Genomic DNA, 445,258 nt, shown 5'->3' on the forward strand with positions numbered 1-445,258 from the left:
TCCAGGTCGCGGCGTACGGCGCGCGTCACCTCTTCCACTTCGGTTCGCGTTAACTCACCCGTTTGCGTCACGCGGGCCCGCGCCTGTTCCACCAGCGCATCGATATCACGCTCACCGTTACGCAGCCGTTCCGTCAGTGTTGTCACCAGTTCTCGGTAAAATTGAGCAACCTTGTTCATCATTTTGCCTCCCGGGTAAGTAACTGACTCTAATAATAGACCTTATTTCGCCACCGCTTTGCCAGGTGAACCACAGACCCGACAAATTCCTCACGCGCGCATTTGTGCGAAAGGCTGTTTTGGCGCGGGCGTTTGGGCTATGCTATGCGGATCTGAATTACCACATCCATTGGCTACATTTGTAGCTGTATTGAAAACAGGACCACTGGCTGCCATGCAAGAGCAATACCGCCCGGAAGAGATAGAATCAAAAGTCCAGCAACACTGGGACGAGAAGCGCACCTTTGAAGTAACCGAAGACGAGAGCAAAGAGAAGTATTACTGCCTGTCGATGCTTCCCTATCCTTCTGGTCGACTACACATGGGCCACGTGCGTAACTACACCATTGGTGATGTGATTGCCCGCTACCAGCGTATGCTCGGCAAAAACGTCCTGCAGCCAATCGGCTGGGATGCGTTTGGTCTGCCTGCAGAAGGCGCGGCGGTCAAAAACAACACGGCACCTGCCCCGTGGACGTACGACAACATCGCGTACATGAAAAACCAGCTCAAAATGCTGGGCTTTGGCTATGACTGGAGCCGCGAGCTGGCGACCTGCACCCCGGAATACTACCGCTGGGAGCAGAAATTCTTCACCGAGCTGTACAAAAAAGGCCTGGTGTACAAGAAGACCTCTGCCGTTAACTGGTGCCCGAACGACCAGACCGTACTGGCGAACGAGCAGGTTATCGACGGCTGCTGCTGGCGTTGTGATACCAAAGTTGAGCGTAAAGAGATCCCGCAGTGGTTTATCAAAATCACCGCCTACGCTGACGAGCTGCTGAACGATCTGGATAATCTGGAGCACTGGCCTGATACCGTCAAGACCATGCAGCGTAACTGGATCGGCCGTTCAGAAGGCGTGGAGATCACCTTCAACGTTGAGAACGACGATCGGACCCTGACCGTCTACACTACCCGTCCGGACACCTTCATGGGTGCGACCTATCTGGCCGTGGCCGCTGGTCACCCGCTGGCGCAGAAAGCCGCGGAAAACAACCCGGAACTGGCGGCCTTCATCGACGAGTGCCGCAACACCAAAGTGGCCGAAGCCGACATGGCGACGATGGAGAAGAAAGGCGTTGATACCGGCTTTAAGGCTATCCATCCACTGACGGGCGAAGCAATCCCTGTCTGGGCAGCCAACTTCGTGCTGATGGAGTACGGCACAGGCGCCGTCATGGCCGTTCCAGGCCACGATCAGCGTGACTACGAATTTGCCACCAAATATGGCCTGACCATCAAGCCTGTCATCCTCGCGGCTGACGGTTCTGAGCCAGACCTCTCCGCACAAGCCCTGACCGAAAAAGGCACCCTGTTCAACTCGGGTGAATTCAGCGGTCTGAGCTTTGAAGATGGCTTCAACGCGATTGCCGACAAGTTAGCGTCGCTGGGCGTCGGTGAGCGTAAAGTCAACTACCGCCTGCGCGACTGGGGTGTCTCTCGCCAGCGCTACTGGGGAGCACCTATCCCAATGGTGACGCTGGAAGATGGTACCGTGATGCCAACGCCAGAAGATCAACTCCCGGTGATCCTGCCGGAAGATGTGATCATGGACGGTATCACCAGCCCAATCAAAGCCGATCCTGAGTGGGCAAAAACGACCGTTAACGGCCAGCCAGCGCTGCGTGAAACTGACACCTTTGATACCTTTATGGAATCGTCATGGTACTACGCGCGTTACACCTGCCCGCAGTATCAGGAAGGCATGCTGGATTCCGATGCAGCAAACTACTGGCTGCCTGTGGACATCTACATCGGTGGTATTGAACACGCCATCATGCACCTGCTCTACTTCCGCTTCTTCCACAAGCTGATGCGCGACGCAGGCATGGTCAACTCTGACGAACCAGCAAAACAGCTGCTGTGTCAGGGAATGGTGCTGGCCGATGCCTTCTACTACGTCGGGGCGAACGGCGAGCGTAACTGGGTGTCTCCGGTTGACGCGATCGTTGAGCGCGACGAGAAAGGCCGTATCGTGAAGGCGAAAGACGCCGAAGGTCATGAACTGGTTTATACCGGCATGAGCAAGATGTCGAAGTCTAAAAACAACGGCATCGACCCTCAGGTGATGGTTGAGCGTTACGGCGCAGATACCGTGCGTCTGTTTATGATGTTTGCCTCTCCGGCTGACATGACCCTGGAATGGCAGGAATCGGGCGTTGAAGGGGCTAACCGCTTCCTGAAGCGTGTCTGGAAACTGGTTTACGAGCACACCTCTCAGGGTGATGCTCCGGCAGTGAACGTCGCGGCACTGACTGAAGATCAGCAGGCGCTGCGTCGTGATGTTCATAAAACGATTGCAAAAGTGACCGATGATATTGGTCGTCGTCAGACCTTCAATACCGCAATTGCGGCTATTATGGAACTGATGAACAAGCTGGCAAAAGCCCCGCAGGACGGCGAGCAGGATCGTGCCTTAATGCGTGAAGCGCTGCTGGCCGTCGTTCGCATGTTGAACCCGTTCACCCCGCACGTCAGCTTCACCCTTTGGCAGGAGCTGAAAGGCGAAGGTGATATCGACAACGCACCGTGGCCAGTGGCTGACGAATCCGCGATGGTGGAAAACACCACGCTGGTTGTGGTCCAGGTTAACGGCAAAGTTCGCGGTAAAATTACCGTGGCGGTCGATGCTACCGAAGAACAGGTTCGCGAACGCGCAGGCCAGGAACATCTGGTTGCGAAATATCTTGAGGGCGTTACCGTACGTAAAGTGATCTACGTACCGGGTAAATTGCTGAATCTGGTCGTTGGCTAAGCGCGGGAGGAAACGTGCGACAACTGGCAACAATACTCTTATCTCTGGCGGTGCTTGTCACCGCTGGTTGTGGCTGGCATCTGCGCAATACCACGGCAGTGCCTGCTGAAATGAAAACGATGATTTTCGACTCATCGGATCCGAATGGTCCACTCAGCCGGGCAATTCGAAACCAGCTGCGTCTTAACGATGTTGAGTTGATTGAGAAAGGGACGTTACGTCAGGATGTTCCATCCCTGCGCGTTCTGAGCTCAGCCTTAGCTCAAGACACGGCGTCCATTTTCCAGGACGGCCGTACCGCGGAGTATCAGATGGTTCTGTCGGTTAATGCCGCCGTCCTGATCCCGGGTAAAGACATCTACCCAATCAGCACGAAAGTGTACCGTTCGTTCTTCGATAACCCGCAGACGGCTCTGGCAAAAGACGCCGAGCAGCAGATTATCATTAAAGAAATGTACGACAAGGCCGCAGAGCAGCTGATCCGTAAACTGCCGGGCGTTGCCGCGTCAACGAAACAGGGTTCTGACATCATCGAAAAACCGGATGCCACCACGCCTCCTGTTTCTGCCTCCATGGGTAACTGATGATCAGGCTGTATCCTGAACAACTCCGCGCGCAGCTCAATGAAGGGCTGCGCGCGGCGTATCTGCTTCTCGGAAACGATCCGCTATTACTTCAGGAAAGCCTGGATGCCGTCCGACAGGCGGCGGCCGCTCAGGGCTTTGATGAACACCACACCGTCCAGCTGGATAACAACACCGACTGGAATGCCCTCTTCTCGCTTTGCCAGGCGATGAGCCTCTTTGCATCGCGCCAGACCATCCAGATCCTGCTGCCGGAGAATGGCCCTAACGCGGCCATCAATGAACAGCTGGCAACGCTGGTCAGCCTGCTGCACAGCGATCTGCTGTTTATTGTGCGTGGCAACAAGCTCACCAAAGCGCAGGAAAACGCGGCCTGGTTTACCCAGCTCGCGGCCAATGCGGTTATGGTGACCTGTCAGACGCCTGAGCAAGCCCATCTGCCAAAATGGGTCGCGACAAGAGCGAAGCAAAACAATCTTCAGCTGGACGACGCCGCAAACCAGCTCCTCTGTTACTGCTATGAAGGCAACCTGCTGGCACTGGCGCAGGCGCTGGACAGGCTCTCCCTGCTCTGGCCAGACGGTAAGCTGACACTGCCACGCGTGGAGCAGGCCGTTAACGATGCCGCGCACTTTACGCCCTTCCACTGGGTGGATGCACTGCTGGCAGCGAAAAGCAAACGCGCCCTGCATATATTGCAACAGCTGCGCCTGGAAGGTAGCGAACCGGTTATTTTGCTGCGCACTCTTCAGCGTGAATTATTACTGCTGATTACGCTCAAGCGTCAGTCTGCACATACGCCATTACGTTCGCTGTTTGATAAACATCGGGTGTGGCAAAACCGTCGGGCGATGACCACCGAGGCCATCAACCGCCTGAGTCATGAACAGCTGCGTCAGGCCGTGCAGCTTCTGATGCGCGCTGAGCTTACGTTGAAACAAGATTATGGTCAGTCGGTCTGGGCGGAGCTGGAAAGTCTCTCTTTGCTGCTCTGCCATAAGGCGCTGGCAGACGTATTTATCGATGGATAGTATGCATTCTTTACAGGCCCTGTACGGTGGCACCTTCGACCCGGTCCATTACGGACATCTGAAGCCGGTTGAAATTCTGGCGAATCTGATCGGCCTTCAGCGCGTAATCATCATGCCCAATAATGTGCCGCCACACCGTCCGCAACCTGAGGCGAGCAGCGAGCAAAGAAAAGAGATGCTCACTCTGGCCATCGCGGATAAACCGCTTTTTAGCCTTGATGAGCGAGAACTGCGCCGCGACACACCGTCCTGGACGTCGCAAACGCTGCAGGAGTGGCGAGCCGAGCAAGGGCCGGACACGCCGCTGGCCTTTATTATTGGTCAGGACTCCCTGCTCAATTTTCCCACCTGGCACCAGTATGAAACCATTCTGGAAAACAGCCACCTGCTTGTCTGTCGCCGTCCGGGCTATCCGCTGACCATGCGAGAAGAGCAGTACCAGCAGTGGCTTGAGGCGCATCTCACAGACAATATTGAAGACTTGCACAACCAGCCTGCCGGGAAGATTTATCTGGCAGAGACGCCGTGGTTCGATATTTCTGCGACCCTCATTCGCGACCGTTTGCAGCAGGGATTAGCCTGTGACGATCTGCTGCCATCAGCTGTGCTGGACTACATTCACGCGCATGGGTTGTATCAGAAAAGCGCAGACGCATAGCGGGGGCGCATGAAAAAGCGGCGTAATGATTATCCTGCCTTGACAGGTTAAGCCATACTGTTATCCTCCGCTGCCAGACTTTCCCGCCGATCATTGCTTTACAGAAATTGTTTTACAAAAATGGCGATGCAATCTCAGGCGGAGGGTGGGATGATACCCGCCTTCAAAAGCCCGGCCGGAGACATTTGTCCCGACACTGGCGTCAGTTCAGGTATACTGTCTGGCCACGAATTCATAGTTATACAATCTCATTCACCCCAGGGGGAAAACTTGCAGGGTAAAGCACTCCAGGATTTTGTTATCGACAAAATTGATGACCTGAAAGGTCAGGACATCATCGCTATCGACGTTAAGGGTAAATCCACCATCACCGACTGCATGATTATCTGCACCGGTACTTCAACGCGTCATGTTGTTTCGATTGCCGACCACGTTGTTCAGGAATCGCGTGCAGCAGGCCTGTTACCGCTTGGCGTTGAAGGTGAAGCGACCGCTGACTGGGTGGTTGTCGATCTCGGCGATGTGATTGTCCATGTCATGCAGGAAGAGAGTCGTCGCCTGTATGAGCTGGAAAAACTCTGGGGTTAATGCGTGAAGTTGCAACTGGTCGCCGTCGGCACCAAAATGCCGGACTGGGTACAAACCGGTTTTACTGAATATCTGCGTCGTTTTCCAAAAGACATGCCGTTCGAACTGGTGGAAATTCCCGCCGGGAAACGCGGCAAGAACGCCGATATCAAACGTATTCTCGATAAAGAGGGAGAGCTGATGCTGGCTGCCGCAGGCAAAAACCGCATCGTCACCCTCGATATTCCAGGTAAACCCTGGGATACGCCGCAGCTGGCGCACGAACTGGAGCGCTGGAAGCAGGATGGTCGTGACGTCAGTCTGTTGATTGGCGGGCCTGAAGGGTTATCTCCTGCCTGCAAAGCGGCGGCAGAACAAAGTTGGTCTCTCTCCGCGCTGACGCTTCCCCACCCGCTCGTTCGGGTACTGGTGGCAGAAAGCCTGTATCGCGCGTGGAGCATTACTACCAACCACCCATATCACCGCGAGTAGTGACTGACCAGGGTAGATTAAGCAGCGGATGAAACTACAGAATTCTTTTCGCGACTATACGGCTGAGTCCGCGCTGTTTGTGCGCCGGGCGCTGGTCGCCTTTACGGGGATTTTGCTGCTTACCGGCGTGCTGATCGCCAACCTCTATAATCTGCAAATTGTCCGCTTTACCGATTATCAGACGCGTTCAAACGAAAACCGTATCAAGCTGGTGCCCATCGCGCCCAGCCGCGGCATTATCTACGACCGTAACGGCACTCCGCTGGCGTTAAACCGCACCATTTATCAAATCGAAATGATGCCGGAAAAAGTCGATAATGTGCAGGATACGCTTGAAGCGCTAAAAGGCGTTGTCGATCTGACCGACGATGATATCGCCGCGTTCAAAAAAGAGCGTGCCCGCTCCCACCGTTTCACCTCAATTCCGGTTAAAACGAACCTGACGGAAGTCCAGGTGGCCCGCTTTGCCGTGAACCAGTATCGTTTTCCCGGCGTGGAAGTGAAAGGTTACAAGCGTCGCTACTACCCTTACGGTTCCGCGCTGACGCATGTCATTGGTTACGTTTCCAAGATCAACGATAAAGACGTTGAACGCCTCGATAAAGACGGCAAACTGGCGAACTACGCGGCGACGCACGATATCGGTAAGCTGGGGATCGAACGCTACTACGAAGATGTCCTGCACGGGCAGACCGGCTATGAAGAGGTTGAAGTTAACAACCGTGGCCGCGTCATTCGCCAGCTCAAAGAAGTGCCACCGCAGGCGGGGCATGACGTCTACCTGACGCTCGACCTCAAGCTGCAGCAGTATATTGAAACCCTACTGGCGGGCAGCCGTGCTGCCGTTGTCGTCACCGATCCGCGTTCCGGCGGCATTCTGGCGATGGTGTCCATGCCAAGCTACGACCCGAACCTCTTTGTCGATGGTATCTCCAGCAAGGACTATTCCGGTCTGCTCAATGACCCGAATACGCCGCTGGTGAACCGCGCCACACAAGGGGTTTACCCGCCAGCGTCAACGGTAAAACCGTACGTGGCGGTCTCTGCGCTGAGCGCGGGCGTCATCAACCGCAATACCAGTCTGTTTGACCCGGGCTGGTGGCAATTACCAGGCTCTGAAAAACGCTATCGCGACTGGAAAAAATGGGGCCATGGTCACCTCAACGTTACCAAATCGCTGGAAGAGTCTGCGGATACCTTCTTCTACCAGGTTGCATATGACATGGGCATTGACCGCCTGTCAGAGTGGATGAGCAAATTCGGTTACGGACATTACACCGGCGTTGACCTTTCAGAAGAACGTTCCGGTAACATGCCAACCCGTGAGTGGAAGCTGAAGCGCTTTAAGAAGCCGTGGTATCAGGGTGATACCATTCCGGTGGGTATCGGTCAGGGCTACTGGACGGCGACCCCGATTCAGATGAACAAAGCGATGATGATCCTCATCAACGATGGCGTAGTGAAAGTTCCGCACCTGCTGCAAAGTACGGTTGAAGACGGCAAAAAAGTGCCGTGGATCCAGCCGCATGAAGCCCCGGTGGGTGACATTCATTCCGGTTACTGGGAAATTGCCAAAGACGGTATGTACGGCGTGGCGAACCGCCCGAACGGGACCGCGCATAAGTATTTCGCCGGCACACCGTATAAAGTGGCCGCCAAATCCGGTACTGCGCAGGTCTTCGGTCTGAAAGCCAATGAAACCTATAACGCGCACCGCATTGCTGAACGTCTGCGTGACCATAAGCTGATGACGGCCTTTGCCCCTTATGATAACCCGCAGGTTGCGGTGGCGATGATTCTGGAAAACGGCGGCGCAGGTCCGGCCGTGGGGACCATCATGCGCCAGATCCTCGACCACATTATGCTGGGTGATAACAACACCGAACTGCCGGCTGAAAACCCGGCCGCCGCTGCGGCGGAGGACCAATAATCATGACGGATAATCCAAATAAAAAATCGCTGTGGGATAAAATCCACATCGACCCAGCCATGCTGCTGATCCTGCTGGCTCTGCTGGTTTACAGCGCCCTGGTTATCTGGAGCGCCAGCGGCCAGGACATCGGCATGATGGAGCGCAAAATCGGCCAGATCGCGATGGGTCTGGTCATTATGGTGGTCATGGCGCAGATCCCGCCGCGGGTCTATGAAGGCTGGGCGCCGTATCTGTACATATTCTGTATTGTGCTGCTGGTTGCGGTAGATGCCTTTGGGGCCATCTCTAAAGGCGCGCAGCGCTGGCTGGATCTGGGCGTTGTCCGCTTCCAGCCCTCTGAAATAGCCAAAATAGCGGTTCCCTTGATGGTGGCGCGTTTTATTAACCGTGACGTCTGCCCGCCTTCGCTGAAAAATACCGCCATTGCGCTGGTGCTGATTTTCCTGCCGACGCTACTGGTTGCGGCGCAGCCTGACCTCGGCACTTCGATTCTTATCGCCCTCTCCGGCCTGTTTGTCCTGTTCCTGTCGGGTTTAAGCTGGCGTCTGATTGGCATTGCAGTCGTGCTGGTGGCAGCATTCATCCCGATTCTCTGGTTCTTCCTGATGCATGATTACCAGCGACAACGCGTCATGATGCTGCTCGATCCGGAAACCGATCCGCTGGGTGCGGGCTATCATATTATTCAGTCCAAGATTGCGATCGGTTCCGGCGGCCTGCGCGGTAAAGGCTGGCTGCACGGCACCCAGTCCCAGCTGGAGTTCTTACCGGAACGCCACACCGACTTTATCTTTGCGGTTCTGGCGGAAGAGCTGGGCCTGGTTGGCATCCTGATTCTGCTGGCGCTGTATGTGCTGTTGATCATGCGAGGGCTGTGGATCGCCGCACGTGCGCAAACCACCTTTGGCCGCGTGATGGCAGGCGGGTTGATGCTGATTTTATTCGTTTATGTCTTCGTAAATATTGGTATGGTGAGTGGTATTCTGCCGGTTGTTGGCGTCCCGCTCCCGCTGGTGAGCTACGGAGGCTCGGCACTGATCGTGTTGATGGCCGGGTTTGGTATCGTGATGTCGATCCATACCCACAGAAAAATGTTGTCAAAAAGCGTATAAAAATAAGGGGATCGGAATGCGTAAGCAGTGGCTGGGGATCTGCATTGCGGCAAGTTTACTTGCGGCCTGCACAAGTGATGATGGTCAGCAACAGGCAACCGTCGCGCCGCCGCAGCCTGCGGTTTGTAATGGCCCGATCGTTGAAATCAGCGGTGCCGATCCCGTTTATGAACCGCTCAATGCCAGCGCGAATCAGGATTACGAGCGCGACGGCAAAAGCTACAAAATTGTTCAGGATCCCTCCCGCTTTAGCCAGGCTGGCTTTGCCGCCATTTATGATGCCGAGCCAGGCAGCAACCTGACGGCGACCGGCGAAGCGTTCGATCCGATGCAACTGACGGCGGCTCACCCGACCCTGCCTGTCCCGAGCTACGCCCGTATCACCAACCTGGCGAATGGTCGTATGATCGTGGTACGCATTAACGATCGTGGTCCCTACGGTAACGACCGGGTGATCTCCCTGTCACGCGCGGCTGCAGACCGCCTGAACACCTCGAACAATACCAAAGTCCGTATTGACCCGATTATCGTGGCGCAGGATGGCACCCTCTCCGGGCCAGGTACCGCGTGTACGACGGTGGCGAAACAGACTTACGCCCTTCCTGACCGCCCGAACCTGGACGGCGGCATGGGAAGCGTCTCTTCTCCGGCAGAGCCTTCTCAGCCAGCAGGAGAAGTGCGCCCAATCAGCAATGATACGCTGCAGAGTGACGACACGACGGGTGCGCCGGTAAAGAGTAGCGGCTTCCTGGGCGCGCCGACAACGTTAGCCACCGGCGTGCTGGAAGGCAGCGAACCTACGCCAGCACCGGCTCCTGTTGCCGCTCCTGCCACAGAGCCTGCGCCCGTAACGGCTCCGGCGACGGCGCAAAGCACACCGGTTGCGGCTCCAGCGGCGGCAAGTGGCGGCTTTGTGGTGCAGGTTGGGGCGGTAAGCGATCAGGCCCGTGCACAGCAGTATCAACAGCGTCTGAGCCAGCAGTTTGGTGTTCCGGGACGCGTTGCGCAAAACGGCGCAGTATGGCGTATTCAGATGGGGCCGTTTGCCAGCAAATCGCAGGCAGCGTCTCTGCAGCAGCGCCTGCAAAATGAAGCCCAACTACAATCATTTATCGCTGTTGCGAAATAATGAACTGGCGGCATCCAAAGTGTCAATTTGTGTAAAACACATTCACAAACTCATGCTTAAAGTCGGATGCCTGCCTGAATAGCATTTGCTATAGTAAGGCACTTTTTTTAATTCCATCACGGATGTCGTTGTTCTGACCATGAAGACCACTTTTTCTGCTCGTTTTGTGCAGCGCATGGCGCTGACCACGGCCCTTTGCGCAACTGCTCTCTCTGCAGCTCACGCCGATGACCTGAATATCAAGACCATGATCCCTGGCGTTCCGCAAATCGACGCGGAATCGTATATCCTGATCGACTACAACTCTGGCAAAGTGCTGGCTGAACAGAATGCCGACGCCCGCCGCGATCCGGCCAGCCTGACCAAAATGATGACCAGCTATGTTATCGGCCAGGCCATGAAAGCAGGGAAGTTCAAAGAAACGGATCTGGTCACCATCGGTAACGATGCGTGGGCAACCGGCAACCCGGTATTTAAAGGTTCATCATTGATGTTCCTGAAACCGGGCATGCAGGTTCCTGTTTCTCAGCTGATCCGTGGTATTAACCTGCAATCCGGTAACGATGCGTGCGTGGCAATGGCCGATTTCGCCGCAGGAAGCCAGGATGCCTTCGTCGGTCTGATGAACAGCTACGTCACCGCGCTGGGTCTGAAGAACAGCCATTTCCAGACCGTACATGGTCTGGACGCAGATGGTCAGTACAGCTCCGCACGTGATATGGCGTTGATTGGTCAGGCGCTGATCCGTGACGTGCCGAACGAATACTCCATCTATAAAGAGAAAGAGTTCACCTTCAACGGTATCCGTCAGACCAACCGTAACGGCCTGCTGTGGGATAACAGCCTGAACGTTGACGGCATCAAAACTGGCCATACCGATAAAGCTGGCTACAACCTGGTTGCTTCTGCCACCGAAGGCCAGATGCGTCTGATCTCTGCCGTGATGGGCGGTCGTACCTTCAAAGGTCGTGAGACGGAAAGCAAGAAATTACTGACCTGGGGCTTCCGTTTCTTCGAAACAGTGAACCCGTTGAAAGCCGGTAAAGAGTTTGCTTCTGAGCCAGTCTGGTTCGGTGATAACGACCGTGCTTCCCTTGGCGTGGATAAAGATCTGTACCTGACCATTCCTCGTGGTCGCATGAAAGATCTGAAAGCCAGCTACGTGCTGAACACCACTGAGCTGCACGCGCCACTGCAGAAAAACCAGGTGGTGGGCACCATCAACTTCCAGCTGGATGGTAAAACCATCGATCAGCGTCCGCTGGTGGTTCTGCAAGAAATCCCGGAAGGCAATTTCTTCGGCAAAATCATTGATTACATTAAATTGATGTTCCATCACTGGTTTGGCTAAAAATTGAACACTTGAAAGTGTGATTTTGATCCCCATATACTAGATATCCTGATAACTCCCACCTGTCGTGGGAGTTATTCTTTTTGACGTTACGCCGGAGCTGACATGAAAACCAAACTTAACGAACTGCTTGAATTCCCTACCCCGTTTACCTACAAAGTAATGGGTCTGGCGAAACCTGAGCTGGTTGATCAGGTGGTTGAAGTGGTACAGCGCCATGCGCCGGGTGACTACTCTCCGTCAGTAAAACCAAGCAGCAAGGGCAACTACCACTCGGTATCCATTACCATTACCGCAACCCACATTGAGCAGGTTGAGACGCTGTACGAAGAGCTCGGCAATATCGAAATTGTTCGTATGGTGTTGTAGTCCCTCTGCGGTTACCCGGTTTGCCGGGTAACCCGCCTCCCCGCTTGTGATATACTCTCCCTCACCTTTTGTCCCTCGTCTTCGGAGACGTCCTTTTGTATCAGGATAAAATTCTTGTCCGTCATCTCGGGCTGCAACCTTACGAGCCTGTCTCCCAGGCCATGCATGATTTCACCGATTCACGCGATGACACCACCCCTGATGAGATCTGGCTGGTCGAACACCTGCCGGTATTTACACAGGGACAGGCGGGAAAAGCGGAACATTTATTGATGACGGGTGATATCCCGGTAATTCAAAGCGATCGCGGTGGGCAGGTCACATACCACGGGCCTGGGCAGCAGGTGATGTACGTTCTGCTGAACCTGAAGCGCAGAAAGCTCGGCGTTCGCGAACTGGTTACCCTGCTGGAACAAACCGTGGTTAACACGCTGGCGGAATACGGTATTGAAGCCCATCCGCGTGCCGATGCGCCGGGCGTCTATGTGGGAGAAAGTAAGATTTGCTCACTGGGGCTGCGTATCCGCAAAGGCTGCTCCTTCCACGGGCTGGCACTGAATATTAATATGGATCTTACCCCCTTCCAGCGCATAAACCCCTGCGGCTACGCCGGAATGGAGATGACGCAAATGTGCCAGTGGGTTGAAAGCGCAACGCCAGAGAATATTCGTCCCGTGCTTTTGAAGAACGTTTTAGCCCTACTTAACAATCCATCTTACGAATATATCACTGCTTAATATATCATGCATCATGGCTCGATTATTTGACGGGCCACTGTTTATTTACCGCTTTTACGCTTTACAATAATCCGCTTATTCTATATTTTCGAAGCGCTCGAATATTACCGCTACATATTATTTAGCCTCCAGCCAGAACTGCATACAGGGCGTAAGTAACTTGCGTGATAATCACACAACTGTTTGTTTTTGATAAACAAGTGAAACAAAACCAACACTTTACGAATCTCTACAAGCATAATAAATAAATTCAACTATCATTCATAATGTGAATGTATACGGAGTGAAAGCGTGGAGTATAATAATTTACCAGCCAAACGACTGAATGACCCAGGTGGTGAGGACAAGCCACAAATTTTTCGGACTTTACGTAATATTGATCTCAATTTGTTGACTATTTTTGAGGCAGTATATGTCCATAAGGGTATCGTTAATGCTGCGAAAATTCTTAATCTCACGCCTTCAGCAATAAGCCAGTCAATTCAAAAACTGCGCGCTATATTTCCCGACCCGTTATTTATTCGTAAGGGCCAGGGGGTTACGCCGACGGCCTACGCCACCCATCTGCATGAGTACATCAGCCAGGGGCTGGAGTCGATTCTGGGTGCGCTGGATTTAACCGGCAGCTATGACAAACAGAGAACCATCACTATCGGCTGCACCCCGTCTGTCGGCGTGCTGGTGATGCCCGCTATTTTTCAGGCGATAAAAGAGCATGTTCCCCAGCTCCTGCTGCGAAATGTGCCGCTCAACGAGCCTGATATTCAGCTTGCTCAGTTTCAGACCGACCTGATTATAGAAAGCGGCAGCTTTAGCGCCCGAGCGCTCGGACAACATGTCCTGTATGCGGATAACCTGGTGCTGGTGTGCCGCCAGCAGCATCCCGCCCTGAGCGCGCCGTTGACCATTGAAAATCTGCGCAACTACGATCATTCGTCTTTCATGACCGAAGGACAGTCCAACCATGCGCTGCGTCAGCGAATCGATGAGATATTCCCGGAACGCCAGATCAGCTTCAGTAGTTACAATATGTTCACCACTGCCTCCCTGATTGGCAGCAGCGACATGCTCTGCATCATGCCTTCGCGTCTGTATACCTTGTTGCGTAAATGTTGGCCGCTGGAGAGCATTCCTCTCAACCAGCTTAATGCGGAATCTATCGAGATTTCACTGCATTACAACAAACTCAGCTTGCGCGATCCGGTACTGGAAAACGTTATCCGCGTCATCCGCCAGGCCTTCTGACAGGTTGATACAGCACAAGCCCCTGCCCCCTGCCGGGCAAAACGCACAAAACAACAACTATTTTACAAATTGGCGACCTGGCAGGCTGCTTTACCGACCGTTTCAATGATATACTGCCTGTCGTTCGTTCAAAAATAGTTGATAAATACAACATTCCCTTGAATAGAAACGCTTTCCTTCGATATTCGCAACTGGAACACGCACGCTATGAGTAAACCCATTGTGATGGAACGCGGTGTTAAATACCGCGATGCCGATAAAATGGCCCTTATCCCGGTTAAAAACGTGGCTACAGAGCGCGAAGCGCTGTTAAGAAAACCGGAATGGATGAAAATCAAACTTCCGGCTGACTCTTCGCGTATCCAGGGGATCAAAGCGGCGATGCGCAAGAACGGCCTTCACTCCGTCTGTGAAGAAGCCTCTTGCCCGAACCTTGCTGAATGTTTCAATCACGGTACCGCGACGTTTATGATTCTGGGTGCCATCTGTACCCGCCGCTGCCCGTTCTGCGATGTGGCTCATGGCCGCCCGGTAGCACCCGACGCCAACGAACCTCAGAAACTGGCACAGACCATCGCCGATATGGCGCTGCGTTATGTCGTTATTACCTCCGTTGACCGTGACGATCTGCGTGATGGCGGTGCTCAGCACTTCGCTGACTGCATTACCGCTATTCGCGAGAAAAGCCCGAACATCAAAATTGAGACGCTGGTTCCAGACTTCCGCGGCCGTATGGATCGCGCGCTGGACATCCTGACCGCGACGCCACCAGACGTGTTTAACCACAACCTGGAGAACGTGCCGCGTCTCTACCGTCAGGTACGTCCTGGTGCGGACTATAACTGGTCTCTGAAGCTGCTGGAGCGTTTTAAAGAAGCGCATCCCCATATTCCAACCAAGTCAGGCCTGATGGTTGGTCTCGGTGAAACGAATGCTGAGATCATCGAAGTGATGCGCGATCTGCGCCGCCACGGTGTGACCATGCTGACGCTGGGACAGTATCTGCAGCCAAGCCGCCATCACCTGCCCGTGCAGCGCTACGTGAGCCCGGATGAGTTTGATGAGATGAAAGCCGAAGCGATGGCGATGGGCTTTACCCACGCAGCCTGCGGCCCATTTGTTCGCTCCTCTTACCATGCCGATATGCAGGCAAAAGGCGAAGAAGTGAAATAAGACTGTAATATTCACTTACAGTAATGCAAAAAAACCGGCCTCTTGAGCCGGTTTTTTTTCGCAAGCCCTCAGGCATTGCCGTTACTCTTTGTGAGAAAGCTTCTCTGCCGGGATGTCACCCTCGGCGCTTTTCTTCGCAGCCGCATCATCGTCGTTCATCGCTTTCTTAAAGCCTTTGATGGCGGCACCCAGGTCACCACCCAGCGTGCGTAACTTCTTGGTACCAAACAGCAGGACGACCAGTGCGGCAACCACCAGCAGTTTGGTAATACTAATCTCACCCATAGATACCTTCTTTACATAAACCAGGCTGCATTCAGCGCCAAAAACCTGATTGTATTAACGGTCATTTGACGCGTGCACACAATAGCAATCTGTAACAAGGTGAATCAAGCATTGTTGAAAAAAACATCACAATAATTGCGGTGGCGCAAACCGACGGTTGCGAAGAACCGGTAATTGCTGCCGTGCAAGCGTAATCCTCTCCCGCTGTAACTCTGTCATCAGCAAAACCGGGGCCTCCGCCGCAGCGGCTATCGTAACACCCAGCGGATCCACCACCCTGCTCTGCCCAATGTTCTTATTGCCGCACTCCCCCGAGGCCACAACATAGCAGGTAGTATCCAGCGCACGCGCTGTAAGGAGCGTTGCCCAGTGATGCTCTTTAAGCGGCCCCTTGACCCACGCGGCAGGCACAACCAGCACGTCAGCCCCCTTTAACGCGAGCGTAAGTGCCAGCTCAGGAAAACGCAGGTCGTAGCAGGTCATCAACCCAATCTTAAAGCCATCGACATCAAGCAGCGGTGGGATGCTGTCTCCCGGATCCACCCGCCGCGATTCCTGAATGCTGAAGGCATCATAAAGATGGAGTTTGGCATAGCGCGCAACGATCGCGCCGTCACGGATGGCCACGAGCGTATTTACCGCCCGTCCCGCCGTCGAGGGGACATGCACCGTAAAGAGGGTGGTCAAACCATTGCCCGCGCTTTCCGCCAGCAGGTGCTGTAAAAATCCGCCGTCCAGAGGCTGGGCAGACTTCACCGACAGGTCCGGGTCGTGGTCATCTCTTGCCAGCAGCGCCTCCGGCAGCACCAGCAAGGATGCTTCTTTCAGGCGGGCCTGCCTCATCAGAGAGACACATTTATCTGCATTCTCTTGCCAGTCAGGCGTAACCGCAAACTGTCCTACCGCAACATACATATTTGTCCCCTCAGCAAAAACCGCGTTAAACTCGCCACTCTTACACATCAAATAGCAGGTATTTACAGTGTTACAACTACTTTTAGCCGTTTTTATTGGTGGGGGTACGGGTAGCGTTGCGCGGTGGTTCTTGAGTATGCGTTTTAATCCCCTGCATCAGGCTATTCCAATGGGTACGCTGGCGGCTAACCTGATAGGTGCTTTCATTATTGGCGTGGGGCTGGCCTGGTTTAACCGTATGACGCATATCGATCCCGTGTGGAAGCTATTGATTACCACCGGCTTTTGCGGCGGTTTAACCACCTTCTCAACGTTCTCGGCGGAAGTGGTTTTCCTGTTTCAGGAAGGGCGTGTCGGCTGGGCGCTGATGAACATTGCGATTAATATGCTCGGCTCCTTTGCGATGACGGGGATCGCATTCTGGCTATTTTCTTCCGCCACGACGCACTAACAGACGCTGCGTTAATGTTGGCTTAATTTTTCTCTGTCACTCTGAACGCAATACTGAACGAGGGTGACAGAATGAAACAGAACCTGATGAGCGCAGGTGTGGTGTTGTTGAGCGTGCTGATCGTTGCCAGCTTCCTCAAAATGTATCTGCTTAGCTGATTCCACGCGAAAAAAAACCCGCTCAGTGAGCGGGTTTTGAAATTCTTGCTGACGCGTCTGAATTACAGAGCGATTACGTTAGCAGCAGAAGGGCCTTTGGCACCGTTAGTGATTTCGAACTCTACACGCTGACCTTCAGCCAGAGTTTTGAAACCATTAGACTGGATTGCAGAGAAGTGTACGAACACGTCTTTGCTGCCATCTTCAGGAGTAATGAAACCGAATCCTTTGGACTCATTAAACCACTTAACGTTACCTTTAATCTTAGACATCAAAATTACCTTTACATTAAAAAACGACACAAATGCTGTGTCGGGTACCAGTACATCAATTGTGGGACCTTTTGTCCAGCGGTTCTTTGATAAAAAGTGACTAAAGTCGCGTTAATTTCTGCTGACGGTTTTTTATCTCAACGGAATCAACGGCTGCACACTTTTTCACCAGTACGTGACGTTTTTTCAGTTAAAACTGAAAACGCATCCAGGCGAAGTAAACGTTACCGTTGTTGTATGTCCCCGGGATATAGGTCATCTGGAACGTTGCCGGACCATAGCCGATAGAGGCCAGAGGCAGCAGCACCGGAATCGGAATGTAGTTCCAGTTGTCGCGTGCGGTCACACCGGCGGTGTAACCCAGCCCCACATGGAAGTTTTCATCGGCTAACGGACGCCAGGTTTTCTCCCAGCCATAACCCCCGATTGGTTCCCACTTGTTAAAGGAATCTTTAAAGGCCATCAGATAGATGCCATGCCAGTTCCCTTTTTCGTCCCAACGCGACTGACCAAAACCAGCCCCCCACGGGCGCTCGTTATATTTGTCAGTCTTTTCTTTGTCATAGGCAAAACGTGCATGCCACGTTATTGCCGGAACATACAGGTCATAATGCTCTGGCGCAGTCCAGGTCTGCGACACATTATCAGTGAAGGTGGAGAACCAGCCTTTATCGGTTGCATTGCTCTCGGCGTGTGCAACAGACGACAATGCTAACTGCCCAAAAATAAACAACAAAATGAGGAAAAATTTATTACGTACAATCACAATGCAATTACCATTCTTAGTATTCGAGGCAAAGTTTACCATAAAATAGTTTAATCAAAGCTTAACAGCATCAGCGTTATTCCTAATTAATCAGCGTCCTCCTGGGAATATTCTGAGAGGAACATACCTTCACGCCATAATAAGCACAACAAAAGTAAGCCTTTATTAGACTTTAATACGCTGGATAACCCAACCAACGCCAGCAATGACGGTCTCCAGGGCCCGTCCTGGAGGGCTGCCAGCAGCCATTAAAAACCCAATTCCCAAAGGGTTTTTGCCTTTTCTTTCTGCGGCGAATTTAAACCCACAAAATATTTAACAACCCATTATCATTTAATTGACATATAGTGATATCTATACCGGTCAATATGCACACGAGATAAATGCCGGGGCGATGGCAAAAATACCGTTAATATCTTCTTTAGTAGTCTGTTTATTGATTTTAATCAGCAAGGACAGAACATTAATTCGGCACATTTCATCCTTCTTTTTTATTGATTATTTGTGCTCTCGGGCAGCAAGGACACAGGGGAAACCATGCTTACGTTTATCGAGCTCCTTATCGGAGTCGTCGTCATTGTCGGTGTAGCGCGCTACATCATTAAAGGTTACTCGGCCACAGGGGTGTTATTTGTCGGCGGGCTAACCCTGCTCATTATCAGCGCCATCATGGGCCATCAGGTGTTACCGGCCAGCGCAGACAGTACGGGCTACACCGCCACTGACATTGTTGAATACATTAAAATCCTGCTCATGAGCCGCGGTGGCGACCTGGGTATGATGATCATGATGCTGTGCGGTTTTGCGGCATACATGACCCATATCGGCGCGAATGATATGGTGGTTAAACTGGCGTCCAAACCGCTGCAGTACATTAACTCCCCCTATCTGCTGATGGTCGCAGCCTATTTCCTTGCCTGCCTGATGTCCCTTGCCGTGTCGTCCGCAACCGGTCTGGGCGTACTGTTAATGGCCACCCTGTTCCCGATTATGGTTAACGTCGGTATCAGCCGCGGCGCGGCCGCCGCGATTTGCGCCTCGCCGGCCGCCATTATTCTTTCCCCCACCTCCGGTGATGTCGTGCTCGCAGCCAAAGCCGCTGAGATGTCGCTTATCGACTTTGCGTTCAAAACCACGCTGCCCATTTCTATCGTCGCCATTGTCGGCATGGGCATCGCGCACTTCTTCTGGCAGCGCTATCTCGATAAAAAAGAGAACATCAGCCACGAGATGCTGGACGTGAGTGAAATCACCACCACCGCGCCAGCGTTTTATGCCATTCTGCCGTTCACACCTATTATTGGCGTGCTTATTTTTGACGGTAAATGGGGCCCGCAGCTGCACATCATCACCATTCTGGTGATCTGCATGCTGCTGGCCGCCCTGCTGGAGTTTGTGCGTGGGTTTAACACGCAGAAAGTCTTCTCGGGTCTGGAAGTGGCCTATCGCGGTATGGCGGATGCGTTTGCAGGGGTCGTTATGCTGCTGGTTGCAGCAGGCGTCTTCGCCCAGGGTCTGAGCACCATCGGCTTTATTCAAAGCCTGATTTCCATCGCCACCTCGTTCGGCTCGGCCAGTATTATCCTGATGCTGGTTCTGGTAGTGCTGACCATGCTGGCCGCCATGACTACCGGTTCAGGTAACGCGCCGTTCTACGCCTTCGTTGAGATGATCCCGAAACTGGCTCACTCCTCAGGCATTAACCCGGCCTATCTCTCCATCCCCATGCTGCAGGCGTCAAACCTCGGTCGCACCATTTCGCCGGTATCGGGTGTGGTTGTAGCCGTTGCCGGGATGGCAAAAATCTCACCTTTCGAAGTGATCAAACGCACCTCCGTCCCCGTGATTGTAGGGCTGATTATCGTGATTATTGCCACGCAGGTGCTGGTACCCGGCGCAGCTTAAGCTAAATTCCTGATATCCAGAAAGCGCCTGCGGGCGCTTTTTGTGCTTTAATAATTTCCAGAAATTATTCATGCTCATTCGATCAGGAAATCACATGTTCAGGAAGGATATCGTTATTCCGTCTGGCGCAATCGCGCTGGCACTCTGTGTATTCTCCGCACAGGCCGACCCACTCAAGGCAACGCAGTATGGCGATTTCGATCGCTACGTTCTGGCTCTTTCCTGGCAAACCGGGTTCTGCCAGAGCATGGCCGACCGTAACCGCAACGAGCCCGAAGAGTGCCGTTTACAAAAAGAGAGTGATAACAAAACCGATTTTCTGACCGTGCACGGATTATGGCCGGGGCTGCCAAAATCTGTTGCCGCACGGGGTGTGGATGAACGTCGCTGGATGCGTTTTGGCTGCGCGACCCGTCCAATCCCGAACATGCCGGAGGTGAAGGCCAGCCGCAAATGCGCTGCCGCCGAAACCGGACTGTCGCTTTCAGGTGCTGCGAAGCTGAACAGCGTTATGCCAGGTGCTGGCGGTAACTCCTGCCTGGAACGCTACGAATATGCCAAACATGGGGTGTGCTTTGGTTTTGATCCTGACGCGTATTTCGGCACAATGGTGCGCATGAATCAGGAGATAAAAAACAGCGCGGTCGGCAAGTTCCTCGCCGATAACTACGGAAAAACCGTAAGCCGCAGCGACTTTGACAGCGCCGTGGCCAAAGGCTGGGGCAAGGAGAATGTCAAAGCGTTCAAACTTACCTGTAATGGCAACCCGTCCTACCTGACCGAAATGCAGATCTCACTGAAGGCAGACACCATTAATAACCCGCTTTCTGCAACCTCATTTGCTCCGCAGCCACACCCGGGTAACTGCGGAAAACAATTCGTCATTGATAAAGCCGGTCACTGATTGACGATCGGTCGGGTCATGTCAAACCGGTGCTCGTCACTGATGCCATAGTAAGCCGTCGGCCCACCCGCACGCAGGATGGGCTGCGCTCTCGCTGTCTGATAAATCCCCTCTTCCAGCAACGTTTCGGCGATGTGAATACCCACCACTTCGCCGAGCACCAGCCAGGTATCAACCGGTGTGCCGTCGGCCCCGGTAAGCTGAATACACTGCGACAGGCGACACTCAAAGTTAACCGGGCTTTCTGCCACCCGCGGGGCGTTCACCAGCTGGCTGGCCGCTGGCGTTAATCCCGCAAAGGTAAATTCATTTTCATCGTGGGGAAGCATAGCCGAGGTCGCATTCATCGCTTCAGCCAGATCGCGCGTCGCCAGGTTCCAGACAAACTCGCCGGTTTCGGTAATATTACGCACGCTGTCTTTCCAGCCGTTGCTGGAAAAACCGATGATAGGCGGACGATAGTTAAAGCAGTTAAAGAAGCTATACGGCGCGAGATTCAGCTGACCGGCGTTGTCGCACGAGGAGATCCAGCCAATCGGGCGTGGGCCAATAATCGCGTTCAGTGGGTCATGCGGCAGGCCGTGTCCTAGAGAAGGTTGATAGAAATACATAGTGCTCTCTTAATGGTGGGGCAGACACGAATTGCGTTTCGCTCAGTACCCTGGATCAGGACACTCAGCGTAACGCAATCCGCCAGGAATTAAGACTGAATAAATTTCAGCAAATCGTCGTTGATCTGGTGCTTATGCGTGGTGCATATGCCGTGAGAACCCCCGGCATAGACCTTCAGCTCAGCGTTCGGCAGGATCTCTGCAGCCACCCGACCACAGGTCTCGATCGGGACTATCTGGTCGTCATCGCCGTGGATCACCAGCGTCGGGATAGTCATCTTTTTCAGATCTTCACGCAGATCGGTTTCAGAGAACGCTTTGACGCAGTCATACAGCGCCTTGATCGACCCCTGAAGCCCCTGCTCAACGAAGCTCTCCCGCACCGCTTTGGACTCTTTCGCCCCCGGGCGGTTATAGCCATAAAACGCCTCGGTCAGCGCATAGAAGAAAGCTGCGCGATCGTTAATCACGCCTTCCCGAATACCATCAAACACCTCTTTCGGCACACCGTTCGGGTTGAAATCGGTTTTGATCATAATCGGTGTCACGGCACCAATAAGTACCGCTTTCGCCACGCGATCCGTACCGTGGCGACCAATATAGCGCGCCACTTCGCCACCGCCGGTTGAATGCCCCACGTGAACAGCGTCTTTCAGATTCAGACGCGCCGTCAGCTCAGCCAGGTCGTCGGCGTACTGATCCATATTGTGCCCATCCCACGGCTGCGCTGAGCGGCCATGTCCGCGGCGGTCATGTGCAATTACGCGAAATCCTTTTGACCCCAGGTATAACATTTGGTCTTCAAAGGCATCCGCCGTCAGCGGCCAGCCGTGGCTAAATACCACGGGTTGTCCGCTTCCCCAGTCTTTAAAATATAAATAACTGCCGTCTTTCAACGTAATTTTGTCGTAATCGCTCATGAGATCTCCTGAGAAGAAACACTGAATGCGGATAGTCGCCCGCAGGGGGCGCTTAAAAAGAATAATGCAAATTGGCAAGGGAGCACGTTTTTCACCGAAAATTCATATGACCCATGAATGTGACCTGTATCACTTCAAAGTTGTGCGCTCAGCCAGTATCATCAGAAGAGTTAAACCCTCGCTGCCAGACGGCGAGGGTTTTCTTTTGGATTGGTTTCTGCGTTACACGCAGCATTAACGACATGGAGTAAAAAATGTCCAGACCCACCATCATCATCAATGAGCTTGACGCAGAACGTATTGACAGACTGCTGGAAAAAGCAGAATTCGCTTCGCTTCCGGTGGCTGACGCCCTGAATGAAGAGCTTGACCGGGCGCAGATGTGCACGCCTGAATCCATGCCTCACGACGTGGTCACCATGAACAGCCGGGTTAAATTCCGTAACCTGGCCACTGGTGAAGAGCTGACCCGAACGCTGGTCTACCCGGCGCAGATGACCGACAGCAGTGCACAGCTTTCGGTCCTTGCCCCTGTGGGTGCCGCGCTTCTTGGTCTGCGTACGGGAGACACCATCAACTGGGCGTTGCCAGGCGGTGCCGCGGCGCATCTGGAAGTGCTGGAGCTGCTCTACCAGCCAGAAGCCGCGGGCGACTACCTGCGTTAACCCCATCTGAACAAACGCTCCCGCGTTGCACAGAGGATGCACCCGCATCCTCTTTCCGCAAATTCACCCGATTATCCTATATCGCCCGAAAACCCCTTAACCCACGCTTAATCTGTTTGGGTGCCGCGGGGACGGTCATGAGTGAGATAGTGGTTATCACACTTATTTTTCTCATTATTCTGGCGATCATCGTCATGGCGGTGCTTTTTCTTTATCGTCATCGGTAAGCGATAATCTCACACCACCCCACCCGGGAAAGCATTGACCAGGCCTTTCACCTGCTGTGCCGCCGCGTCAGGCGTTTCCGCCCCCGGCACCAGAATGACCTTGCGGCACTCCTCCTCCCGTTTTTCGAAAATCTTGTAGGCGCGTTCCGCATCCGCCAGCGGCAGATAGTGGGTCACAATCTCCTCCGGCGTAAGCAGCCCTTTTTCGATAAGCGGCAGCAACTCGCCCAGCCAGGCGTGGACGTGTGTCTGCCCCATCCTGAAACTCAGCCCTTTATCGAAGGCATCGCCAAACAGGAAGCCGTGAATAAACCCGGCGTAAACGCCAGGGACGCTGACAACGCCGCCGCGCCGGACAGCCGCGATACACTGACGCAGCGCTTTGCCGCTGCTGCCTTCAATTTTAAGGTTGCTGAGGATTGTTTCCGTGGTGCTGCCTTTGGCTTCGAACCCGACGGCATCAATCACCGCATCGACACCACGCTGGCCGGCAGTTTGCTCAATGATTTTTTCGGCGGCATCGTTATCATCATCAAAGTTGACCGGGATTGCGCCGTAGCGCGCCTGAGCGAATCGCAGGCGATACGGGTGATGGTCGATGACGAAGATCTGTTCCGCCCCGAGCAGTCGCGCGCAGGCAATGGTCAGCAACCCCACCGGCCCGGCGCCGAAAACGGCCACGCTCGATCCTTTTTCGATCTGCGCATTTTTTGCCGCCTGCCAGGCGGTGGGTAAAATATCTGACAGGAACAGCGCTTTGTCATCGGACAACAGCGGCGGCACCTTGAACGGCCCAACGTTCCCCTTCGGTACGCGAACATATTCCGCCTGGCCTCCCGGCACACCGCCGTAGAGATGGCTATAGCCAAACAGCGCGGCTGGCGCGGGAATCTGCTTTTTGTTCAGCGCGGCGCCCTGCCCGGCGTTGGTCGTCTCGCAGGCCGCGTATTGCTGCAGACGGCAGAAGAAACAGTCACCGCAGGCAATCACAAACGGGATAACCACGCGATCGCCCTTCTGTAAATTCTTCACCTCCCTGCCACACTCAACGATTTCCCCCATAAATTCATGACCAAAAATATCGCCGTGTTGCACCTTCGGGATTTTGCCGCGATAGAGATGCAGATCGGACCCGCAAATCGCCGTAGCCGTGACCCGCAGAATAATATCGTCTGGCTGTTCAATGATGGGATCGGGGACATTCTCGACGCGAACATGATGTGGGCCGTGATACGTGAGTGCTTTCATGCAACCTCCGAAAGGATCCAGGACAGTGTATAAAGGGTAGCTACCCCAGAAGACTTGCCCGTGATGACGGATCTTTTGAGATTTTTCCTGGCGAGATCAAAAAGTGGCGCCGCGCTTACAGAAACCATTCATATTTTGTGGTTGAATGAATTCAGCGTTTATAAACAAGGAGAAACGGGTATGTATCAGACAATCATTATGCCGGTTGATGTTTTCGAGATGGAGCTGAGCGACAAGGCCGTACGCCACGCGGAGTTCCTGGCGCAGCAGGACGGGATCATTCATCTTTTACACGTGTTACCGGGTTCCGCCAGCCTGAGTCTGCACCGCTTTGCCGCCGATGTACGTCGCTTCGAAGAGCATCTTCAGCACGAAGCTGAAAATCGTCTACAAACCATGGTCGGGCATTTCAGCATCGACCCTTCACGTATCAAAACTCACGTCAGGTTCGGTAGCGTGCGGGATGCCGTTAATGAACTGGCCAATGAACTGAAAGCAGACGTCGTGGTGATCGGTTCCCGTAATCCTTCCATTACCACCCACCTGCTGGGCTCTAACGCGTCGAGCGTGATCCGTCACACCCACATTCCGGTGATGGTCGTCAGGTAAAAAAAAGAGGCCACCTTTCGGTGGCCTCTTGCTGTTGCAGGTGTAGTCTTGCTTTCTTTTTATGCCGTTTTGGTGCGAATCAGATAATCGAACGAGCTCAGAGACGCTTTCGCCCCTTCACCGGTGGCAATGATGATCTGTTTGTACGGAACTGTGGTGCAGTCCCCTGCCGCGAACACCCCTTTCACGCTGGTTTCGCATTTCGCATCGATAATAATTTCGCCCATGCGGTTGCGCTCAATCGCGCCGTCCAGCCAGGTGGTGTTTGGCAACAGACCAATCTGTACGAAGATCCCCGCCAGCGCCACGCTATGCACGTCACCGCTCACGCGGTCGCGGTATTCCAGACCGGTCACTTTGCTGCCGTCACCTTTCACTTCCGTGGTCTGCGCATTCAGCACGATATCGACGTTTTTCAGGCTACGCACTTTGTCCTGCAGCACCTGGTCCGCTTTCATCTCTGGGGCGAACTCCAGCAGGGTGACGTGTTCAACGATACCCGCCAGGTCAATCGCCGCTTCCACACCAGAGTTACCGCCGCCGATCACCGCCACGCGTTTACCTTTAAACAGCGGGCCGTCGCAGTGCGGGCAGTAGGTGACGCCTTTGGTGCGATACTGATCTTCACCCGGGACGTTCATGTTGCGCCATTTGGCGCCGGTGGCAATGATAATGCTGCGCGCTTTCAGCACCGCGCCGGAGGCGGTTTCAATCTGGTGTAATCCCCCTTCAACCGCGGCCGGAACCAGCTTGCTGGCGCTCTGGCTGTCGATCACATCCACTTCATAATCGCTGACGTGCGCCTTCAGTGCGCCAGCCAGTTTCTGGCCTTCGGTCTTCGGCACAGAGATGTAGTTTTCGATATCCACGGTGTCGAGCACCTGGCCACCGAAGCGTTCGCCCATCAGGCCGGTACGAATGCCTTTACGGGCGGAGTAAACCGCCGCCGCCGCGCCCGCCGGGCCGGAGCCGACAATCAGAACATCATACGCGTCACGTTTGTTCAGCGCTTCTGCCGCACGTTTTTCGGCGCCCGTGTCCACTTTGGCAACGATTTCGGTCAGCGTCATACGGCCCTGGCCAAACTCCTGACCGTTCATAAAGACCGCCGGAACGCCCATGACGTTACGGTCGGTGATTTCGTTCTGGAACGTACCGCCGTCAATCGCCGTGTGCTTAATGCGCGGGTTCAGCACCGACATCAGGTTCAGCGCCTGCACCACGTCCGGGCAGTTATGGCAGGAGAGTGAGTAATAGGTTTCAAACTCAAAATCGCCGTCAATGTCGCGGATCTGCTCGAGCAGCGCCTGCGCCTCTTTTGACGGATGACCACCGGTCCACAGCAGTGCCAGCACCAGCGAGGTAAATTCGTGGCCCAGTGGAGAACCGGCAAAACGCGGCCCCTGGTCAGAACCCGGATTGGTGATCAGGAAGGAGGGCTTGCGCACCGCCAGACCGTTATCTTCTTTGAAGGTCACGTTCGGTGACAGTTCGGCGATCTCTGCCAGCAGTTCCTTGATCTCTGCCGATTTAGCGCTGTCGTCCAGCGTGGCAATCAGCTCAACAGGTTTGGTCAGTTTCTCAAGGTAGGCCTTGAGCTGGGTTTTCATATTGGTGTCGAGCATTATTCTTCCCTCTCTAAAAACGTCATCATGCAAGCTGCCTTATTCGGGCGGCCTGAATGCAACTTGCATCATGGTGCTGGAATAAAATGGGCGCGGGCGCGCCCATTACGACTGTCATTTCCGGAGCCTGTCGCGTCAGAGCAGGCGATGCTCTGCGCGAAAGACGGCGGGAAACTTAGATTTTGCCAACCAGGTCTAAAGACGGTGCCAGAGTCGCTTCGCCTTCTTTCCATTTCGCCGGGCAAACTTCACCTGGGTGAGAAGCAACGTACTGCGCCGCTTTCACTTTACGCAGCAGGTCAGAAGCATCACGGCCGATGCCTTCAGCGGTAACTTCGATTGCCTGGATAATGCCCTGCGGGTCAACAACGAAGGTAGCACGGTCAGCCAGGCCTTCATCTTCACGCATGTTGTCGAAGTTACGGGTCAGGGCGCCAGTCGGGTCGCCGATCATCGCATATTTGATTTTCGCGATGGTTTCAGAGCTGCTGTGCCATGCTTTGTGGGTGAAGTGGGTGTCGGTAGAAACAGAGTAAACGTCTACGCCCAGCTTCTGCAGTTCGTCGTAATGGTCTGCAACGTCACCCAGTTCGGTCGGGCAAACGAAGGTGAAGTCAGCCGGATAGAAGAAGAAGACGCTCCAGCGGCCTTCGGTATCTTTCTCGGTCACTTCGATGAATTCACCGTTTTTGAACGCCTGGTTTTTGAAAGGTTTAATTTTGGTATTAATCAAAGACATCTGTACTTCCTCCGTGTTTTCGTTGAGATGTAAGGTAACCAACTTTCGCCGGGTGGGCTAATGCGTTTGCTTTATCAAATCAATCAGCCATACCTAACAACCCGAACAAGACAACGTGATGAACTGAATTAACGAAAAGCCAAAAGTAAAAAGGCCGCCCTGGTGGGCGGCCCTGATACCTGAACTTTCCACAGGAACTTTCAGTGCCAGCAATTGCTGGCGTTGCGTTGCGCTCTACATACCTCATATCAAGGCCGTAACAGCGCCTTGATTACAACACCCGCACAGCGCGAGGGCAATGCACATGAGCGCCAATCGTATCTATGGCTGTGATAGGTTTCATCGAACACGGTTTATCGCGCAGGACTGAATACGCGCCGGCGAGGATTAATAAAAATGAATGATAATTATTTGTCTATATATAATTGAGACTATTTTAATGCAAACACTCTCGCAGTTTTAGAGATAAAAATATCTTAATATTCATTGAAGCTCTATTTTATAAATCTGCCATCGTGATATATTAAGTCAACATACAACTCTAATTAAGTAAGTTAATTGCATGGATGGCAAATGATTAACTTCCTTCTATAGTTATCAGTGATGTGTTAACGCAACGCAGTCCACTCAGGATGAAACATGGCTAATCTCTACGATCTAAAAAAATTTGATCTTAATCTGCTGGTAATTTTCGAGTGTATTTATCAGCACTTAAGCATCAGCAAGGCAGCAGAAACGCTCTATATTACGCCCTCGGCGGTCAGCCAGTCGCTGCAAAGGTTGCGTAATCAGCTCAACGATCCCCTGTTCATTCGTTCCGGGAAAGGGATTACGCCCACCACGGTAGGCGTGAACCTGCACCATCATCTTGAGCAAAACCTCAACCAGCTTGAGCAGACGATTAACATCATGCATGGCTCAACGCTAAAAAAGAATTTTGTGGTATACAGCCCGCAAATCCTGACCACAGAAAACCTGCTGGGCCCGCTTAAATTATTGATGCGTGAGCACAATTACGAGATTGAACTGCATGACATGCTGCTCTCTGCTGACTCCGCAGAGGATCTGCTGGCATACCGTAAAGCAGACTTAATTTTCTCAATGGCCCCGGTTAGTAACCGTTCAATGATTTGTGTGCCATATGCATCCTATTCCGTCCTGCTGGTCTGCAGCCAGGATCATCCGCGGATGAAAGAGGTGGCCACCATGGAAGAGCTTCAGGAAGAGAAGTTTACGATATTCCTCAGTGATGAGCCGGGCGTTAAAACCTATCAATCGATGGCAGAAAAAGTGCATGCGGAAAAGACAATCGGTTTTCGCTGTGACTCTGTATTTACTATTATTTCGATGATAAGTGCCTCTCATTTAATTGGTTACGTACCCGAAATTTTATTTGATAAATACAGTGAAGTGCTAAGACTCAAAAAAATCACTGCACCGTTCACCCTTCCCTCGCTTGACATTTTTATGATTTATAACCGCTCGGCATTAAACAGTACGGCATTCGCGAAATTCATTAACGAAGTAACAGAAAAATAACATCGACGGGCTGTGTCGCTCACAGCCCGTTCTCTTTGTTAATACATAATCCTGACTTATATTTTATAACGCGCTTTCGCGTTATTTTGACTGATATTACTCTCACTTATTATGCGCAGACCGCCGTTATTCTAACGTGAGAGGGATGACACGCTCAGAGTGTATTCAGCCGCTCCGCCGCCGCGAGAAGCGTCGATTCCTGTTTCGCAAAACAGAGCCGGATCAGCTTATGCGGGAACGGGTCGGCGCAAAATACGGACAGCGGAATGGCAGCAACGCCCACTTCTTTTGTCAGCCACTGGCAAAAACTCACGTCATCCCGATCCGAAATCGCGCTGTAGTCCGCCAGCAGGAAGTAGGTCCCTTCGCAGGGTAAAATCTCCAGACGGCTCTGGCTTAGCGCATTCACAAACAGATCCCGACGCTGACGGTAGAATGCCGGCAGGTCGCGGTAGTGCTCCGGTTCGGCGCGCAGCATATCAGCCAGGGCCAGCTGGGCCGGCGTGTTTACGGCAAACGTCAGGTACTGATGTACTTTACGCAGCTCAGCGCTGATGGCCGCGGGAGCCACGCAGTACCCCACCTTCCAGCCGGTCATGTGATAGGTTTTACCAAATGACGATACCGCCACGGCACGCTCGCGAAGCTGCGGATGGGCCAGCACGCTGGCATGCCCTTCCTGCGCAAAACAGATGTGCTCATACACTTCATCGCTCAGCACGTAAATTTCACGCCCGGCAATCGCCTGCCAAAGTTTTGCGAAATCGGCTTTCTGCCATGCGGTCGCCGACGGGTTGTGCGGAGTATTGATAATAACCAGACGGGTTTTGTCGCTCAGCAAGGCAGCAAACGCCTGCCAGTCCGGACGGAAATGCGGTGGCTGTAGCGCGATACGTTTCACCACGCCGCCGGAGAGTTCAACCGCCGGCGCGTAGCTGTCATAACTCGGGTCAAAGCAGATCACCTCATCACCCGTGCGCACCAGCGCGGTAATTGCGGCATACAACGCTTCGGTCGCCCCTGCCGTCACCGTGATGTCGCTGGTAGCGTCTGGCTTATAGCCATACAGCTCAGCCGTTTTGTCTGCTATGGCGTCCCGCAGTGCCTGCACGCCCGTCATCGGTGCATACTGGTTCGCCCCCTGCGCAACGTGGTACGCCAGACGTTCCTGCAAATAACGCGGGCCATCAAAATCAGGGAACCCTTGCGAGAGATTAATGGCGTTGTGCTGCTGGGCCAGTGCGCTCATTTGCGTAAAGATGGTGGTACCAAGACTGGGAAGTTTACTCTGAGGAATCAATGCGTTATTGCTCATTGTGTTGTGCCTGCATGTAATACTTATGTTGCTGACACTATAACACGATGTTAGTCTTTGGCAATCAAGACGCTTAGACGTCTAAACAATATGAATATTCCTGACCGAGAGGGAAAAAGGAAGATGACCGACAACCTGCAACTCACACACCTGGTCGACGCCTGCCGCTGGATCGGCGCCAAAGGCTGGGCTCCCGCGACCGGCGGTAACATGTCCGTGCGTCAGGATGCACATCTGTGCTGGCTCAGTGAATCCGGTAAAGATAAAGGCAGCCTGACCACCGACGATTTTCTGCAGGTGGAGATTGCGACCAACCGTGCACCGTCTGGCCGCACGCCGTCGGCTGAAACCGGGCTTCACACGCTCATCTATCGTCTGTTTCCCGAAGCCAACGCGGTTCTGCACGTCCATACCGTCAATGCCACGGTCTTGTCGCGGCTGGTCAAAGAGCCTGAGCTGAAGATCACCGGCTTTGAGATGCAAAAATCCCTCTCCGGGCAGAGCACGCATCTGGATACGGTCGCCATCCCGGTGTTTGATAACGACCAGGATATCGACGCACTCGCCGTGCGCATTGCCGAATACGCTCAGGCGCACCCGTTTAATTATGGTTTTCTTCTGCGCGGTCATGGCTTAACCTGCTGGGGACGCGATGTGGCCGAGGCCCGCCGTCATCTGGAAGGACTGGAATTCTTATTTGAATGCGAAATGCGTTTACGACACTGGGAGAGAGTATGATTCGCGCGATTGTGACGGATATTGAAGGGACCACCAGCGATATCCGTTTTGTCCATGATGTTTTGTTCCCCTACGCGCGTGAGCGTCTGGCGGCCTTTGTGTCCGCGCAGCAGTACGCCGAGCCGGTCAAATCGATTCTGGACAACCTGCGTGATGAAATTAACCACCCGCACGCCAGCGTAAGCGACCTTATCGACACACTTTTTACGTTTATGGATGAAGACCGCAAGTCAACCGCGTTGAAGGCGCTACAGGGGATCATCTGGCACGACGGCTACGTTAACGGCGATTTTACCGGCCACCTCTACCCGGACGTACTGCCTGCGCTGGAAAAATGGAAAGCGCAGGGTATTGATCTCTATGTTTATTCCTCAGGCTCCGTCGCGGCGCAGAAACTGTTATTTGGCTACAGCGACGAAGGTGATATTACTCATCTGTTCAGCGGCTATTTTGATACCCACATCGGTGCCAAGCGCGACGTCCAGTCTTACCAGAACATTGCGGCACAAACGGGTATCCCCCCGTCGCAGATCCTGTTCCTGTCGGATATACATCAGGAGCTGGACGCCGCTGAGCTGGCAGGTTTTCGCACCCTGCAGCTGATTCGCGGCGATGATGACGGTGCAAGCCATCACCATCAGGTACACCAGTTCGACGAGATTAACCCGGAGCAGATCCCTTCATGAGCGCATTGACCATTTATTCCGATAAAGACCCCAGTCAACCTCGCTGGCACAGCACCGACGCTGCCGACATCGCCCAACAGCTCAACGCCAGAGGGGTGCGTTTTGAACGCTGGGCCGCAGACCGCGACTTAGGCCGCGATCCTGCCCCCGATGCGGTTATCGCGGCTTATCAGCATGCGATCGACACGTTAGTGGCAGAGAAAGGTTATCAGAGCTGGGATGTCATCAGCCTGCGTGCCGACAACCCTCAAAAAGAGGCGCTGCGCGCAAAGTTCCTGAACGAGCATACCCACGGGGAAGATGAAGTGCGTTTCTTTGTTGAGGGTGCGGGGCTGTTTTGCCTACACATTGGCGACGAGGTGTGTCAGGTATTGTGTGAGAAAAACGACCTGATTTCCGTGCCTGCCGGAACGCCGCACTGGTTTGATATGGGCTCAGAGCCGAACTTTACCGCCATTCGTATTTTTGATAACCCCGAGGGGTGGATTGCGCAGTTCACCGGCGATGCGATTGCGGATGCGTATCCGCGTCTGGCATGATTTTTCCCCTCTCCCTTCAGGGAGAGGGGGCGAAAAAACGTCAGTGTTTCAATCCCTTCGTATACGCCACCAGCTGGTCCAGCACAATGCCCCACCCTTCGTGGAAGCCCATCTGTTCATGCTGCTCGCGGATTTCCGCCGTTGGGTGGCGAGCAATGGCGGTATAACGCGTTTTGCCCTCCCCCACATCATCCAGCAGTAGAATGGCCGTCATAAACGGCTTTTCGGCGGGCTTCCAGCCTTCCGTATAACCGTCGGTAAAGACCAGCTTCCTGCCGGGATCGATTTCGAGAAACACACCCCGGTTATCCATCCGTTGCCCGTCTACCTCAAACACCGTGTTAAACCGCCCGCCAACGCGCAGGTCAAGATCACACTCGGTCACTTTGTGCGGAACCGGGATGAAGAAATTTTTGATGTGCTCGGGTGTCGTCCAGCAGAGCCACAGCAGATCGCGCGGGGCATCCACCACGCGTTCCAGTTTTAAGTCTGTATCAGGATCAAGCGTCACGTGACTGTCCTCCTAAAGGGAACCCCTTAAAGGATAGTCGTCCTCAGGCGAATTTCCCTTTTGCCACCTCTTCCGGCGTGACGATGCCCGTATCCAGCACCCAACCGCTTATCAATGCCGCTGGCGTTACGTCAAAGGCCGGGTTGTAGACCTGCGCGTTTTCAGGAGCCCACTGCACCGCGCCAAAGCTCCCGGCCACGCCCGTCACTTCGCTGGCCGCACGTTGTTCAATGGGGATTGCCTCACCGTTCGGGCACGCCGGGTCAAGCGTGGTATGCGGGGCGGCGACATAGAATGGAATACCGTGGAACGTTGCCAGAACCGCCAGAGAATAGGTGCCAATTTTATTCGCCACATCGCCGTTAGCCGCAATACGGTCTGCGCCCACCCACACCGCGTCAACCAGCCCTTTTGCCATCAGGCTGGCGGCCATGGAATCGGCGATCAGCTGATACGGCACGCCCAGTTCGCCGAGTTCCCATGCGGTCAGTCTTCCACCCTGCAACAGGGGGCGGGTTTCATCCACCCAGACGGTGCTGACGCGTCCTTCCTGATGCGCGCGGGCAATCACGCCGAGCGCGGTGCCAACCCCTGCCGTCGCCAGCCCGCCGGTATTGCAGTGGGTCAACACACGGCTGCCGGGTTTCACCAGCGTACTGCCGGCATTCGCGATGGCCTCGCACAGCTGCTTGTCTTCATCAATCAGACGCAGCGCTTCCGCCACCAGCGCAGGCACAAAATCCTCCTGCCAGAGAGCCAGCTTCATGCGGTCGAGGTTGTTCATCAGGTTCACCGCCGTCGGGCGGGATGCCCGCAGGGTCTCCAGCGCCACAGCCAGTTCATCACGGCTTTTGCCGTTTTCCGCCAGAAGGGCCAGCAGCAGGCTTGCAGAGAGACCAATCAGCGGTGCCCCGCGTACGCGCAGGGCGTGAATATGGCCGACCAGCGCCTCTACCGTCGAGGCGTCAAGCCAGCGTTTCTCCTGAGGAAGCGCCTGCTGATCGAGAATAAATAACTGATTCTCCGCCACTCGCAGGCTGGTCGTCTGTAATGTCTGCATGTCGTTAATTCCCTGTTGCGTTGTTGTAGCACATTGTGTCAGGATGAAATCCAGATGTATAGACGTCTAAATGTCTTTATTAGCTAAACCAGTGAGGAACAGGCAATGTCGCAATACCGTACCTTTACCGCCCAGGATGCCGTGGAGTATGCAAAGCAGTTCGGCGGCCTTGATGATCCCTCATCGCTGGTGGAGGCGCAGGAAGTGGGCGACGGTAACCTCAATCTGGTGTTCAAAATTTTCGATACCGAGGGTGTAAGCCGCATCGTTGTTAAGCAGGCGCTGCCGTATGTGCGCTGCGTCGGCGAATCCTGGCCACTGACCCTGGATCGCGCCCGCCTGGAGGCGCAAACGCTGGTGGAACACTACCAGCACAGCCCGCAGCACACGGTGAAAATCCACCACTTCGACCCCGAACTGGCGGTGATGGTGATGGAAGATCTCTCCAGCCATGCCATCTGGCGCGGGGAGCTGATCAAAAATACCTACTACCCGCAGGCGGCGCGTCAGCTGGGTGAATACCTCGCGCACACGCTGTTCCATACCAGCGACTTTTACCTGCACCCGCATGACAAGAAAGCGCAGGTCGCGAAATTCCTTAATCCGGAGATGTGCGAGATCACCGAAGATCTGTTCTTCAACGATCCGTACCAGGTCCACGAACGTAACAACTACCCTGCTGAACTGGAAAAAGACGTTGCCGCCCTGCACGATGACGCTCAGTTAAAAATTGCCGTGGCCTCGCTGAAGCACCGCTTCTTCTCACACGCTGAAGCCCTGCTGCATGGCGATATTCATAGTGGCTCGATTTTCGTGGCAGACGGCAGTCTGAAAGCCATCGACGCAGAGTTCGGCTACTTCGGCCCCATCGGTTTTGACGTCGGCACCGCCATCGGCAACCTGCTGCTCAATTTCTGCGGCCTGCCGGGGCATCTGGGTATTCGCGATGCCGCCGCGGCCCGTGAACAGCGTCTGACCGACATTCAGTCGCTGTGGAACACCTTCGCGGAGCGCTTCCAGATCCTGGCCAGTGAGAAAACGCGCGATGCGGCACTTGCTGCACCGGGCTACGCCTCTGAATTCCTGAAAAAGGTATGGAAAGACGCGATCGGATTCTGCGGCACGGAGCTGATTCGCCGCAGTGTCGGTCTGTCGCACGTGGCGGATATCGAGACCATTCAGGATGAAGCAATGCGCCACGAATGCCTGCGCCACGCGATTACGCTTGGCAAGGCGCTGATTGTGATTGCCGACCGTATCGACACCGCCGAAGATCTGGTGGCGCGGGTGCGTCAGTACAGTTAAACGCCTCGGCCCTCTCCCGATGAAGAGGGCCGTCAGAAAGACACCAGCGCGCCGTTACCCCAGATACTCAATCACCGACAATCCACCGTTATAATCCGTGCTGTAGATAATGCCCTGCGCATCGACAAACACATCGCATGACTGGATCACCTGCGGTCGATTCGGCCGCGTATCCATCATCCTCTCAGGCGCCGCCGGCACCAGCGCACCGGTTTCAACCGGACGGTAAGGATTGGTAATATCAAACGCGCGCACGCCCGCATTCTGCCAGGTCGCAAAAATCAGCGTTGAGCTGACAAAGCTTCCCGGCCGGTTCTCGTGCAGGTTGTGTGGACCAAAATGCGCCCCTTTCGCCACATAATCCCGCTCCTGCGGCTGCGGGAATGTGGAAATACTTACCGGGTTCGACGGCTCGCGAATATCAAACAGCCAGATGAACTTCTCACCGTCCTCCTGGTTATCCAGTACCGCTTCATCCAGCACCACCAGCAGGTCACGATCCGGCAATGGCAGCGCGGTATGCGTGCCACCTCCAAACGGCGGGCTCCAGTTGCGATGGCTAATCAGCTTCGGCTGCGTGCGATCCTTCACGTCCAGCAGCGTCAGTCCCCCGTCGCGCCAGCTCCCGTAAGCGGTATCCCCGGCAATAATCGCGTGGTGCAGCGCGTAGCGTTTGCCTTCCGGCCAATTGGGTTGCTCCCCGTCGGCCTGGTTCATCCCCGGCAGCCACCAGCGCCCGGCCACCTCAGGCTTTTGCGGGTCGGCCAGATCGATCGTCAGGAAAATATAGTCGGTAAAGCCATCGATCAGCGCCGAAACATACGCCCAGCGCCCACCGACGTACCAGATACGGTGAATGCCGATGCCACTCAGGGATAAAAAACCGATCTCACGCGGTTTGTCAGGGGTGGAGATATCAAACACCCGCAACCCGGCGCTCCAGCCCTTGTCCTGCACGTCGCGTACGGTTTCCCCTACCTGACGGGTGTAGTAGACCTTTTCGTCGGCGAAACGGGCATCCGCGAACAAGTCTCGCGCATTAATGACCAGCAGGAGATCGTCGTGCGCCTGAAGATGAACGTTCCAGGTGCCGGGCGGCGCGGGCATATAGCCTGCCGGTTTGGGATGTTTAGGGTCGCGCACGTCCACAATGGAAAAGCCCTGCGAGACCATATGCCCGATGTACGCGAAACCGCGATGCACCATCAGCTGCACGCCGTCCGGGCGACCGCCCTGGTCGCTATGGCCAATCAGCCGCATATTGCGGCTGTATTCAGGCGTGGGAAGCACACTCATTGATGTTTCGCTTCAAGCGTCGCAAACCACGGGGCGATAAAATCTTCGGTCTGACCCCAGCCTGGGATGATTTTCCCCAGCGACGCCACGTTCACCGCGCCTGGCTGGGCGGTCAGCAGCGCCTGCGGGATCGCCGCCGCTTTGAAATCATACGTGGCGGGTGTGGTTTCACCGGCAATCTTGTTGGCAATCAGACGTACGTTGGTTGCACCAATCAGCTTCGGATCCACCGCCACGCTCACTTTCCACGGGCTGCCTGGCTCGCGCATCAGCTGAAGATCCTGGTTTGAGATATCGATGCTGTAGAGTTTGATTTCGGTGCGGCCGTTCTCTTTCAGGGCTTTGTAGGCCCCCTGGCTGAAGGCATCCCAGGTTCCCCAGATGGCGTCAATTTTGCCTTTCGGGTATTTCGCCAGAATAGCGCCCACTTTATTCGCGGTATCTCCCTGCACGTCAGACGAAACGGCACCGATAGACTCCAGTTCTTTAATGTCCGGATACTGCTTCTGCAGCGCTTTATAGGCTGCCTGACGACGTTCCATCGGCGGGAAACCGGCAACCCACAGCTTCACGATGTTGGCTTTACCGTTGAAATCTTTCGCCAGCTGGCCGAAGGAGAGATGGGTCAGGGAAGCATCATCCTGCTGGGTCACGGTCACCCCGGGAATGTCGCCCTGAACGGCGGTATCAAACACCGACACTTTAATGCCGGCATCGACGGCTTTTTTCACCAGCGCGGTCGCATAGGGGTCGCGCCCCTGAGAGAGGATAATCCCGTCATATTTCTGGCTGATCGCCTGATTAACGAAGTCCTGGAATTTGGCATCGTCGCCATTGCTCAAAAAAGTGCTGACCTTAAAGCCGAGCTTTTTGCCTTCCTGAATGGCACCGGCGACAAACTGCGTGGTGTTGTCGTCAGAGCCGAGGTTACGGATCACCGCAATGCGGATGGGGCCGTCATGATTTGCAATGGCGGGCGGAAGCGGTGCGGGGGTTGCCGCAAGGCCTGGCAGCGACGTCAGTAACCCTAATGCCACCAGAGAGAGGGTGATTTTTTTCATTCTGTTTTCCCGTTGTGTTGTGATCAATCGTTAGCGTTTTTGTATGTAGGTAATCGCCAGCGCCACGGCGAGCACCAGCCCTTTTATAATGTCCATCGCGTAATAGGGTACGGAAAGCATCACCAGACCGTTCGACAGCACGCCAAGAATAACTGCCCCGACGAGCGTACCCAGCGCGTTCGGTTTTCCGGACCCCGCGAGCGAGAAGCCAATCCACGCCGCCGCAACCGCATCCATCAGATAGCCGCCGCCCGCATTCACCTGTGACGAGCCAATCCGCGAGGCCAGTAAAATGCCGCCTAATCCGGCGAGCAGAGAGGCAATCACGTAGGCCGCCACCTTGTAGCGCGTGGTGCGAATACCGGAGAGACGTGCCGCCTCCGGATTACCGCCGATGGCATACATGCGTCGTCCGTGGGTGGTCAGTGACAGCCCCAGCTGTGCGAGGATCGTTACCACCAGCATGATGATCACGATAGTCGGCACCTGTCCCAGCAGGCTGAACGCCGCCGGAATGGTCCCCTCAGCCATGTCGCCGCTCGGCAGCACCATGTTTTCGGTAATTGACCCGCCGTAGCTGTAGGTCATCGCCACGCCCTGGATAACAAACAGGCTGGCAAGCGTGGCAAGCATGTCCGGGATCCGCAGGATGACAATCAGAAACGCGTTAAACAGGCCAACCAGGGTACAAAGCGCCAGGGTAATCAATATCGATTCGGTGGTGCCGAAGCCGTACCAGACGAACAGTGACACCACCAGCGCGTTAGCCAGCGATGCCGTTGAACCAACCGACAGGTCAAACCCGCCGATGGTCAGCGAAATTGACACCCCGATAGCAATCACCGTCACGATGGCAATTGAGCGCAGGATATTGATAATGTTGTTCGGATCGAGGAAGTTGTCCGACGCCAGGCCAAAGATGGCCACCAGCGCCACCACGGTCAGCAACATGCCCCACTTGTAGAGAAAATCAAAAATTTGCTGACGGCCAGACGCCGCCGCCGTTACTGAAAGGGCCTTGCTCACGACGCCGTTCCTCCGGTTGAATAATAAAGTAGTGTCTCTTCGTGGGCCTCAGCCCCGGCGATTTCCGCCACGATACGTCCGTCCCACAGCACGCAAATGCGATCGCACAGCCCCACCAGTTCAGCGAATTCACCGGAGGCGTAAATCACCCCTTTGCCCTCGCGCGCCAGGCCGTCAATTAACTGGAACAGATCGGTTTTCGCTTTGACATCGACGCCTTTGGTCGGCTCATCAAAAATCAACACGCTGGCGTCGTTGCGCAGCCACTTGCCGATGGCAATCTTCTGCTGGTTGCCCCCCGACAGACGACGCAGCACCTGCCCCGGCCCACGCGCACGCACGCCGACGCGGGCAATCACCTCTTCCGCCCAGCGCCACGCCTGACGGTGGCCGAACAGGCTCCAGCGCGAGAAGCTGTTATCCGCAGTGACCGCCAGGTTCATGCTCACCGGTTCATCAATAAAAATGCCCTCTTTGCGCCGCTCCTCCGGTACCAGCGCCAGACCGCGCAATACCGAATCCGCCGGATCGCGCGGCTGCCAGGGCTGATGATTTAGCTCACCACGCGCTACACGGCTTTTGCTGGCCCCAAACAGCGCCTTGCAGAGTTCCGTTTTGCCCGCTCCCGCCAGCCCGGCAATGCCCAGAATTTCGCCTTTTCGCAGGTGCAGGGAGATATCTTTCAACAGCGCGTCATCGTGCAGCCCTTCCACGCGCAGTAACGTCTCGTCACTGTGCGCAGGACGGGCCGGCGGATAGATATCGTTAAGCTCATGGCCAAGCATCTTCTCAACGATTGCGTCACCGCTGAGGTTCGCCATCGGGCCGGATTCAATCAGCTTGCCGTCGCGCAGCACGGTTAAGGTGTCGCAAATAGCGTTCAGTTCGTGAATACGGTGAGAGATAAACACCACGCCAATCCCCTGCTTTTGCAGACGTCTCACTACGGCGAAAAGCCGTTCGCTTTCATGGCTATCCAGCGGCGCGGTCGGTTCATCCAGAATCAGAAAACGGCAGTGGTGTGAGAGCGCCCGCGCCAGCAAAATCTGCTGCTTTTCTGCCAGCGTGCAGGTGTCGACGATGCGTCGCACATCCAGAGCGATACCCAGCTGCGCCAGCGCCTGTTTCGCCTGCTGGCGGATTGCGCGCCAGCGATAGCGATGCCCCGGCTGTGCGAGCTGATCGAGCATGATGTTTTCGGCAATGCTCAGCCCTGGTATCAGCGCGACGTCCACTTCCTGCTGCACCAGGTGGATACCCAGCCGTTTGGCATCAAGCGGCTCGCGGATCGTCACCGGCTGGTTATTAATGCAGATCTCACCTTCGTAGCGATCGTAAGTGCCGCACAGCACCGCCATCAGCGTCGATTTCCCCGCGCCGTTTGCGCCGGTCAGCGCATGCACGGAGCCGCCCATTAACGTCAAATCCACGCGCGACAACGCCTGAAAGCCGGAAAAGGCCAGGCTGATACCGCGCATCTCAAGGCGACTGGAAACCATCCGCGTTAAATCCTTCTTTCATATTGTGATTTATCGAATTTTTCACAGCTCCGGTTGACTGACAACGACGGAAAAGGCATAAGATAAAGCGAAATATTATTAGCCATCCGGATGTCCAGACATAACATCGGGTTAGCGCTTGCTAAACAAAGGACAACACATGAGCAACACCGATATCCGCGTCGTGCCAGGCCCGGCGAACTATTTCTCGCATCCGGGAAGCCTTGCGCACCTGAATGAATTCTTTACGCCGGAACAGCTCTCCCGCGCGGTGTGGATTTATGGCGAACGCGCCATTGAAGGCGCGCGCCCTTTCCTGCCGGAAAGCTTTCACACACCGGGGGCGAAACATCTGCGCTTTAAAGGGCACTGCAGCGAACGTGACGTGACCGATCTGGTGACGGCGTCTGGCAATAACGCCAGCGTGGTGATTGGTGTCGGCGGTGGCGCACTGCTTGATACCGCCAAAGCGGTGGCGCGCCGTCTCGGCGTGCCGGTGGTGGCTATTCCCACCATCGCCGCCACCTGCGCCGCCTGGACGCCGCTCTCCGTCTGGTATAACGATGCCGGTCAGGCGCTGCAGTTTGAGGTGTTCGACGATGCTAACTTCCTGGTGCTGGTGGAACCGCACATTATCCTCAATGCCCCAGCGGAGTACCTGCTGGCAGGCATCGGCGATACGCTGGCGAAGTGGTATGAAGCGGTGGTCCTGGCCCCTCAACCCGAACACCTGCCCCTGACCGTACGTCTGGGGATCAACGGCGCGCTGGCGATCCGCGACGTGCTGCTTTCCCGTAGCGAAGAGGCGCTGGCCGACCAGCAGCGTGGCGAAGCGACGCAGGCGTTCAGGGACGTTGTGGATGCCATTATTGCCGGGGGCGGAATGGTGGGCGGTCTGGGCGAGCGCTATACCCGCGTGGCGGCCGCGCATGCGGTGCACAACGGTTTAACCGTTTTGCCGCAAACGGAAAAATACCTGCACGGTACCAAAGTGGCCTACGGCATCCTGGTGCAAAGTGCGCTGCTCGGCCAGGATGACGTGCTGGCCGAGCTGGTAGCGGCCTATCAGCGCTTTACCCTGCCCACCACGCTTCGCGAACTGGAGGTGGATATCAACAACCGCGACGAGCTGGACAAGGTCATTGCCCATACGCTGCGCCCGGTGGAATCTATCCACTATTTGCCGGTCGCGCTCACCCCAGCGGTTTTGCGCGCCGCGTTTGAGAAAGTGGAATCCTTCAGCCGTTAATCGTTCCGACCGACTATACCTAATGATGATTCTCATCACTCTCGCAACGAGGTCATCATGCAGATCGATTTAACAGGTAAGAAGGCGCTGGTTACCGGCGCCAGCCGTGGGTTGGGTCGTGCCATCGCACTTTCACTGGCACGCGCCGGTGCCGATGTGGTTATTACGTATGAAAAATCCGCCGACAAAGCCCAGGCGGTCACCGAAGAGATAAAGGCGCTTGGGCGCCACAGCGAGGCGATTCAGGCCGACAGCGCCAGCGCACAGGCCATTCAGGATGCGGTTACCCATGCGGCACGCTCCCTGGGCGGGCTGGATATTCTGGTCAATAACGCCGGGATCGCACGCGGCGGCCCGCTGGAGTCCATGACGCTGGCGGATATTGACGCCCTGATTAACGTCAATATCCGGGGCGTGGTGATTGCCATTCAGGAAGCGCTGGTGCATATGTCTGACGGCGGGCGCATTATCAACATCGGCAGTTGCCTGGCAAACCGTGTGGCGATGCCCGGTATTGCCGTCTATTCGATGACCAAATCTGCACTCAACTCCCTTACCCGGGGTCTGGCTCGCGATCTCGGCCCGCGCGGCATCACCGTGAACCTTGTGCATCCTGGCCCGACAAACAGCGATATGAACCCGGAGGATGGAGAACAGGCTGAATCTCAGCGCCAGATGATTGCGGTGGGACATTACGGCCAGCCGGAAGACATCGCCGCCGCGGTCACCTTCCTGGCCAGTCCTGCCGCCGGACAAATATCCGGCACGGGACTGGATGTCGATGGCGGGTTAAACGCCTGATCGCATGTTGAATGTAAACAAAAGCAGATTAGCCTTTGTTTACCGAAAGAGGGTTAACAGCACTTCGCGCCGCCCTTGCCGCCGTAACGGGCGTCCTGGCGGTCGCGGAAGAAAGCTTCATAGGTCATTGGCGTCTGGTCAGGGTGGTTGACGCGCATATGCTCGACGTAGTTGTCGTAATCCGGTACGCCGATCATCATTTTGGCGGCCTGGCCCAGGTATTTTCCTGCTTTGGAGAGGGTGTCGAACATAGTGGATGTCTCGTCTTTTATCCCCTCTCCCCGGCGGGGAGAGGGTGAGGTTGAGCGATTAATGCGCCCCTTTCGCCTGGGTCACAATCTCTTCCAGGTTCTCAGGCATTGGCTCATACGGTGTCTCTTTTGCCGTCGGCTTGTCTTCTTTCAGCGCCGCCAGTGCAGTCTTCAGAGAATACAACGCCAGCACCACAACCACCACCATAAAGAAGATGGTCAGTCCGGCGTCCAGACGGTTGTTAAACACCAGCTGCGACAGCTGTGATTCCGTATATTGCGCCGGGATCTTACCGCTGTCGATCATCGCCTGGAACTTGTTGGCGATAGCCAGGAAGCCCACCTTGTTGTCCGGGCTGAAGGCTTTCTGCCAGCCTGCCGTCAGGGTACAAATCAGCAGCCATGCGGTTGGCAGTAACGCCACCCACGCATAACGCTGACGCTTCATCTTGAACAGCACTACCGCACAGAGCATCAGCGCCATGCCCGCCAGCATCTGGTTGGCAATACCAAACAGCGGCCACAGGGTGTTAATCCCCCCCAGCGGATCGACGACGCCCTGATGGAGGAAATATCCCCACGCCAGTACGCACAGCGCCGTTGCCAGCAGGTTCGCCGGTAATGAATCGGTACGTTTCAGGTTCGGTGAGATCACCCCCAGCAGATCCTGCAGCATAAAGCGTGCCGCACGCGTTCCTGCATCCACCGCCGTCAGAATAAACAGCGCTTCAAACAGAATGGCGAAGTGATACCAGAACGACACGTCCATCAGCCCGCCCAGCGCGCCGTGCAGAATATACGCCATGCCCACCGCCAGCGTTGGCGCGCCCCCCGCACGGGAAATAATTGACTGCTCGCCCACTTCACTGGCGATATGGGTCAACGTGTCAGGGGTAATGGCAAAGCCCCAGCCGCTTACCACCTGCGCGGCAGAGGCCACCACGTCAACGGTGCCGGCCGGTGCCAGCAGCGCCATTGGGCTGTTCATCGCGAAGTAAACGCCCGGGTCGATAATACAGGCCGAGACCAGCGCCATTATCGCCACGAACGATTCCATCAGCATGCCGCCGTAGCCAATCAGGCAGGCCTGATTCTCATTGGCGAGCATTTTCGGCGTGGTACCGGAGGCAATCAGCGCGTGGAAACCAGACACCGCGCCACAGGCGATGGTGATAAACAGGAACGGGAACAGGTTGCCGGTCCAGACCGGGCCGGTGCCATCAATAAATTTGGTCAGCGCAGGCATGGTCAGCGTTGGGCGCATAATCAAAATGCCGATTGCCAGCCCCACAATCGTGCCGATTTTCAGGAAGGTGGAGAGGTAATCGCGCGGGGCCAGCAGCAGCCACACCGGCAGCACCGCCGCCACAAATCCGTACCCTACCAGCATCCACGTCAGCTGTACGCCGGTGAAATCGAAGAACGGCGCCCACGTCGGGCTCTCAGCCACCCAGCCGCCGGAGATAATGGCAAACACCAGAAAGACCAGGCCGATGACCGACACTTCACCAATGCGTCCCGGACGCAGGTAGCGAATGTAGATCCCCATAAACAGCGCCAGCGGAATGGTAAAGGCCACGGTATAGGTTCCCCACGGACTGTGGGTCAGCGCTTTCACCACGATCATCGCCAGCACCGCGAGGATGATCACCATGATCATAAAGGTCGCGACCAGGGCGATCACCCCGGCCGTGGCTCCCATCTCCTCTTTCACCAGCTCACCGAGCGAACGTCCGTCGCGGCGGGTGGAGACGAACAGCACCATAAAGTCCTGCACCGCACCGGCCAGCACGACGCCCGCGAGGATCCAGATCATCCCCGGCAGATAACCCATCTGCGCCGCCAGGACTGGCCCCACCAGCGGGCCCGCGCCGGCAATCGCCGCAAAATGGTGACCGAACAGCACTTTCTTGTCGGTAGGCACATAGTCCAGACCGTCGTTATGACGAACCGCAGGCGTCATGCGCGTGCCGTCGACCCCTAACACCGTCTTCGCGATATAGCGGCCATAAAAACGGTACGCGATCAGATAAATACAGACCGAGGCGACAACGATCCACAGCGCGTTAATCTGTTCCCCCCGGTTGAGGGCGATATAGCCCAGGGCAAATGCTCCCACAACGGAGAGCCCTGCCCACGTAAGGTATTTCCCTGAGTTGTTCATAGTTGTTGTCCGTTGTTGTGAAACAGTGAGATGTTACATTTTGTTTCTAGAACAACGCTCAAAATTTAACAACTTTGAAACGCAATAATGCGTGGTCAAACCAGACATTTACACCACATTGTTAAGCCGATCACCTTCCGCTGAAACCCCCCTGCCGCCATGGGTCACACTTTTGCCTTTTTCGTCCCGACACCGCCTTACGAAATGATTTGTATCATTTTTTTTGCTCAAAACCTCGCCAGAATGACCCTGCGCAATTGCGTGCATACAAGGAAAAGGATATGAACAGTTCAGTACCTCAGGATCTCAAGGTCGGGCCCGGCGCGTACGTTGCGCTGGCATTCGCAGCCGTTTTCTTCTCTGGCCTGCTGGGCGGAAAAGAGTGGTACGGCGTGTTTGATTTCACCACCCTCAACGGTGCGTTTGGCAAGGTGGTCAGCAAGGCCAGCCTTGAAGACGGCACCCTGACCACCGCCACCAGCGCCTTTCGCGGTACCGGTGGCAGTGGCGCAATGGACGGGTTTCTCTTTGCGCTCGGTTTAATTCCGGCCGTGATGTTTGCGCTCGGGATGATCAACGTGCTGGAGCACTATGGTGCGCTGCGTGCAGCACGTAAGCTGTTAACGCCGCTGCTGCGCCCGCTGCTGGGCATTCCCGGTACCACCGGGCTGGCGCTGATTGGCAGCCTGCAGAGCACCGATGTGGGTGCATCCCTCACCCGCAACCTGTCCGATGAAGGGCAGATTAGCGAAAAAGAGAAAGACGTTTTCGCCATGTTTCAGTTCTCCGCCGGGGCGATGATCACCAACTTTTTCTCCTCTGGTGCCATCCTCTTTACCCTGGTCGCCGTTGACGGGACGGCCGCGGTGCCAACCTCCATTGGTGCCTGCATCGCCGTGATGTTCATCATGAAGATTGTTGGCGCAAATCTGCTGCGCCTGATCCTGACCGTCATCGGCAAAGATGCCCCTGAGCAACAACCGACACAAGGAGAGACCGTATGAGTGCCCCACAATCTCATCCCGTGATTACCGATGTGTTTGTCGAAGGCGCACGCAAGGGCTGGAGTATTGCCACCGGCAGCACCCTGCCCAACGTGGTCATGGCTTTTATCATCATCAAGGCGCTGGAAATTACCGGGGCGCTGAAAGGGCTGGGGATGATCTTCTCCCCGCTGATGGGCCTGTTTGGCCTGCCGGGTGAAGCGGCTGCCGTGCTGATTGGCGGCTGGATGTCGATGGGCGGCGGTATCGGCGTGGCGATCGGCCTGTTTGATAAAGGCATTATTACCGGCGAGCACCTGGCGATTCTGGCACCTGCTATCTATCTGATGGGCTCACAGGTGCAGTATCTCGGCCGCATTCTGGGTGTGATCGGCACCCGCGCCAAACGTATTCCGCTGATGATTGCCATTTCGGTCATCAATGCCTTCTTAGCCATGCTGCTGATGCGCATTATTCTCTGAACAGGACGTTAATATGAACCTTGACCATTATATTGAAGAGCTGAAAACCCTGGTGAACGTGGACTGCGGCACCCGTACTGTCGCAGGCGTCGAAACCGTGGCTGGCATTATTGAAACGCTCTGGCAGCGCGAAGGCTGGCACACCGAACGGGTCAATCTGGGCGACAAGGTTGGCCCGGGCGTATTCGTCAGTAATAAGCCACAGGCGGCACAGTTCGACGTTCTGCTGGTCGGCCATCTTGATACGGTATTTGCCCCCGGCACCGTCGCCGAGCGTCCGCTGAGCGAGGACGCCACCCGTCTTTATGGCCCTGGCGTATCGGATATGAAGAGCGGCCTGCTGAATATCTTGTGGGCGATGCGTGAGCTGGACGCAGCCGACCACGATCGTCTGGCCATTGCGATCGCCATGAATCCCGACGAGGAGACCGGCTCCGTCTATTCACACGAATGGATTGGCGAACTGGCAAAACGCGCCCGCTGCGTGCTGGTATGCGAAGCCGCGCGCGCCGACGGTTCGCTGGTGAAGGCTCGCAAAGGGATGGCGGGCTATCACCTGACGTTCAGCGGCGTGGCGGCACACGCGGGTAACGAACCGGAGAAAGGCCGCTCGGCGATAACCGCCCTGGCAAACAGCATTATTGCCATTAATGCCCTGACCGACCAGGAACGTGGCACCACGCTCAACGTCGGCGTGATCCACGGCGGCAGCGCGGCAAACGTGGTGGCCGATAAAGCCGTTGCCGAGCTGGACGTGCGTTTCTGGGAAAACGATGAGTACAGCCGGGTGAACCAGGCGCTGGAGGCATTGTGTGAAAAAGGCTTTTTAGAGGGCGTCACGACCTCGCTGACGCGCGTGAACCACAAACCGGCGATGGCAGCGAGTAAAGCCACGCAGGCGCTGATGCAGCAGGTTGAAGCGGCAGGTCAGGCGGAAGGAATAGCCATTACCTGGCAGGCGGTCGGTGGTGGCAGTGATGCCAACCACACCGCCGCGCTGGGCATTCCGACCCTGGACGGGCTGGGGCCGATCGGTGCCGGGTTCCACAGCCCGGCGGAGTGGCTGGATAAAGCGTCGATTGCGCCGAGAATACGCTTGTTGAAGCGGGTGATTTCGATGCTGTAAGTCTTACCCCTCTCCCCAACGGGGAGAGGGGTATTGACCGTGCAACGCTAGCCCAAAATTTGGGTACTCAACCGGCAGGTACAGCACCGCCGTCCCTGCTCGTCGAACACCACAATCTCCCAGCTCTGGCTGGTTCGCCCAAGATGCAACGGCTGACACACTCCGCGCACCTTCCCATGCGATACCGCGCGATGGTGCGTTGCGTTCAGCTCCGTTCCCACCACGCTTTGTCCGTCGCGGGTCATCAGAAACCCGGCCATCGACCCCAGCGTTTCCGCCAGCGCCGCCGACGCCCCGCCGTGCAACAGACCGAACGGCTGATGGGTACGCGCATCCACGGGCATTTCGGCCTCAAGCGTATCGTCACCGATGCGGGTATAGACAATGCCCAGATGCGCCACCATGGAGTTCAGACTGGTGGCGTTCATTTCTTCACGCGATAAGTGACGTTTCCAGATCATCTACGCCCCCAGCGTGGAGCCGCCGTCCACCACGATATCCTGCAACGTGATATGGCTGGCAGCATCGGAGGCGAGGAACAGCACCGTGCTGGCAATCTCCTGCGGACGGGCGATTTTGCCCAGCGGAATACCGAGCTTGAACTGCTCGCCAAAGCCGCGAATACGCTGCTGCTCAGCATCGTCGCTTTTCCACAGGGTGCGCTGCATATCGGTATCCGTTGACCCGGGCGACACCAGATTACAGCGCACGCCACTGCCCGCCAGCTCAAGCCCGACGGTCAGCGCCAGGCTTTTTAGCGCCGCTTTCGACGCACCGTAGGCGCTCATGCCGATACGCGGCGTGTGGGCCGCGTCAGACGCCACGGTGACAATCGCCCCGCTTTGCTGGCGACGGAACTGGCCCATCGTCTGCTGGAACAGATTAAATGCCCCGCCGACATTAACCGCGAAGGTCTGCTGCCAGTCCTCCTGCGCAATCTGGTCGGTCGCGCCCATACGCAGTATTCCCGCCGCGTTCACCAGCACGTCCAGACGCTCAAGCCTTGCCAGCGCGCGCCCGCACACCTCGCGGACCTGTGCGGCATCCGCGATGTCCAGCGTTTCGGTGGCAAAGGGATACGCTTCCTGCGGGAAGGCCAGGTCAAATCCGGTGACCTGCGCGCCCGCTTCAACAAACGCCCGCGCCGTCGCGTAACCGATGCCCTTACCCGCGCCCGTTACCCAGACGGTTTTGCCGGTAAAATCGAACCCCGCCATCACTTCACCTCGCGGGAGAGCAGCGCCCACCAGGCGTCGAGGGTGGGGTTTTTCGCCAGCATCACGAAGTCGATATCGCCGTGCACTTTGCGCCAGCGGGCGGCCAGCGCCATCATGCGCACCGAGTCCAGACCGTAGTCGATCAGGTTTTCGTCATCCATCGGCTCATCTGATTCATCCAGCAGCGGCAGGATGATGTCACGCAGCGCCGCTTTCGTGGCCGGAATGGACGGCAGCAGGTCGTCCGTCATAACCACCCGGCCGGCGCGCCCTGCGACGTAGTTCAGGGACATCAGGTGCTCATCGCGGGTAAAATCGGCCAGCGCATCGGCGATAAAGAACGGTTTGATATCCCGCATAAAGGCGTCTGTAGCGGTCGTCATGCAGCCAATATGGGCGTAAACCCCGGTGATCAGCAGCTGGTTGCGTCCCGTCTCTTTCAGCATCAACTCCAGCGGCGAGCGGTGGAACGCGCTGTAGCGCCACTTCACCAGTACCGTATCGGCTTCATCCGGCGTCAGCTGAGACACAATGCGCTGCTGCTCTGGTGAGCGGGTCAGCCCCGGTCCCCACATATCGTTCAGCAGGGCGCGGTCTTCATCGCTCTGCGCTTTCGGCTGCGCGGTGTAGTAAACCGGAATATTGTGTTGCTTGCAGTAATCGCGAAGTCTGGCGATATTCGCGACCACCTGGGCCATCATCGGGCTGTTTTCGCCCCAGAAGTTCAGGAAATACTCCTGCATATCATGGATCAACAGCGCGGCACGTTCAGGCTCAAACGCCCAGTTCACTTTGTTGTCTGGCAGGTCTGCAGCCGTCGGCAGCGCATAAGCGGTTAATTGTGGAATGGCCATACTCTGTTCCTTAGCCCCGTGCGCGTTCAGCTAGCCACAGGCGCAACTGTTTCTTATCGACTTTGCCGACGGGCGTTAACGGAAGCGCATCAACGCTCTCCACGCGGTCCGGCAGTTTAAATTCTGCAACGCCCTGCTCACGCAGGAAGCGGCGCACCTCCACCGCACGCAGTGGCTCTTTCACCACCAGATACGCGCAGCTCTTTTCACCCAGCAGGCTGTCCTCCATGCTCACCAGGGCCGCGTGGATCACCGCGTCGTGGCGAAGCAGCAGGTTTTCAATCTCTTCTGCGGCAATCTTTTCGCCGCCACGGTTGATCTGATCTTTCTCCCGTCCCTGAACGGTGATGTAGCCCTGTTCGTCAATGGCGATCAGATCCCCGGAGCAGTAAAAGCCGTCCGCATCAAAGGCGCTGGCGTTGTGCTCCGGACTGTTGAAATAGCCGCGGAAGGTATACGGCCCGCGGGTCATCAGACGCCCGACTTCACCGCGCGGGAGCGGATTACCGTGCTCGTCCGCCACCCACACTTCGTCATCCGGGCACATCGGGCGCCCCTGCGTATTGATAATGCGTTCCGGCGTATCATCGAGCGCGGTGTAGTTCACCAGCCCTTCCGCCATACCAAACACCTGCTGCAGCTGGCAGCCAATTTCTGCCGGAATACGCGCCGCGAGCGACGCGGACAGGCGCGCCCCACCGACCTGCAGCAGCGTCAGCGATGAGAGCGGAGCATTCCCTGCACCGTCGGCAATCGCCTGCAGCCACAGGCTGACCGCCGGGGGCACCAGCGAGGTAACCGTGATCTGATGTTTTTCTATCAGCGGGAAGCAGATTGTGGCGCTCGGATCGTTTGCCAGCACCACGCAGCCCCCCGCCGTAAAGACGCCTAACGAGCCGGGCGAGCTCATAGCGTAGTTATGGGCCGCTGGCAGCGCATTCAGATAACGCGTGTCCGCGGTAATCCCGCAGATCGCATTGCTGCGACGGATGCTGTAGTCATAGTCGTTATGCGTACGCGGGATCAGCTTCGGCGTGCCGGTGCTCCCGCCCGAGAGCTGGAAGAACGCCACTTCGTCGGCAGGGGTCGGGTTCGGAATGAAATTTTCTGCCGGATGCGCAATCGCCGCGTCCAGCGCATGTTCACCCTTGTCGCCGCGCAGCAGCACGACGCGCACCGAACGGTGCTCATCGACAAAAGTATTGAGGAAGTCATCCCCCGCAAACAGGGCGTGCTCGCGATCGGCTATCAGCAGTGCAGGTTTGATCTGCGCGGCGTAGGCGTTCAGCTCCGAGCGCTGATGGCTAAAGAGCGCATTGACCGGCGCCACGCCCACCTGCAGCAGGGCGAAAAAGGTCATGTAAAACTCGCACACGTTGCCAAGCTGCACCAGCGCCGTTTCACCGCGATGGAGCCCCAACGCCTGCAGCCGCGATGCCAGGTTATTCACGGCCTGGTTAAACTCGCGGTACGTTATGCGACGGTCACCGTCGACGATCGCCACCGCATCGTTGTTCGCCTGATCCGTCTGGATGTGGGTCAGCGGCAGATCCTGCCAGTAGCCTTTTTCACGGTAGCGCCGGGCAAAATCCTCGGGCCAACGGGTAAAGGGAAGGGTCATGAGTGTTCCTTAATGCAAACCGAAAACATTGAGCATGGTGGAGAGTTTTACGCCGGTTTCACGCCACTCGCCCACGGGTGAAGAGGCCGGGACAATGCCCGCGCCGGCAAACAGGCGAACGGTATTCTGCTGCAGACGTGCGCAGCGGATGGTGACCACCCATTCACCATTGCCTTCACTGTCACACCAGCCGACGATGCCGCCGAACAGCTCGCGATCGAACGGCTCCAGCCCGGCGATCAACGCCTTAGCAGCCTGATGCGGGAAACCGCTCAGGGCTGGCGTCGGGTGCAGCAGGCAGGCCAGCGTCAGCGCGTTTTCGTTTTCACGCGCCTCACCTTCCACCGGCGTGGCCAGATGCCAGAGCGTGGGAGTGGTGATCAACTGTGGGGAGGACGGCATGCTGAGGTGATGGCTGCGCGGTTTGAGAATGGCTTTCATCGCCTGGGTCACCAGGTCATGCTCGTGACGATCTTTTTCGGACGCCAGCAGCTTGTTGCCCGCCTCGCGATCCAGCACGTCATCCGGCTGACGACGCGCGGAGCCTGCCAGCGGCAGAGAGCTAAAATGCGCCCCTTCTTTACGCAGCAGCAGTTCCGGGCTTGCGCCGAGCAGCACGCCACCGTCTTCCAGCGGTACGTGGAAGTTGTAGCTGGCCGGGTTCTGGGCGATCAGCCGCTCCATGAGTGCACCGCTATCAATCGGTTTGTCGGTGACGATATCAATCAGGCGCGACAGCACCACTTTGTTCACCTGCGGCGTGGCGGTGAGGGCAGCCGCGCGGGCGACCATCTCTTCAAATACCGGCTGCGGCGGGATCTCGGTGCGTTTTTCCACCTTCAGCGCCTGTGAGCCGGCAACATAGCGGGCGGACTGCTGACGCGCCGGGCGAGAAAAGGTCTGCCAGCGTTGCGGAATAAACAGAGACGACGGCTTGCGGGTATCAAACGGAATGGCACCCACCATCACAGGATGGGCAATGCCGCTGGCTTTTGCGTTGCGGAAAGCCTGGGCTAATTTCTGCTGAAACTGTCCTGCCGGATCGTCACCCCCGACGGCGGATTCAGAGAAGCGGGAAAAACAGCCGGACGTGGTAAAACTGCGGTAAGGCGACATAAAGAAAAAGCTGTCTGATTGCAGCGTGCTGGCGGTGTGCTGAACTTCCTCAGCCAGGGACGTATCCATTTCATCCTCCTAAAATGATAAAGGCAGTAATAATGATTATCATTTATATTTACGCTCGCTAACCTAATCTCACATCGCCTCGGTGTCAACCGCAGAGCAAACATCTTCTTCGGGTAACGCTTGCATCCCGTCGTCGCAGACATGAAAATGAGAAGCATTAACTTCAACAGAAACAGGATGCCACGTTGTGAAATGTCTTGCCGTCTGCCGTAATCCCCTGCTTTTCATCGGACTTTTTGTTTTAGGACTTACCTCAGCGCTTGCCGCCGACTGGCCGCGTCAAGTGACAGACAGCCGCGGCGTGCATACGCTTGAGCACAAACCGACGCGCATCGTCTCCACCAGCGTGACCCTGACCGGCTCCCTGCTGGCGATTGACGCGCCGGTTATTGCCAGCGGCGCCACCACGCCCAACAATCGCGTGGCGGATGCGCAGGGATTCCTGCGCCAGTGGGGCGATATTGCGAAACAGCGTCAGCTTGCGCGTCTGTACATTGGCGAGCCGAGCGCCGAAGCGGTGGCCGCCCAGATGCCGGACCTGATTTTGATCAGCGCCACCGGCGGGGATTCGGCGCTGGCGTTGTATGACCAGCTTTCAGCTATCGCGCCGACGCTTGTTATTAACTACGACGACAAAAGCTGGCAGGCGCTGCTAAAACAGCTCGGCACAATCACGGGTCAGGAAAAACAGGCCGCCGAGCGCATCGCCGCGTTTGATAAGCAGCTTGCCCAGGTGAAACAGCAGATGGCATTACCGCCGCAGCCGGTGAACGCCATCGTCTACACCGCCGCCGCGCACTCGGCAAACCTGTGGACGGCGGAATCCGCTCAGGGCCAGCTATTGCAGCAGCTGGGCTTTACGCTGGCTGAACTGCCTGCCGGATTGCACACCTCCAAAAGCCAGGGTCAGCGTCACGATATTATTCAGTTAGGCGGGGAAAATCTGGCGACCGGGCTGAACGGCGAAGGGCTGTTCCTGTTTGCCGGAGATCAGAAAGATGTGGATGCGATTTACGCCAATCCGCTGCTGGCGCACCTTCCAGCCGTGCAGAACAAGCGCGTCTGGGCACTGGGAACAGAGACGTTCCGCCTGGATTATTACAGTGCAATGCGGGTACTGCAGCGTTTAGACGCACAGTTCAGGTAAGAGGCTAACCCGGCCCTCTCGGTGAGAGGGCCGGTGTGAACGCGTCAGGCCGCACTGTCGTTCAACACAACCTCCTGCCTGAACCGACGCAGCTCAACCAGGACCACCAGCAATATCCCTCCCAGCATAGCCAGGACAAAGCCGCTGCTGCTCGCTGAAGCCACCGGGGTCATTATCGCCCCCAGCCCGCCGAGGATAGCCGCGCCAATGGCATCGCCCGTCACGTTCTGCGCGGTCCACAGACCGTTGATACGCCCCAGCATCCCTTCCGGCGTCTGGGTCTGAATCAGGGTGTACTGCAACAATGAACTGATGGCGCTCAGCCAGCCAAAAATCACCAGGCACATTACGCCCAGCGCCCATACCGGCATCAGGCTGAAGAAACCAATCGCAATAAACGACGCCAGGGTAGCCAACAGCATGATCAGCCCGGGACGCGCACTCTGCGCCAGGTTACCGCTGGTCAACGCGCCGCATGCCGCGCCGAGCGGAATAGCCGCGTACAGCACGCCGATTTCCGACGCGCTCATCTGCCACACGCCCGCCAGCGCCGGGTAAAGCACGCGTACGGCACTGGCCATCGTCAGCAAACCGCCGAGCAGCGCAATGCCACCTATCAACGGATTACTGAACAGAAAACGGATCGCGGCCATTAGTGATGTCAGCGGATGTTCGCGCGGCTGTGGCGGAGGCGGCAGACGCGGCAAACGCAGGAGCGTGAGCGTAGTGATAAAGGTGCCCGCCGCCGCCAGCCCGTAGTTCCACGCCACGTTGCCGGTCGCCAGCAGCAGGCCACCGACCATCGGTGAAATTACCGACCCGAGGCGCACGGTCAGCATGGTGATTGCCCCCGCCTGCATCAGGTTTTCGCGCCCGACCAGCGCCGGCGTGGCTGCCAGCAGCGCCGTGACGCCGAGTGACGCAAAAAAACCGTCCCACAGACCGAGGGCGTAAATGGCAATCAGTGACGGCTCCGGCAGCATGGCGTTCAGACACAGCCCGATAAAGCCTACGCCGCACGTGCCGCGTGCCAGCAGGATCAGTTTTTTACGCTCATACCGGTCCGCCAGCACGCCGCCCACCATCAGGCCGATAAACATCGCCCCACCGGTTAAGGTGACCGAAAGCCCCACCAGCCAGCTGGAGTGGGTCATGGACTGGATCTGCACCGGCACGGCAACGCCAAGCAGGCCGAGGGAGAGGATGGAGATAAAACGGGCGATAAAGACAGCGCGGTATGCGGGGTGCGTCTTCAGCAGGCTGAGGTTGAGCAGCCAGGATTTTTGATTCATGACAAGGCCTTGAGTGTATTTCTACCAATTCCATTGGCGCACATGCTAACATAGCCAAATAAGATAGATAACGATAATCACTATCATTATCAAATCATGGATGTTGCTATGTCGTTTTCCTCTTCCGCGGTGCGCGCCATTGCCGTGCCCGTGTTATTGCTACTGTTAATCCTTGCGATTGCACTCAGTTTGCTGGTCGGCGCGAAGCCGCTGCCCGCGTCCGTTATTGTCGATGCGCTCACTGGCAGCTGTCAGAGCGCCGACTGCACCATCGTGCTCGATGCCCGCCTTCCCCGTACCCTTGCCGGACTGCTGGCCGGGGGTGCGCTGGGTCTTGCCGGTGCCTTAATGCAAACGCTCACCCGTAACCCGCTGGCCGACCCCGGCATTCTTGGGGTAAACAGCGGTGCCAGCTTTGCGATTGTGCTTGGCGCGGCGCTCTTCGGTTTTACCTCTCCGTCTGAACAACTGGTGATGGCCTTCTGCGGCGCGCTGGCGGCGTCGCTGGTGGTGGCGTTTACCGGTAGCCAGGGTGGCGGACAGCTGAGTCCGGTACGCCTGACGCTGGCGGGCGTGGCGCTCGCCGCCGTGCTGGAAGGGTTATCCAACGGCATCGCCCTGCTTAACCCGGATGTTTACGACCAGCTGCGCTTCTGGCAGGCCGGTTCGCTGGATATCCGCACCCTGGAAACCTTAAAAGTGGTGGTGATCCCGGTCGTCATTGCCGCCGCCGTCGCGCTGTGTTTAAGCCGTGCGCTCAACAGCCTGAGCCTCGGGAGCGACACCGCAACCGCGCTCGGCAACCGCGTGGCGCGCACGCAGCTAACGGGTCTTGTCGCGATCACCGTACTGTGCGGCAGCGCAACTGCGGTAGTCGGCCCCATTGCTTTTATCGGCCTGATGATGCCCCACATGGCACGCTGGCTGGTGGGTGCCGATCACCGCTGGTCGCTGCCGGTCACGCTGCTTGCTACCCCTGCCCTGCTGCTGTTCGCGGATGTTGTGGGTCGCCTGCTGGTGCCTGGTGAACTGCGCGTCTCGGTGGTAAGCGCATTTATCGGTGCACCGGTGCTGATCTTCCTCGTGCGACGTAAACGCGGAGGTGGCGCATGATGGCCCCGTCCCGACGTTTAGTCACCAGCGTGTCGTTGCTGGCCGTCGTCATTCTGATGCTGGCGGTCTGGAGCCTGCGCAGCGGCGCGGTCACGCTCGATTTCGCGCAGGTTTTTAACGCGCTGCTTGGCAGTGCGCCGCGCAATGTCACCCTGGTGGTCACCGAGTGGCGACTGCCGCGCGTGGCGATGGCGATTCTGGTGGGCGCGGCGCTCGGCGTCAGCGGTGCCATTTTTCAGTCGTTGATGCGCAACCCGCTTGGCAGCCCGGACGTGATGGGGCTGAACACCGGCGCCTGGAGCGGCGTGCTGGTGGCGATGGTGCTGTTTGGTCAGCACCTGACGGCCATCACGTTCACCGCGATGACCGGCGGGATAGTCACCGCGCTCATTATCTGGGCGCTGGCCTGGCGCAACGGTATCGACACCTTCCGCCTGATCATTATCGGTATCGGCATTCGCGCCATGTTAATGGCTTTCAACACCTGGCTATTGCTGCAGGCTTCGCTCGACACCGCGCTCTCTGCCGGGCTGTGGTATGCCGGTTCACTCAATGGCCTGACGTGGGGCAAAACCTGGCCCGCTGCCCCGCTGATCCTGGTGATGTTTCTTGGCGCGGTGTTGCTGGTACGCCGGATGCGCCTGCTGGAGATGGGTGATGACAGCGCCTGCGCGCTGGGTGTGGGCGTTGAGCGCTCGCGCCTGATGCTGATGCTGGTGGCGGTGTTACTGACCGCTGCCGCCACCGCCATCGCCGGGCCGATCTCGTTTATCGCGCTGGTTGCACCGCACATTGCCCGGCGCATCAGCGGCACAGCGCGCTGGGGATTAACCCAGGCGGCGCTGTGTGGCGCAGCGTTACTGCTGGCCGCTGACCTCTGCGCCCAGCGGTTATTTATGCCTTATCAACTTCCGGTAGGCGTCGTGACCGTCAGTCTCGGCGGGATTTATCTCATCGTCTTGTTAGTTCAGGAGTCACGCAAGAAATGACAAACAGTACAACCCGCTTGCGCGGCGAACACTTAACCCTCGGCTATGGCAAAAAAATCATTGCCCGTGACCTGACGGTGGCTATCCCGGATGGCCATTTTACGGCGATTATCGGCCCGAACGGCTGCGGTAAATCGACCCTGCTGCGCACCCTCAGCCGCCTGATGACGCCGGTTGAGGGCTGCGTGTATCTCGACGGCGAGCAGATCCAGCGCTTTGCCAGCAAAGAGGTGGCGCGCCGTATCGGCCTGCTGGCGCAAAACGCCACCACGCCTGGGGATATCACGGTGCAGGAACTGGTCTCGCGCGGGCGCTATCCGCATCAGCCGCTATTTACTCGCTGGCGTAAAGAGGATGATGAGGCGGTGAAGCGGGCGATGCAGGCGACGGGCATTACCGATCTGGCCCGGCAAAGCGTGGATACGCTCTCCGGCGGACAGCGCCAGCGGGCGTGGATTGCGATGGTGCTGGCGCAGGAAACCGCCATCATGCTGCTGGACGAGCCTACCACGTGGCTGGATATCAGCCATCAGATCGATCTGCTGGAGTTATTGAGCGAGCTGAACCGCACGCAGGGCTATACGCTGGCGACCGTGCTGCATGATTTAAATCAGGCATGCCGCTATGCCACACATTTGATTGCGTTGCGCGACGGCGAAATTGTGGCGCAGGGTGCGCCAAAAGAGATTGTGACGCCGGATCTGATCGCGCAGATCTACGGCATGCGCTGCATGATTATCGACGATCCCGTGGCCGGTACGCCGCTGGTGGTGCCGTTGGGCAAGCGTGCAGTCTGATGCCCTCACCCTCTCCAGGAAAAGAGGGTGAGAGTGAGGGGAAACCGCTACCCCAATATCGCCTTCAGCACCGGTCCTATCGTCTCAAACGCCTGCGGTGAAATGATATCCACGTGGGCACAATCCTGGCTGTAAACCTCCAGTTCCCCCACCCACGGCGCCCAGGCCTGCTGCGGATCCAGCGTTTGCGTGCGCCCGGCAACAAACAACGTCGCTTTACCGTCGAACCGTGAACTGTGCGCCGTTGTCAGCAGGCGGACGGCATCGGCGTAATTCCCTTCGATGGCGTTAAAGAGCTCGCCAGAGCCTTGCCCCTGCTGCGCGGCGATAAACGCCTGCCGCTCGCGTTCAATTTCTGCCAGTACGTCCGGATCGAGACCATGGGCCTCTTTCTCTGCCCAGTTCTGGGTTTCCGGCGGCCAGGTATCCAGCAAGCCGAGAAACGCCACCGCGTCACCCTGCTCGCGCAGACGGGCCGCAATGCCCTGCGCCAGCGTGCCGCCAAGCGAGTAGCCGAACAGATAATACGGCCCCTGCGGCTGTTGCCCGCGCAGAGTCTGCAGATGATGTTCGATCACCTCGTCCAGCGTAGCGCACTGCTGCATCGGCCCTTCCGGACGCGGCGACTGAATGCCGGTGATTGACCAGCGCGAGCTGAGATAGCGCGCCAGCACGCTAAACTGCCAGGCAAAGCCGGATGCCGGATGGAAGCAGAACAGCGTCGGACCGTTGCTTTCACGCAGCGGCAGAAGGGTCTCGTAGCCCAGACGCTGTGCCTGTTCGTCATTCATCGATGAATCCAGCAGCGCGCTGAGCATGCTGACCGTCGAGGCCACCATAATCTGTCCCGGCGTGACCCTGCGGGCAAACGTACGGCTGAGCTGCGCGGCCAGGCGCATCGCCAGCAGGGAATGACCGCCGAGGGCGAAGAAATCGGCATCGATATCGTTCACGTCACAGCCGAGCAGGGCAGAAAATGCCTGCGCGACGGCCACTTCAGCGTCTGTTTCTGGCGCCCGCCCGGACGTCTTGCGGGTCAATTCCGGCAACGGAAGCGCCTTGCGGTCAAGCTTTCCGTTGGCAGAGAGCGGCAGCGCGCTGATTTGCAGCAGCACCACCGGCACCATATGGGGCGGCAATTGAGCTTTAAGCGAGTGCAGCAGCGCATCGCGGTCCAGCGGCAAGCCGGACCCGGAGACGACATACCCTACCAGCTGTCGGGCATCGCCCCCGGTTGCCGCCGCCTGATTAAACACGCACGCGTGCGCTACGGCCTGCGCCACGTCAGGCAGCGAAAGCATCGCACGATCGATTTCGCCGAGCTCGATACGCTGACCACGAATTTTCAGCTGATCGTCACTGCGGCCCAGATATTCCACCGCGCCGTTATCCAGCCAGCGCGCCACGTCGCCGGTGCGGTACATCCGCTCGCCAGGTGCAAAGGGATCGGCAATGAAGCGGCTGGCGGTCAGGTCCGGACGACCGAGATACCCCTGCGCAAGCTGGATCCCGGTAAGATAGAGATCACCGGCCACGCCGAACGGCACCGGACGCATCATCGCATCCAGAATGCGCAGCCCCGTATTCCATACCGGGAAGCCAATCGGCACGCTGTTGCCCGCCACCGCAGCCAGTTCCGGACCCGACGCCGGATACCAGCTCACGTCCACCGCCGCTTCCGTTGGACCATAAAGGTTATGCAACGGGACATGAGTAAGGTGCTCCCACTCCCGACACAGTTCTGTCGGCAGCGCTTCCCCGCTGCAGAACACCTGCTTCAGGGTCTGACAGCAGTCGGCATTTTCCGGCGTCAGCGACGCAACGAATGCCGCCAGCATCGACGGCACAAAGTGTGTCGTGGTCACGCCATAATGCGCGAAGAAGTTCTGCATCGCCTGCGGATCGCGGTGCGCGTCCGGCTCGGCCATCACCAGCTTCGCGCCGGCGATAAAGGGCCACCAGAACTCCCAGACCGAGACGTCAAAACTGCACGGCGTCTTCTGCGCCACCACGTCATGCGCGTCCAGCGGATAGTGATCCTGCATCCACATCAGGCGGTTAACGATGGCGGTATGCCCTACCATCACGCCTTTTGGCCGTCCCGTTGAGCCTGAGGTAAAGATGATGTACGCCGTGTGCCCCGGCTTTGCCAGCCGCAGCGGTTCACTGCCCGCAGGGGGTAATAGTGTGTTGTAACTCAATACAGGGACCGGCAGATCGCTAAAGCGCGAAAGCTGATCGTCAGAGGCGATCAGCAGGGACGGCTTCGCGTCCTCCAGCATCATGCGCAGACGATCGTCCGGGTAACCGGTATCCAGCGGCAACCACGCGGCGCCCGCCTCCACGATGCCGTGCAGCGCCAGGGTAAGAAACACCGAGCGCGGCAGGGCTACCGCCACGCTGTCGCCAGGCTTAACGCCGCGTTCCCGCAGTAATGTCGCAAGAGCCACCACCTGCTCGCGCATCTGGCGGTAATTCAGTTCGATGTGCGCATCAGCAAGCGCGGGGGCATCCGGCGTTTTGCCCGCCTGGTCTGCCACCAGCTGAGCCAGCGTGGTTGACGGTAGCGCCAGCCCGGTATCATTGATACGCGCCAGCTGCTGGTATTCCTGCTCTGAAACGGTTTCTGCTTCGCCGCAGCGCAAATCCGGGTTGGCAGCAAACTGCATCAGCATGGCGTTCAGGCGTGCAACGTGGCGCGTTAGCGTCGCTTCATCGTAGCGCTGCTTATTGGCAAGGATTTCAATACTCAGTCCGCCCTGCTCGTCCGGGAACAGCGCCAGTTCAAGGTCATTGACCGGGCCAGTGGCCAGCGTATGGGTGATGGCGTCCACGCCATCCATATCCAGCTGATAATCAAACACCTTGACGTTCAGTACCGGGCCAAACAGCGCGTCATCGCCCGCGGCACGTCCGCTGTCACGCACGATCTGCTCGGCGTCATAACGCTGATGGCGACGCATTTTTTTCAGCTGGTGTGCCAGACGATGCGCCAGCGCAGGCAGGCTTTCGTGCGGGGCGATGTTCACCGCCAGCGGCAGCACGTTCAGCACCGGACCGGTTGCCGTTAAGGCCGCCGACCCCATTCGGCGCATAAAGATAAACCCGGCGGCGTAGTCCAGCCGTCCGGTCAGACGCCCGATCCACAGCGCCACCAGCGCAAGCGCCAGATCGGTACGCTGAACCGGCCCCGCCGCCTGAGCAAGCCGGGTAAAGGCGCGGCGATCAGCCGTCACCTTCAGACGCAGAATATCGGTGGTCGCCGCACGGCCCGGCAGCGGTGCCGACGACAGCGAGACCGGGGAAGGAAGCTGCTTACGCTGCTCCGCCCAGAACGCCCCGTCGCGCTGATACGCTTCGCTGTCGTGATAGCGCTGGTACTCCTCCACCACCTCGGCGAAAGGGGTAAACGGCGACGCGGGCGTGGGCTCGCCGTTTTGCCATGCGCGATAAATGGCGGCGATCTGACGGGTAATCGCCGGAAAACTGAAGCCATCCACCACCAGATGATGGTATCGCTGATACCAGTACCAGTGCCCTTCGCCTACCTGAATCAACTGATGGAACGCCAGCGGCTGACCGCTGTCCACGCGCAGGTTCTGGTTTAAATCCGCCGCCATCAGGGCCATCGCCGCGTCATGGGATTCGGCGCGAACCACGGACGGTTCAGGCAGTGACATAGCGTCATCCACCCACTGCCACACCTCGCCATTCTCTTGCACAAAACGCATGCGCAGAGTGTCGGCCTGCCTCATCCCTTCAACAATGGCTTTTGCCAGCAGCGATGCGTCAATATTGCCCTTCAGCTCGGTGTAGTGTGCCACGCTCCAGGCGTTTGGCAGGGAGGAAAGCTGCTCCGCCATCCAGATACCCGGCTGGGCGGCGACAAGGGGAAGACGGTTCATGCTTTCTCTCCCGCAAAATAAGACGGTTGCAGGGTTTGCCAGTGGTCGGCGAGCCACTGCTGACAGGCTTCCTGAGACTGCGCTTCACAGACCACGCGCCAGCCCGCCGGCAGCTGGCACTGCTGCGGCCACAGACTGTACTGTCCCTGGTCGTTACGCAAAATCGCAAACTGACCCTGCGGATTATCGAAAGGGTTGCTGAATTCCATACAGACTCCGTTAGTGAATAAGCGGCTGCCAGAGGGTCATCAGCCCCTGCGTCAGCCCACCGCGCCAGCAAAGCGCGTCGTGTCCGCCGTCAACCTGACGCCAGATAACCGGTTGCTGCGGGTGCAGTTCGGCGTAGATCGCCTGATTCGCGCGGAAGATGAGCGGCTCATTGCGCCCGGCTTCAAGAACGATACGCAGCCCGCGCGCGGTGAGGTCGCCCGCTTTAAGTTGTTCGATGAGCAACCCGTCCTGCTGACCGCCACGGTGCGGCCACCAGTAGGAGCCGGACTGGCTTAATACGCAGCCAAAGCGCTCGGGCCAGTTAAGCCCGGCATAAAGTGAAGAGAGGCCGCCAAAGCTTTGACCCGCGACTACCGTTCGGTCGGCGCGGTCGCTGAACGGAGTGCGGCTGTTCACCCGCGGGAGAAGTTCCTCCTGCACCGCCCGCCAGAAATCAGGGTTGCAGGGCAACTCGTGATTGCGGTGCGCCATGTCGATCACATCGATTAAGACGTAGACGGCAGGCGGCAGTTTGCCCGCGTTTGTCAGCGCGGTTAGCGGAGACCACACGGGCATGCTTTCGGCCCAGAACTGGCCGTCGAGCAGTACGGCAAGCGGCCGCTCCGGGCTGTCTTCACCGGTGGTGAAAACCCACACCCGGCGGCGGTTATTCAGACGCACGCTTTCCCATTCAAAGCAGACGGGCGCGTTGCCGGGCGTTGCGGGCGTGTTCCAGCCGGGCTGAACCGGGGCCTCGGGCATTTCGAGCGCCGAGACGGGATGCCCGCGTCCGCCGCGCCAGCTTTGCGGATTTAACGGATCGGCCATTGCCGCGGGGAGCAACTTTCGCCAGCCTTCACGCAGCGCCAAACGTTCGGGTTGCTCGCCGTGGAAGACCGCGTCGGCAAAATCATCGTCGTTCACTGAGGGGATAAAACAGTAGCTGCCGCGCCATTGCGGGGTGAACGCGCCCTGCCACTGCCAGACGTCAGTATCAGGAATGCGCTCAAGGGATTGCGGACGGGCATTTTGATGGTGATCGGTCACGCCGGTAATGTAGAGCCAGACGCGTTTTAGCGGCGAGGTTTTTTGCGTTCCTGCCGGGTCACGCCACCAGAAAGTGACGCGATAGTGCCCCTTCTCGCGGGTCCATTCGGGTCCGTTTTTCGACTGCCACCAGGCTTCACTTCCCGTTTTTAACCCCGTCACCCGTATAACCTCATGTTTATCAGTCTTTTTTGTTTCAGGACAAATTTTATTGATAATATTATTGATAACTATTTGCATTTGCAATAGCGTAGTGGCCGCGCTGTGGGAAGCGCGCTCATAAAACAACCATGCCACGCGTTGTGTGCGCTCGAGGACGGGGCTGCTTACGCAAACTGCGGGTGACACCATGCCGCCTCCTCTCCCTTTCGGGAATGGAGCCCGGGGATGCGGCGCGAAAAGCAGGACGTACAATGAATAAGAAGATTCACTCCCTGGCCTTGCTGGTCAACTTAGGGATTTACGGCGTTGCGATGCCAGCGCTGGCAGACGACAACACCGCCGACGCGCAGCACGAAGACACCATGGTGATCACCGCCGCAGAGCAGAACCTGCAGGCACCAGGGGTATCGACCATCACCGCCGATGAAATCCGTAAAAACCCGCCCGCACGTGACGTGGCCGAAATCATTCGCACCATGCCTGGCGTTAACCTGACCGGGAACTCCACCAGCGGACAGCGCGGCAATAACCGTCAGATTGATATTCGTGGTATGGGTCCGGAAAACACCCTGATCCTGATTGACGGCAAGCCGGTCACCAGCCGCAACTCCATCCGTCTGGGCTGGCGCGGCGAGCGAGATACCCGCGGTGACACCGGCTGGGTACCGCCAGAGATGATTGAACGCATTGAGGTCATTCGTGGCCCGGCCGCAGCTCGCTACGGTAACGGTGCGGCAGGCGGCGTGGTGAACATCATCACCAAAAAATTCGACAACCAGTGGCATGGCTCCTGGAATACCTATCTGAATGCTCCAGAACATAAGGATGAGGGTTCCACTAAGCGCACCAACTTCAGCCTGAGCGGCCCGCTGGGCGGCGACTTCAGCTTCCGCATGTTTGGTAACCTGGACAAAACCCAGGCCGATGCGTGGGACATCAACCAGGGTCACCAGTCCGATCGTACCGGTACCTATGCCGACACCCTGCCAGCAGGCCGTGAAGGGGTCGAGAACAAAGACATTAACGGCGTGGTCCGCTGGGACTTCGCGCCCATGCAGTCCCTGGAGTTTGAAGCAGGTTACAGCCGCCAGAACAACCTCTACGCGGGTGATACCCAGAACACCAACAACGACAACAGCTCCAGCGGTCTGGTGAAGAAAAACTACGGTAAAGAGACTAACCGTATCTATCGCCAGAACTTTGCGGTGACCTGGAACGGCGGCTGGGATAATGGCATCACCACCAGCAACTGGGCGCAATACGAGCACACCCGCAATTCGCGTCTCGGCGAAGGCCTGGCAGGCGGTACGGAAGGATTGTTCAACAGCAATAAATTCACCGACACCGACCTGGCTGATGTGATGCTGCACAGCGAAATCAACCTGCCGATTGATTTCCTCGTCAACCAGAACCTGACGCTGGGCACCGAGTGGAACCAGCAGCGCATGAAGGACTCGACCTCCTTCTCGCAAACCCAGCAGGGCGGGACCATTCCGGGTCTCAGCAACGATCGTAGCCCGTATACCTCGGCGGAGATCTTCTCCCTGTTCGCCGAAAACAACATGGAGCTGACGGACAGCACCATGCTGACCCCGGCGCTGCGCTTCGATCACCATACGATCGTCGGTAACAACTGGAGCCCGTCCCTGAACCTGTCGCAAGGCCTGGGTGACGACTTTACGCTGAAGATGGGTATCGCCCGCGCCTATAAAGCACCGAGCCTGTACCAGACCAACCCGAACTATCTGTTGTACAGCAAAGGCCAGGGCTGCTACGCCAGTTCCGACGGCGTGGGTTGCTACATGATGGGTAACGACGACCTGAAAGCCGAAACCAGCATCAACAAAGAGATTGGTCTGGAGTGGAAACACGACGGCTGGCTGGCGGGCGTGACCTGGTTCCGTAACGACTACCGCAACAAGATTGAAGCGGGGTATGCGCCAGTCGGCCAGACCTCCACCAGTAAAGTGACCACCGATATTTACCAGTGGGAAAATGTGCCTAAAGCGGTGGTTGAAGGTCTGGAAGGCTCCCTGAACGTGCCGGTCAGCGACACGATCAACTGGACCAACAACATCACCTATATGCTGCAAAGTAAGAACAAGGAGACCGGCGACCGTCTGTCGATCATCCCGGAGTACACGCTGAACTCAACCCTGAGCTGGCAGGTACATCAGGATGTGTCGCTGCAGTCGACCTTCACCTGGTACGGCAAGCAGCAGCCGAAGAAGTACAACTACAAAGGCCAGCCGGTGACCGGGTCTGAGAAAGACGAAGTCAGCCCGTACAGCATCGTTGGCCTGAGTGCGACCTGGGACGTGACCAAAAACGTCAGCCTGACCGGCGGCGTGGATAACGTCTTTGATAAACGCCAGTGGCGCGCGGGTAATGCCCAGACCACCGGCAACGCCACAACCGGTGCCTATATGTACGGCGCGGGTGCATACACCTATAATGAGCCGGGCCGAACCTGGTTTATGAGCGTGAACACGCACTTCTAAAGCAGGCTGTGTCTCCCCTCTCCTGCCGGGAGAGGGGCTGAATGTCTCCCTCTCCCGGCAGGAGAGGATCGGGGTGAAGGCATCAGGCCGCACTATTCCTCAACGTCAGGACGAGAAAACATGCGCACCACCCACTCCACATTTCGTCTTGCCGGAACCACGGTCCACCAAATTACCTTCGATCCCACCACCTTTACCGACGCCGACCTCCTCTGGCTTCCTCACCACAACGCGCTTGCTCACGCTGCCCCCAAACGTAAAGCTGAACACCTGGCCGGACGCCTCGCCGCCGCCCACGCCCTGCAGGAATATGGCTTTACGGCCATACCGGCTATCGGCAGCAGCGGCGAGCCGCTGTGGCCTGTCGGCATGACGGGCAGCATCAGCCATACGGCCAGTCGTGCGCTGGCCGTTGTAACGCCGCACGGGCTAACGGGTATCGACGGGGAAATTATCCTCGCTGATGACGAAGCGGTGGAGATCAAAGACGGGATTATTGGCCCCGCAGAGGACACGCTGCTGCGCCACACCGGCCTGCCATTTGCGCAGGCGCTGACGCTGACGTTTAGCGCCAAAGAGAGCCTGTTTAAGGCGCTGTTTTCACAGGTTAACGCGATGATGGGCTTTGATTGTGCCCGCGTCACGGCGCTCGACGAGAACACCCTGACGCTGGCGCTGACCCGCCCGCTGGCGGGGTTTTCGCAAGATGATGCCTTCACGCTGTTTTGGCTGCGTGACGGCAACACGCAGATCACACTGCTTCCGCCTTTTCCCGCCGCTTCGCGCAAGTCACCATCACGGCGTTGAACAATACGCCAGACTGCAGTCTTTTCAATCCTTGCCGCGGGTACAGCGCAGATAAGGCAGGGTGTTACGTCTTACTGAATAAAAACCTCATGCAAATGACTGTTATCCCAGTGGCACCAATGGCCGAGACGGACAGAGCAAGAATCGAAGCAAAATCATGCACACCCTCTATGCCGTAAATACTAAACACGTTTGCCAGACGTTGAACGTTGTCCAGAGGAAAAAAGGCTGCCCATACCAGGCCGCAAACAAAAAACCAAAATACTATTTGTACGCAAAAAAGGAAAAAACCGGTGAAAGTCCTCATCGGGTCACCGTTATTGCTCCGCAGGAGAACCGTTAATATCAACACCGCCATCGCCTTTAAGCCACACGTAAGCTGGGATCGTCATTTTTATCTCCTTATAAAAACCAGCAGTATTATCGTAAATCGCTTTTTGAATTAATGCATTTGTGCCTGAGGAATGACTGATAAAAACAGATAAGGCAGATAAATATAAAAAAAGAATGGGCAAATAGCAGTGCTACTGAGTCGTAAAGGATAAGCAGTCGTAGAACGGGGCCAGAACTGGCCCCGCGGTTTTACTTCAATTCAGTGCTCAAACATCCGGGAACATCACACTATTCCCCGGCGCCTCGCGATGGAGGTGAATAAAGTTCAGGTGCCGCTCATACTGATCCAGTATATCCGTAATCACCTGTTCCTTACTGTAATCCATCAGGTCATTCCCCTGGCTCCCTTCCAGCAGGAACGTCTCAAGGCGGTAATACGTTGATTTCCCACTGCGTGCGCGATAGGTAAACCCGGGCACCGAATACTGCTGTGGCCAAATCTGGTAGACAAAGTTTTGTTCGTCGCCCATATGCACCAGCAGGTCCAGGTGTCCCAGAGTCTCACCGTCGTCCGGCGGCAAGTTTTTCAGTTCAACATACGCACCACGCAGCTTCAGCTCCTGCGCCACCTCTTCCATCGCCGGGAAGCAGACCGTTTCCATCATCTGTTTGGTGTAGCGCGTGCCCGGATAGTTCATCAGACGTGACAACCGCTTTTTCCAGCTCAGTCTGTCCTGCGCACCCATCGGGCGTGGCGCGGTGTCGCGGCTGGCGCTGACGCGGCGGTAATCTTCCACCTTGAGAGATTTATACAACCCGGCCATCACGAAGAAGATCACGAAACTGAACGGCAGACCCATGATCACCGTGGTGTTCTGCAGGGCAGAAATACCGTTGGTCATCAGCATGCCCAGGGTCAGCAGGCCAATGGCGACAGACCAGAAGATGCGCAGCCAGTTAGGAGCATCGCTGTTAATGTCCTTGAGCTTCGAGGTAAAGTTCCCCAGCACCAGCGCGCCGGAATCCGCCGAGGTGACGTAAAACAGCAGGCCGGTAATGGTCGCAACAGAGGCGCTAAAGGTAAACGCCGGATACTGCGCCAGCAGGCTGTAGAACCCTCGCTCCGGATGCACCATCGCTTCCTGCGCAAACGTCGCATTGCCGTGAATGATCTCGTGCAGCGCGCTGTTGCCGAACACCGACAGCCACAGCAGCGTAAAGGTGAACGGGATAATCAGCGTGCCCATCACAAACTGACGAATGGTGCGTCCACGCGAAATACGCGCCAGGAACAGGCCAACAAACGGCGACCACGCGACCCACCACGCCCAGAAGAACAGCGTCCAGTTGTTCATCCACTCGACCGGGCGATCGAAGGCGAAGCTGTTCAACGTCATACCCATAAAGCGGTTCACGTAATCACCCACGTTCAGCACTAACGCATTGAGCAGGAATGACGTATCGCCCATAAACAGCACGAACAGGATCAGCCCCAGCGCCAGCGCGACGTTCAGCTCAGAAAGCACGCGAATGCCCTTGTCCACGCCGGAGGTAACCGAAATGGTGGCGATAATCACCGACAGCGCGATCAGCGCCGCTTTGGCCGCCATGGAATCCGGGATATCAAACAGCACGCTCAGACCGTAGTTGAGCTGCACCACGCCGATACCGAGCGTGGTGGCGATCCCAAAGATGGTGCCAATCACCGCCGCAATATCCACGGTGTGTCCAATCGGTCCGTTAATTTTTTTACCGAAAATCGGATAGAGCGCGGAGCGGATCGTGAGGGGTAAATTATAACGATAGCTAAAGTATCCGAGCGCCATACCCATCAGGGCATACATCGACCAGCCGGTTAAGCCGTAGTGGAACAATGTCCAGACCATCGCCTGTCGCGCGGCCTCCATCGTCTGCCCCGCCCCTTCCGGTGGCTGCATATATTGCGTGACCGGTTCCGCCACGGAGAAGAACATCAGGTCAATACCAATGCCCGCGGCAAACAGCATCGCGGCCCAGCTCAGCAGGCTGAACTCGGGTTTTGACTGTTCCGGCCCGAGCTTTACCGAGCCAAAGCGCGAGCAGGCGATGCAGACGACGAAGACGATATAGAGCGTCGCCGCCAGCAAGTAGTACCAGCCGAAGGTCTTCGACACCCAGTTCAGGGTGCGCCCAATCCACTCGGCAGAAAAATCGCTAAAGAAGATCGTCATCAGGGAAAACAACAAAATCAGTCCTGCGGATGTATAAAAAACAACCGGATTGATTTTGTCCTTTTCTCTGTCTTGCGAAAGATCTGTCATCCAGTATCCCCACTGTTTTTGTAACTATTGAAATCCAAAACCGCAACAATTAAGACACATTTTATATTGAACGTCCAATCAAAAACCGCTTTAATGGTTAACCAACGCTGATGAATGGAGTGGCAAAAATGCCCAAAGTGGGGATGCAGCCAATCCGGCGCAGGCAACTGATCGACGCCACGCTGGAAGCAATAAATGAAGTGGGAATGCATGACGCGACCATCGCGCAGATCGCCCGTCGGGCGGGCGTTTCCACGGGGATCATCAGTCACTATTTCAAGGACAAAAATGGCCTGCTGGAAGCGACCATGCGCGACATCACCGGCCAGCTGCGCGACGCGGTATTGAACCGCTTGCATGCCTTACCGCACGGCAGCGCAGAGCAGCGTCTGCAGGCGATTGTCGGCGGCAATTTTGATGAAACCCAGATCAGCGGCGCGGCAATGAAAGCCTGGCTGGCCTTCTGGGCGAGCAGCATGCATCAGCCAATGCTCTACCGTCTGCAGCAGGTGAGCAGCCGCCGTCTGCTGTCGAACCTGGTGTATGAGTTCCGCCGCGAGCTGCCGCGCGAACAGGCGCAGGAGGCGGGTTACGGGCTCGCGGCGCTGATTGACGGGCTGTGGCTGCGCGCCGCGCTGAGTGGCAAACCGCTGGATAAAACCCTGGCCCAGTCGCTCACCAGCCACTTTATTAGCCAGCATTTACCGACCGATTAACCGAGGAGAATTTATGTCCCGAATGGCAGAACAGCAGCTTTATATCAATGGTGGTTATACATCGGCCACCAGCGGTCGCACCTTCGAGACCATCAACCCGGCCAACGGTGAAGTCCTGGCGATCGTTCAGGCCGCCGGGCGCGAGGATGTCGATCGCGCCGTAGAAAGCGCGCAGCGCGGGCAAAAAATCTGGGCGGCAATGAGCGCCATGGAGCGCTCGCGCATTCTGCGCCGTGCGGTAGACATTCTTCGTGAGCGTAACGACGAGCTGGCGAAGCTGGAAACCCTCGACACCGGCAAAGCGTACTCAGAAACCAGCACCGTTGATATCGTCACCGGCGCGGACGTGCTGGAGTACTACGCAGGGCTGATCCCGGCGCTGGAAGGCAGCCAGATCCCCCTGCGTGATACCTCATTTGTCTATACCCGTCGTGAACCGCTGGGCGTGGTCGCGGGCATTGGCGCGTGGAACTACCCGATCCAGATCGCCCTGTGGAAATCCGCGCCAGCGCTGGCCGCAGGTAACGCGATGATCTTCAAGCCGAGCGAAGTGACGCCCCTCACCGCCCTGAAGCTTGCCGAGATCTACACCGAAGCGGGTCTGCCAGATGGCGTGTTTAACGTTCTGCCGGGCGTGGGCGCAGAAACCGGCCAGTTCCTGACCGAGCACCCGGGCATCGCCAAAGTCTCCTTCACCGGCGGCGTTGCCAGCGGAAAAAAAGTGATGGCCAATTCGGCGGCCTCGTCCCTGAAAGAGGTAACGATGGAGCTGGGCGGGAAATCCCCGCTGGTTATTTTCGACGATGCCGACCTGGATCTCGCGGCGGACATCGCCATGATGGCCAACTTCTTCAGCTCCGGCCAGGTATGCACCAACGGCACCCGCGTGTTCGTGCCGGCGAAATTCAAAGCCGCGTTTGAGCAGAAAATTGTTGAGCGCGTGGCACGTATTCGCGCGGGCGATCTGTTCGATGAACGCACCAACTTTGGCCCACTGGTGAGCTTCCCGCACCGCGAAAACGTGCTGCGCTATATCGCCAAAGGCAAAGAAGAAGGCGCACGTGTGCTGTGCGGTGGCGACGTGCTGAAAGGCGACGGCTTTGACAACGGCGCGTGGGTGGCTCCCACCGTGTTCACCGACTGCACCGATGAGATGACCATCGTGCGCGAAGAGATCTTCGGGCCGGTGATGTCCATCCTCACGTACGAAACCGACGAAGAGGTGATTCGTCGCGCCAACGACACCGATTACGGTCTGGCGGCGGGCATCGTGACTGCCGACCTGAACCGCGCGCACAGCGCGATCCACCAGCTTGAAGCGGGTATCTGCTGGATCAACACCTGGGGTGAATCCGCGGCAGAGATGCCGGTTGGTGGCTACAAACACTCCGGCATTGGCCGCGAGAACGGCGTAATGACGCTCCAGAGTTATACCCAGGTGAAGTCCATCCAGGTTGAGATGGGTAAATTCCAGTCCATATTTTAACCGGGAGGTTTTTTTGCAATTTGACTACATCATTATTGGTGCCGGCTCTGCCGGCAACGTACTGGCAACACGACTGACGGAAGATCCCAATACCACCGTTCTGCTGCTCGAAGCGGGCGGCCCGGATTACCGTTTTGACTTCCGCACCCAGATGCCTGCCGCGCTGGCGTTTCCCTTGCAGGGCAAGCGTTACAACTGGGCGTATGAAACCGAGCCCGAGCCGCACATGAACAACCGCCGTATGGAGTGCGGTCGCGGCAAAGGGCTTGGCGGCTCATCCCTGATCAACGGCATGTGCTACATCCGCGGTAACGCGATGGATCTGGACAACTGGGCAACTGAGCCGGGTCTGGAACACTGGAGCTATCTCAACTGCCTGCCCTACTACCGTAAGGCAGAGACCCGTGACGTGGGGCCAAACGACTACCACGGCGGCGACGGCCCGGTGAGCGTGACCACCTCTAAACCCGGCGTAAACCCGCTGTTTGAAGCGATGGTAGAAGCCGGTGTGCAGGCGGGCTACCCGCGTACTGACGACCTTAACGGCTATCAGCAGGAAGGCTTCGGCCCGATGGACAGAACCGTGACGCCGCAGGGCCGTCGCGCCAGTACCGCACGCGGCTATCTGGATCAGGCGAAATCACGCCCGAACCTGACCATTCGCACCCATGCCATGACCGATCACATTATTTTTGACGGCAAACGCGCGACAGGCGTCGAGTGGCTGGAAGGCGAGAGCACGATTCCGTCAAAAGCGACGGCCAGCAAAGAGGTGCTGCTGTGCGCCGGGGCGATTGCCTCTCCGCAGATCCTGCAGCGCTCCGGCGTGGGTAACGCGGAACTGCTGAAGCAGTTTGACATCCCGTTGGTACATGACCTCCCGGGTGTGGGTGAAAACCTGCAGGATCACTTAGAGATGTACCTGCAGTACGAGTGCAAAGAGCCGGTCTCTCTCTACCCTGCCCTGCAGTGGTGGAACCAGCCGAAGATTGGCGCGGAATGGCTGTTTGGCGGCACCGGCGTGGGAGCGAGCAACCACTTTGAAGCGGGCGGGTTTATCCGCAGCCGCGAAGAGTTTGAATGGCCGAATATTCAATACCACTTCCTGCCGGTCGCCATTAACTACAACGGGTCGAACGCGGTCAAAGAGCACGGTTTCCAGTGTCACGTTGGCTCCATGCGCTCACCAAGCCGCGGGCATGTACGGATTAAATCACGCGATCCGCATCAGCATCCGGCAATCCTGTTCAACTATATGTCCCACGAACAGGACTGGCAGGAGTTTCGCGATGCGATCCGCATCACCCGTGAGATCATGCACCAGCCGGCGCTGGATAAATACCGTGGACGGGAAATCAGCCCGGGCATTGAGTGCCAGACCGACGAACAGCTGGACGAGTTTGTGCGTAACCACGCTGAAACCGCCTTCCACCCGTGCGGCACCTGTAAGATGGGGTATGACGAAATGGCCGTGGTCGACGGCGAAGGTCGCGTTCATGGGCTGGAGGGATTACGCGTGGTGGATGCGTCCATTATGCCGCAGATCATCACCGGCAACCTGAACGCCACCACCATCATGATTGGCGAGAAAATTGCCGATGCCATTCGCGGACGCGAGCCGCTGGCGAAGAGTACCGCGGCATATTATGTCGCCAACGGTGCACCGGTTCGCCTGTAACGCAGTTTGCTAAGCAGCCCCTCTCCCAACGGGTGAGGGGCATATTTTACAGACGAAACGCCTCCAGCTTTTTACGCTGCCGCCCTTCCCCGTCAAAATTCGCTTCAGCCAGCCAGGCGCGGAGTTCGGCATCCCGCTGTGGCCATTCGCCATCAATGATTGACAGCATGTCGCTGTCGCGGTTGCGCCCTTTGCGCACCAGCTTCTGACGCAGCCGGCCTTCCCAGACAAACCCCAGCCTTTCCGCCGCATTACGCGAGGCAGTGTTCATTGAATCGCACTTCCACTCCAGCCGACGATAGCCATGCTCGAATGCATTCCTGAGCAGCAGCCATACGGTTTCCGTGCCGAGGCGGGAGCCTTTCATCTTGCGTGACCAGGTGACGTGGCCGATCTCCACCGACCCTTGCATGCGCTCTATTGCCATATAGCTCACCAGCCCCACCGCTTGCCCGGTACGCAAATCGATGACGGCGTACGGCACCAGTTCATCATCCAGTACTTTGCCAAGGACCCATTCTGCGGTGTCTTCAACGCTCACGGGCTGGGTGCTGACAAGCCACGTCCAGTCGCTGTCGTCCCCCAGCGCATAGGCCTCATACAAATCCGCGGCGTGGCGTTCGGCATCCAGCGGCTCCAGACGACAATACTGACCGACGAGCGGAGTGCGGGTTAACGCACGGGCGCATTTCCAGTCGGGGACGATATCGTTAACAGTTTGACCATGTTGATTAAGCTCGGGCACGGCGTTGACTCCCGGAAGGATAAGGGTTTTGTTATAGCAGGTTAAAAAGCGGACGAAAAGAGACGCGGCGTATTGCCTGCAGGGGAAAACGGGAGGGAGTGGCGTTTGCACGCCAGGATGACAGCGGTACGCCGGGTAAGACGTCGCCCTACCCGGCAAAGCATTATTTCAGCAGCTTCACCGTAGCGTCGATGTCGATCTCATCTTCCGTGAAGATCATCGTCGTATTCTGGAAGGTGGTGATAGCCAGCTTCTTCACCGTGCGCATTTCACCCGGTTTTTTGTCAGACTTGGGTTTGATGTTGTTCATCAGCAGCCCCACGGACAGTACCGCATTCTCTTTATCGATGCCGGTATCTGCTGGCTCTTCTTCGCTGAACACCACAAACGATTTGATCGAGGTGAGCTTCACGCGCTCGCCTGCGATATAGAGGTGTTTGCTTTCCGGGATCACCTTCACCGCATAGGCGGAAAGGCCTTTGTTGTTGGTTGTGGGCTCGAAGGTCACCGCTGCGTCTTTCTTAATCAGATCAGGGTTGGCGACCTTAATCACATGAAAATAGCGGTTGTCACCGTTTTCATCTTTGATAAATCCAAAGCCTTTATCTTTAAACCACGTTGTGATTGTACCGTTCATCGCTGTTACCGCCTGTCAGATCTCTAAGACTAAAGTTTTGCAGCGCGCAGTGTAATCCACAATGGCTGAGGAGACAAAAAAAAGCCCCTGCACGGGGGCAGGGGAAAACTCATGTCAGAGCTTATTAGTATTTAGTTGAACACCATACCACCGTCAATCAACAGGGACTGACCGGTCATGTAGTCGGAATCTGGCCCGGCGAGATAAGAGACGCAGGCGGCCACATCTTCGGGTTCGGACAATCTGCCAAGCGTAATGCGTTTGGCAAACGTTTCAGTGCCGTAGCCGAGCGGTTTACCCGCCGCTTCGGAGACCTGGCGGTCAATTTCCGCCCACATCGGCGTTTTGACGATGCCCGGGCAGTAAGCGTTAACGGTGATCCCTAATGGCGCAAGGTCACGTGCCGCCGTCTGGGTTAACCCGCGTACCGCAAACTTACTGGAACTGTAGACCGCCAGTTCAGGGTTCCCGGTATGGCCTGCCTGGGAACAGGCGTTGATGATCTTGCCGCCGTGCCCTTCTTTACGGAAGGCGTCAATGGCAGCCTGGATACCCCAGATAACCCCTTTGACGTTGATGTTGTAAACTTTGTCGACAATTTCCGGGGTGATCGACTCAATTGGCGTGGAAGGCGCGATCCCGGCATTGTTGACGATCACGTTGAAACCGCCCAGCGCAGTGCGGGCTTTTTCCACCGCTGCAAACACCTGCTCGCGGCTGGAGACATCCACCTTCACGGCGACGGCCTTCCCCCCATTGCGAGTGATCTCATCGGCAACGGCTTTTGCCGTCTCTTCGTTGTAATCCGCGATGGCGACGGCAAAACCGTCTTTCACCAGGCGAAGCGCAATCGCTTTACCAATCCCCTGGCCTGAGCCTGTTACGAGAGCAACTTTTTGCATTTCTCTGTCCTTATATTGATTCACAAAATCTGGCTGAGATGGAGCTGGCCCATCAGCAGCGGGTTATCGCTATAGTCGACGGGAATGGCGACCACGGCCGGGCCATCGACATCCATTGCAGCACGCAGCGTAGGCTCCAGCGCATCCGCGCTCTCGACGGCAAAGCCTTTCGCCCCAAAGGCATCGGCATAGACTTTGAAATCGACCGGGCCGAACTCTACGCCGGAAAGGCGCTGGTATTTTTTCTCTTCCTGGATCGCCACCATGTTGTAGGCGTTGTCCACCCAGATGATGTGCAGCACATTGGCGTTAAGACGCACGGCGGTTTCCAGCTCCATGCTCGACTGCAGGAAGCCGCCGTCACCGGACACCGAGACCACCTTGCGGCCAGGATTGACCAGCCACGCACCAATCGCCCACGGCAGTGCAACGCCCATGGTCTGCTGACCGTTAGAGATCATGACCTGACGTGCGCGGAAGCTATAGAGATAGCGGGCGATCCAGATGTGGAAGCTCCCCATATCAACGGTAAGCGTAACGTCGTTATTGACGATGTCCTGCATGGCGCGCACGATGCGCAGCGGATGCAGGGCAAACTGATTGAGCGAGGCGCCTCGGCGATCGAGCAGATCCCGTTGATGCTGACGATCGACCAGGATTTCTGACGCGCGCGCGCTGAGCTCCAGCTTGTGGGCGATCCGGCTCGCGAGCAGGTTCAGCGTTTCGGCGATGTCCCCCACCAGCTCGAGGTCAGGCACATAATTGCGTTCTTCATAGGCAGGCAGCACATCGATATGCACCAGCGTGGCGTCGCCGCTGTTCCACATGGACGGTTCGTATTCCACCGGGCTGTAACCGATGCAGATAATCAGATCCGCCAGATGCAGCAATCTGTCGCCTGCCTGGTTGTTAAAGAGGCCGACACGTCCGGCAAAGCGGGTGAAATGTTCCTGATTCACCGCCCCGGCCGCCTGATAGGTACTGGTGACCGGGATGCGGCTTTTCTCCAGCAGCTTACGCAGCGCGGCGCTGTTGGCAGGCTGGCTGGCCATCAGGCCCAGTAAAATGACCGGATTTTTGGCTTTTTCGATAAGCTTCGCCACGTCGTTAATGGCGGATTCCGGTGCTGGCCCCATTTTGGCAGTACTGCTGCCCGGCAAAATCGCGCCCGTGGCGGGCTGGTCGACAATATCCTGCGGCAGGCTGACGAACGCGCCCCCAGGCCTGCCGTGCTCGGCAGCGCGAAACGCGTTCGAGACCACTTCGGCAATCGCATCCGGTGAACTCACCTCTACGGCGTATTTCGTCACCGGGCTGAACATGGCGACCGTGTCCATGCTCTGATGCACCAGCTTCGCTTTATCTGCCCGCTTCACGGCACCGCCCAGCGCGACCACCGGGTCACCCTCACTGTTGGCGGTGGCAATCCCGGTGATCAGGTTTGAGCAGCCCGGTCCGGAGGTGACCAGCGCAACACCGGCCTTGCCGGTGAGGCGCCCTACCGCTGCGGCCATAAACGCCGCGTTCGCTTCGTGGCGCACGGGAATGATTTCGATGGAGGAATCGAGCAAGGAATCAAACACTTTGTCGATTTTTGCACCCGGAATACCGAAAACCTGCTTCACGCCCTGCGCTTCCAGCTGGCCTACGACCATATCGGCGCCATGCGCCCACTGACGTGCCTGTTTATCACTGTTCACGGTGGTTCTCCTGTTAGTTTTCGACGGAACGGATTGCAGCATCAAGGTTGCTGGGGTGAAGGTTGGCCTGTAAAAATGCGCTGTCGGCAGGCAGGTCGATCATCAGTTTGTGAATTTCACCGAAGGTCAGCACGCCGCTCTCCAGCTGGTAGTCGAGCAGGTGCCCGCCGCCCTGACGATCGTCGGTGATAAAATGTTCGTGATATCCCGCGACGTTAATGCCCTGCATATGCTGCGGCGTGCGGAACCCGACCAGTACCCCTTCTCGCTGGTTAAAGCGGAACACCGGCTGGTCGTCCAGCACGTCGGTCATCGCACGGTATGGCGGCTTTTGACGCGGAACGGTACGGGTGTGGGCGTGGCGGAAATTACCGTCGATGCGTAACGCACAGAACAGGTTATCGGAGGGGATTTGCTGGTCGATCACGTCATGGATCTGCTGACGGCTGACCGGCGCATCGAAGGTTTTGCGATACTGCGGCTGGAACCAGGTCATCACCGCAAACGGTGTTTTTTGCTCCGGCTTCGCGGCACGGGCACTCCCGTCGGCGCGCAGCTGATACACCTGGCTGCTGAAGGCAATCATTTCGCCATCCAGCTCGTTGAACGTACCCAGACCAAAATCGCCGTGCGCAAGCAGATCGGCGATAGTGGTATCCCCCTCGTACACGCCGCTTAACAGGGCGCTCATTAGCGATGTCTGATAGATCACGCTGTCAGGATGCTGGGCAGAAAACCCACGCAGGGTCTCGCACAAACTGGCCTCACAGTCGCATGCAGATGAATGCACCATCATGCTCGTCCTCTTCAACTTTATTTAGAAAGGTTAAATAAATGTTGACCCGATTCAGCATAGAGTTCCAATATAGAATCCATGCTGGTTTGAGACGTTTTTGATATGGAACTTCGTTATCTGCGGTATTTTGTCGCCGTTGCACGTGAGCGACACTTCACCAAAGCGGCCAAAGCGCTGGGTATTTCACAGCCTCCTCTGAGTCAGCAGATTAAACGGCTCGAGGAAGAAGTGGGCACGCCGTTATTCAGACGCCTGACGCGAGGCGTGGAGCTGACTGAAGCGGGAGAAGCCTTCTATGAGGACGCCTGTAAGATCCTGGCGCTGAGCGACGCCGCGCTGGAGAAAGCCCGGGGCATTGCCCGCGGGCTGAACGGCAGTCTGTCGATTGGGATCACCAGTTCAGACGCCTTTCACCCCAAAATCTTCACCCTTATTCGCCAGTATCAGCTGCAGAACATGGCGGTGAGAGTGCACCAGGTAGAAGCCAATATGTCTTCGCTGACGGCGATGCTGGCGGAGGGTGAGCTGGATATCGCGTTTGTGCGTCTGCCGTGTGAGAGCAGCAAAGCGTTTGAGCTAAAAATTCTCGACCGTGAGCCGATGGTTGTGGCGCTGCATCGCGACCATCCACTGGCGAAGTGTGGATCGCTGGCGCTGGACCAGCTTCGTGATACGCCGGTCGTTTTGTTCCCGCAGGAGGTCGCGCCAGGGCTGTACGATCGCGTTTACGGCTGCTGCGAGCGGGCCGGAATTGACGTGCAGCACACGCTGCAGTCTTCGCAACTTTCCTCTTCCCTGAGCATGGTGTCCGCTGGCGGCGGGTTCGCCCTGGTGCCGAAGTCGATGGCCGCCATTTCGCCCCCCAATGTGACCTACCATGCGCTGACATCACCGGAGCTTTATACCGATATCGCGCTGTGCTGGCGGCGTTTTGAACGTTCGCGGACGGTGAAACGGTTTCTGGCGATGCTGAGTGAAGGGTAATGGCGCGGCGTTGCTTGCGCCCGCTAAGGCCTTTCTGGAAGCCGCCTCGCAAACCTGCAAGTAACCCTGTGTAATTCAGGGTTACTGCTTTTCTTACTCTCCTCCCGGCCGTAAAGTGCCTGCGTTGCGGCACATCCGCAACCGGGCGTAGGAACCCGCATATCACGATACGACAATTATTTTGTCGCGGCAGCGCTCATCCCGTTACACTACGGTCGCGCTGGCGGAGCAACCGAAAGGTTGGCCGTTTTTGTCGTGTGCGGTATTCCTACCTCCGTCAGCGCTACCACCCATGAGCGTAGGAACTTATTGGATGGTCTGGAGTTTTTTTAAAATGGAAAATCACATGACAACTGTCCCTTCCCTGTCTTACGCGCTCTCTGAAGAAAGCGCTATACACCATCTGATTCATCTACAACTGCCTGAATCTGCAGATCTCTTCGAACTGGCCGATGCCTGCACCGCGTATGTAAGCGTGCTGGTAGAAACCGACGATGCGGTCACTCATGCAACACTGTGCACGCGTTTGCTGGCAGTCCTTAAACGCCTTCGCGCGCGTTGTGATTCTGCCCTCCCGCCTTATCTGGTCGAACAGCTGATTGCAGGAGAGAAGATTGTCTCCTGCGTTCCGGACTGCTGGCAGGATACGTCGCTCCAGGTGGACTATGCGCTGGCGTTAACGCAGGCGGTAATGGGCGGAACATTGCCTGCAAACGTGGCAAAAGAGCTGACCGGTCTGCTACATGATATGGTCTGGCTGCTGGCGGAGTTCGTCAAGGAGCCGTATATCACGGCGCACTAAGGCCAGAGCTTAAGGGCCGAAATCCAGCTGGTCTGTGAGCCAGAATTTCGGCCTTAATAATATAAAAAACCCATGCAGACGAAGGGTTAAAGTACTGAGATAGCCTCGTCCAGCCAGCCGGGAAGCGTTTCTCTGTACCAGTTCAGGTACAGCTCAAAATCTGTTTTGTTCCGGTCATAGAGCAGGGACATCACCTCTGACACAATCCATGCTTTAGCAAGGGTTATTTCCGTCGCTAGCTGTCGGGCAGGCATATGCGGATAATGCACGCTGTAACGCTCCGCAAGCTGTAAAATGCTTTGCCTGGAGCCCATCCCCTTTACCAGCGGGGCGAGGTCGATAGCCGGACTGCCCGTGCCAAACCTTTCCCAGTCAAAGAGAACCCACTCTCCGTTTTCTCTCCTCCCCCAGTTACCGGCATTGGTATCCCCTGAGATTAAACATTTCTGCCGAAACAAAACGCTGCCCGCTTGCTGAAAACAGCGCATCTGGTGGGCCGCGCGGTCCGGTAATCTCAAAAGCGCCAGTGATTTTTCAAGCGCTTTCTCGGGCCAGGAATGAGGGTGATACACCCAGGTTGGATCTGGTGGAGTGCAATGAAGATGAGAAAGGCATTTCAATATGTCATCCCCCGACACCTCATCCTGAGACACTTTTCCAGGGATATATTCCAGCCTTAACCGGCGTGGATGTGGATCGGCAGACAACAGCGTCGGCGTTTTGATTCCCCTGCTGTTGAGCTCTTCCGCCGCATGCTCGTAGAAAGCGTATTCCACAGGGCTAACAGGGCATTTATCTATGACTTGCTGACCATATTGATCCACCAAACGCTGCACTTTTGCCGCACCCATTTGGGATAAATTCTCCGCAGACATACATGACTCCCTGTGTCAGGTTTGGCTTTAAGGGATAAGTGTAGTGTGATGCGGAGGGATCAGGGGCATTGCGTTTTACGGGCAGTGTTGCAGGTTGTGGGAAGGTCCGCTTAGAGCGAAGAGCGGAAGCTGGCTCTTGTACAGACAGCCAGTACAATGGTAGACAAATTCAGCCCCCACGACGGAGAGTGTTCAAAGGCCTCTACTGACGCCCCAATATGGCTTTACCGCCGTCTCCGACTGATGAACATGTCAATGTCATCGAAGATATCGGCGCGAGCCAGATCCCGGAGTTTGTAGACCCGTTTTTCTGATTCATTGCTTTTTGAGCGAACTGAAGTAAGGCCGTAGAAGTAAAACAGTACCGCTGGCAGATAGGGCATTTTCTCGCGTTAGCGGAGGTCATCACTCTGCTTAGATTCAGCATATGACGTCAGCCGATAGTGTGACTGTACCAGACCCGAAGGGAAGCTACGGCTGGATAATAGCGTCAAATCGATATCATGGGGCAGCACTCCGAACAGCGGCTTTCCCGAACCGAGCAGGACAGGAACAGTAGTGATAACGATATCGGCGACCAGACCTTCGCGAAGGAACGACTGTATTAACTGCCCACCATCGATATAGGCCCGGTGCACGTTCTTCTCCATTAGCTCAGTAAGAGCCTCCCTTGGCGTGCCGCATGAAAACTGCACTTTACCCTTTAGCGCCTCGGGCACGGGGGTACCGGTTAGCTGCCGGGAAAGCACCAGCACGGGTCGATCATAAGGCCATTCGTCAAAAGTCAGCACCTTCTCATAGCTGCCTCGCCCCATAATGATCCATTCTTTGTCCGCGATGAATGCGGCATAGCCATGATCTTCTGTCGGGTCATCGCGCTTCAACAGCCAGTCGATATCACCATCCTGTCGAGCGATATAACCATCAAGACTGACCGCGATGAAAACATGTGTGGTGACCATCACGTGCTCCGTATTCAGGTTGCATATATCTCATTGAGTTTAGCAATGTTAGCGATATTGATATGCTGCGATAAAGTCACATCACAATGTTAGCAACATCTGCTCCAGGCACGCAGCGAGCTAGTTACCTTAGGTGAATGTCCGCTAGCGGACATTCCAGTTGCATCACGTCTGGGCTTTACGTTGCGACCAGGACGGAGCGGGAATATAGGGCAAGTTCACAGCTGCGATATCGCATCCTGGGTGCCACCGTGCGCGGCGATAAACATGGCGACGGCCGACCGACAATATAATTCGATTTCGTTGTCGTCCTCTGCTCTGGCCTCATCGAAGCGCGCGATAATCAGAAGGTCAGAGCCTTTGAAAAGCGCGGCAAACAAGCGAGCGGATTGAAGAGGATCGGGAACGTTCAGAAGCGCTTTCTGGTGCAATTGCCGTAAAAGAGCTTCGATTTGGGCGATGACATGAGCGGGGCCAGCTTCATAATGGAGCTTGCTTAACGACTTTTGATTCGTCTTGTCAGCCATGACCATGGCTTCGACGCTACTCACGTCGGGCCTCAACAACGTGCGCAGCAGTAATGATCCCACCGCCATCAGTTGATCTTCAACCGAACCGTCAACGCCTTCAAGAAGGGACTGTGGTGCAAACAACTGATGACAACCGGCCACAATGGCCGCACTGAAGAGTGCCTCCTTGTTCTCGAAGTGCCGATAGATGCTGAGTTTGGATATCTTCGCTCGCTGGGCGACTTTGTCCAGGGTCGTCGCCTGAAATCCCAATTCTACGAATAGCTCGGAGGCGGCCTCGACGATTGTCTGGCCAAGCGCCTCGTTGACAGGCCGGCCCCGCCGGGTCGGGTTGTTTTTATTGGTCACTATAAATACAGTCCTTGACAGTATCGTAATTATTTAATTACGATACCATGCAGTTTCATAAATTTGCAAGGTGCGCCAGAGCTAGCACATCTCCTTACATCCTCAACACGGAACTCATCACCATGAATGACGTCATCATCATCGGAGGCAGCTTTGCCGGTCTTGCCGCCGCCCTGCAGCTTGGCCGTGCCCGTCGCAAGGTTACGGTCCTCGACACTGGCCGGCAACGTAATCGCTTTGCTGCCCGTTCACATGGTGTGCTCGGCCACGATCACAAGCCGCCACAGGACATCCTGGCCGAGGCGCGGCAGCAACTGGCACGCTACCCAACGATCAAGCTCGTCAACGCTCGCGCCGAAAGCGTATCTGGCACCATCGACGATTTCTGCGTCGTCACGGACGATAACGAAAGCCTGCGGGCGCGCCGCTTAATTCTGAGCTATGGCGTCGCTGACCAGATGCCTGATATTCCCGGCTTTGCCGAAAGCTGGGGGACATCCATCATACCATGCCCCTATTGCGACGGCTTTGAAGTCGCCGACCAGCACTGGGGCCTCATCTGGTCTGGCGTACAGTCGCACAATCAGGTCAGGCTCTTCCACGACTGGACAAACAGATTGACTGTCTTTGGCAACGGTCACGACATCAGTCTCGACATACGGGCCGATCTGGCCACCCGCCAGGTACCTCTCATTGATGGCAGGATCACTGAAATCGAACCTCACGGAAGCCATAGTGCCACCATCAGGATCGAATCCGGCCCCGATGTTTCAGTCGATATTCTGTTCGCGCATCCGCGGACCAGGCCGTCCGCAAGCCTTCATGATGCACTGGGCCTCGCCACGGTCAATACGCCAACCGGCATCGCCCTCAAGACCGACGAGCGCCGCGAAACCAGCATACCTGGCATCTACGCCGCCGGTGACCTTGCCAACCCCGGTATCCCCTCGGTCACTACGGCAGCATGGCAAGGCACGATGGCGGGTATCTTCGCTCAGCAGTCGATGCTCAGTTGAGCGCAGGCAGCATCGTTCATCCAGTTCAATTTACTGTAGACAGGAGTGCCGCCATGGCCGCGATAAAACCATTTAAACCTCTGGACGAGAAATTTCCGTTTGACCGCCAACTAGGCGTCGCGGTCGCACCTCTCGTGCTAATCAATCTCTTCGCGGTCTTGGATCCCGCCGACGAAGTAGGCTTCCTGGACGCTTTCAAGGCAGCTGCCGAGGTCATAACGAAGCAACCGGGCTTCATTTCTATGCAATTACATCGGGCGATCGGCGATAGTCCGACGTACCTGAACTATGTAGTGTGGGAATCCACCGAGGCGGTTCGCGCGGCCTTCACTGATCCCGAGTTCCTCGCGAAACTTCCAGCATATCCTTCATCCGTCGTAGCCAGCCCTCATCTGTTCCAGAAGGTCGCCGTCCCCGGCTTCTGCACAGCTTGACTCCGGAAATATAGTAAAGCGCGCCCCCCTAACTGAGCCGTAAGGTCCGCTACGAGCGAAAAGCGGACCTACTGATGTTCATGATATGACTAACCGCGCAAATCAAAGCGAGATTTTTGAAAATCGCGGTACACTTCCTGATTAGTAAAAGCTGGAAAGGTGGCTTTCTGGGCTGCTGATTTTACCGCTTCGCAATATGCTTTATTACCGTCGCTAGTTGATATGTTTAAAGCCTTACCATTCTGAGCAAACTCTATGTGTAATCGACACTTCTTCCCTTTCCAGTTTTGTGGGTCAGCCAGTTTTGCATTTATCGCTGCTCTGATCGCCCGCGCTTGCGCGCCCCATTCATCCTGATCGTCCCAGTAGCCAGAACCGCAATTAGCCCTTGCAGTGGTTTTATGGCATCCGGAAGGTTTTAATGGCGTGCATCCCGTTGCCAGACTGGCAACAAATGCCAGCATAAAAAATTTCCTTACCATTTCATTCGCTCTCACTCCCTGCACCCTCACTCCATTAAATTCGTTATGTACATTGATAGATTATTCCGCCATCACAAGTACATTTTCAACTGCCCATTCTGGCGATGACGAGGTCGTTATTAAGCAGTTACTGGCTCCCTTTTGATAACCTCATGGAGTTTTTCAATGCCCGCCTCTTAAGCGCTCTCAAAATGCCGATTATTGCGAAATTCGGCAGAGGGTAGTTCCGGCAATAAGCACTAGCAGTCTCACGCCTGAACGACTTGATGATGCTCTTAGAATGACGCCAAAACAGCGGCAACGCCATATAAGCCAATACCAAATGCAATGTGTGTAAGCAGGCTTAACAGACGCGAAAGCCATGGATGAGGTGTACGTGAGGCCGCGATACCAAAGCCAAACGCGGGTTGCAGCATCAAAAACGGGGCAGTTAACGTTATTAAGCCTGTCAACACGCCAATTAACAGCGAGGGTTCTTGGAGCCAGAACTTTCCGTCAAGTGAAAACGGGATAAACGCAAAAAATATACCGGTAAGGTAATGGAATATCCAGCCAGTAAGCATCTCTCCATGTATCTGCGGCGATGAAAGAATGGTGTGATGACTGAATTTCCCCTTAGGGAGGAGTAAAACCCAGCGCCCAACCAAAGCATAATTCAATGGTGGTATTTTCAGAATGTACTTCTGAAAAAGTGACCACAAATCCATAACCAGCGTTGCGCCAATTCCCGTGATGATCGTTTTGAAAATAATATCCAAAGTCCACTTCCTTTTATCAGTGAAATGATAAGCTGATAATCAGTGTGCAACTTAAAGTGCGGTTTAAGTCAACAATGAAAGAACTGGATATCAGAGAAGTCGCCAACCTTACGGGAGTTACACCATCGGCGTTGCGATATTACGAAAAGAAAGGGCTTATTAAACCTATTGGTCGTAATGGCCTTAGGAGGCAGTACAACGAGATTGTGGTCAATAAATTGCAATTAATCGCTCTGGGACAGGCAGCAGGTTTTTGTCTTGATGAGATTGCCGACATGTTCAGTGAAGACAACAAACTCATACTCAACAATGTTCTGCTTCTTCAACGAGCAAAGGAGATCGACAGTACCATCCGCCGGCTCCAGTTGTTAAGCCAGGGACTGAAGCATGTTGCTTGCTGTTCGAAAAGCGTGCATTCCGAATGCGAGGAGTTCAAAAAAATTGTCTCAAAAGGACTTCGGCTCGTCATATAAATGACGATTAACGAATCGGGCACGCCTCATGATATCAGGCGGATTAACAAAAGAGTTGTGAAGTCTCCAGCAGCAAAAAGTGGACGACATTACCAGTGGAAAGCATCGCTGTTAATATCTGGACAGTTCATGCTCACCCCCGTGTGACATTTTTCATAGACAATTAAGAAGGGCTATTCATGGCTGCTGTTGAGGAATTGAAAGTGAAGTATCCAGGTGCAAATGCCTGGCAAATGGGTGACAGCCCGGAACTGGCCAGTGAGCTTGCGGATCTGATTAAAAAAGGGATCAAAACAGCCTCTTGCGGATCTTTTGCCTCTTATCAGCAGGAAGAGCCTGCGCCGAAAATTGGGAGCTATAACATTATCCTTGATGGCCAGAGCATCCCGGTCTGCGTAATCAGGCTGGTTTCAATGCGACTGGTTCGTTTTTGTGATGTTACTGAGGAGTTTGCCCGCAAAGAAGGTGAAGGCGATTTAAGCCTTGAATACTGGCAGAAGGAACATCAGCGGTTTTTCACCCGCGAAGGGTATTTCTCTGAAGAAATGGAGCTAATTACAGAAGAATTTGAAGTGGTTGAACTACTGTAAGATGAGCTAAACGATCTTGCGTTCAATCCCCTGCCCTTTATAACAACTCCCGCTTCTGGCACAAAGCGGACCGACATAAGAGCCGCAAGGTTTGCTAAGAGCGATAGGCGACCCCACAAGCTTACAATAAGCGTGGAGTAATGCTGGCATTTCAGGTCACTCCGTCGGCTGGCTTAACTCACCCCACTTGAGATCCAGAAATCGTTTTCTGCGGTGCGCTCCTGGAACCTTATCCGCTCTCCGCTTCAGGTGTCCCCTGATGGAATACCCGTTTCCATTGCCCGCTCCCGGCCCGCTCCCAACACGAAGAACGCAAAGTCGGGCGAGTGCCGTCTGCATTGAATGTCCTGTAGTGCAATATCGCGACATCCTCTCTTATTTGGATGAGCTGAAAGTCGCTGCTGAGAATGGTCGGGATAACTGTTTCGGCAGAAAGTGCCTCTATTGTCTGCGAACGATCGATCAACACACCTGATCGTGTCATTTCCCTGAACTGGTCGTGAAGTATCTGTTCAAGCCATTCACGATCGTTGCGCCTGCTGCCATGAAGCGTGCGCTCCAGCGTTTTCAACTGTTCCAGAAGCATGGCATTTACCCTCATTCAAATTCGACTGTCAGTTTCATGGCCATAAATGTTTTGCGGCAACTCGTCCGCCAGCATGTGAAGTGTCGTCTTCAGCCATTTGGTTGCCCCTCTCTGGCCACTGCGTTTATGCGAGTAAATCTTTACTTCAAACGGGCTTATGGTGAACGGCAATGAAAAAATCTGAATACTGGCAGCATGTTTCAGCTTCTCAGCAGCAAAACGGGGAATGGCCATTAGCAGGTCACTTTCCGCAACGATAAACGGGGCACTCAGCATGGATGGCGTCTTAAGCGCTATCTGCCGCGTATACCCCAACTGCTCAAGCCGTAAATCCAGTACCCCCTGCTTTTCGTTCCAGGGGGTTATCACCAGATGCCGTGCGGCAAGATAATCTTCCAGCGTCAGCTGTGTTCGGCGGGTATTGCTGATGACAACATACTCATCCTCAAACCAGTTTATCTCGTCCAGTTCATTGTGACGGATATCGTCGGGTGTACTGAATCCCAGCGCCAGATCCACTTCTCCTGCCAACAGTTCGTTCAGCGCCGGGCTGTGTGGCAAATAACGTAAATCAAAGCGCAAGCCAGGCGCTTCCTGCTGCAGTCTCTGCATCAACGTCGGGAAAATGCACAACGCGGTAAAGTCCGTAATCGCAATCTGGATCCGCTCCGTGCTTTCGCAAGCCACGAACGCCGGTTGTACAGTCAGCTCCTGATTGAGAAATTTCAGTGCTGATGCAATAGACGGCGCGAGCTGGGTAGCATACACGCTTGGGCACATCCGGTGGCCTTCCCGGTAAAATAGCGGGTCATTGAGCGCAATACGCAGTCGGGACAGCGCGTGGCTCAACGCAGAGGTGCTCATCGCCAGTTCATCCGCGGCGAGGCGAACGGAACAGTGCCGATAAATGGCGTCAAAAATGAGCAGCAGGTTTAAATCAAGACGTCGTAGCGCTGGATGCATAATATTCATCATGGGGTGATTTCATTGCACTTAATTCTTCCGACAATACCCCCTATGCTTAACGCCATCAATAACGATGCCTTGCAAAAAAGACAGGAAAACATATGAGTATCAGCCTTCGCCAGGCCCGCCCGGAAGATGCCTCCGCTATTTACGATATGATTTATGAGCTGGCGGTTTACGAAAAAGCCCCGCAAGAAGTGGTCACCACACCGGATGAGATTCGCGAAACACTCTTTGGCGACGGCAGCCATACCGAAGCATTAATCTGCGAGATTGAAGGGAAAATCGCCGGGTACGCCGTGTTCTTCACCAGCTACTCCACATGGCTTGGACGTAACGGTATTTATATGGAAGATTTGTATATTTCCCCCGATTATCGCGGCAAGGGCGCGGGAAAAGCGATGCTGAAGAAAATTGCGCAATATGCCGTGGAACGGCGCTGCGGACGCCTTGAATGGAGCGTACTGGACTGGAACCAGCCCGCAATTGATTTTTACCTCAGCATTGGCGCATTACCTCAAAACGAATGGGTACGGTATCGCCTGGAGGGTAACGCGCTGTTGAACTTTGCCGAATAACGCGACCGTGTTGCAGCAAATTGCAGATGCAGGCTGCTTCTGTTGAGGGGCAATCATGTTCGCGTTGAGGGGAGTATCAGGAATACATTGATCAGGCTTCGGGCCTGTTCAGCCGCGGCGCGTTCGTCGGTGGAGTATTTCTTCGACATAATGGTCAATGGCAATATTGTGCTCACGGCTCACGCGCGAAATGAATATGTGCAAAAGCGCCAGCGATGCGTGGAGTGTGACTGCGACCAGATTGTCGAAGTCTTTCTGAGTGAAACGGTCATTCCCCTTCAGTGTCGAATGCTGGAGCAAGGTGTGGGCCGTGATCTCGAGGACGGCTCGCCTGTAATCGCTCGACAGCAGGACATCCAGATCGGTCTGGCGAAGATCAAACGTGAAGTTAAAACTGACAAATCCGGAATCGACCGGCAAAGAGTAGGTCAGTCTGTCACCCTGTTGCTCAACGTACGGTTCATACCCCTCCCCCATCAGCCGTTGCGCCTGCATATCGCCCTCTCTTCTCTTCCAGGCGCCAGGCACACGTGTTGACCAGGGAGCGTCGCCGCAGGATTAAACAAGTGTTTCACCCGCTTTGATTGATTGACTGATAAAGGGCGCGGGCTTTCCAAAGAGATATCCTTGTGCCAAATCACACCCTAAACGTTGAAGGCACAACAGTTGATCATTGGTTTCAACGCCTTCAGCAATAATTATCATATCAAGGCATTTCGCCATGCCGACCATTAATTTTGCGATGGTCTGAGTTTCTTCATCCGTGGATATTGTTCGCACAAAAGATTTATCGATTTTTATTTTATCAAAGCCTAACTGAATCAATCTTGAAAGGGAGGAATAGCCCGTACCAAAATCATCAATAGAGATTTTTATGCCCAGCACTCTGAGCGCCATAAGGATTTCGATGGGGGTTTCACTGTCGGTAAACAGCGAAGATTCCGTCACTTCCAGTTCGAGTCGGGTCGCGGGCAACCCCGTTTCGGCCAGCACTGCGCGTACTGTATCGACAAAATTCATACTGCTTAACTGCACCGGAGACACGTTGACAGAGATCCTTGCCGGCACCTTCCATGTCGTCGCTTCCTTGCAGGCGATTTCAAGCGCGGCTTTGCCTATCTCATGGATGAATCCCGTTTTCTCTGCTACCGAAATAAAATCATCCGGCGCAATGATGCCCTTAACGGGATGATTCCAGCGCAGAAGGGCTTCATAGCCATATATTTCAGTGGTGTACGAATCAACAATCGGCTGATAGTAAACGACCAACTCTTTATTTGCGACTGCCACTGATAAATCACGCTCCAGGGTTCTGCTTTCCTCGAGCTTTTGCAGCATAATGCGGCGAAACACTTTGATCATGTTTAAGCCTGCACGTTTAGCTTCATACAGAGCCAGATCGGCAAACTTATAAAGGTAATCTGAACGTCGTTCTAACTCTGAAACAACAATACCGACGCAGGTACCAATGGTGACGTTAGAGTTACCTATTATGTAAGGCTTTTTAATGCACTCACAGATTTCCATGGCCAGATTAACGGCACTTTCTTCCGTCAGCTCATGAGACAATAATGCAAACTCGTCGCCCCCGAGGCGATAGAATGTATTTGTTTCGTTGCTCATGGAGGATAACCGGTGCGCAACCTCACGCAATAACAGATCGCCGGCATCGTGACCAAAGCTGTCATTGACTTCTTTAAAGCGATCGAGATCAAACAACATGACCGTGACTGGCCTGTGTATGCGGCTCGCTATCGAGATGTTATTAATAAGATCATCCCAGAAATAAAGCCTGTTTTTAAGCCCCGTCAACGAGTCATGGTAAACGTCATACGCCAGTTTTTTATTCTGTTGCTGGAGTATTTCCTTCGATTTCTGAAGTTCATTTGCCAGGCTGGTAACCTGTCGGTGAGTTTTAAGTATCTTCCTGTTCTGGCAGACGTTTAAAACACCCAATATCGCACTTAAAATAATCAGCAGAACCGAAAGGCCTGAATAGATACGATACAGGTTTTGTATATTCTGGTTTGTCTCGTTGATGGAGTTAACATCATTGGAGAGTGCACTGGATGAAAACTGGCTAAGGGCGGAATCAAGCGCATACATTTTCTCAAGATAATCAGCAAGTTGAGCGCGACTCATCCCTTCCAGATGATGATCAAGGTAATCAAGCGTTTCATGCAGGTTTTTTGCCAGTGCATTATGGTTTTTATTCGACTTTACATATTTCCCTAAATCGCCTTCTTTCAGTAACTCGCGCTGGCTAAGCATGATCTCCAGCCGCATGCGGAGATCGTCCATGGTGATATCAGGATTATTGTCAGAATAACGGCTGATCCACGACTCCAGCCTGTAGTATTCTGAAACCATCTGAGAGACAGACCAGGAGTCCTTATAATGGTTGAGTTTTTGCAGATCCTCCTGCCGCTCATGCAAAAGAAATGAAATATACCCGGTTGTAATGAATAGGAAAAATATAATGCCTACCAGGATCCTGTTCATGCATTTCTCCAGATTATTACTCTACGACCATTTTGCTAATCTGCCATGCTGATCTCGAGTAATAGACCTGGTTATCCAACTCTTTGTTACTTTCATAAGGATAGACAATAAACAGAGGGCCCTTGTCGCGAACGCGCATATATTGGCCGTTCATTTTTATTGCAAGGATCACGTTATATTTTGTGAAGTCTTCAATGGGAATTTCGGTCGTATAATCATTGAGCGCGGTTACACTCAGAACAGTGCCTTTGGCGCCGACCAGTTCCATGAGTTTTTTCATGGGAATACCCTCAAAGCTTGTCTGGTCATTATACCATGGGTTACGGGTACGCATGGTAACGAGGCCGATTTTTTCCAGGCCAGCGATATCAAAGACTGCAGCGCCATTTTGATTACTGTTCTCGATTTTCCCGGAGATGGTTAACACGGGTTTCCCTTCAAGCTTAGGGAGTTCCTTCCCCCAGGAACAGGTCGAAATAATCAAGAAAAGTAGGGTGATTGCCATTCTCATGCGCGATGACTCCATTAAGGAAATAGGTATGTCTTGTCGTCTATTCTGACACAAATTGTTACCAGCCAACCAGATAAGACTCCAGGACGAAACGGTCCCGTTATACTCTCGTTTAACGGTCCATGACAGCCATCCCGACGTTGTTGCTTGCCGTATCGTCATTAACAAAGATTAGCCTTCAGACGTGTCCCTGTCTCCCTTTTACACCATGATAATATGAGACAGAGCAGGTTATTAAAATTGGACGAAGGCGGAATTTGAAAAAATTGTCGTTTCTAATCCCCCGTTGCGTCTTAAACGGTCAGAATTTGTGCGGAGTGGTCAATTATTGGTACGGAATACCCTCAGGAGAGGTGCACATTGCGCCCTTATAAGCAGGTTAAAAGAGCAATGTCGTGCTATCGAGCGATCAATCCGACACAAGAATATTGTCGATCACCGGCTGGACGATTTGCTGAAATACTTTCGCGTCGTTAAACGCGCGTGCGGCTAACATAGCACCATGTACCGTTGCCATTAACTGCCCCGCCTCGCTGGCGTGGGTTGACCGGACAGTAAAGCATTTTTCCCTTTCTCCTCTCTGAAGCAACTCCGTCAGCCAGCCAGAGAGATCGGCGAAATGTCCCGTCACTTCCGAAGCGACTTCGGGCGGCAACGTCGGCAGTTCGGCGGCAAGCATCGCGCAGATACAAAATGGCGCGGAACCGTCCTGGATGCATTTGGCCCAATAATCGGCATAGGCCTGAAGTTCGGCAACCGGATTATTTAGCTGACGGCTTAATGCCTGCATTCCGGCGCGGGCCTCCTGGCGATACTCGCTCACGACGACCCTTACCAGCTCCGCCTTGCTTGAAAAATGGTGGTGAATACTCGCCTTGCGAATATTCACCTTTTCAGAAAGGTCGGCAAAACTGAAGCTTCGGTAGCCACCGGTGGTAAGCAATTGTCGGGTGAAAAATATAATGTCGTTTGCTTTCTGTGAACGTTCGGTGGACATAGCCGTAACCCATTGTCAGTATACAGATCAATAAGATATCAGAGAGCAGAGCGAAAACCTACCGACAGGCCGCCTTTACTGCCGCCGTCTGCCGGTCCCCGCCATACTGTCAAAGACGCCATCTCGCAGCACTAACGCATGAAAAAGCGCGGCCGCCAAATGCAGCATCACGGTAGCAAATAGCATCAACGCAACCAAAGAGTGCAGAGGCCGCAGAATGGCAAACCAGTCGTTATTCACCGGAACAATGGGTGGCAAAACAACCCCGCCCCCGAGGGTGATGGGGTACCCCGCCGCTGACTGCATTGCCCAGCCAATCAGGGGCTGAAGGAACATCATGAGGTATAACGCCCAGTGTGAGAGATGCGCTATCAGGCGCTGCCAGGCCGGTATGGAAGCCGGTAGCGAAGGGACGGAGGTATAAAACCTCAGCCATAGCCTGACCACCACCAGAACCAGAATCATCAGCCCCAGCGGTTTGTGGATCGCCACCAGCAGGGCATGTTTCGACGAAATGGTTGAAACCATCGCGATGCCGATAAACAACATTGCCACGATAGCCGCCGCCATGAACCAGTGCAGAATGCGCAACGCCGGATGGAAATAAGCAACCTGTTTCATAAGCCAGCTCCTGACTGTCGGGACTGTTCACGGGTACGCGCATTGTAGGATTTGGCATAGGCCGCCGAGCGCGCATTGAGTAAAGGATCGTCCGAAGGGGCAATGCCATCGGGCAAAATCAGCGGATCGTAGTTGATGTCATTGCACGGACCGTTTTGCTGCGGTGTTGCACGCGTCAGCACGAGCATGCCGGCATTGATGGTTTGCCGATCTTCAGGCCAGACCTGGCTTGCATCGTTGCCCGGATCGCCCGGTTTAGCGACGGTAATCATCAGATCCCATTTCAGCGGCCCTTGCTTCAGGCGCTCTTCAAGATCGTGTTGCAGAAAATCTTTATCATTTTTATCCGCCTCGCTCATCGGCTGAGAGCCAATATGCGGCACCATACTCCAGCGGACCAGATGCTCTTTACCCGTTTTATCAATAAAGCGAAATGCATTCAGGCTATTAAAGCGATCGCTTGCCCAACTGGATGAAGGTACATACTGCTTTGCCCAGGCGAGGTAGGGTTGCATCTGAGGATGCACGATCACAAACGCCTTAAGCTTATCGGGGTTGGGTTTACCGGTTGCCGGATCGGGCAGAGTCAGGTTTTGCAGCGCATAGAAGTCTTCAACGGTAGAGACCGGAAAGCGTGGCATCGCGTTCATGCCTGTTCGCCATTGCTCGCCGTTGCTCTGCCTGAATTGCAGCGCCATGCTGCGCACGGGAACGGCATAATCCGGCGCTTTTGGGTTACCCCCTGCGATGGCGAAACGGCCCGTAACTGGCGTTTCGCCAGGGGCAAATAGCGCTGCTCGCGATAACGAACTGACCTGGCCGTTAGAGATAAAATCCCCCACCACGCACACGCCCTTCGCGTGATTGCGGCGAAAACCGGGATGTTCCCCACCCGATTTCTGCAATACCGAAACCAGTTTGTCAGACGTCAGACGATTCGACGTCAGCCAGCCGCCTGACCAGAGAAACAGCGCTATCAAGACAAGGGGAATAATCGCGACCAGGCACAGGCGGACTATTTTTTGGCCGGTGGAAAGTGAAGTGTTCGTCATATTTTTGCTCACACAGTGAATACACAATCAAATACGCGAGAACGTATTCCTGAAAACATTAAGCACGTCTTTCGCTGCTGACGTGATAACTCGCCCATTAAGACGCGCCACAGGATGAATGAAGCAGGATTTTTTTAACTGTAGCCCAGAGCCGCTCTTTATCTCTGTCACGTATTTTTTCATGCTGAATTTCTCGCATGAATGCCGCTTTATCAGCTCCGGAAAAGCCGCCCTCCGTTTTTAATTTCCGGGCGATACTGCGAAGCGTTGATTCATCGGCATGGGCAATTTTTGCTCTCACCGCAGAGAGCGGCATCGGTGTCCTCGGTGTGTCTTCTTCCATGAGCCAGTCGGCACAATGGAAATGCTGGATAGCCTTCGCAATGTCCATCTGCAGTTGAATGAAAGACCTGACGCTCTCTCTTTCCAGCCCTGACGCGTGGGCGACAGCAAAGGCTCTTTCAAGCACGTCCCGTTCCTGTTCAGGGTCGGCAATTGCCTGACCCTGCTGCGCCTTATACGCTGCAACCTCTTTCATCAGGCAAAAACGCAGGTTGATACTCATGCCAGGGCCGGAAAAAACCTCGATCGCTGTCGTTGTTTCCGCAATGCCATCTCCCTGAATGGATGGCCCTGCCGCTAACTCATGCTTTTTCTCCATTACCGATCTCACTTATCGCATAGGTAAAAAAATAACGTTCTCAGGCCCGGATCCGGTTGGCTGGAAAGCGAACGAAAACCAACCTACCAGTTGGTAGGTTTAGTGTCAATTTCATCACTCATTTTTTACTCAATGCTGGATGCCATGTTTGTTCGGAATGGTTTTCAAAAGAATTCGGGGTAAGACAGGCTGCCGAAACGGCGAGCGAGGGGGAACGAAGAAAGATGAACAGAACTCAGAAAAAACATGCGGGCAGGAATACTGCATCCTGCCCGCATACCGGCCATACGGTCATTCCACTCCCCCAGCAAAAAAAATCGTATGGCGAGTTATCTTAGGCGTGAACCATATCTGCACAATACTGGATGCCAATACCGAACGCTCCGCCATGTTTCTGGCTGATCGAAGTGGTCAGTTCGTAGGTTTCATGACGTGCCCAGTCACGTTGCAGTTCAAGCAGGTAAGTCAGGGCAGTAATCGGCTTTGCGCCAGCCTGAATCATGCGTTGCACAGCGCGTTCATGAGCTTCTGCACTCATGTCACCGCTGGCGTCTGTGACGATATAGACGTCAAAACCTTGCTCAATGGCAGACTGAACCGGACCATTCAGACAGACCGAGGTCCACAGACCTGCAAACACCAGGCGGTCGCGCTCCAGTTTGTTGACGGCATCAACAAAATTACCATCTTCCCATGCGTTTGAGGTGGATCGGTTAACGTACGACGCGTCATCCGGGAATACCGCTGAAACTTCAGGAAATACCGGGCCCGCAAAATCATGGCGTGAAATCGTTGAAACAAGGGTCGGAATATTAAACCCCTTGCCTGTTTCCGCGAGGACTGCGGTATTTTGTCTCAGCAGGCCGATATCAATATTTTTCACATTGAACGCCATCTGGCTCTGGTGATCCAGCAGGATCAGCGCATGGTTTTCCGGGCTTAACAGATTTCTGGCCGCTGCAGGTGTTGCTTTAATCGTCATAATAGTTTCCGCGATGTTTGTTTAAATTTATCAGTGTGTTAATGACCTGATTCGTGAACACGAGAAAACTATACAAAACGAAATATTCTTTTGTCCGTTCATTTTTGCAAAGGGCTTATTGCAAAAATGAACGCTGTGAAATATTAATGAATTTTATATGAAAAAAGGAATTAACATGTTTGTCCGAATATTCTCTTTCTGTTCTCTGCTAAATAGTGGGAACAGTGATTCATAAATTCCCTTATTTTTGCTGATTTCCTCACATCAGGATGCGCGAGCAGCCAAATGTCTTCACCCAGTCCCTCCACGATGGGGCTAATCTGAGCCAGTTTATCTATCTGATTGCCATGCATGCAGGGTAACAAACCGATCCCAATGCCGCTTGAGATTGCCGACGCAACACTGAGAACGGAGTCGCCGCGAAAGGTGATATTTTTCTCGGGAATATTTTTTTCAATCCACAGAAAGGCGTTTAACTTAGACATTGCGTAATGGAAGGAGACCCAGCGATGCTCCGTGAGCGTCATAGCATTGACTTGCTTTTTTTCCCATTGTTCACGTAAACCATACACTGCCCAGAACGCCGATCCCACCTTGCGGCCGGAAAGATGCTCCGGAATGTCTCTGGTGGCTCGAAACGCGATATCCGCCCCGCCATCGAACAAATTGACGGATTCATTTTCTGTCGAGACCTGAAAGGTAATGTGGGGATTTATTCGGCTAAATGACGCGATCAGCGGGTTAAGGTAATCCTGCAAAAGGGCATCCGACGTGGTGACCCTTATCTCCCCCGAAAAACCGCATTCATCCTCTTCAATGTTCTGTAGAACATAGTGGATATCCTCTTCAATGCGGTGTCCCAGGGCGATCAGCGCGGTTCCGGCTTTTGTCGGAACGTAGTGGGTGCGGCGACGCAGAAAGAGGGCTAATGCCAGCGACGTCTCAATGGCCCCCAACCGACGAAACAAGGTGGAATGATTGATGCCCAGAGCATCTGCGGCGCGTGACAGATTACCGTGCTCACCTATAGCCATAACGGTTTTCAAATCATCCCAGGAAAAGTTCTGGGAGGTCATTTTCTTCATACTCTTTAAATCCAAATATCTTATCGGCAGGCCAGCTGTAAAAATTGCTGGCGGATGCGCTCGGCAATGGCATTGACCACCGCCGCACTCTCATCAGTCGGATCAATATCAACCCGGAAGGGACGTTTCCCGCAGGTGTATTGACGATATTGACTATTGCCTGCGCGGCATGACCGTGCAGGCCTCATCGCTCATTTACCCCGGAAGCGTATGCATCCGCCTGTCGGGGGGATTAGGCGAAGCCACCGTTTACACGAATAACCTGCGAGTTGATCCAGCTCCCGTCCGGACCGGCGATCATCGCTACTGCGCTGGCGATCTCTTCTGGGGTACCGATGCGCTCGAGCGGGGCCAGTTTTGCAACGGCCGCAACCTGCTCTTCGCTCTTACCGTTAAAGAAGAGCTCAGTCCCGGTGGGGCCCGGAGCAACGGCATTAACGGTGATATTTCTGCCCCGCAGTTCGTTTGCCAGCACGTGTACAAGCCCTTCCACGCCTGCTTTTGAGGCGATATAGGGACCATAAGCCGGGAAGGATTTGGCGATCACGCTCGTCGAAAGGGCAATGATTCTGCCGCCTTCACTCACGGTTTCAGCAGCATTTGCCAGCACCAGAAATGCGCCACGCAGGTTGGTATGAATGACACGATCAAAATCGTGAAGACCGGCAGGGGTAATCTTCGCCATTGGCATGATCCCCGCGCTGTGCACCACCACATCCAGTCTGCCGGTAACCGCTTTCGCTTGCTGGAACAAGTGGCTGACATCCGCTTCGCTGGCAACATCAGCCTGAATCGCCGTCGCACGGCCACCTTTAGCAACGATGCTCTGCACGGTTTGCTCTGCCGCCTCGGCATTACCTGCGTAATTCACGATAGTGGTAAAACCGTCCCGCGCGAGACGCTCAGCAATGGCGCGGCCGATACCACGGGAACCGCCCGTAACAAGGGCAGTTTTATTGACTTTGTCCATCGTTCTCTCCGGTTTCAGTGAAAGGGGGTCTGAATGGAGATATTAATGTTTTAGCAGGAGAGATAAATGGGTGATATTTGATAACATAATTCCATTATCGTTAATAATCGCCTTCAGGATCCGTGATGGATAAATTTGATACCATGCTGCTCTTCACCCGCATTGTAGAGCTTCAAAGCTTCAGTCAGGCCGCGGACCAGCTAGGGATCCCCAGAGCGACGGCCAGCAATGCAATAAAAAGCCTGGAGAAAAACCTGGAGTGTCGTCTGCTGGAGCGCACGACCAGACACGTGCGGGCCTCGCTGGATGGCGAGGCATTTTATGAACGCTGCGTGCATATTCTTTCTGAACTGGACGATGCGGAGTCTTCCCTGCGTCATTCCGGCGTAAGGCCACAGGGGATTTTGCGCGTGAATCTTCACGGGGCCCATGCGACCCGCATTGTACTGCCCCGTATTGACGAGTTTCACGCCCGCTATCCCGCCATCAGGCTGGTTATCAGCAGTGGGGATCGTCTGGTCGATCTGATTCGGGAAGGCGTTGACTGCGCCGTACGCGCGGGCAAGCTCTTTGATTCATCATTAATTGCCCGGCCTTTAGCCCAGATGCCTCAGGTTATCTGCGCCAGTCCGGACTATCTTCGTAAGCACGGCCGACCGATGACTCCAGACGATCTGCTTTCTCACCAGAGCGTCAATTTCTTTTCCACCAGCCGGGGTAAGAACTACCCTCTGGAACTCATTGTTAACGGTAAAGAGAAAAGCTATCCGACCAAAGGCTGGATGACAGTGAATGACGCAGAGAATTACGTTATTTGCGCGTTGCGCGGATGTGGGCTGGTTCAGCTTCCACGTTATCATGTGGACGATGCCCTTCGGGATGGCCTGCTACAGGAAGTGTTAAGCGACTGGAAAAGCCCGGCCATGCAACTTTCGGCTATCTATCCACAGCACCGACAGCTGTCTCCCCGTGTCCGGATTTTTGTAGACTGGCTGGTTTCTCTCTATCGGGAACGCTTTGAGGTGAACGCTTAATGGCTGCGTAAACCGTCGCTCACGTTGACGGCGCCGCGGGATCGGCAAGCATCGCATCGGCGATATCCAGCATAACCCGCAGGCGATCCATATGCCGGAGGTCAGAGTGATACCCTACCCATATATCTTTGGACGGCGGTGGCTCCGGCATGCTGATAGCCGCTAAGCCGGTGATGGCATCACCAAGCGGGCGCGGTAACACGGCGATGCCCATTCCACGCTGGCACATCTGTGCCTGTACGGCCCGGCTGGTACTGGTGAACACACGTCGTGACTGGGGGAACCTGTCGAGCAGCCAGGCGACGTCAGAGAAGTGGGATTGTGCCGTGTTCATCAGAATAAGCCCCACTGCGGCCGGATCGTGTCGGGCGATATCGGCGATTTCCGGCGTTCCATATAGCGCATAGGGGATGCGCATCAGGCGGCGCTGTACAATATCCGGTTCGGTAAAGGGAACGATGCGAAACGCAATGTCGGCATCACGCCGCGACAGGTTAAGTAAGCGGTAGCTTGCGATAAGCTCCGGCACAATCGCCGGATGGCGGCGCGTCAGTTCCTCCAGGACCGGTGCGAGAACATAGTTGGCAAACCACTCTGCTGAAGAGATCCGCAATATCCCTTCAAGACGTTCGTGATTACCGGCGAGACGCCGCTCCATCGCCAGCGCGGAGTTTTCCATCGCTTCTGCCAGCTTCAGCACCCTGTCGCCGGCGTCGGTCAGAACCAGCCCCTCCTGTGTCCGGCGAAATAGCGCTTGCTGCGCCTCTTCCTCAAGCGCCTTTATCCGGCGACCAATCGTCGGATGGCTCACACCCAGGCTTCGTGCCGCCTCGCCGAAAGAGCCCTTACGCATAACTGCAAGAAATACCCGGACGTCGCCCCATTCCATGCCAGTGTCTCACCGTACAAAAATGAACATTGAATATACAAAAGTGGCAGTTCCAAAACAACTTTGTCGATATCACTATAGCGTCCTCACCCCAGTCAGGAAATGAATGACATGTACAAATTAAAAGACAAAGTGGCGATTGTAACCGGTGGTTCCAAAGGCATCGGAGCCGGGATTGCCCGTCAACTGGCGGCTGACGGTGCAAAGGTTATTGTCAATTACGCGTCAGGCAAAAGTAGTGCTGATAACGTCGTTGCCGATATACAAGCTGCCGGTGGGCAGGCGGTAGCGGTCGCGGCGGATGTCACCCGTCAGGCTGAGGTTGAGGTGCTGGTTCACGCGGCCATCGACATTTTCGGGCGGCTGGACATTGTGGTGAACAACGCCGGCATTTATGAGTTCGCCCGCATTGAAGAGAGCACAGAGGCACTCTACCGCAGACAATTCGACATCAATGTTCTGGGCCCGCTATTAATGTCCGGCGCTGCTGCACCGCATCTGAATAAAGGCAGCAGCATCATTAACATCAGTTCGTTCGTCACCCGCGTCTTTATCGCCGAGAGTGCCATCTACAGCGGCACCAAAGGGGCGATCGATGCTATTACCGGGGTACTGTCACGAGAACTCGGCCCCCGGGGAATTCGCGTCAACGCGGTCAACCCTGGCCTTATCGAAACGGAAGGCAGTCATAGTGCAGGCGCGATGAACTCGGACTTCCAGACATGGAATGAAAAGCAGACCCCACTCGGCCGCATCGGTCAGGTGCAGGATGTTGCGCCGATCGTCTCATTTCTCGCATCAGACGATGCGGGATGGATCACCGGTGAGGTGATTCTTGCCTCTGGTGGCATGCGCTAACGCCCTGCCTCTCAATCTCTGCACATAACTGTTACCTGTGGAGTGTTCCATGTCACCCCCTATCCTCCCGCAAGCCGAGCCGCGTCGCTGGGCAATGTTTGTCATCCTGCTGGTTGGCGCATTTTTGCCCCCGCTCGATTTTTTTATCGTCAATGTTGCGCTACCTGCTATTCAGGACGAGCTGAGCGCCTCTTCCTCTGCTGAACAGCTGGTCATTTCGTCCTATGCAGCCGTGTATGCCGTAACCTTAATTACCGGCGGTCGTCTGGGTGATATTTATGGTCGTGGGAAGATGTTTTTTATAGGGCTTATCGGTTTTGCGGTGGCATCGCTGCTGTGCGGTTTAGCCTGGTCACCATGGGTACTGATTAGTGGACGCGTGTTACAGGGTGCTACGGCCGCGATTATGGCGCCTCAGGCACTGGCTTCCGTACAGGCCATTTTTCCGGAAGCGGAAAAACCGTTCGCGTTGAGTATCTATGGCGCTGTATTTGGCCTGGCCTCGGTTATCGGGCAGGTAGTGGGCGGTATCCTGATCTCAGCGGATCTGTTTCACCTGGGATGGCGGGCTATTTTTCTCGTTAACTTGCCGGTGGCGCTGCTGGTCATTCTCTTCGGGTTGCCACTGCTGAAAGAGACGCGTGCGCCATCCGCACAACGACTGGACCCGGTCGGCATGTTACTGGCGACCGCCACGTTGAGTGCGCTGATTGTGCCGTTAATTGAAGGCCGTGAAGCGGGATGGCCCTGGTGGACATGGCTGTCATTTCTGGCTGTCCCGCTGCTGGCGTCGCTGTTATGGCGTTATGAGCGTCGCCTTAGCCAGAACGGCGGTTCGCCTCTGCTTGATCCGGTCGTATTACGCGCGCCGGGGCTGGGTCAGGGGCTGGCGATCGTTTTGCTGTTTTATTCTATCGGGGCCTTCTTTCTTTTGTTCTCCGTTTATCTACAAGATGCGTTGCAGTTAAACGCCCTGACTGCGGGCCTGCTTTTTCTGCCTTTTGGCGTGGGTTTTCTGATCGGTCCGTTGCTAACACCTTATCTGAGGCGTTTTGTCGGCAATTATCTGAGCGCAATCGGGATGGGATGCGAGACGTTGGGGTTAGCAGGCCTGGCAGGGTTGATTGCCCATACCATGATGGGTAGCGCACCGGCCATGCTGCCGCTCGCTGTATTGCTTTTTATCACCGGCCTCGGCCAAGGACTGGCGATGCCGACGCTGGTCCGGATGGTGACAGGCCGCGTTGCACCGGCGTTTTCAGGCATGATTGCCGGGGTAACCAGCTCGACACTCCAAATCAGCACTGCACTGAGCGTCGCCGTCATCGGTAGTATTTTTTACAGCATGCTGGACAACGGCAGAAGCGGTGCAAATATTACGCATGCCTTTATCGTCGCCCTTCTGGCGATGGCGATATGCCTGGCAACGGGTGCCGCGCTAAGCATCCAGCTTATCCGGCAGGCCTCCGGTTTATTTTCTGCTGCGAGCGGCGCGTCTATCAAGTAACGTAACAGACAATCAACTGGCTGAGGGGTGGACATCCTTGCTCATGTTCCTCCCCAGCGTGCCGTTTACCCGCAGCAGGAACTCATGCGTCAACCTGAGAAAAAATCATGAAAAAATCGATAGTCCCTGAAGAATTTCAACACTATTTCGATGACTGGCACTTCTCGCCCGTTATCGAAGCAGATGGCACGGTGTATCTCTCTGGTGTTACCGCGGCACGGAAGGACAAACCGATAAGTCAGCATCCGGAAGAACAATTCCATGATGCGTTTTATAAGCTTGGTGTTTATTTGAAAGCCGCAGGCTTAGGGTATGAAAATATTCTTGAGATGACCACTTTTCATATTGATCTTAAAAAACATATAGACGTTTTTTCTAAAGTGAAAGATGAATATGTAAAGGCACCCTACCCGGCATGGACTGCCATAGGCGTATCAGCGTTCATTCCAGAAAATGCGCTGGTGGAAATGCGGATTGTGGCTAAAAAGTAGTGCCACCGTGTGTCCCCAAATCACCCCGGGTACGAACCGGATCGGCTTAAGCGCCGCAAGGTCTGCTACGAACAAACGGCAGACCTCGACGAGACGACAATGTCTTCATCAACTGCAATAGGCTATGTTTACAGATTCAGAAACCCTGGCAATGGCACTGCGGCCAGAAAATGGGACTTGCCGATGAATGCAGAGAACCTTCCTGTGGTACTTATCCCGGGATTTATGCTTGATGAAACACTGTGGGACGATTTTATCACCGCATTTCCCGAGCGCAGGCTCTTTATACCTGCGAGCCTGGGCCAGGGAACCACAATCCAGGATATTGCCGCTAATATAGTCCAGAAACTACCGGAGCGTTTTGTGCTGGCCGGCTTTTCGCTAGGTGGTTATGTTGCCAGAGCTATTTATGAGGCTTTTCCGGAGCGGACAGCGGCGATGATCCTCATTGCTACGTCTCTCAGAGAGGATTCGGCAGAAGAGATAAATACCCGTGTTGCTGCAGCGAATATCAATTCCTCCAGAGAATTTAGTGAGCTGAGCACAACGGCCATTAGAAAATCCCTTCATGCTGATCTCGCCAGTAATACGGCCATTATTGAGAAAATCCGTAATATGGGAAAAAGGCTGGGAGCCGATGTATTCAGAGTTCAGTCAGGGCTAAACCGCGAGCGAATAACATTAAAACCCATTTTATGCCCGACCTACGTTATTGCAGCGAAACATGATCGGCTGCGTTCAACAGAGGAGGCAGAAGAACTCGCCAGGCTAACCGGAACCTGTGTGGATTATGTTGACGGTTGTGGACATCTTATTCCTCTGGAAAAACCGGATGAACTGGCCCAGCGTGTGTCCAGATGGCTCGATAAAACAGGCCTTTAAAATAACGTTGGTGCAAACAGAGTCCCCCTATTCTCTGCGAATCAAACGCCAGGTCATTTTTCTTAGATGTCTGCTTCTGGCCTCTGCTACGCATTTTCGGCTATCTGAGTTGGGAAATCGACAGTGACCAGCAGCCCGCCTTCTGCAGACGTACACAGGCCTACGCTGCTGTTGTGTTGCTGCGCAACCGCGTTGACGATGGCAAGCCCCAGTCCACTCCCGCTTTGCATCTGATTGGGGTCGCGAAAAAATCGGTCGAACACACGCTCCCTCAATTCAGGCCGAATACCGGGCCCGGCATCTGAGACACGAAGCTGCGTGGATTTATCCCGCGATCGTAGCTCTACTTCAACCCGTCCGCCCTCAGGGCTGTACTTGACTGCGTTCTCAATCAAATTGTCAATCAGCGACATCAGGCGCTCCCTGATGCCTGTGATCCAGACTTCATCATCAGAGATGAATTCAAGCTCTATCCTGCGCTCCGTAGCCAGCGGTTCCAGTGCAGCCATTCGCTCCTGAATGAGCGTCGTCAGCGGCACTGGCTGCATAACGGTATCAATACGTGCTTCACTGTGCATCATCAGCAACAATTGATTGACGAGTCGGGCGGCCCGGCTGTTGCTGCGAATAATCCCCGCCAGTAATTCCTGTTGAGTCTCATTGCTTACATACGACTGCAGCGCCTCCACGTTGATTCGCATTGCAGCAAGAGGAGTACGCAGCTCGTGAGCGGCATCAGCAATGAAAATCCGTTCCCTTTCCGCGCTTTCGCGCACCCTGGCAAGAAACACGTTTATCGCGTCCACCATTTGGCGAAGCTCCCTGTGTTTTGGCATGGCTTTAAATGGAGAGAGATCGTCTGGCGTTCGCAAGGATATTTCATTTACGACCTTGCTCCAGGGTCGCATTGCAATACGAATTGACAGCCACGCGGGAAATAAAAGAAAAGGAATGCACACCAGTAGCGGCAATATGTAATAGCCACGCGAGTTCAGGTAGATAAAGAAGTTCCAGCCTCCGGCAGGCGTCACAAGTGTCACCTCCACATCGGAGTTCCCGGATTTGAGCGTACGGCTGGTCCAGGTGCGCCCCTCACTCTCAATACGCTGTAATTCCCCCAATTGGGTGTTTACGACCCCTGTTGGTGCGCCATCAGATGAATAAATTATCTCGTTATGTTTGCGAATAATGAGGCTGATTGACAGTTCAGGATCTTCACCTCCGCCATATCCCTCCCGCAACGCCTTACTGAACGTGTTCAGCACATCGGTGCGTTCCTGGGGGCGATCGTCCATACTGTCCACCAGCGTAAAAAGGGTTTCGTAGGTCTTACTGCCCGTTAATATCGGGGGGCTACGCAAGTCCTCCCACAAAACAAAAGTCAAAAAAAGACACCACAGCAAGGTCAGCAGCAGCATCTGGGCGATGATGATTCGCCGTACGAGCGTGGGGAGTCTCAGGGTGCGCCAGATATTTCGCATCAATCACCGCCTTTGTAGATCGGTACAGTATCAATGACATACCCCACCCCTCTCACCGTTCGCACATAACCGTCCCCGATTTTTCGACGCAAATTCCCCATATGCACGTCGAGAGCATTACTCAGATTTTCTTTGGTGCCGAAGATTCTTTCTTCCAGAAATCGTCGTGTAAGCACGCGGTCAGCGCGCAACATTAACGTTTCAAGCAGCGCGTATTCACTTGCCGTCAACTCCACGTGACGGGCACTCACCGTCACGCGACGCGTTGGCACATGCAGAGATAACCCTCTGATTTCTATTGCCTCATTCTGAAAACCGTAACTGCGTCGCGCAAGCGCTCTTACCCTGGCCAACAACTCGGCGAGAATAAAAGGTTTAACAAGGTAATCGTCTGCACCGGCATCCAGCCCACACAGGCGATCCTGTAGCGTGCCTCGCGCAGTCAGGATGATGACAGGGATCCCCTTGAACTGTTGCCGCAAGCAGGTCATAAGGCCCATGCCATCGCCATCGGGCAGTCCCAGGTCGAGCAATATCAGTTCTGGCACGCAGGCATCAAGCTGATGCAGCGCATCCTCTTTGCGGCGAACCCATATGACATCAAATCCTTGATCTGCAAGGGCGATCCGCACGCCATTGCCCAGATCCAGGTCGTCTTCGATTAGTAGAATTTTCACATTGGTAACGGTATCAACAGTGAATGAAGAACGTCTTAAGAAAAAAACGGTTTCGATAAATCTATCAGGTTTACTGCAGCGGTACTTGCTTCAGCGTTTCTTCATTTTCGGCTCATAAGAACCTTAGGGTGCGTATTCAAACTGAGAAAACTGGCGTGAATAACCGCTTGTATCGTCATCATTTGAATCCACAAGGACTTCTTTAATGAGAAACATCGCACTGCGTCATCAGTATCCTCCTTTGCTCTCGCCTCGCAGCCTGAAAAAAATAGTGCCGGGAGTCGTTCTGGCGTTTCTGACCACCCCGACACTGGCGGCAGAACAGAACCAGGGTAACGTGTTGACCCTGGGGGGAGGTGTGGATATTGCGCCACGCTATTCTGGTTCGGATAAAAGCCGTGCCACTACAGCATTAGTGCTCGATTACTCCATGGCAAATGGCGTCTTTATCAGCACCACGCGGGGTATCGGTTACGGTAACAGTGTCGGTAAACTGGATTACAACGCTGCGCTGAGCTATCGCGTTGGTCGCAAGGATCGTGACGTGAACAGCGATTCAATAAGCTCCGGCAGTGACGACTTGCGGGGTATGGGTGACGTCAAAGGCTCGGCCATCATTGTGCCCGGACTGGGGTATAAGGTGACCGACTGGCTGAGTGTGCAATTGCAGGCTGAAGTGCCGGTTTCTGAAAGAAACAACGGTGAGGCCCTGCACTTCGGGATTATCAGCCCACTTTATACATCACCGAAAAATTCGCTGACGCTGGCGCTGACCACCAGTTGGGGATCCAGCAAATACATGCAGACTTACTACGGGGTGAATGCCGCACAGTCAGCAGCATCGGGGTTTTCCCGACATGATGCTGGATCCGGTGTTTATGCTTATTCGCTGAATGTGGACTGGACCCACAAGCTCACCCCGGACTGGAGCGTAGCTGTCGCAACAGGTGTTACGCAGTTGACGGGAGATGCAGGCAATAGCCCCATTGTTCAACGAAAAACGTCGCCCACGGGAAGTTTGAAAGTGACGTACAGCTTCTGATCGTGATGGGATGAGTGCTTCCCGACGACTTCTCGCTCAGAACTCTCAATAATATGTATTCGTTCCGCCCCAGTAAGATAACGGGGCGGCACTCAACACGCCCTGATGCCCCCCTGACTCGGGGCATCAGAATCGATGATGCACTCTGGCGATCAGGCAGCTTTAACGGCTCTGATTTTTTTACTGCCAGCCGCATCTGGCTCGGGGTTATCTATGGCAGTGGCGGCATTGAAATCGGGAAGCTTGCTGGTACGCAGAATATGCTGCACGGCCTCTTTCTGCTCGGCGAGATACAGCCCAAGATTTTCAGCCTGCGTTTCATCCATCTGCATGCCGCTTTGCAACAGCCAGTCGGTGAACGCTTCTGCCATGTCGAGCAGTTTGTCGTGAGCGTCAGCCTCTTTTTTACTGGCAAATGTCATTTTCTCTTCACCTTTTCGTACGACAACATATTTTGTTTCAACAGCCATTACGCACCTCTCACACTGTATTTATATACAGTATAGCATTTCCAGAATTGTGTTGCAGTCAAATTGTACTTTCGTTTTAGCCCGAGCCTGCAGACCACTGTGTCAGTAGCGCATGCAGTTTGGCGGGCTCCAGCGGCTTACGCAACACCAGGTAGCCTTCCTGCTCCGCTTCCAGCAGAACCGGCGAGTTAAACTCCCCGCTGACCATCGCGCCGCTCATGTCGGGCAGACGTTCGAAAAGTGCTTTCAGGATGTCGAACCCGCTTTCGCCGGATCGCAGGCGCTGGTCGCACAGTACAGCAAATGGCGTGAAACCGTCGTCAATGATGGCAAAAGCGTCTTCGGCCGAGGCCGCGCAGCGCACGTTAATCCCCCAGAGGCTCATCAGGCTCTCCCAGGCGGACGTCACCAGCGGATCGTCGTCAACGATCAGGCAGGAGCCATGCAGTGGCGCATAGCGTACCGGTGTAGAGAGGTTGTCACCGGCGGGCAGTGGATCCACCGCTTTCACGTCACCCGTGTATTGCGTAAAGCGCATCCAGAATCGTGAACCTTTGCCTTCAATGGAGTGCATTCCATACTTCACGTTCATCAGCTTGGCACAGCGGGCAACCACCGCCAGGCCCAGCCCGTGCCCTGCGCTGTCGATCTTCCATGCCAGCTCGGGGCGGTAGTAAGGCGAGAAGATTTTGCTTTTTTCGTCGTCGGCAATCCCCACCCCGGTGTCCCATACTTCCACCAGACACTCGGCACCGCGCGGACGGATGGCAACCAGCACACCGCCCTGCTGCGTGTAGCGAAGGGCATTTTGTATCAGGTTTATCAAGGACTGACGCACCAGCAGCGGGTCCCCCATCACGAAGAGGCGACGTTTGGGCCGCCAGGTTCGCAGCCGCAGGGCGCGACTGTTGGCCTCTTCGCGAAACAGGGTGATCACCGAGTCGAGAAGCGTGCCGATGTCCACGCGTGTAGGGGCGGTCATTACATTGCCAGATTCAATTTTGCTGAGATCGAGCAGGGAATTGAACATCAGGTGCACCGAACGAACGCTCTGTTGCAGGTCAAGCAGCTGCGGCGTCAGGCTGTCGTCCTGGTTTCTGTGGATAATGGCTTCGATCAAAAAGCCCATGGCATGCACCGGCTGGCGAAGATCGTGGCTGGCGGTCGTCAGGAACTGATTTTTATCGAGCAACGCCTGTTCCGCTTCTTCTTTGGCCTGCCGGAACTGCTCCGCCAGGCGTGAGCTTTGCTCTTCCAGTAGTGCTTGCTGGATAAAGAACGCGTGGGACGTTAACGCATGGCGGTAGATTGCGAAACCGTACAGCAGATTCAGCATCAGCACGATGAACATCAGGTCATCCAGTCGCAGGATGATACCGAGAGTCAGAACCCCCCAGGAGGCAAAGAAAAACCGTGTGAAGGTGCTGATGACCGGCGTCAGATGCGTCGCATTGGCAGCGACAATAGCGGCAATGCTGATATTAAGGAGCAGGAAAAAGTCAAAATTCTGCGTCTGCGGGGTAATTAAATAGAGTGATGAAATCCCCAGCCCATGAAAAAAGGCCACCTTATTAATGCGCGGAAGCCAGCGGCGCAGGACGGCCTCATCATCATTTTCTTTAACCTCTTGCTGATAGCGCCGATGCACTATTCGGATCGCCACAGCACAGAGCAAGTAAATTATTATCCAGGTAATGGTGGGACCCAGATCGTCCCCCAGCAAATGGATCCAGATAGCGAAAGGAATGCCGACAAAAGGCACAGCGCTAAAGCTGAATACCAGCCGCAGAAACGTATTATTCAGCAGGCGAATTTGCGCGGGGGGAGAGATGCCATCGTTCTGTGAACCCTGGAAAAACCTCATTCCGACGGCTCCCGTTTGCCATGCAGTAGCGTGATGGCTTCCACCCGACTGTTAACGCCTATCTTTTTCAGAATATTGCTGATGTGTTCTTTTACCGTGGGCTCAGAAATAGAAAGCTGGGCGGCAATTCTTTTATTTGGCAGGCCGCGCATAATCATATTCAAAACATCAATTTGCCGCGGCGTTAAGTTAAATTTACTTAACTTCTCATTATTCGTCTTAACGGCACATTCGTTTGCACAAGGAAACCATGTCAGATTATCCGCCAGGGCAAAAACGGCCCGTGAGAATAATTCAGGAGGTTCGCTTTTCAATACGAAACCGTGTCCTCCGGCCGTATGCACTTTCTGCCAGATATCGTTATTTTCATCCCCACTGACGACCAGAAGGCGCACCTGAGGGTAAAGCTGTTTCACTTCTTTGAGTAATTTCAACGCCGTACCGGAAGATAGCCAAAAATCGATTACCAGTAAACGTGGCGGGCCATTTTCCCTAATATGACGGTAGCAATCTTCTTCATTCGTCACGACATACGCCTGTTTGAACCGGCAATGTGTAATCAGAAAATTGGCGATGCCGCTTGCTACCAATGGATGGTCATCAACGACCAACGCATAATTCTGCCCCAAAGGAATCTCCTTTCACCTTCGCGTATCTGAGAGTACAGATGAATTATTATCGACCCACCCTACTTTAGGAGGGTTTTTTCAATTAGGAAAGAGAAATATATTACCCGCTGATTTGGGTAATAGAAAACATAAATACAATCAGTGATTTTAACTGGTTGGATATAAAGGATAATTTATGAAAAGACCACTAATCGCTTTAACCGTTACGTTGATGCTAGCCGGTTGTTCCACCCTGAAAACCGATCAGGCTATTCCACTGCTGCAGGCGGAAACCGCTAAAATGCTGGGGCTGGGCTCGTCGGACGAAATAACGGTGACCAACGTGAATGGTGCCCAACCGGATGCATTGGGCGGCCAAAAACTTTCTTATCGCGCCACGACAGAAAAAGGGCGAATTTTCGATTGCTCATCAATGATGATGCCTGGAATTTTAGGATCTGCGCCGACGCTAAGCGCGCCGACCTGTACGCCGGTTGTCACGCATAAATAATTTCCTCAATACCAAAAGGCGTACAAATAATAACGCCTTTTAAATTTCCCGACACATTTGAGTTTCATATAAAAACGATTTTCCAGACATCATGCTAATGAGTACGGAGATAGCCCGTGAATAACTCTACATCGCATTCTTTAGCGGTTAAGACACCGCTTTCCAGACTTTACCTCGCTCTATTTTCCGCACCGCTGTTGATGCTCTCCCCTGCCGATTTCGCTCGCGCAGCGGATGCCATTTTTGACGGCGACGCGCGTGTTACCGAATCTTTAGGTTACACCGGCGATGTTTACGTCGGCCGTAACCAACGCGGGAACCTGCTGATCGATAATGGCAAAATCACTGCCTATAACATCAATATCGGTCGACTGTTCAACGGACAAATTTATGAAAGCGCGGTCACGGTCCGCGGACCAAATGCTGAGCTGAACGCGGTTAACGATCAGTACATTCTGCGTGGTGGCCTGAATCTTGGCCTGGGCACCCTGCGAGTTGAAGACGGTGCGCTGGCCAGCGCGAAGGAGATCGTGGTCGGTACCACCCGTGGCTACGACAGCCACCTTATCGCTACGGGCGCCGGTTCACGCGTCGTCAGTAATTTTCTCAGCGTTGGCACTGACCTGGGTGCCCGCTCCACGCTGGCGATTGAAAACGGTGCGACGCTCAACACTACCTACGATGCCCGTATCGGCAATGGTTCCGGCCCAGATGAAACCGACAAGCTGAGCCCGAAAGCCACCGTCACGGGATCCAGTTCGCAATGGAATGTTGGCCGTACGCTCACGCTTTATGGCGATCTGGACGTGCTCAACGGCGGAGCGGTTAACGTGGGCAACATTCAGGTGGCGGGCGTCTCTGGCGCGCGTAAAACCGCCGAGCTGGTTATCGCGGGCGAGGGCTCGCGTTTTACCAGTGCCAGCAGCGTTAGCGTTGGCGATTACGGCAATGGCGTACTGTCGGTCATGGACGGCGGTGCATTTTCCGCAGGCAGTAATGAGCTGGTAGTGGGGATGACGGGCTCCGGCTCGAACCGGGGCGCGCTGATAATCGGCAGCCGCGGCAATATGGACTCCGGCACCGGTTTAACGGAGCCGACGCTCAGCGCGGCGGGCGGCGCGGGCACTCTTGATGCGAAGACGGCAATCAGCCTTCGGGGTGGGTTATTCGGCAGCTATGTCTACTTCAACCATACCGACGGAAATTACGTTTTCAGCAACAAGATGAGCGGCGAAGGTGAAGTGATCAATACCTCCGGTCAGACCACGCTGAACGGCGATCTTTCAGGGCTCAAGGCGAACGTGACCGCGCGCGGTGGAAAAGTCATTATTGCCAGCAATATCAACACCCAACCCGAAGACGATATTTTTGATGTGCAGACGCTTAGCGCCGAGAACGGCGGCACGCTGATCCTCAACGCGACGGCGGGATCGGAGGTCAGTAACGGACAAGGTTACAGCAGCGCCGCGTCGATCAAAGCCGGCGGCACGCTGGGCGGTGACGGCACGCTGGGCCAGACAGAGATCCTCTCCGGCGGCCATATCTCGCCCGGTGATGGTACTATCGGCACGCTGACGCTGAAACGCTACCTGAACTTTGTGGGTGAATCGTTCTATGACGTTGATATCGCTGGTGACGGCCGCAGCGATCAGTTACTGGTGTCTGGCAAAACGACCATCAGCGATCAGGCTAAAGTACAGGTTACCGCGCTGGATCCGCAGACCAGCTACAAAACGGGCCAAAGCTATCGCATTCTAACCTCCAACGGGGGAATTGACGGCCAGTTCGCCGGGGCCATCTCCAAATCCGCCTTCCTGGACGTGGCACTGAAACAGAGCACCGACGCTGTCGATCTCACCATCGCGCAGAAAGAGACCGGCGGAGAGAATCCTGGGGGTGAAAATCCGGGTGGTGAGAACCCTGGGGGTGAAAATCCGGGTGGTGAAAACCCTGGCGGTGAGAATCCAGGCGGCGAGAATCCAGGAAGCGGTAAACCGGGTATTTTCCAGACGGTAGCCAACACCAGCAACCAGTGGAATACCGCCGGCGCGCTTTCCACGCTGACACAAAACGGCCCTTCCCTGGCGCTGTATAACTCTCTGCTGGTACTCAGCGCACCGCAAGCGCGCGAGGCGTTCAACCAGCTGTCAGGTGAAGTTTACCCGTCGGTACAGTCTAACCTGATCGCCGGCAGCACTCAGCTGTTCAACGTACTGAACCAGCGCATGCAGCGCGCGTTCGATAATGACAGTCTGCCGATACCGCCGTTAGCGATGTCGCTGGTACAACAGCCGGAGCAACAAAATAACGGCGTATGGGGCCAGACCTTCAGTTCCTGGAGCAGAACGCGCGACAACGGTAACGCAGGCAAGCTGGACGGCAACACCACCGGCTTCCTGCTGGGCGCGGATCGCAAGTTGGCTGACCATAACGTACGTGTCGGGGGGTACTTTGGTTATAGCCGTGGTGATTACGACGTTGATAGCCGCCATTCATCCACGGATACCGATAACTATCACCTTGGCCTGTATGCCGCAGCGCAACAGAATGCGTTCTCACTGCGCGGCACACTGGGTTACACCTGGCACAAGATTGAAGGCGAGCGCAACGTTGATTTCAGTGGTTTCTCGGACCGCCTGAAGTCAGATTACGACGCCAACTCGCTGCTGGCGTTTACCGAGGCGGGCTACCGTTTTGGCCAGCCGGCGATGAATGTTGAACCGTTTATCAACCTGTCCTGGATTCGACTGCATACCGACAGTTTCAGGGAAGATGGCGGTGCCGCCGCGCTGAGCGTGCGTAATGAAACGATGAACACGTTCTACTCCACGCTCGGGATGCGCGGCGTCACCGAACTGCCGAAAAACGTTAACCTGTATGGTTCGTTGGGCTGGCAGCACGCCTACGGGGATAAAAACACCTCATCGCGGATGGCATTTGCCGGCAGTGACGCGTTCATCACCCAGGGCCAGGCCGTTGATGAGGACGTGATGGTGGGCGATATCGGCGTCAGCGTACAGCTGTCGCGCGCTGCGACGCTGGATGTCGGTTATCAGGGGCAACTTGGTCAAGACACCCGCATCAATTCGGTCAACGCTAACCTGCGCTGGTCGTTCTGATTACCCTTTTCAGCATTTATACAGACCCGCGTACTGCGGGTCTTTTTTTGTCCGTTTTCTGTCCATCGCAAACTGATATCTGGTGAGGCTGACCTGTTCCCATCGGTTAACACACCAGGGTATTCGTCGTGAGCGTTTCGCCACGACAGCACACAATCGGATCTGTCGAATTACGTCAAAACACATATATGCTTAAATCAGAGAGCATCAATTAATGAAAGACATATTCCCGTCAATACATATCAGGAGGTCTGTTTGCGAATTGAAACAACTCGATTGTGCCTTCGCCCGGTAATGGCATCAGACGTAGCCGATCTCTTCAGAATTTATGGTGATCCGGCGACGAACACGTTTAACCCCGCAGGCCCCTACCCGGATATTGATCATGCAAAAACGGTTCTCAATCGCTGGCTCGCCCACTGGCAAACTCACAGCTTTGGTAGCTTCGCCATATCGCTTCTCGAATCCCCTGAAAAAATTATCGGATTTGGTGGGCTGAGCATCCGTAGCTATGGCGATAGTGTGATTAACAATCTTGGGTATCGGTTATCGACAGATGCCTGGGGAAAAGGCCTGGCGACAGAATTTGCTACACACGCGGTAAGGTATGGTTTTGATGATATGCAACTCACCGAGATCTCAGCCGTTGTCAGAGCTAACCATCTGGCGTCACAGAAGGTTCTTGAGAGAACGGGACTGAGATATGTCAGAGATATACATGATATTAAAGACGCACCGCCGAGCCTTTTGTATTCACTCACCTTAACGGAGTGGATGAAGAAAATCAGGTAAACATCATCTTCCGTCGTTAATGTGAAAAATACGCATACAGTTAAATGCCAGTGGGTTATGTTTTCACGTGAGCGTATATTAAAACGACAAACTCGTTGAGTATAAATTCATTTTAAGGCACGGAAGTTGAGGTCCTGGTGAGAAGACGTTATGTGATTGCAGATGTGTTTACTGATAAACCGTTTTGCGGTAACCCGGTAGCTGTCGTTCTGGATGCCGAGGGATTGACCACTGAGCAAATGCAGCTGCTCGCGTTAGAATTTGGCTACAGTGAAACGACGTTTGTTTTACCTCCTGAAGAACCATCACATACGGCTTGGGTACGGATTTTTACCCCGACGCGTGAAATCCCTTTCGCTGGTCATCCCAATATTGGGACTGCTTTTGTCCTGGCGTATCAGGCTGAACTGAATGGCGAATCGCTACCTGAAACGCTGATATTCGAAGAAGCTGCCGGGCGGGTACCTGTCAGGATTATCAGAGAAAATGCAAAGGTCACGGGTGCAGAACTTCTTGTTCCGCAAGCTTTATCCTGCCATTCAGAAGTCAGTCCGGAAAACGTGGCGGCCTGCCTCTCTCTTGAAGCCAGTGACATACGCACTGAAATGCATATGCCTGTCGTCGCCTCTGTTGGCCTGCCTTTTTTGATTGTCGAACTCGCGACCCGAAATGCGCTTCGCTGTTGCGTACCCAATTTGCAGGGTTTCCGGGCTATTTTGCCCCTCGACGGTGCGGTGTCCATTTACGCCTATACGCTGGAAACGGATCCTGAAGACCCGTGTGATTTGCAGGCCCGGATGTTTACGCCACGCATGACCGAAGATCCGGCAACAGGCAGCGCGACTGGCGCAGTGACAGCTCTGCTGGCCCAGCTTCGCAATAAAAAAGAGCTCTCTCTTCGCGTAAGCCAGGGCGTTGATATGGGGCGCGCCAGCATATTATTTTCAGGCTATGACGGCACTGCAGAAAGCCCGTCAGTTCGGGTAGGAGGAAAAAGCGTTATTGTCATGGAAGGTTCATTTACATTGCCCTGACGGCCGCGGTGAATGAGGTGCGGACGTCGCAATTTTTATCACACCCGGTGAAGATTGACTCAGAGCATAGTGTATAAATCAATGGAAAGTTGGTCATGAATATTGAGAGTACGAGCCAGTACCTCTTCAGGCCTGGCTCCCATAGTCATGAATTTTTTTCAGTCAATCGGCAGAATAATTTTTAACTAAGAATCATCGTTTCTATTACTTTATATCCGTCCAATTAAATTTCTTACCCGTTGTATCCTTAATTACAATCGGTTTTTGATAGTCCTGTAGCCACTTTTGCAAGCTAACGATATCATTTTCAACCCGATGTATTCCGAGCCATAATTCGGATAGGGTATTCGCATCATCGGTAGACCATGGTGTATCGTAGTCTCCGATCAACTTATTCTTTCTTTTAACTTTAGGGCTATACCAAATGAAAGTTGGGACAGATAACGCTTCCCGGGGGGGATTAGCCCCCGCATGATAATATACCACTGAACGTGAAGGATCGCGTATTAAGGCATGGTCAGAAAAGTAAAATACAGAAGAGCGTGTATTTGAAAGTTGGTTAAAAACTTTCCCCATAACATAATCCGTGAAGCGCACAGAGTTATCATAGCAATCATCATCTTTATTTCCATCTTTAAAGACGGAAGCATCTTTTGGGAAGCGCGCGCAGGCAGGTTCGTGGCTACCATATAGATGTAGCACAATTAATTTCTTACCAGATGTTTTCAGCGTTGATTCAAGTTCTGGGAGCAAAGAGTCATCGAACCCCTGATCAATCCACTGATGGTGTTTGGTTTTCATAGCGATACCTGTAATCACATTATTATATGCGCCCCCTTTTCCCTGGTGGCTAAACCAGTACGTATCGTACCCGGCTTTGTTCGCTATACTAATAATATTGTCACTGTACTTAGCGGGATCTGCTTCCTGTACTGAATCAGCAGTGAGCGCAAGCGGCACAGCCATAATGGTCACTGGCGCTGGGCTGATGGCATGCTGGAACAACAGAAGATTTTTCCTTTCTGCTTCCAGTTCAGGAGTCGTGCTTCGCTCATATCCATATATGCTCATATTTGCACTGCGCTCAGACTCCCCAATAATAATTACATAATTATCAATTCCGGTATCTGATAGTGATATTGAATAGTCAGGTGTATTATTATTAATACTGGAGGCAATACTCATATCAGAGATGGCTTGCATAAAGACTGTAGCCGTGCTCAGTGGAGTTGAATTTACAACACGTTGAGCAAGGCTATCAACATTGCTTTTTCGTAATTGATGAAGTATACCCTGTACAGTATAGCCAGTTAGCAAAAGCACGAATAATATTGCAGGGTATCGTTTATACTTTAACGGGAGGATACTTGTGCTACAGTTGATAGTTAAAACAAATAAACACAGCAACCCCATGAAAATTGCACAACTTCTCCAATAAACGCCTAACATTGAAAATGCTTCGCTACCTGTAGTATTTATTACACTTAATGCAAAACCATAGTCAAATTTAGCATTGAAGTGATTCCAGGCATACATCTGAAGAGACAAATCAGCAGCGATTAATGTTAAGGCTATAAAGCCCATAAGGTTTTTTAAAATTTTGCTATTGATGCAAAGAAGTGTTAATAACAGAAAAGCAAAAACCAAGGTGCGATTAATGACCAAATTATAACGCGCACCAATAAAATTAACAATTACAACAATGGATACTGAAATTATAAAAAACGCCCCACTTAAAACAAATCTAAAATTATCATAACAAATTTTTTTAAGAGTTAATAACATTTCATAGCACCTAAACCGGCTCGGTTTTTATCCGTTTTATTTAAATATAGAAAATAGTGTGATTCTTGTTTATTATATAATCAGCTGAGCTTGATTAATTAATGCAAATATGCTCCATAAGCTCAAAGCGTTCACAGAATCAGGACGCCTTGTTTAGCTTTCTTGAGGACTTTTAGAATATGAAACGCTGCGGGTGCCAGAGTCTATAGTATGCCGGCAATCTTCGGTACTACGAGGATTAGTAGATTTCGATTTTCATACTTCGCTCTTTATCATGCTCCCTACTCCACTCAATGCGTTGTACGTCCGCATAACAGCCTATGAGCAGGGATGCGGCCATGAGGCCATATGCAAATATTCCTCCGTTTCACAATATTGCCCTTTATGGGTTTGGTTGTGTTCATAATTTAAACCAGACAATATATTTCATAATTGTACCTTGCATTGAATTTAGAATAAGTCGAGAAAAATAATGTCCACTCCCGGCACAAAGCGGACCGAAATAAGAGCCGCAAGGTCTGCTATCAGCAAGGAATGAACATCAACAATTTTCGACCATAAACAAAAATGTACCCGAGCCCCTAAATCTCGCGTTTTTCTGCCCATTTCAGCATTGCATCGAGAGCCGGACACAGCGCCTGCCCCCACTCAGTGAGCCGATATTCGACTTTCGGTGGAACCTGGGGATATACCCTACGTGACACAATGCCGTCGGCCTCCAGCTGTCGCAGCTGTTGTGCCAGCATCTTCTGCGAAATTTCGGGGATCAGTTTTTCAAAATCAGAATAGCGTTGCACCTTTCCGTCGAAAAGATGAAACAGAATAATGAGTTTCCAGCGGCCTTCCAGCATTCGCAGAACTTGTTCCACGCCGCTTGCGGCGGTTTCAGGGCTATATAACTTACTCATAATTCAGTTGCTCACTTTTTTGTGTGTACTTGTCAATTTTACAGTCTATGTTAAAAATTCCCGTACTGTAAATAACGGGAGTAAGGGCCATGTCATTATCTCTATCGCAAGCTATTTCAACCTATTTTGCGATCGGCAATGGTGCCGATATTGCCAGCGTTAAGCGCTGTTTTACCCTCAATGCCGTCGTGTTCGACGAAGGTAAAACCCATCGGGGGCACGCGGCAATCGAAGCGTGGCAACGCGCGGCGCGGGCTGCGTTCGACTATAGCGTTCACCCCATTGAAGTTCTCACGGAAAGCGATCGGGTAATAGTCACCTCGAACGTTGTCGGTAATTTTCCCGGTAGCCCCGTGATGCTTACACATACTTTCGGCCTCGCTGGCGACAAGATTGCGACTCTGGAGATAATCTGATGCTGATGGATCTTGATTTACAGGGCAGACGTGTTCTGGTTACCGCAGGTACCAAAGGGATCGGCAAAGCAGTTGTCCGCCTTTTAAAACAGCAAGGGGCTACGGTGCTAACCACCGCGCGTCACGAGCCCGCAGAATCTACCGCAGACGCTTTCGTGGCAGCGGATCTGACCACCATCCAGGGATGTAATTTAGTCGTGGACGCCGTTCAGAAACACCTGGGCGGCGTCGATATCATCATTCACGTAGCAGGCGGTTCTACCGCTCCCGGCGGTGGGTTTGCAGCCCTTGGGGAAGAGGAATGGCAACAGGAGCTCAATCTTAATCTGTTGCCTGCGGTACGCTTAGATCGCGCGTTGTTGCCAGGGATGCTGGCGCAACAGGATGGGGTGATCATCCACATCACCTCTATTCAGCGTGAACTGCCGTTACCGGAATCGACCACCGGATATGCGGCGGCCAAAGCGGCACTGTCGGCGTACAGCAAAAGCCTGTCGAAAGAAGTGTCCCCTAAAGGGATTCGAGTGGTGCGTGTGGCGCCTGGCTGGGTAGAAACCGAAGCATCGGTAGCAATGGCGGAACGACTTGCTCAGCAGGCAGGAACGGACTACGAGGGCGGTAAGCAGCTCATCATGAATGCACTCGGTGGAATTCCGCTGGGCCGTCCCTCAAAGCCCATCGAAGTGGCGAACCTCATCGTCTTCCTCGCGTCATCCTGTGCTGCCACTATTACCGGTACGGAATATGTGATCGATGGCGGTACTGTCCCGACGGTATAATTTTATATCTGAAACAGTGCATTATTTTGAGCCTTAACGTTTCCTCACGACAAACGAGTGGCCAGGCGTAACGGCCGCTTAGGGCATAAAGCGGCCTGATATAAGAGCCGCAAGGTCTGACTTGAGGCATAGATTAAGGCAAAAAGTCGCGTGGCGTTGAGTCCATAATGAAACGAAAGCAGCAGTGAATGCCGCCGGGAATGGGTTTCAGCGTCAGCTCATGCTACGGAGCAGAACGCTACGCGCAACTTCAGGCCCGCGTAGAACAAAGGGCAGACGACCTCTTTGCAGACACTCAACATGCTGTGTCCAGCAGTAAGCGATTACCTACCCTACTGAGACGCTTCAGCCAGTAATGCAGCCTGTACAGCAGGTCGGGCATTTATTTTTTCCATGTACGCCGGTAGCGCTGGCCAGCGTTCCAGTCGGATTGAGAAGAATTTACACCAACCCAGCACAGTAAAAAGGTAGGCATCCGCTACGCTGAAGGATGAGCCAGTCAGATAAGTGTTTTCGTCGAGCCTCGCCTGGAGTAAATCGAACTGTCGGAAGAGCTTATCCTGAAAAATCGCTTTGATGTCCTCGGGCAGTGCGGGGTTGAACAGCGGTGCCGAGCCAGCGTGTATTTCACTAGTGATAAAGTTAAGCCATTCCTGCAGACGCACCCGAGCCCAACTGTCCGCGCGCGGTGCCAGGCCATATTCTGGTTTAAGATCGGCGAGGTACTGCACAATGGCTGGCCCCTCAGTGAGTATCTGCCCATTATCCAATTCAAGTGCAGCGACATAACCTTTAGGGTTAATGGTGCGGAAGTCGCGACCATCAGCAGTGAGCTTGCTTTTGTTGTTAACCTTCACCAGTTCAAATTCAATTTCCAGTTCGCGCAGCACAATGTGCGGTGATAACGAACAGGTATCCGGGGCGTAATAGAGTTTCATTTTGTCTCCGTTAAATGTGTAAAGCCATCGAGAAATTCGAAGCAATCCTGAACTCACTGTATTTGACGCGTATTTCACTGTAAAATTAATGATATAGAATATAACTATTAGCTGAGCTACTGATAATCATGATGAATCTTTTACACTGGCGCCTGCTGGTGGCCGTCGCGGATGCCGGCAACATCTCGCGCGCCGCAGAAGAGATAGGAATGACTCAATCAGGTGCCAGCCAGGCCATCGCCCAGCTAGAAGCTTCGCTTGGATTTCCGGTATTTACGCGTGAGCGACGGTATATCGGCATTACCGCGCTGGGTGAGCAGGTTATTGAAAATGCAAGAAACATGCTTTCGCAGCTGAATGCCATCCGCATACTGGCTGATAAGAGCCGAGACTTACACCGAGGGCGCATTCGCCTGGCCAGTTTTCCCTCAGTGACGTCCACATTGTTGCCAGGGCTTCTGCGCGACGTTAAGCGCCTGCATCCGGGTATTGAAATCGTTGTCCTGGAAGGTTCGGACGAGGAAGTCGAGGAGTGGCTTGCCGCCGATACCGTAGAACTTGGGGTGGTCATGAATCCCGGCCCCGGGCGTGCACAGGTTATATTAGGACAGGATGCATGGGTCGCGGTAATACCAGCTAAACATCAGCTGGCACATCATGCCAGGGCTTATGGCATAACGCTAAAGGCGCTGGCAGACCAGCCCTTTATTCTGGCGACAGGCGGATGTGTCGTTAATGGAAAAAGCCTGATGGAAATGGCTGGTTTGCAACTTTCTGATATACGCGTGACAGTACGCGACTGGATTAGCGCCTGTAAGCTAGTCGGGGAAGAGATGGGCGTCGCCCTTGTACCTGAATCAGCCCTGCCGGAGACGCTGCGCAACCTGTGCGTGGTGCCTTTGACGCCTGCTATACACCGGGAATTTGGGCTGGTTTGTTCGTCATCTGGAGCGTCTTCTGATGCAATGCAGACGCTACTTAATGCGCTACGTAAGCGAAGATGAGCCAGCTGGTGTTATTCAATTCAGCGCCTTGTTAGATGTCCGTTTCTGACACGAAGCGGACCGTCGTGTAGGGATTAAGTTCTGCTTAGAGCGAACAGTGGAAGTTCTGCATGCATATTGACATCGAGAGTCTTGAGCAATGGGGAGCAAGTCAAAGGTTCGAAAGATAGCCACCTGGAAATGCTCTCCTTTGTACGTCATTGAGCAAGATCGGTCAGGCAAACTGAATCGCCTTCGAGCATATTAAGCAGCACGGAGGAAGTCATGTGTGATAATAAAACTGATAGTTACGCCAGACGCTTTAAACAGGTCTTTGATTATATTGACCACCATCTCGATGACGCTTTATTACTGGAAAAACTGAGTGAAGTGGCTCACTTCTCGCCATTTCATTTCCATCGTCAGTTTTGTAGTTATTGTGGGATGCCACCTGGCCGTTACATCCAGATGATGCGCTTAAAACGCGCATCTTATCGACTGGCTTTTAATCCGTTAGAGAAAATCACTGATATCGCGTACGACGCCGGTTTCCAGCATTCTGAATCATTTAGCCGTGCTTTCAGACAAATGTTCGGTCTATCACCGACGCAATTCCGCCAGCAGCCCCCCTGGGTGGATTGGCATAAGCGCATATCCGAACCTTACAAAGCCAGGAGACAAACCATGCAAAGCCAGGTCAGGATCATTACTTACCCCGCGACGTCAGTCGCAATGCTGACACATTATGGACAACCAGAGCGAATAAACGAAACGGCGGCTCGCTTTATTGAATGGCGAAAAACCACGGGTTTTTCACCGGTTGCCAGTAGCCAGACATACGGTATTGCACCACACGATCCAACCTTAACGCCGCCGGATGAATTTGAGTTCCATATTTGCGGAACCGTCACGTCACCCATTATTGAAGACAATCGCTTCGGGGTGATAAATAGTGACATTCCGGCTGGTCGCTGTGCGGTGTTACGTCATCAGGGATCGCATGATGCGTTAACCGGGTTGGCTAAGTCTCTGTATCGTGACTGGTTGCCAGAGAGCGGAGAGGAACTTCGCGACTTCCCGCTTTTCTTTCATTACCACAACTTTGTGCATGAGGTAGCAGAACATGAATTACTCACGGATATCTATTTGCCGTTAAAATGAGCTGATTCAGGGTTATTGTTCATCGTTGATCTGCTCCCCATCGATTAAAACCGTGATATTTGCAACGTCCGCTCCTGGCACAAAGCGACCAAACTAACGGAGCAGAAGGTCCGCTGTGAGCGATGAGAGGACGTTGAGTTTCTAGTAAAACTGACATGAAAACGTCCAAAGCCCCTCTGGGGATTTGTGAAAGTAGCCGATACCATTGTCCGCCCACATCCAGTTTACTTTTTCTTCTGACCCCACTTGAAAGACAAAATCTTGAATCCCCACACCATGTTGTATCTCCATTGGATATCCTCCAACCTTGGTTCCCCTGTACCGGTTAAAACCATCATAGAATCTATCACTTGCATCCTCATCATCGTTTACGTCAGACAAGTCAATAATATCCCAAGCATCCTCCCATCCCGGAGCATCATCATTGACACTCACCCACCGAACCGGAAATGCGCGATATGGAGTGTTAATTGCAGGCAATAACTCAAGCCCATCAAGGGTGGCGTATTCTCGTATTAGCCACCCCTCGCCATGAGGTTTATCAAATGGATGGCTTTCCATATTATGATAAAGCACTAAGAGCGCGATCCCCTTCAGTTGTTCAGGAATCACGGGAAGTTCATCTACGCGAATCTGGAGAAGCGGAAACATCGGCTGCCCCTTCCAAACTGGCAACCCTTCACCTGGAAGAGCGACTCCTTTTAAAAACCAGGATGTAATTGGGTCTGCTGTAGGGCGGAAACCACCGACTTGTGCCACAGATGCAGTACGTAATTTGGATCTGAGTTCTTCTAAAACTAACGCACTCTTGGATTTCATAATTGCATCCTTGCGTATGCCCATACTCTTGGATTCTGAAATAGAGAAGTTTTTATTATATATCGTAATTATTACCCAACAGACCTAAATATTTCTGTGCTTCCTCGTCAGAGGAGTAACGGAGGTCCGCTCCTGACACAAAGCGGACCAACATAAGAGCCGTAAGATCCGCTACGAGCGAAAAGCGGACGACGCTGAAGTAACGGATTGTTTATTTATAAAAGAAGATAACCGTTATTTTCCCCACCTCTACAGTGGGGCTATGAGGACCTGTTTCAGGAAATGATGTGCCGTTATTGCAATAGCTAGTAACGCACAAGTCCGCCATCTACGGCGTACTGGCTACCGGTTACATAGGATGCGTCATCTGAAAGCAGAAAGAGTGCGACAGCAGATGCTTCTTCCGCTGTTCCTGCCCGGCCGAGAGGGACCTGGCTGACAACAAAATTCTCAAACTGCTGACGCGATTCCTCCGGCATGAAATGTCTAAAGTTCGTTTCAATCGGACCCGGAACCAGCGTATTGGCCCGAATACCGCGCCCAGCCAGCGCAGAGGCCCAGCTTTTAACCATTGCGACAACTGCTCCTTTAGTTGCTGCATACAGGCTGGTCATTGCCGCACCTTCATATACAGAAGAAGATGAAGTGACAAGAACAGACGCACCTGAATTGAGTGATCCCGAAAGAGCTGCAAGCTGTAGCATCGGGCCACGTACGTTAGCATTCATCATGCGGTTAAAAACATCAGCTGTCACAGATTCCGGTGAACCTACTTCTGCAAATCCAGCATTAAGCCATAATCCGTCGAGTGAACCCCAGCCGCTTATCGCTGCCTGAAGATCGCTTATATCTGCTTCGCTGGCAGCATCGTTTTTCAGAATAAGAGATGATTCCGGCAGCATGCTACGGGCGCGATTCAGCCTTTCATCATTGAGCCCGGTAATAGCAACATGACCGCCCTCACTAACGATGCGCTGTGCGCCTGCAAATCCCATGCCGCTAGTACCACCAGTTATAAGTATGCGTTTTCCTTGAAATCTGCCCATGATTAGGTTCTTTGTCTTTCGAGTCATCACTTACCTTACAAAGATAACCATCAGTCGTCATCTGTTTCATCACGCAACGGTGACATTATTGTTTCAACGTCTGCATTTGGAACAAAGTGGCAAATCAAGACATCGCAAGGTCCGCTGTGAGCGAGGAGCGGAAGTTCGCATTTATCATTACAGCCGGGACGGATGACTAACATTTGCGTGTGAAAATTAACAGGAACCCGGCAGTAAACGCTGCAGCTCATGCGATGAAACCAATGTTGGCCTGACACTGGTCATGCGAACATGGAAATGCCCCAGCGGCGTTATCGTGCAACTGCGTTCAGTATTATTATTTGGGTAAGGGGGCTTGGTATTGCTCCACCCATTTAGCTAAAAAGTTTTATTGTAATTGCATGTTTCAACTGTGAAACGATAGCCCTCAGGATTATTAGGGTGGTAGGCTAGTACTTTGTTTCCATCCAAGAAAAGGATACTTTCTGTATTATTAACCCAAGAATCAGTACATAAGTTTTTACTGTTAAAATCAGCCCAAAGTGCAAATTTGATTATCAATTGCTCTTGATGCAACATCATAGTTGATAGCATTGGAACTGAGAATGATATGAATATAAAAATCAGGAAAAATACGCCAAGTGCTTTCCCAATAATTTTAAAACGAATGTTAAATATTAGAAATAATGGCAGGATAGTGGATAAGGTGAGACTAATGAGTATGAATAATAACCAAACTCTAGATAGTATATATGCTTGATAAACGATGCCGAACGGAGCAAAAAGGAATGCGAGTAGTTTGTAAGTAATGCTAAGGTAACCTGCATTAATCTGAAATATATTATTCAAGGTCTCTGAAGCCCACCTTTGAGCAAAAATAGAATATATAAATATAACCCATGAAAGATATACAGCAAAGTGCCATTTCTTCTTTATGCTCTCTAGTTTTTTTTCAATGATTGTCCTTGATATAAAAAGTATTGCAAAAATAAAAGGAATTAATCCTGTGTAGAAAATTGAAATTATAGACAATAGGGTGGATTTTGTTATTAAAGTGAGCATAATCACCAACAACCATGCCATGAAAAAACATAGATAAACATTCCAGACTTTAAACACAACAACCCTCCGTTAAAGAAATAGCTTTAGATGCTATATTAAATCAGCATATTACTTTGATTATGTTGACCCAGTTTCATCACGAGCCCACTATTCGGGAGGGAAAATGCGGCCCCTCGGGCTCCCATATTACCATGTCGTCAACCGTTACCATTCCACTAATCGCTTCAACAACCTGATGTATAACGGGAAAAAATGCCTTCAGACAAACTCTAAGTATCTTGTCCGAGCAAGCCAAGCATATTTAGATATCCTACCAATCGTGCCATAACGTCCGCTTCTGGCACAGGGCTGCCCGTCAGATTAGATTTAGCTCTATGGCGTAACAGTGCCAAATCAAACCTGAGTTAATACAACTAATAATAGCATTGACATTGATTTAATTCAGTTGTCAGCCTGTTTTTTTATACCGTTCGTAAATCTCAGCATAGAAATGAGCTAGCCATTCTTCGTAATCATTGATATGATTAACTAACCCACGAATATCAGCCACATCAAAAATAGTATAAGCAACAGTTTGTGGCTCGATTTTTTTATTGAGAACCCTTTTATAATCTAGGGCGTCCCCTGTAAAAAAAATCATTCCATCTTCATTAGGGATTTTTTTTGCAGCCCAATGTGCAAAAATATTTCTATAATCTCTACGATATTTTATTTCTTTCAGCTTAGCGATAACATCATCAACTCTAGAAGACTCAACAAGATTTAAATTCACTAAGTTGATTAATTTATCTAAAATACATGGAACACTCACTTTTTTATTTGTTTTTATTGTAATAACCCCCTCTAATACAAGTTTATTAAACAATCTATGTATATTTAGCTCTATAAAACAATACATTTGTATATATTTACCCAATAGCATAAAATCATCGTTTGTTAGATTCCAAAACTCATGTGCTTGATATTTATTTGCTTCTTTCTCTAAATATTCTGATCTTTCATTCCTGAATTCAATCGGTAATGCCATTATAACCTCCCTGTTTTACCCTAGAATACTTAGATATGAGTATCATTCATCAAAGAATTCATGCAATTCTTTTTACTTAAAGTCCTCGCCAAAACTATATATGTCAATACAAACTATAGATATTTATGATCAGCTTCGCAATAATTGCCTTTAGGTCCGTTTCTGGCACAAAGCGGACCGACATAAAAGCCGTACGATCACCTACGAGCGAGGAGCGGAAGTGACCTAAATTTATCGTGGTCATGAGATTCAGTCTGAAGCAAGGTGAAGAATGTCCGATAAATCGATGTGCGAGATAACGTTCTTCGTTAATCACACCATGAGGTGCTTTCTGATGATATGGTTATACCCTCACCATCCTTAAAGAGAGAACACTAATGATTGTAAGGACCTGGCATGGATGTGTTCCGCTTGAACATGCGGAAGGTTTTGCAAAACACCTTGAAAAAACAGGGGTAGAGCATTCCAGGAGCATATCGGGGAACAAAGGCGCGTTCGTTCGCAGAGAAACGCAGGGGAGTTGGGAGCATTTCTTTCTGGCAACTTACTGGCAGGATCTGCAGTCAGTGAAGGCATTTGCTGGAGAAAACTATCATGTGGCGGTCACTTACCCGGATGATGAAGAATTTAAGCTACTTTCTGACCCTTACGTTTTCCAGCATGTTGTTGAGGCAATTTCACCACTTTAATGTCATCTTCCGGGGATCCTGTCGGTATCTCTGAATTGTCATAATCCCTGAATTGTCATAACCCCCATATTGACTCAACGCATCCATTTAGGGCACAGAGCAGCCTGTTTCATCTGGTATCAACATGCTGCTCCGTGCGAAGACTGTTCTGTTTAACATCACCCCGATTTAGACCCTATCACTCGGGTCTTCGCGGGTTGGACCTTGAAAGTAGAGGCTACTTATATGGCAACTACGCGGTTGAACCAACACAAAACGAATCGCTTCCCAGACCGATCGCCCGTTCAAGAGCTGCTCTCCCATTCTGCATTGACTATCGACACTCGAATCTAACCCTGTAAGTTCGAAATCAGGAGGGTACAGTCCGGTAACCCGTATATTTTCTTCGGACAATTGCTGTGCGAGTTTTGTTGTAAATCCGCTGAGCCCATGTTTGCTGGCGAAAAAAGCGGGGTGCGCAATTGAATCCGTGAAATTCGGGATCCCGCAGGAAGAGATAATTGAGACGATATCAGCACTGTCTGAACGTCTTAACCCAGGCAACAGAGCCTGCGTCAGAAGAATCGACGCTGTCAGGCCGGAACTGACGGTATTAATAATGTCGGTATCAGGCTGGTCGTCTAACGTTCCTGACAACCATTGGGCAGCATTGAGAATTAAAATATCTATGGGCTTGTCTGAAGTTAATAGCTGTGAAGAAAACGCAGAAACGGATTCAGGCCGGGTTAAATCACAGATATACCCTTTTGCCATACCGCCTTCAGCAGTGATAAGACTGCAGGTTTGTTGAATATCATCAGCCCGCCGCGCGCAAAATTCTACCTCAACGCCTTCCCGCGCCAGCCATACGCACAGCGCCTGACCAAATCCCCTGCCCCCACCCGTAATAACCGCTCTTTTGCCTCTCAGCATCTCCATACGTCCTTTCATTAATGGATATGTTTATGGAGATATAGCATGAGGAGAGGGAGTGACATCTTTCCGTGAGTGCTATTTTAGATGCGGTCATGGCGTCTGCGATGCGCAATAAACGCCCCTGCAATGAATACCCTCCTGAGTTCAGGCCATCATGACCACAATACTTAGCGTTCAAGCGCAGTAAGGATTGCGGCTTCCATTTTCTCGGGGGTGGTGATCGGCGCAAAACGCTTGAGCGGTTTACCGTCGCGTCCGATCAGGAACTTGGTGAAGTTCCACTTGATTCGTCCCCCCAGCACGCCGGGCAATTCGTTTTTCAGATAGCGAAACACCGGATGCGCTGCGGCTCCGTTGACCTCGATTTTCTCAAATATCGGGAAGCTCACACCGTAATGAATGTGACAGGTCCTGGCGATGTCGTCGGCATCGCCGGGCTCCTGTTTACCGAACTGGTTGCAGGGGAACCCAAGCACCACCAGCCCCTGGGCGGCGTATTTCTTATAAAGCGCCTCAAGGCCGCCGTATTGTGGCGTGAAGCCACATTGGCTGGCGGTATTCACGACCAACACCACCTTGCCAGCGAAGTCGAGCATAGCGACAGACTCTCCATCCAGACGGGTGGCTGTCAGTTGATAAAACGTGGTCATAGCGGGATCCTCAACGCAGAACCTGTTCGACGCCAACATTACCACGTCGCGCACAGCGGCGGGGAATGAAACGTGGGAAGTCGGTTCTGTTTCTGGTTGCGCGGCAGGTCTGGAAACTTACCCTAAATAATAGCGAAGTATAAAGGCAAACATCACGCCGGAGATCACCGTCACCGGCATTGAAAAGCGCATTGCAACAACCAACGTTAACCCTAACGCGATCAAATCTGCAGGATTTCCGGAGGCAAAAAAAGGCGCAATGAAAGCCAGCATGACACAACCGGGAGACGATTTAAGTACCGTCATCGCCCTGGGCGTAAGCACCCGGTTTCGTAATATAAGATAAGCGGTCACACGCGTTGCATACGTGGTGAGTGCCATTAATACGATGGCGATGAAGGTCTGATAATCAGGCATCCTCTCCCCCTAAAAATGCGGCAACGGCTAATCCTGCTAAAGGGCCAGCAATGACGTACCACAGGCCGGCAATAAAGTGACATACCGCCACGGAGACAACCAGACTGATTATCCAGGGCACGGCTTTGCGAATGCCATTCCACATGCCTCTGACCAGCACAAGAAAGACCGCCGGAAAGGCCATATCAAAACCATACTGGTGAACATCGCCCAGCACCGGGCCAATTAACGCGCCGAGTGCGGTACAGAAAACCCACATCGTATAGAAAGATAAAGAGACCGCCATATAATACGGCATGCTGAACAGCGGCGCCGTTTTGTTATTTCTGGAATGCGCGTCATTATAACTGAGTGCCCAACTCTCATCCGTCATAAAAAAAAGCGCAGGTAAAACCTTTCGTTTTGGAAAACGAGAAAGTAAGGGAACCAGCGTCGCCCCCATTAAAATATGACGACTGTTTACCAGTAATGTTACGGCCATAATAAGTAAAAAAGGTGGCGGCGACGTCCAGATTTGTATGGCGGCAAATTCAGACCCGCCGGCAAAATTTAATCCTGTCATCAAGGGAACGTCGAGAGGCGTGAGCCCCTTATGGCTTGCCTGCGCACCCAACACCAGCGCAAACGGGATCACGCCCAGTAATACGGGTAACCCATCTTTCAGGCCACGAAGGATTTCTTTTTTCTTCGTTTCACTCTTATCCAGTAACGGTCTGGCAGAACTGACATCCACACGTTGTTCACTCATGCGTTTCGCTCATTTCAACTATTTCAAATACTGGCGCCAGAATAAAAGATGTGACACTATCAGTAAATATAAATAGTGTCACATTACACTTATGGTAACCTCATGCGCGAACGTTCTCCGTGGCAACCCCGTCTTGCAGAAGGCAATTCCTCCCCTACCGATCGGCTGGTCCAGGCGTTGTCAGACGATATTCTTTCAGGCCTGCTGAGGCTCGGCGCGCGCCTTCCGGCGCATCGTGAACTGGCAGATACGCTCGGTATCGCGGTGGGTACTGTAACGAAAGCCTATGGGATCCTGGAGAGACGGGGTCTGGTTCGAAGCGTTAAGGGCAGCGGAATGTTTGTCGCGCTGGCCAATTCCAGAAGCCGAACCTTTATCGACCTGTCGCAAAACACCCCGCCAGCAGCACTGACCTCCCGGTCACTGAGTAAGACACTCACCACCCTCGCCCGGCGTCCTGACATGGATATGTTTAACACTTACGCCCCGGCAACGGGCCATGATGAACACCGGCGGCTTCTTGCGCAGTGGTTCAGTCGTCTGGGTGTCCCGGCCGATTACCAGCGTCTCATCTTAACGAACGGTGCTCAGCATGCGCTCTCTGTAGCGTTGTCTACGGTCTGTGAACCTTTTGGCCGACTGTACGTTGAGGCTCAGACCTATTCAGGGCTGATTCAGCTGTCGCATTTACTGAAGCTCACATTAGTGGGGATCCCGATGGATGACGAAGGCATGGATGTCTCTGTTCTGGAAAAGATCCTCGATGAAAATGCGGAAAAAGGCGGTGCTGTCTATGTCACGCCGCTCTTACAAAGTCCGTCCACACGCATTATGAGCCTGGCCCGCCGTCAGGAACTGGTTCGGGTTTGCCGGGAAAGGGGCATAAAGATTATTGAGGATGATGTTTATCGGCTGATGAGCACGACAGAATTGCCACAGATTGCCAAAATCGCCCCCGATATCACCTTATATGTGAATAGCTTATCTAAGATCCTTAATCCAGCATTGCGGATTGGCGGGCTGCTGGTACCGGAGGCGCTGTATTCACGAGCAGAATCCATGCTAAGGGCAACGGCGATGATGGTCTCTCCGCTAAGCAGCTCCATCATGGAGCAATGGCTGATTGATGGCACAGCAGAAACCGTCACCCTCGCAATTGAACACGAAACCCGGCGTCGTTACCAACTCGCTATCGACATTTTAGGAGAGCACGTTTATCGCTCGGGGCTGCCCAGCTTTCATCTCTGGTTACCGTTTTCACGCGATGACGCGCACTCTTTCTACAATGCAGCGCTGGCGACAGGCATCAAAGTGACAGCACCGGCCTCGACTGAAGTGGGTCAACAGTCGGATCAGTACGGCGTCAGGTTATGTATTGGCGGAACGGAGTTCAGCCAGTTAAAGCAAGCACTCTTGAAACTCAACGAGATTGCCGGGCAACTCAAACAGAAACCAGACCCGTTCCCGCTTTTTAATGTATGAATGACAGGATAGGTCTGACTCCTTTTCTTCTGACGAGGGTAATGTCATTCCCTTTATGTGCTCAAAAAATCAGCGGCGATTCGATCAGCATTTTTTCATAATATTTTTATCAGTCGCCATGATGAAATAGACGATGCTTATACAATCGGTAAAGCGTATGGATGGGTCTTATGCTGCCATCAGACGCGAAGCGTAAACGCTTTTTTACGGGCCAGGTCAGGCGTTGTCTGCTTCAAAAAAATTGCCGTATTTGTTATATTGTTACTTATTGATTATTCACCTCTGCGGTGCCAAAAAGAACAAGATTCACCGCAACCCAGGACAATGAAATGTTAGATTACCGCTTCCCGACAGCTTTGCAGATGGTTCTCAGCGTAGCGATGGCGGAGCAATCGGGTGAACGTTCGACGAGTGCGATTCTGGCCTACGGACTGGAAGCGAATCCGAGCTTTATCCGCAAGTTAATGGTTCCGCTTACGCGTGACGGCATTATCGTCTCAACCCTTGGCCGTAACGGTTCTATTCATCTTGGTCGTCCGGCGGATAAGATCACCCTGCGTGATATCTATGTTTCTGTCATAGAAGATAAAAAGCTGTGGGCGTCGCGTCCTGACGTACCGGCTCGCTGCGTCGTCAGCGCCAACGCGTGCTGGTACTTCAAATCTATCGCCGATGAAGCGGAGCAGGCTTCGCTAGAGGTTCTGGCTCAACATACCGTGGCCAGCGCGCTGGAAAAGGTCAAAAAAGCCGATACCAGCGGGTGCGATCCGGTGCCTGAAATTGAAGGCCTGCATAAAAAAGCGTAGTCATGCCCTTCCTGATACGAAAAAAAACCGCCTTAACGAGAAGGCGGTTTTTTTGTGCCCTGTAAAAACCTAGGCAGGTAAAACGTCGTTGACCGGCTTGCCGCGCGTAACGAATTTACGCAGCGTCACATAAAACACCGGCGTCAGGAACAGACCAAACAGCGTCACGCCCAGCATCCCGGAGAACACCGTGATCCCGGTGACACCGCGCACTTCTGCGCCTGCGCCGTGACCGAGGATCAGCGGAATCGTCCCGGCAATAAAGGCGATGGAGGTCATTACAATCGGGCGTAAACGCAGGCGGCACGCTTCCAGCGCCGCTTCCATAATCCCTTTCCCCTGAAGCTCCAGCTCGCGCGCAAACTCAACGATAAGAATCGCGTTTTTACATGCCAGCCCCATGAGTACCACCAGCCCCACCTGCACGAAGACGTTGTTATCGCCCCCGGTCAGCCAGACACCAAACAGCGCGGACAGCATCGTCATCGGAACGATCAGGATCACCGCCAGCGGCAGGGTCCAGCTTTCATACAGTGCGGCCAGCACCAGGAAAGCCAGCAGCACCGCGACCGGGAAGACGATCAGCGCCGTGTTGCCCTGAGTGGCCTGCTGGAAGCTCAGATCCGTCCATTCAATATTCATCCCGTTCGGCAGGATCTGCTTAGACATTCCGTCCAGTTGCGTCATCGCCTGTGCCGAAGAGAGAATGCGCGGATCGGCATCGCCAATCAGATCCGCCGCCGGATAACCGTTATAACGGATCACCGGATCCGGCCCGTAGGTGGTGCTGATATTCACCATACTGCCGATTGGCACCATTTCGCCCTGATTATTACGGGTGCGCAAATTCGCAATGTCTTCCACGCTGTCGCGGAACGGCCCGTCGGCCTGCGCCATCACGCGCCAGGTACGCCCGAACTGGTTAAAATCGTTCACATAAGACGATCCCAGATAGGTTTGCAGCGTACCGAACAGATCGGTCAGCGACACGCCCTGCGCTTTCGCCTTATCTCGATCAACCTGCACATCCAGTTGCGGAACGTTAGCCTGGTAAGTTGAGATCGGGAAATGCATACCCGGCGTCTGCATAATCGCACCGGACATGGTGTTCACCGCGTTTTGCAGCGCACCATAGCCCAGACCACCGCGATCCTGGATGTACAGCGAATAGCCCGACCCCTGCCCCAGCCCTAAAATCGGCGGTGGCAAAATGGAGAAACCAAAGCCCTGCTGAATTTGAGCGATTTTGGCATTGATCTCAGCGTTAATTTCCGCCGCCGTGTGTTTACGCTGATCGAACGGCTTCAGACCAAAGAAGACCGTCCCGGTATTCGGCGTGTTGGTGAACTGCAGCGCGTTAAGCCCAGGAAAAGCGACCGCATAATCCACGCCTTCGGTATTCATCCCGATTTCGCTCATTTTGCGGATCACCGCATCGGTGCGGGCCAGTGAAGAACCTTCCGGCATTTTCACGCCGCCAATTAAATACAGCTTATCCTGGGTAGGTATAAACCCGCCGGGGACCGCTTTAAACATGACGCCAGCCGCGCACAACAGCAGCACATAAACAACAAACACCGCGCCACGGCGTCCGAGCGTTTTCCCCACCAGCCCCTGATAACCGTTTGAGCTACGGTGGAAAAAGCGGTTAAACGGACGGAACAGCCAGCCGAACAGACGATCGATAAGCCGGGTCGGGAAGTCTTTCGGGGCGCCGTGTGGTTTTAACAGCAGCGCTGCCAGTGCCGGCGAGAGCGTCAGCGAGTTGATGGCGGAAATCACCGTCGAAATCGCGATAGTCACCGCGAACTGTTTGTAGAACTGGCCGGTTACTCCGGAGAGGAACGCCATCGGTACAAACACCGCGCACAGCACCAGCGCAATCGCGATAATCGGCCCCGAAACTTCACGCATCGCCTGATGCGCCGCCTGAAGCGGAGAAAGCCCCTCTTCGATATTTCGCTCGACGTTTTCCACCACCACGATGGCGTCATCCACGACGATACCGATAGCCAGCACCAGCCCGAACAAACTCAGGGTATTCAGTGAGAAGCCAAGCAGGTAGAGAATGCTGAACGTCCCCACAACCGATACCGGCACCGCGATCAGCGGAATAATTGACGCGCGCCAGGTCTGCAGGAACAGGATCACCACCAGTACTACCAGCACCACCGCTTCCAGCAGGGTCTGCACGACCGCGCGAATGGAATCACGAACGAAAACCGTCGGGTCGTACGGTGCTGCCCATTTCATATCTTCCGGGAAACGCGTGGCCAGTTCGTTCATTTTCGCGCGCACGGCGTTAGACAAATCGATGGCGTTCGCACCCGGGGACTGGAAGATACCGATCCCGACCGCGTCTTTGTTGTTGAGCTGGGAACGCAGCGCATAGCTGCCAGAGCCCATTTCAATACGCGCCACGTCGCGCAGGCGTACCAGCGAGCCGTCTTGCGCCGTTTTCAGAATAATATTGCCAAACTCTTCTTCCGTGTGCAGACGCCCCTGGGCGTTAATGGAGATCAGAAAATCGCTCTCTTTCGGCAGCGGCTCGGCGCCAAGCTGTCCGGCAGAAACCTGAACGTTTTGCTCCTGCATCGCCGTCACGACATCCGAGGCCGTCAACCCGCGGGCTGCCACCTTGTCGGGATCCAGCCAGATGCGCATCGCGTATTCGCCAGAGCCAAAAATCTGAATCTGACCCACGCCCGGCAGACGCGCCAGTTCGTCCTTCACTTTAAGCGTGGCGTAGTTACGCATATACAGTGAATCGTACTTGCCGCCCGGCGAAAACAGATGCACTACCAGCGTCAGCGTCGGTGATTGTTTCTGGGTGGTAATACCCAGACGTCGTACATCTTCCGGCAGACGCGCCTCGGCCTGTGACACGCGGTTTTGCACCTGAACCTGCGCCTGATCCGGGTCGGTACCCGGGCGGAACGTCACGGTGGTTACCAGTACGCCGTCAGAGCCTGCAACGGATTTCATGTACATCATGTTTTCAACGCCGTTGATGGCTTCTTCCAGCGGCGTCGCCACGGTTTCTGCAATCACTTTCGGGTTGGCACCCGGATACTCCGCGCGCACCTGCACGCTTGGCGGTACGACGTCAGGATATTCGCTCACCGGCAACAGCGGGATAGCGATTAATCCTGTGATGAAAATCAGAATCGACAGTACTGCAGCGAAAATCGGCCTGTCGATAAAAAAGCGGGAAAAGTCCATATGTCGGATTCTCGGGTAAGGGATCAGTTAAGCGCGGCGCTAGCGGTCATCGGAACGGTTTTCGCGTTAACCGGCATACCCGGCATAAACACTTTTTGTAAACCGTCGACGATGACTTTATCGCCAGGGTTCAGCCCCTGCTGCACGATACGTAAACCGGCGGCCAGACGTCCCGGCGTGATATCGCGGCGCTGCGCTTTACCTTCTTTATCAACGATATAAACGTATTTGCGATCCTGATCGGTCAGCACCGCTTTATCGTCGACAAGCGTGGCTTTGAATTCAGCGCTGCCCGGCAGGCGTACGCGGGCAAACAGTCCTGGCGTGAACTGACGCTGCGCATTATCCAGCAGCGCGCGCATACGGATGGTGCCGGTGCTCGGCGTTAACTGATTATCAAGAAAATCCACCTTGCCCTGATGGGGATAACCCTCCTCCCCCACCAGACCAATCTCAACCGGGAGTGCCAGATGATTACTGGACGCGCCCTGCCCGCTGCGGGCAAGATTTTGATAGTGGAGGTAGGTTGCTTCATCCACGTCAAAGTAGACGTAAACCGTTTTCAGGGAGACCAGCGTGGTGAGGACGCTGGCACTGTCACCCGCTGTGACCAGATTACCGCTGGTGATCAGCGCGCGGCTGGCGCGGCCATCAATAGGCGCGGTCACTTTGGTGAAATCCAGGTTAAGTTGTGCCGCGTCAACAGCCGCCTGCGCGGCGCGAATGTCGGCCTGCGCCTGGGCGGCGGCCGAACGGCGCTGCTCCCACTCTTCACGGGAGACGACGTTGGTATTGACGAGTTTATCGGTACGGTTAGCCTCACTGCGCGCCAGACTGGCCTGCGTTTTGGCTCTCGTTAAGGTGGCCTGCGCCTGTTCCAGCGCAGCGCGATAGGTTCTGTCATCGATAGTGAACAGCACCTCGCCCTTTTTCACTTCCTGGCCGTCGGTGTAATTCACTTTATCAATGTAGCCGGAGACGCGGGGGCGCAGCTGAACGCTTTCCACCGCTTCAATCCGGCCGTTAAAGCTATCCCACTGACTGATGGATTTCACTACCACGTCAGCGGCGCTCACAGCGGGCGCTTGTGGGACGGCATTTTGTGCCACGCCGTCATCGCATCCGACAAGCAGCATGGAGAGGAACATCGCTCCCAGCGCCGTCAGATGAACGTTAACCCAGGGTTTTTGCAGGCTCATTATTTTTATTCCGGTAATGGTGGCCGCCGGGCAAGACGCCGCGGGAGACGCGGCGCCACTTCCTTTGTCCGGACTGGCTTGAGACTATTTGTGTCGTTCATCGCCACAAAACTGTAACAGTTGCGAATACACTATCGCGGCGATTGTAGGAAGGCGTCAGATTTAGTGCAAGAATAATTAATACACTTTATGTGCTATTTGGCTCAGGGACAAAAGGCGCGTTTTCGGCAAGGATTTAAATGCAACAATAAAACTTGCATTTAATGTCAGGGCGAGTCATCTTTAAATGCAACAGACAAAAATGCTTTTTAAAACGCGGCGTGGGGGAAACCATGAACACTGACGCATTTATTCATGATCTACTCGACTGGATCGACAACAACCTTGAAAGCCGCCTGGACATTAACACCGTTTCCAGGCGCGCCGGCTACTCGAAATGGCATCTCCAGCGGATCTTCAAGGAACATACCGGGTATCCGCTGGCCGAGTATATTCGTGCACAAAAGCTGCAAAAATCGGTCGAGCGCTTAACCCACAGCGATGAACCGATCCTGAACGTGGCGATCGCGCTGGGCTTTGACTCCCAGCAGTCCTTCAACCGCAGCTTTAAGCGTCAGTATGGCCAGGCCCCCGGGGCATGGCGTCGCAGTACCGTCTGCCCTGAACGCCAGCAATCAACATAGTGTCGCGGCTTTCGCCGCGACCCGTACTGGCCGGTGGCAAACCGGCCTGTAATCATGTCTCCCGTGTTCACCGCTCAGCCGTCTGTTGAACGTGTTAACGCTTCCCAGCGATCGATTTCCTCACCTAAACGCGCGAGCTTTTCCCGCACTAAACTCAAAGCATCACTGCCAAGCAATAAATGCGTCGGCGGGTTCTGGCTCTCAATGATAGCCAGCATGGCGCGCGCCGCTTTTACGGGGTCGCCGAGTTGCTGACCACTTTTGTCCTGACGAGCCTGGCGGACAGGATCGAATAACGCGTCATAGTCCGGGATGCTGCGCGCGCTGCGTACCATCGAGCGTCCTGCCCAGTCGGTGCGAAACGAGCCCGGTGCCACCGCAGTGACATGTATATTGAACGGAGCAAGCTCTTTGCTTAGCGTTTCTGATATGCCTTCGAGCGCAAATTTACTGCCGCAGTAATAGCTGATGCCGGGCAGAGTGATGAAACCGCCCATCGAGGTGATATTAAGAATATGGCCGTGACGACGCTGGCGCATGCCCGGCAGCACGGCTTTGATCATCGCGACGGCGCCAAACACATTCACCTCAAACTGGCGGCGCATGTCTGCGAGCGAGGACTCTTCCAGTATGCCTTCGTGACCGTAACCAGCATTGTTCACAAGGACATCAATCGGGCCGACGGCAGACACACTCTGCGTAACCACTTCATCAATGTGCGCATAGTCCGAGACATCAAGCAGGCAGCCGAATGCCCGCTGCATATCGAGTGCCTCGAATGCCTGCTTTGCTTCGGGGGTGCGCACGGTCCCCACGACCCGATGGCCTGCGGCGAGGGCTTCCTCCGCCAGAGCACGACCAAAGCCGCTGCTGACGCCGGTGATTAAGATTGTTTTTGCAGATGCCATAAATTACTCCCATGAACAGTGAAGGTTGCATGGTATTCTCTGCCCTGCCGTATTTTTAGGCCGTATTTTCTCTTTTTATTGCCTGATTTTATGAGGTGCAGTGATGTCCGGGATGATTACCTTAGTAAAAGCACTGGCGGTGCAGGAGGGGTACAACCTGACGGCGTTGCCTGATGTGCGAATTTTGCGTGCCGACCGGCCGCTTGCGCGAACGCCCGTGCTTTACGATCCGGGGATTGTGATTGTCTGCCAGGGCAGCAAACGCGGCTTTTTCGGTCAGCAGACCTATCTGTATGATGAACAGCACTATCTGGCCGTGTCGGTTCCGGTGCCGTTTGTGATGGAAACCGACGCGTCGGCAGAACACCCCTTACTGGCGATATATCTGCATCTGGATTTTCAGCTTGCCGCTGAACTGATGTTGCAGATTGAGCAGCATCACGCCCCACATCGTCCCGCTGCGCCGCAAAGCATGATGTCGAGCCTGATGGACGACGCGGTAAAAACGGCCGTGCTGCGCCTGCTTGAAGTACTGAACAATCCGTTTGAGGCGGCGATCCTCGGCCCGGCACGGGTGCGAGAGCTCTATTTCCGCGTCCTGACGGGGGCCCAGGGCAAGGCCATGCGCGCCGCGCTGGCCTTACAGGGGCAGTTCGGCAAAATTGGCAAAGTGCTGCAGCACATCCATGCCGCCTACGCTGAGCCGTTAACGCTTAATCAACTGGCGATGGAGGCCGGAATGAGTGTGCCGACCTTTCACACCCATTTCAAAGCGATAACCCGTATGCCGCCGATGCAGTATGTGAAATCGGTGCGCCTGCACCAGGCAAGGATGTTGATGGTGCGTCAGCATATTACCGCCGCCGCCGCGAGCTACGCCGTCGGTTATGAAAGTCCGTCGCAGTTTAATCGTGAATTCAAACGGCTGTTTGGTTTGCCACCCGCAGAGGAAATAAAACGCATGCAGCGTAATTTCGCCGTTCCGCCTGTGCAGCAGGCATCGATATTTGTCTCTTCCCATTAAGCCTGATACTACATACCAGGCCTGAATACAGGCCTGGTATGTACACGGCGTCATGACGCTGCGGATTGTACTAACTCAGGAACTTACCTTTGAGCAGATTAAGTCCCGCAGACATCAGGTCGCCCTGGGCCGGGGCTTCGCCCTGCGGTGAAAGACCGTCGACGATTTTAGGCAGGTATTCAGCAATCAGCGTCGACGCGGTTTGAGAATCCACGCCCAGTTTTGCGCCAAGATCCTGCAGCGCAGGCGATCCAAACACCGATGTGATCTGTTCGCTGTTGACCGACTGATTACTCTGCTGGCTAAGCCACGACTCGACAACGCCGCCCAGGCCGCCATTGCGGAATTTTTCGAGGATCCCCTGAATGCCGCCCTGCTGCTCAATCCAGGTCATGATCGCCTGGAGTTGCTCCGTCTTACCGCCCTGCCCGCCGGCCAGGCTGCCGATTTGATCTAATAATCCCATCACAGACTCCCTACAAACATCGCTAACACGTCCTGATTGACGGCTTACTTAGCCGGGATAATCAGTACCTGACCCGGGTAGATTTTGTCGGGATGCGTCAGCATCGGTTTATTGGCTTCAAAAATACGCTGATACTCATTGGCAGAGCCATACATCGCTTTTGAGATGGCGCTCAGGGTATCGCCGGATTTCACCGTGTAATAGCGGCTTTCCACCCCGCTTTGGGTGACGGTCACGCTATCATTGACCTGACCAATCCCGGTGACGTTACCTACCGCCACCAGAATTTTTTCTTTATCTTCCTGGGAGCCCACGTCGCCGGTCACCGTCGCCGTACCGTCGTCCGCGACATTAATGTTGACCTTTTCGGCACCAGGCAGGTTAAGACTATCAATATGTTTTTTCAGCTTGTCGGCCTGATCTTCCTTGCTACCGCCGGATACGGCATCCCAGATTTTCTCGCCCGCTTCTTTCACAAAACTTAATAATCCCATCTTCCACACCTCCATAACTGTTTCATGGTGAACATTTTCATTGGATCCCGTTGCAGGATGTACGATGCGGTGTCTCCGCTCTGGCTGAAAAATCCGGAAACAGCACAACCTGCCACATGAAGTATATCCAATCAGCGTCAGGGTGCAGGATATTTGCCCTGGTATCGCCGTTATGCCGCAACATTCCCTTTTGCCGACGTCTCACGTCTGGCGTTCCAGCCACGCGTTAAACCGTTCCATCTCTTCCAGCACACGGCTGACCAACGGTTCGATGGATTCCCAGCCTTGTTCGTTGTTGCAGGCGAGTTCCAGCGCCTCACAGGCCTCTTTCAGCGAGGTAAAATTCATCAACCGCGCACCGCCGTTAATCCGGTGCGCCATGCGGCCAACCTTGTCGCGTTCTCGCTGTTCAAGTCGCTGTTTAAGGTGTTCGGCGTCGTCATGATTCACGGCGATCATTTCGAGCTGAAGCTGGCGTGTTTTATCGTCAACGGTGGCGTCCGTCTTTCCGGCACTGGCGAAATACCGCTCCAGCATCTCCTGCAATTTTTGCGGCGTTAGCGGTTTTTCCAGATATTCATCCATCCCGGCATCAATACAGCTTGCGGCCGCTTCTGTGCCGCTCATGGCCGTCAGGCCAAAAATGGGGATCGCCTCACGCCCTTCCCGTTGTTCATGCTCACGGATCTGCCGGGTCAGTTCGTAACCATCCATCACCGGCATAGTACAGTCAGTAATAATGGCGGCATAACGCGCTGGCTGCGCTTTCCACATTGCCAGCGCCTCTTCTCCTTGCGTGGCCAAAGAGACGCGGTGTCCCCATGATTCGAGTCGCTGCTGTAAGGTCTGACGCGCGGGAGGATAATCATCCACCACCAGGATGTGCAGGCTGGCTACGCTGTCCGGTGCCGGATGATGCAGGGCTATTTTCGCTGAGGGTGTCGCATTAAAGAGGAAACTCACCACACATCCTTCGTGCGGCTCGCTCTCAATGCGCACCTCCGCCCCGGCAGCGCGCGCCATATGCAGACAGGCGGGCAAACTAAAGCCGGTATCGGTCCACTCCGATTTAAGCGTCACGTTGTTCGCGCGTTCGATGATTTGTGCCTGGGTTGCTTCGGAAATCCCCGGCCCCCCATCGCACACCTCAATCACCAGCCGGATGCTCTCAACCTGTGGATCACGGGTTCCCTCATACACCTCGATATCAATGGCATCGCCGTCAGCATGCTTGATGGCATTGCGCAGGAGGCTCGACAGAATGCGGATAATTAACAGCGGATCGGTATCGTAGCGTTGCGCTGAAAGCTCGATCAGCACGTTCAGGCTCATGCCTTTCGCTTCTGCCTGCTGACGATAGAGGGCGACCGTGCTGTCAATCAGCTGCGGCAGGTTCGTGCTGCGCGTTAAGCCGAGCAGTTGCGGGTTATCGGCACGGAAAACATCGAACATGTCGCCAATTAACGAAAGCAGATTAAGGGAGGACTCCCAGATGAGGTTCAGATTCTCGTTGCGTTCATGGCGCTCGTCCAGCGCCTGAAGTTCCAGTTCCAGCAGACCCGTAATCACGTTAAGCGGTGTGCGAACCTCATGCCCCATGCTCAGCATAAAGGCATTTTTACTGGCAATCGCCTGCTCAAGATTACTTTTTGTTTCAGAGAGTTGAGTAATTAACAGCTCTTTTTCGGTGATATCCAGCCAGCCACCAATTAACCCGCCAATCTCGCCCTGCCCGTCATGCCACGGCACGACCCACCCCTGCAAGTATCGTGGCTGCTCACCCACCTGAAACCTGGCGGACCATTTCTGCGGTTGACCATCCTGCAATGCCTGGCGATAGCGGGCTTCGATCGCCGCCAGCTCTGAAGGCTCAACCGTATTGATGGCGGTGATCGGCAGACCTTTCAGATCCTGCCCTGACAGGCCAATAGTATCGCTCCAGGCCTGGTTATAACGCAGTAAATTCCCCTGCCGATCGCGGACATAGAGCGCAACAGGAGAGGCGTCTATCAGTGATTGGGTAAATTTCAGCTGCTCAGCCAGCTTCTGCTGCCAGACGTTGCCGCGGCGTAATGCACGGCGCAAATACTGGATCCACAGCCAGCAGCCCACCACGACCAGAAAGAGCAATATGCCCCACAGCAGCGAGTTCACGAACGTGCTTTTATTCCAGGTTTCACTGTTTTCTATCGCCGCCTGACGCCAGTCACCCGCCATTTGCATCAGCGCCCGTGGCTGCATATCGGCCAGCGCTTTGTTCAGGATATTGATCGGCTGGCTGCTGTCCGTTTGCGCCGACAACACCAGATCGACGGGTGTCACAGGAAGGGTCACCGCCAGATGAAAACGGGTTGGATGGTGGAGAGTCACGAGATAACTGGCAATAAACTGCGGTGCAATCACCCCACGGACTTCTCCACGTTTTAAGCGTTCAAGGGCGTCGTCCATATGCGGAACTTTCACCAGCTTAATGGTGGGATACCAGGTGTCCAGCCAGGGTAACAGCGGGTCATTCGCCTGAATGGCAATTTTCTCGCCTTTCAACTGTGAGAAATCACTGGGGCGCTTGATGCCCTGATCCATCACCACCACGGCGGGCGTGGTAAGCAACGGAGGCGTTTTCGCTGCACCGCTTTTGGTCTGCTGCGGCGTATCGATAACCTGTTCAACAAACAGTGCGTCAGGGTGAGCGCGCTTCATTGCCAGAAGTTCAGCATCGCTTTCAACGCTGAGGAAGGAAAAGCGAATGCCGTACTGGTCGTTAAACTGGTTAAGCAGATCGACCACCAGCCCCTGAGGTTCACCTTCGCTGACAAACGTGACAGGCCTTTGACGGCGGTCAATAATGACCTGAATTTGCCCGTGCTCGCGTAGCCAGCTTTCCTCCTCGGGATCTAACCCCAGTGGATTGGCGGTGATAACAAAGCTCCGGTTCAGACCCCAGCTGGTCGCAATGCGTAAACGGCTGGCTAACGAAATATGTTTAAATACGGTATCGATGGATTCCGCCAGCAGCGGTAGCTGTCGGTCGATACCAAAACTCATGTTCAGATTAGGTATCGTCGGGCTGAACGTCCAGCTCAGGTCTCTGACCTGGTGGTATTGCGTAAGATATTCCGCACTGGCCCGGTTAATCCACAGCGCATCGATTTGCTTAAAGGCCAGCGCGCTGACGGCGGTGTTATACCACGACTGGAAGCGCAGTGTGCTTTCCGGATACTGGCGGCGAAGCGCTTCACTGGCCTGGCTTCCTGAGACGACGCCAATCACTTTATTTCGCAGATCGACAGGCGTTTCACCCTGTGATTTTGGGGTCATCAAAACCGCTTTATCCAGCAGCCAGGGCGGTGAGGCTTGCAGGTCCGGGCTTGGCCACAGTTCCGGATTCCAGATAGCCACCATCTGTATTTCCTGGCGCTTCAGCGCGAGTAACGCTTCACTGCTGTTTTCGTAGTAATGCAGCTTAATTTTTACCTTAAGGCTGTCTTCCAGCATTGCCAGGTAATCAGCGGCAATGCCGCCAAAGACGCCATGGCCCATCCCTTCGCTTAACGGCGGTTGCTCCTGCCCCCAAACCCCCACATGCAGTGTGGAATGGCTGTCCAGCCAGCGTTGCGCCGCCTCACTGAACTGGACATGCGGCGCGTTAACCTGAACGCGACGCTGCAGTTCCAGTGGCTGGGCGTGCAGTTGCCATACACAACACACGGTAAGAAGCAGGCTCAATAGCCGGGCTGATAAAAAACGCATCGTACGAGTCGTTCCCTGAATAAAACATGCTGGAAAATAAAATTATACCGATGACCCGGCTTACCCTGAGTAAGCTTTGTCTTGTTCTGCGCAAATACCTCAGTGGCAGACAAGATCCCGACAGTATAAGACCGGACTTATTGTCGCGCCTGTTCCGTCCCGGTAAAAATTTCTCCTCCACTTTACCAGGAAAGCACTTTTTTACGTTTGAACAGGTTAATCCGTGATGAACAACAATATTGATAATCGCGATATCGCGCCAGAGGCCCTCACGGATGGGGACCGCGATACGCCATTTCCGGTGGTGCTGGAAATAACGCTCGACGACGTTTTAATTCAGAATGAAGCGCGTCTTTTTGCCGACGATACCAGCCAGCAACTGATGATAAAAGGTGATGCAGGGGATGTAATTAACCTCTCGGACCTACTTCCCGAAGGCGCGGAAATGGGTGAATGGACGAAAGCCCGGGGCTCAGTAACTGTCGATGGCGTGCAATATGCCGTATATCAGCATTCAGGTATGGAAACGGAACTGCTGGTTCAGGTCGGTATGCAGGTCGCCCTCAATAATATGTAAATGCAGGCGTCCTGCGGTCCTGGCGACACGCGGGACGCTGCGTTTCCGGGAGTCCCGCAATCTGTCTCAGCTCCCCTGACGATCGTCGTCGTTCACTATCTCGACCTTAACGTCTCCCTGACGAAACCCCTCGGCAAGAAAAAAAGGCATCGGCAGTTTCCACTGCCCCTGCTGCACGGGTGCCGTATACCGCCAGGCATTACCGTCCATTTTCAGCAGCACTGCCTGCTTTTCCCCGTCTTGTTTATGGCTTGGCCCGGCCATGATCGTAAACCCGGCATTGCTCCCGACGTGGAAGTGTTCTGCCTTCCAGCGAACAGGAGGATGCGCCGGCCAGGGTTCAGCATGATGAAAACCAAAAATAGCATCATGGCTAAGCAGACTTTGCCGCACGGTGGACCACAGCACCGCCTTCAGGAAATACTGGTCAGTGAAGCGCGCATTGCCCCGGTACTGCACGACAAACTCACGCATCATTCTTGCAACGTTTGGGAAAATGCCGCCACATCCAGCCCACATCCCGGCGAGTAACAACTCGGTATGCGTGAAATAGTCACGCATATGGTGAAAGTACCAGGGCGAACGTAGCCACGCCTCGACACAAACCTGCTCGCGTTCGGAGAGCAACGAGTCGGCATCACGAACTAAAAACCGCTCAACCGTCGGGTCGTCCATCACCAGAAAACGCCATAACGTGGGATAGATGGTTTTTTCGTGGCTCATATCGACCAGTTGAGCACCGCCCGCCTGCAGACGTTGCCAGACGTGCTGCGGCACAGAATTATCCAGATACACACGGCAGCACCAGCCAGGAAACAGCGAGTTTGCGGCTTCAATGTTTTTAATCAGCGTTTCGCAATAGCGCGGCCGATCGCCGAACAGGCTGAAGGCGATAATATTTTTTTCGCGCTGCGTGGCATCAAAAGGACGCGGCGGCGTTGAGGGAAGCGGCCAGCATTTGCCGTGACCAAAGCGTTGATCCGACAGCGTCAGCGACTCAAGGCCATAGGTGCGCATCTCCTGGGTTTTGCCCATGTGACCACACAGTTCAGCAAAACCATCCAGCCAGGTTTCAGAGGCTTCATGACGCTGCGGCGACTGGTATATTTTACGATACACTTTATACGCCTGATCGTACTTCCCCTGACGCATCAGGCTTAGCGCATAGTCACTTTGCACTGACATATTTTTGGGCAATACGGCCAGGGCTTTTTCACAGCAGCGCGAGGCGCTGGCGTAATCCCCGTCAGCCATAGACTGGCGATAAATCTCCGCCAGGGAATGTAACTGCTGGCTTATTGCGGCGTGGTTAACAGGTCGACGTTGAGGTACCGGGCGCATAAAAATCCGCTCAATTATTTAATCAGAAAAATTAAGCCGATTTTTTCATTGTTACGGGTGGCTCACGATAAGACCCGTCTTGATATTCCCTGAAGAGAGTACAGCCCTGGTACAGGCAGGTAAAAAGCGATTTCCGCCTCTTATTCAATTTCACTTAAGCTGAGTATTTTACAGCAACTTAATTAATACCATTACCGTTTATAATGAGATGTTATTTCATTAAAAAAAATAACCAAGTCAGGTCTTATAACCCTTTATCGTCTGTTTCATCATACTGCGCACACATAAATGAAGATGACATCGGTATAATTCGACCCCGGTATTGCTGAGGTCAGGCATGAAGGATGTCTTTTCATCGGCTATACAGTAAGTTATGGGCTAGCCCGTACAGGTTGTTTATGATGTTTCATTCACAGCACACCCGATGTCCGGGGAAGATATTCCCAGGCTCACTTCGTCTTCAGGAGTCAGTTAAAGAGATATGCGTCACTATTTTCGCTTTTTTGTGCTGCTGGTTTCACTCTCGCTTTCAATGCCTTCAGCGATAGGCGATGAATATAAGATCCTGATGAGAACACCGGTCCAGGGATTACAGCGTTTATCTCTTACCGCCGATCAAGCCGCGTTTATTAAACAACAACGACAACTGAACGTGGGCGTGACCCATTATGATGCCCCACCGTTTGGCATGCGTAACATTCGCAATGAGTATGAAGGTTTGAGCGCGGATTATACGGGACTGGTCGCCTGGCAACTTAACCTCCCGGTTAAGATAAAAGTGTTTAGCTCCTCTGAAGAGGCGTGGCAGGCGCTGGCACGTGGCGATATTGACCTGATCCCGTCCGTGGCCGCCTTCCCGGATAACGATGCCTTTGCCTTTTCCTTACCTTATGCCAGCGATAAACCGGTGCTGGGGCTCAACGATAGCGATACCGCCCCTCTGGCAGAGGATCTGCGTGATACCGACGTCGCAATGCCGAGAGACTATTTGCCCCTGTCACAGGCTCAGGCCGCCTACCCTAACGCCCGTTTTCGCCTGTTCGACAGTTATCAGGAAGCGTTGAGCGCGGTGGCGTTTGGTCAGTCGCGGGTTTACCTGGGCAACAGTTACTCGCTCAGCCGCAACTACCTGAACAATATTCATGTTGAGCGATTCTCACGCCTGACCAGCCGTGAAGTGGGGTTTGCCGTCAGCCAAAAAAAACCACAACTGCTCACACTGATTAATGCCGCAATCAAGGCCGTGCCAGAAGATGAAAAGCAGGAGCTTTACCGTCTCTGGCAGCCCGATCGGATTGATCTCGCACAGGGGTCGAAATCCCTTCTCTTTACCGAGCAAGAGAAAGCGTGGATCAAGAAACATCCCACCGTTAACGTTCTGATCTACAGCCAGGACAATGCAGCCCCGGTCTCATTTATTGATAATAAAGGTGTGCTGCGCGGTATTGCCGCCGATCTGTTTTCCGTTGTGTCGCTCAGAACCGGTTTACAGTTTCGTTTTGAAACGGGCAGCACCACCGAGGAACTGATTCAACAGGTGAACGAGTCAAGCGCGGATATGCTCGCCTCAATCACCCCCAGTGAAGCGCGTAAAAATAAAATTCTTTTCACCCGCCCCTATCTGCGGAGCGCCTTTTCCCTGGCAACAGCGACAAATCGTAACGACATTCATATGCTGGCAGACCTGCGTGGAAAACGACTGGCGATGGTAAAAAACATTGGTGTGGAAAGTATGGTGCGCCAGCGTTACCCGGAAATTGAAATTGTTCACGTGGGCAATGAATCACAGCTGCTTTCCACCGTACTTGAGGGGAAAGCGGATGCCGCGGTGGGTATTCTGATCATGAGTGACTATCAAATCTTCACCAACTTTCAGGACAAACTCAAAGTGGTGTCGATTGTGGGGGACGCCCCTGTCTGGATCTCTTTCGGGGTCGGGCTGTCCAATCCGGAACTTCAGGGGATTTTAGATAAAATATTGCTGAGCATTCCCCCTGTTGAGCTGGAAAATCTGGCCAACCGCTGGCGGCCCAACGAACTGGTGGTTGTTGACAGCTTCTGGTATCGCTATCGGGAAGTGTTGATTGCCACCGCCGTCTTTAGCGCCGTCTTAATTATTCTGGCCCTGGGTTGGGCACTCTACCTGCGTCGACAAATCGCGCGTAAAGCGGCACTTCGTCGTCAGATGAACACCCAGCTTGTGCAATTACGCGAGGTCATCACCGAGCGTGAAGCGCTGCTGGTTGAACTTAAGGAAGCCAAAGACAGGGCCGAGGATTCTAACCGCGCAAAATCCGTCTTCCTGTCGACCATGAGTCATGAAATCCGCACGCCGATGAATGCCATTATTGGCATGCTGGATATCGTGCTGAAAAAAGGACGCCGTGGTGAGCAAGATATTCAGGCGCTCGAGGTGGCGTACGAATCGGCAGAAGGACTGGTGGGATTAATTGGCGATATTCTGGATATTTCCCGTATTGAGGGGGGCCATCTCGATTTCAATCCTGAAGCCACGAACCTCGGTACGCTGATTAACAATATGATGCGGGTTTTCCAGGGCGTGGCCATTGAGAAAAATATCGAACTCACCCGCGCGTTCCCGACGGAACCGATAATCGATGTCTGTGCCGACCCCTTACGCATCAAGCAGGTTCTGTCGAACCTGTTAAGTAATGCCATTAAGTTTACCGATGTCGGCGGCGTATCACTGACGCTGCAGCAGGCTGAAGACCCGGTAAATGACAGCGTTCACTACATCATTGACGTCAAGGACAGCGGCGTGGGGATCGATGCCAGCCAGCAGGCAGCCTTGTTCAGGCCCTTTAGTCAGGCAGACAACCGCCGCGCAGGAACGGGGCTGGGCCTCTATATCAGCCGGACCATCTGCGAAAGCATGGGCGGCACGCTTATGCTGACCAGTGAGAAAAACGTGGGCACCACGGTGAGAGCAACCTTTACACTGCCGAAAGTAAAAACGGCGGCGGCCGTGGATGTCCAGCAGCACGAAGACGAAGACAAAATTCCGGCCCTGAAGATCCTGGTCGTGGACGATAACCCTGCCAACCGGATCCTGCTGGCTAAACAGTTGGCCTGGTTAGGACAGCATGCGTATCTTGCGTCAGAGGGAAATGAAGCACTGGCTATCTGGGAAAAAACAGATTTCGACGTGATCATTACCGACTGCAACATGCCCGGCATGAATGGTTATCAGCTTACTGACATAATCCGCACGCGCGAGCAGGAACAGCACAGGGCCGCGGCCTGGATTATCGGCTTTACCGCCAATGCCATGCATGAAATCACGGCGCGTTGTTTACAGGCTGGTATGAATGATTGCCTGTTTAAGCCCTGCTCAATCAATCATCTCGCGGCTGCACTGCGAAATATTCATCCCATTGAGCACAAAGCATCGGACAATACCGTCTCACTGAAATAAAAAAGGAGCCTGTAACAGGCTCCTGATAATGTCTCGGATGAATCGGTTGTAATGGGATTAAAGCAGTTGGTCGTGCCAAAGAAACAGTTCAGAGTCCGTTTTCACGCCCAGCTTTTTCATGGCCGATTTCTTCTGACCGCTGACCGTCTTACGACTACGATTGAATTTCTCTGAAATCTGCAGGACCGACATTCCACCGGTAAAGAGTCGCAGCACCTCAAGCTCCTTAGGAGACAGCTGATCCAGGCGGCCAATGCCCTCAATCACCTGCGGCGCGTTGTCACCCTCTGAACCCGATTTCGTGTCTGCACAAGGCTCGGAAATCAGGTAGAACTCTTTCTCCATGCTTTCTGAGAGGGAGATACGCCCCGCCGCGACCTGGCGCGCCGCATTCACCACTTCCGATAAATCACGGCTTTTACCGACATGCCCACGCACGCCGATTTTTAACGCCATGCGCACAATCGCCGTGTTTTCCAGCGTAGAGGAAAGAAGAATTTTCAGCCACGGGAAGTTGCTCATGAGCTGTTTGATCATCGGTAAACCGTCGATCTCTTCATCACCAAGCAAATAGTCAAGAACCAACACATCAACACGGTTGTTGCGTAAAAAATTCATGAGTTCGATACGAGTGGCAAAGCTGCCTTTTAGTTCGAAATCAGGCTCCTGGCTAAATATAATTTCCATCCCCTTACGGACAATCGGGTGATCGTCGAGTAAAGCGACGTATATTTTTTTACCTGAAAACGGGTTCATACATATTCTCTTTTATGCCTGCAGTGTGAGCCATCTTTAAAAAAGACTTAATTATTATTCCGTAACCATAACAATAAAGTACCGGAACTGGCATAGCTACGAAAAATAGCGGAATAGCCATCAAAACGGTTAGTCACTTCCGCGACCTGGTTGCCGTAAAAATCACTTTCTGCACTCAACACATCTAACAGAGTACGTCGACCGAGGTGATACCACTGATCGAAGAAATCATGACGAATACGATCGGATTCAATCGATAAGTTATGATACAACTCCGCGCGCTCCAGCATGCTATGGGCATCCTGATCGGCAGCACGTACCCGGTTATCCAGATCGCGGGATTGCTGTTCAATGGCCTCTCTGCTGGCATCTGCACGGCGTGCGGCAGAAAGCTCAGCGGCCCGCTGTGAACCGCCCCGGAAAATCGGCCAGCTTAAGTTTACATTGGTTTCCCACGCCTGTTCACGCCCCAGTTCATCACGCCCGGTACTTTTGCCAACGTTCCACGTCACCGTTGGGTAGGCGGCAGAACGCGCCGCTTCCGCATCCGCCAGTGCTGATGCGGTCTCTGCCTGCGCCTGTCGAATGGTGGGATGGCTTTCAATGGCGGATAACTGCTTGTTCAGCTCCCCTGGCTTCAGGTTCCACACCGGTGCTGTTGGCAGAGGAACGGGCGTATCCCCCAGCAGGCGGTTGAGGATGATTTCCGTATCACGCGCGCGCGATATGGCCGTATCTAAAGAAGATTGCGCCTGTAAAAAACGCCCTCTGGCCTGCGTCAGTTCACTGCGACGCCCCTGGTCAACCTTCACAATACCGTCCAGCATTTCGACCAGTTCATTCATACGCGCCACGTACTTTTGGCTGAGAACAATGATCTGGCGCTGCTTACTCAACTCAATGAGTGCACTACTGACCTGCCAGGCAATGTTTTCCGCCTGTGCGCCCGTATTCTCTTTCGCGGCCAGATGCAGCGCTTCACGGCTTTTAATGGTGTTGCTAGTACGACCAAAATCGAGCAATGTGGTTGCGACATTCACGGTCACTGCCGGGCGACTGTCGCTGTAGCCCCGTTCTCCGCCACCGAACTGAACGCTTTTTGAACGCGTTCCGACATCCACCTGCGGCCAGCGTTGCCCTTTCGCTTCATCAACGTTGGCCTGTGCCGCCTCGGTATTGAACTGCGCGCCACGAACCTCAGGGCTCATACCCAGTGCAGTATTGACCGCATCATTAAAGAGCAGACGGATTTCATTCTCGCCAGGCGCACGGGCGGTCTGCCGGTCAACGTTTGTCGCGTTGCTTTTCGCAAACGCGGCGTAGGTTGTGCTAGTAGCATGGTTATCCACCGCGCTTTTCTGCGCCACCCGTGGCGCGAGAGGTGCAGGCGGGGTGGAGGCCATCACCATGCCGGATTTTTCCTGCGGAGCGACAGGCTGAAAGGCTAATAAGCCCTCGCTACTGGCGACACTTTTCCCTGAAATCAGGCAAGAGAGTACCGTCAGCGTCGCCGCCAGGCGACGCTGTACTGGAGAATACTTTTTCATCGTAAATTAACGCTCCCGGAAGGCTTCTTTCGCTTTGAAAATAGGTTTCAGCAGGTAATCGAGAATGGTTTTTTCGCCCGTGCGAATTTCCACGGTCGCAATCATGCCGGGAATAATCGGCAGGGCTTTATCCCCTGCTTTGAGGGTGCTGCTGTCGGTTAAGACCATCACCCGGTAATACGTATCATCAGGACGGCCCGCCGCAGCTTTAGCGTCATCTTTTAACGTATCCGGACTGACGAGAGACACTTGCCCCTTCAGGCCGCCGTAGATTGCAAAATCGTAAGCGGTGATTTTCACCATGGCAGGCAAACCTGCATGCAGGAAGGCCACGTCAGACGGTTTGATCTTCCCTTCCACCAGCAGCTGATCTTCCAGCGGCACGATCTCCATGATGTGTTCACCAGGCTGAATAACCCCGCCAATAGTGGTAACCCGCACATTTTTGACCGTGCCTTTTACCAGTGCGGTAATGGTTGTGCGGTTCACAATGTCTTCGCGACCGGTCAGACTCTCTTCAGCCTGCACCAGATCCAGCTCCTGACGGATCAGGTCGGCGTTGGCATCCGCCTGATAGCGGTTGCGGCGCTCAACAATCTGCGATTGCAGGTCGTTTGCCTGACGGCGCATGCGCAGCAACTCTACTTCGGAAAGCAGGCCGCGTGCCGCCAGCGGCTCAGACATGGCAATTTCGTTTTGCGCCAGACGATAGCTCTTCTCAAGCGAAGCCACGCCCTCTTCCAGCGCTTGCTTACGGCTGTTGTAAGCGCGGGTTTCCAGCTCGACCTCAGAAGGATACTTTTTCACGCGGTCGCTAAAGGTCAGCGGCAGACCATACGCTTCTGCACGCAGGCGGTTAACGGTCGCTTCCAGTGCCACCACCTTGCGCAGCGTCTCCTGATAACTCGATTGCGCACGCGTCGGGTCGATTTTCAGCAATACCTGCCCCGGTTCGACGATATCGCCCTCTCGGACATTCAACTCTTCGAGTATCCCGCCCTCGAGGCTCTGGATAATCTGTTCGCGACTTTTTGAGACGATCTTCGCATCACCCTTGGTGATCTCTTCCACTTTGGCGAAATGCGCCCAGGTTAAGAAGCCGATGAACACCGCCAGGATGAGCCATAACACCAGTCGCGATTTTGGCGTGGTCTGGGAGAACAGCGCCTCCTGGATATCGCTCATCCAGGCGGCATCACGCGCTGAGAGCGGTTTATTTTTCTTCTGTTTTAGAAATTTCATGCGCTGGCCTCCGCCTGCTCTTTTACTGGCACAGCTTGCGCTGGCGTACTGTCGTTAGCGGGTGTCTGCTCAGGTTGCGCTTTTGGCGTGCCGTTGAGCGCAGCCAGAATCTGCTGTTTTGGACCATCCGCAACGATTTTGCCGTCCTCAATAATCACCATTCTGTCCACCAGCGCCAGCAGCGACGGGCGATGGGTGACAACAACCAGCGTGTGTCCGGCAGTCGCGATTTTCAGGTGTTGCAGGAACAGGGCTTCGGTCTGCGCATCCATCGCGCTGGTCGGTTCATCCAGCAGCAGCAGGTTAGGACGCGCCAACAGCGTTCGCGCCAGGGAAACCAGCTGACGCTGGCCGCCGGACAAACTGTTGCCCTGCTCGCCAACGGGCATATGAATGCCACGCGGGTGGCGCGCGGCAATGTGGTCCAGCCCGGTTAAACGCAGTACCTTAAGAAACTCATCAGACGACGCATTCTGACGGCCAATCATGATGTTTTCGCGCAATGTGCCGTAAAACAGACGCGCATCCTGCCCCACAAACCCTACGTTGTTTCGCCAGTCAGACGGCTCAATTTGATTCACGTCCAGACCGCTACTGAAAATCTGCCCTTTCACCGGCGTGTAAAGGCGGGCAATGATGCGCAGCAGCGTGGATTTACCGCTGCCGATTTTCCCGACGATCGCCACACGCTCGCCCGGTTTTATCGTCAGATTCACGCCTTTGAGGATATCCGGGTTCGGCTGCATGGGCGGCGCCGGATAAGAGAAGGTAATGCCTTTAAGCTCGATATCACCGTTCAACTCAGGCTGTTTGATGTAGTCAATCTCACTGCTGCGATCGGTTGGGTTCTCCATCAGCTTGTTCAGCGAAGTCAGCGCAGCTTTGGCCTGCTGATAACGCACGGCTAAACCGACGACCTGGCTTAACGGCGCGGTCACACGACCGGCCAGCATGACCGTACCGATTAACGCGCCCTGCGTCAGGGTGCCGGCATCAATCAGGTACACGCCGGTGACAATCAGCATGACCGTCTGCAGCTGTTGCAGGAAACTCACCGAGTTCATCGCCAGCGTAGAGTAGTGCTTAGACGCCGCCGAGCTGGACGATTGCATGGCGCTGAACTTTTGCCAGCGGCTCTGCATCCAGGACTCGCCCCCCACGGATTTCAGCGTTTCCATCCCTTCGATGGATTCAATCAGGACGCCCTGCTTCAGCGATGCTTCTTGCAGGCTGGCTTTCATCACTTTGGCCAGCGGCCACTGAATGGCCATACTGACCAGCAGGATCATTGGCAGCATCAGCAGCGGGACAATCGCCAGCGGGCCGCCGATGGCGAAGATAATGCCAATAAACAGCAGAACGAACGGCAGGTCGGCAATGGTTGCAAGCGTCGCGGATGAGACGAAATCACGCACGGATTCGAATTCGCGCAGCTGGTTGGCAAAAGAGCCTGAGGAGGCGGGCTTATGCTCCATTTTCACCGCCAGCGCCTGACGAAACAGCACGCTGCCGACAATCAGATCCGCTTTTTTTCCTGCGGTATCCAGCAGGTGAGCACGCACGCTACGGGTTACGGCTTCAAAAATCATTGCCACCAGCACGCCAATCGCCAGCGACCAGAGCGTGGTAAACGCCTGGTTAGGGATCACGCGGTCATAAACGTTCATGGTAAAGAACACGGTGGCCAGCGCGAGCACGTTCACCAGCACCGACGCCAGCGCGGCGCTACGGTAGTAACGACGGTAGCGCCATAGCGTACTGAACAGCCAGTGGCCTTTCGGCTGCGGCGGCGCGATATCGCTAACCCGACTGTCAATACGCGCAGTCGGTTTAGCCGCGATCGCGTAGCCAACATACAGCTCGTTAAGCGCTTCATGATTCAGTTCAACCGGCTCGTCAGAGACATCCGGCATGACCAGGGAATAGAACAGATCCCATTTGTCTTCGGCATTTTTACGACGCTCGCGTCCCAGCAGCACCATCCCGCCAGCGCCCTTACGCAGCAAAATCATCGGGAAGATCTGCTCCGGCAGTTCTGCGCTATTACGCTTGATGAGCCCTCCGGTCACACCGGCATTTTTGAGCGCATCAAGCGCTAAAGAGGGAGTGAGGAGTTGTTCGACAGGCAGACCCGCCAGCAAAACATCATCGCTTTTACCGAGACCATAATGCTCACACACCCAGGCAATACTTCTGAGCAGAGAATCATCACTTTGTCGGTTATCGCGCGCGGCGGCAAGCAGCTGTTCCTCCTGAAAATTTGCAGTTGAGGATTCCATATTTCGCGTTTTTCCTGATTGATTATTTATATTTAAATCAATGAATTAAATTGATTTATTGGTTTAAATTAAGAATATTCTGTCACGCGGAACAGTCTTAAATTAATGAGACCTGTCTCAATGGAACGGGTTATTTTTTGTCACGAAACAGGTTTGATGAGGGATACACGAGGGAAAAGAGAATGCCCTCCCATTGCGGGAAGGCAGGACGCAAGATTATTTTTGCTCAGGTGCAGTCACGTTCTGATCGCCGCTTACACGCACAACAACGCGGCGGTTTGGCGCATAGCAGGAAACCAGCTCACGCTTGCCGGACGCGGCACAGTCATTAACAACCGGCTCGTTACTGCCGACGCTGGACGCCACCATCAAACGCGCCGGAAGGCCATTTTCTGCCAGCATCGTACGTACCGTCTGCGCACGCTTCAGCCCCAGCGCGTAGTTGCTACGATCGCTGCCGATAGCATCCGTATGGCCAATCACCTGGATTTGTTTCAGCTCGACGTTTTCACGTTTTATTGTCGCCACCAGGTCTTTCACCGCCTGGCGGCCCTGAGCGGAAACGCCCTTTTCACCGGACTGTCCAAAGCGGAACATAATATCGCCGGACAGGGTGTAATCTTTGTACTGAGGCGCGGCCAGAGTCTTACAGGCTTCCACGCTGGATGCGCGAGAAAGCACATGGGTCTGCTCGCGCAGCCCCGATAAATCCTTCTCCGCCTGCTCGCGCGTACGGGCTTCCGGCACGGCATTCATCGTGTGGCTGACGCGCACGAAATAGGTTTGCCCGCCGTTCATTTCGACGTTGTAACCCTGTTCTTTACCACGATACTGCGGCGCATCGTTCTGGTATGCGCCGAGATTATGCTTACCCGGCGCCAGACAGAACACGGTATAACCGCCAGGCAGCAGTGCATCGTGGAATTCATTATCCACATAAATATGTGCCGCCCCGCCGGTGCTGTTACTGGCGTCACGGTAGTAAACAATTTGCGCCTGAGTCTGAGCGACGGGTGCAACAGGCTGATACACCTTGCCAAAATTCTCCGCAGCGGTGGCGGTGTGAATGAAAAATGCGGAGGAGGTAAACAGCGCCGCAAATAAAGAGGTCTTGAAAAAAGTCATAAATCCTCCAGAGGCCTCCCCGAAAGGAGGCCTGGAAAAGTTTAAGTTAGTGATTATTCACGTTGACGGTTACGCCAGCTTGTACCAGCAGCTCGACATCCTGGCTTTCCATGTGGAACACCTGATACTCAACACCCGATACCTTCACATTACCGGCGTTGGTCCAGTTGCCCGGATCGCTGTTGTCAGGCAGCAGATCGCTCAGGTTTACCACGTCGCCTTTATTACCCTGCACCATCAGCTGTTTATTGCCATCGGTGATAAACAGGTCTTTTTCAGCGTGGGTCAGCACGTCGTGCAGACTGATATTCAGCTTGTCCTGCTTGCTGTTGGTAATATCAATCGTCTTGTGCTGGAGATTATCCAGGTTAATCTCACGATCGTTCAGGGTGCTAACAACACTGGCGCTATCGTCATGCTGCTCTTCGGCGTTCATCAGCATGGACATAGAACGCCCTGCGGAACGGCTGGCTGCCTGGGTTCCCCATGCAATATTGTCCAGTGCCAGACCACTCCCGTCATTAGTGACAATAGTGACTTTACTGATCACTTCACCTGCAGGAGCCTTGAAATTAAAATTCACGTACTCCGAGCCCGTTCTGCCAACCCCGCTCAGGGAACCAATCTCTTTTCCTGCCGCATTATAAAACTTGACGTTAGCCGGTGCGATTGACGTCAAAGCACCGCCATACCAGATCCCCCATCCTGTTAACTGGAAGCTAATCTGATCGGTGTCACCCACGGTAAAGGTTGTTCCGGTGCTCCCCTGACGAATGAACAAGAATGGGTTACCAGTATTTACCCCCATTAACGTCGTACTGATTTCACTGCCCCCAGCCAATACCTTAAACCCTGACGTGGTCGGATTCCCCCCCAGGAACGTACCCGCCCTCTGGCCGGTAAAGTCTTCGTAACCGCTGGCCATCGGCGGTGCAATCGTCAGGCTGCGTGAAACACCCGCACTCTGGTTCCCTGCTTTATCGATAGAGAACACGCTAAACGTGTGGTTCCCCAACGGCAGTGCAGACGGCGTTAAGCTCCAGCTGCCGTTAGCGGCGGCGGTGACACTGTACGTAGAACCGTTCACCGCGATGTACACTGTGCTACCTGCTTCAGCGGTACCGTTCAGGGTCGGCGTGTTGTCATCCGTTGAACCCGCGTTGGCCACGTTGCCCGTTACCGGACCGACGTTATCCGTTACGCTGGTGATCACTGGCGCGGCGTTGACGGTATCCACAGTGATCCCAAATTTCGACGAGGTAGCCGAACGGTTTCCGGCCCTGTCGATTGAATAAGCCTGGAATTCATACAGCTTGTTGTAGTTGGTCGTCACTGGGTATGACCATGCGCCATTCGCAGCGGCAACCGCCGAGCCATAAGTCCCACCGGTTGCCGGGTCGATGATATACACCACGCTGCCCGCTTCCGCTGTCCCGCGTAAATCCAGGTCACGGTCGTTGGTTACGCCACCGTTGCCTACCAGACCGTTATACACACCACCCTGAACATCATCGTAAGAGCCGGTGATAACGGGTGCGTTATTCACCGTATCCACAGTGATCCCAAATTTCGACGAGGTAGCCGAACGGTTTCCGGCCCTGTCGATTGAATAAGCCTGGAATTCATACAGCTTGTTGTAGTTGGTCGTCACTGGGTATGACCATGCGCCATTCGCAGCGGCAACCGCCGAGCCATAAGTCCCACCGGTTGCCGGGTCGATGATATACACCACGCTGCCCGCTTCCGCTGTCCCGCGTAAATCCAGGTCACGGTCGTTGGTTACGCCACCGTTGCCCACCAGACCGTTATACACGCCGCCCTGAACATCATCGTAAGAGCCGGTGATAACAGGTGCGTTATTCACCGTATCAACCGTGAGTGAGAAGGTTGATGAGTTCGCTGAACGGTTTCCAGCATTATCGATTGAGTAAACCTGCCAGGAATATGTCTGGTTATAGTTAGTTGTCGCCTGATAAGACCATTTACCATCAGCTCCCGCCGTTGTGGAAGCCACTGTCCCACCGGTTGCCGGGTCGATGATATACACCACGCTGCCCGCTTCCGCTGTCCCGCGTAAATCAGGCGTACGGTCGTTGGTTACGCCACCGTTGCCCACCAGACCGTTATAAATACCACCTTCTACGTTGTCATAAGAACCTGTAATAACTGGTGTCGCATTAACGGTATCCACGTTGATCGAATAGGTCTCAGATTTACCCGACACGTTACCCAGATCGTCTTTCGCAATGGTGTAGAACATATGCGGACGACCGGCAGCCGTGTCAGCAACCGCACGATCCCAGGTCCAGTTACCTTTCGCATCAGTTTTCACCGTATCCAGCACCGCGTTGTTATACGCGTTGTAGATATACACGACGCTGTTTGGCTCAGCGGTTCCGCGCAGCTGCATATTGCCGTCGTTGCTCAGCCCACCGTCTGGCACCAGGCCGTTATAAATGCCGCCTTCCACGTCATCGTACGCCCCCAGAATGATCGGAGCTGCAGCGCGGGTATCCACTTCCAGACCGTAGTGGTTGGATTCGCCAGAGACGTTGCCCGCCGCATCCTGTGACGTCACGTAGAAGTCATGTTTCGCATCTGCCAGCGCAGGCGATGTCCACGTCCAGTTACCGTCCGCATCGGCATACACCGAAGCGATTGGCGTTTTGCTGTCTGGGCCATAGATATTCACCAGGCTGTTTTTCTCAGCCGTACCGCGCAGTTCTGGCGTGGTGTCGCGTGAACGACCGCCATCGACGATCAGCGTATCCGCATCGTCATACATGCCGGTAATGGTCGGCGCCGTTGGCGCGTCAGTATCAATCGTCAGATCCCACGGCGCGGTTGGTGCGCTTTTCACACCGGTCGGGCTCTGGAATACCGCACTCAGAGACAGCTCGGTGCCGTTGTTCTGCGGTGGTAGCGTGTAGTTCCAGGTGCCGTCATTGCCTACGGTCACAGAATTAACAAGCGTTGTGCCGTCGTAAATGAACACGGTATCGCCCGCACGGCCAGTACCGTGCAGCGTTGGCGTGGTGTCATCGGTCACCGCCGGGTTCGCCAGGTCGCCCTGCACCAGGCCTACATCGTCAGCGATGCGATCCAGCGTCCCTGTCGGAATGCTGGTGTCCAGCGTCAGCTCAAACGGTGCGGTAGGCGCACTGTCACCCGTCCCCGGATCTTCCGTGGCGGTGATCTGATATGTCCCGTCCGCGCTCAGCGCAGGGGTGATGGTCAGCTGCCAGCTACCGGTTACCGCATCCGCACGCACGCTATCGATATAATTGCCGTCAACGTACACCTTCACCAGTGCGCCCGGCGTCGCGCGACCCACAACCGTTGGGGTCGTGTCATCGGTGTGGCTGCCGCTGCCCAGATTGCCGGTAATGGCACCTTCATCATCCACGACGTGGCTGATGGATACGCCGTTACCGCTGGTGTCCACGATGAAGTGGATCGGGTCGGACGCAGGGCCGACGTTACCCGCTTTGTCTTCAATCGAGACTTTCCAGGTGTAGTCGCCGTCCGCCAGCGCAGGTGCCGGGGTGTAGCTCCAGTTACCGCTGCCATCGACAGGAACGCGCACGGTAGTACCATTACCGAGATCGATAATAGCGGTACCGCCCGCTTCACCTTTACCACGGTAGGTTGGGGTGTTGTCATCGGTGGTGTCGTTGTTACCAATCAGACCTGGCGTACCGAAGTCGTCCCACAGTTCCACGTCAGCCGCTTCGCCTGGTGCGACAGAGTCCACAATAATGACCCACTCGCCGGTCTCCGGGCTGCGGTTGCCGGTCACATCTTCTGCGACCGCGCGGAAGCGGTGTTCGCCCTGCGCCAGCGCCGAATCAAACTCAATGGTCCAGCGCCCACCTGTGACCACCGCGCTGCCGATTGGGTTCGGGTTCGCGCCGTCGTACAGATAGACGGTGGTGCCATCCTGCGCGGTACCGGTAATGACCGGACGATCGTCATTCGTGATACCACCGTTCTGTACCGTGCCGACGTGTGATTCGACATCGTCAATCACATCGGTGATTGCCGGAGCCGTTGGAATACCGCCCGCCAGCAGGTCAAAGGAGAACGCATCAGAAGGATCCGAACGCAGACCCGCTTTGTCTTCGGCGACCACTTTCACGTCATAATGACCGTTCGCCAGCCCCAGCGGCGGTGTCCAGGTCCAGGTACCTTCATCGGTGGCGCGAACGGAAGCAACTTCACGGCCATTGACGATGATGTACACCAGGCTGTTCTCTTCGGCAGAACCCGCAAAGGTCGGGGTGCTGTCGTCAGTGATATCGCCGTTTTGCAGATAACCTGTTTGCTGACCCGCGTCGTCAAAGACGGTGTCGATAGTCGGTTTCACCGGTGGCGTGGTGTCAACGATAAAGCCGATCGGATCGGACGGTTCGCTGGTGTTACCCGCGGGATCGGTGATGACCACCACGGCTTCATGCTCGCCTTCTGCCAGTGGATTTTCTGGTGTGACTTCCCATTTACCGTCTTCACCCACGATCGCGGTACCTACCACTTCATCGTCGATGATCAGTTCTACGGTTTCACCCGGCACAGCGCCTTCGCCGCTGAATACCGGCTGGGTATCATCGGTCACATCGCCGTTATTAATTGGGCCGATAACCGGACCCTGATCGTCTTCAACGTCACCAATGATCGGTTTCACTGGCGCTTCGGTGTCAATCACCAGCTTCCAGGGATCGGTTGGCGCGCTTTCAACGCCCGTTGGGCCACGGAATACCACACTCACATCCAGCGCGGCACCGTTCGTTTGTTCAGGCAGGGTATATTCCCAGCGGCCATCAGCGCCCACGGTTACGGAGCTAATAATGTCGCTGCCATTACGTACGAAAACGATGTCACCTGGGCGGCCCGTACCGTGCAGGGTTGGCGTGGTGTCATCCGTCACCGCCGGATTCGGCAGGTCCCCCTGATAGCGACCAACGTCATCCGATACGCGATCGAACGTCCCGGTCGGAACAACGGTATCGATGGTCAGCAGGAATGGACGTGTCGGAGGTGGAATTTCACCAGGACCGCTGAATTCCCCTGCCGTAATTTCATAGGTTTTACCCGACTCCAGCGCAGGGTTGATCTCAATGGCCCACGCACCGGTCGTTGGGTCGGCAGTCATCGTACCCACCGCTTCCCCGTCAACATACAGCGTCACCAGAGAGCCAGGCGTTGCCGTCCCCACGATAACCGGTTTAAGGTCATCCGTGCTGCTGCCGCTGGCCAGCGGGTTGGTCAACGTGCCGGTATTATCTTCCGCGTGGCTGATGGAAACCGCATTACCCACGGTGTCGACGATAAAGGTCACTGGCGCGGTGGCTTCACCACGGTTACCCGCAGCATCTTCCAGCGCCACAGACCAGGTATAGGTTCCGTCCGCCAGCGCAGGCGCAGGCGTCCAGCTCCAGTTACCTTCTGCATTGACGGGTACGCGAATGCTCTGCCCGTCACCGAGGTCGATCACGGCCGTCATGCCCGGCTCACCCTTACCGCTAATAGTCGGGGTGTTATCTTCGCTGATATCGTTATTGTTAATTTCACGCGGGAACTGGTAATCGTTCCACAGTAAAACGTCGGTCGGCAGCGGCGGCAGTGTCGCCACAGCAGCGATGTTTGGCTCGGTATTGTTGTTAGAAGCGATGGTCTTTTTCATACTCAATATCCAACTATATTCTGTTTATGTTCGGGAAAATCCCTGGATTAAAAAAACGGCTAAACGTTTTTACTTTCCGGAGGCGCCTTAAAGGCGCCTCCGTTTCCTGATATCAATTAGTGGTTTTGCAGCGTGACCGTCACTCCCATCTGAACGAGGATTTCGGTATTCAGGCTTTCCATCTGGAAGGACTGATACTCCACTCCGCCAACGTTAACCGTGCCACCGTCTGTCCAGTTGCCCGGGTCTATATCGTTTGGCAACAGGTCGCTGAGATTGACCCGATCGCCTTTATCGCCCTTCACCATCAACTGGTTGAAATCGTTATCGTGGAACAGGTTCTGAGAGGCGTTTTCCAGCACATCGCCCGCGCTCAGCGTCAGTGTGTTGTTACCTGTTCCCGTAATATCGAACACTTCCATTGACTGGATTTTGTTGGTCAGCGCGCTCATATCGAGATGCTGATCCGCACCCAACAGCTTCAGCGTGTCCGTCCCTTCTCCCCCCTGGATCACCGCGTCGGTCAGGCTGGCCACATCACTCACCTGATAGAGGTTGTCCGCCGCGTCGCCATACCAGACATCGCCCTGGTTATCCGCCAGGAATTCACCCGGCGTGACGGTTTTCGCCGTGCCGCTCACCACCAGGTTATCGATACTGAAACCAAACCCGGTGCTGCCTGACAGCTCCTGATGGTGGATTTCCATCCGGTAAACCGGCGTCTCCTCCGGATTGTTTAACGACACATGGACGTTACGGTTGCTGATCGGCGCGTTCACAGGCTGAGAATCAATTACATTGCCGTTGATGTCATAGAACGTCACCACCGTAGACGGCCCCGCAAATCTCGGGTTGAAATCGAAATCGACGGTTTTGGCGCCATACTGGAAGTCGACAAACATGCTGGCTTCCATCCCGCCATCTGTTGACGAACTAAACAGGTACAGGCTGTTTGTGCTTCCCGCCCCGATAGTCTGTCTGTTGAATTCGTAGTCAGCCGTACTGGTATCCGTCGTGTGCGAGAAACGCATTCCGTGCACCCACTGGCCCGCATTGATCGCCGTAAACTCATCAGCTGATTCAAAGTTGTTGGTGCTGGTAAAGTCGCTGGTACGGTAGTCCGAGCTGTTACCCGCCGCGTCCACAATGGCTGCCCCGACCGGAATATCGGTATAACCGCCCGGTGGCAGGCTCAGCGTCACGTTACCGTTCGCGATATCCGCTGCCGTCAGCGTGTGCGTGACAGAGACATCTCCGACCTTCACCAGAACCGAATCACCCGCCGTCACGTTGCTGCCCGGCAGCGTGACGGTGACATCGTTACCGCTCCGCACCACGTCGGTCGGGGCGTCCGGTGCAACCTGATCCACCACCACGTTCTGCGACGACTCGGTGTAGTTACCTGCCGCATCAACAACACGGGTCAAAATGGTCCAGTCAGCGCTGTGTCCCTGCATGTCCACATAGGCCCACATATCGCCGTCGACCAGCGCTTCCTGCCAGGTCGTGCCGCCATCAACGGAGACAAGGACTTTGTCGCCCGCGTCCAGCGCAGCCGAGAGATGGCCGGTGACCAGGCTGCCAGGGCCGCTGTTATTGGTGATGAAGTCCGCATCGCTCACGCCGGAGTCTTTGCTCAGGCCGTCAGCCACCGCACTGGCCGTTGGCGCTTCGGTATCAATGGTGATTTTCCAGGAATCGCTCGGCGCGCTTCTTACGCCCGTCGGGCTCTGGAACACCACGTTCATATCTAGCTCTGTCCCGTTATTCTGCGGCGGTAACGTGTAGTTCCAGCTGCCGTCAGGGCCAACGGTGACGGAGTCAATCAGAGTCGTGCCGTCGTAAATAAACACGACGTCGCCCGCCACACCGGTACCGCGCAGGGTCGGGGTGGTATCGTCCGTAACATCCGGGTTCGCCAGGTCACCCTGAACCAGCCCCACGTCATCCGTTACGCCATCAAACGAGCCGGTCGGGACGCGGGTATCGAGCGTCAGTTCAAACGGTGCGGTTTGTGGACCGTCACCGGTGCCGGTGTTTTCACTGGCGGTGATCTGATATGTGCGATCCGCCGACAGCGCCGGGTTGACGGTGTACTGCCATTGACCCGTTGTCGGATCCGCCACCACGCTGTCAACCAGGTTTCCGTCAACGTAGACTTTCACAATGGCACCAGGCGTAGCGCGGCCCACAACGGTTGGCGTCGTGTCATCAGTGTGGCTGCCGCTGGCCAGGTTGCCCTGAATGCCACCTTCATCATCCACAACGTGGCTAATCGAAATCCCGTTTCCACTGGTATCCACGATGAAGTGGATAGGGTCGGATGCAGGTCCGACGTTGCCCGCCTTGTCTTCAATCGAGACTTGCCAGGTGTAGTCGCCGTCCGCCAGTGCAGGCGCCGGGGTGTAGCTCCAGTTGCCGCTGGCATCAACCGGTACACGCACGGTGGTGCCATCGCCCAGGTCGATAATCGCCGTACCGCCCGCTTCACCCTTACCCCGGTAGGTCGGAGTGTTGTCATCGGTCGTACCGTTGTCGGCGATAATCCCCGGCGTGCCGAAGTCGTCCCACAGTTCAACGTCTGTCGCCTCGCCCGGTGCGACGGAATCAATGTTGATGACCCACTCGCCCGTTTTCGGGCTGCGGTTGCCGGTAGCATCTTCCGCTACCGCACGGAAGCGGTGCTCGCCCTGTGCCAGCGGCGTACTAAATTCAATTTTCCACTGTCCACCCGTTACCACTGCACTGCCGATCGGGTCAGGGTTCGCACCGTCGTACAGGTAAACGGTGGTACCGTCCTGACCGGTACCCACGATAGTTGGGCGGTCGTCGTTGGTGGTACCGTTTTGCTGTACGGTGCCGGTGTGAGACTCAACATCGTCAATCACATCGGTAATTGCCGGCGCTGTAGGGACACCGCCAACCTGCACGTTAAAGTTAAAGTCCTCAGACGACTCAGAGCGCAGGCCAGCCTGATCCTCCGCAACAACGCGGACGTTATACGGACCGTTAGCCAACCCCGGAGACGGTTCCCAGGTCCAGGAGCCGGTTTCAGTGGCGCGCACGGAATCCACCACTTTCTCGTTGACGATGATGTAAACGAGGCTATTTTCTTCAGCCGTACCGCTGAAGGTTGGCGTGTTGTCATCGGTGGTTTCACCTGCCGCCAGGTTGCCGGTTCTGTCGCCAACGTTATCGAAAACGGTATCGATGGTCGGTTGTGCCGGTGGCGTGGTGTCAACGATAAAGCCGATAGGATCCGACGGTTCGCTGGCGTTGCCTGCCGGATCGGTAATGACCACCACCGCTTCATGTTCGCCTTCCGGCAGCGGTTTTTCTGGCGTCACTTCCCAGTTGCCGTCTTCACCCACAATCGCAGTGCCCACCACTTCGTCGTCGATAATCAGTTCAACGGTTTCGCCAGGCACGGCACCGCCGCCGCTGAATACCGGCTGAGTATCATCGGTGACATCGCCATCGTTAATCGGGCCAGTGATTGGGCCGACGTCATCTTCCACACCACCGATCACCGGTTTTTCCGGCGCAGTCAGGTCAACGATAAAGCCGATCGGATCGGACGGCTCGCTGGCGTTGCCTGCCGGATCGGTGATCACCACCACCGCGTTGTGCTGGCCTTCAGCCAGTGGATTTTCCGGCGTCACTGCCCATTTACCGTCTGCACCCACCACCGCGGTACCCACGACTTTATCGTCGATGATCAGCTCAACGGTGTCGCCCGGCGTGCCGTTTTCACCGCGGAATACAGGCAGCGTGTCGTCAGTGGTGTCACCGTCATTGATTGGGCCAACCACCGGACCGACGTCATCTTCCACCTCACCAATCACCGGTTTTTCCGGCGGGGTGAGATCGACGACAAAATCAATAGGATCGGACGGTTCGCTGGCGTTGCCTGCCGGATCGGTAATGACCACCACCGCTTCATGTTCGCCTTCCGGCAGCGGTTTTTCTGGCGTCACTTCCCAGTTGCCGTCTTCACCCACGATCGCAGTGCCCACGACTTCATCGTCGATAATCAGCTCAACGGTTTCGCCAGGTACGGCACCGCCGCCGCTGAATACCGGCTGGGTATCATCGGTAATATCGCCATTGTTAATCGGGCCAGTGATCGGGCCGACGTCATCTTCCACGTCACCGATCACCGGTTTCGCTGGCGCAGTCAGGTCAACGATAAAGCCAATCGGATCGGACGGCTCGCTGGCGTTGCCTGCCGGATCGGTGATCACCACCACCGCCTCGTGCTGGCCTTCAGCCAGTGGGTTTTCCGGCGTCACTGCCCATTTACCGTCTGCCCCCACTACCGCGGTACCCACGACTTTATCGTCGATGATCAGCTCAACGGTGTCGCCCGGCGTGCCGTTTTCACCGCGGAATACAGGCAGGGCGTCATCAGTGGTGTCACCGTCATTGATTGGGCCAACCACCGGACCGACGTCATCTTCCACCTCACCAATCACCGGTTTTTCCGGCGGGGTGAGATCGACCACGAAATCAATAGGATCGGACGGTTCGCTGGCGTTACCCTCAGGGTCGGTGATGACCACCACCGCTTCATGCTCGCCTTCCGGCAGCGGTTTTTCTGGCGTCACTTCCCAGTTGCCGTCTTCACCCACGATCGCGGTGCCCACGACTTCATCGTCGACAATCAGCTCAACGGTATCGCCAGGGTTCGCACCACCGCCACGAAAAACAGGCTGGGCGTCGTCAGTGGCATCGCCGTTGTGGATAGGGCCAGTGATCGGGCCAACGTCATCCTCAACTTCGCCGATCGTTGGTTTGCCAGGACCTGTCGGTGGAGGGGGAATAACGTCGCCGTTATCACCGCCGTCGTTACCGCCACGGTTATGGCGAATAATGGAGCCGATGCCAATCGCCGCACCAATCGCCGCTAATGCACCCAGTGCCAGCAAGGCAGGGGAAAACGCGGTACCCGCAACCGCCAGACCGTCAAGGCTGGCAATCGCGCCTGCGCCCAGCGCTTGCGCAGAGGATTCACCGTCCAGCAGGAAAGCAGCTTCGTGGTCATCATCACCGTCGGTGGCGATGTATTCATGCCACTGACCATCTTCCCCTTTACCGACCAGTTCACCCGGATTATCAAAGTAGTCTTCGATAATCAGCTGCGGCTGATCTTCATCAGTGCCTTCCAGCATGATGAACAGGTCCTTACCGACACGTTTCAGGGTAATGTTTTCTGGCGCAACGCCGTTTTCCCCTTCAGCAAGAATGTACTTTGCATTCGGGATGGCTTTAATTTTGACGGCACTGCCTATTTTTTCACTGCGCAGAACGTCGGCTTTGACAATCGTATTTTTATCAACGACTGCAATATTTACTGGCTTGAGATTCATTCGCTAAATTCTCGTGTAAATAATCGATCTGTGTCTGCGCAACGCGCCAGACGCACTTCCATACGGGATTCTTTCCCTGGCTGACGCTATCTTCCTGTCAGAGCGACGGAGTCTTAATAAGACCTGTCGCAAACGACCAGGTTAAGGTTGCAAGGAGACGTAATAAAAGGAAGGATCCGTTACCTGGCAGGCCAGGCAGGGCAGCGCTGAGGAGGAAAATAAAGTCTCAGTTAAAGACAAGTCTTAGCCAAATTTGCATTGACGGGATAGAGAATAAATTTTTCCTTTCCCGATTCAGGACAACCAGGAATGTCAGGCAAAAAAGTCATTGTCATGGACGCCAGCCCACTGCTTCGCGCTGGACTCCAGGGCTTATTATCAGAACATGGTCATCAGATTGTTGCGCAGTTTGGCACAATGGAAGAATTGCTGGATAAACATTCGTTGTTCAACGCCGACTTGATAATAATGGAGCATCTGCAACAACAGCCAGACGTGTTTTCTTCTCTGGCTCAGTTAATAAAAAATATCCCTGATACACAGGTAATGATTTTATCCTCATCATCCAGTGATTTTCACATTCAGCTTAGCAGGAAGGCGGGAGCTGCCGGCTATCTTAATAAAAACAGTACGCTGGACAACATCGTCCGGACTGTCAATAAAGTCGCATCCGGCCAGTTCTGTTATGGCAATGAACTGAGACTGCACCGGACAAAATACCCGCGAGACGCCTCGTTGTTGTTATCGCTATCCCATACTGACATCTGTATCTTGCGCTACATTTCTGCGGGCTACAGCAATCAGGTCATTGCCGGCATAATGAATATAAATAATAAACGCGTCAGCGCTTATAAAAAGCGCATCATGCTGAAATTTAAAATATCCAAATTGACTGAACTGGTGGATCTGGCAAAACGTAATTATCTCTATTGAACAGAAATGACGCCGGGAAATGGCTAACGACCACGAAACTCGCGACGATAGCGGGAAGGTGAGGTATTAAGCTGCTTTTGAAAGTGGCGCCGTAAAGAGGTCGTGGAAGGGAAGCCGACGCGTTCGGCAATATCTTCCACTGGCCGATCGGTTTTTTCAAGAAAGCGCTGGGCAACGAGAATGCGCTGGTTCAAAAGCCAGTTTGAAAAACGTTCCCCCGTCGTTTGCTGAAAGCGGCGGGTAAAGCTCCGGCGGCTCATGCAGGCTTTCTCCGCCACGCAGTCCAGCGTGATGGCCAGCTGTAAATTCTCTGTTGCCCAGGCCAGCGCGTCGGTGAAGTGATCTCCACGACGCGTATTCTGCACCGGCAGCTCCACAAACTGCCGCTGCCCGCCCTGACGATGAGGCGGCACCACCAGCAAGCGCGCCACGCGGTTGGCGACATCCGCACCCCACGCCTGTCGAACCAGATGCAAACAGCAGTCGATACTGGCTGCCGTTCCTGCTGACGTCACAACATCGCCATCATCAATGTAAAGCACATCTTTATCCATCTGCACTGAAGGATAAAGACGCTGAAAGTCCGCCGCCCACCGCCAGTGCGTCGTTGCCGGACGGTTTTCCAGCAGGCCTGCGGCGGCCACCACGAACGTGCCCATACACAACCCAACAATGCGGGACCCGGCCGCATGCGCGTTTTGTAACGCCGTTAACAGTTCAGGCTCCGGTGCATGCTCAGGCACATCCCAGCCCGGCACAATCACCATATCCATCCCGGCTAACGCATCCAGACCTCGGTCGACCACGATGGAAAAACCGGCATTGGTTTTAAGCGCGCCGGGTGTAGTGGCACAAACCACGAGCTGACACAGGGCGTCACCCTGCGGCGTCAGTGCTTTCTCAAACACGGCATAAGGCACCGAAAGGTGAAAAGGAATAATGCCTTCAAAGACTACGATACCAATTTTCAATGTCATGACCGCCTCCGTAAGCCAGCCAGTATAGAGGGCTGGCTGGCCACAGGGATTTCAGTTCGGTCTTATTTTTCCACCGCCAGCGCCATCACCTGATCCGTGGTCATGATTTCAGCAAAGACATCCGCGACGCCTGCCAGCGCTGCACGCTGCAGCGTGTCGTGATCCACCACGCCCCCCTTCCCGTCATCCAGATCGCGCGTGGCTGTCGCATCTTCCGGAATAATCACGCTATAACCCAGCGGTACAGCATCACGTGCAGTCGATGAGATACACATATGCGTCATCAGGCCCGCCACGATGACCTTTTTAATTCCCTGTTTCTTTAAGCGGGCATCCAGATCGGTGCCCACGAAAGCGCTCGGGGTCTCCTTGGTAATAATGGTGTCCTGCGCAGTCGGCTGCAGATCCTTATGGAACTGGGCAAATACGGAATTCTCAGCGAACAGCGGCGTACCGTTTTGCTGCGGGCTATTTTTTGTTATGTGGCGCACAAAGTAGACCGGCATCCCTTTTTGGTGTGCATACTCGACCAGCTTTTTGTTTTTCAACAGCACATCCGCGCCATCCGGGATAACCATCCGGCCACGGAAGTCCTGACCCGCGTAATATTCATTCTGAATATCCACCACGATTAACGCGGTTTCAGATGCGGATAAAGACGTCGTAGCAACAGCGCCTGACATCGCGCGAATTGTTTTTGTATTCACCTGATTTGTCTCCTGTGCGGTGGCCTGGCTGGAAAAGGCGCTCATCATGCTCACCAACAGTGCGGTACGGAAAATCGTTTTCATAACAAGAACTCCCTCTGTGTTGTGTTCGGGAAGCATTATTTCGTATTGACGTAAAAGACAGGAGTCACCTGAAGAACGAAAAACGGTACTTTTGGGCCAATATAAAAAGGATTATCCCGTCGTTCCTGCCGAGCAAATATGCCAGAAAAACCCACCACTCTAATTTTCATGTCATTGAAATAGCGCTATTTTCCGCTTATTGACCGGCGGGTAATATCGTTGCAGATATGGTATAGTTATGCATAATATTCATGCCTGTGTTCATCAGGCAAAGCCCTTTGAACCAGGATGATAAAATGAATAGCGTATTAATCGTGGATGACCACCCGGTTGCCCGTCTGGCGGTGAGAATGTTGCTGGAAAAAGACGGGATGACGGTGATCGGCGAGACTGATGATGGCCTTAAGGCATTACAACAGGCACGTCAGTTACTTCCGGATTTGGTTATTGTCGATATCGATATTCCTACAATCAATGGGATTAACGTTGTTCAGCGACTCCGTGCGAATGATTTTAAAGGCGGGATCCTGGTTCTGACGGGTAAGGATGACGATCATTATATTAAGCGTTGTGCCGGTGCGGGTGCCGATGGGTTTATTAGCAAGCGCAATAATCTGACGGAACTTCATGACGCTATCCGTGCAATCAAAAGTGGCTATGGTTTTTTCCCGATTAATCGCGCCCGCCAGATTGCCGCAGAGGATATTCCGCTGGATGACAAAGGGAATATTGCCAGTCTGTCGGACAAGGAACTGCAGGTTCTGCATTTTCTGGCAAAAGGAAGCCGGATTGTCGATATCGCCGGGGAAATGATGATCAGTGATAAAACGGTCAGCACCTATAAAAGCCGCCTGATGAAAAAGCTCGATCTTAAAAGCCCGAAAGACATTTATGATTTTGCCCTGCGCAACAAAATAGAATGAGCCAACACCGGGTCTTAAAGGGAAAAATGTGACGGAATCCCCTTCGGCGGCACGCCCGCTACGCATACTGACTGTAGACGATCACCCGGCAAGCCGGCTCCTGCTCAGGCAGCAATTGATCCGCCTGGGGTATGAGGTTGTCGAGGCAGAAAACGGCGAACAAGCCCTTGTGCGCTGGAGCGAACAGCAGGTTGATATGGTCATCACCGATTGTAATATGCCGGTGATGGACGGGCTAACCCTCACCCGGCTGTTACGGGAACGGCAGCAAAAACCGTTAATTATCCTTGGTCTCACCGCGAATGCTCAGCCCGAAGAGCGTAGTCGCTGTATTGCCGCAGGTATGGACGACTGCCTTTTCAAACCGCTCAATCTGAAGCAACTGGAGGCGGGTCTACAGCGCGTGTCCCCAAAAGAGGCGACCACAAAACTTGCTGACCCGGAAGGCCTCGGCCAGTTTATCCATGTGGACAATCTTCGGTCGTTAACCGGCGAGGACAATACCTTATTGTTCACCCTGCTGAATGCCACGCGGGATGAAAACCAACGCGACATGCAACCCTGCCTTACGCTGGCCCGTCAGGGCGACTGGGCAGCGCTGGCGTATCACGTACATCGCCTGGCCGGTGCCGCCGATATCATTGGCGCAACTGCGATAGCGCAGCAGTGTCGCAGTCTTGAAAAGGCATGCGAAGGGACAACGCTGCCCGTCGAGTCTGAAATTGTGCCCCGCCTCCAGACCCTGCTCAGGGACGTCGCGGCGCTGAATCAGGCGATTACAGCCTTCACCACACCACGCTAACCTCAGGTTTACTTTTCCTCACACGCTGTCGAGCGGGCGCCTGCGCCTGGCCTGTCCTGTTTTTCACCGACAAGGACTACACGCCTATAGTCCTTCCCTTACACGCCTATCATCCTGCCCTCATGTATCTCACTGACCTGGAATTTATATAGTGACCCCGTTGTCACCATGGCAACGTTTTTGAAATAAAGAAGGTTGCCATGTTAAATAATTTATTTGAGACCACTACAACAGAACTGCGTTTTCTTATTCTGATGCTCTTGCTGATCAACCTCACGGGCGTTTTATTTTTATTATTCACGCCTCATTAATTAAAAGGTATTCCTTGTGAAAAAAACATTTCTTATTCTGCCTGTGCTCACGGCATTAACCATGACTGCGCACGCTAAATCATTGACGCAGTCCACCCTGTCTCTGGAACAGGCATCTGTACTCGCCAGCGAAGCCGTTAAATCGTGCAGCGCTAAAGGCTATAACGTCAGCGTAACGGTTGTCGATGCTGCAGGCCTCACCCGCGCGGTACAGCGTATGGATAACGCCGGGCCACACACCCTGACAGCCAGCTATCAGAAAGCGTTCACCTCTGCGTCCAGCGGAGCGGCGACCAGCCAGCTTCTGGAAAACTCAAATAAGTACCCGGCGGCGAAAAACCTCGGCGATATCCCTGGTTTCTTATTACTGGCTGGCGGCGTACCGGTTAAAGAAAATAACGCCACCATCGGTGCCATTGGTATTGGCGGCGCGCCGAGCGGTGATATTGATGAAGCCTGCGCACTCGACGCTATTAAAAAGCTGAAATAAGTAAAGCTATCTGTCATTTATCGGAAAGATAAAAAAGGAACTTATTATGAAAGTAACGCCACGTGTTTTATTCGCCTCTGTGATTTCACTGTGCGCTTCCGGCCCGGTACTGGCTGCCGAAAACGTTAAAGAAGGCTATTACGGCGCCCTGAACCTGATTGACACCCATCAGAAGGCCAAGAGCATGAACCTGAGCGAACGCCCGGGGATCGGTTCATTTGTGGCCGGGGACGAAAAAGAGCACAAGCTGAACGGTTCCGTGGCCGCTGGCTATCAGTTCGGCAATAACTGGCGTACCGAAGCGGAATATGTGTTTAAAGAAAAAACAGAATTCACCAGCGGCTCTTCCACGTTTGCGACCAGTTTCAACCACATGAAAGTTGATTCTGAACGTGCAATGCTCAACGTTTATCGTGACTTTATGATCACCGACAAATTCGCCCTGTACGCAACGGCGGGTGCTGGTGTGGCGAAAGTGAAAGTGGGTGGCTGGCAGGGTAATGACACCCGCGAGTTTGCTGGCAACACGCAAACCAACTTTACCTACTCCGTGGGTGCTGGTGCGTCTTATGAAGTTATTGACGATCTGACCCTGTACGCCACTTATCGTTATGTCGATATGGGCAATATAGAAAGCGGCCGTAACACCTTTGTTAACGCCCGTAATCAGCAGGATGAAAACCTGCGTGGACGCCTGGTGAACAATGAATTTGTATTCGGCGTGCGCTACGTCCTGTAAGGCACGTTGACAGACAGTTTCATCACCCTCATTTCAGGTATTTTTCCTCTCTTTTATGCCACTTTGCCTGTCCTTACCGCCTCTCTGCCGGGCGGTAAGGTTTTTTTTGCTCAAGAGCGCTCACGATCGAATTTCCCTTCGGTACGCTGACGCCCCTCATTCCGGCACCACCTCCACGCTCGCCGACAACCCGGCTACCAGCTCAATCCCCTTCGGCAATGCATCAATATGTATGCGCACCGGGACGCGCTGCGCCAGCCGCACCCAGCTAAACGTCGGCTCGACGTCGGGAAGCCCAAGCCCGCCCGTCTCATCGTTGTTATCACCGATCCCATGGCCGATGCTCTCAACATGCCCGGCAATCACCGGTTCATAGCCCATCAACACGATATGCGCCGTGTCCCCAACGCGAATATGGCGAAGTTTGGTCTCCTCGAAATACCCCACCACCCAGAAACTGTGCGCATCGACGATGGCGACCTTAGTCTCCCCCGCGGTGGCATAGTCCCCCGGGCGAAGCCGCAAATGGGTGATATAACCCGAGACGGGAGCCCGTACGGTGGCGTGGGACAAATTAAGCTCGGCCAGCTCCAGCGCGGCCAGCGCACCGTGATAATTCGCCACCGCGACGTTCGCGGCGCTGCCCGTTTGCTGTAAATCCTCGCTGGATATCGCGGCTTTAATCTGTGCGCGTCGTCTGGCGGCATCCTGTCGCATCACCATCTCATGCCGTCTGGATTCCACCTCCGCCTGCGCGCTGGCCACCGCCAGCGTGAGCCAGTGCGGGTCGATAGCGTAGAGCACATCGCCCCGGTTAACCCACTGGTTATCCCGGACGGCCACGCGGACTACCGGCCCGGATACGTCCGGCGCAATCTGTACCACATCCGCCCGTACACGGCCGTCGCGGGTCCAGGGCGTTTGCGCATAATGTTTCCACATCATAAAAGCCAGAAGCGTGGCCGCCGCGACGGCACATAACGTCAGCGCATAGCGACCGACCAGAGAGAGAAGTGATTTCATCTAAATAACCCCAGCGCGGTCAGGCCCTGCATCAGCAGGAAAAAGGTGACCAGATAAGTTGAAACGTCCAGCAGCGGGCGAAAAGGCAAACGACGGTAGAGCCTGCTGAGCGATAAAAGCGCGATGAGTGCCAGCGTGCACGCCAGCGCCGCGAGCGCGGTGACAAGCAGTCCCGGGATAAAAACGCCCCCGATATTCAGATCATTGACCATCGTCTGCCCTCCGTAATGCGCAATGTAAATCCACCAGATGGCCGACAAACTGGCGCGTTTGTGCATCTGCGGCAGGCAAACAGAGGCGGATGTGGTCGGCGATGTGTTCACGCAAGGCGTCGGTGTCGTTCAGGTGATACAGGCGCGCGCTGATCTCTCTGCTCGCGGGCATACCGCAGCGGCGTAAATGCATCACCGAAAGGCCGATGCGCAGCGCGCGCAGCAGCGGGTTAAGCACCTGCTCTGAGGCACGTCCGCTGCGCTGCAGGCGCGGCAGTAACAGGGCAGCGCGGTCAATCATCAGATTGGTCCAGTGCGTCTCATCCAGCAGAAGCTTGCCCTTCACGCTGCGACGAATATCGCGCTGGCACAGCGTGTGCAGACGTGCGATGGCCGCGTCGGCCTGCACGGTTTGCAGCAGGCTCATGCTGATAACAGCAAAGCCGGTTGCGGCAAACAGCGCAATGGCGGTATTGGCCGCCGTGGCAAAGTCTCCGCTGTAGTGGGCACCCAGCTCGCACAATACCGGCAGCGTCAGGGTGATCCCCATTGCCATAAACGTGGTGGGAGGACGTGCCTGAAGCGACCCGGCCAGCAGATATACCGGCGCCAGCACGGCCACCAGCACGGGGAAATCGCTCACCTGCGGAAGCAGCGCAAAGCTGTACAGCAGGCTAATTAATACGCCCCAGAACGAGCCAATTATGTATTTCACAATGTGCGGTGCCGGGGTGTCGAAACTGCCAAACAGCGTGCAGCAGACCCCAAGGATAGAGACCGCCGTGCTGCCATCGGGCCAGGCGGAGAAGATCCAGACCAGGCAGCCGCTCAGGATGATGGCGAACGCGCCCAGCGCGGTGCGGGCGGCAGTAAGAGGATCGCGGTGAAAAACATACCCTTTAACTGCCCTGCCCGCTGTCAGTCCGTGGGCGGGCTTCGCATGGTGGATGGCATCAGAAAGACGTTCGCACTGCTGCAACAGCGTAATGGCCTGCGTCAGATAACGGACAAAACTGGCCAGCAGCGCGTCGTTCATCGTCCGGGCCTGTGCAGCGTAGCGCTCTGCGAGCTGTTCACTGCGTGCTATTAACGCATCTGCCGTGCTGTGGCGTGCAGCATCTTTATCCCCCAACCAGGCCTGAACGTCGTCGAGCAATACCTGCAACCCGGCAGGCACCGTCGCCGGTAAGCGATCGCGTAATTCACAGTTAACGATGACCAGCCGCGCCAGTCGGTCATGGATAGCCTTTCTGCCCTGCCGCACCGAAGCAGACAGGGCAAAATCATACGGAATATGGTGGCTTATGCCCTGCAGAAACTGCAGCGCCAGCGCCAGATGCAGCGGGTCTGAAACCGCGACGGGTTTGCCTGCGAGGGTGTCATCCACCCGCTCACGCGCGGCGTGCAGGGTTTGCGATAACTTACTGTTGAACAGGCCGGAGATACGCGCGGGTAACACATAGCGATGTATCAGCGCCGCGCAGAAGATCCCAATGACAATCTCCTGCACACGGATAATCGCGATATTAAAAATCCCGCCGGGGTCGGATACCGCAGGAAAACCAATCAGGCTCGCAGTGTACCCGGCCAGCACAAAGGCATACGCCCGCGGGGTGCGCTCCAGCAGAGATAAATAGAGGCAGAACGTGATCCAGCTCGACAGCATCACGCTGCAGAGGATCGGCATATTGACGAAGACAGGCACGATCGCAACGGTGGCGCAGGCCCCCACAACGGTGCCGGCCAGACGATAGAGACTTCTGCTCAGCGAGGCCCCCACCGACGTCTGCGAAACGATATAGACGGTAATAATGGCCCACGATGGACGTTCGAGGCCTATCGACAGCGCAATGTAGTAAGCGAGCATCGCCGCTGCAAAACTTCTCGCGGAATAGAGCAACGCACTGGCATCGTTACGCAGCACGGGAGATAAGCGCTCACGCATGGCGCGCCACGAATGAAAATGAAAAGCGTTTAATGTGTTCATGCCAGAATTATTACTGGCTTGCGAACTCGCTTAAATACTCTATTCTGTCAAAAAATACCTAAATGTTGCCAGAAACGTGAAACCTAAACTTGCCAATACGCTCTTCGACCCTGACGCCACCGCATGCCCGGCCGTAGCCCGACATCTGGATTTCGTGGAGTACGCCGCGGAAGTGCCGGTGCACACCCACCGTAAGGGGCAGCTGATTATTGCTTTGTATGGCGCGGTGATTTGTCATGCGGAAAATGATATCTGGATCGTGCCGCCAGACTGTGCCGTCTGGATCCCTGGCGGGATCGCACACAGCGCCAAAGCGACCTGGAATGCTCATCTCAACTATCTGTTTATTGAGCCCGGTGCCGCCGCGCTGCCGGAGAAATGCTGCACGCTGGCCATTTCCCCGTTAATCAAAGCGCTGGTTGACCGTTTGACGCATGAACGCGTTGATTATCCGCCAGAGAGCCATGCCGCGCGGCTGACCAGAGTGACGCTTGATGAGCTCGCCAGCATGCCGCAGCAGAAGCTGAGCCTGCCCGTTTCAGCCCATCCCAAAATTCGCGCCATGGCCGACGCGCTGGTCAGCCATCCTGACGACAGAAGCACCCTGAAAGCATGGGCGAAACGGCTGGCGCTGAGCGAGCGCTCCTTTGCACGTTTGATGGCGCGCGAGACCGGGCTGAGCTTTGGCCGCTGGCGTCAGCAGCTGCAGTTGATTATTGCCCTGCAGGAGCTGGCAAGCGGTGTCCCGGTCCAGAACGTGGCGACAACGCTTGGATATGAATCCGTGAATGCGTTTATCACCATGTTCAGGAAAGCCATGGGCACCACGCCCGCGCACTATTTTGCCGAACGAAAAGTCAGCGGCCGTTAACCCGGCCCTTCGCTGCCTGCAGCAAGCAGAGGAACCAGCACATCGCTAATCGGAACGGGAATACCGTGAGCACGACCATAGCGCTGGATCACGCCGTTGCGGATATCCCACTCCATGGGACGGTTGGCCTGACGATCGGCGAGGATAGACGTGCCTAAATCGGCAGGTGCGCGCTGGAAATTCGCCAGGATCTCCTGCGCAACGTCATCGTACAGCACCGCGCCTTCTGCTCGGGCCACGGCAAGCCCTTCGCGCAGATACGCCAGCGCCAGCTCGCTGATATCCTCACGGGAGAACATCCCGGCACGACGATTCGCAAGCACCATCAGGCCTGCAACCGCATTTTGCAGCAGCTTGCGCCATGCGACGGTAAGAAAATCTGCCGACAAGTCTACCGCGCAGCGCGTGCCGTTCAGCGCATCAGCCACCCGTTTTGCCTGCGGCACATCCGGCAGCGTCAACCGCGGACTGGCGCGCAGCCAGACGGAGGCATCCGGCTCACGCTGCGCCGGAAACCAGACCACCGACGGCAGTACCGTCGCGCCATTGACCCACGGTGCCAGCTGGGCCTTTTGCTCGACGCCGTTTTGCAACGCGCAAACCACCGTGTTTTCATCGCACAGCGCGTTCAGCCATCCCGCGCTGTCGGCGTTCTGGGTCGTTTTCACTGCGATAAAAACCAGATCGTACGGACGATCGATGACCGTCGGATCGGTTAATACCGGACCGGGTACCACGATTTCACCCTCATCGTGCCGCAAACGTAATTGCGGATGTGCGGTACGTCCGCACAGTTGCGGCGTGCGGCCAGCCTCATGCAGCACCGCAGCGATAGTGGTTCCGATTGCACCGGGTCCAATCAGCGCAATGGTTGGATAGTCAGACATTGTTAACTCCCCTGGTCGCTAAAGCCCTAATCAGTGTGCCGTGGCGTTCAGCATAGCCGCCACACGTCCCTTTATACCACCGCCTGAAGTGGGAGCCATACCCGTTGTCTATACTCATTTCATCTACGACAACGGAGTGCACCATGCCATTACCCGATTTCCATTCCTCTGAACCTTATACCCTTGGTATTGAACTTGAACTGCAGGTGGTTAACCCGCCGGGGTACGATCTGAGCCAGGACTCCTCCGCCCTTATCGCTGCCGTCAAAGACGACATCAAAGGCGGGGAAGTGAAGCACGATATCACCGAGAGCATGCTCGAAATCGCCACCGGCGTGTGTCAGAACATTGATCAGGCCGCCGCACAAATCTCGGTGATGCAGCAAAGTATTCTGCGCGCCGCTGCGGAGCAGCATATTCAGATCTGCGGCGGTGGGACGCACCCTTTCCAGAAGTGGCAGCGTCAGGAGGTGTGCGATGACGAGCGCTATAACGTCACGCTCGAACGGTTTGGCTATCTGATTTTGCAGGCGACGGTATTCGGCCAGCACGTGCATGTCGGGTGTCGGACCGGTGACGACGCTATTTATCTGCTGCATGGTTTGTCGCGCTTTGTCCCCCACTTTATCGCTCTGGCAGCGTCCTCACCCTATATGCAGGGTACGGACACAAAGTTCGCCTCGTCGCGACTCAATATCTTCTCGGGATTTCCGGATAATGGACAGATGCCGTGGGTGAACAACTGGCAGGAGTTCGAAGGGCTGTTTCGTCGTCTGAGCGCCACCAGCATGATCGACAGCATTAAAGATTTGCACTGGGATATTCGCCCCAGCCCGCATTTTGGCACGGTCGAGGTGCGGGTGATGGATACACCGCTGACGCTCGGCCACGCGATCAACATCGCCGGGTTGATTCAGGCGACGTCTCACTGGCTGCTGACCACGCGGCCCTATAAGCATCAGGAAAAGGATTTTCTGCTGTACCGCTTTAACCGTTTTCAGGCATGTCGTTACGGGTTAGAGGGCATTCTGACGGACGTGCAGACTGGCGAGCACAAAACCGTGGCGGAAGATATTGGGTGGCTGCTGGAGCAGGTTGCGCCGTCGGCCGAGAAGCTCGGCGCGACGAGCGCGATTAAGGAAATAGCCCTGATGTTAAAACAGGGCAAGAGCGAGGCGCAGCGCATGCGCGATTTTATCGCAGACGGCGGTTCGCTTATTTCTCTGGTTCAGAAACATTGCGAGCTGTGGGCGACGAGTCCGTAAGGCGATGCCCCCACTCACGCAGGCGCTGGAACAGCACAAACAGCGCCGGGATAAACAGAATGCCGACCACGGTGGCCACCAGCATCCCGCTGAACACCGTGGTGCCAATGATGCGGCGGCTCTGCGCCCCTGCCCCGGACGCCAGCATCATCGGCAGCACACCGATAATAAATGACACCGCCGTCATCATCACCGCCCGGAAGCGGCGGGAGGCACCTTCACGGGCCGCATCGACAATCGCCATCCCCTCATGACGCCGTGCGCGGGCAAACTCGACGATCAGGATCGCGTTCTTGGCCGCCAGCGCGATTAACAGTACCAGGCCAATCTGCACATACACATCGTTGGCGTATCCCGCGATCCACAGCCACACCAGCGCGCCCCCGATGGCGAACAGGACTGAGAGCATCACGCTCGCGGGCAGCGTCCAGCTCTCATACTGCGCGACAAGGAACAGCCACGCCATAACCACTGCGGCCAGGACAATCCAGATGGCCTGATTTCCGGTCTGCTGCTCCTGATAAGACATCCCGCTCCAGGCATAGTCGTACCCGGCAGGCAGGTTTTCCGCCAGAAGCTCGCTCATCACGGCCATCGCCGTGCTGCTGCTCACGCCGTCTGCCGCCGACCCGCTCACTGACACCGACGGGAACTGGTTATACTGCTGCAGGAACGGTGCGCCAACGGTCGGGGTAATCGTGACAAGATTACTCAGACGCACCCGCTCACCGTTATTGCTGCGCACGAACAATTCGCTGATTTGCCCGGCACGCTCGCGCCACTGCATTTCGTTCTGTACCACCACGTGGTAGACGCGGTTGTTAACGCTAAAATCCCCGGCACGCGTGCCGCCAAAGGCGGTTTGCAGGCTGCTGAAGATGCGCGAGACCGGCACGTCGAGGCGGGCAGCGCGCTCGCGATCAACGGTCAGCGTCAGCTGCGGCACGTTGCTGCTCCAGGTGGTAAACACCCGGTTAAGCTGCGGATGCTGGTTAGCTTTTATCAGAACGTTGCGGGTAACGCGTTCCAGCTCCGCCGGGCTTTGCCCCGCCTGGGCCTGAATACGCAGGTCGAAGCCGGAGGCGTTGCCCAACCCCGGCAACGTCGGCGGGGCGAAGGTCATGATGGTCGCTTCCGGCAGCGCCAGCAGCTGACGCTGCAGCGTTCCCATCACCTCATCAAGCGGCGGACGCTCCCCCCATGTCTTCAGCATGATGGAGATAAACCCGCCGTTAGACGCGCTGGTACCGTTGAGAATGTTAAAACCGGAGACCTGAATCACATCCTCGACCGCAGGGTGTCTGGCGATAAGCTCCCGCGCGGTGGTCATCACCGCTTCGGTACGCTCCAGCGACGCCGCTTCCGGCAACTGCACGCTGGCGAAGAAGTAGCCCTGATCTTCCTGCGGCAGGAAGCCCTTTGGCATCGACATAAAGCTGAACACCACCACGCCCGCCGCGCCGGCCGTTGCCAGCAGCACCAGCCACGGACGAAGGTTAATGCAGTTAACGATGCGGGTATAAACGGTGCGCGTGGTATCCAGTCCGCGGTTGAAAACGCGGTAAACCGCGGCTGGCTTCTTCGGGCGCGGGCGCAGCAACAGTGCACAGAGCGCTGGCGTCAGGGTCAGCGCCACCAGGCTTGAGAGCGTGACGGCGGTGGAGAGCGTGACCGCGAACTGGCGATACAACTCCCCCACGATCCCCGGCAGCAGCGCCACCGGCACAAACACCGCCAGCAGCACCAGGGTTGTGGCAATCACCGGCCCGGCAATCTGGCGCAGCGCCTGTGCGGTAGCCGCCGTGCGGCTTTGCCCTTCCGCCATTAGCGTTTCAACGCTCTCCACCACCACAATGGCGTCATCCACCACCATGGTGAGTGCCAGAATAATGGCGAACAGGCTGAGCGTGTTGGCCGAATAACCGAGGGTATAGAGCACCGCAAAGGTGCCGACCAGCGACACTGGAATGGCGAGCGCCACAATCAGCGTCGCACGCCAGCTCTGCAGAAATAAGGAAACCACCACCACGACGGCGAGCAGGGTCAGCGCCAGCGAGACGCCAATCTCCTTGATGGTCGCGGCGACAAAGGTGGTGGTATCGAATTTTACTTCATAGGTCAGATCGTCCGGGAAGCGTGCCGAAAGTCGCTCTAGCTCCGCGCGAACCGCATCGGCTACGCGCAGGGCGTTGGCGGACGGCGTAGGGTAGATGCCAAGATAGGCCGAGTCATGCCCGTTCAGCTGGGCGCCGGAGCTGTAGCTGCGCGACCCCAGTTCAATCGTGGCGACATCTTTCAGGCGCACCAGCTGGCCCATCTCCCCTGCACGGATAATGATGTCTGCAAAGTCCTCAGCCTGATTTAAACGCCCCAGGCCGTTAATCGTCAGGGTTTGCTGCTGGCCGTTAAATACCGGCGGCGTTCCGACCTGGCCTGCCGCCCCCTGGACGTTCTGCTCGCGTAACGCCTGAGCCACGTCATCGGTGGTCACGTTCAGGGCGTTCATGCGATCCGGACGCAGCCAGATACGCATGCTGTAGTCGCGCGCGCCAAACATCTGCACCTGCCCGACGCCCGGCAAACGCGCCAGCGCTTCACGCACCTGCGTGCTGGCGTAGTTACTGACGAAAAGCGGCGTGTGGGTATTGTCCGGTGAGTAAAGGCTTACCCCCATCATCAGATTGGTAGCGCGTTTACGCACCTGCACGCCGTTTTGCTGCGCCTCGGTGGGCAATTGCGCTACAGCCTGCGCCACGCGGTTTTGCACGTCGATGGCGGCCAGATCCGGATCGGTCCCTGCTGCAAATGTGATGTTCAGGCTGTAGGCACCTTCATCCGAACTGGTGGATTCCATATAGAGCATGTGATCCACGCCGTTAAGCTGAGTCTCCAGCGGCGTGGCAATGGCTTCCGCCACGTCAGCCGAACTGGCACCGGGCCAGCTGGCGGAGACATTCACCACCGGTGGGGTGATCTGCGGGTACTGCTCCACCGGGATAATCTTCAGCGCGATGGCACCCAGCAGGGTTATCACCAGCGCAATCACCATCGCGAAGCGCGGGCGTTTGATGAAAAACGTCAGCATGATGGCTCCTTAATTCAGTATCTGGACGGCTGCGCCAGGCTGTACGCGCTGGGCACCGTCGGTGATCGCTCGCTCACCGGGATGTAAGCCGGATGAAATCTCAAACTGCTGGCCAATCTGTCCGGCAATCTTCAGCGGGCGTTTTTCGGCTTTGCCTTCTGCGTTAACCACCCAGGCAAAGAATCCCTCGCCGTTTTGCTGTACCGCCGCAGCAGGCACTGTCAGCACCGGCTGCGCGCTTGCCGGACGCAGGTAAACATTCACATTGCCGCCCGGCAGCAGCTGATGGCGCGGGTTGGCAAATTCGGCGCGCAGCATCACGCTGGCGGTACGCGGGTCGATACGATTGTCCACGGAGGTCAGTTCACCGTTCAGGCGCTGACCATTGCTGTCAATCCGCGCCTGCCAGGCGCGCTTCAGGGCGCTGATATCCGCATGTTGTCCGGCTTTGGTGGCAAACGCCCCCTCTTCCAGCGCAAAGGCGATACGGATCGGATCAAGCTGCACGACATCCACCAGCACGCCGCTTGACGGGTTCACCAGGCTGCCGGCATGGAACTGGCTGTGCCCCACGCGGCCATCAATCGGCGATGTGATGCGCGTGTACGCCAGCGTCACGTTACGGGTTTCGAGGCGAGCTTTCGCCTGCTCCAGCGCAGCGCTGGCGACATCGCGCTGCATGCGCGCGTTATCCACGTCGTGACGGCTGATGGCATTGCTGTTGCCCAGGCTTTCAAAGCGTGAAAGCTGCTGCTGCGCCTGACGCAGCGTGGCTTCCGCGCTCTTTACCTCAGCCTGTGCCAGACGCACGGCGGCGCGTGGCTCGGCATCGTCCAGCTCGAACAGCACGTCACCTTTTTTCACGTATTGTCCGTCGCGAAAATGAACCTGGGTAATCACGCCTTCCGTGCGCGCTCTTATCTCGACGGTATGAATGGCTTCAATGCGGCCAGGCACGTGCCGTTCAGCTGCGTGGGTCGTTTGCTCCACAACCGCCACGCGAACCGGAATGGCAGCAGCAAACGCGGGTTGAAAGAGGGCGAGGAGGACGAACAGGAGCGGGAATTTCATGGGGATGTACCTCTGATGTGTTTCCCTCACCCCGGCCCTCTGCCCAATGAAAGGGAGGTCAGCATCCCCTCTCCCGGCGGGAGAGGGTTAAGGTGAGGGCAAAAGGTTATGCAGCCTTACGGAACCTGCGGGTCAGTCGCTTCTCGATTTCAACAACGAAGAACATCACCGCGGCTACCGCCAGCGTGACGAACCAGTAGCGCAGAGGCAGCGCTTCCGTACCGAAAAGCATCTGCATAAACGGCAGGTAGATGATTGCCGCCTGGAGCAGGAACAACACGCCCGTGACCAGCCAAATCCCTTTGTTCGCCAGCAGGCCACGGTTCAGGGAGAACCCTTCAGTGTTGCGGCAGTTAATCATGTATACCCACTGGGCGCAGACCAGCATCTGCAGCAGCACGGTACGGATGAACTCCGCGCTGTGGCCGCGCGGTGCCAGCCAGGCTTCCAGCGCAAAGGCGGCGATGGCAATCATGGTCCCGACGAAGGCCACGCGCCATACGGCGTACGCATCCATCACGTGCTGTCCGGTCTGACGCGGCGGACGCTTCATGATGTTGCGCTCAGCGGCTTCAAAGGCCAGGCCAAAGGAGAGCGTGGCGGAGGTTGCCATGTTCATCCACAAAATCAGTACCGGCGTCAGCGGGATAATGTTCCCTGCCAGCAGCGCAATAACAATCAGCAACCCCTGCGCCAGGTTGGTCGGCATAATGAACAGAATGGTTTTCTTCAGGTTGTCGTAAACGCGACGCCCCTCTTTTACCGCGCTGGCGATGGTCGCGAAGTTATCGTCGGTCAGGACCATATCCGCCGCCTCTTTGGTCACTTCGGTGCCTTTAATGCCCATTGCGATGCCCACGTCCGCCTGGCGCAATGCCGGAGCGTCATTCACACCGTCGCCGGTCATGCCCACGATCTCACCCTTGTCCTGCAGGGCTTTCACCAGGCGCAGCTTATGCTCCGGGCTGGTACGGGCGAAAATGTCATATTTCACCGCGGCGTCTGCAAGCTCAGCGTCGTCCATTTTCTCCAGCTGGTAGCCCGTCACCGCCTGCTCGCTGTTGGTGATCCCGAGCATCTGGCCGATGCTCATTGCCGTCTGCGGGTGATCCCCGGTGATCATCTTCACGCGGATCCCGGCCTGCTGGCAGGCATGAATCGCATCAATCGCTTCAGGACGCGGTGGATCCATCATTGCGGCAATACCGAGGAAGATCAGCCCGTGATTCAGATCGTCATGCGTCAGCGCCTGCTCACCGTTCGCCGGTTTGAACGCCGCGGCAACCATACGCAGCCCCTGACGTGCATAGCGCTCCATCTCGGTTTCCCAGTAAGCGCGGTCGAACGCTTCAGCGCCGTTACGGGCCTGCTGCTGTTTACACAGCGCGAAAATCACGTCCGGCGCGCCGGTAATCAGGATGTGCTCCTCGTGACCAATCTGATAGTGGGTGCTCATGTACTTGTACTGCGAATCGAACGGGATCTTGTTAATCAGGGTGGTCATCACCGGCTCAAGATGCGCCTTCGCCGCCAGCACCTTCAGCGCCCCTTCGGTCGGCCCACCGGTGATGCCCCACAGACCGCGTTCGTCCTGAATCAGCTGGCTGTCATTACAGAGATCGACAGTGCGCAGGTACTGCTCCAGCACGGTGCCCGGCTGGATCTGCATCGGCTCGTCGCTGCCTTCCAGGTAAATGTTCCCCACCGGCTCGTAGCTGTTACCGTCCACGCGGTAGCAACTGTCGGCAGTAATGATGGCTTTCACCGTCATCTCGTTCATGGTCAGGGTGCCGGTTTTATCCGAGCAGACCACGGTCATCGCCCCCAGGGTTTCAACCGTTGGCAGCTTGCGGATAATCGCCCGCTTGCGTGCCATCGCCTGCACGCCAAGAGAAAGGATGATAGAAATAATGGCTGGCAGACCTTCCGGCACGGACGCGACCGCCAGGCTAATCAGAGAGAGCAGCAGCTCGCCCATGGGGATTTCGCGGAACACCAGGCTGAAGACAAACAGTGCCGCCATCATCGCCAGAATAATGGCGAAGATCGCTTTCCCCAGCTTGTCCATCTGCACCAGCAGCGGCGTACGATGCTTTTCAATACCCGCCATCATCTGGTTAATGTGGCCAAGTTCAGTCTCTTGCCCGGTGGCAATGACCACGCCAATGCCGCCCCCTGCACTCACGGTCGTACCGGAAAAGACCAGGTTAGTGCGGTCGCCCAGCGGTAATTCACCGGTCAGCGGATTAATGTGTTTATCCACCACGGTAGATTCGCCGGTCAGAATAGCCTCTTCCACGCGTAAATTATGCGCTTCGATTAAACGCATATCCGCCGGAATACGATCCCCCGCGCGTAATACAATAATATCGCCCGGGACTATTTCAGTTGTCGGTAGCGTTTCATGATTACCATTGCGAATGACGCGCGCTTCGCTGGAGAGCATATTGCGAATACTCTTCAGGGATTTTTCCGCATTGCTTTCCTGAATATGGCCAATTAACGCGTTGATTACCGCCACACCGAGGATAACCAGCGTATCGACCCAGTGGCCCATAACTGCGGTTAATACCGCCGCGGCAAGCAGAACGTAAATCAGTACATCATTAAAATGGGCGAGAAAACGTAGCCAGGCGGGCTTGCCTTTTTTCTCCGGCAACGCGTTAGGGCCATACTGATGCAGACGTGCCTGCGCTTCAGCACGGTCGAGGCCGCTTGCCTGGCTCTGCTTGTTAGCAAGCACTTGCTCAACGGTCTGCTGATACGCCTGCCCACCAGCAGGTGGCATGTTCTGAGAGAGATTTTTTTTGGTCATCGTATTTTTCCTTCAATATACGGTGGACGGAAGCCTGAATTCCTTTCTGGCTTTAATAAATTCATTTTTAAGGCTTGCGGGTAAAATTGATCTACCGCAATATAATTACTGCCGGGATATTCAAAACTAATAACTATTATTCGAATACGATGATTTTTACAAAATATTTCTAAACCAACGCTAAACGAGGAGGAACCATGTTTGGTATTTATCGCGCACGCCGCCTGGCGTTATACATTGTCGCAGCCATTGTTATTGCCACGTTAATTGGATATAGCACTTATATGTTTGTAAAATTATTTGCATGACAAGGACATTTATTTACATAACGCGATAATAATTTAATCGCTTCTGAGAGATTATTCTCTTTCTGTTATTTATTCGCAGAAAAGCGCATTTGATTTAACAAAAAACGTCTGCCGGGTTTATATTGCTTTACGTTCCGCGATGCCGGACAATGACATTTTTAACTGACGATTAACATTAAGATGAAACACCCGTTAGAATCGCTGCTCACAGCGGGGGGCATTTTGTTGATGGCCCTGCTCTCCTGCCTGCTGTTACCTGCGCCGTCGCTTGGGCTGGTGCTGGCGAAAAAGCTGATGACGATCTTCCACATGGTCGATCTTAACCAGCTGTACACCATTTTGTTCTGCGTGTGGTTTTTACTGCTTGGCGCCCTCGAATTCTTCATCCTGCGTTTCGTCTGGCGTCGCTGGTTTTCACTGGCATCGTAAGTAAAAAAAACCGGGTGCGGCTGCGCCTTACCCGGTCGGATTTCTGCATAACGACACGTTCAGTGTGTCCGGCTGTGGTTCTCTTTGCGGTACGCGCCAGGCGGCTGGTTGAAGGTACGGGTAAAGATACGCGTAAACGTCTGCTGCGAATCAAAGCCGTAGCGCAAACAGATATCGTAGACACGCTCGTCCGATTCACGCAGGTCACGCGCTGCCAGCAGCAGCTTGCGTTCGCGAATGTAACGCCCGAGACTTTCGCCCTTGTACTGCATAAACAAACGCTGCAGATGCCATTTCGAGTAACCCGCGTGGCGGGCGATCTCTTCGATACGTAATGGCTGGTGCAGGTTGTCGTCGATCCACTCGACGATGGTGTCGATGACTTGAGCGGAAATGGTCATACTGCTCTCCCCCTCTGCTTCTCGCTTAAACATTATTCCCACCACTCACGAAAGGTTTGCGTGGTATCACTCACATGAACAGGTTCACCCAGCTCCGGCGTCAGTAGCCGATAATTTTTATCTTTGCTGGCCTGCGCCAGCTGGATCAGCGGATCGTTCCAGGTGTGTTTCGCCAGCACAAAGCGTCCGTTATGACCGGGCACGACAGCTTTCGCGTTAAGGTCAGCCGACGCCTGCGCCGTTTCCGCCGGCATCATGTGAATGTACTTCCAGTCCCGATCGTACTGGCCGTTTTCCATGATGGCTAAATCCACCTCGCCGAACTGCTCACCGATGGCCCTGAAGTGCGGGCCGTAACCAGAGTCTCCGCTGTAATAAACCTTCTGCGCCGGCGTGACGAACATAAAGCTCCCCCACAGGGTTTGATCGCGTTTAATCCCGCGTCCGGAGAAGTGACGTGCCGGCAGGACGTGCACCGTTAAGTCATCACTGATGCACACCGACTGGTTCCAGTCGCGCTCGTCGATAATTTCCGGCTTCATGCCCCAGTAGCGCAGATGAGATCCAACGCCCAGCGGAGTAACCACACGTTTCACCTTCGGCAGTAACGCACTGATGGTGGCGTAATCCAGATGATCGTAGTGATCGTGGGAGATGATCAGCAGGTCGATCTCCGGCATGTTCTGCGCATGCCAGGGATACTCGCCCGCAAAAGCTTTATTAAGGAACGAGAACGGCGCGGCATAGTTACTGAGCACCGGATCGATCAGAATACGTTTACCCGCCAGCTGCATATACCACGACGAGTGACCGAGCCAGACCAGCGTGTCCTGCTCCAGCGGCAGACTGGCGAGATCGGTTTTCACCAGCGGCAGCGGCTGCGCGGGACGGGCATTTTCGGTTTTGCGGGTCAGAAATTGCCACCACGCCACCAGCATATTTTGCTCGCCGGTGAAGCCCGGTGTCGGCAACGTATTGTGGAATTTCCCGTCGCGATACTGCGGGGAGGCCTCCACTTCGGTAAGCTGCGCACCCTGCGGTGGCTGGCCAAATCCAGGATTCAGGACAAAAGGTAAACTCGCAGCTGAAGCAATAATCATGACGAACACCACGCAGATGAATAGAGGCTTTTTCATATCCTGACCCGAAAACGCGCCCCATCCGATGGTTTACGCGGGTTGAACTTGATTATGAGTGAGTAAGCACTCATTATAGATATGATGATAAAGTCGTCAAGACGTTTTCGATCTTTGACATTGCGCGTTGCAGCCTGTCAAAGCACGTGTTTCAATCAAGGTTTTTACAATTGACAGGAGGAACAATTTAGTGGCACGTCCGAAGAGTGAAGATAAAAAACAGGCCTTACTGGACGCAGCAACCGCTGCATTTGCACAGTCAGGTATTGCCGCCTCAACGGCCTTAATTGCCCGGAACGCGGGCGTCGCTGAAGGCACACTGTTCCGCTACTTTGCTACCAAAGACGATCTGCTGAATGCCCTCTATCTGCACCTGAAGCAGGATCTCTGCCAGACGATGCTGGCGGAGCTTGATCGCACGCTCACCCTCCCCAAAGAACATACCCGCAATATCTGGAACAGCTACGTGGACTGGGGCATCCGTAATCCTGTCGCTCACGCCGCCATTCGCCAGCTTGGCGTCAGCGAGAAGATCAGCGCAGAAACGGAGCAGGCCGTGCAGGAGATGTTCCCGGAGCTGCATGAACTGTGCCGTCGCGCAGTGCGTCCGGTATTTATGTCCGATGAGTTTCGTACCTTTGGTGATGCCATGTTCTTATCGCTTGCCGAAACCACCATGGAATTTGCCACCCGCGATCCGTCCCGCGCCGTCGATTTTAAAGCGCTGGGCTTTGAAGCCATGTGGCGTGGACTCGCCTCCGAGGATATTGATGGACAGTAAATCGCTGCAGGAACACGCCAAACGCGTGGCGCTGGAACTGCCGTTCACCGAACACTGCTGGCCGTTCGGGCCGGAATTTGATGTGTTTAAAGTGGGTGGCAAGATTTTCATGATTGTTGCGGTTGCTCACGGGCGACCGCATGTCAGCCTGAAATCCGAGCCGGAAAAATCCCTGTTAAACCAGCAGATCTACCGCGGCGTTGAGCCGGGGTATCATCTCAATAAAAAGCACTGGATTTCACTCTACGGCACCGACGATGTTACGCCGGAACTGGTGGCCGATCTCATCAACGATTCCTGGAATCTGGTCGTCGATAAACTGCCGAAAAAAGACCAGAAATGGATCAGGCCGCGCTGATTGTTCGTCTGAGACGAACAGATTAAGCGCTCAAAATGCACTTATCTTTTCCCGCTTCGCACGGTAATCTGCACTCCTTTTCGCGCCCGCACGCGGGCGAACTTTATCACCAGGAGTTGTTATGGATATCATTTCCGTTGCCCTGAAACGCCACTCCACCAAGGCGTTTGACCCAAGCAAGAAACTGACCGCTGAAGAAGCGGAGAAGATCAAAACCCTGCTGCAGTACAGCCCGTCCAGCACGAACTCCCAGCCATGGCATTTTATTATTGCCAGCACTGAGGAAGGTAAAGCGCGCGTGGCCAAATCTGCGGCAGGCACTTACGTGTTCAACGAACGCAAAATGATGGACGCCTCTCATGTGGTGGTGTTCTGCGCGAAAACCGCCATGGACGATGCATGGCTTGAGCGCGTCGTCGATCAGGAAGAGGCCGACGGTCGCTTCAACACCCCAGAAGCAAAAGCGGCGAATCACAAAGGTCGCTGCTATTTCGCCGATATGCACCGCGTGGATCTGAAAGATGACGACCAGTGGATGGCGAAACAGGTTTACCTCAACGTCGGTAACTTCCTGTTAGGCGTGGCCGCGCTGGGCCTGGATGCCGTACCCATTGAAGGTTTTGACGCCGCCATTCTCGACGCAGAGTTTGGCCTGAAAGAGAAAGGCTTCACCAGCCTGGTGGTGGTCCCGGTTGGACACCACAGCGTGGAAGATTTCAACGCCACGCTGCCAAAATCTCGCCTGCCGCTGAGCACGATTGTGACCGAGTGCTAAGACAAACGGGCCGCAACTGCGGCCCGTTTTCAATCACGCGTCATCTGCCTGGTTTCGCCATTGAGTCAGCATCTCACGCAGACGGCGTTTTCTGCGTCTTCCCGATCAACACGCGCAAAACTTACTTCTCCGCACTCCCGGCATGCCAGATCCGCTCCGCATACCGCCCTATCACCGCCAGCGACGCCGCCAGAATCAGGAAGAACACCACCTTGTTCATCCCATCCCAGAAGTATTCGAAGTAGCGGGTATAGAGGTTAATGGCGAGGAACGTCAGGCCAAACCCGCGCAGCATGCCGTCGTCGGTTTTCAGACTGATGTAAATACAGAGAACCGCCGCCACCGCAAACAGCAGCGCCCACGGCAGCAACGAGGCCTGGGTCACGCTGTACCAGTTATCGATATCGTAATTACCAAATATCGACATGATCCACAGGGCGACAAAGAGATACGTCAGCCCCATCGCTTTACTGGTGGTGTAGAGATGACGGGACTGCAGCAGAGCGCGCAGGATCCAGCACAGGGCCAGCAGCGCGCCGCCGAAAAAGATAAAGCGCACCGGATAGTTCATCCCCAGCCAGTAAGCGCCCCAGCCGGACATATAGCCCGTCTCCGCGCCAAACCAGTTGCCAAGCGAGAGCAAGAAGAACAGCCAGACCAGCCCGGAGCGGCCGAAAAAGCCTACCAGGCCATAGACGGCACAGCCGGCCAGGAACAGGGGCGCGATGTGGCCGCTGCCATTATCCAGCCGTTCACCCAGCTGCCAGAGCGCGATGGCGGTAAACAAGACTCCGAGGAACAAAATCGCTTCGGTACTGTAATGCCACTGCGTCTCCCGCCGCTGGCGGCTGAAGCCCCACAAATAAAACAGCACGGCCAGGAGCGCCGGCAGCCCGATGCGGGCAAGGGAGGAAAAAGCGAAGAATTCGATAATGCGCGCCATCAGTTCGCTGTTCGAGAACAGGCTGCCGATGGCGATAATGACGCAGGCGAGTGCCGTCCAGAAGGCATAGCGGCTCAGCCGCTGCCAGTCCATGGTCACGCGTTGAAGCGTACCGGCCAGCCGCTGATGGTCGTCAGCGGTTAATGTGCCTTCCTGTTGCCACTCGTTGAGTGCGCGGCGTAGCAGCCGCTCCTGTTTGCCGGTAACCTTCATTTTGCCTGCTCCGTCAGCCATTCCATTGCTCTCTCCCCGGCTTCATCCACTGGCAGATACACCAGCAACCGGGAACCGTTTCGTGGAGCAGAGTACCAGTACATCTGCTGCAGGGTAAATTCCCCAAGCTCAGGATGGGTAAACAACTTGAGCTGGTTTTCCACACCGCGCACGTCATTGCGCTGATGCCACAGATTTTTAAACTCCTCAGACACCGCAAAGAAGCGCGCCAGTTTGGCTTCCCACAGCGGGTCGCCCCGGTGCTCGGCCATCGCCGCCCGGAAATAGGAGACAAAGACGGGCAGCACATCGTCACGTCTGCCGAGACGGGCGCGCCATGCCGGGTGGGTGAGGAACAGATAAATACAGTTGCGGTCTTCCGGGGGGATCGCATTGAAATCGACCCCCATCAGATGACCAAAGCTGTCGTTCCAGGCCACGATGTCGAAATTGGGTTTCTGAATGCTGGCCGGTTTCGGCATCAACGTATCAAGCAGGCGGCGCGTGCCTTCGCTGATCCCTTCACAGCAGGTGGCCTGCGGTGCTTCACCCGGCGGTAGCCCGGCCAGCACAAAAAGATGGCGCGCTTCGGTCGGGGTGCATTGCAGCGCTTTTGCCACGGCGGCCATCACCGCGCTGGACGGATTGACGTCCCTGCCCTGCTCAAGCCAGGTGTACCAGGTCACCCCGACGTCCGCCAGCAGGGCCACCTCTTCACGGCGCAGCCCGGGCGTGCGGCGTCGACCGCTGCGCGGCAGGCCGAGCCGCTGCGGATCGAGGCTTTCGCGTCGGGCGCGTAAAAACGCACCAAGTTGTTTTCGGGTGTCATCCTTGAGCGAGACGACGGGTTCAGACATCAGCGCCATAAATCCCCCTGCATGGTAGTGCCAGTACCAGTATAAGCAAGAACTGGTACCCGTTTATCAGATCGTTGATGCTACGACCATCTGTTGAATGACGCAATGGAGTTACCATGAATACGTCAGTCGTTTCACCGGGCCGCGCAGGCCTGATATTGCTGTTAACCGGCCAGATGCTGCCGCTGATTGATACCTCAATCACCAACGTGGCGCTGGATGCTATCACCCATTCGCTGCACGCTACGGCCACCGAGCTGGAATTAATTGTGGCCCTTTACGGTGTGGCCTTTGCCGTCTGCCTTGCCCTCGGCAGCAAGCTGGGGGATAACCTTGGCCGCCGTCGTCTTTTCATGTGGGGCGTGGCGAGCTTTGGCCTGGCCTCGCTGCTGTGCGGAATGGCAGGCAACATTGAACAACTGCTGGGCGCCCGTATTCTTCAGGGGGCTGGCGCGGCGCTGATCATGCCGCAAATTCTCGCCACCCTGCACGTAACGCTGAAAGGCACGGCCCACGCGAAGGCCATCAGCCTCTTTGGCGGCATCGGCGGCATCGCGTTTATCGTCGGCCAGATGGGCGGAGGCTGGCTGGTATCGGCGGACATTGCCGGCCTCGGCTGGCGCAACGCCTTCTTTATCAACGTGCCGATTTGTCTGGTGGTGCTGGCCATGAGCCGCCGCTACGTGCCGGAAACCCGCCGCGACACGCCATCAAGCATTGACTGGACGGGCACCGTCCTGCTGGCGATCATCCTCTGCTGCCTGCTGTTCCCGATGGCGCTTGGCCCGCAGTGGCACTGGTCCTGGCCGCTCAAGGTCGCGCTTATCGCCATTATTCCGCTTGCCGGGTTAATGGCCCTCAACGCCCGCAAAAAAGAGCGGGACGATGCACATCCGCTGATCCCGCCGCGCCTGCTGCAGTTGCGCAGTATCCGCTTTGGCGTGCTGATTGCGTTGCTCTTTTTTAGCGTCTGGTCCGGCTTTATGTTCTGCATGGCGTTAACCATGCAAACCGGTCTGGGGATGGCGCCGTGGCAGTCTGGCAACAGTTTTATCGCCCTGGGTGTTACCTACTTTATTTCAGCGTGGTTTGCCCCGCGTCTGATTGCCCGCTACAGCACCAGTACCATTCTGCTGACCGGTCTGGCGATCCAGATAGCGGGCCTGCTGGCGCTGATTGTCACCTTCCGCCTCTGGGGAATGCACAATACCGCGCTGACGCTGGCACCCGCGACCGGGCTGGTCGGCTACGGTCAGGCGCTGATCGTGAACAGTTTTTATCGTATTGGCATGCGCGATATTCAGCCTGATGACGCCGGGGCGGCGAGCGCCATTTTGAGCACGCTGCAGCAGGCGGCACTTGGACTCGGCCCGGCCATCTTTGGCGCGATTTTGCTGCACGGTCTGCAAAATCATCACGGAGATTACACTCAGGCGATCACCCTCTTCCTCGCGGTGGAAACTGGCCTGATGGTGATCCTCGCGCTGGCGACGCTGCGGGTTCGCCATCGGCTGTGCCTGCCGGTGGTGACGACCTGCCACGCCGTCAAATAACCCTGACGAATTTGCATAATAGATCCGCAGCCGCCATTATGGGGCTGCATCAATACAGGAGACGTTATGCAGGAATTAATTGCTCAGGTTGAAGAGTTAGGCATTGAAATTAATCACACCACCTCTTTAGTGATTATCTTTGGTATTATTTTTCTTACCGCACTCATCGTTCATTTTATTCTGCACAAAGTGGTCCTGCGGGCCTTTGAGAAGCGCGCGCAGGCCAGCAGCCATTTATGGTTGCAAATCATTACCCAGAACAAGTTATTTCACCGCGTCGCTTTTACCCTGCAGGGGATAATTGTCAACGTTCAGGCGGTACTGTGGCTGCAAAAAGGCAGCGAAGCCGCGGAAATGCTCACCACCTGCGCCAGGCTGTGGGTGATGGTGTATGCCCTGCTCTCGTTCTTCTCGCTGCTGGACGTCATTTTCAATCTTTCGCAAAAGATGGCGACAGCCTCGCAGCTCCCGCTGAAGGGCATCTTCCAGGGGATAAAACTGGTGAGCGCTATTCTGGTGGGGATTTTAATTATCTCGCTGCTGATTGGTCAGTCGCCAGCCATTCTGATTAGCGGCCTGGGCGCCATGGCTGCGGTGTTAATGCTGGTGTTTAAAGACCCGATCCTCGGGCTTGTCGCCGGGATCCAGCTCTCCGCCAATGATATGCTTAAACTCGGTGACTGGCTGGAGATGCCAAAATACGGAGCCAACGGCACGGTCACGGACATTGGCCTGACCACCGTCAAGGTGCGCAACTTCGACAATACCATCACCACCATTCCGACCTGGGCACTGGTCTCTGATGCCTTTATCAACTGGAGCGGCATGTCGGCCTCCGGCGGGCGACGCATCAAGCGTAGCCTGAATATAGACACCACCAGCATCCACTTCCTCGACGAGCAGGAGCAACAGCAGCTGATTCAGGCGAAGCTGCTTAAGCCGTACATGGCGGCGCGTCACGAAGAAATTTCGCTCTGGAATCAGGAAAACGGTGAAGGCGAATCGGTGCTGAACCTGCGCAAAATGACCAATATTGGAACCTTCCGCGCCTATTTAAATGAATATCTGCGTAATCACCCGCGGATCCGCAAAGATATGACATTGATGGTTCGCCAGTTAGCACCAGAAGCTAACGGGCTGCCAGTTGAAATATACGCGTTCACTAACACGGTCGTCTGGGCGGAATATGAGGCGATTCAGGCCGATATTTTCGACCATATATTCGCGGTGGTGGATGAATTTGGTCTGCGTATTCATCAATCTCCGACCGGAAACGATATTCGCTCGCTGACTGGCGTAATAGCGAAATAATCAGGCGCTGGCGCGGGAGATAAAGCGCCAGTCCATCATCACTCTTTCCGTGGGCGCATCCGGGTTATCGATTTTATTCAACAACAAATCGACCGCCTTGCGCCCAATATCCCGCGACGGCTGTTCGATGGTGGTGAGCGAAATCATCTCCGCCAGTTCCGTACCGTCAAACCCGACTACCGCAATGTCTTCAGGCACGCGTAATCCCGCCTGCTGGATCGCATGCAATGCGCCTGCCGCCAGGGTATCGGAAACGGCAAAGACCGCGTCCGGCGGGTTTTCCTTCAGCAGGTTTTGCATCGCCGCCATTCCGGCGCCGAAGCTGAGATCGCTGGCGTATTCCACCGCCTGGTAAGCCAGATCTTTCAGGTGGATAACGCTCTTATAGCCACGCTCGCGCAGGCGGGCATATTTATAACTCAGGTCGTGGTTAATCATCGCGATCCGCCCGCGCCCGCCGTCGGCAAGCTGGCTGACCGCATGCTGCGAGGCGTCCACATCGTTAATCCCGACGCAGGAGACCGCACCGGCATCCGCGTATTCGGCGCACTGCACCCACGGCGCAGCGCCAATCAGGGCGGCCAGTTCAGGAAGCTTTGAGAAGGCATCCATGGTGATAATGCCGTCGACAATTTTACCGGACAGCAAACTCAGCCCCGAACGCGAGCGTTCAATGTTAGAGCCGGAGTTGCACAGCAGAATGCGGTAGCCGTTCTTTTCGGCTTCCTCTTCAATGCCTTTCACCACTTCGGCGCAGAACGGGTTAGCGATGTTCGACACCATTACCAGAATCATATAGCTGCGGGCAGTCCGCAGCTGGCGCGCCAGCAGGTTGGGCTGGTAATTACTCTCTTTGATCGCCTGCAGGACGCGTTCGCGGTTTTTCGCTTTCACGGTATCGCTGTTGTTAAGCACGCGGGAGACCGTTGCCACGGACACCCCGGCAAGCTGAGCGATTTTCTGAATGGACATAGCGACGGCATTTCCTGCGGTTAACGTTTTATGCAGGCTACCATAAATTCGTTGCCCGGCGAACCGGGCAACGCGTCAATACGCAACGCGCACCCAGCGCTGTTGCTGATGGCTTTTCACTATCGCATCAATGATATACATGACGTTCGCGCCGTCATGGAACGTCGCAAACAGCGGCTGTGCCGGCATCTCCCCCTGCATCACGGCGCGGTAAAACTGCGCCATCATATTTTTAAAGGCATCAGGCCAGCCTTCGATATGTCCGCCAGGAAAATGGGCGCTTTCGGCCACGTCACGGTTCATCAGGTTTGGATCGTCGGAGAGGGTCTGGTTTGCCTGCGCGCGATGGCCGATCCAGAGTTGCTGCGGCACCTCCTGATCCCACGCCACGGACCGTTCGCTGCCGTTAATTTCAAACGTCAGCCGATTTTTGCGCCCGGCGCTGACCTGCGAGACGTTAAAACTGCCTTTGCTGCCATCGTCGAAGCGCACCAGCACCGAGCCAAAATCTTCGGTGGTGACCGGTTTGTCTTCATCGTTCGCGCTGCGATCATCCGTGAAGGTCCGGTTTCCTGCCGCACTGGCCTTGCGCGTTGGCCAGACGATGGCGAGGTCGGCCATCACGTCGGTGATCCGCCGCCCGGTCACAAACTGCACCGTGTCGCACCAGTGGGAGCCAATATCCGCCACCGCGCGCGACGCACCGCCCAGCGCGGCATCCACCCGCCAGTTGTAGTCGGTTTCCAGCAGCATCCAGTCCTGCAGGTAGCTGCCATGCGTGGCAAACAGCCGACCGAGACTGCCTTCGCGCCTCATGCTGGCCGCCTGGCGCACCATCGCAAACTGGCGATAGACAAAGCTGACGCCGTGTACCACGCCCGCCTGCTCAGCCAGTGCCACCAGCTCGCGGGCCTCTTCCGGGGTCATACACAGCGGCTTTTCGGAAAAAACATGCTTACCCGCCCACAAAATCTGGCGGTTAATCTCTGCGTGCAGATGGTTTGGCGTGCAGTTATGCACCACGTGCAGATCCGGATGGGCGAGCAGCGCCTCAACGTTCCCGTAAGCATGGGGCACATTCAGCTGGCGCGCCTTTTCCTGCGCTTGTGAAAGCGAGCTGTCGCACAGGGCGACCACCTGCACACTGCCGAGACGCCGCAGCGTCTCAATGTGCGCCGGGCCGATAAAGCCGCTGCCGACGATCCCGACGTTAATCATGGCTGCCTCCCGCGGCGAAATCGTCAAACGCACGCCCGGATACCGGAATGATATGACGACGGATAAATTCGCTGCCTTGGCGGGCGCCGGTATCGCCATCCTTAAGACAGCACTCCCACTCCAGCACTGCCCAGCCCTCGTAGTCGTACTGGGTCAGTTTGCTGAAAATACCGGTGAAGTCGATCTGCCCGTCGCCCGGCGACCGGAAGCGACCCGGACGATGAAGCCACGACTGGTAGCCACCGTATACGCCGCTGCGCCCGTTGGGACGAAACTCTGCATCTTTGACGTGAAACGCTTTAATGCGCGCATGGTAGAGATCGATAAACGTCAGGTAGTCCATCTGCTGAAGCAGCATATGGCTGGGATCGTAGAGAATATTGCAGCGCGGGTGGTTGTCCACCAGCGCCAGAAAACGTTCAAACGTCACGCCGTCATGCAGGTCTTCCCCCGGATGCAGCTCATAACAGACATCGACGCCATGCTCATCAAAAGTGTCCAGAATGGGCCGCCAGCGGGTTGCCAGCGTCTGGAAAGCGTCCTGAAAACGCTGCGCGTTGTGCGGCGGCCACGGGTAGAAAAATGGCCACGCCAGCGATCCAGAAAAAGTGGCGTGCGCTGTCAGGCCTAATTTTGCGGAGGCCGCCGCCGCCTGATTCAATTTGCTGGTCGCCCACGCCCGACGGGCCGCGTCGTTACCCCGCACGCCTGCCGGCGCGAAATGGTCAAACGCGTCGCCGTAGACCGGGTTCACCGCAATAAGCTGCCCTTCCAGATGGGTCGACAGCTCGCTGATCGCCAGCCCGTGCTCCGCCAGCGTGCCGGTAATGTCGTCACAGTAGGTCTGGCTCTCAGCCGCTTTCTCCACGTCAAAAATGTGCGGATGATTGCAGGGGATCTGCACGGCTTTGTAGCCCTTACCTGCTGCCCAGCCTGCCAGCCCATCCAGCGAGTTAAACGGCGCTTCTCCACTGATAAACTGCGACAGGAAAATACCAGGTCCCTTAATCGTTCTCATACCACCTCCTGAACGTTACGCCTTGTCATCGTCATATTTGAACGTGAGAAGGAAAATCAGCGCAATCACCGCTGCCGCCACCGCCGGGATCCACCAGAAGGTGACCCACGCCTGCGGCACGGCCTGTCCCGCCACCAGACGGTTATACAGCGCGCCAGAAATCTGCGAACCAAGCAGCATGCCGATGCCGTAGGTGAACATCACGATCATGCTCTGCGCCTGGCCTTTCACCTTTTCGCCCGCCACGCGATCGGTATAGATAAAGCCCACCACAAAGAAGAAGTCATAGCACACACCGTGCAGCAGGATGCCGAGATAGAGCAGGAAACGTCCCTCCTCACTCACCCCCATGGCAAACATCGCGTAACGGACAAACCACGCCAGCATGCCGACCAGCAGCATGACTTTCACGCCCAGACGACGGAAAAGCAGCGGGATCACCAGCATGAAGACAATCTCTGACATCTGGCCGAACGACATCGCGGTGCTGACATCAGCAATCCCGGCATCCGCCAGATACGAGGCGGTGTAAGCATAGTAGGTGCCAAGCGGCACGGAAATCAGCATTGCGCAGACGGAAAAGACCAGGAAGTGGCGGGGTTTCAGCAGGGCAAACGCATCAGCGCAGAACAGATCGCGAACCTGGACCGGCAGCCCTTTTGCCCGGGCGGGCGTGGGCGGCCGCGTCAGGCTGGAGAGCGCCAGCAGCACGGAGCTCGCCGCCGCAACCTGGAAGATCGTGACGCTGGAGGCCACGCCGGTAACGCCGATAAAGATCCCCGCGACAATCCAGCCGATAGTGCCGAACACGCGCACCACCGGGAAGGTTTTATCGACGTTTGCCAGGCTGTGAAACGCGATGTTGTTCGTTAACGCCAGCGTCGGCATATAACAAAGCGTGTAGCCAAACAGCAGGCCGATCAGCAGCGCACCATTTTCAGCGATCAGCGCCCCCGGAACGAACCACAGGATAGCCGCGCCCGCCAGGTGCATTACCGCCATCACCTTCTGCGAGGCGAAGAAGCGATCCACCAGCATCCCGAGCACGAACGGCGACAAAATAGAGGCGATGGGCCCGGCAGAGAACGCATCGCCAATCAGCAACGACATGTTGTGCTGGGTCATCACCAGACCCAGCGTGACCGACCAGCTACCCCAGATAAAAAACTGCAGAAACATCATCAGCGACAGACGCGGAACCAGCAGCCGGTGCTGCGCTATCACCTTTCCACTACTTTCAGTTGTTGACACCATAATGAGCCTCACCCTAGAAAAGTAATCGATTACAAATACCCTCAAATGAAAAGTAATCGATTACAAAATAAAGATCCTGTGGATCAGGAGAGATTTGGGAGAGGGGTCACGATAAAGAGGTTAATCGCGTTGGGATGAGAAACCGGATGGCTCGCCCTCTCCCACCGGGAGAGGGCGGCATGCATTATTGCTTGCGGGAAAGTTTAAACGCCACAAACAGGAAGATGACCCACACCGGGAGCAGCATCGCGGAAAGCCGCATGTCGTCCATGCTGCACATCAGCACAAGGATCAACCCGAGGAAAGCGATGCAGAGATAGTTTCCTGCCGGATAAAGCAGCGCTTTAAACTGCGTCTCACGTCCCTTGCGACGCATCGCGGCACGAAAACGCAGGTGCGCCAGGCAGATCATGATCCAGTTCAGCAGCAGGGTGGCAACCACCAGCGCCATCAGCAGGCCAAACGCCTCTTTTGGCAGCAGGTAGTTGATCACCACCACCAAAGAGGTGATCGCACCGGACAACAGCAGAGAATTCACCGGCACGCCGCGACGGCTGACGCGGGTTAAGAACTTCGGCGCATTCCCCTGCACGGAGAGGCCAAACAGCATCCGGCTGTTGGAGTAGACGCCGCTGTTATAGACCGAAAGTGACGCCACCAGAATAACGAAGTTCAACGCTGAGGCCACCACATTGCTGTTGAGATCGTGGAAAATCATCACAAACGGACTGCTGTTTGATTTCACCTCAACCCAGGGATAGAGCGCGAGCAATACCACCAGCGAACCGATGTAGAACAGCAGAATACGGTACACCACCTGGTTGACCGCTTTCGGAATGCTTTTATGCGGGTCGCGCGCTTCAGCGGCAGTGATACCAATCAGCTCCAGCCCGCCGAAAGAGAACATGATCACCGCCAGCGAAAGGATAAGCCCCTTCCAGCCGGTCGCCAGGAACCCCCCGTGCTGCCACAGGTTGTCGATCGTGGCACGCTCACCGCCATGACCCGAGAACAGCAACCACAGGCCAAAACCGATCATGCCGATAATCGCCAGCACCTTGATGAGCGCAAACCAGAACTCGGTTTCACCGTACAAACGGACGTTCACAAGGTTGATGGCATTGATGATAATGAAGAAGGCCGCCGCCCAAATCCAGGTGGGCACATCCGGGAGCCAGTACTGCATGTAGATGCCAGCAGCGGTCAGCTCTGCCATCCCCACCAGCACAAACATCACCCAGTAGTTCCAGCCGGAGAGGAACCCCGCAAACGGGCCCCAGTATTTATACGCAAAGTGCGCGAACGAGCCTGACACAGGCTCTTCGACGACCATCTCGCCGAGCTGGCGCATGATCAGGAAGGCGATAATCCCGGCGAGGGCATAGCCCAGCAATACCGCCGGCCCCGCCATCTGAATGGCCGGGCCGATGCCGAGAAACAGCCCGGTACCGATAGCCCCACCGAGGGCAATTAACTGTATATGTCGATTTTGCAAACCACGTTGCAGCGTCGGATTCTGTTCCGACGAAGCTTCAGCGCTACCGGTGCCTGAAGCGGATGACGCGTCTTTCACGCCCTACCCCTGTCTCTTTTTTAGAAGGGGCACGTTTTAACACTTCAGGCTGGTGGTAGCAAGGGAATGGGGCATCCCTGCCCCGGATAACGAGCGGCGTTCTCAGAATGCGTAGCCCACCGAGACTTTAAAGGTACGCGGTTCGCCCTGGGTAATGTAGGTACCTGAATCATCCACGCTGGACCAGTAGTTTTCATTGGTCACGTTGTCGATACCCGCACGCACCGTCATCTGATTTTGATTGTGGTTAACGGCGAAGCGATAACGCATACCCAGATCCAGCGTAGTGTAGCTGTCCAGCTTTTTGGTGTTCGCCAGGTCCGCGTATTGCGTGCCGGAGTGGTTCACGCGCGCGGTAGCGGTCAGGCCATCAATCGGTTTGATGTCATACTCTGCGCCCAGAACGGCATAGAAATTCGGAACGCCAATCGCATCATTGCCCTGGTTGAGGCCGTTGTTGGTTTTGGTCAGCTCCGCCTGCAGCCAGGTAGCGCTGGCGTTCAGACGGACGCCCAGCAGGGGCTCACCGAACACATTCAGTTCCACGCCGCGGTTACGCTGCTCGGCATCAAGACCATAATGACCGTTGCTGTTGAGGATCGCCGACGGCATTTTGATCTCAAACAGCGCCAGGGAGCCGCCCACGCGACCAAAATCCGCCTTCACGCCCACTTCGTTCTGCTTAGAGTGAACGATGCCGGTGCTCTGCCCGTAGTTGGTGGCGGTGTTGGGGGCTGCCTGACCCGGCTGCAGCGCTTCGGTGTGGTTGGCATACAGGGAGATCGCCTCCCACGGCTTGTAAACCACGCCGTAGGTAGGCATCCAGCGGCTGCCGTCGAAGCCGTCTGCTTTATTTTCCTGCCCGGTAATTTTGTTGTATCCGCGAATGACCACCTTCTGATGACGCGCCCCGGCGGTAAACAGCAGTTTGTCGTCCAGCACGCCCAGCGTATCACTCAACAGCCAGCCCTGCGTCCGGGTACGCCCGCTGGTGAGCGGATCGCTGTAATTTCCGCCTAAGCCGTTGAAACTGGAGCTGTCCGGCATATCCACACCGGTATTGTGATAGATATTGGTGGTTGGGTTATCCGCCGCCGACGACATTTTCCAGCCGATTTTTTCGTTTTTGGTCATCGCGGAGTAACCGACGTTGACTTTATGCGTTACGAAGCCAGTAGCAAAGTTACCGCGAATACCCGCCATCCCACTGACGGAATCACTGATGCGGTTGGTATCAAGACGGCTGACCGTCGCCTTACCGCTTTTATCCAGCAGCTTCGGCGCGCTGTAAATCCCTTCTTCGTGAGCGTGCTGTGCGCCGAGGCCGGTATAGGCCGTCCAGTTATCGGTAATGTCGTACTCGCTGCGCCACATCCCGAATTCATTTTCGATGTTGCTGTAGGCCCATTTCTGCGAGAAATTGCGATCGTTTTTCGGCGGTTCAGGCACGAAATCCACGGCGGAGATATTGACGCTGGTCGGGCTGCCATGGAAGGTTTTCTTCTGGTACCCCACATCCAGAGAGGTGCGGAAATTGTCGCCTTTGTAGTCGAGGCCGGTGGAGAGCAGCGTGGTGCGGCGGCGATCGTTGGGCACCCCACTTTCCCCTTCGCGATGAACGAGGTTCACGCGCGCGCCAAACTGGTCGTTGTCGCCATAGCGACGGCCCGCATCCAGCGTGGTGCCAAACTGGGAATCAGAGGTGTAATCAACGCCCACTTTTGCCTGCGGCGTTTCATCCGCGTGTTTCGGCTCAAGGTTAATCATTCCCCCCACGCCTGAACTTGCCGCGCCGTTCATCAGGGCGTTTGCCCCTTTAAAAATCTCAATGCGGTCGACCATCTGCGCATCCACCACCTGACGCGGCAGAACGCCGGACAGGCCGCCGAAGGTCATGTCATCTCCGTCAAACTTCAGGCCACGGATACGGAAGGTTTCGGCGCTGTTGCCGTAACCCTGCACGTACTGCACCCCCGCGTCGTTAGCGACCACATCAGCAATGGTTTTCGCCTGCTGATCTTCTACCAGCTTCGAGGTGTAGCTGATGATATTAAACGGCACGTCCATGGCGTTCTGCTGCCCCAGCATCCCCATGCGTCCACCGTTCGCCACCTGCCCGTCAAGGAATGCCGGCACAAGCTGGTCGCCGCCGGGTTTAAAATCGCTGGCAGGCGCAGACTGGACAATCAGGGTGTCTTCTTTCTTTTCATCCACCGCCAGGGCGGAGTGCGTGACCGCGCCAATGGCGAGAGCCAGCAGCGTTTTATGCCTTTTCGTGTTGTTCATAATTAACTCATTAAACGTGCGCGCAAAAAGGGCCCGTTGTCGGGCCTTAGAATGTAATCAAGTGCAATGCAAATGAGAACTATACGCATTACATGATTGTTGGCAAGCGTAAACGCACGTCACTGCGTGAGAAAATCGGTTAACAGGCGCGGGAAATCAGGAGGACATATGGACGGGATAGCGTGGCGCATAACCGCCCCGTTTCCGGGACGGTCTTTCAGGCGCGGCGGGAGAACGATAAAACGCGGGCGGTTCCCGCAACATCAATACGCACAGCCGTACCCGGATTCCAGCCAGGCTGGCTTACGGTCTTCAGAACAACAGGCTCCTGATGCCCGGCAAACGCCAGGGTGAGCGTGGACAAATGACCGGTAAAATCGACATCAATTATCGACACCGGGCTTTCATGCGGCGCGCACGCCGTCACGCGCAGTTGTTCTGGGCGCATCATGACGCGGCCCTGCCCGGTGGCATGCGTATTGTTGGTGGGTATCTCACCCAGCGCGCACACCGCATGGCCGGCGGTAAGCTGAGCGGGCAGGATCACCGCGTCGCCCAGAAACAGCGCGGTCTCTTCATCAACGGGCTGAGTGTAGACGTCATACGGGGTACCCACCTGGGTGAAGCGCCCGGAACGCATTACTGCCACCTGGGTGGCAAAAGATAACGCTTCGTTTTGATCGTGCGTCACCAGAATCGAGGCAACGCCCGCTTCCGCCAGCAGGTCAGCGGTCGCTTTGCGGGTCATGGCACGAAGACCGGTATCGAGCGCCGAGAACGGCTCATCCAGCAGCATCAATGAAGGACGCTGAGCCAGCGCGCGGGCGAGCGCCACACGCTGCTGCTGTCCGCCAGAAATCTCATGCGGCCAGTGGGTCGCGAGCTGCCTGTCCAGCGACACCATCTCCATCAGCGCCTCTACGCGCTGGCGCTTTTCGTGGCGCGTGCCGTCCAGCCCCCAGGCAATGTTGTCTGCAACGCTGAGATGCGGGAATAACGCCCCCTCCTGGGGAACAAAGCCGATGCCGCGCAGATGGGCGGGAACGAAGCTGTTTTCGTCAAACAGCGTTCGGCCCTGCATCACTATCCGCCCGGCGTCCGGCGTTTCAAAGCCGGCAAGAATGCGCAGCAGCGTCGTTTTCCCTGACCCGGACGGCCCGACTATCGCCGTCCGGCTCCCCGGCGCAACGCTCAGGTTTAAGCTGTCGAGCACCTGCACACCGGAAAAGGATTTAGAAATGGACGTTAATTCAAGCATGTCATAGTCCTGCAATTTTTTTCGACTGCACGTAGAGGATGGCGGTCAGCGGGAGTGAAATCAGGATCATCAGCATCGCGTACGGCGCGGCGGCAACATAATCGATCTCACTGGTCAGCGCCCAGAAACCGGTGGAAAGCGTGCGTGTTCCCAGCGGAGAGAGCAGCAGCGTGGCGGTCAGTTCGTTGCTGACGCCGAGAAAAACAAGCGCAGCCCCCGCGGCGGCACCCGGCGCGGCCAGCCGCATGGTGACGCTCCACAGCGCCTTCGCAGGCGTGCTGCCAAGGCTACGCGCCACGTTTTCCAGCTCTACCGGCGCCTGGGCAATCCCGGCCCGCAGGTTGATGAGCGCGCGGGGCATAAACATCAACAGATAGGCGAGGAACAGCGTAATTTCCGTCTGATAAATGGGACGGGCGTAATGAATCGTCACCGTTACCAGCGCGAGAGCGGTCACAATCCCCGGCAGCGAGCTGGTGATGTAGATACACCCTTCCAGCATCCGGAAGACGCGGTGCGGATAACGGATACCAAGCCACGCAATGGGGATCACGCAGGCCGTGGTCAGCAGTGCCCCACCCACGCCGAGCATGAGCGTCTGGCGCAGGGAGAGCCAGAGGTCCGCGCTCATCCAGTTCTCAATACCGCCAAGCCAGACCCAGCGACAGAGCACAATTAACGGTACGCCCAGCGCCAGCACGATCAGCGTGAGGAAAAACAGCTGGCCCAGCGTGGCCGCGACCGGCTTCAGCGGCCAGCGTTTCTGTTCACGTGCGGCCCCGCCGCCGATGCGCGCATAGCGTGCTTTTCCGCGCGTCACCCCTTCCAGCATTAAGATGGCCAGACAGCATAAGGCCAGCACCCCCGCCAGCATATTGGCTGCCGGGCCGCTGAAGGTAGACTGAAACTGGTCATAAATCGCGGTGGTGAACGTATCAAAGCGGATCATCACGTACAGGCCGTATTCCGCCAGCAGGTGCAGCGCGACCAGCAGCGCCCCGCCGCAGATAGCAAGCTTGAGCTGCGGCAACACTACGCGGAAAAAGACCCGCCACGGCGGCGTGCCGAGCGACGCGGCCACATCTTCAAGCGTCGGGTCGAGGCGGCGCAGTACCGCGGCAACCGGCATGTAGATAAACGGGTAGTAGGCTAAAACAGAGAGAAATACTCCCGCGGAAAGACCGTGCAGGGAGGGGACGACGCTCACCCAGGCATAGCTTTGTACAAACGCGGGGATTGCCAGCGGGGCGACCGCCAGCGCAGACCATATTCCCCGCCCGGCCAGCCGGGTACGCTCCGTGAGCCAGGCTATCGCCACGCCGGTCACAATACAAAGCGGAACCGCTAAGGCCGTCAGCCACAGCGTGTTGCTGAGCAGTTCAGCAACACGCGGGCGGAACACCAGCGTCTTAATGGTCTCCCAGCCCGTCTCAATGCCAATGGCAATGATAAAACCCAGAGGCAGAAGCGCCATTAATGAAAATAAGACAGCTAACGCAACCATCGGCAGCGCAGGTCGCCTGCGGGCAGGCTCCTGCATCCTGTTTTTTCCGATGTCGAGACTCAGACCAGACATAAGGCGTTCACTTAACTCTCAGGATCACAGCAGGCCGGCTTGCGTCATCAGCTCGATAACTTTTTTGCTGTTAAGCGTTGAAGGTTCCACTTTCGGCGCATCCAGATCTTTCAGCGGAACCAGTTTCGGGTTAGAGGCCGCGTTCACGCCAACCGCATATTCAAACGCGTTGTTGGTGCGCAGGCTCTCCTGACCTTCTTTACCGGTGATCCACTTGATGAATGCCTGAGCCTGTTCTTTGTGTTTGCTGGACGCCAGTACGCCACCGCCGGAAAGGCTGACAAAGGCACCCGGATCCTGATGTTTGAAGTAGTAGAGTTGGGTGTTTTTGCTGTTTTCACCCGTTTTGGACTGATCGACAAAACGGTAGTAGTGATAAATCACACCGCCATCAATCTGGCCGGCGTTAACGGCTTTCATCACGGTGCTGTTACCTTTGTAGGCCACAAAATTGGTTTTCATCGCCTTCAGCCACTCAAGGGTAGCCTGCTCGCCTTTCAGGGCCAGCATCGCACTCACGATCGCCTGGAAATCCGCGCCTGAGGGCGATGCCGCCCAGCGGCCTTTCCACTCAGGTTTCGCCAGATCCATCAGCGATGTTGGCAATTGCTGTTCGCTCAATTTTTCCGGGTTATAGACAAACACCGTGCTACGCGCAGCAATCCCGATCCAGCGGCCGTGCGCAGGACGAAATTCCGCAGGCACCTGCTTCAGGGTCTCTGCATCCAGTGGCGCGAACAGTTTGGCATTATCCACCAGAACCATTGATGGCGAGTTTTCCGTCAGAAACACGTCTGCAGGTGATGCCGTGCCTTCCTGAACCAGCTGGTTACCCAACTCGCTGTCATCGCCATTACGCAGCGTCACCTTAATACCCGTTTCTTTGGTAAAACCGTCAACCCACGCCTTCACCAGATTTTCATGCTGCGCGTTATAAACAACGATACCTTCGTTGTTATCAGCGGCAAATGCTTGTGTGGAAAGGAAAAGAGATGAAGACAACAAGGCAAGCGAGAAGCATGACAACAGGCGAGAATTCATGAACATATCCTTTATAGACCAGGGTGATTTACCACGCATAGCGTTGTGGGACAGGATTAAAGCATACAAAAACGCTAATGATAATTAGTATCAATCAAGTTTAGTCGTAAAAGTGTAAAATATTCTTATACAGCGGATAAATATGATAAAAATCCAGATTATAAAAATGGATGAAATAAAGATTAAGAAAACCTTAGGCTGGAAAAATAACAAATATTCATTAGCGTTCTATTTATTTCCCGATTATTTAATCGACAGAATGAGATCGGCATAAACGTGTATTTAGCGTAAAACGGGAGAGTGGAAGCGAAAAAGGGTGAAGGCAGTAAATGGCACGCCCTGTAGGATTCGAACCTACGACCTACGGCTTAGAAGGCCGTTGCTCTATCCAACTGAGCTAAGGGCGCACTGAGAAGAGTGAACTTCGCGGTGGTGAAACGCCTGGAATTATACGGTCAATGACAGGTGAGTCAATGCCTTTTCGGCTTTCAGGGGCAATTACCGCTAGCCGATTGTAAATACGGCTGTTTTTTCAACATTCATCGCTTTTCCGTCGTAGAATTTCGCGCTGCGAAAAGGCTTAGTTGCATTTAAGTAACGCCTGCTGTTTTCCTGAGCGTCAGCTCGTCACACTAGTGTGAGGTATCCCGGCCGCCTGGAGGCTGACAGACAACAGGACCATGGAGTGACAGCGCAAAACCTGACCTATACGCCCCCCCGGTTACAGTACCTTTCTCAGGACATCGTCGGCATCAAACTTGAGCCCATCGTCGCCCTCTCCTCTTTACGCAGGGTCGGCGTGGAGGTCCTTAGCGTCCTGTCTGAAACGCAGCATAGCGAAGCCTTTTTCCGCCATCAGTCTGCAGACTGGTCGATAACGCTGCTTGAAGCACAGCTCACCGCGTTAAAAAATACCCCGCACTGTAATAATTTTTTCATTAATCTGCCGATAACCGTCCTGACAGAGCCCGACGCTTTTCAGCGGCTTAGCCGGATAAAATGTCCGCCGCTGAATATTGAACTTGTCGACCCCAGTGCTTTTTTAACGCTGTCAGCCGCGCAGAGGCAGACCGTTACCCGGAGCCTGTTGCAGCTCATAAGACAAGGTCACGGTATCTGGCTGGATGACATTGATGAAACACTCATCCCGCCCTTTTTATCCTGCCGGTTACCGTTAAGCGGCGTAAAAATCGATAAGGATGCATTCTGGCGTTTACGCGCCACGCCCGCGCTAAGGCAACTGGTGTCCCGGTGCTTTCAGCTTGCCGGGAAAGTGCTTATTGAAGGTATTGAGACTGAGCAGGATTGTACCTGGGCACTGCAGGCAGGCGCAGAACTCGGCCAGGGCTATTACTGGCCGTCCTGGACATGGCCGGAGGATTAAAAAGCCATTTCCAGGGGGGAGGCCATGCGAATGACAGTGCGCCGTTACCGGCGGCGGCGTACAGGAAGTGATGCACTGGGATTTACGCGCTCGCCTTTTGCTCCCCCCTTCTTCGACCGGCTCGAATTTTTGAGTCAGTCCATCAGCCAGCCCCGCAAAACAGACGCTCCGTTTATCATTCTGGTGACGGAGGATCATTTTCTGCGCACCGGTTTTCTCAACGGCCAATTTCCCCTGAGCAGCTGTTGCGACTATCCCACGCTGGAGGATGCGTTTAGCGCCCTGGCCCAGTGGCCATCCGCCCGTCTGGTGGTGGATATTGAAAGCCGCTCCACTGCGCTGATCGACAAGCTGGATCAGCTCAGAAGGCATAGCCTCTATCCCCCTTTTCTGACGCCCTATCTGTTAGTCAGGGCGGATAATTACGATACTCGCCTGTTCTGCAAAGCGGCGGGCCCTTTTCACGTACTCGAACGTCAGCTGACGCCGTCTGCTTTCCAGCACAGCCTGATGGATACCAGCCCTCCCCAGGGCTGCGATAAAGACTGGTTCTCCCGCACCGAATGGCCTATTTTGCAGGAGTTATCGCGGGGGAAGACCCTTCGCCAGATAGCGTTGATGCAGAATCGCCCCTATAGCCGCATTATCTATCGTCTCAGCTGCATTCTGTTGAAACTGGGTCTGACCCATCGCCAGGAACTGCTGCACCTTCTCAATAACCTCTCAGACTGCACCTTCTAACCCACCCACTAAGCCCTTATTTCCTAAAGACCTTTAGGAATTTACTTATCAATCATGTTACTTATTTGTTAAATTTTAACAATAATTTCAATTTTATAACTATTCCTAATTTACGGGCTTAAACCATGTGAAATGTCACAGAATGAATAATCTGCAGCACTTTCCTCCGTGCGTTAAGTGTTTGATAAAGGAGTTAATAAGACGATAATGATGTAAAAACAAGCGGCTCGGCGAGACTGCCCGGCAGTCGAAAGCGAAGTCTGTAGTATGTTCTGCTGTACGATGGGTGCCCTTTCCGGCGGCGACCCGATCACTTTCAAACGAAGGTCTGGTGCCCTCTATGAACACTTTTTCGCCATCCGATCCCGCTTTCAGCCCCTGAAAACGGCCGTCGATTTGTTAACATTTGATCAACATACAGTGTGATATGTCATTTTTTGTTATTACATAAAGATCAAAAGATGCGGTAAATGGGATAACAGGATATTTAAGCTAATTTTAAAAAAATAGCTATTCGGATCCAGAAGATAATACAAAGTAATAAGCGAGGGGTAATTTACAGGGTTTTCGGAAAAAACTTACACGGTATAATAAGACGCGTATCAAATATGAATAAGAAAAACCTTTTTGCCAACACCAGCCAAATGAGATGACCGCGCTGAGGCATAGATTTCTTCACTACGTTAACAAGGATGCTTTCGCTCTTTCCAGGGAAATACTACGGTATAAGGATCTGCACATTTATCCTTCCGGCATTTCGAGAGTTTTAACCAAACTCGGCATAACGCTTTTAACAGTCTGAGGCATTAAAAATGAAACCGGCATCCGTTATCATTATGGACGAACACCCTATCGTCAGAATGTCGATAGAAGTCCTGCTACAGAAAAATAAAAACATCACAGTCAAACTCAAATCTGGCGACAGCCATGAAGTCCTTGACTGTATCCGTAACCACCCTATCGATCTGGTGATCCTGGACATCGAACTTACGGGCACAGATGGCTTCGCTTTACTGAAGAGAATCAGAAACTTAAATAAAGACATCAAGGTCCTGTTCCTCTCTTCAAAATCCGAGTCTTTTTACGCGGGACGCGCCATTCGCGCCGGGGCAAATGGTTTTGTCAGTAAACGAAAAGATTTGGGCGAGATCTACAACGCCGTTGAAATGATCCTGATGGGCTATTCTTTTTTCCCGTCGGAAACGTTGAATTTTATAAACCATTTGGGTTCGGGGAAAGGGATGGTCGCGGATATGCCATTATCGAATCGTGAGGTGACGGTATTACGTTACCTGGCAAATGGTTTATCCAATAAGGAGATTGCAGAGCAGTTGCTATTAAGCAACAAAACCATCAGCGCACATAAATCCAATATTTATTCCAAGCTGGGTGTGCAAAGCATCGTTGAATTAATTGATTATGCCAAAGCACACGAACTGCTATAACCTGAATTCACTCCCTGCAGCTTATCCGAGCTGCAGGGAGTGCGGTCAGCGCTAATTATAATTAATCATGAAGGTGGCATCAGCATCAGCCCGTCCGGGCTGAGGGTTATCAGCAGTGGCAATATAATTGGCATAAAATGACAATGTCGCATTTCCCTGCGCATCAACCGCTACCGGCTGGCTGGCCTCCTGAAGTGCCAGACGCGTTTTATCCGCATCCCTGATCTCGACGGCAACGTTGCTTGCCGTACTGGCGTCATTGAGCGCCAGTAACCCGTTATTGCTTCCGTCGGCTTTACCCGAAAACGTGATGGACGCCGCACCAGGCGGACAGCCGGTCAGCTTCAGCGTAAACGGCATGGGCTGCGTGCGGCTTCCCGTGGTGCTGAGCTGTTTCGTGGGCCAGGTTCCCAGCGTGACGGTCTTGTCGCTATCGCTGCCCTCGGCCACACAGGTAAAATCAACAATGTTGCCGTACATCTGAATATTGATCTCCCCCAGCGCAGTGGCTGCCTGCGCGCTGGCGTGAAGCATCATCAGTGTCATTGCGGCGAAATGCCAGTTCCGGTTCCGCATCTCTTCCCCTTAATCGTAATCCACACGCAGATAACCCCGTGACGTGAAACGGCCTTCCGCAGGCTTATTCCCCGTCACGCTGACCGGCCAGACCCGGATCCCCACCTGCGCCTGCGCACTGTCGTCGAGCCGGAACGGAATTTTGCTGGTCAGGTTGTTGGGTGTTAGCGGGGTACCGCTTTCGTTGGCAATCACAAACCCCACATCGGGGTTATCCGACACCACCGCGTTGCTGGAGACCTTTTCTGCCTCAACGCGCATCGTCAGCATTGCGTTCGCTTCCACGTTGGTGCATTTGATGGCGATGGTTTTGCTTTGCGCGGTTACCCCTTCCGGTTTGTTACCCGCCCCGGCCTTGCTGAACAGGGAGGCCCCGATATCGCCGAAGTCAAACTCCACGATATTCCCCGCATTGATGGCACAGCTTTGCGGCACCTGAATGGTCCCGCTGTAGCTGATAGTGTAGACCGGCGAGGTTAACGGATCAGAAGAGGTAGTGGTGACATAGACGCGGAACATGGTCGCCCGCGGGATCACCACCATATTTATAAACCGTCGGGTCACTTTGAGGCGAAAGACGAGGCTAGAATCCTGAACGCCAAACGGTTTGTTTTTAGAGACGTTCGGGTGACTCCCCATCTGGATGTAACTTTTGGGCGGATAAAATACGCCAGCAAAGCTGTCCGTAATTTTCATTGCCCCATCCAGATAGTCGTTTAGCTTCAGGTACTGATAGCCATCACTTGTTCCCGTGACCGGGTAATCGGTAACATAACTACGTTTGGTTGTGTTCCCGGTGGTGCCCTTCGGGCAGACGGCATTCACCCCCACCCACTGCGATTTCTCGCTGAGCGTCACCACCTGTCCGATCTGGTTATTCGAACTGTTAAATTTATCCGTCAGGTCGTAATGCACCTCCGTAGGGACGCCCTTTTCATTCACACACACGGTGGCTAAGGCATTCCCCACGGGCAAAATAGAGAGAAGTGATAAAGCCAGGCAATGGATTTTACTCACAGCGAATCCCCTTAAGTGTGATTGCCTGTTGCAGGCTCTTTTCTGGCAAGCTGTAGTGCGCACGACACTGGGATTGCATCCCGCTGCCCCACTGGATCAGCAGTTCACCTTCCAGCGGCAGGCCGCTCAGGTAAATCTGTCCGTCATCGCCCACCATACTGGTGACGCCGCTCTGGGTTTCACGCACCACGGCACCGAATGGCACAGGCTGGTTGCCGCGCGTGACGGTCAGCAGGGCGCGCACGCCAATACGGGTATCAAAGCTGGCGCGCACCAGCGCCCCTTTTGTCGGCACCACGCTGCTCACGTTATTTTCGATATCGGTGTTATTGCTCATGGTGTTGGTATCCAGCGCCACGCGGTTATAGCGGTAGACGGTGGCATACGGCATCACCGCATAGCCACGCCAGTCGGTTTTCACACCGGTCTGGTTTTCCACGCTCACGCCCGATGCTCCCGGCGCTTTGATCAGAACGTTGGTATCACCCAGCGGCTGGCTGAAGGTTACGCCATCCGCATGGCCGACCACGCCGCCGGAGAGCTGCCAGTTGAGATCGTGCTGGTCGCGTGCGTAGTTGTAGCCAACACCCAGCGTGCCGTAGGTTGCCTGCCAGTTCGCGCTGGCGCTTCCGCTTGAGCCGTTATTGCTGGTGTGGCCCTGGGTCACGCTGTAGTTCAGGTTGCGATCTTCCAGCAACGTCCCACTGACCCCGGTTTGCCAGCTTGTGTCGCCATCACTATTACGGCTGGCTGACGCCGTGGCATAGGCGCGGTCAATGGCGCTGTCCCGACGAAAACCCTGGCGGGTAAAGAGGCTGAACGGTACGGAGACGTTAAACGACGCGATTCGGTCCGTGCCGTCTATCCCGACCGATTTGTTCCATGACCAGGACACGGAGTAGTTGACGCCCTTCACGCCACCCGCGTACCCCAGCTGATACCAGAGGTTGGACTCATCGGTGCCCCAGTACGTCTGTTCACTACCGGAGATATAGACCGAGCCGTAATCCCCCAGCGACTGGGAAATATTGAGCTGGAAGCGCCCTTTTTTATTCCACGTCAGGTTGTGATAACTCTCCACATCCGGCACACCGTCATCATCCTGGTTGTCGGCATACTGGTAGCCTTCCATTGAACGCCACGCGACATCGTCCAGGGTGTAGAACCCTTTTGTGGAGTAGCGGTAGCCCAGCAGCTGGAAGTTGGTTCCGAATCCGTTAAGCGATTTTGCATAGAGGAAACGCAGCGACTGCCCTTCATGGCGGCTGTCATCCGCGAGCTGGCTGCGGGCATGGGTGATATCGAGCGACACCGCCCCCCAGTCACCGAGGTTTTTCCCGGCCCCGATGGCCACCGCGGTATAACGTGACGCCAGCTGGGTACCGCCGTACAGCGTGTAGCCGTCGCCAAGCCCGGTAATCAACGTACCCTGCGTGAAGAATGGCGTATCCTGTTCGCTGTTGCCGCTGCGGTAATCCCCGGCCACCAGGTCATACTTCCAGCGCCCTTCGCGCTGCAGGAGGGGCACGGTGGAATACGGCACGGTATAGCGCTGCTGGCTGCCATCCTTCTCTTCAACCGTCACCTCAAGGTCACCGCTTGACGAGGTTGGGTTAAGATCGGTGATGGCAAAGGCGCCAGGCTGTACATAGCTTTGATAGATAACGTAGCCGTTTTGTCGAACGACCACTTTGGCGGGCGTTCGGGCGATGCCGCGAACGGTTGGTGCGTAGCCCTGCAGGCTGTCCGGGTACATGCTGTCAGACGAGAAGAGCCGCCCGCCGCGAAAGCCCACGCTGTCGAAAACGTCATTACCGGTATTGCTGTCGCCCAGCACCAGCTCGCTTTTCAGCGGGATCACGGTGCGCTGCGCCCAGGTGCCAATATTCTGCCAGTTGCTGTGCCGCTGCCCGTTATTCTGCGTGTAACGCCATGCGCCATTATTGCGTAAACGCCACGCGCCATAGTTCAGCCCGCTCTGCAGGTTCAGATAATAGCTGTCGTCCTCGCTCCCGCGGTTGCCGGTAAAGCTGTAGTTCACCAGCGCGGCAGGGATCCCTTCATCCCATTGATCGGGCGGAATGTAGCCGCGTGCGCTGTTCTGCATCGCCACCTGTGGCAGGCTGATATTCAGGCGCAGCGAGGCGAAGTTGAACGCGATCTCACTGCCGGGAATAGCCTTCGCCAGGGGAATACAGGTCTCCCCTTTCACGTTAACCAGCTCAGGAAAGGCCGCGATATTGACGCCAAAACGCTCCAGCATCACGCGCGTAATGCACGGCGACAGCCCACCGGCAACCGGCGGTGTATTGTCGGCCTGCTCGAAGCGCACATCCTGCGTCGCGATAAACTCATCGTTACGCCAGATATCCACGCGATAAACGCCAGGCGCCTGCTGGTGACCTTGTTCAAAACGCGATAAATCCGCCACGTTGGCGGTGTCATCGGACAAGAAGGCCGGGTTAAAGTAGCTTTCGCTCCAGCCAGCCTGTGGCCAGAGCGCTGCCATCAGCGCCAGTGCGACCGGGCAGTAACGTCCCTGGTGATTATTCATCGCCCTGACTCTGCTCACAGGTTGACGCTACGCGCCGGCGTAATGGCACCGTAGTCATTCACGCTCTGCCAGGAGAGCGTACCGCTTGCGGCGGCTGGCAGTACCTGCTGCGCCGAGTTTTTAGGCGCAACCATCAGGTTATCCAGCGTCTGTCCGCCCAGCTTCATATTGACCAGCGTGATGTAATACGGCGAAGCGTTACTGACTTTGAGGTGGTTGCCGACGCGCTCAAAACGCAGCTGCGAGAGCGCCTCTTCCGGCTGCATCGGCAGATTTGTCGGGCGGACAAACAGCTTGATCCGCGACAGGATAGCCAGCTGCAGCACGTTATTGTTTTCCGTTTTCGCTTTGTTCACGGACGGGATCGCTTTCACGTTCATGTAGAAGAGCGATTCACGATCGGCAGGCAGCGCGGGCCCGGCATAAATAATGCGCAGCGTATTTTCGCTGTCCGGCTCGCTGACAAACAGCGGCGGGGTCACGGCAAAGGTTTTTTCTTTTTGCCCGTTCGCATTTTCGATCCACGCGTTGATTAAATAGCGCTCTTGTTTATTGCTGTTGGTGATCGCCAGCGAAGTTTGCTTTGCATCTGCCGGATAAATAACGCGGGTGGCCCCCAGCGCAATACCGCCGGAAGCATTTGCGCATGCAGAAACCATCATTAAAATTAACGATAAAAACAGTCCTGGTTTAATTAGGGTATTCATCACAACCGTACCTTTAATAATGTGTTCGCAGGTGTTATGGATAAATCAACGTAAACCAGACATCCGACTGAATATTGCCTGGCACGAGGTGTTCGGAAATAGCCCGATAGCGGGCGCTAAAATGAAACGCAAGCTCACTGGTATTCACCGGCAACCAGCTGACGGCCGTTGCGTTCGGGATAATCTGACGTTGTTGTTCGTCAAAAAGAGCCAGCCCGACGCCGCTGCTTATCGGTGATTCACCTGGCCGCGATGTCGCCAGAAAAACCTGCGGATCTTCTGCTGGCGTAACGCCCTGAAACTGGATCCCCACGGTGCGCGAGACATCCACGCTGCAATCCAGCAGCCGCACGGTGAAGGGCACATTGACCGTGGAAAAACTGCCCACACCGGAAAATGAATTGGTTCGGTACTGCCCCATTTCGATGCGCATGTTCTGGCTGTCAGGTGCCACGGCGCAGCCGCCGTTCACCAGCTCACCTCTGAGATGAACTTTGCCGCCGTCGATCACCACGGTATGTGCTGAGGCCTGGCAGGCCATCGCAAGGGTTAACAGCAGTAGTGTTCCGGTCCTTGTCATCCTTCGTTCCTGGCCTTAGCGTATGACGGCCTCTTCCCTGAGGCCTGAACATCCCTGTGCGGAGGAATTACTCGTATTTCATTACGAAAGTGGCGTCAGCGTTTGCCTGGCCTGGCTCGGTGGTCGCAGCCGTTGATTTGTAACGCGCGGTGAAGTTCAGGGTGTTAGTCCCTTCGATCAGGTTCTGCGCGGCAGAGAAGGTTGAACCATCTGGAGTCAGGGTGGTGGATTTGCTGTCGAGGATCTCGATGCCCACGCCCTTCGCGGAGTTGTCGTTGTTACCAGAGGTTACCGCCAGCAGGGTTTTGTCGGTCGCGTCGATCTGACCGGTGAACGCAACTGCGGCCGTTTTCGCAACCAGCGGGTCACAATCATTCAGTTCAATGGTGAACGGAATATTAGAGGTAGTGTCACCCACTTTCGTGAACTTCGCGGTACGGTATTGGCCCAGGTTAACCGTCTGCTCGGAAGAATCAGTATTTACTGAACATGCAGCATTAACCAGTTCACCTTTAAAGTGTACGGTACCGCCATTTACGGTAACCGGAGTGGCTGTATCTTCTGCATTTGCGGCACCCGCAACCAGGGCCAGAGTAGCAATAACAGTAGAAGCAATGTTGCTGAGTTTCATGTCTATTCCTTTAAAATGTAAATAACCCTTCCCGCGAATAATCGGGAATAAGAAATACGTTCAATTGATTAATTGAAAGCTTATTTCGGAGGAGACAAAGTAGCTCATGAATGTATTTTAAAATATGTCAAAACGCTGTCATTTCGCCAGGTCACATCCTAATCCTGCCTAAGAAATTGACCATCCCCTCAGAAGGGTTTTTACGGCCTCCTGATGAAAACTCGCAAAGGGTGACTGACAGCGGCGCTCGCTTCTGACAAAATACAGGCAATCCCCCCTTTCAAACGTTACAGACGGAATCTTCTCTCTGATGGCAGCAAAGATTATTGACGGTAAAACGATTGCGCAGCAGGTGCGCTCTGAGGTCGCGGAAAAAGTGAAGGCGCGTAAAGCTGCCGGAAAACGCGCCCCCGGGCTGGCCGTTGTGCTGGTCGGCAGCAACCCGGCATCGCAGATTTATGTCGGCAGCAAACGCAAAGCGTGTGAAGAGGTGGGGTTCGTCTCCCGCTCTTACGATTTGCCGGAAACCACCAGCGAAGCAGAGCTGCTGGAACTTATTGATACCCTGAATGCCGACAACGCGATCGACGGTATTCTGGTTCAGCTGCCGCTGCCAGCCGGCATCGACAACGTGAAGGTGCTGGAACGTATCGCCCCCGACAAAGACGTTGACGGTTTCCACCCGTACAACGTGGGCCGTCTGTGCCAGCGCGCCCCGCGTCTGCGTCCGTGCACGCCGCGCGGAATCGTTACGCTGCTGGAGCGTTATAACATCGATACCTACGGTCTGAACGCCGTGGTCATTGGCGCATCAAACATTGTTGGCCGTCCGATGAGCATGGAGCTGCTGCTCGCTGGTTGCACCACCACCGTGACCCACCGCTTCACCAAAAATCTGCGTCATCACGTAGAAAACGCCGATCTGCTGATCGTGGCGGTCGGGAAGCCGGGCTTTATTCCGGGTGAATGGATTAAAGAAGGCGCGATCGTTGTGGACGTCGGTATTAACCGTCTGGAAAACGGGAAAGTGGTCGGTGACGTGGTTTACGAAGATGCTGCGGCTCGCGCCTCTTACATTACCCCAGTACCGGGCGGCGTAGGCCCGATGACCGTTGCCACACTGATTCAGAATACTTTGCAGGCATGCGAAGAGTACCACGACGTAGAGGACGCGTAAGATGGCCACATTTTCATTAGGTAAACACCCGCACGTTGAGCTGTGCGATCTGCTGAAGCTGGAAGGCTGGACCGAAAGCGGCGCACAGGCCAAAATCGCCATTGCCGACGGGCTTGTTAAGGTGGACGGCGCAGTGGAAACCCGCAAGCGCTGCAAAATTGTTGCGGGTCAGACCGTGAGCTTTGAAGGGCAAACCGTGACGGTGACCGCCTGATGCTCTCCCCCTCTCCCGTCGGGAGAGGGAACCCACATTCCCCCACACCCATCACGGTTAATTATCGATCGACTTCAAATAATCACTATTTCATCTGTTGAAAAGTGAAAATTCTGTTGCGCGTTTTTCACTCTTTCCCCACGATAAGTAGAACGTTCTACTAAAACGTTCTACTTACAATAACAGCGCCAAAAAAGCGCTACTCGGGGGAAATCAGCATGAGTCTGATATCAGGGTTTGTTAAATCGCTCTCTAAATTATCGATGATTGGTCGCGCGTTAATGCTGCCAATTTCACTGCTTCCCGCTGCGGGCCTGCTGCTGGCCTTTGGCGATAAGTTTCATCTGCCGCTGATGATGAACGCGGGCGGGGTTATCTTTGATAACCTGCCGATGCTGTTTGCCATTGGTTCCGCCGTGGGGTTGGCATCCGAGTCCGGCATTGCCGCGCTCTCGGCGGCGGTCTCGGTGTTTGTCACCAACATCACCATCAGCACCGTCTTGAGTATCACGCCGGAAATGGCGTCTCAGGGCGGCAAATACGCGATGGTGGTCGGCATCCCGACGTTGCAGATGGGCGTCTTCGGCGGCCTGATCTGCGGGATTCTCGCCGCCTGGTGCTATAACCGTTTTCACACCCTGCAGCTGCCAGAGTTCCTCGGGTTCTTCTCCGGGAAACGCTTTGTGGCGATTGCGACAGCGTTTCTCTCTTTCCTGCTCGGCCTGCTGTTGCCGTATGTCTGGCAGCATATCCAGGCGGGCATCGACGCGCTCTCCGTGGTGGTTAATGGCGATAATCAGGCAGCCTCGACCTTTATCTTCGGTCTGGTGGAACGCGCGCTGATCCCGCTCGGCCTGCACCACATCTGGTATCCCTCTTTCTGGTATTCGTTTGGGGATTACACCACCCAGGCCGGTCAGGTGATTCACGGCGACCAGACCATCTGGTTTAAGATGCTCGAAGAAGGGGTCAAATCCTTCAGCAGTGACAGCTACCAGAACGCCGGTAAGTTCATGCAGGGTGAATTCCCGCTGATGCTGTTCGCGCTGCCTGCGGCGTGTCTGGCGATGTACCACGAAGCGCACACCAAAAATAAGAAAATCGCGGCCGGTATTTTGTTCTCTGCGGCGCTCACCTGCTTCCTGACGGGGATCACCGAGCCGGTTGAATTTACCTTTATCTTCGTCGCCCCTATTCTGTACGTCTTTAACGCCATCATGGCCGGTCTGGCGTACATGACCATGTATCTGCTGCATGCGCATATCGCCAAGTCGTTCTCTGCGGGCTTTATCGACTACCTCTCGTTCGGGATCCTGCCGTCATTTAACGGCTACAAAACCAACTTCCTGAACGCCATTATTATCGGCATTCCGATGGGCCTGATTTACTACTTCACGTTCCGCTTTGTGATCCGTCGTTTCGACGTGAAAACGCCGGGCCGTACAGAAGTGACCGCCAGTGCGGACGATAAGTCAGATTCAGAACTCGCTACAGAGATCATCAACCTGCTGGGCGGCGCGCACAACATCGACTCCGTCGGCTCCTGCATCACCCGTCTGCGCCTGGAAGTGGCAAAAAGTGAAGCGGTTGATAAGGACGGTCTGAACGGCCTTGGCGCCCGCGGCGTAGTGTTCGTCGGTGATAACGGTATTCAGGTGATTTTCGGTGCCAGAGCACAGTTTATCGCCCAGACCATGTCCACCATGATTGGCAAATAATAAGATGCCTGAACGACACGTCTCCTGTACGCTGGGGGACGTTGTCTTATCTGGCTGATAATCGGTAAATTTCAGGGAGCGGTTTTGAAGAAAGTCAGCATCATTGATGTCGCAAAGCATGCGGGCGTTTCGGTCTCCACCGTGTCGCTTGTGCTGCGCCAGAAAGGGAAGATTTCAGACGCAACGATCGCGAAGGTCAATGCTGCCATCACTACGCTGGGCTATGTTCACAACGTCGCCGCTGCCAACCTCCGCGCCAACACCTCCAACCTGATCGGCCTGATCCTGCGCGACTTTAGCGACAGCTTTTCCATTAAGGTGATGGCGAGCATCGTCCAGGAGCTGGAGAGACAGGGGTATATGGTTTTCCTCGGCCAGCCGCTGAACGACCATGAACATCTTGAGCGCTGCCTGCTGTCGTTTAAACAGCAGGGGGTCGCCGGCGTTATCTATCTGGCCTCTGATACCCGGGCATCCTCGCTGCCGGAACACATACGCCAGTGCCCGCTGCCGCTGGTGGTGGTCTCTCAGTCCCTGCTGGATGAAAAATGCAATCTGGTGATGCGCGACAATCGCCAGGCGGCGAACCTTGCCGCGCGTTATCTTATCGAGCGCGGACACCGCAACATTGCCTACATTGGGGGTCGTGAAGGCTGCCTTATCCGCGAGCAGCGTCTGCTCGGCTTTCGCAGCGCGATGATCCAGAACGGCCTGGTCTGGCGTGAGGAATACTCGCCTGCGTGTAGCGATGACACGCTGGCCGCAGGTTTCGCCGCCCGCCAGCTGCTGGAAAAAAACAACACCATTACCGCCCTGCTCTGCCACTCGCCGGATGCGATGATCGGCTCCATCTCCGGCATTCATCAGGTGGGGCGCACCGTGGGGAAAGATGTGTTTCTCACCCAGCAGGTCGCGCTGGTCGGTTTTGAAGATATGCTGCACGTGAACCTGACGTCTCCCTCGTTTACCTACGTTTCCTCCGCCAGTGAGGAGACGGGGCGTCAGGCGGCGGGGTTGATCATCCGCAAGTTAAAAGAGCCGGAACTGCAAACACAGCGTATCACCCTTTCCGGGCAGCTTATTGCCCGGGAATCGGCGTAAATAAGACGCTAACACCATCCTCATTGCGCCCATTCGCTGCTATATTTCCCTGCTTTGCCATGGATAATCGCAATGCCTACCGTTATCACCCACGCTGCAGTGCCTTTGTGTCTGGGCTTAGGCCTGGGACGTAAAATCATCCCTCCCCGCCTGCTGTTTGCCGGCGTCGTCCTCGCCATGCTGCCGGACGCCGACGTGCTGGCGTTTAAGTTCGGCGTTGCCTACGGCAATGTGTTCGGCCACCGCGGCTTTACCCACTCCCTGCTGTTTGCCTTTGTGGTGCCGATACTTTGCGTACTGATGGGCCGACGATGGTTTCGGGCAAGCCTGACCCGCTGCTGGCTGTTCTTAACCGTGTCTCTGCTGTCGCACAGCTTGCTGGACTCCATCACCACCGGTGGGAAAGGCGTCGGCTGGCTGTGGCCGTGGTCAGATGAACGGTTTTTTGCACCGTGGCAGGTCATTAAGGTCGCGCCGTTTGCGCTGTCACGCTATACCACGCCCTACGGGCATCAGGTGATTATGTCGGAACTGCTGTGGGTGTGGCTGCCAGGGGTTGTGCTGATGGGGCTGTTGTGGTGGAAGCGGAGGTAAAAGCAAAACGGCAACCCAGTTGCCGTTTTAGTGTTTGCACCCTCTCCCGGTGGGAGAGGGCATCAGCGCGCACCAGAATTATTTTCGACGCCAGGTGGTTCCCTGCGGGCCATCTTCCAGAATGATGCCCATTTCCGTCAGACGGTTACGCGCGGCATCTGCTGCCGCCCAGTCTTTCGCCTGACGCGCTTCCAGACGCGCGTTGATAAGTTGCTCAATCTCCGCCACTTCGCTATCGTCCGCCTGCGCACCGCTTTGCAGGAACAGATCCGGTTCCTGCTCCAGCAGACCCAGTACCGAAGAGAGCTTACGCAGATGGGAGGCCAATGCATTCGCCGCCGCCATATCTTCTGACTTCAGACGGTTAACTTCACGCGCCATATCAAACAGCACGGAATAGGCTTCCGGCGTGTTGAAGTCATCGTTCATCACGTCAATAAAGCGCGCTTCAAACGCTTCACCGCCTGCCGCGGGTACAGATTTATCGGTACCGCGCAGGGCAGTGTACAGACGCTCCAGCGCCGCACGCGCCTGTTTCAGGTTCTCTTCGCTGTAGTTCAGCTGGCTGCGATAGTGACCAGACATCAGGAAGTAGCGCACGGTTTCCGCATCGTAATATTTCAGCACGTCGCGCACGGTGAAGAAGTTGCCCAGAGATTTAGACATCTTCTCACGGTCAACCATCACCATCCCGGAGTGCATCCAGTAGTTCACGTACTCGCCGCCATGCGCACAGGTTGACTGTGCAATTTCGTTTTCATGGTGCGGGAACATCAGATCCGAACCGCCACCGTGAATATCGAAATGTTTGCCCAGCTGTTTGCAGTTCATCGCCGAGCACTCAATGTGCCAGCCAGGACGCCCTTCGCCCCACGGGGAAGGCCAGCTTGGTTCGCCCTCTTTGGACATCTTCCACAGCACGAAGTCCATCGGGTTACGCTTCACGTCCACCACATCAACGCGCGCACCGGCCTGCAGCTGATCCAGATCCTGACGGGAAAGCTGACCGTAGGTAGGGTCAGTCGGCACGGAGAACATCACGTCACCGTTATCGGCCACATAGGCGTGGCCACGTTCGATCAGCTTTTCGGTGATGTCGATAATTTCGTGGATATGGTGGGTGGCTCGCGGCTCGCTGTCCGGACGCTGAATATTCAGGGCGTCGAAATCTTTGTGCATTTCCGCGATCATACGATCCACCAGCGCAACAAAGCTTTCGCCATTTTCGTTCGCGCGCTTGATGATTTTGTCGTCGATGTCGGTGATGTTACGCACGTATTTCAGGTTGTAGCCCAGAAAACGCAGGTAGCGCGAGACAACGTCGAATGCAACAAAGGTACGGCCATGGCCGATATGACAGAGATCGTAAACCGTAATACCACACACGTACATGCCGACTTCCCCGGCATGGATAGGTTTAAATTCCTCTTTTTGGCGCGTCATTGTATTAAAGATTTTTAACATCGAAGATTCCATGTAAACACGTGTGTGGTTGAAAACCGGTTATTCTACCTGTAATTCAAACCTGAAGCAGCACACAATGCAAGGTGATCGCATCCTGTGGTTATGCTATAACAAGCCCCTATAGATGACCCAAACGCGGGTCGACGTACCACAATAACGGAACAGGATGCAAAAATGGTTACTTTCCACACTAATCATGGCGATATCGTAATCAAAACCTTTGATGACAAAGCGCCTGAAACAGTTAAAAACTTCCTGGACTACTGCCGCGAAGGTTTCTACAACAACACTATTTTCCACCGCGTGATCAACGGCTTTATGATCCAGGGCGGCGGTTTCGAACCTGGCATGAACCAGAAAGCGACGAAAGAAGCGATCAAAAACGAAGCGAACAACGGTCTGAAAAACACCCGTGGTACGCTGGCGATGGCGCGTACGCAGGCTCCTCACTCTGCAACAGCCCAGTTCTTCATCAACGTTGCTGACAACGACTTCCTGAACTTCTCCGGCGAAAGCCTGCAGGGTTGGGGCTACTGCGTCTTTGCAGAAGTGGTTGAAGGTATGGACGTAGTCGACAAAATCAAAGCCGTGGCGACCGGCCGCAGCGGCATGCATCAGGACGTTCCAAAAGAAGACGTCGTGATTAACAGCGTGACCGTCAGCGAGTAATTCGTGGCGACACTCTTTATTGCAGATTTGCACCTGCAAACAGAAGAACCGGCGATCACCGCCGGTTTTCTGCGTTTTTTACGCGGTGAAGCGAAAAGTGCCGATGCACTTTACATTCTGGGTGACCTGTTTGAAGCCTGGATTGGCGACGACGATCCCAACCCGCTGCACCGTGAGATGGCGGCTGCCATTAAAGCGCTGGTCGATTCCGGCGTCCCCTGCTTCTTTATCCACGGCAATCGTGATTTCCTGCTCGGCAAGCACTACGCCCGCGAAAGCGGCATGACGCTGCTGCCGGAAGAGCAGGTACTCGACCTTTATGGCCGAAAGGTGTTAATCATGCACGGTGACACACTTTGCACTGACGACATCGGCTATCAGGCGTTTCGCGCTAAGGTTCATACCCCGTGGATCCAAAAACTATTCCTGGCTCTGCCGCTGTTTATCCGCAAGCGGATCGCAGCCAGAATGCGTGCCGACAGTAAGGCCGCCAACAGCGGCAAATCCATGGCCATTATGGACGTTAATCCCCAGGCGGTAGTCAGGGTCATGGAAAAACACCGCGTTCAGTGGTTGATCCACGGTCATACTCATCGTCCCGATGTGCATACCCTTACCGCCAACGGCGAAGCGGCCCACCGCGTCGTCCTCGGGGCCTGGCACAGCGAAGGTTCAATGGTCAGCGTCACGCCTGACGGTGTGGAACTGATCGCTTTCCCGTTTTAACCCGCCAAAAAATCATTCTATTTTTTTGAACAATATCGGCAAATTGTTTCGATTTTAATCAGCCCGTGGTCGGCCTATTATTTATCACATCAGGGCAACACGCCCTATCCCAGATAAAACATTTAAGGAATACGACCATGAAATCCATCAAAACTTTCGTTGCTGTTGCCGCACTCTCTCTGATCTCTTTCGGTTCTTTTGCTCAGAGCGTCAGCGCCACGGCCTCTACCCTTGACCGCGCAGAAGCGAAAATTGCCGCTCAGGCTGCTGAACAGGGCGCGTCTTACAAAATCACCAGCGCTCAGTTTAACAACCGCGTTCACATGACGGCAGAACTGACCAAATAAGACGTCTGCTGACCGTGCCGCCCGTCAAAAGCACATCAAAGCACATCGATGCCTGATAAAACAGACCGCCAGAACGCGGTCTGTTTTGTTATCTCCTGAGAGCCACAACGGCTCAGTTTTTAACCGCGCAACCGTTTTCCTTGCCCCTATTACATGCTATTCTCTGTGCCCTCGAAAGCAGTGTGTTTCGCACCACAGGAGTTTTAAGACGCATGTCTTCCCGCAATAATCCGGCGCGTGTCGCCATCGTGATGGGGTCCAAAAGCGACTGGGCTACCATGCAGTTCACCGCCGAAATCTTTGAAATCCTGAATGTTCCGCACCACGTTGAAGTGGTCTCCGCACACCGTACACCGGACAAACTGTTCAGCTTCGCCGAAAGCGCCGAAGAGAAGGGTTATGAGGTGATCATTGCCGGTGCGGGCGGCGCAGCACATCTGCCAGGCATGATTGCCGCCAAAACGCTGGTACCGGTTCTGGGTGTTCCGGTGCAAAGCGCTGCGTTAAATGGTGTCGATAGCCTCTATTCCATCGTTCAGATGCCGCGTGGCATTCCGGTCGGCACGCTGGCCATTGGTAAAGCGGGCGCTGCCAACGCTGCCCTGCTCGCCGCGCAGATCCTGGCGACTCACGATAAAGCGTTACATCAGCGTCTGGCGGACTGGCGTAAAGCCCAGACCGACGAGGTGCTGGACAATCCGGACCCGCGGGGTGCGGCATGAAGCAGGTATGCGTCCTCGGTAATGGTCAGTTAGGCCGTATGCTGCGTCAGGCCGGTGAGCCGCTGGGTATTGCCGTGTGGCCCGTCGGGCTGGATGACGAACCGGAAGCCGTGCCGTTTCACCAGAGTGTGATCACCGCGGAGATTGAACGCTGGCCACAAACGGCCCTGACGCGCGAGCTGGCGCGTCACAATGCCTTCGTTAACCGCGACGTCTTTCCCATTATTGCTGACCGTCTGACGCAAAAGCAGCTGTTCGATAAGCTCGGGCTGCCGACTGCGCCGTGGCAGCTGTTGTCCGATAAAAGCGAGTGGAAGGATGTATTCGCAATGCTGGGCGATCTGGCAATTGTGAAGCGTCGCGTCGGCGGGTACGACGGTCGTGGACAGTGGCGTCTGCGCGCCGATGACACTCACGAGCTGCCGGACGATTGCTACGGGGAGTGCATCGTTGAGCAGGGCATTAACTTCAGCGGTGAAGTCTCGCTGGTGGGCGCTCGCGGGCAGGACGGCCATACCGTTTTTTATCCGCTGACGCATAACCTGCATCAGGACGGGATCCTGCGTACCAGCGTTGCATTCCCGCAGGCCAGTGCTGAACAGCAGGCGCAGGCAGAAGAGATGCTCTCTGCCATCATGCACGAACTCGGTTACGTCGGCGTCATGGCGATGGAGTGTTTTGTCACGCCGTCCGGTCTGCTGATTAACGAACTGGCACCGCGCGTTCACAACAGTGGTCACTGGACCCAAAACGGGGCGTCCATCAGCCAGTTCGAGCTGCACCTGCGCGCCATCACTGACCTGCCGCTGCCGCAGCCGGTGGTCAACAGCCCGTCGGTGATGATCAACCTGATCGGTACCGATCTGAACTACGACTGGCTCAAGCTGCCGCTGGTGCATCTGCACTGGTATGACAAAGAGGTGCGTCCGGGTCGTAAGGTCGGTCACCTGAACCTGAACGATACCGACACCGATCGTCTGAGCGCCACGCTGGAAGCGATTATTCCTCTCCTGCCGCCGGAATACGCGAGCGGAATTATCTGGGCGCAATCAAAGCTTAAGTAATACTCCTCTGCCGGGGAGTTGACCTTCCCCCTCCCCGGCGTACAATCCCCGCCCATTGCAGCTTAGTTTTCTTCTGGAAAAACCATGAACGATGGAACGGACTATCGCGCGATCCTCGCATCCGATACCCCTTTAATCGACGTTCGCGCGCCGATCGAATTCGCCCAGGGCGCGATGCCTGCGGCAATCAACCTGCCTCTGATGAACGATGATGAACGCGCCGCCGTCGGTACCTGCTATAAACGCCAGGGGCCGGACGCTGCGCTTGCACTCGGCCATAGTCTGGTCGCAGGCAGCACCCGTGAGATGCGCATTAACGCCTGGCGCGAAGCCTGCCTCTCCCACCCCACCGGCTACCTCTGCTGCGCGCGTGGCGGTCAACGCTCGCATATCACTCAGGCCTGGTTGAAAGCGCGCGGCGTGGATTACCCGCTGATCGCAGGCGGCTATAAAGCGCTGCGTCAGACCGCAATTGAGGTAACCGCTGAGCAGGTGCAAAAACCGATGGTGCTGATCGGCGGCTGTACCGGGAGCGGCAAAACGTTGCTGGTGAAACAGCACGCGCAGGGTGTGGATCTGGAAGGGCTGGCACACCATCGCGGCTCGTCGTTTGGCCGCACGCTTACACCACAGCTTTCGCAGGCGAGCTTCGAAAATCAGCTCGCCGTCGTGCTGTTGAAAAAAGAGGCCGCACGCTGGGTGCTGGAGGATGAAGGGCGGATGATTGGTTCCAACCACCTCCCGGAATGCCTGCGAGACCGCATGGTTCAGGCGCCTGTTGTGGTAGTAGAAGACCCGTTTGATGTCCGTCTTGAACGCCTGCGTGAAGAGTATTTCGACCATATGTGGGCGGATTTTTCTGCTGCCTTTGGCGAAGAGGCGGGCTGGAACGCGTACAGCGAATACCTGCACCACGGCCTGTTTGCCATTCGCCGCCGTCTGGGGCTGCAGCGCTTTGCAGACTTTACGGCGCTGCTGGATTCCGCCCTGCAGGAGCAACAACGTTCTGGCAGCACCGACGCGCATTTGCGCTGGCTTACCCCGCTGCTGAACGACTATTACGACCCGATGTACACCTGGCAGCTGGCAAAAAAGGCGGAGAAGATTGTGTATCGCGGAACGTTTGAGGACGTGGCTGACTGGCTCAATCGCTGAATCACGCGCAAAAAAACGGCAACCCAGGGTTGCCGTTTTCATATCGGGGTGACTCCCCTGCTGACTGAACTTAGAAGTCGTAACGCAGACGCACCAGGTTCATGTCGCCCAGGTTATCCGTGCTGGAGGTGAACACGTGTTCGTAATCAACACGGAAACCGTAGTCCAGCTGGACGCTAACACCCACGCCGTTATCGATACGCTGGTAGTTACGACCATTCACGTACTCAATACGGTCACCCATGAAGTAAGGCTGGATGGATTTCACCGCATACTGATCGATTGGGAATTTGTACCCTGCGAAGTATTCAATACCCCATGCATCACCGGCAAAGTAGTTGTCAGTAGACACTTTTTTGGTGGTCAGGAAGTTCTGGTACCAGCCGCCGCCAGCCGAGAAGGTCCAGTTATCCGGCGTCCAGCTCAGCGCGGTACCGAGGATATTCTGGTCGTAAGATTTGCTGTCGCCGTTGTCCGGGTTACGCATGTCCGCGCGGGTATAGTTCCACGCTGCGCCCCAGGTCAGATCGGTGGTCAGGTGGTAATCCAGACCCAGTGAACCGCCGCCTTTACGTTTGTAACGCAGGCCATTGCCCGGCAGGTATTCGCTGTCTTCAAACAGGTAGGATGCATAGATATCCGCATCGCCTACGGTTTTCTTATATTTCAGCATCTTGCGTGAACGATAAGAGCCGTCGTAGTCACCGTTGATCCCGTTACCTGGAGCCTGACCAATCATGTCGTAGTCCCAGATATCGGTTTTCACGCCAACCACATCATAGTAAACGCTGTTCTGTTGACCGAAGGTCAGCGTACCCCAGGTGTCGCTCTTCAGACCGGTGTACAGCATACGGCGAGAGGTGTCGTTAGCACCTTCAGCGTAGTGATTATCCCAGTTGAACAGCGCCGGAATGTTCACACCCAGCTCGTAGTAGCTGATCCAGCTGATGTCATCAAACAGATAGTAATCTGCTGCGAAACGGAAACGGGTGCCGCCGTCGAAGCCATTACGTTTGTAGGAGCCTTTATCGCCGTCGCCCGTCATCATGTTGAACTGAGGACGAATACTGCCGCCAACGGTAAAGTTAAGACGGCTCAGCGGGTTACCCGCCTGAGGGTCTTGTTTAAGAACCGTGATTTCCGCCTGAGATGCGAAGGAGGTCAATGCCACTGCTGCGCCAATTGTTACTGCCAGCGCTGATTTTTTTATAGTCATTATTTTTCCTTTATAGACACGCTGCTAAATATTTAGCAGGTGAATATTAACTGGAAAAAATCTTGCTGTGTGCGCGGGTTTTTAATGTTTTGTGCTACTAAACGCATGGGTATTACCGATTTGTGCTGCTAAATTATTACGCACCAGCAGATAAACCGGTGCGTAATTATCACGGATTTGAACTAACTGGCAAACTGACGGAACAGCGCTTTGCCTTTTAGCAATCGCGTGCCGAGCCAGCCGCCGCACAGCGACAGCAGCACCGCACCGCAGACCGGCAGCGTGAACCACAGTCGCCAGTCAGGCTCCCACGGGAAATCGAAGACCCGGGTCTGCAGCACGGCTAACGCCGTCTCAGCACCCATCGCCGCCACCAGACCCGAGACCAGCCCCAGCAGGGCAAACTCGCTCCACAGCGTGGTGCGCAGCAGTCGCTTACTCGCCCCGAGCGTGCGATAGACCACCAGCTCCTGATGACGCTGCCGCATCCCGACCTGCACCTGGGCCAGCAGCAACAGTACGCCGCAGATCGTCACCAGCACCACCATAACCTCCAGTGCCCGGCTGACCTGCTCCAGCACCTGCCCGACCTGTTTAAGGATCGCGCCAATATCCAGCAGGCTGACCGTCGGAAATTCGCGGTTCAGCCGGGTCAGCATACCGTTGCCGTTTTCCCAGCGGAAACTGGTGAGCCAGCTTTGCGGCTGTCCGTCCAGTGCGCCTGCGGGGAAAATAAAGAAGAAGTTCGGCCGCAGGCTTTCCCAGTCCACCTTACGCAGGCTGGTGACCTTAGCGCTAAAGTCCTGGGTATCGCCGGTAAAAGTCACGCTGTCGCCCAGCCTGACGTTCAGGCGCGTCGCCAGCCCCTCTTCCATCGAGACTTCTCCCGCTTTCGGCGGCCAGCTGCCGGCGGTAATCGGGTTGTGATCTGGACGTTTCTCCTGCCAGGTCAGGTTCAGTTCGCGGTTAAGCGATTCATCCTTGTTTCCCTCCGTGGACTGGCCGTTGATCTGCGTCAGACGCGCGCGGACGATGGGGTAGAACGACTCCGGCACAATCTGGTGTTCCGCCAGGAACGTCTTCAGAGGTGTCACCTGCTCAGGGGCGATATTGATCAGGAAATAGTTCGGGCTTTCCGGCGGAAGCTGCTGTTGCCAGCGCTCCAGCAGATCGCCGCGCAGCACCAGCAGCAGTGCCAGCAGCATAAACGACAGCGAAAAGGCAGACAGCTGACTCAGCGTAGACCAGGGCTGGTGCAGCAGACGGTTCACCGCCAGCCGCACGGGAAGCGACTTCACCGTCAGCTTTTTAAGCACATTAAGGAGCACCCAGCCGACCACACCACACAGCAGCGCCAGCACCACCGCCCCGGCCAGTACGGCCCACAGCAGCGTGCTGCCGCCCATCAGCCAGGCCAACAACCCAACCGAAACCGCAACAATGACAGGAAGATAGAACTTCAGCGGCCAGACGTTGGCCACCACGTCACGGCGCAGCACGCGCAGCGGCTGCGTCGCGAGCAACAGCCGGTACGGGCGAAGCCCCACCAGCACCGAGATCACCATCATCGCGCCAATCGCCCACAGCCACGGCCAGAGGCTGGCCGGTGGAAGTGCGGCAGGCAGTACCGGTTTCAGCATGACCATCAGCAGCTTTTCAAACAGCAGCCCCATCGCCCCACCGGTGAGTGCTGACAACACCAGCAGCATCAGCCACTGGCCGACAATCAGCTTACGCAGCTGGGCGCTGCCCGCGCCGAGGGTTTTGAGGATCGCCACCAGATCGTATCGGCTGCGGCAGTAGTGCCCCATGGCCACCGCCACCGCCGCCACGGCCAACAGCAGGGTTAACAGCGCTGAAAGCAGCAGGAACTGCTGAGAACGTTCGAGAGATTTACCAAGCGCCCCTTCGTCCTGCTCCAGTCCGTACCAGCGGTGCTCTGGTTTTAACTGCGGCAGCAGCCATTTTTCATACGCGTCAAGCTGGGCGGGCGTTCCCGCAAACTTATAGCGCCAGGTGACGCGGCTTCCCGGCTGCACGGCATGGGTATTCGCCACATCAGCGGTATTCATCAGCAAGCGCGGGGCAAGCTGGAACGGGTTAAAGCCGGAGTCAGGTTCCTGAACCACTTCCCCGGCGATACGGAACGTGGCGTCACCCACGTCGATACTGTCACCCGTTTTCAGGTTCAGCAGCGCCATTAAACGTGGCGCCAGCAGCACCGTGCCCGGTTTCGGCTTTAAGCCAGGCGGGCTGGTCTGCAGTTCACCGTACAGCGGGTAAAGGTCGTCGACGGCTTTGACGCTCGCCAGCTGCGGCGTATCGCCGGCAAAGGTCATGGTCTGAAAGCTCAGCTGTTCCCCCACCTTCAGTCCACGCTTACGCGCCTCCTCAAGCCAGCCCGGCGGGACGGGACGCGAGCTTTGCAGCGCCCTGTCTCCGGCCATAAACTCGCGGCTTTGCTGGCTTAACCCTTTCTCCATGCGATCGCTGACGCTGCCCAGCGCCAGCACGCAGGCTACCGCCAGGCTTAACGCCATCCAGACAATCAACAGCGTGGGCGAGCGCCATTCGCGCCAGAACCAGCGGGCAATCATGCTTCCTCCTGCAGTTCACCGTTAACCAGCCGCAGGCGACGGTCGCAGCGGGCAGCCAGTTGCGGATCGTGGGTCACCAGAATCAGCGTGGTCCCGTGTTCGCGGTTGAGCGAAAAAAGCAGGTCGGCAATTTTATCCCCGGTCTTTCGGTCGAGGTTTCCGGTAGGCTCATCCGCAAACAGCACGTCCGGGCGGCCGTTAAACGCCCGGGCCAGGGCCACACGCTGTTGCTCCCCGCCGGAAAGCTGCGCCGGAAGATGGTCGAGGCGTTTGCCCAGCCCTAGTTGCTCCAGCAATGCCTTCGCGTGGGCGCGACTTTCACGGCTGTTCTCGCCGCGCAGTAGCGCCGGCAGTTCAACGTTTTCCAGCGCATTGAGCGTCGGGATCAGCATGAAGGACTGAAAGACAAACCCGATATGACGAGCGCGGAGCGCAGCACGCGCCTCTTCATCAAGCTGATGCAGCGGTTGCCCGACCAGGTTGACCTCTCCACTGCTGCCGTCGTCCAGACCGGCTAAAATGGCCAGGAGCGTGGACTTCCCGGAGCCGGACTCGCCAATCAGCGCAATGGTTTCGGCGCGTTTGACAACGAGTTCAACTCCGGTGAGGATGGAAAGCTCGTGTTCCCCCTGACCGACGGACTTCTTAAGACGATGAACTTCAACAATGTTTTCCGCTGGCATTTGCCCTTCCTGTTTTTAATCCTGATGACCTTCCGCGCGGCGGCAGCGGACACGTTACTGGTTCTCGGTGACAGCCTGAGTGCAGGCTATCGCATGGCGGCCAACGCGGCCTGGCCAGCTCTGCTCAATGACAAATGGCAGAGTAAGACAACGGTTATTAATGGCAGCATCAGCGGTGATACCTCGCAGCAAGGCTTGTCGCGCCTGCCAGCCTTGCTCAAACAGCATCAACCGCGATGGGTGCTGGTTGAGTTGGGCGGTAATGATGGCTTGCGTGGTTTCCAGCCTCAGCAAACGGAACAGACCCTGCGCACGATCCTTAAGGATATTAAGGCCGCGAACGCGCAACCGCTGCTGATGCAAATTCGCCTGCCCGCCAACTATGGACGTCGGTATAATGAAGCCTTTAGCGCGATCTACCCAAAGCTTGCCAACGAGTTTGATATTCCGCTGCTGCCATTTTTTATGGAAGAGGTCTATCTCAAACCCCAGTGGATGCAAGACGATGGGATCCACCCCAATCGCGATGCGCAGCCGTTTATTGCCGACTGGATGGCAACACGGCTGGCCCCTTTAGTTAAACATGACTCCTAATTCAGCGGAGATCCTGACAGGTAAAGTTATGCAAAAATCGGTCTTAATTACAGGATGTTCCAGCGGAATCGGTCTTGAAAGTGCACTCGAATTGAAGCGTCAGGGATATTGGGTACTGGCGGCCTGCCGTAAACCCGACGACGTCGAACGCATGAACGGGCTGGGCTTTACCGGTGTGTTACTGGATTTAGACTCACCGGAAAGCGTGGAACGCGCAGCCGATGAGGTGCTGGCCCTGACCGACAACCGTCTGTACGGTCTTTTTAACAATGCCGGTTACGGCGTGTATGGTCCCCTGGACACGCTCACCCGCGAGCAGCTGGAAAAACAGTTTTCCACCAATTTCTTTGGCGTCCATCAGCTCACCATGCGCCTGCTCCCCGCCATGCTGCCGCACGGTGAAGGACGCATTGTGATGACCTCCTCCGTGATGGGGCTGATTTCAACGCCGGGCCGCGGGGCCTATGCCGCCAGCAAATATGCGCTGGAGGCCTGGTCCGATGCCCTGCGCATGGAGTTGCGTCACAGCGGCATTAAGGTCAGCCTGATTGAGCCGGGCCCTATCCGCACCCGCTTTACGGAAAACGTTAACCAGACCCAGGCGGATAAACCGGTCGAAAACCCCGGTATCGCCGCACGCTTTACGCTCGGGCCGGAAGCAGTCGTCGCTAAAGTGCGCCATGCTTTTGAGAGCGAAAACCCAAAAATGCGCTATCCGGTGACGCTGGTAACCCATGCGGTAGGCTGGTTAAAACGCCTGCTGCCGGGCCGGATGATGGACAAAATTTTACACGGTTGAGTTGAAGCGTCGTCGCTAACCCCCATGTAAATAACAAACCGATAAAAGAGAAGGCCGCATGTCCGTACAGAATATCGTCAATATTACTGAAGCAAACCTGCAACAGACCCTCGAACAGTCCATGACCAAACCGGTGCTGTTCTACTTCTGGTCTGAGCGTAGCCAACACTGTCTGCAGCTGACGCCGGTACTCGAAAGCCTTGCCGCGCAATACAATGGCCAGTTCATTCTGGCCAAACTGGATTGTGACGCTGAGCCTATGGTGGCGTCTCAGTTTGGCCTGCGCGCGATTCCTACCGTCTATCTGTTCCAGAATGGGCAACCTGTTGATGGCTTCCAGGGGCCACAGCCTGAAGAAGCGATCCGTGCCCTGCTGGATAAAGTCCTTCCGCGCGAGGAAGAGCTGAAGGCGCAGGAAGCCATGGGACTGATGCAGGAAGGCAAATACGACGAAGCGCTACCGCTGCTCAAAGAGGCGTGGCAGCTGTCGAAACAGGACAGCCAGATTGGCCTGCTCCTTGCAGAAACGCAGATTGCCCTGCACCGTTCCGACGATGCGGAAGCTGTGCTGAAGACCATTCCACTGCAGGATCAGGATACCCGTTATCAGGGTCTGGTTGCGCAGATCGATCTGCTGAAACAGGCGGCGGATACGCCGGAGATCCAGCAGCTTCAACAGCAGGTTGCCGAGAACCCGACCGATGCCGCGCTGGCAAGCCAGCTGGCGCTGCAGCTGCATCAGGTGGGACGTAACGAAGAAGCGCTGGCACTGCTGTTCAGCCATCTGCAAAACGATCTGGGTGCCGCCGACGGTCAGGCGCGGAAAATGTTCCAGGAGATCCTGGCCGCGCTGGGCACCGGCGATGCGCTGGCGTCGACGTACCGCCGTCAGCTGTACGCCCTGCTCTACTGATGAACAGGCCCGGTGCCGCTAGCGCTCACCGGGCCTGCAAAAGAGGCGGTCACCCCGCCTTTTTCAACTGCGTCACCACCAGCTGGTGGCGCGCGTTGTAGAACTTCCGATAGGTTAAATAGCAGGCAATGATGGTCGACAGGCTGGCCGTAGAGAGCAGCATAAAGGTCACCATGATCTGATATTTAATGGCTTTGACCGGATCGATACCGGCAAAAATCAGCCCCGACATCATTCCCGGCAGGCTAACCAGCCCAACCGTTTTTGCGGAATCCACCGTTGGGATCAGCGACGAGCGGATGCTGTCGCGGATCAGTACCGCCGAGGCCATTTTCGGTGTCGCCCCCAGGCTTAATTTCTCCTGCAGCTTCTGTTGTTCACTGCTAAACCGCTGGCCGAGGTTGTTGTAACACAGTCCTACAGCCACCATAGCGTTCCCCGCAATCATCCCGGAAATAGGGATAACCTGCATTGGCGTAAACTCGATTGAGCCGGACACCACCAGCACCGCCAGCGTCAGCGCCGTCCCGGTTGTAATGGCGATAAACGATGAGACAAACGCCTTATCGATATACTTACTGCGTTTCTGCGCGTTCCACGCCGCGTTAAAGCAGATAAACAGCACCATCAGGAGCGTCAGCACCGCGTGGTTGACGTTAAAAATATACTTCAGCACATAGCCGACAATAATGAGCTGGATAACCGCGCGGCAGATACTCCAGATAATATCTTTCTCCAGACCCAGCTTTTCCCGGTAGCTCACCACAATAGCGATCAGTACCAGCACCATCGAAAACGCCAGCGACGTATTCGTAATATTATGCTCACCCATGGTTTGCCTCCTGCATTTTCCCGCCCTGCGGCTCAAGCGTAATGACGTCATCCGCATGGGTAATTTCGTTTGAATCGTGCGTAACCCACAGCACGGCAATATTCTGCTCGCTTGCGTAACGATGAATAATCTCGTTAACGTTGCGTTTGTTCACCTCATCCAGCGCGCTGGTGATCTCGTCCAGTAACAATATCTTCGGCAAAAACTGCAGATTGCGAATCAGCGAAACACGCTGCTTTTCGCCGCCCGATAATTCATTGATGGATTTAGTCAGCGTCTCTTTCGACAGGCCAAAGCGGGCCAGATCGGCGATAAATTTTTCTGGCTCCGGCGTTTTATGACGGATTTGCCACGGAAAGACCAGGTTGTCATAAACCGTGTCCCCAAACAGCGAAGGGGTTTGCACGCAGTAAGAGACCTGCTGGCGATAGCTTTCTGGCGACAGCGTCGCGATATCCTGCCCTTCAAACAGAATAGCGCCCTCAGTAGGGCTGAGCAGTGAAGCGACTATCTTTAATAACGTACTTTTGCCACAGCCTGACGGCCCTGTTATCAGTTTGAACTCCCCCGGGGAAAGACAAAAATCGACATGCTGAAGGATCGTGGTATTTGCCACACGAAAACCGACATCCCTGACCTGCAAGAGCGTATTTTTATTGTTCATCATGCATCCTGTAACCACCTTTATTGCAACCACGCGTAGAATAATCCTTTCACGAACGCAGCGCGAATAGGGTGTGTCGATGGCTGGAGTAAAGGTTTTACCGGTATTCGTCGCGCCCCCTTCTTTACAGGGGCGAATTTCAGCCCGATAGCCGATATACTGACTTATAACACACACGCAGTTCCCTTCGTCACAGCATGCAAAACAGGAGGTTTTTATGCTTATCGTTATACCTGTCCTTATTTTCGTTGCGCTGGTTATTGTCGGCGCTGGCGTCAAAATTGTCCCACAGGGGTATCAGTGGACCGTTGAACGCTTTGGCCGCTACACCAACACGCTCCAGCCGGGTTTAAGCCTGATTGTCCCTTTCATGGACAGGATTGGACGTAAAATCAATATGATGGAACAGGTGCTGGATATTCCTTCTCAGGAAGTGATCTCCAAGGATAACGCCAACGTCACCATTGATGCGGTCTGTTTTATTCAGGTTATTGATGCCCCAAAAGCGGCCTATGAAGTCAGCAATCTGGAGCTGGCTATCGTAAATCTGACGATGACCAACATTCGTACCGTGCTCGGTTCAATGGAGCTGGACGAAATGCTCTCTCAGCGCGACAGCATTAACACCCGCCTGCTGCACATTGTCGACGAGGCCACCAACCCGTGGGGGATCAAAGTCACCCGTATTGAGATCCGCGACGTGCGTCCACCGGCAGAGCTGATCGCCTCCATGAACGCGCAGATGAAAGCGGAACGGACCAAACGCGCCTACATTCTGGAAGCTGAGGGGGTACGTCAGGCAGAGATCCTGAAAGCCGAAGGGGAAAAACAGTCGCAGATCCTGAAAGCGGAAGGTGAACGCCAGTCTGCCTTCTTACAGGCGGAAGCCCGTGAACGTTCTGCAGAAGCGGAAGCCCGCGCCACCCAGATGGTCTCTGAAGCAATTGCAGCAGGTGATATCCAGGCGGTGAACTACTTTGTTGCGCAAAAATACACTGACGCGCTGAAAGAGATTGGCTCCGCGAACAACAGCAAAGTGGTGATGATGCCGCTGGATGCCAGCAGCCTGATGGGCTCCATCGCCGGGATCACTGAACTTATCAAAGACAGCGGAAACGAGCGCAAAAAATGATTGAGCTAATCGTCGCACATCCTCATGCATTCTGGCTAAGCCTCGGTGGCTTATTGCTGGCCGCGGAGATGCTTGGCGGCAACGGTTACCTGCTCTGGAGCGGTGTTGCCGCTGTCATTACCGGGTTAGTGGTCTGGCTACTGCCCCTGGACTGGGCGTGGCAGGGGGCGTTATTTGCCGTGCTGACGCTGTTGGCCGCCTGGCTGTGGTGGCGCTGGCTTAACCGCCAGGTGACAGAGCAGAAACCGCTCGACGCCCACCTCAATCAGCGCGGGCAGCAGATTGTCGGCAAACGTTTTACGCTCGACACGGCGCTGGTTAACGGGCGCGGACATATGCGCGTGGGCGACAGTTCATGGCCCGTGGTGGCCGACGATGACCTCAGCGCCGGCACGCAGGTTGAGGTCATTGCGGTGGAAGGGATAACCCTGCGGGTTAAAGCCTGTCAGGCATGAGCCTTACGATGACAGCAGCCGGACAGATTATCGATAATCGGGCAGTCGGCGCTGTCATCCCCCGGACAGGATTCCGCCAGCGCCAGAAGCTGCTGACGCATCGCCTGTAACTCGGTAATGTGGCGTTCAATCTCAGCCACTTTCTCCAGCGTACGTTTTTTCACGTCTGCGCTATGGCGCGCCGGATCGTTAAATAAGGTGACCAGCTCGCCGCACTCTTCAAGGTTAAATCCCACCTGCCGCGCCTGGCGCAGCAGCGTCAGTTCATCAAGATGCAGTTGCGTATAACTGCGGTAGCCATTTTCACTGCGCAGCGGCGGTGTCACCAGCCCCTTCTCTTCATAAAAACGGATCGCTTTGCTGGTCAATCCGGTTTTTTTCGCAACATCACTGATATTCACATTTCCCCCTTGACCTTCCCCTTGATGGAAGGTTTAACCTTCATAACAGTTAGCGAAAAGCGTTATGCCGGTCAACATCTGACCAGATCATTATACGGGAGTTTTGTTATGTCTCACACTATTGACCTGACACTGGACGGCCTCTCCTGCGGCCACTGTGTCAAACGCGTTAAAGAAAGTCTGGAACAGCGTCCTGATGTAGACAGCGCTGAAGTGACCCTTGATCACGCCGCCGTCACCGGTAGCGCCAGTGCGGATGCGCTGATTGATACGATCAAACAGGCTGGTTATGGGGCGGAGCTGAGCCACCCAAAGGCTAAACCGCTGGCAGAGTCATCATCCCCGTCGGAAGCACTGACAGCGGCCACTCCTGAGCTTCCGGTAGCTGATGATATTGATGACAGCCAACAGCTGCTGATCAACGGCATGAGCTGCGCCAGCTGCGTCTCCCGGGTACAAAATGCCTTGCAGGCTGTACCGGGTGTCGCGCAGGCACGGGTCAATCTTGCGGAGCGTACTGCGCTGGTGATGGGCAGTGCCTCCGCCGCAGATTTAGTGCAGGCCGTTGAAAAAGCGGGCTACGGCGCAGAGGCCATCGAAGATGACCTCAAACGTCGGGAACGCCAGCAGGAAACGGCCGTCGCCACCATGAAACGCTTCCGCTGGCAGGCCATCGTCGCGCTGCTGGTCGGGGTGCCGGTCATGGTGTGGGGTATGATCGGTGACAATATGATGGTCACCGACGATAACCGCACGCTGTGGCTGGTCATTGGGTTGATTACGCTTGCCGTGATGGTCTTCGCAGGCGGTCACTTCTACTCCAGCGCCTGGAAAAGCCTGAAAAATCGCACCGCGACGATGGACACCCTTGTCGCACTCGGCACGGGTGCGGCGTGGCTGTACTCCATGAGCGTCAACGTCTGGCCCCAGTGGTTCCCGATGGAAGCGCGTCATCTCTATTATGAAGCGAGCGCGATGATTATCGGCCTGATTAACCTCGGCCATATGCTTGAAGCGCGCGCCCGTCAGCGCTCCTCCAAAGCGCTGGAGCGCCTGCTGGATTTAACCCCACCGACCGCGCGCGTCGTGACGGATGCGGGTGAAAAAAATGTCCCATTGGCTGAAGTTCAACCCGGCATGACGCTGCGCCTGACCACCGGCGACCGCGTTCCCGTCGACGGTGAAATCACTCAGGGCGAAGCCTGGTTTGACGAAGCGATGCTGACCGGCGAACCCGTCCCGCAACAGAAAGCCCAGGGCGATGCCATTCATGCCGGTACGGTGGTGCAGGACGGTAGCGTGCTTTTCACCGCCAGTGCCGTCGGCAGCCATACCACGCTGTCACGCATTATTCGCATGGTGCGTCAGGCACAGAGCAGTAAGCCGGAAATTGGTCAGCTGGCCGATAAAATCTCCGCCATATTTGTGCCGGTCGTGGTCGGTATCGCGCTGCTGAGCGCGGCTATCTGGTATGTCTTCGGCCCGGCACCGCAAATTGTTTATACCCTGGTGATTGCCACCACGGTGCTGATCATTGCCTGTCCTTGCGCGCTCGGTCTTGCCACGCCAATGTCGATCATCTCAGGCGTAGGCCGTGCCGCTGAATTTGGTGTGCTGGTACGGGATGCCGATGCGCTGCAGCGGGCGAGCACGCTGGACACGCTGGTGTTTGATAAAACCGGCACGCTGACGGAAGGGAAACCGCAGGTAGTGGCCGTGATAACCGCAGGCATCACGCAGGATGACGCGCTGCGTCTCGCCGCGGCGCTTGAACAAGGCTCCAGCCACCCGCTGGCCCACGCCATTATTGAGAAAGCCGGGAATGCCAGCCTGCCGCAGGTGAGCAATTTCCGTACCCTGCGCGGTTTAGGCGTCAGCGGTACCGCCGAAGGGCACACGCTGCTGCTAGGGAATCAGGCACTGCTGAAGGAGCATGGCGTTGAGACTTCAGCCCTGGAACAAGACCTGAAAGCTCAGGCCTCTCAGGGCGCAACCCCCGTTCTGCTTGCCGTTGATGGCAAAGCCGCGGCGCTGCTGGCAATTCGCGATCCGCTACGCCAGGACAGCGTGCAGGCGTTGCAACGCCTGCATCGCGCGGGCTATCGCCTGGTGATGTTGACCGGGGATAATCCTGTGACGGCGAACGCCATCGCCCGGGAAGCTGGGATTGACGAGGTCATTGCCGGGGTGTTACCTGACGGCAAAGCAGATGCCATCAAGACGCTGCAAAGCCAGGGTCGCCAGGTGGCGATGGTCGGTGACGGGATTAACGATGCGCCGGCGCTGGCACAGGCGGAAGTGGGTATTGCGATGGGGGGCGGTAGCGATGTCGCCATTGAGACAGCCGCCATCACCCTGATGCGTCACAGCCTGATGGGCGTTGCGGACGCGCTGGCGATTTCAAAAGCCACCTTGCGCAACATGAAGCAGAACCTGCTGGGTGCCTTCGTCTACAACTCGCTCGGTATCCCGATTGCCGCCGGTATTTTGTGGCCGCTGACCGGCACGCTGCTGAACCCGGTTGTCGCGGGTGCGGCGATGGCGCTCTCGTCCATTACCGTGGTGAGCAACGCAAACCGGTTGTTGCGGTTTAAACCGAAAGATTGAACCTTCTTCTCCTACGCGCTAGCATGAACCTTTCCGTTTATGGAGCGCGTATGAGTCTGTTTAATCGTATAAAAACATCGTTTCGCGCCCTCTTCCCCCGCCGTTATGCCTGGCCCGGCATGGATATCTCGCTTCCCGGCGGGCAGCACCTTCACCTGGTGGGCAGCATCCATATGGGCACGCAGGATATGTCCCCGCTGCCAGCCGGTCTGATGAAACTGCTGAAGAGCGCCGATGCGCTGGTCGTTGAAGCGGATATTTCGGGCCAGACGTCGCCGTTTGCCGGCCTCGAAAGCGATCTCCCCCTGGCTGAACGTCTGAACGACACGCAGTTTGCTGAACTGACGCGCGTCGCAGATGAGACGGGCGTGTCGCTCTCCATGCTGGACACACTGCCGCTGTGGCAAATCGCGATGGTCCTGCAGGCAACCCAGGCGCAGCGTCTGGGGCTACGCGGGGATTACGGTATTGATTACCAGCTGTTGAATGCCGCGAGAGCACGCCATTTGTCAGTCATTGAGCTCGAAGGCACGGACAGCCAGATAGCCCTGCTGCGCCAGCTTCCTGATGATGGGCTGATGCTGCTGGATGATACCCTGACCCACTGGCACACCAACGCGCGTCTGTTGCAAACGATGATCGGCTGGTGGCTGAATGCGCCGCCCACGGACGGTAAACTGGCGCTGCCGTCGACGTTCAGTGAATCGTTGTATGATGTGCTGATGAACGAACGCAACAAAGCCTGGCAGCAGACGTTACATGCGTTGCCTGCGGGGCGTTACGTGGTCGCTGTCGGGGCGTTACATTTGTACGGAGAAGGGAATTTGCCGTCACTGCTGAAATAAAAAAATGGCCAATATTTCTATTGGCCCGTCAAAGAGGAATTTCATCGTTTTTATTATGCCGAAGGAGACCTTCGGTTGAGCCGATTGTCGCTCAAAGTGACCATCACTGCCAATACTATTGCGCAAGATGGTGCTATTTTTTAGACAAACGTCAGGCGTATGCTGTCAGCATGAATTGTCTGTCGTAAGAAGGATAGCTATGACTCCCGCCGTTAAATTACTCGAAAAAAACAACATTCCCTTTCGGATCCACACCTACGATCACGATCCCAGCGAAACGAATTTTGGTGATGAAGTGGTGCGCAAACTGGGGCTGAACGCCGATCGGGTTTATAAGACGCTGCTGGTGGCGGTGAACGGTGATATGAAACACCTCGCCGTCGCGGTAACGCCTGTTGCCGGGCAGCTGGATCTCAAGAAAGTGGCCAAAGCGCTGGGGGCAAAGAAGGTGGATATGGCCGATCCGATGGTTGCGCAACGCACTACCGGCTACCTTGTTGGCGGTATCAGCCCGCTCGGGCAGAAAAAACGCCTGCCGACGCTGATTGATGCCCCTTCGCAGACCTTCGACACCATTTATATTTCCGGCGGCAAACGCGGGCTGGATATTGAACTGTCCGCAGGCGATCTGGCGAAAATACTGGACGCGACATTTGCGGATATTGCGCGACGGGATTGAGGAATTGGCCCGGAGGCACTGTGCTTACCGGGCCGACGATTCTCATACAGACCGGGTCAGGCGTAGCCGCCCCCCGGCACAAAACCGCACTACTGCCAGCTCACCTCGCCTTTCGGCTCGTAGGTATTCACGTCGATCGGTGAATTCTGCTCGATGAACTGCTTCAGCACTTCCGCATCGATAAACCCGGTATTCACATAGCCCGGTTTATTGTCGATATGCGGATAACCGTCACCACCGGTGGCGTTAAAGCTTAATGTTGCCATGCGGTAGGTTTTAGCAGGATCGACCGGCTCGCCTTTGATTTTGAGGTCGTTGAGCTTGCCATCCTTCGCCACAAAGCTGACGTTGGCAAACTGCGGATAAGCGCCGGAGTCCGGCTTCATCTGCGCCACGGCGGTGAGATAGTCAATCACCTCTTTACCGCTCATGTCGACATACACCACGATGTTACCGAACGGCTGAACCTTCAGCACATCTTTATAGGTGATGTTTCCGCCTTCGATGGAGTCGCGGATGCCGCCGCCGCTCATCACGCCAAAATCGGCATTTGTGCGCGCCATTTGTGCCGCCAGCACCAGATGCCCCATATTGGTCTGCACAAAGCGAACTTTGCTGCGGTCCCCTTCCAGACGACCATTCAGCGTACCAATCTTCACGTCCAGCTGCGCCTTGCCTTTATTCTGGAAGGGCGTCAGCAGGGAGAGCATCTGCGCGTTCTCAGCAATTTCTGGGGTGTAGAGTACGCGTTCACTCTTCCCGTCAGGGTAAGTCACTTTCTTCTTCAGGTTGACCGGAATGAGCTGATAGTGCACCAGCTTCATCTCGCCGTTACGGAACTCAAAGTCCGCACGCCCCACGTATTTACCCCATTCGTGCGCCTGCACAATCCAGATACCGTTCTGACGGTCCGGAGCACACGGCGTGCCTGGCACGTAGTCGACCTGCTTTTTATTCTCTGACGCCATGCAGACCGGGTCTTGTGAATGACCGCCCACAATCATCGCCAGCGAGCCTGCAGGCAGGCTGCGAGCCATCTCCACGTCACCCGGCGCATTCGAGCCGTGCTCACCGTTGTCGTAGTGGCCCATATGGGTGGTGGCAATAATGACATCCGGCTTTTCGTTCTGCTGCAATTCCTGAATGACCAGCTTCGCTTCGTCTGCAGGCTTACGGAATTCGATATCGGTAAAGAACTCAGGGTTGCCGATTTTCGCCGTATCGTCGGTGGTTAACCCGATGACCGCAATTTTCAGATCCTGACGCTTAAACAGCGCCCAGGGTTTGAACAGTCGCTCGCCGGTGCTTTTTTGGTAGATGTTGGCAGAGAGGAACGGGAATTTGGCCCATTTTTCCTGCTGACGCAGCACCGTCAGCGGGTTATCGAACTCATGGTTACCGACGGCCATCGCATCGTAGCCAATAAGATTCATGCCGCGGAAATCAGGCTCCGCATCCTGTAAATCAGATTCCGGCACGCCGGTATTGATATCGCCCCCCGACAGCAGCAGTACGCTGCCCCCCTGGGCTGCCACCTCTTTACGAATGCCATCCACCAGCGTTTTTTGTGCCGACAGACCGTATTCGCCGTATTCACTGCGCCAGAAATGGCCGTGATGATCGTTGGTATGCAGAATGGTGATTTTATAGGTTTTATCTTTTTCATAGGCCTGCACGGGCAGGCTAACCAGACCCCAGGCGGCGATCAGCGCCAGCGCGACGCTCCGCTTCATTAACTTCATCTTCTCTCTCCCTGACCAATAGACAAAGGCAAAAATTACAGTGACTAATAAGAATAGACAAATAAGTTTTCAGAATTGCGACTTTATTCAAATGTCACTGCCGGGTATGTTAGTTGGATAATAATTACACCCTGCATTTCTAATAACAAAAGACGTGGTATTCATCTCTATGGCAATCAGTGAATCAACCCAGCCCGTGTCTGGCGCTCCGGCGTCGCGCACCTCGTTTAAAGTGTTAGGCGCAATCAGCCTTTCACATCTGCTCAACGACATGATCCAGTCGTTGATTCTCGCGATCTACCCGCTGCTGCAGTCCGAGTTTTCATTAACGTTCGTGCAGATCGGGATGATCACCCTGACCTTCCAGCTGGCCTCCTCACTTCTGCAACCGGTCGTGGGCTACTGGACGGATAAATATCCTATGCCGTGGTCGCTACCGATTGGCATGTGTTTTACCTTGAGCGGGCTGGTGCTGCTGGCAATGGCAGGCAGCTTTGAAGCAGTGCTGATTGCCGCCGCGCTGGTGGGCACGGGGTCGTCGGTCTTTCACCCGGAGTCCTCACGCGTGGCGCGCATGGCCTCCGGGGGCCGTCACGGGCTGGCGCAATCGCTGTTTCAGGTGGGCGGTAACTTTGGCAGCTCCCTCGGCCCACTGCTGGCAGCGGTGATCATCGCTCCGTACGGCAAGGGTAACGTGGCGTGGTTTGTGCTGGCAGCCTTGCTGGCGATTATCGTACTGATTCAGATAAGCCGCTGGTATGCCGCGCAGCATCGCGTGAACAAAGGTAAACCTAAAGCGAAGGTTATCAATCCCCTTCCTCGCGATAAGGTCATTCTGGCCGTCTCCGTGCTTCTGGTGCTGATTTTCTCGAAATACTTCTATATGGCGAGCATCAGCAGCTATTACACCTTTTACCTGATGCAAAAATTCGGATTATCGGTCCAAAACGCCCAGCTTCACCTGTTTGCCTTCCTGTTTGCGGTGGCTGCAGGGACGGTTATCGGCGGGCCTGTGGGCGATAAAATCGGGCGCAAATACGTCATTTGGGGCTCTATCCTCGGCGTGGCCCCGTTTACCCTTATTTTGCCGTATGCAAGCCTGGAGTGGACGGGGATTTTGACCGTGATTATTGGGTTTATCCTCGCCTCGGCGTTTTCCGCCATCCTTGTTTACGCGCAGGAGCTGCTGCCAGGCCGTATCGGTATGGTTTCCGGACTCTTTTTCGGTTTTGCTTTCGGCATGGGCGGCCTTGGTGCGGCAGTGCTGGGCATGATTGCCGACCACACCAGTATCTTCCTGGTCTATAAAATCTGTGCTTTCCTGCCGCTTCTGGGGATGTTGACCATATTCCTGCCTGATAACCGTCATAAAGCGTAATATAACGGTCGCTAAAGTTTTACTTTGGCGACCTGACACCCTGATGCCATAAGGGTTTCTTCTGTATCCCCCCGCCTAATTTATCAAAATGCGCTTTTTTACACGCATATTGCTGTTTTATTCAAACTTCAACAATTATTCATAAACATAACGGCAAAAATTGTCATAAACTATTACTCGGTTTTTGGTTTTTTAACCAAATGGAACACCCACAACGAAAGGAGACGGAATGCATCACGCCACACCGCTTATCACCACCATTGTTGGTGGACTTGTGCTCGCTTTTATCCTCGGCATGATTGCCAATAAACTGCGTATTTCGCCTCTGGTGGGCTATTTGTTAGCGGGTGTGCTGGCGGGTCCTTTTACGCCAGGTTTCGTGGCGGATACCAAACTGGCGCCCGAACTGGCGGAATTAGGCGTGATTCTGCTGATGTTTGGCGTGGGTCTGCATTTCTCACTGAAGGATCTGATGGCGGTAAAGTCGATCGCCATACCGGGAGCGATCGCACAGATAGCCGTAGCGACGCTGCTGGGAATGGCGCTTTCGACAGTGCTTGGCTGGTCGCTGATGACCGGTATCGTCTTTGGGCTGTGTCTTTCAACCGCCAGTACTGTCGTACTGCTGCGCGCGCTTGAGGAGAGGCAGCTTATCGACAGCCAGCGCGGACAAATCGCGATAGGCTGGCTGATTGTGGAAGACCTGGTGATGGTGCTGACGCTGGTGTTGCTGCCTGCCGTCGCCGGTATGATGGAAAAAGAGAGCGTCGGCTTTGCGACGCTGGCGCTGGACATGAGCATCACCATCGGGAAAGTGGTGGCGTTTATCACCATTATGATGCTGGTGGGCCGCCGTCTGGTGCCGTGGATCCTGTCCCGCAGCGCGGCCACCGGCTCCCGTGAGTTGTTTACTCTGTCTGTCCTTGCCCTGGCGCTGGGGATTGCCTTTGGTGCCGTTGAACTGTTCGACGTCTCCTTTGCACTGGGCGCGTTCTTCGCCGGGATGGTGCTGAACGAATCCGAGCTGAGCCACCGTGCGGCGCACGATACGCTGCCGCTGCGCGACGCCTTCGCCGTCCTGTTCTTTGTCTCCGTCGGGATGCTGTTTGATCCGATGGTTCTGGTTCAGCAGCCGCTGGCCGTGTTGGGCACCCTGGCGATTATTATCTTTGGTAAGTCGGTTGCCGCCTTCTTCCTGGTACGGATGTTTGGCCACTCGCCGCGTACCGCTCTTACCATCGCCGCCAGCCTGGCGCAGATTGGTGAGTTCGCCTTTATTCTGGCAGGCCTGGGTATGGCGCTGAATCTGCTGCCGCAGGCCGGGCAAAACCTGGTCCTCGCCGGAGCGATCCTCTCCATCATGCTGAACCCGGTCCTGTTTGCGTTGCTGGAAAAATACCTCGATAAAACCGAAACGCTGGAAGAGCAGACGCTGGAAGAAGCTATCGAAGAAGAGAAGCAGATCCCGGTGGATATTTGCAATCATGCCCTGCTGGTCGGCTTTGGCCGCGTAGGAAGTCTGCTCGGTGAGAAGCTGATGGCGCAGGGGATCCCGCTGGTGGTGATTGAAACATCACGTACCCGTGTCGACGAGCTGCGCGAGCGCGGCGTTCGCGCGGTGTTGGGCAATGCGGCAAACGAAGAGATCATGAATCTCGCGCATCTGGACTGCGCGCGCTGGCTGCTGCTGACCATTCCAAACGGCTATGAAGCGGGTGAAATTGTGGCGTCCGCACGTGAAAAATGCCCGAATATTGAGATCATTGCCCGTGCCCATTATGACGATGAGGTGGAGTACATTACCGAACGGGGTGCGGATCAGGTGGTGATGGGTGAACGCGAAATTGCAAAAGCGATGCTGACGCTGTTAACGAAACCGCCGGTTGACGAGGTGGTGACAGGGTAAGTGTGCCTCCTGCAGCCCTGACTGACCCTCTCCCACGGGGAGAGGGTACAAATACGAATACGGCAACCGCAAGGTTGCCGTTTTGCCTTTATCGGTCCCAGTAGGCTTCTTCGAGGCTATCTTCCCTTTCCGGCAGACCGCGGGTTAAGCGCGGCGAGTGCTGGTTCAGCACCTGATAACTCACGCGGTTCGCGTACTTACACACCTGCGCCAGCGACGAATAGGTCAGCCAGTTGAATTTGTGCTTGCTGGAATTCGGGACGTTGGTTTTATGGTAGGCATTCGCAGTGATGTCATGCAGCAGCGCCGCCAGTGCGCCATCTCCCGCGCCATTGGTGTTCATGATCTTTTCTGGCCCGCCCATATACGGTGCGATGTGGGAGTAAATACGCAGCGGGTTTTCGCAATCTTTATGGCGAATCGCACGGCTGAACTCGTACTGGTTAAACTCGGCAATGGCGCCTGGCAGCAGTGGATGCTGCGTTTTGCGTTTGCTCTCTTCTTCCGTGAAGCCTGCCATATACAGCCCTACCGGTCCGGCAGTGCAGAGCACCAGATCGACCCAGTCGAGCGCTTTATCGGAGGCCAGCAGCGGATCGCTCTCGCCGGTCAACGCTTCAGCCTCTTCTTCGTTCATCGCCAGAATCGAGACGTGTTCCTTCAGGAAGGCCTGCCACCACTCGGGGTTGTCGGCTATCACGAATTTGGTGCCCAGCGTCAGAACGACCGGCACATTGTATTTCTTCGCGTACTCAATCGCTTTCATGGTGGCTTCCGGCATCGGCTCGCCGGGTTTACAGCGCACCAGATACGACGTCAGCACCAGTGCAGACGCACCCGCTATCACCGCTTCCGGAATGCTCTCTGCACGCAGCTTATTCATGTGGCCGGGGCTGATGGCAAAGGTACGTTCGCCGGAATCGCTGATCAGCGTGAAACAGCGGCCAATCGGCCCGTCAACGCCCTGAAGGTAGTTCAGATCGGTGCGGCTGGAGGTATTGCACAAATAACGGTAGGCGTAGCCACCAATTTCGATGTTGCTGCACATGACGCCCAATAACACAGAGCGGTCGTCGGCAAGCACCGAGTAGTTGTGCATGGTGTTGCCGATAGTGCCACCGGCAAACTGATGGGTGATCAGGTTTTCGCGCGTCAGCTCCTGATATAGGGCTTCTGCAACATCGTCCTCAATCACCAGCGAGTGACCGGCGCTCAGACCGTAACGAGCGACAAACGCATCATCCACTTTAGCTTCAATGTCCACCAGCGTCTGATCGATACCGACGACCCATGCGGCGCTGGTTTCATTTTCCGGCTGGATTTGCTGCAGGAGCGGATCGCGGGCATCAACGGGAAAGTAGTGTTTAGATTTGCGTTTACCGGGAAATTTCATGGGTCTGAACTGTGCAAGGATTATGGGCCGGGAATGGTAGCACAAACCCGGCCCATAGTGCGATCAGCGGCTGTTTGTCACCAGCGACACCATCATCTCGATATGCTCAGGCGAGTCGTTAAGGGCCGGAATGTATTCGTATTTCGTTCCGCCCGCCTCGAGGAAGAACTCTCTGTTCTGCACGGCAATCTCTTCCAGCGTTTCCAGACAGTCGGCGGAGAAACCGGGTGACATCACCTGAATATGTTTCACGCCCTTCTCACCGAGCATTTTGAGGGTTTCGTCGGTATAAGGCGTTAACCACGGCTCGCGGCCAAAACGCGACTGGAAGGTCATCATCACTTTCTCTGGCGGCAGGCCGAGGGCTGAGACCAGCTCACGGGTTGTATCGCGGCAGCGCTGGGGGTAATCATCCCCTTCATTGGCGAAGCGCTGCGGGATCCCATGATAGGAGAGCAACAGCAGATCCGGCTCGCCATGTTTTTCAAACGACGCGCGCGCGCTACTGGCAAGCGCTTTAATATAGCGTTCGTTATCGGCGTAATCGCGAATAAAGGTCACACCAGGAATACGGCGGCGGGTCGCCAGAATACGTGCCAGCTCATCCCAGACGGCGGCAACCGTCGAGCAGGAGTACTGCGGATAAAGGGCGAGAACCACAATGTGGTCGACGCCCTGCGCCAGCAGCGAGTCGACCGCGCTTTCCAGTGACGGTTTACCGTAGCTCATGCCCAGCGCGACGGGCATATCCGGCAGGCGGGCGGCCAGCGCTTTTTCCTGCCGACGGCTATACACCATCAGCGGTGAGCCCTCTTCCATCCAGACGGACTGATAAAGCTTTGCGACACGTGGGGCACGAATCGGCAGAATGACGCCACGCAGCAGCGGCCACCACAACAGTCTTGGGGTATCCACGACGCGCGTGTCGCTTAAAAATTGTCGCAGGTAGCGTTTTACCGCTTCTGATGTCGGTGCATCTGGTGTACCCAGATTGGCAAGCAGGATGCCGGTTTTCGCCTGACTCATTCACGCCTCTTAACCATTTGAATGGTTTTCAATTGTAGCGGAAAAGCGTTTAAACGAAACCCATTGCTGCAATAGGTAAGATGAGAATTTTTCTCACCCGGAGAGCCCGGGTGAGAGAGGTGCAATTAGCCGAGGATTTTTTCCAGCTCTGCACGAACGTCAGCAACGGCTTTGGTGCCATCAACTTTCGCGTATTTGGTGTTACCCGCCTGCGCTTCTTTGGTGTAATAACCGATCAGCGGAGCGGTCATCTGATGGTATTCCACCAGACGTTTACGCACGGTCTCTTCCTGATCGTCTTTACGGGTGGTCAGCTCTTCACCGGTAACGTCATCTTTACCTTCAACCTTAGGCGGGTTGAATTTGATGTGGTAAACGCGGCCAGATGCAGCGTGTACGCGACGACCAACAATACGGTCAACGATCAGCTCGTCCGGCACGTCGAACTCGAGCACGTAGTCCACGTTGATGCCCGCTTCTTTCATGGCATCAGCCTGAGGAATGGTGCGTGGGAAGCCGTCCAGCAGGAAACCGTTACGGCAGTCTTCCTGAGCAATGCGCTCTTTGACCAGAGCGATAACCAGCTCGTCGGTCACCAGCTTGCCTGCGTCCATGATGTCTTTCGCTTGTTTACCCAGCTCGGAGCCAGATTTAACAGCGGCGCGCAGCATATCACCGGTGGAGATTTGCGGAATACCGTATTTCTCCATGATGAACTGAGCCTGAGTTCCTTTACCCGCGCCCGGAGCGCCAAGCAGAATAATACGCATTGCGAAAATCCCCTCAAAAGTCGATTCAATTTTTCAAAAGCGCTAAACAATACCACCAGAACGGATATGGCTCAAGGAAGGCAGGCGGGCTGAAACGGTTAATGAAGGGAGATTAACGGGAAGGAGCGGTCTGGTGCCCTCCCCCGGTCCTCTCCCACAGGAGAGGGAGAAGACCAGGGGGAGGCGGGTCAATTACGCCAGCAGCAGCGCATTCACACGTTTAATGAACAGGTTAGGATCTTCCAGCGTGCCGCGCTCGGCCAGCAGAGACTGATCCAGCAGAAGCTCAACCCACTCGGCAAAGCGTGCTTCGTCCTGCGTATCCGCCGCGCGTTTCACCAGCGGATGATCCGGGTTCAGCTCGAAGATATATTTCACTTCTGGCATCGCCTGGCCCGCCGCGGCGAACAGTTTCGCCATCTGGGTGCTCATTTCATCCGCATCCGTGGTGACAATGGCCGGGGTATCAGTCAGACGGTGAGTGAAACGCACCTCTTTCACGCGATCGCCCAGCAACGTTTTCACGCGCTCAACGAAAGGCTCCAGCGCCTTCTCCGCTTCTTTCGCGCTTTCGTCCACTTCATCGGCCAGCTTATCGATCGACTCATCGGCTTTGGCGACGGACTGGAACGCCTTACCGTCGAACTCGGTCAGGTAGTTCATCATCCACTCGTCGATGCGGTCAGACAGCAGCAGTACTTCGATGCCTTTCTTACGCAGCAGCTCGAGGTGTGGGCTGCTCTTCGCCGCGGCGTAGCTGTCGGCGGTGATGTAGTAGATCTTCTCCTGCCCTTCTTTCATGCGGGAGACGTACTCTTCCAGCGACACGGTCTGCGCAGAGGAGTCGGTGTGAGTGGAAGCGAAACGCAGCAGTTTAGCAATGGCTTCTACGTTGGATGTATCTTCCGCAGGGCCCTCTTTCAGCACCAGACCGAACTGTTTCCAGAAGGTCTGGTATTTTTCTGCATCGTCTTTCGCCAGTTTTTCCAGCATCTGCAGCGCACGTTTGGTCAGTGCATTACGCAGGTTGCGGGTGACGGTGCTGTCCTGCAGAATTTCACGGGAGACGTTCAGCGGCAGATCGTTGGAGTCAATGAGACCACGCACAAAGCGCAGGTAGTTCGGCATGAACTGCTCGGCGTCATCCATGATAAATACGCGCTGGACGTACAGCTTCAGACCGTGCTTGTGATCGCGGTTCCACATATCCCACGGCGCCTGTGACGGGATATACAGCAGGCTGGTGTACTCCTGCTTACCTTCCACACGGTTGTGGCTCCAGGTGAGCGGATCGGTAAAGTCGTGGGCGATGTGTTTGTATAATTCGTTGTATTCGTCGTCTTTAATTTCAGACTTATTGCGCGTCCACAGCGCCTGCGCCTTGTTGATTTTCTCCCAGGACACCACGGTTTCACCGTCTTTCTCTTCCTGTTTTTCAATCTCAACCGGCAGGGCAATATGGTCGGAGTATTTGCTGATGATGGAGCGCACGCGCCAGTCATTCAGGAAATCGTCTTCGCCTTCACGCAGGTGAAGGGTGATTTCGGTACCGCGGTCCGCTTTGGTGATGTCATCAACGGTGTATTCGCCTTCGCCTTTAGATTCCCAGAAGACGCCGTGATCCGCACTGTCGCCTGCTGCGCGGGTACGCACGGTGACTTTGTCCGCAACGATGAACGCCGAGTAGAAGCCCACACCGAACTGGCCGATCAGCTGGCTGTCTTTCGCCTGATCGGAGCCCATTGATTCGAGGAACGCTTTGGTACCGGATTTAGCAATGGTCCCGAGATGGTCGATGACCTCGTCGCGGTTCATACCAATGCCGTTATCAGCGATAGTCAGGGTACGGTTCTCTTTATCAAAAGAGACGCGCACGCGCAGCTCACCGTCGCCTTCGTACAGATCCGGGTTAGACAGGGCGCGGAAGCGCAGCTTGTCCGCCGCATCGGAGGCGTTGGAAATCAGCTCACGCAGGAAGATTTCTTTGTTGGAATACAGGGAATGGATCATCAGGTGCAGAAGCTGTTTTACTTCTGACTGGAAACCACGGGTTTCTTGTCCTTTCATCTATGTCGACCTCAACAATGCCATTTAATGGGGTTTTAAAACGTTGAGGGAGAGATGGGGATACGAGGGGAGAATTTCAAGCGGAGGCCGCGATTGCAGCCTCCGTTTGGTCAGAAAATAATCTTGTGACGTCCAGCCAGAGAGTGGGACAGCGTGGTGCCGTCCACCATCTCCAGCTCACCGCCCACTGGCACGCCGTGAGCGATGCGGCTGGCGTCAACGCCATACTGTGCGCACAATTCGGCGATGTAGTTGGCCGTAGCTTCCCCTTCCACCGTTGGGTTGGTGGCGAGGATCACCTCTTTGATCGTTTCGGACTCAAGACGCTGTTCAAGGCGATCGAGACCGATATCGTCCGGGCCAATACCGTCCAGCGGGGAGAGATGCCCCATCAGCACAAAATAGCGGCCAGAAAACTGCCCGGTCTGTTCGATGGCGTAGATGTCCGCCGGACTCTCAACCACGCAAATCTGACCGTTTTCCTGACGACGCGGATTAGTGCAGATGTTACACACGTCCTGCTCGGTAAAGGTACGGCAATCCGCACAGTGACCAATTTCTGACATGGCACGGGTCAAAGCCTGCGCCAGGCGCATCCCGCCGCTGCGGTCGCGCTGCAATAGCGTAAACGCCATGCGCTGCGCCGACTTCGGGCCGACACCCGGCAGACAGCGCAGTGCTTCCATTAACTGCGTGAGCAGCGGACTGGTTTGCATCAGAATGGCATCTTGAAGCCAGGCGGCAGTTGCATACCGCTGGAAACAGAGGCCATTTTCTCTTTCTGAGTTTCATCGATACGGCGCGCAGCATCGTTAAACGCGGCTGCAACCAGATCTTCCAGCATGTCTTTGTCGTCTTCGAGCAGGCTTGGGTCGATTTCAACGCGACGGCAGTTATGCGCACCGTTGATGGTCACCTTGACCAGACCGGCACCGGATTCACCCGTGACTTCCAGCTGAGCGATCTCTTCCTGCATCTTCTGCATTTTTTCCTGCATCTGCTGAGCCTGCTTCATCAGGCCACCCAGACCGCCTTTTCCACCAAACATAGGCTTCTCTCTTCTTTCACGTTTAAGGATTACAACCGTAAGTCAGACTCACGATCAAATGGGGCGAATACTCTCTTCATCCAGATCGGCGTCGAAGAACCGGCGCAGAGTCTGGATATTGTTATCCGCGATAATCGACTCGCGCGCCTGCGCGAGCTTCTCTTCATAAATTGCCTGACGCCATTCCAGTGGCGTTCGCACCGCCGGATTATCATCTTCAATGATAGTCAATTCAACCGGTGCACCGTGTAATGCGGTGAGCGCCTCGGCCAGCGCTTTTTGCGCGCCAGGGGAATTCAGGTGCCGCTGACCCGGTCGCAGGTGTAAACGTACCTGATGACCGTCCTGCTCTTTCCAGGCATTCAGCGCGACCTGCTCAACCAACTTCGGCAACTGCAGTTTACTGACCTCTGCGGCCCACGCGTCACGCTCAATAGACTCTTCGGCAAGTTTCGCGGAAAGCTCAGGTGTTTTTTCATGCTCCAGCGCCTTTTTTAGCGCTTTCGGTGTGGCAACTTCTTCTTTCACCTCTTCAACGAGGGTTGTTGCCTTCCAGCGGTAAGCCTCTTCTTTCACCGGGGCTTTTTGCTCGAGCGCGGACGGTGCAGGGCGCGACTGAACGCGCTCCGTAACCGAAGCCAGTCGTTCAAGCGCGGCGTTGTTCACCGGCCGCGCTCTTCCTGGCGCTGCCGGTTCACTCTTTTTTGGTTTGGTTGCTCCCTGAGCACGTTGCAACTGGCTTCGTGCGGCAAGCACCGAACTGGTGGCCTCCGGCAGCGGTACGTTCTGCTGCGGGGGAGCCGTTGGCTGCGGTGGCACCTGCTGAGGCGACATCACCGCAGTGGGGGCGACCGGAGCAAAAGACTGTCGGGGCACTTCCGGCTCCGGCAGAGGCATGCGCGGATGGAACGCCAGCGCACGCAGCAGGGTCATTTCAACGCCCATCCGGGGATCCGGTGCAAACGGCAGCTCTTTGCGGCCAATCAGCAGCGTCTGGTAATAAAGCTGCACGTCAGCCGGTGGGACGGTGCGCGCAAGTTCACGCATCCGGTGTTCAATAACCGCCATATCGGCACCGATGGCTGACGGAGAAAGCTGCAGCATCGCCACGCGGTGCAGCAGACTTAGCATCTCAACCAACAGCGCTTCCCATTCAATGCCCCGGGCAGCTGCGGCGTTCACCAGCGACATGACGCGTTCACCGTTGGCGGAAATCATCGCTTCGATGAGAGAAAGCGCCTGATCGTCATCCAGCGTGCCGAGCATGGTGCTGACCGCGTCGGTCGAGAGTTTACCGTCACCGCTGGCGATCGCCTGGTCGGTGAGACTTAAGGCATCACGAAGGCTGCCGTCTGCCGCGCGGGCCAGCAGCTGCAGGGCGCGCGGTTCGTGGACAATCTTCTCTTCATCAAGAATATGTTCAAGCTGAGCGCGGATCTGCTCGACGTCCAGCGCCTTCAGATGGAACTGCAGGCAGCGCGACAAAATAGTGACCGGCAGCTTTTGCGGATCGGTGGTCGCCAGCAGGAATTTCACATGCGCGGGCGGCTCTTCCAGCGTTTTCAGCAGGGCGTTGAAACTGTGGCGTGACAGCATGTGCACTTCATCGATCAGATAGACCTTGAAGCGGCCACGCGCCGGCGCGTACTGCACGTTGTCGAGCAGATCGCGGGTATCTTCCACTTTCGTGCGCGAGGCGGCGTCGATCTCAATCAGATCGACAAAGCGCCCCTGCTCAATTTCACGGCAGTTGTCACACACGCCGCACGGCGTGGCGGTGATCCCGGTTTCGCAGTTCAGACCTTTTGCCAGCAAACGGGCAATAGAGGTCTTACCGACGCCGCGGGTGCCGGAGAAAAGATAAGCGTGATGGATGCGACCTAGCGACAAGCCGTTCGCCAGGGCCGTCAGCACATGCTCCTGACCGACAACGTCAGCAAAGGTTTGTGGTCGCCATTTACGGGCTAACACCTGATAACTCATGGGCAGGCTCTGCAACGCTGGAAGGTGAATTTATGGAGGGGAATGCTATCACAACCTCACCCATTGAGCGAGGTTGTGAAAACCGGGATTAATGACCCGGGAAAGGCACCAGGCTGTAGCTGGTAATGCCCTGTTTTTCCAGGCGCTGTTCGCCACCCAGGTCAAACAGGTTAATAATGAATGCCGCATCGGTCACTTCACCACCCAGACGACGGATCAGCTTCACGGTCGCTTCAATCGTGCCGCCGGTCGCCAGCAGATCGTCAACCACCAGCACTTTATCGCCAGGCTTGATCGCATCAACGTGGATTTCCAGCTGATCGGTGCCGTACTCCAGTTCGTAGCTCTCTGCGATGGTTTCACGCGGCAGTTTGCGCGGTTTACGTACCGGCACAAAGCCAACACCCATTGCCAGCGCGACCGGCGCGCCAAACAGGAATCCACGGGCTTCGGTACCCACTACTTTGGTGATCCCGGCGTTTTTATAACGCTCGACCAGCAGTTCAATGCTGAGCGCGTACGCTTTCGGGTCTTCCAGCAAGCTGGTGACATCACGGAAAAGAATGCCAGGCTTTGGATAGTCCTGGATACTTTTGATGCTGTTTTTCAGATATTCAAGCTGCTGTGCAGTTGCGGTCATCGGTTTGTGCCTAAATGAAACAGTGTTACTCACAGCGCGCAACGAGTCGGCCAGGGTAACAATTGTTTAACCTTTGACCAGGCGCAGCTGTGCTCGAAAACGGTCGAATTTACTGGCTGCGCGCAATAATTGCAACAGCCATTATAAGGCTTCAGTGCTTTTGTTGCTTTTCATCAACCACGGGGATCCGCCACATAAAGAAAAGCAGACAGGCGAGGATCGTCAGCAACAGAATGCGCACCCACATCATTTTCACCAGCCATAATGAAATGGCAAAGGTAATCAGGATCACCGCGATTGCACGCGGCTTCGCACCGGGCGGCATTGCCCGATGTTTTTGCCAGTGGCGCAAATAGCCGCCAAACCAGGAGCGGTACAGCAGCCAGTGGTGAAAGCGCGGCGATGAACGGGCGAAGCACCAGGCTGCCAGCAGGATAAAAGGCGTGGTGGGCAATAAGGGCAAAACCACGCCCAGCGTGCCTAACACTACCGCGAGCCAGCCAATGATGATTAAAATAGTACGCTGCATAATGCGAATCGTTATCAAACTGAACGGCTACTTTACCACTGGAGAGCGTATTGAAAACAGCCCAGCTTCTGGAGACGCTGCAAAATCAGCTGTCCACCCTGCGCGCGCAGGCTACGCCGTTAATGGGGCATGCTACGCTGAAGCCGCGCTTTGACCGGCAGCTTTTTCGTACCCGCAGCACGCGCATCCAGGATTATGTTGCTGAGGCGCAGACGAATCTTGATGAGTTGCGCCATGCGGTTGAGAACAACCAACAGCAACAGGTCGCCTGGCTTGCGGAACATCTCACCGAGCAGATCACCGCCCTGCACCGTGAAATGACCGCCTGGCCGCTACGCGTCTGGGACAGCGCGTCGCCGGGTCTCGGTAAATGGCAGCGCAAGCGGCTGGAGAACCAGGAGTTTGCACGCCGTCTGTTTGAGATGAAGCAGGAGCGGGAAACGCGCCTGAACGCAAGCGAGACGCTGGAAGAGCAGCAGTTATTAATGCGAGAGATTAGCGCCCTCGAGGGCCGCATCGTTCGTTGTCGTCAGGCACTGGATGAAATCGAACGCGTCATTGAACGTCTGACCCGTTAACAGGAGCCGTAAATGTCACTGGAAAATGCACCCGATGAGGTCAAGCTGGCCGTCGATTTGATTATGCTGCTGGAGAATCATGATATCCCTGCCCAGACGGTGCTGAAAGCCCTTGAGATAGTGAAGACGGATTTTGAAGGCAAGGTGAAGGCCAGTCGCCTTCACCCTGACCCTCTCCCACCGGGAGAGGGAACCTGAATTACGCCGGAGTAGGATCGTCACCCTGAATCTCGCGCTTCACTTCCGTATGCTCGTCACCTTTCTCGTTACGCAGGTGAACTTCAAGCTGGTTGAAGGCGATGTTAATATTGTTTTCACGGCACAGACGATCGATAGTGCGGTTCAGCTCATCCACGGTGTAGCTGCGATCGCGCAGCTCACGCACGTATAACCGCAGCTCGTGATCCAGCGTGCTCGGCCCAAAGGTGGTGAAGAACACATCTGGGGCGGGCTCGTGCATCACCTTAGGATGCGATTTCGCGGCTTTTAACAACACCTCTTTCACTTTATCCAGATCGGAGCCGTAGGCCACGCCCAGTCGAATGACGACGCGCGTTGTGGTGTCAGAGAGCGACCAGTTGATCAGTCGCTCGGTGACGAACGCTTTGTTCGGGATAATCACCTCTTTGCGATCGAAGTCGGTGATGGTGGTGGCACGAATACGGATCTTGCTGACCGTTCCCGAGAAGGTGCCGATGGTGACGGTATCACCGATACGCACCGGACGTTCGAACAGGATGATCAGGCCGGAAACAAAGTTACCGAAGATCTCCTGCAAGCCAAAACCAAGACCGACAGAGAGCGCGGCCGCCAGCCACTGCAGCTTATCCCACGAGACGCCAAGCGATCCAAAGACCGTCATCGCCCCGACAATAATAATGACGTAGTTGAGGATGGTGGTGATGGCATACGATGCCCCCTGACGCAGGTTCAGACGCGACAGCACCAGCACTTCAAGCAGGCCTGGCAGGTTTCGAATCAACGCCCAGGCCACCACTGACGACACCAGGGCAAAGAGCAGGCTGCCCATGGTCACGCTTTTCATTACCGCAGCGCCCGCTTCGGTGCCGTTGTATTGCCAGAGGGTGATACTGTCGAGGTAGGCAAAGACGGTGATTAAATCAGACCAGATTGCCCAGAACATCACCGCAAACAGCGCGATCATCACCAGCATGGTGATACGCAGTGTCTGCTGGTTAACCTGCTCCAGCGCGATGGTTGGCTCTTCCTGTGGCTCCGCGCCTTCGGCCCCCTCCTTCACCTGATGCTGGCGACGCGCGATGGCACGACGATAAGCGATGCGGCGAGCCGCCACGCTCAGGCCACGCAGTACGGTCTGATAGAGCAGGTTCCAGACGATCACCAGATAGACGGTTTCAATCCAGCGTCCGGACAGGCGCAACGTGGTATAGAAGTACCCCGTCGCCGTGAGCACCATCAGTGCCAGTGGAATAATCGCCAGTACCGTCACGGTGGCCAGACGAATGTTGTGAGACTCTTTATCCCGCCAGCTGTCGCGGCACATCGGCCACATCAGGATGGCAATGAGCAGCAGGTTCAGCAAAATAACCAGCTGGCCCATGACATCGTCCATCAGGTGCAGCGGAGACAGCTCAGCGACGACGGACCAGAAGTGCAGCGGCAACAGCGCCAGGCTGACGCGTACAATCTGACGACGCCAGTGGCTGGTCAGTTGCGCAGGCATGTTGAAATGACGCACCGCAACGCCGTCTTTTTCCAGCACTTTCCAGCACACGCCAAACACCAGCCAGAACAGGGCCAGTTTTTTACTGAACGCCCACAGCAGGTCGCTAATGTTGAGCTGCATCGTCAGCAGGATAAGCCCCACCGCCAGAATAATCAGGCAGACCGGCAGCGCGCGGATCAGATCGATCAGAATCGCTTTTGGCGTGTGCAGCTGGCTGTCGTTACGCAGTTGCCCCACTTCAGACGCCAGCTTATCCTGGTATTTCTTCAGCCAGCCCAGACGCCAGCGGATCAGGCCGGCAATCAGCAGCAGCGGGAGCCCCGCCAGGAAGGCAATCATCACCGCAGGCCAGGCTTTCTCCCAGTTTACGGTGATTTTCATGCTCTTAATCTGCGCCTTCAGCGTTTCAGGGAAGGATTTAATCCAGTCCCAGTCCATCGGCTTATTGCTGTTAACCCAGAAAATCTGCTGGGTCAGGATCTCCTGCAGACTTTTCGACACGCTCACCAGCTGTTGCTGGTTGATCTGCAGGTTAATCGCCATCATCAGCTGGTTGCCGAGCTGTTTGTTGAGCTGGTCGAGCAGCTCGCGGCGCATATCCACAACCTGCAGCAGTGCATCGTGAACTTCCGGGTTCACTTCACTGGAATGGCCCTCTTCCAATTTGGCGACAAACGTATCGCTCTGGAAAAGGGCGTCGCGCTGCTGGTTCACATCGAATTGTTCCAGACGCAAATCCGCAATGCGGTTGGTCATGTCCTCGAGCTCATCGGCGGACGGTAGCGTCTGCTGTTGCTGGTAGAGAATACGCGACAGCAGCAGGCTGCCTTTCAGAACCGCAATCTGCTCTTTAATGTTACGTTCAGCCTGCAGCGCACGGTCCAGCCAGTTTTTCACTCTGATATTTTGCTGAACCAGCGAGTTACCGCTTTCTGTTGCCAGTATCAGGCGCTGGCTCAGCTGATGGTTAGCCTCGAGCTCCTGTTTCACCAGCGGGTTCGCCTGAATGCGGGCAGTTTCGTCCGGTGAGACGGCTTCCTGAGCCGTTTTCTCCGTCAGCGTAAGGCGCTTGCTGTTAACCGCCTCCTGCAACAGCTGAAGCTGATGTTCCAGACGATTAATGTTCGCCGTTACGTAGTCGCGCTGCTTCTGGAGCGTATCCTGCAGCACCGTATTCCCTTCCAGGCTTTTACGCTGCTGTTCGATTTGTGCATTCAGTAAGGCCTGTTGCACCAGCAGCAGCGTTTGCTGCGTTGGGCGCAGGGTACCTTCGCCAACCGACGTGCCGTTCAGACGGTTGCGGATCTGCTGCAGCTGCTGAGAGGCGGCGTACATCGCATTTTGCACGCGCTCGGGCTGGGTTTGCAGGGAGACAAGCTGGCTGTTGTACGTACCGAGATCGGACTGCGCCGTTTGCAGATCGTCGAGCAGCTGTGCGACGCGCGATTCCAGCTGACGCAATGACAGGGTCGCGAGCGTTTTACGGGTTTCGTCGTCATTATCCACATCGCTCAGGGCATTCAGCGATTCCGTGGCCTTACGCATGTTTTCAGGCGCCTGCGCCACTTTCTGCCGAAGCTGTGTGGTTTCCGCTTTAACACGCTCAATTTTATCAAGCGTTTCCAGCGTCTCTGTCAGATCCTGCTGAACGAGCTTATCCAGAGCAGAGAGATCTTTTTGTTTATTCAGGGTGTCGAGTTGCGACTGAACATCACTGCGTGAAGGGATGTCATTGTTGTTATCGGCGCGGGCCCAGGAAAGCGGTGCCGTTGCGAAGAAAAACAGCGTCGCCAATAAAAATACAAGAACAGGATGTTGCGAGCGATTGGTGTGCAGCATAGTTGTGAATGATGTCAGAAGATGACCGAAAATAGTCCGGCGTGCAGGATATCACGCTCGCCTGAAGCAGAATAGCGCGAACGTGAGCCTCTAAGAGAAATCCTGGAATCGCGTCAGGCTGTTAGCGAGCCTGACTTGCCATGCAGCGTCGGGGAGAGCTGGCACATCTCCAGGAAAATAGCGACATAGCTGCGGGCTTCGTTCTTCAGGTCAAAGGAGTCCGGGGCGAAAAGCCAGTTTTCCATCAGGCCGGAAATATAACTGCGCATCAGGACAGCCGCCCGTCGGGTCATTAACGTCGCTGGCAGCTGGTTCGCCTGCATGCACTGGGTGAGGACCTGTTCAATGCGATCGTAGCTTTCCAGACACAGGCTGCGCTGCGCCTGCTGGACGACCGCCATCTCTCCGACCAACTCGCATTTATGGTAGATGATTTCCATCATTAACCTGCGACGTTCTTCAACTACCGTTGCTTCAAGGATATATACTAATATTTCTCTTAATACTGAGAGTGGATCCTCGGGGAATTTTGCCCGATACTCAGTCTCAAGATCGCTAATGCTGGACTCTGAGAGTTGCCAGATTTCACTGAACAGATCTGTCTTGTCTTTAAAATGCCAGTAAATCGCTCCCCGCGTGACGCCCGCGGCCTGAGCAATCTGCGCCAGCGAGGTTGACGAAACACCCTGCTGAGAAAACAAACGCATAGCCACATCCAGAATGTGTTGTCGGGTTTCAAGCGCTTGTTGTTTGGTTTTTCGTGCCATACGTTAGTGAATTTACAGGAGTCAGATTTACATACATTTGTGAATGTATGTACCATAGCATGACGATAATATAAACGCAGCAATGGGTTTTTGGACTCAGGACCATTGATCAATTTGAAATCGGACACTCGAGGTTTACATATGAACAAAAACAGAGGGTTAACGCCTCTGGCGGTCGTTCTGATGCTCTCAGGCAGCTTAGCGCTAACAGGATGTGACGACAAACAGGCTCAACAAGGAGCTCAGCAGGTGCCAGAAGTTGGCGTGGTGACGCTCAAGTCCGAACCTCTCCAGATAACGACAGAATTACCGGGCCGTACCAGCGCATACCGCATCGCAGAAGTGCGTCCTCAGGTGAGTGGTATCATCCTGAAACGTAACTTCACCGAGGGTGGTGAAGTGAAAGCTGGCGAGTCTCTGTATCAGATTGATCCGGCAACCTACCAGGCCTCCTATGAGAGCGCGAAAGGCGATCTGGCGAAAGCAGAAGCTGCAGCCAAAATCTCCCAACTGACGCTGAACCGCTACAAAAAACTGCTCGGTACCAAGTACATCAGTCAACAGGATTATGACACTGCCCTGTCTGATGCACAGCAGACCAACGCCGCCGTGATTGCCGCGAAAGCTGCAGTGGAAACAGCGCGTATTAACCTCGCCTATACCAAAGTGACCTCCCCAATCAGCGGTCGCATCGGTAAATCTTCCGTCACGGAAGGGGCGCTGGTGCAGAACGGTCAGACCAACGCGTTGGCCACCGTGCAGCAGCTTGATCCGATTTACGTTGACGTGACCCAGTCCAGCAACGATTTCCTGCGCCTGAAACAAGAGCTGGCAAATGGCACGCTGAAGCAGGAAAACGGTAAAGCCAAAGTGGAGCTCGTGACCAATGACGGTATCAAGTTCCCGCAGGCAGGCACACTGGAATTCTCCGATGTGACGGTCGACCAAACCACCGGTTCCATCACCTTACGTGCGATTTTCCCGAACCCGGATAAGACACTCTTACCTGGTATGTTCGTTCGCGCACGTCTGGAAGAAGGCACCAACCCAACCGCACTTCTGGTGCCTCAGCAGGGTGTCACCCGTACGCCACGTGGCGACGCGAGTGCACTGGTTGTCGGGGCTGATGACAAAGTCGAAACGCGCAACATCACTGCCACGCAGGCGATTGGCGATAAATGGCTGGTGACGGAAGGTCTGAAAGATGGCGATCGCGTGATTATTACTGGTTTGCAAAAAGTTCGTCCTGGCGCGCAGGTCAAAGCACAGGAAGTGAAATCTGACGATAAACAACAAGCTTCGGCCGCTGGCCAGTCAGAACAAACCAAGTCTTAACTTAAACAGGAGCCGTTAAGACATGCCTAATTTCTTTATCGATCGCCCCATATTTGCATGGGTGATCGCCATAATCATCATGCTGGCTGGGGGACTTGCGATCCTGAAGCTGCCTGTCGCGCAATATCCAACGATTGCGCCACCGGCGGTAACAATTTCCGCAACCTACCCCGGGGCTGATGCAAAAACGGTGCAGGATACCGTGACACAGGTTATCGAACAGAACATGAACGGTATCGATAACCTGATGTACATGTCCTCAAACAGTGACTCAACCGGTACGGTACAGATCACCCTGACCTTCCAGTCAGGTACTGATGCTGACATCGCGCAGGTTCAGGTCCAGAACAAACTGCAGCTCGCCATGCCGTTGCTGCCACAAGAAGTACAACAGCAGGGTGTGAGCGTCGAGAAATCGTCCAGTAGCTTCCTGATGGTTGTTGGCGTTATCAACACCAACGGCACCATGACGCAGGAGGATATTTCCGACTACGTGGGCGCCAACATGAAGGACGCCATCAGCCGTACGTCTGGTGTGGGTGACGTTCAGCTGTTCGGTTCTCAGTACGCGATGCGTATCTGGATGGATCCGAACAAACTGAACAACTTCCAGCTGACGCCGGTGGACGTGATCAACGCCATCAAAGCGCAGAACGCCCAGGTTGCCGCCGGTCAGTTAGGCGGTACCCCGCCGGTGAAAGGCCAGCAGCTTAACGCCTCGATCATCGCACAGACCCGTCTGACCTCCGCCGATGAGTTCAGTAAAATTCTGCTGAAGGTGAATCAGGACGGTTCGCAGGTTCGTCTGCGCGACGTGGCGAAAGTGGAACTGGGTGGCGAAAACTACGACATCATTGCGAAGTTTAACGGCAAGCCGGCTTCCGGTCTCGGGATCAAACTGGCGACAGGTGCTAACGCCCTGGACACCGCGACGGCTATCCGTGCGGAACTGAAGAAGATGGAACCGTTCTTCCCGTCAGGCCTGAAGATCGTTTATCCGTATGACACCACGCCGTTCGTCAAAATCTCGATTCACGAAGTGGTTAAAACCCTGGCAGAAGCGATCATCCTGGTATTCCTGGTCATGTATCTGTTCCTGCAAAACTTCCGCGCGACGCTGATCCCAACCATCGCCGTACCAGTCGTATTGCTCGGGACCTTCGCCATACTGGCCATCTTTGGCTACTCGATAAACACCCTGACGATGTTCGGGATGGTGCTCGCCATCGGCTTGCTTGTGGATGACGCCATCGTGGTGGTAGAAAACGTCGAGCGTGTCATGGCGGAAGAAGGTCTACCGCCGAAGGAAGCAACCCGTAAATCCATGGGCCAGATCCAGGGCGCGCTGGTCGGTATCGCGATGGTACTGTCTGCGGTATTTATCCCGATGGCCTTCTTCGGCGGCTCAACCGGTGCAATTTATCGTCAGTTCTCCATCACCATTGTCTCGGCGATGGCGCTGTCGGTACTGGTTGCATTGATCCTGACGCCTGCACTGTGTGCCACCATGCTGAAACCTGTTCAGAAAGGCGGTCACGGCGAGCATAAAGGGTTCTTCGGCTGGTTTAACCGCATGTTTGATAAGAGCACGCATCACTACACCGACAGCGTGGGTAACATCCTGCGCAGCACCGGTCGTTACCTGCTGCTCTATATCATCATCGTGGTGGGTATGGCCTATCTGTTCGTTCGTCTGCCAAGCTCGTTCCTGCCCGATGAAGACCAGGGCGTGTTCCTGACGATGGCACAGCTGCCGGCGGGTGCCTCGCAAGAACGTACCCAGAAGGTGCTGGATGAAGTAACGGATTACTACCTCACCAAAGAGAAAGCTAACGTTGAATCCGTGTTTGCGGTTAACGGCTTTGGCTTTGCGGGTCGTGGTCAGAACACCGGTATTGCCTTCGTTTCTCTGAAAGACTGGTCAGAACGTCCAGGCGAAGAGAACAAAGTTGAGGCGATTACTGGCCGTGCAATGGGCACGTTCTCACAGATTAAAGATGCGATGGTCTTCGCCTTTAACCTGCCAGCGATCGTTGAACTGGGAACAGCGACAGGTTTCGACTTCCAGCTGATTGACCAGGGCGGTCTGGGTCATGAAAAACTGACGCAGGCACGTAACCAGCTGTTCGGTGAAGTGGCGAAACACCCTGACCTTCTGGTCGGCGTGCGTCCTAACGGTCTGGAAGATACGCCTCAGTACAAAATCGACATCGATCAGGAGAAAGCGCAGGCACTGGGCGTTTCCATCAGTGACATCAATACCACGCTGGGCGCGGCCTGGGGCGGTAGCTACGTCAACGACTTCATCGACCGTGGTCGTGTGAAGAAAGTGTACGTGATGTCAGAAGCGCAATACCGTATGTTACCGAACGATATCAACAACTGGTACGTTCGCGGCAACAACGGTCAGATGGTGCCGTTCTCATCCTTCTCTACGTCGCACTGGGAATACGGTTCGCCGCGTCTGGAACGTTATAACGGGCTGCCATCCATGGAGATCCTGGGTCAGGCCGCACCAGGCCGAAGCACCGGTGAAGCCATGAACCTGATGGAAGAGCTGGCAGGTAAATTGCCTGCGGGTATCGGCTATGACTGGACCGGTATGTCCTACCAGGAACGTCTGTCCGGAAACCAGGCCCCTGCCCTGTACGCCATTTCACTGATTGTGGTCTTCCTGTGTCTGGCGGCACTGTATGAGAGCTGGTCGATTCCGTTCTCCGTTATGCTGGTGGTGCCACTGGGGGTTATCGGTGCGCTGCTTGCGGCAACGTTCCGTGGATTAACCAACGACGTGTACTTCCAGGTGGGCCTGCTGACAACCATTGGCTTGTCGGCGAAGAACGCGATACTTATCGTTGAATTCGCCAAAGATCTGATGGAGAAAGAAGGTAAAGGCCTGATTGAGGCGACCCTTGACGCGGTGCGTATGCGTCTGCGCCCAATCCTGATGACATCGCTGGCATTTATCCTCGGGGTAATGCCGCTGGTTATCAGTACCGGTGCGGGTTCCGGTGCACAGAACGCCGTCGGTACAGGCGTTATGGGGGGTATGGTTACCGCAACCGTACTTGCTATCTTCTTCGTTCCGGTATTCTTCGTGGTGGTTCGCCGCCGCTTTAGCCGCAAGAATGAAGATATTGAGCACAGTCATTCGGTAGAACCGCACTGATACCGGTTTCACATGATAAAAAGGCCGCATTAGCGGCCTTTTTCTTTTTCAGAAAAAAATCATAAAATAGGCTTATTGTGCTTCTATTTATTTCCTGCCGCCTACAATGACATATCATAATTAAGTGATAACGTAATCGCTGAATTCAGGATTTTTTTAATTTCATTTCCCTGCTTAAGTGATTAGGAATATTCCTAACCATATCTTCAGACAAAGAGAACTCCGGATTTGGACATCTTAGGATTGTTTACGCTAAGCCAATGAAACGTAAGGGAGCGAAAAAAGTTCCGCGTTAATCTGGATAAAAATGTTTAGTTCTGAAGGCACATTTGCGTAAAGGCTCGCAGTCAGTGCTTTTATTTGTAATTTTTCGTAATAGCGCGGTGAAATCTTGATCAGAGTGGATTATAGTTAGAGTTATCAGGAACACAGCACCCGTGCGGCTAAGTATGTTGTATCCATCCCGACATGATGTTCGGTGAGTAAGAAATCACTCAGAAGGGGATGCGCTATGGACGAGTACTCGCCAAAAAGGCATGATATCGCGCAGTTGAAATTTCTCTGCGAATCCTTGTACCATGACTGCCTTGCCAATCTTGATGAAAGTAACCATGGCTGGGTAAACGACCCAACGTCTGCCATCAATTTACAGTTAAACGAGTTGATCGAGCATATTGCAACCTTCGCACTTAATTATAAAATTAAGTACAATGAAGATAATAAGCTGATTGAGCAAATTGATGAATACCTGGATGACACCTTTATGTTGTTCAGCAGCTACGGCATTAATGCGCAAGATTTGCAGAAATGGCGTAAATCGGGCAACCGACTATTTCGTTGCTTCATCAACGTGAGCAGAGCTAACCCCGTTAGTCTTTCCTGTTAAAATTATTACAATTAGTAAGGTAAATTTATGTCTGAAAAACCACTCACAAAAATCGATTATTTGATGCGTTTGCGACGCTGTCAGTCAATAGACACGCTTGAACGTGTAATTGAAAAGAATAAATACGAGCTTTCTGATAATGAACTGGCGGTATTTTATTCAGCGGCTGACCACCGTCTTGCAGAACTGACTATGAATAAGCTGTATGACAAAATCCCAACGTCCGTGTGGAGATTTGTCCGTTAATCTTTGAAGTGTGTCTGTAGAGGTTCTACGCCACTTTCTCAGCTGTATTCAACTTTCTGGCTATACCCTCCTGCCCCAGTGCAGGTCTCCGTGTAAAACGTGCTCATCCGCAATATTATTGTGATTATAGTCACAGTGGTTTTCCGGGAACGTTCCCCTGTTATCCTGTTCCGATTACCCTACGGTAAAGACGACCAGCGAGGTTCCCAATGAGCATAGAAAAGCAGAAGATGATTGCAGGTGAACATTACCGCCCTGGTGATGAAACATTACGGGCCGACCGATTACGCGCCCGACACCTGGTTCACCGTTATAACCACACTGCACCTGATGAGAAACTCGAACGCCAGAACATTCTGGCGGAACTCCTCGGGCAAAGCGAAGGGGCCTATATTGAGCCGAGCTTCCGCTGTGACTATGGATATAACATTTATTTGGGCAAAGAATTTTACGCCAATTTCGATTGCGTGATGCTGGATGTCTGCCCGATACATATTGGCGACAACTGCATGCTCGCGCCAGGGGTGCATATTTACACGGCAACCCATCCGCTGGACGCCGACGCGCGTAATAGCGGCGTGGAGTTTGGCAAGCCGGTGACCATCGGCAACAACGTCTGGATTGGCGGACGTGCGGTTATTAACCCGGGCGTTACGTTGGGTGATAATGTGGTGGTGGCCTCTGGCGCTATCGTAACGAAAGACGTCCCGGCGAATGTCGTCGTCGGCGGCAATCCGGCAACAATCATTAAACGGCTGTAAAGTGACGGGGAGTCAACTGTTATGGTCTTTTAGCGCCTGACTGTTACTTTTTTCAGCCAAATGGCTCCCCTAAAATTGGCAGACATCCTGTATTGTCAATTCTCATAAAGGCAAAAAATGACCGAGATACAGCGCCTGCTTACTGCCACCATCGACGATCTTAATCACCGCGAAAAGCGCGACAATCGCCCGCGCTTTAGCATCAGCTTTATTCGCAAACACCCTGGACTGTTTGTCGCAATGTATGCCGCCTGGCTGGCGACACTGATTGTGATGCTGAAGTCCGAAACTCTGGTGGACTCCGTCTGGCTGCTTGTCATTCTGTTTGTGGTGTTTAACGCCTTTTTCTTTTTTGACGTTAATCCCCGCTACCGCTACGAAGATATCGACGTCCTTGATTTCCGGGTTTGCTATAACGGTGAATGGTACAACACGCGTTACGTGCCGCCGGAGCTGATCGAAAGCATCATGCACTCCCCCGCGGTTGAAACGGTGCAAAAAGAGAAGCTGCAGAAGATGGTATCCACCAAAGGTCAGCTCTCTTTTTATGATGTCTTTACCCTTTCCCGTCCTGCTGCTGTGTGATTACAGCCTGTATGCGTCGGATACCCGACACAAACTGAGAAGCAGAGGTATTGCCGTAACCTAACACCAGACCGGTTTGCCCCTGCTTCGGCTCCAGGTAATACCCGCTCAGTGCAGCGGGTGCCAGCTGAAACGCCCTCGCCTGCTCGACCACTTTTTGGTCGTCGATGCCGTCTATTGCCAGCGTCAGATGCATCCCCCCTTCACCCGCCAGAATGCGATGCGGGGTATGAAGCTCAGCACTCAGCACCTCACGCAGCTGCCGGTAGCGCTTACGGTAGAGCCGGCGCATGGCGGCAAGGTGGCGGGCATAATGTCCTTCCTCAATAAACAGCGCCAGGGTTCGCTGTTCGGCGCGATGCCCGCCACGCAGCAGCGCGCCAATGGCCGGACGGGCCGCGTTTGCCAGCGCCGGAGGTAACACCATGAACCCCATTCTCAGCGACGGAAAGAGGGTTTTGCTGAAGGTACCAAGATAGACAACCGGCGCATTGTTGACCATTCCCAGCATTGCGGGCACGGGCTCACCGGAATAACGAAACTCGCTGTCGTAATCATCTTCAATAATCCAGGCGTTATGCTGCCGGGCCAGATCCAGCAGCGCCAGGCGTCGCCGCGCACTGAGCACGCTTCCGTACGGAAACTGGTGCGAAGGTGAGGTGAAAATAAGCGCAGGGGACGGCGTATTCAGCCCTTCCCAGAACATGCCTTCGTCATCAACCGGCATCCCCGTCATGACTAAGCCCGCTTTGGCAAAGGCGCTTTTAGCCCCGCCATAGCCAGGATCTTCCACCCACGCGACGCTGCCGGGTTCGCTCAGCAGCATCGTGCAAAGGTTTACCCCCTCAAGCGCACCTTCGGTCATCACTATCTGGCTGGCATCGCAGTCAATGCCGCGCGAAAGGGCAAGGTGGCGGGCAATGGCCGCCCGCAGCGACGGCTCCCCGGCAGGATCGCCATACCCTAAGAGCGCGCTGCCCTCTTCACGCAGAACCCGGTCGTACAAGCGCCGCCACAGCGGCAGGGGAAAGTAGTTGATGGCCGGTGTTCCCGGCGTAAATGCCGGAACCGGGGTATCACGCGGCACCGGCGCAGGCAGCGAGGCGACCCGGGTGCCGAGCGTGACGGCAGAGTCCGGCAATGCCTGAACGAGCGTACGCTGCGCCAGCTGCGCTACCCGCGTCCCCAGGCGGTTACGCAGCAGATACCCTTCGAGCGTCAGCTGTTCCAGCGCCGCATTGACGGTATTCCGTGAAAGCGAGAGCTGCTGAGCCAGCATTCGCGAACCGGGAAGCCGGCTCCCGGCGTGTAGCTTGCCGCACAGTATCGCCTCACGCAGTGCATGATATAGCGCGCGCTGCAGCGTCTCTTCCCCCCGCGCTTTCAACGCGGCATTCAGCAAAGTATAAAATTCATCGCCCGGTATGTTCATCTCGCCTCCCGTGGTACCACCAAAACATAGCTGAGTGGCACTTTTTAAGGAACCAGTAATTCACTAGTCTGGCGTTCTTATCAACGTCACGGACAGTAAAATGAAAACATTCAACGAGTTTGGACAGCCAGTAGGCGAGGCGCTTATCGACTGGCAACCCCGCCAGCACCCTTCACGTGTGGTGCTTCAGGGCCACTATTGTCGCCTTGAGCCGCTGCGGGTGGAGCACGCTGAGGCGTTGTTCAGCGCGTATTCTCTGGCCGAAGATACCCGCAGCTGGACGTGGCTGTTGCGCGAGCCGGATGCCAGCGCAGAGGCGTTTGCAGGGTGGGTAGAGAGCGTGCGTGACTTATCCGATCCGATTCACTTTAGCGTTATCGACAACCAGACCCAGTCTCCGGTCGGCACGCTGGCTTTGATGCGGATCGATCCAACCAACGGCGTCGTGGAGGTGGGACATGTTCATTTCTCCCCGCTGCTCAGCCGCACACCGATGTCGACGGAAGCGCAATATCTGCTGATGCGATACGTGTTCGACACCCTTGGGTATCGTCGATACGAGTGGAAGTGCAACAGCCTGAACGCGCCTTCGCGCAAGGCGGCACTGCGTCTTGGCTTTCAGTTTGAGGGGCGTTTTCGTCAGGCACTGGTCACGAAAGGTCATAACCGGGATACCGACTGGTTTTCAATTCTCGACAAAGAGTGGCCGGCGCTGGCGAGTGCCTTTGAAGGCTGGCTTGCCACCGACAATTTTACTGCCGATGGCAACCAGAAAAGATCCCTGGAAAGCTGGCGCGAAACACGCGTCTAGCGTCTTTTCTTACGTCCCTGAACCGCCTTAAAGCGCGGATTGGATTTGCAAATCACGTATAAGCGTCCCTTGCGTTTGACTATCTGGCAATCCGGGTGACGCTGTTTTGCACTGCGCAATGAGTTAAGTACCTGCATGGTTATCCCCGCTTCGCATTAAGAAAGCCGCCGAAACGCTTACGGAAGCGCGCCGCACTGCCATCCGTCGAGAACGTTTTCTGCTTGCCGGTGTAGAACGGGTGCGATTTTGAAGAGACCTCGATGGTGATATACGGATACGTTTCACCGTCGAGTTCAATTTCGCGGTCGGTCTTAATGGTTGAGCCGACTTTAAAGTATTCATTAGCACTGGTGTCGTGGAACACCACGGTGCGATAGGCTGGGTGGATATCTGGTTTCATCGTAAACTCTTTATGTTTTGTTATAACATAACAAAATAATATCTAACCCCTGCTGAAAAAACAACCCCTCTGCCCCGACGATATTTTCTGTTGTGCCGTAAATCATGACCTGCGCGTGCTATAACTTTATCATTTAGCGGTAAAATCTTTCTCCTCTGGCAGGTTTTTCAGCGCCCAGGAGCGGGCATAAGAGGAAGGAAACAGCACCATGAAAACCCGACATCTGGTCAGTCTGGTGACCGGCGTACTTATCATTGCGGTGCTGGTTCCGATTAGCCTGAGCATCTGGCTGGCACATCGCCAGGCGGAAGATAAGTTTGTCGATGCGCTGGATAGCTATGCCTCACGCGTGCTGATACGTACCGCCAGGGTAGTGGATGATGCAAAGGAAGCGCTCAATAGCCTGCAGACCTTTAAAGGGATCCCCTGTAGCGTTATGCATTTAAGGGAGATGCGGCGGGTCGCTTTTTCATGGCGTTATGTTCAGGAAGTTATTTATATCAACAATCTTGAACCCCTTTGCTCGTCCCTGGAACAAACCAGTCAGTCGGCCCCTTTCCCCCCGCCCATGCGAATCACGGAAGATGGTTATGGCGCATGGCTCACCACGCAAAACGATCTCGGTTTTAGCCGCTACATGGCGGTCCTGGGTCGGGGCCACTATCTGGTGCTGGTGGATCCTGCCTCGCTTGTCGATGTGATCCCTTTCGGTGAGATCGCCACAGATGCCGCCCTGGTGGGCAGCAAATCACATCTCATTTTTGCCAGCAGCAGCAAGCTCGATCCGCATATCCGCAATCTGGTTAAGGATCAGGGCGTCACCCGTATTCAGTACAACGGCTCGATATACATTATGAAGCCTGTTCCTGAACTGGGGTTTACGGTGGTCGCCTGGGCGGCGTTAAAACCGCTGGCTGAAACCTGGCACCAGCAACTTCTCATCTGGCTGCCGTTCGGCATACTGATAAGCCTGCTTGCCGCACTCTTTGTTTTACGATTGCTGCGTCGCATCCAGTCGCCACGCAACCGCCTGCTTGACGCCATTAACAACCGGGAATTTGTGGTGCATTACCAGCCCATTATTGAACTCTCTAGCGGGAAGATTGTGGGCGCAGAGGCGCTAACCCGCTGGCCCCAGCCTGACGGGAGCAGCCTTTCACCGGATATTTTTGTGCCGCTTGCTGAGCAAACGGGGCTCATCTCGCAGCTGACGCATTTGGTCATTGAAAAGGTGTTTGAGGATATGGGCTACTGGCTGCACCTTCATGCCGGGCAGCATATTTCCATTAACCTCGCGCCGGCCGATTTGACCTCGGGAAAACTCCCGCCACTGTTGAGTCACTTAATGAATAAGTGGAAAGTCCATCCGCAACAGATCGCCCTTGAGTTAACCGAGCGCGGCTTTGCCGATCCTAAAATCAGCGCACCGGCCATCGCCGCCTTTCGTCATTCAGGCCACGCAGTCTATATTGATGATTTCGGTACGGGCTATTCCAGCCTGAGCTACCTGCAGGATTTGGATGTCGACACGCTAAAAATTGATAAAGCGTTTGTGGATGCACTGGAATATAAAAACGTGACGCCACACATTATTGAAATGGCAAAATCGCTGAAGCTGGCGATGGTGGCGGAAGGCGTGGAGACCGAAGGGCAACTCGCATGGCTACGTCGTCACGGCGTGCAGTATGGGCAGGGTTGGTACTACAGCAAGGCGTTGCCGAAAGCGGACTTTATTCTTTGGGCGGAAGATAACCTCAAAACACATCCTACTTAAGATAGGATTTGATCACCTGTAACACGACGCCAAGATCGGCTTCGCGCTGAGCTTCTTCAGGCTCTTTCACCACATGATCGGTGAGATGACCTTCGATCACCTGCATCATCATGCCGTTTACCGCGCCGCGGATCGCCGCCAGCTGTTGTAACACGTCGGCGCATTCGTGGTCGCTATTGAGCATTTTTTCCAGGGCAGCGCTTTGCCCCTGAATTTTCTTCAGGCGAGTCAATAACATCTTCTTGTCGCGAACCGTATGTGACATCTCTGTCTCCCTTATCGTATGGCTTTTAAAGCATATCATGCTCTACTCCCCCTGAGTATTTTTCTACTGGGGGGTAGTATTAGACTACTGGGGGGGAGTAGTATCTGAACACGCTTTCCACTCCGGAATTTTCCATGAACGATTTTGCTTCACTCCTGCAGCAGGGCAATGCCTGGCTGTTTGTACCCAGCGCTATCCTCCTCGGCGCGCTGCATGGCCTGGAGCCGGGCCACTCCAAAACGATGATGGCCGCGTTTATTGTGGCTATTCGCGGTACGCTGAAACAGGCGGTGTTGCTTGGTCTGGCGGCAACGCTTTCCCATACGGCGGTGGTCTGGATCATTGCCATGGCAGGATTATGGTTTGGCCGGGGCTGGGATGCGCATACGTCTGAGCCCTGGTTCCAGCTGGTCTCGGGGATACTGATCGTGCTGATCGCCCTGTGGATGGCCTGGCGAACCTGGAAGGAGAGTCGGCCACACGATCACCATCATCATCACGATCACCATGACCATCATCATGATCATCACGACCATGACCATGACCACCATCATGATCATCACGACCATGGGCATCCACTGGTTGAAGAAGAGTGGCAGGACGCCCACCAGCGCGCGCACGCGCAGGATATTAACCGCCGCTTCAACGGCCAGAACGTTACCACCGGACAAATTGCACTGTTTGGCCTGACCGGAGGGCTTATCCCCTGCCCGGCCTCAATCACGGTCCTGCTCATCTGCCTGCAGCTGAAGCATTTTGCCCTCGGCGCAACGCTGGTATTCAGCTTCAGTATTGGTCTGGCGTTAACGCTGGTCGCTTCCGGTGCGATTGCCGCCCTGAGCCTTAAGCATGCGACAAAACGCTGGCCGGGTTTCAGCGAGTTTTCACGAAAAGCACCGTGGATCTCCGCTGCCCTGATTACTGTGGTCGGGATTTACATGAGCCTGCACGGCCTGAGCGGTATCCTGGCGTAAGCGAGGCGGCCACTGCTGTGGCCGCCTCTTTGCTCAGTCAGGGTTCTGCTGCCAGCTGAAGGTATAGCGAAGCTGGCGTTTCTGCAGAATAAATTCCGGCGAGACGCTGGGGCTCCACGAGTCATCACCGCCCACGCCCATATGAAATGCGTCCAGGTTAAGCCAACACCCCGGCTCCTCGCGCAACAGATGATGGTGAGTTGTCTCATGCAACTGCCGCTGGCTGTAGCGGCTGACGGAGAAATGGAACAGGCCATTCAGCCGATGCGCGTCCAGCAGCAGTTCACGGGTATCACAGCGCAAACCATTTTCTGTCGGGAAGATGTAAGGCGTGTGCATGGCTTCCAGCGGTAATGTCCAGCGCCCCTGCTGAGCCGCCAGCGTTCTGTCCGGGTAATTTTCATGTGGCCCAAGCCCCAGCCATTGAACCGTTTCCGGCGTTGCGGCAAGGTGAACACTCAGGCCTACGCGTGCCGGTTCCGGGATATCAGACGCAATATCGACCTGAACATCGCCATGCAGAACGCCCCGATCGTCCACCCGCCAGACTTTACGGCTCAGGAAGAGCGCTTTACCGCGATACTCCCAGACATGCAGGGTTTTCACCACCGCCTCGGCTGCATGCTGCTCTCCTTCACAGTGCAGTAATCGCGGGGTGAGCTCGTACATGCCTGCCGCTTTCCAGCGCTCCACCCACGCATTCGGATCGATTCGCGTGGCCTCGCTCACGCCAATATCATTGTCCAGCGGTGCACGGCTAACGTTATCCGTCAGCGGTGAGAGCAGCGTTTCAACGCCATTGCGCCACCATTGCGTCAGGTGTCCTGACGCGCGGTTGAACTGCCAGCGTTGCTGCTGATGCACCAGCTCAAGCACGTCGCCAGTTTGCGTTAACACCGGCGGAACACCTTCCGGTGCTGGCGGGGCGATATACAGGGGCGTCGGAACCGGCCACTGCTCCCACGCGCAGCGATGGTTTGCCGGTGACCACGGCGTCGCCCGCGGCTGGTGCACTTCAACGTTCAGCCAGACGTCACCCGGTTCAGGCGCCAGCGCTGGCAGGTTAATGTCTAGACGCTGTGTGCCCTGGGGAGCAATGGAGAGCGTCACGTCCCCTCTGGCCAGCACGTTGCCGTCGCGGACAAGGGTCCAGCGCAGCACCTCGTTATCGGTATGACGGAACAGGTAATCGCTGTGGACTTCAAGCACCAGCGGAGACGTACTTATCCGCGTAAAGGTGAAAAACTGCTGAGCGCGCTGGGCTTCATACAGCGCCGGATGCGGTGTGCGATCGGGAAAAACCAGCCCGTTAAGGCAGAACTGGCGGTCATTGGGCGTGTCGCCAAAGTCTCCCCCGTAGGCCCAGAACGGTGTGCCATTTTCGTCTTTTCTGGTCAGCGCCTGGTCAACCCAGTCCCAGACAAATCCCCCCTGCAGGCGAGGATGGCGGCGAAACGCCTGCCAGTATTTGGCAAAACCACCGAAGCTGTTCCCCATCGCGTGGGCGTATTCACAGAGAATAAGCGGACGCGTTTCATCCGGCATGCCGATCCATTTTTTAACAGACCATTTCGGTACCGCCGGGAAGGGCTGATCCTGATCGACCCGGGCATACATCGGGCACACGATATCGGTCGCTGCCGTATTCGCCCCACCGCCTTCGTACTGCACCGGACGCGTCGGATCGGTGGTTTTCAGCCAGCGATACAGTGCGTCATGGTTCGCGCCATGGCCGGACTCATTCCCCAGCGACCAGATGATAATCGAAGGATGATTGCGGTCGCGCTGCACCATGCGGGTGACGCGTTCGCTCATGGCAGGCAGCCAGCGCGGATCGTCAGCAAGGCGACTCATCGGCACCATGCCATGGGTTTCAATATTGGCTTCGTCGACGACATACAAACCGTAGCGGTCGCAAAGCGTGTACCACAGCGGATGGTTCGGATAGTGCGAGCAGCGCACGGCGTTAAAGTTATGCTGCTTCATGAGTTCGATATCGCGGCGCATCGTCGCTTCATCCATCACCTGGCCGTTTTCCGGGTGATGCTCATGCCGGTTAACGCCACGGATCAGCAGGGGTTTACCGTTGAGCTTCAGCAGGCCATTGCTGATCTCTATGCGGCGGAACCCCACATCGCAGGCCTCCGTTTCCAGCACCTCACCCTGCGCGTTCAGAAGGGTCATCGTCAGGCGATAAAGTTCCGGCGTTTCCGCACTCCACAAGGCGGGCGCCTCAACGGGGAGCGTCACCGTTAGCCGCTCGGCCCAGCCGCCGCGCTCATCGACAACAGCTGTGCCAGGCCGCCCGGTGGCACTGGCGCATTTTTCGCCGTTGCGCCACAGGGTAAACGCCACCTCACACTCCGCATACTGTGCGCCTGCGAGCGCGAGATCCACCTTCAGCACCGCGCGATCCCGCTCCGCATTCAGGTCAGTCACAACCTGATAATCGGCAATGTGCGTCTCTGGCTTATGCAGCAGCGACACATCGCGGAAAATCCCGCTCATGCGCCACATGTCCTGATCTTCCAGATAGCTCCCGTCGCACCAGCGCAACACCATGACCGCAATGCGGTTCTGGCCAGGACGCAGCACCGCTGAAAGATCGAATTCGGCGGGCAGTCGGCTGTCCTGTGAATAACCGATCCACTGACCGTTACACCACAGATGAAACGCCGAGTTCACGCCATCGAAGATAATGCGGGTTTGGCCGCTCTGCAGCCAGGCATCATCCATCTCAAATGTGAGCGAGTAACAACCTGTTGGGTTTTCTTGCGGCACAAACGGTGGGTTTACGGGGATCGGATAGGTCACGTTGGTGTAGATGGGCATGTCGAACCCCTGCATCTGCCAGTTAGAGGGCACGGGCATCAGCACGGCATCGGCGCAATCTTCACTGACCCATACCGAAGGAACCTGCTCTGGTGCAGGAAAGAAGGTAAAACACCACTCCCCGTTAAGGAGGCGTCGGCTGACGGTTCCCCCGTCTTCTCTGGCGGAGTGTTCGTCACGCCAGCTGTGCAAGGGAGCATGTGCTGCCAGGCGATTCCACTGGGTGACTCCGGGATTTTCCCAGTCCCGACGAGCCAGAAGTGCGCTGAGGGTCAGCGATGGAGTGTTGGACATATTAACCTCTTTGCGAAGCGCTCACAATTTTAGCTAACATGCCCTGGCTACCGGGTGTGGTAAAGCGTCGGATCGCGGGGTAGCGAGTCAGATCACAAAAGTCTTACCGGCGAGCAAGTTGCTCAGCCGCTAACGCCAGGCTCCTGAGCTGCTGAGCCAGATCCTCGCGTTCGATCTGCTGCGGATCGTGGCGAGCGGTAGAATGGCGGGTCACCAGCGTCACCGGAAGCTGAACCTGCCAGCATGCGTCACCCTCAACTGGCGCCAGCAGCCACTCCACGCTTCGCTCGCCGGCCTCGCGAAAAGCCTGGCGAATAGTGGTCAGTGGGGGAGAAAACCAGGCGCTGTCTGCCGTATCGTCGAACCCGACAACCGACATCTGGCCCGGGATCGCAGTCCCTTTTTCCGCACAGGCGCGCATCACCCCCAGCGCCATTTGGTCATTCGCGACCACTATCGCATCCGGGAGTTGCGCGGCAGATAACAGCAAATGTCCTTTCTCATATCCGCTTGCCGCACTCCAGTCGCCGTGCGCCACCGCGACAGCCTCAAGCCCGGCCTGGGCCAGCGTGGCGTTCCAGCCTGCGAGACGTGCCCGGGCGGAGACAGAGCTCTCCGGTCCGCTCAGCAGCGCTATACGCTCATGCCCCAGCGAAAGCAGATGCTCAATCCCGAGACGAGCACCCTGCTCTGCATTAAACACAAGACTGTTTACCTGAGCCGAGGGCGAGACATCCAGAAACAGCACCGGAATGGGCGATGCGAGGGCTTTTAGCGCTTCAGCATGAGGATCCTCCAGCGGCACATTCACCAGCAGAGCTTCCACACGCTGCGCCAGCAACGCCTGAAGGGCAGACTGGCACTGCTGTGGATGTTCCACCATTGAGATAAGCACGCTCGCCCCCTGCTCAACCGCCCGGGATTTTACCGCCGAAACAATCTGCGAAGGGGCGTGCAGCGCCAGATCGGTCGTAATAAGGCCAAGCGTACGGGTACGTTTACCCGCCAGCTGTTGTGCCCTGAGATTGGGGACGTAGTGCAGTTCCGCCATCGCCTGCTGCACCTTTTCCCGCGTGCGGGCAGAGACATGCTCCGCGTCGTTAATCACACGGGAAACGGTCTGATAAGAAACCCCCGCAAGGAGGGCAACATCATAAAGAGTGATTGCTTTCATGCATTCTGGCATCGCGTCATTCGAAGGCCACTATTTTGACACAGCGTCGCCATGAAAACATGTGAGCGCTTCGCAGAATTAAACAACCCGCTCCGGCTGGGGGGCCTTCTCAACGCGAGGCTTATAACGGAACAGAGGCAAGCAGATCTGGATAAGCGGGCCAATGGTCAGCGCATACGCGACGGTGCCTATCCCGAACGTTCCGCCCAGCATGCACCCAATCAGCAGCACGGACACTTCAATCGAGGTACGCACGCTGCGGATGGACCATCCCATACGGGCATGGATCCCAGTCATGAGACCGTCGCGCGGGCCCGCCCCGAAACCGGCACCGATATACATACCGGTGGCTATCGCGTTCACGACAATTCCGGCCACCAGCAGCGCGATACGCAGGGGCAGCGAGGTCACCTCGGGGATCAGGGCCATGGAGGCATCTGCCGCCAGGCCAATAATAATCACGTTACTGAGGGTTCCCAGACCAGGCATCTGACGCAGCGGGATCCACAGCAGCAGTACCGCCGCACCGGTTAAAATAATCACCATCCCAATGCTCAACCCCAGCTGGATTGCCACGCCAAGGTGGAAGACGTCCCACGGATCGAGCCCCAGATCCGAACGAATAAACATCGTGGTTGAAAGCCCATACAGCCCTAAACCGACATACAGTTGTAACAGACGACGTACCATTTTTTATCTTCTCCAGTGAACCAGGCTTTCATCTTGAGTGAAAATGGCATTATGATTAATGTCCAGTTTTCAAATAGTGGACTGCACATGTCATCTCGCCGCTTCGGAAGCCAGTCATTGGTACGCCTGTTAGGCCACTGGCAACAAACCTCGTCCCGGACCCCGCTCTGGCGTCAGCTGGCGGATGCGTTACGCCTGTTAATTCTTGATGGCCGACTGGCACTTAACACCCGTCTACCCGGCGAGCGGGAGCTGGCCACTGCGCTGGATGTGAGCCGGACCACCATCAGCAGCGCGCTCGCCCATCTGCGTGAGGAAGGTTATCTTGAAAGCCGCCACGGCAGCGGTTCACGCGTGATCCTGCCCGACACACGCGCCGTGCCAACCCTTTCAGCAGCCAGTGCCGCGCTGGATCTCTCCACCGCGGCGCTCAATGCCGGGCCTGAGATCCACCAGGCCTATACCCATGCGCTCACGGCCATTACGCAACATCTCTCGCTTACGGGTTACGATCAGCTTGGGTTGCCGGCGCTGCGGGAAGCCATCGCCGCACGCTATACCGCGCGGGGGCTTCCGACCCGGACAGACGAGGTGATGGTGGTCAATGGCGCGGTCAGCGGTTTTGCGCTGGTCCTGCGGATGATGACCGGTCCGGGGGATCGCGTCGTGGTCGATCATCCCACTTACCCGCTGGCGATCGCCGCCATTCAGGGAGCGCAGTGCCGTCCAGTGGGTGTGTCGCTGCCGGAAACGGGCTGGGATACCCATGGGTTTGCCGCAACGCTTGCCCAGACAGCGCCGCGCCTGGCCTACCTGATGCCCGATTTTCATAACCCGACCGGGCGATGCATGGATATTCCCACCCGTCAGGCAATCACCGAGATTGCCGCGCAAACCCGCACGACGCTGGTAGTAGATGAAACGATGGTGGATCTGTGGTTTGACTCGCCCCCACCGCCGCCGCTGGCGTCATTTAACCCTCAGGCCACCGTGATAACGTTAGGCTCTGCCGGAAAAAGTTTCTGGGGCGGCCTTCGTCTTGGCTGGATCCGTGCCTCCTCGCGCACCATCGCTACGCTTGCCCAGACGCGGGATACCCTGGATTTAGGATCGCCCATGCTCGAACAGCTGGCGACGCTGTGGCTTATCAATAACAGCGAAACGTTTTTGCCTGCTCGCCGGAAGATGCTGGCGGAACGACGAGACCAATGCGGCGCGCTGTTGCGCGAGCACTTCCCTGAATGGACATTCCATGAAGCGGAAGGCGGGCTTTCCTACTGGATTGAACTGCCGGGGATGCTGGCAACACAGCTTGCTGCACGCGCAGAGATACTGGGAATCAACCTGGGGACCGGCACGCGGTTTGGTTTATCGGGTGCGTTTGATCGGTATTTACGTATGCCCTTTTCACTCGATCCGGCTGAGCTTGAACAGGCATTACTGAGAATTAAACCCTTGTGGCTCGCCTTGAATAAAAACGTGCCATCAATAAAAAGAAGTCTGGTTTGATATAAAAAATTTGAAGTGGATCATAAAATAAAAACTGCTGACTGTCACAGATACAGTCAGCAGTTTTCACCATTCAAGATTTAGTGCTGAGGAGGAATAGGAAAACCTTTCAGTGAAATAACGAAATTTTCACCGTCTTTCTTTATTTTTGCGCCGGTATCACACCAGTCAGACGCAATACGAAAGAACTCATCACTTCCTACATTCCAGCCAAGACGTACATGCTTCACGTAGCCTGAACGCAACAGATCGCAGGCCTCGTTGTAGTCACTGGCAGTTGACAGTTGTTGTTTCATTTTCTCTTCTTAAGAATTTTACGTAGAGCCTTGATTTCTTTAGGAGTAAATGGAGAAACACTCTCTTCTTCCGTATGCTGGTTATCAATATCCTCTTCCGATACTCCCGCCTCTTCTACCGCTTCGAATGCCAGCAGCAGCAGTTTCTCTGTCGTCACGCTTAAATTCTCGTTATTAACTTCTGCATAGTGGCGAAGTCTTTCTTTTAGCGCTTGATCAATCTTAACGTTTAACACCGCAGTAGCCATGTTTGTCACTTCCCTTCGGAATAAGTACTTTATTTAATACACGAACTTACCAATGTTATCCAGATATATATTTTTAAGTTATGACAGAAAAAAGACATCCGATATTAAAATGACAGTCTATTATTACAGGTTTATGACAGTAATATTTCAATGCAATGAAATATATATTACATGCAGTCAGTAAAGTCCTAATAACGTTGTGGATTAAAGGCTATTCGAAGCGAAGAGAAACAGGGAGAGTGTTGATGAGAGCAGAAATGGGTGGGGGCCCTGCCAGCTACATCCCGGCACACACGTCGTCTGCCCTGGCTGCTTCCTTCCGGACCTGACCTGGTGAACAGAGTAGCGTTGCGGGAGAACCAACAGAGCCCCCATTGAGAGCGTTGATAACCAACGCGCTGGCGCATTATCCCTGTGCTTACCGCCAATTGCAAGCGACCCGCAACTGGATGCTGGTTTCTTGCGCAAACTGGCGCAGCAATTGGGTTTATCTTCGTTTAACATGACTGTCCAGACATTCCCCACAGGTAGACGTATGGACGAACATGACTCCTTTCCACAACGCGTATGGCAAATTGTGGCCTCTGTGCCGGAAGGTTATGTCACCACCTATGGCGACGTAGCGCGTCTGGCCGGTTCTCCGCGTGCGGCGCGGCAGGTCGGTGGCGTACTGAAAAGGTTGCCCGAAGGAAGCACCCTGCCCTGGCATCGGGTGGTAAATCGTCATGGGACAATCTCGTTGACCGGGCCGGATCTGCAGCGCCAGCGTCAGGCGTTACTGTCAGAAGGGGTGCAGGTGTCGGGGTCAGGACAGATTGATTTGCAAAAGTACCGCTGGGTGTATTAAACCCTCTCCCGAAGGAGAGGGTTTAAAGCGTTACATCTGGGTCGGAGGGGTTGGCAGAGACGGTTGGTTAGTCTGTGGCGCAACCGGCACTTCGGTTTGCTGTACCGGAACCAGGTTCAGGTCAACTTTTGTCCCGCCGTGGTTAATCGCTTCCTGCACCGTATCGGTGATAAACACCAGTTTATCGTTGATCGTTACTGCTGCGCTCAGGAGGATACGGGCATTAGGCTGCACGTCTGATGGGTTATACGGCAACACGAAGCTAAACGGTGCCTGCTTACCTTCCGTACGCACGGCACGCTGGGCCAATACTTTAGACGGCGCGTCTGCCAGGGAAGCATCAGACAGGGTTACCGTTAATACCGCATCTGGCGGTAACGCGACTTTCTGTTTAATCCAGATAGTCCCGGAAACGTTAGGCTGCTGAATGGACTGCTGTGAGAGTGTATTAATCCCGTTTGGATCTGCTGCTGGCACCGGCACCTGGGCGCTCTTTCCTGCACAGGCGGACAACGCCACCGCAATTGCTACACCACTTAGCATGGGCACGAGTTTCATTGAAGTCTCCTTATCATCAATGCACCAGCGGGATCGATCCCATCCGATGTCGTTTCAATCACATAACACAGGTAAGTTTGGCACAGATCACTGATTTATGCCTAAAATCGTCCAGATATTCAGATTATTCTACCCATCGGACCACTTTCATTTCTGCGTTATACTCTGCCTATCTTTCGCTACGGCGTTTTATTGAGGACAACTATGAGTCAGGCACTGAACAATCTGCTGACATTACTGAATCTGGAAAAAATTGAGGAAGGACTCTTTCGCGGACAGAGCGAAGATCTCGGCTTACGCCAGGTCTTCGGCGGGCAAGTCGTAGGACAAGCGCTCTACGCAGCAAAGGAGACCGTCCCTGCAGACCGTCTGGTGCACTCATTTCACAGCTACTTCTTACGCCCTGGTGATAGCGCGAAACCCATCGTGTATGACGTTGAGGTATTGCGGGATGGCAACAGCTTTAGCGCGCGTCGTGTCGCAGCGGTTCAGAATGGCAAGCCTATCTTTTACATGACCGCCTCGTTCCAGGCGCCGGAACCGGGTTATGAGCATCAGAAAACGATGCCACCCGCGCCGTCGCCAGACGATCTCAAATCCGAGACCGATATCGCCCGTGCGCTGGCGCATCTGCTTCCACCGCAGGTAAAGGAGAAGTTTCTCTGCGATAAACCGCTTGAGATCCGCCCTGTCGAATTCCATAACCCGATGAAAGGCCACACGGCCGAGCCAAAGCGCCAGGTCTGGATCCGCGCTAACGGTACCGTGCCCGCAGATTTCCGCGTTCATCAGTATCTGCTGGGTTATGCTTCAGATTTCAACTTCCTGCCGGTGGCGCTGCAGCCGCACGGCGTGGGCTTCCTTGAAAAAGGGATGCAGGTGGCCACCATCGATCACTCCATGTGGTTCCATCGTCCGTTCGACATGAACGAGTGGCTGCTCTACAGCGTGGAAAGTACCTCGGCGTCAAGCGCGCGCGGCTTTGTGCGCGGTGAGTTTTACACTCAGGATGGCGTGCTGGTCGCGTCGACGGTGCAGGAAGGGGTAATGCGTAACCGCGGGTGATGCTGTACTGCGGCCCTCTCCCGACGGGAGAGGGAACAAAACGAAAACGGCAACCCTGGGTTGCCGTTTTGCTTATCAGGCGTTGTACGCATTCTCGCCGTGGCTGTTGACGTCCAGACCTTCGCGTTCCTGCTCTTCCGGAACACGCAGACCGACGGTCATATCCGCCAGCTTATAGCCGATGAAGGCCACAACGGCAGACCACACGACGGTGATGGCAATACTTTCCAACTGCACCAGCACCTGGTGAACCATCGTGACGCCTTCTGCGTACCCCACGCCACCCAGCGATTTCGCCGCGAAGATACCGGTCATGATACAACCGACGATGCCGCAGACGCCGTGTACACCGAAGACATCGCACGGGTCATCGACGCGCAGAACACGTTTCAGCGCCGTCACACCCCACAGACCCGCCAGACCGGCGACCAGCCCGACAAGCAGCGCGCCGCCAACACCGACGTAGCCACAAGCTGGCGTGATACCAACCAGACCGGCAATTGCACCTGAACAGGCACCCAACAGTGAAGGCTTACCTCGTACCGCCCACTCACCAAACACCCATGAGAGGATCGCACCCGCCGTTGCCACAACCGTGTTCACGAAGGCCAGCGCGGCGATTTCGTTTGCTGCGCTTGCTGAACCGGCGTTGAAGCCGAACCAGCCAAAGTAAAGGATCGCTGTACCGGTAAAGACCATCGGCAGGTTGTGCGGTTTGAAGGCTTCTTTACCGAAGCCCACGCGTTTGCCAATCAGGTATGCCCCTACCAGGCCCGCCACCGCGGCGTTGATGTGTACAACGGTACCGCCTGCGAAGTCCAGCGCGCCATGGCTCGCCAGCAGACCGCCACCCCAGACCATGTGCGCAATCGGCACATAGGAGAGCGTCAGCCAGACCACCACGAAGATCAGTACGGCGGAGAAGCGAATACGCTCAGCCAGCGCACCGACGATCAGCCCAACGGTGATACAGGCGAACGAGCCCTGGAAGGCAACGTGAATATATTGATAGAAACTGCCCATCAGCGCGGTCAGTTCGATGTTTTTCAGCATGACCCAGTCAAAGTTTCCGAAGAACGCATTGCCCGTGCCGAAGGCCAGAGAGTAACCGTAGACCACCCACAACACGCAAACCAGCGCGAACGTGACGGCAACCTGCGTCAGCATGGAGAGAACGTTTTTGCCACGGATCAGGCCGCCGTAGAACAGCGCAATGCCCGGAATGGACATGAACAGCACCAGCGCGGTGCTGATCATCATAAAGGCGTTATCGGCTTTGTCTGCCACCGCAGGGGCAGCCAGTGCCAGGCCCGGCAGCAGTGCCAGCGAACCCAGACCCGTTTTGATTGTTGCTATCTTCATTTTCTCGATCCCTATCACTGTGTGCCAGGAGTTACTTACAGTGCCGCTTCGTCAGATTCGCCGGTACGGATGCGAATGACGCGCTGCAATTCGGCAACGAAAATTTTGCCGTCGCCAATTTTGCCGGTGTAGGCCGCTTTGCTAATGACATCAATAACTTCATCAAGCTGGTCATCAGCAATCGCGACATCAATTTTTACTTTTGGCAGGAAGTTAACGCTGTATTCTGCCCCGCGGTAAAGCTCGGCATGACCCTTCTGACGACCAAAGCCTTTCACTTCGGTGACAGTCAGTCCCTGAATACCCATGGAAGACAATGCTTCACGCACGTCTTCGAGTTTGAATGGTTTGATTACAACCGTAACCAGCTTCATAGATCCCCTCCAGTCAGAATTCGGTAATGGCCGCCGCTAATACGCAGAAGACATTGCAAGGGGTGTGCCAGAAATGAAAACCTGAGGGAAACGCGCTGCAATGAGCATTACACGAGCATGTTTAACGAACCGGTGAAAAAAAACGCACCATGACAGTGCACGGTGCGTTTCAGTTTTGCACCAACAGTAATGACTGTTAGCGCGCTGCCTTGTTTTGGTGCATCAGGCGCTGAGGGACTCGTCCTCACGCACGCTGGCGGCCAGCTCTTCACCGGCCAGCTGCAGCTGATACATCTGCCAGTAGCGCCCTTTTGCTTCGAGCAGCTCCCGGTGCGTACCGCGTTCGACGGCCTGACCGCGATGCAACACCAGGATGGTGTCTGCGTCGACAATCGTTGAAAGACGGTGTGCGATAACCACCAGCGTCGTGTGGTCACGCACCGCGGCCAGCGCCAGCTGGATAGCCTGCTCAGTACCAGAGTCAATGCTGGCGGTCGCTTCGTCGAGTATCAGCACCTGCGGCGTTTCAATCAGCACCCGCGCCAGGGCCAGAAGCTGCTTTTGTCCTACCGAGAGGTTATTCCCCTGCTCACCAAGCCGGGTATTGATCCCATCGCTAAAACCGCGCGCCAGCTCTGCCAGCTGCACGGTTTCCAGCACATCCCACACCTGTTGCTGGGTATAATCCCGCCCCAGGGTGACGTTGGCGTAAAAGGTATCGGCCATGACCACCGGGTCTTGCTGCACCATTGCAACGCCTTTGCGCAACACATTGTGGCTCAGTGATGCGAGCGGACGACCATCAATGCGGATTTCCCCCTGACTGACCGGGTAATAGCCCATCAACAGGCTGGCGAGGGTACTTTTGCCGCTGCCGGTATGCCCCACCAGCGCCACAAAGCCGCGCGACGGCACATCAAGAGAGATGTCCTGCAACACCAGACGGTCTTCACGATAAGCAAACGAGACCTTATCAAACGTAATCTCTCCGCTTTGCAAAGGACGCTCATCATCGCCGTAGGTCTGACGTGGCCGGTCCATCAGTTCGAACACGCGCTCCCCCGCCACCACGGCCTGTTGCAACATAGACTGCTGGGTGGTGAGTTCTATCAACGGTTCATTAAGTCGTCCCAGATAGCTGATAAAAGCGTACAGAACCCCAACTTCAATTGTTCCATTCGCGCTCATCCCGAAAAGCATCAGCAGGCCACAGAGAACCAACGCCGAGAAGAGGCTCAGCAGCGGACGTAGCAGGAAACCGTCCAGTCGCAGCGTCTGCATACGCGCCATATAGTGCGACCGGCTGGCTTCCCCCATGCGTTCACCAAAGCGAGCCTGCTGGCGGAACTGCTGAATGACGCTCATGCCGTTGATCACTTCGTTGAAGCCATCGTTGATATCGGCCAGATAGGCGCGCACCCGACGCACAATCGGCGTGCTGTAGCGTTGATAGATGACCATTACAATCAATACGGCCGGGAAGATGGTGATCGCCACCAGAGCCATACGCCAGTTGAGGCTGAACATCGCCACCAGCATGGCACCAATCAGCGCCGCGCTGCGCAGCACGGTTGCCACGACGGTGACATACAGATCGCGGATCACCTCGGTATCGTTGGTCACCCGGGATATCACCTGCCCAACCGGCTGGGTATCAAACTCGCTCAACGGCTGACGCAGCGCCGCATCCATCACATCCGTACGTAGCTTCTGCACCACGCCCACGGCCGCCCGGTTAAAGAGCAGAGACTGAGCGTAATGCAGTGACGCCGCAGTCAGCTGTAGCCCAACGTAGGCCACACCTAACCCCGCGACGAGCCCCAGCGGCAAATAGCTTTTTGCCACCATATTGTCGATAAAGTAGCTGATAAGCAGCGGACCGCTCACTTCTGCAATCGCGGCAATCCACAGCAACAGTACGGCAAGCGAAAGCGGTTTTCGCCACGGAGAACCATAGGCCAGCAGGCGTTTTAGCGTCGGCCACTGCGTCACGGTCTTACGCATTAGCGTTCTCCTCATCCTGTTCCGGGGCGTCGTCCAGCGCCGCTTCAAGCTGCTGATAACGATACATATCGCGATACCAGCCCGGTTGCTCCGCAAGCTGTTCATGCTGTCCGCGCTGGGCAATGTGCCCGTGCTGTAATACCAGAATTTCATTGGCTTCCGTCAGCGCCGACAACCGGTGTGCACTGATGATCACCGTCCTTCCATCCCCCCACTGTCGCAGGTTATGCAGGATCTGGTGCTCGGTGCGGCCATCGACGGCGGAGAGCGCATCATCAAGGATCAGGATTTCGGCATTCAGCAGCAGCGCGCGGGCAATCGAGAGACGCTGTTTTTGCCCGCCGGAAAGCATAACGCCACGCTCACCCACTTCCGTTTCATAGCCCTGTGGCAGACGCAGAATATCATCATGGACGCTGGCCAGGCGCGCGACGTGCTCAATCTCTTCCTGAGTCGCCGCCGGGCGTCCGAGGGCAATGTTATTCGCCACGGTGTCAGAAAAGAGAAACGGCGTCTGGCTGACTACCGCCAGACGACCGCGCCAGTCATCGAGCAGCAGGTTCGTCAACGGAATATCATGGAAGCGAATATCGCCCTGCGTGACGTCAAAGTGACGTTGAATCAGGGAGAGTACGGTACTTTTCCCGGCGCCTGTCGGACCGCAGATACCGAGCATCTGACCCGGTTTGAGCGTAAAGCTGACGTTCTCCAGTACCGTATGTTCCGTTTGCGGATACACAAACTTACGGACGTCGACATTCATCACGCCGCGCCCTTCCGGTACCGATTCGCTACCGTCATTCACCACTGGCGCTTCGGCAAGCATCGCGCGAATACGGCTGTAGGCGGCGCTGCCGCGCTCTACGATGTTAAACATCCAGGCCAGTGCCAGCATCGGCCATATCATCAGCCCCAGGTACATGGCAAAGCTGGTCAATTGCCCGAGGGTTAGCGAGCCCTGCACCACCATCCAGCTCCCGCCACCAATGGCCAGCAGGTTTGCCATGCCAATCGCGACATAGATTGTCGGGTCAAACCGCGCATCGATACGCGCAACGCGCATGTTCTTCGCCCCCGTGTCGGCGGCATCGGCTGCAAACAGCGCGGATTGTCGATCTTCCAGGCCAAACGCTTTGATCATGCGGATGCTGGTCATGCTCTCCTGCGTACGGTCATTCAGCGAGGAAAACGCCGCCTGCGCCAGCTTGAAGCGCTCATGAAGCTGTTCGCCATAGCGGTTGATCGCCAGCGCCATCAGCGGCATAGGCAGCAACGCCAGCAGCGTGAGCTGCCAGCTTATCTGGGTGGACATCACAATCAGAACCGCACAGCCCATCACCAGAGAGTCCACCAGCGTTAACACCCCTTCCCCGGCGGCAAACACGACGCGGTCAACGTCATTGGTGGCGCGAGCGATAAGATCCCCGGTGCGATGACGCAGGTAGAACTCGGGATGCTGGCGGCTCAGCTGACGATAAAAATCTTCACGCAATTCGACGGCCAGCTGATAGGACGCGCCAAACAGCAGTACCCGCCAGACGTAGCGCAGCAGATAGACAATGATGGCCGTCAGCACCAGCGTGCCGACCCACATCAACACCCGTGCGGTGGTGTAATGCTGTTCTGTAACGCCATCCACCACGTATCCCACCACTTTCGGTGGAATTAACTGCAGGATAGCAATGATAATAAGCAGGGCCACAGCGCCGAGGTAGCGTTGCCACTCCCGACGAAAGTACCAGCTTAATTGGGCAAATAATCGCACGCGGTTTGTTCCTGAAGGTATGGATCCGGCTACGCCGGGAAGTTATTCAATTAATCAATGGGTAGTGCTGTGGTGTATTTAATCTGTTCCATGGCGAAGCTCGAGGTGACGTCCGACAAGCCCGGTACGCTGTTCACCAGCCGCTTGTAAAAATCATCATAACGCTTCATGTCTGCCACCTGGACGCGCATCAGATAGTCATACTCTCCCGCCATGCGCCAGAAACCGAGCACCTCCGGCATCTCGGAGACCTGTGTTACGAAGCGGCTGTACCACTCGCTGCTGTGATGTTGGGTTTTTATCAGGACAAATGCCGTCAACCCAAGCCCCAGTTTTTCGGGATCTAAAAGCGCGACTCGCCCCAGAAGGATGCCGTCATCTTCAAGCTTCTTGAGGCGCTTCCAGCACGGCGTGGTGGTCAGATTAACGGCATCTGCCAGTGCCTGCAAAGAGAGGGTACAGTCATTTTGCAGTAAAGAAAGCAGCTTACGGTCTATTTTATCTAGCATACCCACCTCAAAGAGAAAAATTTTCTCCCTTCATTCTATTTTAAAGGCCATATAGCAACAATTTTTTCTGTGCTTTTCGCTATGCTGGGCACAAAATGACAAACGGATAAATACGATGAATAGCGCCTGGGTTAAACATGCCATCAGCGAAATCAATGCCGACTATCAGCGCTCGGCGGACACCCATCTCATTCGCCTGGCTCTGCCGGGTTTTACTGGCATCCAGCTGTACCTGAAAGATGAAAGCACCCATCCCACCGGTAGCCTGAAGCATCGCCTGGCGCGTTCGCTCTTTTTATACGGTTTGTGTAACGGCTGGATTAAGGAGGGAACCACGATTATTGAATCCTCCTCCGGTTCAACCGCCGTATCCGAAGCCTACTTTGCCCGCCTGCTGGGCCTGCCGTTTATCGCCGTGATGCCCTCCTGCACCGCGAAACGAAAAATTGAGCAGATCGAATTTTACGGTGGACGCTGCCACTTTGTGGAAAGCGCCTGCGAAATTTACGCCGCGTCTGAAATGCTGGCCCGTGAGCTGAATGGCCACTATATGGACCAGTTCACCTTTGCCGAGCGAGCCACAGACTGGCGCGGCAATAACAACATCGCCGACAGTATTTTCCGCCAGATGACCCACGAACCTCACCCTGTTCCGTCGTACATCGTGATGAGCGCCGGTACTGGCGGCACCTCAGCCACCCTGGGACGTTACATCCGCTGTCAGGGCTATGATACGCAGCTGATGGTGGTGGATCCGCAGAACTCGGTGTTCCTGGACTACTGGCAAAGCCGCAATGCCGATCTGCGCAGCCCGGTGGGCAGTAAGATTGAAGGTATTGGCCGCCCGCGCGTGGAGCCTTCATTCATTCCGGACGTAGTGGATGAAATGCTCCGCGTGCCGGATGCCGCCAGCGTGGCAACCGCGCACTGGCTGGAGACACAGATTGGTCGTAAAGTCGGTGCATCTACCGGCACCAACATGTGGGGAGCCCTGCAGCTTGCGGCTCGCATGCGTGAAGAGGGGCGCACCGGCTCTATCGTCACCCTGCTCTGCGACAGCGGCGAGCGCTATCTTGAGACCTATTACAATGCGCAGTGGGTTCAGGCAAACATCGGCGATATTGAGCCGTGGAAAGCGCAGATTACGCAGCTGGTGAAATAAAAAAAAGCCAGACCGGGGTCTGGCTTGCTGGAAGGATCTCACTATTCGGGGGAATATGGGAGGTTGTTGTTGTCCAGCCAATGCGTCAAAAAATGAGACACAGCTTCGTTACCGCAGTGCCCGATAACCGGTAGATGGGGAAGCTCTGCCTTCAACTGCGGCATCGCATTTCCCATGATCAGACCGCGACCAACGCTGCCCAGCATTTCGCGGTCGTTCATGGCGTCGCCAAACGCCATACATTCCTGCATCGTTAAGCCCAGGTGATCGCTCAGTACCGCCAGCGCCGATCCTTTATTACACCCAACCGGCAAAACCTCGAGACAGTCCACCGCTGAAAAGGTCAGGTGCGCCCGGTCGCCTAACGCGTCATTCAGCTGAATGCGTAAGCGACAAAGATCGTCATGATCGCCGCAGAAACAGATCTTCGTCACCGCGTGAGCCGGAATACGGCGCAGATCGATAAGCTGATAGCGAAAACCACTGTAGACATGGGCGTGCAGCAATGCCGGAATGTCATGCCCGGTAAACCAGCCGTTATCGTTAAAGACATGAACGCTGGCCCGGGTGTCCCAGGTGCTGTGCAGGACGATATCTGCCACTTCCGGGTTGAGATCCTGACGGTGGAGAACATCGCCTTCGACAGAGTGAATGCGTGTCCCGTTGCCGGTAATAAGAAAAGCATCCAGGGAAAATGCCCCCAGCAAATGGCGCATCTCCAGCACATGACGGCCGGTGGCAAACGTCAGGGTGACATCACGTTCATGCAGGCGCTTCAGGGTACTCAGGGTTTTCTCACCCAGACGGTGATCCGGCATTAACAACGTACCGTCCATATCAAACGCAGCGAGACGAGCCATGATTACTCCTGAAATGTGATGCGGTTAACTTGTGCATCAGTATTGCGTGAGATATACGGAAGTAATAGTGAATAGATGATAATTATTGTTCAGGGTTTCTCATGCGCCAGCTTAACCGACTCAACCAGTACCACCGTTTGTGGCAGCCTTCCGCTGGCGCGACGCAGCAGGCCACCATCAGCGAGCTGGCCGCCCGCTGTTTTTGCAGCGAACGGCATGTCCGTACGTTACTGCGTCAGGCACAGGAGGCGGGCTGGCTTAGCTGGCGAGCGCAGTCTGGCCGCGGTAAGCGTGGGGAGCTGACTTTCCACGTCACCCCGGAGTCACTGCGCAATGTGATGATGGAAGAGGCGCTGAAGCGTGGGCAGCAGCATAACGCGCTTGAGCTGGCCCAGCTGGCACCGGAGGAGCTGCGGTCACTGCTTCATCCGTTTTTAGGCGGCCAGTGGCAAAACGATACGCCGACGCTGCGCATTCCCTATTACCGCTCGCTGGATCCACTGCATCCCGGCTTTTTACCCGGTCGGGCGGAACAGCATCTGGCAGGACAGGTCTTTTCCGGGCTGACGCGTTTTCACGGTAACAGCAGCGAACCGACGGGCGATCTTGCCCATCACTGGGACGTGTCGGAGGACGGGCTGCGCTGGCATTTTTATATTCGCTCCACGCTTCACTGGCATAACGGTGATAAAGTCGAAACGGTCCAGTTACAGGAGAGTCTGAATGCGATGTTGACGCTCCCGGCCATGCACAGGCTTTTTCAGAGCGTGCTGCGCATTGAAGTTACCCATCCGCAGTGTCTGACGTTTATTTTACACAAGCCCGACTACTGGCTGGCGCATCGGCTGGCAACCTATTGCAGCCGTGTGGCGCACCCGGCACAACCGATGACAGGCAGCGGACCTTTCAGGCTCACCGCGTATAAGCCGGACCTGGTTCGTCTGGAAAGCCATGAGCAGTATCACCTTAGCCACCCGCTACTGAAGGCCATCGAGTTCTGGATCACCCCTCAGCTATTTGATCAGGGGCTTGGAACCAGCTGCCGGCATCCGGTACAAATCGCCATCGGAGAGCCTGACGAACTGACCCGTTTGCGGCTGGTGAGTAACAGCATCAGCCTGGGGTTTTGCTACCTCACGCTGAAGCGCAGCCCGCGTCTTAGCGAAATGCAGGCAAGACGCCTTATCAACATCATTCACCTCTCAACGCTTCTGCATACTCTTCCTCTGGATGAGGGGCTTATCACCCCAACACAGGAGTTGCTGCCGGGCTGGCGTATTCCTGAGTGGCCGGATCTCACGGATGTCCCTTTGCCTGAGACGCTGACCCTGATTTACCATCTGCCCGTCGAGTTACATACCATGGCGAGTCAGCTAAAAGGGTATCTTTCCCGCCAGGGCTGCGCGTTAACGGTCATCTTTCACGATGCCAAAACGTGGGACGGATGTCAGCATCTTGCCGACGCGGACCTCATGATGGGAGACAGGCTGATTGGCGAAGCACCGGAATACACCCTTGAGCAGTGGCTTCGCTGCGATGCGCTATGGCCGCACCTGCTGAGCGCGCCGCAATATGCCCATCTGCAGGCGACACTGGATGCCGTTCAGACTCAGGCTGACGCGCATGCCCGGCATCGCGGGCTGAAAGCTATTTTCACCCAACTCATGGAGAGCGCGGTGCTGACGCCGTTGTTTAACTACCAGTACCAAATCAGCGCGCCCCCGGGAGTCAATGGCATACGGCTTAATACCCGCGGCTGGTTCGATTTCACCGAAGCCTGGCTCCCGGCCCCCAAATCGTGAAGAAGCTGGTCGTCGCTGTAGTCAGACGGTAACATGATGTTTTTACCGTAACTGTCGAGATGATTTATGAAACGTGCCGTCGTCGTGTTCAGCGGAGGACAAGATTCCACTACCTGCCTGGTTCAGGCGCTTCATCAGTACGATGAGGTTCACTGTGTCACTTTCGATTATGGTCAGCGACATCGCGCTGAAATCGACGTCGCCCGTGAACTGGCGCTGAAACTGGGCGCGCGCGCGCATAAGGTGCTGGACGTTACGCTGTTAAATGAACTGGCCGTCAGTAGCCTCACCCGCGACAGTATTCCCGTTCCTGACTATGAACCTGATGCCAGCGGCATTCCGAACACCTTTGTGCCAGGCCGCAACATTCTCTTCCTGACGCTGACGGCGATCTACGCCTACCAGGTGAAAGCCGAAGCGGTGATCACGGGCGTGTGTGAAACCGACTTCTCCGGGTACCCTGACTGCCGTGACGAGTTCGTGAAGGCTCTCAACCACGCCGTGAATCTGGGGATGGCAAAAGAGACGCGCTTTGAAACGCCACTGATGTGGCTTGATAAAGCGGAAACCTGGGCACTGGCAGACTACTGGGGCAAACTGGACATGGTTCGCAGCGAAACCCTTACCTGCTACAACGGCATTAAAGGTGATGGTTGTGGTCAGTGTGCGGCCTGTAATCTGCGCGCAAACGGACTGAATCACTATCTGGCCGATAAAGCGGGCGTGATGTCGGCGATGAAGAAAAAAACCGGGCTCAAATAAGCCTCTTTGACCGTGCTGGCGAACAGAATATCGACAGCACGGGTCATGAACACAACGCGCTTAGACGATCATCAACTGCAGTTTTTCCCGCAACTCCCCTTCCAGCGGCAACGCTTTCTGGGTTTTCAGATCGATACAGACAAAGGTGATCAGCGCGTCGGCAACGGCCTGGCCTTCAGGATCCAGCGTCACCGCCTGGGTTAACACGCCGCTCTTGCCGTTTAACTGTTGAAGCTGGCTGGTGATGGTCAGCACATCTCCCAGCACGGCCGGACGACGGTAGTTGATATTGATGTTGACGACCACGAACGCGATGTTGTGCGCGGTCATCCACTGAAAGCTTTCGCTGCTTTCCAGACCGTCCCAGCGCGCTTCTTCAAGAAACTCAAGATAACGGGCGTTGTTGACGTGCTGGTAAACATCGATGTGGTACCCGCGTACTTTGATTTTTGTCTGCATAGCGCAATAGCCTTTACTGTTGTTATAGGATAAGAGGTCATGACTGGTATGACCTCTTTATCCTGGCAAAATTTTGCCGCCGTGCAAGTAATTATGTGATTACAACGTCAGGTGTGAGAGATTGCGCTCAACCAGCGCTCCGCCCATACCGGGTACTTGCTTAAGATCGTCAACCGTTTTGAAAGGACCGTACTCTTCGCGATAGCTGACTATCGCCTGCGCTTTTTTTAGCCCTACGCCATTCATCACCCGGGCGAGATCCTCTGCCGATGCCGAATTGATACTGACTCGCGTACCGTCATCATCCGCGCTTTTTCCGGCATCCGTGGCTTTCGTCTGCCCAGCTGCGGGGGCCGCTGCGTCAGACCTGCTTTGCACCGCCGGTGTTTTTGCCGCGGGTGTCGTCGCCAGCGCACCTGCGCTCATCCCGGTGGTGGCAATCGCCAGAGTAATGAACAGAGCCTTGATTCCACATTTCATGCTGTTATCTCCTTGTTTGTTGACAGCCAGGCCACAATATCCAGCGTTATAACCCGGCACAAATGGCAGATTGCAGAAATGGAAAAGGCCGCGAAAGCGGCCTTTAGTTATTGCAGATCGTTACGAAAATATGCGAGCAAATACGTAATTATTGCTGCTGAGTCATCACGTCACCGAGCTTGATTTTGGCTTCTGTGCGCAGGTTGCTCATCATCGCTTCGAAAGCAATCTGGGCATTGTTCTGGGTAATACCCTGCACCATCGCTTTCTTCTGCTCTTCAGGCATCGTGCCTGCTTTCACATCGTCCAGCGCGAGCAGAACGACGTTACCCTGCATATCGGTAGTGGTACCGAAGCTTGGTTTGTCCTTCGCAGGCAGGCTCAGACCGAACGCTGCCTGACTGACAGGATCCTGACCGGTACGGCTCAGCGTTTTTGGCTCACCGAAGCTCAGACCTGCCGCTTTCAGCGCATCCTGTTTACCCGCTTTCAGGTCAACCAGAATCTTCTCAGCATCCAGTTTTGCCTGCTGTTCCGCTTTGTTGTGCTTAACCTGAGCAACCACCTGATCTTTCACTTCTGCCAGCGGTTTAATCGCTTCTGGTTTGTGCTCGCTGACGCGAAGAACAAACGCACGATCGCCGTCGACGGTAATGATGTCAGAGTTGCTGCCCGGCGTGCCGTTCTCGCCAACCAGACCACCGTTGAAGATGGCATCAGCAACCGGTTTGAAATTCAGCTCTTCCGGGAGGTTGTTACGACCGAACCAGCCGGTCTCAACCGCTTTCACCCCTGCAGCCTGCTCAGCACCCGCCAGAGATTCGTTGTCGTTGCTGGCAGCATCACTGACTTTCTGTTGCAGCGCGTAGTAAGCATCCAGCGCTTTTTCCTGCTTCACTTTCGCTGCGATATCATCGCGAACGTCAGCCAGCGGCTTGGTTTTCGCGGCCTCGATGTCATCCAGGCGCGCCACCAGGAATCCAACGGAAGATTTAATGACACCCGAAAGCTGGCCTTTGTCTTTCAGACCGGCATTTTTCAGTTCGTCAGGCGTGGTGCTCTCTTCCAGCCAGCCCATATCACCACCGTTTTTAGCAGAGATAATATCGGTGGATTTCGCTTTCGCGAGGGAGGCGAAATCAGCGCCCTTATTCAGCTCATCCAGCACGGCTTTGGCGTCTGCCTCAGTTTTGGTTTGGATCACGCTGTAGCGGTTACGCTGCGGCTGAGTGAACTGATCCTGATGCTGATCGTAATAAGACTGAATTTCCGCGTCAGAGGCTGTTTCCTGCAGTGCGGCAGCATCCAGCTTGATGTAACTCACACGGAACTGTTCTGGAGCAACGAAGTTACTCTTGTTCTGCTCGTAATAGGCGTTAATGTCCGCGTCGCTAACCTGCTGCTTCGCCGCCAGAGCATTCACATCGATGGTCGCTTCACGTACCACGCGCTGCTGTGCAACCAGGGCTGCCAGCTCTTCCGTCTCACCTTTGAGCATGAAATCAGTGCCAACGACGGCATTGATGAGCTGTTGGGTTGTCAGTTGATTACGCAGAGCCTGAGCGTATTGATCGGCAGTCATGCCCATCTGATTAATGATGCCGTTGTAACGCGCATTGTCGAATTTGCCGTTAGACTGGAATGCCTGAGTCGATAAGATGGCTTTTTTAACCTGCTCATCGCTGATGCCCAGGCCCAGTTTTTTCGCGTATTGATCCAGCAGCGCTTCGTCGATCAGACGGTTCAGGGTCTGTTGGCGCAGGGATTTCATATACCCTTCGTTTGCCGCGAGTTCAGAGAATTGGTCGCCCAGCTGTTGCTGCATACGGTTACGTTCACCGGCAAAAGCATTCTCGAACTGACCACGGCTGATCTCCTGGCCATTCACTTTTGCGGCATAGTTCGCGCCACCGCCGATAAGGTAACTGCTCACGCCGGTCAATATGAACGACACGATAATGATACCGAAAATAATCTTGAGCACGAGACTGTTAGCAGCCGTGCGTAAGCTGTCCATCATGGTGTAACAACACTCCGCTGTAGGTGACTGGTTACCTGACGCTAACGGAAAATCCTGCCCGTCGCGCGTAAAGGCGTATTGTGACAAGAAAACGGTGCGATTGTCAGCCCACAACTCGCATAAACTCGCACAAATCAGGCCTGGACAAACAAAAAAGGCACATCAAATGATGCGCCCTTGTACTATTCGGCTTCCCTGAGATGGGAAAGCAATCAGTTTACTGCGTCTTTCAGCGCTTTACCTGCACGGAAACCCGGCACTTTAGCGGCAGCAATGGTGATCTCTTTACCGGTCTGAGGGTTGCGGCCAGTACGGGCAGCACGCTCTTTAACAGCAAAAGTACCGAAGCCTACCAGTGCAACGTCGTCCCCAGCCTGCAGAGATTCAGTAACAGAAGCAATTAATGCATCTAACGCACGTCCAGCTGCAGCTTTAGAAATATCAGCACCAGCAGCAATTTTGTCAATCAGTTGAGATTTATTCACTGTTCTCTTCCTCTCTTTATAATTTATATCGCGCCTGAATCCTTCACAACGCGACCGCGCAGCAGTTATATCAGGCCTGCCATGACCTTACAACACCCGTTGTTGATGGCTGGCCTAATCAGCAATCTAAATTAGCTATACAAAAAAAGGCTGGCAAGTGCGAAATGACTTACCAGCCTTACTTTTATTGACGCTCTTTGCGCGAGGTCACTATTTTGCGGTTACAACCTGCATTCCGGAAGGTTCATTCTGCAGGGCGAGAGTCAGAACTTCCTCAATTCGCTTCACAGGATGAATCTGCAGATCGGCAATCACGTTGTCCGGAATCTCTTCCAGATCGCGTTTATTTTCGTAAGGGATCAATACGGTTTTGATCCCACCACGGTGTGCCGCCAGCAGTTTTTCTTTTAACCCACCGATTGGCAGCACCTGGCCACGCAACGTGATCTCACCGGTCATTGCCACATCGGCACGCACCGGGTTGCCGGTAAGGCAGGAAACCAGTGCGGTACACATGGCGATACCTGCGCTTGGGCCATCTTTCGGCGTTGCCCCTTCAGGCACGTGCACGTGGATATCGCGTTTCTCGTAGAAATCAGGGTTGATGCCCAATTTCTCCGCACGCGCGCGTACCACGGTCAGCGCGGCCTGAATCGACTCCTGCATCACTTCACCCAGAGAGCCGGTGTAGGTCAGCTTGCCTTTACCCGGGACACAGGCGGTTTCAATGGTCAGCAGATCGCCACCCACTTCCGTCCATGCCAGACCGGTGACCTGGCCCACGCGGTTTTCATTGTCCGCGCGACCATAGTCAAAGCGCTGAACGCCCAGATAGGCATGCAGGTTGTCGCCATTGATCACGATGTGTTTCAGGCTCTTATCCAGCAGCAGCTGTTTAACCGCCTTACGGCACAGTTTAGAGATTTCGCGCTCAAGGCTACGCACGCCCGCTTCACGGGTGTAGTAGCGGATGATGCCAATAATCGCGCTGTCCTCAACGGTCAGCTCGTTGGCTTTCAGCGCGTTACGCTCAATCTGCTTCGGCAGCAGGTGCCGTTTCGCAATGTTCAGTTTTTCGTCTTCGGTATAACCGGAGAGACGAATCACTTCCATACGGTCCAGCAGCGGCGCCGGAATGTTCATGGAGTTCGAGGTCGCGACAAACATGACATCGCTCAGGTCGTAATCCACTTCGAGGTAGTGATCGCTGAACGCCACGTTCTGTTCTGGATCAAGAACTTCCAGCAAAGCAGACGCCGGATCGCCACGCATGTCCGAAGACATTTTGTCGATCTCATCGAGCAGGAACAGCGGGTTTTTAACGCCCACTTTCGCCATCTTCTGGATCAGTTTACCCGGCATAGAACCGATGTAGGTACGACGGTGACCGCGGATCTCCGCTTCATCGCGTACGCCACCCAGCGCCATACGGATATACTTACGTCCGGTCGCTTTGGCGATGGACTGACCCAGAGAGGTTTTCCCTACCCCCGGTGGTCCCACCAGGCACAGAATCGGGCCTTTGATTTTGTTCACACGGCTCTGGACGGCGAGGTACTCAAGAATGCGGTCTTTCACGCGCTCAAGGCCGTAGTGGTCGGTATCCAGGATCTCCTGCGCCTGACGCAGGTCTTTTTTGACCTTGCTGCGGGCATTCCAGGGAACCTGAACCATCCATTCGATATAGCCGCGCACGACGGTCGCTTCAGCCGACATTGGAGACATCATTTTCAGCTTCTGCAGTTCTGCTTCGGCTTTCTCTTTGGCCTCTTTCGGCATTTTCGCCGCGTCGATCTTACGCTTCAGCGCTTCGTTTTCGTCCGGCGCGTCATCCATCTCGCCGAGCTCTTTCTGAATGGCTTTCATTTGCTCATTCAGATAGTACTCACGCTGAGATTTCTCCATCTGCTTTTTAACGCGGTTACGAATACGCTTCTCAACCTGCAGCAGATCGATTTCTGACTCCATCATCGCCATCAGATATTCCAGACGTTCGTTAACGTCGGACATCTCCAGCACGGACTGTTTGTCAGCCAGCTTCAGCGGCATGTGTGCAGCGATGGTGTCCGCCAGACGCGCAGGATCGTCGATGCTGTTCAGCGACGTCAGCACTTCTGGTGGGATTTTCTTGTTCAGCTTGATATAGCCTTCGAACTGGCTAATCGCGGTGCGCACCAGCACTTCCTGCTCGCGCTCATCCAGCTGAGGTGATTCAAGATACTCTGCCTTGGCAGAGAAATGCTCGCCATCGTCAGACAGGGTGGTAATACGCGCACGCTGCAAGCCTTCTACCAGCACCTTAACGGTGCCGTCAGGCAGCTTCAGCATCTGCAAAATAGAGGCCACGGTCCCGACGGTGAAAAGATCGTTTACACCCGGCTCATCCGTTGATGCTTCTTTCTGCGCCACCAGCATGATTTTTTTATCATGATCCATGGCGGCTTCGAGGCAACGGATAGATTTTTCCCGCCCTACAAATAAGGGTATGACCATGTGCGGATAAACCACCACATCGCGCAACGGCAATACGGGGATTTCAATGCGTTCAGAACGCTCAGGATTCATAGAGCTCTCTCTTAGTTTAGTGTCCGCCAGGTAAACTGGTCATGTCACTGTGCTTCACATAACCATTAACATGTATCCAGTATATGGGGATGTTTCCCACACATTCAACGCCGCGTATACGGAAAAATAAAAGGGGAGATAAAATCCCCCCTTTTTGATTAACTGCTTGTATGATTTGGTGAATTATTCGCCAGATGCCTGTTGCGCTTCCGGCTTGCCATAAATCAGCAATGGCTTGGTCTGGCCGCTAATGACCGACTCATCAATCACCACTTTCTCAACATCTTCCATCGACGGCAGATCGTACATGGTGTCAAGCAGCGCCGCTTCCACGATAGAACGCAGGCCACGCGCACCGGTTTTACGGATCATCGCTTTCTTGGCAATCGCGTCCAGCGCTTCGTCACGGAATTCCAGCTCAACGCCTTCCAGATTGAACAGCGCCTGATACTGCTTGGTCAGCGCATTTTTCGGCTCTTTCAGGATCTGGATCAGCGCGTCTTCACTCAGTTCGTTCAGCGTTGCCACAACAGGCAGACGACCAATGAACTCAGGAATCAGACCAAACTTGATCAAGTCTTCTGGCTCAACCTGTGACAGCAGCTCGCCTTCGTTCGGCTTTTCGGACGAGGCTTTCACCGTCGCGCCAAAACCAATGCCGGAGCCGGTTTCAACACGGTGAGAGATCACTTTATCCAGACCGGCAAACGCACCACCACAGATGAACAGGATCTTGGACGTATCAACCTGCAGGAACTCCTGCTGAGGATGTTTACGGCCACCCTGCGGTGGAACGGCTGCAACCGTACCTTCAATCAGCTTCAGCAGCGCCTGCTGCACGCCCTCACCCGAAACGTCACGGGTAATGGACGGGTTGTCAGATTTACGGGAGATCTTGTCGATCTCATCGATATAAACAATCCCGCGCTGCGCTTTCTGTACATCGTAATCGCATTTCTGCAGCAGTTTCTGGATGATGTTTTCTACGTCCTCACCCACATAACCGGCTTCGGTCAGGGTGGTGGCATCGGCCATTGTGAACGGAACATCCAGCAGACGCGCCAGCGTTTCAGCCAGCAGCGTTTTACCGGAACCGGTTGGACCGATCAGCAGAATATTACTTTTACCCAGTTCTACGCCATTGCTGGTATCACCGTTACGCAGGCGTTTGTAGTGGTTGTATACCGCCACGGCGAGCACTTTTTTCGCCTGCTCCTGACCGATGACATAGTCGTCAAGATGATGACGAATTTCATGCGGCGTTGGCAGCGCGCTGCGCTCGCGGTGAGGTGCTACTTCTTTAATCTCTTCGCGAATAATGTCGTTACATAAGTCAACACATTCGTCGCAGATATACACGGACGGCCCGGCAATCAGTTTACGCACTTCATGCTGGCTTTTGCCGCAAAAAGAGCAGTACAGCAGTTTGCCCGAACCATCTTTGCGTTTATCTGTCATGAGTCCAAACCTCTTTTTAAGTTCTTTGTGCCGCACATGACGACGCAAATGCCATTTTCAGACGCAAGCTGCTTTTAGCAACATGCCGCCCTACCTGAGTATAGCGGCACACTCGCGTCACGGGCATCAATTACGATGGGTCAAAACGGAGTCGACTAAGCCGTACTCAACAGCCTCAGAGGCAGAGAGGAAACGATCGCGCTCGGTATCGCGCTCGATCTGCTCAAGAGATTGACCCGTATGCTGCGCCATAAGTTCATTCATGCGCGCTTTTACTTTCAGAATTTCGCGGGCGTGGATTTCAATATCCGTCGCCTGCCCCTGATAACCCCCCAGCGGCTGGTGAATCATCACGCGGGAATTTGGCAGGCAGAAACGCTTACCTTTAGCCCCTGCGGTTAACAGGAACGCACCCATAGATGCAGCCTGACCCATACAGATAGTGCTGACATCTGGCTTGATGAATTGCATGGTGTCATAAATGGACATACCTGCCGTGATCACGCCGCCCGGGGAGTTAATGTACAGGTAAATGTCTTTTTCCGGGTTTTCCGCTTCCAGAAACAGCATCTGCGCCACGATCAGGTTAGCCATGTGGTCTTCCACCTGGCCGGTCAAAAAGATAACGCGCTCCTTGAGCAGACGGGAATAGATATCAAAAGAACGCTCACCACGTGAGGTCTGTTCAATAACCATTGGCACCAGAGCCATATGGGGTGCAAAGTTATCTCGTTCGCCACTGTATGACATTTCCGTCTCCTGGATCAAAATTGAAAACACCTGCTGTACTGATTGTAACCTTACGGACGGATTATCAGCCAGTCTCAATCATCGTGATTACACACTTATGGGGTTCATACTGCCCTATTTCAAGCATAACAACCTTTTGTTGTTACGCTAACACTGAAAGGGCGTTTTAGCACTCTTCCTGGGGTAAAGCCGTGATAAAAAAAACCCGTCGCCGGAAGGCAACGGGTTTTTTGTTCAAACTTTAAACCCTGGGGGCGAAATTACGCCTGCTGGTTCATCAGTTCGTTGAAAGAGGTCGCTTTTTCGGTCACTTTCGCTTTCGCCAGTACCGCTTCAACAGCCTGCTCTTCCAGTGCAACATTGCGCATGTTGTCCATCAGCTCTTTGTTCTTACCGTAGAACTCGATCACTTCTGATGGATCTTCGTATGCAGAAGCCATCTCTTCGATCAGGCCTTTCACACGCTCTTCGTCAGCTTTCAGCTCGTGGGTACGAATCACTTCGCCCAGCAGCAGGCCAACAACAACGCGGCGTTTAGCTTGCTCTTCGAACAGCTCGCGTGGCAGTTCCATCGCTTGCTGCTGGTTGCCACCGAAACGCTGTGCAGCCTGACGGCGCAGAACGTCGATTTCGCTGTCAATCAGGGCAGCCGGAACGTCGATTTCGTTCGCTTTTACCAGACCGTCAATCGCCTGAGATTTCACACGGTTACGTACAGCGCCGTTCAGCTCACGTTCCATGTTTTTACGCACTTCGGTACGCAGACCGGCTACAGAACCATCTTCCACGCCGAAACGCTTGATGAATTCTTCAGTCAGTTCAGGCAGTTCGCGCTCTTCAACTTTCTTCAGGTTGATAACGAACTTCGCTGCTTTACCTTTCAGGTTTTCAGCGTGGTACTCTTCCGGGAAGGTCACGTCGATGGTGAACTCTTCGCCCGCTTTGTGACCTTTGATACCGTCTTCGAAGCCTGGGATCATACGACCCTGGCCCATTGCCAGTACGAAGTCAGACGCTTTGCCGCCTTCGAACTCTTCGCCGTCTACAGAACCTGTGAAGTCGATGGTCACACGGTCTTCCGCGTCAACAGCACCTTCTTTCTCTTTCCAGTTCGCCTGCTGCTTACGCAGAGTGTCCAGCATGCCGTCAACGTCTTCGTCAGTCACGGAAACAACAGGTTTTTCAACTTCGATAGATTCCAGACCTTTCAGCTCAACTTCCGGGTACACTTCGAACTCTACGGAGTAGGTGAAGTCTTCGCCCTGTTTGTATTCGCCTGGAACGTAATTCGGCGCACCGGCCGGATTAATTTTTTCTTTGATGATCGCATCAATAAAGTTGCGGCTCATCAGTTCACCCAGCACATCCTGACGCACGGAAGCGCCATAACGCTGAGCAACAACATTCATCGGTACTTTGCCCTTACGGAAGCCGTCAATACGTACTTTTTTTGCTACGTTGACCAGCTCGCTTTTCACAGCAGTTTCGATGCTGTCAGCAGCGATAGTAATCGTTACACGGCGGCCAAGGCCTTGAGTGGTTTCAACTGAAACTTGCATCTTGTTACCTCAAAAAAATCACAGTGCTCGGTCAACTCTGAATCTGTCTGTTATACCGGGATGCTCTCTTAGTGCAGATTCACATTCCCTGTCGCCAGAATCATCCCGAAGACATTCATTAAGACGCGGCATTATAGCGGCATCACTTAGGTGAGTCGAGAACGGTTGGGGCATGTTGCTGCGGCTTTTTTCACACTTTAAGGCTATTTTTAGCCTTAAAAACGCACCATCCGCTCAAAACTCAGACAAAACAAAACGGCCCGGAGGCCGTTTTGAGGAAATCTGTATGCAACATACTGGAAAAGCTCCAGCCGTTGCAAATCCGATTTATCAGGCGATGGTGCCTGCGCCGCGACACGGCGGCGATGCAAATACCGTATCCTGCAAGCCTTCCCATTCCTTAATGGTATAGGTGTGCAATGCCAGCGCATGTACGGTTGTGGAGAGTTCTTCCGTCAAGGTGCTGTAGATCAAGCGATGTCGGTTCAGGAAACGTTCTCCCGTGAAGCGATCGCTGACCAGAACCACTTTAAAGTGGCTTTCAGAACCTGCCGGCACGTTATGACGATAGCTTTCGTCGACGACTTCGAGGAACACAGGGTTGAACGCTGCCCTTAATTTATCTTCTATCTGTTCACGTATCATCATGAAATCACTCCTCCGACAACGCCAGGATGTCACCCATCCCTTTAAATATTAGCCGCTTTTACCGTTTCCATTACAACAAGACAACAAATATTTAGCTTTCGTCTTATTTTCTCATTCAGACGAATGAAGTTCACTGTGAGACTCATACCTTTTGACCTTCGCGCGTGGAGAAAAAGGCTGGGGTGGTCAGTTTTCGGACAAGGCGATGAATTTACATGCGTTGACCACTTCCCCTGGCCGTTAGCGATGTTATGATGGCGGCAATTTTTCTCTGTAATGCTTACGATTCGTTGAGAACCTGAAAATGTTAAAAAAACTCTTCTTTCCGTTGGTAGCACTTTTTATGCTGGCAGGCTGCGCTACCCCGCCTACAACCATTGATGTCTCCCCTAAGATTACCCTGCCTCAGCAGGATCCTAGCCTGATGGGCGTAACCGTGAGCATTAACGGTGCCGATCAGCGTCAGGATCAAGCCCTGGCTAAAGTGACCCGCGACAACCAGCAGGTGACGTTGACCGCCTCACGCGACCTGCGCTTCCTGCTGCAGGAAGTGCTCGAGAAACAGATGACTTCCCGCGGCTATATGATTGGCCCAAGCGGTGCGGTTGATCTGCAGATCATCGTGAACAACCTGTACGCTGACGTGTCCCAGGGTAACGTTCGCTACAACATCTCCACCAAAGCGGATATCGCCATCATCGCGACCGCGAAGAACGGTAACAAGATGACCAAAAACTACCGTGCGAGCTACTCTGTTGAAGGCGCGTTCCAGGCGTCCAACAAAAATATTGCTAACGCGGTTAACAGCGTGCTGACTGACACCATTTCCGATATGGCGCAGGACACCAGCATCCACGACTTCATCAAGCAAAACGCGCGTTAATCCCGCTTCCTGACCCGGTATTTCACCGGGTCAGCTTTATATGAACATGTCGAGTCATTACTTACGCATTTTCCAGCAACCTAAATCAGCCATCCTGCTGATCCTTGGTTTCGCCTCCGGTTTACCTCTCGCCCTCACCTCCGGCACGCTGCAGGCCTGGATGACCGTCGAGAATATCGATCTCAAAACCATTGGTTTCTTCTCCCTCGTCGGCCAGGCTTACGTCTTTAAGTTCCTGTGGTCGCCGGTGATGGACCGTTATACCCCGCCGTTCCTGGGCCGTCGTCGCGGCTGGTTAGTGATGACCCAGGTCCTGTTGCTGATCGCAATCGCGGCGATGGGCTTTCTTGAACCCACGACGCAGCTTCGCTGGATGGCCGCCCTTGCGGTGGTAATCGCCTTCTGTTCTGCCTCGCAGGATATCGTTTTTGATGCCTGGAAGACGGACGTGTTGCCTGCAGAAGAGCGGGGAGCCGGCGCAGCCATTAGCGTGCTGGGCTATCGACTGGGGATGCTGGTATCCGGTGGTCTGGCGCTGTGGGTGGCCGACCGTTATCTCGGCTGGCAGAGCATGTACTGGCTGATGGCCGCCCTGTTGATCCCCTGTATTATTGCCACCCTGCTCGCCCCCGAACCGAGCGATGTGATCCCGGTTCCACGTTCTCTGGAGCAGGCCGTTGCCGAACCTCTTCGCGACTTCTTTGGCCGCAACAACGCCTGGCTTATCCTGCTGTTAATCGTCCTTTATAAGCTCGGCGATGCCTTCGCGATGAGCCTGACCACCACCTTCCTTATTCGCGGGGTCGGGTTTGATGCCGGCGAAGTCGGCGTGGTGAACAAAACGCTCGGGTTGTTTGCGACTATTGTCGGAGCCCTTTACGGCGGCGTATTAATGCAGCGTCTGACGCTCTTTCGCGCACTGCTGATCTTCGGCATCCTGCAGGGGGCATCGAACGCCGGTTACTGGCTGCTGTCAGTGACGGATAAGCATATGATCAGCATGGGCGCCGCGGTGTTTTTTGAAAACCTGTGCGGCGGTATGGGGACAGCAGCGTTTGTTGCCCTGCTGATGACCCTGTGCAACAAATCGTTTTCCGCGACGCAGTTCGCTCTGCTCTCGGCGCTTTCCGCCGTTGGTCGCGTGTATGTCGGGCCGATTGCCGGCTGGTTTGTTGAAGCCCATGGCTGGCCAACGTTCTACCTCTTCTCCGTGGTAGCGGCAGTGCCTGGGCTCTTATTGTTACTGGTCTGTCGCCAGACGCTGGAATATACCCAGCGAACAGAACACTTTATGCCACGCACGGAATATCATCGCGCTTACCGTTTTGCGTTACGACTGTTAATGGCGGGTTGCTTTGCCCTGGTGCTGTGGCTCGTGGTGCTCATTATTAATGCCACCACCTCTCTGGTACTGCCTCTCGAAGCGCTTCTGCTGGATGCCGGCGCGCTGCTGGCGGTTGCCGGGGTCCTGACTGGTGGGCTGCTCGATTTCATGGCGCTGCGTAAAACGCAGTTAACCTGAAGTAAAATCCGAAAGGTTATTTCCCGTTGTAATCACGAACCGAAATTATAACGGTGAAATAGCCGCCAGCCGCTAAAAAAAATATTTGTTGTTTTGTGCGGGATAGGATTTGGAAATTATTGGAGTCAATTGCAGAACGCTATTTTTCATTAAACGATTCAGCATCAGAGAGTTTGATTTTTCGTTTTTTAGTTGTCTTTTTATTGATAATTAATTGTTAATTTTTTGTTTATTTTTCACAATGGTTATACCAATTGCCCCTTTTAGGGTATGCTTGGGGGTCCTTTCGTTATAAAGCCCATGCCATGCGGCTTACGTCTTAAAAAGCGACATAATTTGCAACACTTGTGACATGTGCGGCAGAACCCAGTAACACCTTCCTGACACAGGTCTAATGATGTTTACAGTAATGTAACCTTCCCGTAAAATGCCCCCACACTTTAAACGCCACCAGACTCCCGTGGAATTGAGGTCGTTAAATGAGACTCAGGAAATACAATAAAAGTTTGGGATGGTTGTCATTATTCGCAGGCACTGTATTACTCAGTGGCTGCGATTCTGCACTACTTGACCCCAAAGGACAGATTGGACTGGAACAACGTTCACTGATATTGACGGCTTTTGGCCTGATGTTGATTGTGGTTATTCCAGCCATTTTGATGGCTGTTGGTTTCGCCTGGAAGTATCGTGCGAGCAATAAAGATGCGAAGTATAGCCCTAACTGGTCACACTCCAATAAAGTGGAAGCTGTGGTCTGGACGGTACCTATTCTGATCATCCTGTTCCTTGCCGTACTGACATGGAAAACCACTCACGCACTTGAGCCAAGCAAGCCGCTGGTTCACGATGAAAAACCGATTACCATTGAAGTGGTCTCCATGGACTGGAAATGGTTCTTCATCTATCCGGAACAGGGCATTGCCACCGTGAATGAAATCGCCTTCCCGGCGAACACTCCGGTTCAGTTCAAAGTGACCTCCAACTCCGTAATGAACTCCTTCTTCATCCCACGTCTGGGTAGCCAGATTTACGCGATGGCCGGTATGCAGACTAACCTGCACCTGATCGCGAATGAAGCAGGCACCTACGATGGTATCTCCGCCAGCTATAGCGGCCCGGGCTTCTCAGGTATGAAGTTCAAAGCTATCGCGACGCCAGACCGTGCCGCTTTCGACCAGTGGGTTGAAAAAGCGAAGCAGTCTCCAAACACCATGTCTGACATGGCGGCGTTCGAAAAAGTGGCAGCACCTAGCGAATATAACAAGGTGGAGTACTTCTCTAACGTGAAACCAGATTTGTTCAAAGACGTTATTGGCAAATTTATGGATCACGGCAAGAGCATGGACATGACCCAGCCTGAAGGTGAGCATAGCGCACACGAAGGTATGGAAGGCATGGACATGAGCCACGCGGAAACCGCTCACTAAGGGGCCGAGGAAGAAAATGTTCGGAAAATTGACACTGGATGCAGTGCCCTACCATGAACCCATTATCGTGGTTACGGTTGCTGCAATTATCATCGGTGGCGCAGCCTTACTGGCCTTGATCACTTACTTCGGTAAGTGGAGCTACCTGTGGAACGAGTGGCTGACTTCGGTTGACCACAAAAAACTGGGTATCATGTACTGCATCGTCGGTATCGTCATGTTAATTCGTGGCTTTGCGGATGCGATCATGATGCGTAGCCAGCAGGCACTCGCGTCTGCGGGTGAAGCCGGCTTCCTGCCGCCGCATCACTACGACCAGATCTTTACCGCCCACGGCGTTATCATGATCTTCTTCGTGGCGATGCCGCTGGTTATCGGTCTGATGAACGTTGTCGTTCCGCTGCAAATCGGCGCGCGCGACGTAGCGTTCCCGTTCCTGAACAACCTGAGCTTCTGGTTCACGGTTGTCGGCGTTATCCTGGTTAACCTGTCACTGGGTGTGGGCGAATTTGCTCAGACCGGCTGGCTGGCTTACCCGCCGCTTTCGGGAATTGAGTACAGTCCGGGCGTTGGCGTCGATTACTGGATTTGGGCACTTCAGCTCTCCGGTGTCGGTACAACCCTGACCGGTATCAACTTCTTCGTGACCATTATCAAGATGCGTGCCCCTGGCATGACCATGTTCAAGATGCCGGTATTTACCTGGGCATCTCTGTGCGCCAACATCCTGATTATTGCATCATTCCCAATTCTGACCGTCACCATCGCGCTGCTGACCCTGGACCGCTACCTGGGCACCCATTTCTTTACCAACGATATGGGTGGCAACATGATGATGTACATCAACCTGATTTGGGCCTGGGGTCACCCGGAAGTGTACATCCTGGTTCTGCCGGTCTTCGGTGTGTTCTCCGAAATCGCAGCAACCTTCTCGCGTAAACGTCTGTTTGGTTACACCTCTCTGGTGTGGGCAACCGTGTGTATTACCGTTCTGTCGTTCATCGTTTGGCTGCACCACTTCTTCACCATGGGTGCTGGCGCGAACGTAAACGCCTTCTTCGGTATTACAACCATGATTATCGCAATCCCTACCGGGGTTAAGATCTTCAACTGGCTGTTCACCATGTACCAGGGCCGTATCGTGTTCCACTCAGCAATGCTGTGGACTATCGGCTTCATCGTCACCTTCTCCGTGGGTGGGATGACCGGTGTACTGCTGGCGGTACCGGGTGCTGACTTCGTTCTGCACAACAGTCTGTTCCTGATTGCGCACTTCCATAACGTTATCATCGGTGGTGTGGTCTTCGGCTGCTTCGCTGGCGTAACCTACTGGTGGCCAAAAGCGTTCGGTTTCACCCTGAACGAAAAATGGGGTAAACGCGCATTCTGGTTCTGGATCATCGGCTTCTTCGTTGCATTTATGCCGCTGTACGTGCTGGGCTTCATGGGTATGACCCGTCGTCTGAGCCAGCAGATTGATCCACAGTTCCACCCAATGCTGATGGTTGCAGCGGGCGGTGCCGTGCTGATTGCTTGTGGTATCGCGTCTCAGCTGATTCAGTTCTACGTTTCTATTCGCGACCGCGATCAGAACCGTGACCTGACCGGTGACCCATGGGGTGGCCGTACGCTGGAGTGGGCAACCTCTTCTCCACCACCGTTCTATAACTTCGCCATTGTGCCTCAGGTCCATGAACGCGACGCATTCTGGGAAATGAAAGAAAAAGGTGAAGCGTACAAGCAACCTGCTCATTACGAAGAGATCCACATGCCGAAAAACAGCGGTGCGGGCATTGTTATTGCCGCCTTCGCAACGGTATTTGGCTTCGCAATGATCTGGCACATCTGGTGGATGGCGATTGTTGGCTTCGCCGGCATCGTAATCAGCTGGATTGTGAAGAGCTTTGACGAGGACGTAGACTACTACGTACCAGTCCGTGAAGTCGAAAAACTGGAAAACCAGCATTTCGATGAGATTTCTAAAGCGGGGCTGAAAAATGGCAACTGATACTTTGGCGCACTCTACTGCCCACGCGCATGAACATGCGCACCACGATACAGGACCGACGAAAGTCTTCGGTTTCTGGATCTACCTGATGAGCGACTGCATTCTGTTCTGCTGTCTGTTCGCAACGTATGCCGTTCTGGTGAACGGCACTGCGGGCGGCCCGGCCGGCAAGGACATCTTTGAACTGCCGTTCGTTCTGGTAGAAACCGCGCTGCTGCTGTTCAGCTCCATCACCTACGGCATGGCGGCTATCGCCATGTACAAAAACAACAAGAGCCAGGTTGTCTCCTGGCTGGCGTTGACATGGCTGTTTGGTGCTGGCTTTATCGGGATGGAAATCTATGAATTCCATCACCTGATTATGGAAGGCTTCGGGCCGGATCGTAGTGGCTTCCTGTCTGCGTTCTTCGCACTGGTCGGGACCCACGGTCTGCACGTAACGTCTGGTCTGATCTGGATGGCAGTACTGATGTTCCAGATCTCCCGTCGTGGCCTGACCAGCACTAACCGCACGCGTATCCTGTGCCTGAGCCTGTTCTGGCACTTCCTGGACGTTGTGTGGATCTGTGTGTTCTCTGTTGTATATCTGATGGGGGCGATGTAATGAGTCATTCAAACGATCATGGCGCTTCCCACGGTAGCGTAAAAACCTATATGACAGGTTTCATCCTGTCGATCATTCTGACGGTGATCCCGTTCTGGATGGTGATGAGCGGTTCTGCGTCTAAGCCGGTTATTCTGGGTGCAATCCTGGTAACCGCGGTGATTCAGATTCTGGTGCATCTGGTTTGCTTCCTGCACATGAACACCAAGTCCGATGAAGGCTGGAACATGACGGCTTTCATCTTTACCGTGATTATCATCGCTATCCTGGTAGTCGGTTCCATCTGGATTATGTGGAACCTTAACTACAACATGATGGTTCACTAAGAGCGGCGAGTATGTTTAAGCAATACCTGCAAGTCACGAAACCAGGCATCATCTTTGGCAACCTGATCTCCGTAATTGGGGGGTTCCTGCTGGCCTCTAAAGGCAGCATCGATTACACCCTCTTTATCGCTACGCTGGTCGGTGTGTCGCTGGTTGTTGCATCCGGTTGTGTATTTAACAACTACATCGACATGGATATCGACAAGAAGATGGAAAGGACTAAAAATCGGGTGCTGGTTAAAGGCCTGATCGCCCCTTCCGTCTCGCTGGTGTACGCCACCTTGCTGGGTATTGCTGGCTTTATGCTGCTGTGGTTTGGCGCTAATCCTCTGGCTTGTTGGCTGGGGGTGATGGGGTTCGTCGTCTATGTGGGCGTTTACAGCCTGTATATGAAACGCCACTCCGTCTACGGAACGCTGATTGGTTCTCTTTCCGGCGCTGCGCCGCCGGTGATTGGCTACTGCGCCGTCACGAACGAGTTCGACAGCGGTGCGCTGATCCTGCTGGCTATCTTTAGCCTGTGGCAGATGCCGCACTCCTATGCCATCGCGATTTTCCGCTTTAAGGATTATCAGGCAGCGAACATTCCGGTTCTGCCGGTCGTGAAGGGCATTTCCGTGGCTAAAAACCACATCACGCTGTACATCATCGCCTTTGCCGTGGCAACGCTGATGCTCTCTCTGGGCGGTTACGCCGGGTACAAATACCTGGCGGTAGCGGCTGCGGTGAGCGTCTGGTGGCTCGGCATGGCCCTGCGCGGCTACAAAGTGGAAGATGACAAGGTCTGGGCACGTAAGCTGTTCGTGTTCTCCATTGTCGCTATCACTTCGCTGTCGGTGATGATGTCTGTGGATTTCATGGTGCCTGATTCACACAACCTGCTGACTTACGTCTGGTAAGTCACACCAGGTGAATAAAAGGGTGCTTCGGCACCCTTTTTTATTCATCGAATCCATTAATAACGCATGTAATATTTGTTAAATAACCCTTTATTTACCCCGCCCCTTCCCCGCACTACACTATGGCCTGCTTTTGAATTGAGGTGGTAATGAACGATTATAAAATGACGCCAGGCGAATTGCGCGCGACCTGGGGTTTAGGGACTGTTTTCTCGCTACGGATGCTTGGCATGTTTATGGTCCTGCCTGTTCTGACCACGTACGGCATGGCGCTACAGGGTGCCAGCGAAGCGCTGATTGGCCTGGCGATTGGCATCTACGGTCTGGCTCAGGCGGTATTTCAGATCCCATTTGGCCTGCTATCGGATCGGGTTGGTCGTAAACCGCTGATTGTCGGCGGCCTGCTTATTTTTGTGCTCGGCAGCGTGATAGCCGCCCTCTCCCACTCCATCTGGGGAATCATTCTTGGTCGCGCCCTGCAGGGCTCTGGTGCGATTGCCGCCGCCGTGATGGCGCTGCTGTCAGACTTAACGCGTGAGCAGAATCGCACCAAAGCGATGGCGTTTATCGGCGTGAGCTTTGGCGTCACTTTCGCAATTGCGATGGTGCTCGGGCCTATCATCACGCATAAACTCGGTCTGCATGCCCTGTTCTGGATGATTGCCGTGCTGGCGACCGTCGGTATTGCGCTGACCCTTTGGGTGGTGCCGGACAGCAAAAACCACGTCCTTAACCGTGAATCCGGGATGGTGAAAGGCTGCTTCAGCAAAGTGCTGATGGAACCGCGCCTGCTTAAACTTAACTTCGGCATCATGTGTCTGCACATCCTGCTGATGTCGACCTTTGTCGCCCTTCCCGGTCAGCTTGCCGCCGCGGGCTTCCCTGCCGCGGAGCACTGGAAAATCTATCTGGTGACCATGCTGATTTCGTTCGTCTCGGTCGTGCCGTTCATCATCTACGCCGAAGTGAAACGCAAGATGAAGCGCGTCTTCATTGGCTGCGTGGCGGTGCTGCTGATTGCCGAGATTGTGCTCTGGGGATCCGGCCCGCACTTCTGGGAACTGGTGGCCGGCGTGCAGCTCTTCTTCCTGGCCTTTAACCTGATGGAAGCCCTGCTGCCATCGCTGATTAGCAAGGAGTCCCCGGCCGGCTATAAAGGCACAGCAATGGGGATCTACTCCACCAGCCAGTTTATCGGCGTGGCTATCGGGGGCTCGCTCGGCGGCTGGGTGGACGGCCTGTTTGATTCGCAAACCGTGTTCCTTGCGGGCGCACTGCTGGCGATGGTCTGGCTGCTGGTCGCCAGCAGCATGAAAGAGCCGCGCTACGTCAGCAGTCTGCGGGTCGAAATTCCTGAGGATGTTGAGATTACCGACGCGCTAAAACAGCGTCTTGAAGCAACAGAGGGGGTAAGTGAAGTGCTTATTGCCCCACAAGAGCGCAGCGCTTACGTCAAAATAGACAGTAAAGTGACTAACCGCTTCGAAATCGAGCAGGCTCTCAAAGCCTGAAAAAATGCCCGGTAAAACCGGGCATTTTTGTCTTAATCGCGGAAGTTCTTGAACTGGAACGGCTGCCCCAGATCGCCGCCACGTACCAGCGCCATAACGGCCTGCAGGTCATCGCGGGATTTACCGGTCACACGAATTTCTTCACCCTGGATTTGCGCCTGAACCTTCAGCTTGCTGTCCTTGATGAGCTTAACGATCTTCTTCTGAACCGCGCTCTCAATACCCTGCTTCAGTTTGGCTTCGACAAACCAGTTTTTACCGCTATGCACAAACTCGTCTGGTACATCCAGTGAGGTGCCTTCAATACCGCGTTTAAGCAGCTTGGCGCGCAGAATATCCAGCAGCTGGTTAACCTGGAAATCAGATTCGCTCAGGACCTTAATGGTCTTATTCGCATCGTTCAGCTCGAAAGTGGCCTCAACGCCACGAAAGTCGAAACGTGACTCAACTTCACGGCTTGCGTTTTCAACGCCGTTGCGGACTTCCTGGATATCAACTTCGGAAACAATATCGAAAGATGGCATCTTTTCTTCTCCCTTCATTTTTGTTGCGTTGCATAATACCCGCTACAAGGCAGATACCCCAAATAATTCGAGTTGCAGCTATCCCTGGCCGCTCACGTGAGGAAACACCGCACAGATGTCACAGGGTTTACTCAACAGAAGCTTAGCTGACGGCGCTATACTTAGGCCGTAACACCTGGCGCAGTTGCAGGTGAGGAGGAACAATGAAAATTACAGTGCTCGGATGCGGAGCCCTTGGACAGCTATGGCTGACCGCGCTTTGCAAGCACGGACATGAGGTACAGGGCTGGCTGCGCGTGCCCCAGCCCTATTGCAGTGTGAACCTGATTGACGAAGACGGAAGTATATTCAACGAATCACTCACCGCGAACGATCCGGATTTTCTGGCGCAAAGCGCTCTGCTGCTGGTCACGCTCAAAGCATGGCAGGTATCAGATGCGGTAAAGACGCTGGCCGCGCAACTTCCCCCAGACTCCCCCATCCTGCTGCTGCATAACGGCATGGGAACCATTGATGAGCTGAAAAGCATCCCGCATCCCTTGTTGATGGCGACCACCACGCACGCTGCACGCCGCGATGGCAACATTATCGTGCATGTCGCCAGCGGCGTAACGCACATGGGCCCCGCCCGTACGCAGGATGGCGACTACAGCTATCTGGCGGATGTTCTGCAGAAGGTCCTGCCGGACGTGGCCTGGCATGACACTATCCGCCCGCAGCTGTGGCGCAAGCTGGCGGTTAACTGCGTGATCAATCCGCTGACGGCGCTGTGGAACTGCCCGAACGGGGAACTGAAAAATCATCCGCAGGAAATTGCCACCCTGTGCGCGGAGGTCGCCTCGGTTATCGAACGTGAAGGCCTGCATACCTCGGCGGAGGATTTGCGCTATTATGTTGAGCAGGTAATTGAAAGTACTGCAGAAAACATCTCCTCGATGTTGCAGGACATTCGGGCATTACGCCACACAGAGATTGATTACATCACGGGCTATTTGCTTAAACGCGCCCGCGCCCACGGCATTGCCGTGCCGGAAAATGCCCGTCTGTATGACCTGGTTAAACGTAAGGAGAGTGAATATGAGCGCGTCAGCACTGATCTGCCTCGCCCCTGGTAGCGAAGAGACAGAAGCCGTCACCACCATTGATTTGATGGTGCGCGGCGGCATTAACGTAACCACCGCCAGTGTCGCCAGCGACGGTAATCTGACCATCACCTGTTCACGGGGCGTAAAAATCCTCGCCGATGCACCGCTTGTGCAGGTGGCCGACGGGGATTACGACATCATCGTACTGCCGGGTGGCCTGAAGGGCGCGGAGTATTTTCGCGACAGCCCGCTCCTGGTCGAAACCGTCAGGCAATTCCATCTGTCGGGGCGCATCGTTGCGGCAATTTGTGCCGCAGCCGGCACGGTTCTGGTGCCGCATAACATTTTCCCAATCGGGAATATGACCGGTTTCCCGGGACTGAAAGAGACCATTCCTGAAGAGCAATGGGTGGATAAACGTGTGGTCTGGGATCCGCGCGTCAATCTGCTCACCAGCCAGGGGCCGGGTACCGCGATCGATTTTGGACTGAAGATTATCGACCTGCTGGTCGGGCGTGAGAAAGCCTACGAGGTGGCGTCGTCGTTAGTGATGGCGGCGGGGATTTATAATTTTTACGAAGCGTAGCGTGTAAAGAAAGCCGGGTAAGCGAAGCCGCCACCCGGCAAACGGTTAAGGGCGATAGACCTTCACATTCGCAAAGCCCTGCTCGCGCAGATACAGTGCCTGCAGACGGCTCATCACCCCGCGCTCGCACCACAGCAGATACGTTTTGCTCTGGTCGAGATCGCCGAATTTGGTGCTCAGCTTGTAGAACGGCAGGGAAACCACGTCCACGCCTTCAACCTGCAGCGGTTTGTCATCCTGTTCATCAATGGAACGGATATCCAGAATCGCATCGTTGGCACCGAAACCGCTGACGGTTTCAACTTCAACCACTTCCTGCTCGGTCTGCTGGGCAATCTCGCGGATATCGATGTTGGTCGCTTCCGCCACCACCTTCTCCAGAATGCCGAAATCGAAGTTCTCTTCTTCGGCTTCGATTTTCGCCTTCACCGCTTTGACGGTCGGGCTTTTTGAGATCACACCGCAGTATTCCGGCATGGTGCGGGCAAAATCTTCGGTACCGATTTTGCGCGCCAGATCGATGATGTGCTCTTTATCGTAGGAGATCAGCGGACGCAGGATCAGGGTATCCGATACGTTGTCGATAAGACGCAGGTTGGTCAGAGTCTGGCTGGAGACCTGGCCCAGCGCTTCACCGGTGACCAGCGCCTGCACGCCGTAGCGCTCCGCCACTTTGGACGCTGCACGCACCATCATGCGTTTCAGCACCACGCCCATCTGACCGTCGTCCACTTTTTCAAGGATTTCGCCGACCACTGGCTCAAAGTTGATCGCCACAAAACGCACGCGGTGGGAGCTGCCGAAGCGGTTCCACAGATAGTGCGCAACCTGACGCACGCCGATTTCATGCGCCGCGCCGCCCAGGTTAAAGAAGCAGTAGTGTACGCGGCAGCCGCGGCGCATCAGCATATAGCTGGAAACACCGGAGTCGAAACCGCCGGAGATCAGCGACAGGACATCTTCCTGCGTGCCGATTGGGAAACCGCCGATACCTTCATAACGGCCTTTCACCAGCAGCAGGCGATCGTTTTCGATCTCCAGGTTAACGGTCACGTCCGGGTTAGTCAGGCGCACGCGCGCGCTCTCAACGTGCTGATTGAGGCCGCCACCCACATAGCGCTCCACTTCAATGGAGCTAAACTCATGCTTACCACGACGCTTCACGCGCACGCAGAAGGTTTTGCCTTCAATCTGATCGCGGTACTGCACCAGCGCTTTTTCAAAAATGTCATGCAGGGAGGTGTAAGGAACGTCTTCCACTTCCAGAATATGGTGAATGCCCGGAATACGGGTCAGCGCGTCGCGAATATCCTGACGTTTGTTTTCATCTTTCGCGCGAACCTCAACGTGGTCCCAGTGACGCACCACGGCGAGCGTTTCGTCGTAGTGTTTTAATACGTTACGAATGTTCCCGGTGAGAATTTTAATAAAGCGCAAACGCACAGATTGGCTTTTGATGGTGATTTCAGGGAACAATTTAATGATAAACTTCATGGCGGCAATGTTTCTTAGGCAAGCTTAAGGCTTGTAATGGAAAATGAAATATACACAAAATCATTCAGGTGGCATCAACGCGGCGAGTCACAGCCCCCCGCAAGCTTACGCGAGTAAGTAACGGAAAGGCGCAACGTAGCCCAAACAGAGACAACCTGAAGGATGACGTGTATAGCAGCCCACACCCGTGGCTGCATCCAGGCGCGCAAGTATATCATCTTCACGCCGCTCCTGTGCACATTGCGCGTTATTTGATAATTGCCCCGAGTCCGTTACCATGTCGGGGCTGAGAATATAAGAGTCAATTCACTATGCCGAAGAAGAACGACGCACCGGCCAGTTTTGAAACTGCGCTGAGTGAGCTGGAGCAGATTGTCACCCGCCTTGAGAGCGGCGATTTACCGCTGGAAGAGGCGCTCAATGAATTCGAGCGCGGCGTGCAGCTGGCGCGCCAGGGGCAGGTCAAACTGCAGCAGGCCGAGCAGCGCGTGCAGATCCTGCTGTCCGACAGCGAAGACGCTAAAACTACGCCATTCACACCGGACGCCGAGTAAATGGATTTCGCCAACGAGCTTCAGGCATGCGTCGCGCGTGCCAACGATGCGCTGCGCCGTTTTATTGAGCCACAGCCTTTTCAGAACACTCCACTGGTTGAAGCCATGCACTATGGCGCACTCTTGGGTGGAAAGCGCCTGCGTCCGTTTCTGGTCTACGCCACGGGCAACATGTTTGGTATCAGCGCTAACACGCTGGATGCCCCGGCAGCCGCCGTTGAGTGCATCCATGCCTACTCGCTGATCCATGATGATTTGCCGGCCATGGACGACGACGATCTACGTCGTGGCCAGCCTACCTGCCACATCAAGTTTGGCGAAGCGAATGCCATTCTGGCGGGGGATGCCCTGCAAACCCTGGCGTTCTCGATTCTGAGCGATGCGCCGATGGCCGAAGTGGCCGACCGTGACCGTCTGTCGATGATCTCTGAACTGGCAATGGCCAGCGGCGTCGCCGGTATGTGTGGCGGTCAGGCACTGGATCTGGAAGCGGAAGGACGTCAGGTTAATCTGGAACAGCTGGAGCGTATTCATCGCCATAAAACGGGCGCATTGATTCGTGCAGCCGTTCGTCTGGGCGCCCTGAGCGCGGGTGAACAGGGGCGCAAAGCCCTGCCGATACTGGACAGATACGCAGAAAGTATCGGTCTGGCATTCCAGGTTCAGGATGACATTCTGGATGTGGTGGGCGATACTGCAACATTGGGTAAACGTCAGGGTGCGGATCAGCAGCTTGGCAAAAGTACCTACCCCGCCCTGCTGGGTCTTGAGCAAGCCCAACGTAAAGCCCGGGATCTGATAGAGGATGCCCGCCAGTCGCTGAATCAACTGGCCGCGCAATCACTGGATACTTCGGCACTGGAAGCGCTAGCGGACTATATAATCCAGCGTGATAAATAAACACACTATCTCGATGAGCCTTTGATGAGTTTTGATATTGCCAAATACCCGACACTGGCGTTAGTTGACTCCACCCAGGAGTTACGCCTGTTGCCGAAAGAGAGCCTGCCGAAGCTGTGCGATGAGCTGCGTCGCTACCTGCTCGACAGCGTAAGCCGCTCCAGCGGCCATTTCGCCTCCGGGCTTGGCACGGTAGAGCTGACCGTGGCGCTGCACTATGTCTATAACACGCCGTTCGATCAGCTCATCTGGGATGTCGGTCACCAGGCCTATCCGCATAAAATTCTGACCGGACGTCGCGATAAAATTGGCACCATTCGTCAGAAAGGCGGCCTGCATCCGTTCCCATGGCGTGGCGAGAGCGAGTACGACGTATTAAGCGTTGGGCACTCCTCCACCTCAATCTCTGCGGGTATCGGTATTGCGGTGGCAGCCGAAAAAGAGAATAAACAGCGTCGTACCGTCTGCGTCATTGGCGACGGGGCGATCACTGCCGGAATGGCCTTTGAGGCCATGAACCACGCGGGCGATATCAAGCCAGACATGCTGGTTATCCTTAATGATAACGAAATGTCGATTTCCGAAAACGTGGGCGCGCTGAACAACCATCTGGCGCAGCTGCTCTCCGGCAAGCTTTACTCCTCGCTGCGCGAAGGCGGCAAAAAAGTCTTCTCCGGCGTACCGCCAATCAAAGAACTGCTTAAACGCACCGAAGAACACATCAAAGGCATGGTCGTGCCGGGTACGCTGTTTGAAGAGCTGGGCTTTAACTATATTGGTCCGGTGGACGGGCATGACGTTCTGGGGCTTGTCACCACGCTGAAAAACATGCGTGACCTGAAAGGCCCGCAGTTCCTGCATATCATGACCAAAAAAGGCCGTGGATACGAACCGGCGGAAAAAGATCCCATCACCTTCCACGCGGTACCGAAATTCGACCCGAGCAGCGGTTGCCTGCCCAAAAGCAGCGGCGGCATGCCGAGCTATTCAAAAATCTTTGGCGACTGGCTGTGTGAAACCGCCGCTAAAGACAATAAGCTTATGGCGATCACCCCGGCCATGCGTGAAGGTTCTGGCATGGTGGAGTTCTCCAAAAAATACCCGGACCAGTATTTTGACGTTGCCATTGCCGAGCAGCACGCGGTGACCTTTGCGGCAGGCCTGGCGATTGGCGGTTATAACCCGGTTGTCGCCATTTATTCCACCTTCCTGCAACGCGCCTACGACCAGGTGATCCATGACGTTGCCATCCAGAAGCTGCCGGTCCTGTTTGCTATCGACCGCGCAGGCATTGTGGGTGCTGACGGCCAGACGCACCAGGGGGCATTTGACCTGTCGTTCCTGCGCTGCGTCCCGGATATGGTCATCATGACGCCAAGCGATGAGAACGAATGTCGTCAGATGCTGTTTACCGGCTACCACTATCAGGATGGCCCTAGTGCGGTGCGCTACCCGCGCGGCAATGCCGTCGGCGTTGAACTGCAGCCGCTGGAAAAACTGCCGATAGGTAAAGGTCTGGTGAAGCGTCGCGGTGAGAAAGTGGCGATCCTGAACTTTGGTACGCTGATGCCGGAGGCCGCGAAAGTGGCTGAAGCGCTGAATGCGACCCTCGTGGATATGCGCTTTGTGAAACCGCTCGACGAGGCCCTGATCCTGAGCATGGCGGAATCTCATGACGTGCTGGTCACGCTGGAAGAAAACGCCATCATGGGCGGTGCGGGCAGCGGCGTGAACGAAGTGCTGATGGCTAACCGTAAAGCCGTGCCGGTATTGAACCTTGGTCTGCCGGATCATTTCATTCCGCAAGGTACGCAGGACGAAGCCCGTGCGGCGATTGGCCTGGATGCGGCCGGCATTGAGTCGAAAATCCGTTCCTGGCTTGCCTGATCCCTCCCCTTTTCCGCTCCTGCTATGCTTAAACCTATTGTTTAAAAAAGCAGGAGCGGAACCATGCAATACACGACATTAGGAAAAACAGACCTTCAGGTTTCCCGACTTTGCCTGGGATGCATGACCTTTGGCGAGCCAGACCGGGGAAATCACGCCTGGACGCTGCCGGAAGAGAGCAGCCGCCTTATCATCAAACGCGCACTCGACGGCGGGATTAACTTTTTTGATACTGCCAACAGTTACTCCGACGGCAGCAGCGAAGAGATTGTCGGCCGCGCCCTGCGCGATTTTGCCCGCCGTGACGATGTGGTCGTCGCCACCAAGGTATATCACCAGGTGGGTGATTTGCCTGAAGGCCTTTCCCGTGCGCAAATCCTGCGATCCATTGATGACAGCCTCCGGCGTCTGAATATGGATTATGTCGACCTGCTGCAGATCCACCGCTGGGATTACAACACGCCGATTGAAGAGACGCTGGAAGCCCTTAACGATGTGGTTAAGGCCGGGAAGGCACGTTACATCGGCGCATCGTCTATGCACGCTTCGCAGTTTGCCTCAGCGCTTGATCTTCAGGCGCAGCACGGCTGGGCACGGTTTGTCACCATGCAGGATCACTACAACCTTATCTATCGCGAAGAAGAGCGCGAGATGCTGCCGCTCTGCTATCAGGAAGGCATAGCGGTGATCCCGTGGAGCCCCCTGGCGCGCGGACGCCTCACCCGACCATGGGGAGAGACCACTGCCCGCTCGGTGTCGGATGCGTTCGGTAAAACCTTATACGAAGGTACGGAAGCCAGCGATGCGTTGATCGCCGAGCGTTTAGCGGGGATTGCCGATGATACCGGTGCCACGCGTGCGCAGGTAGCGCTGGCGTGGTTGCTGAGCAAACGCGGAGTCGCTGCACCGATTATCGGTACATCGCGGGAAGAACAGCTGGACGAGTTGTTGAGTGCCGTTGATTTAACGCTGACGCCTGAGCAAGTCGCCGAGCTGGAAACGCCGTACCAGCAGCATCCGGTGGTCGGGTTTAAGTAAGCCCACGCCCTGCCCCTCTCCCAAAAGGAGAGGGAACAAAACCCATCGGCCGGGTAAGCGCAGCGCTACCCGGCCGACGAATCACGCAAAGTGGTCGTAACCCTTCCAGTCAAGCGTAACCGGCGCGCCATCACGCACAAATTTCAGCCCTTCGCTTTCCGGCATAATCTGTCCGATACAGGTAAACTTCGCCCCAAGGTGAGCTAGCGCCACGTCCAGCGTTCCCCGGTTCAGCTCCGGTACGGTAAAGCACAGCTCATAATCTTCGCCGCCGGAGAGCGCCCAGCGCAGAGCCTGATCGGGTTCCACATGGCGAAGCAATGGCTCTGACAGCGGGAACAGATCCAGATCTACGCGCGCGCCCACACCGCTGGCCTTCAGAATATGGCCGAGATCGGAGATAAGCCCGTCAGAGAGATCGATAGCCGAGCTTGCCCGCTCGCGCAGCGCCTGGCCGTGCAAAATACGCGGCGTTGGGCGCAGATGGCGTTTCACCAGATATGCCGCATCGTCGGCATCCTTGACGCGTAAGCGGTCCTGGAGGATTGCCAGCCCTGCGGCGCTGTCGCCCGGCGTGCCGGTTACGTAGATCCAGTCACCCGGCTTTGCGCCCGAGCGTTTCAGCGCCCGGCCCAGCGGGACATAGCCGTGGATCGCAAGCGTCATCGACAGCGGCCCGGCAGTGGTGTCACCGCCAATCAGCTGCATATCGTAGTAGTTGAGCTGATCAAACAGCGCATCGCTAAAGGCTTCAAGCCAGTCTTCATCCACCTCGGGCAACGTCAACGCCAGCGTCAGCCACGCGGGATCGGCGCCCATGGCCGCTAAATCGCTTACGTTGACCGCCAGCGCTTTATACGCCAGATCGGCGGGATCGATATCAGGTAAAAAATGACGTCCGCACACTAAGGTGTCGGTGCTGATTGCCAGCGTCTGTTTTTCGGGAATATTGAGAAGTGCGCAGTCATCGCCAATGCCGGTTTCAACATCAAGACGAGAGGTTCTGACACGGTCGAAATAACGGGCAATCAGGGAGAATTCGCCGCATGCCATACGTTATGCCTCAGCAAATTAAATAAAAAAACCGGAGCCGCACTGCCCGGCAGGCAATGCAAAACTCCGGTTTGCGGATCACTTTTTGTGGGGACGGATCGCAGGTGCGGCTTTATCCAGCACGCCGTTTACAAATTTATGGCTGTCTTCAGCACCGAAGGTTTTCGCCAGTTCGATCGCTTCGTTGATGGCCACTTTGTACGGCACATCATCACGTTTAGACAACTCAAACAGCGCGATACGCAACACTGCTTTCTCAACCTGACCCAGCTCTTCGAGCAGACGGGACAGGTATGGCTTCATCAGACCATCGAGATACGCGCTATTAGTCGCCACTCCCGACAGCAGTTCACGGAAGTACAGAACGTCAACGTCTTTCACGTCCTGTTCTGACAGGAACTGGTATTCAACATCAGCGATGTCGTTCTGGGACAACTGCCAGGAGTAAAGTGCCTGGACGGCACATTCACGGGCGCGGCGACGAGCAGCAGGTTTCACGGAATTCCCCTTACAAAAAAATCAGGCCTTAATGGCTTTCAACACATTGATCATTTCAAGCGCGGTCAGTGCAGCTTCTGCACCTTTGTTACCGGCTTTGGTACCAGCGCGCTCAATGGCTTGTTCAATACTTTCGGTAGTCAGCACGCCAAACGCGACAGGAATTTCTGCATCCTGCGCAACGTGTGCCAGACCATTGCTTGCACCGCCTGCAACGTATTCGAAGTGTGCAGTGCCGCCACGAATAACGGTACCCAGCGCAATCACCGCGTCGTATTTACCGGTTTTCGCCAGCGCGCCCGCTGCCAGTGGCAGTTCATAAGCACCTGGAACCCAAACAACGGTAATGTTGTCATCTTTAACCTGGCCGATACGTTTCAGGGCGTCAATGGCACCTTCCAGCAGGCTGTCGTTGATGAAGTTGTTGAAACGCGCAATGGTGATGGCGACGCGAGCGTCCGGGGTAGCTACAGCAGCTTCAATAATGTTCATACTCTTCCTTTACGGGTTCATTTGGCCCCGCAGGGGGGCGGATTTTATCATAATACTTTGCGCACTGCTTCCCTATTTCAGGAGCAATTACGCTGGCGTTAAATGGAGGCAGACATCCGGGCCCACCGGACGAATCTCGCTAAATTTGAGTTGTGGTGCATCGCCAAGTTTTTCAAGACCCGGCAGCACAAACAGGCCACGCGCATCGTTACCCAACAGTTTAGGTGCTACGTAGACAATCAGCTCATCCACCAGCCCGGCCTGCAGCAGCGCGCCGGCCAGCGTCGGCCCCGCTTCTACCCAGATACTGTTCACCTGTTGCTTACCAAGCAGCATCATCAGCACCACTAAGTCGAGGTGCCCGTTATGCTCTGGCACCATGATGCTGCGTACGCCTTGCGGCCATTCACGCGCATCGTCCTGCGTGCGTGCAATCCAGGTTTCGCCCGGCTGTTGCACGATGCGGTGCGCAGGCGTGATGCGATTCTGGCTATCGATGACAATACGCAGCGGCTGACGCAGGTTTTCCTGCGGGTAGCACGCCTGGGTATCGGCATTCAGTTCATCCCAGCGCACGGTCATGGCAGGATTATCAGCCAGAACCGTTTCACTGCTGGTGAGGATAGCATGGCTTTGCGCGCGCAGACGTTGCACATCGCGCCTTGCCTGCGCAGAGGTGATCCACTGGCTCTCGCCGTTCGCCATCGCCGTACGACCATCCAGTGAGGCCCCAAGCTTAAGCTGAATGTACGGGAACCCGGTGCGCATGCGCTTCAGGAAGCCTTTGTTGATCGCTTCTGCATCCTGCATCATCAGACCGTGACTGACATCAACTCCTTCCTGCTGCAGTCGATACAGGCCACGTCCGGCAACCTGCGGATTGGGATCCTGCATCGCCGCGACACCGCGCGCGACACCCGCCGCAATCAGTGCTTCGCAGCACGGCGGGGTACGGCCGTGGTGGCTGCAGGGTTCCAGCGTCACGTAGGCCGTTGCACCGCGCGCCTTTTCGCCGGCCATACGCAGGGCATGAACTTCGGCATGGGGCTCACCGGCACGGTAGTGAAACCCTTCGCCCACGATCTCGCCATCGTTGACAATGACGCACCCGACGTTAGGGTTGGGATGGGTGGTAAAACGACCGCGCTGCGCCAGCTTCATGGCTCGCGCCATGTAAATCTCATCCTGCATGAGCTTAATCCTGTAAGCGGGCGATCTCTTCGCCAAACTCTTTGATATCTTCGAAACTGCGGTACACAGAGGCGAAGCGGATATAGGCGACCTTATCGAGCTTTTTCAGTTGCTCCATCACCAGGTTGCCAATCATCTTGCTTGGCACCTCGCGCTCACCCAAACCACGAAGGTACGATTTTATGTGGTTTAACGCCATTTCGACGTCATCTGCACTGACAGGCCGTTTTTCCAGCGCCTTGAGCATCCCGCTGCGCAGTTTCTCTTCGTTAAACGGCTCACGCACGTCGTTACTTTTTACCACGCGCGGCATTACCAGCTCTGCAACCTCAAAGGTCGTGAAACGCTCGTTGCACACCAGACATTGCCGGCGGCGGCGTACGGAAGACCCTTCGCCCACAAGGCGAGAGTCGATAACTTTGGTATCCACAGCGGAGCAGAATGGGCAATGCATACGGTATCCCTGTTATGTGGTTAACTGATTTTCATTTTACCCTGATCTGGCCTGACAACAAAGGAAGAGCTTTTTGAGACAAAGGATCTATGCCTGTTGATGCGATGCTGGCTACCATTACGGAGATCCGTTATTTCAAGGAAATAAACGCAATGACAAGACGTTACCTGAAAATATTGCTGGTGGGGAGTCTGTTTACCCTTAGCGCCTGTGCACAGCAAACCGAAGTCCGTCAAATGAAACAAAGCGTGAATACGCTCAATACCGCGATGGACAAACTGAACAAAGAAACCGTGAAGATCACCCAGCAAAACGCGCTGAATGCCAAATCAAGCAGCGGGGTTTATCTGCTGCCCGGGTCAAACACCCCGGCGCGCCTCAACAGCCAGATTGGCACGCTGAAAATGTCGCTGGTTAACGTGGCGGCCAATGCGGATGGTACTCGCGCAACATTACGTATTCAGGGGGAATCCAACGATCCTCTGCCAGCCTTTAGCGGCACCGTCGAGTGGGGGCAGATTCAGGGCACCACCGAGAACTATCAGGAAGTGAACGTGAAGAGCCAGCTGTTCACCGCTCCCGCCAGCGTGCTGGCCCCGAGCGATGTTGACATTCCGATCCAGCTGAACGGACTTACGCCGGATCAGTTAGGTTTCATCCGCATTCACGATATCCAGCCCGCCGCGCAGTAATCCCCTTTCAGCGGAGTGCAATGTCACTCCGCTAACATTTACAATCCGCAAAGATTGGCAACAGAAATCATTGCCGCTACAATCCCCGCCGTTTAAAGTACGCAAACGTGAACGCAATCGATTACGCGTGTGAGAGATATGTGAAACAACACATATTTTTGTGAGCAAGGATTCCTATAATAGGCTCCGCAGAAACACGAAATATTTAGAAACGCAATTCGCGCATTTTTCACTCCCGGAAGGGAATTTCAATCAGTGGCATGATTATGAAAAAAACATTACTCGCGGCTGGCGCCGTGCTGGCACTCTCCTCCACTTTCACTGTTAACGCAGCGGAAAACGATAAACCACAATACCTCTCCGACTGGTGGCACCAGAGCGTTAACGTGGTCGGCAGCTATCACACCCGTTTCGGACCACAGATCCGCAACGATACCTACCTGGAGTACGAAGCCTTCGCCAAGAAAGACTGGTTCGATTTCTACGGCTATATGGATGCACCGGTCTTCTTCGGCGGTAACACCGATGCGAAAGGTATCTGGAACCACGGTTCCCCCCTGTTCATGGAGATCGAACCCCGCTTCTCCATTGATAAGCTGACGGGCACCAGCCTGGCGTTTGGTCCATTCAAAGAGTGGTACTTCGCGAACAACTACATCTACGACATGGGCCGTAACGCGTCCGGTCGTCAGAGCACCTGGTATATGGGTCTGGGTACCGACATCGACACCGGTCTGCCAATGAGCCTGTCCCTGAACGTCTATGCGAAATACCAGTGGCAGAACTACGGTGCCGCGAACGAAAACGAGTGGGATGGCTACCGTTTCAAAGTGAAATACTTTGTGCCAATTACCCAGCTGTGGGGCGGTAACCTGAGCTATATCGGTTTCACCAACTTTGACTGGGGTTCAGACCTGGGCGACAACGACTTCCGTGATCTGAACGGTAAGAAAGCGCGTACCAACGACTCCATCGCCTCCAGCCACATCCTGGCGCTGAACTACGATCACTGGCACTACTCCGTTGTTGCGCGTTACTGGCATAACGGCGGTCAGTGGAACGATGACGCAAGCCTGAACTTCGGCAATGGCGACTTCAGCGTACGTTCTACCGGCTGGGGTGGTTACCTGGTTGTCGGTTACAACTTCTGATGTGAAAGAAGGCAAAAACGGACAAAGCCAGCTGATATGCTGGCTTTTTTATTGCTTCACCTTGCGCAGAAAATCCGCCAGCGATCGCTCCGCGCTTTCGCTAAAACGCCTCTGCGTGAGCGTAATATTCAGACACCTGTCGAGCCGGAAGCAGCGGTAGTCATCACGCCGTTCACACCACGCGGCCAGCAGCCAATGCTCTCCCCAGAAGAACAGCCCCAGCGGCTGAATGTCGCGCCATGTCAGATGCCCGGCTTCATCACGATAATGCAGCGCCAGTACGCACTGGGCAGAAATAGCCTGATGAATAACATCAAAGTCGCTGCGCGAATGCGGCTGAAGCGCAATATCCGGCGCATATATTCGCGTCTGCTCCGCCTTACGTCGGCTCTCCTCGGGCAGGATCGCCAGTACCTTCTCCTGCGCCGACTCAAGCTCACGCGAGAGCGAGTCGCCCCCCCAGGTTTTCAGCAGACGGATGGCGACCATCAGCGCTTCAGATTCTTTGTTCGTCAGCATCAGCGGAGGTAAGTCAAAACCCGACATCAGCCGATAGCCGCTTCCCGCCTCCCCTTCCACCGGCACGCCGGAAAGCGACAGGTCGCGGATATCACGGTATACGGTCCGTTCCGATACGCTCAACCTGTCCGCCAGATGCGCTGCCGTTGTCAGACGCCTGCCTCTCAGGATCTGCACAATCTGAAACAAACGGTCAGCGCGTCGGGTCATATCGTATTCAGCTCTCAGGCAGGTTGATGGAGGCCGACGCGATTACCTTCGCTGTCGGTAAACAAGGCTATGGTGCCAATGCCACGCGGCAATTCCAGCGGGCCAAACACGCACTCGCCACCCGCAGACGCGATGCGATCGAGCGTTGCCGCCAGGTTGTCAGTATGCAGGTAAATAATAGCGCCCTGTACGGACGGTGTAATGCCCTCAAATTTTGCCAGCGCGCCGCCGGTGGCCGGATCGTCATGCGGGAAAACGGCTAACTCAGCCACATCCATTTTCTCTCGTCTCAGCTGTACCTGCATCACGGGCTCATAAAATTTGATAGCGCGATCCATATCGGCGACCGGAATTTCAAACCAGTTAATTACACTCTTCATACATCCTCCTGCCTGTTGTTTGGGTTCGAAAAGAGTCTACGACAGGGCTCCTGACAGCATACTGTCAGGAGTGTTTGGCAGGAGCAGATAAAAAAAATCCCGGTCAACAGACCGGGATTTCAGGAACGAACGACACGTCGTCTTACGGCAGAATAGACGGCTGATCCGCCCCTTCTTTCTCGACTTTCTGCTGGAGCAGGTGCTCGCGCTTCATGCCAAGTTTCAGTGCCAGTGCGGAGGCGACGTAGATAGACGAAGCCGTACCGATAGAGACACCGATCAGCATGGTCAGCGAGAAGCCTTCCAGTACCGGGCCACCGAAGAGGAACAGCATCAGGATCACCATCAAGGTGGTTCCGGATGTGATCAACGTACGGTGCAGCGTCTGGGTCAACGACACGTTAAAGATTTCGTACGGCGTACCGCGACGGATCTTACGGAAGTTTTCACGAATACGGTCAGATACCACGATACTGTCGTTCAGTGAGTAACCGATAACGGACATCAGGGATGCCACGATAGTCAGGTCAATCTCAATGTGGAACAGAGACAGTATGCCCATGGTGATCACCACGTCGTGCGCCAGGGCGATAACCACACCCGCCGCCAGTCGCCACTCAAAGCGGAAACCGACGTACACCAGAATGGAGATCAGAGCCACCAGCAGCGCCATCGCACCGGTTTGCGCCAGGTCAGCACCTACGCTTGGCCCGACGAACTCGATACGCTTAACCGTCGCATGCTGGTTGGTTGTTTCGTTAACCACGTTAACAACCTTGCTGCCCAGCTCCTGGCTGCCGTTCGCATCGTGCACCGGCGGCATACGCACCATGATGTCACGGCTGCTGCCGAAGTTCTGCAGCAACGGCTCTTCAAAGCCCGCTTTCTGCAGAGACTGGCGCATCTGGTCCATATCGACCGGTTTTTCCAGGGAGATCTCAATTACCGTACCACCGGTGAAATCAAGACCCCAGTTAAAGCCTTTCACGCCCATCACGATAAGGGAGAGGATCAGCAGTAAACCTGAAATGCCGAAAGCCCAGTAGTCCCAGCGCATAAAGTCCCAGACTTTACGGCCGTGGTTCAATTGTTCAACAGTATATTCCTGTGCCACAACGCACTCCTCAGATAGACAGCTTTTTGACGCGCTTGCCGCCATACAGCAGGTTCACGATGGCACGGGTGCCGACAATAGCGGTAAACATTGACGTTGCAACACCGATACCGGTGGTGATCGCAAAGCCTTTGATAGCGCCAGTCCCCACTGCATACAGGATAAGAACCTTAATCAGTGTTGTTACGTTCGCATCGAAGATGGAGCTGAATGCCCCTTTGTAGCCTTCGTCAATCGCCTGCTGAACAGAGCGACCGTTGCTTAACTCTTCTTTGATACGTTCGTTTATCAGTACGTTGGCGTCGACCGCCACCGCAAGGGTTAAGACGATACCGGCAATCCCCGGCATGGTCAGCGTCGCCCCCGGCAGCAGAGACATGATGCCGATAATCAGCACCAGGTTCGCAACCAGTGCGCTTGTCGCAATCAGACCAAACTTCTTATAGAAGAAGATCATGAAGAGGATGGAGACCACCAGACCGGCCAGACACGCTTCCAGACCCTGCTTGATGTTTTGCATCCCCAGCGTTGGACCAATGGTACGTTCTTCAACAATCTGAATCGGTGCAATCAGCGCACCGGCACGCAGCAGCAGTGAAAGCTGACGCGCTTCGTTCGGGTTGTTGATACCAGTGATGCGGAAGCTGTTACCCAGACGAGACTGGATGTTGGCGATGTTAATCACCTCTTCCTCTTTCACCAGCACCGCGCGGCCGTTTGCATCTTTCTTACCGCTGTCTTTGTACTCCACGAACAGGGTCGCCATCGGTTTACCGATGTTGTCCTTGGTGAAGTTAGACATGATGTTACCACCCGCGCTATCCAGCGAGATGTTAACCTGCGGCTGGTTGTATTCGTCCTGGCTGGATGTGGAGTCGGTGATGTGGTCACCGGTCAGGATCACGCGTTTGTACAGCACAACTGGCTGACCTTCGCGGGTCTGTTTCACTTCCGAATCGCCCGGAATACGGCCTGCGGCAGCAGCGGACTGATCGACGTTGGAGTTAACCAGACGGAATTCCAGCGTGGCAGTTGCCCCCAGAATCTCTTTCGCACGTGCCGTGTCCTGAATCCCCGGGAGTTCCACCACGATACGGTCAGCACCCTGACGCTGTACCAGTGGCTCAGCAACCCCCAGCTGGTTTACACGGTTACGCAGAATATTGATGTTCTGCTGAACGGCGTATTCACGGGCTTCTTTCAGGCGAGCATCGGTCATCACCGCGCGCAGCTGGTTGCTGCCCTGAGAGGTGATCACGAGGTCACGGTGACGTTGAGTCAGGTAATCTACAGCCTGATCGCGCGCCGCGCTGTCGCGGAACGTGATGCTCATACCGTAGTTATCTTCTTTACGAACGGTAGTGTAAGCAATACCTTTTTCGCGCAGATCGCTGCGCAGGCTGTCGATGTTTTGTTCCTGCAGTTTGCCGAGCGCGGTATCCATATCCACTTCCATCAGGAAGTGAACACCGCCACGCAGGTCAAGACCGAGTTTCATTGGCTCTGCATTCAACGCAGCCAGCCAACGCGGGGTTGCAGGAGCAAGGTTAAGCGCCACGACGTATTTATCACCCAGCACGCCCATCAGCACTTCGCGAGCGCGGAGCTGCGTGTCGGTGGTGTCGAAGCGAGCAAGAATTGCGCCCTCTTCCAGAGCCACAGACTTAGCGGTAATTTTTTCTTCTTGTAACGATTTCTGGACCTGGATCAGCGTTTGCTCACTGGCGGCGACACCGCGCGCGCCAGTGATTTGAACAGCCGGATCCTCACCATACAGGTTGGGAAGCGCGTACAGCAGGCCGACGAGAATCACGGCGACCAGCATGATGTACTTCCACAAAGGATAACGGTTTAACACGGCAGTTCCCTTTGGGAAAAGTTGGGATTACAGCGCCTTCATGGTGCCTTTCGGCAGAACGGCAGCTACGAAGTCACGTTTGATAACCACTTCAGTGGTGTCGTTCAGGGCAATAGCAATGTAGCCACTTTCAGCCACTTTGGTTACGCGACCGACCAGACCACCGTTGGTCAGCACTTCATCACCTTTGGCAATGGAGTCCATCAGCTTTTTGTGCTCTTTGGTACGCTTCTGCTGTGGGCGCAGGATCATGAAGTAGAAGATCAGACCGAACACAACCAGCATCAGAATCAGAGACATCGGGCTGCCCTGCGCCGGAGCACCTGTTGCCGCTACCGCATCAGAAATAAAAAAGCTCATTCAAATTCCCTCATTATTAAAATTAATCAACGTTCAAAGGTGGAACGGTTCGACCCTGACGTTGGTAAAAATCGGTCACGAAGCTCTCTAATTTACCCTCTTCAATAGCCTTGCGTAAACCAGCCATTAAGCGCTGATAATAACGAAGATTATGAATGGTATTGAGACGCGCGCCCAAAATCTCATTGCAACGATCAAGATGATGCAGGTACGCGCGAGAATAATTGCGACAGGTGTAGCAATCGCACTCGGAATCGAGCGGGCTGGTGTCACTCTTATGCTTCGCGTTACGGATTTTCACCACGCCATCGGTCACAAACAGATGACCGTTACGCGCGTTGCGGGTTGGCATAACGCAGTCGAACATATCAATGCCGCGGCGCACACCTTCAACCAGGTCCTCAGGTTTACCCACACCCATCAGGTAACGGGGTTTATCTGCCGGGATTTGCGGGCAGACATGCTCCAGAATGCGATGCATGTCTTCCTTCGGTTCACCCACAGCCAAACCGCCGACAGCGTAGCCATCAAAACCTATCTCTACCAGACCTTTAACAGAGATATCGCGTAAATCTTCGTAAACGCTGCCCTGGATAATACCGAACAGCGCATTTTTGTTCTGCAGGGAGTCAAAGCGGTCACGGCTACGCTTCGCCCAGCGCAACGACATCTCCATGGAGCGTTTCGCGTAATCCCAGTCGGCCGGGTATGGCGTACATTCGTCGAAAATCATCACGATATCAGAGCCGAGATCGTACTGAATCTCCATAGACTTTTCAGGATCGAGGAAAATCGGATCGCCGTTGATCGGGTTACGGAAGTGTACGCCCTGCTCGGTGATCTTACGGATGTCGCCCAGGCTGAAGACCTGGAAACCACCGGAGTCGGTCAGGATCGGGCCTTTCCACTGCATGAAGTCATGCAAATCGCCGTGCAGCTTCATGATCTCCTGACCAGGACGCAGCCACAGGTGGAAGGTATTGCCGAGGATAATCTGTGCGCCAGTGGCTTCCACTTCTTCCGGCGTCATCCCTTTTACGGTGCCGTAGGTGCCCACAGGCATAAACGCGGGAGTTTCCACCACGCCGCGATCAAACACCAGGCGGCCGCGACGTGCGCGACCATCGGTGGTATCGAGTTCAAATTTCATTTTTTCTCCGACGTCAGAAAAACAGTCCAACGTTGTAAAACGGTGCCGCGGACTTATTCCCCGACACGCTCATTCAAAGCCTGCGGATTGTACGTGATAAACATCGCGTCCCCGTAGCTAAAAAAGCGATATTTTTGTTCTACCGCAGACTTGTACGCCGCCATGGTGTGCTGATAACCCGCAAAAGCGGACACCAGCATAATCAGCGTTGATTCAGGCAGATGGAAGTTGGTTACCAGGGCATCAATCACGTTGTACTGATAGCCCGGGTAGATAAAGATCTGCGTATCGCCAAAGAAAGGCTCAATCAGGTCATTTTTGGCGGCCTGCGCGGCGCTCTCAAGGGAGCGTACCGACGTGGTGCCCACTGCCACAACGCGGTTACCGCGTGCTTTGGCGGCCAGAACAGCATCCACCACCTCTTGCGGCACTTCGGCATATTCGGAGTGCATGATGTGGTCTTCGATGCTGTCCACGCGCACCGGCTGGAACGTACCCGCACCGACATGCAGGGTCACGAAGGCCATCTCGATGCCTTTCGCGCGCAATTTTTCCAGCAGCGGTTCATCAAAATGCAGGCCCGCCGTCGGCGCGGCGACCGCGCCAGGTTTCTGGCTGTAAACGGTCTGGTACAGCTCGCGGTCAGCCTCTTCGTCCGGGCGCTCGATGTAAGGGGGCAGCGGCATATGGCCGATCGCATTCAGAATGTCGAGCACCGTGCGCTCGTCATTGAACGCCACCTCAAACAGCGCATCGTGACGCGCGGTCATGGTTGCACGGATGCTCTCATCATCGCCAAGCAGCAGCTCTGCACCCGGCTTCGGCGCTTTAGAGGCGCGAATATGTGCCAGAATACGTTTATCATCAAGCATACGTTCGACCAGCACTTCAATCTTGCCGCCGCTGGCTTTACGGCCAAACAGACGCGCCGGGATCACGCGGGTATTGTTAAAGACCAGCAGATCGCCAGGGTTGAGCTTGTCGAGCAAATCGGTGAAAGTACCGTGCGTCAGCTCGCCCGTCGGCCCATCCAGTGACAGCAAACGACAGCTACTGCGCTCAGGCATTGGGTAGTGAGCAATCAGGGATTCAGGTAGTTCAAAGGAGAAATCGGCGACGCGCATGACGTATACTCGTGACTTAAAAACAGGCGGCATAGTCTAGTGCTCACACCCTTTTGCTGCAACAACTAGCCGCCCCTGGACAAATAAAACGCATGAATTTTCTCGCTCACCTGCATCTTGCTCATCTCGCTGACAGCTCTCTTTCCGGCAATCTGCTGGCCGATTTCGTGCGCGGTAATCCCGCCGACGCGTACTCCGCAGAGGTTGTCGACGGGATTTTTATGCATCGCCGTATCGACGTGCTGACCGATAACCTGCCGGAAGTCCAGGAAGCCAAAGCGTGGTTCCGCCCTGAAACGCGGCGCGTCGCGCCAATCACGCTTGATGTGATGTGGGACCATTTCCTCTCGCGGCACTGGGAAACACTCTCTCCTGAGATGCCCCTAAACGCGTTCGTGCGCTATGCCCACCAGCAGGTGTCCATTATTTTGCCGGATTCGCCGCCGCGCTTTGTGAATCTGAATAACTATCTCTGGTCAGAACGCTGGCTTGAGCGCTATCGCGAGATGGACTTTATACAGAATGTGTTAAACGGGATGGCGAGTCGCCGACCGCGACTCGACGCGCTGCGCGACTCCTGGAATGACCTGGACGCCCACTACGAGGCGCTGGAGACGCGGTTCTGGCAGTTCTACCCGCGTATGATGACCCAGGCGAAAAACAAACAGCTATAACAGAAATGCCATTGATAGGTGAAAGCTTGCTGAACGATTGTTAGCGCCTCTTTGTCTTATCAATGAACACTCTCTATACTGGGCGGCGTTGCGTTCCAAATAACCTTAGTATCTACAGGAGAATCACATGGTTCTGGTAACTCGTCCGGCTCCGGATTTTACAGCTGCAGCAGTTCTGGGCAACGGTGAAATCGTTGAAAACTTCAACTTCAAACAGCACACCAACGGTAAAGCGACCGTTCTGTTCTTCTGGCCAATGGACTTCACTTTCGTTTGCCCGTCTGAGCTGATCGCATTCGACAAACGTTACGAAGAATTCCAGAAGCGTGGCGTAGAAGTTGTAGGCGTCTCCTTCGACTCTGAATTTGTACACAACGCATGGCGTAACACCCCTGTCGACAAAGGCGGCATCGGTGCGGTGAAATACGCAATGGTTGCGGACATCAAACGCGAAATCCAGCAGGCTTACGGTATTGAGCATCCGGACGCTGGCGTTGCACTGCGCGGTTCTTTCCTGATCGACGCAAACGGCATCGTTCGTCACCAGGTTGTTAACGATCTGCCACTGGGTCGTAACATCGACGAAATGCTGCGCATGGTTGACGCGCTGCAGTTCCACGAAGAGCACGGTGAAGTGTGCCCGGCTCAGTGGGAAAAAGGTAAAGAAGGTATGAACGCGTCTCCGGACGGCGTTGCTAAATACCTGTCTGAGAACGTATCCAGCCTGTAATCGGCACGGTTTACGGAAAAGGCCCGCATCTGCGGGCCTTTTTGTTTTGTACGATCTCACTTTCACACGTTAAAACGCGAAGCACGAACACCCCAGCACGCCCCAGAATGCCTGGTCATCAGATACCGGGATATCCGATTGCCGCGCAATGCCGTGCGCATGGCCATGCACCCCGCAGCTACCAATACACTGGTGCATCTGCACCACCGCCCCCACTTTGCTGGCTGCAGGCGGCGCAGAGCGGTAATGCCCCGGGACTTTCACGACCGGTGACCACGACGGTACAACCGGGATCGGCGGCGGTGACAGCGGACTGAAATGACCGGCGGCATACACGACCTTGCCATCCACAACGGTCAGCACCGATTCAATGCCCTTGATCTCCTCTTCCGTCACGCTGAAGTAATCTTTCGACAGCACCACCAGATCCGCAAGCTGCCCTTCAACCAGACGGCCTTTTTTACCCTGCTCGCTGGAAAACCACGCGCTGCCTGCGGTCCACAGCTCCAGCGCTACCTCACGCGGCAGGCGGTTATTGTCGTCATACATCGCCAGGCCGCCGACGGTTCGCCCGGAGACCAGCCAGTAGAGCGCCGTCCACGGGTTATAGCTCGCCACACGGGTTGCGTCGGTACCTAGCCCAACCGGCACGTCCAGTTCCAGCATTTTCGCCACCGGCGGCGTGTGTTTCACCGCCTCTTTGCCGTAGCGGTCGACGAAATATTCGCCCTGGAACGCCATACGGTGTTGCACCGCAATACCGCCCCCCAACGCTTTGACGCGCTCGATATTACGTTCGGTAATGGTCTCCGCATGGTCAAAGAACCAGTGCAGGCCGTTAAACGGAATCTCACGGTTCACCTTCTCAAAGACATCCAGCATCCGGCTGATGGATTCGTCATAGGTGGCATGCAGCCGGAACGGCCAGCGGTTTTCCACCAGGTGGCGCACCACGCGTTCCAGCTCGTCTTCCATCCCTTGCGGCAGATCCGGGCGCGGCTGGAGGAAATCTTCAAAATCCGCCGCCGAGAAGACCAGCATCTCTCCTGCCCCGTTCGCACGATAAAAGTCTGTGCCCTGCCCCGGTTTGAGCATATCGGTCCAGCGCTCAAAATCCTCCAGCTCCTGTTTAGGGCGCTGGGTGAAGAGGTTGTAGGCAATACGCACCGTCATCTGCTCTTTGGCGTGCAGTTCGGCAATCACCTCGTAATCTTCCGGGTAGTTCTGGAAGCCGCCGCCGGCATCAATGGCGCTGGTCAGCCCCAGACGGTTAAGCTCACGCATAAACTGGCGCGTGGAGTTAACCTGCTGCTCAATGGGGAGTTTCGGTCCTTTTGCCAGCGTGGCGTAGAGGATCATCGCGTTAGGTTTAGCGATCAGCAGCCCGGTCGGGTTGCCGTGGTTATCACGCACAATCTCCCCGCCCGGCGGGTTTGGCGTCTCTTTGGTGTAGCCGACAGCTTTCAACGCGGCGCGGTTAAGCAGGGCACGATCGTAGAGGTGCAGGACAAACACTGGCGTATCCGGTGCCGCCTCGTTAAGCTCTTCGATGGTCGGCATCCGGCGTTCGGCGAACTGAAACTCGCTCCAGCCGCCCACCACCCGAACCCACTGAGGTGAAGGTGTACGATCGGCCTGATCTTTCAACATCCTTAGCGCATCCGCCAGCGACGGTACGCCTTCCCAGCGCAGCTCGAGGTTGTAGTTCAGCCCGCCGCGGATCAGGTGCAGGTGCGAATCGTTAAGCCCGGGGATCACCGTACTTCCCTTCAGATCGACAATCTGCGTTCCCTGCGTCGCATAGCTCATAATGCGATCGTGGTTGCCCGTCGCCAGGATCTTGCCGTTAGCAATAGCCACCGCTTCCGTGAGCGGGTTTTCGCGATCGAGGGTATGGATCTTACCTTTGGTTAAGATCAGTGTGGCAGTTTGAGACATAACGTACTCCTTTCAGCCGAATCAGGCTTTTTTGAGCCATCCGGCAAACAGACGGGTCACGATGGGCATCCACAGCCAGACCACCAGCGCGACCACACAGGCATCGTTAATCAGATGCAGCAACAACGTACCTTTCAGGCCAGGAAGCAACGCACCGGTCACCAGCGGCACCAGGTTGGTACTGGGGAAGATAACCAGCAGGGTAATGAGAAACTGTTTCCACTGTTTAGGCTTACGCACATGAGGCTCCGGTGGAGTAAACCAGAACGCCGCCTCGGTACGCACTTCGGTTTTATCGCCTTCCGCCAGCAGCGGTTCAATCTCTTTTACCAGCGCATTACGGGTATCGGACTGGGTCCACGCAGAGAGGTGTTCGAGGGTGTCGAAACGGATTATCACCGTCCACAGATGTTGTCCGTCGGTCGGGCGGATGACGTTCGCGCCAAGATGCCCCGGAAATTCCGCCGCGATGGGCATGATCTTACCCAGCCACTGTTCGTATCGCTCAGCCTGACCCGGCAGCAAGGTGTGGGTGATCACCAGCGTGACATGCGATGTGTGCGCCATAATAGTTTCCTGGTCATTAATGGGCGGGAGAACCCCGCCCTGAAAGGTTTACGCTTTGCGTTCTGGCGCACCGTGAACGAGGGTGTAGGCATAGTCAACGCCCATGCCATAAGCGCCGCTGTGCTCACGGACCAGGTCCATGACCGCGTCGTAAGTGCCTTTGCGAGACCAGTCGCGCTGATACTCAAGCAGCACCTGCTGCCAGGTCACAGGAACCGCGCCCGCTTGAACCATACGGTCAATCGCACGTTCATGGGCATCTACGGAGGTACCACCGGAAGTATCGGTCACTACATAAACTTCAAACCCTTCATCCAGAGCCATCAGCGCCGGGAAGGTCAGGCAAACTTCGGTCCACAGGGCTGAGATGATAAGTTTCTTGCGGCCCGTTGCTTTCACTGCCGCAACAAACGCATCGTCTTCCCAGGAGTTCATAGAGGTACGTTCAATCGGTTTAACCGTCGGGTGAACCGCCAGCAGTTCTGGCCAGATGTATCCGCTAAAGCTTTTTGTTTCGACAGAGGTGTAGATAACCGGAACATCAAAAATTTTGCCTGCTTTTGCCAGAGCCACCGTATTATTCTTTAATAACTGACGGTCAATATTTGCCACGCCAAAAGACATTTGCGGTTGGTGATCGATAAAAATCAGTACGGAATTGGACGGGTCAATCAGTTCACGAATAGACATAAAAGTACCTTTTAATCAATGTGTTAAAAGCCAACGTTTTGGTGTGCTATATGAGAAAGGGCCCTGACTGATAAAGCAATTTGAGTATAGCGAGAATTGATTGAGCGGATAGTAAAGATATTTGTCCCCTCTGTTGAAATTAACCGAACAACTTAGGGGAATTTTCAGCAACCGGGAAATAAACCGGTTGCTGATGACGATTAATTTCCGAACCAGACGGAGGCGGAAATGGCCGGTAGGGAGAGAATGCCTTCCTGAATCGTGCCTTTACCCTCTTTGCGTTGCCACGCCTTCACGTGCAGCAACGGAGAGTCATCCAGCACCACTTCACAGGCTTCTCCGCGGTTGATGGCGACCAGCACGCGTTGCTGGTTGTAGACGCGGGCAAACACCACCACGTTATCGTGGGCATACACCACCTGACAGCCACCGTAACGCAGCGCCTGGTTCTGTTTACGAAGCTTAGCCAGACGCTGGTACAGGCTGAGCAGCGCCTTGTCCTGCTTCGCCGGATCCCAGGGGAAGGTTTTGCGGCAGAAGGGATCGTTGTTCCCCTCCAGCCCCACCTCATCACCGTAGTAAATGCACGGCACGCCTGGCCAGGTGAAGAGCCAGGTAACGGCCAGCGGCAGACGTGCCACATCCTTGCCAAGCAGGGATTTAAAACGTGCGGTATCGTGGCTGTCCAGCTGGTTAAACATCCGCAACTGCTGCTGATGCGACAGGCTGGCGCGGTAGTTATCCATCCATGCCATACAGGTTTCGGCGTCGATATGCTGCGGATCGTAGGAGATATCGGTGTTCGCCAGAAATCCCCATAGCGGGAAGGTAAAACCGCGGTAGTTCATGGCCGAATCTTCTGCATCGGCTTGCAGCCACTGGCGTGCATCGCCAAAATGCTCGCCAAAGACAAAGGCCTCCGGCTGCGCGGCTTTCGCTGAGCGGGTGATACCTGCAACGTGCTGAAGGTTATTACGCGCTCCGCCCGCTTCACCCAGCATATGCACCACGTCAAGACGCCAGCCGTCCATGTTCCATGGTGCCTTAAGCCAGTGGCGGACAACGCTGTCTTCACCGCCGTAGATTTCGTTGACCAGAGAAGGCGACTGGAAATCCAGCTTCGGCAGGCTTGGGTAGCCCAGCCAGTCCAGCGCGTAGCCCTCTTCATTAAAGCTGTACCAGTCACGCTGCGGCGAATCCGGGTTATGGCATGCCCCGCTCATCGACTGGTTATGACGGTCAAACCACGCGTGCGAATCCCCGCTGTGGTTGAACACGCCGTCCAGAATCAGGCGCATCCCTTCGTTTTTAGTGTTCTGTCGCAGGCGCAGCAGCGCGGCATCGCCGCCAAACTGCTCATCAACATGACGATAATCTTCGGTGTCGTATTTATGCACGCTCGGGGCTTTAAACACCGGGTTAAGGTACAGCGCCGTCACGCCCAGTTTTTTCAGGTACGGGAGTTTTTCGCTGATCCCGTCGAGATCGCCGCCGTAAAACGTCGAGCCACCTGCCTGCGCGGTCAGCGGTTCATCCCATGCTTTGAGGATAATGTCGTGACCTGCTGCGTGGTGGTAATAAACCTTGTCCTGGTCTGCAGTGCGCTTTTCGCTTCGGGCAAAGCGGTCCGGGAAAATCTGGTAAAACACCTGATCGTTAACCCATTGCGGGCCATTGTCCGGGTAATCGACGGCAAACTGCTCCAGCCGGGCCGGCGGAAAACGGCTAAACCCCTGCGGGGTAAACCACAGCTGGCGGTTATTCCACAGCAGTTTAAAACTGTAGCGACGACGCGGCTGTCCACGGGTTAAATCGATGTTTGCCCGCCACGCCGTGATCCCGGGCTGCGGCTGGCTGCGCTGCTTATGCATTTTCAGCGCGGTCTCTTCGTTATCAATTTCGGCGCGTAGCGTCACGCGTTCAGGCTGATTTTCCCCCGCCAGCCAAAGCGTAATCACAAGGTTGTCTTTGTTTTGCTTAACAAATGGGGCAACCGGAAGGTGCCAGGCGTTTAACATCACGAATCCCCTTTGATGAAATTGACGTCACCTTGCCACAGGGGGGTTAAGGTTAGCTCATCATGACGAGGTTTATTGAGGGAGGAGGACGGGGGAGGAGGCATCAGCGTGAGCGGATGCCTCCTTCCAGTCCCACTGCGGGGAGACGGAAGTTTACTGTGCCTGCGCCAGCTGACGGTCGCGGCGGCATTTGAACATCCAGCCCAGCAGCAGCAGGACGATCCACGCACAGCCCACGTAAAGGGAGATACGGGTATCCGGATGATAGCCAATCAGGGCGATGATAAAGACCAGGAAGACCAGACCGACAGCGGTTGTCACCACCCCACCCGGCACTTTGAACTTCAGCGCTTTCGCCTCTTCCGGTGACAGACGGCGACGGAACGCAATCTGTGACAACAGGATCATGATCCACACCCACACGGTCGCGAAGGTCGCCAGCGACGCAATCACCAGGAACACATTCTCCGGCATGATGTAGTTCAGGTAGACCGACAGCAGCAGGGCTACGGTCATCACCATTACCGTCACCCACGGCGTGCCGCGACGAGAGGTTTTGGCAAACACCTTAGGCGCACTGCCCTGCTCCGCCATTCCGTGCAGCATGCGGCCCACGCCAAAGACGTCACTGTTGATTGCCGAAAGCGAGGCGGTCAGCACCACAAAGTTCAGGATACTGGCGGCAAACGCGATGCCCATATGCTGGAAGGTCAGCACAAACGGGCTGCCGTTAGTGCCCACCTGGTTCCACGGGTAGATGGACATAATGACGAACAGCGTCCCCACATAGAACACCAGAATACGCATTGGCACTGAGTTGATGGCGCGCGGAATGGATTTCTCCGGGTCTTTCGCTTCCCCGGCGGTAATGCCGATAATCTCGATCCCGCCGTAGGCAAACATGACCATCTGCAGCGACATCACCATGCCGAGCCAGCCGTTGCTGAAGAAGCCGCCGTTGCTCCAGAGGTTATGAATCCCCGTTGGCTGACCGCCGTTGCCGATACCCCAGATGATGATCCCGAAGCCCGCGATAATCATGATGATAATGGTGGCAACTTTGAAGAAGGAGAACCAGAACTCCAGTTCACCAAACACCTTCACGCTCATCAGGTTGACGGCACAGATGATCAGCACCACGCTCAGCACCCAGATCCAGTGCGGAACCGCGGGGAACCAGACGCCCATGTAGATGCCAAAGGCGGTAACGTCGGCAATGGCCACAATCAGAATTTCGAAGCAGTAGGTCCAGCCGGTGATGAAGCCCGCCAGCGGGCCTAAGTTTTCCTGCGCATAGCGCGAGAACGAACTGGCAGACGGATTGTGAACCGACATCTCCCCGAGGGCGCGCATGATAATATACGCGGCCACGCCACCGATGATGTAGGCCAGCAGAACGCTGGGACCGGCCATTTTAATGGCATCTGCCGAGCCATAAAAAAGACCGGTACCGATAGCGGATCCCAGCGCCATAAAGCGAATGTGGCGGGTGCTGAGTCCACGTTTGAGTTTGTTAGTGCTTTCCATTTAAATCTTGCCATTCAACTCGAAAAAAACAAAAAACCACGGGGCCTTAAGCCCCGTGGTTAAACAGTTTGTTGCCGTTGATTAATGGGCGTTCGATGCGACCTGACGCCCTGCAGCACGATCCCAGATAATGGCCAGAACCAGTGCAACAACGGTAGGCATCAACCAGGCCAGGCCTTGCTCGGACAGCGGCAGACGCTGTGTCCAGGCTGGCAGTATTTGCGCAAAGGCGGATGCTTTAATCCCGTCAAGGATACCAAAAATCAGGCTGATAAACATGGCTGGCGCAATAATTCGCGACGAGTTGTTCCACCACGGGCGGGTGAAGCTCAGCACCACCAGCACGATACATGGCGGATAGATGGCCGTCAGCACCGGGATAGAGACCTGAATCAGGTGGCTCAGACCGAGGTTTGACACCGCCATGGAGAAGATGCCCAGGATAAAGACCAGCGTACGGTAAGAGAGCGGCAGATACTGAGCAAAGAACTCAGCGCAGGCGCAGGTCAGCCCCACGGCGGTGACAAGGCACGCCAGGAAAATCAGTACCGCCAGCAGCAGACTACCCGCACCACCAAAGGTGTGCTGTACGTAAGCATGGAGGATCGCCGCGCCGTTGGCATTTTGATCGACCAGTATGGCGCTATCTGAGCCCAGACGGAACAGCGCCAGGTACAGCAGCGTCAGCCCTACACCGGCCATCAGGCCAGCCCAGATGGTGTAGCGAGTCAGCAGACGCGCTTCCGTTACGCCGCGGGAACGTGCGGCATTCACGATAACAATACCAAACACCATTGCGCCCAGCGTATCCATCGTCAGGTAGCCGTTCACAAAGCCATTGGAGAACGCGGCGTTTTTATAGGCGTCCATCGCATCGCTAATCGGGCCTGCGGGCCAGACGATGGCCGCAACCGCCAGCACAATCAGCGCCACGATTTTCAGCGGAGCCAGGAAGTTACCCACGGTATCCAGCAGCTTGCCCGGATAGAGGGAAACCAGAATCACAATCGCGAAGTAAATCAGGCTGTAGATAAACAGCGGCATCGCGCCATCGCCAGTCAGCGGGGCAATCCCCACTTCGAAGGATACGGTCGCGGTACGCGGGGTCGCAAACAGCGGGCCAACGGCCAGATAGCAGACGGTCGCCAGCAGAATGCCGGCCACTTTGCCAATCGGGGTGCTGAGGCTATCAACGCCACCACCGACTTTCGCCAGCGCGACGACGGTCAGTACCGGCAGACCCACAGCAGTAATCAGGAAACCAAACGCAGCGGTCCAGACGTGTTCACCCGCCTGTAAGCCAACCATTGGAGGGAAAATGATGTTGCCTGCGCCAACGAACAGCGCAAATGTCATAAAGCCCAGCGCGATGATGTCACGCGATTTTAAGTGATGGGTCATAAAACCTTACTGCCTGTGGATGTGGTGTTGAAAACATTGAGATTTTCGCTATCTCTGACGGGACGATACAGCGGAAAATTTGCTCAATTTCAGCGGGATATGCTCCCGTCCTGGCGTGGAGAAGAATAGTTTTTCGATTTACCACGCAAATACAGTCGGTATGACAGTATCTGGGGCGCAATTTAAACGCTTATAACGTTTAAAGGCAAGATGGGATCGTGAAACCAGAACAATATGCCAGCATCAAAAATCAGACCAGCACAATACGCTAATTATAAGAAAAACCCATGGCTAATCATGCGAACAAAAAACAGCCAGCCGTATAATATTCAGCCGCGTTTCGCTTGACTGCAAAGCAAACGGGCCAGCAAACGCTGGCCCGTGGAAAGGTAAACTGACACGCCTGTCGTCAGGCGATCTTTTTGGCAATTAATCGTTCCGGGATAACGAAACTGAAGCGGGTTCCCTTACCCAGCGTGCTTTGAATATCGAGACGGCTTTCATGGTGATTCACCGCGTGTTTCACAATAGCCAGCCCCAGACCGCTGCCGCCGGTCTGCCGTGAGCGCGCTTTATCCACCCGGTAGAAGCGCTCGGTCAGACGCGGGATGTGTTCAGGTGCGATCCCCGGCCCGTTATCCTCTACGCTGAACTCAGCGCCCGTTGGCGTGTGCTGCCAGCGCACCACGATATCCGTCCCCGCTGGCGTATGATTCACCGCGTTATACACCAGATTGGAAATGGCGCTGCGCAGCTCATCTTCGCTGCCAAGCACCTTGAGCGTGTTGTCGACCTCGAAGGTCAGCTGATGCATTTTATGGCTTAACGTCTGCGCTTCGCGCTCCACCACCCGCAGCATCATCGGAACATCAATGGTGTCATTCAATGCCAGCGAGGGGGCGGCCTCAATTTTCGAGAGCGTCAGCAGCTGTTTCACCAGCCCTTCCATACGGTGCGTTTGTTCACGCATCGTATGCAACGCTTTCTCGCGCGGCGCGCCTTCCAGCGTTTGCTCCTGCATCATCTCCAGGTACCCCTGAAGCACCGTCAGCGGAGTGCGTAATTCGTGGCTGACGTTGGCAAAGAAGTTGCGTCGCGCCCCTTCCAGCTGGTGCATCTGGGTGACATCACGGGCAACCATCAGCCACTGCTGGTCGCTGTAAGGCATCACACGGATTTCCAGATGGCGCCCATTATTGAGCTTCAGGTTGTGGGGGCGGGTAAAATCACGCTTTTTCAGGTACAGCGTGAACTCGGGATAACGCAGAAGGTTGAGGATGTTCTGGCCATTATCGTCCGGCCAGCGCAGGCCCAGCAGCTGTTGCGCGAGGCCGTTACACCAGAAGATCGTCCCTTCTTCGGTCGTCAGAATGACAGCATCCGGCAGCGACTCAGCGCCGCTACGGAAGCGTTTGATCAGGCTTCCCAGCTCCCGACGACGCTTTTTGTTACGCATCTGCATCTGGTGCAGACCGTACAGCAGCGGCTCCCAGCTTCCGCTTCCCGGCGGAGGCGTCATACTTCGGTCAACCCATAGCCACCACGAGAGGCGCAGCAGGTTCCAGAAATGCCAGATCAGCAGCCCGGTAACCGACGCCAGCAGAAACCACGGCAAATATCCAAGAAAGGCCCCCAGAATGAAGGCCGGAATACAGCATAAGATCAGTTCAAAGACGAGCCTTTTCCATGACAGACGTTCCAGCACGCGTCACACTCCTGTCATTGTTCAGAAACGGGTTGAAAAACGATAACCCGTGCCGCGGACCGTCTGCACCATGCGATCGTGGCCGCTCAGTTCCAGCGCTTTTCGCAGGCGGCGGATATGTACGTCAACCGTCCGGTCTTCGACATACACGTTAGTTCCCCAGACGTTATTCAGCAACTGTTCGCGGCTGTATACGCGCTCCGGGTGAGTCATAAAGAAATGCAGAAGTTTAAATTCGGTAGGCCCCATATCGAGGGGATTTTCACCGGTCATGACGCGGTGTGAGGTAGGGTCAAGGCTCAGTCCCTGCATCTCAATCACCTCTTCCACCGCCATCGGTGAAATGCGGCGCATAACGGCTTTAATGCGGGCAACCAGCTCTTTCGGTGAGAACGGTTTGGTAATGTAATCGTCCGCCCCCGTTTCCAGACCGCGTACGCGATCCTCTTCTTCACCGCGCGCCGTGAGCATCACAACCGGTATATCGCGGGTTAGCGCTTCACGTTTCAGGTGTTTGATAAACTGCAGCCCGGAGCCGCCAGGCAACATCCAGTCGAGCAGAATCAGATCGGGCCAGGGTTCATTCAGCTGGTTCACCGCGCTGTCATAATCTTCCGCCTCAACCGGCTGGAAGCCATTTTGCTCGAGCACGAAGCATACCATTTCACGAATCGGAGCTTCATCTTCTACGACCAGAATACGTCTCGCCATACTTTGCCCTGTTTTATCTTATTTAAGTTACAAGTTTGTAATGCGGCGTCATTATGCGTCAGATTTATGACAGATTTATGAAAAACAGTACCACTATAAAGGGCAAACTGTTGTTTTATTACAGCGGTTATTTTCTGTTCCCTGACAGTTTATAATCCTGCTTTCTCTTTTTCGCCACGGATCAGCAATGCGCATACTACACACCTCTGACTGGCATCTGGGTCAAAATTTTTACAGCAAAAGCCGGGCGGCTGAACACGAAGCGTTCCTGAACTGGCTGCTGGATACGGCCCGCTCTCATGAGGTGGACGCCATTATTGTGGCGGGTGACATCTTCGATACCGGCTCGCCCCCCAGCTATGCGCGCGAGTTATATAACCGTTTTGTCGTCAATCTGCAGCAAACGGGCTGTCATCTGGTGATTGTTGCCGGCAACCATGATTCCGTCGCAACGTTAAATGAATCCCGCGATATTCTGGCGTTTCTCAATACTACCGTGGTGGCCAGCGCAGGACATGCGCCGCAGATCCTGAAAAAGCGCGACGGGACGCCGGGTGCGGTACTGTGTCCGATCCCATTTTTACGCCCGCGCGATATTGTCCAAAGCCAGGCGGGGCTTTCCGGCGCAGAAAAACAGCAGCATTTGCTGCAGGCCATCACCGACTATTACCACCAGCAGCATGCCCAGGCCTGTGCCCTTCGCGGCGACCAGGCGATTCCGGTGATTGCCACCGGGCACCTCACCACCGTTGGGGCCAGCAAAAGCGACGCGGTGCGTGACATTTATATTGGCACGCTGGATGCTTTCCCGGCACAAAACTTCCCGCCCGCGGAGTATATTGCCCTCGGGCATATCCACCGGGCGCAGGTTATCGGCGGCTGCGAGCACATTCGCTACTGCGGCTCGCCCATCTCGCTGAGTTTTGATGAGACAGGCAAAGCCAAAAGTGTCCATCTGGTGAGCTTTAGCGACGGCAAGCTCAGCGCCGTTGACACGCTGAAAGTGCCCGTCACCCAGCCGCTGGCGGTGCTGAAAGGCGATCTGGACGCCATCACCGCCCAGCTTGAACAGTGGCGCGGCGTGGAACAAAACCCGCCGGTCTGGCTGGATATTGAGATCGCCAGCGCCGACTACCTGCATGATGTACAGCGTAAAATTCAGGTACTCACGGAAGACCTGCCGGTAGAGGTGCTGCTGGTGCGCCGCAGCCGCGAGCAGCGCGAGAAAATTCTGCTCGGCGCTCAGCGCGAAACGCTCAGCGAACTCAGGGTGGAAGAGGTCTTTGAACGCCGGCTCTCCCACGAGGAGATTGACGACGCGAAACGCGCACGGCTGAACGAGCTGTTTACGCACACCCTGCATGCCCTGAACGATGAGGAAGAAAACGCATGAAAATCCTCAGCCTGCGTCTGAAAAATATCAACTCACTGAAGGGTGAGTGGAAAATCGATTTTACCGCGGAGCCGTTTGCCAGCAACGGACTGTTTGCGATTACCGGGGCTACCGGCGCAGGGAAAACGACCCTGCTCGACGCCATTTGTCTGGCGCTGTATCACGAAACGCCGCGTCTGCAGAAAGTCTCCCAGGCACAAAACGATTTGATGACGCGCGACACGGCCGAATGCCTTGCCGAAGTTGAGTTTGAAGTCAAAGGTATTGCCTATCGCGCTTTCTGGAGTCAGAACCGCGCGCGAAATCAGCCCGACGGTAATCTTCAGGCCCCACGCGTCGAGCTGGCACGCTGTGAGGACGGTAAAATTCTGGCCGACAAAGTGTCGGATAAACTGGAACAAACGGCCGCCCTCACCGGGCTGGATTATGGCCGTTTTACCCGCTCAATGCTGCTCTCTCAGGGGCAATTTGCCGCCTTCCTCAATGCCAGACCTTCCGACCGCGCCGAACTGCTGGAAGAACTGACCGGAACCGAGATCTACGGTCAGATTTCCGCCATGGTGTTTGAGAAACACAAAGCCGCACGTAACGCCCTTGAGGTGTATGAGGCACAGGCTGCAGGCGTCGTGTTGTTGAGTGAAGAGCAACAGCAGCAGTTACAGCAAAGTTTGCAGGCACTTACTGACGAAGAAAAAACGCTGCTGGCGCAACAGCAGAATCAACAGAAAGATTTTCAGTGGCTTACGCGCAATGACGAGCTTATACGTGAGCAGCAGCGCGTTGCCACCTTGCAGCAACAGGCGCAACAGGCACTGACCGAGGCTGCGCCCGAGCTGGCAACGCTCCAGCTTGCTCACCCCGCCGCCCAGCTGCGACCACTGTGGGACAGCCAGCAAGAGCAAACCACCCGGCTGGGGCAAACGAAGCAGCGCATTGTTGAAGTAAATGCTCGCTTACAAGCAAAAACCGCGCTGCGCTCGCGTATCCGTAATACGGCCCAGCGTAGCCATGCACAACTGCAGACCGACCTTACGGCGCTGGCACAGTGGCTGGCAGAGCACGAGCGGTATCGTCAGTGGGGCCAGGAGATAGCAGGCTGGCGCGCCCATTTTGCACAGCTGAATCGCGATAAACATCAGATCGCCACGCTTTCCACGCGCATTGCTGAATTACGCCAGAAGCTGACAGAGATGCCGGAAAACGCCCTGACGCTCACGGCTGACGAGGTCAGCGTGGCGATGGAGCAACAGGCTCAGTCACGGACTTTCCGCCAGCGGCTGATGTCGCTTCAGGCCCGTTATCTGCCGCTGCAACAGCGTCTGCGCCAGAACGGTGAAAGCCTGCAGAAAGCCCAGACAGAGCAGGTAAAACTCAATGAAACGCTGACGCTGCGTCGCCAGCAGTACAAAGAGAAAAACCAGCATTATCTGGATCTTGAAACGCTCTGCAGACAGGAAGAGAAGATTAAAAGTCTGGAAGCAGAGCGTGCGCAGCTGCAGGCGGGACAGCCCTGCCCGCTGTGCGGCTCAACCTCGCACCCGGCGGTCACTGCCTATCAGGCGCTGGAGCTGAGTGCCAACCAGCAGCGTCGCGACCAGTTAGCCAAAGAGGTCGCTGCGCTTAAAGAGGAAGGATTGTTAGTTCTCGGCCAGGTGAATGCCCTGACCCGGCAGATCCAGCGTGAGACAGACGATGCTCAGACGCTCTCTCAGGAGGAGCAAGCGCTCACTAAAGAGTGGCAATCCGTTTGCGCGTCCCTAAATATCACTCTGAATATTCAGGAAGATATTGCCCCGTGGATGAACGAACAAGAGCAGTATGAGCGTCAGCTTTACCAGCTGAGCCAGCGTCTGACGCTGCAGCAACAGCTGAATGAACAGGACGCGCAGGCGCGTCAGTATCAACAGCAGCTGACGGCCACGCGCCAGGCGCTGGAAACGACCCTGCTGACGCTGTCACTCAACGTCCCGGAGGAAGGCAAAGAGGCTGCCTGGCTGAACGAACGTGAAGCCGAGTTCGCACAGTGGCAGGAAAAACAGACACAGCATGGCGTCATGCAGGAGCGCATGACGGCTCTGATGCCGCTGCTCGACACCCTGCCCGCCACAAACGACACAGAAACCGAACCGGCCATTCCTGATAACTGGCGCGAAACGCACGACGAATGCGTTTCTCTTCAGAGCCAGCTTGCCACATTGCAACAGCAGGAAAGCCTCGAAAGCGAGCGGCTGCAGCACGCCACGACGCACTTCACCGCCGCACTGACCGCAAGCTGCTTCGCCGATCGGGAGGCCTTTCTGGCTGCACTGCTTGATGAAGAGACTATCCGCCGTCTTGAACACCGTAAGCAGACCCTGGAAAACCAGCTTCAGCAGGCAACCGCGCTGTTCGCACAGGCAAACCAGCAGCTGCAGGCTCATCAGACGCAGCGACCGGAAGGGCTGGAACTCGATGCGCCAACCCTGCAGTTGCAGCTACAGCAACTCGGGCAACAGCTTCGGGAGAACACCACTCATCAGGGTGAGATCCGCCAGCAACTTAAACAGGACAGCCATAACCGTCAGCACCAGTTGGCGCTCATGCAGCATATTGAAGAGGCCGCGCGGCTGGCCGATGACTGGAGCTATCTGAATTCGCTGATAGGTTCCAGCACCGGCGACAAGTTCCGTAAGTTTGCCCAGGGGCTCACGCTGGATAATCTGGTCTGGCTTGCCAACCAGCAGCTAAATCGCCTGCACGGGCGCTATTTGCTGCAGCGCAAGGTCAGCGATGCGCTGGAACTCGAAGTGGTGGATACCTGGCAGGCGGACGCGGTGCGCGATACCCGTACCCTCTCCGGCGGCGAAAGCTTCCTTGTTAGCCTGGCACTGGCGCTGGCGCTTTCCGATCTGGTGAGTCACAAGACACGCATCGATTCGCTGTTCCTGGATGAAGGCTTCGGCACGCTCGACAGCGAAACGCTGGATACCGCCCTGGATGCGCTCGACGCGCTGAACGCCACCGGGAAAACCATTGGCGTGATTAGCCACGTCGAGGCGATGAAAGAGCGGATCCCGGTGCAGATCAAAGTGAAGAAGATTAACGGGCTGGGGTATAGCAAGCTGGATAAGGTGTTTGCGGTGGAGTGAGGGTGCCCTGCGTTAGGGCACCCTCATCCCGCCCCTCTCACGTAGGGAGAGGGAGAATGGCTATAGCGGCCAGAGCCACGCGGCGCCGCGCACGCCGCTGGAGTCCCCGTGCACCGCTTTGCGGATCGGGGTTTCACACTCACCCCCGAAGACCCACTGCTTCACCAGATTCGGCACCGTGGCATATAAACGGTCGACGTTGCTCATCCCGCCGCCGAGCACAATCACGTCAGGGTCAAGGATATTCACCACGTGCGCCAGGGATTTCGCCAGCCGCATTTCATAGCGGCTGAGAGCCAGCTCAGCCACCGGATCGTGTTCCCCGACCCGGCGCATAATTTCGTTCCCCTTGAGTGGCTGGCCACTCAGGCGGTGGTAATCGGTGGCAAAACCGGTGCCGGAGATAAACGTCTCAATACAGCCCTGCTTGCCGCAATAGCACGGCACCTCGGCGCGGTATTTAAGTTCATCGTCATCCATCCACGGCAAGGGGTTATGTCCCCACTCGCCCGCCGTACCGTTGCCGCCAATATGGGCACGCCCGCCCAGGGCCACGCCTGCGCCACAGCCGGTCCCGATAATGACCGCAAAAACGGTCTGGGCCCCTGCGGCGGCACCGTCAATGGCTTCGGAGACGGCCAGACAGTTGGCGTCATTTGCCAGACGCACTTCCCGGTTCAGGCGCTGACTTAAATCTTTATCAAAAGGCTGACCGTTAAGCCAGGTGGAGTTGGCGTTTTTAACCACCCCGGTATAGGGCGAGATTGAGCCCGGGATCCCCATCCCAACGGTGCCGGTCTGCCCTGTCGCCTGCTCAGCCATGTCGACCAGCCGGGCAATCGTCTCGATAGTCTGGTGATAATCATCGCGCGGCGTAGGCAGACGGTGGCGGAACAGTTGCTCCCCCTGCTCGCTCAGTGCGATGACTTCTGTTTTGGTGCCGCCCAAATCAATCCCAATACGCACAAGACACTCCTCATTATTTTGATTATCAACAGAGTAGAAGCCCGCTTCCCGATTAGCAATGCAAGCGATGCGACAATTCGTTATCATGCCCGCTGATTTAACGACAAGGCCGTGGAAATTATCATGCTGTGGTTCAAAAATTTGATGGTTTACCGTCTCAGCCGCGACGTTTCGCTGCGTGCAGAAGAGATGGAAAAACAGTTAGCCGCTTATAGCTTTTCCCCTTGCGGTAGCCAGGATATGGCAAAAACCGGTTGGGTTCCTCCAATGGGTTCACAAAGCGATGCATTGACCCACGCCAGCAGCACGGGTCAAATCATCGTCTGCGCCCGCAAAGAAGAAAAAATTCTGCCCACGCCGGTGGTCAAGCAGGCGCTCGAAGCGAAAATTTTCAAGCTTGAAGCCGAACAGGGTCGCAAGCTGAAAAAAACCGAAAAAGATTCGCTGAAAGACGAAGTTCTTCACTCTCTGCTGCCGCGCGCCTTTAGCCGTTTCAGCCAGACAATGATGTGGATCGATACCGTTAACGGGCTGATCATGGTGGACTGCGCCAGCGCCAAAAAAGCGGAAGATACGCTGGCCCTGCTGCGCAAAAGCATCGGCTCGTTACCGGTCGTTCCGCTGGCGCTGGAAACGCCGATTGAACTGACCCTGACCGAATGGGTGCGCAGCGGTACAGCGGCCCAGGGCTTCCAGATCCTTGATGAAGCTGAGCTCAAAGCCCTGCTCGAAGATGGCGGCGTGATCCGCGCGAAAAAGCAGGATCTGGTGAGCGACGAGATCGCCGTACACATTGAAGCGGGCAAAGTGGTGACCAAACTGGCACTCGACTGGCAGCAGCGTATTCAGTTTGTAATGTGCGATGACGGCTCGGTGAAGCGTCTGAAATTCTGCGATGAGCTGCGCGATCAGAACGAAGATATCGATCGTGAAGATTACGCCCAGCGCTTTGACGCGGACTTTATCCTGATGACCGGAGAGCTGGCAGCGTTAATTCAGAATCTGGTAGAAGGCCTCGGCGGCGAAGCGCAGCGGTAATGCCTGCAGTGACCCTCTCCCGGCAGGGAGAGGGAATAAAACGTTTTATTTCAGGTAGCGGCACAGATAAGAGGTCGGTTCAGCAACCTGCAGATGGAATTCGCTGTGGCCAGGGACGTTGAACGCTTGTCCGGCAGAGTAAACTTTCCATTCTGTTTCCCCCGGCAGTAAGACGTTGAGCGCACCGCTGATCACCGTCATCTCTTCAGCTTCGGCTGTACCAAAGGTGTATTCCCCTTCAGCCATAACGCCGACACTGGCGCGGCCAGTGCTGCTGCTGGTAAAACCAATGGATTTCACTTTACCGGAAAAGTATTCGTTACTTTGAAGCATGAACTGGCCCTTATATTTTTAGATAAAAATTCACTATAGGGGCCATGATCATCACCTGTCACGCAAAATCATGAGATCAACAGCTCTGCGGCCAGCCGGGCCATCAGAACATTGGACAACAGCACCGGGACATCCAGCGCCTTTTGCAGTAAATCACGGTGGTGCTGGTGGAATCCAAGGCAGTCCAGAATCAACACATCGGCCCCTCTCTCCAGCAGTTCCCGTCCTGCCTCAATCAGCGCGGCCTCGCTGTCCCAGAAGGGATTGGCCAGCGCATACAAAGGCATTTTTTCGAGTACGTGCCATTTTGCCGTCTGGTTGTCCATGAGCTCTTCAATGGGAACAATGACCCCCACCTGATGCCCGTCAACAATGGAGGCCACCAGCGGCGGAATGATCCGCATCGGCTCCAGCAAAATCGCATTACGGGCGATGAGTCCCTTAACAGGTGCAGTACTCATCAGTAAAATAACGTCATAGCCTTGATTATCGAGCACTTCTATTACGCTCTGCAGCGAGCGCTCGATTTTCTGACGCGAAACATGCGCCAGTTTACCGTCACTTAATAACGTCGCCAGGGGATCCCCCCCCGCCTCTACAGCGTAGTCTTCCATGACCTCTTCCCGACTCATCTTCCCCAGCAGGCTTAGATGCGTTATCTGTTGTTCAGATACATGCTCGGTTAAGAGCGGTAACACTTCGCTTACAGGGACCACACCAATAGTGAGGATCGCCAACGTCGCCTTCATCTTCATCGCCTTCCATTACCGCTAAATCTTTCACACAGGTACAGGCTCACTACGCTGCACAGTTCGTTTTTTCAACAAAACAGCACCAAGCGTAGCAGGTGATCCCCATCGCGAAATGTAAAGATCGCCTGCCCGTTACGGAGTTACCTGTAATAACTAAATATTAACTCCTGCTTAACATTTGCGATGAGTAAAAAGTGTGATTCAGGCACGGTATTTAGCCCTTTAGGAATTCATTCACGACTTATCAGGATCTTCGTAGCGCCGTTTGGCATCCAGCGCTTCCTGTTCAGTTTCATGTTCACTGATCAGAGAGTCTGGTTTGGGGTGATCGGCACGCAGCTGATACCAGGTGACGGTTTGATCGCCATTACCTTTTTCAACGGTAACGATGCGTGCTTCACGTGGATAGGGAGGTCTGGTTGGCATAGCTCATCCTTTTTTTATGTCTGAGCTATAAGTATAGACGCCGCTTAGCTGGCACAAGCCAAACGCAGGGCGGTAATAATCTGAATTACCACATCCTCGGGTGAAGCGGAAGCATCCACAACGTGGTGTGCCGCTTCGCGGTATAACGCATCGCGTTCGGCCAGCACTTCGCTCACCTCTTCGCTGAGCGGCCGGGAGGTCAGCGCAGGACGTTGTCCCTCTTCCGGAAATGCTTCCAGCCGCCCTACCAGGGCCGAAACGGGTGCGCTGAGGTAGATGACAATCCCTTTTTCGCGCATAAAACGGCGGTTACACTCGGCGAGAACAATGCCGCCACCGGTTGCGATAACAGCAGACGGCGTGGTGACCGCCTTCAGCGCGGCCGTTTCACGAGCGCGAAAGCTCTCCCACCCCTCTTGCTCAACGATTTCCGCGATGCTTTTCCCGGCTTCGGTTTGCAGCCAGTGGTCGGTATCAACAAACTGACGATCGCACGCGCGTGCCAGTTCCAGGCCAACGGTGGTTTTCCCACAGCCGCGGGGGCCAACTAAAAAGATGGGTTGGGTCATAACCAGGTGTTCCCCTTGATGCCGGATGGCCGAAGAGCGTAAAGAAATAATTGCAGAAGATGTTGCGTTTACTTTACTGCAAAGCGGTACGGGATGACAACCCTGCGGAGGCCATACTGTACCACAAAGTGACAATGGTTATCATTACGCAGTGCGACGCTTGACTTCGAGCAGCCACTTATCAAGCTCTGCGGCGAACTGCTGGCGATCGCGTTGGGACAGGCTGTCTGGCCCGCCGGTCTGCACGCCGCTGGCGCGAAGCGTATCCATAAAATCACGCATGGTGAGTCTTTCACGAATGGTCGCCGGCGAATAACGCTCCCCTCTCGGGTTCAGCGCCGCCGCTCCCTTTTCAATCACTTCCGCGGCCAGCGGGATATCCGCCGTGATCACCAGATCCTCGGGGCTACACAGACGCACAATCTCGTTATCCGCCACGTCAAAGCCGGCCGGAACCCGCAACGCGCGAATAAATCGGGAAGGCGGTACGCGAATATTCTGGTTCGCCACCAGCGTAAGCGGCATCTGCACGCGCTCGGCCGCGCGGAATAAAATTTCTTTAATCACATTCGGACACGCGTCCGCATCAACCCAAATCGCCATATTGTCTCCCCATAATGATTCTGCCGACTATTGTCGCCTGCATTTCGTTGTTAAGCTATCAATCAGAGAAAACAACGCATAATGACGGAGAATCGTGATGGATAAGAAAATCGGGTTTATCGGCTGCGGTAACATGGGCAAAGCCATCCTGGGTGGCCTGATCGCCAGCGGACAGGTGCTGCCGGGTCAGATTTGGGTCTACACCCCATCACCGGACAACGTCGCCGCGTTACGCGATCGGTACGGGATCAACGCAGCTGAAAGTGCGCAGGAAGTGGCCCAGGTAGCCGATATTGTCTTTGGCGCCGTCAAGCCGAACATCATGATCAAAGTGCTGAGCGACATCACCACCAGCCTGAACAAAGAGACACTGGTCGTATCGATTGCCGCGGGCGTCACGCTCGATCAGCTGGCGCGCGCGCTGGGTCATGACCGTAAAATCGTACGCGCTATGCCGAATACCCCGTCACTGGTCAACGCCGGCATGACCTCCGTCACGCCTAACGCGCTGGTGACGTCGGAAGACGTGGCGGATGTCCTGAACATCTTCCGCTGCTTCGGTGAAGCGGAAGTCATTGCCGAATCCATGATCCATCCGGTAGTGGGAGTGAGCGGTTCAGCGCCTGCGTATGTCTTTATGTTTTTAGAAGCGATGGCCGACGCCGCTGTGCTTGGCGGTATGCCACGAGCGCAGGCGTATAAATTCGCTGCACAGGCCGTGATGGGCTCTGCCAAAATGGTGCTGGAGACCGGTAAACATCCGGGTGAACTGAAAGATATGGTCTGCTCGCCTGGCGGAACCACTATCGAGGCGGTGCGGGTGCTGGAAGAACGCGGCTTCCGTTCGGCCGTTATTGAAGCGATGACAAAATGCATGGAAAAATCAGAGAAACTGAGTAAATCCTGATTATCTGCTCCGGACGTCAGGCGGCCACCTCGGTGCGGCCGCGTCCGGCATTTTTGGCCTTATACAGCGCCACATCGGCCGCTTTTAACCACTCCCGATAGTGCCCGAACTGCGGTCCCCAGGGCGCGACACCGACGCTAATACGCAGAGATTCCTTGGGCGCACACGGTAACGACAGCGTTTCCAGCCTCTTATGTACGCGTGACATCACGGCGATGGCACTGTCAGCCGCCGTCCGGGACATGATCACCGCAAACTCATCCCCGCCAAAACGGCCTATCGCATCCCCGGAACGCACCGTTAGCTGCAGTTGCCGCGTCAGGGCAATGATCGCTTCATCACCCACATCGTGGCCCCAGGTGTCATTGATATTCTTAAAATGATCGATATCGATAAGCAAAATCGTGGCGGTGCAGTGGTTGCGGCGACAGTGTTCAAATTCATTTCTCAGCAGCACTTCCCAGTGCCGGCGATTAAAGACGCCGGTCATGCCGTCGCGAGTACTCATCAGCTCCAGCCGCCGTTTATGCTCTGCAAGCCTGATGGCAGTACGATGGCTGAGCCAGGCAAAAAGCATCGGATATAACACCAGCACGGGAAGCGTTAAGCCCCATGCCAGAGGCTCCGGGTTAAAGACAGCCACCCGGCCCACGACGGGGAGCGTCACCAGGGAAGACAGAAGGGTTAACATCATGCCGGTAAAAAACAGCCGACAGCCGCCGGACCCCATCATGTTCATTCCCACCATCATCAGCAGCGCTGCCGTAGGTAGCGCATTGATCCCCATCATGCCGATCCAAAGCCCGGCAATAATGGCATCAATCTTCAGATTAAAACGTTCCTGCTGATGAGGAGAAGCAGCACGGCAGGACCACTGCCAGGCGAAATGGGGCCAGACAAATGCCCACCCCACCAGGAACAACCACCAGACGCCGGATACAGAAAAGGTGACCAGCACGCCAGAGAGGGGGAAGAACATCGCTGCCAGTCCGACAACACGCGCCAGCCGGGCTCGCCGGGCAAACGGGATCCCGGAACGGTGGGGGTCATCCTGAGAAAGGGTCATATTCCACTCTTCCCGAATGCGCTTTATATTGTAATAAGATTCATCATTCATCATTTTTGGGAATATTCTGAAATATTTCCCAAATTATAGAGAGGAGGCTTACGGGGAAAGTATGAAATTTCGGGTGAGCCGCCGGGGCCACTCACCCGATAGGACTACACGTTTTTCTTCAGACAGGCACTCATGAACTTGCTGCGATCGTCGCCTTTCAGGGACTGTTCGGTCGCTTTCGCATTACACTCGCGCATTTTTTGCTGCTGCGGCGTCAGGCTTTTCTCACCCGATTTCGCGGCACCGTTTTTGAGGCAACCGCTCATGTAGGTCTTACGGGCATCGCCCTTCAGGCTCTGCGCGGTCGCCTGTTGATTACAGGTGGTCATGCGTTGCTGCTGCGGCGTTAATGTTTTCTCTTCCGCGTTCGCCGATGAGATCAGAAACAGACCCGAGAGCAGAGTAACCAGTAATGTTGTTTTCATTGCACCATCCTTTTGTGAACATTCACTGTAAGTCTGGTTCGTGACAGGAAAAAAACCACCCGGCAGATGTGATTTCCGCCGGGCTTTTATTATTTCAGCCCCAAAGCCGCTTTCATGGTGTAGAACAGATCCGTTTGATCGGTCAGCCCTACCACGTTTGCCGCATGCGGACCGTATGCTGCGATGCGCAGCTGGGTTCCGGTATGCTCCATGGACTCTTCTTCAGAGTTGCCATAGCTCAACACCATCACCGCGCCGTCTTTGGTGTTCAGCGCCTGCGTCAGGCCCGGTGCTTTGGTATCCGCTGGGATGATCTGGCTGGCGTGCGCATGGTCTGCGGTAACAACCACCAGGGTGTTGCCGTCTTTCTTCGCGAACTCAAGTGCCTTCTGCACTGCTTCGTCCAGATCGACCGTCTCGCCAATCTGACCGCACGGGTTAGCCGCATGATCCTGTTTATCGATCGACGCGCCTTCCACCTGCAGGAAGAAGCCCTTTTCACTCTTGCTCAGCAGTGAGATCGCTTTATCGGTCATCGCCGCCAGCGTCGGGATGCTGTCGGTACGTTTTGGGTTTGGCGTACAGGTTACGGCAGGCTTATCAATGTTGCCGTGGTAGGACGCTTTTGGCCCTTCCCAGCGCACCGGCATATTGCCATCAGAGAAAAGACCCAGCAGCGGTTTATCCTGGCTTGCTTCAGTAATCGCCTCCAGAGAAGATGCATCGCTCACCAACTGATAGCCGCGAGCCTGCGCCTGCTCACGCAGCGTTTTGCCCTGCCATTCGCCCGCCGTTGCGGTTTCCGCGAAGGTTTTCGCCCCGCCGCCCAGCGTCACGTCAGGACGTGCGTTCAACAGTTGTTCCGTAATCGAGCCTTTGCCGCTCTTTTCCAGCGCGTTAGTCGGGCATTTTTCGCTGGTCACCGACGGGCCGTAACATTTACGCGAGGTGACATGCGCCACCAGCGCCGCTGGCGTTGCATCCTGAAGTTCAGCCGTAGAGACGTTCCCGGTAGCCAGTCCCGCCGCTTTAGCCATCTCCAGAATGGTCTGGTGATCTTTTTCGTGAATATCCACACCCAGCGCACCATTATAGGTTTTCACACCGGTGGACCACGCCGTGGCAGAGGCAGCAGAATCCGTCACGTAATCGGGTTTACCGGTTTTTTTATCCAGCGCGTAATGGGTATATTGTCCGGTGAGAGGCAGTGCGTCGATACCTTTAAAAAAGCCGCCCGCGCCTTCGGCATAATTTCGTGCTGCCGTTATTTCGGAATCGCCCATCCCGTCGCCAATCAGCAGAATAATGTTTTTAGCAGGTTTCTCATTCAGCGAAGCGCGAATGGCGGCGGTTTGATCTTCAGTCAACCGGCGCGCGCCGCCAGGCTGGGTGATATCCCCTTTGGCCGCACGATTATCCAGCACGCTGGTATTGTGATTGTCGGCATAAATAGCGGGTGACATTAACAGGGGAAGTAATGCGATGAAAAGTGCGCTCTGTTTCAATTTATTTTCTCCATGTACAAATACATAAAAAATAAAACAGAGCGACTATAGGCATCCTGCATGACAATTCTATGACACGCCGTCAGGTTCCGTGATGGTTTAGTTGCGAGGATGCCTTAACAGCTTTTTTACGTACTGGCGGAGCATTTCAGCATCCTCAACCGGCACCTGGGAATCGGGTCTGACGCTTTCCAGCGCGCCTTCAACGTTCTCAATCAACGTCTGTTGTTCGTTTTTCGCCATTTGTCGCAGCAGCGCGGTGACCACAATTTCCAGCGCTTCAACCTGGGCGACCAACTCTTTTGACTCTTCTTCCTTTTGTGCAAGCTTGACCAACAACTCAGCAATGAGATTTTTCATGGTGCTATTTCCTTATCCGTTTTGTCTGAACTTAGCATTCTGAATCCATTATGCAAAGAGAAGAAATTTATTATGTTATGCAAAAGTGATGCGGCAGGAAAAATAGATTCCTCGCGGCTTTCAGCGAAACGTTTTTCTATAAAAAACGCCGCATTTAGTTATATAAAAATGCGGCGACCATAAGAATATATAATACATCTACGAAACGGTTATCGCGCCGACTTCGCCTCCGCCATTTGTCTGCGACGACGCAGTGCAATAGCCAGTTGAATAATATTTATCAGCACCACAATAGCGGTAGCAGCAAATACCCAACGGAAACCGGCCATTGCCGAAACAGCGGCTCCCATAAGCGGACCGGCAACGTTACCTAAATACATAAACGACTGGTTATAGCCAAAAATACGGCCCGTTACCTGGTCACTGGAATATTTCACCAGCAATGTTTGCACCGCGGGTAACATCGCACCATCGGCAAAGCCCAGCAGAAACCGCAGCACGCCAAGCTGAAGCGGAGAAGTGACAAACGACATTGCGAAAAAGAGCACCACCGCAAAAATCAGCGTGGCCATCAGGATACGCGCCGTGCCGATCCTGTCGCCCAGTTTTCCAAGGCGTGGCGCCGAAATGAGGGCTGATACGCCCGGGACGGCAGCAATCATCCCGCTGAGGAAAGCAATATTATTGCTGTCTGGCTCCATCGACTTAATAAACAGCGCCAGAATCGGGCCGACCGAACCGTTGCAAAGCTGGATCACCATGGTGGTCACAAACAGGCTGATCATCAGGCCCGGATAGGGCAGCGAGGCGAAGACGGCCTTGCCGCTCAGGCGTTCAGCTTTGCTGATGATGGGGCGTCCTCCCTCTTTAATGAGGAAGAGCGTGACCAGAAAACTGACCACCAGCAGGATGGCCGTAATGATAAACACCGCGCGCAGCCCCACATGATCGGCGAGGAAGCCCCCTAGCAGCGGGCCGCCAATGACCCCGCTTATCTGAGCAGTAGAGAGCGTACTCAGCGCCCAGCCGCTGCGTTCACGGGGCACCTGCGAGGCCACCAGCGCCATGGCATTCGGAATATACCCGGACGTCAGCCCCATCACCGCTCGCAGGAAAAAGAGCTGCCATACGTTAGTGGCAAAGGCCTGCAGCAGAATGGCTATCGCCATCCCCAGCGATGCGCGCAACAGCATCAGCTTGCGCCCTTTGCGGTCGGCCAGACTCCCCCACATCGGCGAGACGATGGCAGAGACCAGAAACGTGACGCTGAACGTCAGACCTGACCACATGGATAGCGCTTCATGGGAGGTAACGCCCAGCTGCGACACGTACAGCGGCAGGAAGGGCAATATCTGGCTGATGGCCAGCCCGGTAAAGAAGCACCCGAACCAGACCGAGATGAGATTAACTTTCCAGGATTCCATAAAAGAAATAGTCTTCATTTTTAGGCGAATTCGCCGACAGATTAGCAAGTTACGCGTTATGACGTCGCACCAGAGATGCGCACTTGCCGACTTTGGTGTTTTATCTTCCCAGTCATCATATTTGTGAAATAAGTCACAAATCATCCATTTTCTGACGGAATATTATGCTTCAGCGGCAGAGACCAAAACCGCGCATCCCCAGGTGAAAGTGGCTGGCATGGGCAGCGTTATACTCTGGCCCCAGGCTGTTACCGTAATAGCTGCAGCTCGCCGCCAGCATGCCTTTCAGCCATGGCTGCGTTTTTGTCGCCTTCCAGCCGTTTTGTACCGTGACCCTCTCACCGTTTGCCAGCCCAAACGCCGTGATATCCAGCGCCTCTGCCGTAGCATGTTCACTGCGTCGCGCGTCGGGGCGATGGTAAATGTTGCGGCAGGCAAAGCTGCCGAGATGCTCAATACGCGTCAGCTCACTTCCCGTATAGCTTCTGGTGAGTGGCCGGGCCTGCTGGCTGATAAACAAGGCAGAACTGAGCGCCAGCGGGCAGCTCGCAAGGAAACTGCTGTTCAGGCTGACCGGACCGAAGTTACGTACCCGGACGACGTTACGGAGTGGACACTCCCCACCGCTGTCTGCGACCGGTTGTGTGCGGATAAGCGCGCGTTGATTGGCCTGCGATAACAGGCTCGCGCACGCCTGGGGCGTTAAGTTCCGAAGCTTATACTGGGTAATGCGGCCTGGCGGGTCGTCGAGATGTAGCGGCGTGAAAGGGTTGTAGTAAGACGGCAACCAGCGATACCCCACCGTTGCGACAGCCGCAATAATGAAAACGGTCAGCAGAGTTTTTCCTTTCACGCTCCCCCCTTAACATTCCCCAAAACATTATGGCAGAAGGCCGCGAAACCCGCTGGGCATCGTGGTATGTTATTGGTTTTTCGTCAGACTGGAAGAGAGTGAGATGGCAAAGCAGCGCGTAGGTATTGTCTTTGGGGGAAAATCAGCGGAGCACGAGGTTTCATTGCAATCGGCCAAAAATATCGTCGATGCAATCGATAAAAGCCGTTTCGACGTGGTGCTGCTGGGCATAGATAAACAGGGGCAGTGGCATGTCAACGATGCCTGCCAGTATCTGTTAAATGCTGACGATCCGGCGCATATCGCCCTGAATCCTTCTGCAATCAGCGTCGCGACCGTACCCGGCGTGGTGCAAGGGCAACTCATCGACGCCGGTAATGCGCAGTCTCTTGCCCAGATTGACGTGGTCTTCCCTATCGTTCATGGCACCCTTGGCGAAGATGGTTCGCTGCAGGGGATGCTGCGCATGGCCAACCTGCCGTTTGTCGGTTCTGATGTGCTGGGTTCCGCTGCCTGCATGGATAAAGACGTCACCAAGCGCCTGCTGCGTGATGCGGGGCTGAATATTGCGCCGTTTGTCACCCTCACCCGCGCCAACCGTGACCAACACAGCTTCGCTCAGATTTCCGGTCAGCTGGGCCTGCCGCTGTTTGTGAAACCCGCAAACCAGGGGTCTTCCGTCGGGGTCAGCAAGGTGACAAGCGAAGCGCAGTTCACGCAAGCGGTCAGCCTGGCGTTTGAGTTTGACCATAAAGTGGTGGTTGAGCAGGGCATCAAAGGCCGCGAAATTGAGTGCGCCGTGCTGGGCAACGATTTCCCACAGGCAAGCACCTGCGGTGAAGTGGTGTTAAACAGTGATTTTTACTCTTACGACACCAAATACATTGATGATAAAGGCGCCCAGGTTGTTGTGCCTGCGAATATCGATCCGGCAATCAACGATAAGATCCGCGCGATCGCGATTAACGCTTATCAGACGCTCGGCTGCAGCGGCATGGCGCGCGTGGATGTGTTCCTGACGCCTGAAAACGAGGTGGTGATTAATGAAATCAACACCCTGCCGGGCTTCACCAACATCAGCATGTATCCCAAGCTGTGGCAGGCCAGCGGGCTTAGCTACTCAGCACTCATCACCCGCCTGATTGAACTGGCGCTGGAGCGTCATGCTGCGGACAGCGCCCTGAAAAGCTCCGTAAACGGTTAATCGGGAGTCTTCGCCGTTTCCGTCTCATCCGCTGTCGTCTCTTCAGGACGACGGCGGATAATCAGCCCCGCCAGCCAGAAGCTGATAACCCAGGTCACCAGACCCACGGCATACGTTTGCCACCCTTTTGCTTCAAATCCCAACAGCCCCACGACACCGTTAAGAATAAAGATCAGCCCAATAGCAAAGGCGTAGTAATGCCAGTCACGGCGTAGTTTGGAAGTGAGCTTCATGACAACTCCGGCAGGAAAAAAAGATATCCTCTCACAGATTTATGACGAGGTCTGTGGCTGATGCGGAAATTCTGAAACACGCTGTTGTTTCAATTAAGTTAAGAAATTGTGATGCGCTGCAGAATTCGACAATCCAGGAGAATTCCTTAGGGTAAATTAACACGATTCTGATATTGACAAATGCTATGACCTGTCAAACTCACCTTGTAAGACGCATATAAAACAGAGTGATTTATCGGGAGGTCGTGATGGCTGACTTTACATTGTCGAAACCGATTTTTGGCGGTAAACAACCAAAAACCTCCACGGCGGGTAATATCGCTTATGCCCTGTTTGTCTTGTTCTGTTTCTGGGCGGGTTCGCAGCTACTCAATATGCTGGTTCATGCACCAGGAGTCTATGAACACCTGATGCAGGTGCAGGATAACGGACGCCCGCGAGTGGAAATTGGCTTTGGCGTAAGCACCCTGTTTGGCCTGATTCCTTTCCTCGCAGGGTGTATGATTTTAGGCGTTGTGGCATTAGTACTGCGTTTTCGCCGTCGCTTTTAAAGCCCCATACAGCGAGCCCGGCGGTCATCCACGCGTTTTGCGAACCAGGCGGTTGTCAGGTTACGCGTGATCTTCGGGCTTTCCAGCTGAATACCCGGCAGGATTGCCCTCGGTAACGTTTTCCCATTTTTCTGTTCTGCAAGCGTAAAGACTTTCTTGTAGAGATCGGTTTTCTCAAACGCCAGACTATCGCCTTTCTCAAGCTGATGGCGAATGTCGCTGTCACTCATGCCAAGCCTGTTCGATAATTTCCGCACCGCCCGCTCCGTGGTGCCAGCCTCGCTGCTGCCGTAGGCAATAAGATCGCCATCCAGTGCCAGCTTCACGCCGCTCGCGCGGCTGACCGCATTCTGAAACGCCGCGTTACGGCTGGCATACCAGCCTGCGTTAAAGTCCGCAAAGCGGTACAGCGGCTCACTGTAATTCGCCGGATAGTTCAGCAGATGATAAGTACCGAACCACAGGCCGCCACGCAGGGAGAAGACCTCCTGACGCACCGTACCGTCGATTTTCCACGGGTAGCCGTCGGTATGCTTTTCCGCAAAGGCAATGCTGACCTGCATCGGCCCGCCGGTGTGTACCGGGTTAAGTGAACCAAACAGTGTCTGCCCCATCGGCACCATGCTGATGAAATCATCAAAGATGGCGCTGAGCTGTTTCTCGGTTTTTACCGTGTCCAGCCGTTCGCTGTAGCTTTTTCCATTTGGCGAGGTGATTTTAAACGCGGTATGCACGAGAAATACCGGGATATGCATCGATTCCGCACGGCGGTCGATCTCTTTCCAGGCTATTTTGTTCAGACCCGGCACGACCGGGTCTGACTGGTACATTGATTCCTGCTGCGCCACCGCCAGTACCGAGCAGATGTTCTCCTCGGTAGGAGCAATCTTCTGGCTTTCAAAGGTTTTTGCCAGCGCATCCGCCCATGCATTGCGATCTTTCACGCTGGCGGGCATTTTTTGCCGCACAACGCTTGCCACATCAACAGGCTTCTCCCCTTCTTTAAGCGGGGCAGCCCCTTTTTCGGCACACCCTACCAGCACCAGAGCGGCCAGTAAGGACAACGGTAACGCACGCGGTACGGCAAAGGTCATAGCAACTCCCTGTATTAGCTAAATGTATTGGTGACTTCCTGCAGTTCCTGGCCGTCCAGCTCACGCTCAAAGCTGCGTAAACGTTTATAGATGGACATCAGTTCCACCAGCGTGGTCCAGGAGCTGATCAGATACTGGAATGAGCCACGCACCTGACCAAAAACGTTAGTTATCTGGGTCATCAGACCGAGCGTAATCGTACCCGCAACGATGGACGGGAACAGCAGGAACAAACCGAAAACGTTATCGACCTGCAGATACAAAATGCGCGCAATATTGAAATACATATAGTGGAAGTAGAGACGGAAATAGTTGCGACGCACGGCACCAAACAGCTCACGTACGGTTGGTGGTGAGGCACGATTAGCATCATCTTCACCGTAGACCAGCTCTTTACGATAAGCCGCTTCCACGCGTTGATTTTTAAACTCCAGCCCCGGCAGCTTAATCCCGACCACCGCCAGCAGCCCCGTCCCCATCAGAGACCAGACAATCGCCGCAATCACCAGCCCATACGGCAGATGACCGACAACAGGCAGATCCGGCACGTGAGCCGAGAGCGTCACCAGCACCGGCAGGAAGGCAATCAGCGTCATGATGGCGTTGATAAAGCTGACGCCCATGTCTTCAAGGGTGGAGGCAAAACGCATGGTGTCTTCCTGCACACGCTGTGCTGCACCTTCGATATGACGCAGGTGTTGCCAGTGCGCCATGTAATGTTCGTTCATCGCGGTACGCCAGCGGAAAACGTAGTGGCTGACGAAGAAGTTGTTCATCACCCCGATCACCACCGCAATCAACGCGATACCGAGGAAAATGCCCACCTCATGGTAAAACTGGTTAATGGTTACCTTATGCGGCGAACTCAGCGCAGTCTGGATAAGGTCGTAGAACGGGGCATACCAGGCGTTTACTGCCACCCCCACTTCCACCAGGAACCAGGTCACAAAGATAATCAGCGAGGTTCCCAGAATCGACCAGTATTGCCAGCGGTGCGGCGCATAGACAAACCAGAACAGGGCGAACAGGCCAACGCATACCATGTAGTAGGCGTAAAACAGCAAATAGCTAAGCGACCAGAAGCGAGCGGCGCTGATCGGGACGTCACCCGTTGCGCCCGTAATGCGGGCCAGCCACGCCCCGCCGCCAGCCTGCCAGAAAATGACAGCGATCAGTGCCCAAATAAATGCCGACAGGAAAAAAGGCCCCGGCTTTGGGAAAAAAGACTTAAACATAATGCATCCTTCTTGTTGTTATGGCTGTTGCTGTGCTCAACACATCACCACACGAAAATCTCGCCTGAGCCAGACGGCGCAGGCAAAAAGGTCAGACCCGAGGGTTAATTATTAGTTCGCTTTCCAGTTTTCGAGAATTGTTTCGGTGCGTTTCACCGCGAGAGGATTGGCCGGCGCAATAAAGTCACGCCAGACGTCGTTGTAATGGTTCATCAGAATGGGCGCGTCGGCTGCCGGACGATTAGCCGTGGTATGGGCATCTTCCGCCACGGTAATGTGATAGCCACGGCTGACCCCGTTCTTGATGGTCGCGTCGACACAGTAATCGGTGGCACAGCCGCAGATGACAAACTCGCGAATACCTTGCTCGCGCAACACCGCTTCAAGTGCGGTGTTATAAAATGCATCGCAGGCGGTCTTGGTGACGTAAAGCGCGTCAGCGGGCTGATGGAGTTCAGGCAGCAGCGCAAACCCTTCGCTCCCCTCTTCCAGACCGCCTTCACCGGTATGCTGAATAAAAATCACCCGTTCGGCGGCCTGCGTGAGCTGATTGATAAGCGAAACACATTTTTCGCGCTGGTAACGCGGCGTTGCAAACACCCCTTGCTGCATATCGACAACCATAACCACACGCTTCACTGACATATCGTTCTCCGCAAGATTGAGTGACACTGGCCTCTATCATACGGCCGATGTCACAAAATGGGAGACTGGTCGCCAGGAAATTATGCTTATTTACCCATGGTTACGTTTTTCTCGCTATCGTTATGCAATTCGGGGCATTGCACCGTGCGCTTTAGTAGTATAAATACCCATTACTTTTCTCATTCAATTCATGGATGCTTTTCGTTGAAACGTTGTCTGCTCTCTTTTGCCGCGCTGTGTGCGGTGAGCTTCTCCACCGCCCAGGCAGCTCAGCCGCTGACGGCCCCCGTTTTGGCTTCAGATATTGCCGATCGCTACGCGAACCTTATCTATTACGGCAGTGGCGCGACCGGGATGGCGATGGTGGTCATCGATGGCAACCAGCGCGTATTTCGCAGCTTTGGCGAAACGCGACCGGGAAATAACGTTCACCCGCAGCTGGATTCCGTGATCCGCATTGCGTCCTTAACCAAGCTGATGACCAGCGAAATGCTGGTGAAATTACTCGATCAGGGCGTGGTCAAGCTCGACGATCCGCTCAGCAAATATGCGCCGCCAGGCGCACGCGTTCCAACCTATCAGGGCACGCCCATCACGCTGGTAAACCTTGCCACCCATACCAGCGCGCTGCCTCGCGAACAACCCGGCGGCGCGGCGCACCGTGACGTTTTTGTCTGGCCAACGCGCGAACAGCGCTGGAACTACCTGAGCACCGCCACGCTGAAATCGGCCCCGGGTTCACAGGCATCATACTCAAACCTGGCATTTGACCTGCTGGCAGATGCGCTCTCGACGGCAGCAGGCAAACCTTACCCACAGCTCTTTGAAGAGCAGATAACGCGCCCGCTCGGCATGAAGGACACCACCTTTACCCCTTCTCCGGATCAGTGCCGACGCCTGATGGTGGCAGAGAAAGGCGCTAGTCCGTGTAATAACACCCTGGCAGCCATCGGCAGTGGCGGGGTCTATTCAACGCCAGGCGACATGATGCGCTGGATGCAGCAGTTCCTCTCATCAGATTTCTATGCGCGCAGTCACCAGGCCGATCGCATGCAGACCCTGATTTACCAGCGTAGCCAGTTGCACCGCGTGATCGGCATGGACGTACCGGGTAAAGCCGACGCGCTGGGCATGGGCTGGGTCTATATGGCACCCAAAAATGGCCGACCGGGCATTATTCAGAAAACAGGTGGCGGCGGTGGATTCATCACCTATATGGCGATGATCCCGCAGTCCAACGTGGGCGCGTTTGTGGTCGTCACCCGCTCTCCAAATACGCGTTTCGTCAATATGAGCGATGGCATCAATAACCTGGTGGCTGAGCTGAGCGCCAATAAAGCCCAGGTGCTCACCGCCTCCATCCAGCCTTAATATTCCGTGGGCAAACGGTTGATACTGACCAGTTTGCCCCGGCTCATATTGATGTAGTTGCCTTGTCGCAAAGCGGCGAGCACTTCGGCAACGACAGAGCGTGAAATACGGGTGCTTTGCTGTATATGATTCATCACACCAATTTTTGAACGCAGCGTTTCATCCCATTCGGCCATATTCAGCAGCATTGCGCGGATCTGGTGATAGGAGTTATTTCCCACCAGCTGCCTGTCGCGTTTGCCCAGAATGTAATTTATCCAGGATAACCAGCAAAACGCGTCTTTCCAGAGCGAATGCTGTTGAATGAGTTGACGGGTGGTCGCCGCGGGCAAATAAAAACCGGTGCAGGCCGTTTTGGCAGTGACTCTGTATTCCTGACTGTGATTGATCACTACGGCAGACAGGCCAAAAATAAAAGGGGCTGACGCAATGCCAACCAGCAGATCGTCTGAATGACGATAAACTTCAATAACGCCGGTCTGGAATACGTAGGTACAAGGCTCACTCCCCTTGCCCGAGGTAATTAATTGCTGTGGAGCAGATTTAAACGGGGTACTGGCTGCTATCAAACATGCTTCGAGCCGGCTTAATTCAGAAAGTGGTTTCGCATTAACGTTCATGCAGACCTCAAGACATCCGTATTTGTCGGTTCACTATTATTTTTTATTGTCATCTATAAAAAAGCGGGGGCTTATCCCCCGCTTTTATTCATTACCAGGTATATTTCACACCCAGATTTGCGCCCCAGTTCTGGTCAACGTCACCGCCGCCCAGATAAGTGGCATCAGTGTAAGCACTGAAGTTCTTCGTAAAGCTAAACTGGGTACCCAGACCAACCCGCACTGCGGAGCCTTTCACGCCATTATCAATGCTGTCACCGTTAACATCGGCATCGTTACCAGCGTCGTCATAGACATAAGCGAGTTTGAAGTAAGGCGTAAGCGCCTGGTCACCGCCGTAGTTAAAGGTGTAACCGGCATCCACACCCGCTTCGTAACGCAGGCTGTCATAGGATTGACTATCCATGCGCATGTCGTTGCTGAGGCGATAGTCATCACCGGACTGGAACAGACCCGACACGGCTGCGTATGGCGTCACATAACCAGAGAGGTTTGGTTTCCAGTCATAGCCCAGTTTCAACCCAAAACCAACGGCGTCGGTGGTGGTGTTACCGTCAACATACTGACCATTGCTCATGGTCGCGGAGAGATCGTTGTTGAATCGGGTGTAGCTCAGGGAACTGTCGATGAACAGATCGTTCGCAAACTTCGCGGACGCGTACATCATTGCCGTCTGGCTGTCCTGATCCACCTGACCGGTGCGATCGCTGATATCGCCTTTGGCGAAACCTGCCGCACCACCGACTATCCACTTCGCATTATTACCGTCAATCAGGGTATCCAGACCAACCATGATACCGCTCACGTCCTGATCGTAGCTGATAACGCCATTATCGCCGTCGAAGTTGCCGCCAACGTAGCTTACCCATGCCCCGCCGTTATCCGCCAGGCCATGACGGCTGTTGGTCAGACGCGCGCTAACTGCATCCTGCTGCAGATTCCAGATGTTGGTGTTGGCAGACGGGATGCTCAGCGCCATGTTGGCATAATCGGTCAGCGCTTGCTGTTGCAGAACAACAGTGTCGCCTTTCTGCTGCGCCTGATAAGTATATGCGCCTAAATCGGCTTTATTTGCCGCAGTGAAGCTGGCGCGGGTCTCCGTGTTGTTGTCATAAACACGGATAATCTCCTGGCCTTTATAGTCAGCAACAGAGCCGGCGCCGGTGGCGTTGTCGATACGCACGGCGTAATTCCCTGCCACGTCACCATTCACGGCCAAATGGCCGTCAGCGTTGAGTGCCACAACGCCGTAGTCGTAATCGGCTTTGCTCATATCGTTGGTGATATAGCGGGCGTTGTTCAGATCGCTGTTCAACACGTAATCACGGCTGGCCACGTTCAGCACGCCGCCATCCGTTAACACCATATTGTGCGTATCCACCTGGCCGAGGCCGAGAGACAGCTCCGCACCGTTGTCCACGGTAATGGTATTGGCATACAGCTCCGCGGTTTCCTCTGTCAGGGCCGCACGGCTGTCGCTGTCCAGATAGAGGCTGTCGGTTGCCACGGCACCCTTGTCACCGATGTTCAGAGATGAAGCATTGGACAGGGTGATGGAATCAGCCAGCAGGCCCGAGTTTTCAACATTGACCTGCGAATGATTATTCACCGTCAGCGTGTCGATGTTAGAGAGCTTACGGGTATCCCACTCAGAGCCGTTATCCAGCGTGACGTTGAACAGACCGCTCTGATAGACCGCTTCACCCGCGACATGTCCATTATTGTCGAACGTGGAATCCGGCCAGATGCTATCTGGAGAGAGGGTGCGCCAGTCAACGTCACTGTAGCCCAGGCCATACATCTGCGCGGTGCCGATGGCCTCAACGCTGGACTGCGCTGCGCCGACCCATTTGCTGCCATTGGTCAGCGTGACGTCCAGCTTATCGGTGTCATCCCAGCCGTTGGTGGTTGGGTTGTATATACCGTCAGCCGTCGTATCGGTTGCCGGATCGCCGTTCGGGTAGAAGTTGTTATCGAAGGTACTGGAGAACAGGATATCGCCGGTGATCGTGGAGTGATCGAACGTGGCGGTGGTCTGCATCGCGTTGTCAGACGCACTGGCAGCAACAATCAGCGCCGCGTCGTCAGCCGCAGTGGCATTGGTTTCACCGTAATCACTCGGCTTCGCGGTTTGACCATAGAACCCGCTGGTGCCCAGGTCACTGTATGCGCCAGAGGTCAGCACCGAGTCTTTCACCAGCAGCGTGTCGGTAAAGACATTGCTGCTGTTCGCCACACCTTCCACACCGTCATACGGGGTATTATCCCGTTCCTGATACCCCTGAGTCAGGGTAATGCCGGCGATGTGAGAGTTATTCTGAATAACAATATCCGATTCCACATCCAGGGTAATTGCATTGCCCAGCGCATAGGTGTCCAGATAGTGCGTTTCCGTATTTTCCCCGTTCACAACGTCATACGCATAATGCTCGTAAGTATCATTGATCGTGGAGTTATCGACGGTCAGGCTAAAACGGTCGTATTGAGAATGGGTTGTGCCGTCCGTATCCACGCCATCAGCACATGACGCGGTCATGCATTCTGAGGTGATCATGCCATTAATGGTGCTGTTGGAAATGCTCAGCGCATTCGCACGACCATTGATACCATCATCTAAATAATATGTTGATATAACACCATTCACGGTGGATTTATTAATCACCGGATAAATATCACCATCGTGCGTCGCATCAGAGTAATCCCAGTCAGCGTAACCATAATACCAGGGTGCAGCTGCCGTATTATCATATCCGAAGGTATTATATGTCGTACCAGAAATATCCTTCGCATTGGCCTGAGAAGCGATAGCCAGGGTGCAGGCTAATGCAAGTTGTGATACAACCAGTTTCTTTTTCCATGTTTGCATTGGGTCATCCCTCCTCAGGGACGTAAGCAAGTTTGTCCATCTAACGATTTTGCAATACTTAATTGCGGAGGGAATTATGCATTTTCAATCTGAAAAGGTTCAATGAATCATTCCATTAAGTCCGCATTCAGACAAACAACATGAAAATAATGCAGAAGCGATGCAATGCCATCAATAATCATTATAAAACAGGCAGTTAAAACACCCTCTTATAAAGATAAAAAATATAATAAAAATAAATAGATCATTTTCAATGATATATTTACTTCATCATAGAAATAAAACCAATATTTCGTGAACAATTAACGCAGTGGAAGGGAGGATATTATTGATCGCGTGACGCGTTGGCATCGGGATTCCCCCTCGACAAAATGCCCACTTTGGTAAAACACCTTCTTTCACTTTGAGGTACACTAACCCTCTTTGTTCCACAAACCTCAGGCATACCATGACCGATTTAATTGCTCGTCCCCGTCGCCTGCGCAAGTCACCCGCACTACGCGCTATGTTTGAAGAGACAACACTGACCTTAAACGATCTGGTGTTGCCGATTTTTGTCGAAGAAGAGATTGACGACTACAAGGCCATCGAAGCCATGCCTGGCGTGATGCGCATTCCTGAAAAACATCTGGCGCGTGAAATCGAACGTATCGCCAATGCAGGGATCCGCTCGGTGATGACCTTCGGCATCTCCCATCATACCGACGCCACCGGCAGCGATGCCTGGAAAGAGGACGGTCTGGTCGCCCGTATGTCGCGCATTTGCAAAGAGACCGTGCCGGAAATGGTCGTGATGTCCGACACCTGTTTCTGCGAATACACCTCTCACGGCCACTGCGGCGTGCTGTGCGATCACGGTGTGGATAACGATGCTACCCTGCTGAATTTAGGTAAGCAGGCGGTGGTTGCAGCCGCTGCGGGTGCTGATTTCATCGCGCCATCGGCTGCGATGGACGGGCAGGTGCAGGCTATCCGCCAGGCGCTGGATGCTGCCGGTTTTACCGACACGGCCATCATGTCCTACTCCACCAAATTTGCCTCCTCTTTCTACGGCCCGTTCCGTGAAGCAGCCGGTACGGCGCTGAAAGGCGATCGTAAAACGTATCAGATGAACCCGCTCAACCGTCGGGAAGCTATCCGTGAATCCCTGCTCGATGAAGCCCAGGGCGCAGACGCCCTGATGGTGAAACCGGCGGGAGCCTATCTCGACATCCTGCGTGATATTCGCGAACGCACCTCGCTGCCGCTGGGCGCGTACCAGGTCAGCGGCGAGTACGCGATGATCAAATTCGCCGCCATGGCGGGTGCGATCGATGAAGAGAAAGTGATCCTGGAAAGCCTGGGTGCGATCAAACGCGCGGGTGCGGATCTGATCTTCAGCTACTTTGCGCTGGATCTGGCTGAGAAGAAAATTCTGCGCTAAGGCGCAACGGTGCCGGGGGGCGGTTTCGCCTGACCCGGCCTGCTCTCCCTGCCTCACGAAACTTCACCAAACTGCAATACAACCGACATCTCCCCCTTCTACTGTCATCGCAAGACGGCAGGAGGAGTGATCATGTTTAGTCTCGATAGCGTTCTCGATGACCTTTGGCCTCAGGCGAGGCCGGCACCCTGGCAAAAAAGTCTGTTAAAAAGGCTGTTTTACGAAGAAGAATTCCAGCAATTTGCCGCAGCACACCGCCACCTGAAAGGACTGGATATGGTGGAGCAAGTTCTGGAGCACCTTGATATTCTCTGCACCGTTTCCGCCCGCGATCTCGAACAAATCCCCGAACATGGCCCTCTGGTTATCATTGCCAACCACCCGACAGGTACTCTGGACGGGCTGGCGCTGATGTACGCCGTCTCGCGCGTGCGACGCGATGTCAAAGTCGTGACCAACCGGATGCTGACCCACCTGGAGCCGCTAAGCTCGCTGTTTATCCCGGTCGATAATATGGGCGGCAGGACGGCAAAAACGTCGCTGGTACAGATGGAACAACATCTGCAAAACGCGGGCGTGCTGATCTTCTTCCCGGCGGGTGAAGTTTCCCGGCCGACGCGAAAAGGCATTCGCGATAAAAAATGGCACTCGGGATTTATCAAACTCGCCACCAAACTGCGCGCCCCGCTGCTGCCGGTACATATTCAGGCGCACAACAGCCTCCTCTTTTATGCCAGCACGCTGGTATCGCCGACGTTATCCATGCTGCTGCTGATGCAGCAGATGTTCCGCCGTCGCCATAGCCAGCTGCCGATTACAATCGGTCAGCAGATTGCCTGGAGTGACTGGTATAGCGCCACCCTTTCGTCGCGTGAGATGGCCGAAAAGTGCCGTCAGCACGTGATACGTCTTGGCAAGGGAGTGCCTGGCGTCTTTAAAACCCAGTGCGCCATTGCCCGTCCGGAAGACCGGGCTACGCTAAAACGCGAGCTGGCGCAGGCTGAATGTCTGGGCAAAACCGGCGATGGAAAATCCATCTATCTCTGGCAGCGTAACGGCCAGGAAGAGGCGCCATTGCTACGCGAACTGGGCCGCCTGCGTGAGATTGCGTTTCGCGCGGTGGAAGAAGGGAGCGGTAAGCGCCGGGACACTGACAGCTACGATGATGATTATCTGCATCTGATCTTATGGGACGATGAGGATCTGGAGATTGTCGGTGCGTATCGCTTTATGCCCACCGCCAGACAAGTGGAGCGTCGGGGGCCGGAAGGACTGTACAGCTACAGCCTGTTCCACTACGACGACAAAATGCAGGATGTGCTGGAGCACGGCATTGAGCTCGGGCGCAGCTTTATTCAGCCGCGCTACTGGGGACGCCGCGGTCTGGACTATCTGTGGTCAGGCATTGGTGCCTATCTGGCGCGTTATCCCCACTACCGCTATCTGTTTGGTCCGGTCTCGATATCCGGCGGCTTACCGCCCGCCGCGCGGGATCTGTTGGTGGCGTTTTACCGCCTCTGGTTCCCGGCAAGCCATCCGCTCGCGGTGTCACGCCAGCCCTACCCGGCATCGCTTCCTGACGTGCTGGCGCAGTTTGGCGGCGTGGATTATGTCGACGATCTGACGAAGCTGAAATCCCTGCTCGGCAATCTGGGCTGCGGCATTCCGCCGCTCTACAAGCAGTATTCCGAGCTGTGCGAACCGGGTGGCGTACAGTTTATTGATTTCGGAAGCGACCCGGCATTCAACAACTGCGTTGACGGCCTGGTGCTGGTGGATTTGTGTTATCTGAAGGCGAACCGCTATCAGCGCTATATTGAGGCGCATTTGTAACCCTGCTTTCCCCTCTCCCGTCGGGAGAGGGTCAGGGGGAGGCATCAGCCCGCACGGTAAAACGGTTTATCCCCTAAAATCGTCGCCCGCTGCATAATCCGACGCTGCGGCAGATAATCCGCGTTCGCATAGTGTTGCGTCACGCGATTGTCCCAGATCGCCAGATCGTTCTCCTGCCAGCGCCAGCGCACCTGAAATTCCGGCCTGGTGATATGGGCAAACAGGAAGCTTAACAGCGCATCGCTCTCTTTTTCCGTCACGTCTACGATCCGCGTCGTAAAGCCTTCGTTCACAAATAACGCCTGCTTACCGGTTACCGGGTGCGTACGCACTACCGGATGCAGCAGCGGCGGATGTTTCGCGACCGCGTCCTGCCAGCGCAGATGTTCCTCTTCGCTTTTCCGGTACTTGTACTCCTGGAAGGATTTTTTGAAGTCATGTTCGGCCCGCAACCCGCTCAGCAGCGTCCGGAACGGCACGGACAGCGCCTCGAAGGCGGCGATACCGCTGGCCCACAGCGTATCTCCACCGGTGTCCGGCAACAGCTTCGCCGCCAGTATCGCCCCGGCAGGTGGCGTTTCGATAAACGTCACGTCGGTGTGCCAGTTGTCGTTGTCCGGCGGATTATCGTTATGGGTATCCAGCACGATGATCTCCTCCACGCCTTCCGCATGGGGATAGACCGGGTGAATATGCAGATCGCCGAAGCGCAGGGCCAGCGCACGCTGCTGCTGCGGGGTGATCGCCTGTTCGCGCAGGAACACCACCTGATGGCGCAGCACCGCGTGGTACAACTGCTCGAACTGGTTATCGCTCAGTGGACGGGTCACGTCCAGGCCGGAGACCTGCGCACCAATATATGGCCCCAGCGGGGTGATGGTCAGACGTTCACTCATTGTATTTCTCCATGCCAGGGCGTCAGACGTCGCTGTAGCGCGCGCAACCCCAGTTCTAATCCAAAGGCGATCACGGCGATCACCGCGATCCCTGCCAGCACGACGTCAGTCGCCAGAAACTCTCCCGCCGACTGCACCATAAACCCTAATCCGCGCGTGGCGGCGATCAGCTCAGCCGCCACCAGCGTTGACCAGCCCACCCCGAGGCCAATGCGCAACCCGGTTAAAATCTCCGGCAGCGCGCCCGGTAAAATCACAAACAGCAGCACCTGAAGACGGCTGGCACCAAGCGACTGCGCCGCGCGGATACGCACCTGCTGTGCACTCTTCACCCCAGCCAATGCCGACATAGCAACCGGGGCAAAAATCGCCAGATAAATCAGCAAGATTTTCGAGGTTTCCCCGATGCCAAACCAGATCACCATCAGCGGCAGATAGGCCAGCGGTGGGACCGGACGGTATAGCTCAATCAGCGGGTCGAGAATGCCGCGCACCGTCGGGCTCAGCCCCATCGCGATGCCCACCGGGATGCCAATCACTACCGCCGCCAGCAGCGCCACCAGAATACGCGCCAGACTGGCACCTAAATGCTGCCAGAGCGTGGCATCCATAAAACCCTGCGGCCCGGCGATGGTGATGAGTTTCGCCAGCACCTGTCCCGGTGGCGGAAGGAACAACGGGCTAACCCACTGTTGCGCTGCCACTGCCCACCAGACCGCGAGCAATACCAGCAACGTGCCCGCACTCAGCGTGATCTGGCGAGAGAACGGCCAGCGTAACGCGAGACGAGGACGGCGCGTTTTTTCACTGAAGACAATGCTCATGAGAATGCCTCCCGTTGTTCAAATACGCGGCTTAAAACATATTCGCGCTGTTCAATAAACAGCGGATCGGATTTGATACTGCGGACCGGTTCACCGGCCACATAGCGACGGGCAAAGCTGAGCGGCAACCGCTCCAGCACACGACCCGGCCCCGGCGAAAGCAACACCAGTTCGGTCGCCATAAACACCGCCTCTTCGATATCGTGGGTAATCAGCAGTACCTGCTTGCCCGTTTCGTGCCACAGGCGCAAAAGCAGCGTTTGCATCTGCTCACGGGTGAAGGCGTCCAGCGCACCAAACGGCTCATCCAGCAGCAACAGCTGTGGGTTTGCCGCCAGCGCGCGGGCAATCCCGACCCGCTGACGCTGGCCACCGGAAAGCTGCCAGATAAAACGTTTTTCAGCGCCCTCCAGCCCCACCTTTTTTAGCATCTCACGCGCGGTCGCCAGCCGTTGTTCACGGTGAATCCCCGCAAGCTGCAGGCCGAAGGCGACGTTTTCCTGCACGTTGCGCCACGGAAGCAGCCCTTCACTCTGAAAGACCACGCCGCGCTCTGCACCCGGACCCTCGACCCGTTTCCCTTCCAGCTGGATGGAACCACGCTGATACGGTACAAACCCGGCGATCAGATTCAGCAGCGTGGTTTTGCCGCACCCGGACGGCCCCAGCACGACCAGCAATTCACCGCTGTCCAGCGTCAGGTTGATCTCCTCCAGCACGGGTTTACCGCCGTAATCAGCAGACAGATTTGTAATATTCAGCATCGCTTCCCCCTTATTTCACAAAGCGATCGGTCACGTACTGGCTGTAATCTGTCGCCACCGCAGGCACTTTGCCCTGCTCTTTCAGAAACGTAGCGGTATCGACAATCGCTTTATTGACCGGCCCATTGAGCTGCTGGACCTGTTGTGCAGGCGTGAGATAGGTATTGCCTTTCACCAGCCCCGGCACGTCCGCTTCCGGAACGCCGCTCAGGCGCGACAGTTTTTCCAGATTGCCCGTCTCTTTCAGCCACGCATCGGGGTTGCTGAGATAAGGCTGTTGGGCGTCAATGGCGCTTTTAGCAAACGCCTTCACCACGTCAGGGTGTTTCTCCGCGAAGTCTTTACGCACGACCCACACGTCGAGCGTCGGCGCGCCCCACTGCCCCACCTGTTCGGAATCGGTCAGCACGGTGCCGTCTTTTTCCAGCGCATTCACGGCAGGTGCCCAGACGTAAGCGCCGTCGATATCCCCACGCTGCCAGGCGGCAATAATTGCGGATGGCTGCAGGTTGATGATCTGCACCTGGCCCGGCTTGATGCCCCAGTGTTTGAGCGCCGCCAGCAGGCTGTAATGGGTGGTGGAAATAAACGGCACGGCGATGCGCTTGCCAATCAGATCTTCCGGCCGGGTGATGTTTTTCTTCACGACCAGGGCTTCAGAATTCCCGAGCTGTGACGCCAGCAGGAAAACCTCAACAGGCACCTGCTGGCTGGCAGCCACCGCCAGCGGACTGGAACCGATATTGCCAATCTGCACATCGCCGGACGCTAATGCGCGCACGACGGCCGCCCCGCTGTCGAATTTACGCCAGTCCACCTTCGCGCCGCTTTCTTTGGCGAAGGTGTTATCCGCCTGCGCAACTTTTGCCGGTTCCGCAGAGGTTTGATACGCGACGGTAACGTCTACCGCCTGTGCCTGAAATGCCCACAGCGCCAGCGCGCCGAGAAGTGTAATTCGCGATGAAATTGCCATTGTGACTGCTCCCCTTGTTGTTATGAGGGCAGTATTTCCGGCGCAGGAATTTTGATAAAGGAATAAAAAAGAATCGTTAATTCCGATTCGTTTTTAGAAAAAAAGTGGCAAAGGATAGTGAATTTTGTGGGGTTTATTCTGGCTCCCTCTCCCGACGGGAGAGGGATGAGGTGAATGCATCAGACGACACACGGCATCAGCGCTGCGCCTTTAGCTCTGCAATGTCTTTCGGCGTGGTCCGGCAACATCCTCCAATCAACTTCGCCCCGGCCGCCAGCCACTGGGGTAAATAGCCCGCCAGCGTTTCGCAGGCTTCGCCATGGTGATGCCAGGTTTTGGTCACGGCGTCATAATGCTCCCCCGAATTCGGGTAGACCACCAGCGGCAGTGCGGTGAGGCTGTGAAGATGTTTCAGTGCCGCAGTGGTATTTTCCAGCGCGATACAGTTGATCCCCAGCGCCACAATTTGCGGATAGCGTTCCAGCGCAGAAATCACATCGCGCAGCGGCGTGCCGTCGCTGAGGTGCTCGCTGTCACGTAGGGTAAACGAGAACCATCCCCGGGCCCGGGGATACTCGGCCAGAAGCGCCGCCAGCGACTTGATTTCAGCAAAGGATGGCAGCGTTTCGCAGGCCAGCAGATCTGCCCCGGCATCCAGCAGCGCTTCCACGCGCGGGCGATGGAAATCGGTAAACGCTTCTGCGCTTCGCACGTAGTCACCGCGATACTCAGAACCATCCGCCAGGTATGCACCATACGGCCCAACCGATCCCGCGACCAGCAGCGTGCCTGCATGAGGGTTTTCCGCGAGATACGCTTCGCGCGCCTTACGCGCCAGCTCCACACTTTTGCCAATCAGCGCACGGGATTGCGCCTCATCCAGGCCTCGTGCGGCAAACCCCGCAGGCGTGGCCTGATAGCTGGCGGTGATCGCCACCTGCGCTCCCGCCCGGTAGTAGTCCAGATGAACGTCGCGGATAAGATCCGGGTTTTCAACCAGCACTTTGGCAGACCACAGGCTGTCTGCAAGATTACAACCGCGCGCTTCCAGTTCCGTCGCCATCGCGCCATCCAGCACCACAAATGGCTGTTTTTCAAGGATGGCAGTAAGCGGATTATTCTGTGACATGTTCAGGCTCCTGCGATGTCATGTTTCGGGTCAGGTAGTAGGCACCATAACACAGGGCAACAAACGGAAGCCCGCAATAAAGGGCAATACGCTGGCTCGGGTCAAACGCCAGACCAACACAGGCCACCACGCAGAGGATAAAGCCGAGCACCGGCACCAGCGGATACCACGGCGCGCGATACTGCAGAGCGGAAAGCGGCTGACCAGACTGAAGATGGCGACGACGGAAGACAAAATGCGACGCGCAGATGCTGATCCAGACCGCCACCACAGCAAAGCCTGAGATGGCGGACAGTGCGACAAACACCGTGTCCGGTGCCACCACGCTTGAGAACAGCGCCAGTACGCCGCCAAGCATTGAAACAGAAATCGCCGTCATGGGTACGCCGTTTTTATTAACGCGCGCAAAGCAACGCGGCAGCGTTTTTTCATTCGAGAGCGACCAGAGCATGCGGCCAGAAGCGTACAGGCCCGAGTTCGCCGCCGACAGGATGGCCGTCAGGATCACGAAGTTAAAAATATCAGCCGCGTACGGAATACCGACCTTTTCGAACACCAGTACAAACGGACTTTTTTCCACGCCGGCCTGATGCATCGGGATCAGCGCGGCCAGCACAAACACGGTACCAATAAAGAAGATGATCAGCCGGGCAATGGTGGTACGAATGGCAACCGGAATCACCTTGTGCGGGTTTTCCGTCTCACCCGCCGCGATACCGATAAGCTCTGTCCCGGAGAAGGCGAAATTCACCGCGACCATGGTCATCAGGATGGGCAGGCCGCCGTGCGGGAACCAGCCTTCGGCGGTAAGGTTGGTTAAGCCCGGCGCGGGAGAACCGTCCTGCATCGGGATAAAGCCAAACACCGCAGCGCCGCCAAGAATAATAAAGGCAATAATGGTGATGACTTTCACCAGCGAGAACCAGAACTCGCCTTCGGCAAAGAAGCGCGTGGAGATGACGTTAAGACCGAAGATCACCACGCAGAACACCACGCACCACGTCCAGACGGGCACCTGCGGGAACCAGTACTGCATACAGAACCCGGCGGCGGTAAAGCTCGACCCGAGCGCCACCGTCCAGGTAAGCCAGTAAAGCCACGCCACGGTATAGCCTGTAGCCGGTCCAAGATAGCGGGCGGCATAGACGTGAAACGCGCCGGTTTCCGGCATCGCAACGGAAAGTTCGCCCAGACACTGCATCACCAGCCAGACCACCAGCGCGCCAATCAGGTACGCCAGCAGCGTTCCCGCGGCCCCGGTCGTTGAAATGATATAACCAGTATTGAAAAATAACCCTGTCCCAATGACCCCACCCAGCGAGAGCATAATCAGGTGGCGTGTTTTCATGGTGCGCTTAAGCTGCCCATTTTCTTGTTGTGTTTGCATATTACCTTCTATACGTATGGACATCTAAACATCCAAAGAAGGTGTGTTATACCGCGATTGTTAAGAAAAAGCTAGACGACCAGACGTAATCGGGCGCGCCGCGCGCTGAGTCTGGGGTGGGTTGTGAGGATCACATACAGGAACGGACGCCAGGCCATAAGCACCTCCGCAAGCAGATACTTACAGCATGGCGCGGACCCTGGCGTTCTTCGGTCAGTCGAAAGTGGTATCCGTAAGGAGCGGGTTCATACGCGGGATTTTACAGCGGCGCAATTCTTGGTAAATCCCTCAATCAGTTCTATAGTCGACACAGTTTCATCGTTACAGGATCAACTGATGCGCTTTAACGGACTGACCAAAGGTTTCTTTATCTTCATACTCGCCCTTGTCACCTGGGCTTTCTTCGACGTGCTCTCCCCCTACTTCTCCGCGATTTTATGGGCCGCCATTCTTACCGTTATCTTTAACCCGGTAAAAAACAAGCTGCGCGCGGCGATGGGCGATCGCAACGGACTGGCTTCGCTGTTAACCATCGGCATTATCTGCCTCATCGTCTTTATCCCGTTGATGGTGATCTTTTCATCGCTCGCCATTGAACTGAACGTGGTGTACACCAAGCTGCAAGCGAACAATACCCAATTCCCGGAAGTGGTGGCGAGCATCTTTAACCACCTGCCAGGCTGGGCCAGCGGCTTCCTTGCGGACCACAACCTGACGAACGCGGCGCAGATCCAGAAAAAACTCTCCGATGTGGCCCTGCAGGGCGGACAGTATCTGGCCGGCAGCGCGTTTCTGATTGGTAAAGGGACGTTTGGCTTTGCGATCAGCTTCGGCATCATGCTTTATCTGCTGTTCTTCCTGCTAAAAGATGGTCCGTATCTGGTACGCCAGATCCTTGATTCGCTTCCTCTGTCTGATTTTGCCAAACAGCATCTGTTCGCCAAATTCGTCGGCGTCTCGCGGGCAACGGTAAAAGGTACGGCGGTAGTGGCGGTGGTTCAGGGCACGCTCGGCGGGATTGCATTTGCCATCGCTGGCATTGACGGTAGCGTACTCTGGGGCGCGCTGATGGCGTTCCTTTCGCTGGTACCGGCCGTCGGCTCGGCCATTGTCTGGGTGCCGGCCGCCATCTTCCTGTTCGCCACGCATCAGCTCTGGCAGGGTCTCTTTATCGTTGGCTTCTTCGTCATCATTGTCGGGCTGGTGGACAACATCCTGCGTCCATTGCTGGTGGGAAAAGACACCAAAATGCCGGACTACCTGATCCTCATCTCAACCCTTGGCGGGATGGAGCTGTACGGCATTAATGGCTTTGTGATTGGGCCGCTGATCGCCGCGCTGTTCATCGCCTGCTGGAACCTGTTCTCCGGTCGCGATCACGCGGGTAACGCCGAAGAGCTGGATGCGGATTTCATCGAGGAAGGAAAAAACCCTCCAGATTTGTGATGATATGACGATAAAGACCACACCAGGCGGCACTGTGCCGCCTTTTTTTTCGCCTTAAATCAAACGTTTTCTATAATTTGAAAGAACGCCATCCTTCTCATGTCGTAAAAGGATCCACAGGTGCGAATCGCAACGATAACTAACTGGGCCTATGGTGCCACGGTCTGCCTGACCCTTGTCTCAGGCATCATCATGCTGATGGCATCCAATGCCGACACCGTGGAACGTCATGCCGTGGAACAGCGGCAGCGCTTTGATGAGCTGACGGAGGATATTGAAACCGACGCCTGGGCGCAGTCCGATTTAGCCCGCCTGTACGTAATAAAAAAAGATCCGCAAACCCTCAGACAATACAGCCAGTCAGAGAACAACCTGAAAAATGTCGAGCTGAGGCTGGATAAACTGCGCGATAACGGCGCGTCCGATGAGGAGCTGTCCCTGCTGCGGGAAGGTCTCAAGATTATTGATGCGCTACAGGATGAACAGCAGACGGCCCTGACCAGTACAGAACGGGGAGAAGATGCCCAGGCCATTGCCCTGCTTTATGGTGTGCCCTATGAGCAGGCACTGGAACGCGCGCAAAACCAGATTGATCACTTTCGCCAGATCCTCGACAAGCGGGTGATTGCGTCCGTGCAGGATGCCACCAAAAAATCGAAAGCACTGCGTACGGCCTCTGAACTGATGGTTGGCCTGACCGCCCTGCTGTTTCTGTTTGTCCTGGGCTTTATCCTGAAACGTCGCGTGCTGCGCCCCGTGGTGCGTCTGAGCGACGTGGTACACCGTCTGGCGTCGCAGGATTACGCCGTCGAAACGCCGAATTTTAATCAGATTGATGAGATTGGCGATATGGCGCAGGCGATCCGTATTTTTCGTGAAAACGGCCTTGCCCGGCAACGGCTGGAAAAAGAGCGCGACGCCGACTGGGCTGTCCGCGAACTGCTGGCCCGCATGACGCAGCGGCTGCAAGGGTGTGAGAACTTTACCGATGTTATCAACGTGGCGGAGATGTTTGCCCCCAATATCGCCCCGGGGGTCCCTGGCCGGCTCTATGTCCTTGACCGCGATCCATGGCAGATGCGCTGCGTTGCCCAGTGGCTCTCCCCCACGGGAGAGGAGATGACGTTTCATCCTGACGAATGCTGGGCAGTAAGGCGTGGTCAGAGCCATCCCCCGTTCAGCGGTAAGCCGGATATCGCCTGCTATCATCTGCCGGAATCACTGGCGTATCGTTCGCTGTGCGTGCCGCTTATTGCCCAGGGCGAGGCCATTGGTCTGCTCTCATTCCAGAATATCACCGCGGAAAATGCCCCTGCCCGTGCTTATCTCGAACTGATGGCCGAAGCGCTCGGTCTGGCGCTGGCAAACCAGCGGCTACGCGATGCGTTGCTTGAAAAAGCATTGTTCGACCCGCTGACCGGCTTGCGTAATCGCCATCATCTGGAAGATACGCTTCATACCCAAATGACACAGGCCATTCGTAACGGCGAACCCCTGAGTTGCATGATGATCGATATCGATCACTTCAAGAGCATTAATGACCGGTTTGGCCATGAAGCGGGTGATCAGGTTATTAAAAGCGTATCCAGCATTGTGAAACGGGCGCTCCGTGAGAATGGCCTGGCGTTTCGCTTTGGCGGAGAGGAGTTTTTAATACTCCTGCCAGGGGTAAATGAAGAGGTTGCCTTTACCTTCGCAAACGAGATTTTTGACGCCGTTCACGCGTTAACGGTGCGCAGTGGACTGACCGAAATCGGTCCAGTTGATGTCTCTATCGGAATCGCCAGCTACCCTCAGCATGCCGAAAGCGACAACCTGTTACGCGCGGCAGATGTTGCCTTATACCGTGCGAAGGAATTAGGGCGTTCTCGTATCGTCAGTTTTAGTACGCTCGAAGTTGAATAGTTAAAAAAAGAGACTGTTATCCCTCCTGGCAGTGTCTTTTCCCCTTCTTTGTCTTCCCTGAAACAGCGTGCTTCATTGCCGTACTTGTTTTGGTAATGTTAATTTCGTTTCATTGTTGTAACTCACTGTGCAGAGTAATGTTTCTATGCCTGTACAGGATCCTTGCAAAGATCGTCATATGACGATTTTGAGCACGTCTTTAAACAGGAAATCGTTTCTCTACCTCCTCTCCAGCCCCTCAACCAAAAGAACATAAACCTATATAAAAATTAAAAACCAGTCATTTAAATTTAAAAAATCAATTTAAACGATATTTGCGTTTACCAAACTGCGCATTAAATGGTTTTATATCCCGACCAAAGAGTGGGTAAAACAGTGTTCCGAAACGCTGTTTCCCCACCCTGGAAGTACCAGGTACATCGAAAATGAAAAAACGGGATATAAAACATGTTCAATAAGACATTAATCGCAGCGGCTATCATGTTTTCTGGTGCAGCAATGGCGGCAGAAAGCACGGGTGTCGCAGGTGGCACAATTACCTTTAACGGTTCAGTATCAGATACAACCTGTGATGTGACGACCAACAATGGTTCTGATTTCACCGTCAATCTGTCTCCGATTACCCTTACCGATATGGGGAAAACCGCGGGCATCGTGACGGCTAACGAAAAAGACTTCACCATGAGCCTGAAAAACTGCACAGCGGCAGACGAAGGCACCAAAACCCTCAAAATCACCTTCACCAGCAGCAACCTGTCTGACGACGGTAAATACCTGAAAAACTACAGCGAAGGCGGCGCAGAAGGTGTGGGTATCACCCTGACATCCGATGGCAAGACTGCCGTACCGTTTGATACCGCCTTCAATACCGGCCTCACGTCGGATGATGTTTCCAGCACCGACGGTATTACGCTGACCATGCATGCGAACTACTACAACTTTGGCGGTGCTTCTGTCACCACCGGTAAAGTCGTTACCGACGCAACTTACTCTTTTAGCTACGATTAATACCTCCACCGGGGAGCAATCCCCGGTTTTAAACATCATGAAAAAATTAATAATCTTTCTCATCGGGGCTGTCGCCTCGCAGATGGCTTTTGCCAGTGTCGTGATTAATCAGACTCGCGTCATTTATCCGGCAGCGGCGAAATTCGTTTCCGTACAGCTGGTTAATGACAGTGATAAAACGCATCTGGTGCAATCCTGGCTGGATGAGGGCGATGCTTCCGCTGCGCCTGAAAAGGTCAAAGTGCCCTTCTCACTTATGCCGCCTGTCGTAAAAATGGAGGCGCACAGTGGGCAAACCCTGAAGGTCGCCGCAATGAATACCCAGTCACTGCCAACGGATCGGGAAAGCGTATTCTGGCTGAACGTTCTGGACGTGCCTCCGGTACCGGAAGGTGGAGCTGATAATTATCTCCAGGTCGCTATTCGCAACCGCATCAAAGTTTTTTATCGTCCAATGTCTCTGGAAGAACTGGACAGCTCGGTTATTGAAAAAGTCACCCTTTCCACCTCTGGCGGTCGTGTGTGCCTTAAAAACAACTCCCCTTATTACCTGACCATTCCGCAAATCGTGACCTGGCAAGGTGGGCAGTTAAAACAGGCCAGAAAAGATAATTTACTGAACGATACCGCCTTTATTCCTCCGTTTGGTTGTGCGCTGGTTCCCGACAAAATCCATGCGGGTAATCAGTACCGAATCACCTGGCTTGATGATTTCGGCGCCAAGAGATTCAGCATCCTCCACTGATCGCAGACAGTACTCATGCCAGGTTCAATTTTGATGAAGAACAGATCGCTGTTTCGAAAAAGCCTGCTGGTTCATTCCATCAGCCTCGCCTTGTGCTCGTTTAGTGCATACGGTGAGACATTCAACAGTAGCCTGCTGGTCGGTAATTCAGCGGATATGGACTGGAGTAACAATCAGTTGGTCATGACGCCAGGGACTTACGATCTCGACGTTTACGTCAATAACGTCTGGCGTGGAAAGTTCACCTTAACGGTCGCCAATGACGATCGGGGTACCGTACATATTCATAAAGAAGATGCCACGCAACTGTCTATTCAGGAGCTGGATGATGCTATCGCGAACGCTCACTCCGACATGATTGACATTAATACGTTACTCCACGGAGGTAAAAGCAAGCTGGTACCGGGAGAGTTGCGTCTGGATCTGGAAGTTCCGCAAGCCTTTGTGAAAACTGACAGCCAAAACTGGGTGGCACCGCAGAAATGGGACCAGGGCATTAACGGTCTTTATACCAATTACAACGTTAACTATTACAACTTCCATGGACTGAGCGAAGGGTATACCAACAGCGATAATTTTTATCTTTCACTGAACAGCGGGCTGAATTTTTCAGGCTGGCATTTACTCGATAATTCCACCTGGATGCGTTACAGCAATCCGGGAAAAAGTTATTGGGTCAATACCACACGCTATGTCGAAAAACCGATTGTGGCTATCGAATCGCTCATGCGTGTCGGGCGGGCGTATACCGCCTCTGATTACTTTGATACCGTGAGATTCCGCGGCCTGACGCTCACGAAGAGCCGGCAGATGTTGCCCGACAGCGAACGTGTTTATATGCCTGTCATCACCGGGATCGCCACCAGTTCCGCGGTCGTGAGCGTGTTTCAGGACGGCCATATTATTCATCAGTTATCCGTGCCCGCCGGCCCCTTTGCAATTCGGGATTTAATGCCGACCGGTTCACGTGGCGATCTGACCGTGGAAGTAAAAAATAATGGCGGAAGTACCGAGCGCTTTGCCGTTCCATTTTCCTCTTTACCAGACATGCTCCGACCGGGCACCAGTGATTATCAGTTCAATATCGGTGAAGTGGACATGCGCGGCATTAACGACCATAGCCGCTTTGCCCAGTTTAGCTATTCACGCGGTATTAATAATTACGTTACCGCGACTGCCGGGAGCATCTGGAATGCTGACTATCAATCTGTATTGCTTGGGGGTGCCATATCTTTACCCTACGCGGGCTCGTTGTCTGGATCTCTTGAAGAGTCACAGTATCGCCTGCCGGGAGAGGAGCGGCGCCGCGGAGAAAAATACGCCCTTTCATGGAGTAAGTATTTTCCAACACGAACTAACCTGACGCTCGCATCGTATTATTACCGAACGCAGAACTATGCCTCCTTCAGCGATTTTGTCCTGACCCGATCCAATATTCAAGATTATGGCGGAACAGGCTCCTCGACGGTTAACAGCAAACAGGCATTCAGCGCCAATATCATTCAACCCCTGTCAGATGATTTCGGCCGTCTTTCGCTTTCAGCATACTGGCGTGACTACTGGCGCGGGCAAAAAACCAGCCGCCAGTATAACCTGACGTGGAGCAATGCCTGGCACAGCGTAAATTACGCCGTATCGCTGCGCCGTTCCGAAGTGACGCAGTCCTACTACGACTATGAAACAAATTATGAGGGTGATGTCGTCACTTCGTTGCGCACGCGTGGAAACACTGAGAACAATCTCTATTTTTCCGTCACCGTTCCGATGTCCCTCTTCGGCAGCGGTGGGAGCATCGCAACCCACGCCAGCGTGCAGAAAGGTCGATATGCGTCTTCAGACGTCAGCCTGAGCGGTAATTCCCACGATGTCGATTACAGCCTGATGCTGGCCCATGATAACGAGGGGGACTCCCGTTCGGCGGATCTCTATACCAACTGGAAAAACAGTGTGACCAGCCTTAACACCGGCCTGACCGTCGCCCGTGAATATCGCCAGACCAGCCTTGGTGCGAGCGGGAATCTGCTTGCGTGGCGTGGAGGGGTCATTGCCTCCCCGAATAATGGGCGAAACTTTGTGATCCTTGAGGCACCCGGCGTGGAAAATGCCGTGGTCAACGGCGATTCATCGACCCGTACAAACCAGCACGGTATCGCACTGGTGACCAGCGCAACGCCTTACCGGCAGAATAATTTTCATCTCGAGCAGGATGGGACAAAAAGCAGCGACGTTGATTTACAGGGTAATTTGCTGAATATCGCCCCGTATGAAGGCAGCATTACGTATCTGAAATACAAAACGGATACGCGGAAATTATTCACCCTTGAAGTTCAGGATACGAAAGGTGAACAGTTACCGTTTGGCGCATTTGTTTCAGATAGCGGTCATAACGAGTTGGGATATGTAGCACAGGGAAGCCAAATTTTTATTAAATCCGATACGATGCCTGATTCTCTGCATATCGATATCAGCAAAGGCAAGGTAAAAAAAACCTGTGTCATTGCACAGCCCAATGAACATGCCGTCAATATCTGCCGGTAATTTAAAACGAGTATTAATACGATCATGAGTAAGTCTTTTTATCTCATCATAGCCGTATTCGCCCTGATATTTATACCAGGATTTTCCGCACTGGCTCAACCCCAGTCCAGAGGCCTTACTGGCGATACGTGCAGAAATAGCGGCATTTTATTTAAAAACGTGGCAGAAGCGGATAAATCGCTGAATCTCTCATCGGAGTTTCTGACATCCAATGTCGTAGAAAGAACCTATACGACAAGCTGGTCTGGCAGCATGACCTGTACCTATGGCAATGTCGGGATTGGTGGTGTATTACAGGATCATCTTTATTATTTCACCGGGTTTAATAATAACCCCGTGTACCTCAATTTTAACAGCGCCGATGGCGAAAACAGCTACTGGATTAAAGTGACGGCACAAATTACCGGCACAACAAAAGTGACTGTCAGCGGGATTGTGGGCATCCACTCCCTCGCCTATCCAACACAATATACATTGCGCGCAGAGCTTTTAAACACGCCGCCCACCGGGGTCGCAGCCTACACCAAGACGACCACTAATGGTGCACTCAGCGTTATACCGGCGGTAATGAGCGGTACGGGGAGCGGAGCGGATTCACCCTTGTTATCCAGTAAAACCTATGCCTACCGCGCGTGGGACAACATGATGACCGACACCTCGCGCAAAAGCTGGAATACCGATTATTTTCTCGCTTACGAGAAAGTTACTATTCAGTTTGAACCGAAAGAAACCACCTGCAACATGACCCATGACATGACGGTTAAGCTCCCCCCCGCCTCGCTGAGGACATTAAAAATAAATGGTAAAGCTAACGGTGCCGATTTTACCATACCGTTTAAGTGCGGGAATCTGGCGGGAGTCAAAACTGCCACCCGTAATATCAAGGCCTGGATATCCAGTAATGACCTGGTCACTACCGACAGCACTTACCAGATCATGGTTAATGATGAGACCACCGCTGGCGGCGTAGGCATTGCGCTTCGCAGTCGTTATTTCCTTGGCGAACATGAGGAGATAAAAATATCCAGCAGCAATAATATGGAACATGCAACACAAATATTAGACATTGCAAAAGATGATAACATCCAGGATATACAATATATTTATTTGCATGCTTATTACAAAGTCTACAACGCATCAGCGCTCTCGACCGGAACGGTGGTAGCAACCGCACAAATTATGTTTGGTTACGATTAATTATTTTAGTATTTAGCTCAGGGTTTCCATGAATATATCTGTTCAAACCGTGCTTAACTTATTACATCGAATTATTTATCCGGTCTCTGCTGACCTGGTAAATCATTTGCAACGCACGGCAATCATCACCTGGTATTTAAGCCATCAGGCAGGACTTGATCACTCCGGAATCAAGACGGCCTTTCTGGCCGGCATGCTTCATGATATTGGTGCACTCAGTAAAGATCGCGCACACATCATGCCGGGAGGTGATGGCTTTCAGGATGGCCATGAACAGTTGGGTGGGTCAATGACGGCGGGCATTCGTTTTCTGCAGCCGGTGACCGCCATTCTGGAAAATCATCACAGCGAATGGTCAATATCAGACAACAATACGCTCCCTCTGGTACATCATCTGGTGCATATGGCCGATACGTTCGAACTGTTCCTGCGCGAGGTTAAAGGCGATTTTGTCGCACAGCGCGAGGATATCCTGGCCCGCTTCTTTGCACGGCCTGAGCAGTGGCCTGATGTGCTTTCGAATGCCCTGTATGAATCGAGTCGCCAGGATGGCTTCTGGTTCAGGCTCTGTAACCCGGCACAAGACCAGGTGCTTAATGCCATTAGCCCTCTGCAACACGACATGCTCGATCATCATGACTTTCTTGAAGTGTGCCAGCTGATTTCAAAAATTGTCGATAAATACAGCAGCTTCACCCGCACTCACAGCGCCAGCGTGGCCCATGTGGCGGCCCGTCTGGCTGCACTTTATGGCTATGACCGCGATATGCAGGAAAAAATCTGCATTGCAGGTTATTTACATGACATCGGCAAGCTCTTTACGCCGCTCGCTATTCTCGAAAAACACGGCAAGCTTGAAGATCATGAATACGCCCGTATGAAGCAGCACAGCTACAAAACGCTGGTCATGCTACACCCTATTACTGAACTCGGCAGCATCGTGGATTGGGCAGCCAATCATCATGAACGTCTGGATGGCAGCGGTTATCCTTTCCGGCTAGGCGCCGCGTCGCTGGATATTCCGTCACGAATTCTGGCCGTAGCGGATGTTTTTACCGCAATGACAGAGAACCGTCCCTACCGACGAGGAATGGACAGCGATAAAGCCATGAGTATTCTTCGTGAAGAGGCCGCAAATTATCGTCTGGACTGGGACATTGTGACATTGCTGGGCCATAATATTAATTCTGTTAAACCGCTCGTTGCGAAGTGTTAACGCCCTAAGAATAAATAATGAAATATTTGATTGCCCATACAGTTGTCTACGATACGGAAAGTGGTGAACTCACTATTCCAGGCGCTGAGGCACCTGAAGGCAAAAAACTGACAAACACGGCGAATCGTATTCTCTCGTTGCTGATTGCAACGCCGGGAGCCGTTCTTGAACGTCAGTATCTGCTGGAACAGGTGTGGGAGTCCGCCGGACATACCAGTTCCAGCTCCTCACTTAATCAGTATGTGAGTATTTTACGTAAGACCCTGACCTCCCTGACAGATATTGAAGAAACGATTATTGTTGTCCCCAAAGTGGGCTTTTTCTTTTCTTCTGATATTGATGTGCAGATTATAGACACCACTGAAGGTGTCACTAAACTCGAGAATATTAGCCCTCGCCGGGTCAGAAAGAAAAGATTCCCACAGCGATATATATGGGCAACAGTCGGTATTGTTGTGCTGCTAATAGCCAATATCTGGGTCTGGCGCAAGGAACAGCCAAATCAGCGATATGACGAACTCACGATGATTGGCCATCTCGGGAAGTGTAGCGTCAACACTTTTGAACATCTTTCTGGTGATATGCGAAAGCATTTGATTGACGTGTTGCTTTCTGCTCAGCCCAGTCTCAAAGAGAAATGTGCGTTGCATGCAGCTCAACTGATGGTGAATATACAGCCGAACGTGTTTTATGGTAGCCGCGGGAGAATTTTTTACGCTTTTTGTCCCCTGGACTCAGAAAACAACACGTTGATCTATTGCGAAAACCATTATGCATTTAACTGGGAAATGAAATGAAAAACGCACTGGTATTCGCGACGATAATAACTGTACTTACAGGCACGCTTCTCTGGGGTATTGTTGTACGTCCATCAACGTATATAAACGATCGCTGCTTTGCGAATTTCTCCTATAAAGATGGTTCAAATGACCAACCGTTTACATTTTCAGGAAATGTTGCCTTTGAATTTTCCGAGGATAAAACAGGTCAGTCTAATTTATACGGCGACATAGATTACCAGGGCAAAAATTACACTTTTTCCCGCTACGTAAAGTTTAAGTACCTTAATACCTCCAGCAATGCGTATACGGTGAAGATCCTCAAGCAGGAAAAGCTGGCACATGATAACACGCCCGAAAATCTGTCCTCTCTGGCTATTAAAGTATTCTTTTTAAGCGGCGAGCATTCCATGTATATGAAAAAACATGGCGACAGTTTTATCACTATCGGTAATACGCTGTCGCCCGTGATGAATTGTGTTATCCAGTCATAAAGATAGTTTGATGATCGCATGGAGGATATTGTGTCGACAAAAAAGAAAACATCCCGGTGTGTCAGTTGCTCAGAATGCGGTTTTGCTGACGTGTGTCAGGCCTATCTTTTTGACCGCCAGGACCCCCTGTTTATCCACGATCTGGCGCGCGGTAAACGTATATCGAAAAATGCCTTTATTTATCAAAGCGGCACCCCGGTAACTGCGCTCTATGCCCTGAGAAGCGGCGTGGCTAAAATTTACGATACGCAGCAGATTCTTCAGGGGATCCTGCTGCCGGGGCAAATTTTTGGTGCAGAAGAACTCTTCACCAGCCAGCATCAATATAGCGTGCAGGCTGCTACAGACGTGGAAATCTGTGAGCTAAAAAAAACGCATTTTTATGAGATAAGCCAGCTAACCAGCACGTTCACCCACTTTATCATTCGTATACTCTCCCGTTCAGCCAGAGAAAAACAGTTGTTTATTAACGTGCTGGTGAAGAGCGACGGTTTACAGAAGGTCAGTGATTTTATCCAGCTTATCGCGGATATCCGAAAAGAGTATGGCTTTGAGCACCGCGCGATTGAACTGCCGCTCACTAAAAAAGAACTGGCGCAATTACTGGGTATTTCCCAGTCGACACTGGCGCGTGCGCTGGCGGCGCTGGTTGAGCAGCAGAGGGTCTTAATGAATAAAAAAGAAATTACCTTATTACACTACTGAGCGTTTCCATGGCGTGTTGTCAGAAGCCACCCGATATTACGGGTGGCGCTTAATTAGCGCTTACTCATGGCCAGCCTGGCAGCAAACAGCAGAAACACTACGCCGGTCGTTCTGTCCATCCATTTAACGACCGCGGGCTTTTTCAATACTTCTGCCGCATAGCCGGTTGCGATAATTAACGTTAACGACCAGAGCGTGCCAATAAGCACATGAATACTCACGAGCAAAAATGTCCACACGAACGGTGAATGACCTGCTGGAATAAACTGCGGCAGGAAAGAAACGTAGAAGATACCCATTTTAGGGTTTAGCACGTTACCCAACATGCCACGTAAAAAACCGTTGCTGCTGCGGGCATTACCGTCAGAGGAAAGCGAGAACTGCTGACGCGGGCGTAACAATAACTGGAGGCCCAGCCAGCAGAGATAGAAGGCCCCACACCACTTTAAAAAGGAATACGCGAATTCGGAGACAGCCAGTAGTGCTCCCAGGCCGAAAGCGACCAGCGCGCCCCAGATAAAGCAACCCGTATCAATACCCAGCGCGACGTGAATTGCTTTTTTACTGCCATCCGCAGCGGCAGTGCGGAGAATTAACGCGGTATCCAGCCCGGGAGTGAGGGTCAACAGCGTGGCAGCGAGAGTGTAAGCAAGAAGGGCATCGGTGACAGTCATGGTGCTACTCCGAAAACACAGAGCGTATTGGAAAGTTAACATTGCTGCAACACCAAAAAGAGGGGGGTACAGGTACTCTTCTTCCCAGAATCTGCGTCGTGTTTTATCCGGCTTACGGGTTATGCAGAGGTAACTTCAGGTAAGGCGTAACTGATTTTATTCATCGGTGAACTCGATTATACGTTACGGGTAACAAGGCGTAGTTTTAATACCGCTAGTTCAAGGCTATATGCCACAGGATATCAATACAGGAGTAACAACTATGCCATATGTAACCACACAGGACGGGGTAAGTATTTATTTTAAAGACTGGGGCGATAAATCAGCGCAACCCATCATGTTTCACCATGGGTGGCCGCTGAGCGCAGATGACTGGGATAATCAGATGCTATTTTTCCTCGCCCACGGTTATCGCGTTATTGCTACGGACCGCCGCGGTCATGGCCGCTCAGACCAGGTGAACCACGGGCATGATATGGACCATTATGCATCTGATGTTAACGCCGTCGTTGAGCATCTGGATCTGAAGAATGTTATCCATGTAGGCCACTCCACCGGTGGAGGACAGGTTGCTCGCTATGTTTCAAGATTCGGACAACCTCAGGGACGCGTATCAAAAGCGGTTCTCATCAGCTCCGTCCCTCCCCTCATGGTAAAAACTGACGCCAACCCAGACGGAACGCCGATTGAGGTCTTCAATGATTTCAGAAAGGCACTTGCCGCTAACCGCGCCCAGTTCTATCTGGATGTCGCCTCAGGTCCTTTCTACGGTTTTAACCGATCCGGTGCAGCAATCTCTCAGGGCACAATTCAAAACTGGTGGCGCCAGGGTATGAACGGCGGTGCGATTGCTCATTATGAGGGTATTAAGGCATTCTCAGAGACAGACCAAACTGAAGATCTGAAACAGATTTCTGTACCTGTTCTGGTCATGCAGGGCGATGACGATCAGGTCGTCCCCTATAAGAATGCAGCGATTATGCAGGACAAACTCCTGAAAAATAGTCAGTTAATTATTTATCCTGGTTTCCCTCACGGAATGCACACCACCCATGCTGATGTTATAAACTCAGATATACTGGCATTCATTAAGAAATAAAATCATTACCAGCATTATTCAGGGTAGCTATTCAGCTATCCTGAATTACGTTTTAATTTCATCCCTCCACCGCATTAAACCCCCTATCAGCGCCCCAACATGTCGTTATTGCGTGGTCAGGAGATCAATCATCGCGCGGGTGGCAGCGGACTGGCGCCGGTGTGGCGCGAAGATCACCGAGAACGGCCGCGAGCGCCCGCGAAGGTGAGGAAGCACCTCCACCAGCTGACCGCGCTGTATCCTGTCCCGAACGATAAACTCATAGCTCTGGCAAATCCCCATACCGTGTTCAGCCAGGGAGACAACGCCAAGCACATCATCCGATGTTTCGATAGGTGAAGCGGGTAGCCAGTCCACATCGCGTTCGTCTTCCCGAAACACCCACGGAGCGATGCGACCGGTGCGCGGCAAAATAAACGGCAGACACATGTGTCGGTGCAAATCATCCAGCGTTTGCGGAGTCCCCATCCTGTGAAGGTACGCGGGTGATGCGACCAGCAGCAAAGCGGCATCCTCCAGTTTACGCGCGACTAAACCACTGTCGGGCATCTGACCCAAACGAATCGCCAGATCGAACCCTTCAGCAATCAGGTCGACGTTGCGGTTGGTGATGTTCAGATCCACCTGAACGCGCGGGTAGTGTTGGGAGAATCGCGCCAGCAAGGGCGGCAGGCGATAGTGCCCGTAGGTAGTCGGTACACTCATGCGCACGCGTCCGGTCAGATCGCCTTCCTGGCCCTGCCCATCACGTCCAGCTTCATCCAGCAGGGAAAAAGCAGAGCGCGCCTGCTCCAGATAGACTCGCCCTGCCTCGGTCAGGCCTACCCGACGGGTGGTTCGCTGTAAAAGCTGTCGTCCCAGACGCGTCTCAAGGCGAGAAACCGCACGACTCAACACCGAGGGCGTGGTGGACAGGGCGACGGCAGCAGCAGTAAATGAGCCGTGTTCAACGACAGCGATGAAGACCTCAACATCGCCAAGATAATCGAATTTTCTGCTCATTATGCTCTTTCAGGAACAAATGTTTTTCAATTCCGCTAATTTATCTCCAGTTGGGCGATGAGTAAAGTGTGCGCATTCATCACCAGAGGGTAAAATCATGGATCTTCAACTCACCGGTAAGACAGCACTCGTTACTGGCGCAACCGCGGGGATTGGTCTGGCCATCGCCCGCACGCTGGCGCGCGAAGGCGTGGCCGTCACCATTACTGGTCGTGACCACGCGAAATTGCAAAACGCCCTGGCAGACATTACCGCCGCTCAGCCTCAGGCGCAGGTCACCGCCATCGTTGCCGACCTGGCAAGCGCTGAGGGGGCAAAAGCCCTGATCGCGGCCTGCCCTGACACCGATATTCTCATCAATAACCTGGGCTTTTACGAAGCCCGAGACTTCGTCGACATCACCGATGATGAGTGGCTGAACATGTTCAACATCAATGTCATGTCCGGCGTTCGCCTGTCACGGCATTACTTCCCGCGCATGCTGGAACGCAACTGGGGCCGGGTGATATTTATGTCGAGCGAAGTCGGCGCGTTCACGCCGCCAGACATGGTGCATTACGGCGTCAGTAAGTCGGCGCAACTCGCCGTTTCGCGCGGTATGGCCGAACTCACGAAGGGGACGGGCGTTACGGTCAACAGCGTACTGCCTTCAGCGACCCGCTCCGACGGCATTATCGAATACCTGCGCCAGACCGCACCTGCACCGGGTATGACCGACCAGGAGATCGAAGCGAATTTCTTCCAGACCTACCGTCCCAGCTCTCTTATCGCGCGAATGATCGATGCTGATGAGATAGCCGCGATGGTCGCGCTGCTGGCGAGCCCGCTGGGCGCTGCCTCTAACGGTGCCGCGGTGCGCGTCGAAGGCGGCACTTTCCGCTCCATTCTTTAATGCAGCAGCCGTCATGACCTGAGGGGAACCAGTGTCCCCTGCTTTCCCCTATTTACCGGAGCATAGAAATGTTCAAACGTACCCGTAATATGTCCGCCATCGCGATGGCAATGTTGTTCTCTTTTGCGAGCATAGCCAGCGCAGCGAATCAGGCCCCTCTTGAGCGCTGGCGCAGCTATACCGGCGTAACCTGGAATACGCCTGAGAAGGGGGAAACGCCGACGCCGTTTTCCGGCTCGGTTAACGCGCCCATCGCAGGCATCCACTTTGATGCAAAGGGAAGAGCCTTTGTCAGTACCCCTCGACTGGTTTCAGCCGATGCGCCCGCGACGTTAAGTATTCTTGATACGACCGTGCAGACCGGACCGGCGCGCCTCACGGCATTTCCGTCCCGCGAGGGGAATGCCGTGGAAACCGCTCCCGACCAGAACCTGCGTAACGTGCTTGGCTTCTATATTGACCGTAAGAATGGCTGGCTGTGGGCCCTGGATATGGGGTTCGTCGCGGGAGAAGCGGAATCCCCCGTGGGTTCGCAGAAACTGATGGTGCTGGATCTGAATACCGGCCGCACGATCAAACGCATTCCACTGGATGGCGTGGCAGACCGCAAGGCGAGTTTCCTCAATGATGTGGTTGTTGATGAGACGCGCCGTGTCGCCTACATCTCCGACAGCGGCTCGCGCAGTGCGCCTGAGAACCGCGTCGGTCTTATCATCGCCGATTTCGCAACCGGCACTGCCCGACGTGTGCTCGACCGTCATCCAGACCTGCAGATTGAGCCGGGTGTGAAAGTCGTCTCGCACGGGGCTGAAGTCTGGCCAGGTCATCCATTACTGATTGGCATCAACGGTATTGCGCTGTCTCCGGATACCGGCACGCTCTACTGGACGGTGACGACAGGGACCCATGCGTTTGCGGTACCGACTGACATTCTTCGAAAGCCTGGTGCTGACGATGCGCAGATTGCGGCGCAGATCCGGGATCTTGGTTCGGTGGGAGGCAATACCGACGGTATCTTGACCGATGCCAAAGGCAACCTCTATATCACCGATGTGACACACAACGGTATTGTCAGGTATGAACCGAAGCGCGGCTCAATGACCCTGATGGCGTCAAACGACGGCGTACACTGGCCGGACACGCCGGCCATCAATCCGGACGGGGATCTGATCTTTACCTCCAGCAGCCTGAACGACCATTTTGCTGGCGCGGTCAAACCTGGCCAGGAGCGCTATGACGTATGGCGTTTACCCCTGAAGGCGTTGCAGGATAAGCGCCAGTAACGCGACTGCGCATGCTCCGTACTGGAAACACTACACGCTCACAGGGACTCTCCTTGTGGGCGTGTACATTACTGACGGCGGTGTATGCGAGATAACCGGTGCAGCCAGAAGCAAACGGGCAATGACAGCAACAGAAAAAGGCAAAATGCAGCCAGGAATGCATCCGTTGTAGTAAAATGCAGGACTGAAGCCGCCAGTCCCCCTGCGATTCCACTGAGCACTATCAAGCCAAAAAACACCCACCCGGTAGAGTACCAGAGAATATTGTTGATTAGTCTTCTTATCATCTGCTGAGTTCTGCGAATAATATTGGAATGAATAAGATATCGGTTTGAGAACGCCGGACATAATCCCTGCCGCCATATCAATGGGGCTGAAATCGCTGTATCCGAAACGCCCCGTTCTTACCGGTATACATTGACGCTGAAACTACCGGTATTATCAGAGTATCCAACCTCTGTATCGGCAATATACAGATGCAGGATACCGCTCTGGGGAGCCGCCCATTTATATACTCCACCGCCTATATCATAACCTTTGCCAGAGGTATCAAATCTCGCCTTCAGCACCTTATCATTGCAGGTAATGAGCCCTTCTTTCACCCTGCCATCCGGCACCGCCAGCGCAAATTCTTCTTTACCGTATTTAATCCAGCCAGAGGCCATTATCGTTATCTCATCACCGGCATTCAGTTGCAGGCCTGTATTAATACCGGCAGGAATGTTTGCAGGAACTTCTCCGGACCATTCTGGCTTAGCCGTCATGCTATTCTCCTTTATCAAACTTCATTAACATTACATTTGATGCGTGCTTTTCATCAATCAAAGACAACCCCCCCCCTGCATGTGACAGACATCACATTTAGTATTCATAACATTTCATCATGGATGCATATGAATATATTTATCTTTTCCAGACTTATGTCGAAAGAATAATGCCATTTCTTTTTTTACGCTGCGATTTATATAAATCCACCAACACAATCAAACACTAAGTCACTGATTTGCAATTAATTTTAATGTTAACTATAGGAGTAATCGCACTTTTAATCATGACTGTAATTATACCTTTAGTAAATTAATTACCATACCCGAATGGCGGTAATAATAGGTACACAAAGCAGTGAGAGGGCGCATTACAGCACCGCCTGCCGTGATATCCGCCCAATAAAAAACATCTACCTTTCCACTTAATTTCACGCCTCCCCGACGGAAAAGGAATGGGTTAACAAATATCCACTTAGTTACCCTGTGTATTACTTTTTTGGTTTCAACATATACCTCTCACGCGGACACATTACCGCTCTGGAGTAACAAAACACAGCATGAGATTAATCCTAATATTTAATTCGCAGAACTGCAGCAGACGGGAGACGAACAGAAATCATCAGCATCATTTCCAGAATATTATTTGCTGAGTGGCATATCTGTTTATATTCTGATTGTGAATGCCGTACCCCTTAGTAACAAAAAACATTATCTATAGGCTATTTATTACCTCATACCACTGACAAGCTGGACGCTCTACGCTGTCACGATTACGGAGAATTATATGACTGTTTCACCTGCATGGTCGGGCAATATTGACGCAACTGCTGACACGGGCATTAATACCGGACTTAAACTAAAAGCCGGGCAAAAAATCAGTATTATTGCGGAAGGATGGATTAAATACGGTAAGGAAGACTACGCCCTGGCATCGCCATACGGCAGGCTAAAAGAGGGCTTTGTCTTACGGAACGATAAGGTGCTGAAAGCCCGATTCAGTGCATCCGGAAAAAGCTATGACATTGGCAGTGGTGTTTACCAGTGGTCAGTACCGGAAGACGGTGAGCTGATTCTCGTGGTCAGTGACTCTTCACATCGCGACAACAGCGGCGCTTTCAGCGCGGTTGTGTATATCGCTGAAGACGAAAAGAAAGCGGCGGCTCAAAAGGCGGACTGGAAAGGTCATGTTCCCGCAACGCGCAGTGACTGGACCCACACCGGCGTATCCGTGAGCAAAGGGGACAAGGTGATGCTGATTGCTGCCGGTACCGCTCAGTACGACAGCCGCGGTCGCAGCTTTGGACCTGACGGCGACAGCCAGCATCCCTCAGCGCAAAAACCGGATCCCACTTTTGTCCTGCCAGAAGCACTGGCGGGGAAATTACTGATCAAAGCGGGTGAGCATATTTACGGTATCGGAAGCGGCGGTAGCGACTGGGAAGTCCCTGCTGATGGCGAAATTTCATTCATTTTTAACGATACAAATGTTGCGTCTGAATACGCCAATAATACGGGAGGCTATGACGTCAGGTTTGTTGTGCTCGGTTGAAATGCCCGCAGGGAGGCAACGTGCCATCCACTGCCTTCCCTGCCGGTTCACTGGAAAACAAAAATGAACGTTAATGGAGCCCCTGATATGAGCATTATGGACAATAAAAAAGTTGATTTGGTTTTCATCATCGACAGCAGTCTTTCAATGAAGGATGAAGCGGAAGCGCTCTGTGCAAAACTTGAGAGCGCCATTGAGGAGGCCAGAAAAGCCTGCCCTTCGGATTTACGAACTGATTTTCTGGGTATCGAAGGCGTTTTTGCCGGCACCAAATTTAATAAAACGGTCCGTCAGTTCCTGACGAGCGAGGCCGGTGCTAACCCGTCCGCCCTGAAAGGCAGAGAGTATGTCAAAGAGGGGAACCCCGCTCAGGAAGATGTGGCGCCAGCTGCGGAGGATGTTATCCGTCATTACAACTGGCGTGACGGCGCTGAAAAGAATGTTTTTGTGCTGGGAGACGAAAGTCTGAAAGGCGGGGAGATGACCCTGGATGCGGGCCGCATCAAAGCCTGCGATGATGCCATTGCCACCGCCCTGGAGTACGGTGTCAAAATCCACTCCTATCTGGGCACGCCTCATGTCTCATTACCTTATCCCACCCCGGATGATGAGAAAGCCATGGTTCGGGAATACAAGCGCCTGGCGCTTCGTACGGGTGGTGAGCATTATATCTACACCTCCGGCATTGCCGATTTTGCCTCGGTTTTAAAAAGCACCATTTGCGCCAGTAAGGCCACGCAACAGGACAGCGTGGCGAACAAAAAAGAAGAAGCAGATGCGCTGGAAGGTAAAACGCCAGCGAAGACGCCTGGTAATGGCAGCGATCTGTGCGCACAGGCCCCTGAAATTGTCCGGGCAGTGAATACGCTTGCCGATGTGCTTAAGAACCTGATTGACGCTTGCGCCAGCGACTGTCGTTGCAAAGAAAATACGCCCCCTTGCCCGTGTGAGGAACATCACAACAAACCGGTGCCCCCCTCCTCACCCCCCGCTGCGCCGGACACTGCCCCTGTCAGTCCCGAACCAACACCTTTCCTGGATGAGAGTAAGTTTACGAATAATCATCTGAATCACTGGCAATTTGGACCGGCAACGCCTGAGCATGAGTTTTACTCAGAAGGTGGCGCGACCATGATTCGTTTTCCGACCACCAATGTTAAAGGCCGGACACACAATGGTGTGCTGCTTTATAAACATTATTCGGAACTCCAGCCGGGGAAACGCTATCGCTTCAGCCTTCAGGCTCGCAGGGACAATGACTACAAGGTGATACCCGAACTGTCACTGCGGGTGGCAGGCCAGGATATTACCTCGGTTACAGCACTTGCCGTGAAAGGCGAGTGGGTCACGCTGTCAGGAGAGTTTACGGCGGCACAGGGCGATAATGTGCTGGAAATTTTCAGCCATAAAGCCAGCGGTGACGGTAACGATTTCAGCATAACTGGAATCACAGTAAAATCAGTCGATTGATTTTGTTACGCTGAATTCATTTCAGATATGAAGTGATGCCGGTTTGGCTACGCGTTGGTTAAACCAGGCATCACTGCTTAGCCAGTGTGCGTCACGCTTGAGATAACGTTGGTCTGGCCCGGTAATACACGGAGGGCATGATTACCCTCGTCGACAGGTTTACCTGAGCATTTAAACCCGCGAGTTACCAGGGAAGCGCAATTTTCTCATCATTCGCTTTCTCGCCGTAATACAAAGAAGGCAGGAAACGAGACAAGAACGTGAACTCTGTATAACAGTGTCGCATGAGCGCTAATCCAACGTCATCGGCAGGTTCAGCGTGGTCGTCATTACTCATACCCAGAATAAACCGGCTACGCAGCACACAACCAAAAGGCGTATCCCGGACAACATGTAGCATTTGTCCGTCCAGCGGGTCGCCCTGGCTATCCAGTTCAGTTTTTTCACCGAAGCCTATCCTTGCGGCAATGATTGCCGAGACACTCCCATCCCCCATTGCCTTGTCGACAGCCATTTCGCCAAATACCGATGCAGGGTGATGGAATTTAAGACGCGCGGGAATGGGAGGGATTTCAGCTAATGATTCAACTGCATGGATGCTTGCGCCGTAAAAACTTTCCCCACGCTTCCAGTTGGCATCCCATCCACGATGTTCAACATGATCAACGGGATGCCACCATTTTATATGCTGCGTCGTTTCAAAGAAGGTAAACCACCAGTTAATCATACGTCCTTTGCAGCCATGTAAATCAGTGCGTACGGCGACCAGCAGACTCCCGTCATCAAGACGTTTAATACCTGTCTCCAGCGGCATGGGAGAAGGATCAAGCAATGCCGAATAATCCAGCCAGGGCCTGGCAATATCGTGTTGTCGCATTTTTTTCTCCATTAGCATTCGGAAGTTCGCACCATTTAGGAAACGAAGTGCGTTTCCTAAACATTACCGATAGAATGGTCGTATGACAAGCGAAAAGGAATCTCAAGGATGACCTCACCAACCAAACCACGCGGACGCCCCTCAGTCCCTGAGGAAGAGGTGAAGAAACAAATCATTTGTAGCGCGATGGCCTTGCTCTTTGATAAAGGCTATGACGCCACAACAATTGAGGCGGTTGCATCGCATGCAGGCGTTGCCAAAAAGACCGTCTATCGCTTTGCGAAAAACAGGGAGGAATTGCTTGGCCTTTCGGTTCGAAACTGGACGGATAACTACGCCCCACTCCTGCAGAGCGATCCGACAGATAAGAATGACGTTTTACCGGCGCTAAGAAAATTACTGGCTGCGATTTGTGGTCAGGCGCTATCAGTAACCGCCGTGAAAATGTTTCGTCTTCTCAATACTGAATTTCCTGGTAAAGATGATCTCCTCAAGAAATACACTGAAAATGGCATAGCGCGCGGCCAACAATTACTCACTGAGTGGATTACACGGCAGCAAAAACAGGGCTGGTTGCCGATGTTACCTGCAGATACCAGTGCCAAAGTCATACTCGCCATGTGTGTCGCCGAACCTCTTCGGCAGGCGGCGATTGGTATAACTCATCCCGTTGAGAAAGCAGATATTGAGGCACATTTGGATTCTTGTATGCCTTTTATTTTACTTATGTTCAGGCAAGGTGAGAAATGACATAGTACGTGGCGATTCGTGTGGAGTGTCACGCTTAGTATTTGTGCGAGCTATACAACTACAGTTCGCTACGTACTTACATCTCTGATAGCAACTGTTAACCATAGCGGTAACTGTTGGTTATAGAATATGAAAAAGATCGTAACCTGGGACTGATAAACTATTTAATTTGTTGTTTTTAATGGATTTTTTGTCGCGATAATATGAATAAAACAACACCTATTATTTAATTGATTCATGAGTAATTTTATTCATTTCAATTTCTAAGATACCCCCCAAAATCCCCCCACACTGCCGACTATGAACATGGACAAACAATCATCACTTTTATTTATTCTTTAAGTACTGAGCAAATGATAACCAAGGTGTTAAATTTACCGCACGAAATGAAGATAAGTTATAAATTAAAAAAGAGGGTTCAAAATAGAACCCTCTAATATTTAGAAGCACAAACTAAAGCTCATTATCGGACAACATTTCGTACACTGATTCCCTGAATCGTACCTGAATCATTTTTCGTGCATCAGTGAGGCTAACATCGCTGAGCGGATAATAAGAATATAAAGCTTCTTCAAGCATATTGATGCATTTTTCATAGCTCCAATCTTCTCTGACTTTATGCATATAAATTATATAGAAAATCTTCTGTTCTATTTTCTGTATGCTATCGGTTGAAGATGAATAAGCCTTTTTGATTTCGTAATAACTTTCCACTAACTGTGGTGCATTTGAAATATTAAAATTATCCTCGCTGAAAATACTATCGTAGTATTTTCCAAAAATATGTTGCTTCTGGTTTGAAGATTTTTCAGGAAAACCTTGATAAGCGAAAAGTATCTGACCGAATTGCTCCATACTAATTTTGTATCGGTATTCTTTTTCATCATGAATCCCGGTATCGCCATTTTTCCTAGAATAAATAATACCATGCTCATCCAGTAGTTGTTCTAGTTGTATTTGCAATGTGCTTAATGATTTCAAGTCTACATTAGAAATAGAGTTTTGACTGTTTGTGTATTCCGCTATTTTATTTGCAGTTTCATTATTGGACGCATTGAATATCCGAACAAGAAGTTCGCCTTTTGAAATATATTCTGTAATATTTGATTTATCCACCGCGTTAAAATCATGAAGTGTTCTAAGCGTTTGCCCACCATTTAAGACTTGGATTCCTGATAAACTAATTCTAACTTTCCTGTGACCATTTACTGGGTGAGCTTTAATATCATTAGATACTATCGTTAACCCATTGTTATACATGAATAATTTATTTGGTTCTTCACGCAAGGTTTTGGCTATGCCTGCATTATAGCGCGAGCGTTGAACAAACCCCCTGACGTTATCGAAAAGAACCCCAAAATCTATTTTTTCGTTTGCCAGTAATTCAAAGTTCTCACAATTGTGATCTCCGCGCAAATCAGCATTGCGACAAGTAATTCTTATTACATCTGCAGCATTTAGTCTGATAACATACGATTTTGATGTCGAAATTGAACTCTCTGAATAAGACATGAGAGAATCATTGTCGATAATCAATTCCGCATTAATTGGAGCGGGACGTATTGACATAATACTTGTTATATGTGGAAGGCATATAGATATTACTTCCATGTCATATACATTTTTCAATTGTTGGATAGCACTTTCATCATGTTCTATAGGCAAAGCTTCATTGCTCACCATATATAAAGAAAGTTTCCATACTTCATTCCCATTGAGTAATTCATTGATTTTTGTCACATACAACGCCAACTTGCCTTCTAATCCATCGACACTTTCATTCATAATACAATTCACAAGTTTTGTTGATACAAAAGCCTCATTGAAACTTTGCTTCTGGTCAACTTTGAATCGTTCTCTGAACTTAAAATTAAATAACTTGATTTCCTTATCTTCACTATCTATAAATATTGCATCAATACCATGATCATCATTTCGGTTACCATATAAATACGAGTTGTATTCAGTATCTGTAATGTAATCACTAATTCGATCTATATCTTTTTCATTACATAATGATTCAAGCATGAAGAGATAAAAACCAAACCTTTGTTGTAACTTAAGTTCATTCACTTCTTGAACAAATTGATTAGTTTTACTGAATAAATCAAAGTATTTTTGGCATTTAATATTAAGCAACTTAAAATCATTGATACTTACATGCGACATCGTATAGTCCTTTTAAACAGATGATTTTTATCCATTATGCCTTACAGGACTGATTTCTGCTTGTGATCTCCCGCTCTTTAAATCAAATATTGTAGGTTATATTGGTACAGTTTTAAGCAACAGTAACTTAGAGCGCGTGTAGCCAAAAGTCCCCGCTGGCGGTGCTGTTTGAGGGGCTGGGTTAGGCTGGGGGTTTACAGTTTTTCGCCGTCCAGCAGGCAGAGCGCCATTAAACCTGTTTTGTTCCAGTCATCCGGCGTATCGGGGTGCATTGTGGTAACGTAGGCCAGCTCAGAACGAAGAAACCGTAAAGCGCCTGCTGCACGGTCTTTGCCATAGAAGCTGTGGGTTTCTTCATCCGGCCGGAAGAGAATCAGCAATTGTTCATCGGGCTCGTGCTGAACATCAAAACCCAGCTCAGCGGCTGCTGCCTCTATACGCTGGCCAGCATCAATATCAGCCGGCAACTCTTTCCCGCCGTCATGCTTCCATACCCATGCGGCGGCCTGCGCCCATGTCATTTCAGTCTGGTGTTCGCCAGCACCAGCAGAATTTTGTTTAGCCTGCGATGCTTCGACATCCACTTTATCGCCTGAAATTACAATTTCACCGCGAGCTATCCAGCCGTAAACCTTCTGCCGACTAACCCAGCTTCTCTATACCGGCTACATGATATTTTAAGCGCCAGTATTTGCCGCCATAAGGTTTGATCAAGAAATACAGACCATCACCATCGGACAACTTGTAAGCCTTCTCTTAGTGGCATTAAGTTTCACCTGGAGATACCTACTTAAGACCGAAGTACAAATACCCTTGCACCTACTGACTATTGATTTTCAGGAGATTTTTGTAGACGTGGAGTTTCAGAGCGCAGTATATAAGGGATTTTGGTGAAATTTAGGAGACCTGAGGAGACGTTAGAATGGTGCCGATAATAGGAGTCGAACCTACGACCTTCGCATTACGAATGCGCTGCTCTACCAACTGAGCTATATCGGCCCTGAAAGGCCGGTTACGAGCGTAACCACGGGGCAAAAGGTTAGATCTAACCGGGTGATGCGTCAATGCCCTTTTGAATCAAACGGCTATTTTTGCATCACCCGTGATTATTTACGCACGAATCGTATCATCACCGAAGCCGATCCACTTGTAAGTGGTCAGTGCTTCCAGGCCCATCGGGCCTCTTGCATGCAGTTTTTGCGTGCTGACAGCAACTTCTGCGCCCAGGCCGAACTGGCCACCGTCGGTGAAGCGGGTTGAGGCATTCACGTATACGGCGGAGGAGTCCACCTCATTCACAAAGCGGTCGGCATTGCGCAGGGTACGCGTCAGAATCGCATCCGAGTGCTGGGTACCATGTTCACGGATGTGAGCAATGGCATCGTCAAGACTCGCAACCACCTTCACGTTCAAATCCAGCGACAGAAACTCGTCGTCGTACTGTTCCGCTTTGACCGGTACCACCGTCGCCGGGCCGTCTTTCAGCAGTGCCAGCGCGTTGGCATCCGCGTGCAGCGTCACGCCGCTTTCGGCCATCTGTTTGCTCAGAGCAGGCAGGAAGGTATTGGCGATGCCCTGATGCACCAGCAGCGTTTCAACCGTATTACAGGTGCTTGGACGCTGGGTTTTGGCATTGACGATAATCTTCAGCGCCGGTTCAATCTCGGCACTGTCATCAACCACGATATGGCACACGCCGATACCGCCCGTGATCACAGGAATGGTCGACTGCTCACGGCACAGCTTGTGCAGGCCCGCGCCACCGCGTGGGATCAGCATGTCGATGTATTTGTCCATGCGCAGCATCTCGTTCACCAGCGCACGGTCCGGGCTCTCGATTGCCTGTACGGCACCTGCCGGCAGGCCGCACTCCTCCAGCGCCTGCTGGATAACGTTTACGGTCGCGGCGTTGGTACGCCAGGTCTCTTTCCCGCCACGCAGAATGGCAGCGTTGCCAGTCTTCAGGCACAGGGAAGCGACATCAACCGTAACGTTGGGACGGGCTTCATAGATCACGCCAATCACGCCCAGCGGCACGCGACGACGCTCAAGGCGCAGCCCGCTGTCGAGCAGCCCACCATCAATGACCTGACCAACCGGATCGGCAAGATTGCAGACCTGGCGGACATCGTCAGCGATGCCTTTCAGACGTGCCGGGGTCAGCGCCAGGCGGTCGAGCATTGCTTCGCTCAGGCCATTGCGACGCGCTTCCAGCAGATCCTGCTCGTTGGCGAGCAGAATCTCCTGCGACTGCGATTCCAGATAATCAGCGATTTTTTCCAGCACACGGTTTTTCTCGCGGCTGGAAAGGAGCGCCAGTTTGTAAGAGGCGGCCTTCGCGGCTGCGCCCATTTGTTCCAGCATTTTCTGGCTCCTTAACGAATAATCATGTCATCACGATGCACGGCAACCGGGCCATATTCATAGCCCAAAATGGCGTCGATCTGCTGTGAATGGTGACCCGCAATACGGCGCAGGGCATCGCTGTTGTAGCGGCTTACGCCGTGGGCGATGTCACGACCTTCGAGATTACGGATACGGATCACTTCACCACGTGAGAAGTTGCCTGTCACGCTTTTAATTCCTTTAGGAAGTAATGAGCTCCCTCTTTCCAGAATTGCGGCGGTCGCCCCTTCATCAACGGTGAGTTCGCCTGCCGGCGGTGCGCCAAAGATCCAGCGTTTGCGGTTCTCGAGCGGGGAGGCCTGCGCGTGGAAGCGGGTTCCCACGGAGATGCCTTCCATCACGTCGCCAATCACGCCTGGACGGCTGCCCGCGGCAATGATGGTGTCGATACCGGCACGGCATGCCACGTCAGCAGCCTGCAGCTTGGTCCCCATCCCGCCGGTCCCGAGGCCTGAAACGCTGTCACCTGCGATGGCGCGTAGCGCATCGTCGATACCGTGTACATCGGTAATCAGTTCAGCATCTGGGTTTGAACGCGGGTCGGCGGTGAAGAGCCCCTGCTGGTCGGTCAGGAGCAGTAATTTATCAGCGCCTGCCAGAATTGCGGCCAGCGCCGAGAGGTTATCGTTATCACCCACTTTGATTTCAGCGGTGGCAACGGCATCGTTTTCGTTAATGACGGGAACGATGTTGTTATCCAGCAGCGCACGCAGCGTATCGCGCGCGTTCAGGAAACGCTCCCGGTCTTCCATATCCGCACGCGTCAGCAGCATCTGCCCGACGTGGATGCCATAGATAGAAAACAGCTGTTCCCAGAGTTGAATGAGCCGGCTTTGTCCCACGGCGGCCAGCAGCTGTTTCGAGGCGATCGTCGCGGGGAGTTCGGGGTAACCCAGGTGTTCACGCCCGGCGGCAATCGCCCCGGAGGTCACAATTACAATACGATGCCCTGCGGCATGCAACTGAGCGCACTGACGTACAAGCTCAACAATGTGGGCGCGATTAAGGCGGCGCGATCCGCCTGTTAAAACACTGGTACCGAGTTTTACCACCAGCGTCTGGCTGTCACTCATGATTCTCTGCCGTTCAACGATAAGGGAAAATGATGTCAAACGAACGTTTTAACAGGTGTCAGCCCCGTTGCCAACTGCCTTAGCACATCGCGAAACACTTTGTTGCGCGGGATCAGGAAGCGTAGCGGCAAAATTTGACAGTTTTATTACCGAAATAATAAATCACAGTTTTTTAAAATTATTCTTAATTTGTCATAAAAGTTTCATTGCGTAACGTTAAAACCCTTTCTGTTTTTTCACGGGACTAAGCATGAGCTTATCGTCCAGCGAATTTTTTTAGCGCGTTTATAAGACAGGATCGAAAATGAAAAAGAGCACACTGGCATTAGTGGTAATGGGCGTTGTGGCTTCCACATCTGTACACGCAGCCGAAGTTTATAATAAAAACGGTAATAAACTGGACGTATACGGCAAAGTTAAAGCAATGCACTACATCAGCGATGATGACACTAAAGATGGTGACCAGACTTACGTCCGTTTCGGTTTTAAAGGTGAAACACAGATTAACGATCAGCTGACGGGCTATGGCCGTTGGGAAGCTGAATTTGCCGGTAACAAAGCAGAAAGCGACTCTACACAGAAAACGCGTCTGGCGTTTGCTGGTCTGAAACTGAAAGACATTGGCTCTCTGGATTACGGTCGTAACCTGGGCGCACTGTACGACGTTGAAGCCTGGACCGATATGTTCCCTGAGTTCGGTGGTGACTCTTCAGCCCAGACTGATAACTTCATGACCAAACGTGCGAGCGGTCTTGCCACCTACCGTAACACCGACTTCTTCGGTGCGGTTGATGGCCTGGATATGACCCTGCAGTATCAGGGCAAAAACGAAAACCGCGACGTCAAAAAACAGAACGGTGACGGTTTCGGTACCTCTCTGACCTATGACTTCGGTGGCAGCGATTTCGCCGTCAGCGGTGCCTACACCAACTCTGACCGTACTAACGCACAAAACCTGCTGACGCGCGGTGAAGGTAAAAAAGCGGAAGCATGGGCAACCGGTCTGAAATATGACGCTAACGATATTTACCTGGCTGCGATGTACTCTGAAACCCGCAATATGACCCCAATTTCGGGTGGTTTTGCGAATAAGGCTCAGAACTTTGAAGTTGTTGCACAATACCAGTTCGATTTCGGTCTGCGTCCGTCCCTGGGTTATGTCCAGTCTAAAGGCAAGGATATCGAAGGTGTGGGTGACGAAGATCTGGTGAAATACATCGACGTGGGCGCGACCTATTATTTCAACAAAAATATGTCCGCGTTTGTTGATTATAAAATCAACCAGATTGATGACGACAATAAACTGGGCGTGAGCAGCGATGACATTGTTGCTCTGGGTATGACCTACCAGTTCTGATATTGTTGAAATAAAAAATCCCGGCGCAAATGCCGGGATTTTTTTTGCCTGGAGGGGGTCGGGTTTACTGCCCTCACCCCATCCCTCGCGAAGAGAGAGGGAGAAATATCGCGATTACGCCGTCAGCTTAACCGCTTCGCTGGAAAAGTTATCCGCGGGTTCAAGCTTCAGATCCAGGGTGGCCAGCAGTGCTCTTGCCTTTTCGAGGTACTCTTTCAAAGTATGCTCCAGGCGGTCGATCACTTCCTGGTCTTTGATTGGGGCTGTTTGCCAGTAGCCGTCTTTATTAAACAGGCCGAACTGGTAGCTATACGTAAAACGTTTTTCTTCCGCTTCCATTTCCATCCACCAGCCCCAGAATTCACGTTTTTCGGGTGCAGGCTTCACGTTGACGCATACAGCCAGGCAGTCGAAAAAAAAGCGATTTTCTTCACACTGCTCTTCTCGAATATACGGGCCGAGAGCCATAAACTTCTTGATCAGTCTACTTTTCGGGTGTCCACTCGGTAACGTCATTGCGATCTCCTTTTGTGAAGCCACTGTTTTACCAAACCAGCAAAATTTAGCAATCTATTAACACAATCTCTGCGCGATCCAGCGTGTGATCTCTCTCAATGCTTTGTCAAAATTCTGGTACACCGGGCTGAACGGTACCTCAAGCAATTTGCCATCCGCAGATGACGAAGTGATTAAGCGTGACTCCTCTTCAGGACTGAAGGGATCGTTTTTCCAGTACCCTGACATCATCGGCGTAGGGCAACGCCGTCCCAGCAACCCCTGCGTTTTTAGCGAGTAACGATTGAGTTCAACGCGCAGCGCTTCGTCTGATGCATCATGCATGCCAAGGCGACTGGCCAGCACATCAAGGTACATTTCCGGCACGCGGCCCTGCCGGGTCGGATCGCTGAGCAGAGCGTGCACCACCGGACCGAGACAGGCGACGGCCTTCAGGCGTGAAGCTTCAAGGTAAGCCAGACGCACGGCGACGTTGGCGCCAAAGCGGAAGCCAAATGCAGCAACACGCGTGTGGTCAACCCATGGAATGTTTTCCAGCGCTTTTAATGCATGCTGGTGCAGAAGACTCGAGTCCTGAGTCAGTTTCCATTTGGATGAAAAGCCAATTGAGGGCATATCCAGCGTCAGCATCGCGATCCCTTTTGGTGCGAAGTAACGCTCATACAGGCTGTAATAGTCGATTTGCAGTGAATCCAGCCCGCCGCACATCAGAACGGTCGGGAACGGGCCTTCGCCTTCTGGCATATGCAGGAACCCGGTGACGGGCGCGCCACCCGGGATGGTAAACTCCAGCTCGCGCATCCGGCCCGGCAAGCGTTGAGCGGCCTCTTCGTAGGCGCGATTCGCCAGCGCCTGAGCCTGCTCGGCCAGCTCATCACCTTTCAAATGCGGGTATGCGGCAATAGCATAGAGGTTGGCCGCATGCAGCCAGTGTTTGCCGCTGAGCGTGGCGTCCTCTTCCTGGCTGGCTTTTTGCTGCCAGAGCATCGCCTGTTTAGACCATTCGTAGATCCAGTTTCCCCCGCGATAACCCACGACCGTATCGTAGAGTTCACTGTCGGTGCGCTCAGCTTCGCTCATCACGATACGCGCCTGCACATCAAGGATTTCACGGGGATCAATACCGCGCCAGATCCACATCAGACGGTTAATCATGCGGTACCAGTGGGGCACGTTTTTACCGTCTAATGCAGACTGGACGGCAGGCATGGTCCCCGGATTAAACCGGCGCACCAGCGTCGACGTTTCAGGATGTTTGAAACGGGGTTTGAAGAGAGTCTCGGTGAGATTCGCCTGCGTCATTACGTTGCCTCCATGAATACGTCATATAGAGACCATTGTAACGCGCGTCAGACTAAAAAAAACAACGCCCGGTATCACCGGGCGTTAAATAAGTGCGTAAGAGAATTAACGACCAGAGATTGGCGGTACGAATACCACGCCCATATCCCATGGCTGTTCAATCCAGGTATCCTGAGGGATATCAATCACGTAATCGTCAACCAGCGGACGGCCTGCTGGCTTCGCGAAGATGGTGACGAAGTGGGCTTTTGGATACATTTCGCGGATAGCCACCGCGGTACCGCCGGTATCAACCAGGTCGTCGATAACGATGAAGCCTTCACCGTCGCCTTCCGCACGTTTCAGCACGGTCAGCTCACGCTGGTTGTCATGGTCATAGCTGGAGATGCATACGGTATCGACATGACGAATACCCAGCTCACGTGCCAGCAGAGCCCCCGGTACCAGACCGCCACGGCTGACGGCAATAATGCCTTTCCACTGTTCGGAAGGCATCAGACGCGCAGCCAGTTTGCGTGCGTGAATCTGCAACATGTCCCAGGTGACGACGTATTTTTCGCTCATGTGAAGTGTCCCAGCCTGTTTGTATACGGCTTAAAAAGTGTTCGAGGGGGAAATAGGTTGCGCGAGATTATAGAGATCTGACGCACTAAAAACCAGTGTTTAGCGCCCGGAGCCTGAGTTTTTACATGCTTTATGCTACCAGCCACCGGAGAAAGTGGTATTCTCAGTTGCATCTCGCAAGCCTGTCTTGTGGTAACTATTAACCTGCTAACCCTGTGACCTGCAACTCGCTTTGCAGGGCATCGACAAGGAGACTTATCGTGTCTGAACTGTCTCAATTATCTCCACAGCCACTGTGGGATATTTTTGCCAAAATCTGTTCCATTCCCCACCCTTCCTACCATGAAGAACAGCTTGCCGAACATATTATGGGCTGGGCGAAGGAAAAAGGTCTGCATGCTGAACGCGACCAGGTTGGCAACATTCTGATCCGCAAACCGGCGACCGCAGGCATGGAAAACCGTAAACCGGTTGTGCTGCAGGCGCACCTGGACATGGTTCCACAGAAAAACAACGATACCGTTCACGACTTCACCAAAGACCCTATCCAGCCTTACATCGATGGCGACTGGGTGAAAGCGCGCGGCACGACCCTTGGTGCAGATAACGGCATTGGCATGGCGTCTGCTCTGGCGGTCCTGGCGGACGACAGCGTTGAACACGGCCCGCTGGAAGTGCTGCTGACCATGACGGAAGAAGCAGGCATGGACGGCGCGTTCGGTCTGCAGGCGAACTGGCTGCAGGCGGACATTCTGATCAACACCGACTCTGAAGAAGAGGGTGAGATCTACATGGGCTGCGCCGGCGGGATTGATTTCATCACGACCCTGCCACTGTCCCGCGAAGCGATCCCTGCTGGTTTCCAGACCTTCAAGCTGACGCTGAAAGGGCTGAAAGGCGGCCACTCCGGTGGTGATATTCACCTGGGTCTGGGCAACGCCAACAAACTGCTGGCACGCTTCCTGGCTGGCCACGCGGCTGAGCTGGATCTGCGTCTGGTGGATTTCAACGGCGGCACACTGCGCAATGCTATTCCGCGTGAAGCCTTCACGACCGTGGCAGTACCCGCTGCAAAAGCTGACGAGCTGAAAAAGCTTTCCAGCGTGTATCTGGATATCCTGAAAAACGAACTGTCAGCGAAAGAGAAGAACCTGACCGTGGTGCTGGAGTCCGTGACTACCGACAAAGCGGCGCTGACCTCCCCGTCTCGTGACGCCTTCGTTCAGCTGCTGAACGCGACGCCAAACGGCGTGATTCGTAACTCAGACGTCGCGAAAGGCGTGGTTGAAACCTCCCTGAACGTGGGCGTGGTCACCATGAGTGATGACAGCGCGGAGATCATCTGCCTGATCCGCTCGCTTATCGACAGCGGTAAAGAGTATGTGGTGAGCATGCTGGAGTCTCTGGGTAAACTGGCGGGTGCGCACACCTCCGCAAAAGGTAGCTACCCAGGCTGGCAGCCGGATGCCAGTTCGCCGGTGATGGCGCTGGTGCGTGAAACTTACCAACGTCTGTTCAACAGTACCCCGAACATTCAGGTGATCCACGCCGGTCTGGAGTGTGGTCTGTTCAAGAAACCGTATCCGAACATGGACATGGTGTCTATCGGGCCAACCATTACCGGTCCGCACTCGCCGGATGAGCAGGTTCATATTGAAAGCGTGGGTCATTACTGGACTCTGCTGACTGAACTGCTGAAAGCGATCCCTGCTAAGTAATTCGCCGTATGATGCCCGGTAGCACGTTGCCTGCCGGGCTGACAAATCCGCCTGCTATAACCCCAATACCAGCTGCCGCTCCAGTTGCGGGTCCAGCAGCGTCACGTGTAACCCCACCAGCCTCACTCCCCGCCCTGCCCGCCGTTCTTCCCAGGCTTTTCTCGCGGTGGCGATAAGATCGTCTTTATTCAGTCGCGGCCAGACATGCTCCTGCGTCGTCTGCTGGAAATCATTAAACTTCAGCTTAACGCCCTGACGGGCAATCAGCAGATCGGGTTTTACTTTCGCTAACCGCCGCTCCAGTTCGGGATAAAGTTGGTCAGTGATAATGACTTCACACTCGGACCAGTCATGGATATCTTCCATCAGCGTGCGTTCAACCCCGACCGATTTACGCAGCCGCTCACTGCTCACGCTGCGCTCATCAATTCCCTGACTGCGCTCCCACAGCACGCGACCAAACTTACCGAAACGCTTAAGCAGCATGGACAGATCGCTTCGCTGTACATCTTCACAGGTCCGTAATCCCATACTTTCCAGCTTTGCAGCAGACACTTTCCCCACGCCGGGGATTTTGCCGAGCGGCAGCGTTTTTAAAAACGCCGGAACCTCTTCCGGAGTGATGACGTACTGACCATCGGGTTTATTCAAATCAGACGCTATTTTGGCGAGAAATTTCACCGGTGCGACGCCCGCGGAAGCGGTCAGATTGAGCTCGTTGAAGATAGTCCGGCGGATCTCCTGCGCCATTAACGTTGCGGAGCCGTGGCAGTGCAGGCTGTCAGTGACATCCAGGTAGGCTTCGTCCAGTGACAGAGGTTCAATCAGCGAGGTATAGCGAGAGAAGATCTCGCGGATATGCAGGGAGGCTTCTTTGTAGGCTTCAAATCGGCCGGGCAATAACGTGAGATGAGGGCACAGCTTTAGCGCCATGGCAGTTGGCATAGCGCTGCGCACGCCAAATTTGCGCGCAGGGTAGTTGGCGGTGCTGATCACACCGCGCTGGACACGGCTACCACCAATCGCAATAGGTATATCCCGCAGCGCCGGATTGTCACGCATCTCCACTGCGGCAAAAAAGCAGTCCATATCGACATGGATTATTTTGCGCATAGTAAGCCCTCACTCATCACTGGATAAGTATACAGTAAAGAAATGAGAGTTGAGAAGTGTGTTTCCCCTCTCCTCCTGGAAGAGGGGAAACACCGGACTCACTACAGGATCCGCCGGGCCTCGCGCGCCATGCGTTTTTTACGGGCATCGCAGGGTTCGGGGCAGTCGCACACTTTTTCCATCCCGAGCGAGGAGATACCACCACAGCTGCCCTGAATGCTTTTACGCTTTATGATCCAGCCCAGAGACATGCCGAGTACAACAAGCAAAAAAACCGCGAAAGTTGCCAGAAACGTCAGCATCATCACCCCCCGAAGTCATCCAGCAGGATGTTCTCATCTTCCACACCCAGATCTTTTAGCATCTTAATGACTGCAGCGTTCATCACTGGCGGCCCACACATGTAAAATTCGCAATCCTCTGGCGCAGGATGCTGCTTGAGGTAGTTTTCATAAAGCACGTTGTGGATGAACCCCGTGTGGCCGGTCCAGTTATCTTCCGGTTGCGGATCGGAGAGGGCCACATGGAAGGTGAAGTTTGGGTTTTCACGCGCCAGTTGCTCAAACTCATCATCATAGAACATCTCTCGCAGCGAACGTGCCCCGTACCAGAAGCTGATTTTGCGCTTGCTTCCGAGGCGCTTGAGCTGGTCAAAAATGTGCGAACGCATCGGTGCCATGCCCGCGCCACCACCGATAAAGACCATTTCAGCCTCGGTCTCTTTAGCAAAGAACTCGCCAAACGGACCGGAGATGGTCACCTTATCTCCCGGTTTCAGGGACCAGATATACGACGACATGACGCCCGGGGGTGCATCAGGCACATTCGGCGGCGGCGTGGCGATACGCACGTTGAGCATAATGATGCCCTTCTCGTCCGGGTAGTTTGCCATTGAGTAGGCGCGAAGCGTCGGTTCTTTAACGTCAGACACAAAACGGAAAAGATTGAATTTGTCCCAGTCGGCACGGTACTCATCCGGAACGTCGAAGTCCGCATACGCCACGGTGTGATCCGGGCACTCAATCTGGATGTATCCCCCTGCCCGGAACGGAACATCTTCCCCTTCCGGCACGCGCAGCTTCAGCTCTTTAATGAAAGTCGCTTTGTTATCGTTAGAGATAACTTCGCACTCCCATTTTTTGACCCCGAAGATCTCTTCCGGCAGCTCAATTTTCATGTCCTGGCGCACCGCGACCTGGCAGGCCAGACGGCAACCCTCTTTTGCCTCACGCTTCGTGATATGCGCCAGCTCAGTGGGCAGAATATCCCCGCCGCCCTCTTTCACCGTGACGCGGCACTGACCGCAGGAGCCACCGCCACCGCAGGCTGAGGAGACAAAGATTCCGTTGCCGGAGAGCGTATTGAGCAGTTTATCCCCCGCCGGCGTGCGGATCTGGTTTTGCGGCTCACCGTTGATATCAATCACCACGTCGCCGGAATTCACCAGCTTCGCGCGTGCCGCCAGAATCAGCCCTGACAACACCAGTACAATCAGCGTGAACATCACCACGCCAAGAATAATTTCCATCTGTTAGCCCTTATAGCTGCACACCGGAGAAGGACATAAAGCCCAGCGCCATCAGCCCGGTGGTGATAAAGGTGATCCCTAAGCCACGTAAACCCGCAGGCACATTGGCATATTTCATTTTTTCGCGGATCCCCGCCATGGTGACGATAGCCAGCATCCAGCCGATGCCGGAGCCGAAACCATACACAACGGATTCACTGAAGTTGTAATCACGCTGAACCATAAACGAGACGCCACCAAAGATGGCGCAGTTCACCGCGATCAACGGCAGAAAAATCCCCAGCGCGTTGTATAGCGACGGGAAATACCTGTCGAGGATCATCTCCAGGATTTGTACCAGCGCCGCAATCACACCGATAAAGGTGATGAAGTTCAGGAAGCTGAGATCGACACCCTCTACCAGCGCACCGTCGCGCAGCACAAAGTTGTACACCAGGTTGTTAATCGGTACAGATAAGCCGAGCACCACCGTGACCGCGACACCCAGACCAAATGCCGTCGATACCTTTTTGGAAACGGCAAGAAACGTACACATGCCCAGGAAAAACGCGAGTGCCATGTTTTCAACAAACACCGCGCGCACAAATAAACTCAGGTAATAAGCCATCGTCGGTTACTCCTTTTCCTGCTGTTCTGGCTTCAGGGTACGAATCAGCCAGATCAGCAAACCGATAATGAAAAATGCGCTTGGGGCCAGCAGGAAGAGTCCGTTTGGCAGATACCAGCCGCCGTTTTGTACCGTGTCCAGCACCGTGACGCCAAACAGCTTACCGCTGCCGATCAGCTCGCGCAGGAACCCAACGGTCAGCAGGATAACGCCGTAACCGAGACCGTTACCGATCCCGTCCATAAAGCTCGCCAGCGGAGGCATTTTCATCGCATAAGCTTCGGCACGCCCCATCACGATGCAGTTGGTGATAATCAGGCCGACAAACACCGAGAGCTGTTTTGACGTTTCATACGCGAAAGCGCGCAATAGCTGATCGACCACGATCACCAGCGACGCGATGATCGCCATCTGCACAATGATCCTCACGCTATTCGGGATGTGGTGGCGGATCATGGAGATAAACATGCTGGAAAATGCCGTCACCAGCGTGACCGCGACGGTCATAACCAGCGCGGTTTCCAGTTTTGTCGTGACCGCCAGCGCCGAACAGACGCCCAGTACCTGTAAGGTAATAGGGTTATTCGCCAGCAGCGGGCCAATGAGCACCTTTTTGACTTCTTTCAGTTCACCCGTATCAGCCATTGTTCAGCGCTCCTTCACGTACGTTTTTCAGGAAAGGACCAAAGCCCAGCTCGCCCATCCAGAAATCAAAACTGTGCTGCACCCCTTTTGACGTGAGCGTTGCCCCGGAAAGCCCGTCTACGGCATATTCGTCACCCGGACGCGCAGCCCCTTTCATCACCTTCAGGGCAGGCAGTCCGTTATCGTCGAGCACTTTCTTGCCGACAAACTGCGCGCGCCAGTTAGGGTTTTCAACCTCACCGCCGAGCCCCGGCGTTTCGCCCTGGTCATAATAGGTAATCCCTTTCACCGTGCGACCATCCGTATCGAGTGCCACAAAGGCGTACATCATCGACCATAGCCCGTTGCCGTATATCGGCAGCACGATCTCCTGCACCCGCTTCTGCTCATCGCGCACAAGGTAAATTTCGGCGAGGTTACTGCGACGCTTGATGCCAGCGGGATCTTGCGATGCCTCCAGCGTCAGGCTCATCTCAGGGTCTTTCAGTGCCAGTGCCTGGTTAAATTTCGTCGGGTCTTTATCCAGCAACTGGCCGGTTTTTAAATCCACCAGACGCGCCGAAATGCGCTCCGCGAAGAGTTCAGCCACGTCGTCTGTACTCATCCCTTCCTGCATTAACCCGGCCACAGCCAGGATGTTGCGTTGTTTATCCAGCGCACGCTGCTCCTGTTGCCGTGGTTTTAATCCCACGGCAGAGCCGGCCACGACAATGGAACAGACCAGGCAAAGGACCAGCACCACCAGCAGCGTTTTGCCGATGCTATCGTTATTCTTGCTTTCAGCCACGCGCTTTCCTCCGCTTAATGTTGGCGCGCACGACCAGATAGTCAAAGAGCGGCGCAAACAGATTGGCAAACAGAATGGCCAACATCATCCCTTCCGGATAAGCCGGGTTGACCACACGAATCAGGACACACATCGCACCAATGAGCACGCCATAGCTCCATTTACCTTTGTCGGTAAAGGACGCAGAGACAGGATCGGTGGCCATGAACATCATGCCGAAAGCGAACCCACCCAGCACCAGATGCCAGTACCAGGGCATGGAGAACATCGGGTTGGTGGCGGAACCGATGAAATTAAACATCGTGGCTGTTAACACCATGCCAATCATTACCCCTGCGACAATGCGCCACGACGCGACGCGTCCGAAGAGAATGATGGCCCCCCCGAGTAAAATCATCAGCGTGGAAACTTCCCCAACAGAGCCGGGAATGTTGCCAATAAAGGCATCCAGCCAGGTCACGGGTTGACCCGTGGCGTTGTTAACCAGCGTTTCGCCCCCGTGCGCGGCCCACTGTGAAAGCGGCGTCGCACCCGAGAACCCATCCGCGGCCGTCCACACCAGGTCGCCCGAGATTTGCGCCGGATACGCAAAGAACAGGAAAGCTCGCCCGGCCAGCGCCGGGTTGAGGAAGTTGCGCCCGGTGCCACCGAAGATCTCCTTGGCAATCACCACGCCAAAACTGATCCCCAGTGCCGCCTGCCAGAGCGGCAGCGTTGGTGGAACAATCAGGGCAAACAGAATCGACGTCACGAAGAAGCCTTCGTTGATCTCATGTTTGCGAATGATGGCGAACAGCACTTCCCAGAAGCCCCCCACGATAAACACCGTGATGTAGATTGGCAGGAAGAATACGGCTCCCAGCGTCATCATGCTTATCCAGCTGGCATCGGCTGCAAAGCTGACGCCCAACGTCTGGGCCAGGCGGTAGTGCCAGTCCGACTGGATAACCTGAGCCAGCTGTGGGGCATCATATAAATGATGCAGCGCCGGAATGGTCTGCAGGCCAACGTTGTACATACCCCAGAACATGGCCGGGAAGACCGCAAACCAGACCAGAATCATCATTCGTTTGAGGTCGATAGCATCGCGGACGTGTGCCGCCCCTTTTGTGACCAGCCCCGGCGTGTAGAAAATGGTCGCCGTTGCTTCATACAGCGGGTAGTACTTCCTGAGCTTCCCGTGCGTAAAGTGCGGCTCTATTTTTTCAAAGAGGTGTTTTAAGCCCATCAGTTATCCTTCCTGCTCAATGCGGGTTAACACCTCGCGCAATACCGGTCCATATTCGTATTTTCCCGGACAGACATAGGTACAGAGCGCCAGATCTTCTTCGTCAAGCTCGAGGCACCCCAGCGCCTGGGCACTGTCGGTGTCGCCGGCCAGCAGATCGCGCAGCAGCAGAGTTGGCAGAATATCCAGCGGCATAACGCGCTCGTAGTTGCCAATCGGAACCATGGCGCGCTCTCCGCCGTGGGTGCTGGTCGAGAAATTAAAGAGTTTGCGACGCAGGAAGTGCCCAAGGGTGGTGCGGGTCACGGAATACTTCTCAGCGCCCGGCAGAACCCAGCCGAACAGCTCTTTCTCGCGACCTTCCAGAACCACACTGACCTGCAGGTGGAAGCGCCCAAGATACGCCTGCGCGCCATCCGCATGACGGCCACTGAGCACCGAGCCAGAAATCAGGCGGTTTTCGCCCTCTTTCGTTTCACCGGCAAGCAGTTCATTAATGTCCGCCCCCAGCAGCGTTTTCACCAGACGTGGATTTGCTGCCTGTGGCCCGCCGAGGGCGATCACCCGTTCAGCGCACAGTTCACCGGTGGTAAAGAGCTTACCAATGGCAATCACGTCCTGATAATTCAGATGCCAGACCTGTTTCGTCAGGCTCACCGGCTCCAGGAAGTGGATATGCGTTCCGACTAACCCCGCCGGGTGCGGACCTGCAAACGTATTAAACGTAACTTGCCCCTGCGGATGGCCCCCGAGTTTGCCGCCGCCCGCCTGACAGACGTGGACCTTCCCCGAGGTCAGACGGGTTAACACGGTTAGCCCGGCATCAAACGCGTTACGCTGCGCCAGAATAATGGGCTCCGGGTCTGCGCTGAGCGGGTTGGTATCAATGGCGGTGACGAAAATAGCGGCCGGAAGCGTGTCCGGAACAGGCGATTTGCTGAAAGGTCGCGTGCGAAACGCCGTCCACAAGCCGGACGCCAGCAGTTGTGCCTGAACGGCTTCCCGGCTCAGGGCGGCGAGGTCTGCTGCGTCGAAACGGGAAAACTCACGTTGTTCGTCGCCTTCAATACGGATAACCACCGACTGCAGGACGCGACGTTCACCGCGATTGATTGCCACCACGGTACCGCTCGCGGGGGCCGTAAACATAACGCCAGGATTTTTTTTGTCCTCGAAGAGCGCCTGTCCTTTAATGACGCGATCGCCTTCCTGCACCAGCATTGAGGGACGCATTCCCAGGTAGTCATCGCCCAAAATGGCGACATGGCGGACACTTGCGCCAGGCGAAACGTGCGGCTCGGGCACGCCTGCAATCGGCAGATCAAGTCCTTTTCTGATTTTAAACATGTGGTTAGCAAGCTTCCATGAACTTCAATCCAGAGGGGGCGAAGTGTACCATTTTCGCTGTTTTTCGGGCACCAAAACCTCGGTTGCAGGCGCTAAAGTGCGAGGTATTACGCAAAGTTCCTGGAGCCAACGCGATTTTGATGGTTTATAAAGTAAAACTAATTTGTAAACTCACCGTCCGGCTCTTGCGAAAATCTATGGCGGTGCTAATGTGAGCGCACCTAACAGAATAATCTGATTTCGGGTCTCTTTTGCCGTCCTGGCAATTTGGTCTTAGTTTTATCAAGGAACTAGTAGTATGCGTAAAATCGCATTGTTCATTGCGATGCTCCTGATTCCGTGCGTATCGTTTGCCGGGCTGCTCAGCAGCAATAGCTCAACCACGCCGGTCAGCAAAGAATATAAACAGCAGTTAATGGGATCACCGGTTTATATTCAAATCTTCAAGGAAGAACGCACACTCGATCTGTTTGTAAAAATGGGCGAGACATATCAGCTGCTTGATAGTTACAAGATTTGTAACTACTCCGGTGGTCTGGGGCCAAAACAGCGTCAGGGCGATTTCAAAAGTCCGGAAGGGTTTTACAACGTTCAGCGTAGCCAGCTAAAACCTGACAGCCGCTTCTATAAAGCCATTAACATTGGCTTCCCGAACGCCTATGACCGTGCCCACGGTTATGAAGGCAAATACCTGATGATCCACGGTGCATGCGTGTCTATCGGCTGTTATGCGATGACCGATACCGGCATTGATGAGATTTTCCAGTTTGTCACCGGCGCACTGGTCTTTGGTCAGCCGAACGTTCAGGTCAGCATCTACCCGTTCCGCATGACCGATGCCAACATGGCGCGTCACAAGTACTCCTACTACGCGGATTTCTGGAAACAGCTGAAACCGGGTTACGACTACTTTGAGCAGACGCACAAGCCGCCGGTTGTCTCGGTTGTCGATGGCCGCTATGTGGTCAGCAAGCCGCTGAGCCACGAAGTCGTCCAGCCGCAGCTGGCATCAAACTACTCGGTCCCCGAGACAAAATAAGACCCACTCGCCTGGCATAATCTTTTGCCAGGTTTCGTTGCCCGTCAGCGGCTGGGTCGCGATCACTGTGACCACATCATTCGGTGTGGTCTCTCGTTGAAAATCAATTTCCACATCCTGATCGAGCAGCTTGGCGACGCCAAACGGCGCGCGGCGCGTGATCCAGAACAGATTGGTCGAACAGAACGCCATCACATAACGCCCGTCAGACAGCAGCATGTTGAACACGCCCTTCTCACGCAGTTCTGATGCCAGCGACGCAATGTATTTGAAGACGGCGGTCATGTTGCCGGGCGTGCGTGGATAACGCTGCGTCAGCTTGTGCAGCAGCCAGCAAAACGCTTTTTCGCTGTCGGTCTCACCGACCGGACGGAAATTGCCCGTCTCCAGCGACTTATAGCCGGAGAGCTGGCCATTGTGCGCGTAGGTCCAGTGACGGCCCCACAGCTCGCGGGTGAACGGGTGGGTATTTTCCAGCGCCACTTCCCCACGGTTTGCCTGACGGATGTGGGCAATCACCGAGCGGGACTTAATGGGATAGTCCTGCACCAGTCTGGCAATCGGGGAATTAAAGCTGGGCTGGGGATCTTTGAATGTGCGACATCCTTTGCCTTCGTAGAAGGTAATGCCCCAGCCGTCTTTATGCGGCCCGGTGCCCCCGCCGCGCTGAACGAGCCCGGTGAAGCTAAAGCAGATATCGGTTGGCACATTGGCGCTCATCCCGAGCAATTCGCACATACATCACCTCCACAACAGCGGGGGCAATCATGCCCCCAGCGAAGTCTTACTTAACCATCTCTTTTTCGATCAGCTGGATCAGGATGTGGATCACTTTGATGTGAATTTCCTGAATGCGGTCAGCATAACCGAAGTGTGGAACACGGATTTCGATATCCGCCGTACCGTCCATCTTACCGCCATCTTTACCGGTCAGGGTGATGACTTTCATCCCTTTTTCACGCGCTGCGGCAATCGCTTTGATCACGTTAGCCGAGTTTCCGGACGTCGAAATACCCAGCAGCACGTCACCTTCACGGCCCACGGCTTCAACGTAGCGAGAGAAAATATAGTCATAACCAAAATCGTTACTGACGCAGGAAATGTGGCTCACATCGGAAATCGCAATCGCCGGGTAGCCCGGACGGTTTTCACGATAACGCCCGGTAAGCTCTTCTGCAAAGTGCATCGCATCACAGTGGGAACCACCGTTACCACAGGAGAGCACTTTACCGCCGGCCTTGAAACTGTCGGCCAGCAGGACCGCTGCGCGCTGAATAGCGTGAATATTGGCATCATCTTTCAGAAAGTTAGCCAGCGTTTCCGCCGCTTCGTTCAGTTCGTTACGAATAAGATCCTGGTACATGAGGATAATCCTTCAGTATTGATGAAATAACACAGTGGAGTGTACCGGATAGCGGGAAAAGCGAGAAGCTAAAGCCATGCGAATCGTCTGGCGTTTTGCGTTTTCGTGCCGGCTTAAACCTGAACAATGTGAACCAGGTTGTAATTATTTTGTAAACACATTGCTAAAGGAAATAACATCAACTACAACCATATCATCACAAGTGGTCAGACCTCCTACAAGCAAGGGAGCTTTTCTTTATGATGATTTTGAGCATTCTCGCAACCGTTGTTCTGCTCGGTGTGCTGTTCTATCACCGGGTGAGTTTATTCCTGAGCAGTCTGATTCTGCTGGCCTGGACGGCTGCGCTTGGCGTCGCTGGCCTGTGGAATATCTGGCTTTTAGTCCCGCTGGCTATCATTCTTCTGCCGTTTAACTTTACGCCGATGCGTAAATCGATGATCTCCGCGCCGGTGTTCAAAGGCTTCCGCAAAGTGATGCCGCCCATGTCGCGTACGGAGAAAGAAGCGATTGATGCCGGTACCACCTGGTGGGAAGGAGACCTGTTCCAGGGCAACCCGGACTGGAAAAAGCTGCACAACTATCCGCAACCGCGTCTGACCGCTGAAGAACAGGCCTTTATTGATGGTCCGGTGGAAGAAGCGTGCCGCATGGCAAATGACTTCGCGATTACCCATGAAATGGCGGACCTGCCGCCAGAACTGTGGGCGTATCTGAAAGAACACCGCTTCTTCGCGATGATCATTAAGAAAGAGTACGGCGGTCTGGAGTTTTCCGCTTACGCTCAGGCCCGCGTCCTGCAAAAACTGGCAGGCGTTTCCGGGATCCTGGCGATCACCGTTGGCGTGCCGAACTCGTTAGGCCCGGGTGAACTGCTGCAACACTACGGTACCGAAGAGCAGAAAGATCACTACCTGCCGCGTCTGGCACGCGGCCAGGAAATTCCGTGCTTCGCGCTGACCAGCCCGGAAGCGGGTTCCGATGCGGGTGCGATCCCGGATACCGGCGTCGTCTGCATGGGTGAATGGCAGGGTCAACAGGTGCTGGGGATGCGCCTGACCTGGAACAAACGTTATATTACGCTCGCCCCTATCGCGACCGTGCTGGGCCTGGCCTTTAAGCTCTCCGATCCGGAAAAACTGCTGGGCGGTGAAGAAGATCTGGGCATTACCTGTGCGCTGATCCCAACCTCCACCCCAGGCGTTGAAATTGGTCGTCGCCACTTCCCGCTGAACGTACCGTTCCAGAACGGCCCAACCCGCGGCAAGGATATCTTTGTACCGATTGATTACATCATCGGTGGTCCAAAAATGGCCGGTCAGGGCTGGCGCATGCTGGTGGAATGTCTGTCGGTTGGCCGCGGTATTACCCTGCCGTCGAACTCGACCGGTGGTTTGAAATCTGTCGCGATGGGGATTGGTGCATACGCCCATATCCGCCGTCAGTTCAAAATCTCTATCGGCAAGATGGAAGGGATCGAAGAGCCGCTGGCACGTATCGCAGGCAACGCCTACGTGATGGATGCTGCCGCTTCCCTGATTACCTACGGCATTATGCTGGGCGAAAAACCGGCCGTGCTGTCAGCTATCGTGAAGTATCACTGTACCCACCGCGCACAGCAGTCAATCATTGATGCAATGGATATTGCGGGCGGTAAAGGCATTATGCTCGGCGAGGGCAACTTCCTGGCGCGCGGCTACCAGGGCGCACCGATTGCCATCACCGTTGAAGGGGCAAACATTCTGACCCGCAGCATGATGATCTTCGGCCAGGGGGCAATCCGTTGCCATCCTTATGTGCTGGAAGAGATGGCCGCCGCGCAGAATAACGACGTGGATGCTTTCGACAAGCTGCTGTTCAAACATATTGGTCACGTGGGCAGTAATAAGGTACGTAGCTTCTGGCTGGGTCTGACGCGCGGTCTTACCAGCGCCACGCCAACCGGTGATGCGACCAAGCGTTATTACCAGCATCTTAACCGCCTGAGCGCCAACCTCGCTCTGCTGTCAGATGTTTCTATGGCGGTGCTGGGCGGTAGCCTGAAGCGTCGCGAGCGTATCTCTGCCCGTCTGGGTGATGTGCTGAGCCAAATCTTCCTGGCCTCTGCGGTCCTGAAACGCTACGACGATGAAGGCCGTCAGGAAGCCGATCTGCCGCTGGTTCACTGGGGTGTTCAGGATGCGATGTATCAGGCGGAACAGGCCATTGACGATCTGCTGGCGAACTTCCCGAACCGCTTTGTTGCAGGTGCCCTTCGCGTGGTGATCTTCCCGACCGGTCGTCATCATCTGGCGCCGTCTGACAAACTGGATCACAAAGTGGCGAAGATCCTGCAGGTACCGAGCGCAACCCGTTCCCGTATCGGCCGCGGTCAGTATCTGGCTCCCACGCCGCATAACCCGGTTGGTCTGCTGGAAGAAGCGCTGCTGGACGTGATGGCTGCCGATCCCATCCACCAGAAGATCTGTAAACAGCTGGGCAAAAACCTGCCGTTCACCCGCCTGGATGAACTGGCGAAACAGGCCCTGACGGGCGGGATCATCAACAATGATGAAGCCGCTCTGCTGGTGAAAGCCGAAGAGAGCCGTCTGCGCAGCATTAACGTGGATGATTTCGACCCGGATGAGCTGGCGACACAGCCGGTAAAGCTGCCGGAGAAGGTCCGCAAACCTGAAGCTGCATAACGCGTTTCGCTTCTACAAACCCCGCCACGCGCGGGGTTTTTTATTGCCACATTTTCTCTTTATGTCGTGCTACAGTGTCAAAAAGTGGTCGTTTGAGGAGTCTGAATTGTGCCTGGTCTGAAGATTTCGATTTTGCAGCAACCTTTAGTGTGGATGGACGGCCCTGCCAACCTGCGCCACTTTGATCGTCAACTGGAAGGCATTACCGGGCGTGATGTGATTGTCCTGCCGGAGATGTTCACTACCGGCTTCGCCATGGAAGCGGCGCAACAGTCAATGCCACAGCAAGAGGTGGTCGCCTGGATGCACGCCAAAGCGCAGCAAACCAATGCGCTGATTGCCGGCAGCGCTGCGCTGCAAACCGAACGCGGGCCGGTCAACCGCTTCCTGCTGGTCGAGCCGGAAGGGAAAGTGCATTTCTATGATAAACGCCATCTGTTCCGCATGGCAGATGAACATCATCACTATGAAGCGGGTGATGCGCGCGTGGTGTTCGAATGGCGCGGCTGGCGTATTCTGCCGCTGGTTTGCTACGACCTGCGCTTCCCGGTGTGGTCACGCAACCGCAACGATTACGACCTGGCGCTGTATGTCGCCAACTGGCCTGCCCCGCGCTCCCTGCACTGGCAGTCGCTGCTGGTCGCACGCGCCATTGAAAACCAGGCGTATGTGGTCGGCTGTAACCGCGTGGGGACCGATGGCAACGGGCATCATTATCGGGGGGATAGCCGGGTGGTGAACCCGCAGGGTGAAATTATTGCCACCGCCGAGCCGCATCAGGCAACGCGCATTGATGCTGAGTTGTCACTGACGGCCCTGAAGGAATATCGCGAGAAGTTTCCGGCCTGGCAGGATGCGGATCCGTTTAGCATTGGATAACGGTTTCCCCTCCCTCTCACAGGAAGAGGGAGGGGACATCATTAACTCACCAGCGCCTGCCCGTCTTTGCGGCTCTCTGTCGCCGCCACATAGTGCCCTTCCGGCATACGATAAATCACCTGCGCGCCACCGAAGTTGTAATCCTGGAGCGGATCTTCCACCACGATCTGGTGCCCGCGCTCACGCAGTGCGGCGATAGTATTGCGATCGAACGTCGATTCGACGATCACTTCCCTGCCCTGCACCACACGCCAGCGAGGCGCATCAATTGCCGCCTGTGGGTTTTGCCCGTGCAGCATGATGCGCAGCGCCATCTGCATATGCCCCTGCGCCTGCATTGGGCCGCCCATGACGCCAAAGGACATCAGCGGTTTGCCGTTGCCGTCCATCGCAAAGCCCGGAATGATGGTGTGGAACGGACGCTTACTGCCCGCCAGCGCATTCGGATGGTTTGGATCCAGCACAAAGCCACAGCCGCGGTTTTGCAGACTGATCCCGGTCTCCGGCACCACAATCCCGGATCCAAAGCCCATATAGTTGGACTGAATAAAGGAGATCATCATACCGCTGGAATCTGCAGCGCTCAGGTAGACCGTGCCGCTCTGCGTCGGCGAACCGTAGACGAAATCGGAGGCGTTATCGGGGTCGATAAGCGCCGCGCGCGACGCCAGGTAACGATCGCTCAGCAACGCCTGGGCCGCGAACTCCATGTGTTCTTCATCAGCGACGTAGCGATCGAGATCCGCCAGCGCCAGTTTCATCGCTTCAATAGACAGATGAAGCGACTGCACGGAATCCGGATGATGTTTTTCAATTCCACACTGCTCCAGAATACCGAGCGCAATCAGCGTGGCGATGCCCTGCCCGTTTGGCGGCAGCTCCTGCACTGAACCACCGGCAAAATCACGCGACAGCAGTTCTACCCAGTCCACACGATGATTGGCCAAATCCTCTGCCGTCAGGTGCGCGCCATGCTCTTTCGCGAAAGCGGCAATTTTCTGCGCCAGCTCGCCGCGGTAAAACGCTTCACCGTTGGTTCTGGCAATCAGCTCCAGCGAATGAGCCTGCGCCGGGTTACGGAAGATCTCGCCAACCCGGGGAGCACGCCCTTCCGGTGCAAAGCAGGCGCTAAAGCCTGGCTGATCTTTGAGCTTGTTATAACCCCGCTGCCAGAGATGGCCAATCAACGGGGAGACCGGAAAACCGTTACGCGCATACTCGATGGCCGGTTGCGCCAGCGTAGTGAGCGGCAGCGTGCCAAAACGTTCTGCCAGCGCCACCCAGCCCGATACCGCACCCGGCACGGTAACGGCGTCCCAGCCAATTTCTGGCACCGCGGTTTTACCGGCAAACAGATCCGCGTGCCAGCTGGCAGGCGAGCGGCCAGAGGCGTTCAGGCCGTGGAGTTTTTCACCATCCCAGACGATGGCAAAGGCATCGCTGCCAATACCGTTGCCGGTGGGTTCAACCACCGTCAACGCCATGGCGGTTGCAACCGCCGCATCAACCGCGTTACCGCCGAGCTGCAGCATCTTCATTCCCGCCTGGGCCGCCAGCGGCTGAGATGTCGCCACGGCGTTGTGGCCCATCATCGGCGGGCGTCGTGAATCGTAACCGGAAGTGAAATCAAGCGCTTTGGTCATCATGACTCCTTAGTCATGGCGCGGATCGAGCGCATCGCGCAGCCCGTCGCCGAGTAAATTAAAGCCCTGCACGGCAAGAAAAATCGCCACACCGGGGAATACAGACATCCACGGAGCCTGCTCAAGGAAACCTTTCGCGGTATTAAGCATTGAGCCCCATGACGGGTTCGGCGGCTGCTGGCCTAACCCCAGAAACGACAGACTGGCTTCAGCAATGATTGCCGAGGCAATGGCCAGCGTGGCCTGTACCAGAATCGGAGACATCACATTGGGCAGCACATACTTAATGATGATCCAGCGATCCGGCAGGCCAATCGCCCTCGCGCCGTCGATATACTCTTCGTCGCGAATGGCGATCACCTGGCCGCGCGTCAGGCGGGCGAAGATCGGCATTGCGGAGAGGCCAATGGCGATCATGGCGTTGGTCAGGCTTGGGCCCAGAAACGCCCCGAGCGCGATCGCCATGATCAGGAACGGACAGGCCAGCAGCGCTTCAATAAAACGCGAGATCACGCCGTCCCACATCTTCTGGAAGTAACCCGCCACCAGCCCCAGCGGAACGCCAATGACCACGGCGATCACCACCGACATACAGCCAGCCATCAACGACGTTCTCGCCCCCCAGATAATGCGGGACAAAATATCGCGGCCCAGTTCATCGGTCCCAAACCAGTACATCGCCGAAGGCGCTTTACGCACCGCCAGGAAATTGGCTTTCACCGGATCAAAAGGCGCGATCCACGGCGCCAGCAGTGCCACCAGCACAAAAAAGCCCACCACTACGGCACCCATCACCGCGCTTTTATTGGCAAGAAATTTCTTCAGCACCCGGTTCTGCGCACGGGGCTGAACCGCGGCAATGGTTTGAGTTGTCAGTTCCGCCATGCTTAACCTCGCATTTTCGGGTTGATAAGAACGTAAAGCACGTCGGCCAGCAGGTTCAGCAGCAGGAAACCGATCGCCACGATAAGCACCACCCCCTGCACCACCGCATAGTCACGGTTAAAGACCGAATCGACGATCATCTTGCCGAACCCTGGAATGGTGAAGACCTGTTCGGTCAGTACCGCGCCACCCAGCAGTTCGCCGAACAGCAGCGTGGTCAGGGTGATCACCGGAACCAGCGCATTGCGAAACGCATGCTTTAAAATCACCGCCTTTGGCAACAGCCCTTTAGCCCGTGCGGTGCGGATGTAATCGGCCTTCATTACCGCGATCATGGAGGCGCGGGTATGGCGCATCAGCGTGGCCGCCAGCCCCGTTCCCAGTACCGAGGCAGGCAACAACAGCGTACGCAGGTTCTGGATCGGATCTTCACTAAACGGCACGAACCCCGACGCTGGCAGCCATTGCAGATTGACCGAGAAGACCAGAATCAACAGGATCCCGAGCCAGAAATGCGGTATCGAGATCCCCGAGATCGCCACAAAGTTGGCACCGTGATCGACCCAGCTGTTTTTGTTGACCGCCGCGAGGATCCCCATGCTGATGCCAAACACCAGCGCGATGATCATCGCCAGCAGCGACAGCTCCAGCGTCACCGGCAGTTTGCTGGCAATGAGCTGGGTGACCGGCTCGTGAGTGCGTAAGGAGACACCAAGATCGCCCTGCAGCGCGCGCGTCAGCCAGTTGAAGTACTGCACAGGGATGGGCGCATCGAGATTGAGCTCAGCACGCAGCTGGGCGATCACCGCCGGATCGCGCTCCTCCCCGGCCATGGCGATCAGCGGATCGCCGGGCAGCAGTTTTTGCAGGCCAAACACCATCATGCTCACCAGCAGTAAGGTCGGGATGGCCAGCAGCAGACGTTTGCAAATCAGTTCCAGCATGGGTTCTCCTCAGGCCAGTTATTTCGCCAGCGTCAGGCCAGCCAGACGCACAATGCCGTCCGGATACGGTTTAAAGCCCTGCACGCTCTTGTTCAGACCAAAAATACGCGGTTCAAAATAGAGGTAGGCGATGGGCATATCCGTCTGCAGCTGTTTCACCACCTTGTCGTACAGCGGCTGACGGACCGCTTTGTCGTTGCTCAGGCGCGCCTGCGTCAGCCATTCATCCACCTGCACGTTACTGTAACGACCGTCGTTAAGGGTGCCTTTGCTGTTAATGAAGCCGTAGATGCTGCCATCCGGATCCGGACGACCCGACCAGCCAGAGAAGCTCAGCTGATAATCACCGCTTTGCTGGCGGTCGAGCAGCGTGGCGAACTCGGTCATTTGCAGGTTCAGGTTAAAGCCAGCCTCTGCCACCATCGCCTGCAGTACCTGACCGACCTGCTGTGAAGTTGGGTTGTTGGGCACCAGCAGATTGACGTTCAGCGGCGTAGTGACGCCTGCCGCTTTCAACAGCGCTTTGGCTTTGTCGACATCGCGTGGTGGCACCGGCAGGTTAACGTGATACGGACTTACGGTAGAAAACGCCTGGTTTGCCGGGGTGTACAGCCCCTCGAAGACCACCTGATTTAACGCATCGCGATCGATTGCCTGTGAAAATGCCTCACGCACGCGGGCATCCTTAAACGGATCGTTCGCCGGGACCTTTCCGTTATTGATATTGAAGGTAATGCCCTGATAACCCAGACCGGTCACCTTCGCCAGCGCCAGTTTGCTGTCGGCTTCGACGGTTTTAACGTCGCTTGCGGCAATGCCTTCCGTCAGATCAAGATCCCCTGCACGCAGGTTAGCCAGACGCACGGAAGCATCCGGGATCGGCAGATAAATAATTTTGTCGAAGTGATAAGCGCCTTTGTTCCAGTAGTTGTCAAAACGCGTCAAAACGATACGGTCCTGCGAGACGCGGCTGTCGAACTTATAGGGGCCAGAGCAGACCGGATGGGCGGCAAAGTCAGGCTTTTTCGCGGCGTCGGGTGCCATCATCGCCCCGGCGCGATCGGTAAGCTGCATCAGCAATGCGGCATCAGGTGTTTTCAGATGCAGGGCAATCTGCATCGGGCCTGTCACCTCAACGGACTCAACGGACGAGATTTCACTTTTACGCAGCGAACCTTTTAACGTCAGCGCGCGGTCGAGGTTGTATTTTGCCGCGGCGGCGTCAAATTTTTCACCGTCATGGAAGGTCACACCTTCACGCAGATCCATGGTCAGCGTTTTGCCGTCGTCACTCCAGGCCCACGATTTCGCCAGCCCGGGAACCACTTTCAGATGCTCATCCACGTCCACCAGCCGGTCGCACAGAGACGCAAAGACGAAACGGCCATAATAGGTGCGCGCAAGATGCGGATCGAGCATGTCCGGATCCGCACCCAGACCAATCCGCAGTACGCTTTCAGAATGGGCGGGCAGCGCCGCGCCAAGCAACATAACACTTCCCAGTACGGTCAAAAGAGAATTACGCATTGTCATTATCATGAGTTCCTTGAAGGAAGGGAGGAGTGAGTGGCCGCGTGTTCAAACAGCGCGCGGCGGCGCAGAAAGGCTGCGGATGGCGGTGCTATCTGGATAACACTGCGATCGCGGTTAATCTCCTGCCAGCGGTGGCAGGCAATCTGGCGTCCCCCGTCCAGCACCTGATTGATCGGCTCGACCTGGCGACATTCATCCGTGGCATACAGACAACGGGTATGGAAACGGCAGCCTGACGGTGGGCTGGCCGGGTTCGGTAAATCCCCCTGCAGCAGAGGTGCCACACGCGGCGTGCCTGGCTGCATCTGGGGGGCGGAGGCGATTAACGCCTGCGTATAGGGGTGTAGCGGGGCATCAAAGATTTCGTCGACGGTCGCAAGCTCAACAATTTGCCCGAGATACATCACCGCCACGCGGTCACTCATATGGCGAATAACCGCCAGGCCATGGGCGACAATCACCATTGTCAGCCCCAGCTGGTGCTTCAGACTTTCCAGCAGGTTGACCACCTGCGCCTGAACCGAGACATCCAGCGCGGAGACCGGCTCGTCCCCCAGCAACAGCTTTGGCCCGGAGGCCAGCGCACGCGCAATGCCAATTCGCTGACGCTGCCCTCCGGAAAATTCGTGCGGATAACGTTGCGCCCAGGCCGCTGGCAGCCCTACGGTTTTAAGCAGTTCCGCCACCCGATATTGCCTGTCGGCTTTCTTCATCGACTGGTGTAGCCACAGCGGCTCACCGACGATCTGCTCGACTGTCATGCGCGGGTTTAACGATGCGAAAGGATCCTGAAAGATGATCTGCAGCTCCCGCCGCAGCTGGTTCAGACGCGCTCCCGAGGCATGAGTGATCTCTTCACCCTGATAAAATACGCGTCCTTCGCTGGCCGCCAGCAGGCGCAGAAGAAGACGGCCCAGCGTCGATTTTCCGGATCCGGACTCGCCCACAATCGCCAGCGTTTCACCAGGCATGACGGAGAGGGAGACGCGATCGACCGCGGTGACAAAACGTGCTGGGGTAAACAGTTTTTTAGGGCCGGGAAAAAGCTTGCTCAGGTCCCGGGCTTCAAGAATGGGCGTCGTCATGCAATTTCTCCCAGCGCAATATGTTGTTCCAGCGGCACGCGGAAGCAGGCCACCTGATGGTCGGTCCCCATCGCCGTCAGCGACGGCTTTTCGTCATGACACCGCGTTTGCGCGAAGGGGCAGCGGGTAGCGAACCGGCACCCTTTGGGCATGGATTCCGGCAGCGGAACGGCACCGGGAATAGTGGAAAGCGCGCCTTTACGTGCGCCGAGGGACGGTATCGAGCCCATCAGTCCTATGGTGTACGGGTGTTGCGGGTCGGCAAAAATGGCCTCCACGCTCCCCTGCTCTACCACCTGTCCGGCATACATTACCGCCACCTGCTGCGCGACTTCCGCCACCACCCCCAGATCGTGGGTGATCATTAACACCGCCGTACCGGTCTCTTCTTTGAGGGTATTAAGCAGCGCAAGGATCTGCGCCTGAATGGTCACATCCAGCGCGGTTGTCGGCTCGTCGGCAATCAGCAAACGTGGATGGTTAATCAGCGCCATCGCAATCATCACGCGCTGACGCATCCCCCCGGAAAGCTGGTGCGGATACGCTTTCAGGCGCATTTCTGCTGCCGGGATCTGCACCTTCTCCAGAATCTGCAGCGCAACCTTCATCGCCTCTGCACGAGAAAGTTTCTGATGGCGCATCACCGCTTCACTGAGCTGGTCTCCCAGCGTGAAGGCAGGGTTGAGCGAGGTCATTGGCTCCTGGAAAATCATTGCCAGTTCGCTGCCGCGAAGATCGGCATATTCCCGCGGTGAAAGCTTTCGTAAGTCGTGACGACGGAACTGCATCTCGCCGCTGACGATCTGTGCGCTGGCGGGCAGTAAGCCCATCAGCGCTAATGAGGTGATACTTTTCCCGCAACCGGATTCCCCCACCAGCGCCAGCGTTTCTCCCGCGTTGACCGTCAGTGAAATACCATCAAGCACGCTCACCGGAGAGCCGGCGAACGTTACGTTAAGCTTTTGCAGCCGCAGTACAGGCGTGGGGTCCTTAAACGGGATCGTCGTCATAGCGTGAAGTCGTCCTCAAGGTGAATAGCCTGAATCAGGGCTGACTGCAGGCTAAGCAGGTGTTCGCGCATGGCGGCCGCTGCTTCATTAGGCTGGCGATGGATAATCGCAGACATGATTTTTTGATGGTGGTCGTTATAGTGATCAACCCGCTCGGGTGTACGGGCTAATTCGCGCAAATGCTGCCAGCCCGGTTCACGTCTGACGGCATCAATGGCATCAAACAGGCCAAGCATCAGGCGATTACCGGCAGCCTCGGCAATGGCGCGGTGAAATGCGCTATCCCAGAGTTCGTTGAGATCGCGGTCGTCCGGGCTGACCTTATCAATGCGTTCCAGCATGCGCTGCATAAGCGCGAGGTTTTCCCTGGTGGCACGCAGTGCCGCAAGCCGGGCTAAGCCGGGTTCGAGCTGTAGACGAGCTTCCATGACTTCCAGAAGGTTGGTTTGCTGAACCAATCCCTGAAGGGCCAGAGGTTCAACAGGTGCAGACGGGCCTATAAAGGTCCCTTTGCCCTGTTTACGCCAGATCCGCCCCTCCTCTTCCAGCACATCCAGCGCACGACGTACTTCACGTCGTCCCACGCCGAGAGTCTCCGACAGCTCACGTTCAGTGGGCAGCGGAGTGCCTGGTGTTGACTCATGCTGGTTGATCAGTCCGCGCAGCTGCTCAAGCGCGGTGCTGGAATTGGCCAGAAACCGTGACGGTTTTTCCATATTGGTTCGCTCGCTATCATCATTACTTTATTTTTATTAACGATAAGTTATTGATATGACGTGCTACTTACCGTGCTAATGATTAAGCAATAAACGAACCAATAAAGCATTGGTTCATGAACTTTCTGAAGGGATGGAGATAAGCGAATGATTTTCTGTGAATTATTTTTTACAAAATTACACATCTGCTCCGCTGCCATAATGACAATCGGTGGCAAAATGCACAAATACGGTGCAAATTATGCACTATCATTGCTCAAATGTTAATTAATTGCACCACAGATATTAACTTTTTGTTAATAAAGACAGGGGGCGGATAAAGAAGATTTGCAGACGCAGAAACAACGAAGGCCTGAATCATTTCTGATTCAGGCCTTCTGAATAGTGGCGGAACGGACGGGACTCGAACCCGCGACCCCCTGCGTGACAGGCAGGTATTCTAACCGACTGAACTACCGCTCCACTGTTCCCGCTGGGGGAACGAGGCGCATATTACGGTTTGCCTCCGGACTCGTCAACGCTTTTTCTCACGTTTTGAATCGTTTGCTGCAAAATTCACCCAAACGATGATTTTACAGGCATTCCGGCCCTTTTTCAGGCCCGCCACATGCAGCTTCCGCCTTTCTTCTGCACTAAATCAAGACGGGATTCATGGTTAAGTAACTCTTCATCACTGGCTAAAACCACCCGCAAACGACTGGCCTGGCGAACAACGCGTTGAATCCCCGCTTCCCCCTGCGTCTGCTGCGATTCATTTTCCATGCTGAACTTCATGGATGTCTGACCACCGGTCATCGCCAGGTAGACATCCGCCAGGATCTGGGCATCGAGCAATGCGCCGTGCAACGTTCGCTTGGTGTTATCTATTTCATAGCGAGAACAGAGCGCATCCAGGCTGTTACGCTTGCCAGGAAACATTTTCCTCGCCAGCGCCAGGCTATCGGTCACCTTACAGAACGTGTTCGTTTTCGGAATATCACGATGGAGCTTACTGAACTCATAGTCCATAAAGCCGATATCGAACGACGCGTTGTGAATGATAAGCTCGGCGCCTTTGATATATTCCAGAAATTCGTCTGCCACTTCCGCGAAGGTCGGTTTATCCAGCAAGAACTCATCGGCGATACCGTGCACGCCGAACGCTTCTGGGTCCACCAGCCGGTCGGGTTTGAGGTAGACATGGAAGTTGTTCCCCGTAAGACGACGGTTCACCACTTCAACAGCACCGATCTCGATGATCTTGTGCCCTTCGTAGTGCGCGCCGATCTGGTTCATACCGGTGGTTTCGGTATCGAGGACAATCTGGCGAGTAATTGCAGTGCTCATAGCGGTCATTTATGTCAGACTTATCGTTTAACTGAACGTTTCAAATACAGGAAGTCTACCAGAGATGCGTAAACAGGTAGAAATTTTCACCGATGGATCTTGCCTCGGCAACCCAGGGCCTGGCGGTTATGGCGCGATTATGCGCTATCGCGAGCATGAAAAAACTTTTAGCGAAGGCTATTTTCTGACCACCAACAACCGCATGGAGTTGATGGCCGCCATTGTGGCGCTGGAAGCGCTAAAAGAACACTGCGATGTGGTGTTGAGCACTGACAGTCAGTACGTACGCCAGGGGATCACCCAGTGGATCCACAACTGGAAAAAACGCGGCTGGAAAACGGCAGATAAAAAGCCGGTCAAAAACGTCGATCTCTGGAAACGTCTTGATGCTGCGCTGGGCCAGCACGAGATTAAATGGGAATGGGTTAAAGGTCACGCAGGCCACCCCGAAAACGAACGATGTGACGAACTGGCACGGGCAGCGGCATCCAACCCCGCTCATGAAGACACAGGCTATCAGCCCGAATCCTGATCAGGGTTTTCTGTACTGTCGCGTGGCGCCCACGGTCTGGCGAATGGGCGATTTCGATTTACTCTGCTTCATCGGATTAAGCGTAAGGGGGATGGTCCGCTTACGCGCGACAATAAACTGCATGCAGCCTAATGCCGGCAGATGGGTGCTCAGAACAACGCCCCCCTGCCGCGCCCAGGGAAGTACCTGAAAACCGCCCGAGCAGAGCACCTCAAAATTCAGCAGTGAAAGCCAGTCAAGCTGGCGCATCATCGTGAACATCCTGCTGTTATACGGCGGTGTCCGGCGAAGCACCGGAACCAGCTTGCGCAGCCCCATCAGACTCAGCGGATTGAACCCGCTGAGTATCAGCCAGCCATCATCAATCAGGACGCGGTCGGCCTCGCGCAGCAGGCGATGAGGATCGCTGCACCAGGGCAACGTGTGTGCCAGCAGGCAGGCATCAACGGACTTTTCCGCAAACGGCAGATGCAAAGGATCCGCTTTCACCTGAACCGGTGATGCGCCAAGAGAGACATTAACCTGATGTGAGATAGCGCAGCTTTCGGTATTGATTTCCGCGCTGAGATTGCCAATCTTAAGCAAGTGAAAACCATACATTTTCGCGAGCCAGGGTTTAAGCTGCTGTTCCAGGTTCTCGCGATAGTATTCACCCCAGGGCAATTCGGCCCAACGTTCAGGTGCCGGGACAATCTGAGGTATCCTTGCCGGTTTCATCAACACACCCACCACGCTATAAGAGGTAATTTATGAATCTTATCAGTATTCCCGCCTTTCAGGACAATTACATCTGGGTTTTAGTCGATGACGAGCGTCGGTGCGTCATTGTCGATCCTGGAGAATCGGCTCCCGTATCAGACGCGATAAAAGAGAACGGCTGGCAACCAGAGGCCATCCTTCTGACCCATCATCATAACGACCACACCGGCGGCGTTGCTGACCTTCGTGCCCAATTCCCGCATCTGGTGGTTTACGGACCGGCAGAGACACAAGATAAGGGAACAACGCAGGTAGTCGAAGAAGGTGAAAATATCCTCATACGCGAGTGGGAGTTTTCTGTATTTGCTACACCAGGTCACACTTTGGGACATCTTTGTTTCTACAGTAAACCTTATCTTTTTTGCGGCGACACGCTGTTCTCCGGAGGCTGCGGAAGGCTTTTTGAGGGCACCCCATCCCAGATGTACCAGTCATTACAGAAGATTAGCGCATTACCTGACGATACCCTTATTTGTTGCGCACATGAGTATACATTAGGAAATATGAAGTTTGCGGCGAGCATCTTGCCAGAGGATCGGGCGATTCAAGATTATTATCACAAAGTGAAGGAGTTACGTGCAAAAAACCAAAAAACACTCCCCGTAATTCTGAAAAATGAGCGTAAAACTAATTTATTTTTACGAACAGATGATATTGATTTAATTGATGAAATTAACAAAGAAACAAATTTGTCACAACCAGAACAACGATTTGCATGGTTAAGGTCAAAGAAAGATAACTTCAGATAATTGCGGGTTGCCTTTTCAAAATTTCGCCGTTATCATCGCTCGTCTTTTAAGCAACTATTGACACACACATGAAGGCAAAAGCGATATTTCTCGCCTCTGTCCTGCTTGTAGGTTGCCAGTCGCAGAACGGCAGCAACGTACAACAGCACGCACAGAGCCTTTCTGCAGCTGGTCAAGGGGAAGCAGGGAAGTTTACAAGTTCAGCGCGATGGATGGACGATGGGACGTCTTTCGCACAGGATGAAGACTTGTGGACCTCTATTGGCGACGAGCTAAAGATGGGAATTCCGGAAAACAACCGGATTCGCGAACAGAAGCAAAAGTATTTAAGAAATAAGAGCTATCTCCACGATGTAACTTTACGGGCAGAGCCGTATATGTACTGGATAGCCGGGCAAGTTAAGAAACGTAACATGCCGATGGAGCTGGTACTCCTACCCATAGTGGAGAGCGCTTTTGACCCACACGCGACGTCTGGCGCCAATGCCGCAGGCATTTGGCAGATCATTCCGAGCACCGGGCGAAACTATGGTTTGAAACAGACCCGCAACTATGATGCGCGTCGTGATGTTGTCGCTTCAACGACAGCCGCTCTCGACATGATGGAACGTCTTAATAAGATGTTCGACGGCGACTGGCTGTTAACGGTCGCAGCGTATAACAGTGGCGAAGGTCGTGTACTGAAGGCAATGAAAGCGAATAAAGCACGGGGTAAATCCACCGATTTTTGGTCGCTCTCACTGCCACAGGAAACGAAGATTTACGTACCGAAAATGCTGGCATTGAGCGATATTCTCAAGAACAGCAAGCGTTACGGTGTACAACTGCCAACACCAGACGAAAGTCGTGCACTGGCGCGTGTTCGCCTCAGCAATCCGGTTGATATTCAACAGGTTGCTGATATGACGGGTATGTCGGTAAGTAAACTGAAAACCTTTAATGCTGGCGTTAAAGGCTCAACGCTGGGGGCCAGTGGTCCGCAGTATGTAATGGTTCCGCAGAAACATGCTGAGCAGTTACGTGAGTCTTTAGCATCGGGTGAAATTGCCGCTGTTCAGTCAACACTGATCGCGGATGCATCATCCGTGAACAGCCGCAGCTATAAGGTTCGGTCAGGTGATACGCTTTCGGGCATTGCCTCACGTCTTGGCGTGACGGCAAACGATCTGCAGCAGTGGAATAATCTGCGCAGCTCAGGCCTGAAAGTGGGTCAGACTCTGACGGTGGGTGCAGGTAACAGTGCACAGCGTCTCGCCAGCAACAGCGATAGCATTACCTATCGTGTGCGTAAAGGTGATTCACTGTCCAGTATCGCAAAACGACACGGCGTAAATATCAAGGATGTGATGCGCTGGAACAATGATACTGACAATCTGAAACCAGGCGACCAGCTGACGTTGTTTGTGAAAAACAGCGCCACGCCAGACTCCTGATGACACGACCTAACGATAAAAAGGCACCGATTCCCCTCGGTGCCTTTTTTCTTTACGCTGCTTTTTGCGCTTCAGCCATGATGGTATCGCTGGTAAATGATCCATCATCCTGCAATTCAAAGTACGCCTTCACTTCCGCTGACGCACTATCCTGATACAACCGAATGGCCTGGCTTAACGCTTCCGGCGTGCGCATACGGGCAATCCACGAGCTGAACTCCAGCGGCAAGCGGTCCGTTATCAATGCACGTGTGATCAGCCCCGCTTCAGTAATCAGCGCTAACCACTCCCCGCTGGAGTAGTTTTGCACATGCGAGGTGTCGCGCAGCGCTTCAACCGTTTGCAGCCAGATATTACGCACCGGATGTCCCGGCGACATCACATCCATAATGATAAAGACCCCGCCCGGCTTCAGAACGCGTTTAACTTCACGTAATGCCTGGCCGACATCATGCCAGTGATGGGCAGAATAACGGCTGATAACAACTTCAAATGAGGCATCTTCAAAGGGTAAGGATTCGGCATAGCCCTGACGCGTTGCGATGTTGTTCAGCCCTTTGGCTTTTGCGGCCTCTGCAACCACCTCCAGCATCTGACTGGATAAATCATAGGCCGTGACCTGCGCCACCTGCTGTGCTGCCGTGAAGCTGGCATGCCCGGCACCACAGCCTAAGTCCAGGACGTGCGCGTGCGGCACTGCCGCCAGGCGTTCACCGAGACGGACCAGATCACGGCCAGACGCGTGCACGGCACTGCTCAGATAAGCATTTGCCTGGGAGCCAAACTGTTTTTCTACGTTGTCATGATGGGAGTGTGTTGTTGTCATCGTACTGTCCTTTTGTTGTTTAAAATAAAGGGCAGCACCCGAATGGCCTGCCCCACGGCAGACCTGACATACCATTATTTATCAGGTTTGCCGGGACTGAATTCAACGAGTAGAGGATTGTGATCGGAGGCACGCGTCACCAGAACAGAGGCGTCGTGAACGTTCAGACCACGATAGAAGACAAAATCGAGAGGACGACCAAACGCTTTCTTGCGCTGGTCATCGCTAAAACGAACTTCACGCAGCGACATTTCGCGAGCAAAGCGATACAGCGCATTCATGCGCGGACGGCTCCAGGCATTAAAATCCCCGGCCATAATGATGGGCCCGCTGTGATGGGCGATCTGGTCACCGATCGGAATTAACTGCTTACTATACACATCCACGCCCAGGCTGAAGTTGACCGCGTGGATATTCACAACCATCAGCATGCGCGTGTCCGGCAGCGGGTAGACCGTTACCAGCGCCGATTTCGCCAGACGCAGAATCGGCTCGCGTTCGCGCAGCGGGCAGCAATAGACCGGATGAGCCGAAGAGAGAGTCATCACGCCAGAAGGATGTTGCGGCAAGACAAACGCGGGAACCTGGTCAGCAGCAAGGTAGTGAGTCGTAGCAAACCTTACCAGCTCGGGGGTGGTTTGCGCCTCCTGCAACAGCACCAGATGGGCGTCTTTCCCAAAATTCTTGAGTACCGATAACCACTCAGCGCGCTGTTGTTTAAAGATGTTCCACACCAGCACCCGGATTTTTTCATCGCTGCTTAAGGGTGTCCCGGCAGGTAATGCCTGACTTATGCTCGCAAACGACCCCGGAGGCAAGATCCTCTCCGCGGGCATTCCGGCAACATAACGCATGGCATAGGTATTTTTTCGCACTTTTGGAAACGGCCTCTGTAACATGAACCAGCCCGGAAAACGGACTGGTTCTAATGTTATAGGGACTTTAGGTTACACTTTCAACGCAATTTCAGATAAACCGCTTTCCAGTTTTGTAAGCAAGCACTTACTGATGTTATCCCAGCACTACACGAGCGGGTTTATCAAGGCGCCCACTCAGGCTAATCAGCAGGAAAGCGACCAGAACAATCACCGCACCAATCCATGGCGTTTGGGTTAATCCGAAATGTTCAACGGTTTGCCCACCAATGATGGAACCCAGCGCAATCCCAATATTGAACGCGGCAATATTCAGGCCCGATGCGACATCTACCGCGTTGGGTGTATAAAGTTCGGCTTTTTGTACCACGTAAACCTGCAGGCCTGGCACGTTACCAAAGGCGAAGATCCCCATCAACAGTACCGTTATCAGCGCGGCGTATTGCATCGATGCCGTGAACTGGAAAATCATCAGCAGAACAACCAGTGCTACGAAGATAAACTTCAGGGCCGGCACTGCACCATGTTTGTCCGCAAGCTTCCCTCCCCAGATATTACCGATGGCGACGGAGATACCATACCCCAGCAAAATCCAGCTCACTGCACTGGGTGAGAAGCCTGCCAGGTCCTGCATCATCGGAGCCAGGAAGGTGAAAGCCGTGAATACCCCCCCATAGCCGAGCGCTGTGACGGCGTAGATGATCAGCAAACGCGGATGCGTGAGTACCTTGAGCTGATCGCTCAGGCTGGCACTCGCACGTCCTGCAATTGTCGACGGTACCAATAGCAAGCTGGCAACCAGGGCAATCACCCCCAGTAAAGAGACGGCAAGGAAGGTTTCGCGCCAGCCAAAGTGCTGTCCAATAAACGTTCCTAACGGTACACCGGTGACAAGAGCTACAGTCAGACCACCGAACATAATCGCGATGGCGGATGCTGCTTTCTCTTTTGGTACCAGGCTGGTTGCAATAGTTGAACCAATGGAGAAGAACACACCGTGAGCGAGACCGGTCAGCAGCCGGGCAATCACCAGCGTGGTGTAGTCCGGCGCCTGCCAGGCCAGAATATTGCCAGCGGTGAATAACACCATCAGCGCAACCAACAGCTGCTTACGCGGGAAACGTCCCGTCAATGCGGTCAGGACGGGGGCGCCGATGGCAACTCCGAGCGCATAGATAGAAACCAACAGGCCGGCAGAGGGCAGCGAGATTGAAAGCTGGTTAGCTATCGTAGGCACCAGTCCTACGATAACAAATTCGGTCGTGCCAATTGCAAAGGCACTGATCGTCAGGGCAAGTAGCGCCAGTGGCATAAATAACTCCATATCATCAGGATTAAGATGACAGGCAGTATGCGCCAGTGCTTAAATAACAAAAATGGTCAAAATATCAATAGAATTTTGCAGGTGGTGCAACAATGAAAGCAACGTCGGAAGAGCTGACAATTTTTGTCGCCGTCGTCGAAAGCGGCAGTTTTAGCCGTGCGGCCGAGCAGTTGGGGCAGGCTAATTCAGCCATCAGCCGCTCGGTGAAAAAACTGGAGATGAAGCTCGGCGTCAGTCTTCTCAACCGAACGACGCGTCAGCTAAGCCTGACGGAGGAAGGCGAGCGTTATTTCCGCCGTGTGCAGTCCGTCCTGCAGGAGATGGCGGCGGCAGAAACAGAGATTATGGAAACCCGTAGTACGCCGCGCGGATTGCTGCGTATTGATGCGGCAACACCGGTTGTTCTTCATTTTCTGATGCCGCTGATCAAGCCTTTCCGCGAACGCTATCCGGAGATGACGCTCTCGTTAGTTTCCTCAGAGACGTTTATCAATCTCATTGAGCGAAAAGTGGATGTGGCGATCCGGGCCGGCACCCTGACCGACTCGAGCTTGCGGGCCCGCCCTCTTTTTGCCAGCTACCGCAAGATAGTCGCGTCACCGCAATACATCGCAGAGCATGGCAAACCAGAGACGGTTGAAGAGCTGAAGCAGCACCTGTGCCTGGGCTTCACGGAACCCGTATCGCTGAACACCTGGCCTGTGGCCTGTCATGATGGTCAACTGCATGAAATCACCAGTGGGTTATCGTCCAACAGTGGAGAAACGCTGAAGCAGCTTTGCCTCGAAGGGAATGGGATCGCCTGTTTGTCGGACTATATGATTGATAAAGAAATTGCACGCGGTGAGCTTGTAGAGCTGATGGCAGATAAACGTCTGCCTGTGGAGATGCCTTTTAGTGCAGTTTATTACAGTGACAGAGCGGTAAGTACGCGCATACGCGCCTTTATCGATTTCCTGAGCGAACATATAAAAACAGCTCCCGGGGGAGCTGTGTGAGGGTTTAGGCTACAGAGGAAAGGGTCAATATTAATCCCAGTCAGGTGCCAGACCTTCAGGGCTGACCAGACGATCGTTGCATTCCAGGGCAGCGATCGCTTTTTTGTCTTCGTCGTCCAGCTGGAGATCCCTCGCTAACAGGTTGCTGGCCAGGTTTTCACGTCGGGTTGAAGAGGGGATCACGGCGTAACCTTCACCCATCGCCCATGCCAGAATCACCTGTGCAGCCGTTGCGCTATGTTTTTCTGCGATACGATTAATAACGTCATCTTTCAGTGCTTTACCGTAGGCCAGGGTCATATATGAGGTGATGTGGATGCCGTGCTGTTTTGCCCAGTCCACTACTTTGCAGTTTTGCAGGTAGGGAGAGAGTTCAATCTGATTGGTTGCAATGTTTTCTGACCCCACGGCGGCAATGGCTTTTTCCATCAGCGGGATGGTGAAATTAGAAATACCTATTTCACGCGTTAAGCCCTGCTCTTTCGCTTCAAGCAATGCCTGCATGAACTCCTCGACTGACACGGCATCGTTCGGTGATGGCCAGTGGATCAACGTCAGATCCACATAGTCGGTACGCAGTTTTTCCAGGCTCTCTTTCAGGCTGGGGATCAATTTGTCTTTGCTGAGGTTTTCAGTCCAGATTTTGGTGGTGATGAAAAGCTCGCTGCGCGCTACGCCGCTCTCTTCGATAGCCTGACCAACGGCAGCTTCGTTATCATAAATCTGCGCCGTATCAATTGCGCGATAGCCAAGCTCAAGTGCAGTTTTAACAGATGCGATAACAACGTCGTCTTTCAGGCGGAAAGTGCCCAGACCCAGTGCAGGGATAGTCATGTAATCCTCGTTATTCATAATGATTGTTAACTGAGGAGGATTATCGCTGCTGCCGTTATGCAGAAAAAGAGCGTTTAACGCAGAGGATTTTTGCTGATTTGGCAATAATGATACGACAGATATGAAAAAAGCCCTGAGCGTTAACTCAGGGCTTTTAATAAGTGGCGGAACGGACGGGACTCGAACCCGCGACCCCCTGCGTGACAGGCAGGTATTCTAACCGACTGAACTACCGCTCCACCGAAGACTGCTGTAACCACCGGATTTATGCACCGGCTTACTACGTAATTTGATGCCTGGCAGTTCCCTACTCTCACATGGGGAGACCCCACACTACCATCGGCGCTACGGCGTTTCACTTCTGAGTTCGGCATGGGGTCAGGTGGGACCACCGCGCTAAAGCCGCCAGGCAAATTCTGTTATCTGTATCAGCTGAAAATCTCTCTCACCGCCAAAACACCTTCGGCGTTGTAAGGTTAAGCCTCACGGTTCATTAGTATCGGTTAGCTCAACGCATCGCTGCGCTTACACACCCGACCTATCAACGTCGTAGTCTTCAACGTTCCTTCAGGAGACTTAAAGTCTCA

The 445,258-nt window shown here is 54.6% G+C and carries 408 protein-coding genes, 4 tRNA genes, 2 rRNA genes, 1 other RNA gene, 2 pseudogenes and 1 other annotated feature (1 of these 418 only partly in view); of the genes and pseudogenes, 173 read left to right on the forward strand and 244 right to left on the reverse strand.

Annotated features, from left to right (window positions below; translation table 11 throughout):
• Positions 1 to 179: the 5' portion of a zinc ribbon-containing protein gene (locus BJP35_RS09705; RefSeq protein ID WP_025204671.1), read on the reverse strand. The gene continues 304 nt to the left of window position 1, outside the view; only the first 179 of its 483 coding nucleotides appear in the window; its start codon is at positions 177 to 179; its stop codon lies off the left edge, out of view.
• 214 nt (positions 180 to 393) lie between these two features.
• Between BJP35_RS09705 and leuS the strand changes: the two genes are divergently transcribed.
• From leuS to lipA, 14 genes are all read left to right on the forward strand, one after another.
• Positions 394 to 2,976, forward strand: coding sequence for a leucine--tRNA ligase (gene leuS, locus BJP35_RS09710; RefSeq protein ID WP_047743927.1), 2,583 nt, complete (start codon positions 394 to 396; stop codon positions 2,974 to 2,976).
• A gap of 14 nt (positions 2,977 to 2,990) precedes the next feature.
• Complete coding sequence (gene lptE / locus BJP35_RS09715) at positions 2,991 to 3,560, forward strand: LPS assembly lipoprotein LptE (protein ID WP_040016927.1); 570 nt, start codon at positions 2,991 to 2,993, stop codon at positions 3,558 to 3,560.
• Positions 3,560 to 4,591: a DNA polymerase III subunit delta gene (holA, locus tag BJP35_RS09720; RefSeq protein ID WP_040016926.1), complete on the forward strand. Its 1,032-nt coding sequence runs from the start codon at positions 3,560 to 3,562 to the stop codon at positions 4,589 to 4,591. The genes lptE and holA overlap by 1 nt, the downstream gene beginning before the upstream one ends.
• Entirely contained in the window at positions 4,584 to 5,249 is a 666-nt protein-coding gene (nadD, locus tag BJP35_RS09725) for a nicotinate-nucleotide adenylyltransferase (protein ID WP_047743931.1), read from the forward strand. Before holA ends, nadD begins: the two co-directional genes overlap by 8 nt.
• A gap of 270 nt (positions 5,250 to 5,519) precedes the next feature.
• Positions 5,520 to 5,837, forward strand: coding sequence for a ribosome silencing factor (gene rsfS / locus BJP35_RS09730; protein ID WP_047743933.1), 318 nt, complete (start codon positions 5,520 to 5,522; stop codon positions 5,835 to 5,837).
• A gap of 3 nt (positions 5,838 to 5,840) precedes the next feature.
• On the forward strand, positions 5,841 to 6,308 hold the full coding sequence (gene rlmH, locus BJP35_RS09735) for a 23S rRNA (pseudouridine(1915)-N(3))-methyltransferase RlmH (protein WP_003858701.1): 468 nt from the start codon (positions 5,841 to 5,843) through the stop codon (positions 6,306 to 6,308).
• Between the two features lie 28 nt (positions 6,309 to 6,336).
• The gene (gene mrdA, locus BJP35_RS09740; RefSeq protein ID WP_014169119.1) at positions 6,337 to 8,238 is read left to right on the forward strand and encodes a peptidoglycan DD-transpeptidase MrdA; all 1,902 of its coding nucleotides are present in this window, start codon (positions 6,337 to 6,339) and stop codon (positions 8,236 to 8,238) included.
• A gap of 2 nt (positions 8,239 to 8,240) precedes the next feature.
• Complete coding sequence (gene mrdB, locus BJP35_RS09745) at positions 8,241 to 9,353, forward strand: peptidoglycan glycosyltransferase MrdB (protein ID WP_014169118.1); 1,113 nt, start codon at positions 8,241 to 8,243, stop codon at positions 9,351 to 9,353.
• A 16-nt stretch (positions 9,354 to 9,369) separates the two neighbouring features.
• Positions 9,370 to 10,482, forward strand: a complete 1,113-nt coding sequence (gene rlpA, locus BJP35_RS09750; RefSeq protein WP_047743935.1) for an endolytic peptidoglycan transglycosylase RlpA — start codon at positions 9,370 to 9,372, stop codon at positions 10,480 to 10,482.
• A gap of 139 nt (positions 10,483 to 10,621) precedes the next feature.
• The gene (gene dacA / locus BJP35_RS09755; protein WP_014169116.1) at positions 10,622 to 11,833 is read left to right on the forward strand and encodes a D-alanyl-D-alanine carboxypeptidase DacA; all 1,212 of its coding nucleotides are present in this window, start codon (positions 10,622 to 10,624) and stop codon (positions 11,831 to 11,833) included.
• A gap of 105 nt (positions 11,834 to 11,938) precedes the next feature.
• The gene (ybeD, locus tag BJP35_RS09760) at positions 11,939 to 12,202 is read left to right on the forward strand and encodes a DUF493 family protein YbeD (protein WP_003858718.1); all 264 of its coding nucleotides are present in this window, start codon (positions 11,939 to 11,941) and stop codon (positions 12,200 to 12,202) included.
• A gap of 95 nt (positions 12,203 to 12,297) precedes the next feature.
• Positions 12,298 to 12,939, forward strand: a complete 642-nt coding sequence (gene lipB / locus BJP35_RS09765) for a lipoyl(octanoyl) transferase LipB (RefSeq protein ID WP_047743938.1) — start codon at positions 12,298 to 12,300, stop codon at positions 12,937 to 12,939.
• Between the two features lie 291 nt (positions 12,940 to 13,230).
• Complete coding sequence (locus BJP35_RS09770; protein ID WP_047743940.1) at positions 13,231 to 14,184, forward strand: YbeF family transcriptional regulator; 954 nt, start codon at positions 13,231 to 13,233, stop codon at positions 14,182 to 14,184.
• A gap of 207 nt (positions 14,185 to 14,391) precedes the next feature.
• Positions 14,392 to 15,357: a lipoyl synthase gene (gene lipA / locus BJP35_RS09780; protein WP_014169113.1), complete on the forward strand. Its 966-nt coding sequence runs from the start codon at positions 14,392 to 14,394 to the stop codon at positions 15,355 to 15,357.
• A gap of 81 nt (positions 15,358 to 15,438) precedes the next feature.
• Here lipA and tatE read toward each other — a convergent pair whose 3' ends face one another.
• Both tatE and BJP35_RS09790 read right to left on the reverse strand, forming a co-directional pair.
• Positions 15,439 to 15,642, reverse strand: a complete 204-nt coding sequence (gene tatE, locus BJP35_RS09785; RefSeq protein ID WP_014169112.1) for a twin-arginine translocase subunit TatE — start codon at positions 15,640 to 15,642, stop codon at positions 15,439 to 15,441.
• Positions 15,643 to 15,768: 126 nt separating this feature from the next.
• Positions 15,769 to 16,557 carry a deaminated glutathione amidase gene (locus BJP35_RS09790; RefSeq protein WP_047743942.1) on the reverse strand — a complete coding sequence of 263 codons (789 nt, stop codon included), beginning with the start codon at positions 16,555 to 16,557 and terminating at the stop codon, positions 15,769 to 15,771.
• 67 nt (positions 16,558 to 16,624) lie between these two features.
• On the opposite strand from BJP35_RS09790, the gene crcB reads away from it, so the two are divergent.
• Positions 16,625 to 17,008 (forward strand): fluoride efflux transporter CrcB, encoded by a 384-nt coding sequence (gene crcB / locus BJP35_RS09795; RefSeq protein WP_014169110.1) that lies wholly within the window; start codon positions 16,625 to 16,627, stop codon positions 17,006 to 17,008.
• A gap of 220 nt (positions 17,009 to 17,228) precedes the next feature.
• On the opposite strand, the gene cspE is transcribed toward crcB, so the two are convergent.
• On the reverse strand, positions 17,229 to 17,438 hold the full coding sequence (gene cspE, locus BJP35_RS09800) for a transcription antiterminator/RNA stability regulator CspE (RefSeq protein ID WP_002439184.1): 210 nt from the start codon (positions 17,436 to 17,438) through the stop codon (positions 17,229 to 17,231).
• A 190-nt stretch (positions 17,439 to 17,628) separates the two neighbouring features.
• The gene (gene pagP / locus BJP35_RS09805) at positions 17,629 to 18,246 is read right to left on the reverse strand and encodes a lipid IV(A) palmitoyltransferase PagP (RefSeq protein WP_014169108.1); all 618 of its coding nucleotides are present in this window, start codon (positions 18,244 to 18,246) and stop codon (positions 17,629 to 17,631) included.
• A gap of 495 nt (positions 18,247 to 18,741) precedes the next feature.
• On the opposite strand from pagP, the gene dcuC reads away from it, so the two are divergent.
• Positions 18,742 to 20,109, forward strand: coding sequence for an anaerobic C4-dicarboxylate transporter DcuC (gene dcuC / locus BJP35_RS09810; RefSeq protein ID WP_020885003.1), 1,368 nt, complete (start codon positions 18,742 to 18,744; stop codon positions 20,107 to 20,109).
• A gap of 94 nt (positions 20,110 to 20,203) precedes the next feature.
• Positions 20,204 to 21,013 (forward strand): ribonuclease I, encoded by an 810-nt coding sequence (gene rna / locus BJP35_RS09815; protein WP_020885004.1) that lies wholly within the window; start codon positions 20,204 to 20,206, stop codon positions 21,011 to 21,013.
• On the opposite strand, the gene BJP35_RS09820 is transcribed toward rna, so the two are convergent.
• Positions 21,007 to 21,624: a flavin reductase family protein gene (locus tag BJP35_RS09820; RefSeq protein ID WP_047743944.1), complete on the reverse strand. Its 618-nt coding sequence runs from the start codon at positions 21,622 to 21,624 to the stop codon at positions 21,007 to 21,009. The genes rna and BJP35_RS09820 overlap by 7 nt on opposite strands.
• Before the next feature lie 89 nt (positions 21,625 to 21,713).
• Positions 21,714 to 22,544, reverse strand: coding sequence for an alpha/beta fold hydrolase (locus tag BJP35_RS09825; protein WP_020885006.1), 831 nt, complete (start codon positions 22,542 to 22,544; stop codon positions 21,714 to 21,716).
• A gap of 254 nt (positions 22,545 to 22,798) precedes the next feature.
• Here BJP35_RS09825 and rnk point away from each other — a divergent pair, with 254 nt between their 5' ends.
• Positions 22,799 to 23,209, forward strand: a complete 411-nt coding sequence (rnk, locus tag BJP35_RS09830) for a nucleoside diphosphate kinase regulator (RefSeq protein ID WP_014169101.1) — start codon at positions 22,799 to 22,801, stop codon at positions 23,207 to 23,209.
• A gap of 137 nt (positions 23,210 to 23,346) precedes the next feature.
• The gene (yldA, locus tag BJP35_RS24835; RefSeq protein WP_373419689.1) at positions 23,347 to 23,436 is read left to right on the forward strand and encodes a small membrane protein YldA; all 90 of its coding nucleotides are present in this window, start codon (positions 23,347 to 23,349) and stop codon (positions 23,434 to 23,436) included.
• 9 nt (positions 23,437 to 23,445) lie between these two features.
• Here the strand turns inward: yldA and BJP35_RS09835 are convergent, their stop codons facing one another.
• Positions 23,446 to 24,684, reverse strand: coding sequence for a zinc-dependent alcohol dehydrogenase (locus BJP35_RS09835; protein ID WP_020885007.1), 1,239 nt, complete (start codon positions 24,682 to 24,684; stop codon positions 23,446 to 23,448).
• 180 nt (positions 24,685 to 24,864) lie between these two features.
• Here BJP35_RS09835 and uspG point away from each other — a divergent pair, with 180 nt between their 5' ends.
• Positions 24,865 to 25,293: a universal stress protein UspG gene (gene uspG / locus BJP35_RS09840; protein ID WP_020885008.1), complete on the forward strand. Its 429-nt coding sequence runs from the start codon at positions 24,865 to 24,867 to the stop codon at positions 25,291 to 25,293.
• A gap of 59 nt (positions 25,294 to 25,352) precedes the next feature.
• Here the strand turns inward: uspG and ahpF are convergent, their stop codons facing one another.
• Positions 25,353 to 26,918 (reverse strand): alkyl hydroperoxide reductase subunit F, encoded by a 1,566-nt coding sequence (gene ahpF, locus BJP35_RS09845; RefSeq protein WP_032681429.1) that lies wholly within the window; start codon positions 26,916 to 26,918, stop codon positions 25,353 to 25,355.
• Between the two features lie 175 nt (positions 26,919 to 27,093).
• Positions 27,094 to 27,657, reverse strand: a complete 564-nt coding sequence (gene ahpC, locus BJP35_RS09850) for an alkyl hydroperoxide reductase subunit C (RefSeq protein WP_008501015.1) — start codon at positions 27,655 to 27,657, stop codon at positions 27,094 to 27,096.
• Between the two features lie 639 nt (positions 27,658 to 28,296).
• Here ahpC and BJP35_RS09855 point away from each other — a divergent pair.
• Positions 28,297 to 29,196 (forward strand): LysR family transcriptional regulator, encoded by a 900-nt coding sequence (locus BJP35_RS09855; RefSeq protein WP_032677673.1) that lies wholly within the window; start codon positions 28,297 to 28,299, stop codon positions 29,194 to 29,196.
• 154 nt (positions 29,197 to 29,350) lie between these two features.
• Here BJP35_RS09855 and BJP35_RS09860 read toward each other — a convergent pair whose 3' ends face one another.
• Complete coding sequence (locus tag BJP35_RS09860) at positions 29,351 to 30,511, reverse strand: pyridoxal phosphate-dependent aminotransferase (protein WP_025204683.1); 1,161 nt, start codon at positions 30,509 to 30,511, stop codon at positions 29,351 to 29,353.
• 123 nt (positions 30,512 to 30,634) lie between these two features.
• Here BJP35_RS09860 and BJP35_RS09865 point away from each other — a divergent pair, with 123 nt between their 5' ends.
• Genes BJP35_RS09865 through BJP35_RS09875 form a run of 3 tightly spaced genes read left to right on the forward strand, consistent with a single transcriptional unit; the run spans position 30,635 to position 32,474 of the window.
• Positions 30,635 to 31,249, forward strand: coding sequence for a methylthioribulose 1-phosphate dehydratase (locus BJP35_RS09865; RefSeq protein WP_020885012.1), 615 nt, complete (start codon positions 30,635 to 30,637; stop codon positions 31,247 to 31,249).
• The gene (mtnC, locus tag BJP35_RS09870; protein ID WP_047743947.1) at positions 31,246 to 31,935 is read left to right on the forward strand and encodes an acireductone synthase; all 690 of its coding nucleotides are present in this window, start codon (positions 31,246 to 31,248) and stop codon (positions 31,933 to 31,935) included. Before BJP35_RS09865 ends, mtnC begins: the two co-directional genes overlap by 4 nt.
• Positions 31,932 to 32,474, forward strand: a complete 543-nt coding sequence (locus BJP35_RS09875) for an acireductone dioxygenase (RefSeq protein WP_014169089.1) — start codon at positions 31,932 to 31,934, stop codon at positions 32,472 to 32,474. The genes mtnC and BJP35_RS09875 overlap by 4 nt, the downstream gene beginning before the upstream one ends.
• A gap of 40 nt (positions 32,475 to 32,514) precedes the next feature.
• Here the strand turns inward: BJP35_RS09875 and BJP35_RS09880 are convergent, their stop codons facing one another.
• Positions 32,515 to 32,985, reverse strand: coding sequence for an SRPBCC family protein (locus BJP35_RS09880; protein ID WP_014169088.1), 471 nt, complete (start codon positions 32,983 to 32,985; stop codon positions 32,515 to 32,517).
• A 43-nt stretch (positions 32,986 to 33,028) separates the two neighbouring features.
• A complete protein-coding gene (gene mtnA, locus BJP35_RS09885; protein WP_047743949.1) occupies positions 33,029 to 34,045 on the reverse strand; it encodes an S-methyl-5-thioribose-1-phosphate isomerase in 1,017 nt (338 codons plus the stop codon).
• Between the two features lie 105 nt (positions 34,046 to 34,150).
• On the opposite strand from mtnA, the gene mtnK reads away from it, so the two are divergent.
• Entirely contained in the window at positions 34,151 to 35,350 is a 1,200-nt protein-coding gene (gene mtnK, locus BJP35_RS09890) for an S-methyl-5-thioribose kinase (RefSeq protein WP_047743951.1), read from the forward strand.
• A gap of 54 nt (positions 35,351 to 35,404) precedes the next feature.
• On the opposite strand, the gene BJP35_RS09895 is transcribed toward mtnK, so the two are convergent.
• The 4 genes from BJP35_RS09895 to BJP35_RS09910 are packed head-to-tail and all read right to left on the reverse strand — an operon-like array spanning position 35,405 to position 40,232.
• Positions 35,405 to 36,646: an LVIVD repeat-containing protein gene (locus tag BJP35_RS09895; protein WP_047743953.1), complete on the reverse strand. Its 1,242-nt coding sequence runs from the start codon at positions 36,644 to 36,646 to the stop codon at positions 35,405 to 35,407.
• Positions 36,643 to 37,707 (reverse strand): sugar ABC transporter substrate-binding protein, encoded by a 1,065-nt coding sequence (locus BJP35_RS09900; protein ID WP_020885017.1) that lies wholly within the window; start codon positions 37,705 to 37,707, stop codon positions 36,643 to 36,645. Before BJP35_RS09900 ends, BJP35_RS09895 begins: the two co-directional genes overlap by 4 nt.
• A gap of 30 nt (positions 37,708 to 37,737) precedes the next feature.
• Positions 37,738 to 38,733 carry an ABC transporter permease gene (locus BJP35_RS09905; RefSeq protein ID WP_025204689.1) on the reverse strand — a complete coding sequence of 332 codons (996 nt, stop codon included), beginning with the start codon at positions 38,731 to 38,733 and terminating at the stop codon, positions 37,738 to 37,740.
• On the reverse strand, positions 38,730 to 40,232 hold the full coding sequence (locus tag BJP35_RS09910) for a sugar ABC transporter ATP-binding protein (protein ID WP_020885019.1): 1,503 nt from the start codon (positions 40,230 to 40,232) through the stop codon (positions 38,730 to 38,732). The genes BJP35_RS09905 and BJP35_RS09910 overlap by 4 nt, the downstream gene beginning before the upstream one ends.
• A 160-nt stretch (positions 40,233 to 40,392) precedes the next feature.
• Between BJP35_RS09910 and BJP35_RS09915 the strand changes: the two genes are divergently transcribed.
• Together BJP35_RS09915 and BJP35_RS09920 are read left to right on the forward strand one after the other, a co-directional pair.
• Positions 40,393 to 41,481, forward strand: a complete 1,089-nt coding sequence (locus BJP35_RS09915; RefSeq protein WP_047743957.1) for an oxidoreductase — start codon at positions 40,393 to 40,395, stop codon at positions 41,479 to 41,481.
• 57 nt (positions 41,482 to 41,538) lie between these two features.
• Positions 41,539 to 42,282: an SDR family NAD(P)-dependent oxidoreductase gene (locus BJP35_RS09920; protein WP_014169080.1), complete on the forward strand. Its 744-nt coding sequence runs from the start codon at positions 41,539 to 41,541 to the stop codon at positions 42,280 to 42,282.
• 53 nt (positions 42,283 to 42,335) lie between these two features.
• On the opposite strand, the gene BJP35_RS09925 is transcribed toward BJP35_RS09920, so the two are convergent.
• On the reverse strand, positions 42,336 to 42,533 hold the full coding sequence (locus BJP35_RS09925) for a YbdD/YjiX family protein (protein ID WP_014169079.1): 198 nt from the start codon (positions 42,531 to 42,533) through the stop codon (positions 42,336 to 42,338).
• Positions 42,534 to 42,591: 58 nt separating this feature from the next.
• Positions 42,592 to 44,697, reverse strand: coding sequence for a pyruvate/proton symporter CstA (cstA, locus tag BJP35_RS09930; protein WP_047743961.1), 2,106 nt, complete (start codon positions 44,695 to 44,697; stop codon positions 42,592 to 42,594).
• Between the two features lie 281 nt (positions 44,698 to 44,978).
• Here cstA and BJP35_RS09935 point away from each other — a divergent pair, with 281 nt between their 5' ends.
• From BJP35_RS09935 to BJP35_RS09945, 3 genes are read left to right on the forward strand one after another with little or no spacing between them, the layout of a single operon-like run.
• Positions 44,979 to 45,701, forward strand: coding sequence for a nucleoside recognition domain-containing protein (locus tag BJP35_RS09935; RefSeq protein ID WP_020885022.1), 723 nt, complete (start codon positions 44,979 to 44,981; stop codon positions 45,699 to 45,701).
• Positions 45,698 to 46,162, forward strand: a complete 465-nt coding sequence (locus BJP35_RS09940; RefSeq protein WP_014169076.1) for a YjiG family protein — start codon at positions 45,698 to 45,700, stop codon at positions 46,160 to 46,162. Before BJP35_RS09935 ends, BJP35_RS09940 begins: the two co-directional genes overlap by 4 nt.
• 13 nt (positions 46,163 to 46,175) lie before the next feature.
• The gene (locus BJP35_RS09945) at positions 46,176 to 47,288 is read left to right on the forward strand and encodes a M20 family metallopeptidase (protein ID WP_079231288.1); all 1,113 of its coding nucleotides are present in this window, start codon (positions 46,176 to 46,178) and stop codon (positions 47,286 to 47,288) included.
• Positions 47,289 to 47,335: 47 nt separating this feature from the next.
• Here BJP35_RS09945 and entH read toward each other — a convergent pair whose 3' ends face one another.
• Genes entH through entC form a run of 5 tightly spaced genes read right to left on the reverse strand, consistent with a single transcriptional unit; the run spans position 47,336 to position 52,165 of the window.
• Entirely contained in the window at positions 47,336 to 47,749 is a 414-nt protein-coding gene (entH, locus tag BJP35_RS09950; protein WP_014169074.1) for a proofreading thioesterase EntH, read from the reverse strand.
• A complete protein-coding gene (gene entA / locus BJP35_RS09955; RefSeq protein ID WP_020885024.1) occupies positions 47,750 to 48,505 on the reverse strand; it encodes a 2,3-dihydro-2,3-dihydroxybenzoate dehydrogenase EntA in 756 nt (251 codons plus the stop codon). It lies immediately after the preceding gene.
• Positions 48,505 to 49,359, reverse strand: coding sequence for an isochorismatase (locus BJP35_RS09960; RefSeq protein ID WP_014169072.1), 855 nt, complete (start codon positions 49,357 to 49,359; stop codon positions 48,505 to 48,507). Before BJP35_RS09960 ends, entA begins: the two co-directional genes overlap by 1 nt.
• Positions 49,360 to 49,369: 10 nt before the next feature.
• Positions 49,370 to 50,980: a (2,3-dihydroxybenzoyl)adenylate synthase EntE gene (entE, locus tag BJP35_RS09965; protein WP_086463057.1), complete on the reverse strand. Its 1,611-nt coding sequence runs from the start codon at positions 50,978 to 50,980 to the stop codon at positions 49,370 to 49,372.
• A gap of 9 nt (positions 50,981 to 50,989) precedes the next feature.
• A complete protein-coding gene (gene entC, locus BJP35_RS09970) occupies positions 50,990 to 52,165 on the reverse strand; it encodes an isochorismate synthase EntC (protein WP_014169070.1) in 1,176 nt (391 codons plus the stop codon).
• Between the two features lie 187 nt (positions 52,166 to 52,352).
• Here entC and fepB point away from each other — a divergent pair, with 187 nt between their 5' ends.
• The gene (fepB, locus tag BJP35_RS09975) at positions 52,353 to 53,312 is read left to right on the forward strand and encodes a Fe2+-enterobactin ABC transporter substrate-binding protein (RefSeq protein ID WP_047743967.1); all 960 of its coding nucleotides are present in this window, start codon (positions 52,353 to 52,355) and stop codon (positions 53,310 to 53,312) included.
• 44 nt (positions 53,313 to 53,356) lie between these two features.
• Here the strand turns inward: fepB and entS are convergent, their stop codons facing one another.
• Positions 53,357 to 54,604: an enterobactin transporter EntS gene (gene entS / locus BJP35_RS09980; protein WP_047743968.1), complete on the reverse strand. Its 1,248-nt coding sequence runs from the start codon at positions 54,602 to 54,604 to the stop codon at positions 53,357 to 53,359.
• 108 nt (positions 54,605 to 54,712) lie between these two features.
• Between entS and fepD the strand changes: the two genes are divergently transcribed.
• The 3 genes from fepD to fepC are packed head-to-tail and all read left to right on the forward strand — an operon-like array spanning position 54,713 to position 57,503.
• The gene (gene fepD, locus BJP35_RS09985; RefSeq protein ID WP_047743971.1) at positions 54,713 to 55,717 is read left to right on the forward strand and encodes a Fe(3+)-siderophore ABC transporter permease; all 1,005 of its coding nucleotides are present in this window, start codon (positions 54,713 to 54,715) and stop codon (positions 55,715 to 55,717) included.
• Positions 55,717 to 56,706: an iron-enterobactin ABC transporter permease gene (gene fepG, locus BJP35_RS09990; RefSeq protein ID WP_073971006.1), complete on the forward strand. Its 990-nt coding sequence runs from the start codon at positions 55,717 to 55,719 to the stop codon at positions 56,704 to 56,706. Before fepD ends, fepG begins: the two co-directional genes overlap by 1 nt.
• On the forward strand, positions 56,703 to 57,503 hold the full coding sequence (gene fepC / locus BJP35_RS09995) for an iron-enterobactin ABC transporter ATP-binding protein (RefSeq protein WP_047743975.1): 801 nt from the start codon (positions 56,703 to 56,705) through the stop codon (positions 57,501 to 57,503). Before fepG ends, fepC begins: the two co-directional genes overlap by 4 nt.
• 47 nt (positions 57,504 to 57,550) lie before the next feature.
• Here the strand turns inward: fepC and entF are convergent, their stop codons facing one another.
• Genes entF through fes form a run of 3 tightly spaced genes read right to left on the reverse strand, consistent with a single transcriptional unit; the run spans position 57,551 to position 62,827 of the window.
• Positions 57,551 to 61,408: an enterobactin non-ribosomal peptide synthetase EntF gene (gene entF / locus BJP35_RS10000; protein ID WP_047743976.1), complete on the reverse strand. Its 3,858-nt coding sequence runs from the start codon at positions 61,406 to 61,408 to the stop codon at positions 57,551 to 57,553.
• The gene (locus BJP35_RS10005; RefSeq protein WP_014169063.1) at positions 61,405 to 61,617 is read right to left on the reverse strand and encodes an MbtH family NRPS accessory protein; all 213 of its coding nucleotides are present in this window, start codon (positions 61,615 to 61,617) and stop codon (positions 61,405 to 61,407) included. Before BJP35_RS10005 ends, entF begins: the two co-directional genes overlap by 4 nt.
• Before the next feature lie 10 nt (positions 61,618 to 61,627).
• Positions 61,628 to 62,827, reverse strand: a complete 1,200-nt coding sequence (fes, locus tag BJP35_RS10010) for an enterochelin esterase (RefSeq protein ID WP_047743977.1) — start codon at positions 62,825 to 62,827, stop codon at positions 61,628 to 61,630.
• Positions 62,828 to 63,078: 251 nt separating this feature from the next.
• Here fes and BJP35_RS10015 point away from each other — a divergent pair, with 251 nt between their 5' ends.
• Positions 63,079 to 65,328: a TonB-dependent siderophore receptor gene (locus BJP35_RS10015; RefSeq protein ID WP_047357082.1), complete on the forward strand. Its 2,250-nt coding sequence runs from the start codon at positions 63,079 to 63,081 to the stop codon at positions 65,326 to 65,328.
• Between the two features lie 120 nt (positions 65,329 to 65,448).
• Entirely contained in the window at positions 65,449 to 66,135 is a 687-nt protein-coding gene (gene entD / locus BJP35_RS10020) for an enterobactin synthase subunit EntD (protein ID WP_047743980.1), read from the forward strand.
• Positions 66,136 to 66,452: 317 nt separating this feature from the next.
• On the opposite strand, the gene BJP35_RS24200 is transcribed toward entD, so the two are convergent.
• Both BJP35_RS24200 and betT read right to left on the reverse strand, forming a co-directional pair.
• Positions 66,453 to 66,650: a hypothetical protein gene (locus tag BJP35_RS24200; RefSeq protein ID WP_014169059.1), complete on the reverse strand. Its 198-nt coding sequence runs from the start codon at positions 66,648 to 66,650 to the stop codon at positions 66,453 to 66,455.
• Between the two features lie 84 nt (positions 66,651 to 66,734).
• Positions 66,735 to 68,768: a choline BCCT transporter BetT gene (gene betT, locus BJP35_RS10030; RefSeq protein WP_014169058.1), complete on the reverse strand. Its 2,034-nt coding sequence runs from the start codon at positions 68,766 to 68,768 to the stop codon at positions 66,735 to 66,737.
• A gap of 128 nt (positions 68,769 to 68,896) precedes the next feature.
• Here betT and betI point away from each other — a divergent pair, with 128 nt between their 5' ends.
• The 3 genes from betI to betA are packed head-to-tail and all read left to right on the forward strand — an operon-like array spanning position 68,897 to position 72,648.
• Positions 68,897 to 69,484 carry a transcriptional regulator BetI gene (gene betI / locus BJP35_RS10040; protein ID WP_020885037.1) on the forward strand — a complete coding sequence of 196 codons (588 nt, stop codon included), beginning with the start codon at positions 68,897 to 68,899 and terminating at the stop codon, positions 69,482 to 69,484.
• 13 nt (positions 69,485 to 69,497) lie between these two features.
• On the forward strand, positions 69,498 to 70,970 hold the full coding sequence (gene betB, locus BJP35_RS10045; RefSeq protein WP_086463058.1) for a betaine-aldehyde dehydrogenase: 1,473 nt from the start codon (positions 69,498 to 69,500) through the stop codon (positions 70,968 to 70,970).
• A gap of 13 nt (positions 70,971 to 70,983) precedes the next feature.
• On the forward strand, positions 70,984 to 72,648 hold the full coding sequence (gene betA / locus BJP35_RS10050) for a choline dehydrogenase (protein WP_020885039.1): 1,665 nt from the start codon (positions 70,984 to 70,986) through the stop codon (positions 72,646 to 72,648).
• Between the two features lie 46 nt (positions 72,649 to 72,694).
• On the opposite strand, the gene BJP35_RS10055 is transcribed toward betA, so the two are convergent.
• The 5 genes from BJP35_RS10055 to budA all read right to left on the reverse strand — a co-directional run bounded on the left by BJP35_RS10055 (position 72,695) and on the right by budA (position 77,425).
• Entirely contained in the window at positions 72,695 to 73,393 is a 699-nt protein-coding gene (locus BJP35_RS10055; protein WP_014169054.1) for a GNAT family N-acetyltransferase, read from the reverse strand.
• A gap of 163 nt (positions 73,394 to 73,556) precedes the next feature.
• Positions 73,557 to 74,030: a cold-shock protein gene (locus BJP35_RS10060; RefSeq protein ID WP_014169053.1), complete on the reverse strand. Its 474-nt coding sequence runs from the start codon at positions 74,028 to 74,030 to the stop codon at positions 73,557 to 73,559.
• Between the two features lie 131 nt (positions 74,031 to 74,161).
• The gene (locus BJP35_RS10065; RefSeq protein WP_020885040.1) at positions 74,162 to 74,932 is read right to left on the reverse strand and encodes a (S)-acetoin forming diacetyl reductase; all 771 of its coding nucleotides are present in this window, start codon (positions 74,930 to 74,932) and stop codon (positions 74,162 to 74,164) included.
• Positions 74,933 to 74,952: 20 nt separating this feature from the next.
• Entirely contained in the window at positions 74,953 to 76,632 is a 1,680-nt protein-coding gene (alsS, locus tag BJP35_RS10070; RefSeq protein ID WP_020885041.1) for an acetolactate synthase AlsS, read from the reverse strand.
• Positions 76,633 to 76,645: 13 nt separating this feature from the next.
• Positions 76,646 to 77,425 (reverse strand): acetolactate decarboxylase, encoded by a 780-nt coding sequence (gene budA, locus BJP35_RS10075; protein ID WP_025204708.1) that lies wholly within the window; start codon positions 77,423 to 77,425, stop codon positions 76,646 to 76,648.
• A gap of 105 nt (positions 77,426 to 77,530) precedes the next feature.
• Between budA and BJP35_RS10080 the strand changes: the two genes are divergently transcribed.
• Entirely contained in the window at positions 77,531 to 78,412 is an 882-nt protein-coding gene (locus BJP35_RS10080) for a LysR family transcriptional regulator (RefSeq protein WP_020885043.1), read from the forward strand.
• 346 nt (positions 78,413 to 78,758) lie between these two features.
• A complete protein-coding gene (locus BJP35_RS10085) occupies positions 78,759 to 79,214 on the forward strand; it encodes a hypothetical protein (protein WP_025204709.1) in 456 nt (151 codons plus the stop codon).
• An 86-nt stretch (positions 79,215 to 79,300) separates the two neighbouring features.
• Here the strand turns inward: BJP35_RS10085 and BJP35_RS10090 are convergent, their stop codons facing one another.
• From BJP35_RS10090 to BJP35_RS10100, 4 genes and pseudogenes are all read right to left on the reverse strand, one after another.
• A complete protein-coding gene (locus BJP35_RS10090; protein WP_063156288.1) occupies positions 79,301 to 80,089 on the reverse strand; it encodes a phosphotransferase family protein in 789 nt (262 codons plus the stop codon).
• Positions 80,090 to 80,313: 224 nt separating this feature from the next.
• A pseudogene (locus BJP35_RS24205) lies at positions 80,314 to 80,431 on the reverse strand (IS3 family transposase); the annotation flags it as partial.
• Positions 80,432 to 80,481: 50 nt separating this feature from the next.
• On the reverse strand, positions 80,482 to 81,051 hold the full coding sequence (locus BJP35_RS10095) for a dihydrofolate reductase family protein (protein WP_047955208.1): 570 nt from the start codon (positions 81,049 to 81,051) through the stop codon (positions 80,482 to 80,484).
• Between the two features lie 218 nt (positions 81,052 to 81,269).
• Positions 81,270 to 81,929: a TetR/AcrR family transcriptional regulator gene (locus BJP35_RS10100; RefSeq protein WP_202815572.1), complete on the reverse strand. Its 660-nt coding sequence runs from the start codon at positions 81,927 to 81,929 to the stop codon at positions 81,270 to 81,272.
• 122 nt (positions 81,930 to 82,051) lie between these two features.
• Between BJP35_RS10100 and BJP35_RS10105 the strand changes: the two genes are divergently transcribed.
• Both BJP35_RS10105 and BJP35_RS10110 read left to right on the forward strand, forming a co-directional pair.
• On the forward strand, positions 82,052 to 82,945 hold the full coding sequence (locus BJP35_RS10105) for an NAD(P)/FAD-dependent oxidoreductase (protein WP_044867057.1): 894 nt from the start codon (positions 82,052 to 82,054) through the stop codon (positions 82,943 to 82,945).
• 53 nt (positions 82,946 to 82,998) lie between these two features.
• Entirely contained in the window at positions 82,999 to 83,379 is a 381-nt protein-coding gene (locus BJP35_RS10110) for an antibiotic biosynthesis monooxygenase (RefSeq protein WP_063156290.1), read from the forward strand.
• Between the two features lie 89 nt (positions 83,380 to 83,468).
• Here BJP35_RS10110 and BJP35_RS10115 read toward each other — a convergent pair whose 3' ends face one another.
• Positions 83,469 to 83,843, reverse strand: coding sequence for a cell envelope integrity TolA C-terminal domain-containing protein (locus BJP35_RS10115; protein WP_032681460.1), 375 nt, complete (start codon positions 83,841 to 83,843; stop codon positions 83,469 to 83,471).
• Between the two features lie 293 nt (positions 83,844 to 84,136).
• Positions 84,137 to 84,613, reverse strand: a complete 477-nt coding sequence (locus BJP35_RS10120) for a DUF2938 domain-containing protein (RefSeq protein ID WP_179193655.1) — start codon at positions 84,611 to 84,613, stop codon at positions 84,137 to 84,139.
• 80 nt (positions 84,614 to 84,693) lie between these two features.
• Between BJP35_RS10120 and BJP35_RS10125 the strand changes: the two genes are divergently transcribed.
• On the forward strand, positions 84,694 to 85,092 hold the full coding sequence (locus BJP35_RS10125) for a MerR family transcriptional regulator (protein WP_047956205.1): 399 nt from the start codon (positions 84,694 to 84,696) through the stop codon (positions 85,090 to 85,092).
• Positions 85,093 to 85,271: 179 nt separating this feature from the next.
• Positions 85,272 to 85,682, forward strand: a complete 411-nt coding sequence (locus BJP35_RS10130) for an ASCH domain-containing protein (protein WP_025204715.1) — start codon at positions 85,272 to 85,274, stop codon at positions 85,680 to 85,682.
• A gap of 229 nt (positions 85,683 to 85,911) precedes the next feature.
• On the opposite strand, the gene BJP35_RS10135 is transcribed toward BJP35_RS10130, so the two are convergent.
• Positions 85,912 to 86,268 carry a DUF4440 domain-containing protein gene (locus tag BJP35_RS10135; RefSeq protein ID WP_044859766.1) on the reverse strand — a complete coding sequence of 119 codons (357 nt, stop codon included), beginning with the start codon at positions 86,266 to 86,268 and terminating at the stop codon, positions 85,912 to 85,914.
• A gap of 15 nt (positions 86,269 to 86,283) precedes the next feature.
• A complete protein-coding gene (locus BJP35_RS10140; protein ID WP_020885050.1) occupies positions 86,284 to 87,243 on the reverse strand; it encodes a LysR family transcriptional regulator in 960 nt (319 codons plus the stop codon).
• Positions 87,244 to 87,335: 92 nt separating this feature from the next.
• On the opposite strand from BJP35_RS10140, the gene BJP35_RS10145 reads away from it, so the two are divergent.
• Positions 87,336 to 87,812, forward strand: coding sequence for a GNAT family N-acetyltransferase (locus tag BJP35_RS10145; protein WP_014169039.1), 477 nt, complete (start codon positions 87,336 to 87,338; stop codon positions 87,810 to 87,812).
• Between the two features lie 108 nt (positions 87,813 to 87,920).
• Here the strand turns inward: BJP35_RS10145 and BJP35_RS10150 are convergent, their stop codons facing one another.
• From BJP35_RS10150 to BJP35_RS10195, 10 genes are all read right to left on the reverse strand, one after another.
• Complete coding sequence (locus BJP35_RS10150; RefSeq protein ID WP_040016881.1) at positions 87,921 to 88,307, reverse strand: hypothetical protein; 387 nt, start codon at positions 88,305 to 88,307, stop codon at positions 87,921 to 87,923.
• Positions 88,308 to 88,370: 63 nt separating this feature from the next.
• Positions 88,371 to 90,314 (reverse strand): bifunctional diguanylate cyclase/phosphodiesterase, encoded by a 1,944-nt coding sequence (locus BJP35_RS10155; RefSeq protein WP_032681463.1) that lies wholly within the window; start codon positions 90,312 to 90,314, stop codon positions 88,371 to 88,373.
• A 16-nt stretch (positions 90,315 to 90,330) separates the two neighbouring features.
• Positions 90,331 to 90,825 (reverse strand): molybdopterin-dependent oxidoreductase, encoded by a 495-nt coding sequence (locus BJP35_RS10160; RefSeq protein ID WP_020885054.1) that lies wholly within the window; start codon positions 90,823 to 90,825, stop codon positions 90,331 to 90,333.
• 409 nt (positions 90,826 to 91,234) lie between these two features.
• Complete coding sequence (locus BJP35_RS10165; protein WP_044857230.1) at positions 91,235 to 91,822, reverse strand: TetR/AcrR family transcriptional regulator; 588 nt, start codon at positions 91,820 to 91,822, stop codon at positions 91,235 to 91,237.
• Positions 91,823 to 91,897: 75 nt separating this feature from the next.
• Positions 91,898 to 92,443 carry a cytochrome b gene (locus BJP35_RS10170; RefSeq protein ID WP_014169034.1) on the reverse strand — a complete coding sequence of 182 codons (546 nt, stop codon included), beginning with the start codon at positions 92,441 to 92,443 and terminating at the stop codon, positions 91,898 to 91,900.
• A complete protein-coding gene (locus tag BJP35_RS10175) occupies positions 92,440 to 93,495 on the reverse strand; it encodes a catalase family peroxidase (RefSeq protein ID WP_086463132.1) in 1,056 nt (351 codons plus the stop codon). The genes BJP35_RS10170 and BJP35_RS10175 overlap by 4 nt, the downstream gene beginning before the upstream one ends.
• Positions 93,496 to 93,592: 97 nt before the next feature.
• Complete coding sequence (aroQ, locus tag BJP35_RS10180) at positions 93,593 to 94,156, reverse strand: gamma subclass chorismate mutase AroQ (RefSeq protein ID WP_042866541.1); 564 nt, start codon at positions 94,154 to 94,156, stop codon at positions 93,593 to 93,595.
• 334 nt (positions 94,157 to 94,490) lie between these two features.
• On the reverse strand, positions 94,491 to 95,138 hold the full coding sequence (locus BJP35_RS10185; protein WP_020885059.1) for an isochorismatase family protein: 648 nt from the start codon (positions 95,136 to 95,138) through the stop codon (positions 94,491 to 94,493).
• Between the two features lie 170 nt (positions 95,139 to 95,308).
• The gene (locus BJP35_RS10190) at positions 95,309 to 96,223 is read right to left on the reverse strand and encodes a LysR family transcriptional regulator (RefSeq protein ID WP_044857229.1); all 915 of its coding nucleotides are present in this window, start codon (positions 96,221 to 96,223) and stop codon (positions 95,309 to 95,311) included.
• A gap of 232 nt (positions 96,224 to 96,455) precedes the next feature.
• Positions 96,456 to 97,193 carry an SDR family oxidoreductase gene (locus BJP35_RS10195; protein ID WP_014169027.1) on the reverse strand — a complete coding sequence of 246 codons (738 nt, stop codon included), beginning with the start codon at positions 97,191 to 97,193 and terminating at the stop codon, positions 96,456 to 96,458.
• A 125-nt stretch (positions 97,194 to 97,318) separates the two neighbouring features.
• Between BJP35_RS10195 and BJP35_RS10200 the strand changes: the two genes are divergently transcribed.
• Entirely contained in the window at positions 97,319 to 98,227 is a 909-nt protein-coding gene (locus BJP35_RS10200) for a LysR family transcriptional regulator (RefSeq protein ID WP_020885062.1), read from the forward strand.
• 19 nt (positions 98,228 to 98,246) lie between these two features.
• Here the strand turns inward: BJP35_RS10200 and BJP35_RS10205 are convergent, their stop codons facing one another.
• Positions 98,247 to 99,116: a LysR family transcriptional regulator gene (locus BJP35_RS10205; protein WP_014169025.1), complete on the reverse strand. Its 870-nt coding sequence runs from the start codon at positions 99,114 to 99,116 to the stop codon at positions 98,247 to 98,249.
• Positions 99,117 to 99,227: 111 nt separating this feature from the next.
• Here BJP35_RS10205 and BJP35_RS10210 point away from each other — a divergent pair, with 111 nt between their 5' ends.
• From BJP35_RS10210 to BJP35_RS10225, 4 genes are all read left to right on the forward strand, one after another.
• On the forward strand, positions 99,228 to 99,974 hold the full coding sequence (locus tag BJP35_RS10210) for a glucose 1-dehydrogenase (protein WP_044857227.1): 747 nt from the start codon (positions 99,228 to 99,230) through the stop codon (positions 99,972 to 99,974).
• Between the two features lie 49 nt (positions 99,975 to 100,023).
• Positions 100,024 to 101,481 (forward strand): MFS transporter, encoded by a 1,458-nt coding sequence (locus BJP35_RS10215; protein ID WP_086463061.1) that lies wholly within the window; start codon positions 100,024 to 100,026, stop codon positions 101,479 to 101,481.
• Positions 101,482 to 101,588: 107 nt separating this feature from the next.
• On the forward strand, positions 101,589 to 101,972 hold the full coding sequence (locus BJP35_RS10220; protein WP_020885066.1) for a RidA family protein: 384 nt from the start codon (positions 101,589 to 101,591) through the stop codon (positions 101,970 to 101,972).
• Positions 101,973 to 102,071: 99 nt separating this feature from the next.
• Positions 102,072 to 102,854: an alpha/beta fold hydrolase gene (locus tag BJP35_RS10225; RefSeq protein ID WP_080337630.1), complete on the forward strand. Its 783-nt coding sequence runs from the start codon at positions 102,072 to 102,074 to the stop codon at positions 102,852 to 102,854.
• 86 nt (positions 102,855 to 102,940) lie between these two features.
• Here the strand turns inward: BJP35_RS10225 and BJP35_RS10230 are convergent, their stop codons facing one another.
• Both BJP35_RS10230 and BJP35_RS10235 read right to left on the reverse strand, forming a co-directional pair.
• The gene (locus BJP35_RS10230; RefSeq protein ID WP_086463062.1) at positions 102,941 to 104,335 is read right to left on the reverse strand and encodes a HAMP domain-containing sensor histidine kinase; all 1,395 of its coding nucleotides are present in this window, start codon (positions 104,333 to 104,335) and stop codon (positions 102,941 to 102,943) included.
• Complete coding sequence (locus BJP35_RS10235) at positions 104,335 to 105,012, reverse strand: response regulator transcription factor (protein ID WP_020885069.1); 678 nt, start codon at positions 105,010 to 105,012, stop codon at positions 104,335 to 104,337. The genes BJP35_RS10230 and BJP35_RS10235 overlap by 1 nt, the downstream gene beginning before the upstream one ends.
• Positions 105,013 to 105,217: 205 nt before the next feature.
• On the opposite strand from BJP35_RS10235, the gene BJP35_RS10240 reads away from it, so the two are divergent.
• Positions 105,218 to 106,054 carry a MipA/OmpV family protein gene (locus BJP35_RS10240; protein ID WP_086463063.1) on the forward strand — a complete coding sequence of 279 codons (837 nt, stop codon included), beginning with the start codon at positions 105,218 to 105,220 and terminating at the stop codon, positions 106,052 to 106,054.
• A gap of 152 nt (positions 106,055 to 106,206) precedes the next feature.
• Here the strand turns inward: BJP35_RS10240 and BJP35_RS10245 are convergent, their stop codons facing one another.
• From BJP35_RS10245 to BJP35_RS10255, 3 genes are all read right to left on the reverse strand, one after another.
• Positions 106,207 to 106,524, reverse strand: coding sequence for a YebG family protein (locus BJP35_RS10245; RefSeq protein ID WP_047955193.1), 318 nt, complete (start codon positions 106,522 to 106,524; stop codon positions 106,207 to 106,209).
• A gap of 76 nt (positions 106,525 to 106,600) precedes the next feature.
• Positions 106,601 to 108,388 (reverse strand): hybrid sensor histidine kinase/response regulator, encoded by a 1,788-nt coding sequence (locus BJP35_RS10250; protein WP_086463064.1) that lies wholly within the window; start codon positions 108,386 to 108,388, stop codon positions 106,601 to 106,603.
• Positions 108,385 to 109,017 (reverse strand): response regulator transcription factor, encoded by a 633-nt coding sequence (locus tag BJP35_RS10255; RefSeq protein ID WP_044867764.1) that lies wholly within the window; start codon positions 109,015 to 109,017, stop codon positions 108,385 to 108,387. Before BJP35_RS10255 ends, BJP35_RS10250 begins: the two co-directional genes overlap by 4 nt.
• A 175-nt stretch (positions 109,018 to 109,192) precedes the next feature.
• On the opposite strand from BJP35_RS10255, the gene BJP35_RS10260 reads away from it, so the two are divergent.
• From BJP35_RS10260 to BJP35_RS10275, 4 genes are all read left to right on the forward strand, one after another.
• Positions 109,193 to 109,507 carry a lipoprotein gene (locus BJP35_RS10260; RefSeq protein ID WP_014169014.1) on the forward strand — a complete coding sequence of 105 codons (315 nt, stop codon included), beginning with the start codon at positions 109,193 to 109,195 and terminating at the stop codon, positions 109,505 to 109,507.
• A gap of 116 nt (positions 109,508 to 109,623) precedes the next feature.
• Positions 109,624 to 112,626 carry an autotransporter domain-containing protein gene (locus BJP35_RS10265; protein WP_086463065.1) on the forward strand — a complete coding sequence of 1,001 codons (3,003 nt, stop codon included), beginning with the start codon at positions 109,624 to 109,626 and terminating at the stop codon, positions 112,624 to 112,626.
• 255 nt (positions 112,627 to 112,881) lie between these two features.
• Positions 112,882 to 113,418 carry a GNAT family N-acetyltransferase gene (locus BJP35_RS10270; protein ID WP_086463066.1) on the forward strand — a complete coding sequence of 179 codons (537 nt, stop codon included), beginning with the start codon at positions 112,882 to 112,884 and terminating at the stop codon, positions 113,416 to 113,418.
• 137 nt (positions 113,419 to 113,555) lie between these two features.
• Positions 113,556 to 114,452 carry a PhzF family phenazine biosynthesis protein gene (locus BJP35_RS10275; protein ID WP_047744251.1) on the forward strand — a complete coding sequence of 299 codons (897 nt, stop codon included), beginning with the start codon at positions 113,556 to 113,558 and terminating at the stop codon, positions 114,450 to 114,452.
• Between the two features lie 204 nt (positions 114,453 to 114,656).
• Here BJP35_RS10275 and BJP35_RS10280 read toward each other — a convergent pair whose 3' ends face one another.
• Together BJP35_RS10280 and BJP35_RS10285 are read right to left on the reverse strand one after the other, a co-directional pair.
• Complete coding sequence (locus BJP35_RS10280; RefSeq protein WP_086463067.1) at positions 114,657 to 116,237, reverse strand: phosphoethanolamine transferase; 1,581 nt, start codon at positions 116,235 to 116,237, stop codon at positions 114,657 to 114,659.
• A gap of 581 nt (positions 116,238 to 116,818) precedes the next feature.
• Entirely contained in the window at positions 116,819 to 117,145 is a 327-nt protein-coding gene (locus BJP35_RS10285; RefSeq protein WP_086463068.1) for a helix-turn-helix domain-containing protein, read from the reverse strand.
• 89 nt (positions 117,146 to 117,234) lie between these two features.
• Here BJP35_RS10285 and BJP35_RS10290 point away from each other — a divergent pair, with 89 nt between their 5' ends.
• On the forward strand, positions 117,235 to 117,561 hold the full coding sequence (locus BJP35_RS10290; RefSeq protein ID WP_086463069.1) for a nuclear transport factor 2 family protein: 327 nt from the start codon (positions 117,235 to 117,237) through the stop codon (positions 117,559 to 117,561).
• Positions 117,561 to 118,340: an SDR family oxidoreductase gene (locus BJP35_RS10295; RefSeq protein WP_086463070.1), complete on the forward strand. Its 780-nt coding sequence runs from the start codon at positions 117,561 to 117,563 to the stop codon at positions 118,338 to 118,340. Before BJP35_RS10290 ends, BJP35_RS10295 begins: the two co-directional genes overlap by 1 nt.
• A 332-nt stretch (positions 118,341 to 118,672) precedes the next feature.
• Here BJP35_RS10295 and gstA read toward each other — a convergent pair whose 3' ends face one another.
• Entirely contained in the window at positions 118,673 to 119,278 is a 606-nt protein-coding gene (gstA, locus tag BJP35_RS10300; RefSeq protein ID WP_086463071.1) for a glutathione transferase GstA, read from the reverse strand.
• A 128-nt stretch (positions 119,279 to 119,406) separates the two neighbouring features.
• Here gstA and BJP35_RS10305 point away from each other — a divergent pair, with 128 nt between their 5' ends.
• Together BJP35_RS10305 and BJP35_RS10310 are read left to right on the forward strand one after the other, a co-directional pair.
• Entirely contained in the window at positions 119,407 to 120,282 is an 876-nt protein-coding gene (locus tag BJP35_RS10305) for a LysR family transcriptional regulator (RefSeq protein ID WP_086463072.1), read from the forward strand.
• A 264-nt stretch (positions 120,283 to 120,546) separates the two neighbouring features.
• On the forward strand, positions 120,547 to 121,422 hold the full coding sequence (locus tag BJP35_RS10310) for a GyrI-like domain-containing protein (protein ID WP_047744031.1): 876 nt from the start codon (positions 120,547 to 120,549) through the stop codon (positions 121,420 to 121,422).
• Between the two features lie 141 nt (positions 121,423 to 121,563).
• Here BJP35_RS10310 and BJP35_RS10315 read toward each other — a convergent pair whose 3' ends face one another.
• From BJP35_RS10315 to BJP35_RS10330, 4 genes are all read right to left on the reverse strand, one after another.
• Entirely contained in the window at positions 121,564 to 122,241 is a 678-nt protein-coding gene (locus BJP35_RS10315) for a DUF1963 domain-containing protein (RefSeq protein WP_050737422.1), read from the reverse strand.
• Between the two features lie 305 nt (positions 122,242 to 122,546).
• Entirely contained in the window at positions 122,547 to 123,287 is a 741-nt protein-coding gene (locus BJP35_RS10320; RefSeq protein WP_047744252.1) for an SDR family oxidoreductase, read from the reverse strand.
• A 378-nt stretch (positions 123,288 to 123,665) separates the two neighbouring features.
• Positions 123,666 to 124,406 carry a hypothetical protein gene (locus BJP35_RS10325; protein ID WP_086463073.1) on the reverse strand — a complete coding sequence of 247 codons (741 nt, stop codon included), beginning with the start codon at positions 124,404 to 124,406 and terminating at the stop codon, positions 123,666 to 123,668.
• Between the two features lie 391 nt (positions 124,407 to 124,797).
• Positions 124,798 to 125,376 (reverse strand): hypothetical protein, encoded by a 579-nt coding sequence (locus BJP35_RS10330; RefSeq protein ID WP_086463074.1) that lies wholly within the window; start codon positions 125,374 to 125,376, stop codon positions 124,798 to 124,800.
• Positions 125,377 to 125,753: 377 nt separating this feature from the next.
• Between BJP35_RS10330 and BJP35_RS10335 the strand changes: the two genes are divergently transcribed.
• Positions 125,754 to 126,065 (forward strand): hypothetical protein, encoded by a 312-nt coding sequence (locus tag BJP35_RS10335; protein WP_025204747.1) that lies wholly within the window; start codon positions 125,754 to 125,756, stop codon positions 126,063 to 126,065.
• Positions 126,066 to 126,233: 168 nt separating this feature from the next.
• Here BJP35_RS10335 and BJP35_RS10340 read toward each other — a convergent pair whose 3' ends face one another.
• From BJP35_RS10340 to BJP35_RS10355, 4 genes are all read right to left on the reverse strand, one after another.
• Positions 126,234 to 126,977, reverse strand: a complete 744-nt coding sequence (locus tag BJP35_RS10340) for an SDR family oxidoreductase (protein WP_047744253.1) — start codon at positions 126,975 to 126,977, stop codon at positions 126,234 to 126,236.
• 170 nt (positions 126,978 to 127,147) lie between these two features.
• Positions 127,148 to 127,630: a glutathione peroxidase gene (locus BJP35_RS10345; protein ID WP_047744037.1), complete on the reverse strand. Its 483-nt coding sequence runs from the start codon at positions 127,628 to 127,630 to the stop codon at positions 127,148 to 127,150.
• Positions 127,631 to 127,747: 117 nt separating this feature from the next.
• Positions 127,748 to 128,047: an AzlD family protein gene (locus BJP35_RS10350; RefSeq protein WP_014168994.1), complete on the reverse strand. Its 300-nt coding sequence runs from the start codon at positions 128,045 to 128,047 to the stop codon at positions 127,748 to 127,750.
• On the reverse strand, positions 128,040 to 128,795 hold the full coding sequence (locus tag BJP35_RS10355) for an AzlC family ABC transporter permease (protein ID WP_032677597.1): 756 nt from the start codon (positions 128,793 to 128,795) through the stop codon (positions 128,040 to 128,042). The genes BJP35_RS10350 and BJP35_RS10355 overlap by 8 nt, the downstream gene beginning before the upstream one ends.
• Positions 128,796 to 128,897: 102 nt before the next feature.
• Here BJP35_RS10355 and BJP35_RS10360 point away from each other — a divergent pair, with 102 nt between their 5' ends.
• Entirely contained in the window at positions 128,898 to 130,277 is a 1,380-nt protein-coding gene (locus BJP35_RS10360; RefSeq protein ID WP_025204751.1) for a PLP-dependent aminotransferase family protein, read from the forward strand.
• 329 nt (positions 130,278 to 130,606) lie between these two features.
• Positions 130,607 to 131,083 (forward strand): Rrf2 family transcriptional regulator, encoded by a 477-nt coding sequence (locus BJP35_RS10365; RefSeq protein ID WP_020885097.1) that lies wholly within the window; start codon positions 130,607 to 130,609, stop codon positions 131,081 to 131,083.
• Between the two features lie 69 nt (positions 131,084 to 131,152).
• Here BJP35_RS10365 and oqxB read toward each other — a convergent pair whose 3' ends face one another.
• Positions 131,153 to 134,305 (reverse strand): multidrug efflux RND transporter permease subunit OqxB, encoded by a 3,153-nt coding sequence (oqxB, locus tag BJP35_RS10370; RefSeq protein WP_020885098.1) that lies wholly within the window; start codon positions 134,303 to 134,305, stop codon positions 131,153 to 131,155.
• A 23-nt stretch (positions 134,306 to 134,328) separates the two neighbouring features.
• Positions 134,329 to 135,504, reverse strand: a complete 1,176-nt coding sequence (locus BJP35_RS10375) for an efflux RND transporter periplasmic adaptor subunit (RefSeq protein ID WP_014168988.1) — start codon at positions 135,502 to 135,504, stop codon at positions 134,329 to 134,331.
• A 332-nt stretch (positions 135,505 to 135,836) separates the two neighbouring features.
• On the opposite strand from BJP35_RS10375, the gene BJP35_RS10380 reads away from it, so the two are divergent.
• Positions 135,837 to 136,187 (forward strand): helix-turn-helix domain-containing protein, encoded by a 351-nt coding sequence (locus BJP35_RS10380; protein WP_032670748.1) that lies wholly within the window; start codon positions 135,837 to 135,839, stop codon positions 136,185 to 136,187.
• A gap of 74 nt (positions 136,188 to 136,261) precedes the next feature.
• Here BJP35_RS10380 and BJP35_RS10385 read toward each other — a convergent pair whose 3' ends face one another.
• Complete coding sequence (locus BJP35_RS10385) at positions 136,262 to 137,095, reverse strand: oxidoreductase (RefSeq protein WP_086463075.1); 834 nt, start codon at positions 137,093 to 137,095, stop codon at positions 136,262 to 136,264.
• Between the two features lie 103 nt (positions 137,096 to 137,198).
• On the opposite strand from BJP35_RS10385, the gene BJP35_RS10390 reads away from it, so the two are divergent.
• Positions 137,199 to 138,119 (forward strand): AraC family transcriptional regulator, encoded by a 921-nt coding sequence (locus BJP35_RS10390; protein WP_086463076.1) that lies wholly within the window; start codon positions 137,199 to 137,201, stop codon positions 138,117 to 138,119.
• A 70-nt stretch (positions 138,120 to 138,189) separates the two neighbouring features.
• Here BJP35_RS10390 and BJP35_RS10395 read toward each other — a convergent pair whose 3' ends face one another.
• The 3 genes from BJP35_RS10395 to BJP35_RS10405 form a co-directional block, all read right to left on the reverse strand.
• The gene (locus BJP35_RS10395; protein WP_020885102.1) at positions 138,190 to 138,585 is read right to left on the reverse strand and encodes a YidB family protein; all 396 of its coding nucleotides are present in this window, start codon (positions 138,583 to 138,585) and stop codon (positions 138,190 to 138,192) included.
• 44 nt (positions 138,586 to 138,629) lie between these two features.
• Positions 138,630 to 139,079: a peptidoglycan-binding protein LysM gene (gene lysM, locus BJP35_RS10400; protein WP_020885103.1), complete on the reverse strand. Its 450-nt coding sequence runs from the start codon at positions 139,077 to 139,079 to the stop codon at positions 138,630 to 138,632.
• A gap of 201 nt (positions 139,080 to 139,280) precedes the next feature.
• Positions 139,281 to 142,829, reverse strand: a complete 3,549-nt coding sequence (locus BJP35_RS10405; RefSeq protein WP_086463077.1) for a response regulator — start codon at positions 142,827 to 142,829, stop codon at positions 139,281 to 139,283.
• 226 nt (positions 142,830 to 143,055) lie between these two features.
• Here BJP35_RS10405 and BJP35_RS10410 point away from each other — a divergent pair, with 226 nt between their 5' ends.
• Positions 143,056 to 143,406, forward strand: coding sequence for a hypothetical protein (locus BJP35_RS10410; RefSeq protein WP_020885105.1), 351 nt, complete (start codon positions 143,056 to 143,058; stop codon positions 143,404 to 143,406).
• Positions 143,407 to 143,472: 66 nt separating this feature from the next.
• On the opposite strand, the gene BJP35_RS10415 is transcribed toward BJP35_RS10410, so the two are convergent.
• On the reverse strand, positions 143,473 to 144,747 hold the full coding sequence (locus tag BJP35_RS10415; protein WP_025204756.1) for a tetratricopeptide repeat protein: 1,275 nt from the start codon (positions 144,745 to 144,747) through the stop codon (positions 143,473 to 143,475).
• Between the two features lie 481 nt (positions 144,748 to 145,228).
• On the opposite strand from BJP35_RS10415, the gene BJP35_RS10420 reads away from it, so the two are divergent.
• Positions 145,229 to 148,183, forward strand: a complete 2,955-nt coding sequence (locus tag BJP35_RS10420) for a transporter substrate-binding domain-containing protein (RefSeq protein WP_086463078.1) — start codon at positions 145,229 to 145,231, stop codon at positions 148,181 to 148,183.
• 57 nt (positions 148,184 to 148,240) lie between these two features.
• On the opposite strand, the gene BJP35_RS10425 is transcribed toward BJP35_RS10420, so the two are convergent.
• The 7 genes from BJP35_RS10425 to BJP35_RS10455 all read right to left on the reverse strand — a co-directional run bounded on the left by BJP35_RS10425 (position 148,241) and on the right by BJP35_RS10455 (position 166,181).
• Positions 148,241 to 148,939: a response regulator transcription factor gene (locus tag BJP35_RS10425; protein WP_025204758.1), complete on the reverse strand. Its 699-nt coding sequence runs from the start codon at positions 148,937 to 148,939 to the stop codon at positions 148,241 to 148,243.
• A gap of 47 nt (positions 148,940 to 148,986) precedes the next feature.
• Positions 148,987 to 150,486 carry a TolC family protein gene (locus tag BJP35_RS10430; RefSeq protein WP_086463079.1) on the reverse strand — a complete coding sequence of 500 codons (1,500 nt, stop codon included), beginning with the start codon at positions 150,484 to 150,486 and terminating at the stop codon, positions 148,987 to 148,989.
• Positions 150,487 to 150,492: 6 nt separating this feature from the next.
• Positions 150,493 to 151,728, reverse strand: a complete 1,236-nt coding sequence (locus tag BJP35_RS10435) for an HlyD family type I secretion periplasmic adaptor subunit (RefSeq protein ID WP_020885110.1) — start codon at positions 151,726 to 151,728, stop codon at positions 150,493 to 150,495.
• The gene (locus tag BJP35_RS10440) at positions 151,725 to 154,007 is read right to left on the reverse strand and encodes a type I secretion system permease/ATPase (protein ID WP_044865901.1); all 2,283 of its coding nucleotides are present in this window, start codon (positions 154,005 to 154,007) and stop codon (positions 151,725 to 151,727) included. The genes BJP35_RS10435 and BJP35_RS10440 overlap by 4 nt, the downstream gene beginning before the upstream one ends.
• 216 nt (positions 154,008 to 154,223) lie before the next feature.
• On the reverse strand, positions 154,224 to 155,132 hold the full coding sequence (locus BJP35_RS10445) for an OmpA family protein (RefSeq protein WP_086463080.1): 909 nt from the start codon (positions 155,130 to 155,132) through the stop codon (positions 154,224 to 154,226).
• Positions 155,133 to 155,178: 46 nt separating this feature from the next.
• Entirely contained in the window at positions 155,179 to 160,812 is a 5,634-nt protein-coding gene (locus BJP35_RS10450) for an Ig-like domain-containing protein (RefSeq protein ID WP_086463081.1), read from the reverse strand.
• Between the two features lie 116 nt (positions 160,813 to 160,928).
• Positions 160,929 to 166,181, reverse strand: a complete 5,253-nt coding sequence (locus BJP35_RS10455) for an Ig-like domain-containing protein (RefSeq protein ID WP_086463082.1) — start codon at positions 166,179 to 166,181, stop codon at positions 160,929 to 160,931.
• 309 nt (positions 166,182 to 166,490) lie between these two features.
• Here BJP35_RS10455 and BJP35_RS10460 point away from each other — a divergent pair, with 309 nt between their 5' ends.
• Positions 166,491 to 167,114, forward strand: a complete 624-nt coding sequence (locus BJP35_RS10460; protein ID WP_047744057.1) for a response regulator transcription factor — start codon at positions 166,491 to 166,493, stop codon at positions 167,112 to 167,114.
• 23 nt (positions 167,115 to 167,137) lie between these two features.
• Here the strand turns inward: BJP35_RS10460 and BJP35_RS10465 are convergent, their stop codons facing one another.
• Together BJP35_RS10465 and BJP35_RS10470 are read right to left on the reverse strand one after the other, a co-directional pair.
• Positions 167,138 to 168,091 carry a GlxA family transcriptional regulator gene (locus BJP35_RS10465; protein WP_025204763.1) on the reverse strand — a complete coding sequence of 318 codons (954 nt, stop codon included), beginning with the start codon at positions 168,089 to 168,091 and terminating at the stop codon, positions 167,138 to 167,140.
• A 62-nt stretch (positions 168,092 to 168,153) separates the two neighbouring features.
• Positions 168,154 to 168,882 (reverse strand): cysteine hydrolase family protein, encoded by a 729-nt coding sequence (locus tag BJP35_RS10470; protein WP_025204764.1) that lies wholly within the window; start codon positions 168,880 to 168,882, stop codon positions 168,154 to 168,156.
• A 296-nt stretch (positions 168,883 to 169,178) separates the two neighbouring features.
• Here BJP35_RS10470 and BJP35_RS10475 point away from each other — a divergent pair, with 296 nt between their 5' ends.
• From BJP35_RS10475 to BJP35_RS10490, 4 genes are all read left to right on the forward strand, one after another.
• Positions 169,179 to 169,805: a response regulator gene (locus BJP35_RS10475; RefSeq protein WP_032681506.1), complete on the forward strand. Its 627-nt coding sequence runs from the start codon at positions 169,179 to 169,181 to the stop codon at positions 169,803 to 169,805.
• Positions 169,806 to 169,833: 28 nt separating this feature from the next.
• On the forward strand, positions 169,834 to 170,607 hold the full coding sequence (locus BJP35_RS10480; protein ID WP_086463083.1) for a response regulator: 774 nt from the start codon (positions 169,834 to 169,836) through the stop codon (positions 170,605 to 170,607).
• A 327-nt stretch (positions 170,608 to 170,934) separates the two neighbouring features.
• Positions 170,935 to 171,408 (forward strand): heme-binding protein, encoded by a 474-nt coding sequence (locus BJP35_RS10485; protein WP_020885120.1) that lies wholly within the window; start codon positions 170,935 to 170,937, stop codon positions 171,406 to 171,408.
• A gap of 46 nt (positions 171,409 to 171,454) precedes the next feature.
• Positions 171,455 to 172,147 carry an outer membrane protein gene (locus BJP35_RS10490; RefSeq protein WP_020885121.1) on the forward strand — a complete coding sequence of 231 codons (693 nt, stop codon included), beginning with the start codon at positions 171,455 to 171,457 and terminating at the stop codon, positions 172,145 to 172,147.
• A 156-nt stretch (positions 172,148 to 172,303) separates the two neighbouring features.
• Here the strand turns inward: BJP35_RS10490 and BJP35_RS10495 are convergent, their stop codons facing one another.
• From BJP35_RS10495 to BJP35_RS10505, 3 genes are read right to left on the reverse strand one after another with little or no spacing between them, the layout of a single operon-like run.
• Complete coding sequence (locus tag BJP35_RS10495; protein WP_020885122.1) at positions 172,304 to 173,170, reverse strand: HlyD family secretion protein; 867 nt, start codon at positions 173,168 to 173,170, stop codon at positions 172,304 to 172,306.
• The gene (locus tag BJP35_RS10500) at positions 173,167 to 173,382 is read right to left on the reverse strand and encodes a DUF1656 domain-containing protein (RefSeq protein WP_020885123.1); all 216 of its coding nucleotides are present in this window, start codon (positions 173,380 to 173,382) and stop codon (positions 173,167 to 173,169) included. Before BJP35_RS10500 ends, BJP35_RS10495 begins: the two co-directional genes overlap by 4 nt.
• Positions 173,372 to 175,327 carry an FUSC family protein gene (locus tag BJP35_RS10505; protein ID WP_086463084.1) on the reverse strand — a complete coding sequence of 652 codons (1,956 nt, stop codon included), beginning with the start codon at positions 175,325 to 175,327 and terminating at the stop codon, positions 173,372 to 173,374. Before BJP35_RS10505 ends, BJP35_RS10500 begins: the two co-directional genes overlap by 11 nt.
• A gap of 118 nt (positions 175,328 to 175,445) precedes the next feature.
• Here BJP35_RS10505 and BJP35_RS10510 point away from each other — a divergent pair, with 118 nt between their 5' ends.
• Positions 175,446 to 176,240, forward strand: a complete 795-nt coding sequence (locus BJP35_RS10510; protein ID WP_020885125.1) for a helix-turn-helix domain-containing protein — start codon at positions 175,446 to 175,448, stop codon at positions 176,238 to 176,240.
• On the opposite strand, the gene BJP35_RS10515 is transcribed toward BJP35_RS10510, so the two are convergent.
• On the reverse strand, positions 176,237 to 177,127 hold the full coding sequence (locus BJP35_RS10515) for an oxidoreductase (RefSeq protein WP_020885126.1): 891 nt from the start codon (positions 177,125 to 177,127) through the stop codon (positions 176,237 to 176,239). The genes BJP35_RS10510 and BJP35_RS10515 overlap by 4 nt on opposite strands.
• A 143-nt stretch (positions 177,128 to 177,270) precedes the next feature.
• Between BJP35_RS10515 and BJP35_RS10520 the strand changes: the two genes are divergently transcribed.
• Positions 177,271 to 178,392: a YbdK family carboxylate-amine ligase gene (locus BJP35_RS10520; protein WP_040016833.1), complete on the forward strand. Its 1,122-nt coding sequence runs from the start codon at positions 177,271 to 177,273 to the stop codon at positions 178,390 to 178,392.
• Here BJP35_RS10520 and BJP35_RS10525 read toward each other — a convergent pair.
• From BJP35_RS10525 to BJP35_RS10535, 3 genes are all read right to left on the reverse strand, one after another.
• Complete coding sequence (locus BJP35_RS10525) at positions 178,343 to 181,477, reverse strand: efflux RND transporter permease subunit (protein ID WP_086463085.1); 3,135 nt, start codon at positions 181,475 to 181,477, stop codon at positions 178,343 to 178,345. The two genes, BJP35_RS10520 and BJP35_RS10525, sit on opposite strands and share 50 nt — an antisense overlap.
• Positions 181,478 to 181,486: 9 nt before the next feature.
• On the reverse strand, positions 181,487 to 182,548 hold the full coding sequence (locus BJP35_RS10530; protein WP_020885129.1) for an efflux RND transporter periplasmic adaptor subunit: 1,062 nt from the start codon (positions 182,546 to 182,548) through the stop codon (positions 181,487 to 181,489).
• 106 nt (positions 182,549 to 182,654) lie between these two features.
• Complete coding sequence (locus BJP35_RS10535; protein ID WP_047744073.1) at positions 182,655 to 185,363, reverse strand: cation-transporting P-type ATPase; 2,709 nt, start codon at positions 185,361 to 185,363, stop codon at positions 182,655 to 182,657.
• A gap of 488 nt (positions 185,364 to 185,851) precedes the next feature.
• On the opposite strand from BJP35_RS10535, the gene BJP35_RS10540 reads away from it, so the two are divergent.
• On the forward strand, positions 185,852 to 186,100 hold the full coding sequence (locus BJP35_RS10540; RefSeq protein ID WP_025204775.1) for a DUF1158 domain-containing protein: 249 nt from the start codon (positions 185,852 to 185,854) through the stop codon (positions 186,098 to 186,100).
• Between the two features lie 59 nt (positions 186,101 to 186,159).
• Here BJP35_RS10540 and BJP35_RS10545 read toward each other — a convergent pair whose 3' ends face one another.
• Both BJP35_RS10545 and BJP35_RS10550 read right to left on the reverse strand, forming a co-directional pair.
• A complete protein-coding gene (locus tag BJP35_RS10545; protein ID WP_020885132.1) occupies positions 186,160 to 186,501 on the reverse strand; it encodes a RamA family antibiotic efflux transcriptional regulator in 342 nt (113 codons plus the stop codon).
• Positions 186,502 to 186,533: 32 nt separating this feature from the next.
• Positions 186,534 to 187,637 carry an MBL fold metallo-hydrolase gene (locus tag BJP35_RS10550; protein ID WP_047744074.1) on the reverse strand — a complete coding sequence of 368 codons (1,104 nt, stop codon included), beginning with the start codon at positions 187,635 to 187,637 and terminating at the stop codon, positions 186,534 to 186,536.
• 190 nt (positions 187,638 to 187,827) lie between these two features.
• On the opposite strand from BJP35_RS10550, the gene BJP35_RS10555 reads away from it, so the two are divergent.
• From BJP35_RS10555 to nfsB, 3 genes are all read left to right on the forward strand, one after another.
• Positions 187,828 to 188,418, forward strand: coding sequence for a TetR/AcrR family transcriptional regulator (locus tag BJP35_RS10555; RefSeq protein ID WP_020885134.1), 591 nt, complete (start codon positions 187,828 to 187,830; stop codon positions 188,416 to 188,418).
• On the forward strand, positions 188,408 to 188,776 hold the full coding sequence (locus BJP35_RS10560) for an MmcQ/YjbR family DNA-binding protein (RefSeq protein WP_032677586.1): 369 nt from the start codon (positions 188,408 to 188,410) through the stop codon (positions 188,774 to 188,776). The genes BJP35_RS10555 and BJP35_RS10560 overlap by 11 nt, the downstream gene beginning before the upstream one ends.
• 121 nt (positions 188,777 to 188,897) lie before the next feature.
• A complete protein-coding gene (gene nfsB / locus BJP35_RS10565) occupies positions 188,898 to 189,551 on the forward strand; it encodes an oxygen-insensitive NAD(P)H nitroreductase (RefSeq protein WP_020885136.1) in 654 nt (217 codons plus the stop codon).
• A 121-nt stretch (positions 189,552 to 189,672) separates the two neighbouring features.
• On the opposite strand, the gene BJP35_RS10570 is transcribed toward nfsB, so the two are convergent.
• Positions 189,673 to 190,707: a hypothetical protein gene (locus tag BJP35_RS10570; protein ID WP_047744075.1), complete on the reverse strand. Its 1,035-nt coding sequence runs from the start codon at positions 190,705 to 190,707 to the stop codon at positions 189,673 to 189,675.
• Entirely contained in the window at positions 190,704 to 191,573 is an 870-nt protein-coding gene (locus BJP35_RS10575) for a helix-turn-helix transcriptional regulator (RefSeq protein WP_014168966.1), read from the reverse strand. Before BJP35_RS10575 ends, BJP35_RS10570 begins: the two co-directional genes overlap by 4 nt.
• Positions 191,574 to 191,680: 107 nt before the next feature.
• Here BJP35_RS10575 and BJP35_RS10580 point away from each other — a divergent pair, with 107 nt between their 5' ends.
• Entirely contained in the window at positions 191,681 to 193,117 is a 1,437-nt protein-coding gene (locus BJP35_RS10580) for an MFS transporter (RefSeq protein WP_032681520.1), read from the forward strand.
• Positions 193,118 to 193,183: 66 nt separating this feature from the next.
• Positions 193,184 to 194,428: a mechanosensitive ion channel family protein gene (locus BJP35_RS10585; protein WP_086463086.1), complete on the forward strand. Its 1,245-nt coding sequence runs from the start codon at positions 193,184 to 193,186 to the stop codon at positions 194,426 to 194,428.
• On the opposite strand, the gene BJP35_RS10590 is transcribed toward BJP35_RS10585, so the two are convergent.
• The 10 genes from BJP35_RS10590 to BJP35_RS10635 form a co-directional block, all read right to left on the reverse strand.
• Positions 194,429 to 195,400 (reverse strand): LacI family DNA-binding transcriptional regulator, encoded by a 972-nt coding sequence (locus BJP35_RS10590; protein WP_086463087.1) that lies wholly within the window; start codon positions 195,398 to 195,400, stop codon positions 194,429 to 194,431.
• Between the two features lie 75 nt (positions 195,401 to 195,475).
• A complete protein-coding gene (locus BJP35_RS10595; protein WP_086463088.1) occupies positions 195,476 to 196,618 on the reverse strand; it encodes a Gfo/Idh/MocA family protein in 1,143 nt (380 codons plus the stop codon).
• Positions 196,611 to 197,636, reverse strand: coding sequence for a sugar phosphate isomerase/epimerase (locus BJP35_RS10600; RefSeq protein ID WP_086463089.1), 1,026 nt, complete (start codon positions 197,634 to 197,636; stop codon positions 196,611 to 196,613). Before BJP35_RS10600 ends, BJP35_RS10595 begins: the two co-directional genes overlap by 8 nt.
• 15 nt (positions 197,637 to 197,651) lie before the next feature.
• Positions 197,652 to 198,890 carry an MFS transporter gene (locus BJP35_RS10605; protein WP_086463090.1) on the reverse strand — a complete coding sequence of 413 codons (1,239 nt, stop codon included), beginning with the start codon at positions 198,888 to 198,890 and terminating at the stop codon, positions 197,652 to 197,654.
• Between the two features lie 184 nt (positions 198,891 to 199,074).
• The gene (gene pheP, locus BJP35_RS10610) at positions 199,075 to 200,463 is read right to left on the reverse strand and encodes a phenylalanine transporter (protein ID WP_059306883.1); all 1,389 of its coding nucleotides are present in this window, start codon (positions 200,461 to 200,463) and stop codon (positions 199,075 to 199,077) included.
• Positions 200,464 to 200,565: 102 nt separating this feature from the next.
• Positions 200,566 to 202,749, reverse strand: a complete 2,184-nt coding sequence (locus BJP35_RS10615) for a TonB-dependent siderophore receptor (protein WP_086463091.1) — start codon at positions 202,747 to 202,749, stop codon at positions 200,566 to 200,568.
• A gap of 217 nt (positions 202,750 to 202,966) precedes the next feature.
• Complete coding sequence (locus BJP35_RS10620; RefSeq protein WP_025204783.1) at positions 202,967 to 204,007, reverse strand: ABC transporter ATP-binding protein; 1,041 nt, start codon at positions 204,005 to 204,007, stop codon at positions 202,967 to 202,969.
• 1 nt (position 204,008) lies between these two features.
• Positions 204,009 to 205,583, reverse strand: coding sequence for an iron ABC transporter permease (locus tag BJP35_RS10625; protein ID WP_047744083.1), 1,575 nt, complete (start codon positions 205,581 to 205,583; stop codon positions 204,009 to 204,011).
• Between the two features lie 24 nt (positions 205,584 to 205,607).
• Positions 205,608 to 206,624, reverse strand: coding sequence for an iron ABC transporter substrate-binding protein (locus tag BJP35_RS10630; protein WP_020885149.1), 1,017 nt, complete (start codon positions 206,622 to 206,624; stop codon positions 205,608 to 205,610).
• Between the two features lie 330 nt (positions 206,625 to 206,954).
• Positions 206,955 to 207,031, reverse strand: a tRNA-Arg gene (locus BJP35_RS10635).
• A gap of 278 nt (positions 207,032 to 207,309) precedes the next feature.
• Here BJP35_RS10635 and BJP35_RS10640 point away from each other — a divergent pair.
• The 3 genes from BJP35_RS10640 to fimZ all read left to right on the forward strand — a co-directional run bounded on the left by BJP35_RS10640 (position 207,310) and on the right by fimZ (position 210,194).
• Positions 207,310 to 208,008, forward strand: a complete 699-nt coding sequence (locus tag BJP35_RS10640; protein WP_047744085.1) for an EAL domain-containing protein — start codon at positions 207,310 to 207,312, stop codon at positions 208,006 to 208,008.
• A gap of 24 nt (positions 208,009 to 208,032) precedes the next feature.
• Complete coding sequence (locus tag BJP35_RS10645) at positions 208,033 to 208,749, forward strand: response regulator transcription factor (RefSeq protein WP_032677572.1); 717 nt, start codon at positions 208,033 to 208,035, stop codon at positions 208,747 to 208,749.
• Between the two features lie 812 nt (positions 208,750 to 209,561).
• The gene (gene fimZ, locus BJP35_RS10655; protein ID WP_014168952.1) at positions 209,562 to 210,194 is read left to right on the forward strand and encodes a fimbria biosynthesis transcriptional regulator FimZ; all 633 of its coding nucleotides are present in this window, start codon (positions 209,562 to 209,564) and stop codon (positions 210,192 to 210,194) included.
• 51 nt (positions 210,195 to 210,245) lie between these two features.
• Here fimZ and sfmF read toward each other — a convergent pair whose 3' ends face one another.
• The 6 genes from sfmF to fimA all read right to left on the reverse strand — a co-directional run bounded on the left by sfmF (position 210,246) and on the right by fimA (position 216,259).
• Positions 210,246 to 210,770, reverse strand: coding sequence for a fimbria assembly protein (gene sfmF, locus BJP35_RS10660; RefSeq protein ID WP_032681530.1), 525 nt, complete (start codon positions 210,768 to 210,770; stop codon positions 210,246 to 210,248).
• Between the two features lie 9 nt (positions 210,771 to 210,779).
• Positions 210,780 to 211,787, reverse strand: a complete 1,008-nt coding sequence (gene fimH / locus BJP35_RS10665; protein ID WP_020885154.1) for a type 1 fimbria D-mannose specific adhesin FimH — start codon at positions 211,785 to 211,787, stop codon at positions 210,780 to 210,782.
• The gene (locus BJP35_RS10670) at positions 211,780 to 214,341 is read right to left on the reverse strand and encodes a fimbrial biogenesis usher protein (protein ID WP_047744089.1); all 2,562 of its coding nucleotides are present in this window, start codon (positions 214,339 to 214,341) and stop codon (positions 211,780 to 211,782) included. The genes fimH and BJP35_RS10670 overlap by 8 nt, the downstream gene beginning before the upstream one ends.
• A gap of 14 nt (positions 214,342 to 214,355) precedes the next feature.
• Positions 214,356 to 215,048 carry a type 1 fimbria chaperone FimC gene (gene fimC, locus BJP35_RS10675; protein ID WP_020885156.1) on the reverse strand — a complete coding sequence of 231 codons (693 nt, stop codon included), beginning with the start codon at positions 215,046 to 215,048 and terminating at the stop codon, positions 214,356 to 214,358.
• A gap of 34 nt (positions 215,049 to 215,082) precedes the next feature.
• On the reverse strand, positions 215,083 to 215,628 hold the full coding sequence (gene fimI, locus BJP35_RS10680; protein WP_020885157.1) for a type 1 fimbrial protein subunit FimI: 546 nt from the start codon (positions 215,626 to 215,628) through the stop codon (positions 215,083 to 215,085).
• A gap of 67 nt (positions 215,629 to 215,695) precedes the next feature.
• Positions 215,696 to 216,259 (reverse strand): type 1 fimbrial major subunit FimA, encoded by a 564-nt coding sequence (gene fimA, locus BJP35_RS10685; protein WP_020885158.1) that lies wholly within the window; start codon positions 216,257 to 216,259, stop codon positions 215,696 to 215,698.
• A 310-nt stretch (positions 216,260 to 216,569) separates the two neighbouring features.
• On the opposite strand from fimA, the gene folD reads away from it, so the two are divergent.
• The 5 genes from folD to BJP35_RS10710 all read left to right on the forward strand — a co-directional run bounded on the left by folD (position 216,570) and on the right by BJP35_RS10710 (position 221,063).
• Positions 216,570 to 217,436, forward strand: coding sequence for a bifunctional methylenetetrahydrofolate dehydrogenase/methenyltetrahydrofolate cyclohydrolase FolD (gene folD / locus BJP35_RS10690; protein ID WP_014168945.1), 867 nt, complete (start codon positions 216,570 to 216,572; stop codon positions 217,434 to 217,436).
• 1 nt (position 217,437) lies between these two features.
• Positions 217,438 to 217,650, forward strand: coding sequence for a ribosome-associated protein YbcJ (gene ybcJ, locus BJP35_RS10695; RefSeq protein WP_014168944.1), 213 nt, complete (start codon positions 217,438 to 217,440; stop codon positions 217,648 to 217,650).
• Positions 217,651 to 217,868: 218 nt separating this feature from the next.
• Complete coding sequence (locus tag BJP35_RS10700) at positions 217,869 to 219,368, forward strand: PTS transporter subunit EIIC (protein WP_014168943.1); 1,500 nt, start codon at positions 217,869 to 217,871, stop codon at positions 219,366 to 219,368.
• An 84-nt stretch (positions 219,369 to 219,452) separates the two neighbouring features.
• Entirely contained in the window at positions 219,453 to 220,469 is a 1,017-nt protein-coding gene (gene malI / locus BJP35_RS10705; protein WP_086463093.1) for a Mal regulon transcriptional regulator MalI, read from the forward strand.
• A 72-nt stretch (positions 220,470 to 220,541) separates the two neighbouring features.
• Positions 220,542 to 221,063 carry a metal-dependent hydrolase gene (locus tag BJP35_RS10710; RefSeq protein WP_040016810.1) on the forward strand — a complete coding sequence of 174 codons (522 nt, stop codon included), beginning with the start codon at positions 220,542 to 220,544 and terminating at the stop codon, positions 221,061 to 221,063.
• Positions 221,064 to 221,141: 78 nt separating this feature from the next.
• Here BJP35_RS10710 and cysS read toward each other — a convergent pair whose 3' ends face one another.
• Entirely contained in the window at positions 221,142 to 222,527 is a 1,386-nt protein-coding gene (gene cysS, locus BJP35_RS10715; RefSeq protein WP_020885161.1) for a cysteine--tRNA ligase, read from the reverse strand.
• A gap of 174 nt (positions 222,528 to 222,701) precedes the next feature.
• Between cysS and ppiB the strand changes: the two genes are divergently transcribed.
• The 6 genes from ppiB to mnmH all read left to right on the forward strand — a co-directional run bounded on the left by ppiB (position 222,702) and on the right by mnmH (position 227,210).
• Positions 222,702 to 223,196 carry a peptidylprolyl isomerase B gene (ppiB, locus tag BJP35_RS10720; protein ID WP_014168939.1) on the forward strand — a complete coding sequence of 165 codons (495 nt, stop codon included), beginning with the start codon at positions 222,702 to 222,704 and terminating at the stop codon, positions 223,194 to 223,196.
• Positions 223,197 to 223,199: 3 nt separating this feature from the next.
• On the forward strand, positions 223,200 to 223,922 hold the full coding sequence (gene lpxH, locus BJP35_RS10725; protein ID WP_086463094.1) for a UDP-2,3-diacylglucosamine diphosphatase: 723 nt from the start codon (positions 223,200 to 223,202) through the stop codon (positions 223,920 to 223,922).
• A gap of 137 nt (positions 223,923 to 224,059) precedes the next feature.
• Positions 224,060 to 224,269 carry a YdgH/BhsA/McbA-like domain containing protein gene (locus BJP35_RS10730; RefSeq protein ID WP_013095921.1) on the forward strand — a complete coding sequence of 70 codons (210 nt, stop codon included), beginning with the start codon at positions 224,060 to 224,062 and terminating at the stop codon, positions 224,267 to 224,269.
• A 212-nt stretch (positions 224,270 to 224,481) separates the two neighbouring features.
• On the forward strand, positions 224,482 to 224,991 hold the full coding sequence (gene purE, locus BJP35_RS10735) for a 5-(carboxyamino)imidazole ribonucleotide mutase (protein ID WP_041162452.1): 510 nt from the start codon (positions 224,482 to 224,484) through the stop codon (positions 224,989 to 224,991).
• Positions 224,988 to 226,055: a 5-(carboxyamino)imidazole ribonucleotide synthase gene (gene purK, locus BJP35_RS10740; RefSeq protein WP_014168935.1), complete on the forward strand. Its 1,068-nt coding sequence runs from the start codon at positions 224,988 to 224,990 to the stop codon at positions 226,053 to 226,055. The genes purE and purK overlap by 4 nt, the downstream gene beginning before the upstream one ends.
• 84 nt (positions 226,056 to 226,139) lie before the next feature.
• On the forward strand, positions 226,140 to 227,210 hold the full coding sequence (gene mnmH, locus BJP35_RS10745; RefSeq protein ID WP_086463095.1) for a tRNA 2-selenouridine(34) synthase MnmH: 1,071 nt from the start codon (positions 226,140 to 226,142) through the stop codon (positions 227,208 to 227,210).
• A gap of 70 nt (positions 227,211 to 227,280) precedes the next feature.
• Here mnmH and BJP35_RS10750 read toward each other — a convergent pair whose 3' ends face one another.
• The 3 genes from BJP35_RS10750 to ybbA all read right to left on the reverse strand — a co-directional run bounded on the left by BJP35_RS10750 (position 227,281) and on the right by ybbA (position 231,706).
• Entirely contained in the window at positions 227,281 to 228,426 is a 1,146-nt protein-coding gene (locus BJP35_RS10750) for a porin (protein ID WP_014168933.1), read from the reverse strand.
• A 182-nt stretch (positions 228,427 to 228,608) separates the two neighbouring features.
• The gene (gene ybbP / locus BJP35_RS10755; RefSeq protein WP_086463096.1) at positions 228,609 to 231,023 is read right to left on the reverse strand and encodes a putative ABC transporter permease subunit YbbP; all 2,415 of its coding nucleotides are present in this window, start codon (positions 231,021 to 231,023) and stop codon (positions 228,609 to 228,611) included.
• Positions 231,020 to 231,706, reverse strand: coding sequence for a putative ABC transporter ATP-binding protein YbbA (gene ybbA, locus BJP35_RS10760; RefSeq protein ID WP_068795147.1), 687 nt, complete (start codon positions 231,704 to 231,706; stop codon positions 231,020 to 231,022). The genes ybbP and ybbA overlap by 4 nt, the downstream gene beginning before the upstream one ends.
• Between ybbA and tesA the strand changes: the two genes are divergently transcribed.
• Genes tesA through BJP35_RS10775 form a run of 3 tightly spaced genes read left to right on the forward strand, consistent with a single transcriptional unit; the run spans position 231,677 to position 234,012 of the window.
• Positions 231,677 to 232,300: a multifunctional acyl-CoA thioesterase I/protease I/lysophospholipase L1 gene (tesA, locus tag BJP35_RS10765; protein WP_025206538.1), complete on the forward strand. Its 624-nt coding sequence runs from the start codon at positions 231,677 to 231,679 to the stop codon at positions 232,298 to 232,300. The two genes, ybbA and tesA, sit on opposite strands and share 30 nt — an antisense overlap.
• Positions 232,290 to 233,099 (forward strand): SDR family oxidoreductase, encoded by an 810-nt coding sequence (locus BJP35_RS10770; protein ID WP_014168929.1) that lies wholly within the window; start codon positions 232,290 to 232,292, stop codon positions 233,097 to 233,099. Before tesA ends, BJP35_RS10770 begins: the two co-directional genes overlap by 11 nt.
• A gap of 58 nt (positions 233,100 to 233,157) precedes the next feature.
• Complete coding sequence (locus BJP35_RS10775; RefSeq protein ID WP_086463097.1) at positions 233,158 to 234,012, forward strand: co-chaperone YbbN; 855 nt, start codon at positions 233,158 to 233,160, stop codon at positions 234,010 to 234,012.
• Between the two features lie 49 nt (positions 234,013 to 234,061).
• Here BJP35_RS10775 and fetB read toward each other — a convergent pair whose 3' ends face one another.
• Both fetB and fetA read right to left on the reverse strand, forming a co-directional pair.
• Positions 234,062 to 234,844 carry an iron export ABC transporter permease subunit FetB gene (gene fetB, locus BJP35_RS10780; RefSeq protein WP_020885171.1) on the reverse strand — a complete coding sequence of 261 codons (783 nt, stop codon included), beginning with the start codon at positions 234,842 to 234,844 and terminating at the stop codon, positions 234,062 to 234,064.
• Positions 234,837 to 235,508 carry an iron ABC transporter ATP-binding protein FetA gene (gene fetA / locus BJP35_RS10785; protein WP_063925408.1) on the reverse strand — a complete coding sequence of 224 codons (672 nt, stop codon included), beginning with the start codon at positions 235,506 to 235,508 and terminating at the stop codon, positions 234,837 to 234,839. Before fetA ends, fetB begins: the two co-directional genes overlap by 8 nt.
• A 217-nt stretch (positions 235,509 to 235,725) precedes the next feature.
• Here fetA and BJP35_RS10790 point away from each other — a divergent pair, with 217 nt between their 5' ends.
• Both BJP35_RS10790 and BJP35_RS10795 read left to right on the forward strand, forming a co-directional pair.
• Entirely contained in the window at positions 235,726 to 236,640 is a 915-nt protein-coding gene (locus BJP35_RS10790; protein WP_014168925.1) for an SPFH domain-containing protein, read from the forward strand.
• The gene (locus BJP35_RS10795; protein WP_014168924.1) at positions 236,637 to 237,095 is read left to right on the forward strand and encodes an NfeD family protein; all 459 of its coding nucleotides are present in this window, start codon (positions 236,637 to 236,639) and stop codon (positions 237,093 to 237,095) included. The genes BJP35_RS10790 and BJP35_RS10795 overlap by 4 nt, the downstream gene beginning before the upstream one ends.
• On the opposite strand, the gene cueR is transcribed toward BJP35_RS10795, so the two are convergent.
• Positions 237,086 to 237,496 carry a Cu(I)-responsive transcriptional regulator gene (cueR, locus tag BJP35_RS10800; RefSeq protein WP_014168923.1) on the reverse strand — a complete coding sequence of 137 codons (411 nt, stop codon included), beginning with the start codon at positions 237,494 to 237,496 and terminating at the stop codon, positions 237,086 to 237,088. The two genes, BJP35_RS10795 and cueR, sit on opposite strands and share 10 nt — an antisense overlap.
• A gap of 108 nt (positions 237,497 to 237,604) precedes the next feature.
• Here cueR and copA point away from each other — a divergent pair, with 108 nt between their 5' ends.
• From copA to ybaK, 3 genes are all read left to right on the forward strand, one after another.
• Positions 237,605 to 240,103: a copper-exporting P-type ATPase CopA gene (gene copA / locus BJP35_RS10805; RefSeq protein WP_063925409.1), complete on the forward strand. Its 2,499-nt coding sequence runs from the start codon at positions 237,605 to 237,607 to the stop codon at positions 240,101 to 240,103.
• Between the two features lie 50 nt (positions 240,104 to 240,153).
• Positions 240,154 to 240,948 carry a TraB/GumN family protein gene (locus tag BJP35_RS10810; protein WP_025204835.1) on the forward strand — a complete coding sequence of 265 codons (795 nt, stop codon included), beginning with the start codon at positions 240,154 to 240,156 and terminating at the stop codon, positions 240,946 to 240,948.
• A gap of 199 nt (positions 240,949 to 241,147) precedes the next feature.
• Positions 241,148 to 241,627, forward strand: a complete 480-nt coding sequence (gene ybaK / locus BJP35_RS10820) for a Cys-tRNA(Pro)/Cys-tRNA(Cys) deacylase YbaK (RefSeq protein ID WP_020885175.1) — start codon at positions 241,148 to 241,150, stop codon at positions 241,625 to 241,627.
• Positions 241,628 to 241,716: 89 nt separating this feature from the next.
• On the opposite strand, the gene ushA is transcribed toward ybaK, so the two are convergent.
• Positions 241,717 to 243,369, reverse strand: coding sequence for a bifunctional UDP-sugar hydrolase/5'-nucleotidase UshA (ushA, locus tag BJP35_RS10825; RefSeq protein WP_014168919.1), 1,653 nt, complete (start codon positions 243,367 to 243,369; stop codon positions 241,717 to 241,719).
• A gap of 169 nt (positions 243,370 to 243,538) precedes the next feature.
• Between ushA and BJP35_RS10830 the strand changes: the two genes are divergently transcribed.
• Both BJP35_RS10830 and ybaL read left to right on the forward strand, forming a co-directional pair.
• Positions 243,539 to 244,747: an MFS transporter gene (locus BJP35_RS10830; RefSeq protein WP_032677549.1), complete on the forward strand. Its 1,209-nt coding sequence runs from the start codon at positions 243,539 to 243,541 to the stop codon at positions 244,745 to 244,747.
• Positions 244,748 to 244,976: 229 nt separating this feature from the next.
• Complete coding sequence (gene ybaL / locus BJP35_RS10835; protein ID WP_047744113.1) at positions 244,977 to 246,653, forward strand: YbaL family putative K(+) efflux transporter; 1,677 nt, start codon at positions 244,977 to 244,979, stop codon at positions 246,651 to 246,653.
• A gap of 88 nt (positions 246,654 to 246,741) precedes the next feature.
• Here ybaL and BJP35_RS10840 read toward each other — a convergent pair whose 3' ends face one another.
• From BJP35_RS10840 to BJP35_RS10880, 9 genes are all read right to left on the reverse strand, one after another.
• Positions 246,742 to 248,046, reverse strand: a complete 1,305-nt coding sequence (locus tag BJP35_RS10840; RefSeq protein ID WP_020885178.1) for an inosine/guanosine kinase — start codon at positions 248,044 to 248,046, stop codon at positions 246,742 to 246,744.
• A gap of 63 nt (positions 248,047 to 248,109) precedes the next feature.
• Positions 248,110 to 249,072: a ferrochelatase gene (gene hemH, locus BJP35_RS10845; RefSeq protein WP_025204839.1), complete on the reverse strand. Its 963-nt coding sequence runs from the start codon at positions 249,070 to 249,072 to the stop codon at positions 248,110 to 248,112.
• 125 nt (positions 249,073 to 249,197) lie between these two features.
• Entirely contained in the window at positions 249,198 to 249,842 is a 645-nt protein-coding gene (adk, locus tag BJP35_RS10850) for an adenylate kinase (protein WP_006809841.1), read from the reverse strand.
• A gap of 192 nt (positions 249,843 to 250,034) precedes the next feature.
• Positions 250,035 to 251,909 carry a molecular chaperone HtpG gene (gene htpG / locus BJP35_RS10855; protein WP_086463098.1) on the reverse strand — a complete coding sequence of 625 codons (1,875 nt, stop codon included), beginning with the start codon at positions 251,907 to 251,909 and terminating at the stop codon, positions 250,035 to 250,037.
• Between the two features lie 110 nt (positions 251,910 to 252,019).
• Positions 252,020 to 252,625 (reverse strand): recombination mediator RecR, encoded by a 606-nt coding sequence (gene recR, locus BJP35_RS10860; RefSeq protein WP_006809843.1) that lies wholly within the window; start codon positions 252,623 to 252,625, stop codon positions 252,020 to 252,022.
• Positions 252,625 to 252,957, reverse strand: a complete 333-nt coding sequence (locus BJP35_RS10865; RefSeq protein WP_010428194.1) for a YbaB/EbfC family nucleoid-associated protein — start codon at positions 252,955 to 252,957, stop codon at positions 252,625 to 252,627. Before BJP35_RS10865 ends, recR begins: the two co-directional genes overlap by 1 nt.
• Positions 252,958 to 253,011: 54 nt before the next feature.
• A complete protein-coding gene (dnaX, locus tag BJP35_RS10870; protein WP_047744116.1) occupies positions 253,012 to 254,940 on the reverse strand; it encodes a DNA polymerase III subunit gamma/tau in 1,929 nt (642 codons plus the stop codon).
• Positions 253,618 to 253,682 (reverse strand) — a sequence feature (DnaX frameshifting element). (Overlaps the previous gene by 65 nt.)
• A gap of 88 nt (positions 254,941 to 255,028) precedes the next feature.
• Positions 255,029 to 255,580 carry an adenine phosphoribosyltransferase gene (gene apt / locus BJP35_RS10875; RefSeq protein WP_000127359.1) on the reverse strand — a complete coding sequence of 184 codons (552 nt, stop codon included), beginning with the start codon at positions 255,578 to 255,580 and terminating at the stop codon, positions 255,029 to 255,031.
• 151 nt (positions 255,581 to 255,731) lie between these two features.
• Positions 255,732 to 256,109 (reverse strand): DUF454 family protein, encoded by a 378-nt coding sequence (locus BJP35_RS10880; RefSeq protein WP_020885182.1) that lies wholly within the window; start codon positions 256,107 to 256,109, stop codon positions 255,732 to 255,734.
• A gap of 50 nt (positions 256,110 to 256,159) precedes the next feature.
• Here BJP35_RS10880 and priC point away from each other — a divergent pair, with 50 nt between their 5' ends.
• Together priC and rsmS are read left to right on the forward strand one after the other, a co-directional pair.
• Positions 256,160 to 256,687, forward strand: a complete 528-nt coding sequence (gene priC, locus BJP35_RS10885) for a primosomal replication protein N'' (protein WP_086463099.1) — start codon at positions 256,160 to 256,162, stop codon at positions 256,685 to 256,687.
• Positions 256,688 to 256,699: 12 nt separating this feature from the next.
• On the forward strand, positions 256,700 to 256,885 hold the full coding sequence (gene rsmS / locus BJP35_RS10890) for a pleiotropic regulatory protein RsmS (RefSeq protein WP_014168908.1): 186 nt from the start codon (positions 256,700 to 256,702) through the stop codon (positions 256,883 to 256,885).
• 1 nt (position 256,886) lies between these two features.
• Here the strand turns inward: rsmS and mscK are convergent, their stop codons facing one another.
• Entirely contained in the window at positions 256,887 to 260,234 is a 3,348-nt protein-coding gene (gene mscK, locus BJP35_RS10895) for a mechanosensitive channel MscK (RefSeq protein WP_014168907.1), read from the reverse strand.
• A 113-nt stretch (positions 260,235 to 260,347) separates the two neighbouring features.
• Positions 260,348 to 261,001, reverse strand: coding sequence for a multidrug efflux transporter transcriptional repressor AcrR (acrR, locus tag BJP35_RS10900; protein ID WP_014168906.1), 654 nt, complete (start codon positions 260,999 to 261,001; stop codon positions 260,348 to 260,350).
• A 141-nt stretch (positions 261,002 to 261,142) separates the two neighbouring features.
• Between acrR and acrA the strand changes: the two genes are divergently transcribed.
• From acrA to BJP35_RS10930, 6 genes are all read left to right on the forward strand, one after another.
• Positions 261,143 to 262,336 (forward strand): multidrug efflux RND transporter periplasmic adaptor subunit AcrA, encoded by a 1,194-nt coding sequence (gene acrA / locus BJP35_RS10905; RefSeq protein WP_020885186.1) that lies wholly within the window; start codon positions 261,143 to 261,145, stop codon positions 262,334 to 262,336.
• A 22-nt stretch (positions 262,337 to 262,358) separates the two neighbouring features.
• Positions 262,359 to 265,505, forward strand: coding sequence for a multidrug efflux RND transporter permease subunit AcrB (gene acrB, locus BJP35_RS10910; protein WP_014168904.1), 3,147 nt, complete (start codon positions 262,359 to 262,361; stop codon positions 265,503 to 265,505).
• A gap of 511 nt (positions 265,506 to 266,016) precedes the next feature.
• The gene (gene tomB / locus BJP35_RS10915; protein WP_020885187.1) at positions 266,017 to 266,391 is read left to right on the forward strand and encodes an Hha toxicity modulator TomB; all 375 of its coding nucleotides are present in this window, start codon (positions 266,017 to 266,019) and stop codon (positions 266,389 to 266,391) included.
• Between the two features lie 27 nt (positions 266,392 to 266,418).
• A complete protein-coding gene (locus BJP35_RS10920; RefSeq protein WP_014168902.1) occupies positions 266,419 to 266,637 on the forward strand; it encodes an HHA domain-containing protein in 219 nt (72 codons plus the stop codon).
• A 209-nt stretch (positions 266,638 to 266,846) separates the two neighbouring features.
• Positions 266,847 to 267,398 carry a maltose O-acetyltransferase gene (gene maa / locus BJP35_RS10925; protein WP_020885188.1) on the forward strand — a complete coding sequence of 184 codons (552 nt, stop codon included), beginning with the start codon at positions 266,847 to 266,849 and terminating at the stop codon, positions 267,396 to 267,398.
• 117 nt (positions 267,399 to 267,515) lie between these two features.
• On the forward strand, positions 267,516 to 267,983 hold the full coding sequence (locus BJP35_RS10930) for a YlaC family protein (protein ID WP_020885189.1): 468 nt from the start codon (positions 267,516 to 267,518) through the stop codon (positions 267,981 to 267,983).
• On the opposite strand, the gene BJP35_RS10935 is transcribed toward BJP35_RS10930, so the two are convergent.
• Positions 267,955 to 269,415 carry a PLP-dependent aminotransferase family protein gene (locus BJP35_RS10935; RefSeq protein ID WP_047744119.1) on the reverse strand — a complete coding sequence of 487 codons (1,461 nt, stop codon included), beginning with the start codon at positions 269,413 to 269,415 and terminating at the stop codon, positions 267,955 to 267,957. The genes BJP35_RS10930 and BJP35_RS10935 overlap by 29 nt on opposite strands.
• Positions 269,416 to 269,515: 100 nt before the next feature.
• Between BJP35_RS10935 and BJP35_RS10940 the strand changes: the two genes are divergently transcribed.
• Positions 269,516 to 270,226, forward strand: coding sequence for a GNAT family N-acetyltransferase (locus tag BJP35_RS10940; RefSeq protein WP_020885191.1), 711 nt, complete (start codon positions 269,516 to 269,518; stop codon positions 270,224 to 270,226).
• Here BJP35_RS10940 and ykgO read toward each other — a convergent pair.
• Together ykgO and BJP35_RS10950 are read right to left on the reverse strand one after the other, a co-directional pair.
• Positions 270,223 to 270,363 carry a type B 50S ribosomal protein L36 gene (gene ykgO, locus BJP35_RS10945; RefSeq protein ID WP_003859006.1) on the reverse strand — a complete coding sequence of 47 codons (141 nt, stop codon included), beginning with the start codon at positions 270,361 to 270,363 and terminating at the stop codon, positions 270,223 to 270,225. The two genes, BJP35_RS10940 and ykgO, sit on opposite strands and share 4 nt — an antisense overlap.
• A 2-nt stretch (positions 270,364 to 270,365) precedes the next feature.
• Positions 270,366 to 270,626, reverse strand: coding sequence for a type B 50S ribosomal protein L31 (locus tag BJP35_RS10950; RefSeq protein ID WP_010428154.1), 261 nt, complete (start codon positions 270,624 to 270,626; stop codon positions 270,366 to 270,368).
• Positions 270,627 to 270,834: 208 nt separating this feature from the next.
• On the opposite strand from BJP35_RS10950, the gene BJP35_RS10955 reads away from it, so the two are divergent.
• Complete coding sequence (locus BJP35_RS10955; RefSeq protein ID WP_073395632.1) at positions 270,835 to 272,400, forward strand: EAL domain-containing protein; 1,566 nt, start codon at positions 270,835 to 270,837, stop codon at positions 272,398 to 272,400.
• Here BJP35_RS10955 and BJP35_RS10960 read toward each other — a convergent pair.
• Positions 272,393 to 272,665 (reverse strand): metal/formaldehyde-sensitive transcriptional repressor, encoded by a 273-nt coding sequence (locus tag BJP35_RS10960; protein ID WP_020885193.1) that lies wholly within the window; start codon positions 272,663 to 272,665, stop codon positions 272,393 to 272,395. The two genes, BJP35_RS10955 and BJP35_RS10960, sit on opposite strands and share 8 nt — an antisense overlap.
• A 134-nt stretch (positions 272,666 to 272,799) precedes the next feature.
• On the opposite strand from BJP35_RS10960, the gene BJP35_RS10965 reads away from it, so the two are divergent.
• Complete coding sequence (locus BJP35_RS10965) at positions 272,800 to 273,639, forward strand: nickel/cobalt efflux protein RcnA (RefSeq protein ID WP_047744123.1); 840 nt, start codon at positions 272,800 to 272,802, stop codon at positions 273,637 to 273,639.
• 33 nt (positions 273,640 to 273,672) lie between these two features.
• Here the strand turns inward: BJP35_RS10965 and BJP35_RS10970 are convergent, their stop codons facing one another.
• The 3 genes from BJP35_RS10970 to BJP35_RS10980 all read right to left on the reverse strand — a co-directional run bounded on the left by BJP35_RS10970 (position 273,673) and on the right by BJP35_RS10980 (position 278,629).
• The gene (locus tag BJP35_RS10970) at positions 273,673 to 276,765 is read right to left on the reverse strand and encodes a beta-galactosidase (RefSeq protein WP_047744125.1); all 3,093 of its coding nucleotides are present in this window, start codon (positions 276,763 to 276,765) and stop codon (positions 273,673 to 273,675) included.
• A 103-nt stretch (positions 276,766 to 276,868) separates the two neighbouring features.
• On the reverse strand, positions 276,869 to 277,939 hold the full coding sequence (locus BJP35_RS10975; protein ID WP_041162448.1) for a LacI family DNA-binding transcriptional regulator: 1,071 nt from the start codon (positions 277,937 to 277,939) through the stop codon (positions 276,869 to 276,871).
• 78 nt (positions 277,940 to 278,017) lie between these two features.
• On the reverse strand, positions 278,018 to 278,629 hold the full coding sequence (locus BJP35_RS10980; RefSeq protein WP_014168890.1) for a YitT family protein: 612 nt from the start codon (positions 278,627 to 278,629) through the stop codon (positions 278,018 to 278,020).
• 87 nt (positions 278,630 to 278,716) lie between these two features.
• Here BJP35_RS10980 and BJP35_RS10985 point away from each other — a divergent pair, with 87 nt between their 5' ends.
• Positions 278,717 to 280,138 carry a PLP-dependent aminotransferase family protein gene (locus BJP35_RS10985; RefSeq protein WP_025204848.1) on the forward strand — a complete coding sequence of 474 codons (1,422 nt, stop codon included), beginning with the start codon at positions 278,717 to 278,719 and terminating at the stop codon, positions 280,136 to 280,138.
• A gap of 80 nt (positions 280,139 to 280,218) precedes the next feature.
• Here the strand turns inward: BJP35_RS10985 and BJP35_RS10990 are convergent, their stop codons facing one another.
• From BJP35_RS10990 to ffs, 3 genes are all read right to left on the reverse strand, one after another.
• The gene (locus BJP35_RS10990) at positions 280,219 to 280,434 is read right to left on the reverse strand and encodes a hypothetical protein (protein WP_014168888.1); all 216 of its coding nucleotides are present in this window, start codon (positions 280,432 to 280,434) and stop codon (positions 280,219 to 280,221) included.
• Complete coding sequence (locus BJP35_RS10995; RefSeq protein WP_020885198.1) at positions 280,431 to 280,682, reverse strand: hypothetical protein; 252 nt, start codon at positions 280,680 to 280,682, stop codon at positions 280,431 to 280,433. The genes BJP35_RS10990 and BJP35_RS10995 overlap by 4 nt, the downstream gene beginning before the upstream one ends.
• A gap of 268 nt (positions 280,683 to 280,950) precedes the next feature.
• An RNA gene (gene ffs / locus BJP35_RS11000) (signal recognition particle sRNA small type) lies at positions 280,951 to 281,047 on the reverse strand.
• Between the two features lie 137 nt (positions 281,048 to 281,184).
• Between ffs and BJP35_RS11005 the strand changes: the two genes are divergently transcribed.
• Positions 281,185 to 281,529: an MGMT family protein gene (locus tag BJP35_RS11005; RefSeq protein WP_086463133.1), complete on the forward strand. Its 345-nt coding sequence runs from the start codon at positions 281,185 to 281,187 to the stop codon at positions 281,527 to 281,529.
• Between the two features lie 30 nt (positions 281,530 to 281,559).
• Here BJP35_RS11005 and BJP35_RS11010 read toward each other — a convergent pair whose 3' ends face one another.
• Entirely contained in the window at positions 281,560 to 282,087 is a 528-nt protein-coding gene (locus tag BJP35_RS11010) for a YbaY family lipoprotein (RefSeq protein ID WP_014168885.1), read from the reverse strand.
• A 204-nt stretch (positions 282,088 to 282,291) separates the two neighbouring features.
• On the opposite strand from BJP35_RS11010, the gene tesB reads away from it, so the two are divergent.
• A complete protein-coding gene (tesB, locus tag BJP35_RS11015; protein WP_020885200.1) occupies positions 282,292 to 283,152 on the forward strand; it encodes an acyl-CoA thioesterase II in 861 nt (286 codons plus the stop codon).
• Between the two features lie 75 nt (positions 283,153 to 283,227).
• On the opposite strand, the gene amtB is transcribed toward tesB, so the two are convergent.
• The 5 genes from amtB to BJP35_RS11040 all read right to left on the reverse strand — a co-directional run bounded on the left by amtB (position 283,228) and on the right by BJP35_RS11040 (position 289,166).
• Positions 283,228 to 284,514 carry an ammonium transporter AmtB gene (amtB, locus tag BJP35_RS11020; RefSeq protein ID WP_020885201.1) on the reverse strand — a complete coding sequence of 429 codons (1,287 nt, stop codon included), beginning with the start codon at positions 284,512 to 284,514 and terminating at the stop codon, positions 283,228 to 283,230.
• 35 nt (positions 284,515 to 284,549) lie between these two features.
• Complete coding sequence (gene glnK, locus BJP35_RS11025; protein ID WP_008503304.1) at positions 284,550 to 284,888, reverse strand: P-II family nitrogen regulator; 339 nt, start codon at positions 284,886 to 284,888, stop codon at positions 284,550 to 284,552.
• Between the two features lie 222 nt (positions 284,889 to 285,110).
• The gene (locus BJP35_RS11030; RefSeq protein WP_020885202.1) at positions 285,111 to 286,892 is read right to left on the reverse strand and encodes a SmdB family multidrug efflux ABC transporter permease/ATP-binding protein; all 1,782 of its coding nucleotides are present in this window, start codon (positions 286,890 to 286,892) and stop codon (positions 285,111 to 285,113) included.
• Positions 286,885 to 288,657 carry a SmdA family multidrug ABC transporter permease/ATP-binding protein gene (locus BJP35_RS11035; protein WP_032681552.1) on the reverse strand — a complete coding sequence of 591 codons (1,773 nt, stop codon included), beginning with the start codon at positions 288,655 to 288,657 and terminating at the stop codon, positions 286,885 to 286,887. The genes BJP35_RS11030 and BJP35_RS11035 overlap by 8 nt, the downstream gene beginning before the upstream one ends.
• A 50-nt stretch (positions 288,658 to 288,707) precedes the next feature.
• Complete coding sequence (locus tag BJP35_RS11040; protein WP_063156338.1) at positions 288,708 to 289,166, reverse strand: Lrp/AsnC family transcriptional regulator; 459 nt, start codon at positions 289,164 to 289,166, stop codon at positions 288,708 to 288,710.
• A gap of 115 nt (positions 289,167 to 289,281) precedes the next feature.
• Here BJP35_RS11040 and BJP35_RS11045 point away from each other — a divergent pair, with 115 nt between their 5' ends.
• Positions 289,282 to 290,328 (forward strand): PLP-dependent cysteine synthase family protein, encoded by a 1,047-nt coding sequence (locus BJP35_RS11045; protein ID WP_086463100.1) that lies wholly within the window; start codon positions 289,282 to 289,284, stop codon positions 290,326 to 290,328.
• 41 nt (positions 290,329 to 290,369) lie between these two features.
• Here the strand turns inward: BJP35_RS11045 and cof are convergent, their stop codons facing one another.
• Positions 290,370 to 291,188, reverse strand: a complete 819-nt coding sequence (gene cof, locus BJP35_RS11050) for an HMP-PP phosphatase (protein WP_014168878.1) — start codon at positions 291,186 to 291,188, stop codon at positions 290,370 to 290,372.
• A gap of 101 nt (positions 291,189 to 291,289) precedes the next feature.
• Here cof and BJP35_RS11055 point away from each other — a divergent pair, with 101 nt between their 5' ends.
• Both BJP35_RS11055 and queC read left to right on the forward strand, forming a co-directional pair.
• Positions 291,290 to 292,990 carry an SgrR family transcriptional regulator gene (locus tag BJP35_RS11055; RefSeq protein WP_086463101.1) on the forward strand — a complete coding sequence of 567 codons (1,701 nt, stop codon included), beginning with the start codon at positions 291,290 to 291,292 and terminating at the stop codon, positions 292,988 to 292,990.
• Between the two features lie 66 nt (positions 292,991 to 293,056).
• Positions 293,057 to 293,752: a 7-cyano-7-deazaguanine synthase QueC gene (queC, locus tag BJP35_RS11060; protein WP_014168876.1), complete on the forward strand. Its 696-nt coding sequence runs from the start codon at positions 293,057 to 293,059 to the stop codon at positions 293,750 to 293,752.
• Between the two features lie 60 nt (positions 293,753 to 293,812).
• On the opposite strand, the gene BJP35_RS11065 is transcribed toward queC, so the two are convergent.
• The 9 genes from BJP35_RS11065 to bolA form a co-directional block, all read right to left on the reverse strand.
• Positions 293,813 to 294,211: a YbgC/FadM family acyl-CoA thioesterase gene (locus BJP35_RS11065; RefSeq protein WP_014168875.1), complete on the reverse strand. Its 399-nt coding sequence runs from the start codon at positions 294,209 to 294,211 to the stop codon at positions 293,813 to 293,815.
• A 99-nt stretch (positions 294,212 to 294,310) separates the two neighbouring features.
• Positions 294,311 to 294,691: a helix-hairpin-helix domain-containing protein gene (locus BJP35_RS11070; protein WP_032677520.1), complete on the reverse strand. Its 381-nt coding sequence runs from the start codon at positions 294,689 to 294,691 to the stop codon at positions 294,311 to 294,313.
• Positions 294,692 to 294,839: 148 nt separating this feature from the next.
• Positions 294,840 to 296,711, reverse strand: coding sequence for a peptidylprolyl isomerase (gene ppiD, locus BJP35_RS11075; RefSeq protein ID WP_020885208.1), 1,872 nt, complete (start codon positions 296,709 to 296,711; stop codon positions 294,840 to 294,842).
• A gap of 212 nt (positions 296,712 to 296,923) precedes the next feature.
• Positions 296,924 to 297,196, reverse strand: a complete 273-nt coding sequence (gene hupB / locus BJP35_RS11080; protein ID WP_002444653.1) for a nucleoid-associated protein HU-beta — start codon at positions 297,194 to 297,196, stop codon at positions 296,924 to 296,926.
• A gap of 210 nt (positions 297,197 to 297,406) precedes the next feature.
• Positions 297,407 to 299,761 (reverse strand): endopeptidase La, encoded by a 2,355-nt coding sequence (gene lon / locus BJP35_RS11085; RefSeq protein WP_014168872.1) that lies wholly within the window; start codon positions 299,759 to 299,761, stop codon positions 297,407 to 297,409.
• Between the two features lie 183 nt (positions 299,762 to 299,944).
• Positions 299,945 to 301,219, reverse strand: a complete 1,275-nt coding sequence (gene clpX / locus BJP35_RS11090) for an ATP-dependent protease ATP-binding subunit ClpX (protein ID WP_020885209.1) — start codon at positions 301,217 to 301,219, stop codon at positions 299,945 to 299,947.
• Between the two features lie 126 nt (positions 301,220 to 301,345).
• Positions 301,346 to 301,969: an ATP-dependent Clp endopeptidase proteolytic subunit ClpP gene (gene clpP, locus BJP35_RS11095; RefSeq protein WP_020885210.1), complete on the reverse strand. Its 624-nt coding sequence runs from the start codon at positions 301,967 to 301,969 to the stop codon at positions 301,346 to 301,348.
• Between the two features lie 260 nt (positions 301,970 to 302,229).
• Positions 302,230 to 303,528 carry a trigger factor gene (tig, locus tag BJP35_RS11100; RefSeq protein ID WP_014168868.1) on the reverse strand — a complete coding sequence of 433 codons (1,299 nt, stop codon included), beginning with the start codon at positions 303,526 to 303,528 and terminating at the stop codon, positions 302,230 to 302,232.
• 330 nt (positions 303,529 to 303,858) lie between these two features.
• On the reverse strand, positions 303,859 to 304,176 hold the full coding sequence (gene bolA, locus BJP35_RS11105; RefSeq protein WP_013095855.1) for a transcriptional regulator BolA: 318 nt from the start codon (positions 304,174 to 304,176) through the stop codon (positions 303,859 to 303,861).
• A 304-nt stretch (positions 304,177 to 304,480) separates the two neighbouring features.
• Between bolA and BJP35_RS11110 the strand changes: the two genes are divergently transcribed.
• The 8 genes from BJP35_RS11110 to BJP35_RS11145 all read left to right on the forward strand — a co-directional run bounded on the left by BJP35_RS11110 (position 304,481) and on the right by BJP35_RS11145 (position 313,356).
• Positions 304,481 to 305,059: a lipoprotein gene (locus BJP35_RS11110; protein ID WP_014168866.1), complete on the forward strand. Its 579-nt coding sequence runs from the start codon at positions 304,481 to 304,483 to the stop codon at positions 305,057 to 305,059.
• Positions 305,060 to 305,105: 46 nt separating this feature from the next.
• Positions 305,106 to 306,581 (forward strand): muropeptide MFS transporter AmpG, encoded by a 1,476-nt coding sequence (gene ampG / locus BJP35_RS11115; protein ID WP_086463134.1) that lies wholly within the window; start codon positions 305,106 to 305,108, stop codon positions 306,579 to 306,581.
• 479 nt (positions 306,582 to 307,060) lie between these two features.
• On the forward strand, positions 307,061 to 308,008 hold the full coding sequence (gene cyoA / locus BJP35_RS11120) for a cytochrome o ubiquinol oxidase subunit II (protein ID WP_008503322.1): 948 nt from the start codon (positions 307,061 to 307,063) through the stop codon (positions 308,006 to 308,008).
• A 16-nt stretch (positions 308,009 to 308,024) separates the two neighbouring features.
• Complete coding sequence (gene cyoB / locus BJP35_RS11125) at positions 308,025 to 310,016, forward strand: cytochrome o ubiquinol oxidase subunit I (protein ID WP_014168864.1); 1,992 nt, start codon at positions 308,025 to 308,027, stop codon at positions 310,014 to 310,016.
• On the forward strand, positions 310,006 to 310,620 hold the full coding sequence (locus BJP35_RS11130; protein WP_014168863.1) for a cytochrome o ubiquinol oxidase subunit III: 615 nt from the start codon (positions 310,006 to 310,008) through the stop codon (positions 310,618 to 310,620). The genes cyoB and BJP35_RS11130 overlap by 11 nt, the downstream gene beginning before the upstream one ends.
• Positions 310,620 to 310,946 carry a cytochrome o ubiquinol oxidase subunit IV gene (locus tag BJP35_RS11135; protein ID WP_006176899.1) on the forward strand — a complete coding sequence of 109 codons (327 nt, stop codon included), beginning with the start codon at positions 310,620 to 310,622 and terminating at the stop codon, positions 310,944 to 310,946. The genes BJP35_RS11130 and BJP35_RS11135 overlap by 1 nt, the downstream gene beginning before the upstream one ends.
• A gap of 11 nt (positions 310,947 to 310,957) precedes the next feature.
• Positions 310,958 to 311,845, forward strand: coding sequence for a heme o synthase (gene cyoE, locus BJP35_RS11140; RefSeq protein ID WP_014168862.1), 888 nt, complete (start codon positions 310,958 to 310,960; stop codon positions 311,843 to 311,845).
• Positions 311,846 to 311,994: 149 nt separating this feature from the next.
• Positions 311,995 to 313,356, forward strand: a complete 1,362-nt coding sequence (locus tag BJP35_RS11145; protein ID WP_020885214.1) for an MFS transporter — start codon at positions 311,995 to 311,997, stop codon at positions 313,354 to 313,356.
• A 32-nt stretch (positions 313,357 to 313,388) separates the two neighbouring features.
• Here the strand turns inward: BJP35_RS11145 and BJP35_RS11150 are convergent, their stop codons facing one another.
• Complete coding sequence (locus BJP35_RS11150; RefSeq protein ID WP_020885215.1) at positions 313,389 to 313,880, reverse strand: YajQ family cyclic di-GMP-binding protein; 492 nt, start codon at positions 313,878 to 313,880, stop codon at positions 313,389 to 313,391.
• 203 nt (positions 313,881 to 314,083) lie between these two features.
• On the opposite strand from BJP35_RS11150, the gene panE reads away from it, so the two are divergent.
• Both panE and yajL read left to right on the forward strand, forming a co-directional pair.
• A complete protein-coding gene (panE, locus tag BJP35_RS11155; RefSeq protein ID WP_047744142.1) occupies positions 314,084 to 314,995 on the forward strand; it encodes a 2-dehydropantoate 2-reductase in 912 nt (303 codons plus the stop codon).
• On the forward strand, positions 314,958 to 315,551 hold the full coding sequence (yajL, locus tag BJP35_RS11160) for a protein deglycase YajL (protein ID WP_020885217.1): 594 nt from the start codon (positions 314,958 to 314,960) through the stop codon (positions 315,549 to 315,551). Before panE ends, yajL begins: the two co-directional genes overlap by 38 nt.
• 45 nt (positions 315,552 to 315,596) lie before the next feature.
• Here yajL and thiI read toward each other — a convergent pair whose 3' ends face one another.
• A complete protein-coding gene (gene thiI / locus BJP35_RS11165) occupies positions 315,597 to 317,045 on the reverse strand; it encodes a tRNA uracil 4-sulfurtransferase ThiI (protein WP_014168857.1) in 1,449 nt (482 codons plus the stop codon).
• A 311-nt stretch (positions 317,046 to 317,356) separates the two neighbouring features.
• Between thiI and xseB the strand changes: the two genes are divergently transcribed.
• The 4 genes from xseB (at position 317,357) to BJP35_RS11185 (ending at position 321,424) form a co-directional block, all read left to right on the forward strand.
• On the forward strand, positions 317,357 to 317,599 hold the full coding sequence (xseB, locus tag BJP35_RS11170; RefSeq protein WP_008503331.1) for an exodeoxyribonuclease VII small subunit: 243 nt from the start codon (positions 317,357 to 317,359) through the stop codon (positions 317,597 to 317,599).
• Entirely contained in the window at positions 317,600 to 318,499 is a 900-nt protein-coding gene (gene ispA, locus BJP35_RS11175) for a (2E,6E)-farnesyl diphosphate synthase (RefSeq protein ID WP_014168855.1), read from the forward strand. It abuts the gene before it with no gap.
• Between the two features lie 24 nt (positions 318,500 to 318,523).
• Positions 318,524 to 320,386: a 1-deoxy-D-xylulose-5-phosphate synthase gene (gene dxs, locus BJP35_RS11180; protein ID WP_044865368.1), complete on the forward strand. Its 1,863-nt coding sequence runs from the start codon at positions 318,524 to 318,526 to the stop codon at positions 320,384 to 320,386.
• A 63-nt stretch (positions 320,387 to 320,449) separates the two neighbouring features.
• A complete protein-coding gene (locus BJP35_RS11185) occupies positions 320,450 to 321,424 on the forward strand; it encodes an aldo/keto reductase (RefSeq protein WP_047744147.1) in 975 nt (324 codons plus the stop codon).
• Positions 321,425 to 321,505: 81 nt separating this feature from the next.
• On the opposite strand, the gene thiL is transcribed toward BJP35_RS11185, so the two are convergent.
• From thiL to nrdR, 5 genes are all read right to left on the reverse strand, one after another.
• Positions 321,506 to 322,477: a thiamine-phosphate kinase gene (gene thiL / locus BJP35_RS11190; protein WP_047744149.1), complete on the reverse strand. Its 972-nt coding sequence runs from the start codon at positions 322,475 to 322,477 to the stop codon at positions 321,506 to 321,508.
• A gap of 78 nt (positions 322,478 to 322,555) precedes the next feature.
• On the reverse strand, positions 322,556 to 322,975 hold the full coding sequence (gene nusB, locus BJP35_RS11195) for a transcription antitermination factor NusB (protein WP_006809908.1): 420 nt from the start codon (positions 322,973 to 322,975) through the stop codon (positions 322,556 to 322,558).
• 21 nt (positions 322,976 to 322,996) lie between these two features.
• Positions 322,997 to 323,467 (reverse strand): 6,7-dimethyl-8-ribityllumazine synthase, encoded by a 471-nt coding sequence (gene ribE, locus BJP35_RS11200; RefSeq protein WP_006176874.1) that lies wholly within the window; start codon positions 323,465 to 323,467, stop codon positions 322,997 to 322,999.
• Positions 323,468 to 323,554: 87 nt separating this feature from the next.
• Positions 323,555 to 324,658: a bifunctional diaminohydroxyphosphoribosylaminopyrimidine deaminase/5-amino-6-(5-phosphoribosylamino)uracil reductase RibD gene (gene ribD / locus BJP35_RS11205; protein WP_086463102.1), complete on the reverse strand. Its 1,104-nt coding sequence runs from the start codon at positions 324,656 to 324,658 to the stop codon at positions 323,555 to 323,557.
• Positions 324,659 to 324,662: 4 nt separating this feature from the next.
• On the reverse strand, positions 324,663 to 325,112 hold the full coding sequence (gene nrdR, locus BJP35_RS11210; RefSeq protein ID WP_008503337.1) for a transcriptional regulator NrdR: 450 nt from the start codon (positions 325,110 to 325,112) through the stop codon (positions 324,663 to 324,665).
• A 152-nt stretch (positions 325,113 to 325,264) separates the two neighbouring features.
• Between nrdR and BJP35_RS11215 the strand changes: the two genes are divergently transcribed.
• Together BJP35_RS11215 and BJP35_RS11220 are read left to right on the forward strand one after the other, a co-directional pair.
• A complete protein-coding gene (locus BJP35_RS11215) occupies positions 325,265 to 325,804 on the forward strand; it encodes a DUF3251 domain-containing protein (protein WP_025204974.1) in 540 nt (179 codons plus the stop codon).
• Between the two features lie 266 nt (positions 325,805 to 326,070).
• Entirely contained in the window at positions 326,071 to 326,955 is an 885-nt protein-coding gene (locus tag BJP35_RS11220) for a nucleoside-specific channel-forming protein Tsx (protein WP_025204975.1), read from the forward strand.
• Between the two features lie 48 nt (positions 326,956 to 327,003).
• On the opposite strand, the gene BJP35_RS11225 is transcribed toward BJP35_RS11220, so the two are convergent.
• The 7 genes from BJP35_RS11225 to queA form a co-directional block, all read right to left on the reverse strand.
• The gene (locus BJP35_RS11225; RefSeq protein ID WP_014168847.1) at positions 327,004 to 327,684 is read right to left on the reverse strand and encodes a YafY family protein; all 681 of its coding nucleotides are present in this window, start codon (positions 327,682 to 327,684) and stop codon (positions 327,004 to 327,006) included.
• A 14-nt stretch (positions 327,685 to 327,698) separates the two neighbouring features.
• A complete protein-coding gene (locus BJP35_RS11230) occupies positions 327,699 to 328,064 on the reverse strand; it encodes a VOC family protein (protein ID WP_020885224.1) in 366 nt (121 codons plus the stop codon).
• A gap of 142 nt (positions 328,065 to 328,206) precedes the next feature.
• Positions 328,207 to 329,178, reverse strand: a complete 972-nt coding sequence (gene secF / locus BJP35_RS11235; RefSeq protein ID WP_020885225.1) for a protein translocase subunit SecF — start codon at positions 329,176 to 329,178, stop codon at positions 328,207 to 328,209.
• 10 nt (positions 329,179 to 329,188) lie between these two features.
• Complete coding sequence (gene secD, locus BJP35_RS11240; RefSeq protein ID WP_014168844.1) at positions 329,189 to 331,036, reverse strand: protein translocase subunit SecD; 1,848 nt, start codon at positions 331,034 to 331,036, stop codon at positions 329,189 to 329,191.
• A gap of 27 nt (positions 331,037 to 331,063) precedes the next feature.
• A complete protein-coding gene (gene yajC / locus BJP35_RS11245) occupies positions 331,064 to 331,396 on the reverse strand; it encodes a preprotein translocase subunit YajC (protein WP_000007630.1) in 333 nt (110 codons plus the stop codon).
• Positions 331,397 to 331,418: 22 nt separating this feature from the next.
• The gene (gene tgt / locus BJP35_RS11250; RefSeq protein ID WP_020885227.1) at positions 331,419 to 332,546 is read right to left on the reverse strand and encodes a tRNA guanosine(34) transglycosylase Tgt; all 1,128 of its coding nucleotides are present in this window, start codon (positions 332,544 to 332,546) and stop codon (positions 331,419 to 331,421) included.
• 53 nt (positions 332,547 to 332,599) lie between these two features.
• Positions 332,600 to 333,670: a tRNA preQ1(34) S-adenosylmethionine ribosyltransferase-isomerase QueA gene (gene queA / locus BJP35_RS11255; RefSeq protein WP_032677507.1), complete on the reverse strand. Its 1,071-nt coding sequence runs from the start codon at positions 333,668 to 333,670 to the stop codon at positions 332,600 to 332,602.
• A gap of 92 nt (positions 333,671 to 333,762) precedes the next feature.
• Between queA and acpH the strand changes: the two genes are divergently transcribed.
• Positions 333,763 to 334,344 carry an ACP phosphodiesterase gene (gene acpH / locus BJP35_RS11260; RefSeq protein WP_047744156.1) on the forward strand — a complete coding sequence of 194 codons (582 nt, stop codon included), beginning with the start codon at positions 333,763 to 333,765 and terminating at the stop codon, positions 334,342 to 334,344.
• 127 nt (positions 334,345 to 334,471) lie between these two features.
• The gene (locus BJP35_RS11265; RefSeq protein WP_014168840.1) at positions 334,472 to 335,074 is read left to right on the forward strand and encodes a peroxiredoxin; all 603 of its coding nucleotides are present in this window, start codon (positions 334,472 to 334,474) and stop codon (positions 335,072 to 335,074) included.
• A gap of 69 nt (positions 335,075 to 335,143) precedes the next feature.
• Here BJP35_RS11265 and BJP35_RS11270 read toward each other — a convergent pair whose 3' ends face one another.
• From BJP35_RS11270 to phoB, 8 genes are all read right to left on the reverse strand, one after another.
• Positions 335,144 to 337,012, reverse strand: a complete 1,869-nt coding sequence (locus BJP35_RS11270; RefSeq protein WP_014168839.1) for an amidohydrolase — start codon at positions 337,010 to 337,012, stop codon at positions 335,144 to 335,146.
• A gap of 21 nt (positions 337,013 to 337,033) precedes the next feature.
• A complete protein-coding gene (locus tag BJP35_RS11275) occupies positions 337,034 to 337,579 on the reverse strand; it encodes an antibiotic biosynthesis monooxygenase (protein ID WP_014168838.1) in 546 nt (181 codons plus the stop codon).
• Between the two features lie 48 nt (positions 337,580 to 337,627).
• On the reverse strand, positions 337,628 to 338,269 hold the full coding sequence (locus BJP35_RS11280) for a hydrolase (RefSeq protein ID WP_047744157.1): 642 nt from the start codon (positions 338,267 to 338,269) through the stop codon (positions 337,628 to 337,630).
• Between the two features lie 200 nt (positions 338,270 to 338,469).
• Positions 338,470 to 340,287, reverse strand: a complete 1,818-nt coding sequence (gene malZ / locus BJP35_RS11285) for a maltodextrin glucosidase (protein WP_032681572.1) — start codon at positions 340,285 to 340,287, stop codon at positions 338,470 to 338,472.
• 153 nt (positions 340,288 to 340,440) lie between these two features.
• A complete protein-coding gene (proY, locus tag BJP35_RS11290; protein WP_014168835.1) occupies positions 340,441 to 341,814 on the reverse strand; it encodes a proline-specific permease ProY in 1,374 nt (457 codons plus the stop codon).
• 81 nt (positions 341,815 to 341,895) lie between these two features.
• The gene (gene brnQ, locus BJP35_RS11295; RefSeq protein WP_014168834.1) at positions 341,896 to 343,215 is read right to left on the reverse strand and encodes a branched-chain amino acid transporter carrier protein BrnQ; all 1,320 of its coding nucleotides are present in this window, start codon (positions 343,213 to 343,215) and stop codon (positions 341,896 to 341,898) included.
• Positions 343,216 to 343,624: 409 nt separating this feature from the next.
• Positions 343,625 to 344,920, reverse strand: coding sequence for a phosphate regulon sensor histidine kinase PhoR (gene phoR / locus BJP35_RS11300; RefSeq protein WP_014168833.1), 1,296 nt, complete (start codon positions 344,918 to 344,920; stop codon positions 343,625 to 343,627).
• A 21-nt stretch (positions 344,921 to 344,941) separates the two neighbouring features.
• The gene (gene phoB, locus BJP35_RS11305; protein WP_008503265.1) at positions 344,942 to 345,631 is read right to left on the reverse strand and encodes a phosphate response regulator transcription factor PhoB; all 690 of its coding nucleotides are present in this window, start codon (positions 345,629 to 345,631) and stop codon (positions 344,942 to 344,944) included.
• Positions 345,632 to 345,818: 187 nt separating this feature from the next.
• Here phoB and sbcD point away from each other — a divergent pair, with 187 nt between their 5' ends.
• Together sbcD and sbcC are read left to right on the forward strand one after the other, a co-directional pair.
• On the forward strand, positions 345,819 to 347,024 hold the full coding sequence (sbcD, locus tag BJP35_RS11310) for an exonuclease subunit SbcD (RefSeq protein ID WP_047744159.1): 1,206 nt from the start codon (positions 345,819 to 345,821) through the stop codon (positions 347,022 to 347,024).
• Positions 347,021 to 350,152, forward strand: a complete 3,132-nt coding sequence (gene sbcC, locus BJP35_RS11315; protein WP_047744162.1) for an exonuclease subunit SbcC — start codon at positions 347,021 to 347,023, stop codon at positions 350,150 to 350,152. Before sbcD ends, sbcC begins: the two co-directional genes overlap by 4 nt.
• 60 nt (positions 350,153 to 350,212) lie before the next feature.
• On the opposite strand, the gene mak is transcribed toward sbcC, so the two are convergent.
• A complete protein-coding gene (mak, locus tag BJP35_RS11320; RefSeq protein ID WP_025204991.1) occupies positions 350,213 to 351,118 on the reverse strand; it encodes a fructokinase in 906 nt (301 codons plus the stop codon).
• A gap of 123 nt (positions 351,119 to 351,241) precedes the next feature.
• On the opposite strand from mak, the gene rdgC reads away from it, so the two are divergent.
• On the forward strand, positions 351,242 to 352,156 hold the full coding sequence (rdgC, locus tag BJP35_RS11325) for a recombination-associated protein RdgC (protein WP_014882739.1): 915 nt from the start codon (positions 351,242 to 351,244) through the stop codon (positions 352,154 to 352,156).
• A gap of 45 nt (positions 352,157 to 352,201) precedes the next feature.
• Here rdgC and ppnP read toward each other — a convergent pair whose 3' ends face one another.
• From ppnP to BJP35_RS11350, 5 genes are all read right to left on the reverse strand, one after another.
• Positions 352,202 to 352,489 (reverse strand): pyrimidine/purine nucleoside phosphorylase, encoded by a 288-nt coding sequence (gene ppnP, locus BJP35_RS11330; RefSeq protein WP_014168827.1) that lies wholly within the window; start codon positions 352,487 to 352,489, stop codon positions 352,202 to 352,204.
• A gap of 68 nt (positions 352,490 to 352,557) precedes the next feature.
• Positions 352,558 to 353,238 carry an AroM family protein gene (locus tag BJP35_RS11335; protein WP_086463103.1) on the reverse strand — a complete coding sequence of 227 codons (681 nt, stop codon included), beginning with the start codon at positions 353,236 to 353,238 and terminating at the stop codon, positions 352,558 to 352,560.
• Positions 353,239 to 353,475: 237 nt separating this feature from the next.
• Entirely contained in the window at positions 353,476 to 353,667 is a 192-nt protein-coding gene (gene yaiA / locus BJP35_RS11340; protein ID WP_013095817.1) for a protein YaiA, read from the reverse strand.
• A 44-nt stretch (positions 353,668 to 353,711) separates the two neighbouring features.
• Positions 353,712 to 354,236, reverse strand: a complete 525-nt coding sequence (gene aroL, locus BJP35_RS11345; RefSeq protein WP_020885238.1) for a shikimate kinase AroL — start codon at positions 354,234 to 354,236, stop codon at positions 353,712 to 353,714.
• A gap of 144 nt (positions 354,237 to 354,380) precedes the next feature.
• On the reverse strand, positions 354,381 to 354,839 hold the full coding sequence (locus BJP35_RS11350) for a YaiI/YqxD family protein (RefSeq protein WP_014168823.1): 459 nt from the start codon (positions 354,837 to 354,839) through the stop codon (positions 354,381 to 354,383).
• Positions 354,840 to 354,936: 97 nt separating this feature from the next.
• Here BJP35_RS11350 and proC point away from each other — a divergent pair, with 97 nt between their 5' ends.
• Positions 354,937 to 355,746: a pyrroline-5-carboxylate reductase gene (gene proC / locus BJP35_RS11355; RefSeq protein ID WP_020885239.1), complete on the forward strand. Its 810-nt coding sequence runs from the start codon at positions 354,937 to 354,939 to the stop codon at positions 355,744 to 355,746.
• Between the two features lie 16 nt (positions 355,747 to 355,762).
• On the opposite strand, the gene adrA is transcribed toward proC, so the two are convergent.
• The 6 genes from adrA to BJP35_RS11385 all read right to left on the reverse strand — a co-directional run bounded on the left by adrA (position 355,763) and on the right by BJP35_RS11385 (position 361,430).
• Positions 355,763 to 356,866: a diguanylate cyclase AdrA gene (adrA, locus tag BJP35_RS11360; RefSeq protein ID WP_086463104.1), complete on the reverse strand. Its 1,104-nt coding sequence runs from the start codon at positions 356,864 to 356,866 to the stop codon at positions 355,763 to 355,765.
• Between the two features lie 101 nt (positions 356,867 to 356,967).
• Positions 356,968 to 357,288 (reverse strand): phosphate starvation-inducible protein PsiF, encoded by a 321-nt coding sequence (gene psiF / locus BJP35_RS11365; RefSeq protein WP_047744168.1) that lies wholly within the window; start codon positions 357,286 to 357,288, stop codon positions 356,968 to 356,970.
• Positions 357,289 to 357,377: 89 nt separating this feature from the next.
• Positions 357,378 to 358,793 (reverse strand): alkaline phosphatase, encoded by a 1,416-nt coding sequence (gene phoA, locus BJP35_RS11370; protein WP_047744170.1) that lies wholly within the window; start codon positions 358,791 to 358,793, stop codon positions 357,378 to 357,380.
• A gap of 99 nt (positions 358,794 to 358,892) precedes the next feature.
• The gene (gene iraP / locus BJP35_RS11375) at positions 358,893 to 359,153 is read right to left on the reverse strand and encodes an anti-adapter protein IraP (protein WP_014168818.1); all 261 of its coding nucleotides are present in this window, start codon (positions 359,151 to 359,153) and stop codon (positions 358,893 to 358,895) included.
• A 209-nt stretch (positions 359,154 to 359,362) separates the two neighbouring features.
• Positions 359,363 to 360,577: a multidrug efflux MFS transporter gene (locus tag BJP35_RS11380; RefSeq protein ID WP_086463105.1), complete on the reverse strand. Its 1,215-nt coding sequence runs from the start codon at positions 360,575 to 360,577 to the stop codon at positions 359,363 to 359,365.
• Positions 360,578 to 360,746: 169 nt separating this feature from the next.
• Positions 360,747 to 361,430 carry an extensin family protein gene (locus BJP35_RS11385; protein WP_086463106.1) on the reverse strand — a complete coding sequence of 228 codons (684 nt, stop codon included), beginning with the start codon at positions 361,428 to 361,430 and terminating at the stop codon, positions 360,747 to 360,749.
• Positions 361,431 to 361,533: 103 nt separating this feature from the next.
• On the opposite strand from BJP35_RS11385, the gene ddlA reads away from it, so the two are divergent.
• Entirely contained in the window at positions 361,534 to 362,634 is a 1,101-nt protein-coding gene (gene ddlA, locus BJP35_RS11390; protein WP_086463107.1) for a D-alanine--D-alanine ligase, read from the forward strand.
• Here the strand turns inward: ddlA and BJP35_RS11395 are convergent.
• Positions 362,631 to 362,867: a DUF2754 family protein gene (locus BJP35_RS11395; RefSeq protein WP_086463108.1), complete on the reverse strand. Its 237-nt coding sequence runs from the start codon at positions 362,865 to 362,867 to the stop codon at positions 362,631 to 362,633. The genes ddlA and BJP35_RS11395 overlap by 4 nt on opposite strands.
• A gap of 248 nt (positions 362,868 to 363,115) precedes the next feature.
• On the opposite strand from BJP35_RS11395, the gene BJP35_RS11400 reads away from it, so the two are divergent.
• Complete coding sequence (locus BJP35_RS11400; RefSeq protein WP_020885246.1) at positions 363,116 to 363,418, forward strand: DUF2755 family protein; 303 nt, start codon at positions 363,116 to 363,118, stop codon at positions 363,416 to 363,418.
• Here BJP35_RS11400 and BJP35_RS11405 read toward each other — a convergent pair.
• The 3 genes from BJP35_RS11405 to BJP35_RS11415 form a co-directional block, all read right to left on the reverse strand.
• On the reverse strand, positions 363,415 to 364,512 hold the full coding sequence (locus tag BJP35_RS11405; RefSeq protein WP_073395596.1) for a DUF1615 domain-containing protein: 1,098 nt from the start codon (positions 364,510 to 364,512) through the stop codon (positions 363,415 to 363,417). The two genes, BJP35_RS11400 and BJP35_RS11405, sit on opposite strands and share 4 nt — an antisense overlap.
• A gap of 14 nt (positions 364,513 to 364,526) precedes the next feature.
• Positions 364,527 to 365,747 carry a peptide antibiotic transporter SbmA gene (sbmA, locus tag BJP35_RS11410; RefSeq protein WP_025205008.1) on the reverse strand — a complete coding sequence of 407 codons (1,221 nt, stop codon included), beginning with the start codon at positions 365,745 to 365,747 and terminating at the stop codon, positions 364,527 to 364,529.
• Between the two features lie 111 nt (positions 365,748 to 365,858).
• Entirely contained in the window at positions 365,859 to 366,392 is a 534-nt protein-coding gene (locus tag BJP35_RS11415) for an isochorismatase family protein (RefSeq protein ID WP_047744176.1), read from the reverse strand.
• A 204-nt stretch (positions 366,393 to 366,596) separates the two neighbouring features.
• Between BJP35_RS11415 and ampH the strand changes: the two genes are divergently transcribed.
• Positions 366,597 to 367,763, forward strand: coding sequence for a D-alanyl-D-alanine-carboxypeptidase/endopeptidase AmpH (ampH, locus tag BJP35_RS11420; RefSeq protein ID WP_020885249.1), 1,167 nt, complete (start codon positions 366,597 to 366,599; stop codon positions 367,761 to 367,763).
• Here the strand turns inward: ampH and BJP35_RS11425 are convergent.
• Together BJP35_RS11425 and BJP35_RS11430 are read right to left on the reverse strand one after the other, a co-directional pair.
• Positions 367,760 to 368,383, reverse strand: coding sequence for a helix-turn-helix domain-containing protein (locus BJP35_RS11425; protein WP_014168808.1), 624 nt, complete (start codon positions 368,381 to 368,383; stop codon positions 367,760 to 367,762). The genes ampH and BJP35_RS11425 overlap by 4 nt on opposite strands.
• Positions 368,384 to 368,474: 91 nt before the next feature.
• Entirely contained in the window at positions 368,475 to 371,249 is a 2,775-nt protein-coding gene (locus BJP35_RS11430; RefSeq protein ID WP_086463109.1) for an autotransporter outer membrane beta-barrel domain-containing protein, read from the reverse strand.
• A gap of 448 nt (positions 371,250 to 371,697) precedes the next feature.
• Between BJP35_RS11430 and hemB the strand changes: the two genes are divergently transcribed.
• Both hemB and BJP35_RS11440 read left to right on the forward strand, forming a co-directional pair.
• Positions 371,698 to 372,672 carry a porphobilinogen synthase gene (hemB, locus tag BJP35_RS11435; protein ID WP_020885251.1) on the forward strand — a complete coding sequence of 325 codons (975 nt, stop codon included), beginning with the start codon at positions 371,698 to 371,700 and terminating at the stop codon, positions 372,670 to 372,672.
• 132 nt (positions 372,673 to 372,804) lie between these two features.
• Positions 372,805 to 374,505: a lysophospholipid acyltransferase family protein gene (locus BJP35_RS11440; RefSeq protein WP_086463110.1), complete on the forward strand. Its 1,701-nt coding sequence runs from the start codon at positions 372,805 to 372,807 to the stop codon at positions 374,503 to 374,505.
• Between the two features lie 44 nt (positions 374,506 to 374,549).
• On the opposite strand, the gene tauD is transcribed toward BJP35_RS11440, so the two are convergent.
• The 6 genes from tauD to mmuP form a co-directional block, all read right to left on the reverse strand.
• Entirely contained in the window at positions 374,550 to 375,401 is an 852-nt protein-coding gene (gene tauD, locus BJP35_RS11445; RefSeq protein ID WP_014168804.1) for a taurine dioxygenase, read from the reverse strand.
• Positions 375,398 to 376,225: a taurine ABC transporter permease TauC gene (gene tauC, locus BJP35_RS11450; protein WP_014168802.1), complete on the reverse strand. Its 828-nt coding sequence runs from the start codon at positions 376,223 to 376,225 to the stop codon at positions 375,398 to 375,400. The genes tauD and tauC overlap by 4 nt, the downstream gene beginning before the upstream one ends.
• Positions 376,222 to 376,989: a taurine ABC transporter ATP-binding subunit gene (gene tauB / locus BJP35_RS11455; protein WP_086463111.1), complete on the reverse strand. Its 768-nt coding sequence runs from the start codon at positions 376,987 to 376,989 to the stop codon at positions 376,222 to 376,224. The genes tauC and tauB overlap by 4 nt, the downstream gene beginning before the upstream one ends.
• Positions 376,990 to 376,999: 10 nt before the next feature.
• Positions 377,000 to 377,962 carry a taurine ABC transporter substrate-binding protein gene (tauA, locus tag BJP35_RS11460; protein WP_086463112.1) on the reverse strand — a complete coding sequence of 321 codons (963 nt, stop codon included), beginning with the start codon at positions 377,960 to 377,962 and terminating at the stop codon, positions 377,000 to 377,002.
• A gap of 196 nt (positions 377,963 to 378,158) precedes the next feature.
• Positions 378,159 to 379,091: a homocysteine S-methyltransferase gene (gene mmuM, locus BJP35_RS11465; protein WP_086463113.1), complete on the reverse strand. Its 933-nt coding sequence runs from the start codon at positions 379,089 to 379,091 to the stop codon at positions 378,159 to 378,161.
• Entirely contained in the window at positions 379,078 to 380,478 is a 1,401-nt protein-coding gene (mmuP, locus tag BJP35_RS11470) for an S-methylmethionine permease (RefSeq protein ID WP_086463114.1), read from the reverse strand. The genes mmuM and mmuP overlap by 14 nt, the downstream gene beginning before the upstream one ends.
• A 336-nt stretch (positions 380,479 to 380,814) precedes the next feature.
• Between mmuP and BJP35_RS11475 the strand changes: the two genes are divergently transcribed.
• The 10 genes from BJP35_RS11475 (at position 380,815) to BJP35_RS11520 (ending at position 392,511) form a co-directional block, all read left to right on the forward strand.
• Positions 380,815 to 381,924: an AI-2E family transporter gene (locus BJP35_RS11475; protein ID WP_020885256.1), complete on the forward strand. Its 1,110-nt coding sequence runs from the start codon at positions 380,815 to 380,817 to the stop codon at positions 381,922 to 381,924.
• Between the two features lie 120 nt (positions 381,925 to 382,044).
• Positions 382,045 to 383,829, forward strand: coding sequence for a diguanylate cyclase (locus BJP35_RS11480; protein ID WP_086463115.1), 1,785 nt, complete (start codon positions 382,045 to 382,047; stop codon positions 383,827 to 383,829).
• Between the two features lie 447 nt (positions 383,830 to 384,276).
• Positions 384,277 to 384,837: a fimbrial protein gene (locus BJP35_RS11485; protein WP_014168795.1), complete on the forward strand. Its 561-nt coding sequence runs from the start codon at positions 384,277 to 384,279 to the stop codon at positions 384,835 to 384,837.
• A 37-nt stretch (positions 384,838 to 384,874) separates the two neighbouring features.
• Positions 384,875 to 385,582, forward strand: coding sequence for a molecular chaperone (locus BJP35_RS11490; protein WP_014168794.1), 708 nt, complete (start codon positions 384,875 to 384,877; stop codon positions 385,580 to 385,582).
• A 33-nt stretch (positions 385,583 to 385,615) separates the two neighbouring features.
• Positions 385,616 to 388,120: a fimbria/pilus outer membrane usher protein gene (locus tag BJP35_RS11495; RefSeq protein WP_025205026.1), complete on the forward strand. Its 2,505-nt coding sequence runs from the start codon at positions 385,616 to 385,618 to the stop codon at positions 388,118 to 388,120.
• 24 nt (positions 388,121 to 388,144) lie between these two features.
• Complete coding sequence (locus BJP35_RS11500; protein ID WP_086463116.1) at positions 388,145 to 389,317, forward strand: fimbrial protein; 1,173 nt, start codon at positions 388,145 to 388,147, stop codon at positions 389,315 to 389,317.
• Between the two features lie 28 nt (positions 389,318 to 389,345).
• Positions 389,346 to 390,533 carry an HD domain-containing phosphohydrolase gene (locus BJP35_RS11505; RefSeq protein ID WP_025205028.1) on the forward strand — a complete coding sequence of 396 codons (1,188 nt, stop codon included), beginning with the start codon at positions 389,346 to 389,348 and terminating at the stop codon, positions 390,531 to 390,533.
• 17 nt (positions 390,534 to 390,550) lie between these two features.
• Positions 390,551 to 391,330 carry a winged helix-turn-helix domain-containing protein gene (locus tag BJP35_RS11510; protein ID WP_059305637.1) on the forward strand — a complete coding sequence of 260 codons (780 nt, stop codon included), beginning with the start codon at positions 390,551 to 390,553 and terminating at the stop codon, positions 391,328 to 391,330.
• Positions 391,327 to 391,806, forward strand: a complete 480-nt coding sequence (locus BJP35_RS11515; RefSeq protein ID WP_078774976.1) for a hypothetical protein — start codon at positions 391,327 to 391,329, stop codon at positions 391,804 to 391,806. The genes BJP35_RS11510 and BJP35_RS11515 overlap by 4 nt, the downstream gene beginning before the upstream one ends.
• A 30-nt stretch (positions 391,807 to 391,836) precedes the next feature.
• Positions 391,837 to 392,511, forward strand: a complete 675-nt coding sequence (locus BJP35_RS11520) for a Crp/Fnr family transcriptional regulator (RefSeq protein WP_256971735.1) — start codon at positions 391,837 to 391,839, stop codon at positions 392,509 to 392,511.
• Between the two features lie 53 nt (positions 392,512 to 392,564).
• Here BJP35_RS11520 and BJP35_RS11525 read toward each other — a convergent pair whose 3' ends face one another.
• The gene (locus BJP35_RS11525; protein WP_032681595.1) at positions 392,565 to 393,185 is read right to left on the reverse strand and encodes a LysE family translocator; all 621 of its coding nucleotides are present in this window, start codon (positions 393,183 to 393,185) and stop codon (positions 392,565 to 392,567) included.
• A gap of 262 nt (positions 393,186 to 393,447) precedes the next feature.
• Here BJP35_RS11525 and BJP35_RS11530 point away from each other — a divergent pair, with 262 nt between their 5' ends.
• Positions 393,448 to 394,284 carry an alpha/beta fold hydrolase gene (locus BJP35_RS11530; RefSeq protein WP_086463118.1) on the forward strand — a complete coding sequence of 279 codons (837 nt, stop codon included), beginning with the start codon at positions 393,448 to 393,450 and terminating at the stop codon, positions 394,282 to 394,284.
• Between the two features lie 105 nt (positions 394,285 to 394,389).
• Here BJP35_RS11530 and BJP35_RS11535 read toward each other — a convergent pair whose 3' ends face one another.
• Complete coding sequence (locus BJP35_RS11535) at positions 394,390 to 395,286, reverse strand: LysR family transcriptional regulator (protein WP_086463119.1); 897 nt, start codon at positions 395,284 to 395,286, stop codon at positions 394,390 to 394,392.
• A 97-nt stretch (positions 395,287 to 395,383) separates the two neighbouring features.
• Here BJP35_RS11535 and BJP35_RS11540 point away from each other — a divergent pair, with 97 nt between their 5' ends.
• Together BJP35_RS11540 and BJP35_RS11545 are read left to right on the forward strand one after the other, a co-directional pair.
• Complete coding sequence (locus BJP35_RS11540) at positions 395,384 to 396,178, forward strand: SDR family NAD(P)-dependent oxidoreductase (RefSeq protein WP_086463120.1); 795 nt, start codon at positions 395,384 to 395,386, stop codon at positions 396,176 to 396,178.
• Positions 396,179 to 396,246: 68 nt separating this feature from the next.
• On the forward strand, positions 396,247 to 397,461 hold the full coding sequence (locus BJP35_RS11545; protein WP_086463121.1) for an L-dopachrome tautomerase-related protein: 1,215 nt from the start codon (positions 396,247 to 396,249) through the stop codon (positions 397,459 to 397,461).
• 404 nt (positions 397,462 to 397,865) lie between these two features.
• Here BJP35_RS11545 and BJP35_RS11550 read toward each other — a convergent pair whose 3' ends face one another.
• Entirely contained in the window at positions 397,866 to 398,225 is a 360-nt protein-coding gene (locus tag BJP35_RS11550) for a LecA/PA-IL family lectin (protein ID WP_086463122.1), read from the reverse strand.
• A 787-nt stretch (positions 398,226 to 399,012) separates the two neighbouring features.
• Here BJP35_RS11550 and BJP35_RS11555 point away from each other — a divergent pair.
• Positions 399,013 to 399,777 carry a LecA/PA-IL family lectin gene (locus BJP35_RS11555; RefSeq protein WP_014168780.1) on the forward strand — a complete coding sequence of 255 codons (765 nt, stop codon included), beginning with the start codon at positions 399,013 to 399,015 and terminating at the stop codon, positions 399,775 to 399,777.
• Between the two features lie 87 nt (positions 399,778 to 399,864).
• The gene (locus BJP35_RS11560) at positions 399,865 to 401,247 is read left to right on the forward strand and encodes a carbohydrate binding domain-containing protein (protein WP_256971738.1); all 1,383 of its coding nucleotides are present in this window, start codon (positions 399,865 to 399,867) and stop codon (positions 401,245 to 401,247) included.
• A 184-nt stretch (positions 401,248 to 401,431) separates the two neighbouring features.
• On the opposite strand, the gene BJP35_RS11565 is transcribed toward BJP35_RS11560, so the two are convergent.
• Positions 401,432 to 402,124 (reverse strand): DAPG hydrolase family protein, encoded by a 693-nt coding sequence (locus BJP35_RS11565; RefSeq protein ID WP_040016765.1) that lies wholly within the window; start codon positions 402,122 to 402,124, stop codon positions 401,432 to 401,434.
• Positions 402,125 to 402,232: 108 nt separating this feature from the next.
• Here BJP35_RS11565 and BJP35_RS11570 point away from each other — a divergent pair, with 108 nt between their 5' ends.
• A complete protein-coding gene (locus BJP35_RS11570; RefSeq protein ID WP_086463124.1) occupies positions 402,233 to 402,874 on the forward strand; it encodes a TetR/AcrR family transcriptional regulator in 642 nt (213 codons plus the stop codon).
• A 453-nt stretch (positions 402,875 to 403,327) separates the two neighbouring features.
• On the opposite strand, the gene BJP35_RS11575 is transcribed toward BJP35_RS11570, so the two are convergent.
• From BJP35_RS11575 to proB, 6 genes and pseudogenes are all read right to left on the reverse strand, one after another.
• Complete coding sequence (locus tag BJP35_RS11575) at positions 403,328 to 405,043, reverse strand: AIPR family protein (RefSeq protein ID WP_040016763.1); 1,716 nt, start codon at positions 405,041 to 405,043, stop codon at positions 403,328 to 403,330.
• Between the two features lie 194 nt (positions 405,044 to 405,237).
• Positions 405,238 to 405,627 carry a hypothetical protein gene (locus tag BJP35_RS11580; protein ID WP_047744212.1) on the reverse strand — a complete coding sequence of 130 codons (390 nt, stop codon included), beginning with the start codon at positions 405,625 to 405,627 and terminating at the stop codon, positions 405,238 to 405,240.
• A gap of 64 nt (positions 405,628 to 405,691) precedes the next feature.
• Positions 405,692 to 405,784, reverse strand: a pseudogene (locus BJP35_RS24590) (Arm DNA-binding domain-containing protein); the annotation flags it as partial.
• A gap of 182 nt (positions 405,785 to 405,966) precedes the next feature.
• A tRNA-Thr gene (locus BJP35_RS11585) sits at positions 405,967 to 406,042 on the reverse strand.
• Positions 406,043 to 406,153: 111 nt separating this feature from the next.
• Positions 406,154 to 407,407, reverse strand: a complete 1,254-nt coding sequence (proA, locus tag BJP35_RS11590) for a glutamate-5-semialdehyde dehydrogenase (protein ID WP_014168771.1) — start codon at positions 407,405 to 407,407, stop codon at positions 406,154 to 406,156.
• Between the two features lie 11 nt (positions 407,408 to 407,418).
• Entirely contained in the window at positions 407,419 to 408,522 is a 1,104-nt protein-coding gene (gene proB, locus BJP35_RS11595; protein ID WP_020882782.1) for a glutamate 5-kinase, read from the reverse strand.
• Between the two features lie 304 nt (positions 408,523 to 408,826).
• On the opposite strand from proB, the gene phoE reads away from it, so the two are divergent.
• A complete protein-coding gene (gene phoE, locus BJP35_RS11600; protein WP_047744214.1) occupies positions 408,827 to 409,879 on the forward strand; it encodes a phosphoporin PhoE in 1,053 nt (350 codons plus the stop codon).
• Between the two features lie 114 nt (positions 409,880 to 409,993).
• Here the strand turns inward: phoE and crl are convergent, their stop codons facing one another.
• From crl to gpt, 3 genes are all read right to left on the reverse strand, one after another.
• Positions 409,994 to 410,395 carry a sigma factor-binding protein Crl gene (gene crl / locus BJP35_RS11605; protein WP_020882784.1) on the reverse strand — a complete coding sequence of 134 codons (402 nt, stop codon included), beginning with the start codon at positions 410,393 to 410,395 and terminating at the stop codon, positions 409,994 to 409,996.
• Positions 410,396 to 410,452: 57 nt separating this feature from the next.
• A complete protein-coding gene (gene frsA, locus BJP35_RS11610; protein WP_014168767.1) occupies positions 410,453 to 411,697 on the reverse strand; it encodes an esterase FrsA in 1,245 nt (414 codons plus the stop codon).
• Positions 411,698 to 411,802: 105 nt separating this feature from the next.
• On the reverse strand, positions 411,803 to 412,261 hold the full coding sequence (gpt, locus tag BJP35_RS11615; RefSeq protein ID WP_010427903.1) for a xanthine phosphoribosyltransferase: 459 nt from the start codon (positions 412,259 to 412,261) through the stop codon (positions 411,803 to 411,805).
• A gap of 260 nt (positions 412,262 to 412,521) precedes the next feature.
• Here gpt and pepD point away from each other — a divergent pair, with 260 nt between their 5' ends.
• Positions 412,522 to 413,979, forward strand: a complete 1,458-nt coding sequence (gene pepD, locus BJP35_RS11620) for a cytosol nonspecific dipeptidase (RefSeq protein ID WP_032677472.1) — start codon at positions 412,522 to 412,524, stop codon at positions 413,977 to 413,979.
• A gap of 54 nt (positions 413,980 to 414,033) precedes the next feature.
• Here pepD and dinB read toward each other — a convergent pair whose 3' ends face one another.
• The 8 genes from dinB to BJP35_RS11660 all read right to left on the reverse strand — a co-directional run bounded on the left by dinB (position 414,034) and on the right by BJP35_RS11660 (position 421,234).
• Positions 414,034 to 415,092 (reverse strand): DNA polymerase IV, encoded by a 1,059-nt coding sequence (dinB, locus tag BJP35_RS11625; RefSeq protein WP_047744217.1) that lies wholly within the window; start codon positions 415,090 to 415,092, stop codon positions 414,034 to 414,036.
• A 101-nt stretch (positions 415,093 to 415,193) separates the two neighbouring features.
• Positions 415,194 to 415,397: a (Na+)-NQR maturation NqrM gene (gene nqrM / locus BJP35_RS11630; RefSeq protein WP_171032971.1), complete on the reverse strand. Its 204-nt coding sequence runs from the start codon at positions 415,395 to 415,397 to the stop codon at positions 415,194 to 415,196.
• Positions 415,397 to 416,620 carry an NADH:ubiquinone reductase (Na(+)-transporting) subunit F gene (nqrF, locus tag BJP35_RS11635; RefSeq protein ID WP_020882788.1) on the reverse strand — a complete coding sequence of 408 codons (1,224 nt, stop codon included), beginning with the start codon at positions 416,618 to 416,620 and terminating at the stop codon, positions 415,397 to 415,399. The genes nqrM and nqrF overlap by 1 nt, the downstream gene beginning before the upstream one ends.
• Before the next feature lie 10 nt (positions 416,621 to 416,630).
• A complete protein-coding gene (gene nqrE, locus BJP35_RS11640) occupies positions 416,631 to 417,227 on the reverse strand; it encodes an NADH:ubiquinone reductase (Na(+)-transporting) subunit E (protein WP_086463125.1) in 597 nt (198 codons plus the stop codon).
• A gap of 6 nt (positions 417,228 to 417,233) precedes the next feature.
• The gene (locus BJP35_RS11645; RefSeq protein ID WP_025205100.1) at positions 417,234 to 417,872 is read right to left on the reverse strand and encodes an NADH:ubiquinone reductase (Na(+)-transporting) subunit D; all 639 of its coding nucleotides are present in this window, start codon (positions 417,870 to 417,872) and stop codon (positions 417,234 to 417,236) included.
• Complete coding sequence (locus tag BJP35_RS11650; RefSeq protein ID WP_079231381.1) at positions 417,865 to 418,659, reverse strand: Na(+)-translocating NADH-quinone reductase subunit C; 795 nt, start codon at positions 418,657 to 418,659, stop codon at positions 417,865 to 417,867. Before BJP35_RS11650 ends, BJP35_RS11645 begins: the two co-directional genes overlap by 8 nt.
• Complete coding sequence (locus tag BJP35_RS11655) at positions 418,652 to 419,887, reverse strand: NADH:ubiquinone reductase (Na(+)-transporting) subunit B (protein ID WP_086463126.1); 1,236 nt, start codon at positions 419,885 to 419,887, stop codon at positions 418,652 to 418,654. Before BJP35_RS11655 ends, BJP35_RS11650 begins: the two co-directional genes overlap by 8 nt.
• A 3-nt stretch (positions 419,888 to 419,890) precedes the next feature.
• Positions 419,891 to 421,234, reverse strand: a complete 1,344-nt coding sequence (locus tag BJP35_RS11660) for a Na(+)-translocating NADH-quinone reductase subunit A (protein ID WP_086463127.1) — start codon at positions 421,232 to 421,234, stop codon at positions 419,891 to 419,893.
• Positions 421,235 to 421,532: 298 nt separating this feature from the next.
• Here BJP35_RS11660 and dpaA point away from each other — a divergent pair, with 298 nt between their 5' ends.
• A complete protein-coding gene (dpaA, locus tag BJP35_RS11665) occupies positions 421,533 to 422,273 on the forward strand; it encodes a peptidoglycan meso-diaminopimelic acid protein amidase (protein WP_014168757.1) in 741 nt (246 codons plus the stop codon).
• On the opposite strand, the gene BJP35_RS11670 is transcribed toward dpaA, so the two are convergent.
• Entirely contained in the window at positions 422,244 to 423,011 is a 768-nt protein-coding gene (locus BJP35_RS11670) for a class II glutamine amidotransferase (RefSeq protein WP_014168756.1), read from the reverse strand. The two genes, dpaA and BJP35_RS11670, sit on opposite strands and share 30 nt — an antisense overlap.
• A 46-nt stretch (positions 423,012 to 423,057) precedes the next feature.
• Positions 423,058 to 423,636 carry a D-sedoheptulose 7-phosphate isomerase gene (gene lpcA / locus BJP35_RS11675; RefSeq protein ID WP_014168755.1) on the reverse strand — a complete coding sequence of 193 codons (579 nt, stop codon included), beginning with the start codon at positions 423,634 to 423,636 and terminating at the stop codon, positions 423,058 to 423,060.
• A 239-nt stretch (positions 423,637 to 423,875) separates the two neighbouring features.
• On the opposite strand from lpcA, the gene fadE reads away from it, so the two are divergent.
• A complete protein-coding gene (fadE, locus tag BJP35_RS11680) occupies positions 423,876 to 426,320 on the forward strand; it encodes an acyl-CoA dehydrogenase FadE (RefSeq protein WP_014168754.1) in 2,445 nt (814 codons plus the stop codon).
• 108 nt (positions 426,321 to 426,428) lie between these two features.
• Entirely contained in the window at positions 426,429 to 427,199 is a 771-nt protein-coding gene (locus tag BJP35_RS11685; protein ID WP_014168753.1) for an amidohydrolase, read from the forward strand.
• Between the two features lie 41 nt (positions 427,200 to 427,240).
• Here BJP35_RS11685 and BJP35_RS11690 read toward each other — a convergent pair whose 3' ends face one another.
• The 9 genes from BJP35_RS11690 to dnaQ form a co-directional block, all read right to left on the reverse strand.
• Positions 427,241 to 428,842 carry a gamma-glutamyltransferase family protein gene (locus BJP35_RS11690; protein ID WP_020882793.1) on the reverse strand — a complete coding sequence of 534 codons (1,602 nt, stop codon included), beginning with the start codon at positions 428,840 to 428,842 and terminating at the stop codon, positions 427,241 to 427,243.
• A gap of 9 nt (positions 428,843 to 428,851) precedes the next feature.
• The gene (locus BJP35_RS11695; RefSeq protein WP_086463128.1) at positions 428,852 to 429,727 is read right to left on the reverse strand and encodes an ABC transporter permease; all 876 of its coding nucleotides are present in this window, start codon (positions 429,725 to 429,727) and stop codon (positions 428,852 to 428,854) included.
• A gap of 2 nt (positions 429,728 to 429,729) precedes the next feature.
• The gene (locus BJP35_RS11700) at positions 429,730 to 430,671 is read right to left on the reverse strand and encodes an ABC transporter permease (RefSeq protein WP_020882795.1); all 942 of its coding nucleotides are present in this window, start codon (positions 430,669 to 430,671) and stop codon (positions 429,730 to 429,732) included.
• A gap of 18 nt (positions 430,672 to 430,689) precedes the next feature.
• Positions 430,690 to 432,204, reverse strand: coding sequence for an ABC transporter substrate-binding protein (locus BJP35_RS11705; RefSeq protein WP_179193654.1), 1,515 nt, complete (start codon positions 432,202 to 432,204; stop codon positions 430,690 to 430,692).
• A gap of 2 nt (positions 432,205 to 432,206) precedes the next feature.
• Complete coding sequence (locus BJP35_RS11710; protein ID WP_047744229.1) at positions 432,207 to 433,289, reverse strand: ABC transporter ATP-binding protein; 1,083 nt, start codon at positions 433,287 to 433,289, stop codon at positions 432,207 to 432,209.
• Complete coding sequence (locus BJP35_RS11715; RefSeq protein ID WP_047744231.1) at positions 433,286 to 434,299, reverse strand: ABC transporter ATP-binding protein; 1,014 nt, start codon at positions 434,297 to 434,299, stop codon at positions 433,286 to 433,288. Before BJP35_RS11715 ends, BJP35_RS11710 begins: the two co-directional genes overlap by 4 nt.
• On the reverse strand, positions 434,296 to 435,015 hold the full coding sequence (locus BJP35_RS11720; protein ID WP_014168746.1) for a FadR/GntR family transcriptional regulator: 720 nt from the start codon (positions 435,013 to 435,015) through the stop codon (positions 434,296 to 434,298). The genes BJP35_RS11715 and BJP35_RS11720 overlap by 4 nt, the downstream gene beginning before the upstream one ends.
• Before the next feature lie 385 nt (positions 435,016 to 435,400).
• Positions 435,401 to 435,477, reverse strand: a tRNA-Asp gene (locus BJP35_RS11725).
• 132 nt (positions 435,478 to 435,609) lie between these two features.
• Positions 435,610 to 436,341 (reverse strand): DNA polymerase III subunit epsilon, encoded by a 732-nt coding sequence (gene dnaQ, locus BJP35_RS11730; RefSeq protein WP_032677465.1) that lies wholly within the window; start codon positions 436,339 to 436,341, stop codon positions 435,610 to 435,612.
• Positions 436,342 to 436,405: 64 nt separating this feature from the next.
• Here dnaQ and rnhA point away from each other — a divergent pair, with 64 nt between their 5' ends.
• A complete protein-coding gene (gene rnhA, locus BJP35_RS11735; protein WP_014168741.1) occupies positions 436,406 to 436,873 on the forward strand; it encodes a ribonuclease HI in 468 nt (155 codons plus the stop codon).
• On the opposite strand, the gene BJP35_RS11740 is transcribed toward rnhA, so the two are convergent.
• Complete coding sequence (locus BJP35_RS11740; RefSeq protein ID WP_020882800.1) at positions 436,874 to 437,590, reverse strand: class I SAM-dependent methyltransferase; 717 nt, start codon at positions 437,588 to 437,590, stop codon at positions 436,874 to 436,876.
• Between the two features lie 32 nt (positions 437,591 to 437,622).
• Here BJP35_RS11740 and gloB point away from each other — a divergent pair, with 32 nt between their 5' ends.
• Both gloB and mltD read left to right on the forward strand, forming a co-directional pair.
• A complete protein-coding gene (gene gloB / locus BJP35_RS11745; protein WP_025205125.1) occupies positions 437,623 to 438,381 on the forward strand; it encodes a hydroxyacylglutathione hydrolase in 759 nt (252 codons plus the stop codon).
• A gap of 68 nt (positions 438,382 to 438,449) precedes the next feature.
• Positions 438,450 to 439,814, forward strand: a complete 1,365-nt coding sequence (mltD, locus tag BJP35_RS11750) for a murein transglycosylase D (RefSeq protein WP_047744235.1) — start codon at positions 438,450 to 438,452, stop codon at positions 439,812 to 439,814.
• 52 nt (positions 439,815 to 439,866) lie between these two features.
• Here mltD and BJP35_RS11755 read toward each other — a convergent pair whose 3' ends face one another.
• The 3 genes from BJP35_RS11755 to BJP35_RS11765 all read right to left on the reverse strand — a co-directional run bounded on the left by BJP35_RS11755 (position 439,867) and on the right by BJP35_RS11765 (position 442,827).
• A complete protein-coding gene (locus tag BJP35_RS11755) occupies positions 439,867 to 440,640 on the reverse strand; it encodes a class I SAM-dependent methyltransferase (protein WP_025205127.1) in 774 nt (257 codons plus the stop codon).
• 74 nt (positions 440,641 to 440,714) lie between these two features.
• Positions 440,715 to 441,515 (reverse strand): endonuclease/exonuclease/phosphatase family protein, encoded by an 801-nt coding sequence (locus BJP35_RS11760; protein ID WP_047744262.1) that lies wholly within the window; start codon positions 441,513 to 441,515, stop codon positions 440,715 to 440,717.
• A 136-nt stretch (positions 441,516 to 441,651) separates the two neighbouring features.
• Complete coding sequence (locus tag BJP35_RS11765) at positions 441,652 to 442,827, reverse strand: MFS transporter (protein WP_047744236.1); 1,176 nt, start codon at positions 442,825 to 442,827, stop codon at positions 441,652 to 441,654.
• Positions 442,828 to 442,931: 104 nt separating this feature from the next.
• Between BJP35_RS11765 and yafC the strand changes: the two genes are divergently transcribed.
• A complete protein-coding gene (gene yafC, locus BJP35_RS11770) occupies positions 442,932 to 443,837 on the forward strand; it encodes a DNA-binding transcriptional regulator YafC (protein ID WP_014168734.1) in 906 nt (301 codons plus the stop codon).
• A gap of 30 nt (positions 443,838 to 443,867) precedes the next feature.
• Here yafC and dkgB read toward each other — a convergent pair whose 3' ends face one another.
• The 4 genes from dkgB to BJP35_RS11790 form a co-directional block, all read right to left on the reverse strand.
• The gene (gene dkgB / locus BJP35_RS11775) at positions 443,868 to 444,671 is read right to left on the reverse strand and encodes a 2,5-didehydrogluconate reductase DkgB (protein WP_047744264.1); all 804 of its coding nucleotides are present in this window, start codon (positions 444,669 to 444,671) and stop codon (positions 443,868 to 443,870) included.
• Positions 444,672 to 444,833: 162 nt separating this feature from the next.
• Positions 444,834 to 444,910 (reverse strand) — tRNA-Asp (locus BJP35_RS11780).
• Positions 444,911 to 444,965: 55 nt separating this feature from the next.
• A 5S ribosomal RNA gene (gene rrf, locus BJP35_RS11785) occupies positions 444,966 to 445,081 on the reverse strand.
• Positions 445,082 to 445,143: 62 nt separating this feature from the next.
• Positions 445,144 to 445,258, reverse strand: a 23S ribosomal RNA gene (locus BJP35_RS11790); the annotation flags it as partial.

This window comes from Enterobacter sp. J49, from assembly GCF_002148625.1.
GTDB classification, from domain to species: domain Bacteria; phylum Pseudomonadota; class Gammaproteobacteria; order Enterobacterales; family Enterobacteriaceae; genus Enterobacter; species Enterobacter ludwigii.

Coding starts and splice junctions, on each gene's coding strand:
- rnhA (WP_014168741.1), top strand. CDS start 436,406: ATGCGTAAACAGGTAGAAATTTTCACCGATGGATCTTGCCTCGGCAAC.
- nqrF (WP_020882788.1), bottom strand. CDS start 416,620: ATGGAAATTATTCTTGGCGTGGTGATGTTCACGCTGATTGTACTGGTG.
- BJP35_RS10530 (WP_020885129.1), bottom strand. CDS start 182,548: ATGAAATTCCCGCTCCTGTTCGTCCTCCTCGCCCTCTTTCAACCCGCG.
- BJP35_RS10615 (WP_086463091.1), bottom strand. CDS start 202,749: ATGAACAACACGAAAAGGCATAAAACGCTGCTGGCTCTCGCCATTGGC.
- BJP35_RS10645 (WP_032677572.1), top strand. CDS start 208,033: ATGCGAATGACAGTGCGCCGTTACCGGCGGCGGCGTACAGGAAGTGAT.
- BJP35_RS10305 (WP_086463072.1), top strand. CDS start 119,407: ATGATGAATCTTTTACACTGGCGCCTGCTGGTGGCCGTCGCGGATGCC.
- BJP35_RS11265 (WP_014168840.1), top strand. CDS start 334,472: ATGGTTCTGGTAACTCGTCCGGCTCCGGATTTTACAGCTGCAGCAGTT.
- BJP35_RS10435 (WP_020885110.1), bottom strand. CDS start 151,728: ATGAAATTTCTAAAACAGAAGAAAAATAAACCGCTCTCAGCGCGTGAT.
- betI (WP_020885037.1), top strand. CDS start 68,897: ATGCCCAAAGTGGGGATGCAGCCAATCCGGCGCAGGCAACTGATCGAC.
- BJP35_RS11335 (WP_086463103.1), bottom strand. CDS start 353,238: ATGAAGGCGACGTTGGCGATCCTCACTATTGGTGTGGTCCCTGTAAGC.
- BJP35_RS10495 (WP_020885122.1), bottom strand. CDS start 173,170: ATGAAATCACTTCTCTCTCTGGTCGGTCGCTATGCGCTGACGTTATGT.
- BJP35_RS11430 (WP_086463109.1), bottom strand. CDS start 371,249: ATGCAAACATGGAAAAAGAAACTGGTTGTATCACAACTTGCATTAGCC.
- proC (WP_020885239.1), top strand. CDS start 354,937: ATGGATAAGAAAATCGGGTTTATCGGCTGCGGTAACATGGGCAAAGCC.
- mmuP (WP_086463114.1), bottom strand. CDS start 380,478: ATGCAAACACAACAAGAAAATGGGCAGCTTAAGCGCACCATGAAAACA.
- BJP35_RS11230 (WP_020885224.1), bottom strand. CDS start 328,064: ATGAAGAGTGTAATTAACTGGTTTGAAATTCCGGTCGCCGATATGGAT.
- mtnK (WP_047743951.1), top strand. CDS start 34,151: ATGTCGCAATACCGTACCTTTACCGCCCAGGATGCCGTGGAGTATGCA.
- ribD (WP_086463102.1), bottom strand. CDS start 324,658: ATGCAGGATGAGATTTACATGGCGCGAGCCATGAAGCTGGCGCAGCGC.
- ybaL (WP_047744113.1), top strand. CDS start 244,977: ATGCATCACGCCACACCGCTTATCACCACCATTGTTGGTGGACTTGTG.
- BJP35_RS11110 (WP_014168866.1), top strand. CDS start 304,481: ATGTTAAAAAAACTCTTCTTTCCGTTGGTAGCACTTTTTATGCTGGCA.
- BJP35_RS10970 (WP_047744125.1), bottom strand. CDS start 276,765: ATGTCCAACACTCCATCGCTGACCCTCAGCGCACTTCTGGCTCGTCGG.
- BJP35_RS10175 (WP_086463132.1), bottom strand. CDS start 93,495: ATGACGAACACTTCACTTTCCACCGGCCAAAAAATAGTCCGCCTGTGC.
- BJP35_RS11485 (WP_014168795.1), top strand. CDS start 384,277: ATGTTCAATAAGACATTAATCGCAGCGGCTATCATGTTTTCTGGTGCA.
- BJP35_RS10950 (WP_010428154.1), bottom strand. CDS start 270,626: ATGAAACCAGATATCCACCCAGCCTATCGCACCGTGGTGTTCCACGAC.
- BJP35_RS10005 (WP_014169063.1), bottom strand. CDS start 61,617: ATGGAATTCAGCAACCCTTTCGATAATCCGCAGGGTCAGTTTGCGATT.
- BJP35_RS10315 (WP_050737422.1), bottom strand. CDS start 122,241: ATGAAATCCAAGAGTGCGTTAGTTTTAGAAGAACTCAGATCCAAATTA.
- maa (WP_020885188.1), top strand. CDS start 266,847: ATGAGCATAGAAAAGCAGAAGATGATTGCAGGTGAACATTACCGCCCT.
- fadE (WP_014168754.1), top strand. CDS start 423,876: ATGATGATTTTGAGCATTCTCGCAACCGTTGTTCTGCTCGGTGTGCTG.
- cstA (WP_047743961.1), bottom strand. CDS start 44,697: ATGAACAACTCAGGGAAATACCTTACGTGGGCAGGGCTCTCCGTTGTG.
- BJP35_RS10240 (WP_086463063.1), top strand. CDS start 105,218: ATGAGAAACATCGCACTGCGTCATCAGTATCCTCCTTTGCTCTCGCCT.
- BJP35_RS10415 (WP_025204756.1), bottom strand. CDS start 144,747: ATGCGCCCGGTACCTCAACGTCGACCTGTTAACCACGCCGCAATAAGC.
- fepG (WP_073971006.1), top strand. CDS start 55,717: ATGGCCCCGTCCCGACGTTTAGTCACCAGCGTGTCGTTGCTGGCCGTC.
- BJP35_RS09835 (WP_020885007.1), bottom strand. CDS start 24,684: ATGAAAGCACTCACGTATCACGGCCCACATCATGTTCGCGTCGAGAAT.
- mmuM (WP_086463113.1), bottom strand. CDS start 379,091: ATGTCACAGAATAATCCGCTTACTGCCATCCTTGAAAAACAGCCATTT.
- pagP (WP_014169108.1), bottom strand. CDS start 18,246: ATGGTAAACTTTGCCTCGAATACTAAGAATGGTAATTGCATTGTGATT.
- BJP35_RS10985 (WP_025204848.1), top strand. CDS start 278,717: ATGTCATCTCGCCGCTTCGGAAGCCAGTCATTGGTACGCCTGTTAGGC.
- cyoB (WP_014168864.1), top strand. CDS start 308,025: ATGTTCGGAAAATTGACACTGGATGCAGTGCCCTACCATGAACCCATT.
- tauD (WP_014168804.1), bottom strand. CDS start 375,401: ATGAGTGAACGTCTGACCATCACCCCGCTGGGGCCATATATTGGTGCG.
- fimZ (WP_014168952.1), top strand. CDS start 209,562: ATGAAACCGGCATCCGTTATCATTATGGACGAACACCCTATCGTCAGA.
- ampG (WP_086463134.1), top strand. CDS start 305,106: ATGTCGAGTCATTACTTACGCATTTTCCAGCAACCTAAATCAGCCATC.
- BJP35_RS10225 (WP_080337630.1), top strand. CDS start 102,072: ATGTCTTCATCAACTGCAATAGGCTATGTTTACAGATTCAGAAACCCT.
- BJP35_RS10525 (WP_086463085.1), bottom strand. CDS start 181,477: ATGCTGACGTTTTTCATCAAACGCCCGCGCTTCGCGATGGTGATTGCG.
- BJP35_RS11655 (WP_086463126.1), bottom strand. CDS start 419,887: ATGGGCTTAAAACACCTCTTTGAAAAAATAGAGCCGCACTTTACGCAC.
- clpX (WP_020885209.1), bottom strand. CDS start 301,219: ATGACAGATAAACGCAAAGATGGTTCGGGCAAACTGCTGTACTGCTCT.
- BJP35_RS10440 (WP_044865901.1), bottom strand. CDS start 154,007: ATGGAATCCTCAACTGCAAATTTTCAGGAGGAACAGCTGCTTGCCGCC.
- BJP35_RS11535 (WP_086463119.1), bottom strand. CDS start 395,286: ATGAGCAGAAAATTCGATTATCTTGGCGATGTTGAGGTCTTCATCGCT.
- BJP35_RS10065 (WP_020885040.1), bottom strand. CDS start 74,932: ATGCAAAAAGTTGCTCTCGTAACAGGCTCAGGCCAGGGGATTGGTAAA.
- BJP35_RS09855 (WP_032677673.1), top strand. CDS start 28,297: ATGGCTAATCTCTACGATCTAAAAAAATTTGATCTTAATCTGCTGGTA.
- BJP35_RS10830 (WP_032677549.1), top strand. CDS start 243,539: ATGGCAATCAGTGAATCAACCCAGCCCGTGTCTGGCGCTCCGGCGTCG.
- BJP35_RS11550 (WP_086463122.1), bottom strand. CDS start 398,225: ATGACGGCTAAGCCAGAATGGTCCGGAGAAGTTCCTGCAAACATTCCT.
- nadD (WP_047743931.1), top strand. CDS start 4,584: ATGGATAGTATGCATTCTTTACAGGCCCTGTACGGTGGCACCTTCGAC.
- BJP35_RS10355 (WP_032677597.1), bottom strand. CDS start 128,795: ATGAGTGAACAACGTGTGGATGTCAGTTCTGCCAGACCGTTACTGGAT.
- nqrM (WP_171032971.1), bottom strand. CDS start 415,397: ATGATGCTGACGTTTCTGGCAACTTTCGCGGTTTTTTTGCTTGTTGTA.
- BJP35_RS10545 (WP_020885132.1), bottom strand. CDS start 186,501: ATGACCATTTCCGCTCAAGTCATCGACACCATCGTCGAGTGGATCGAC.
- BJP35_RS10540 (WP_025204775.1), top strand. CDS start 185,852: ATGAAACACCCGTTAGAATCGCTGCTCACAGCGGGGGGCATTTTGTTG.
- BJP35_RS10770 (WP_014168929.1), top strand. CDS start 232,290: ATGACTCCTAATTCAGCGGAGATCCTGACAGGTAAAGTTATGCAAAAA.
- mltD (WP_047744235.1), top strand. CDS start 438,450: ATGAAGGCAAAAGCGATATTTCTCGCCTCTGTCCTGCTTGTAGGTTGC.
- BJP35_RS10060 (WP_014169053.1), bottom strand. CDS start 74,030: ATGAACGGTACAATCACAACGTGGTTTAAAGATAAAGGCTTTGGATTT.
- htpG (WP_086463098.1), bottom strand. CDS start 251,909: ATGAAAGGACAAGAAACCCGTGGTTTCCAGTCAGAAGTAAAACAGCTT.
- BJP35_RS09820 (WP_047743944.1), bottom strand. CDS start 21,624: ATGTATTTCTATCAACCTTCTCTAGGACACGGCCTGCCGCATGACCCA.
- betB (WP_086463058.1), top strand. CDS start 69,498: ATGTCCCGAATGGCAGAACAGCAGCTTTATATCAATGGTGGTTATACA.
- BJP35_RS10250 (WP_086463064.1), bottom strand. CDS start 108,388: ATGAGGTTTTTCCAGGGTTCACAGAACGATGGCATCTCTCCCCCCGCG.
- BJP35_RS10700 (WP_014168943.1), top strand. CDS start 217,869: ATGAGTCTGATATCAGGGTTTGTTAAATCGCTCTCTAAATTATCGATG.
- dacA (WP_014169116.1), top strand. CDS start 10,622: ATGAAGACCACTTTTTCTGCTCGTTTTGTGCAGCGCATGGCGCTGACC.
- entD (WP_047743980.1), top strand. CDS start 65,449: ATGCGCACCACCCACTCCACATTTCGTCTTGCCGGAACCACGGTCCAC.
- cyoA (WP_008503322.1), top strand. CDS start 307,061: ATGAGACTCAGGAAATACAATAAAAGTTTGGGATGGTTGTCATTATTC.
- BJP35_RS10195 (WP_014169027.1), bottom strand. CDS start 97,193: ATGGACAAAGTCAATAAAACTGCCCTTGTTACGGGCGGTTCCCGTGGT.
- BJP35_RS11710 (WP_047744229.1), bottom strand. CDS start 433,289: ATGACGACGCCCATTCTTGAAGCCCGGGACCTGAGCAAGCTTTTTCCC.
- queA (WP_032677507.1), bottom strand. CDS start 333,670: ATGCGCGTCGCCGATTTCTCCTTTGAACTACCTGAATCCCTGATTGCT.
- BJP35_RS11495 (WP_025205026.1), top strand. CDS start 385,616: ATGAAGAACAGATCGCTGTTTCGAAAAAGCCTGCTGGTTCATTCCATC.
- BJP35_RS10475 (WP_032681506.1), top strand. CDS start 169,179: ATGAATAGCGTATTAATCGTGGATGACCACCCGGTTGCCCGTCTGGCG.
- BJP35_RS10630 (WP_020885149.1), bottom strand. CDS start 206,624: ATGAATTCTCGCCTGTTGTCATGCTTCTCGCTTGCCTTGTTGTCTTCA.
- BJP35_RS09865 (WP_020885012.1), top strand. CDS start 30,635: ATGACCGACAACCTGCAACTCACACACCTGGTCGACGCCTGCCGCTGG.
- BJP35_RS11010 (WP_014168885.1), bottom strand. CDS start 282,087: ATGAAACTCGTGCCCATGCTAAGTGGTGTAGCAATTGCGGTGGCGTTG.
- ppnP (WP_014168827.1), bottom strand. CDS start 352,489: ATGCTTCAAAGTAACGAATACTTTTCCGGTAAAGTGAAATCCATTGGT.
- BJP35_RS10245 (WP_047955193.1), bottom strand. CDS start 106,524: ATGGCTGTTGAAACAAAATATGTTGTCGTACGAAAAGGTGAAGAGAAA.
- cof (WP_014168878.1), bottom strand. CDS start 291,188: ATGGCTCGTCTCGCTGCGTTTGATATGGACGGTACGTTGTTAATGCCG.
- BJP35_RS10670 (WP_047744089.1), bottom strand. CDS start 214,341: ATGAATAATCACCAGGGACGTTACTGCCCGGTCGCACTGGCGCTGATG.
- panE (WP_047744142.1), top strand. CDS start 314,084: ATGAAAATTACAGTGCTCGGATGCGGAGCCCTTGGACAGCTATGGCTG.
- BJP35_RS11510 (WP_059305637.1), top strand. CDS start 390,551: ATGAAATATTTGATTGCCCATACAGTTGTCTACGATACGGAAAGTGGT.
- lon (WP_014168872.1), bottom strand. CDS start 299,761: ATGAATCCTGAGCGTTCTGAACGCATTGAAATCCCCGTATTGCCGTTG.
- BJP35_RS10080 (WP_020885043.1), top strand. CDS start 77,531: ATGGAACTTCGTTATCTGCGGTATTTTGTCGCCGTTGCACGTGAGCGA.
- mnmH (WP_086463095.1), top strand. CDS start 226,140: ATGAACGATGGAACGGACTATCGCGCGATCCTCGCATCCGATACCCCT.
- thiL (WP_047744149.1), bottom strand. CDS start 322,477: ATGGCATGCGGCGAATTCTCCCTGATTGCCCGTTATTTCGACCGTGTC.
- gloB (WP_025205125.1), top strand. CDS start 437,623: ATGAATCTTATCAGTATTCCCGCCTTTCAGGACAATTACATCTGGGTT.
- thiI (WP_014168857.1), bottom strand. CDS start 317,045: ATGAAGTTTATCATTAAATTGTTCCCTGAAATCACCATCAAAAGCCAA.
- mrdA (WP_014169119.1), top strand. CDS start 6,337: ATGAAACTACAGAATTCTTTTCGCGACTATACGGCTGAGTCCGCGCTG.
- bolA (WP_013095855.1), bottom strand. CDS start 304,176: ATGATGATACGTGAACAGATAGAAGATAAATTAAGGGCAGCGTTCAAC.
- BJP35_RS11275 (WP_014168838.1), bottom strand. CDS start 337,579: ATGGCGCACACATCGCATGTCACGCTGGTGATCACCCACACCTTGCTG.
- ribE (WP_006176874.1), bottom strand. CDS start 323,467: ATGAACATTATTGAAGCTGCTGTAGCTACCCCGGACGCTCGCGTCGCC.
- BJP35_RS09935 (WP_020885022.1), top strand. CDS start 44,979: ATGAACAGTTCAGTACCTCAGGATCTCAAGGTCGGGCCCGGCGCGTAC.
- proB (WP_020882782.1), bottom strand. CDS start 408,522: ATGAGTGACAGCCAGACGCTGGTGGTAAAACTCGGTACCAGTGTTTTA.
- gpt (WP_010427903.1), bottom strand. CDS start 412,261: ATGAGCGAAAAATACGTCGTCACCTGGGACATGTTGCAGATTCACGCA.
- yafC (WP_014168734.1), top strand. CDS start 442,932: ATGAAAGCAACGTCGGAAGAGCTGACAATTTTTGTCGCCGTCGTCGAA.
- lipA (WP_014169113.1), top strand. CDS start 14,392: ATGAGTAAACCCATTGTGATGGAACGCGGTGTTAAATACCGCGATGCC.
- BJP35_RS10150 (WP_040016881.1), bottom strand. CDS start 88,307: ATGCAGGCGCAACGGCTGATGGGGGAGGGGTATGAACCGTACGTTGAG.
- phoB (WP_008503265.1), bottom strand. CDS start 345,631: ATGGCGAGACGTATTCTGGTCGTAGAAGATGAAGCTCCGATTCGTGAA.
- BJP35_RS11350 (WP_014168823.1), bottom strand. CDS start 354,839: ATGGCGATTTGGGTTGATGCGGACGCGTGTCCGAATGTGATTAAAGAA.
- BJP35_RS09895 (WP_047743953.1), bottom strand. CDS start 36,646: ATGAGTGTGCTTCCCACGCCTGAATACAGCCGCAATATGCGGCTGATT.
- malZ (WP_032681572.1), bottom strand. CDS start 340,287: ATGTTAAACGCCTGGCACCTTCCGGTTGCCCCATTTGTTAAGCAAAAC.
- tauB (WP_086463111.1), bottom strand. CDS start 376,989: ATGCTGAATATTACAAATCTGTCTGCTGATTACGGCGGTAAACCCGTG.
- BJP35_RS10405 (WP_086463077.1), bottom strand. CDS start 142,829: ATGCGTTTTTTATCAGCCCGGCTATTGAGCCTGCTTCTTACCGTGTGT.
- ispA (WP_014168855.1), top strand. CDS start 317,600: ATGGATTTCGCCAACGAGCTTCAGGCATGCGTCGCGCGTGCCAACGAT.
- BJP35_RS10185 (WP_020885059.1), bottom strand. CDS start 95,138: ATGACGATTAAAGCAACACCTGCAGCGGCCAGAAATCTGTTAAGCCCG.
- BJP35_RS10220 (WP_020885066.1), top strand. CDS start 101,589: ATGAAAAAATCGATAGTCCCTGAAGAATTTCAACACTATTTCGATGAC.
- BJP35_RS10090 (WP_063156288.1), bottom strand. CDS start 80,089: ATGTCTGCGGAGAATTTATCCCAAATGGGTGCGGCAAAAGTGCAGCGT.
- yajC (WP_000007630.1), bottom strand. CDS start 331,396: ATGAGCTTTTTTATTTCTGATGCGGTAGCGGCAACAGGTGCTCCGGCG.
- mrdB (WP_014169118.1), top strand. CDS start 8,241: ATGACGGATAATCCAAATAAAAAATCGCTGTGGGATAAAATCCACATC.
- BJP35_RS10535 (WP_047744073.1), bottom strand. CDS start 185,363: ATGACCAAAAAAAATCTCTCTCAGAACATGCCACCTGCTGGTGGGCAG.
- BJP35_RS11540 (WP_086463120.1), top strand. CDS start 395,384: ATGGATCTTCAACTCACCGGTAAGACAGCACTCGTTACTGGCGCAACC.
- BJP35_RS11135 (WP_006176899.1), top strand. CDS start 310,620: ATGAGTCATTCAAACGATCATGGCGCTTCCCACGGTAGCGTAAAAACC.
- BJP35_RS10145 (WP_014169039.1), top strand. CDS start 87,336: ATGAGTATCAGCCTTCGCCAGGCCCGCCCGGAAGATGCCTCCGCTATT.
- BJP35_RS10935 (WP_047744119.1), bottom strand. CDS start 269,415: ATGAACATACCGGGCGATGAATTTTATACTTTGCTGAATGCCGCGTTG.
- proA (WP_014168771.1), bottom strand. CDS start 407,407: ATGCTGGAACAAATGGGCGCAGCCGCGAAGGCCGCCTCTTACAAACTG.
- BJP35_RS10840 (WP_020885178.1), bottom strand. CDS start 248,046: ATGAAATTTCCCGGTAAACGCAAATCTAAACACTACTTTCCCGTTGAT.
- BJP35_RS10115 (WP_032681460.1), bottom strand. CDS start 83,843: ATGCTGGCATTTGTTGCCAGTCTGGCAACGGGATGCACGCCATTAAAA.
- BJP35_RS11660 (WP_086463127.1), bottom strand. CDS start 421,234: ATGTTTAAAATCAGAAAAGGACTTGATCTGCCGATTGCAGGCGTGCCC.
- BJP35_RS10980 (WP_014168890.1), bottom strand. CDS start 278,629: ATGGTACGTCGTCTGTTACAACTGTATGTCGGTTTAGGGCTGTATGGG.
- BJP35_RS10135 (WP_044859766.1), bottom strand. CDS start 86,268: ATGCTTCTGGAACAGTTGAAAACGCTGGAGCGCACGCTTCATGGCAGC.
- BJP35_RS10340 (WP_047744253.1), bottom strand. CDS start 126,977: ATGCTGAGAGGCAAAAGAGCGGTTATTACGGGTGGGGGCAGGGGATTT.
- tomB (WP_020885187.1), top strand. CDS start 266,017: ATGGACGAGTACTCGCCAAAAAGGCATGATATCGCGCAGTTGAAATTT.
- tatE (WP_014169112.1), bottom strand. CDS start 15,642: ATGGGTGAGATTAGTATTACCAAACTGCTGGTGGTTGCCGCACTGGTC.
- mtnA (WP_047743949.1), bottom strand. CDS start 34,045: ATGCAGACATTACAGACGACCAGCCTGCGAGTGGCGGAGAATCAGTTA.
- BJP35_RS10320 (WP_047744252.1), bottom strand. CDS start 123,287: ATGGGCAGATTTCAAGGAAAACGCATACTTATAACTGGTGGTACTAGC.
- BJP35_RS10710 (WP_040016810.1), top strand. CDS start 220,542: ATGCCTACCGTTATCACCCACGCTGCAGTGCCTTTGTGTCTGGGCTTA.
- BJP35_RS09960 (WP_014169072.1), bottom strand. CDS start 49,359: ATGGCCATTCCACAATTAACCGCTTATGCGCTGCCGACGGCTGCAGAC.
- dxs (WP_044865368.1), top strand. CDS start 318,524: ATGAGTTTTGATATTGCCAAATACCCGACACTGGCGTTAGTTGACTCC.
- BJP35_RS10550 (WP_047744074.1), bottom strand. CDS start 187,637: ATGAAAAAGCCTCTATTCATCTGCGTGGTGTTCGTCATGATTATTGCT.
- BJP35_RS10410 (WP_020885105.1), top strand. CDS start 143,056: ATGAACAACAATATTGATAATCGCGATATCGCGCCAGAGGCCCTCACG.
- glnK (WP_008503304.1), bottom strand. CDS start 284,888: ATGAAGCTGGTTACGGTTGTAATCAAACCATTCAAACTCGAAGACGTG.
- BJP35_RS10940 (WP_020885191.1), top strand. CDS start 269,516: ATGAAAACATTCAACGAGTTTGGACAGCCAGTAGGCGAGGCGCTTATC.
- BJP35_RS11280 (WP_047744157.1), bottom strand. CDS start 338,269: ATGTCTATTCGTGAACTGATTGACCCGTCCAATTCCGTACTGATTTTT.
- BJP35_RS11150 (WP_020885215.1), bottom strand. CDS start 313,880: ATGCCATCTTTCGATATTGTTTCCGAAGTTGATATCCAGGAAGTCCGC.
- BJP35_RS10360 (WP_025204751.1), top strand. CDS start 128,898: ATGCGCGAACGTTCTCCGTGGCAACCCCGTCTTGCAGAAGGCAATTCC.
- fetA (WP_063925408.1), bottom strand. CDS start 235,508: ATGAACAATAAAAATACGCTCTTGCAGGTCAGGGATGTCGGTTTTCGT.
- BJP35_RS11755 (WP_025205127.1), bottom strand. CDS start 440,640: ATGACAACAACACACTCCCATCATGACAACGTAGAAAAACAGTTTGGC.
- BJP35_RS11065 (WP_014168875.1), bottom strand. CDS start 294,211: ATGCAGACAAAAATCAAAGTACGCGGGTACCACATCGATGTTTACCAG.
- ybbA (WP_068795147.1), bottom strand. CDS start 231,706: ATGCCAGCGGAAAACATTGTTGAAGTTCATCGTCTTAAGAAGTCCGTC.
- BJP35_RS11030 (WP_020885202.1), bottom strand. CDS start 286,892: ATGCGTAAGACCGTGACGCAGTGGCCGACGCTAAAACGCCTGCTGGCC.
- apt (WP_000127359.1), bottom strand. CDS start 255,580: ATGACCGCAACTGCACAGCAGCTTGAATATCTGAAAAACAGCATCAAA.
- BJP35_RS10790 (WP_014168925.1), top strand. CDS start 235,726: ATGCTTATCGTTATACCTGTCCTTATTTTCGTTGCGCTGGTTATTGTC.
- BJP35_RS10390 (WP_086463076.1), top strand. CDS start 137,199: ATGTCCGGGATGATTACCTTAGTAAAAGCACTGGCGGTGCAGGAGGGG.
- nfsB (WP_020885136.1), top strand. CDS start 188,898: ATGGATATCATTTCCGTTGCCCTGAAACGCCACTCCACCAAGGCGTTT.
- clpP (WP_020885210.1), bottom strand. CDS start 301,969: ATGTCATACAGTGGCGAACGAGATAACTTTGCACCCCATATGGCTCTG.
- BJP35_RS10345 (WP_047744037.1), bottom strand. CDS start 127,630: ATGACCACGTTTTATCAACTGACAGCCACCCGTCTGGATGGAGAGTCT.
- ykgO (WP_003859006.1), bottom strand. CDS start 270,363: ATGCAGGTACTTAACTCATTGCGCAGTGCAAAACAGCGTCACCCGGAT.
- ahpC (WP_008501015.1), bottom strand. CDS start 27,657: ATGTCTTTGATTAATACCAAAATTAAACCTTTCAAAAACCAGGCGTTC.
- phoE (WP_047744214.1), top strand. CDS start 408,827: ATGAAAAAGAGCACACTGGCATTAGTGGTAATGGGCGTTGTGGCTTCC.
- BJP35_RS11720 (WP_014168746.1), bottom strand. CDS start 435,015: ATGGAAAAACCGTCACGGTTTCTGGCCAATTCCAGCACCGCGCTTGAG.
- sfmF (WP_032681530.1), bottom strand. CDS start 210,770: ATGCGGAACCGGAACTGGCATTTCGCCGCAATGACACTGATGATGCTT.
- entF (WP_047743976.1), bottom strand. CDS start 61,408: ATGAACCGTCTTCCCCTTGTCGCCGCCCAGCCGGGTATCTGGATGGCG.
- nrdR (WP_008503337.1), bottom strand. CDS start 325,112: ATGCATTGCCCATTCTGCTCCGCTGTGGATACCAAAGTTATCGACTCT.
- BJP35_RS09860 (WP_025204683.1), bottom strand. CDS start 30,511: ATGAGCAATAACGCATTGATTCCTCAGAGTAAACTTCCCAGTCTTGGT.
- aroL (WP_020885238.1), bottom strand. CDS start 354,236: ATGACCCAACCCATCTTTTTAGTTGGCCCCCGCGGCTGTGGGAAAACC.
- BJP35_RS11740 (WP_020882800.1), bottom strand. CDS start 437,590: ATGAAACCGGCAAGGATACCTCAGATTGTCCCGGCACCTGAACGTTGG.
- BJP35_RS10505 (WP_086463084.1), bottom strand. CDS start 175,327: ATGCGTGAGCGCTTATCTCCCGTGCTGCGTAACGATGCCAGTGCGTTG.
- hemB (WP_020885251.1), top strand. CDS start 371,698: ATGACCGATTTAATTGCTCGTCCCCGTCGCCTGCGCAAGTCACCCGCA.
- BJP35_RS09875 (WP_014169089.1), top strand. CDS start 31,932: ATGAGCGCATTGACCATTTATTCCGATAAAGACCCCAGTCAACCTCGC.
- BJP35_RS10995 (WP_020885198.1), bottom strand. CDS start 280,682: ATGGCTACTGCGGTGTTAAACGTTAAGATTGATCAAGCGCTAAAAGAA.
- aroQ (WP_042866541.1), bottom strand. CDS start 94,156: ATGGAGAAAAAGCATGAGTTAGCGGCAGGGCCATCCATTCAGGGAGAT.
- adk (WP_006809841.1), bottom strand. CDS start 249,842: ATGCGTATTATTCTGCTTGGCGCTCCGGGCGCGGGTAAAGGAACTCAG.
- BJP35_RS11695 (WP_086463128.1), bottom strand. CDS start 429,727: ATGGCGGAACTGACAACTCAAACCATTGCCGCGGTTCAGCCCCGTGCG.
- BJP35_RS10490 (WP_020885121.1), top strand. CDS start 171,455: ATGAAAGTAACGCCACGTGTTTTATTCGCCTCTGTGATTTCACTGTGC.
- dinB (WP_047744217.1), bottom strand. CDS start 415,092: ATGCGCAAAATAATCCATGTCGATATGGACTGCTTTTTTGCCGCAGTG.
- BJP35_RS10920 (WP_014168902.1), top strand. CDS start 266,419: ATGTCTGAAAAACCACTCACAAAAATCGATTATTTGATGCGTTTGCGA.
- BJP35_RS09900 (WP_020885017.1), bottom strand. CDS start 37,707: ATGAAAAAAATCACCCTCTCTCTGGTGGCATTAGGGTTACTGACGTCG.
- recR (WP_006809843.1), bottom strand. CDS start 252,625: ATGCAAACCAGTCCGCTGCTCACGCAGTTAATGGAAGCACTGCGCTGT.
- acrA (WP_020885186.1), top strand. CDS start 261,143: ATGAACAAAAACAGAGGGTTAACGCCTCTGGCGGTCGTTCTGATGCTC.
- tauA (WP_086463112.1), bottom strand. CDS start 377,962: ATGGCAATTTCATCGCGAATTACACTTCTCGGCGCGCTGGCGCTGTGG.
- BJP35_RS11055 (WP_086463101.1), top strand. CDS start 291,290: ATGCGCCAGCTTAACCGACTCAACCAGTACCACCGTTTGTGGCAGCCT.
- ybcJ (WP_014168944.1), top strand. CDS start 217,438: ATGGCCACATTTTCATTAGGTAAACACCCGCACGTTGAGCTGTGCGAT.
- BJP35_RS11395 (WP_086463108.1), bottom strand. CDS start 362,867: ATGAAGCTCACTTCCAAACTACGCCGTGACTGGCATTACTACGCCTTT.
- BJP35_RS10170 (WP_014169034.1), bottom strand. CDS start 92,443: ATGAAACAGGTTGCTTATTTCCATCCGGCGTTGCGCATTCTGCACTGG.
- BJP35_RS10140 (WP_020885050.1), bottom strand. CDS start 87,243: ATGATGAATATTATGCATCCAGCGCTACGACGTCTTGATTTAAACCTG.
- BJP35_RS09925 (WP_014169079.1), bottom strand. CDS start 42,533: ATGTTCGACACCCTCTCCAAAGCAGGAAAATACCTGGGCCAGGCCGCC.
- BJP35_RS11405 (WP_073395596.1), bottom strand. CDS start 364,512: ATGACCTTTGCCGTACCGCGTGCGTTACCGTTGTCCTTACTGGCCGCT.
- ybeD (WP_003858718.1), top strand. CDS start 11,939: ATGAAAACCAAACTTAACGAACTGCTTGAATTCCCTACCCCGTTTACC.
- copA (WP_063925409.1), top strand. CDS start 237,605: ATGTCTCACACTATTGACCTGACACTGGACGGCCTCTCCTGCGGCCAC.
- BJP35_RS11765 (WP_047744236.1), bottom strand. CDS start 442,827: ATGCCACTGGCGCTACTTGCCCTGACGATCAGTGCCTTTGCAATTGGC.
- BJP35_RS10445 (WP_086463080.1), bottom strand. CDS start 155,132: ATGACTTTTTTCAAGACCTCTTTATTTGCGGCGCTGTTTACCTCCTCC.
- BJP35_RS11505 (WP_025205028.1), top strand. CDS start 389,346: ATGAATATATCTGTTCAAACCGTGCTTAACTTATTACATCGAATTATT.
- BJP35_RS09790 (WP_047743942.1), bottom strand. CDS start 16,557: ATGTATGTTGCGGTAGGACAGTTTGCGGTTACGCCTGACTGGCAAGAG.
- BJP35_RS11220 (WP_025204975.1), top strand. CDS start 326,071: ATGAAAAAAACATTACTCGCGGCTGGCGCCGTGCTGGCACTCTCCTCC.
- BJP35_RS10200 (WP_020885062.1), top strand. CDS start 97,319: ATGGATAAATTTGATACCATGCTGCTCTTCACCCGCATTGTAGAGCTT.
- BJP35_RS10930 (WP_020885189.1), top strand. CDS start 267,516: ATGACCGAGATACAGCGCCTGCTTACTGCCACCATCGACGATCTTAAT.
- BJP35_RS10585 (WP_086463086.1), top strand. CDS start 193,184: ATGCAGGAATTAATTGCTCAGGTTGAAGAGTTAGGCATTGAAATTAAT.
- BJP35_RS11690 (WP_020882793.1), bottom strand. CDS start 428,842: ATGACCAAAGCGCTTGATTTCACTTCCGGTTACGATTCACGACGCCCG.
- BJP35_RS10015 (WP_047357082.1), top strand. CDS start 63,079: ATGAATAAGAAGATTCACTCCCTGGCCTTGCTGGTCAACTTAGGGATT.
- BJP35_RS10335 (WP_025204747.1), top strand. CDS start 125,754: ATGATTGTAAGGACCTGGCATGGATGTGTTCCGCTTGAACATGCGGAA.
- BJP35_RS09940 (WP_014169076.1), top strand. CDS start 45,698: ATGAGTGCCCCACAATCTCATCCCGTGATTACCGATGTGTTTGTCGAA.
- BJP35_RS10110 (WP_063156290.1), top strand. CDS start 82,999: ATGGCCGCGATAAAACCATTTAAACCTCTGGACGAGAAATTTCCGTTT.
- BJP35_RS11130 (WP_014168863.1), top strand. CDS start 310,006: ATGGCAACTGATACTTTGGCGCACTCTACTGCCCACGCGCATGAACAT.
- dnaQ (WP_032677465.1), bottom strand. CDS start 436,341: ATGAGCACTGCAATTACTCGCCAGATTGTCCTCGATACCGAAACCACC.
- mscK (WP_014168907.1), bottom strand. CDS start 260,234: ATGCTGCACACCAATCGCTCGCAACATCCTGTTCTTGTATTTTTATTG.
- purK (WP_014168935.1), top strand. CDS start 224,988: ATGAAGCAGGTATGCGTCCTCGGTAATGGTCAGTTAGGCCGTATGCTG.
- rna (WP_020885004.1), top strand. CDS start 20,204: ATGTTCAGGAAGGATATCGTTATTCCGTCTGGCGCAATCGCGCTGGCA.
- uspG (WP_020885008.1), top strand. CDS start 24,865: ATGTATCAGACAATCATTATGCCGGTTGATGTTTTCGAGATGGAGCTG.
- yldA (WP_373419689.1), top strand. CDS start 23,347: ATGAGTGAGATAGTGGTTATCACACTTATTTTTCTCATTATTCTGGCG.
- BJP35_RS10575 (WP_014168966.1), bottom strand. CDS start 191,573: ATGGCGCTGATGTCTGAACCCGTCGTCTCGCTCAAGGATGACACCCGA.
- fimI (WP_020885157.1), bottom strand. CDS start 215,628: ATGACAAGGACCGGAACACTACTGCTGTTAACCCTTGCGATGGCCTGC.
- BJP35_RS11225 (WP_014168847.1), bottom strand. CDS start 327,684: ATGACCCGACGCGCTGACCGTTTGTTTCAGATTGTGCAGATCCTGAGA.
- BJP35_RS10160 (WP_020885054.1), bottom strand. CDS start 90,825: ATGAGAATGGCAATCACCCTACTTTTCTTGATTATTTCGACCTGTTCC.
- BJP35_RS10960 (WP_020885193.1), bottom strand. CDS start 272,665: ATGTCACATACGGTTCGCGACAAGAAGATGTTATTGACTCGCCTGAAG.
- adrA (WP_086463104.1), bottom strand. CDS start 356,866: ATGATGAATGATGAATCTTATTACAATATAAAGCGCATTCGGGAAGAG.
- BJP35_RS10590 (WP_086463087.1), bottom strand. CDS start 195,400: ATGTCCATTCAGAAAATCGCTCAGCTTGCCGGGGTGTCCGTGGCAACG.
- BJP35_RS10230 (WP_086463062.1), bottom strand. CDS start 104,335: ATGCGAAATATCTGGCGCACCCTGAGACTCCCCACGCTCGTACGGCGA.
- BJP35_RS10365 (WP_020885097.1), top strand. CDS start 130,607: ATGTTAGATTACCGCTTCCCGACAGCTTTGCAGATGGTTCTCAGCGTA.
- sbmA (WP_025205008.1), bottom strand. CDS start 365,747: ATGTTTAAGTCTTTTTTCCCAAAGCCGGGGCCTTTTTTCCTGTCGGCA.
- BJP35_RS11215 (WP_025204974.1), top strand. CDS start 325,265: ATGACAAGACGTTACCTGAAAATATTGCTGGTGGGGAGTCTGTTTACC.
- tig (WP_014168868.1), bottom strand. CDS start 303,528: ATGCAAGTTTCAGTTGAAACCACTCAAGGCCTTGGCCGCCGTGTAACG.
- fetB (WP_020885171.1), bottom strand. CDS start 234,844: ATGGGTGAGCATAATATTACGAATACGTCGCTGGCGTTTTCGATGGTG.
- BJP35_RS11670 (WP_014168756.1), bottom strand. CDS start 423,011: ATGTGCGAATTGCTCGGGATGAGCGCCAATGTGCCAACCGATATCTGC.
- BJP35_RS11525 (WP_032681595.1), bottom strand. CDS start 393,185: ATGACTGTCACCGATGCCCTTCTTGCTTACACTCTCGCTGCCACGCTG.
- BJP35_RS10420 (WP_086463078.1), top strand. CDS start 145,229: ATGCGTCACTATTTTCGCTTTTTTGTGCTGCTGGTTTCACTCTCGCTT.
- BJP35_RS10210 (WP_044857227.1), top strand. CDS start 99,228: ATGTACAAATTAAAAGACAAAGTGGCGATTGTAACCGGTGGTTCCAAA.
- BJP35_RS09920 (WP_014169080.1), top strand. CDS start 41,539: ATGCAGATCGATTTAACAGGTAAGAAGGCGCTGGTTACCGGCGCCAGC.
- BJP35_RS11070 (WP_032677520.1), bottom strand. CDS start 294,691: ATGAAATGTGGAATCAAGGCTCTGTTCATTACTCTGGCGATTGCCACC.
- BJP35_RS10605 (WP_086463090.1), bottom strand. CDS start 198,890: ATGGTGTCAACAACTGAAAGTAGTGGAAAGGTGATAGCGCAGCACCGG.
- BJP35_RS10625 (WP_047744083.1), bottom strand. CDS start 205,583: ATGTCTGGTCTGAGTCTCGACATCGGAAAAAACAGGATGCAGGAGCCT.
- BJP35_RS10515 (WP_020885126.1), bottom strand. CDS start 177,127: ATGTCTGACTATCCAACCATTGCGCTGATTGGACCCGGTGCAATCGGA.
- BJP35_RS10990 (WP_014168888.1), bottom strand. CDS start 280,434: ATGAAACAACAACTGTCAACTGCCAGTGACTACAACGAGGCCTGCGAT.
- mtnC (WP_047743947.1), top strand. CDS start 31,246: ATGATTCGCGCGATTGTGACGGATATTGAAGGGACCACCAGCGATATC.
- BJP35_RS11425 (WP_014168808.1), bottom strand. CDS start 368,383: ATGAACGTTAATGCGAAACCACTTTCTGAATTAAGCCGGCTCGAAGCA.
- BJP35_RS11530 (WP_086463118.1), top strand. CDS start 393,448: ATGCCATATGTAACCACACAGGACGGGGTAAGTATTTATTTTAAAGAC.
- rdgC (WP_014882739.1), top strand. CDS start 351,242: ATGCTGTGGTTCAAAAATTTGATGGTTTACCGTCTCAGCCGCGACGTT.
- BJP35_RS09910 (WP_020885019.1), bottom strand. CDS start 40,232: ATGGTTTCCAGTCGCCTTGAGATGCGCGGTATCAGCCTGGCCTTTTCC.
- iraP (WP_014168818.1), bottom strand. CDS start 359,153: ATGAAAAATCTCATTGCTGAGTTGTTGGTCAAGCTTGCACAAAAGGAA.
- BJP35_RS09945 (WP_079231288.1), top strand. CDS start 46,176: ATGAACCTTGACCATTATATTGAAGAGCTGAAAACCCTGGTGAACGTG.
- BJP35_RS10520 (WP_040016833.1), top strand. CDS start 177,271: ATGCCATTACCCGATTTCCATTCCTCTGAACCTTATACCCTTGGTATT.
- lysM (WP_020885103.1), bottom strand. CDS start 139,079: ATGGGATTATTAAGTTTTGTGAAAGAAGCGGGCGAGAAAATCTGGGAT.
- frsA (WP_014168767.1), bottom strand. CDS start 411,697: ATGACGCAGGCGAATCTCACCGAGACTCTCTTCAAACCCCGTTTCAAA.
- queC (WP_014168876.1), top strand. CDS start 293,057: ATGAAACGTGCCGTCGTCGTGTTCAGCGGAGGACAAGATTCCACTACC.
- hemH (WP_025204839.1), bottom strand. CDS start 249,072: ATGAGTCAGGCGAAAACCGGCATCCTGCTTGCCAATCTGGGTACACCA.
- purE (WP_041162452.1), top strand. CDS start 224,482: ATGTCTTCCCGCAATAATCCGGCGCGTGTCGCCATCGTGATGGGGTCC.
- psiF (WP_047744168.1), bottom strand. CDS start 357,288: ATGAAAACAACATTACTGGTTACTCTGCTCTCGGGTCTGTTTCTGATC.
- BJP35_RS09915 (WP_047743957.1), top strand. CDS start 40,393: ATGAGCAACACCGATATCCGCGTCGTGCCAGGCCCGGCGAACTATTTC.
- BJP35_RS10380 (WP_032670748.1), top strand. CDS start 135,837: ATGAACACTGACGCATTTATTCATGATCTACTCGACTGGATCGACAAC.
- oqxB (WP_020885098.1), bottom strand. CDS start 134,305: ATGGACTTTTCCCGCTTTTTTATCGACAGGCCGATTTTCGCTGCAGTA.
- ahpF (WP_032681429.1), bottom strand. CDS start 26,918: ATGCTCGACACCAATATGAAAACCCAGCTCAAGGCCTACCTTGAGAAA.
- BJP35_RS11570 (WP_086463124.1), top strand. CDS start 402,233: ATGACCTCACCAACCAAACCACGCGGACGCCCCTCAGTCCCTGAGGAA.
- BJP35_RS10095 (WP_047955208.1), bottom strand. CDS start 81,051: ATGGTCACCACACATGTTTTCATCGCGGTCAGTCTTGATGGTTATATC.
- BJP35_RS11555 (WP_014168780.1), top strand. CDS start 399,013: ATGACTGTTTCACCTGCATGGTCGGGCAATATTGACGCAACTGCTGAC.
- cysS (WP_020885161.1), bottom strand. CDS start 222,527: ATGTTAAAAATCTTTAATACAATGACGCGCCAAAAAGAGGAATTTAAA.
- sbcC (WP_047744162.1), top strand. CDS start 347,021: ATGAAAATCCTCAGCCTGCGTCTGAAAAATATCAACTCACTGAAGGGT.
- BJP35_RS11400 (WP_020885246.1), top strand. CDS start 363,116: ATGGCTGACTTTACATTGTCGAAACCGATTTTTGGCGGTAAACAACCA.
- BJP35_RS10330 (WP_086463074.1), bottom strand. CDS start 125,376: ATGGCATTACCGATTGAATTCAGGAATGAAAGATCAGAATATTTAGAG.
- BJP35_RS10395 (WP_020885102.1), bottom strand. CDS start 138,585: ATGGGATTATTAGATCAAATCGGCAGCCTGGCCGGCGGGCAGGGCGGT.
- BJP35_RS10430 (WP_086463079.1), bottom strand. CDS start 150,486: ATGAAAAAGTATTCTCCAGTACAGCGTCGCCTGGCGGCGACGCTGACG.
- gstA (WP_086463071.1), bottom strand. CDS start 119,278: ATGAAACTCTATTACGCCCCGGATACCTGTTCGTTATCACCGCACATT.
- cyoE (WP_014168862.1), top strand. CDS start 310,958: ATGTTTAAGCAATACCTGCAAGTCACGAAACCAGGCATCATCTTTGGC.
- acrR (WP_014168906.1), bottom strand. CDS start 261,001: ATGGCACGAAAAACCAAACAACAAGCGCTTGAAACCCGACAACACATT.
- fepC (WP_047743975.1), top strand. CDS start 56,703: ATGACAAACAGTACAACCCGCTTGCGCGGCGAACACTTAACCCTCGGC.
- holA (WP_040016926.1), top strand. CDS start 3,560: ATGATCAGGCTGTATCCTGAACAACTCCGCGCGCAGCTCAATGAAGGG.
- brnQ (WP_014168834.1), bottom strand. CDS start 343,215: ATGACCCATCACTTAAAATCGCGTGACATCATCGCGCTGGGCTTTATG.
- BJP35_RS10125 (WP_047956205.1), top strand. CDS start 84,694: ATGAAAGAACTGGATATCAGAGAAGTCGCCAACCTTACGGGAGTTACA.
- BJP35_RS10455 (WP_086463082.1), bottom strand. CDS start 166,181: ATGAATCTCAAGCCAGTAAATATTGCAGTCGTTGATAAAAATACGATT.
- BJP35_RS11475 (WP_020885256.1), top strand. CDS start 380,815: ATGCGCTTTAACGGACTGACCAAAGGTTTCTTTATCTTCATACTCGCC.
- BJP35_RS11545 (WP_086463121.1), top strand. CDS start 396,247: ATGTTCAAACGTACCCGTAATATGTCCGCCATCGCGATGGCAATGTTG.
- BJP35_RS10450 (WP_086463081.1), bottom strand. CDS start 160,812: ATGAAAAAGACCATCGCTTCTAACAACAATACCGAGCCAAACATCGCT.
- BJP35_RS10260 (WP_014169014.1), top strand. CDS start 109,193: ATGAAAAGACCACTAATCGCTTTAACCGTTACGTTGATGCTAGCCGGT.
- lpcA (WP_014168755.1), bottom strand. CDS start 423,636: ATGTACCAGGATCTTATTCGTAACGAACTGAACGAAGCGGCGGAAACG.
- tgt (WP_020885227.1), bottom strand. CDS start 332,546: ATGAAATTTGAACTCGATACCACCGATGGTCGCGCACGTCGCGGCCGC.
- BJP35_RS10570 (WP_047744075.1), bottom strand. CDS start 190,707: ATGAAGGTTACCGGCAAACAGGAGCGGCTGCTACGCCGCGCACTCAAC.
- amtB (WP_020885201.1), bottom strand. CDS start 284,514: ATGAAGATAGCAACAATCAAAACGGGTCTGGGTTCGCTGGCACTGCTG.
- rlpA (WP_047743935.1), top strand. CDS start 9,370: ATGCGTAAGCAGTGGCTGGGGATCTGCATTGCGGCAAGTTTACTTGCG.
- entE (WP_086463057.1), bottom strand. CDS start 50,980: ATGACCCTTCCCTTTACCCGTTGGCCCGAGGATTTTGCCCGGCGCTAC.
- tesB (WP_020885200.1), top strand. CDS start 282,292: ATGAGTCAGGCACTGAACAATCTGCTGACATTACTGAATCTGGAAAAA.
- proY (WP_014168835.1), bottom strand. CDS start 341,814: ATGGAAAGCACTAACAAACTCAAACGTGGACTCAGCACCCGCCACATT.
- BJP35_RS11715 (WP_047744231.1), bottom strand. CDS start 434,299: ATGACGACGATCCCGTTTAAGGACCCCACGCCTGTACTGCGGCTGCAA.
- xseB (WP_008503331.1), top strand. CDS start 317,357: ATGCCGAAGAAGAACGACGCACCGGCCAGTTTTGAAACTGCGCTGAGT.
- yaiA (WP_013095817.1), bottom strand. CDS start 353,667: ATGCCAACCAGACCTCCCTATCCACGTGAAGCACGCATCGTTACCGTT.
- fepD (WP_047743971.1), top strand. CDS start 54,713: ATGTCGTTTTCCTCTTCCGCGGTGCGCGCCATTGCCGTGCCCGTGTTA.
- BJP35_RS10810 (WP_025204835.1), top strand. CDS start 240,154: ATGAGTCTGTTTAATCGTATAAAAACATCGTTTCGCGCCCTCTTCCCC.
- BJP35_RS10460 (WP_047744057.1), top strand. CDS start 166,491: ATGTCAGGCAAAAAAGTCATTGTCATGGACGCCAGCCCACTGCTTCGC.
- BJP35_RS10205 (WP_014169025.1), bottom strand. CDS start 99,116: ATGGAATGGGGCGACGTCCGGGTATTTCTTGCAGTTATGCGTAAGGGC.
- BJP35_RS10470 (WP_025204764.1), bottom strand. CDS start 168,882: ATGAAAACGATTTTCCGTACCGCACTGTTGGTGAGCATGATGAGCGCC.
- rsmS (WP_014168908.1), top strand. CDS start 256,700: ATGTCACTGGAAAATGCACCCGATGAGGTCAAGCTGGCCGTCGATTTG.
- sbcD (WP_047744159.1), top strand. CDS start 345,819: ATGCGCATACTACACACCTCTGACTGGCATCTGGGTCAAAATTTTTAC.
- ybaK (WP_020885175.1), top strand. CDS start 241,148: ATGACTCCCGCCGTTAAATTACTCGAAAAAAACAACATTCCCTTTCGG.
- BJP35_RS10595 (WP_086463088.1), bottom strand. CDS start 196,618: ATGATTAACGTCGGGATCGTCGGCAGCGGCTTTATCGGCCCGGCGCAC.
- BJP35_RS10105 (WP_044867057.1), top strand. CDS start 82,052: ATGAATGACGTCATCATCATCGGAGGCAGCTTTGCCGGTCTTGCCGCC.
- BJP35_RS10215 (WP_086463061.1), top strand. CDS start 100,024: ATGTCACCCCCTATCCTCCCGCAAGCCGAGCCGCGTCGCTGGGCAATG.
- BJP35_RS10730 (WP_013095921.1), top strand. CDS start 224,060: ATGAAATCCATCAAAACTTTCGTTGCTGTTGCCGCACTCTCTCTGATC.
- BJP35_RS11705 (WP_179193654.1), bottom strand. CDS start 432,204: ATGACAATGCGTAATTCTCTTTTGACCGTACTGGGAAGTGTTATGTTG.
- BJP35_RS09825 (WP_020885006.1), bottom strand. CDS start 22,544: ATGAGCGATTACGACAAAATTACGTTGAAAGACGGCAGTTATTTATAT.
- BJP35_RS11565 (WP_040016765.1), bottom strand. CDS start 402,124: ATGCGACAACACGATATTGCCAGGCCCTGGCTGGATTATTCGGCATTG.
- crl (WP_020882784.1), bottom strand. CDS start 410,395: ATGACGTTACCGAGTGGACACCCGAAAAGTAGACTGATCAAGAAGTTT.
- BJP35_RS11490 (WP_014168794.1), top strand. CDS start 384,875: ATGAAAAAATTAATAATCTTTCTCATCGGGGCTGTCGCCTCGCAGATG.
- BJP35_RS10155 (WP_032681463.1), bottom strand. CDS start 90,314: ATGAACAGGATCCTGGTAGGCATTATATTTTTCCTATTCATTACAACC.
- BJP35_RS11700 (WP_020882795.1), bottom strand. CDS start 430,671: ATGCTGGAACTGATTTGCAAACGTCTGCTGCTGGCCATCCCGACCTTA.
- entC (WP_014169070.1), bottom strand. CDS start 52,165: ATGGATACGTCCCTGGCTGAGGAAGTTCAGCACACCGCCAGCACGCTG.
- dpaA (WP_014168757.1), top strand. CDS start 421,533: ATGCGTAAAATCGCATTGTTCATTGCGATGCTCCTGATTCCGTGCGTA.
- BJP35_RS10965 (WP_047744123.1), top strand. CDS start 272,800: ATGAACGATTTTGCTTCACTCCTGCAGCAGGGCAATGCCTGGCTGTTT.
- BJP35_RS11045 (WP_086463100.1), top strand. CDS start 289,282: ATGAATAGCGCCTGGGTTAAACATGCCATCAGCGAAATCAATGCCGAC.
- BJP35_RS10350 (WP_014168994.1), bottom strand. CDS start 128,047: ATGCCTGATTATCAGACCTTCATCGCCATCGTATTAATGGCACTCACC.
- BJP35_RS11575 (WP_040016763.1), bottom strand. CDS start 405,043: ATGTCGCATGTAAGTATCAATGATTTTAAGTTGCTTAATATTAAATGC.
- BJP35_RS11145 (WP_020885214.1), top strand. CDS start 311,995: ATGAACGATTATAAAATGACGCCAGGCGAATTGCGCGCGACCTGGGGT.
- BJP35_RS10130 (WP_025204715.1), top strand. CDS start 85,272: ATGGCTGCTGTTGAGGAATTGAAAGTGAAGTATCCAGGTGCAAATGCC.
- fimC (WP_020885156.1), bottom strand. CDS start 215,048: ATGAATACCCTAATTAAACCAGGACTGTTTTTATCGTTAATTTTAATG.
- dkgB (WP_047744264.1), bottom strand. CDS start 444,671: ATGACTATCCCTGCACTGGGTCTGGGCACTTTCCGCCTGAAAGACGAC.
- entS (WP_047743968.1), bottom strand. CDS start 54,604: ATGAATCAAAAATCCTGGCTGCTCAACCTCAGCCTGCTGAAGACGCAC.
- rnk (WP_014169101.1), top strand. CDS start 22,799: ATGTCCAGACCCACCATCATCATCAATGAGCTTGACGCAGAACGTATT.
- BJP35_RS11380 (WP_086463105.1), bottom strand. CDS start 360,577: ATGGAATCCTGGAAAGTTAATCTCATCTCGGTCTGGTTCGGGTGCTTC.
- BJP35_RS10975 (WP_041162448.1), bottom strand. CDS start 277,939: ATGAAAGCAATCACTCTTTATGATGTTGCCCTCCTTGCGGGGGTTTCT.
- dnaX (WP_047744116.1), bottom strand. CDS start 254,940: ATGAGTTATCAGGTGTTAGCCCGTAAATGGCGACCACAAACCTTTGCT.
- BJP35_RS10425 (WP_025204758.1), bottom strand. CDS start 148,939: ATGAACCCGTTTTCAGGTAAAAAAATATACGTCGCTTTACTCGACGAT.
- BJP35_RS10600 (WP_086463089.1), bottom strand. CDS start 197,636: ATGAGAACGATTAAGGGACCTGGTATTTTCCTGTCGCAGTTTATCAGT.
- ppiB (WP_014168939.1), top strand. CDS start 222,702: ATGGTTACTTTCCACACTAATCATGGCGATATCGTAATCAAAACCTTT.
- ushA (WP_014168919.1), bottom strand. CDS start 243,369: ATGAAGTTAATGAAGCGGAGCGTCGCGCTGGCGCTGATCGCCGCCTGG.
- BJP35_RS11270 (WP_014168839.1), bottom strand. CDS start 337,012: ATGTCTCAAACTGCCACACTGATCTTAACCAAAGGTAAGATCCATACC.
- BJP35_RS10290 (WP_086463069.1), top strand. CDS start 117,235: ATGTCATTATCTCTATCGCAAGCTATTTCAACCTATTTTGCGATCGGC.
- tesA (WP_025206538.1), top strand. CDS start 231,677: ATGAACTTCAACAATGTTTTCCGCTGGCATTTGCCCTTCCTGTTTTTA.
- ppiD (WP_020885208.1), bottom strand. CDS start 296,711: ATGATGGACAGCTTACGCACGGCTGCTAACAGTCTCGTGCTCAAGATT.
- BJP35_RS10295 (WP_086463070.1), top strand. CDS start 117,561: ATGCTGATGGATCTTGATTTACAGGGCAGACGTGTTCTGGTTACCGCA.
- BJP35_RS10865 (WP_010428194.1), bottom strand. CDS start 252,957: ATGTTTGGTGGAAAAGGCGGTCTGGGTGGCCTGATGAAGCAGGCTCAG.
- folD (WP_014168945.1), top strand. CDS start 216,570: ATGGCAGCAAAGATTATTGACGGTAAAACGATTGCGCAGCAGGTGCGC.
- nqrE (WP_086463125.1), bottom strand. CDS start 417,227: ATGGCTTATTACCTGAGTTTATTTGTGCGCGCGGTGTTTGTTGAAAAC.
- BJP35_RS11560 (WP_256971738.1), top strand. CDS start 399,865: ATGAGCATTATGGACAATAAAAAAGTTGATTTGGTTTTCATCATCGAC.
- budA (WP_025204708.1), bottom strand. CDS start 77,425: ATGGTGCATTCATCTGCATGCGACTGTGAGGCCAGTTTGTGCGAGACC.
- BJP35_RS10190 (WP_044857229.1), bottom strand. CDS start 96,223: ATGAAGAAAATGACCTCCCAGAACTTTTCCTGGGATGATTTGAAAACC.
- BJP35_RS10500 (WP_020885123.1), bottom strand. CDS start 173,382: ATGGTCAATGATCTGAATATCGGGGGCGTTTTTATCCCGGGACTGCTT.
- BJP35_RS10375 (WP_014168988.1), bottom strand. CDS start 135,504: ATGAGCCTGCAAAAACCCTGGGTTAACGTTCATCTGACGGCGCTGGGA.
- BJP35_RS10310 (WP_047744031.1), top strand. CDS start 120,547: ATGTGTGATAATAAAACTGATAGTTACGCCAGACGCTTTAAACAGGTC.
- BJP35_RS10285 (WP_086463068.1), bottom strand. CDS start 117,145: ATGAGTAAGTTATATAGCCCTGAAACCGCCGCAAGCGGCGTGGAACAA.
- acpH (WP_047744156.1), top strand. CDS start 333,763: ATGAATTTTCTCGCTCACCTGCATCTTGCTCATCTCGCTGACAGCTCT.
- fimA (WP_020885158.1), bottom strand. CDS start 216,259: ATGAAACTCAGCAACATTGCTTCTACTGTTATTGCTACTCTGGCCCTG.
- BJP35_RS11185 (WP_047744147.1), top strand. CDS start 320,450: ATGCAATACACGACATTAGGAAAAACAGACCTTCAGGTTTCCCGACTT.
- BJP35_RS10775 (WP_086463097.1), top strand. CDS start 233,158: ATGTCCGTACAGAATATCGTCAATATTACTGAAGCAAACCTGCAACAG.
- BJP35_RS10880 (WP_020885182.1), bottom strand. CDS start 256,109: ATGCAGCGTACTATTTTAATCATCATTGGCTGGCTCGCGGTAGTGTTA.
- leuS (WP_047743927.1), top strand. CDS start 394: ATGCAAGAGCAATACCGCCCGGAAGAGATAGAATCAAAAGTCCAGCAA.
- acrB (WP_014168904.1), top strand. CDS start 262,359: ATGCCTAATTTCTTTATCGATCGCCCCATATTTGCATGGGTGATCGCC.
- BJP35_RS10560 (WP_032677586.1), top strand. CDS start 188,408: ATGGACAGTAAATCGCTGCAGGAACACGCCAAACGCGTGGCGCTGGAA.
- cspE (WP_002439184.1), bottom strand. CDS start 17,438: ATGTCTAAGATTAAAGGTAACGTTAAGTGGTTTAATGAGTCCAAAGGA.
- BJP35_RS11005 (WP_086463133.1), top strand. CDS start 281,185: ATGACTGTCCAGACATTCCCCACAGGTAGACGTATGGACGAACATGAC.
- yajL (WP_020885217.1), top strand. CDS start 314,958: ATGAGCGCGTCAGCACTGATCTGCCTCGCCCCTGGTAGCGAAGAGACA.
- BJP35_RS10465 (WP_025204763.1), bottom strand. CDS start 168,091: ATGACATTGAAAATTGGTATCGTAGTCTTTGAAGGCATTATTCCTTTT.
- BJP35_RS10280 (WP_086463067.1), bottom strand. CDS start 116,237: ATGTTATTAACTCTTAAAAAAATTTGTTATGATAATTTTAGATTTGTT.
- BJP35_RS10750 (WP_014168933.1), bottom strand. CDS start 228,426: ATGACTATAAAAAAATCAGCGCTGGCAGTAACAATTGGCGCAGCAGTG.
- tauC (WP_014168802.1), bottom strand. CDS start 376,225: ATGAGCATTGTCTTCAGTGAAAAAACGCGCCGTCCTCGTCTCGCGTTA.
- BJP35_RS10085 (WP_025204709.1), top strand. CDS start 78,759: ATGACAACTGTCCCTTCCCTGTCTTACGCGCTCTCTGAAGAAAGCGCT.
- betT (WP_014169058.1), bottom strand. CDS start 68,768: ATGACAGATCTTTCGCAAGACAGAGAAAAGGACAAAATCAATCCGGTT.
- BJP35_RS11440 (WP_086463110.1), top strand. CDS start 372,805: ATGTTTAGTCTCGATAGCGTTCTCGATGACCTTTGGCCTCAGGCGAGG.
- BJP35_RS11515 (WP_078774976.1), top strand. CDS start 391,327: ATGAAAAACGCACTGGTATTCGCGACGATAATAACTGTACTTACAGGC.
- ddlA (WP_086463107.1), top strand. CDS start 361,534: ATGGCAAAGCAGCGCGTAGGTATTGTCTTTGGGGGAAAATCAGCGGAG.
- BJP35_RS11415 (WP_047744176.1), bottom strand. CDS start 366,392: ATGTCAGTGAAGCGTGTGGTTATGGTTGTCGATATGCAGCAAGGGGTG.
- dcuC (WP_020885003.1), top strand. CDS start 18,742: ATGCTTACGTTTATCGAGCTCCTTATCGGAGTCGTCGTCATTGTCGGT.
- BJP35_RS10620 (WP_025204783.1), bottom strand. CDS start 204,007: ATGCTTGAATTAACGTCCATTTCTAAATCCTTTTCCGGTGTGCAGGTG.
- BJP35_RS10580 (WP_032681520.1), top strand. CDS start 191,681: ATGAATACGTCAGTCGTTTCACCGGGCCGCGCAGGCCTGATATTGCTG.
- BJP35_RS10385 (WP_086463075.1), bottom strand. CDS start 137,095: ATGGCATCTGCAAAAACAATCTTAATCACCGGCGTCAGCAGCGGCTTT.
- BJP35_RS11040 (WP_063156338.1), bottom strand. CDS start 289,166: ATGCTAGATAAAATAGACCGTAAGCTGCTTTCTTTACTGCAAAATGAC.
- BJP35_RS11645 (WP_025205100.1), bottom strand. CDS start 417,872: ATGGCTGATACGGGTGAACTGAAAGAAGTCAAAAAGGTGCTCATTGGC.
- BJP35_RS11500 (WP_086463116.1), top strand. CDS start 388,145: ATGAGTAAGTCTTTTTATCTCATCATAGCCGTATTCGCCCTGATATTT.
- entA (WP_020885024.1), bottom strand. CDS start 48,505: ATGGCGGGGTTCGATTTTACCGGCAAAACCGTCTGGGTAACGGGCGCG.
- BJP35_RS10955 (WP_073395632.1), top strand. CDS start 270,835: ATGAAAACCCGACATCTGGTCAGTCTGGTGACCGGCGTACTTATCATT.
- entH (WP_014169074.1), bottom strand. CDS start 47,749: ATGATCTGGAAACGTCACTTATCGCGTGAAGAAATGAACGCCACCAGT.
- BJP35_RS10165 (WP_044857230.1), bottom strand. CDS start 91,822: ATGTCCACCGAACGTTCACAGAAAGCAAACGACATTATATTTTTCACC.
- ybbP (WP_086463096.1), bottom strand. CDS start 231,023: ATGATTGCCCGCTGGTTCTGGCGCGAATGGCGCTCGCCCACGCTGTTG.
- BJP35_RS10795 (WP_014168924.1), top strand. CDS start 236,637: ATGATTGAGCTAATCGTCGCACATCCTCATGCATTCTGGCTAAGCCTC.